The 461373-nt window shown below is 62.3% G+C and carries 429 protein-coding genes, 9 tRNA genes, 1 pseudogene and 2 riboswitches (1 of these 441 only partly in view); of the genes and pseudogenes, 180 read left to right on the top strand and 259 right to left on the bottom strand.

Annotated elements, in window-relative coordinates:
- Positions 1–1628, top strand: the 3' portion of a protein-coding gene (locus BM382_RS11285; RefSeq protein ID WP_053159707.1) for an ABC transporter permease. The gene continues 877 nt to the left of window position 1, outside the view; 1628 of the gene's 2505 nt are visible here — the last part of the coding sequence; its start codon lies off the left edge, out of view; it ends in the stop codon at positions 1626–1628.
- A gap of 33 nt (positions 1629–1661) precedes the next feature.
- Here BM382_RS11285 and greB read toward each other — a convergent pair whose 3' ends face one another.
- Complete coding sequence (gene greB / locus BM382_RS11280) at positions 1662–2135, bottom strand: transcription elongation factor GreB (protein ID WP_011062553.1); 474 nt, start codon at positions 2133–2135, stop codon at positions 1662–1664.
- A gap of 292 nt (positions 2136–2427) precedes the next feature.
- Here greB and BM382_RS11275 point away from each other — a divergent pair, with 292 nt between their 5' ends.
- Positions 2428–3057, top strand: a complete 630-nt coding sequence (locus BM382_RS11275; protein WP_011062554.1) for a response regulator transcription factor — start codon at positions 2428–2430, stop codon at positions 3055–3057.
- 131 nt (positions 3058–3188) lie between these two features.
- Here the strand turns inward: BM382_RS11275 and BM382_RS11270 are convergent, their stop codons facing one another.
- The 3 genes from BM382_RS11270 to BM382_RS11260 all read right to left on the bottom strand — a co-directional run bounded on the left by BM382_RS11270 (position 3189) and on the right by BM382_RS11260 (position 5754).
- Positions 3189–3509: a hypothetical protein gene (locus BM382_RS11270; RefSeq protein ID WP_011062555.1), complete on the bottom strand. Its 321-nt coding sequence runs from the start codon at positions 3507–3509 to the stop codon at positions 3189–3191.
- Positions 3510–3794: 285 nt separating this feature from the next.
- Positions 3795–4229: a DoxX family protein gene (locus BM382_RS11265; RefSeq protein WP_072442854.1), complete on the bottom strand. Its 435-nt coding sequence runs from the start codon at positions 4227–4229 to the stop codon at positions 3795–3797.
- Positions 4230–4332: 103 nt separating this feature from the next.
- Positions 4333–5754 carry an MltF family protein gene (locus BM382_RS11260; protein ID WP_019092888.1) on the bottom strand — a complete coding sequence of 474 codons (1422 nt, stop codon included), beginning with the start codon at positions 5752–5754 and terminating at the stop codon, positions 4333–4335.
- Between the two features lie 235 nt (positions 5755–5989).
- Here BM382_RS11260 and BM382_RS11255 point away from each other — a divergent pair, with 235 nt between their 5' ends.
- The 3 genes from BM382_RS11255 to BM382_RS11245 all read left to right on the top strand — a co-directional run bounded on the left by BM382_RS11255 (position 5990) and on the right by BM382_RS11245 (position 8845).
- Positions 5990–6796 (top strand): TatD family hydrolase, encoded by an 807-nt coding sequence (locus BM382_RS11255; RefSeq protein WP_072442852.1) that lies wholly within the window; start codon positions 5990–5992, stop codon positions 6794–6796.
- A gap of 85 nt (positions 6797–6881) precedes the next feature.
- Positions 6882–8363 carry a methyl-accepting chemotaxis protein gene (locus tag BM382_RS11250; RefSeq protein ID WP_019092890.1) on the top strand — a complete coding sequence of 494 codons (1482 nt, stop codon included), beginning with the start codon at positions 6882–6884 and terminating at the stop codon, positions 8361–8363.
- A 119-nt stretch (positions 8364–8482) separates the two neighbouring features.
- A complete protein-coding gene (locus BM382_RS11245; RefSeq protein WP_026019949.1) occupies positions 8483–8845 on the top strand; it encodes a terminase in 363 nt (120 codons plus the stop codon).
- A gap of 4 nt (positions 8846–8849) precedes the next feature.
- Here the strand turns inward: BM382_RS11245 and BM382_RS11240 are convergent, their stop codons facing one another.
- The 3 genes from BM382_RS11240 to BM382_RS11230 all read right to left on the bottom strand — a co-directional run bounded on the left by BM382_RS11240 (position 8850) and on the right by BM382_RS11230 (position 10946).
- On the bottom strand, positions 8850–9647 hold the full coding sequence (locus BM382_RS11240; RefSeq protein ID WP_011062561.1) for an acyl-CoA thioesterase: 798 nt from the start codon (positions 9645–9647) through the stop codon (positions 8850–8852).
- Between the two features lie 109 nt (positions 9648–9756).
- Positions 9757–10524, bottom strand: a complete 768-nt coding sequence (locus BM382_RS11235; RefSeq protein WP_072442850.1) for a CHAD domain-containing protein — start codon at positions 10522–10524, stop codon at positions 9757–9759.
- Between the two features lie 143 nt (positions 10525–10667).
- Positions 10668–10946: a hypothetical protein gene (locus tag BM382_RS11230; RefSeq protein WP_011062563.1), complete on the bottom strand. Its 279-nt coding sequence runs from the start codon at positions 10944–10946 to the stop codon at positions 10668–10670.
- Between the two features lie 219 nt (positions 10947–11165).
- Here BM382_RS11230 and BM382_RS11225 point away from each other — a divergent pair, with 219 nt between their 5' ends.
- Complete coding sequence (locus tag BM382_RS11225) at positions 11166–12200, top strand: patatin-like phospholipase family protein (protein ID WP_011062564.1); 1035 nt, start codon at positions 11166–11168, stop codon at positions 12198–12200.
- 15 nt (positions 12201–12215) lie between these two features.
- On the opposite strand, the gene BM382_RS11220 is transcribed toward BM382_RS11225, so the two are convergent.
- From BM382_RS11220 to kdpF (BM382_RS11195), 6 genes are all read right to left on the bottom strand, one after another.
- Positions 12216–12911 carry a response regulator gene (locus BM382_RS11220; RefSeq protein WP_011062565.1) on the bottom strand — a complete coding sequence of 232 codons (696 nt, stop codon included), beginning with the start codon at positions 12909–12911 and terminating at the stop codon, positions 12216–12218.
- A gap of 101 nt (positions 12912–13012) precedes the next feature.
- Positions 13013–15664, bottom strand: coding sequence for a sensor histidine kinase (locus BM382_RS11215; protein ID WP_015636554.1), 2652 nt, complete (start codon positions 15662–15664; stop codon positions 13013–13015).
- A gap of 123 nt (positions 15665–15787) precedes the next feature.
- Positions 15788–16333 (bottom strand): potassium-transporting ATPase subunit KdpC, encoded by a 546-nt coding sequence (kdpC, locus tag BM382_RS11210; protein WP_065365465.1) that lies wholly within the window; start codon positions 16331–16333, stop codon positions 15788–15790.
- A 35-nt stretch (positions 16334–16368) separates the two neighbouring features.
- Entirely contained in the window at positions 16369–18453 is a 2085-nt protein-coding gene (gene kdpB / locus BM382_RS11205; protein WP_072442945.1) for a potassium-transporting ATPase subunit KdpB, read from the bottom strand.
- A 10-nt stretch (positions 18454–18463) separates the two neighbouring features.
- Positions 18464–20158, bottom strand: a complete 1695-nt coding sequence (kdpA, locus tag BM382_RS11200; protein WP_072442848.1) for a potassium-transporting ATPase subunit KdpA — start codon at positions 20156–20158, stop codon at positions 18464–18466.
- An 11-nt stretch (positions 20159–20169) separates the two neighbouring features.
- Positions 20170–20259 (bottom strand): K(+)-transporting ATPase subunit F, encoded by a 90-nt coding sequence (gene kdpF / locus BM382_RS11195; protein ID WP_019092894.1) that lies wholly within the window; start codon positions 20257–20259, stop codon positions 20170–20172.
- A gap of 342 nt (positions 20260–20601) precedes the next feature.
- On the opposite strand from kdpF (BM382_RS11195), the gene eat reads away from it, so the two are divergent.
- Entirely contained in the window at positions 20602–21966 is a 1365-nt protein-coding gene (gene eat, locus BM382_RS11190) for an ethanolamine permease (RefSeq protein WP_011062570.1), read from the top strand.
- Between the two features lie 132 nt (positions 21967–22098).
- Entirely contained in the window at positions 22099–22266 is a 168-nt protein-coding gene (locus tag BM382_RS11185) for a DUF2897 family protein (protein ID WP_011062571.1), read from the top strand.
- A gap of 44 nt (positions 22267–22310) precedes the next feature.
- On the opposite strand, the gene BM382_RS11180 is transcribed toward BM382_RS11185, so the two are convergent.
- Both BM382_RS11180 and BM382_RS11175 read right to left on the bottom strand, forming a co-directional pair.
- A complete protein-coding gene (locus tag BM382_RS11180) occupies positions 22311–23162 on the bottom strand; it encodes an urea carboxylase-associated family protein (RefSeq protein WP_011062572.1) in 852 nt (283 codons plus the stop codon).
- 15 nt (positions 23163–23177) lie between these two features.
- On the bottom strand, positions 23178–23831 hold the full coding sequence (locus BM382_RS11175; RefSeq protein WP_041119412.1) for a GntR family transcriptional regulator: 654 nt from the start codon (positions 23829–23831) through the stop codon (positions 23178–23180).
- Between the two features lie 192 nt (positions 23832–24023).
- On the opposite strand from BM382_RS11175, the gene BM382_RS11170 reads away from it, so the two are divergent.
- Positions 24024–24584: a TetR/AcrR family transcriptional regulator gene (locus BM382_RS11170; protein ID WP_072442838.1), complete on the top strand. Its 561-nt coding sequence runs from the start codon at positions 24024–24026 to the stop codon at positions 24582–24584.
- Between the two features lie 25 nt (positions 24585–24609).
- Here BM382_RS11170 and BM382_RS11165 read toward each other — a convergent pair whose 3' ends face one another.
- The 15 genes from BM382_RS11165 to mtnA form a co-directional block, all read right to left on the bottom strand.
- The gene (locus tag BM382_RS11165) at positions 24610–25404 is read right to left on the bottom strand and encodes an SDR family NAD(P)-dependent oxidoreductase (RefSeq protein ID WP_072442836.1); all 795 of its coding nucleotides are present in this window, start codon (positions 25402–25404) and stop codon (positions 24610–24612) included.
- Between the two features lie 201 nt (positions 25405–25605).
- Positions 25606–25935 carry a ComEA family DNA-binding protein gene (locus BM382_RS11160; RefSeq protein ID WP_065365461.1) on the bottom strand — a complete coding sequence of 110 codons (330 nt, stop codon included), beginning with the start codon at positions 25933–25935 and terminating at the stop codon, positions 25606–25608.
- 111 nt (positions 25936–26046) lie between these two features.
- Entirely contained in the window at positions 26047–28044 is a 1998-nt protein-coding gene (locus BM382_RS11155; RefSeq protein WP_170866323.1) for a polysaccharide biosynthesis protein, read from the bottom strand.
- A gap of 89 nt (positions 28045–28133) precedes the next feature.
- Positions 28134–29153, bottom strand: coding sequence for an MraY family glycosyltransferase (locus tag BM382_RS11150; protein ID WP_072442831.1), 1020 nt, complete (start codon positions 29151–29153; stop codon positions 28134–28136).
- 89 nt (positions 29154–29242) lie between these two features.
- Positions 29243–30205, bottom strand: a complete 963-nt coding sequence (locus BM382_RS11145; RefSeq protein WP_072442829.1) for a UDP-glucose 4-epimerase family protein — start codon at positions 30203–30205, stop codon at positions 29243–29245.
- A 443-nt stretch (positions 30206–30648) separates the two neighbouring features.
- Positions 30649–30945, bottom strand: a complete 297-nt coding sequence (ihfB, locus tag BM382_RS11140) for an integration host factor subunit beta (protein WP_072442827.1) — start codon at positions 30943–30945, stop codon at positions 30649–30651.
- Positions 30946–31085: 140 nt separating this feature from the next.
- Positions 31086–31367 (bottom strand): hypothetical protein, encoded by a 282-nt coding sequence (locus BM382_RS11135; RefSeq protein ID WP_072442825.1) that lies wholly within the window; start codon positions 31365–31367, stop codon positions 31086–31088.
- A gap of 200 nt (positions 31368–31567) precedes the next feature.
- On the bottom strand, positions 31568–33262 hold the full coding sequence (gene rpsA / locus BM382_RS11130) for a 30S ribosomal protein S1 (protein ID WP_007931318.1): 1695 nt from the start codon (positions 33260–33262) through the stop codon (positions 31568–31570).
- A 121-nt stretch (positions 33263–33383) separates the two neighbouring features.
- The gene (gene cmk / locus BM382_RS11125) at positions 33384–34073 is read right to left on the bottom strand and encodes a (d)CMP kinase (RefSeq protein WP_072442823.1); all 690 of its coding nucleotides are present in this window, start codon (positions 34071–34073) and stop codon (positions 33384–33386) included.
- Positions 34070–36277 (bottom strand): bifunctional prephenate dehydrogenase/3-phosphoshikimate 1-carboxyvinyltransferase, encoded by a 2208-nt coding sequence (locus BM382_RS11120; protein ID WP_041752460.1) that lies wholly within the window; start codon positions 36275–36277, stop codon positions 34070–34072. The genes cmk and BM382_RS11120 overlap by 4 nt, the downstream gene beginning before the upstream one ends.
- Positions 36278–36305: 28 nt before the next feature.
- Entirely contained in the window at positions 36306–37418 is a 1113-nt protein-coding gene (gene hisC / locus BM382_RS11115; RefSeq protein ID WP_072442820.1) for a histidinol-phosphate transaminase, read from the bottom strand.
- A gap of 10 nt (positions 37419–37428) precedes the next feature.
- Positions 37429–38523 carry a prephenate dehydratase gene (gene pheA / locus BM382_RS11110; protein WP_011062583.1) on the bottom strand — a complete coding sequence of 365 codons (1095 nt, stop codon included), beginning with the start codon at positions 38521–38523 and terminating at the stop codon, positions 37429–37431.
- Positions 38523–39608, bottom strand: coding sequence for a 3-phosphoserine/phosphohydroxythreonine transaminase (gene serC, locus BM382_RS11105; RefSeq protein ID WP_011062584.1), 1086 nt, complete (start codon positions 39606–39608; stop codon positions 38523–38525). Before serC ends, pheA begins: the two co-directional genes overlap by 1 nt.
- Before the next feature lie 64 nt (positions 39609–39672).
- Complete coding sequence (gene gyrA, locus BM382_RS11100; RefSeq protein WP_011062585.1) at positions 39673–42342, bottom strand: DNA gyrase subunit A; 2670 nt, start codon at positions 42340–42342, stop codon at positions 39673–39675.
- Positions 42343–42696: 354 nt separating this feature from the next.
- Entirely contained in the window at positions 42697–43773 is a 1077-nt protein-coding gene (mtnA, locus tag BM382_RS11095) for an S-methyl-5-thioribose-1-phosphate isomerase (protein ID WP_072442818.1), read from the bottom strand.
- A 109-nt stretch (positions 43774–43882) separates the two neighbouring features.
- Here mtnA and BM382_RS11090 point away from each other — a divergent pair, with 109 nt between their 5' ends.
- The 5 genes from BM382_RS11090 to BM382_RS11070 all read left to right on the top strand — a co-directional run bounded on the left by BM382_RS11090 (position 43883) and on the right by BM382_RS11070 (position 48744).
- Positions 43883–45214 carry a TRZ/ATZ family hydrolase gene (locus tag BM382_RS11090; protein ID WP_072442816.1) on the top strand — a complete coding sequence of 444 codons (1332 nt, stop codon included), beginning with the start codon at positions 43883–43885 and terminating at the stop codon, positions 45212–45214.
- A 62-nt stretch (positions 45215–45276) separates the two neighbouring features.
- Positions 45277–45975 carry a bifunctional 2-polyprenyl-6-hydroxyphenol methylase/3-demethylubiquinol 3-O-methyltransferase UbiG gene (gene ubiG / locus BM382_RS11085; protein WP_011062588.1) on the top strand — a complete coding sequence of 233 codons (699 nt, stop codon included), beginning with the start codon at positions 45277–45279 and terminating at the stop codon, positions 45973–45975.
- Between the two features lie 3 nt (positions 45976–45978).
- A complete protein-coding gene (mupP, locus tag BM382_RS11080) occupies positions 45979–46650 on the top strand; it encodes an N-acetylmuramic acid 6-phosphate phosphatase MupP (RefSeq protein ID WP_072442814.1) in 672 nt (223 codons plus the stop codon).
- Between the two features lie 56 nt (positions 46651–46706).
- The gene (locus BM382_RS11075) at positions 46707–47447 is read left to right on the top strand and encodes a YciK family oxidoreductase (protein WP_015636577.1); all 741 of its coding nucleotides are present in this window, start codon (positions 46707–46709) and stop codon (positions 47445–47447) included.
- Between the two features lie 370 nt (positions 47448–47817).
- Entirely contained in the window at positions 47818–48744 is a 927-nt protein-coding gene (locus tag BM382_RS11070; RefSeq protein ID WP_011062590.1) for a GGDEF domain-containing protein, read from the top strand.
- Between the two features lie 96 nt (positions 48745–48840).
- Here the strand turns inward: BM382_RS11070 and BM382_RS11065 are convergent, their stop codons facing one another.
- From BM382_RS11065 to BM382_RS11035, 7 genes are all read right to left on the bottom strand, one after another.
- Positions 48841–49626 carry an iron-containing redox enzyme family protein gene (locus tag BM382_RS11065; protein ID WP_015636578.1) on the bottom strand — a complete coding sequence of 262 codons (786 nt, stop codon included), beginning with the start codon at positions 49624–49626 and terminating at the stop codon, positions 48841–48843.
- Between the two features lie 44 nt (positions 49627–49670).
- Complete coding sequence (locus tag BM382_RS11060; protein ID WP_011062592.1) at positions 49671–52130, bottom strand: EAL domain-containing protein; 2460 nt, start codon at positions 52128–52130, stop codon at positions 49671–49673.
- A 208-nt stretch (positions 52131–52338) separates the two neighbouring features.
- The gene (locus BM382_RS11055) at positions 52339–54120 is read right to left on the bottom strand and encodes an ABC transporter ATP-binding protein (RefSeq protein ID WP_169892275.1); all 1782 of its coding nucleotides are present in this window, start codon (positions 54118–54120) and stop codon (positions 52339–52341) included.
- Positions 54121–54151: 31 nt separating this feature from the next.
- Positions 54152–54754 carry a DsbA family protein gene (locus tag BM382_RS11050; RefSeq protein WP_169892285.1) on the bottom strand — a complete coding sequence of 201 codons (603 nt, stop codon included), beginning with the start codon at positions 54752–54754 and terminating at the stop codon, positions 54152–54154.
- Positions 54755–54790: 36 nt separating this feature from the next.
- Positions 54791–55732 carry an oxygen-dependent tRNA uridine(34) hydroxylase TrhO gene (locus tag BM382_RS11045; protein WP_011062595.1) on the bottom strand — a complete coding sequence of 314 codons (942 nt, stop codon included), beginning with the start codon at positions 55730–55732 and terminating at the stop codon, positions 54791–54793.
- Positions 55733–55834: 102 nt separating this feature from the next.
- The gene (locus BM382_RS11040) at positions 55835–56134 is read right to left on the bottom strand and encodes a BolA family protein (RefSeq protein WP_011062596.1); all 300 of its coding nucleotides are present in this window, start codon (positions 56132–56134) and stop codon (positions 55835–55837) included.
- A 12-nt stretch (positions 56135–56146) separates the two neighbouring features.
- A complete protein-coding gene (locus BM382_RS11035; RefSeq protein WP_015636579.1) occupies positions 56147–56662 on the bottom strand; it encodes a DUF2059 domain-containing protein in 516 nt (171 codons plus the stop codon).
- Between the two features lie 193 nt (positions 56663–56855).
- Between BM382_RS11035 and BM382_RS11030 the strand changes: the two genes are divergently transcribed.
- Positions 56856–58250: a class II fumarate hydratase gene (locus BM382_RS11030; RefSeq protein ID WP_011062598.1), complete on the top strand. Its 1395-nt coding sequence runs from the start codon at positions 56856–56858 to the stop codon at positions 58248–58250.
- A 73-nt stretch (positions 58251–58323) separates the two neighbouring features.
- Here BM382_RS11030 and BM382_RS11025 read toward each other — a convergent pair whose 3' ends face one another.
- From BM382_RS11025 to pap, 3 genes are all read right to left on the bottom strand, one after another.
- Positions 58324–59283, bottom strand: a complete 960-nt coding sequence (locus BM382_RS11025; protein WP_019093385.1) for a DMT family transporter — start codon at positions 59281–59283, stop codon at positions 58324–58326.
- 147 nt (positions 59284–59430) lie between these two features.
- On the bottom strand, positions 59431–60615 hold the full coding sequence (locus BM382_RS11020) for a thiolase family protein (RefSeq protein ID WP_011062600.1): 1185 nt from the start codon (positions 60613–60615) through the stop codon (positions 59431–59433).
- Positions 60616–60717: 102 nt separating this feature from the next.
- Positions 60718–62232, bottom strand: coding sequence for a polyphosphate:AMP phosphotransferase (gene pap, locus BM382_RS11015; protein WP_065365449.1), 1515 nt, complete (start codon positions 62230–62232; stop codon positions 60718–60720).
- Between the two features lie 148 nt (positions 62233–62380).
- On the opposite strand from pap, the gene mnmC reads away from it, so the two are divergent.
- The 5 genes from mnmC (at position 62381) to BM382_RS10990 (ending at position 69704) form a co-directional block, all read left to right on the top strand.
- Positions 62381–64357 carry a bifunctional tRNA (5-methylaminomethyl-2-thiouridine)(34)-methyltransferase MnmC2/FAD-dependent 5-carboxymethylaminomethyl-2-thiouridine(34) oxidoreductase MnmC1 gene (mnmC, locus tag BM382_RS11010; RefSeq protein ID WP_072442812.1) on the top strand — a complete coding sequence of 659 codons (1977 nt, stop codon included), beginning with the start codon at positions 62381–62383 and terminating at the stop codon, positions 64355–64357.
- 203 nt (positions 64358–64560) lie between these two features.
- Positions 64561–66333: an N-acetylglutaminylglutamine amidotransferase gene (locus BM382_RS11005; RefSeq protein ID WP_011062603.1), complete on the top strand. Its 1773-nt coding sequence runs from the start codon at positions 64561–64563 to the stop codon at positions 66331–66333.
- Positions 66334–66336: 3 nt separating this feature from the next.
- Positions 66337–68082 (top strand): N-acetylglutaminylglutamine synthetase, encoded by a 1746-nt coding sequence (ngg, locus tag BM382_RS11000; RefSeq protein WP_072442810.1) that lies wholly within the window; start codon positions 66337–66339, stop codon positions 68080–68082.
- Positions 68083–68207: 125 nt separating this feature from the next.
- Positions 68208–69392, top strand: coding sequence for an osmoprotectant NAGGN system M42 family peptidase (locus BM382_RS10995; RefSeq protein WP_015636583.1), 1185 nt, complete (start codon positions 68208–68210; stop codon positions 69390–69392).
- Between the two features lie 84 nt (positions 69393–69476).
- A complete protein-coding gene (locus BM382_RS10990) occupies positions 69477–69704 on the top strand; it encodes a YheU family protein (protein ID WP_011062606.1) in 228 nt (75 codons plus the stop codon).
- 36 nt (positions 69705–69740) lie between these two features.
- On the opposite strand, the gene BM382_RS10985 is transcribed toward BM382_RS10990, so the two are convergent.
- Together BM382_RS10985 and BM382_RS10980 are read right to left on the bottom strand one after the other, a co-directional pair.
- Complete coding sequence (locus BM382_RS10985; RefSeq protein ID WP_011062607.1) at positions 69741–70073, bottom strand: YnfA family protein; 333 nt, start codon at positions 70071–70073, stop codon at positions 69741–69743.
- 65 nt (positions 70074–70138) lie between these two features.
- Positions 70139–70954, bottom strand: coding sequence for an SDR family oxidoreductase (locus BM382_RS10980; RefSeq protein WP_011062608.1), 816 nt, complete (start codon positions 70952–70954; stop codon positions 70139–70141).
- Between the two features lie 308 nt (positions 70955–71262).
- Between BM382_RS10980 and BM382_RS10975 the strand changes: the two genes are divergently transcribed.
- Positions 71263–71415 carry a DUF3309 family protein gene (locus BM382_RS10975; RefSeq protein ID WP_007945780.1) on the top strand — a complete coding sequence of 51 codons (153 nt, stop codon included), beginning with the start codon at positions 71263–71265 and terminating at the stop codon, positions 71413–71415.
- Between the two features lie 162 nt (positions 71416–71577).
- On the opposite strand, the gene BM382_RS10970 is transcribed toward BM382_RS10975, so the two are convergent.
- The 5 genes from BM382_RS10970 to BM382_RS10950 all read right to left on the bottom strand — a co-directional run bounded on the left by BM382_RS10970 (position 71578) and on the right by BM382_RS10950 (position 77354).
- On the bottom strand, positions 71578–73665 hold the full coding sequence (locus BM382_RS10970) for an LTA synthase family protein (protein ID WP_011062610.1): 2088 nt from the start codon (positions 73663–73665) through the stop codon (positions 71578–71580).
- 317 nt (positions 73666–73982) lie between these two features.
- On the bottom strand, positions 73983–74174 hold the full coding sequence (locus tag BM382_RS10965; RefSeq protein WP_015636585.1) for a PLDc N-terminal domain-containing protein: 192 nt from the start codon (positions 74172–74174) through the stop codon (positions 73983–73985).
- An 85-nt stretch (positions 74175–74259) separates the two neighbouring features.
- Complete coding sequence (locus BM382_RS10960; RefSeq protein WP_015636586.1) at positions 74260–74790, bottom strand: hypothetical protein; 531 nt, start codon at positions 74788–74790, stop codon at positions 74260–74262.
- Positions 74791–74899: 109 nt separating this feature from the next.
- Entirely contained in the window at positions 74900–75418 is a 519-nt protein-coding gene (locus tag BM382_RS10955) for an ankyrin repeat domain-containing protein (RefSeq protein ID WP_011062613.1), read from the bottom strand.
- A gap of 97 nt (positions 75419–75515) precedes the next feature.
- Positions 75516–77354, bottom strand: a complete 1839-nt coding sequence (locus BM382_RS10950; protein ID WP_072442808.1) for a long-chain-acyl-CoA synthetase — start codon at positions 77352–77354, stop codon at positions 75516–75518.
- 681 nt (positions 77355–78035) lie between these two features.
- Between BM382_RS10950 and BM382_RS10945 the strand changes: the two genes are divergently transcribed.
- Positions 78036–78314, top strand: a complete 279-nt coding sequence (locus BM382_RS10945) for a DUF3509 domain-containing protein (protein WP_019093389.1) — start codon at positions 78036–78038, stop codon at positions 78312–78314.
- A gap of 73 nt (positions 78315–78387) precedes the next feature.
- Here the strand turns inward: BM382_RS10945 and BM382_RS10940 are convergent, their stop codons facing one another.
- Genes BM382_RS10940 through aroC form a run of 3 tightly spaced genes read right to left on the bottom strand, consistent with a single transcriptional unit; the run spans position 78388 to position 81207 of the window.
- The gene (locus BM382_RS10940) at positions 78388–78933 is read right to left on the bottom strand and encodes a 1,2-dihydroxy-3-keto-5-methylthiopentene dioxygenase (RefSeq protein WP_065365446.1); all 546 of its coding nucleotides are present in this window, start codon (positions 78931–78933) and stop codon (positions 78388–78390) included.
- Positions 78933–80081: an MFS transporter gene (locus BM382_RS10935; RefSeq protein ID WP_011062617.1), complete on the bottom strand. Its 1149-nt coding sequence runs from the start codon at positions 80079–80081 to the stop codon at positions 78933–78935. Before BM382_RS10935 ends, BM382_RS10940 begins: the two co-directional genes overlap by 1 nt.
- Before the next feature lie 34 nt (positions 80082–80115).
- A complete protein-coding gene (gene aroC / locus BM382_RS10930; RefSeq protein WP_011062618.1) occupies positions 80116–81207 on the bottom strand; it encodes a chorismate synthase in 1092 nt (363 codons plus the stop codon).
- Between the two features lie 141 nt (positions 81208–81348).
- Between aroC and BM382_RS10925 the strand changes: the two genes are divergently transcribed.
- Positions 81349–82302, top strand: a complete 954-nt coding sequence (locus tag BM382_RS10925; RefSeq protein WP_015636592.1) for an alpha/beta hydrolase — start codon at positions 81349–81351, stop codon at positions 82300–82302.
- Between the two features lie 99 nt (positions 82303–82401).
- Positions 82402–83193, top strand: coding sequence for a hypothetical protein (locus tag BM382_RS10920; RefSeq protein WP_011062620.1), 792 nt, complete (start codon positions 82402–82404; stop codon positions 83191–83193).
- Between the two features lie 51 nt (positions 83194–83244).
- Here the strand turns inward: BM382_RS10920 and prmB are convergent, their stop codons facing one another.
- Positions 83245–84153: a 50S ribosomal protein L3 N(5)-glutamine methyltransferase gene (prmB, locus tag BM382_RS10915; RefSeq protein ID WP_011062621.1), complete on the bottom strand. Its 909-nt coding sequence runs from the start codon at positions 84151–84153 to the stop codon at positions 83245–83247.
- A 239-nt stretch (positions 84154–84392) separates the two neighbouring features.
- On the opposite strand from prmB, the gene BM382_RS10910 reads away from it, so the two are divergent.
- The 5 genes from BM382_RS10910 to BM382_RS10890 all read left to right on the top strand — a co-directional run bounded on the left by BM382_RS10910 (position 84393) and on the right by BM382_RS10890 (position 87164).
- Positions 84393–84983: a cysteine hydrolase family protein gene (locus BM382_RS10910; RefSeq protein ID WP_011062622.1), complete on the top strand. Its 591-nt coding sequence runs from the start codon at positions 84393–84395 to the stop codon at positions 84981–84983.
- A 129-nt stretch (positions 84984–85112) separates the two neighbouring features.
- Positions 85113–85433: a hypothetical protein gene (locus tag BM382_RS10905; protein WP_011062623.1), complete on the top strand. Its 321-nt coding sequence runs from the start codon at positions 85113–85115 to the stop codon at positions 85431–85433.
- Between the two features lie 75 nt (positions 85434–85508).
- Positions 85509–86066 carry a Smr/MutS family protein gene (locus tag BM382_RS10900; protein ID WP_011062624.1) on the top strand — a complete coding sequence of 186 codons (558 nt, stop codon included), beginning with the start codon at positions 85509–85511 and terminating at the stop codon, positions 86064–86066.
- A gap of 77 nt (positions 86067–86143) precedes the next feature.
- The gene (gene folE / locus BM382_RS10895; protein ID WP_011062625.1) at positions 86144–86689 is read left to right on the top strand and encodes a GTP cyclohydrolase I FolE; all 546 of its coding nucleotides are present in this window, start codon (positions 86144–86146) and stop codon (positions 86687–86689) included.
- A gap of 103 nt (positions 86690–86792) precedes the next feature.
- Complete coding sequence (locus BM382_RS10890) at positions 86793–87164, top strand: glutathione S-transferase N-terminal domain-containing protein (protein ID WP_065365442.1); 372 nt, start codon at positions 86793–86795, stop codon at positions 87162–87164.
- A gap of 18 nt (positions 87165–87182) precedes the next feature.
- Here BM382_RS10890 and BM382_RS10885 read toward each other — a convergent pair whose 3' ends face one another.
- The 3 genes from BM382_RS10885 to BM382_RS10875 are packed head-to-tail and all read right to left on the bottom strand — an operon-like array spanning position 87183 to position 90161.
- A complete protein-coding gene (locus BM382_RS10885; RefSeq protein ID WP_011062627.1) occupies positions 87183–87509 on the bottom strand; it encodes an AtuA-related protein in 327 nt (108 codons plus the stop codon).
- Positions 87506–88864 (bottom strand): acyclic terpene utilization AtuA family protein, encoded by a 1359-nt coding sequence (locus tag BM382_RS10880; RefSeq protein ID WP_072442806.1) that lies wholly within the window; start codon positions 88862–88864, stop codon positions 87506–87508. The genes BM382_RS10885 and BM382_RS10880 overlap by 4 nt, the downstream gene beginning before the upstream one ends.
- 1 nt (position 88865) lies before the next feature.
- Entirely contained in the window at positions 88866–90161 is a 1296-nt protein-coding gene (locus BM382_RS10875; protein WP_011062629.1) for a CitMHS family transporter, read from the bottom strand.
- Between the two features lie 131 nt (positions 90162–90292).
- Here BM382_RS10875 and BM382_RS10870 point away from each other — a divergent pair, with 131 nt between their 5' ends.
- Positions 90293–91186 (top strand): LysR family transcriptional regulator, encoded by an 894-nt coding sequence (locus tag BM382_RS10870; protein WP_011062630.1) that lies wholly within the window; start codon positions 90293–90295, stop codon positions 91184–91186.
- A 60-nt stretch (positions 91187–91246) separates the two neighbouring features.
- Here BM382_RS10870 and BM382_RS10865 read toward each other — a convergent pair whose 3' ends face one another.
- Together BM382_RS10865 and BM382_RS10860 are read right to left on the bottom strand one after the other, a co-directional pair.
- Entirely contained in the window at positions 91247–91849 is a 603-nt protein-coding gene (locus BM382_RS10865; RefSeq protein ID WP_011062631.1) for a glutathione S-transferase family protein, read from the bottom strand.
- A gap of 10 nt (positions 91850–91859) precedes the next feature.
- On the bottom strand, positions 91860–93026 hold the full coding sequence (locus tag BM382_RS10860; protein ID WP_015636598.1) for an aminotransferase-like domain-containing protein: 1167 nt from the start codon (positions 93024–93026) through the stop codon (positions 91860–91862).
- 82 nt (positions 93027–93108) lie between these two features.
- Here BM382_RS10860 and BM382_RS10855 point away from each other — a divergent pair, with 82 nt between their 5' ends.
- Together BM382_RS10855 and BM382_RS10850 are read left to right on the top strand one after the other, a co-directional pair.
- A complete protein-coding gene (locus BM382_RS10855) occupies positions 93109–93552 on the top strand; it encodes a MarR family transcriptional regulator (protein WP_011062633.1) in 444 nt (147 codons plus the stop codon).
- Positions 93553–93839: 287 nt separating this feature from the next.
- Positions 93840–95189: an NCS2 family permease gene (locus BM382_RS10850; protein ID WP_015636600.1), complete on the top strand. Its 1350-nt coding sequence runs from the start codon at positions 93840–93842 to the stop codon at positions 95187–95189.
- 237 nt (positions 95190–95426) lie between these two features.
- Here the strand turns inward: BM382_RS10850 and uraH are convergent, their stop codons facing one another.
- Positions 95427–95780 (bottom strand): hydroxyisourate hydrolase, encoded by a 354-nt coding sequence (uraH, locus tag BM382_RS10845; protein ID WP_011062635.1) that lies wholly within the window; start codon positions 95778–95780, stop codon positions 95427–95429.
- 423 nt (positions 95781–96203) lie between these two features.
- Here uraH and puuE point away from each other — a divergent pair, with 423 nt between their 5' ends.
- From puuE to BM382_RS10810, 7 genes are all read left to right on the top strand, one after another.
- Positions 96204–97130, top strand: a complete 927-nt coding sequence (gene puuE, locus BM382_RS10840; RefSeq protein WP_011062636.1) for an allantoinase PuuE — start codon at positions 96204–96206, stop codon at positions 97128–97130.
- Positions 97127–97642 carry a 2-oxo-4-hydroxy-4-carboxy-5-ureidoimidazoline decarboxylase gene (uraD, locus tag BM382_RS10835; RefSeq protein WP_072442804.1) on the top strand — a complete coding sequence of 172 codons (516 nt, stop codon included), beginning with the start codon at positions 97127–97129 and terminating at the stop codon, positions 97640–97642. Before puuE ends, uraD begins: the two co-directional genes overlap by 4 nt.
- A gap of 95 nt (positions 97643–97737) precedes the next feature.
- Complete coding sequence (gene alc / locus BM382_RS10830; RefSeq protein WP_053159747.1) at positions 97738–98733, top strand: allantoicase; 996 nt, start codon at positions 97738–97740, stop codon at positions 98731–98733.
- A gap of 83 nt (positions 98734–98816) precedes the next feature.
- Positions 98817–99320, top strand: coding sequence for an ureidoglycolate lyase (locus BM382_RS10825; RefSeq protein WP_011062639.1), 504 nt, complete (start codon positions 98817–98819; stop codon positions 99318–99320).
- A gap of 51 nt (positions 99321–99371) precedes the next feature.
- Positions 99372–100700, top strand: coding sequence for a urate hydroxylase PuuD (locus BM382_RS10820; protein WP_019093449.1), 1329 nt, complete (start codon positions 99372–99374; stop codon positions 100698–100700).
- Between the two features lie 168 nt (positions 100701–100868).
- On the top strand, positions 100869–102227 hold the full coding sequence (locus BM382_RS10815; RefSeq protein WP_019093448.1) for a nucleobase:cation symporter-2 family protein: 1359 nt from the start codon (positions 100869–100871) through the stop codon (positions 102225–102227).
- A gap of 638 nt (positions 102228–102865) precedes the next feature.
- On the top strand, positions 102866–103651 hold the full coding sequence (locus tag BM382_RS10810; protein ID WP_011062642.1) for an outer membrane protein OmpK: 786 nt from the start codon (positions 102866–102868) through the stop codon (positions 103649–103651).
- A gap of 56 nt (positions 103652–103707) precedes the next feature.
- Here the strand turns inward: BM382_RS10810 and BM382_RS10805 are convergent, their stop codons facing one another.
- Positions 103708–104493, bottom strand: a complete 786-nt coding sequence (locus BM382_RS10805) for a FadR/GntR family transcriptional regulator (protein ID WP_019093447.1) — start codon at positions 104491–104493, stop codon at positions 103708–103710.
- A gap of 160 nt (positions 104494–104653) precedes the next feature.
- Between BM382_RS10805 and BM382_RS10800 the strand changes: the two genes are divergently transcribed.
- Both BM382_RS10800 and denD read left to right on the top strand, forming a co-directional pair.
- Positions 104654–105964, top strand: a complete 1311-nt coding sequence (locus BM382_RS10800) for an MFS transporter (protein ID WP_011062644.1) — start codon at positions 104654–104656, stop codon at positions 105962–105964.
- 15 nt (positions 105965–105979) lie between these two features.
- Positions 105980–106954, top strand: coding sequence for a D-erythronate dehydrogenase (gene denD, locus BM382_RS10795; RefSeq protein WP_011062645.1), 975 nt, complete (start codon positions 105980–105982; stop codon positions 106952–106954).
- A 76-nt stretch (positions 106955–107030) separates the two neighbouring features.
- On the opposite strand, the gene BM382_RS10790 is transcribed toward denD, so the two are convergent.
- From BM382_RS10790 to BM382_RS10780, 3 genes are all read right to left on the bottom strand, one after another.
- Positions 107031–110222, bottom strand: coding sequence for an autotransporter family protein (locus tag BM382_RS10790; RefSeq protein WP_011062646.1), 3192 nt, complete (start codon positions 110220–110222; stop codon positions 107031–107033).
- Positions 110223–110476: 254 nt separating this feature from the next.
- On the bottom strand, positions 110477–111643 hold the full coding sequence (locus tag BM382_RS10785; RefSeq protein WP_011062647.1) for a patatin-like phospholipase family protein: 1167 nt from the start codon (positions 111641–111643) through the stop codon (positions 110477–110479).
- Between the two features lie 50 nt (positions 111644–111693).
- Positions 111694–112626, bottom strand: coding sequence for a lipid A biosynthesis lauroyl acyltransferase (locus BM382_RS10780; protein ID WP_011062648.1), 933 nt, complete (start codon positions 112624–112626; stop codon positions 111694–111696).
- Between the two features lie 122 nt (positions 112627–112748).
- On the opposite strand from BM382_RS10780, the gene minC reads away from it, so the two are divergent.
- The 7 genes from minC (at position 112749) to BM382_RS10750 (ending at position 119415) form a co-directional block, all read left to right on the top strand.
- Positions 112749–113483, top strand: coding sequence for a septum site-determining protein MinC (gene minC, locus BM382_RS10775; RefSeq protein ID WP_011062649.1), 735 nt, complete (start codon positions 112749–112751; stop codon positions 113481–113483).
- A gap of 200 nt (positions 113484–113683) precedes the next feature.
- Positions 113684–114496: a septum site-determining protein MinD gene (minD, locus tag BM382_RS10770; protein ID WP_011062650.1), complete on the top strand. Its 813-nt coding sequence runs from the start codon at positions 113684–113686 to the stop codon at positions 114494–114496.
- Complete coding sequence (minE, locus tag BM382_RS10765) at positions 114496–114750, top strand: cell division topological specificity factor MinE (RefSeq protein ID WP_007898843.1); 255 nt, start codon at positions 114496–114498, stop codon at positions 114748–114750. The genes minD and minE overlap by 1 nt, the downstream gene beginning before the upstream one ends.
- Before the next feature lie 92 nt (positions 114751–114842).
- Entirely contained in the window at positions 114843–115478 is a 636-nt protein-coding gene (locus tag BM382_RS10760; RefSeq protein ID WP_041119453.1) for an RluA family pseudouridine synthase, read from the top strand.
- A gap of 124 nt (positions 115479–115602) precedes the next feature.
- Positions 115603–116892 (top strand): M18 family aminopeptidase, encoded by a 1290-nt coding sequence (locus BM382_RS10755; protein ID WP_072442802.1) that lies wholly within the window; start codon positions 115603–115605, stop codon positions 116890–116892.
- Between the two features lie 111 nt (positions 116893–117003).
- On the top strand, positions 117004–117180 hold the full coding sequence (locus BM382_RS31875) for a hypothetical protein (protein ID WP_011062653.1): 177 nt from the start codon (positions 117004–117006) through the stop codon (positions 117178–117180).
- Positions 117181–117258: 78 nt separating this feature from the next.
- Positions 117259–119415 carry a mechanosensitive ion channel family protein gene (locus BM382_RS10750; RefSeq protein WP_015636611.1) on the top strand — a complete coding sequence of 719 codons (2157 nt, stop codon included), beginning with the start codon at positions 117259–117261 and terminating at the stop codon, positions 119413–119415.
- Between the two features lie 39 nt (positions 119416–119454).
- On the opposite strand, the gene BM382_RS10745 is transcribed toward BM382_RS10750, so the two are convergent.
- Positions 119455–120168 carry a UTRA domain-containing protein gene (locus BM382_RS10745; RefSeq protein WP_047288401.1) on the bottom strand — a complete coding sequence of 238 codons (714 nt, stop codon included), beginning with the start codon at positions 120166–120168 and terminating at the stop codon, positions 119455–119457.
- A gap of 362 nt (positions 120169–120530) precedes the next feature.
- Here BM382_RS10745 and BM382_RS10740 point away from each other — a divergent pair, with 362 nt between their 5' ends.
- The 6 genes from BM382_RS10740 to BM382_RS10715 all read left to right on the top strand — a co-directional run bounded on the left by BM382_RS10740 (position 120531) and on the right by BM382_RS10715 (position 125838).
- The gene (locus tag BM382_RS10740; protein ID WP_072442800.1) at positions 120531–121598 is read left to right on the top strand and encodes an ABC transporter substrate-binding protein; all 1068 of its coding nucleotides are present in this window, start codon (positions 120531–120533) and stop codon (positions 121596–121598) included.
- Between the two features lie 124 nt (positions 121599–121722).
- The gene (locus BM382_RS10735; RefSeq protein ID WP_011062657.1) at positions 121723–122529 is read left to right on the top strand and encodes an alkaline phosphatase family protein; all 807 of its coding nucleotides are present in this window, start codon (positions 121723–121725) and stop codon (positions 122527–122529) included.
- Positions 122526–123371, top strand: a complete 846-nt coding sequence (locus BM382_RS10730; protein WP_011062658.1) for an ABC transporter permease — start codon at positions 122526–122528, stop codon at positions 123369–123371. Before BM382_RS10735 ends, BM382_RS10730 begins: the two co-directional genes overlap by 4 nt.
- A complete protein-coding gene (locus tag BM382_RS10725) occupies positions 123358–124158 on the top strand; it encodes an ABC transporter permease (RefSeq protein WP_011062659.1) in 801 nt (266 codons plus the stop codon). Before BM382_RS10730 ends, BM382_RS10725 begins: the two co-directional genes overlap by 14 nt.
- Positions 124155–125144, top strand: a complete 990-nt coding sequence (locus tag BM382_RS10720) for an ABC transporter ATP-binding protein (protein WP_019093611.1) — start codon at positions 124155–124157, stop codon at positions 125142–125144. Before BM382_RS10725 ends, BM382_RS10720 begins: the two co-directional genes overlap by 4 nt.
- 40 nt (positions 125145–125184) lie before the next feature.
- Complete coding sequence (locus BM382_RS10715; RefSeq protein WP_019093612.1) at positions 125185–125838, top strand: HAD family hydrolase; 654 nt, start codon at positions 125185–125187, stop codon at positions 125836–125838.
- Between the two features lie 106 nt (positions 125839–125944).
- On the opposite strand, the gene BM382_RS10710 is transcribed toward BM382_RS10715, so the two are convergent.
- Entirely contained in the window at positions 125945–126907 is a 963-nt protein-coding gene (locus tag BM382_RS10710; RefSeq protein ID WP_011062662.1) for an NAD(P)H-quinone oxidoreductase, read from the bottom strand.
- 138 nt (positions 126908–127045) lie between these two features.
- Between BM382_RS10710 and BM382_RS10705 the strand changes: the two genes are divergently transcribed.
- Both BM382_RS10705 and BM382_RS10700 read left to right on the top strand, forming a co-directional pair.
- Positions 127046–129130: a carboxy terminal-processing peptidase gene (locus tag BM382_RS10705; protein WP_170866320.1), complete on the top strand. Its 2085-nt coding sequence runs from the start codon at positions 127046–127048 to the stop codon at positions 129128–129130.
- A 134-nt stretch (positions 129131–129264) separates the two neighbouring features.
- Positions 129265–131091, top strand: a complete 1827-nt coding sequence (locus BM382_RS10700; RefSeq protein ID WP_015636618.1) for a bifunctional diguanylate cyclase/phosphodiesterase — start codon at positions 129265–129267, stop codon at positions 131089–131091.
- Here BM382_RS10700 and BM382_RS10695 read toward each other — a convergent pair.
- From BM382_RS10695 to BM382_RS10675, 5 genes are all read right to left on the bottom strand, one after another.
- Positions 131042–131458 (bottom strand): SEL1-like repeat protein, encoded by a 417-nt coding sequence (locus BM382_RS10695; RefSeq protein ID WP_011062665.1) that lies wholly within the window; start codon positions 131456–131458, stop codon positions 131042–131044. The genes BM382_RS10700 and BM382_RS10695 overlap by 50 nt on opposite strands.
- Positions 131459–131830: a hypothetical protein gene (locus tag BM382_RS10690; protein WP_003179080.1), complete on the bottom strand. Its 372-nt coding sequence runs from the start codon at positions 131828–131830 to the stop codon at positions 131459–131461.
- Positions 131827–132168 (bottom strand): helix-turn-helix domain-containing protein, encoded by a 342-nt coding sequence (locus BM382_RS10685; protein WP_015636619.1) that lies wholly within the window; start codon positions 132166–132168, stop codon positions 131827–131829. The genes BM382_RS10690 and BM382_RS10685 overlap by 4 nt, the downstream gene beginning before the upstream one ends.
- Before the next feature lie 114 nt (positions 132169–132282).
- On the bottom strand, positions 132283–132738 hold the full coding sequence (locus tag BM382_RS10680) for a YkvA family protein (protein WP_011062666.1): 456 nt from the start codon (positions 132736–132738) through the stop codon (positions 132283–132285).
- A 292-nt stretch (positions 132739–133030) separates the two neighbouring features.
- Entirely contained in the window at positions 133031–133744 is a 714-nt protein-coding gene (locus tag BM382_RS10675; protein ID WP_011062667.1) for a BamJ family beta-barrel-assembly machinery protein, read from the bottom strand.
- Positions 133745–134013: 269 nt separating this feature from the next.
- On the opposite strand from BM382_RS10675, the gene BM382_RS10670 reads away from it, so the two are divergent.
- Together BM382_RS10670 and BM382_RS10665 are read left to right on the top strand one after the other, a co-directional pair.
- Positions 134014–135822, top strand: a complete 1809-nt coding sequence (locus BM382_RS10670) for a di-heme-cytochrome C peroxidase (protein ID WP_170866319.1) — start codon at positions 134014–134016, stop codon at positions 135820–135822.
- The gene (locus BM382_RS10665; protein WP_011062669.1) at positions 135819–136988 is read left to right on the top strand and encodes a catalase family protein; all 1170 of its coding nucleotides are present in this window, start codon (positions 135819–135821) and stop codon (positions 136986–136988) included. The genes BM382_RS10670 and BM382_RS10665 overlap by 4 nt, the downstream gene beginning before the upstream one ends.
- A gap of 140 nt (positions 136989–137128) precedes the next feature.
- Here the strand turns inward: BM382_RS10665 and BM382_RS10660 are convergent.
- From BM382_RS10660 to BM382_RS10645, 4 genes are all read right to left on the bottom strand, one after another.
- Positions 137129–137205 (bottom strand) — tRNA-Asp (locus tag BM382_RS10660).
- A 19-nt stretch (positions 137206–137224) separates the two neighbouring features.
- A tRNA-Val gene (locus tag BM382_RS10655) sits at positions 137225–137300 on the bottom strand.
- Between the two features lie 187 nt (positions 137301–137487).
- Positions 137488–137564, bottom strand: a tRNA-Asp gene (locus BM382_RS10650).
- A 19-nt stretch (positions 137565–137583) separates the two neighbouring features.
- Positions 137584–137659: transfer RNA gene (locus BM382_RS10645), tRNA-Val, on the bottom strand.
- Between the two features lie 160 nt (positions 137660–137819).
- On the opposite strand from BM382_RS10645, the gene rdgC reads away from it, so the two are divergent.
- The 3 genes from rdgC (at position 137820) to sugE (ending at position 140216) form a co-directional block, all read left to right on the top strand.
- On the top strand, positions 137820–138740 hold the full coding sequence (gene rdgC, locus BM382_RS10640) for a recombination-associated protein RdgC (protein WP_011062670.1): 921 nt from the start codon (positions 137820–137822) through the stop codon (positions 138738–138740).
- A gap of 75 nt (positions 138741–138815) precedes the next feature.
- On the top strand, positions 138816–139781 hold the full coding sequence (locus BM382_RS10635; protein ID WP_053159763.1) for a bile acid:sodium symporter family protein: 966 nt from the start codon (positions 138816–138818) through the stop codon (positions 139779–139781).
- Positions 139782–139898: 117 nt separating this feature from the next.
- Positions 139899–140216 (top strand): quaternary ammonium compound efflux SMR transporter SugE, encoded by a 318-nt coding sequence (sugE, locus tag BM382_RS10630; RefSeq protein WP_011062672.1) that lies wholly within the window; start codon positions 139899–139901, stop codon positions 140214–140216.
- Positions 140217–140274: 58 nt separating this feature from the next.
- Here the strand turns inward: sugE and BM382_RS10625 are convergent, their stop codons facing one another.
- The 3 genes from BM382_RS10625 to BM382_RS10615 form a co-directional block, all read right to left on the bottom strand.
- Positions 140275–142149: an MFS transporter gene (locus tag BM382_RS10625; protein ID WP_011062673.1), complete on the bottom strand. Its 1875-nt coding sequence runs from the start codon at positions 142147–142149 to the stop codon at positions 140275–140277.
- A gap of 83 nt (positions 142150–142232) precedes the next feature.
- Complete coding sequence (locus BM382_RS10620; RefSeq protein ID WP_072442794.1) at positions 142233–143384, bottom strand: TDT family transporter; 1152 nt, start codon at positions 143382–143384, stop codon at positions 142233–142235.
- Positions 143385–143621: 237 nt separating this feature from the next.
- Positions 143622–144827: an MFS transporter gene (locus BM382_RS10615; protein WP_065365430.1), complete on the bottom strand. Its 1206-nt coding sequence runs from the start codon at positions 144825–144827 to the stop codon at positions 143622–143624.
- A gap of 92 nt (positions 144828–144919) precedes the next feature.
- On the opposite strand from BM382_RS10615, the gene BM382_RS10610 reads away from it, so the two are divergent.
- Together BM382_RS10610 and BM382_RS10605 are read left to right on the top strand one after the other, a co-directional pair.
- Entirely contained in the window at positions 144920–145465 is a 546-nt protein-coding gene (locus BM382_RS10610) for a TetR/AcrR family transcriptional regulator (RefSeq protein ID WP_019094578.1), read from the top strand.
- Positions 145466–145598: 133 nt separating this feature from the next.
- The gene (locus BM382_RS10605; protein ID WP_011062677.1) at positions 145599–149072 is read left to right on the top strand and encodes a hybrid sensor histidine kinase/response regulator; all 3474 of its coding nucleotides are present in this window, start codon (positions 145599–145601) and stop codon (positions 149070–149072) included.
- 15 nt (positions 149073–149087) lie between these two features.
- Here BM382_RS10605 and rmuC read toward each other — a convergent pair whose 3' ends face one another.
- A complete protein-coding gene (rmuC, locus tag BM382_RS10600) occupies positions 149088–150455 on the bottom strand; it encodes a DNA recombination protein RmuC (protein ID WP_162865008.1) in 1368 nt (455 codons plus the stop codon).
- A gap of 175 nt (positions 150456–150630) precedes the next feature.
- Positions 150631–150954 carry an SEL1-like repeat protein gene (locus BM382_RS10595; protein WP_011062679.1) on the bottom strand — a complete coding sequence of 108 codons (324 nt, stop codon included), beginning with the start codon at positions 150952–150954 and terminating at the stop codon, positions 150631–150633.
- A gap of 876 nt (positions 150955–151830) precedes the next feature.
- Between BM382_RS10595 and BM382_RS10590 the strand changes: the two genes are divergently transcribed.
- From BM382_RS10590 to BM382_RS10580, 3 genes are all read left to right on the top strand, one after another.
- The gene (locus tag BM382_RS10590) at positions 151831–152055 is read left to right on the top strand and encodes a hypothetical protein (RefSeq protein ID WP_011062680.1); all 225 of its coding nucleotides are present in this window, start codon (positions 151831–151833) and stop codon (positions 152053–152055) included.
- A 272-nt stretch (positions 152056–152327) separates the two neighbouring features.
- Positions 152328–152810, top strand: coding sequence for a hypothetical protein (locus BM382_RS10585; protein ID WP_015636627.1), 483 nt, complete (start codon positions 152328–152330; stop codon positions 152808–152810).
- A 144-nt stretch (positions 152811–152954) separates the two neighbouring features.
- Positions 152955–154235 carry an OmpP1/FadL family transporter gene (locus tag BM382_RS10580; protein WP_011062682.1) on the top strand — a complete coding sequence of 427 codons (1281 nt, stop codon included), beginning with the start codon at positions 152955–152957 and terminating at the stop codon, positions 154233–154235.
- Between the two features lie 79 nt (positions 154236–154314).
- On the opposite strand, the gene BM382_RS10575 is transcribed toward BM382_RS10580, so the two are convergent.
- The 14 genes from BM382_RS10575 to cobO all read right to left on the bottom strand — a co-directional run bounded on the left by BM382_RS10575 (position 154315) and on the right by cobO (position 165635).
- The gene (locus tag BM382_RS10575; RefSeq protein ID WP_072442793.1) at positions 154315–154866 is read right to left on the bottom strand and encodes a glutathione peroxidase; all 552 of its coding nucleotides are present in this window, start codon (positions 154864–154866) and stop codon (positions 154315–154317) included.
- A 55-nt stretch (positions 154867–154921) separates the two neighbouring features.
- A complete protein-coding gene (locus tag BM382_RS32180) occupies positions 154922–155044 on the bottom strand; it encodes a hypothetical protein (RefSeq protein ID WP_015636629.1) in 123 nt (40 codons plus the stop codon).
- The gene (locus tag BM382_RS10570; protein ID WP_161466191.1) at positions 155041–156234 is read right to left on the bottom strand and encodes an MFS transporter; all 1194 of its coding nucleotides are present in this window, start codon (positions 156232–156234) and stop codon (positions 155041–155043) included. Before BM382_RS10570 ends, BM382_RS32180 begins: the two co-directional genes overlap by 4 nt.
- A gap of 61 nt (positions 156235–156295) precedes the next feature.
- Positions 156296–156700, bottom strand: coding sequence for a MarR family winged helix-turn-helix transcriptional regulator (locus tag BM382_RS10565; RefSeq protein ID WP_015636631.1), 405 nt, complete (start codon positions 156698–156700; stop codon positions 156296–156298).
- 70 nt (positions 156701–156770) lie between these two features.
- Positions 156771–157502 carry an adenosylcobinamide-GDP ribazoletransferase gene (locus BM382_RS10560; RefSeq protein WP_011062686.1) on the bottom strand — a complete coding sequence of 244 codons (732 nt, stop codon included), beginning with the start codon at positions 157500–157502 and terminating at the stop codon, positions 156771–156773.
- 1 nt (position 157503) lies between these two features.
- Positions 157504–158079, bottom strand: a complete 576-nt coding sequence (gene cobC, locus BM382_RS10555) for an alpha-ribazole phosphatase family protein (protein ID WP_041119472.1) — start codon at positions 158077–158079, stop codon at positions 157504–157506.
- Complete coding sequence (gene cobT / locus BM382_RS10550) at positions 158076–159131, bottom strand: nicotinate-nucleotide--dimethylbenzimidazole phosphoribosyltransferase (protein WP_011062688.1); 1056 nt, start codon at positions 159129–159131, stop codon at positions 158076–158078. Before cobT ends, cobC begins: the two co-directional genes overlap by 4 nt.
- Positions 159128–159649, bottom strand: a complete 522-nt coding sequence (cobU, locus tag BM382_RS10545) for a bifunctional adenosylcobinamide kinase/adenosylcobinamide-phosphate guanylyltransferase (protein WP_011062689.1) — start codon at positions 159647–159649, stop codon at positions 159128–159130. Before cobU ends, cobT begins: the two co-directional genes overlap by 4 nt.
- A 42-nt stretch (positions 159650–159691) precedes the next feature.
- Positions 159692–161143 carry a cobyric acid synthase gene (locus BM382_RS10540; RefSeq protein ID WP_072442791.1) on the bottom strand — a complete coding sequence of 484 codons (1452 nt, stop codon included), beginning with the start codon at positions 161141–161143 and terminating at the stop codon, positions 159692–159694.
- Entirely contained in the window at positions 161140–162132 is a 993-nt protein-coding gene (cobD, locus tag BM382_RS10535; protein WP_011062691.1) for a threonine-phosphate decarboxylase CobD, read from the bottom strand. Before cobD ends, BM382_RS10540 begins: the two co-directional genes overlap by 4 nt.
- Positions 162125–163033, bottom strand: a complete 909-nt coding sequence (cbiB, locus tag BM382_RS10530; RefSeq protein ID WP_072442789.1) for an adenosylcobinamide-phosphate synthase CbiB — start codon at positions 163031–163033, stop codon at positions 162125–162127. Before cbiB ends, cobD begins: the two co-directional genes overlap by 8 nt.
- Positions 163030–163680 carry a 5,6-dimethylbenzimidazole synthase gene (gene bluB, locus BM382_RS10525; RefSeq protein ID WP_072442787.1) on the bottom strand — a complete coding sequence of 217 codons (651 nt, stop codon included), beginning with the start codon at positions 163678–163680 and terminating at the stop codon, positions 163030–163032. Before bluB ends, cbiB begins: the two co-directional genes overlap by 4 nt.
- Positions 163673–165013, bottom strand: a complete 1341-nt coding sequence (locus BM382_RS10520; protein WP_053159774.1) for a cobyrinic acid a,c-diamide synthase CobB — start codon at positions 165011–165013, stop codon at positions 163673–163675. Before BM382_RS10520 ends, bluB begins: the two co-directional genes overlap by 8 nt.
- A gap of 10 nt (positions 165014–165023) precedes the next feature.
- A complete protein-coding gene (gene cobO, locus BM382_RS10515) occupies positions 165024–165635 on the bottom strand; it encodes a cob(I)yrinic acid a,c-diamide adenosyltransferase (RefSeq protein WP_011062695.1) in 612 nt (203 codons plus the stop codon).
- An 80-nt stretch (positions 165636–165715) separates the two neighbouring features.
- A riboswitch (cobalamin riboswitch) is annotated at positions 165716–165949 on the bottom strand.
- Positions 165950–166120: 171 nt separating this feature from the next.
- On the opposite strand from cobO, the gene BM382_RS10510 reads away from it, so the two are divergent.
- The gene (locus BM382_RS10510; protein ID WP_047288455.1) at positions 166121–166702 is read left to right on the top strand and encodes a hypothetical protein; all 582 of its coding nucleotides are present in this window, start codon (positions 166121–166123) and stop codon (positions 166700–166702) included.
- 70 nt (positions 166703–166772) lie between these two features.
- A complete protein-coding gene (locus BM382_RS10505; protein ID WP_072442785.1) occupies positions 166773–168092 on the top strand; it encodes a PQQ-dependent sugar dehydrogenase in 1320 nt (439 codons plus the stop codon).
- Positions 168093–168094: 2 nt separating this feature from the next.
- Here the strand turns inward: BM382_RS10505 and BM382_RS10500 are convergent, their stop codons facing one another.
- From BM382_RS10500 to BM382_RS10475, 6 genes are all read right to left on the bottom strand, one after another.
- The gene (locus BM382_RS10500) at positions 168095–168757 is read right to left on the bottom strand and encodes a class I SAM-dependent methyltransferase (RefSeq protein WP_011062698.1); all 663 of its coding nucleotides are present in this window, start codon (positions 168755–168757) and stop codon (positions 168095–168097) included.
- 21 nt (positions 168758–168778) lie between these two features.
- Entirely contained in the window at positions 168779–169312 is a 534-nt protein-coding gene (locus tag BM382_RS10495; RefSeq protein WP_011062699.1) for a C40 family peptidase, read from the bottom strand.
- 164 nt (positions 169313–169476) lie between these two features.
- On the bottom strand, positions 169477–170097 hold the full coding sequence (locus BM382_RS10490) for a C40 family peptidase (protein WP_015636644.1): 621 nt from the start codon (positions 170095–170097) through the stop codon (positions 169477–169479).
- A 223-nt stretch (positions 170098–170320) separates the two neighbouring features.
- Entirely contained in the window at positions 170321–171025 is a 705-nt protein-coding gene (gene hda, locus BM382_RS10485; RefSeq protein WP_007898944.1) for a DnaA regulatory inactivator Hda, read from the bottom strand.
- A 207-nt stretch (positions 171026–171232) separates the two neighbouring features.
- Entirely contained in the window at positions 171233–172306 is a 1074-nt protein-coding gene (locus BM382_RS10480; RefSeq protein WP_011062701.1) for an AI-2E family transporter, read from the bottom strand.
- A 37-nt stretch (positions 172307–172343) separates the two neighbouring features.
- Positions 172344–173384: a DUF2066 domain-containing protein gene (locus BM382_RS10475; RefSeq protein ID WP_072442783.1), complete on the bottom strand. Its 1041-nt coding sequence runs from the start codon at positions 173382–173384 to the stop codon at positions 172344–172346.
- Positions 173385–173754: 370 nt separating this feature from the next.
- Here BM382_RS10475 and purM point away from each other — a divergent pair, with 370 nt between their 5' ends.
- From purM to BM382_RS10455, 4 genes are all read left to right on the top strand, one after another.
- Complete coding sequence (gene purM / locus BM382_RS10470; protein WP_011062703.1) at positions 173755–174813, top strand: phosphoribosylformylglycinamidine cyclo-ligase; 1059 nt, start codon at positions 173755–173757, stop codon at positions 174811–174813.
- A gap of 11 nt (positions 174814–174824) precedes the next feature.
- Positions 174825–175475, top strand: coding sequence for a phosphoribosylglycinamide formyltransferase (gene purN / locus BM382_RS10465; RefSeq protein ID WP_015636646.1), 651 nt, complete (start codon positions 174825–174827; stop codon positions 175473–175475).
- Between the two features lie 8 nt (positions 175476–175483).
- Positions 175484–176197 carry a DUF3108 domain-containing protein gene (locus BM382_RS10460; protein ID WP_011062705.1) on the top strand — a complete coding sequence of 238 codons (714 nt, stop codon included), beginning with the start codon at positions 175484–175486 and terminating at the stop codon, positions 176195–176197.
- 284 nt (positions 176198–176481) lie between these two features.
- On the top strand, positions 176482–176670 hold the full coding sequence (locus BM382_RS10455; RefSeq protein WP_011062706.1) for a hypothetical protein: 189 nt from the start codon (positions 176482–176484) through the stop codon (positions 176668–176670).
- 101 nt (positions 176671–176771) lie between these two features.
- On the opposite strand, the gene BM382_RS10450 is transcribed toward BM382_RS10455, so the two are convergent.
- The 7 genes from BM382_RS10450 to BM382_RS10420 all read right to left on the bottom strand — a co-directional run bounded on the left by BM382_RS10450 (position 176772) and on the right by BM382_RS10420 (position 184998).
- Complete coding sequence (locus BM382_RS10450; RefSeq protein WP_011062707.1) at positions 176772–177311, bottom strand: DUF2058 domain-containing protein; 540 nt, start codon at positions 177309–177311, stop codon at positions 176772–176774.
- 26 nt (positions 177312–177337) lie between these two features.
- Positions 177338–178171, bottom strand: a complete 834-nt coding sequence (gene mazG / locus BM382_RS10445; RefSeq protein WP_011062708.1) for a nucleoside triphosphate pyrophosphohydrolase — start codon at positions 178169–178171, stop codon at positions 177338–177340.
- Between the two features lie 24 nt (positions 178172–178195).
- Entirely contained in the window at positions 178196–180439 is a 2244-nt protein-coding gene (gene relA, locus BM382_RS10440; RefSeq protein ID WP_011062709.1) for a GTP diphosphokinase, read from the bottom strand.
- Between the two features lie 122 nt (positions 180440–180561).
- Positions 180562–181914, bottom strand: coding sequence for a 23S rRNA (uracil(1939)-C(5))-methyltransferase RlmD (gene rlmD / locus BM382_RS10435; protein ID WP_011062710.1), 1353 nt, complete (start codon positions 181912–181914; stop codon positions 180562–180564).
- Entirely contained in the window at positions 181914–182816 is a 903-nt protein-coding gene (gene cysM, locus BM382_RS10430) for a cysteine synthase CysM (protein WP_011062711.1), read from the bottom strand. The genes rlmD and cysM overlap by 1 nt, the downstream gene beginning before the upstream one ends.
- Positions 182817–182933: 117 nt before the next feature.
- Positions 182934–184289, bottom strand: a complete 1356-nt coding sequence (locus BM382_RS10425) for a sensor histidine kinase (RefSeq protein ID WP_011062712.1) — start codon at positions 184287–184289, stop codon at positions 182934–182936.
- The gene (locus BM382_RS10420; RefSeq protein ID WP_072442781.1) at positions 184276–184998 is read right to left on the bottom strand and encodes a response regulator transcription factor; all 723 of its coding nucleotides are present in this window, start codon (positions 184996–184998) and stop codon (positions 184276–184278) included. The genes BM382_RS10425 and BM382_RS10420 overlap by 14 nt, the downstream gene beginning before the upstream one ends.
- Before the next feature lie 220 nt (positions 184999–185218).
- On the opposite strand from BM382_RS10420, the gene BM382_RS10415 reads away from it, so the two are divergent.
- The 4 genes from BM382_RS10415 (at position 185219) to BM382_RS10400 (ending at position 189954) form a co-directional block, all read left to right on the top strand.
- The gene (locus tag BM382_RS10415; RefSeq protein ID WP_011062714.1) at positions 185219–187972 is read left to right on the top strand and encodes a response regulator; all 2754 of its coding nucleotides are present in this window, start codon (positions 185219–185221) and stop codon (positions 187970–187972) included.
- Between the two features lie 63 nt (positions 187973–188035).
- Positions 188036–189025 carry a 2-hydroxyacid dehydrogenase gene (locus BM382_RS10410; RefSeq protein ID WP_011062715.1) on the top strand — a complete coding sequence of 330 codons (990 nt, stop codon included), beginning with the start codon at positions 188036–188038 and terminating at the stop codon, positions 189023–189025.
- A gap of 90 nt (positions 189026–189115) precedes the next feature.
- The gene (locus BM382_RS10405; protein ID WP_011062716.1) at positions 189116–189553 is read left to right on the top strand and encodes a hypothetical protein; all 438 of its coding nucleotides are present in this window, start codon (positions 189116–189118) and stop codon (positions 189551–189553) included.
- Positions 189550–189954, top strand: coding sequence for an META domain-containing protein (locus BM382_RS10400; protein WP_011062717.1), 405 nt, complete (start codon positions 189550–189552; stop codon positions 189952–189954). The genes BM382_RS10405 and BM382_RS10400 overlap by 4 nt, the downstream gene beginning before the upstream one ends.
- 143 nt (positions 189955–190097) lie before the next feature.
- Here the strand turns inward: BM382_RS10400 and BM382_RS10395 are convergent, their stop codons facing one another.
- Positions 190098–190562, bottom strand: coding sequence for a TlpA disulfide reductase family protein (locus BM382_RS10395; protein ID WP_011062718.1), 465 nt, complete (start codon positions 190560–190562; stop codon positions 190098–190100).
- Positions 190563–190701: 139 nt separating this feature from the next.
- Between BM382_RS10395 and arsC the strand changes: the two genes are divergently transcribed.
- The 7 genes from arsC (at position 190702) to BM382_RS10360 (ending at position 197607) form a co-directional block, all read left to right on the top strand.
- A complete protein-coding gene (arsC, locus tag BM382_RS10390; protein WP_041119496.1) occupies positions 190702–191055 on the top strand; it encodes an arsenate reductase (glutaredoxin) in 354 nt (117 codons plus the stop codon).
- Positions 191052–191657 carry an NAD(P)H:quinone oxidoreductase gene (gene wrbA / locus BM382_RS10385; RefSeq protein WP_019094590.1) on the top strand — a complete coding sequence of 202 codons (606 nt, stop codon included), beginning with the start codon at positions 191052–191054 and terminating at the stop codon, positions 191655–191657. Before arsC ends, wrbA begins: the two co-directional genes overlap by 4 nt.
- Positions 191650–192072: a DUF2069 domain-containing protein gene (locus BM382_RS10380; RefSeq protein WP_011062721.1), complete on the top strand. Its 423-nt coding sequence runs from the start codon at positions 191650–191652 to the stop codon at positions 192070–192072. The genes wrbA and BM382_RS10380 overlap by 8 nt, the downstream gene beginning before the upstream one ends.
- A gap of 103 nt (positions 192073–192175) precedes the next feature.
- Positions 192176–192847, top strand: coding sequence for a DNA-3-methyladenine glycosylase I (locus BM382_RS10375; RefSeq protein WP_011062722.1), 672 nt, complete (start codon positions 192176–192178; stop codon positions 192845–192847).
- 452 nt (positions 192848–193299) lie between these two features.
- The gene (locus tag BM382_RS10370; protein ID WP_019094592.1) at positions 193300–193965 is read left to right on the top strand and encodes a lipopolysaccharide core heptose(II)-phosphate phosphatase PmrG; all 666 of its coding nucleotides are present in this window, start codon (positions 193300–193302) and stop codon (positions 193963–193965) included.
- 241 nt (positions 193966–194206) lie between these two features.
- Positions 194207–195958 carry a lipid IV(A) 4-amino-4-deoxy-L-arabinosyltransferase gene (arnT, locus tag BM382_RS10365; protein ID WP_072442779.1) on the top strand — a complete coding sequence of 584 codons (1752 nt, stop codon included), beginning with the start codon at positions 194207–194209 and terminating at the stop codon, positions 195956–195958.
- A 113-nt stretch (positions 195959–196071) separates the two neighbouring features.
- Positions 196072–197607: an ArnT family glycosyltransferase gene (locus tag BM382_RS10360; RefSeq protein ID WP_072442777.1), complete on the top strand. Its 1536-nt coding sequence runs from the start codon at positions 196072–196074 to the stop codon at positions 197605–197607.
- A gap of 44 nt (positions 197608–197651) precedes the next feature.
- Here the strand turns inward: BM382_RS10360 and ttcA are convergent, their stop codons facing one another.
- On the bottom strand, positions 197652–198476 hold the full coding sequence (gene ttcA / locus BM382_RS10355; protein WP_011062726.1) for a tRNA 2-thiocytidine(32) synthetase TtcA: 825 nt from the start codon (positions 198474–198476) through the stop codon (positions 197652–197654).
- Positions 198477–198767: 291 nt separating this feature from the next.
- On the opposite strand from ttcA, the gene BM382_RS10350 reads away from it, so the two are divergent.
- A complete protein-coding gene (locus BM382_RS10350; protein WP_011062727.1) occupies positions 198768–199370 on the top strand; it encodes a Yip1 family protein in 603 nt (200 codons plus the stop codon).
- A 151-nt stretch (positions 199371–199521) separates the two neighbouring features.
- Positions 199522–200016, top strand: coding sequence for a SprT family zinc-dependent metalloprotease (locus BM382_RS10345; protein ID WP_011062728.1), 495 nt, complete (start codon positions 199522–199524; stop codon positions 200014–200016).
- A gap of 33 nt (positions 200017–200049) precedes the next feature.
- Here BM382_RS10345 and BM382_RS10340 read toward each other — a convergent pair whose 3' ends face one another.
- The gene (locus BM382_RS10340; RefSeq protein ID WP_019094596.1) at positions 200050–201231 is read right to left on the bottom strand and encodes a CaiB/BaiF CoA transferase family protein; all 1182 of its coding nucleotides are present in this window, start codon (positions 201229–201231) and stop codon (positions 200050–200052) included.
- Between the two features lie 147 nt (positions 201232–201378).
- Positions 201379–202710 (bottom strand): dicarboxylate/amino acid:cation symporter, encoded by a 1332-nt coding sequence (locus tag BM382_RS10335; protein WP_011062730.1) that lies wholly within the window; start codon positions 202708–202710, stop codon positions 201379–201381.
- Between the two features lie 333 nt (positions 202711–203043).
- Here BM382_RS10335 and BM382_RS10330 point away from each other — a divergent pair, with 333 nt between their 5' ends.
- Positions 203044–204042, top strand: coding sequence for an AraC family transcriptional regulator (locus tag BM382_RS10330; RefSeq protein WP_019094597.1), 999 nt, complete (start codon positions 203044–203046; stop codon positions 204040–204042).
- A 5-nt stretch (positions 204043–204047) separates the two neighbouring features.
- On the opposite strand, the gene BM382_RS10325 is transcribed toward BM382_RS10330, so the two are convergent.
- The 3 genes from BM382_RS10325 to BM382_RS10315 form a co-directional block, all read right to left on the bottom strand.
- Positions 204048–205394, bottom strand: coding sequence for an ATP-binding protein (locus tag BM382_RS10325; protein ID WP_011062732.1), 1347 nt, complete (start codon positions 205392–205394; stop codon positions 204048–204050).
- Positions 205391–206068 carry a response regulator gene (locus tag BM382_RS10320; RefSeq protein WP_011062733.1) on the bottom strand — a complete coding sequence of 226 codons (678 nt, stop codon included), beginning with the start codon at positions 206066–206068 and terminating at the stop codon, positions 205391–205393. The genes BM382_RS10325 and BM382_RS10320 overlap by 4 nt, the downstream gene beginning before the upstream one ends.
- 119 nt (positions 206069–206187) lie before the next feature.
- On the bottom strand, positions 206188–206790 hold the full coding sequence (locus BM382_RS10315) for an outer membrane beta-barrel protein (RefSeq protein ID WP_015636661.1): 603 nt from the start codon (positions 206788–206790) through the stop codon (positions 206188–206190).
- 145 nt (positions 206791–206935) lie between these two features.
- Between BM382_RS10315 and BM382_RS10310 the strand changes: the two genes are divergently transcribed.
- Positions 206936–207727, top strand: a complete 792-nt coding sequence (locus BM382_RS10310) for a dienelactone hydrolase family protein (protein ID WP_072442775.1) — start codon at positions 206936–206938, stop codon at positions 207725–207727.
- A gap of 93 nt (positions 207728–207820) precedes the next feature.
- Complete coding sequence (locus BM382_RS10305; RefSeq protein ID WP_072442773.1) at positions 207821–208546, top strand: 4'-phosphopantetheinyl transferase family protein; 726 nt, start codon at positions 207821–207823, stop codon at positions 208544–208546.
- Between the two features lie 13 nt (positions 208547–208559).
- Here BM382_RS10305 and BM382_RS10300 read toward each other — a convergent pair whose 3' ends face one another.
- Positions 208560–210170 carry an ATP-binding protein gene (locus BM382_RS10300; RefSeq protein WP_011062737.1) on the bottom strand — a complete coding sequence of 537 codons (1611 nt, stop codon included), beginning with the start codon at positions 210168–210170 and terminating at the stop codon, positions 208560–208562.
- Positions 210167–210889, bottom strand: a complete 723-nt coding sequence (locus BM382_RS10295; RefSeq protein WP_011062738.1) for a response regulator — start codon at positions 210887–210889, stop codon at positions 210167–210169. The genes BM382_RS10300 and BM382_RS10295 overlap by 4 nt, the downstream gene beginning before the upstream one ends.
- Positions 210890–211675: 786 nt before the next feature.
- On the opposite strand from BM382_RS10295, the gene BM382_RS10290 reads away from it, so the two are divergent.
- Complete coding sequence (locus tag BM382_RS10290; protein WP_011062739.1) at positions 211676–214567, top strand: ribonucleoside-diphosphate reductase subunit alpha; 2892 nt, start codon at positions 211676–211678, stop codon at positions 214565–214567.
- Between the two features lie 264 nt (positions 214568–214831).
- Here BM382_RS10290 and flgE read toward each other — a convergent pair whose 3' ends face one another.
- The 6 genes from flgE to BM382_RS10260 form a co-directional block, all read right to left on the bottom strand.
- Positions 214832–216175 carry a flagellar hook protein FlgE gene (flgE, locus tag BM382_RS10285; RefSeq protein ID WP_011062740.1) on the bottom strand — a complete coding sequence of 448 codons (1344 nt, stop codon included), beginning with the start codon at positions 216173–216175 and terminating at the stop codon, positions 214832–214834.
- Between the two features lie 29 nt (positions 216176–216204).
- Positions 216205–216933, bottom strand: coding sequence for a flagellar hook assembly protein FlgD (flgD, locus tag BM382_RS10280; protein WP_011062741.1), 729 nt, complete (start codon positions 216931–216933; stop codon positions 216205–216207).
- A 15-nt stretch (positions 216934–216948) separates the two neighbouring features.
- Positions 216949–217392 (bottom strand): flagellar basal body rod protein FlgC, encoded by a 444-nt coding sequence (gene flgC, locus BM382_RS10275; protein WP_011062742.1) that lies wholly within the window; start codon positions 217390–217392, stop codon positions 216949–216951.
- Positions 217393–217395: 3 nt separating this feature from the next.
- Entirely contained in the window at positions 217396–217803 is a 408-nt protein-coding gene (flgB, locus tag BM382_RS10270) for a flagellar basal body rod protein FlgB (RefSeq protein ID WP_011062743.1), read from the bottom strand.
- 251 nt (positions 217804–218054) lie between these two features.
- A complete protein-coding gene (gene cheR / locus BM382_RS10265; RefSeq protein WP_011062744.1) occupies positions 218055–218882 on the bottom strand; it encodes a protein-glutamate O-methyltransferase CheR in 828 nt (275 codons plus the stop codon).
- A gap of 43 nt (positions 218883–218925) precedes the next feature.
- Positions 218926–219858 (bottom strand): chemotaxis protein CheV, encoded by a 933-nt coding sequence (locus tag BM382_RS10260; protein ID WP_011062745.1) that lies wholly within the window; start codon positions 219856–219858, stop codon positions 218926–218928.
- 75 nt (positions 219859–219933) lie between these two features.
- On the opposite strand from BM382_RS10260, the gene flgA reads away from it, so the two are divergent.
- From flgA to BM382_RS10240, 4 genes are all read left to right on the top strand, one after another.
- Positions 219934–220695 (top strand): flagellar basal body P-ring formation chaperone FlgA, encoded by a 762-nt coding sequence (gene flgA / locus BM382_RS10255; protein ID WP_011062746.1) that lies wholly within the window; start codon positions 219934–219936, stop codon positions 220693–220695.
- A gap of 151 nt (positions 220696–220846) precedes the next feature.
- On the top strand, positions 220847–221164 hold the full coding sequence (flgM, locus tag BM382_RS10250) for a flagellar biosynthesis anti-sigma factor FlgM (protein WP_011062747.1): 318 nt from the start codon (positions 220847–220849) through the stop codon (positions 221162–221164).
- Positions 221165–221212: 48 nt separating this feature from the next.
- On the top strand, positions 221213–221680 hold the full coding sequence (locus BM382_RS10245; RefSeq protein WP_011062748.1) for a flagella synthesis protein FlgN: 468 nt from the start codon (positions 221213–221215) through the stop codon (positions 221678–221680).
- Positions 221681–221776: 96 nt separating this feature from the next.
- The gene (locus BM382_RS10240) at positions 221777–222523 is read left to right on the top strand and encodes a flagellar brake protein (RefSeq protein ID WP_011062749.1); all 747 of its coding nucleotides are present in this window, start codon (positions 221777–221779) and stop codon (positions 222521–222523) included.
- Between the two features lie 58 nt (positions 222524–222581).
- Here the strand turns inward: BM382_RS10240 and BM382_RS10235 are convergent, their stop codons facing one another.
- Both BM382_RS10235 and BM382_RS10230 read right to left on the bottom strand, forming a co-directional pair.
- Positions 222582–223955: an MFS transporter gene (locus BM382_RS10235; protein ID WP_019092800.1), complete on the bottom strand. Its 1374-nt coding sequence runs from the start codon at positions 223953–223955 to the stop codon at positions 222582–222584.
- A gap of 72 nt (positions 223956–224027) precedes the next feature.
- Complete coding sequence (locus tag BM382_RS10230; RefSeq protein ID WP_169892267.1) at positions 224028–225269, bottom strand: glutamine synthetase family protein; 1242 nt, start codon at positions 225267–225269, stop codon at positions 224028–224030.
- Positions 225270–225588: 319 nt separating this feature from the next.
- On the opposite strand from BM382_RS10230, the gene BM382_RS10225 reads away from it, so the two are divergent.
- Complete coding sequence (locus BM382_RS10225; protein WP_011062752.1) at positions 225589–226533, top strand: LysR family transcriptional regulator; 945 nt, start codon at positions 225589–225591, stop codon at positions 226531–226533.
- Here the strand turns inward: BM382_RS10225 and BM382_RS10220 are convergent.
- Together BM382_RS10220 and BM382_RS10215 are read right to left on the bottom strand one after the other, a co-directional pair.
- Entirely contained in the window at positions 226521–227210 is a 690-nt protein-coding gene (locus tag BM382_RS10220; protein ID WP_011062753.1) for a sensor histidine kinase, read from the bottom strand. The genes BM382_RS10225 and BM382_RS10220 overlap by 13 nt on opposite strands.
- On the bottom strand, positions 227207–228811 hold the full coding sequence (locus BM382_RS10215) for a tetratricopeptide repeat-containing response regulator (protein WP_011062754.1): 1605 nt from the start codon (positions 228809–228811) through the stop codon (positions 227207–227209). Before BM382_RS10215 ends, BM382_RS10220 begins: the two co-directional genes overlap by 4 nt.
- 538 nt (positions 228812–229349) lie before the next feature.
- On the opposite strand from BM382_RS10215, the gene BM382_RS10210 reads away from it, so the two are divergent.
- From BM382_RS10210 to BM382_RS10200, 3 genes are read left to right on the top strand one after another with little or no spacing between them, the layout of a single operon-like run.
- Positions 229350–231677, top strand: coding sequence for a hypothetical protein (locus tag BM382_RS10210; protein ID WP_072442770.1), 2328 nt, complete (start codon positions 229350–229352; stop codon positions 231675–231677).
- Positions 231668–232909, top strand: coding sequence for a hypothetical protein (locus tag BM382_RS10205; protein WP_072442768.1), 1242 nt, complete (start codon positions 231668–231670; stop codon positions 232907–232909). The genes BM382_RS10210 and BM382_RS10205 overlap by 10 nt, the downstream gene beginning before the upstream one ends.
- A gap of 7 nt (positions 232910–232916) precedes the next feature.
- Positions 232917–233576 (top strand): DUF1266 domain-containing protein, encoded by a 660-nt coding sequence (locus BM382_RS10200; protein ID WP_072442765.1) that lies wholly within the window; start codon positions 232917–232919, stop codon positions 233574–233576.
- A 287-nt stretch (positions 233577–233863) separates the two neighbouring features.
- Here the strand turns inward: BM382_RS10200 and BM382_RS10195 are convergent.
- Positions 233864–233940 (bottom strand) — tRNA-Arg (locus BM382_RS10195).
- Positions 233941–234233: 293 nt separating this feature from the next.
- Between BM382_RS10195 and BM382_RS10190 the strand changes: the two genes are divergently transcribed.
- Together BM382_RS10190 and BM382_RS10185 are read left to right on the top strand one after the other, a co-directional pair.
- Positions 234234–234473 carry a hypothetical protein gene (locus BM382_RS10190; RefSeq protein WP_011062758.1) on the top strand — a complete coding sequence of 80 codons (240 nt, stop codon included), beginning with the start codon at positions 234234–234236 and terminating at the stop codon, positions 234471–234473.
- Between the two features lie 23 nt (positions 234474–234496).
- Positions 234497–234676 carry a PA3371 family protein gene (locus BM382_RS10185; RefSeq protein WP_011062759.1) on the top strand — a complete coding sequence of 60 codons (180 nt, stop codon included), beginning with the start codon at positions 234497–234499 and terminating at the stop codon, positions 234674–234676.
- Here the strand turns inward: BM382_RS10185 and phnN are convergent.
- Entirely contained in the window at positions 234651–235232 is a 582-nt protein-coding gene (gene phnN, locus BM382_RS10180; protein ID WP_015636675.1) for a phosphonate metabolism protein/1,5-bisphosphokinase (PRPP-forming) PhnN, read from the bottom strand. The genes BM382_RS10185 and phnN overlap by 26 nt on opposite strands.
- A gap of 379 nt (positions 235233–235611) precedes the next feature.
- Between phnN and BM382_RS10170 the strand changes: the two genes are divergently transcribed.
- Positions 235612–235938 (top strand): Arc family DNA-binding protein, encoded by a 327-nt coding sequence (locus tag BM382_RS10170; RefSeq protein ID WP_003204761.1) that lies wholly within the window; start codon positions 235612–235614, stop codon positions 235936–235938.
- Between the two features lie 109 nt (positions 235939–236047).
- Here the strand turns inward: BM382_RS10170 and mgtE are convergent, their stop codons facing one another.
- The 8 genes from mgtE to ltaE form a co-directional block, all read right to left on the bottom strand.
- Complete coding sequence (gene mgtE / locus BM382_RS10165; protein WP_011062760.1) at positions 236048–237490, bottom strand: magnesium transporter; 1443 nt, start codon at positions 237488–237490, stop codon at positions 236048–236050.
- A gap of 421 nt (positions 237491–237911) precedes the next feature.
- Positions 237912–237988 (bottom strand) — tRNA-Arg (locus BM382_RS10160).
- A 72-nt stretch (positions 237989–238060) separates the two neighbouring features.
- Positions 238061–238137, bottom strand: a tRNA-Arg gene (locus tag BM382_RS10155).
- A 107-nt stretch (positions 238138–238244) separates the two neighbouring features.
- Positions 238245–238335: transfer RNA gene (locus tag BM382_RS10150), tRNA-Ser, on the bottom strand.
- Positions 238336–238397: 62 nt separating this feature from the next.
- On the bottom strand, positions 238398–238586 hold the full coding sequence (csrA, locus tag BM382_RS10145) for a carbon storage regulator CsrA (protein WP_002554426.1): 189 nt from the start codon (positions 238584–238586) through the stop codon (positions 238398–238400).
- Positions 238587–238773: 187 nt separating this feature from the next.
- Positions 238774–240015 (bottom strand): aspartate kinase, encoded by a 1242-nt coding sequence (locus tag BM382_RS10140; protein ID WP_011062761.1) that lies wholly within the window; start codon positions 240013–240015, stop codon positions 238774–238776.
- Positions 240016–240112: 97 nt separating this feature from the next.
- Positions 240113–242737 carry an alanine--tRNA ligase gene (gene alaS / locus BM382_RS10135; RefSeq protein WP_019093136.1) on the bottom strand — a complete coding sequence of 875 codons (2625 nt, stop codon included), beginning with the start codon at positions 242735–242737 and terminating at the stop codon, positions 240113–240115.
- 146 nt (positions 242738–242883) lie between these two features.
- The gene (ltaE, locus tag BM382_RS10130; protein ID WP_011062763.1) at positions 242884–243888 is read right to left on the bottom strand and encodes a low-specificity L-threonine aldolase; all 1005 of its coding nucleotides are present in this window, start codon (positions 243886–243888) and stop codon (positions 242884–242886) included.
- Between the two features lie 218 nt (positions 243889–244106).
- A riboswitch (FMN riboswitch) is annotated at positions 244107–244277 on the top strand.
- A gap of 121 nt (positions 244278–244398) precedes the next feature.
- Here ltaE and BM382_RS10125 point away from each other — a divergent pair.
- Complete coding sequence (locus tag BM382_RS10125; protein ID WP_011062764.1) at positions 244399–244908, top strand: 6,7-dimethyl-8-ribityllumazine synthase; 510 nt, start codon at positions 244399–244401, stop codon at positions 244906–244908.
- 58 nt (positions 244909–244966) lie between these two features.
- Here the strand turns inward: BM382_RS10125 and astE are convergent, their stop codons facing one another.
- From astE to acs, 14 genes are all read right to left on the bottom strand, one after another.
- On the bottom strand, positions 244967–245977 hold the full coding sequence (astE, locus tag BM382_RS10120; RefSeq protein ID WP_011062765.1) for a succinylglutamate desuccinylase: 1011 nt from the start codon (positions 245975–245977) through the stop codon (positions 244967–244969).
- Between the two features lie 13 nt (positions 245978–245990).
- Positions 245991–246278 (bottom strand): hypothetical protein, encoded by a 288-nt coding sequence (locus BM382_RS10115; RefSeq protein ID WP_011062766.1) that lies wholly within the window; start codon positions 246276–246278, stop codon positions 245991–245993.
- A 56-nt stretch (positions 246279–246334) separates the two neighbouring features.
- Positions 246335–247681 (bottom strand): N-succinylarginine dihydrolase, encoded by a 1347-nt coding sequence (gene astB, locus BM382_RS10110; RefSeq protein ID WP_011062767.1) that lies wholly within the window; start codon positions 247679–247681, stop codon positions 246335–246337.
- A 136-nt stretch (positions 247682–247817) separates the two neighbouring features.
- Complete coding sequence (astD, locus tag BM382_RS10105) at positions 247818–249284, bottom strand: succinylglutamate-semialdehyde dehydrogenase (protein ID WP_072442761.1); 1467 nt, start codon at positions 249282–249284, stop codon at positions 247818–247820.
- Positions 249281–250309, bottom strand: coding sequence for an arginine N-succinyltransferase (astA, locus tag BM382_RS10100; RefSeq protein WP_011062769.1), 1029 nt, complete (start codon positions 250307–250309; stop codon positions 249281–249283). The genes astD and astA overlap by 4 nt, the downstream gene beginning before the upstream one ends.
- Before the next feature lie 84 nt (positions 250310–250393).
- Positions 250394–251413, bottom strand: a complete 1020-nt coding sequence (aruF, locus tag BM382_RS10095) for an arginine/ornithine succinyltransferase subunit alpha (RefSeq protein ID WP_011062770.1) — start codon at positions 251411–251413, stop codon at positions 250394–250396.
- A 133-nt stretch (positions 251414–251546) separates the two neighbouring features.
- Complete coding sequence (locus BM382_RS10090) at positions 251547–252767, bottom strand: aspartate aminotransferase family protein (RefSeq protein ID WP_019093134.1); 1221 nt, start codon at positions 252765–252767, stop codon at positions 251547–251549.
- 362 nt (positions 252768–253129) lie between these two features.
- Entirely contained in the window at positions 253130–254110 is a 981-nt protein-coding gene (gene argR, locus BM382_RS10085; protein ID WP_011062772.1) for a transcriptional regulator ArgR, read from the bottom strand.
- 112 nt (positions 254111–254222) lie between these two features.
- Positions 254223–254987, bottom strand: a complete 765-nt coding sequence (locus BM382_RS10080; protein WP_011062773.1) for an ABC transporter ATP-binding protein — start codon at positions 254985–254987, stop codon at positions 254223–254225.
- Positions 254988–255010: 23 nt separating this feature from the next.
- Entirely contained in the window at positions 255011–256123 is a 1113-nt protein-coding gene (locus BM382_RS10075) for a succinylglutamate desuccinylase/aspartoacylase family protein (RefSeq protein WP_019093133.1), read from the bottom strand.
- A gap of 1 nt (position 256124) precedes the next feature.
- Complete coding sequence (locus BM382_RS10070; protein WP_011062775.1) at positions 256125–256823, bottom strand: ABC transporter permease; 699 nt, start codon at positions 256821–256823, stop codon at positions 256125–256127.
- Positions 256820–257509: an ABC transporter permease gene (locus tag BM382_RS10065; protein ID WP_011062776.1), complete on the bottom strand. Its 690-nt coding sequence runs from the start codon at positions 257507–257509 to the stop codon at positions 256820–256822. The genes BM382_RS10070 and BM382_RS10065 overlap by 4 nt, the downstream gene beginning before the upstream one ends.
- Before the next feature lie 92 nt (positions 257510–257601).
- The gene (locus BM382_RS10060) at positions 257602–258378 is read right to left on the bottom strand and encodes an ABC transporter substrate-binding protein (RefSeq protein WP_011062777.1); all 777 of its coding nucleotides are present in this window, start codon (positions 258376–258378) and stop codon (positions 257602–257604) included.
- Between the two features lie 603 nt (positions 258379–258981).
- Complete coding sequence (acs, locus tag BM382_RS10055; RefSeq protein WP_011062778.1) at positions 258982–260937, bottom strand: acetate--CoA ligase; 1956 nt, start codon at positions 260935–260937, stop codon at positions 258982–258984.
- Between the two features lie 411 nt (positions 260938–261348).
- Here acs and BM382_RS10050 point away from each other — a divergent pair, with 411 nt between their 5' ends.
- The 3 genes from BM382_RS10050 (at position 261349) to BM382_RS10040 (ending at position 264746) form a co-directional block, all read left to right on the top strand.
- Positions 261349–261612, top strand: coding sequence for a DUF2790 domain-containing protein (locus tag BM382_RS10050; RefSeq protein ID WP_011062779.1), 264 nt, complete (start codon positions 261349–261351; stop codon positions 261610–261612).
- 749 nt (positions 261613–262361) lie between these two features.
- Positions 262362–263609, top strand: a complete 1248-nt coding sequence (locus tag BM382_RS10045) for a ribonucleotide-diphosphate reductase subunit beta (RefSeq protein ID WP_011062780.1) — start codon at positions 262362–262364, stop codon at positions 263607–263609.
- 156 nt (positions 263610–263765) lie between these two features.
- Positions 263766–264746, top strand: coding sequence for a hypothetical protein (locus BM382_RS10040; RefSeq protein WP_011062781.1), 981 nt, complete (start codon positions 263766–263768; stop codon positions 264744–264746).
- A 12-nt stretch (positions 264747–264758) separates the two neighbouring features.
- Here BM382_RS10040 and BM382_RS10035 read toward each other — a convergent pair whose 3' ends face one another.
- Together BM382_RS10035 and BM382_RS10030 are read right to left on the bottom strand one after the other, a co-directional pair.
- Positions 264759–265958 carry a hypothetical protein gene (locus BM382_RS10035; protein ID WP_072442759.1) on the bottom strand — a complete coding sequence of 400 codons (1200 nt, stop codon included), beginning with the start codon at positions 265956–265958 and terminating at the stop codon, positions 264759–264761.
- Positions 265959–266079: 121 nt separating this feature from the next.
- Positions 266080–266895, bottom strand: coding sequence for a sulfite exporter TauE/SafE family protein (locus BM382_RS10030; RefSeq protein WP_011062783.1), 816 nt, complete (start codon positions 266893–266895; stop codon positions 266080–266082).
- A 114-nt stretch (positions 266896–267009) separates the two neighbouring features.
- Between BM382_RS10030 and BM382_RS10025 the strand changes: the two genes are divergently transcribed.
- Positions 267010–267801 carry an AraC family transcriptional regulator gene (locus BM382_RS10025; protein WP_011062784.1) on the top strand — a complete coding sequence of 264 codons (792 nt, stop codon included), beginning with the start codon at positions 267010–267012 and terminating at the stop codon, positions 267799–267801.
- A 106-nt stretch (positions 267802–267907) separates the two neighbouring features.
- Positions 267908–268225: an XRE family transcriptional regulator gene (locus BM382_RS10020; RefSeq protein WP_026020019.1), complete on the top strand. Its 318-nt coding sequence runs from the start codon at positions 267908–267910 to the stop codon at positions 268223–268225.
- Positions 268226–268394: 169 nt separating this feature from the next.
- Here the strand turns inward: BM382_RS10020 and BM382_RS10015 are convergent, their stop codons facing one another.
- Positions 268395–269453 carry an MBL fold metallo-hydrolase gene (locus BM382_RS10015; RefSeq protein ID WP_072442757.1) on the bottom strand — a complete coding sequence of 353 codons (1059 nt, stop codon included), beginning with the start codon at positions 269451–269453 and terminating at the stop codon, positions 268395–268397.
- 203 nt (positions 269454–269656) lie between these two features.
- On the opposite strand from BM382_RS10015, the gene BM382_RS10010 reads away from it, so the two are divergent.
- The 4 genes from BM382_RS10010 (at position 269657) to BM382_RS09995 (ending at position 273825) form a co-directional block, all read left to right on the top strand.
- Positions 269657–270265, top strand: a complete 609-nt coding sequence (locus BM382_RS10010; protein ID WP_011062787.1) for a TetR/AcrR family transcriptional regulator — start codon at positions 269657–269659, stop codon at positions 270263–270265.
- Positions 270266–270448: 183 nt separating this feature from the next.
- Entirely contained in the window at positions 270449–271519 is a 1071-nt protein-coding gene (locus BM382_RS10005) for a diguanylate cyclase (RefSeq protein ID WP_072442754.1), read from the top strand.
- Positions 271520–271876: 357 nt separating this feature from the next.
- Positions 271877–273196 carry a methyl-accepting chemotaxis protein gene (locus tag BM382_RS10000; RefSeq protein WP_072442752.1) on the top strand — a complete coding sequence of 440 codons (1320 nt, stop codon included), beginning with the start codon at positions 271877–271879 and terminating at the stop codon, positions 273194–273196.
- Between the two features lie 89 nt (positions 273197–273285).
- Positions 273286–273825: a DUF1003 domain-containing protein gene (locus BM382_RS09995; protein WP_072442749.1), complete on the top strand. Its 540-nt coding sequence runs from the start codon at positions 273286–273288 to the stop codon at positions 273823–273825.
- A 5-nt stretch (positions 273826–273830) separates the two neighbouring features.
- Here BM382_RS09995 and BM382_RS09990 read toward each other — a convergent pair whose 3' ends face one another.
- A complete protein-coding gene (locus BM382_RS09990) occupies positions 273831–274709 on the bottom strand; it encodes a LysR family transcriptional regulator (protein ID WP_011062791.1) in 879 nt (292 codons plus the stop codon).
- Positions 274710–274797: 88 nt separating this feature from the next.
- Between BM382_RS09990 and BM382_RS09985 the strand changes: the two genes are divergently transcribed.
- Both BM382_RS09985 and BM382_RS09980 read left to right on the top strand, forming a co-directional pair.
- Complete coding sequence (locus BM382_RS09985) at positions 274798–275517, top strand: CTP synthase C-terminal region-related (seleno)protein (protein WP_072442747.1); 720 nt, start codon at positions 274798–274800, stop codon at positions 275515–275517.
- A complete protein-coding gene (locus BM382_RS09980) occupies positions 275514–275837 on the top strand; it encodes an antibiotic biosynthesis monooxygenase family protein (RefSeq protein WP_011062793.1) in 324 nt (107 codons plus the stop codon). The genes BM382_RS09985 and BM382_RS09980 overlap by 4 nt, the downstream gene beginning before the upstream one ends.
- A gap of 55 nt (positions 275838–275892) precedes the next feature.
- On the opposite strand, the gene BM382_RS09975 is transcribed toward BM382_RS09980, so the two are convergent.
- Positions 275893–276228: a DUF2025 family protein gene (locus tag BM382_RS09975; RefSeq protein ID WP_011062794.1), complete on the bottom strand. Its 336-nt coding sequence runs from the start codon at positions 276226–276228 to the stop codon at positions 275893–275895.
- 247 nt (positions 276229–276475) lie between these two features.
- On the opposite strand from BM382_RS09975, the gene BM382_RS09970 reads away from it, so the two are divergent.
- Positions 276476–277603, top strand: coding sequence for a glycerophosphodiester phosphodiesterase (locus BM382_RS09970; RefSeq protein WP_072442745.1), 1128 nt, complete (start codon positions 276476–276478; stop codon positions 277601–277603).
- Positions 277604–278284 (top strand): helix-turn-helix domain-containing protein, encoded by a 681-nt coding sequence (locus tag BM382_RS09965; protein ID WP_072442743.1) that lies wholly within the window; start codon positions 277604–277606, stop codon positions 278282–278284.
- Here the strand turns inward: BM382_RS09965 and BM382_RS09960 are convergent.
- Complete coding sequence (locus BM382_RS09960; RefSeq protein ID WP_072442741.1) at positions 278262–279173, bottom strand: sterol desaturase family protein; 912 nt, start codon at positions 279171–279173, stop codon at positions 278262–278264. The two genes, BM382_RS09965 and BM382_RS09960, sit on opposite strands and share 23 nt — an antisense overlap.
- A 155-nt stretch (positions 279174–279328) precedes the next feature.
- Here BM382_RS09960 and BM382_RS09955 point away from each other — a divergent pair, with 155 nt between their 5' ends.
- Positions 279329–279646, top strand: coding sequence for a PepSY domain-containing protein (locus tag BM382_RS09955; RefSeq protein ID WP_011062798.1), 318 nt, complete (start codon positions 279329–279331; stop codon positions 279644–279646).
- Between the two features lie 71 nt (positions 279647–279717).
- Here the strand turns inward: BM382_RS09955 and BM382_RS09950 are convergent, their stop codons facing one another.
- Together BM382_RS09950 and BM382_RS09945 are read right to left on the bottom strand one after the other, a co-directional pair.
- The gene (locus tag BM382_RS09950) at positions 279718–280161 is read right to left on the bottom strand and encodes a hypothetical protein (protein WP_072442739.1); all 444 of its coding nucleotides are present in this window, start codon (positions 280159–280161) and stop codon (positions 279718–279720) included.
- A gap of 110 nt (positions 280162–280271) precedes the next feature.
- Positions 280272–281897, bottom strand: a complete 1626-nt coding sequence (locus BM382_RS09945) for a methyl-accepting chemotaxis protein (protein WP_011062800.1) — start codon at positions 281895–281897, stop codon at positions 280272–280274.
- Between the two features lie 273 nt (positions 281898–282170).
- Between BM382_RS09945 and BM382_RS09940 the strand changes: the two genes are divergently transcribed.
- Positions 282171–283193, top strand: coding sequence for a transporter (locus BM382_RS09940; RefSeq protein ID WP_011062801.1), 1023 nt, complete (start codon positions 282171–282173; stop codon positions 283191–283193).
- Between the two features lie 241 nt (positions 283194–283434).
- Positions 283435–285045, top strand: a complete 1611-nt coding sequence (locus tag BM382_RS09935) for an inorganic phosphate transporter (RefSeq protein ID WP_015636700.1) — start codon at positions 283435–283437, stop codon at positions 285043–285045.
- 132 nt (positions 285046–285177) lie between these two features.
- Here BM382_RS09935 and BM382_RS09930 read toward each other — a convergent pair whose 3' ends face one another.
- From BM382_RS09930 to BM382_RS09910, 5 genes are all read right to left on the bottom strand, one after another.
- Positions 285178–286152, bottom strand: a complete 975-nt coding sequence (locus BM382_RS09930) for a 5-oxoprolinase subunit C family protein (protein WP_072442736.1) — start codon at positions 286150–286152, stop codon at positions 285178–285180.
- Positions 286149–287021, bottom strand: a complete 873-nt coding sequence (locus tag BM382_RS09925; protein WP_011062804.1) for a 5-oxoprolinase subunit B family protein — start codon at positions 287019–287021, stop codon at positions 286149–286151. Before BM382_RS09925 ends, BM382_RS09930 begins: the two co-directional genes overlap by 4 nt.
- The gene (locus tag BM382_RS09920; protein ID WP_072442734.1) at positions 287018–288391 is read right to left on the bottom strand and encodes an acetyl-CoA carboxylase biotin carboxylase subunit; all 1374 of its coding nucleotides are present in this window, start codon (positions 288389–288391) and stop codon (positions 287018–287020) included. The genes BM382_RS09925 and BM382_RS09920 overlap by 4 nt, the downstream gene beginning before the upstream one ends.
- 10 nt (positions 288392–288401) lie before the next feature.
- Positions 288402–288644, bottom strand: a complete 243-nt coding sequence (locus tag BM382_RS09915; protein ID WP_011062806.1) for an acetyl-CoA carboxylase — start codon at positions 288642–288644, stop codon at positions 288402–288404.
- 95 nt (positions 288645–288739) lie between these two features.
- Positions 288740–289498, bottom strand: coding sequence for a 5-oxoprolinase subunit PxpA (locus BM382_RS09910; RefSeq protein WP_015636704.1), 759 nt, complete (start codon positions 289496–289498; stop codon positions 288740–288742).
- A 199-nt stretch (positions 289499–289697) separates the two neighbouring features.
- Here BM382_RS09910 and BM382_RS09905 point away from each other — a divergent pair, with 199 nt between their 5' ends.
- Positions 289698–290615 (top strand): LysR family transcriptional regulator, encoded by a 918-nt coding sequence (locus tag BM382_RS09905; protein ID WP_011062808.1) that lies wholly within the window; start codon positions 289698–289700, stop codon positions 290613–290615.
- Between the two features lie 98 nt (positions 290616–290713).
- Here BM382_RS09905 and BM382_RS09900 read toward each other — a convergent pair whose 3' ends face one another.
- From BM382_RS09900 to BM382_RS09885, 4 genes are read right to left on the bottom strand one after another with little or no spacing between them, the layout of a single operon-like run.
- Complete coding sequence (locus BM382_RS09900) at positions 290714–291298, bottom strand: PqiC family protein (protein WP_011062809.1); 585 nt, start codon at positions 291296–291298, stop codon at positions 290714–290716.
- Positions 291295–292986, bottom strand: a complete 1692-nt coding sequence (locus tag BM382_RS09895; protein ID WP_015636705.1) for a PqiB family protein — start codon at positions 292984–292986, stop codon at positions 291295–291297. The genes BM382_RS09900 and BM382_RS09895 overlap by 4 nt, the downstream gene beginning before the upstream one ends.
- Positions 292979–293593 (bottom strand): paraquat-inducible protein A, encoded by a 615-nt coding sequence (locus BM382_RS09890; protein ID WP_011062811.1) that lies wholly within the window; start codon positions 293591–293593, stop codon positions 292979–292981. The genes BM382_RS09895 and BM382_RS09890 overlap by 8 nt, the downstream gene beginning before the upstream one ends.
- On the bottom strand, positions 293593–294201 hold the full coding sequence (locus BM382_RS09885) for a paraquat-inducible protein A (RefSeq protein ID WP_015636707.1): 609 nt from the start codon (positions 294199–294201) through the stop codon (positions 293593–293595). Before BM382_RS09885 ends, BM382_RS09890 begins: the two co-directional genes overlap by 1 nt.
- 151 nt (positions 294202–294352) lie before the next feature.
- On the opposite strand from BM382_RS09885, the gene BM382_RS09880 reads away from it, so the two are divergent.
- Positions 294353–295000, top strand: coding sequence for a TetR/AcrR family transcriptional regulator (locus tag BM382_RS09880; RefSeq protein ID WP_019093593.1), 648 nt, complete (start codon positions 294353–294355; stop codon positions 294998–295000).
- Between the two features lie 7 nt (positions 295001–295007).
- Here BM382_RS09880 and BM382_RS09875 read toward each other — a convergent pair whose 3' ends face one another.
- Positions 295008–295442: a multidrug/biocide efflux PACE transporter gene (locus BM382_RS09875; protein ID WP_011062813.1), complete on the bottom strand. Its 435-nt coding sequence runs from the start codon at positions 295440–295442 to the stop codon at positions 295008–295010.
- Between the two features lie 88 nt (positions 295443–295530).
- Here BM382_RS09875 and BM382_RS09870 point away from each other — a divergent pair, with 88 nt between their 5' ends.
- Positions 295531–296385: a LysR family transcriptional regulator gene (locus BM382_RS09870; protein WP_015636709.1), complete on the top strand. Its 855-nt coding sequence runs from the start codon at positions 295531–295533 to the stop codon at positions 296383–296385.
- A 22-nt stretch (positions 296386–296407) separates the two neighbouring features.
- Here the strand turns inward: BM382_RS09870 and BM382_RS09865 are convergent, their stop codons facing one another.
- Positions 296408–297232 carry a LysR family transcriptional regulator gene (locus BM382_RS09865; protein ID WP_072442732.1) on the bottom strand — a complete coding sequence of 275 codons (825 nt, stop codon included), beginning with the start codon at positions 297230–297232 and terminating at the stop codon, positions 296408–296410.
- A gap of 111 nt (positions 297233–297343) precedes the next feature.
- Between BM382_RS09865 and BM382_RS09860 the strand changes: the two genes are divergently transcribed.
- Positions 297344–298069, top strand: coding sequence for an SDR family oxidoreductase (locus BM382_RS09860; protein ID WP_011062816.1), 726 nt, complete (start codon positions 297344–297346; stop codon positions 298067–298069).
- 52 nt (positions 298070–298121) lie between these two features.
- Here the strand turns inward: BM382_RS09860 and BM382_RS09855 are convergent, their stop codons facing one another.
- The 4 genes from BM382_RS09855 to BM382_RS09840 all read right to left on the bottom strand — a co-directional run bounded on the left by BM382_RS09855 (position 298122) and on the right by BM382_RS09840 (position 300733).
- Positions 298122–299369, bottom strand: coding sequence for an RNA polymerase sigma factor (locus BM382_RS09855; RefSeq protein ID WP_011062817.1), 1248 nt, complete (start codon positions 299367–299369; stop codon positions 298122–298124).
- A complete protein-coding gene (locus BM382_RS09850; protein ID WP_019093590.1) occupies positions 299369–299860 on the bottom strand; it encodes an SRPBCC family protein in 492 nt (163 codons plus the stop codon). The genes BM382_RS09855 and BM382_RS09850 overlap by 1 nt, the downstream gene beginning before the upstream one ends.
- 26 nt (positions 299861–299886) lie before the next feature.
- On the bottom strand, positions 299887–300231 hold the full coding sequence (locus tag BM382_RS09845; protein WP_011062819.1) for a YciI family protein: 345 nt from the start codon (positions 300229–300231) through the stop codon (positions 299887–299889).
- A 67-nt stretch (positions 300232–300298) separates the two neighbouring features.
- Complete coding sequence (locus BM382_RS09840; protein WP_072442730.1) at positions 300299–300733, bottom strand: YybH family protein; 435 nt, start codon at positions 300731–300733, stop codon at positions 300299–300301.
- Positions 300734–300915: 182 nt separating this feature from the next.
- On the opposite strand from BM382_RS09840, the gene BM382_RS09835 reads away from it, so the two are divergent.
- On the top strand, positions 300916–301401 hold the full coding sequence (locus BM382_RS09835) for a GNAT family N-acetyltransferase (protein ID WP_072442727.1): 486 nt from the start codon (positions 300916–300918) through the stop codon (positions 301399–301401).
- A gap of 34 nt (positions 301402–301435) precedes the next feature.
- Here the strand turns inward: BM382_RS09835 and BM382_RS09830 are convergent, their stop codons facing one another.
- The gene (locus tag BM382_RS09830) at positions 301436–301933 is read right to left on the bottom strand and encodes a GNAT family N-acetyltransferase (protein WP_011062822.1); all 498 of its coding nucleotides are present in this window, start codon (positions 301931–301933) and stop codon (positions 301436–301438) included.
- Positions 301934–302144: 211 nt separating this feature from the next.
- Here BM382_RS09830 and BM382_RS31870 point away from each other — a divergent pair, with 211 nt between their 5' ends.
- A complete protein-coding gene (locus BM382_RS31870; RefSeq protein WP_170866317.1) occupies positions 302145–302285 on the top strand; it encodes a hypothetical protein in 141 nt (46 codons plus the stop codon).
- On the opposite strand, the gene BM382_RS09825 is transcribed toward BM382_RS31870, so the two are convergent.
- The 9 genes from BM382_RS09825 to BM382_RS09790 form a co-directional block, all read right to left on the bottom strand.
- Positions 302264–302956 (bottom strand): response regulator, encoded by a 693-nt coding sequence (locus BM382_RS09825; RefSeq protein ID WP_011062823.1) that lies wholly within the window; start codon positions 302954–302956, stop codon positions 302264–302266. The two genes, BM382_RS31870 and BM382_RS09825, sit on opposite strands and share 22 nt — an antisense overlap.
- A complete protein-coding gene (locus tag BM382_RS09820; RefSeq protein ID WP_019093585.1) occupies positions 302953–305625 on the bottom strand; it encodes a sensor histidine kinase in 2673 nt (890 codons plus the stop codon). Before BM382_RS09820 ends, BM382_RS09825 begins: the two co-directional genes overlap by 4 nt.
- A 78-nt stretch (positions 305626–305703) precedes the next feature.
- Entirely contained in the window at positions 305704–307776 is a 2073-nt protein-coding gene (gene kdpB / locus BM382_RS09815) for a potassium-transporting ATPase subunit KdpB (RefSeq protein WP_011062825.1), read from the bottom strand.
- 12 nt (positions 307777–307788) lie between these two features.
- Positions 307789–308472: a potassium-transporting ATPase subunit KdpC gene (gene kdpC, locus BM382_RS09810; protein WP_015636717.1), complete on the bottom strand. Its 684-nt coding sequence runs from the start codon at positions 308470–308472 to the stop codon at positions 307789–307791.
- A gap of 9 nt (positions 308473–308481) precedes the next feature.
- A complete protein-coding gene (gene kdpA, locus BM382_RS09805) occupies positions 308482–310188 on the bottom strand; it encodes a potassium-transporting ATPase subunit KdpA (protein ID WP_072442725.1) in 1707 nt (568 codons plus the stop codon).
- A 13-nt stretch (positions 310189–310201) separates the two neighbouring features.
- On the bottom strand, positions 310202–310372 hold the full coding sequence (locus BM382_RS31865; RefSeq protein WP_011062828.1) for a hypothetical protein: 171 nt from the start codon (positions 310370–310372) through the stop codon (positions 310202–310204).
- Complete coding sequence (gene kdpF, locus BM382_RS09800) at positions 310356–310454, bottom strand: K(+)-transporting ATPase subunit F (RefSeq protein WP_019093583.1); 99 nt, start codon at positions 310452–310454, stop codon at positions 310356–310358. The genes BM382_RS31865 and kdpF (BM382_RS09800) overlap by 17 nt, the downstream gene beginning before the upstream one ends.
- A gap of 257 nt (positions 310455–310711) precedes the next feature.
- A complete protein-coding gene (locus BM382_RS09795; RefSeq protein WP_011062830.1) occupies positions 310712–311200 on the bottom strand; it encodes a GyrI-like domain-containing protein in 489 nt (162 codons plus the stop codon).
- Between the two features lie 69 nt (positions 311201–311269).
- A complete protein-coding gene (locus BM382_RS09790) occupies positions 311270–311932 on the bottom strand; it encodes a LysE family translocator (protein WP_011062831.1) in 663 nt (220 codons plus the stop codon).
- Positions 311933–312211: 279 nt separating this feature from the next.
- Between BM382_RS09790 and alaC the strand changes: the two genes are divergently transcribed.
- On the top strand, positions 312212–313423 hold the full coding sequence (gene alaC, locus BM382_RS09785) for an alanine transaminase (protein WP_011062832.1): 1212 nt from the start codon (positions 312212–312214) through the stop codon (positions 313421–313423).
- Positions 313424–313519: 96 nt separating this feature from the next.
- Here alaC and BM382_RS09780 read toward each other — a convergent pair whose 3' ends face one another.
- Positions 313520–314872 carry a GntP family permease gene (locus BM382_RS09780; RefSeq protein ID WP_011062833.1) on the bottom strand — a complete coding sequence of 451 codons (1353 nt, stop codon included), beginning with the start codon at positions 314870–314872 and terminating at the stop codon, positions 313520–313522.
- An 84-nt stretch (positions 314873–314956) separates the two neighbouring features.
- Positions 314957–315490 (bottom strand): gluconokinase, encoded by a 534-nt coding sequence (locus BM382_RS09775; RefSeq protein ID WP_011062834.1) that lies wholly within the window; start codon positions 315488–315490, stop codon positions 314957–314959.
- A gap of 215 nt (positions 315491–315705) precedes the next feature.
- Between BM382_RS09775 and BM382_RS09770 the strand changes: the two genes are divergently transcribed.
- A complete protein-coding gene (locus tag BM382_RS09770; protein WP_011062835.1) occupies positions 315706–316737 on the top strand; it encodes an HTH-type transcriptional regulator GntR in 1032 nt (343 codons plus the stop codon).
- 6 nt (positions 316738–316743) lie between these two features.
- On the opposite strand, the gene BM382_RS09765 is transcribed toward BM382_RS09770, so the two are convergent.
- Positions 316744–317364, bottom strand: coding sequence for a LysE family transporter (locus BM382_RS09765; RefSeq protein ID WP_011062836.1), 621 nt, complete (start codon positions 317362–317364; stop codon positions 316744–316746).
- A 66-nt stretch (positions 317365–317430) separates the two neighbouring features.
- Here BM382_RS09765 and BM382_RS09760 point away from each other — a divergent pair, with 66 nt between their 5' ends.
- Positions 317431–318360, top strand: a complete 930-nt coding sequence (locus BM382_RS09760) for a LysR family transcriptional regulator (RefSeq protein WP_072442723.1) — start codon at positions 317431–317433, stop codon at positions 318358–318360.
- Positions 318361–318364: 4 nt separating this feature from the next.
- Here BM382_RS09760 and BM382_RS09755 read toward each other — a convergent pair whose 3' ends face one another.
- Positions 318365–319279, bottom strand: coding sequence for a LysR family transcriptional regulator (locus BM382_RS09755; protein ID WP_011062838.1), 915 nt, complete (start codon positions 319277–319279; stop codon positions 318365–318367).
- 123 nt (positions 319280–319402) lie between these two features.
- Here BM382_RS09755 and BM382_RS09750 point away from each other — a divergent pair, with 123 nt between their 5' ends.
- From BM382_RS09750 to BM382_RS09730, 5 genes are all read left to right on the top strand, one after another.
- The gene (locus BM382_RS09750) at positions 319403–319834 is read left to right on the top strand and encodes a PACE efflux transporter (RefSeq protein WP_015636721.1); all 432 of its coding nucleotides are present in this window, start codon (positions 319403–319405) and stop codon (positions 319832–319834) included.
- 90 nt (positions 319835–319924) lie between these two features.
- Positions 319925–320557 carry a glutathione S-transferase family protein gene (locus tag BM382_RS09745; protein WP_011062840.1) on the top strand — a complete coding sequence of 211 codons (633 nt, stop codon included), beginning with the start codon at positions 319925–319927 and terminating at the stop codon, positions 320555–320557.
- Positions 320558–320594: 37 nt separating this feature from the next.
- Positions 320595–321338 (top strand): NAD-dependent epimerase/dehydratase family protein, encoded by a 744-nt coding sequence (locus tag BM382_RS09740; protein ID WP_011062841.1) that lies wholly within the window; start codon positions 320595–320597, stop codon positions 321336–321338.
- A 179-nt stretch (positions 321339–321517) separates the two neighbouring features.
- The gene (locus tag BM382_RS09735; protein ID WP_019093580.1) at positions 321518–322933 is read left to right on the top strand and encodes an MFS transporter; all 1416 of its coding nucleotides are present in this window, start codon (positions 321518–321520) and stop codon (positions 322931–322933) included.
- 160 nt (positions 322934–323093) lie between these two features.
- A complete protein-coding gene (locus tag BM382_RS09730) occupies positions 323094–323603 on the top strand; it encodes a hypothetical protein (protein ID WP_019096099.1) in 510 nt (169 codons plus the stop codon).
- 60 nt (positions 323604–323663) lie between these two features.
- Here the strand turns inward: BM382_RS09730 and BM382_RS32175 are convergent, their stop codons facing one another.
- Together BM382_RS32175 and BM382_RS09720 are read right to left on the bottom strand one after the other, a co-directional pair.
- Positions 323664–324983, bottom strand: coding sequence for a methyl-accepting chemotaxis protein (locus tag BM382_RS32175; RefSeq protein ID WP_019093206.1), 1320 nt, complete (start codon positions 324981–324983; stop codon positions 323664–323666).
- Positions 324984–325520: 537 nt separating this feature from the next.
- A complete protein-coding gene (locus tag BM382_RS09720) occupies positions 325521–326381 on the bottom strand; it encodes a LysR family transcriptional regulator (protein WP_072442721.1) in 861 nt (286 codons plus the stop codon).
- Positions 326382–326479: 98 nt separating this feature from the next.
- Here BM382_RS09720 and gstA point away from each other — a divergent pair, with 98 nt between their 5' ends.
- A complete protein-coding gene (gene gstA / locus BM382_RS09715) occupies positions 326480–327082 on the top strand; it encodes a glutathione transferase GstA (RefSeq protein ID WP_072442720.1) in 603 nt (200 codons plus the stop codon).
- 265 nt (positions 327083–327347) lie between these two features.
- Entirely contained in the window at positions 327348–327773 is a 426-nt protein-coding gene (locus BM382_RS09710) for a GNAT family N-acetyltransferase (protein WP_072442718.1), read from the top strand.
- 18 nt (positions 327774–327791) lie between these two features.
- Here the strand turns inward: BM382_RS09710 and def are convergent, their stop codons facing one another.
- From def to BM382_RS09695, 3 genes are all read right to left on the bottom strand, one after another.
- Positions 327792–328331: a peptide deformylase gene (gene def / locus BM382_RS09705; RefSeq protein WP_011062848.1), complete on the bottom strand. Its 540-nt coding sequence runs from the start codon at positions 328329–328331 to the stop codon at positions 327792–327794.
- Positions 328328–329278, bottom strand: a complete 951-nt coding sequence (locus tag BM382_RS09700; RefSeq protein ID WP_011062849.1) for a YihY/virulence factor BrkB family protein — start codon at positions 329276–329278, stop codon at positions 328328–328330. The genes def and BM382_RS09700 overlap by 4 nt, the downstream gene beginning before the upstream one ends.
- A gap of 186 nt (positions 329279–329464) precedes the next feature.
- Positions 329465–329656, bottom strand: coding sequence for a CsbD family protein (locus tag BM382_RS09695; protein ID WP_011062850.1), 192 nt, complete (start codon positions 329654–329656; stop codon positions 329465–329467).
- Positions 329657–329866: 210 nt separating this feature from the next.
- Between BM382_RS09695 and BM382_RS09690 the strand changes: the two genes are divergently transcribed.
- Positions 329867–330244 carry a hypothetical protein gene (locus tag BM382_RS09690; RefSeq protein ID WP_015636730.1) on the top strand — a complete coding sequence of 126 codons (378 nt, stop codon included), beginning with the start codon at positions 329867–329869 and terminating at the stop codon, positions 330242–330244.
- Positions 330245–330305: 61 nt separating this feature from the next.
- Here BM382_RS09690 and fadD1 read toward each other — a convergent pair whose 3' ends face one another.
- Together fadD1 and fadD2 are read right to left on the bottom strand one after the other, a co-directional pair.
- On the bottom strand, positions 330306–331997 hold the full coding sequence (gene fadD1 / locus BM382_RS09685) for a long-chain-fatty-acid--CoA ligase FadD1 (protein ID WP_011062852.1): 1692 nt from the start codon (positions 331995–331997) through the stop codon (positions 330306–330308).
- Between the two features lie 340 nt (positions 331998–332337).
- The gene (gene fadD2 / locus BM382_RS09680; protein ID WP_011062853.1) at positions 332338–334026 is read right to left on the bottom strand and encodes a long-chain-fatty-acid--CoA ligase FadD2; all 1689 of its coding nucleotides are present in this window, start codon (positions 334024–334026) and stop codon (positions 332338–332340) included.
- Between the two features lie 214 nt (positions 334027–334240).
- Here fadD2 and BM382_RS09675 point away from each other — a divergent pair, with 214 nt between their 5' ends.
- Both BM382_RS09675 and BM382_RS09670 read left to right on the top strand, forming a co-directional pair.
- Complete coding sequence (locus BM382_RS09675; protein WP_072442716.1) at positions 334241–335185, top strand: alpha/beta hydrolase; 945 nt, start codon at positions 334241–334243, stop codon at positions 335183–335185.
- A gap of 49 nt (positions 335186–335234) precedes the next feature.
- Positions 335235–335705 (top strand): MaoC family dehydratase, encoded by a 471-nt coding sequence (locus BM382_RS09670; RefSeq protein ID WP_019094572.1) that lies wholly within the window; start codon positions 335235–335237, stop codon positions 335703–335705.
- Positions 335706–335772: 67 nt separating this feature from the next.
- Here BM382_RS09670 and BM382_RS09665 read toward each other — a convergent pair whose 3' ends face one another.
- From BM382_RS09665 to BM382_RS09650, 4 genes are all read right to left on the bottom strand, one after another.
- Positions 335773–336639, bottom strand: a complete 867-nt coding sequence (locus BM382_RS09665; protein ID WP_011062856.1) for an efflux RND transporter periplasmic adaptor subunit — start codon at positions 336637–336639, stop codon at positions 335773–335775.
- Positions 336640–336649: 10 nt separating this feature from the next.
- Complete coding sequence (locus BM382_RS09660; RefSeq protein WP_011062857.1) at positions 336650–336856, bottom strand: DUF1656 domain-containing protein; 207 nt, start codon at positions 336854–336856, stop codon at positions 336650–336652.
- Entirely contained in the window at positions 336843–338831 is a 1989-nt protein-coding gene (locus BM382_RS09655) for an FUSC family protein (protein WP_072442714.1), read from the bottom strand. Before BM382_RS09655 ends, BM382_RS09660 begins: the two co-directional genes overlap by 14 nt.
- Positions 338832–338988: 157 nt before the next feature.
- Positions 338989–339456: a ferritin-like domain-containing protein gene (locus BM382_RS09650; protein ID WP_011062859.1), complete on the bottom strand. Its 468-nt coding sequence runs from the start codon at positions 339454–339456 to the stop codon at positions 338989–338991.
- Between the two features lie 232 nt (positions 339457–339688).
- Here BM382_RS09650 and BM382_RS09645 point away from each other — a divergent pair, with 232 nt between their 5' ends.
- Both BM382_RS09645 and BM382_RS09640 read left to right on the top strand, forming a co-directional pair.
- The gene (locus BM382_RS09645) at positions 339689–339925 is read left to right on the top strand and encodes a DUF3820 family protein (protein WP_015636734.1); all 237 of its coding nucleotides are present in this window, start codon (positions 339689–339691) and stop codon (positions 339923–339925) included.
- A 13-nt stretch (positions 339926–339938) separates the two neighbouring features.
- Positions 339939–341129 carry an aminotransferase class V-fold PLP-dependent enzyme gene (locus tag BM382_RS09640; protein ID WP_053111588.1) on the top strand — a complete coding sequence of 397 codons (1191 nt, stop codon included), beginning with the start codon at positions 339939–339941 and terminating at the stop codon, positions 341127–341129.
- 114 nt (positions 341130–341243) lie between these two features.
- Here BM382_RS09640 and BM382_RS09635 read toward each other — a convergent pair whose 3' ends face one another.
- From BM382_RS09635 to zwf, 3 genes are read right to left on the bottom strand one after another with little or no spacing between them, the layout of a single operon-like run.
- Positions 341244–341909, bottom strand: coding sequence for a bifunctional 4-hydroxy-2-oxoglutarate aldolase/2-dehydro-3-deoxy-phosphogluconate aldolase (locus tag BM382_RS09635; RefSeq protein WP_015636736.1), 666 nt, complete (start codon positions 341907–341909; stop codon positions 341244–341246).
- 17 nt (positions 341910–341926) lie between these two features.
- Positions 341927–342640 carry a 6-phosphogluconolactonase gene (gene pgl, locus BM382_RS09630; RefSeq protein ID WP_015636737.1) on the bottom strand — a complete coding sequence of 238 codons (714 nt, stop codon included), beginning with the start codon at positions 342638–342640 and terminating at the stop codon, positions 341927–341929.
- On the bottom strand, positions 342627–344096 hold the full coding sequence (gene zwf / locus BM382_RS09625; RefSeq protein WP_015636738.1) for a glucose-6-phosphate dehydrogenase: 1470 nt from the start codon (positions 344094–344096) through the stop codon (positions 342627–342629). The genes pgl and zwf overlap by 14 nt, the downstream gene beginning before the upstream one ends.
- A 312-nt stretch (positions 344097–344408) precedes the next feature.
- Here zwf and BM382_RS09620 point away from each other — a divergent pair, with 312 nt between their 5' ends.
- Positions 344409–345269, top strand: coding sequence for a MurR/RpiR family transcriptional regulator (locus BM382_RS09620; RefSeq protein WP_169892262.1), 861 nt, complete (start codon positions 344409–344411; stop codon positions 345267–345269).
- Positions 345270–345300: 31 nt separating this feature from the next.
- On the opposite strand, the gene BM382_RS09615 is transcribed toward BM382_RS09620, so the two are convergent.
- The 11 genes from BM382_RS09615 to edd form a co-directional block, all read right to left on the bottom strand.
- Positions 345301–346155, bottom strand: a complete 855-nt coding sequence (locus tag BM382_RS09615) for a D-hexose-6-phosphate mutarotase (protein ID WP_072442712.1) — start codon at positions 346153–346155, stop codon at positions 345301–345303.
- Between the two features lie 130 nt (positions 346156–346285).
- Positions 346286–347635, bottom strand: a complete 1350-nt coding sequence (locus BM382_RS09610; RefSeq protein ID WP_011062867.1) for a carbohydrate porin — start codon at positions 347633–347635, stop codon at positions 346286–346288.
- Positions 347636–347723: 88 nt separating this feature from the next.
- Positions 347724–348884, bottom strand: a complete 1161-nt coding sequence (locus BM382_RS09605) for an ABC transporter ATP-binding protein (RefSeq protein ID WP_015636741.1) — start codon at positions 348882–348884, stop codon at positions 347724–347726.
- A 3-nt stretch (positions 348885–348887) separates the two neighbouring features.
- Positions 348888–349733 carry a carbohydrate ABC transporter permease gene (locus BM382_RS09600; RefSeq protein ID WP_011062869.1) on the bottom strand — a complete coding sequence of 282 codons (846 nt, stop codon included), beginning with the start codon at positions 349731–349733 and terminating at the stop codon, positions 348888–348890.
- Positions 349726–350634, bottom strand: a complete 909-nt coding sequence (locus tag BM382_RS09595; RefSeq protein ID WP_011062870.1) for a carbohydrate ABC transporter permease — start codon at positions 350632–350634, stop codon at positions 349726–349728. Before BM382_RS09595 ends, BM382_RS09600 begins: the two co-directional genes overlap by 8 nt.
- Before the next feature lie 120 nt (positions 350635–350754).
- Positions 350755–352047 carry an ABC transporter substrate-binding protein gene (locus BM382_RS09590; RefSeq protein ID WP_011062871.1) on the bottom strand — a complete coding sequence of 431 codons (1293 nt, stop codon included), beginning with the start codon at positions 352045–352047 and terminating at the stop codon, positions 350755–350757.
- A gap of 116 nt (positions 352048–352163) precedes the next feature.
- A complete protein-coding gene (locus BM382_RS09585; RefSeq protein WP_015636742.1) occupies positions 352164–353423 on the bottom strand; it encodes a D-mannose isomerase in 1260 nt (419 codons plus the stop codon).
- A gap of 222 nt (positions 353424–353645) precedes the next feature.
- Positions 353646–355115 carry an ATP-binding protein gene (locus BM382_RS09580; protein WP_019094564.1) on the bottom strand — a complete coding sequence of 490 codons (1470 nt, stop codon included), beginning with the start codon at positions 355113–355115 and terminating at the stop codon, positions 353646–353648.
- Positions 355105–355836: a response regulator gene (locus BM382_RS09575; RefSeq protein WP_015636744.1), complete on the bottom strand. Its 732-nt coding sequence runs from the start codon at positions 355834–355836 to the stop codon at positions 355105–355107. Before BM382_RS09575 ends, BM382_RS09580 begins: the two co-directional genes overlap by 11 nt.
- A gap of 69 nt (positions 355837–355905) precedes the next feature.
- Positions 355906–356862 (bottom strand): glucokinase, encoded by a 957-nt coding sequence (locus BM382_RS09570; RefSeq protein ID WP_011062875.1) that lies wholly within the window; start codon positions 356860–356862, stop codon positions 355906–355908.
- Positions 356859–358685, bottom strand: coding sequence for a phosphogluconate dehydratase (gene edd, locus BM382_RS09565; protein ID WP_011062876.1), 1827 nt, complete (start codon positions 358683–358685; stop codon positions 356859–356861). The genes BM382_RS09570 and edd overlap by 4 nt, the downstream gene beginning before the upstream one ends.
- 223 nt (positions 358686–358908) lie before the next feature.
- On the opposite strand from edd, the gene gap reads away from it, so the two are divergent.
- The 9 genes from gap (at position 358909) to BM382_RS09520 (ending at position 369832) form a co-directional block, all read left to right on the top strand.
- Complete coding sequence (gene gap / locus BM382_RS09560; protein WP_072442710.1) at positions 358909–359913, top strand: type I glyceraldehyde-3-phosphate dehydrogenase; 1005 nt, start codon at positions 358909–358911, stop codon at positions 359911–359913.
- A 15-nt stretch (positions 359914–359928) separates the two neighbouring features.
- The gene (locus tag BM382_RS09555) at positions 359929–360393 is read left to right on the top strand and encodes a methylglyoxal synthase (RefSeq protein WP_011062878.1); all 465 of its coding nucleotides are present in this window, start codon (positions 359929–359931) and stop codon (positions 360391–360393) included.
- 73 nt (positions 360394–360466) lie between these two features.
- Positions 360467–360985 (top strand): RNA polymerase sigma factor, encoded by a 519-nt coding sequence (locus BM382_RS09550; RefSeq protein ID WP_072442708.1) that lies wholly within the window; start codon positions 360467–360469, stop codon positions 360983–360985.
- 113 nt (positions 360986–361098) lie between these two features.
- Positions 361099–362067 (top strand): FecR family protein, encoded by a 969-nt coding sequence (locus BM382_RS09545; protein ID WP_011062880.1) that lies wholly within the window; start codon positions 361099–361101, stop codon positions 362065–362067.
- A 121-nt stretch (positions 362068–362188) separates the two neighbouring features.
- Positions 362189–364807 carry a TonB-dependent receptor gene (locus BM382_RS09540; protein ID WP_072442706.1) on the top strand — a complete coding sequence of 873 codons (2619 nt, stop codon included), beginning with the start codon at positions 362189–362191 and terminating at the stop codon, positions 364805–364807.
- A gap of 112 nt (positions 364808–364919) precedes the next feature.
- Positions 364920–365528, top strand: coding sequence for a biliverdin-producing heme oxygenase (locus tag BM382_RS09535; RefSeq protein ID WP_011062882.1), 609 nt, complete (start codon positions 364920–364922; stop codon positions 365526–365528).
- Between the two features lie 117 nt (positions 365529–365645).
- Positions 365646–366047, top strand: a complete 402-nt coding sequence (locus tag BM382_RS09530; protein WP_053153419.1) for a YbaN family protein — start codon at positions 365646–365648, stop codon at positions 366045–366047.
- Positions 366048–366233: 186 nt separating this feature from the next.
- Complete coding sequence (locus BM382_RS09525; protein ID WP_011062884.1) at positions 366234–368378, top strand: methyl-accepting chemotaxis protein; 2145 nt, start codon at positions 366234–366236, stop codon at positions 368376–368378.
- 98 nt (positions 368379–368476) lie between these two features.
- A complete protein-coding gene (locus tag BM382_RS09520; RefSeq protein ID WP_072442704.1) occupies positions 368477–369832 on the top strand; it encodes a CoA transferase in 1356 nt (451 codons plus the stop codon).
- 44 nt (positions 369833–369876) lie between these two features.
- Here the strand turns inward: BM382_RS09520 and BM382_RS09515 are convergent, their stop codons facing one another.
- Together BM382_RS09515 and arcD (BM382_RS09510) are read right to left on the bottom strand one after the other, a co-directional pair.
- Positions 369877–370752, bottom strand: a complete 876-nt coding sequence (locus BM382_RS09515; RefSeq protein ID WP_072442702.1) for a DNA-3-methyladenine glycosylase family protein — start codon at positions 370750–370752, stop codon at positions 369877–369879.
- Entirely contained in the window at positions 370749–372176 is a 1428-nt protein-coding gene (gene arcD, locus BM382_RS09510; RefSeq protein WP_011062887.1) for an arginine-ornithine antiporter, read from the bottom strand. Before arcD (BM382_RS09510) ends, BM382_RS09515 begins: the two co-directional genes overlap by 4 nt.
- Before the next feature lie 453 nt (positions 372177–372629).
- On the opposite strand from arcD (BM382_RS09510), the gene arcD (BM382_RS09505) reads away from it, so the two are divergent.
- From arcD (BM382_RS09505) to BM382_RS09450, 12 genes are all read left to right on the top strand, one after another.
- Positions 372630–374057, top strand: coding sequence for an arginine-ornithine antiporter (gene arcD, locus BM382_RS09505; protein ID WP_011062888.1), 1428 nt, complete (start codon positions 372630–372632; stop codon positions 374055–374057).
- A 45-nt stretch (positions 374058–374102) separates the two neighbouring features.
- Positions 374103–375359: an arginine deiminase gene (gene arcA / locus BM382_RS09500; RefSeq protein WP_011062889.1), complete on the top strand. Its 1257-nt coding sequence runs from the start codon at positions 374103–374105 to the stop codon at positions 375357–375359.
- 83 nt (positions 375360–375442) lie between these two features.
- Entirely contained in the window at positions 375443–376453 is a 1011-nt protein-coding gene (locus tag BM382_RS09495; protein ID WP_025126828.1) for an ornithine carbamoyltransferase, read from the top strand.
- Between the two features lie 62 nt (positions 376454–376515).
- Positions 376516–377445 carry a carbamate kinase gene (gene arcC, locus BM382_RS09490; RefSeq protein ID WP_011062891.1) on the top strand — a complete coding sequence of 310 codons (930 nt, stop codon included), beginning with the start codon at positions 376516–376518 and terminating at the stop codon, positions 377443–377445.
- A gap of 72 nt (positions 377446–377517) precedes the next feature.
- Positions 377518–377877, top strand: a complete 360-nt coding sequence (locus tag BM382_RS09485; RefSeq protein ID WP_011062892.1) for a DUF5064 family protein — start codon at positions 377518–377520, stop codon at positions 377875–377877.
- Positions 377878–378051: 174 nt separating this feature from the next.
- On the top strand, positions 378052–379560 hold the full coding sequence (locus BM382_RS09480) for a sigma-54-dependent transcriptional regulator (RefSeq protein WP_011062893.1): 1509 nt from the start codon (positions 378052–378054) through the stop codon (positions 379558–379560).
- Between the two features lie 313 nt (positions 379561–379873).
- On the top strand, positions 379874–380257 hold the full coding sequence (gene gcvH / locus BM382_RS09475) for a glycine cleavage system protein GcvH (RefSeq protein ID WP_011062894.1): 384 nt from the start codon (positions 379874–379876) through the stop codon (positions 380255–380257).
- Positions 380258–380266: 9 nt separating this feature from the next.
- A complete protein-coding gene (gene gcvP, locus BM382_RS09470) occupies positions 380267–383122 on the top strand; it encodes an aminomethyl-transferring glycine dehydrogenase (protein WP_019094559.1) in 2856 nt (951 codons plus the stop codon).
- 178 nt (positions 383123–383300) lie between these two features.
- Positions 383301–384677, top strand: coding sequence for an L-serine ammonia-lyase (locus BM382_RS09465; RefSeq protein ID WP_065365373.1), 1377 nt, complete (start codon positions 383301–383303; stop codon positions 384675–384677).
- Positions 384678–384717: 40 nt separating this feature from the next.
- Positions 384718–385842, top strand: a complete 1125-nt coding sequence (gcvT, locus tag BM382_RS09460; RefSeq protein ID WP_019094558.1) for a glycine cleavage system aminomethyltransferase GcvT — start codon at positions 384718–384720, stop codon at positions 385840–385842.
- A 392-nt stretch (positions 385843–386234) separates the two neighbouring features.
- Positions 386235–386447: a cold-shock protein gene (locus tag BM382_RS09455; protein ID WP_007977299.1), complete on the top strand. Its 213-nt coding sequence runs from the start codon at positions 386235–386237 to the stop codon at positions 386445–386447.
- A gap of 96 nt (positions 386448–386543) precedes the next feature.
- The gene (locus BM382_RS09450) at positions 386544–387032 is read left to right on the top strand and encodes an RDD family protein (RefSeq protein WP_011062898.1); all 489 of its coding nucleotides are present in this window, start codon (positions 386544–386546) and stop codon (positions 387030–387032) included.
- 65 nt (positions 387033–387097) lie between these two features.
- Here BM382_RS09450 and nadA read toward each other — a convergent pair whose 3' ends face one another.
- The 31 genes from nadA to BM382_RS09295 all read right to left on the bottom strand — a co-directional run bounded on the left by nadA (position 387098) and on the right by BM382_RS09295 (position 418406).
- On the bottom strand, positions 387098–388156 hold the full coding sequence (gene nadA, locus BM382_RS09445; protein WP_015636755.1) for a quinolinate synthase NadA: 1059 nt from the start codon (positions 388154–388156) through the stop codon (positions 387098–387100).
- A gap of 173 nt (positions 388157–388329) precedes the next feature.
- Entirely contained in the window at positions 388330–389700 is a 1371-nt protein-coding gene (locus tag BM382_RS09440) for an ATP-binding protein (protein WP_072442700.1), read from the bottom strand.
- The gene (locus BM382_RS09435) at positions 389676–390341 is read right to left on the bottom strand and encodes a response regulator (RefSeq protein WP_019094554.1); all 666 of its coding nucleotides are present in this window, start codon (positions 390339–390341) and stop codon (positions 389676–389678) included. Before BM382_RS09435 ends, BM382_RS09440 begins: the two co-directional genes overlap by 25 nt.
- Before the next feature lie 110 nt (positions 390342–390451).
- Positions 390452–390886: a hypothetical protein gene (locus tag BM382_RS09430; RefSeq protein WP_019094553.1), complete on the bottom strand. Its 435-nt coding sequence runs from the start codon at positions 390884–390886 to the stop codon at positions 390452–390454.
- Positions 390887–390914: 28 nt separating this feature from the next.
- Positions 390915–391682, bottom strand: coding sequence for a COG4705 family protein (locus tag BM382_RS09425; protein WP_019094552.1), 768 nt, complete (start codon positions 391680–391682; stop codon positions 390915–390917).
- A 99-nt stretch (positions 391683–391781) separates the two neighbouring features.
- Positions 391782–392417 (bottom strand): thioesterase domain-containing protein, encoded by a 636-nt coding sequence (locus BM382_RS09420; protein WP_072442698.1) that lies wholly within the window; start codon positions 392415–392417, stop codon positions 391782–391784.
- Positions 392414–395479, bottom strand: coding sequence for a non-ribosomal peptide synthetase (locus tag BM382_RS09415; protein ID WP_072442696.1), 3066 nt, complete (start codon positions 395477–395479; stop codon positions 392414–392416). The genes BM382_RS09420 and BM382_RS09415 overlap by 4 nt, the downstream gene beginning before the upstream one ends.
- A 4-nt stretch (positions 395480–395483) precedes the next feature.
- Positions 395484–396494, bottom strand: a complete 1011-nt coding sequence (locus BM382_RS09410) for a zinc-dependent alcohol dehydrogenase (RefSeq protein WP_072442694.1) — start codon at positions 396492–396494, stop codon at positions 395484–395486.
- A complete protein-coding gene (locus tag BM382_RS09405; RefSeq protein WP_072442692.1) occupies positions 396494–397837 on the bottom strand; it encodes a 3-phosphoshikimate 1-carboxyvinyltransferase in 1344 nt (447 codons plus the stop codon). The genes BM382_RS09410 and BM382_RS09405 overlap by 1 nt, the downstream gene beginning before the upstream one ends.
- A complete protein-coding gene (locus tag BM382_RS09400) occupies positions 397834–399042 on the bottom strand; it encodes a Coenzyme F420 hydrogenase/dehydrogenase, beta subunit C-terminal domain (protein ID WP_011062905.1) in 1209 nt (402 codons plus the stop codon). Before BM382_RS09400 ends, BM382_RS09405 begins: the two co-directional genes overlap by 4 nt.
- A 113-nt stretch (positions 399043–399155) precedes the next feature.
- Positions 399156–399623, bottom strand: coding sequence for a GNAT family N-acetyltransferase (locus tag BM382_RS09395; RefSeq protein ID WP_019094547.1), 468 nt, complete (start codon positions 399621–399623; stop codon positions 399156–399158).
- Positions 399624–400559 carry a DMT family transporter gene (locus BM382_RS09390; RefSeq protein ID WP_011062906.1) on the bottom strand — a complete coding sequence of 312 codons (936 nt, stop codon included), beginning with the start codon at positions 400557–400559 and terminating at the stop codon, positions 399624–399626.
- Between the two features lie 10 nt (positions 400560–400569).
- The gene (locus BM382_RS09385) at positions 400570–403443 is read right to left on the bottom strand and encodes an AMP-binding protein (protein WP_072442689.1); all 2874 of its coding nucleotides are present in this window, start codon (positions 403441–403443) and stop codon (positions 400570–400572) included.
- 21 nt (positions 403444–403464) lie between these two features.
- Entirely contained in the window at positions 403465–404703 is a 1239-nt protein-coding gene (locus tag BM382_RS09380; RefSeq protein WP_011062908.1) for an aspartate aminotransferase family protein, read from the bottom strand.
- Between the two features lie 448 nt (positions 404704–405151).
- Positions 405152–405227: transfer RNA gene (locus BM382_RS09375), tRNA-Lys, on the bottom strand.
- A gap of 63 nt (positions 405228–405290) precedes the next feature.
- Positions 405291–405992 carry a 7-cyano-7-deazaguanine synthase QueC gene (queC, locus tag BM382_RS09370; protein ID WP_072442687.1) on the bottom strand — a complete coding sequence of 234 codons (702 nt, stop codon included), beginning with the start codon at positions 405990–405992 and terminating at the stop codon, positions 405291–405293.
- 1 nt (position 405993) lies between these two features.
- Positions 405994–406641, bottom strand: a complete 648-nt coding sequence (gene queE, locus BM382_RS09365) for a 7-carboxy-7-deazaguanine synthase QueE (protein WP_011063011.1) — start codon at positions 406639–406641, stop codon at positions 405994–405996.
- Between the two features lie 166 nt (positions 406642–406807).
- Entirely contained in the window at positions 406808–407620 is an 813-nt protein-coding gene (gene ybgF, locus BM382_RS09360) for a tol-pal system protein YbgF (RefSeq protein ID WP_011063012.1), read from the bottom strand.
- Positions 407621–407626: 6 nt separating this feature from the next.
- A complete protein-coding gene (pal, locus tag BM382_RS09355; RefSeq protein ID WP_003227510.1) occupies positions 407627–408124 on the bottom strand; it encodes a peptidoglycan-associated lipoprotein Pal in 498 nt (165 codons plus the stop codon).
- A 53-nt stretch (positions 408125–408177) separates the two neighbouring features.
- On the bottom strand, positions 408178–409458 hold the full coding sequence (gene tolB, locus BM382_RS09350; RefSeq protein WP_015636767.1) for a Tol-Pal system beta propeller repeat protein TolB: 1281 nt from the start codon (positions 409456–409458) through the stop codon (positions 408178–408180).
- Between the two features lie 17 nt (positions 409459–409475).
- Positions 409476–410537, bottom strand: coding sequence for a cell envelope integrity protein TolA (tolA, locus tag BM382_RS09345; protein WP_011063014.1), 1062 nt, complete (start codon positions 410535–410537; stop codon positions 409476–409478).
- The gene (tolR, locus tag BM382_RS09340) at positions 410537–410989 is read right to left on the bottom strand and encodes a protein TolR (RefSeq protein WP_011063015.1); all 453 of its coding nucleotides are present in this window, start codon (positions 410987–410989) and stop codon (positions 410537–410539) included. The genes tolA and tolR overlap by 1 nt, the downstream gene beginning before the upstream one ends.
- Before the next feature lie 13 nt (positions 410990–411002).
- The gene (gene tolQ / locus BM382_RS09335) at positions 411003–411698 is read right to left on the bottom strand and encodes a protein TolQ (protein WP_011063016.1); all 696 of its coding nucleotides are present in this window, start codon (positions 411696–411698) and stop codon (positions 411003–411005) included.
- Positions 411688–412155: a tol-pal system-associated acyl-CoA thioesterase gene (gene ybgC / locus BM382_RS09330; protein ID WP_011063017.1), complete on the bottom strand. Its 468-nt coding sequence runs from the start codon at positions 412153–412155 to the stop codon at positions 411688–411690. Before ybgC ends, tolQ begins: the two co-directional genes overlap by 11 nt.
- A 138-nt stretch (positions 412156–412293) precedes the next feature.
- Complete coding sequence (gene ruvB, locus BM382_RS09325) at positions 412294–413352, bottom strand: Holliday junction branch migration DNA helicase RuvB (protein ID WP_011063018.1); 1059 nt, start codon at positions 413350–413352, stop codon at positions 412294–412296.
- Positions 413353–413961: a Holliday junction branch migration protein RuvA gene (gene ruvA, locus BM382_RS09320; RefSeq protein WP_011063019.1), complete on the bottom strand. Its 609-nt coding sequence runs from the start codon at positions 413959–413961 to the stop codon at positions 413353–413355.
- A 114-nt stretch (positions 413962–414075) separates the two neighbouring features.
- Positions 414076–414600: a crossover junction endodeoxyribonuclease RuvC gene (gene ruvC, locus BM382_RS09315; protein WP_072442684.1), complete on the bottom strand. Its 525-nt coding sequence runs from the start codon at positions 414598–414600 to the stop codon at positions 414076–414078.
- 129 nt (positions 414601–414729) lie between these two features.
- Positions 414730–415476 (bottom strand): YebC/PmpR family DNA-binding transcriptional regulator, encoded by a 747-nt coding sequence (locus BM382_RS09310; RefSeq protein ID WP_011063021.1) that lies wholly within the window; start codon positions 415474–415476, stop codon positions 414730–414732.
- Between the two features lie 112 nt (positions 415477–415588).
- Complete coding sequence (gene aspS / locus BM382_RS09305) at positions 415589–417364, bottom strand: aspartate--tRNA ligase (RefSeq protein WP_011063022.1); 1776 nt, start codon at positions 417362–417364, stop codon at positions 415589–415591.
- A gap of 95 nt (positions 417365–417459) precedes the next feature.
- On the bottom strand, positions 417460–417681 hold the full coding sequence (locus BM382_RS09300) for an FmdB family zinc ribbon protein (protein ID WP_010457489.1): 222 nt from the start codon (positions 417679–417681) through the stop codon (positions 417460–417462).
- Positions 417682–417932: 251 nt separating this feature from the next.
- A complete protein-coding gene (locus tag BM382_RS09295) occupies positions 417933–418406 on the bottom strand; it encodes a Dps family protein (RefSeq protein ID WP_011063023.1) in 474 nt (157 codons plus the stop codon).
- A gap of 464 nt (positions 418407–418870) precedes the next feature.
- Here BM382_RS09295 and BM382_RS32170 point away from each other — a divergent pair, with 464 nt between their 5' ends.
- The gene (locus tag BM382_RS32170) at positions 418871–419476 is read left to right on the top strand and encodes a cold-shock protein (RefSeq protein ID WP_011063024.1); all 606 of its coding nucleotides are present in this window, start codon (positions 418871–418873) and stop codon (positions 419474–419476) included.
- Between the two features lie 59 nt (positions 419477–419535).
- Here the strand turns inward: BM382_RS32170 and BM382_RS09285 are convergent, their stop codons facing one another.
- Positions 419536–419742 carry a SlyX family protein gene (locus BM382_RS09285; RefSeq protein WP_011063025.1) on the bottom strand — a complete coding sequence of 69 codons (207 nt, stop codon included), beginning with the start codon at positions 419740–419742 and terminating at the stop codon, positions 419536–419538.
- A 3-nt stretch (positions 419743–419745) separates the two neighbouring features.
- Positions 419746–420171, bottom strand: coding sequence for an HIT domain-containing protein (locus BM382_RS09280; RefSeq protein WP_072442681.1), 426 nt, complete (start codon positions 420169–420171; stop codon positions 419746–419748).
- 930 nt (positions 420172–421101) lie between these two features.
- Here BM382_RS09280 and BM382_RS09275 point away from each other — a divergent pair.
- A complete protein-coding gene (locus BM382_RS09275; RefSeq protein ID WP_015636771.1) occupies positions 421102–422442 on the top strand; it encodes an OprD family porin in 1341 nt (446 codons plus the stop codon).
- A 275-nt stretch (positions 422443–422717) separates the two neighbouring features.
- On the opposite strand, the gene BM382_RS09270 is transcribed toward BM382_RS09275, so the two are convergent.
- Both BM382_RS09270 and BM382_RS09265 read right to left on the bottom strand, forming a co-directional pair.
- Positions 422718–423560 (bottom strand): mechanosensitive ion channel family protein, encoded by an 843-nt coding sequence (locus BM382_RS09270; protein WP_011063028.1) that lies wholly within the window; start codon positions 423558–423560, stop codon positions 422718–422720.
- Positions 423561–423696: 136 nt separating this feature from the next.
- Positions 423697–424182 carry a YajQ family cyclic di-GMP-binding protein gene (locus BM382_RS09265; RefSeq protein ID WP_011063029.1) on the bottom strand — a complete coding sequence of 162 codons (486 nt, stop codon included), beginning with the start codon at positions 424180–424182 and terminating at the stop codon, positions 423697–423699.
- Positions 424183–424325: 143 nt separating this feature from the next.
- Here BM382_RS09265 and BM382_RS09260 point away from each other — a divergent pair, with 143 nt between their 5' ends.
- The 3 genes from BM382_RS09260 to BM382_RS09250 are packed head-to-tail and all read left to right on the top strand — an operon-like array spanning position 424326 to position 427903.
- Complete coding sequence (locus BM382_RS09260) at positions 424326–425243, top strand: putative 2-dehydropantoate 2-reductase (protein WP_011063030.1); 918 nt, start codon at positions 424326–424328, stop codon at positions 425241–425243.
- A 45-nt stretch (positions 425244–425288) separates the two neighbouring features.
- Positions 425289–427325: a sensor histidine kinase gene (locus BM382_RS09255; RefSeq protein WP_011063031.1), complete on the top strand. Its 2037-nt coding sequence runs from the start codon at positions 425289–425291 to the stop codon at positions 427323–427325.
- Between the two features lie 2 nt (positions 427326–427327).
- Complete coding sequence (locus BM382_RS09250) at positions 427328–427903, top strand: cob(I)yrinic acid a,c-diamide adenosyltransferase (RefSeq protein ID WP_011063032.1); 576 nt, start codon at positions 427328–427330, stop codon at positions 427901–427903.
- Between the two features lie 101 nt (positions 427904–428004).
- Here BM382_RS09250 and BM382_RS09245 read toward each other — a convergent pair whose 3' ends face one another.
- From BM382_RS09245 to secA, 3 genes are all read right to left on the bottom strand, one after another.
- The gene (locus BM382_RS09245) at positions 428005–428949 is read right to left on the bottom strand and encodes a Nudix family hydrolase (RefSeq protein ID WP_011063033.1); all 945 of its coding nucleotides are present in this window, start codon (positions 428947–428949) and stop codon (positions 428005–428007) included.
- A gap of 115 nt (positions 428950–429064) precedes the next feature.
- The gene (gene argJ, locus BM382_RS09240) at positions 429065–430282 is read right to left on the bottom strand and encodes a bifunctional glutamate N-acetyltransferase/amino-acid acetyltransferase ArgJ (RefSeq protein ID WP_011063034.1); all 1218 of its coding nucleotides are present in this window, start codon (positions 430280–430282) and stop codon (positions 429065–429067) included.
- Between the two features lie 120 nt (positions 430283–430402).
- Complete coding sequence (secA, locus tag BM382_RS09235) at positions 430403–433144, bottom strand: preprotein translocase subunit SecA (protein WP_011063035.1); 2742 nt, start codon at positions 433142–433144, stop codon at positions 430403–430405.
- Positions 433145–433466: 322 nt separating this feature from the next.
- Between secA and BM382_RS09230 the strand changes: the two genes are divergently transcribed.
- Positions 433467–433922 carry a DUF721 domain-containing protein gene (locus BM382_RS09230; RefSeq protein WP_011063036.1) on the top strand — a complete coding sequence of 152 codons (456 nt, stop codon included), beginning with the start codon at positions 433467–433469 and terminating at the stop codon, positions 433920–433922.
- Between the two features lie 14 nt (positions 433923–433936).
- Here BM382_RS09230 and BM382_RS09225 read toward each other — a convergent pair whose 3' ends face one another.
- Entirely contained in the window at positions 433937–435424 is a 1488-nt protein-coding gene (locus BM382_RS09225) for a helicase HerA-like domain-containing protein (protein ID WP_072442674.1), read from the bottom strand.
- A 193-nt stretch (positions 435425–435617) separates the two neighbouring features.
- Between BM382_RS09225 and BM382_RS09220 the strand changes: the two genes are divergently transcribed.
- Positions 435618–437507 carry a methyl-accepting chemotaxis protein gene (locus BM382_RS09220; RefSeq protein WP_011063038.1) on the top strand — a complete coding sequence of 630 codons (1890 nt, stop codon included), beginning with the start codon at positions 435618–435620 and terminating at the stop codon, positions 437505–437507.
- 40 nt (positions 437508–437547) lie between these two features.
- On the opposite strand, the gene BM382_RS09215 is transcribed toward BM382_RS09220, so the two are convergent.
- Both BM382_RS09215 and purU read right to left on the bottom strand, forming a co-directional pair.
- Positions 437548–437730 carry a hypothetical protein gene (locus BM382_RS09215; protein ID WP_011063039.1) on the bottom strand — a complete coding sequence of 61 codons (183 nt, stop codon included), beginning with the start codon at positions 437728–437730 and terminating at the stop codon, positions 437548–437550.
- A 68-nt stretch (positions 437731–437798) separates the two neighbouring features.
- Positions 437799–438647 carry a formyltetrahydrofolate deformylase gene (purU, locus tag BM382_RS09210; protein WP_011063040.1) on the bottom strand — a complete coding sequence of 283 codons (849 nt, stop codon included), beginning with the start codon at positions 438645–438647 and terminating at the stop codon, positions 437799–437801.
- 346 nt (positions 438648–438993) lie between these two features.
- On the opposite strand from purU, the gene mvaT reads away from it, so the two are divergent.
- Positions 438994–439368 (top strand): histone-like nucleoid-structuring protein MvaT, encoded by a 375-nt coding sequence (mvaT, locus tag BM382_RS09205; protein ID WP_011063041.1) that lies wholly within the window; start codon positions 438994–438996, stop codon positions 439366–439368.
- Between the two features lie 104 nt (positions 439369–439472).
- Here mvaT and sbcB read toward each other — a convergent pair whose 3' ends face one another.
- Complete coding sequence (sbcB, locus tag BM382_RS09200) at positions 439473–440900, bottom strand: exodeoxyribonuclease I (protein WP_072442672.1); 1428 nt, start codon at positions 440898–440900, stop codon at positions 439473–439475.
- A gap of 182 nt (positions 440901–441082) precedes the next feature.
- Here sbcB and BM382_RS09195 point away from each other — a divergent pair, with 182 nt between their 5' ends.
- The 6 genes from BM382_RS09195 to BM382_RS09170 are packed head-to-tail and all read left to right on the top strand — an operon-like array spanning position 441083 to position 447849.
- Entirely contained in the window at positions 441083–441808 is a 726-nt protein-coding gene (locus tag BM382_RS09195; RefSeq protein WP_011063043.1) for an RDD family protein, read from the top strand.
- Complete coding sequence (locus BM382_RS09190; RefSeq protein ID WP_011063044.1) at positions 441805–442785, top strand: stage II sporulation protein M; 981 nt, start codon at positions 441805–441807, stop codon at positions 442783–442785. Before BM382_RS09195 ends, BM382_RS09190 begins: the two co-directional genes overlap by 4 nt.
- Entirely contained in the window at positions 442772–444322 is a 1551-nt protein-coding gene (locus BM382_RS09185) for a DUF4129 domain-containing protein (RefSeq protein WP_072442670.1), read from the top strand. Before BM382_RS09190 ends, BM382_RS09185 begins: the two co-directional genes overlap by 14 nt.
- On the top strand, positions 444319–445482 hold the full coding sequence (locus tag BM382_RS09180; protein ID WP_072442668.1) for a DUF4350 domain-containing protein: 1164 nt from the start codon (positions 444319–444321) through the stop codon (positions 445480–445482). The genes BM382_RS09185 and BM382_RS09180 overlap by 4 nt, the downstream gene beginning before the upstream one ends.
- On the top strand, positions 445479–446504 hold the full coding sequence (locus tag BM382_RS09175) for an AAA family ATPase (RefSeq protein ID WP_015636785.1): 1026 nt from the start codon (positions 445479–445481) through the stop codon (positions 446502–446504). The genes BM382_RS09180 and BM382_RS09175 overlap by 4 nt, the downstream gene beginning before the upstream one ends.
- A gap of 13 nt (positions 446505–446517) precedes the next feature.
- Complete coding sequence (locus BM382_RS09170; protein ID WP_072442666.1) at positions 446518–447849, top strand: DUF58 domain-containing protein; 1332 nt, start codon at positions 446518–446520, stop codon at positions 447847–447849.
- Between the two features lie 15 nt (positions 447850–447864).
- On the opposite strand, the gene BM382_RS09165 is transcribed toward BM382_RS09170, so the two are convergent.
- Both BM382_RS09165 and BM382_RS09160 read right to left on the bottom strand, forming a co-directional pair.
- Complete coding sequence (locus BM382_RS09165) at positions 447865–448224, bottom strand: PilZ domain-containing protein (RefSeq protein ID WP_011063049.1); 360 nt, start codon at positions 448222–448224, stop codon at positions 447865–447867.
- Positions 448225–448443: 219 nt separating this feature from the next.
- Positions 448444–448818: a hypothetical protein gene (locus BM382_RS09160; RefSeq protein WP_072442661.1), complete on the bottom strand. Its 375-nt coding sequence runs from the start codon at positions 448816–448818 to the stop codon at positions 448444–448446.
- A gap of 157 nt (positions 448819–448975) precedes the next feature.
- On the opposite strand from BM382_RS09160, the gene pyk reads away from it, so the two are divergent.
- A complete protein-coding gene (gene pyk, locus BM382_RS09155) occupies positions 448976–450427 on the top strand; it encodes a pyruvate kinase (RefSeq protein ID WP_011063051.1) in 1452 nt (483 codons plus the stop codon).
- An 83-nt stretch (positions 450428–450510) separates the two neighbouring features.
- On the opposite strand, the gene BM382_RS09150 is transcribed toward pyk, so the two are convergent.
- Genes BM382_RS09150 through BM382_RS09140 form a run of 3 tightly spaced genes read right to left on the bottom strand, consistent with a single transcriptional unit; the run spans position 450511 to position 453326 of the window.
- Positions 450511–451260 (bottom strand): enoyl-CoA hydratase-related protein, encoded by a 750-nt coding sequence (locus BM382_RS09150; RefSeq protein ID WP_047288807.1) that lies wholly within the window; start codon positions 451258–451260, stop codon positions 450511–450513.
- A gap of 28 nt (positions 451261–451288) precedes the next feature.
- Positions 451289–452227 carry an iron-sulfur-binding ferredoxin reductase gene (locus BM382_RS09145; protein ID WP_011063053.1) on the bottom strand — a complete coding sequence of 313 codons (939 nt, stop codon included), beginning with the start codon at positions 452225–452227 and terminating at the stop codon, positions 451289–451291.
- Positions 452220–453326 (bottom strand): GGDEF domain-containing protein, encoded by a 1107-nt coding sequence (locus tag BM382_RS09140; RefSeq protein WP_053153483.1) that lies wholly within the window; start codon positions 453324–453326, stop codon positions 452220–452222. The genes BM382_RS09145 and BM382_RS09140 overlap by 8 nt, the downstream gene beginning before the upstream one ends.
- Positions 453327–453663: 337 nt before the next feature.
- Here BM382_RS09140 and BM382_RS09135 point away from each other — a divergent pair, with 337 nt between their 5' ends.
- The 4 genes from BM382_RS09135 to BM382_RS09120 all read left to right on the top strand — a co-directional run bounded on the left by BM382_RS09135 (position 453664) and on the right by BM382_RS09120 (position 460022).
- Positions 453664–455187 (top strand): fumarate hydratase, encoded by a 1524-nt coding sequence (locus BM382_RS09135; RefSeq protein ID WP_011063055.1) that lies wholly within the window; start codon positions 453664–453666, stop codon positions 455185–455187.
- A gap of 153 nt (positions 455188–455340) precedes the next feature.
- Positions 455341–457107: an ATP-binding protein gene (locus tag BM382_RS09130; RefSeq protein ID WP_011063056.1), complete on the top strand. Its 1767-nt coding sequence runs from the start codon at positions 455341–455343 to the stop codon at positions 457105–457107.
- Positions 457101–458435, top strand: a complete 1335-nt coding sequence (locus BM382_RS09125; protein ID WP_011063057.1) for a sigma-54-dependent transcriptional regulator — start codon at positions 457101–457103, stop codon at positions 458433–458435. Before BM382_RS09130 ends, BM382_RS09125 begins: the two co-directional genes overlap by 7 nt.
- Before the next feature lie 264 nt (positions 458436–458699).
- Positions 458700–460022, top strand: a complete 1323-nt coding sequence (locus BM382_RS09120) for an MFS transporter (RefSeq protein ID WP_011063058.1) — start codon at positions 458700–458702, stop codon at positions 460020–460022.
- Between the two features lie 93 nt (positions 460023–460115).
- Here BM382_RS09120 and BM382_RS09115 read toward each other — a convergent pair whose 3' ends face one another.
- Positions 460116–460871, bottom strand: a complete 756-nt coding sequence (locus tag BM382_RS09115) for a COG4705 family protein (protein WP_015636788.1) — start codon at positions 460869–460871, stop codon at positions 460116–460118.
- Between the two features lie 374 nt (positions 460872–461245).
- Here BM382_RS09115 and BM382_RS32235 point away from each other — a divergent pair.
- A pseudogene (locus BM382_RS32235) lies at positions 461246–461373 on the top strand (heme utilization protein); the annotation flags it as partial.

The following is a 461373-nucleotide window of genomic DNA, read 5'->3' as shown; positions in this document are numbered from 1 at the left end:
CCCTGCTTCGTTGCCTGGGCCTCTCACGCCGGGAAACCATGCTGCTGTTCAGCGTACAGCTGGGCGTTCTGGGTCTGCTGGCCAGCCTCAGTGGGGCGTTGCTGGGATGGCTGGCCCAGCTCGGCCTGTTTTACCTGCTACATGACCTGCTGCCCAACGACGTACCACCCGGGGGATTGCTACCCGCCATCGCCGGCATCGGTACCGGGCTGGTGGCCCTGGCCGGATTCGCCTTGCCGCCCCTGGCTGCGCTGGGACGGGTGCCGCCTTTGCGCGTACTGCGGCGCGACCTGCTGCCAATCCCCTCCAGCACCTGGATGATCTACGGCGCCGCTCTGTTGGCCCTGGGCCTGATCATGTGGCGCTTGAGCCTGGACCTGGTGCTGACCTTCGCCCTGCTGGGCGGTGGCCTGCTGGCGGCACTGGTATTGGGTGGCTTGTTGCTGTTGCTGTTGCAAAGCCTGCGGCGCCTGCTGGCCCGCGCCGCCCTGCCGTGGCGCCTGGGCCTGGGCCAGTTGCTGCGTCACCCCCTGGCTGCGGCCGGGCAATCCCTGGCTTTCGGCCTGATTCTGTTGTCCATGGCGCTGATTGCCCTGCTGCGGGGCGAACTGCTGGACACCTGGCAAAACCAATTGCCGAAAAATGCCCCCAACTACTTCGCACTGAACATTCTGCCGGCGGAAAAACAGGCCTTCAGCGAGCGCCTGGTGCAGCTCTCCGCCCCTTCGGCGCCCTTGTACCCCGTGGTTCCGGGGCGCCTGGTGAGCATCAATGGCGAGCCGGTAAGGGAGATCGTCAGCAAGGATTCCAGCGGTGATCGGGCCATACAACGCGATCTGAGCCTGACCTGGGCCGCCGATCTGCCCAGCGGCAACAGCATTATCGAGGGCAGTTGGTGGTCAGCCCAGCCGGATGACGGGTTGCCCGGCGTCTCGGTCGAGGCCAAGGTGGCGCAGAGCCTGAAGCTTAAGCTGGGTGATCACCTGACCTTCACGGTCGCCGGCGCCAACCGGGAGGCCCGGGTCACCAGCCTGCGCAGCATCAACTGGGACAACTTCCAGCCAAACTTCTTCATGATCTTCCAACCGGGCACCTTGAAGGATCTGCCCGCCACCTACTTGACCAGCTTCTACCTGAGCCCTGGGCACGATCAGCAGATTGTCGAGCTGTCCCGGGCCTTCCCGGCAGTGACCATCCTTCAGGTCGAAGCCCTGCTGGAACAACTGCGCAGCATCCTGGCCCAGGTCACCCTGGCGGTGGAGTATGTGTTGTTGTTTGTCCTGGCGGCAGGAATGGCAGTGCTGTTTTCCGGACTCCAGGCCACCCTGGACGAACGCATTCGCCAGGGGGCGCTGCTGCGTGCCCTCGGGGCCGAGCGGCAACTGCTGGTGAAAGCCAGGCGGATCGAGTTCGGCCTGCTGGGTGCAGTCAGCGGCCTGCTGGCGGCACTGGGGTGCGAACTGGTCAGCCTGGTACTCTACCGGTTCGCTTTCGATCTGCCCTGGCACCCGCATCCATGGTTGTTACTGTTGCCTCTGGTGGGGGCGCTGTTGGTAGGCGGGGCGGGAGTTTTCGGTACCCGTCGAGCATTGAACGCCAGCCCGCTGAATGTATTGCGCGAAGGTTGAAAGCCCAAGGCTCGCCTGCCCAGGTCGGCGAGCCTACTTCACATAATCGATCTGGTTGATCCACCAGCAGGTTTCACCTGCCGGGGTGTGGACAACGGCCTCGTCACCCACTTCCTTCTTCAGTAACGCCCTGGCCATGGGCGAATCGATGGAGATGTAGTCCTTGCGCAAGTAGATCTCGTCGTAACCGACGATACGAAAGCGCTTGATCTCGGCCGCCTCGTTTTCGACTTCGACCCAAGCACCAAAGAACACCCGTCCCTCCTGTTCCGGCGCGTAGGAAACCACCTTCATGTCTTCCAGACGCTTGCGTATGTAGCGCACCCGACGATCGATTTCCCGCAGAAGCTTCTTGTTGTACTGATAGTCCGCATTCTCGCTGCGATCGCCCAGCGAGGCCGCCCAGGTGACCTTCTGCGTGATATCCGGGCGCTTCTCCCGCCATAAATAGTCCAGCTCTTGTTTCAGAGCGTCGTAACCATCCTGTGTGATGAGCTTGGTACTCAATTGGCTAATCAGCCTCCAGCCTTATGCATGCTGCGCATTAGTTGTATGAGCCGACAAAGCCGGCACGTCATGAGCGGCATCTGCCACCGATCTATGGACATCACTATCAGATTTGTCCGATTTAGATTTCAGAGAGGTCAGCCAATCATAGGGCCAAACAGCCGAGCCGTACGGCCCAGGGCATAGGTTCGACAAGAGCGTCGGCAATCGGCACGCCACACTGCTTGATACCCATTCCCCACAGAGCTAGCCAATAACTACCAACACCTCAAAAACAAAGGGAAAGTACCACATGGGCAACATCATTATCGTCGATGACCATCCACTGATCAGACTGGCCATCAGGTCGGTGCTGGATCCTCATCATCACAATATCGTCGCCGAAGCCGACAACGGTGCCGATGCCGTGCAACTGGTGCGCAAACACCTGCCGGACCTGCTGATCCTCGACCTGGGCATCCCCAACCTGGATGGTTTCTCGGTCATCGCGCACATCAAGTCCGCCGGGCTGCACGTCAAGACCCTGGTACTGACCTCAAGTGATTCGAAAAACTTCGCCCTGCGCTGCCTGCAAGCCGGAGCCGCAGGCTTTCTGTGCAAGACCGAGAACCTTCACGAATTGGCCAATGCGGTAAAGGCCATCCTTTCCGGGTACAGCTACTTTCCGGAAGACACCATTAATATCCTGCAGCAGAACACCAACGCCGCCAACCAGGAGAGTGTGTTGATTTCCCGCCTGACCGACCGCGAAATAACAGTGCTGAAACTGCTGGCTACCGGTCTGAACAACCAGCAGATTGCCGATGCGCTGTTGATCAGTCACAAGACCGTCAGCACCTACAAAGTGCGGTTACTCAAGCGTTTCAATGTTTCCAACCTGGTGGCCTTGGCCGAATTGGCCAAACGCAATGCCGTAGTTTGATCATCAAGCCATTAATCGCCACCAAATGACGGACAGCCGCCACGACTGAAGACGTTCCAGTCGGTTTCTGTTCAATGGAATTCCGATCTGTACAAGGCGCAGTTCAGCAGCCGTGATGCACTACCGGCGGGTCAACTGCTGAACTGGCGGCGGATGATCAACCCCTGGCGAGCGACGCGGGTCAGTTGCTTGATGACTTCAGCAGCATCCGCAGCACTGGGTGCCGGAATGACCGCCAGATCGAAGCTGTCGCTGGCAAAGCGTGCCAGGGACTCACCTTCTTCGACAAATTGAATCAGAAACGCCGCTGGGCCCGGGGAACGTCGTGGCCAACCGTCGAGATAACGCAATAGTGTGGGCTGGTGCTTGCCACCCAGGAGGATTTTCGGATTGCGCTGGGAAAGACTCGCCGTGATCGGCGCAAGACGTACAAGGGGGCGTGGTGCATTCATCGTATTGTGTCTCTGCCTCAGATTTCTGCCGGGCAGGTGAGAGGCAACACCGAACCAGCGCTTTAGCGGTATTTCGAAGCCTGACTATAGCTTCTATCAGTGATCTTTCGACTCACCTGGCGCCCCGCAAGTAGCTGTTTAAATCGGCGCATGAGCAGCATCCTAGAGAAGCCGACAGGTCAGTGTCAAGATTTGTCAGCAACGAAAAAGGCCTGCATTCGCAGGCCTGGGATAACTTTGCCGACGGCTGATCCAGAGCCTCTGGAACACCGCCCGCGCATCGACTTACTTGGCGATTGCCGCATCCAGAGACAGCTTGCCGGCCCCCTCAATCAGAACTGCGACAGTGCCGCCAAGCAGTGCAAGAGCGAACTCATAACCGTTGTTGACCATGAACAGGCCATGGCTGATATGCACCGAGAAAATCGCCACCAGCAAGGTAAACGACAGGCCCAATGCAGCGGGACGCGCCAGCAGGCCAATGATCAATGCCAGACCGGCAAAGAATTCGGTGCCCCCCGATAACAACGCCATCAAATAGCCGGGAGCCAGGCCGATACTCTCCATCCACTGCGCCGTTCCCGCCAGACCGCCACCACCAAACCAGCCAAAGAGTTTCTGCGAGCCGTGAGCCACGAAGATGATGCCGACGAAGATCCGCAGTACGGTCAAGCCGTAGCCCGCGCGAGTGCCCAGTAGCTTGTTGGTCAGTGTGCTCATGCTGTGTAGTCCTGTGTGAAGGTAGGAAAGTTGGTCGCCATACTAATCAGTTTTAATCATGTTAAAAGCGGAAATTACCCAAGCTAATAATCGATTTTTTAGATTATTTACGTGACGCAACTTTTCGCTCCGGAGGCTCCAGGGAGTCTCGTTCACGATCAAAGGCCAGATAGTATTTGTTGACGCTATTAACATAGCTGACGGCCCCCATGCCCACTTGCTCCATGGCGATGCGCTCCACCTGGAAGAACCACTGGTTGGGGTTGAGCCCCCGCCGCCGGGCTTCACTGCGCATACCCTGCACCCGCTCCGGCCCCATGTTGTAGGCCGCCAGCACAAATGCCATGCGCTCGCGCTCATTGAGTTTGGGGCTGGCAAAAAATTTACGGCGAATCATCGCCAGGTACTTGGCGCCTGCCTGCACGTTGCTATCTACGGACTGAATATTGTTGACCCCGACCCGCTGCGCTGCCGAAGGCGTGATCTGCATCAGCCCGGTAGGGCCGCTGCCGCTTCTGGAAGGGGGTTGCAACGCTGACTCCTTGAACGCCAGCGCCGCCAGGTTCAGCCAGTCCATGCCCTGCTCGCCGGCATGCTTCTGCAAAACCGGACGCAGTTTTTCCAGACGCTGACGGTCGGCCCGCGCCAGGGGATAGTGCACCTGATACTGGCGTCGGTAGATACGCAGGAACGCCACATCCTGATCCGCCGGCGCCTTATAGGTCTTGAGGAAGCGGTCGATACTCGCCCGCAGCATCGACGCATCGCGCCGGACAAACCAGTGTTCTTCACCCGGCTCACTGATCTTCAACTGCCTGTCCAAACGCAATTTGGGCAGGATCTTGCTCCAGCGTTCGGCAATCGGCTGCTCGACAACCGTCAGGTGGAAAATACCGCCCTGGACCATTTCCAGCACATCCTCCACCGCCAGGCTGGGGTCGACCCACTCCACCTTGATCGGCGCCAGCTTGTGCAGGGCCAGCTTCTGATTGATCTGGCTGACCGCGTCCCCCGCCGCACTACCGGTAGTCAGGGTCAGGGTCTTGCCGGACAGCTGTTCGATCCGTGTATAACGGCGCTCACCCTTGATCCCGACCAGCAGCAGGGGAACATTACTGACGATCGGGTCGCTGGAGCTGACCGCATTTCCGGGATGGGCTTCCAGCAGCTCACCAGGCGCCACCAGGTCGCCCTCGCCCCGCTGCAATGCACCCAGCAATTGATCCTTGGCTTTGGGAATGATCTTCAGGCTGATTTCCTGGCCGTCGCGAGCATGGCCATTGAGGTACTGCTCGAACGAGCGCAGGCGGTGGTACTCGACACCTATGGCCTGGCCCTGGACTTCTCCGGAGCTATTGCGGCTCTGATTGACCAGCACCCGGAGTACCCGGCTGCTGCGGATTTCCGCCAGGTCGCGCACTTTTCCCGTGGCGTGTGCTTCCAGTGGCCCGGGCAAGCGCGCCAGCGCCGGCAAGGGCAGCAGCAATGACAGGCACAGCGCGAGCAATATCGAGGATCGGGTCATCCGTTCTCCGCAAAGAATACTGTTCAACCCTTCGTCGTTTTTTGAAGAATTGATTGCCAGAAACAGAGCGCCTTGAGCGCTGGCAAGCTGCGAAAGACCCGTGCAATGGCGCTGAAGAACGTGGCCGTTGCTCTGGTCCGGCAGCAAAAGACAGCTATAACTCGTTGTAGTTCTTGGTTTTTCTTATAAATCTACAGCTCTGATATGCTTTCCGGCCGCAGGCGGAGATAGCACCATGCAACTCATCGATATCGGCGTCAACCTGACCAATCCCAGTTTTGCCGAAAAACACCAAGCCGTTCTCAATCGTGCTTATGATGCTGGGGTGTGCCAGTTGGTCCTCACCGGAACCAGCGTCGAAGGCAGTGAACAGGCCCTGGAGTTGTGCCAGAAACTGGACGCCGACGGGCAGAGACTGTTTGCCACCGCCGGGCTGCATCCCCACAGCGCCAGCGACTGGAATGCCGACAGCCCGCGACGCTTGCGCGCTCTACTTGGAGAGCCGCGGGTACGCGCCGTGGGCGAATGCGGCCTGGACTTCAACCGGGACTTCTCTCCCCGCCCGCAACAGGAAAAAGTCCTGGAAGAACACCTGGCCCTGGCTGTCGAGTTGCAGTTGCCAGTGTTTCTCCACGAACGTGACGCCAACCAGCGCTTGCTGGACATCCTGCGGGATTTCCGTGATCGCTTGCCGGCTGCTGTAGTCCACTGCTTTACCGGTGAACAAAAGGCCCTGTTCAGCTACCTCGATTTGGACCTGCACATCGGCATCACAGGCTGGATCTGCGACGAACGCCGCGGCACCCACCTGCACCCGCTGGTACGCGACATCCCCCGCGGGCGCCTGATGCTGGAAAGCGATGCCCCCTACCTGCTACCCCGCAGCTTGCGGCCAAAGCCGAAAAATGGTCGTAACGAACCAGCCTATCTGACCGAGGTTTTACGAGAAGTTGCGTTGCACCGCGGTGAAACCCTGGAGGAGCTTGCAAGCCACAGTACCGCCTGCTCTCGGGCGTTTTTTCGCTTGCCAGAGATTGCTTGACCCACATCAAGATTTTTCCGAGATCATGGCGGCACAATAATGGCACCTTGCCAATACTGTTTCGCTCAATCAGAGAAGACCTTCCATGGGTGCCTGGCTTAGCAATATCTCGCTGAAGTACAAATTCTGGGCGGTCAATGCAGTCGCCTTCGTCACCACCTTGTTATTGGTGCTGTACGCCGTGCAACTGGAGCAACAGGCTCGCAGCCAGACAGCCCAGGCTGCCGCCCAGGCCGAGGCGAGGCTGCTCGGCGCCTGGCCCGTCGGACAGGCGCTGCCCAGCGCCGAACACCTGCTGTATTTCTCCCGGGGGCAGACCCCCAGCCTCAACGAGCAGACTCTCAGCGAACTCAATGGCGCCAACGGCTGGGTCGAGCTCAACCCGATGCCGCTGTTCGGTGAAAACCCGCTACTGGGCGCTGACGTGATCCAGCGCGCCGACGGCCAGCAGGTCGCCGTACTGGCCTACGCCCCTAGCCTGGCCCAGGTCTTCAGCGATCGTTTCACCAATTACGCCGTCGCAGTGTTCATCCTGATGTTCGCCATGCTCTGCGCCTCGCAGTTGCTGATCCGTTTTCTCCTCAGCCAACTCAACACCCTCAAGGACGTCATGCTGCACGTGGAGAAGACCGGCGACCTGTCTGCTCGCGTGCCGCTGTCCTGCAAGGACGAGGTGGGTCAGATGGCCAGCGCCTTCAATGCCATGCAGGCCGGATACCAGCGGGTAGTCAATACCGTGGCCAATACCGCCCGACAGCTGGACCAGGGCGCCGCACGCCTGGCCTCGAGCATGAACGATGTACGCCACGGCATGCTCGGCCAGCAGAGCGAAACCGATCAGGCCGCCACGGCCATCAACGAGATGTCCGCCACCGTCTATCACATCGCCCAGCATGCCGGTGCCACCCGGGACCTGTCGCAGACCGCCGACACCCTGGCCGGTACCGGCCATGAAGTGGTGGGCCGGGTGCAGAAATCCATCGCCGGGCTTTCCAATGGCGTGCAGCAGACCGCCGAGATGATTCAGAAGCTCGCCGAGGACAGCCAGAAGATCAATGGCGTGGTCAACGTTATCCACAGCATCGCCGAGCAGACCAACCTGCTGGCACTCAATGCCGCCATCGAAGCCGCTCGAGCAGGGGAAATGGGCCGCGGTTTTGCCGTGGTAGCAGATGAAGTGCGCAACCTGGCGAAGCGTGTACAGACCTCCACCGACGAGATCACCAGCATGGTCTCGGCCCTGCAGGCCGGCACCCGGGATGCCGTGGATTTCATGCAGGAAAGCTCGTTCAAGGCCGATGACTGCGTGCAACAGGCCCAGGAAGCCGGCGCGGCACTGGCGGAAATAACCGGCGCCGTAGCCCAGATGCGCGAAAGCAACACGCAGATCGCTGTTGCAGCGGAACAGCAGAGCCAGGTAGCGGAAGAAATGAACCGGGCGGTGGTGAGCATTCGCGATGTCACCGAGAACACCGTGCAACAGACCGTTGCCTCGGCCACCACCAGCAGTGAACTGGCGACCCTGGCTGGTGAGTTGAGCAAAGCCATAGGCCAGCTGAAACTCTGATCCGAGTGCCTCTACCCCCCTCTACTGGCTATCGCACCGATAGCCAGCCTTGATTCGCCGCCATCCCAACTGGCCCCTATCCTTGGTTCATGAGTCTTCAAGAACTAAGGATGATCATCATGGGCAAACGTCACCCCAACCTCCCCGCCTGGCAATGGCGCGTCTACCCGCAGAATCACCAGCACCCTGCCAATCTGGTATTGCACCTGATTGCCGTACCGCTATTCATCATCGGCTTTCTGCTGATTGTTTCGGGCGTGTTTTCCTTGAGCTTCCTGAGCCTGGCCATCGGTGTGGTCGGCATCCTCGCAGCCCTGGGCCTGCAGCGCCACGGACACAGCCTGGAGGCCCAGGCCGCCGAGCCCTTCAGTGATCGCAAGGATGCCGTGCAACGGCTGCTGGTGGAACAGTTCGTGACCTTTCCGCGCTTTGTCCTGAGCGGTGCCTGGTGGCGTGCCTGGTTGCAGCGCCACCGGCACTGATGGCTCAGGCGAAGATGGTCACCGTCTGGCGGCTCAGGGCGATCAATTGGCCCTCAGCATTCCACAAGGCCGCTGCCGCATGCCCGTAGCCGTCACGCGCGTGTTCGATTTCCACCCGGTACTTGCACCAGTCCAGAGTGCTCAGTTCCAGCAACGGCTGGACGAACTCGATGGTCCAGGTCAGGGTGCTGCCCGCAGCGGGCTTGGTCAGGTGCGGCAACAGCGCCGGCGGCCAGGCATCCACCAGCGCCAGGATATGCGCCTCGGTGACCGGTTCTTCCTTCACATCCCCACGCAAGCGCACCCAACCGCCCATGTCGCGGGAACGATTGCCGGTGAATGGCAGGCCACCGATGCTCCAGCGCATTGCCAGATGACGCATGAACTCCGGCGTCACGCCCTGGATATAAGGCAGCTCCTGGCAGTCATCCCAGTGTTTCATTTCGGGCGCTGGTTCGGCGGCCACACTGACGGACGATTCACGGGAAGCGCCAAAACTGCCCTGCACCAGAGTCACCACCTGACCCTCCTGCATGACCCGCCCCAGTACCTGGCTGACGGCCTTGCCTTCGCGCAGCACATCCACCTCGAAACTGACCGGCACATCTGGCGCCACCGGGCCGACAAAGGTGACCGCCAGCGACCGCACGGGGCGGTCCGCCGCAACCTTGGCCCGCATCGCTTCATACTGCAGAGCAACCACCAGGCCACCGAAACTGGCGCGCCCCTGGGCCCATTCCGCCGGAATGGTCAGCGCCTGGGGCTGGCCGCGAACGGCTTCGAGCAAATCGTAGAAACGCATGAAAACCTCGGGGGACAAAAAATAGACTGAGGGATCTTAACCAGCGTCGCAGAGCCACACAGCCATTATTCCGGCCAAAGCAGCGGACAGATAAGCCGCCCTTTGGCCTTCACCGCTTGAAGCAATCGCGATGCAGTTGCTCCAGCACCTGATCGGAGCGGGCCTCGGCCTTGAGCATGGTTCTGCGCCAGACCGCCACACAGGGCAGTAAATCCAGTTGCTGCTCGGCCTGGGCCAGCCATTGCCAGCAATCATGCCAATCGCCCAGGGCGCTCTGAGCCGCCTTGAGGCGCTTCATCGCCTGGGAGGGCAAGCGATCCAACTCGGGATAGGCATCGGCGGCGTAACGCACCCGCTTGATCAGCAGACGCAGGCGATGACGGTCGTGGGCAGGGTCCAGCAGCGCCTGGCCCAAGGCTTTCCACTGTTTGGCCAGGCGTTTTTCGATACTGCCGCGCAGGCCCCGCAGCAAACCTTGGCGCTCAGAGGCCCGGAGGAACCTGGGGAAGGCATCCAGCACCAGAAACAACTGCGCCAATTCCGCCCCCGCGGCCACTGCCGAGCACTCATGCAACAGTTGTGAGGTACGACGGTCGGCAGCAGCATGCTGGCCATGCTGATGCAGATAGGCCGCCAATACTTCACGATCACGAATCGGCGTGGTCACCCGCCCCACTTCGCTGGCCGCGGCTTCCAGTTGCTCCACTCCGGGCAGGCCACGCAACGGGCGCAACAGGCTGCGCAAGCGTCGCACACTGATGCGCAGATCATGCAAGGCCTCGGCATCCGTGGCGGCCGACAAGCGGGCCTGACAAGCCAGCAAACTCACTTCCAGGCCCAGAACCTGAGCCACCAAACGATCAACCAAGGCAGACATCAAGGCTTCCCCAACACGAGTCAAAAGCCTGACTTCGGCTTATCCAGTTCCAAGATTGGCACCGCGAACCGGCGACAGGCATTGCGCCAGATCATTCAGGTTCGCGGTGATGATTGTCGGACCAGCTTAGCGGCTGTCGCGGCTCAGCGCCCGGCCCGGGACTCACGAATGTAGAAACGCGCCTTCTCGGCCTTGTTGGTGCAGCCTTCGAAGGCTTCGAACTGCTGCTGGGTCTTGGCGCCGGTCAGCAGCGACAATGCCTTGGAGTAGCTCACGGTGCCAGCGAAACCTTCGGCCTTGGCCAGGTCCAGCTCGTGCCAGGCAGCGTCCAGCTGCGTGCCGCAACTGTCACGGTAGGCAGTCTTGCCTGCACAACCGGTCAATACCAACGCAATCAGGGGCAGGCAGATCCAGGCTTTCATCGATGACACCTCAAGATAGGGAAAACAGTCGTACAGGTTAAGACGATGGCCGCAGGAAAAAGTGCCAGTCCCACCCCTTGGAAAATATAGCTGCAGGAGCATAGCCTCGCGGCCCCGGCGGCCCTAGAAAAAAACTCACAGGCCCCGCAGCGCATCAGCAATTGAACCACGAGGCGCTATGGGTGCATTGTTGCAGCCTGTTTGTCGAAGGGACGAATCATGAGCAAACGTGTCGCATTGGTCCTTGGGTCGGGGGGCGCTCGCGGTTACGCCCATATCGGCGTCATCGAGGAAATCGAAAAACGCGGTTATGACATCGCCTGCATTGCCGGCTGCTCGATGGGCGCGGTGGTCGGCGGCATCTACGCCGCAGGTAAGCTCGCCGAGTACCGGGAATGGATCGAAAGCCTGGACTACCTCGACGTGCTGCGCCTGGTGGACGTGAGCTTTCGGCTGGGGGCGATTCGCGGCGAGAAAGTCTTCGGCCAGATCCGCAAGATCGTCGGCGAAGTGAACATCGAAGACCTGCGCATCCCCTATACCGCCGTCGCCACCGACCTGACCAACCAGCAGGAAATCTGGTTCCAGGAAGGCTGCCTGCATCAGGCCATGCGTGCTTCCGCCGCGATCCCCAGCCTGTTCACCCCGGTCATGCAGGGCAACCGCATGCTGGTGGACGGCGGCCTGCTCAACCCGCTGCCCATCGTTCCGGTGGTTTCCAGCCACTGCGACCTGATCATTGCGGTGAACCTCAACTCCACCAACCAGCGCCACTACCAGTTACCGGTAATCCAGCGCCCACCCGCGTTCAAGAGCCGCTTTGACAGCCTGATCAACTCCCTGGGCTCACACCTGCCGTTTCGCCGCAAGCAGGCCGAACAACTGCTACTGCTCGAGCAGGAAGCCTTCAAGAGCGAAGCCGCGGAGATCAATCCATGGGTCGAGGGCGCCGAACCGGAAGCCCAGCAACCGGCCGCCGCGCCGCAAACCGACGGCGCGCCGAAATCCGCCAGCGGCTCCTTCATCATCGACAACGTCGGCCCGGCGTCATTGCTGGACCTAGTCAACCAGAGCTTCGAGGTCATGCAGACCTCCCTGGCGCAGTACAAGATCGCCGGTTACCCGCCGGATATCCTCATCAACGTGCCCAAGCGCGTCTGCCGCTTCTTCGAGTTCTACAAGGCGCCGGAGCTGATCGCCCTGGGCCGTGAGATTGCCAGCGATACCCTGGACCGCTACGAGCAGGACCAGTAGCGAAAGGCCGCAAACTCAGGAATCGGCGCCCAGCAAGCGGTAGCCGACCCCCGCCTCGGTGACGATGAAGCGTGGCCGGGTCGGATCGTCCGCCAGCTTCTGGCGCAAGTGCCCGACCACGATCCGCAGGTAATGACTGTCCTCGGTGTGGGTCGGGCCCCAGATGTCCTTGAGCAGTTGCTGCTGGGTAATCACCCGCCCCGGGTGCCGCGCCAGCTGGGCCAGCACCGCATATTCCTTGCGGGTCAGGGCCACTTCGACACCGTCCAGCAGCACCCGCCGATAAGCCAGGTCGACCGTCAGCGGCCCCACTTGCAACGCCGCCTCCTGCACTTCCCCGCTCGGCGCCTGGCGCAACAGGGCGCGAATCCGCGCCAGGAACTCCTGGATACCGAAAGGCTTGGTCACATAGTCGTTGGCACCACCATCCAGCGCCTCGACCTTCTGCAGCTCGCTGGCACGCACCGAAAGCACCAGCACCGGCACCGCCGACCACTCGCGAAACTCGCGCAGCACCTGCTGCCCATCCATGTCCGGCAGCCCCAAATCAAGTACCAGCAGGTCCGGTTTGTTCAAGGCGGCCTGGGCCAGGCCTTCGGTGCCGGTCCCGGCTTCAATCACTTTGTATCCCTGGGACGCCAGGCTGATGCGCAGGAACTTGCGAATCTGCGGCTCGTCGTCGATGACCAGGATGGTCGCGGTCTGGCTCATGGTTTCAGTTCAAGACAAATTAAGAGGCAAAAGCGTAGCGCAAGGCATGCCGCATCCGTGTGGCGCTGACGCGGCAAGGCCGCAGCGCGTTCTACAGGTATTCACAGGTCGGACTCAAGCTCCGGCTGGGTCTGCAACGGCAGGTGCAAGGTGATGCATGTCCCCTTGCCGCCAATGCCCTCGGCGACACTGATATGCCCGCCATGGGCGCCGACCATGCCCTGGCAGATCGCCAGGCCCAGGCCGGTGCCTTGCCCGCCGCGGTCGCCACGGGCAGCGGTGTAGAACATGTCGAAGATCTTTGCCCGCTCATCCTCGGGAATCCCCGGGCCCTCATCACTGACGGCGAAGCTCAATTCCTGCTCGCTGGCACTGACTTTCAACTGCAGATGGCCCTGGGGTGGCGAGAAGCGGGCAGCATTCTCCAGCACATTGACCAGCGCCTGCTCGATCAGCGCCGCATGGACGTAAAGCAAGGGCAAGTCCGCTGGCAGTTCGGTGGCCACTTGCAACGGCGCCAGCACCGCCCGCAGGCGGTTCAGGGCACTGCCGACGATATCCCCCGGCGCGACCCAGTCCCGGGCCAGCTTCAGGGCCCCATGGCCGAGCCGGGTCATGTCCAGCAGGTTCTGTATATAGCGGTCCAGGCGCTCGGCCTCATCCCGCGTGCCCTCCAGCAGCTCTCGCCGATCTTCCAGGGGGATCGCTTCCCCCAGGGCCAGCAGGCTGTCGATACTGCCGCGCATTGAGGTCAGCGGTGTGCGCAGGTCATGGGATACCGAAGCCAGCAAGGCGCTGCGCAACTGTTCGGTCTCCCCGTGCAGCCTCGCCGCTTCCAGGTCCTCGGCCAGCCGCGCCCGTGCCAGGGCCTGGGCCAGTGGCTGGCTGAGCGCAGTGAGCAGGCGCCGGCGCTGGCCGCTGAACTCCTCGCCCTCACGGGGGCAGACACCGAGCAACCCCAGGGGCCCGTCATCCACCGACAGCGGCCACCACCACCATCGACCAAAGGGCAAGGTCCCGGTGCCCAGCCCCGCCGGCTGGTCATGCTGCCAGGCCCAGTCGGCCGCCGCGCGCTCGGCCTCGGAGAACTGCGGCGAACCACCGGTCTCGACTTTCCATCCACCCTGCCCGTCGCGGTTGATCAGGCAGACACGCAACTCGTCGCGACCATTCAAATGCTGGGCCGCGGCGCTGATCACCGCTTGTCGGTCAGTGGCGGCAGTCAACTTGCGCGACAGGTCCAGGAGCTCGCCGGTTTCCTCCTGGGTATCGCGCAAGGCCTGCAACTGCCGGCGCTGGCGGGCCGCCAGATTGCCGGTCAGCGCGGCCATGAGCAGGAAGAACAGCAGGGTCAGTACATCTTCTTCCCGCTGGATGGCCAGGGAGAAGTTCGGCGGAATGAACAGGAAGTCATAACTGAGAAAGGACAGCGCCGCGCAAGCCAGGGCCGGCCCCAGGCTGCTGCGCACTGCCACCAGCAGCACCGCGGCGAGGAACACCAGGGAGATGTTCGGCAACGGCAGGACACTGGCCACCCCCCAGGCCAGGGCGCTGGCCAGGAGGGTGGCCAGGACTGCCAGGACGTAGTCGAACCAGATCAGCGAATGCTTGACCCGCAGGCCCGGCTGATGGGGCTGGGGCTCGCTGTCCAGGACATTGATCTCCAGGCCATCGGCATTGCGCAGCAAGCGCGCCGCCAAGCCGCCACCGAACCAGCGCCGGCGCCAGCGGCGCCTGGACTGCCCCACCAGCAGCAGGCTGGCGCGACGCTCCGCGGCGTGCTGGATCAAGGTCTTGGCCACCTCGCCGGCGCGCAACAGGACCACTTCCCCGCCCAGGCGCTCGGCCAGTTGTTGAGCAGCCTGCAAGCGCAAGCGTGCCTGCTCGTCGCGCAACCGGCCGTTATCCACATGCACCAGGCTCCAGGGCAGGTGGCGACGCTGAGCCACACGGCTGGCGTGACGGACCAGCCGCTCGGCCTGGGCATCGCCGTCGATACCCACCAGCAGCCGCCCGCGCACCGCCGGTGCCGCCTGCCCCAACTGGCGATAGCCCTGGGCCAGGTCGTTGTCCACCTGGGCGGCGGCGGTCTGCATCGCCAGTTCGCGCAGGGCGGTGAGGTTGGTCTGGGTGAAAAATGCATCGATGGCCGCCCGCGCCTGCTCCGGCACGTAGACCTTGCCGTCCCGCAAACGCTCCAGCAGCTCTCGGGGCGGCAAGTCCACCAGCAGCAACTCATAGGCCTCTTGCAACACCCAGTCAGGCAGGGTTTCGCGCACCTGGACCCCGGTAATGCCGCGCACCTGGTCATTGAGGCTTTCCAGGTGCTGGACATTGACCGTGGTGAAGACGTCGATCCCGGCCGCCAGCAACTCCTGAATGTCCTGCCAGCGCTTGGCGTGCCGGCTGCCCGGGGCATTGCTGTGGGCCAGTTCGTCCACCAGTACCAGCTTGGGCTTGGCCTTGAGCAGGCCGTCGAGGTCCATTTCCTCCAGCAATACGCCACGGTATTCCGAACGCACCAAGGGCTGCTGGGGCAGCCCGCTCAACAAGGCTTCGGTCTCAGCGCGGCCATGGGTCTCCACCACCCCGGCAAGCACCTTGACCCCTTGGCGCAGTTGGCTATGGGCCGCCTGGAGCATGGCGTAGGTCTTGCCAACCCCGGGGGCGGCGCCCAGGAACACCTTGAGCCGGCCGCGGCCGTCCCGTGGCAGCTCGGCTAGCAGCGCGTCGGCTCGACCGGAATCACTCATGGGTTATCTCTCTGCGACAAGACATTCGGTTCAATCTGCGCTCACTTCAGTTGCGTTTGCCAGCGCTCCCTGGGGCTGGAAGCCCCCGCGGGGCATTTTGCAGCCTCGCAGGTTCGGCAGCGGCTACAGCTGTTCCAGGGCCAGGTTCAGGGCCAGTACATTGACCACCGGCGGCCCCACCAGCGGCTGCTCCATATGGGCGTCCACCAGGGCCTGCAACTTGGCTGGCGACAGGTTGCGCGCCGCCGCGACCCGCGCCAGTTGATAGTCAATTGCCTGCGGTGGCAAGTGTGGATCGAGGCCGCTGCCCGAAGTGGTCAGCAATGCCAGGGGCACCGGCCCCTGCCCCGGTACCAGGAGCTTGCCGGCATCCTCGATCACCCTCGTGGCCAGGGCCGGGTTGCTCGGCGCCAGGTTGCTGGCAGAGCTGGATACCGTGGCAAAGGCCCCCGCCGAAGGGCGCGGATGGAACCAGGCATCACCGACGAAATCCTGGGCGATCAGGGCCGAACCCCGCACCCTGCCGTCGGCATCGCGCACCAGGCTGCCATTGGCCTGTTCCGGGAAGGCCAACTGGGCCACGCCGGTCACCACCAGGGGATAGGCCACACCGGTGATCAGGGTCATCAACACAATCAGGCTCAAGGCCGGACGCACTACGCTAGTCATTTCTCACTCCTCGATTCGTTCAGATCTGCAGGCCGTTACACCAGGTGCAGCGCGGTCAACAGCATGTCGATCAGCTTGATCCCGACAAAGGGCACGACAATGCCACCCACGCCGTAGATCAACAGGTTGCGCCGCAGCAGGTGCGCGGCACTGGCCGCCTGTACCCGCACCCCACGCAATGCCAGGGGGATCAGCACCACGATGATCAGGGCGTTGAACACGATGGCCGAAAGGATTGCGCTCTGCGGGCTGGCCAGCCCCATGATGTTGAGCACCCCCAGCTGTGGATAAATCGCCGCGAACAGCGCCGGCAGGATGGCGAAGTACTTGGCCACGTCGTTGGCGATGGAGAAGGTGGTCAGGGCACCCCGGGTCACCAGCAGCTCCTTGCCGATCTGCACCACATCCAGCAGCTTGGTCGGGTCGCTGTCCAGGTCGACCATGTTGGCCGCCTCGCGCGCCGCCTGGGTGCCGTCGTTCATGGCCATGCCGACATCGGCCTGGGCCAATGCTGGTGCGTCGTTGGCGCCATCACCGCACATGGCCACCAGACGCCCGTCGTTTTGCTCGTGGCGAATGCGCGCCAGCTTCTTCTCCGGCGTGGCCTCGGCCAGCACATCGTCGACTCCGGCTTCGGCGGCAATGGCCGCGGCGGTCAGCGGGTTGTCGCCGGTCACCATCACGGTACGGATGCCCAGCTTGCGCAACTCGGCGAAACGCTCGCGAATGCCGGGCTTGACCACGTCCTTGAGGTGAATGGCGCCGAGCATCCGGCCCTCGGCACAGACCAGCAGCGGGGTGCCGCCGCTCTGGGCGATCTTGTCGATCTCCCGGGACAGGGCCGGTGCCAGCTCGCTGCGTTTGAGGCCGACGAAACTCAACACCGAATCCACTGCACCCTTGCGATAGACCCGGCCCTGGTAATCGACCCCGGACAGTCGGGTTTCAGCGCTGAAAGGCACTGCCGTCAGCAGATCGCTGCCCGGCTCGGGCTGTGGATAAAGCTCCCGCAGGTACTCGACGATGGACTTGCCTTCAGCGGTGTCGTCCGCCAGGGAGGCCATCAAGGCCGCTTCGGCCAGTACCTGGGCACTGACGCCCGGCGCCGGGTAGATGGCGCTGCAACGGCGGTTACCGAAAGTGATGGTGCCGGTCTTGTCCAGCAGCAACACGTGCACGTCACCCGCCGCCTCCACCGCACGCCCGGACTTGGCGATCACGTTCAAGCGCACCAGGCGGTCCATCCCGGCGATCCCGATGGCCGAGAGCAGGCCGCCGATGGTGGTGGGGATCAGGGTCACCAGCAGCGCCACCAGGAACACCAGCGGCAGGCTGCCATTGGCAAAGTGGGCGAAGGGCTGCAGGGTCACCACCACCAGCAGGAAGATCAGGGTCAGGCCGATCAGCAGGATATCCAGGGCCACTTCGTTCGGTGTCTTCTGCCGCTTGGCACCTTCCACCAGAGCGATCATGCGGTCCAGGGTCGACTCGCCGGGGTTGCTGGTAATGCGCACCAGCAGCCAGTCGGAGACCAGCCGGGTATTGCCGGTCACCGCCGAACGGTCACCGCCGGATTCCCGGATCACCGGAGCCGATTCACCAGTGATTGCCGCTTCGTTGACCGCGGCGATACCTTCGATCACCTCGCCATCGCCGGGAATCATTTCGCCGGCTTCGACCCGCACCACGTCGCCTTTGCGCAGATTGACCGCTGGCACCAACTGATAGCTGCCGTCGCCGGCCCGGCGGCGGGCGCTCAAGCCCTCGCTACCGGCCTTGAGGCTGTCGGCGCGAGCCTTGCCGCGGCCTTCCGCCAGGGCCTCGGCGAAGTTGGCAAAGAGCACCGTGAACCACAGCCAGAGAGCAATCTGGGCGGCGACGAAGGTCGGCACTGCGGTGTCCGGAATGAAACACAGCACGGTGGTCAGGATCGCTGTCAGTTCCACCACCAGCATCACTGGCGAGCGCTGCAACTGGCGCGGGTCAAGCTTGACGAAAGCCTGGATCAGCGCCGGGCGCCACAGGGCAGAGATTGCGGTACTCGCCACGTCGGCCTTGGCCGGCTGGCTCTTGGCGAGCGCATCGGCGGCTTTGTTCGAGGCAGGAACATGCATATTCATCATCAGGTCCTCAGAAGCCCATGCTCAGATGTTCGGCGATTGGGCCCAGCGCCAGGGTCGGCAGGAAGGTCAGGCCGCCCACCAGCAAGATGGTCACGGTCAGCAAGGCCACGAACAGCGGGCCATGGGTGGGAAAACTGTTCTGGCCGATGGGTGCGGTCTTCTTCATCGCCAGGCTGCCGGCCAGGGCCAGCACCGGCAGGATGTAGCCGAAGCGACCGATCAGCATGCCCAGGCCCAGCATCAGGTTATGGAACGGGGTATTGGCGCTGAAGCCACCGAACGCCGAGCCGTTGTTGGCGCTGGCCGAAGTGTAGGCGTAGAGCAGTTGACTGAAGCCATGGGCCCCCGGGTTGCTGATGGCTGCTGCCGGCCCCGGCAAGCTGGCGGCCAGGGCGCCCAGCACCAGGACGCCGATGGGCATCACCATCAGGGTCACTACCAGCAACTGCACCTCCTTGGCCTGTAGCTTCTTGCCCAGGTATTCCGGGGTGCGACCGATCATCAGCCCGGCCAGGAACACTGCGATCAACACGTTCAGCAACATGCCGTAGAGGCCCGCGCCGACGCCGCCGAAGATCACTTCGCCGACCATCATGTTGATCAGCGCCACCATGCCGCTCAGCGGGTTGAGGCTGTCGTGCATGCCATTCACCGAACCGTTGGAGGCCGCAGTGGTGGTCACCGACCAGAGCACCGTGGCAGTGGTGCCGAAGCGGGCTTCCTTGCCTTCCATGGGCGCAGCCTGCTCTACCGCTGCGTTCTGCAACGCCGGGTTGGGTTGATACTCCGCCCACAGCGAGGTAGCACCGCCGATCAGGAACAAGGCGAACATGCAGGCGATGATCGCCCGGCTCTGACGCAGGTCCTTGACGTAATGGCCGAAGGTGAACACCAGGGCCACCGGAATCAGGATGATCGATACCAATTCGAACAGATTGCTCCAGGCCGTGGGGTTCTCGAACGGGTGCGCCGAGTTGACGCCGAAGAAACCGCCACCGTTGGTGCCCAACTGTTTGATGGCAATCTGACTGGCGGCCGGGCCCAGCGGAATGACCTGGTCATTGCCCTGCAGGGTCAGGGCATCCACGTAATGGGCAAAGGTCTGGGGTACGCCCTGCCAGACCAGGAACAGCGCCAGCAGCAGGCACAGCGGTAGCAGGCCGTAGAGGGTGGCGCGGGTCATATCGACCCAGAAGTTGCCCAGGGTGCGCACCGAACGCCGGCCAATGCCGCGGCACAAGGCAACCAGCACCGCCAGCCCGGTGGCAGCGCTGACGAAGTTCTGCACGGTAAGGCCGACCATCTGGCTGAGGTAGCTCAGGGAGGCTTCGCCGCTGTAGGACTGCCAGTTGGTGTTGGTCATGAAACTGACTGCGGTGTTGAACGCCAGCGTCCATTCCTGCCCCGGAAAATGCTGCGGATTGAGCGGCAGGTGATCCTGAAACAGCAAGATGGCAAACAGCAGGACAAACCCGGCCAGGTTGAAGGCCAGCAGAGCCAGGGTGTATTTCTGCCAGCTCTGCTCAACCTGTGGATCGACCCCGGAGATTCGATAGCAGACACGCTCCACCGGGCCCAGAACCGGGGTCAACCAGGTGCGCTGGCCCTCCATCACCCGGTAGTAGAAGCGCCCCAGCCAAGGTGCGGGCAACAGCACCAGAGCGAAGAAGGCGAGGATCAGCCAATAGTCATAACTGTGCATAACCGCAGCTCCTAGTTCCGATCCGCGCGCAGCAGCGCAACCAATAGATAAATGAACAGGCCCACTGCCAGCAGCAGCGACACCGCGTCCAGAATGTTCATGGAATGTCTCCGTGGTACGGCGATTGCCGCGAATGCAGGCATTGTCCGCAGGGTGCCTGTAAAGGAACGAGATCGACGGGGCGGGCAGCGCATAAAGAAAGCGTAAAGACTGGCGTCATCCAGCCTTTACGAGGGGCGATGAAGCGCATCGCTCGCCTCTAGAGCGCGGCTGCCCCGATGCGAGGCATCACGCCCCCATGCACTGAAGGTCAATAGTGCTAAAAATCGGCGAAACATCCTCGATACGACAGCTTTTCGTGCTTTACGACGGTGCTCCAGGAACTGGCATGGGCACTGCACAGAACAGCCGCGAGCACGTCCTAATCGTTCAGGGAGCAACCGATGAACACACAACTCAAGCCCACCTTGGGCACGCTGCATTTATGGGGCATCGCAGTCGGACTGGTGATTTCCGGGGAGTACTTCGGCTGGAGCTATGGCTGGGGCGTGGCAGGAACCCTGGGGTTTCTCGTGACCTCGCTGATGGTGGCGACCATGTATACCTGCTTTATATTCAGTTTCACCGAGCTGACCACGGCGATTCCCCACGCCGGCGGCCCGTTTGCCTACAGCCGTCGCGCCTTTGGTGAAAAAGGCGGCTTGATCGCGGGGCTGGCCACCCTGATCGAATTCGTCTTCGCCCCTCCCGCCATCGCCCTGGCCATCGGCGCTTACCTGAACGTGCAATTCCCGGCCCTGGATCCGAAACATGCCGCGGTTGGCGCCTACATCGTATTCATGGGCCTGAACATTCTCGGGGTGAAACTGGCAGCCACCTTTGAACTGGTGGTCTGCGTGCTGGCGGTGGCCGAACTCCTGGTGTTCATGGGCGTGGTGGCCCCGGCCTTCAGCTTCAGCAACTTCGCCCTCAACGGCTGGGCAGGCGCGGACGCCTTCGGCGCCCCGGCAATTGCCGGGATGTTCGCCGCCATTCCCTTTGCCATCTGGTTCTTCCTGGCCATCGAAGGCGCGGCCATGGCTGCCGAAGAAGCCAAGGACCCCAAGCGCACCATTCCCAAAGCCTATATCAGCGGCATCCTGACCCTGGTGCTGCTGGCCATGGGGGTGATGTTCTTCGCCGGCGGCGTGGGGGACTGGCGCAGCTTGTCGAACATCAACGACCCGCTGCCCCAGGCGATGAAGACCGTTGTGGGTGACAGTTCCGGCTGGCTGCACATGCTGGTATGGATCGGCCTGTTCGGCCTGGTGGCAAGTTTCCACGGGATCATTCTCGGCTACTCGCGCCAGTTCTTTGCCCTGGCCCGGGCCGGTTACCTGCCTGCCTCCCTGGCCAGGCTGTCGCGCTTTCAGACGCCACATCGGGCGATCATCGCCGGCGGCCTGATCGGCATCGCCGCCATCTACAGCGATGGCCTGATCAACCTTGGCGGCATGACCCTCACTGCCGCCATGATCACCATGGCGGTGTTCGGTGCCATCGTGATGTACATCATGAGCATGCTCAGCCTGTTCAAACTGCGCAGGGCGGAACCGAATCTGCCACGCAGCTTCCGCGCCCCGGGCTACCCGCTGGTGCCGGCCATCGCCCTGGCACTGGCCGCGGTCTGCCTGGTGGCCATGGCCTGGTTCAATGCCCTGATCGGCCTGATATTTCTGGTGTTCATGGCCCTGGGCTTCATCTACTTCCTGCTGACCGGGCAACTGCGGGCCGACGCGCCGGTGGACGCCATGCTCACCGGCCGTTGAACCGCGCTCTGCTCGCACCAGGCGGATCAGGCATACAATGGAACCACTGCGAAGCGCTTTAACTCAAAGCGTTATAGGCAGGCCCGAAGGCGAACCTTCGCCTGCGGGCTACTGCCCATTAAGGAGAGCCCTATGCCCTGGTATGCCTGGTTGATTCTGGTGGTTGCTATCGGTTCTATCGTTGGCGGCTTGATGATGCTGCGCGACACCGCCAACAAGGTCGAGCTGACCGATGAGCAACGCAAGCGCGTGGCCGAGCGCAACGCACAAATGGATGCCAAGGAAGCGCAGGATCGTTAAGCCTACAGCCCCTTCACCCTAACGTGCAGGGGCTGCCTGGAAGCTCAGCGCTCCCATTCGGCCTTGGCAATGTGCAACCCGTGCTGGCCCTTATAGGCTGCACGTTGCGGCTGGCTCCAGCCTTCGAGCAGCGATTCGTCCAGACGATAGATTTCCACTCCCAGTGGACGGCACACGCTTAACGGGTCCTGGGCTTCAGGCCCCCACATCGGCAAGGACAGATCTCCGCCCGGACAGGTCGACAATGCACAGAGCAGGTCGATTTCGGCGAAGAACTCCAGATAATCCCCCTTCTGCGCCGGGCAGGCCTTCATGAAGTACATGTCGTCATGGTTCAGGCCCGTGCACTGGAAGATGTTCAACACATCATGCACATCGAACTCGGTCAGGCCATGAGGCAGCACTGCCCGCGTCAGGTTGGAATGGCAGTGATGGTGAAAGTCCTCGCCGGTAAGCATGCGATTCACATAGGGGTCGCAACGGGTGCCCAGTAGATCGTGCAGGCGGCCACCATGCTCGTCGATGCCGTAATGGGCCAGGCTGTCATCGGTGATGGTCACCAGCGGCCGCAGAAAAGGCAGGTTCGACCAGAGCCGGTCGTGGGTACTGACATGCGCCCCCTGCAACTGCCGGGTGCGCGCAGCCCAGAGGCGCTCACGCGGATCGTTGGCATTCCATACGTTGAAGTCGCCCACCTGCGGCCCTACCGGGGTGGTCACCCGAAATACGTGCCCGGCGGGCACCTTCCAGGCGCGTCCGGTACGGATCGGAACCTCGAACTGCTCGATCAGATGGCGTTGGCCCTGATTGTGCCGAATGCGTTCGTAAAACGCCTTATCCACCTGTAGCGCCGAACCTTTGCTGACCTGATAAGCCGCTGGATAGTCTTTGTACATGGGTATCGCCCTCATTCAGTGACACAGGGATTGGTCGAGCATGTCCAACAGCAGGCGCTCCGAGTCGTCCAGGTACAACTCCATGGCCTCGATGGCGGCCGCCTTGTCACCCTCCAGAAGCCATTCATGGATCTGTCGGTCACGGACCAGCCAGGGCGCCTGAAACCGCGCCTCATCCGGCGCCGTACAAAACACCAGGCGCAACTGCGCCACCACGTTGGTGAAGAACTCATCGAATAGTGGCGAGCCCAGCAACCCCACCACATGCTGGTGAAAACGCAGGCCATGGGTTCCCACGGCGCGCCAGTCCTCGCGCTCCCGGGCAAGCTCCGCCGCTTCGATGGCATCGAGCATGCGATCGGACTGGTACTCGCGTAGCGGGCGAGCATTGGCGATGGCCTGCAACTCCAGGGTACGGCGCACTCGGAACAGATCCCGCACGTCATCAGCACCAAGGCGGCGGACCACCACGCCTTTGTGCCGCACGTACCAGGTCAGCCCTTCCTGCCCCAGGCGGTGCAGGGCTTCACGGATGGTATTGCGTGAGGCGTTATAGGCACTGACCAACTCGCTTTCCACCAGCGCCATTCCGGGCAATAAACGACCACCGATGATGTCAGCCCGCAGTTCCACAGTAATGTGGTCCGCCAGGGATAGTCCGTCGCTCATGGGGGCACCTCACGATTGTTCAACAATTCATGAACAGCAGGTAATCACTTATCGTGCCAACTTCAATCACCCCTTATGCCCTCACGAAAAGCTGTCGGGAAGCTGTCAACGCTGACAATCCCTGTCTAGAAGTAGGGGCATGATCTGATAATCCTTGGTTAAAATGGCCTTCTAGTTGCGGAGGTTTCTCAAATGCGTTACTCGCCAGACCATAAAGCCCAGACTCATCAACGCATTATCAAGGAAGCTTCAGAACGTTTTCGGCGTGACGGGATAGGTGCAACAGGTCTACAGCCCCTGATGAAAGCCCTGGGGTTGACCCATGGCGGCTTCTATTCCCACTTCAAGTCCAAGGATGAACTGGTAGAAGAAGCCCTGCGCGCCGCCGCCCAAGAGCTGGACGCCCATTGCGCTGCACTGTTCGCACAAGAGCATCCACTGCCAGCCTTTATCGATAACTACCTCTGCGAGTGGCACCAGAAGTCCCCTCATCAAGGCTGCCCGCTACCGACCATGAGCTCGGAACTCGGCCAGCGCGGACAACCCAGTGCGACTACAGATGAGGTGCTCAACACCAGGCTGGAACAACTAGAATCGGTGCTGGAAGGCGAACAGAAAGCCGAGCGAAGCCTGATGCTCATGTCCACCTTGGTCGGTGCACTCATGCTTTCTCGTAGCGTGGAAAACCCGGAGTTGGGAACTCGGATACTGGAGGTGGTTCGCGAGGGCCTGAAGGAACAGGAGCGGCGCTGAAGCGATCCGCTCCAACCTACTCTTCTTATTTATAGCGAGCGGCCGCACTGCTCCTGGACAGATTGGGGCCAAGAGCCAAGCGCGCCGCCACCAAAGCCTGCCAATCCGCAGGATCGGGTAGCGAAGGCAATGTAATCAACTCACCCTGATCCAAGCCGCTCAACGCCGCATCGACCATCTCCTGTACCTCCATCACCATTTCCGCCGGAATGGCCTTGGCATCAAGCCCTGAACGCTCCCAGATCTCGGTACGAGTGACACCCGGCAAGACAGCCTGTACACGAACCCCGCTGCCCTTCAACTCACCCTGCAGCGACTGAGTCAAACTGAGTACATATGCCTTGGTTGCACTATAAGTCGCGTTGAAACGCTCAGGAATCAAGGCCACCACCGAGGCAATATTGATAATCGCCCCACGCCCAGTCGCAGAGAAACTCGTTGCAGCCACCCCGGCCAGCCGGGTCAGTGCCACTACATTGAGCTGAATCATGTGCTCCATCTGATCCAGGTCGGCGCCAGCCAAAGCCCCGTTGGCAGCTACTCCCGCATTGTTCAGCAGCAAGCTGATACGGGAGTCGTCGCGCAAACGTTGCTCGACATTCAGTAAGTCCTTCTTGAGCGTCAAATCCGCCTTCAACACCTCCACTTGCACGTTATATTTATCGCTCAACGCATTGGCTGCCACCTTCAAACGTCCCTCATCCCGAGCAACCAGCAACAAATCAAAACCTCGCGCCGCCAGTCGCTCGGCATAAACCGCTCCAATACCGGATGAAGCCCCAGTGACCAATGCTGTACCTTGGGATTGAATCGAACTCATAGCTGGACTCCTGACAATGCATGAAAGTAATGAGCGCCTTCGGCCAGAAACATTTGGCGACCAAAAATATTATTACCATAATATTTTCGAGCCATCATGAAAATAATCAATCCGGGTAATAGAGATTCACTGTCAGCTACCCCACCCATGAAATGCAAAAGGCCGGTCAGAGACCGGCCTTCAAACGTTATGCGGAAGAACTCAATTGACTTCGAGCTTATCCAGATTTCGTTCCAGAATTGCCCTGCCAATCCCCTTGACCTCCAGCAACTCGTCCACCGAAGCAAAGGGTCCATTTTCTTCCCGATAAGCGACAATCGCCTTGGCCTTGGCAGCCCCCACCCCAAAAAGCTCGCGTTGCAGCACAGCCTCATCCGCCGTATTGAGGTTGACCTTGCTCGCTTGAATCGGCGCCTGCTCCGCCACTTGCGCAGAACCGGGCTGGGTCTGGGGACCCGGCGCTGCTTGAGTGACAAGTGCAAAGCTGGCGAGAAAAGCAAAGATCAATGAGGTGAAAAAAGAGTTACGCATAGTGACGCTCCATGACATCGAGTAAGGAAAGCAGCTTTCCAAAGCTGCCTTCCAAACCTAGGTTGATGCCACGAGCAAATCAAAAGCCAGAGAGTTACTGCTTATGTAGATTCAAGGTTTGAGACGACGCTGCTGATAGACCCAGTCGACGATTTCACCATCCGGTGTGTAGCCACTTACGGTCTCGCGAAGCAACTGGCGAACTCTTGCATAGTCGTCCAACTCAAGGGCTGCAAGGAGTTCAGCGAGCTTCAGCTTGAGTGTTTCCCACGGTAGATGATCCTCGTTGGCACTCATGATCATCGGGTGCTGAGTAGCGGCGACGTTGTCTCCAATCAGCAACTCTTCGTAAAGCTTTTCACCAGGCCGCAAGCCAGTAAATTCAATCGCGATATCACCATGAGGATTTTTCTCCGAGCGAACACTCAGCCCGGAAAGATGAATCATTTTTTCTGCCAGCTCGACAATTCTGACTGGCTCGCCCATATCCAATACAAATACGTCCCCGCCCTGCCCCATCGAACCTGCCTGAATGACCAATTGGGCAGCCTCTGGGATGGTCATGAAATAACGGGTGATCTTTGGATGCGTGACCGTCAACGGGCCACCAGACTTGATCTGCTTATGGAATAGCGGAATAACCGAACCTGAAGAGCCCAGTACATTCCCGAAACGGACCATGGTGAAACGAGTTTTATTAACCCGTGACACATTTGACAAATCATCGAACAGAACCGGGGCCAGTTCCTTGCTCAACGCCTGCAACGTAAGCTCCGCCAGTCGTTTGGTGCTACCCATGACATTGGTTGGGCGAACCGCCTTATCCGTAGAAATCAATACAAAGTTGGCTACACCACATTGCAGTGCGGCCTGCGCGGTATTGAGCGTCCCCATGACATTATTAAGTACACCTTCAGCGATATTATGTTCTACCATCGGAACATGCTTATATGCAGCGGCGTGATAAACCGTATCTACGCTCCAGGTTCTCATGACTGACAGCAACTTTTCGTAGTTGCGTACCGAACCAAGAATTGGCAATAGTTTTACAAGCCGAGACTCTCTCGATACCCGCAGTTCAAGTTCGGACAAGATACTGTAAAGATTGAACTCACTGTGATCGAGCAATATTAGCGTGCTAGGGCCCTGGAGCAGAATCTGCCGACAGAGCTCAGAACCGATAGACCCTCCAGCACCTGTCACCAGAACTGTCTGCCCCTTGATACAGTGGGCCAACAGGTCAACTTGAGCCGGGACCGCATCACGCCCAAGCAGGTCAGCTATGTCCACCTCTTGAATGTCATCGACTTTCACTCGGCCACTGGCCAGATCCATGAAACCGGGAACACTTCGTACATGTAAGGGGAACCCTTCCAAATACCCCAGAATCTCTCTTCGACGACTACGACTGGATGAGGGAATTGCCAGGAGAATCTCTTCTGCCCCCGTGTCATCAATCATTTGCTGCAAATGCTTGGGTTTATACACCTGCAGCCCGGCGATCATCCGATCAGCAATACTCCCGTCATCATCGATAAAGGCCACAGGACGCATCAACCGCCCCAATCGCAACGCCGCCACCAGTTGATTGCCTGCCGCTCCAGCACCGTAGATAGCCACCTTAGGCAGACCATCATCACGATTGGTAAAGGGTACATGCTGGGCGGTGGTGAACCAGTCACCAAGAAAGTACTGACGCATCGCCAGCCTAAGTCCGCCAATCATCACCATACTCAACCACCAATAGTTGAATACGATTGAGCGCGGCACCACGGTCTGGTGATTGCTATACACATAGACCACCAGCGCGAGAGTCAAAGCCGACAGGGTTACGGCCTTGACGATAGCAATAAGAGCATCGTTACCGAAGTAACGCATGACGGCGCGATACATCCCGAACCGAATGAACAGAGGAATGGCAACTATAGGAGCGCTGGCGAATAGCCAGAAATGCACAATGAAAGGATTGTTCAGATCGTCAAAACCCAACCTGACGACAAATGCCATCCATAGAGCGACCCACACCAGTAAAATGTCGGTGACCACCTGCAGCACCCTCTTCTGCCGCCGCGGGAGCCTCAACAGAAGTGTTCGTATCTTATCCATAATTCCTTTTTCGAACCTCGGCCTTCAGCCTCGATCTATGTTGCATACTGATGGAAAGCGCCCTATTGGGCAGTCCCGAATACTAGACAGTATCAGTCTGTTTTCTCCAACTCACCCGCCCGAAACCTGAAAGCAAGAAAAACCAGCGGCGCGTAAGCCAGTACTAGACCAATAATACCATCCAACCCGAACAGCCCCACGCCTATGGCGATTGGCAGAAGCCAGAGTGTATTGATAGCCAAGGCCGCCAAGGTCACTGGTAGATGCCGACCAAACTGGCGGGAGGCGAACTGATAAGCATGACTACGATGTGCTTCATAGACCTTGTCTCCGCGAACTAACCGCCGAGTCAGAGTAAAGGTCGCATCAACAATGAAGACGCCAAGAAGAATCAACCATACCCAAAGAAAGCGCGAGGATGCCCAGGCTGCCTGTACGGAAAGAATCCCCAGAACAAGCCCAAGAAAACCGCTGCCAGCGTCCCCCATGAAAATACGTGCAGGAGGGAAGTTCCAGTAAAGAAAACCCAGCACTGCCATCGACAATAACAGTGGCAGCCAAATCAATGATGGAGCATCAGCAAACCAGTAAATTACGCAGGCACCAAGACATGTACTCACTGCCTGAACACTGGCAATCCCATCGATACCATCCATAAAGTTGTATAGATTGAGCATCCAGACTAGGTAGAAAATTGCGCAGATATGCCCAAGCCATGAAAGATTAAGATCAAAGCCAAACACATGAATCGCAGGCAATCCCCCTAGCCAGCTCAGCGCCCAGATCGCTGCTATAAAATGCGCGAGCAGCCTCCAACGCGCTGCTATATGCCCATGATCATCTAAAAAACCAACTACAGCTATCAGTGCACCTGCTCCCCATAAAGCCCCTATGGAAAGCAGAGGAACATCTACCAGCACGCTTAGCAGAGGCGCAGCAGCCAGAAAGCTCAGGACAATTGCAACGCCCCCCCCTCTGGGGGTAGGCACGGTGTGAGAGCTGCGACTATTGGGAACGTCCATCAAGCTGCGAGCTAGAGCATAGCGTCGCAACACCCACGTTAGCAGAAGCGAGACACTGGCTACCACTAACATAAAGAACCAAATCACCATGTAACTTTAATCCTTAAAGCGCATGAAAAATCGATAATCATTAGAGCCATACCCTTAAAACCAGAAAGCCTCTTCAAATGCGTTAAAACTCAAGTACAACTATCAATAAAGTATTTCGCTGTAGCATCAAGTGCTTTATCTACACTCAGAGGAGGAGCCCACCCCAATAGCTCACGATTCTTGGATATATCCACCTGAAGAGAACCACACAGCCGTTGGGAAATGGATTTTTTACCCAACAATGCAGCACTAAAACTCAAGATCCCACTAGGGATGGCCAGCAGACGAGCAGGCTTACCCAATGCATTACCCATTTTTTTTAGCAGTTCGGTTGTCGAAAGGTCTTCCCCGTCACTAACTAAAAACACCTGATTGGCAGCTAGCGGATGATCAATACACGTAACAATCAGATCCACCAAATTATCTAATGCCACCAAACTCCGGCGGTTATCTATTGCCCCAAAAGGTAAAGGAACTCTCTTATACAACCAGTGCATCATATTAAGAAAGTTAGCTTTAACGCCAGGGCCGTATACAAGAACTGGGCGAATAATTACAACTTCCATTCCCGTTTGAGAGGCAATGATCATCAAGCCCTTTTCCGCTTCCATTTTGGAAATACCGTATGGATCTGTAGGGGCAGGCTCATCATCAGCAGTATAAGGAACATTGAGTGGTGTCCCCTCACCGTTAACCTTGATGGAACTGATAAAAACGAATCGACCTACACCACGCTGGGCAGCCTGGCGAGCCAAATTTAGCGTCCCTTCCACATTGACCTTCCGGAAGGCCTCGAGTGGATCGAGTGAGGACTCATGCATTACATGGACACGGGCAGCCGCATGCACTACGACATTGCAATCGAGCAATATCGAACTCCAGTCCGTCAGACCATCAATCTGTTCTACCTGAGTAACAGACGTGGTAGCCACTAAAGCCGGAATGGGCTTTCGCACCACAACAGTTAACTTATGGGGCGAATTTTTAGATAAACACTCATGAACAGCGCCACCTACAAAACCGGATGCTCCCGTCAAAAGGATCCTGGCCATTATCTACCGTACCTTCTAAAACTGGCGCCACAGAGTAGTATCTGAAACACTCGAAAATTACATTATGCGCCGCCAACAACCTGCCGAGCCATACTATCCATCAAAAAAACATCCTACCCTGAATACAATGCGATGCAGAATACCGCAGACACAGCTCAAGATAGTCGCGCAAGCAGCAGAACTGCCATCGCAAAGCATCATCCGAAATCAAAAAATACTCATAGCCCACTTCGGCTGAAAGAAAAACAATCAACCCTGCGGGATTTTAAGACGGTAGAAACAAGGAAATCGCTAGGAGAAACCCAGGACCAGTACTCTAAATAGCTTAAAAGCAACCCCACTCAAGCCAAAGACCTATTCGATCAACGAAAAGCATTCCGCCTTACTCTGCGAATGAAAAGCATACTAAAAGCGACTTCATCTAGAGTGTTTTTATCTTAGGCTTACAGGCCGTCCCCCTCCTCTTCGTTAACTCGATCACGAAGCTCCTTACCCGGCTTAAAGTGGGGAACGAACTTTCCATCCAAGCTGACTGACTGACCTGTTTTTGGGTTACGACCTACCCGAGGTGCGCGATAGTGAAGCGAAAAGCTACCAAAGCCTCGGATCTCAATTCGATCGCCAGTGGCTAGGCATTGAGACATCTGTTCAAGCATCGTCTTTATCGCCAACTCGACATCCTTGGATGAGAGCAGCCCTTGATGGGTGACAATTCGTTCGATCAACTCCGACTTCGTCATATTTTTCCCTTCTTTTTCAAGCAGCTAGGTCAGTGCTTCAAAGGTTTTAGCATGCTCTGAGGGTTTTGAACAGCCCATCTGCGACGCCAATACAAACTCCTTTCTTGTAGAAGATGCAGTGACAAAAACGCAAAGCCGCCCTATCGACACATGACCAGCATCGTTCGGGTCAGATAACCCGCCGGATTCCAACCGAAGGGATAATCCCCCTCCTCATCCTTGGCATCACTGGACTTGGTAATGACCTTGTAGCCATTGGCCTTACACTCACGCGCAGCACGCTTGTAGCATTTGTCCCAATCCGACCCCAGCCCCGAACAGTCGATCTCTATACCACTGAGCCCGCGTACCGCATGGGTCTTTACATTGGTCGTACACCCAGCCAAAAGAAGAATCAAAACCACGACACCCAACCTGCTCATGCTCCTCCTTAAGGCAGCTTATGCTGCTTGAATAATGCACCCATTGGGTAAGCCTAGACCCTGACACGGCAGCCAAACCCACCTAAGAAAGAGACAACTCATTGCACAGATTGGTTTCCCCAGCACCCTGCTCCCACCCTCTCGAATTTCAGGCATAAAAAAGGGCGACCGAAGTCGCCCTTTTTATGGTCTGACAGAACTTAGTTCTGCTTTTCCATTTGTGCACGCAGCAGGTCACCCAGAGTGGTAGGACCAGCAGCGATATCCGAAGCAGCTGGCTTGTCGCGCAGGCTCTGGATAGCTTCTTTCTCGTCTTCAACGTCTTTCGACTTGATCGAGAGCTGGATTACACGGCTTTTACGGTCAACGCTGATGATCTTGGCTTCAACTTCTTCGCCTTCTTTCAGAACGTTACGCGCATCTTCGATGCGGTCACGGCTGATTTCGGAGGCTTTCAGAGTAGCTTCGATATCGTTAGCCAGGGTGATGATGGCGCCTTTGGCGTCAACTTCTTTTACAACACCCTTAACGATTGCGCCTTTGTCGTTCTCTTGGACGTACTCGGAGAACGGATCGCTTTCCAGTTGCTTGATACCCAGGGAGATACGCTCGCGCTCTGGGTCAACCGACAGGATAACGGTGTCCAGCTCGTCGCCCTTCTTGAAACGGCGTACGGCTTCTTCGCCCACTTCGTTCCAGGAGATGTCGGACAGGTGAACCAGACCGTCGATGCCGCCGTCCAGACCAATGAAGATACCGAAATCGGTGATCGACTTGATGGTGCCGGAGATCTTATCGCCCTTGTTGAACTGGCCAGAGAAGTCTTCCCATGGGTTCGACTTGCACTGCTTGATGCCGAGGGAGATACGACGACGCTCTTCGTCGATGTCCAGAACCATAACTTCCACTTCGTCGCCGACTTGTACGACTTTCGAAGGGTGGATGTTCTTGTTGGTCCAGTCCATTTCCGAAACGTGTACCAGGCCTTCCACGCCTTCTTCCAGCTCAGCGAAGCAGCCGTAGTCGGTCAGGTTGGTTACACGAGCGGTAACGCGGGTGCTTTCTGGGTAACGAGCCTTGATAGCAACCCATGGATCTTCGCCCAGTTGCTTCAGGCCCAGGGAAACACGATTGCGCTCGCGATCGTACTTCAGAACCTTGACATCGATCTCGTCGCCAACGTTGACGATTTCGGAAGGATGCTTGATACGCTTCCAAGCCATGTCGGTGATGTGCAGCAGGCCATCGACGCCACCCAGATCGACGAATGCGCCGTAATCGGTGAGGTTCTTGACGATACCTTTGACTTGCTGACCTTCCTGCAGGGATTCCAGCAGAGCTTCACGCTCAGCGGAGTTCTCGGCTTCGAGGACGCTGCGGCGGGAAACGACAACGTTGTTGCGCTTCTGGTCGAGTTTGATGACTTTAAACTCGAGCTCTTTGCCTTCCAGGTGCGTGGTGTCGCGCACTGGACGGACGTCAACCAGAGAACCTGGCAGGAACGCACGGATGCCGTTAACGTCGACAGTGAAGCCGCCTTTAACCTTACCGTTGATAACGCCCTTGACCACTTCTTCGGCTGCGAAGGCTGCTTCCAGAACGATCCAGCATTCAGCGCGCTTGGCTTTTTCACGGGAGAGCTTGGTTTCACCAAAGCCGTCTTCAACCGAATCCAGAGCAACGTGAACTTCATCACCAACATTGATGGACAGTTCGCCAGCATCGTTGTAGAACTGCTCAAGCGGGATCAGCGCTTCAGACTTCAGACCAGCGTGAACGGTTACCCAACGCGCTTGGTAGTCGATGTCGACGATAACACCGGTGATGATGGAGCCTGCCTGAAGGTTCAGGGTTTTTAGGCTTTCTTCAAAGAGTTCCGCAAAGCTTTCGCTCATTTTAATTCCTGTTGATAAGGGCGAAGAATCCGCCCATCTGCCACATCCCAGACGATGTGGGTTACGTTCATATAAAAGAACGATCGCAGGACTATGACTGGTCCCCTGCAACCCTTCTTGTTCACCCGGTGATATCGCGAATGGCGATTTCACTCAAGATGCGTTGCAACACCTGATCGATGGACAACTCCGTGGAATCCAGCTGTATGGCGTCAGCCGCCGGCTTGAGCGGGGCCACCGCTCGCTGGGTATCGCGCTCATCACGCGTACGGATCTCATCTAGCAGACTCGACAGACTAACACCATCGACCTTTCCCTTCAACTGCAAGTAACGGCGACGAGCACGCTCCTCGGCACTGGCAGTCAGGAAAATCTTCAACGGAGCGTCGGGAAACACCACGGTTCCCATGTCGCGGCCATCGGCAACCAACCCTGGCGGCTCCTGAAAGGCACGCTGACGCTGCAGCAGGGCGTCTCGCACAGCAGGCAACGCCGCAACCTGAGAAGCCCAGGCCCCGACCTGCTCGTTGCGCAGGTCATCCGTCACGTCATCACCCTCAAGAATGATCCGCTGCGGATGGTTCTCGGTAGCTCCGAGAAACTGCACATCCAGGTGAGCCGCCAACAATTTCAGCGACTCTTCGTTGGTCAGATCGACGCCATGATTGCGCGCGGCGAACGCCAGAAGCCGGTACAGCGCTCCGGAGTCCAGCAGACACCAGCCCAGATGCTTGGCCAGCTTCCCGGCAATGGTGCCCTTACCCGAACCACTCGGCCCATCGATGGTGATCACCGGCGCCTTGATATTCACGACTGAGCCTCTTGCGCGACACGGATCCCCACCTGCGCGCACAGCGCAAGGAAGTTCGGGAACGAGGTCGCAACGTTGGCGCAGTCATGAATGCGGATCGGCGCGTTGGCGCGCAGCGAGGCGACACTGAAAGCCATGGCGATACGGTGGTCACCATGCCCATGAACCTCCCCGCCGCCGATCTGGCCACCCTCAATGATGATGCCGTCCGGGGTCGGTTCGCACTTGACCCCCAGGGTCAGCAGGCCATCAGCCATCACCTGGATACGGTCAGACTCCTTGACCCGCAGCTCTTCAGCGCCACGCAGCACCGTGCGCCCTTCGGCGCAAGCGGCCGCGACGAACAACACAGGGAACTCATCGATTGCCAGCGGTACCAACTCTTCGGGAATCTCGATCCCCTTGAGCTTGGCGGCGCGCACATGCAGATCGGCAACCGGCTCGCCACCCACTTCGCGCTGGTTTTCCAGACGAATGTCAGCGCCCATCAACCGCAGGATATCGATCACACCTGTACGGGTCGGGTTGATCCCCACGTGCTCCAGCACCAGTTCGGAACCTTCGGCAATGGATGCAGCCACCAGGAAGAACGCCGCGGAAGAAATGTCCGCAGGCACCTCAATATGGGTTGCCTTGAGCTTGCCGCCGGATTCGACCGAAGCCGTGGCGCCGTCGACACTCACCGAGTAGCCGAAGCCACGCAGCATGCGCTCGGTATGGTCACGGGTCGGAGCCGGCTCGGTGACCGTTGTTTTTCCTTCGGCATATAAACCTGCCAACAACAGGCAGGACTTAACCTGCGCACTGGCCATCGGCAAGGTATAGGTCAGCCCCTTGAGCTTGTGACCGCCACGAATCACCATCGGCGGGCGACCCTCGGCAGCCGTCTCAATGACCGCGCCCATTTCCCGCAGCGGGTTCGCCACACGATTCATCGGACGCTTGGACAGGGACGGATCGCCAGTCAACGTGCTGTCAAAGCTTTGTGCAGCCAGCAAGCCCGACAGCAGGCGCATCGAGGTACCGGAGTTCCCCAGGTAGATCGGCCCTGGAGCCGGCTTCAAGCCGTGCAAGCCAACACCATGAATGGTCACACGACCATGATGCGGCCCTTCGATGACCACGCCCATGTCGCGGAAAGCCTGCAAGGTCGCCAGAGCATCTTCGCCCTCGAGGAAACCTTCCACTTCAGTGGTGCCCTCAGCCAGCGAGCCAAGCATGATCGAGCGGTGAGAAATCGACTTGTCGCCCGGTACACGAATCCGCCCAGACAGGCGGCCACCAGGATTTGCCAGGAAAATCAGATCGTTGGAGTTCATAGCGTCCACATAGGCCCGGCGGGCCAGGATTTTACCGAAATGCTCGCGGGCAACCCGGGCGCGAGTGAATACGCCCAACAATTGATGCCCGTCCCCTGCATCGACCGCATCACGCAGAGCGTCGAGGTCGTTGCGAAATGTATCGAGTGTGCGCAGTACCGCCTCGCGATTGGCAAGGAAGATGTCGTGCCACATGACCGGGTCGCTGCCGGCGATTCTCGTGAAATCGCGGAACCCGCCCGCAGCGTAACGGAAGATATCGAGATTTTCACTGCGCTTGGCCAGGGAATCGACCAGACCGAACGCCAGCAGGTGCGGCAAATGGCTGGTCGCCGCCAGGACTTCATCGTGACGCTCGACCTGCATGTGCTCGACATCCGCCCCCAGCTCACGCCAAAGCCTGTCGACCAGGTCCAGCGCCGCGGCATCAGTCTGCTCCAGAGGCGTCAGGATCACCTTGTGCCGACGAAACAGCTGCGCGTTGGAGGCTTCCACACCACTCTGCTCGGAGCCCGCAATGGGGTGCCCCGGGACAAAGCGTGCAGGCATGCCGCCAAAAGCTTCTTGTGCAGCGCGCACCACATTGCCTTTGGCGCTGCCGACGTCGGTCAGCACCGCCTGGCCCAGATCCATGCCGGCAAGCAGAGCCAGCAGCTTTTCCATGGCCAGGATCGGCACCGCCAGTTGAATCACATCGGCGCCCTGGCAAGCCAGGACCAGATCCTCTTCACAGCGATCCACCACCCCCAGTTCGACCGCCAACTGGCGGGACTGCGGATCCAGATCGACACCGACTACCTCACGACACAGGCCACTTTCACGCAAACCCTTGGCAAAGGAACCGCCAATCAACCCCAGGCCGATCACCACCAGGCGACCGATCATAGGCACAGCAGATTGCATTGGAATGACATCAAGCACGGGCCAGAACCTTGGCCAAGGCCTCAAGGAAACGAGTATTTTCCGCCGGCAGGCCGATGGTGATGCGCAAATGATTTGGCATGCCGTAGTTGGCCACCGGACGCACGATCACCCCCTCGCGCAACAACCCCTGGAAGATCGGCGCAGCCTCACGCCCCAGGTCCACGGCAATGAAATTGCCCTTGGAAGGAATCCAGCTCAGGCCCAGATCACGGAACCCCGCCTCCAACTGCTGCATGCCGGCCTCGTTCAGACGACGACTCTCGGCCAGGTAGTCCACATCCTCAAGTGCGGCGCAAGCCGCAGCCAAGGCCAGGCTGTTGACGTTGAAAGGCTGGCGCACACGGTTCAGCACATCCGCCACCATCGGGGTCGACAGCCCATAACCGACCCGCAGGGCTGCCAGGCCATAGGCCTTGGAGAAGGTTCTCGAAACCAGCAGGTTCGGGTAGGCCGCCAGGAAGTCCAGGCCATCCGGCAGGTCACTGCCTTCGGCGTACTCGATATAGGCCTCGTCCAGCACCACCAGCACGTGGGCCGGTACATCCTGCAAAAACTCGTCCAGTTCCTCGGCACCGAACCAGGTACCGGTCGGGTTGTTCGGGTTGGCGATGAACACCACGCGGGTCCGATCATCGATCGCCTTGAGCATGGCTGGCAGGTCATGCCCCCAGCTCTTGGCCGGAACCACGCGAGCCTGGGCTCCGACAGCCTGGGTAACGATGGGGTAGACGGCAAATGCGTGCTCGCTGAACACCGCATTCAAGCCAGGCGCCAGGTAGGCACGAGCCACCAGCTCCAGAATGTCGTTGGAACCGTTGCCCAGGGTCACCTGGTCGATTTCCACACCGCAGCGCTCGGCCAGCAGGGACTTGAGGGCAAAACCGTTGCCATCCGGATAACGGGTCAGCTCGGCAAGCTCGTCACGAATCGCCGCCAGGGCCTTGGGGCTGGCGCCCAGCGGGTTTTCATTGCTCGCCAGCTTGACGATGGTGGCCGGATCGATGTCCAGCTCACGGGCCAGTTCGTCCACGGGCTTGCCCGGAACGTAAGGCGAAAGTTGTTGCACGCCTGGTTGTGCCAGTGCGAGGAAGTCGCCACTCATTGTTAAAGCCTCAGAGAACCGCTTTCGGGTAGGAACCCAGCACCTTGAGTGCTACTGCTTCCTGACTGATCTTTTCCAGCACACCCTTGACCAACGGATCACGGTGGTGGCCGACGAAGTCGATGAAGAACACATAGGTCCATTTGCCACTGCGCGAAGGTCGGGTCTCGATTCGCGTCAGGTCGATGCCATTGTCGTGGAATGGCACCAACAGCTCGTGCAAGGCACCGGGCTTGTTGCTCATGGACACGATGATCGAGGTCTTGTCGTCGCCGGTCGGCGGCACTTCCTGATTACCGATCATCAAAAAGCGCGTGGAGTTGTCCGGACGATCCTCGATTTTCTCTGCCAGGCGCGTCAGGCCATACAGGCCTGCCGCCATGTCGCCGGCGATCGCCGCCGAATTCCACTCGCCCTTGACCCGCTTGGCCGCCTCGGCGTTGCTGGACACCGCCACGCGCTCGACATTCGGGTAATGGGCGTCCAGCCACTTGCGGCACTGGGCCAGGGACTGGGCATGGGAATAAATGCGACTGATGCTGTCGGTCTTGGTGTTCTCACCCACCAGCAGATGATGGTGAATGCGCAGTTCGACTTCACCGCAGATCACCATGTCGTGCTCGAGGAAGCTGTCGAGAGTGTGGTTCACCGCACCCTCGGTGGAGTTTTCCACCGGCACCACGCCGAAGTTCACGGCGCCGGCCGCCACTTCACGGAACACCTCATCGATCGCTGCCATCGGCTTGCTGATCACCGCATGACCGAAGTGCTTCATGGCCGCGGCTTGGGTGAAGGTACCTTCAGGACCGAGGTAGGCCACTTTCAATGGCTGCTCCAGGGCCAGGCACGAAGACATGATTTCGCGGAACAAACGCGCCATCTCTTCATTGCCCAGCGGCCCCTGGTTGCGCTCCATCACCCGCTTGAGCACCTGGGCTTCACGCTCGGGACGATAGAACACCGGCACTTCGCCCTCGGCGAGGGAGCCCATCTTGACCCGCGCCACTTCCTGGGCACAGCGCGCGCGCTCACTGATCAGCTCCAGGACCTTCTCGTCCAAGGCGTCAATACGCAGGCGCAGAGCCTTGAGTTCTTGCTCAGACATCAGCCGTGTTCCTTCTCGAACTCCGCCATGTAGGCCACCAGCGCATTGACTGCGTTGATGTCCACGGCGTTGTAGATGGAAGCGCGCATGCCACCCACCGAGCGGTGGCCCTTGAGGTTCAACAGGCCGCGAGCCTCGGCGCCCACCAGGAACGGTTTGTCCAGGCGATCGTCGGCCAGACGGAACGGTACGTTCATCCAGGAGCGGTCGGTCTTGTTGATCGGGTTGCTGTACAGGCCGCTGGCGTCGATGAAATCGTACAGGGTGCGCTGCTTGGCCTCATTGAGCTTGGCGATGGCTTCAACCCCGCCCTGCTCCTTGAGCCATTCGAACACCAGGCCGGACAAATACCAGGCCAGGGTCGGCGGCGTGTTGTACATCGAGCCGTTGTCCGCCGCGACCTTGTAGTCGAGCATGGTCGGGCAGAGCGAACGGGCACGCCCCAGCAGGTCTTCGCGAATGATGTTCACCAGGATGCCGCTGGGGCCGATATTCTTCTGCGCGCCAGCGTAGATCATGCCGAAACGGGAGATATCCACAGGGCGCGAGAGGATGTCGGACGACATGTCGGCCACCAGGGGAACGTCGCCGGTTTCCGGGATCCAGTTGAATTCCAGGCCGCCAATGGTTTCGTTCGGCGCGTAGTGCACGTAGGCCGCATCTTGCGACAGCTGCCATTCGTTCTGGCCGGGAATTGCGAAATAGTCGTAAGGCTTGGCAGTGGCCGCCACATTCACCTGCCCGTAGCGGGAGGCTTCTTCAATGGCTTTCTGCGACCAGATACCGGTGTCGACATAGTCGGCCTTGCCACCCTCGGGCAGCAGGTTCAGTGGGATCTGGGCAAATTGCTGGCTGGCGCCGCCTTGCAGAAACAGCACTTTATAGTTCGAGGGGATATTCAGCAGATCACGCAGATCCTGCTCGGCCTTGGTGGCAATGGAAACGAACTCATCGCTGCGATGGCTCATTTCCATGACCGACAGGCCCTTGCCATGCCAATCCAGCAATTCGGCCTGGGCACGCAACAGGACAGCTTCAGGTAGCGCAGCGGGACCTGCGCAGAAGTTATAGGCTCGTTTGCTCACATCCACTCTCGCTATGCATTCACGGTAGCGGACAGAGCAAACACTCTGCCCTGCTACGATTTATTTAGTCTTGCGACTCTTCTTCGCCTGCGGCGTCTGCCTGTTGGCCTTCGGCTGCCTCATCGGTATCGGCAACCGCATCCAGCACGGCTCCCTCGAATTCAGCACCCTCTTCACCTTCGAACTCTTCGCCCTCGATTTCCGATGGCTCCTGCACCCGCTCCAGGCCCACCAGGGTTTCATCGCTGGCCAGCTTGATCAGAGTCACGCCTTGAGTGTTACGGCCCAGGCTCGACACTTCGTCGACACGGGTACGCACCAGGGTGCCCTGATCGGAAATCAGCATGATCTCCTCACCATCCAGCACCTGCACCGCGCCAACCAGGCGACCGTTACGCTCGTTGCTGACCATGGCGATAACGCCCTGGCCGCCACGCTTGTACTCGGGGAACTCGCCAATGGCGGTACGCTTGCCGAAACCACGCTCGGAGGCGGTGAGGATCTGGCTGCCTTCTTCCGGAATCAGCATGGAAATCAGCTTCTGACCTTCCGCCAGGCGCATGCCGCGCACACCGCGAGCGGTACGGCCCATGGCGCGCACGTCGGACTCCTTGAAGCGAGTGACCTTGCCTCCGTCGGAGAACAGCATGACTTCACGCTCGCCATCGGTGATGGCGGCACTGATCAGCACGTCGCCTTCGTCCAGCTCCAGGGCGATCAGGCCCACGCTGCGCTGGCGGCTGAAGGACTCCAGCGGGGTCTTCTTCACGGTGCCGTTGGCGGTCGCCATGAAGATGTAGTGACCTTCGGTGTACTCCTCTACCGGCAGCATGGTGGTGATGTATTCACCCTCATCCAGCGGTAGCAGGTTGACCAGCGGACGACCGCGTGCCGCACGGGATGCTTCAGGAATTTCATAAGTCTTCAGCCAGTACACCTTGCCCTTGCTGGAGAACAGCAGCAGCGTGGTGTGGCTGTTGGCAACCAGCAGGTGAGCGATGTAGTCCTCATCCTTGACGCCTGTGGCCGACTTGCCTTTACCGCCACGACGCTGGGCCTGGTAGGCAGCCAGCGGCTGGGTCTTGGCGTAGCCGCCGTGGGAAATGGTCACCACACGCTCTTCTTCCGGGATCATGTCACCCAGGGTCAGGTCGAGGCGGGCATCGAGAATCTCGGTGCGGCGCACGTCGCCGTATTCGGCGCGGATCACTTCCAGCTCTTCGCGGATCACTTCCATCAGGCGCGTGGCGCTATTGAGGATGCGGATCAGCTCGCCGATCTGGTTGAGGATCTCCTGGTACTCGGCCAGCAGCTTTTCGTGCTCCAGGCCAGTCAGGCGGTGCAGGCGCAACTCCAGAATGGCTTGTGCCTGTTCCGGGGACAGGAAGTACTTGCCGTCGCGCAGACCGTATTGCGGATCAAGGTTTTCCGGACGGCAGGAATCCGCACCGGCACGCTCGACCATGGTCATGACCGCGCTGGACTCCCAAGGGGTGCTGATCAGCGCTTCCTTGGCTTCCGACGGCGTCGGCGAGGCCTTGATCAGGGCGATCACCGGATCGATGTTGGACAGGGCAACGGCCTGGCCTTCAAGGATGTGGCCACGCTCACGAGCCTTGCGCAGCTCGAACACGGTACGCCGGGTAACGACTTCACGACGGTGACGAACGAAGGCTTCCAGCAGATCCTTGAGATTGAGAATCCGCGGACGGCCGTCGATCAGCGCCACGATGTTGATGCCGAACACTGCTTGCAGCTGGGTCTGGGCGTAGAGGTTATTGAGGATCACCTCAGGCACTTCGCCACGACGCAGCTCGATCACGACGCGCATACCGTCCTTGTCGGACTCATCGCGCAGTTCAGTGATGCCTTCGAGTTTCTTCTCTTTCACCAGCTCGGCGATCTTCTCGATCAACCGCGCCTTGTTCAGTTGGTAAGGCAGCTCGGTGATGACGATCTGTTGGCGGCCGCCAACCTTGTCGATGTCTTCGATGATCGAGCGGGCACGCATATAAATGCGGCCACGGCCGGTGCGATAGGCCTCGATGATGCCTTCGCGACCGTTGATGATCGCCGCGGTCGGGAAATCCGGGCCGGGGATGTACTGCATCAGTTCGTCGACAGTCAGCTCGGGATTGTCGATCAGCGCCAGGCAACCATCGATGACTTCACCGAGGTTGTGCGGCGGAATGTTGGTCGCCATGCCCACGGCGATACCGCTGGAACCGTTGACCAGCAGGTTGGGGATCTTGGTCGGCATGACCGCCGGGATCATCTCGGTGCCGTCGTAGTTCGGCACCCAGTCCACGGTTTCCTTGTGCAGGTCGGCCAGCAGCTCGTGCGCCAGCTTGGTCATGCGAACTTCGGTGTATCGCATGGCCGCCGCGTTGTCGCCGTCGACCGAACCGAAGTTACCCTGGCCGTCTACCAGCAGGTAGCGCAGGGAGAATGGCTGGGCCATACGAACGATGGTGTCGTACACCGCGGTATCACCGTGCGGGTGATACTTACCGATCACGTCACCGACAACACGGGCAGATTTCTTGTACGGCTTGTTCCAGTCGTTACCGAGCTCGCTCATCGCGTACAGCACACGCCGGTGCACGGGCTTCAAGCCATCGCGCGCATCAGGCAGTGCCCGCCCGACGATTACGCTCATCGCGTAGTCGAGGTAGGACTGTTTCAGCTCGTCTTCGATATTGACCGGGAGGATTTCTTTGGCCAGTTCGCCCATGAGAAGCCTGATTCCTTTTTCTGGTGAAACTTCGTCACATCCATATGGGACGAACGAAGCTCGCCGCTGCAGGCCTAGTGCCATGCACCGACTTACGACAAATCAACAAGTTATGCCATGGATTTGCGCAGTGAAGGCAGCCGCGTCGGACCACCTTGGAAACCGCCGGATGTTATCACAATCGCCGCCACGCACCTATCCCCCTGACGCGCATGGAGCATAGTTAGTTGACCGGTGACAGCCTGATAAGAGACGAGAGGGGCTCAGAGGCCAAATTCGCACATAATTAAGCGCTTTTTACTGAGCTGACAGCTTTCCCGGGAAGCTGGCACCAACGACTTGCCCCGACACTCGTCAGTGCAAGCGCTTGCGGCACATCAATTGCGCCATCTTGGCCGTGTCCGGCCGCTCGACAACGCCCTTCTCGGTGACGATGGCATCGATCAGGTCCGCTGGCGTGACATCGAACAGCGGATTGAAGCCTTCTACCCCCTCCCCCATGCGCTTGCCCGCGATCTCCAGCAACTCCTCGCCCGCCCGCTCTGCCAAGGGAATGTCATCACCGCTGGCAAGGCTCATGTCGATGCTCGAACTGGGCGCCACCACCATGAAGCGAACACCGTGGTGCATGGCATTGACCGCCAGCTGGTAAGTGCCAATCTGGTTCGCTACATCGCCATTGGCAGTGATGCGGTCCGCCCCCACCACGACCCAGGTCACGCCCTTGGTCTTCATGATGTGCGCGGCGGCTGCATCGACATTTACCGTTACCGGAATGCTTTCGCTGGCCAGCTCCCAGGCCGTCAGGCGCGAACCCTGCAACCAGGGCCGGGTTTCATCGGCGTAGACCCGCTCCACCATACCTTCCAGCCAGGCCGCGCGAATCACCCCCAGGGCCGTGCCGAAACCACCGGTGGCCAGGGCGCCGGTATTGCTGTGAGTCAACAGGGCCTGGGGGTTGCCCTGATGCCGCCGGATCAGGTCCACACCCAGCTGAGCCATGGTCAGGTTGGCTTCGCGATCGCTCTCATGAATGGCCAGGGCTTCAGCTTCCAGCGCTGCCAACGGATCAGCATATTCCCTGACCCGCTCCAGGCGCTCGCGCATGCGATTGAGCGCCCAGGACAGATTCACCGCCGCAGGAGCGGCATCCACCAGCAAAGTGAAATCCTCTTCCAGCGCCGCAAACCAGTCGCCACCTGCGACAGATCGTCCACGTGCTGCCAGAACCAGGCCGTAGGCAGCACTGATGCCAATGGCCGGCGCCCCACAGACCACCATCGAGCGAATCGCCTCGGCCACTCCAGCGGCGCTGTCATAGGCAATCCAGGATTCCTCGAAAGGCAAGGCCCGCTGATCGAGCAGGTACAGAGTGCTATCCCGCCATTCAATGGCCCTGACTTTCTCCGCAGCCAACAGACGATCGCGCATCCCTCACCCCGCACTCATGAACAAAAGCCGCCGATTATAGCGATCCCCCTGCCAGGACGCTCGGGTATACTTCGCCATCCTTTTATATAAAGCCCTGGACCGATACTCGATGCCGAACCGCGACATTGCGCTCGACCTGCTGCTGCTCCCGACCTGGCTGGTGCCGGTGGAGCCGGCCGGCGTCGTCCTCAGGGAACACGGCCTGGGCATCCGCGACGGGCACATCGTGTTCATCGGCCCACGCGCCGAGGCCTTGAAGTATCGCGCCACGGAAATCCGCGAACTGCCCGACACCCTGCTCACCCCGGGCCTGATCAACGCCCACGGGCACGCCGCCATGACCCTGTTTCGCGGCCTGGCCGATGACCTGCCGCTGATGACCTGGCTGGAAAAGCACATCTGGCCCGCCGAAGCCAAGTGGGTGGATGAAGCCTTCGTCCGCGACGGCACCGACCTGGCCATCGCCGAGCAGATCAAGGGTGGGATCACCTGTTTCTCGGACATGTACTTCTTCCCGAAGGTTGCCAGTGAGCGGGTGCACAACAGCGGCATGCGAGCACAGGTCGCCATCCCCATTCTCGACTTCCCGATTCCCGGTGCCCAGAATGCCGACGAAGCCATCCGCCAGGGCGTAGAGCTGTTCGGCGATCTCAAGCATCATCCGCGGATCAACATCACCTTCGGCCCTCATGCACCCTACACCGTTGGCGACGAGAACCTGGAAAAAGTCCGGATCATTGCCGAAGAACTCGACGCTGCGATCCACATGCATGTGCATGAGACCGCCCATGAGGTGCAGCAATCCGTGGAACAGCACGGTGAGCGACCGCTGGCGCGCCTGGCTCGCCTGGGGCTGCTGGGACCACGCTTCCAGGCCGTTCATATGACCCAAATCAGCGATGACGACCTGGCTTTACTGGTAGAAACCAACACCAGCGTCATTCACTGCCCGGAATCCAACCTGAAACTGGCCAGCGGCTTCTGCCCTGTAGAACGCCTGTGGCAGGCCGGAGTCAACGTGGCGGTAGGCACCGATGGCGCCGCCAGCAACAACGACCTGGACCTGCTGGGGGAAACCCGTACCGCCGCGCTGCTGGCCAAGGCCGTGGCCGGGTCGGCTACCGCCCTGGATGCCCATCGCGCACTGCGCATGGCTACCCTCAACGGCGCCAGGGCCATGGGCCTGGAAAGCCAAGTGGGCTCCCTGGAAATCGGCAAGGCCGCAGACCTGACAGCCTTCGACCTGTCCGGCCTGGCCCAGCAGCCGATCTACGACCCGGTGTCGCAACTGATCTACGCCACCGGCCGAGACTGCGTGAAACATGTATGGGTCGCCGGCAAGCAACTGCTGGATGACCGACGCCTGACCCGCCTGGACGAGCATCAGCTGGGCGCTACCGCCCGCGACTGGGCCCGGCGCATCAGCGGCCACCACCCATAACCCGGGCCTTGAGCACAGGCTCGAGGCCCGACAGAGAATTTTCTAGCTTTGGAGCACTACCCATGAGCAACGTCGACCACGCTGAAATCGCCAAATTCGAAGCCCTGGCCCATCGCTGGTGGGACCGTGAAAGCGAGTTCAAGCCCCTGCACGACATCAACCCCCTGCGGGTAAACTGGATCGACGAACGGGTCGGCCTGGCGGGCAAGAAAGTCCTCGACGTCGGCTGCGGCGGCGGCATCCTCAGCGAAGCCATGGCCCAGCGCGGCGCTACCGTGACCGGCATCGACATGGGCGAGGCCCCGCTGGCCGTGGCGCAATTGCACCAGCTGGAATCCGGCGTCAACGTCGAGTACCGGCAGATCACTGCCGAGGCCCTGGCCGAGGAAATGCCCGAGCAATTCGACGTGGTCACCTGCCTGGAAATGCTCGAGCACGTGCCGGACCCTTCGTCGGTGATTCGCGCCTGCTTCCGCATGGTCAAGCCCGGTGGCCAGGTGTTCTTCTCCACCATCAACCGCAACCCCAAGGCCTACCTGTTCGCCATCATCGGCGCTGAATACATCATGAAGCTGCTGCCGCGCGGCACCCACGACTTCAAGAAGTTCATCCGCCCATCCGAGCTCGGTGCCTGGAGCCGCTCTGCCGGCCTCACCGTCAAGGACATCATCGGCCTGACCTACAACCCGCTGACCAAGCACTACAAGCTGGCCCCGGACGTGGACGTCAACTACATGATCCAGACCCTGCGAGAGGAGTAAGACATGGCTATCAGAGCCGTTCTCTTCGACATGGATGGCACCCTGCTCGATACCGCTCCGGACTTCATCGCGGTGTGCCAGGGCATGCGCCGTGATCGCGGCCTGCCGCCCATCGCCGACCAGCACGTTCGCGACGAGATCTCCGGCGGCGCCCGCGCCATGGTGGCGGTGACCTTCTCCATGGACCCCGAATCCCCGGGCTTCGAGGAACTGCGCCTGGAGTTTCTCGAGCGCTACCTCAAGCATTGCGCCGTGCACAGCAAGCTCTTCGACGGCATGGCCGAGCTGCTGGCAGATATCGAAAAGGCCCACTTGGTCTGGGGCGTGGTCACCAACAAGCCGCTGCGCTTCGCCGAGCCGATCATGCAGCAACTGGGGCTGGCCGAGCGCTCGGCACTGCTGATCTGCCCTGACCACGTGAAGAACAGCAAGCCCGACCCCGAACCGCTGATCCTGGCGTGCAAGATGCTCGACCTGGCCCCGTCCAGCGTGCTGTTTGTCGGCGATGACCTGCGCGATATCGAATCCGGCCGCGATGCGGGCACCAGGACCGCTGCGGTGACCTATGGCTATATCCATCCGGACGACAACCCACGGCACTGGGGCGCCGACGTGGTGGTCAGTCACCCGCTGGAACTGCGCCAGGTTCTGGACAACGCGCTGTGCAGCTGCTGAGCAGCGGCATGCCCGGCTAAGCGCCGGGGACGATCCAATTTCTGTTGAGGCCTTTTATGTTTGATTATTCCGCTCGCCCAGAACTGCTCAAGGACCGGGTCATTCTGGTCACCGGCGCCGGTCGTGGCATCGGCGCCGCCGCCGCCAAGACCTTTGCCGCTCATGGCGCCACCGTGCTGCTGCTGGGCAAGACCGAAGCCAACCTGACCGAGGTCTACGACGCCATCGAGGCGGCCGGCCATCCGCAGCCGGCGGTAATCCCGTTCAACCTGGAAACCGCCCTGCCGCACCAGTACGACGAACTGGCGGCCATGATCGAAACCGAGTTCGGCCACCTCGACGGCCTGTTGCACAACGCCTCGATCATCGGCCCGCGCACGCCTCTGGAGCAGCTCTCCGGGGAGAACTTCATGCGTGTGATGCAGGTCAACGTCAACGCCATGTTCATGCTTACCAGCACCCTGCTGCCCCTGCTCAAGCTGTCCCAGGATGCTTCGGTGGTCTTCACCTCCAGCAGCGTTGGCCGCAAGGGCCGGGCTTACTGGGGCGCCTACGGCGTGTCGAAATTCGCCACCGAAGGCTTGATGCAGACCCTGGCCGACGAGCTGGACACCGTGGCTCCGGTGCGTGCCAACAGCATCAACCCAGGCGCCACCCGCACCAGCATGCGGGCCCAGGCCTACCCGGGAGAAAACCCCAGCAACAATCCGACCCCGGAAGAAATCATGCCGGTCTATCTGTACCTGATGGGGCCGGACAGCACCGGGATCAACGGTCAAGCCTTCGACGCGCAGTAATACCCCCTCCCGTTCGTCGCGACGGAATACCGTCGCGACGCCTCGGCAATGCCTACCCCGCGTAGGTTTCAAGCCAAACAAATGTCATTTTTGACGACAGCCTTTTTACGCCGAAACCCAAGCTGCTGAATCCAAACAAGTTTTCCCAATATGAACCGAATGGCACGAGTTTCGCTCTAACGACACTCAATACACAGTGCATTGACGCTGTGGAAAACGGCTTGCGCTGAGGGCTTTATAGCCACAGGCGAGACGGCCTAAAATATGCGCGTTGTCCTACGGGACTGATGGAACAGTATGACGCGCAGCTCTGAGCCGCTCTCACCCAGGCAGTTAGACCGTACACAGTGCTCAGGGGGCTCAAGCTCAGATGAAAACACCGACCCAGACCAACGCAATTGACTTCGATAGCGCCAAATTGCAACGCCTGGGCTTTGGCCAGCAGTCGCCACTGATCAAGCAGCCCATCAGCCTCGCCCAGTTGCGCCAGCAACTGGGCCTGCAGCTGCAGACCAGCCTTGAACCGCAACGCATCCTGGGCCTGTTCTTTCGTGAGGTTCAGCGCCTGGTCCCCCTGGATGCCCTGCAGTACCAGCACACTCCGAGCGACCTGCGCCTGGAGTTCGGCCAGCGCGGCCATCACTCCATCAGCTACAGCCTGAGCCACGAAGGCGAACCGATGGGCGAGCTGGTCTTTCGCCGCAACCAGCGCTTCAGCGAATCAGAACAGGGCTCCCTGGAATCGCTGCTCTCGACCCTGCTGTACCCGATGCGCAATGCCCTGCTGTATCGCGCCGCCACTCGCAGTGCCCTGCGGGATCCGCTGACTGATACCGGCAATCGCATCGCCATGGACCAGACCCTGCAACGGGAAATCGAAATGGCCCGTCGTCACCTGCTTCCACTGTCGCTGCTGATGCTGGACATCGATCACTTCAAGCGCATCAACGACAACCACGGCCACAGCGCCGGCGATCAAGTTCTCAAGGCCGTTGCCGCGGCAATCAAGGGGCAATTGCGCAATGTCGACATGGTGTTTCGCTTTGGCGGGGAAGAGTTCTTGATCCTGCTGTCCAACACCGGGCGCGAAGCCGCGGCGATGGTGGGCGAGCGTCTGCGCCATGCCGCCCAGGCCCAGGACTACCGGGCCGATGGTCAGCCGATCGAACTTACCGTAAGCCTGGGGTGTTCGACTCTGCTACCGGGAGAATCCGCAGAAAGCCTGTTGCGACGCGCCGACAGCGCGCTGTACGTGGCCAAGCGCGAAGGGCGCAACCGCCTGGCAATGGCGGGCTGAGCACAAGGTAGCGCCCTGCCCCGTTGATGCACGGGCAACTTCATCACCCCACACGTCCAGCGTGCGCGGCAATCGAAGCGCCCGACATTCCCTGACTCAGCCTTCGGCCAGTGCCAGGCGCTCGCGGGTCACCGCAGTCTTTTCCTGCTGCATGCAGCGTTCCAGGAACAGGTACATATAGTCATAGCTCTTGCAGATGGCCTGACGCAGCTCGACCTGCAGGGCCTTGCTCGGGTTCAGCCCTGCCAGGGTGACGATGATTTCCAGCGCTTCCCACGGATGGGCGTCGTCGTACTGGGCATGCATCTTCAGCCACTTCATGGCACGTTTGCGATCCTCTTCCGGGAACGCCGCGGCATAGATGCCGTTGGAACACACCAGCGCCGACCACTCGCCCGTAGCCCCTTCAATGGCGTAGTTGGTGGCGGCAATGGCCACGATCAGGGAATCGGCAGAACTGGTATGCCAGCACCAATGGCTCAAGGCATGCAGCTCTGGCGGTACTTGCTGGGCCTGCAGGTCTTCCAGGGTCACGCCATGGGCCCGGCTCCAGTGCACCCAGTAATCGGCATGATTGAGCTCGACCCGGATATTGCGCATTAGCCAGCGACGCGCCATGTCTTCGCCGGGATGGCGGGCAAAACGGGTCTTGGTCAGGTTTTGCGCCATGTACAGGGCGAACTGTTCAACCACCGGCCAGCCGCCAATCAGATACTGACGCATGACTTTGGCACTGAGTTTGTTATCGCGCATGCGCTGGTACAGCTCATGCTCCACGACGCGGCGCTTGCTCTCGCTGCAGTCCTGGATCAATTGCTGGGTCCAGGCGGGGTAACTGGCAGCTTCCATGAGCGGGCCGGTTCGGCTGAATGTGTCGATCACTGTCGGGCTCCTTTTGATTGTGATGTACGGATCCAAAAGAGGTTTCAACGGAACGTACCGGGCGCCTTGAACAACAGTGGCTGTGGTCTCACGGGTCGACACTGCAGGCTGTCACAGGTGAACAATTGCGGGCGTTCAATAATGTAGCCTTGAGCATAATCCACGCCGATCTCAAGCAATGCCTGCTCGATCTGCGGTGTTTCAACAAACTCGGCAATCGTGCGCTTACCCATGACATGCCCGATGTGGTTGATCACTTCGACCATGGCGCGGTTAATCGGGTCGTCCAGCATATCCTTTACGAAACTTCCATCGATCTTGAGGAAGTCTACAGGCAAATGTTTGAGATAAGCGAACGACGACATTCCCGCACAAAAGTCATCCAGGGAAAAATGGCAACCTAAGCCCTTGAGTTCATTTATGAAACGAATGGCACTGCCCAAATTGGCAATCGCACTGGTTTCAGTAATTTCAAAACAGATCAACTTTGGCGGTACGCCATAGACGACAAACTGCTCGCGCAAGAAGTCGAGAAACGCATCATCACCGATGGTGATACCCGACAGGTTGATGGCGCACATTGCCATTGGCCCCTCACGGCCTTCGGCAATGCATTGGGCAATGATCTTGAATACGTTCTGTACCACCCAACGGTCCAGAGAGGTCATCAGGCCGTAGCGCTCCGCCGCCGGAATGAAGCTGTCCGGCAGAATCATCCGGCCCGCCTCGTCATGCAGGCGCAACAGAATCTCCACATGCCCGCCGCCACGCTCGACATGCCCCAGGGCGGTGATCTCCTGCGAATAGAGGCAGAAGCGGTTTTCCTCCAGCGCCATGTGCAGACGCTGGACCCAGGCCATCTCGCCAAAGCGCAGCGACAGCTCGGAATCGTCGGCATGGTAGACCTGCACACGGTTACGCCCCTTTTCCTTGGCCATGTAGCAGGCCATGTCCGCCGCTCTCAGCGAGGCTTCGAGGGTGGTCGGGGTCTGGGCGATGTGCACCAGGCCGATACTCACGGTGGTCACGAAGGGCCGGCCTTTCCAGACGAAATGCAGATTCTGCACGGTCTGGCGCAGCCCCTCGGCAATCTTCTCCGCGGCCTCTGGCGAGCAATTCTCCAGGAGGATGCCGAACTCGTCCCCACCCAGCCGTGCCAGGGTGTCGCCTTCGCGCAGGCCCGACTGCAGCAGCGCGCAGATATGCCGCAGCAGCTCGTCCCCGGCAGCATGGCCACAGGTGTCATTGACCAGCTTGAACTGATCCAGATCGAGGAACATCAGCGCATGCCGTGCCGGCTGGCGAATCAGGCTGTGCAGGGCCTGCTCCAGGCGGAACTCGAACTCCCGGCGATTGGCCAGGCCGGTCAGGGCGTCATGGGTCGCCTGCCAGGAGAGGTTGGCGATGTATTGCCGCTCCTGGGTCATGTCGTGCAGCACCAGCACCGTGCCGCTGACCTTGCCGGCATTGCGGATCGGCGCCCCCACCAGGGTCACCGAGACTGTGCTGCCGTCCAGACGCTGGATCAGTTTGGAATGCTCGCTGCCGCCGCTGAGCTGACCGCTGAGGATGTGTTCGATGAGGGTGAAACCGTCAGCCTGGGCATTTTCATCCAGCAGGTTGAACAAGGCTGCCAGGGGCAACCCCACTGCCTGCTCGGCCTTCCAGCGAGTCAGATCCTCTGCCGCCGGGTTCATGTAGGCGATGGCACCTTCGACGTCGGTGGTGATCACCCCGTCGCCGATGGACTGCAGGGTGATCTGCGCCCGCTCCTTTTCCAGTTGCAGGGCGTCGGCAAAGGCATGGCGCTGGGCCAGCAGCTTGTGCGTGCGCAGCAGGGCCAGGGCAATCAGCACCAGCGCGGTTGCCAGGTTGGTCACCAGCAACAGCCGCAAGATCACCCGCGAACCCTCGCCCAAGGCATCGCTGAAGGCCTTGGCAGCGGGAGTGACGCCGTCATTGATGGCGAAAATCTGACTCTTCCAGCGCTGCACGTCGCCTTCGCTGGCGCTATTGCTGCCGATCCTCTGGTGCATCTCCCGGGCCACGGTGTCCAGTTGCAACAGGTATCCGTCCCCCACGGTCCACAGATCGATGGCCTTTTCCAGGTAGCTGAAATGACGGAAGTTGAGGTACAGCCAGATCAGGCTGGAGACATCGTCCGGGTGATTGCCGCCCTTGAGGATGCCCAGGCGTGCGGCCTCCAGATCCGGTGGCTGGTGATCCAGGGCAACCCGCAACTCATGCCCGCCCTGGGGCACGGCAATTGCGTTCTGGTACTTGAGGAAAGTGCCTTCGTCGCGGCTGTCGGCATACAGATTGAGGTAGTAGATGGCGTCTTTCTGGCCCTTGGACCACAGGCTTTCACCAGCCACATAACCCCGTACCGCCGACAGAACGTACAGGCTGAGGCCGCCCAACAGCGCTTGAAATAACACCACGGCGATGAAGGGCCAGACGATGCCCAACAAGCGCGGCGTTGCGAAAGTCCGCTTTTGCTTCATGAGGGTCCTTGCTTGCGCACAGCCAAATGAACACCCAGTAGTTGCGCCTCAGACAGCACAGGTTAGGCCAATTTCCACAGAACCGGCGCAGGGCAGGCTGCCGCTGACGCAGACTGGCTGGGGAAACGGGCCGCCGCGCTAAAGCTGAAACGGTTGTTCCACCAGGAAATTCAAGCACTAAGCACAGAAAGACGGATAAAACTCAAGGCTATCGAACCTGCTGCAAATGCCCGTACAGCTTGGCGTAAAGGCCGCCATCGGCAATCAGCTGCTGATGGTCGCCATCTTCGGCAATCTGCCCGCCATCGAACACCAAAACCCGGTCCGCCTGTTTTACCGCTGACAAGCGATGGGCAATGATCAGCGTAGTCCGCCCACGCAGAAAACGCGTCAAGGCCTGATGCAGGTTGTACTCGGTGGCAGCATCCAGGGCGGAAGTGGCCTCATCGAGGATCACCACCTTGGGCTCGGCCAGAACCATCCGCGCAATCGCCAGGCGCTGGCGCTGGCCCCCGGACAAACGCACGCCGGAACGCCCCACCACGCTGTCCAGCCCCTGCGGCAAGGCCCTGACGGTAGCGTCCAACTGGGCAATTTCCAGGGCCTGCCAGCAGGCTTCGTCACTGCGCTCGCGCCCCATGGCCAGGTTGGCGCGGATGGTGTCGTTGAACAGCGCGGGATGCTGCAACACCACCGCCACGTTCTCCCGAACCGTCTCCAGGCCGATTTCCTGCTGGGTCGAACCACCAAAGCGGATCACCCCGGTCTGCGGTGTGTACAGCCCCAGCAGCAACTGCACCAGGGTGCTCTTGCCGCCACCGCTGGCACCGACAATGGCTACCTTTTCACCGGGAGCGATGGACAGGTCCATATTGTCCAGCACCCGCTCGTCACCGTAGCCGAAGCTCAAGCCACGGACCTCGATGCCGACGGTCTCGCGCCCCACGAACGGGTCCGCACCCGGGCCGTACTGCGGTTCGTCGGCCCGCGCCAGCAGCTCGTTGATCCGGGTCAGTGCGCCGCCCGCGGCGTAGTAGGCGTATTGCAGGTTCAGCAACTGTTCCACCGGCCCGATCATGAACCACAGGTAACTGAATACCGCCAGCATCTGGCCGATGGACAGGTCGGAGAACAACACGGTCAGCATCGCCGCCGCACGGAAGATATCGATGCCGAACTGGAACAGCAGCCCGCTGGCGCGGCCCGAGGCATCGCTTTTCCATTGCGAGGCCACAGCGTAGTCCCGCACCTCCTCGGCACGCCGCCCCAGGCGCCCGAGAAAGTAGCCCTGGCGATTGCTCGCGCGAATTTCCTGGATAGCCTCCAGGGTCTCGGTCAGGGCCTGGGTAAAGCGCGAGGTGCTGTCGTTTTCCAGCTTTTTCAGGTGCTTGACCCGCTTGCCCAACTGCACCGTGGCGAAGATCACCAGCGGGTTGAACAGCAGGATCAGCAAGGCCAGTTTCCAGTGCATCCACATCAGGATGCCCGCTGTGCCCACCAGGGTCAGCATGGCCACCAGGAAGCGGCTGAGGGTCTCACCGACGAACTTGTCCACAGTGTCCAGGTCGGTGACCAGGTGAGTGGTGACCGTACCGCCCCCCAGGCTTTCGTATTCCCCCAGGGAAATGCGCTTGAGCCGCTCGATCAGCCGCACGCGGATGCGGTAGACGATGTCCTTGGCCAGCCCGGCAAACAGCCGCGCCTGAATCACGTTGAACACCAGCGCCGAGCAGCGCAGGATCAGCGTCACCATGAGCATCAGGCCGATATAGCCAGCGGCACTCTGCCATCCCTGGGGCAGGAAGCGGTTCATCACCTGCAGAGCGGCATCGCCGTGCCCCAACAGCACCTCATCCACCAGCAAGGGCAGCAGCAGCGGGATCGGCACACTGCACAGGGTCGCCAGCACGGCGACGCCGTTGGCGATCCACAGAGATTTCTTGTGCTCAAGAGCCAGGCGACGGATATGCGCCCAGCTCAGGCGATCGATCGGCTTGCCGCTGACGCTTGAATCCACCGGTTCAGGCACAGGCGGCGCGCTCCAGCCAGCGCCCCAACAGAGGGGACAGCTCGCTCAGAGGCTGATAGCCGTTGGTCAGCAATGCCAATTGGCCATTACGCTCGGCCAGCAAGGTAGGAAAGCCGGCGATTCCCAGGTCCTGGACCCAGGTGAAGTCCGCCGCGGTAGCCACATGCTGCTCGGCCCGGTCGAAGGCCTCGGCGAATTCGATGCGCGGCACCCCTGCCCGCTCCGCCAGCTCCACCAGCACACTGGCCAGGGTGACATCCCGGCCTTCGACATAGAACGCCTGCTGGATCAGCCCCAGCAGGGTCCAGGCGCAGTCCGCCGCCAGGCCACGTGCGGTGACGATGGCGCGACAGGCCGGTTCGGTGTCATAGACAAAGCCATCGGGCAAGGCGCCCTCGAAGCCGAACGGTTGGCCGGTGGCCTGGTGCACCGCCTGCCAGTGCTCGAGGATGTAGCGCCGGGTATTGGGTTCCAGGGCCGCACCGCTACCGGTACGCAAGCCCCCCACCACCAGGTGCACCTCGACCCCGGCGGCCCGGGCCTGCTCCGCCAGGGCCTGGGCCACGGGCGCAAAGCCCCAGCACCATGAACACATCGGGTCCATCACATAGAGCAGGCGGGCAGACATGGCTCAAGCCTCGGAAGAAGATTGCTTGTAGTTGTAACCAATCGGGTGCGGCATGTTGCGAGCCTTGGCCAATTCGATCTGCTTCTGCCGGTCGATGGCACTGCGGCGGGTCTTCTCGCTCAGCTTGTCCCAGCAGTGCGGGCAGCTGATACCAGGCACATAGTGCTCGGATGCACGATCCTCGACGCTCACTGGAGTACGGCAGGCATGACATTGATCGTAGTCGCCTTCGCTCAGGTCGTGGCGCACGGTGACCCGGTTATCGAACACAAAGCAGTCGCCCTGCCATTTGCTCTCTTGCTGCGGTACCTCTTCGAGGTACTTGAGGATCCCGCCCTTGAGGTGAAACACCTCGTCGAAGCCTTCGCTGAGCATGTAGCTCGAGGCCTTCTCGCAACGGATGCCGCCGGTGCAGAACATCGCCACCTTCTTGTGCTTGCTCGGGTCGAAGTGGGCTTTGATGTAGTCCGGGAATTCGCGGAAGCTGGTGGTCTTGGGGTCGATGGCGCCTTCGAAGGTGCCAATGGACACTTCATAGTCGTTGCGGGTATCGATCAGCAGCACTTCCGGATCGCTGATCAGGGCGTTCCAGTCCTGTGGCTCGACGTAGGTCCCGACCTTCTTGTTGGGATCGACGCCGGGCACGCCCAGGGTAACGATCTCTTTCTTGAGCTTGACCTTGGTGCGGTAGAACGGCTGCTCGTCGCAGTAGGATTCCTTGTGATCGATATCCACCATGCGCGGATCGTTCTTCAGCCAGGCCAGCAGCCCGTCGATGCCTTCGCGGCTGCCGGAAACCGTGCCGTTGATGCCTTCTTCGGCAATCAGCAAGGTGCCCTTGATGCCGTTGTCGAGCATTGCCTGCAACAGGGGCTCACGCAGGTTGACGTAATCTTCGAGGGTGACGAACTTGTACAGTGCCGCCACGACAATAGGTTGTGCCATGGGTAATCTCCAGGTGGCTACCCTCGTAAAGGGTGAACCGGATGCAAAAAAAAACGCGCCGGCATAAGCGGCGCGTTGAGGATTCTAACAAAAAAACCGCGGTTAATGCTGACTGCCACCGGCACAGGTCGGCGAAGCCGGAGCCACACCGATCTTCGACCATTCCTCAGGCGTATAAGTGTGCAGCGCCAACGCATGGAACTGGCCCATCAGCTCACCCAGGGTGGCGTAGACCTTCTGATGGCGCTTGACGCTGTTGAGGCCGGCGAACTGCTCGCTGACCAGTACCGCCTTGAAGTGGGTTTCCAGGCCACGGCTGTGCATGTGGCTTTCATCCAGCACTTGCAGGTGCTCGGGCTGCAATGCCCCGAGCGCCGCTTCGATACGTTGTTGCATGGTCATTGCGGGCTCCGCTTACTTCTTCTTCGCCGGGGCAGCCTTGGGCTCGAGCTCGGCGGTCATGTCGGCCAGCAGCTTGTTCACCACCGGTACCGCGCTTTCCAGCTTGGCTTGGGTCATCTGCGCCGATTGCTGGGTCAGCTGGGGCATTTTTTCCAGGACTTTCTTGCCCAGTGGCGACTGATAGAAAGCCACCAGTTCCTTGAGCTCCGATTCGCTGAAATTGCTGGTGTAGAGCTTGACCATGTCCGGCTTCAGCTTGTTCCAGCCAATGGCCTGGTCCAGGGCGGCATTGGCCTTGGCCTGGTAGGTTTCCAGCAGGGCACGCTTGGATTCCGGGGCTTTGGTCTGCTCGAAGCGCTGGGCGAACATTTGCTGAACTTGCATGTACACCGGGGTACCGAGCTTGTCCGCATGGGCCAGGGTCAGGAAGGCCTCGGCACTGGCGTTGTGGCTGGCGGTATCGGCAAGAACCTGGCCGCTGGCACACACCAGAACAACCGCGGTACAGATGGCACGAAAACGGGTCATCGAGTTTCCTTTATCTAGCAGGCGAGGTAGAACCCCAAGGGCGCCCATTCTGCGCCTATTAATCCGCGTCCCTCAACCCCACGCCGACCGGCCCCCGGTTTTGCTCGGCCATGGCGGGGAAAAACCCCCGGCATGGAACCCGAGCCGCGGATCACGGCCTAAACTGGCCTGTCAGACTAGGAGGATTGCCACGATGAACCGAATCGAAACCGACAGCCTGGGCCAGGTTGAAGTCCCGCAAGAAGCCTACTGGGGCGCGCAGACCCAACGTTCGCTGGTCAACTTCGCCATCGGCAACGAACGCATGCCCTTGGCGGTGCTGCATGCCCTGGCCCTGATCAAGAAAGCCGCGGCGCGGGTCAACGACCGCAACGGCGACATCCCTGCCGATATCGCCCGCCTGATCGAACAGGCCGCCGACGAAGTGCTCGCGGGCGAGCATGACGACCAGTTCCCTCTGGTGGTGTGGCAGACCGGCAGCGGTACCCAAAGCAACATGAACGTCAACGAAGTGCTGGCTGGACGGGCCAACGAGCTGGCGGGCAACCCTCGGGGCGGCAAGACGCCGGTGCACCCCAATGACCACGTCAATCGCTCGCAGAGCTCCAACGACTGCTTCCCCACTGCCATGCACATTGCGGCGGCCCAGGCGGTGCAGTTCCAGTTGCTGCCAGCGATCACCGAGCTCTCCGGCGGCCTGGCCGAGCTGTCGGCGCGGCACATGAAGCTGGTGAAGACCGGTCGCACCCACATGATGGACGCCACCCCCATTACCTTCGGCCAGGAAATCTCGGCCTTCATCGCCCAACTGGGGTACGCCGAGCGCGCCATCCGCAGCGCTTTGCCGGCCGTCTGCGAACTGGCCCAGGGCGGCACCGCGGTAGGCACCGGGCTCAACTCACCCCACGGTTTCGGCGAGGCCATCGCCGCCGAGTTGGCGGCGCTCTCGGGCCTGCCCTTCGTCACGGCATCGAACAAGTTCGCCGCCCTGGCCGGCCATGAACCGCTGACCAGCCTTTCCGGCGCCCTGAAGACCCTCGCCGTGTGCCTGATGAAAATCGCCAACGACCTGCGCCTGCTGGGCTCCGGGCCACGGGCGGGCCTGGCCGAGGTCAAGCTCCCCGCCAACGAGCCCGGCAGCTCGATCATGCCCGGCAAGGTCAACCCGACCCAGTGCGAAGCCCTGTCGATGCTGGCCTGCCAGGTCATGGGCAACGATGTGACCATCGGCTTTGCAGCCAGCCAGGGCCACTTGCAACTGAACGTGTTCAAGCCGGTGATCATCCACAACCTGCTGCAATCGATCCGCCTGCTGGCCGATGGCTGCAGCAACTTCCAGCACCATTGCATCGCCGGGCTGGAGCCCGACCCGCAACAGATGGCCGCGCACCTGGAGCGCGGGCTGATGCTGGTGACCGCGCTCAATACCCATATCGGCTACGACAAGGCCGCCGAGATCGCCAAGAAGGCCTATGCCGAGAACCTGACCCTGCGCGAGGCGGCGCTGGAACTCGGGTACCTGACCGATGAACAGTTCGATGCCTGGGTCCGCCCGGAAAACATGCTGGAGGCCGGGAAGCAGGGGTAAGACCGCAGTCGCCTTCGCTAGCGAGCCAGCTCCTGCCACAACCCGACTGCAGGAGCTGGCTCGCCAGCGAAGCTCAGCCCGCCGCAATCCGCTGCCGCCGCGCTCGCAACCCCGCCATCAACGACGGACCCAGTGCCGTCAGCGCCGACCCCAGCACCACCAGCAGCGCCCCGCCATAGCCCAGGCCATTGATCTGCTCGGCCTGCACATACTCGGGCCAGAGCCAGGCTGCCCAAGCCACCGCGACAAAGGTCACCAGCGGCGTAATGGCCAGGGTCGCGCTGACCCGCGACGCTTCCCAATGGGCCAGAGCCTCGGCAAAGGCGCCATAGGCAATCAGGGTATTGAGGCAGCACGCCAGCAACAGCCAACCCTGCAACGGGTTCAACTCCAGCGCCTCCAGCGGGTGAGCCCAAGGGGTGAGCAACAAGGCGCAGAACAGGTAGATCACCATCATTACCTGCAGGGAATTCCACACGCTCAGCAGTTGCTTCTGGCCCAGGGCGTAGAAGGTCCAGACCGCGGAAGCGGCAAGAATGGTCAGGACCCCCGCGGTGTAGTCGCTCAGGGAAGTCAGCAGTTCGCTCAGGCGCTGATTGAAGAACAGCCCAAAGCCGATCAGCAGCACCAGAAGCCCCAGGCCCTGGCCGAGGCTGAACCGCTCCTTGAATACGAACAGGCTGGCGATCAACAGCAGGATAGGCCCCATCTGCACCACCAGTTGCGCGGTGCCCGGGCTCAACAGATTGAGGCCCATGAGGTACAGCACGTAATTGCCTACCAGGCCACAGACCGAGATCGGCACCAGCCAGATACCCTTGGGCCCCAGCACTCGCCAGCGCGGCAGGCGCCCCACCGCCGCCAGGTAGGCCAGCAGGCAGCCACCGGACACCGTCAGGCGAAACCAGGTCACGGTGACCGGGTCCATCACTTGCAGTACCTGCTTGAGCTTGATGGGCAGGATGCCCCACAACAGCGCGGTCAGTAAGGCCAGGAACAGACCATAGACCCAGCGACCGGACGAAACGTGCATGCGAACCCCACAAGGCCTTACGAGCAAGGCTCACATACTAGGCCCGCGCCGGCAGCCGACACAGAGACAGTTGGCGACAAAGCGCAAACGGGATTGTGCAGGTCGCAAACCGGCCCCACGGGAGCCGGCTTGCCGACGAAGCGAAACCTAGCGTACCGCCTCGAACAACCCCGTGGCCCCCATGCCGCCACCCACGCACATGGTGACGATGCCATAGCGCAGGTTGCGCCGCTGCAGCTCGCGCACCAGATGCCCGACCTGACGCGAGCCGGTCATGCCGAACGGGTGGCCGATGGAGATCGAGCCGCCATTGACGTTGTAACGGGCGTTGTCGATCTCCAGGCGGTCGCGGGCATACAGGCACTGGGAAGCGAACGCTTCATTGAGCTCCCAAAGATCGATATCAGCCACGCTCAGGCCCTTGGCCTTGAGCAGCTTGGGCACCGAGAACACCGGGCCGATACCCATCTCGTCCGGCTCGCAGCCGGCCACGGTAAAGCCGCGGAAGAACGCCTTGGGCTTGAGCCCCAGGGCCAGGGCCCGCTCCAGGCTCATCACCAGGGTCATCGAAGCACCGTCGGACAGCTGCGAGGAATTGCCCGCCGTCACCGAACCGTCGTCGGCAAACACCGGCTTCAACGCCGCTAGGTTTTCCAGGGTGGTGTCGGGGCGGTTGCAATCGTCGCGGTCCACCACGCCATCAAGGATCTGCACCTCACCGGTGTTCTTGTCCTCGACCTTGTACTTGACCGTCATCGGCACGATCTCGTCGCTGAAAAGGCCGGCGGCCTGGGCCTGGGCGGTACGCTGCTGGCTTTGCAGGGAGTAGCGGTCCTGGGCTTCGCGGCTGACACCGTAGCGCCGGGCCACCACTTCGGCGGTCTGGCCCATGGGGAAGTAGATGCCCGGTACCTGCTCCTTGAGCAGCGGGTTGACCAGGTTTTCGGTGTTGACGCTCTTCATGGTCAGGCTGATGGATTCGACGCCACCGGCCACGATGATGTCGCTGCAGCCGGAGGCGATCTGGTTGGCGGCGATGGCGATCGCCTGCAGGCCCGAGGAACAGAAGCGGTTGAGGGTCATCCCCGCGGTGCCGGTGCCCAGGGCCGAGAGCACCGCGACGTTGCGCCCTATGTTGAAACCCTGGGCCCCTTCATTGGAGCCGGCGCCGACGATGCAGTCCTCGACACTGGCCGGGTCGATGCCGTTGCGGGCGAGCAGCGCATTGACGCAGTGGGCGGCCATGTCATCCGGACGGGTCTGGTTGAACTTGCCCCTAAAGGACTTGGCCAGGCCAGTCCGTACGCTGTCGACGATCACCACTTCACGCATGACGCACCTCATTGTTGTTGGCGGCAGGAAGAGCATCGAGCATAGATCCCCCTCCTGTCCCGCCGCGACAATCATTCACTGGGCGTATGCGCGACCATCGACCTACTTCTTGTCTTTCTTGTCGTGCTTGTCCGAGCGCTCGAACGCGGCTTCCAGGGCGCGGTTGATGGTGCGCAGAACCTTGACCCGGGCCCAGCGCTTGTCGTTGGCCTCCACCAGAGTCCAGGGCGACACCTCGGTGCTGGTGCGGTCGACCATGTCGCCGACGGCAGCGCGGTAATCGTCCCACTTGTCGCGGTTGCGCCAATCGTCCTCGGTGATCTTGAAACGCTTGAAGGGAATCTCCTCCCGGGCCTGGAAGCGCTCCAGCTGGGTGTCCTTGTCGATGGCCAGCCAGAACTTGACGACGATCACCCGGGCATCGGCCAACTGCTCCTCGAAGTCGTTGATCTCGCTGTAGGCCCGCAACCAGTCGGCGGGGCTGCAGAAGCCCTCGATGCGCTCCACCAGCACCCGGCCGTACCAGGAACGATCGAAGATGGTGAACTTGCCCCGGGCCGGGATATGCCGCCAGAAACGCCAGAGATAGGGCTGGGCGCGCTCCTCTTCCGTGGGCGCGGCAATCGGCACGATGCTGTACTGGCGCGGGTCCAGGGCCGCCGCGACCCGGCGGATGGCCCCGCCCTTGCCCGCCGCGTCGTTGCCTTCGAACACCGCCACCAGGGCGTGCTTGCGCATGCGCTTGTCCCGCAGCAGGCCGGCCAGGCGCGCCTGCTCGGTAATCAGTTGTTCTTCGTAGTCGTCCTTGTCCAGGTGCTGGGTCATGTCCAGGCTGTCCAGCAGGCTGAGCTGATCCACCGCCGGAGGCAGCGGCGCCGCGTTGACCTGGGTGGCTCGCAGGGGCTGGCGGTTCAGCGCGTTTTGCAGCCCTTCCAGGAGAATCCGCCCCACGGTAAGGCTGCGGTAATGCGGATCGACGCCCTCGATCACGTGCCAGGGCGCATAGTCGCGGCTGGTGCGGCGCAGCACGCGCTCGCCGTACTTGACGAACTTGTCGTAGGTTTCTGACTGCTGCCAGTCCAGCGGGCTGATGCGCCAGCTGTGCAGCGGGTCGTCCTGCAACGCCTTGAGGCGGGCCTTCATCTGTTTCTTGGACAGGTGGAACCAGAACTTGAAGATCAGTGCGCCTTCATCGCAGAGCATCTTCTCCAGGCGCTCGGCGCCGTTGATCGCCTGGTCCAGGCGCGGATCCTTGATCTCGCCATGGACCCGGCTCTGCAGCATCTGGCTGTACCAGTTGCCGAAGAACACCCCCATACGCCCCTTGGCCGGAAGCATCCGCCAGTAGCGCCAGGCCGGTGGCCGCGACAGTTCCTCGTCGGTCTGCTGGTCGAAGGTGCGCACCTCGATCAGCCGCGGGTCCATCCATTCGTTGAGCAGCTTGACCGTCTCGCCCTTGCCCGCGCCCTCGATCCCGTTGATCAGCACGATCACCGGAAAGTTCGCCTTCTGGCGCAGTTCGAACTGGGCTTCGAGCAAGGCCTCGCGCAACGCCGGCACCTCGGCATCGTAGGTTTCTTTGTCGATGGCGTGACCGATTTCAGCGGATTCGAACATGGGTGGCTCCCTTCCAAGAATTTTCCAAGACTAGCGGATCGACCTCGGCCAGGGAAAACAAATCCCCGAACCTGCAGCGCCTTGCCATGGATCAAGCGCCGCCGGCGCGATCGGCTAGAATGGCCGCCTTGCGCAACATGAGCCGAACATGATCCCTGAACTGCCCCACGCCCAGCTCGACTGGGACGACCAAGGACGCCCGCGCTCGCGGGTCTTCGACGATGTGTACTTCTCCAGCGAATCGGGCCTGGATGAAACCCGCCACGTGTTCATCGAACAGAACCGCCTGGGCCAGCGCTTTGCCGCCCTGACCGATGGCGAACGCTTCGTTATCGGTGAAACCGGCTTCGGCACCGGGCTGAACTTTCTCTGCGCCTGGCAGTTGTTCCAGCAACAGGCCCCGACCGGTGCCCGGCTGCATTTCGTCAGTGTGGAAAAGTACCCCTTGAGCTCTGCCGACCTGCAACGGGCCCTGGCCCTGTGGCCGGAACTGGCGAGCTTCTCTGCACCGCTGCTTGAGCAGTACGTGGCAGTGCATGGCGGCTTCCAGCGCATCGTGCTGGAGGGCGGGCGAGTGACCCTGACCCTGCTGATCGGCGATGCCCTGGAGCAACTGCCGCAACTGGACGCCCAGGTCGATGCCTGGTTTCTCGACGGTTTCGCACCGGCCAAGAACCCCGACATGTGGACCGCCGAGCTCTTCGCCGAACTGGCGCGCCTGGCCGCCCCAGGTTCCACTATCAGTACCTTCACCAGCACCGGCTGGGTGCGCCGGCTGCTGAACAGTGCCGGCTTCAAGATGAAACGCACCCCGGGCATCGGCCACAAATGGGAGGTACTGCGAGGCGAGTTCCTCGGCTGGCCGGAGGATGCGCCGGCGCCGGCCAGGGCCAGGCCCTGGTTCGCCCGCCCCCCGCGGCAAGAGAAGACCGCCCTGGTGATCGGCGGCGGGCTGGCCGGTTGTGCCAGCGCCGCCAGCCTGGCCGCCCGCGGCTGGCAGGTGCAATTGCTGGAGCGTCATGCAGAGCTGGCCCGGGAGGCCTCGGGCAATCCCCAGGGCGTGCTCTACCTCAAGCTCTCGGCCCACGGCACCGCCCTGTCGCAGATGATCCTCAGCGGCTTCGGCTATACCCGGCGCCAACTGGAGCACCTACAGCGCGGCCAGGACTGGGATGGCTGCGGCGTGCTGCAACTGGCCTTCAACGCCAAGGAAGCCGAGCGCCAGGCCCAACTGGCCGCGGCTTTTCCCGCCGACCTGCTGCACCTGCTGGACCAACCCCAAGCCCAGGCCCGGGCCGGTATCGGCCTTGAGCACGGAGGCCTGTTCTACCCCGAAGGTGGCTGGGTGCATCCGCCGGCCCTGTGCCAATGGCAGGCCAGCCACCCGCGGATCCAGGTCCTGGCACACCGGGAAGTCCTGGAACTGCGCCGGGTCGATGAGCAATGGCAAGCCTGGGACGGCGACCGGATGCTGGCCAGCGCCGCGGTGGTGATCCTCGCCGGTGCGGCCGAGATCAAGCGCTTCCCGGCCAGCGCCGACCTGCCCCTCAAGCGCATTCGCGGGCAGATCACCCGCCTGCCCCAGACCGCACAAAGCCAGAGCCTGGCCACGGTGGTCTGCGCCGAAGGCTACGTCGCCCCCGCGCGCCTGGGGGAACACACCCTGGGCGCCAGTTTCGACTTCAAGAGCCAGGACCTGACCCCCACCAGCGCCGAGCATGCCGGCAACCTGGAGATGCTGCGGGAAATCTCCAGCGACCTGCTGCACCGCCTGGGTGCCGAGCAACTGCCCCTGGACAGCCTGCAAGGCCGCGCGGCCTTTCGCTGCACCAGCTCGGACTACCTGCCCATCGTCGGCCCCCTGGCGGACCCGCTTGCCTTTGCCGAAACCTACGCCGCCCTGGGCAAGGATGCGCGCCAAGTGCCGGACCTGCCCTGCCCCTGGCTCGACGGCCTGTACATCAACAGTGGCCACGGTTCCCGTGGGCTGATCACCGCGCCGCTGTCCGGCGAGCTGCTGGCCGCCTGGCTGGAAAACGAGCCCCTGCCCCTGCCCAGAAGCGTGGCCGAAGCCTGCCATCCGAACCGTTTTGCCCTGCGTCGCCTGATTCGCGGCAAGGCCTGAAGCAGAGCGGCGGCGCTGATTTTCCAGCGCCGCCAATGGCCGCTGGCCAGCACCAAGCGCTACATCCAACCGTCTGCCCCCACTCAACTGCTTATAACCGATCGATCTAAAACTCCCGAGTTACGCACAGGTCAGTTTCCAGGTAGCCGCCCTTTTGACGGCGGCAGATTGACTCTCCCCAACGGAAAAACCGGTAAGGACTTATGTGCGGACTAGCTGGCGAATTACGCTTTGATCATCAACCTGCCGACCTGGCAGCGGTTGAACGAATCACCCACCACCTGGCCCCTCGCGGCCCGGACGCCTGGGGCTTTCACAGCCAGGGCCCGATTGCCCTCGGCCATCGACGGCTGAAAATCATGGACCTTTCGGACGGTTCGGCGCAGCCCATGGTCGACAACCAACTGGGCCTGTCCCTGGCCTTCAATGGCGCGATCTACAACTTCCCCGAACTGCGCGCCGAACTGGAAGCCAAGGGTTATGCCTTCTATTCCGGCGGCGACACTGAGGTGTTGCTCAAGGGTTACCACGCCTGGGGCGCGGACCTGCTGCCCAAGCTCAACGGCATGTTCGCCTTCGCCATCTGGGAGCGCGATGCCCAGCGCCTGTTCATCGCCCGCGACCGCCTCGGGGTCAAGCCGCTGTACCTGTCGCGCACCGGCCAGCGCCTACGCTTCGCCTCGGCCCTGCCGGCGTTGCTCAAAGGTGGCGACATCAACCCGTTGCTCGACCCCGTGGCGCTCAACCACTACCTGAACTTCCATGCCGTGGTGCCAGCACCGCGAACCCTGCTGGCAGGCATCGAAAAACTGCCGCCGGCCACCTGGATGCGTATCGAGGCCGACGGTCGCACCGAGCAGCAGACCTGGTGGACCCTGCCCTACGGCCCCCGTGCCGACGAAACCAACCTGACTCTGGAAGACTGGCGTGACCGGGTGCTGGACAGCACCCGTGAAGCGGTGGCCATCCGCCAACGGGCAGCGGTGGATGTGGGCGTGCTGCTGTCCGGCGGTGTCGACTCCAGCTTGCTGGTGGGCCTGCTGCGAGAGGTCGGGGTGGACAACCTGTCGACCTTCTCCATCGGCTTCGAGGACGCCGGTGGCGAGCGGGGCGACGAGTTCCAGTACTCCGACCTGATTGCCCGGCACTACGGCACCCGGCATCACCAGTTGCGCATCGACGAACGTGAAATCATCGAACAGTTGCCTGCGGCCTTTCGGGCCATGAGCGAGCCGATGGTCAGCCACGACTGCATCGCTTTCTACCTGCTGTCCCGGGAAGTGGCCAAGCACTGCAAGGTAGTGCAAAGCGGCCAGGGCGCCGACGAACTCTTTGCCGGCTACCACTGGTACCCGCAGGTGGACGGCGCCAGCGACCCCTACGCGGCCTACCGTGCGGCCTTCTTCGACCGCAGCTACGACGACTACGCGGCCACCGTACAACCGCAGTGGCTGACCGCCAACGATGCCGCCGGGGATTTTGTCCGCGAGCATTTCGCCCAGCCCGGCGCCGACGCAGCTGTGGATAAGGCCCTGCGCCTGGACAGCACGGTGATGCTGGTGGATGACCCGGTCAAGCGTGTGGATAACATGACCATGGCCTGGGGCCTGGAGGCGCGCACGCCGTTCCTCGACTACCGCCTGGTGGAGCTTTCGGCCCGGGTGCCGGCGCGCTTCAAGTTGCCGGACGGCGGCAAGCAGGTGCTCAAGGAAGCTGCGCGGCTGGTGATCCCCAGCGAGGTGATCGACCGCAAGAAAGGCTACTTCCCAGTGCCGGGCCTCAAGCACTTGCAGGGCGCGACCCTGGACTGGGTACGCGAACTGCTGCTGGACCCGAGCCAGGATCGCGGCCTGTTCAAGCCGGCCATGCTCGACCGCCTGCTGACCGATCCCCAGGGCCAGTTGACGCCCTTGCGCGGCTCCAAGCTGTGGCAACTGGCGGCATTGAACCTGTGGCTCAGCGAACAAGGAATCTGACCGATGAAAGCTCACGCCACGGCTTACAGCCAACGCCTGCTGCGCGGCCAGGCGCCGTCCTATGAACGCCTGCAGGCGCGCTTCGCCGAAGACGGCAGCGAACCCGGGTGCGAACCGATCGCGGTACATTGCGGTTGGGGCCGCCTGCTGATCGGCCATACCTTTCCCGACCCCACCAGCCTGGCCGGGGAGTTGCTCAACGAGCGACCTGGCGAGCGCGATATCGCTCTGTATGTGGCGGCGCCACAACAGGTGCTGGGGCTGGAACCGGCGCAACTGTTCCTCGACCCCTCCGATACCCTGCGCCTGTGGTTCAGCGATTACCGCCAGGCCACTCGGGTATTTCGCGGTTTCCGCATCCGTCGCGCCCAGAGCGAAGCCGACTGGCAAGCCATCAACCATCTGTACCAGGCCCGCGGCATGCTGCCCATCGACCCGCAACTGCTGACCCCGCGCCATCAGGGCGGGCCGGTGTACTGGCTGGCCGAGGACGAAGACAGCGGCGCGGTGATCGGCAGCGTCATGGGCCTCAATCACCACAAGGCCTACCAGGACCCGGAACACGGCAGCAGCCTCTGGTGCCTGGCAGTGGACCCCGACTGCAGACGCCCGGGCGTCGGCGAAGTGCTGGTGCGCCACCTGATCGAACACTTCATGAGCCGCGGCCTGAGCTACCTCGACCTGTCGGTGCTGCACGACAACCGCCAGGCCAAGAACCTCTACGCCAAACTCGGGTTTCGCACCCTGTCGACCTTCGCCATCAAGCGCAAGAACGGCATCAACCAGCCGCTGTTCCTCGGCCCCGGGCCCCAGGCGGAGTTCAACCCCTATGCGCGGATCATCGTCGAGGAAGCACATCGCCGGGGCATCGATGTTCAGGTGGATGACGCCGACGCCGGGCTGTTCACCCTCAGCCACGGCGGTCGCCGGGTACGCTGCCGGGAATCGCTGAGCGATCTCACCAGCGCCATCAGCATGAGCCTGTGCCAGGACAAGAGCCTGACCCACAAGGTGCTCAAGGGTGCTGGCTTGAACCTGCCGGCGCAGCAACTGGCGGGCAACGCCGATGACAACCTGGGCTTTCTCGACGAGCACCAGCGGGTGGTGGTCAAGCCCCTGGATGGCGAACAGGGGCAAGGCGTGGCGGTGGACCTGCGGACCATCGAAGAGGTGCAAAAGGCCATCGACCACGCCCGCCGCTTTGACAGCCGGGTATTGCTGGAAAGCTTCCACGAAGGCCTGGACCTGCGCATCCTGGTGATCGGCTTTGAAGTGGTGGCAGCGGCTATCCGCCGTCCCGCGGAAATCATCGGTGATGGTCAGCACTCCATCGGCGCGCTGATCGAAGCCCGCAGCCGTCGCCGCCAGGCGGCCACCGGCGGCGAGAGCAAAATCCCCCTGGACCAGGAGACCCAGCGCACCCTACACGCCGCCGGCTACGACTACAACAGCGTACTGGCCGCCGGGGAGCGGCTGTTTGTTCGGCGCACCGCCAACCTGCACACCGGCGGCACTCTGGAAGACGTCACCGGCATCCTTCATCCGACCCTGGCCGACGCCGCCATCCGCGCAGCCCGTGCCCTGGACATTCCCGTGGTGGGCCTGGACCTGATGGTGCCGGCGGCGGATCAACCCGAGTACGTGTTCATCGAAGCCAACGAACGCGCCGGATTGGCCAATCACGAACCGCAACCCACCGCCGAACGTTTTGTCGACCTGCTGTTTCCCCACAGCCAACCGGCGCCGTGATCCTTCGCCGGCAAGCCGGCTCCTACCCTCACTGGTAGGAGCTGGCTTGGCAGCGAAGGCGCCCCTGGCCCTCCATCCATGCCCTCATCGAAACCATCGATGGCCGTTTCTCATCAGGAGTTTCCATGACCCGCAAGATTCCCGAACCCGACCTCGCCTACCTGCAGAAAGTCCTCCTGGAAATGCTCGCCATTCCCAGCCCCACCGGCTTTACCGACACCATCGTGCGCTATGTCGCCGAACGCCTTGAAGAACTGGGCATCCCCTTCGAGCTGACCCGTCGCGGCACCATTCGCGCCACCCTCAAGGGCCAGAAGAACAGCCCGGATCGGGCCGTCTCGGCGCACCTGGACACCATTGGCGCCAGCGTGCGCGCGGTGAAGGACAACGGCCGCCTGACCCTGGCCCCGGTGGGCTGCTGGTCCAGCCGCTTTGCCGAGGGCAGCCGGGTCAGCCTGTTCACCGACAACGGCGTGTTGCGCGGCAGCGTCCTGCCGCTGATGGCCTCCGGGCACGCCTTCAACACCGCGGTGGACGAACTGCCCATCAGTTGGGACCACATCGAGCTGCGCCTGGATGCCTACTGCACCACCCGCGCCGACTGCGAATCCCTGGGGATAGGCGTGGGTGACTTTGTTGCCTTCGACCCCTTGCCCGAGTTCACCGAAAGCGGCCATATCAGCGCCCGGCACCTGGACGACAAGGCTGGTGTCGCCGCGCTGCTGGCCGCGCTCAAGGCCATAGTCGACAGCGGCGAGCCGCTGATGATCGACTGCCATCCGCTATTCACCATCACCGAAGAAACCGGCAGTGGTGCGGCAGCGGCCCTGCCCTGGGACGTCAGCGAGTTCGTCGGCATCGACATTGCCCCGGTCGCCCCGGGCCAGCACTCCAGCGAACATGCGGTGAGCGTGGCCATGCAGGACTCCGGTGGCCCCTACGACTATCACTTGTCCCGCCACCTGCTGCGCCTGGCCGGCGAACACGAGTTGCCGGTGCGTCGCGACCTGTTCCGCTACTACTTCAGCGACGCCCATTCGGCGGTCACCGCCGGCCACGACATCCGCACTGCGCTGCTGGCCTTCGGTTGCGACGCCACCCACGGCTATGAACGCACTCATATCGACAGCCTGGCGGCACTCAGCCGCCTGCTGGGGGCCTACATCCTCAGCCCGCCGGTATTTGCCAGCGACGCGCAACCGGCCCAGGGCTCACTGGACCGCTTCAGCCATCAACTGGAGCACGATGCACAAATGGAAAGCGATACCCGGGTGCCCTCGGTGGACAGCCTGGTGGGGCAGAAATCCTGAACCCGCCCCGGAGTTTGTGCACGCCCTGGCTGGCGGCACGGCCCCGGGCGCAGTAGGATCCCGGATTGTTTGCCGGAGGCCCCCATGCTGATTCCCCACGACCAACTTGAAGTCGACACCCTGACCCGCCTGATCGAGGACTTCGTGACCCGCGAGGGCACCGACAACGGTGATGAAACGCCCCTGGAGACCCGTGTGCTGCGGGTGCGCCAGGCCTTGACCAAGGGCCAGGCGGTAATCGTCTTCGATCCGGACAGCGAACAGTGCCAACTGATGCTCAAGCACGATGTGCCCAAGGAGCTGTTCGACTGACCCTACCCCCGGCCCAGCTTCTCTGGGCCGGGTTATTCAGCCATTGGAAAAGCGCGGGCCGAACAGAATCACACTGGCCCCGATCACGCACAGCGCCAGCCCCAGCCAATCCGAACCCAGGGGCCGTACCCGCTCCACCACCGCCAGCCAGCCAATCGAAGCGACGATATAGATGCCTCCGTAGGCGGCATAGGCGCGCCCGGCGTAGGTGGCCTCGACCTTGGTCAACAACAGGGCGAACAGGGTCAGGCTGACCAGCGCGGGAATCACCCACAAGGCACTCTTGCCCTGACGCAGCCACATCCAGAACGCATAGCAGCCGGCGATTTCAAACAGCGCGGCGAGGAAGAACCACAGGTAATTGAGCATGCAGGAACTCGTCAGGATTGTCGGATGCCGGCAACCCTAACGACGCCCAGGGGGATTGGGCAAGCTCAACTGGCGCTTTGCTTGGCCTTGGCGCGCATCTTGTCGGCCATCAGGGTCATTTCATCGTACAGCGCCTGGGGATTTTTCTGCTTCAGGGCCCAGGCCATACGGCCCTGCTCGTGGGGTAGGATCATGAACTGGCCGGCATCGACCTGGGCATGGATGTAGTCGGCGATCTCGGCGGCGGTGATCGGCGAGTTTTCCAGCAACTTGCCCACCTGGGCCTTCATGGCCGGGGTCGGCCCCCGGAAGGAGTCCAGCAGGTTGGTCTGGAAGAACGACGGGCAGACCACATGCACGCCGATTTCCTGCTGCGCGAGCTCGATCAACAGGCTCTCGGAAAGCGCCACCACTCCGGCCTTGGCCACGTTGTAGTTGCTCATGGCCGGGCCCTGCATCAAGGCCGCCATGGAAGCGATATTGATGATTTTGCCCTTGCTCTGCTCCAGCAGCGGCAGGAAGGCCTTGCAGCCCTTGACCACCCCCATCAGGTTGATCGCGATCTGCCAGTCCCAATCCTCCAGCGACAGTTCGCTGAAGAACCCGCCAGAGGCCACGCCGGCGTTGTTGACGATGATGTCGATGCCGCCGAACTTCACCTCGCAGGCCTGAGCGAAGGCGGTCAACTGGCTGTAGTCACGCACATCGCAACGCTGCACAAAACCGTCACCACCGGCTGCACGCACCAGTTTCAGGGTTTCCTGCAGGCCCGCCTCGCTGACATCGGACAAGGCCAGCCGCCAGCCCTCGCGGGCCCAGCGCAAAGCGATTTCGCGACCCAGGCCGGAGCCGGCGCCAGTGATCATCATGCGATTTTGCATAAGAGTTGCCTTGTTGTTCCGGGGAAGATGAGCCGCAGTGTAGCGAAGGCCCCTGCGCCACCCACGCACCATCAGGGTGCTGAATGCCCCGGGCAAACCGCCGGCCCGGTGCCCCCGACCTGTCATCCGCCCCCCCTGCTCCGGGCAGGCGCAAAGGAAATAAGACCGAAAGCAGAAAGCTTTAAAAATACTTGGAATTTTCTGGAAGGGCGCAGAGTCGGATTTATTAAGCGGTTCGCTTTATCCCTAAAACGAACTTGTCCTTGAATAACTGCGTTGTTCAACTCTATTCCAATAAGGAAACAGCCATGGGCACCATTCTGATCGTTATTCTGATTCTGCTGCTGATTGGCGGCCTGCCAGTATTCCCGCACTCCAGAAGCTGGGGTTATGGGCCTTCAGGAATCATTGGCGTCGTGCTGGTGGTGCTGTTGGTACTCTTGCTGCTGGGCAGGATATAACGCCCTTATTGCTCGCCCCAGAGTATGTTTGCACGTAAAAAGGCGCCGGTCTTCACCGGCGCCTTTTTATAAGCCCGAATAAAAAACACCCCACTTGTGGGGTGTTTTATTCACGCGGGCAACTTGCGCCAACCCCGCATGACAGGGCCGGCGCTACAGCGTTTAGTCCGGTTTCCCGTTGACCACGCCTGCGGTGTTGTCGAGCAAGCTCTTGGTCGCCGTCTGCAGGAAGGATTCCAGCTTCTGCTTGAGCTGCGCCTCATCGGCAGAATCCGGGATCAGTTCGCCCCCCGGTGCCGAACCCAGTTCGTACTTGTACAGCCGTGGCGGCATTTCCTTGGGCAGTACCAGCACCCGGTCCGCCGTCAGCAGCGCTACGGTCTGGTCACTGCCCGAAGGCTTGATCACGCCGAAGCCCTTGTCGCCTTCCGGCAGGTTGAGCAGGTCGCGCCCCCAGCACTGGTGCAGTACGTCGCCACCCAGGCGGCCCATGATGGTGGGCACGATGTCGATCTGGGTGCCCACGGTGTGGTCACGCTGGCCGAACTTTTCCTGGATACCCGGAGCGATCATCAGCATGGGCACGTTGAAGCGCCCCAGGTCCATTTCGGTGATCTGCTGCTCGTTGCCGAAGCCATGGTCGCCCACTACCACGAACAGGGTTTCCTTGAAGTAAGGCTCCTTGCGCGCTTTCTCGAAGAACTGGCCCAGGGCCCAGTCGGAGTAGCGCATGGCCGTCAGGTGTTCGTTGAGGCTGCCGCGGTCGGTCACCTTGTCCACCGGCAAAGGCGTGGGCAGGGCATACGGCGTGTGGTTGGACAGGGTCTGCAGCAGGGCATAGAACGGCCCCTTCCCTTCCCGGGCCTTCAACTCTTCCAGGCCGCGGTTGAACATATCCTGGTCGGACACGCCCCAGGTCGGGTCGGAGAACACCGGATTGACGAAGTCGTTACGGCCGATGAAGTTGGTCATGCCCTGGTTGCTGAAGAACCCCGACTGGTTGTCCCAGGCGAAATCGCCGTTGTAGACATACACGTCATCGTAGTTGCGAGCACTGAGCAGTTGCGGCAGGCCGGACAGCTTGTGGCTGCCTTCCGGGGTCTGCATCAGGTATTCGAAGCCAGGCAGGTTGGGGAAGCACGCCATGGTGGCGAACATGCCCTGGTGGGTGTGGGTGCCGTTGGAGAAGAAGCGGTCGAACAGCAGGCCTTCCTTGGACAGTTTGTCGAAGTACGGAGTGATCTCCCCCGGACGTCCCAGGGCGCCCACCGAATGCCCGGCGAAGCTTTCCATCAGGATCACCACGACGTTCTTGATCGGCAGGGTCTTTTCCCCATCCGGCGTGTAGGTGCGGCGTACAGCGGCGATGTCGGCATCCACCAGCTTGTCACTCGGCACCAGCAGCATGTCGCGCACGGTCTGCTGCGCCAGAGGCTGAGGCAAGGTGGCCTTCCAGATATTGGTGCGGTCCTCGGACAGACGATCCTTGGCCGCCGCCATCAGTTGCAGCGTGCCATTGAGGCCCAACTGGTTGGCGAAGTTGGATTCGGTGGTGTAGACGTCCCCCCAACGCATCGGCGGGCCCTGGCGCAGAGTGCCACGGGCTGCAACCACGCAGATCAGCAGACACACCACGAACACCGCAATGCGCGCATACCAGGGGGCAATCTGCCGGGTGCCGACATTGCCGCCGCTGAACGGGCCGCGGGGCCGGGTGGCGCGGTCGGCCCCCTTGAATGCCAGGCTCAGGATCCAGGTGCCCACGGCCCAGGCCAGCAGGTAGCGGACCACCGGGAAGCCGTACCAGAGCATGCTCATCACGGTTTTCGGGTCTTCCTTCACATACTGGAAGACCAGGCCGTTGAGGCGCTGGTGGAACTCTCGGTAGAAGTCCATCTCCATCAGGCCGAGGAATAGCGCGATGCTGGAGGTGACTGTCAGCCAGAAGCGCAACACCCCGCGAGCCGCCATGGCCCGGGCGCTGAACAGCGCCAGCAGCAGCGGTACGCTGAGGTAGACCACCAGCCGCAGGTCAAAACGCAGCCCGTTGGCAAACGCTTCGAGGAAGGTCGAGGCCGGAGTGTCGAGAATCATCTCGCGGTTGTAGATCAGCAGCGCGACGCGCAACAGGGAAAGCATCACCATCATGACCAGGGCGCACAACAGCGTGTAGGCCAGATGGGATTTAACGGTCGGTTGCAGCAGGCGATTCGAGGATCGCTGCTGACTCAGGGCATCCGAGTTTGCCATGTGGTTTTAGGACCCATTGGAAGTTTAAGTTGCAAAGATAAAGCTGCGTTCTGCCCTCTTGTTGCCGCCAGGGCGACGGGGGAATTCGCGGTGCGCAAATGTTGCACGATCACTCAAGGCATTGCCATTGATTAGTGGGCAGCACCGAAAAACCCACTGCCAACGGCTCTGGGACAAGAGATTGCAGAGAGTTATACCGGGGAAAAAGCGCCGGCGAATTGTCTTAGAGCGTTTGTGAAAATTTCGTTCAACGCATGTTTAGTCACACAAAAAAGGGCCTGACGGCCCTTTTCCCTGTGCAACCTGCGTCTCCCGCTTCAGAGCCGCACATTGCCTCGCGGCCCGGCGATCGCCCAGATGATCAGCCCCAGCACCGGCAGGAGAATGATCAAGAGCACCCAGAGGACCTTCATCCCGGTTTCGGCGCCGCTTTTGAGTACGTTGATGATGGCCCAGATATCCAGGGCCAGAATGATCAGGCCAACCAGGCCATTGAAGGTGGAACCCATGGTGTCGCTCCCTAAATGATGGCGTGCCTCTTTAGGATAGCCGTGCTGGATCAGGGTTCCGTTTTATTCCACAGCCGCTCGGGCTTCAGACATGAACGGCGATCTTCAAGGCCTCCAGGGCCGGCGCTGCGGCGATCCCGACCTCGGCGCACAGCTCCAGCACCCGCGGCACGTCGTTGCCGTAGACCAGTACCATCTGCAACTCGTCATCCAGCAACTGGCTGAAGTTCATCAACACATAGCCGCCGTTTTCCGGGTTCATGCTGCCCATCTGGATCTGGATGCGGTTCAAGGCCGTCAGGGCTTCGATCTTGGCCAACTGCTTGGGCTTGATGTTGAAAGCCACGTCCTTGCCGAACGAGGCGACGATCTGGGCGAACAGGTCGACATAGGTATCGGCCTGAAACAACACGGTTTCCGGCAGGCTGCCGACCACCACCCATTCCCCCAGGGGAATGGGGAAGCTGTCGTCGTAGTTGATATCCGGGTTGGCTGCCAGGAATCCCTGAGGGTCGGCGTAGGCCTGGCTCGCCTCCTCGGCGATCTGCTGGATCTCGGCATCGCCCATGCACCCGGAGCTGATCTTGCTAATGAGTTCGATAAGGGCGGTTTTCATGGGCACATCCTGGAAGCGAGGAAATCAAGGGGCGCGAAGAATAGCCTAAAGTGCCCGAGCTATCACGCCAGGTAGTACCTGACGCCTGCACGCCCCGATCATCGCCGGCTCAGGCCAGGAGTTTTTCCAGCTGCGCCGTGGTATCCATGGCGCCCATGGTCTTGGCCGCTTCCAGGGCACTCACGCCATTGCTGTCGCGGGCCTTGGGGTCGGCGCCCTGGCTGATCAGGTAGGTGACGATTTCCGTGCGGTTGAACATCGCCGCCATCATCAGCGCGGTACGTCCGTCGAAGGACGAGCCTTCCACCTGGGCGCCCCCCTCCACCAGCGCCTTGACCACCGCCAGGTCGCCCTTGAAGGCAGCCCCGGCAATCGGGCTCTGGCCGTTGTCGTTGCGGATCTCGGGGTCGGCCTGGTGCTTGAGCAGCACCTGCACCGCGTCCACATGGCCGTGATAGGCGGCGAGCATCAGCAACGTGTCGCCCTTGTGATTGCGCAGGTTGACCGGCAGGCCACTGGCAGCCAGTTTGTCGAGCATCTGTGCGTCGCCCTGGCGGGCCACGTTGAACACCTGTTCGACAAACTGGGCGGCCTCTTCTTCAGTCATCTGGCGGCTTTTGTCGGTCATCGGAAACTCCAGGTTCGGCAATTCGGAAAGGCGCTAGTTTCCCCAAGCCGGCGCCAGCCTGTCATCCCTTTTTTCCCGAGAGCCACCATAGGCAGAATCAATAACGCAGGCGCCCACCCTGAATGTCCGCGAGAATCTGCGGGGTCAGCCGCACGTAGGTATCCGAGCCCGGCAACCAGGCATACACCGGCTCGTCACCGATTTGCTGCAGATCGAATGCCTGCTCCTTGAGGCGACTCTTCTGGTACTTGAAGGTGCCGGTGGTGTCCATCTTCACTTTGATCCGCAGGAACAGCGGCACTGCGTAGGCCGGCAACTGCTGCCGGGCGAACTGCAGCAACTCGCTGAAATCCAGGGTCGCCAGGGATTCTGCCGGAGTGATCGCCACCATCCCGGCCCGACCGTTGGTGTTGTGGATCTCGACCCCATAGGCCACCACCTCGGCAACCTGCGGGTGCCCCAGGAGGACGTTCTCCACCTCGGTGGTGGAAACGTTCTCTCCCTTCCAGCGATAGGTATCTCCCAGCCGGTCGACGAACTGCACATGGCCAAAGCCGATATCGCGCAGCAGATCGCCGGTGTTGAAGTAGCAGTCGCCCTTCTCGAATACGTCCTTGAGAATCACCTTGAGGTTCTTTTCCGGGTCGGTGTAGCCATCCAGGGGCGCCTTGTCGTCGATCTTCGCCAGCAGCAGCCCCTGGCCGCCCTTGGCCACCTTCTGCATGAAGCCCTGGCTGTTGCGCAGTGGCGCACCGGTGTCGTGGGCGTATTCCACCAGCGCCCAGGGGATCAGGGAAAAGCCCACGGTATTGTCGAAGTTGAGGATGTTGCTGAAACCGATATTGCCGTCGCTGGCGGCATACAACTCACAGATATGACCGACGCCGAAACGTTGCTTGAACTCGCTCCAGACGCCCGGGCGCAGCCCGTTGCCGATCATCTTCGAGACCCCGTGCTCGGTATCCCGTGCGCAAGCCGGCTGGTCGATCAGGTAGCGGCACAACTCCCCGACATAACCCACGGTCGTGGCCTTGTAGCGGCGCACGTCATCCCAGAACTGGCTGGCGCTGAATTTGCGGCGGATGGCAAAGCCCGAGGCGCCGGTAATCGCCGAACCCCAGCACACGCACAGACCGGTGGCGTGGTACAGCGGCAAGGTGCAATACACCACGTCGCCGGGCTGCATATCCAGGGCGATGGTGCCGAAGCCGGCAGAGGTGCGCATCCAGCGACCATGCTTGAAGATCCCGGCCTTGGGCAACCCCGTGGTGCCGGAGGTATAGATGTAGAAGCAGGGGTCGTTGAGGAAGATGCGCTGGGTCTGCGCCAGGTTGTCCGATGGGTAACCGGCGCTCTCGGCCATCAGGTTGCGCATTCCCGCAGGGGTCGTCCCGGGGTCGGCAAAGGTGTCCTGATCGGCCACGAACCAGGTGCGCTGCGGATCGATGCCCACCTGCTCGCGTACCGCCGAGTAAGCGGCCTGCAGCTCGCCGCCGAGGATGATCGCCGCCGGTTTCACCAACGCCAGGCTGTGCGCCAGCACGCCCTGGGTCTGCGCGGTGTTGAGCATCGCGCAAATGCCGCCGAGCTTGGCCACCGCCAGCACCGTGACCAGCAATTCCGGACGGTTCTCGATGAAGATCGCCAGCACATCACCCTTGCCGATGCCCTGCTCCTGCAGGTAGGCAGCAATGCGGTTGGCCCATTGATTGACCTGTGCATAACTGAGCACCCGGTCACCGTACAGCAAGGCCGGCCCCTCGGGGTTGCGCAGGGTCGCCTGCTCAAAGCTCCAGCCCAGGCCGCAGGGCTGGTCCGGGTTGTCGATATTGCCCGCCTTCATGCCCCGCACCACCCGCGGCAGTGCCCTGGCAATGGAGGGCACCTTACGCAGCATCATGCCCCAGGTGATCATGTCGCTCTTGTGCTTGTTCATGGTTGCTCCGGTTGCACAGCAAGGATCTGGGCCCGGGCCTGGCCGGCCGGGCGTTGGCAACAGCGGCGCAAGGCTCAACCGGGGGTAGCGATCCAAGGTGCGGCGAGCGGCACGCGGGAGCTGTGGATATCTCTCGCCAAGGGATGAAGGCAGGACAAGCGCAGGGCTGCAAAGAGCACCGGCGATGAGGCGCAGGAAAGGTTCATGGAGAGCGTCCTGTGTTCTTATTATTGGTCGGGCGGGATCGCAAGATCGCGCCACAACACATTCCATGTCGCAGAAACGCCGTTCAAGCCACTTTCGCGGGGCCGTCGAGGCCAGGTTGAACCAACGTGACTGGCTGGAAAATACGTCAGCTCTCGCGACGCTGTACACGGGGTTTTTGCAAACTTTTGTATCTACCCTCGGTCTCCCCACGCAGCGTACTTGTCCCCGCTTCAACGATTGAATTTTCCACCCTGGCCCGCGGTCACAACACTGCCACGGCACCCGCCAACAACCCCTGCGGACCTGCAAAATGCAGGATGCACGATGGCCATTCATGCAATTTGCACGAACAGGCGCTTTTTTGATTTTTATAAGTTGTTGTTTTTAAAGGATATTTTAAAAAAACGATACTGGCACAATCGCTGCACCTATCACTCCACGCTTGCCCTTCAAGAGCTAACGGAGCTGATAGACATGAGCCTGATCCAAGAAAAATTTTCTTCCCTGTTCTCCAACTTCGAAGTGACCACCCAGCCACGCCCTGACGGTGGCATCCTGTTGACCCTGCGCAACAGCGAAGGCAAACAGTTCAAGCGTTCGATCTCCTACGCACAGTTGCACGCCGCCGACCAACTGTCGTGGGTCATCAGCGCAATTCGTCGGGACTTGGCCGAACAGGCCAGTGAGTTGCCACAGATCTCCATGCTGCAAAGCCAGAACCGCTTTGCCCTGCCGACTTACCACTCCGCGTAAGCCGCTTGAGCTGCACCTGTCCGGGCCGGCCCCACCTTGCGTGGGTCCGGCCCGTTGACGTTGTGCTCCCCGCTCAATCGTCCAGGCGCGGGAACTGGCTGGCGATCGCGTCGCCGGTCAGGCTGGCGTTCCAGCCCTGGGGGTTGTTGAACATGCGGATGGCCACCAGGTTCGGCCGCTCGCCCATGTCGAACCAATGGGCGGTGCCCGCCGGCACCGAGATCAGGTCATTCCTTTCGCACAGTACGGCGTACACATAGTCATCGATGTGCAGGTTGAACAGGCCCCGGCCCGCAACGAAGAAACGTACTTCATCCTCGCTGTGGCGGTGCTCATCGAGAAAGCTGGCGCGCAGCTCGGCCTTCTGCGGATGGTCTTCATCGAGGCTGATGACATCCACGCTGGCGTAGCCACCCTCGGTCATCAGGCGATCGACCTGCTCCTGATAGGCGCTTATCACTTCTTGCTGGCCGGTGCCCGGTGCAACACGCGTGGTGGCAGGCCAGCGATCGAAACGAATCCCCTGCTCGGCCAGGGTTGCAGCGATATCGTCGAAGTGGGTCAGGACCTTGTTCGGCAGATCCGGACTGGATACGTGGTAGACGGACAGGCTGCTCATTACGGCAACTCCTCTTGCATGCGGGTGGCAATGATAACGGCTGCGGCCAAGGCTGCGACGCTGGCAATACTAAAGGTCAATGTGGGGCCCAGGGCATTCCAGCTATAACCCGAATACAGGGCCCCCAGGGCGCCCCCGGTTCCCGCCAGGGCCGCGTACAACGCCTGGCCCTGGCCTTGCTGGCGGGCACCGAAACTGCGCTGCACAAAATGAATGGCGGCGGCGTGGAAACTGCCGAAGGTCGCCGCGTGCAGCACCTGAGCCAACAACAGCACCCCGAGGTGTTCCGCCAGGCTGCCCAGCAGCAACCAGCGCAGAGCTGCCAGCAGGAAGCTCGCCAGCAGCACCCGCCGCACGGAAAAGCGCGCCAGGAGCCAGCTCATCGCCAGAAACATCAACACTTCGGCCACCACACCCAGGGCCCAGAGCATGCCGATCACCCCGCGGGTATAGCCCAGGCGCTCCAGGTGCAGAGTCAGGAAGGTGTAATAGGGGCCGTGGCTCATCTGCATCAGTGCCACGCACAGGTAGAAGGCCAGCACACCGGGGCTGCGCAGTTGCCTGACAAAACCCTCCCCGGCGTGCCGCGGCCCCTGCACCCGCGGCTGGGCGTTAGGCACCCACAGGCTGCTGAGGACGATGCCCGCCATGATCACCACCAGCGCTACCGGGTAGATGTCCAGGCTCAACCACTCGAACAAACGCCCCAGGGCCACCACGGTAAGAATGAAGCCGATGGAGCCCCAGAGGCGGATCTGGCTGTAGCGCGAGGCCTGGCCTTGCAGGTGCGCCAGGGTGATCACTTCGAACTGCGGCAGCACCGCGTGCCAGAAAAAAGCATGCAGGGCCATGACCATGGCCAGCCAGGCATAGCTCTTGTCGACGAAGATCAGGGAGAAACAGACCAGGGTGCAGAACGCACCAAAACGCACGATCGCCAGGCGCCGCCCGGTGTAGTCCCCCAGCCAGCCCCAAAGGTTGGGCGCCACGCAGCGCATGAGCATGGGAATGGCCACCAGTTCGCCGATGCGCGCACTGGAGAACCCCAGGTGATCGAAATACAGCGCCAGGAATGGCGCGGTCGAGCCCAGCAGCGCGAAATAGAACAGGTAGAAACTGGAAAGCCGCCAGTAGGGAAGTGCCGCCACGGCCTTCAGACCGTGGCGACTGGCAGGACCGGCATTACAGCTGGCCCAGCACCGGCGTGCTGACGCGCACGTCGGCATTCTGGCCGCGGTGGCGCAGCAGGTGATCCATCAGCACGATGGCCATCATCGCCTCGGCGATCGGCGTGGCGCGAATGCCCACGCACGGGTCGTGGCGCCCCTTGGTGATCACGTCCACCGGGTTGCCGTCGATATCGATGGAGCGCCCGGGGGTGGTAATGCTGGAGGTCGGCTTGAGCGCCAGGTGAGCGACGATCGGCTGCCCCGAGGAGATGCCGCCCAGAATGCCGCCGGCGTTATTGCTGAGGAAACCTTGCGGGGTCAGTTCGTCACGGTGCTCGGTGCCGCGCTGGGCAACGCAGGCGAAACCGGCGCCGATCTCCACGCCCTTGACCGCGTTGATGCTCATCAGCGCGTGGGCCAGCTCGGCGTCCAGGCGATCGAAAATCGGCTCGCCCAGGCCCGGCATCACCCCTTCGGCCACCACAGTGATCTTCGCTCCGACCGAATCCTGGTCTCGACGCAACTGGTCCATATAGGCTTCCAGTTCCGCAACCTTGTCCGGATCAGGGCTGAAGAAGGCGTTGTTCTCTACCGAATCCCAGGTCTTGAAGGGAATCTCGATCGGGCCCAGCTGGCTCATGTAGCCGCGAATCACGATGCCCTGGCTGGCCAGGTACTTCTTGGCAATGGCCCCGGCCGCCACGCGCATGGCGGTTTCCCGGGCCGAGCTGCGGCCGCCACCACGGTAGTCGCGGATGCCGTACTTGTGGTGATAGCTGTAGTCGGCGTGAGCCGGGCGGAACAGGTCCTTGATCGCCGAATAGTCCTTGGACTTCTGATCGGTGTTGCGGATCAACAAGCCGATGGAACAGCCGGTGGTCTTGCCTTCGAACACCCCGGAGAGGATCTCGACCTCGTCGGGTTCCTGGCGCTGGGTGGTGTGGCGGCTGGTGCCAGGCTTGCGCCGGTCCAGGTCACGCTGCAGGTCCTCCAGCGTCAGTTCCAGGCCCGGCGGGCAGCCGTCGACAATGGCGACCAACGCCGGACCATGGCTTTCGCCCGCGGTGGTGACAGTGAACAGCTTGCCGTAGGTATTGCCGGACATGCAGGGAGCTCCGTGAAATCAGCCGAAATAACTCAATCTGGATTAGCGCGTGCGCCAGTATACGCAGGCTACCCAACTAGTTCATCCTCGAACCTTCTGCCTGTTACCGAGTCAAACCGGCACCTTATCCATGATGGCGCGATGATGCTGCGAGTTCTTCTCTTGAGCCTTTCCCTGTTCACCGGCCTGGTTCATGCGGCCGTCCTGCAACGCCCCGTGAGCCTGGACACCGGGCACGGTGAGCTGTACGGCTCGCTGCTGCTACCCAAGTCCGAGCAGCCGGTGCCGGTGGTGCTGATCATTTCCGGCTCCGGCCCCACTGACCGCGACGGCAACAACCCCGATGGCGGGCGCAACGACAGCCTCAAGCGCCTGGCCTGGGTACTGGCCAAGCACAACATCGCCAGCGTGCGTTATGACAAGCGCGGCGTGGCCGCCAGCCTCGCCGCGACCCCGGACGAACGCAACCTGACCCTGGACGCCTATGTCGCGGATGCCGTGGCCTGGGGCAACAAGCTCAAGGCCGATCCACGCCTGGGCCAACTGATAGTCCTGGGGCATAGCGAAGGCGCACTGATCGCCACGCTGGCGGCACCGCAGCTGAATGCCGCAGGCGTTATCTCGATCTCCGGAACCGCCCGCCCGGTGGACCAGATCCTGCGCCAGCAGTTGAGCTACCGCCTGCCACCGGCGCTGATGCTGCGCAGCAATGAGCTGCTGGACAGCCTCAAGGCCGGCAAGGTCGACCCGGATGTGCCCCCTGCCCTGCAAGTCATCTTTCGCCCCAGCGTGCAGCCTTACCTGATCACCCTGTTTCGCGAAGACCCGGCGGCGGCCTTCGCCCGCCTGAAGATGCCGGCGCTGATCATCCAGGGCAGCAACGACATCCAGGTCAGCGTCGATGACGCCAGGGTCCTCAAGGCCGCCAAACCGGATGCGCAACTGGCACTGATCGAAGGCATGAACCATGTGATGCGCATCGTGCCCAATGACCTCAAGCGCCAGCTGGCCTCCTACAAGGACCCGCAATTGCCGCTGGCAGCGGAACTGGGCAGCGCGATCATCGATTTTATTGACGGACTTCACACCCGTTAGGCTGTTTTTGCCCTCCAGTCCTGAAAAAAACGGCCGATAAGCCTTTGCCGGCCGTTCAATTGCTGTCGGCGCGCAGCGATTGGACAGGATCTCGCCGTTATGACTGATACCCCGAACTCACCCGCCACCGAGCAGGAAGCCGCCGCCCCGGAAGCGCCGCCGCTGCCGTGGGCCGATGTGCAGGCCGAGCACCATAAGATGCTGCGCCTGGCCCCCTTGCAGACCGATCGCGCCACGGGCGGACGGCCTCTGCGCTTTGTCGAGTTCGGTTATGCCGAACGCAACAACAAAGAGCACAGCCTGCTGCGCATGACCATCAGCCTCCCCGGCCAACGGGTGCGCAAGGAACAGAATCACCTGGATGTGTGGGTCGAGCACGACACTCGCCGGGTGCACTTCGAGCCCGAAGGCGGCCTGCAGGTCGAACCGCTGAACCGCGGAATCGGCCGTTTCCTGCTGGCCCAGGCAGCGCAGTGGGCCCAGAAGAAGTGGCCGCACTACCGGGTCGACGGCTTCGATCTGGCGAACAAGGATGCCCTCAACGAAGACACGCGCCTGCGTCGTGACCACGTGCTGCGCACCCAGGGTTTCGATGTGGTGTATGCCGATGCCCAGCACCTCAAGGGCAGCGTCAAGGATGTCCAGGTGGGTGAACTGCTGGGCCAGTGGAATAGCGAAAAGCTGCAGTTCGTGGAGATTCTGGAAGCGGCGCAGATGCTCCAGCAGGCCGAACAGAATCTTGAAGAACTGGAAGTGAAGCTGCGCAAGCAGGAAGAGAAAGTCACCAAGTACAAGCGCGAGGACACCGGTCTGCGCTTCACCATCACCTGCCTGGTGGCCTTTGCGGTGTTCCAGGCCGGGCTGCTGATCTGGATTGCGACTCATCGCTGAGCCGCAACGCCTGACCGCCAGAGGCCCGCGTTGCGCGGGCCGGCAATCGGCTCAGACCCGGGACGCGAACAACGCCTGATGTTCGCGGCACTGCTCCGCGGTCAGCATGAACACACCGTGGCCACCGCGCTCGAAGTCCAGCCAGGCGAAGTCGACCTCCGGGTACAGCGCCTCGACATGCACCTGGCTGTTGCCCACCTCGACAATCAGCAAACCCTTCTCGGTCAGGTGGTCCGCCGCCTCGGCCAGCATCCGCCGTACCAGGTTCAGGCCATCCTCGCCACAGGCCAGGCCCAGCTCGGGCTCGTGCTGGTATTCATCCGGCATGTCGGCGAAGTCTTCGGCATCGACATAGGGCGGGTTGGACACGATCAGGTCGAAGCGCTGCCCGGGCAGGCCATCGAAGCCATCGCCCTGGACCGTGAACACCCGCTCATCGACGCCATGGCGCTCGATGTTCTGGTTGGCCACTTCGAGGGCTTCGAAGGACAGGTCCGCCAACACCACCTCGGCATCACGGAATTCATAGGCACAAGCGATACCAATGCAGCCGGAACCGGTACACAGGTCGAGAATCCGTGCCGGCTCGCTGCCCAGCCAGGGTTCGAAACGTTTTTCGATCAGCTCGCCAATCGGCGAACGGGGAATCAGCACGCGCTCATCGACAATGAACGACATGCCGCAGAACCAGGCCTCGCCCAGCAGGTAGGCGGTAGGCACGCGCTCCTGGATACGACGCTTGAGCAGGTGTTGCACATGGACCAGCTCGTCGTCTTCCAACGCGCAATCAAGGTAGCTGTCGGCAATTTCCCAAGGCAGGTGCAAGGCGCCGAGCACCAGTTGACGGGCCTCGTCCCAGGCATTGTCGGTACCATGGCCGAAGAACAGATCCTCCCCATGAAAGCGGCTGACAGCCCAGCGGATATGGTCGCGCAAGGTGCGCAGGCGGGAAGTGATCACGGCACAGACTCCTGACAAAACGACCGGCGATTCTAACAGCCAAAACGCTTGCCGACGACGAATGAAAAACCAGCGACGGGCAATGGTGTTCAAGCGTTTTTTGCTCGGGAAGGCTGCATACCTTGCCCCACTTGACAAGGCTACAGGCCAGCAACGGCGCACCTTACGTTAGTAGCGATTCACAGAAGCGCTCCGCCAGAGGACAATGGCGCAAAAGCCCCACTCACAGGAGCCCCAGAATGTCCGTTCCAAAGACGATGTTTCAACTCAGCGGTCGTGGTTATGCAGCGGCCAATTTGAGCCACGCGACCCTTGTGATCATCGACGCCCAGAAAGAATACCTCAGCGGCCCGCTGGCCCTGTCCGGCATGGACGCGGCAGTGGCCAACATCCGCCAACTGCTGGCCGCGGCCCGGGCTGCCGGCCGCCCAGTGGTGCACGTACGCCACCTCGGTACCGTCGGCGGCCTGTTCGACCCACAAGGCGAGCGCGGCGAGTTCATTCCCGGCCTTGAACCCCAAGGCGACGAAACCATCATCGGCAAACTGCTGCCCAGCGCGTTCCACGGTACCGAACTGGAAAAGCGCCTGCAGGACCTCGGTTCCCTGGACCTGATCGTCGCCGGTTTCATGAGCCACTCCAGCGTCAGCACCACCGTGCGCGCGGCCAAGAACCTGGGCTTTCGCTGCACCCTGGTAGAAGACGCCTGCGCCACCCGCGACCTGCCCTACAAGGGTGGCATCCTCAGCGCCGAGCACGTTCAGCAAACCGAAATGGCAATCATGGCCGACAACTTCGCCACCCTCGCCCAGACCGCAAGCCTGATCTGATCAGCCCTGGTGAGCGGCTGGCGGGCCGCTCATCCATAAACCCCTCGCCTTTGCAGCAATTGCCTTAGCCTCAGGAACCACCCGGTCAACTTCCGGTCGAAGGGCCGATACCCATTGAGGAAGGTCGGAATGAAGATATCCGATGGTTTTGACGCACGCCGATTGCGGCCCAAAAGCCCGCGAAACTGGCGGTTGCGCCTGGGTGCGGGATTCTCCGCGCTACTGGCGACATTTGGCGTGCTGCTGGCGATGGCCGGTACTGCGAGCCTGCTGGGCCGTGCCCCGGCGCTGGGGGAAATGAATGCCAGCCCGGCGGGCTCGGCGGTGATCCTGGTGGTCGGCCTGTTGCTGCTGTATGTCGGCGTACGCTTGTGGCGGCGCTGCCGGCGGCGCATGCGCCAGCCCCTGGCGCTGAACATGGCGCCGCACCTGATGAAAAAACACGACTGACATTCCCGAGGCGCGATTTGCGCGCCTTAAGGTGTTCCGAGTTGGGTAAACTAGCCGCCCTTCGCGGAGGCTGACATGCAAGACGACGATTTTTCCCTGTTCAAAAACGAGATCCGCGGCGTCAAGCCGATCAAGCACGATCGTGCCGATACAGGCAAACCCAAGAGCGACCGGGCGCAGATCGCCAAGTTGCGCCAGGCGGCCACCGTACGCAGCGAGACCACCACGGTGGACGGGCTGTCCGACCAGTTCGTCATCGACGTGGGGCCGGAAGATGAGCTGATGTGGGCTCGCGACGGGGTCCAGGAAAGCCAGATGCGCAAGCTGAAGATCGGCCAGATCCCCTTTGAAGGCAGCCTCGACCTGCATGGCATGACCGTGGAAAAGGCCCGGGAAACCCTCTGGGCCTTTCTCGCTGAAGCCACCCAGTTCGAAATCCGCTGCGTGCGCGTCACCCACGGCAAGGCTGTGCGCCTGGACGGCAAGCGGCCGATGATCAAAAGCCACGTCAACACCTGGCTGCGCCAGCATCCGCAGGTGCTGGGCTTCACTTCCTGCCAGGCCAGGCATGGCGGTACCGGGGCGCTGTACGTCATGCTCAAGCGCACCATGATGGAAGGCCGTGACGAATAAAGCCGCTGCATCACGCTTGCAGCGTCGTGTCCGCCACCGTACCCTTGCCCTTTGCGTAAAATCCCACAGGTAGTTTCATGTCCCTGGAACAGAATTACACCGCGATCCTCGGCCAACTGGGCGAGGACGTCTCCCGCGAGGGCCTGCTCGACACGCCCAAGCGTGCCGCCAAAGCCATGCAGTACCTCTGCCGCGGTTATGCCCAAACCCTGGAAGAGGTCACCAACGGTGCCTTGTTCAGCTCCGACAACAGCGAAATGGTCCTAGTCAAGGACATCGAGCTCTACTCGTTGTGCGAACACCACCTGCTGCCGTTCATCGGCAAGGCCCATGTCGCCTACATTCCCAGCGGCAAGGTCCTGGGGCTGTCGAAAGTCGCGCGCATCGTCGATATGTATGCCCGCCGCCTGCAGATCCAGGAAAACCTCAGCCGGCAGATCGCCGACGCCGTCCAACAAGTGACCGGCGCCCTCGGGGTGGCCGTGGTGATCGAGGCCAAGCACATGTGCATGATGATGCGCGGTGTGGAGAAACAGAATTCGTCGATGATCACCTCGGTGATGCTGGGCGAGTTCCGCGAGAATGCCGCGACCCGCAGCGAATTCCTCAGCCTGATCAAGTAACAGGCTGCAGGCGAAAAAACCGGCGTTGATCGCCGGTTTTTTTTCGCCCGGGAAAAATCAGGTAAGCTGCCGCCCCTTCATTCATGGGCAAGAGGCAATAACCGTGATCGTCAAAGCGCTGCGAGTCGGCCTGGGCCAACTCATCATTTTCATCGACTTCATCACCCGCCCACGCAAGCAGCAGCGGGACGCCGCCGCTCAGGCGCAAGTCGTGGAAGCCGCCAAGGGCCTGACCCTGTACCAGTTTCACGCCTGCCCGTTCTGCGTGAAGACCCGCCGTACCCTGCATCGCCTGAATGTGCCGGTGGCCCTGCGCGACGCAAAAAACAACGAGCAGGACCGCCAGGCCCTGTTGGAGCAGGGCGGCAAGATCAAGGTGCCGTGCCTGCGCATCGAAGAGAACGGCCAGACCACCTGGATGTATGAATCCAAGGTGATCATCGATTACCTGAACCAGCGCTTCGCGACCGTCTGACGCCCTCCCCGGGGCTCTTCAGCCCCGAGCCAACTGCAAGTCAAGCAAGGCCGCGCCCAGGCACTTGCCGTGGGCATCCAGCGCCAGGGAGCGGGTCACTCCGCCGCGCAGGATGCCCGGCAAGACAAAGTTCAAGGCCCGCACATTCTCCAGGACATAGCGCTGTACCGGCGCCGCATCGCTCCCCAGCAAGCCGGCGAAATATTGCGCCACGCGCTCGGCGGTAAGCTGCTCGCAAAGAAAGGCAAAGTCCTCGGCGCGGTAGGCAATCACCGAAATATTCGAAGTGTCGCCCTTGTCCCCGGTACGCGAGTGCGCCAAGTCACGCAATTTGACCTCATTCATGCCCGTACCTCCTGATGCAAGGTGACCCTGACGGCCTCCCGGGGCAGTAACAGCGAAGCCACCGCCACCACCTGCCGCAGGCTTTTACTGGCCCCGCCGCCACCAGCGGGCCCATTGGTATAGAGGGTTTCCACCTCATTGCCGACGCGCACCGCTTCGGCCTTGTCCGTGCAGCGAGCCGCCACCCGCAGGCGCACTTCCCAGGGCTCGGCAGGCGCTCGCTGGCCCAGTTCAACACCGTGCAAGGCATCGATGCCGATCAGCTCCGCGCGCACTTCCTGCATCTGTACCCCGGTCAGGGCCAGGCGTTCGAGCACGATGTCCCGGGCCAGCCGCGCCCTGGCCACAGCCCCAGGGCCGCCATAGGAAATCTGCCCTTCGCCGATCCAGCCATCCAGGTAGCCGACGCTGACCTTGAGCCGCTCAGGCCGTGGGCTGCCTGCCGCCCCTTGCAGCCACACCCGGTCCGGTGCCTCCTCGACAAAGCCCACTGCGGAAAAGTCGGCACAGACATCCGGCGTCAGGTAGGCCGCCGGGTCATGCACTTCGTAGATCAACTGCTCGGTACAGGTAGCGCTGCTGACCTGCCCCCCGGAGCCCTTGACCTTGGTGATCAGCGCCGCGCCCTGTGCATCCACTTCGGCCAGGGGGAACCCCAGGCGCGCCAGACCGGCCACATTCTTGACCCCCGGATCGGCAAAGTAGCCGCCGCTGACCTGCCCTGCGCACTCCAGCAGATGCCCCACCAGGGTCCCGCGCCCCAGGCGCAGCCAGTCATCCTCGGCCCAGCCGAACTCGAAGATCTGCGGCGCCAGGAACAACGAGGGGTCGGCCACCCGCCCAGTGATCACTACATCGGCATCGGCCTGCAGCGCCTCGACGATGCCCTGGGCGCCCAGGTAGGCATTGGCGGAAATCAGCCGCTGCCCCAGCGAGCCCAGGGTCTGCCCGTTGTCCAACACCCACTCCGGCCGGGCCCGCAGAGTCTCGAGCACATCGTCCCCCAGCACCGCGATCACCTTGAGCCCAGGCAAGCCCAGCTCGGCGGCGATCCGTTGCACCTCGGCCACCGCCGCCAACGGATTGGCCGCCCCCATGTTGCTGATGATGCGCAAACGCCGCCCCGAGGCCGTGGCACCCACAAAGGGCAGCACCCCGCGCATCCGCGCCCCCAGCAACGGGTCGTAGCCGCTGTGCGGGTCGACCAGGCGCGCCTGCTGCGCCAGGGCGATGGTGCGCTCGGCCAGGCATTCGAACACCAGGTAATCCAGGTCACCCTGTTGCGCCAACTCGATGGCGGGCTCGATACGGTCACCGGAGTAACCGGCGCCGGAGCCGATACGTAGGCTTTTCATCTTAAAAAACTCCCAGCAGCAGCGCGGTCAGGGTCATCAACACTGACGCAGCGAATAGAAAGGGGATGGTGAAACGCTGGTGGTCGGCCAGTTCGATCTTGCACAGGCCCACCAGCAGGAAGGTCGCCGGGGTCAGCGGGCTTACCGGGAAACCGGTGGTGTGCACGCCGAGCAACGAAGCCTGGGCCACTTGCAGCGGGTCGACACCCAGGGCCTTGCCCACTTCGGCAATCACCGGCATCACCCCGAAGTAGTAGGAGTCAGGATCGAACAGCATGCTCAGGGGCATGGACAGGAACCCCACCACAGTCGGAATCAGCTTGCCGTGACCGGCAGGAATCTGCGCCACCGCCACTTCGGCAATCGCCTTGAGCATTCCGCTGCCCTGCATGATGCCGGTGAACACACCGGCCGCCAGGAGAATGCTGGCCATGGTCAGGGCCGTCTTGGCATGAGCATCGATGCGTGCCCGCTGGGCCTCGACATCCGGATAGTTGATGCACAGCGCCAGCACCGTGCCGACCATGAACATCACCACCGGATCGACCCAGCCGGCAATCATCACCAGCATCACCAGCACCGTGAGCAGCAGGTTGATCCAGAAGCGCCCGGGACGGCGTAGCGCCTCTTCGGCGGGGCTCAATACCCGGGTCGGGATGCCTGCACCGGCCGTGGCATCGGCACCGAGCCCCAGGCGGCGCTCCTCCCGGCGGCCGAGCCACCAGGCGCTGGCGAAGACGAACAGCAGGCCGACGATCTGCACCGGGATCAGCGGCTGGAACAGATCCGCCACCGGCACATGCAGGGCCGCTGATGAGCGCAGTACCGGGCCGGTCCAGGGCAGGAAATTGACCCCCGCGGCCATCGCCGCGACACAGGCCAGAATCCGTCGATCGATGCCCAGCCGGGTATACAGCGGCAGCATTGCCGGCACCGTCACCAGGAAGGTCACCGCGCCGGAACCGTCCAGGTGCACCAGCAGCGCCAGAAGCGCCGTACCGACCACGATCCGCGTCGGCCGGGTGCCGACGGTGCGCAGGATGCGGTCGATGATCGGGTCGAGCATGCCGGCGTCGGTCATGATGCCGAAGAACAGGATAGCGAACACGAACATGCCTACCACGGGGGCGACGTTCTTGATGCCGGTGACGATGAAGGCGCTGGTCTGCAGACCGAAGCCGCCGATCAGCGCGGCGATGATCGGCAGCGCAATCAGCGCGACCAGAGGCGACAGGCGCTTGCTCATGACGGCCGCGAGCAGGCAGAGAATGGTGATGACACCCAGGGTGGCGAGCATGGAGCAACTCCAGTGTGCCGCCTCTTCAAGCCGGGGCCGGAAGGCGGACGGTTATTGTTTTTCTGGAGTATTGAAATCGCGCTAGTCTTTGTAAATTGGAATATTCGGCGCCTTGCATTCGGAAAAACAAAATGAAGAACTCGATCCAGCATATCCAGGCCTTCCTCGCCGTGGCCCGCAGCGGCAACTTCAGCAAAGCCGCCGCCGAGCTGCACCTGTCGCCATCAGCCCTTACCGTGCAGGTCCAGCAACTGGAGGAATGGCTAGGGGTCGCCCTGCTCGATCGCAGCCCGCGCCATGTCAGCCTGACCGCTGCTGGGCTGCAGGCCCGGGGACCGATGGAGAAACTGCTGCTGGACCTGGACAACATCGTCAGTGGCTCCCGGGACCTGGCCGCCCTGCGTCGGGGCGTGGTCACCCTCGCCGCGCTGCCGTCGGTCTGCGCCGGGGTGCTGCCGCCGGCCTTGCGCCAGTTTCGCGAGCAATTTGCCGGAATCGAGGTACGCCTGCAGGACCTGGTGGCTCACCGCATTCATGCCCAGGTCCGGGCCGGCGAGGTGGATTTCGGTATCGGCGGGCGCGCCCGGCTCAGCCACGGGCTGGATTTCCAACCTCTGCTGGAGGATCGCCTGTGCCTGTTCGTGGCCACCGATCATCCCCTGGCCCAGCGCCAGTCAGTGACGCTGAAGGACCTGGCCCGCCAGCCGATCATTCTCACCGGCCGCGACAGCAGCGTGCGCGAGCAGGTCGAAGCGCTGTTCGACGACAGCCGACTGTCCCTGCTTCCAGCCATGGAAGCCAACTACATGAGCACGGTGCTGGCGCTGGTACGCCAGGGGCTGGGCATTACCTTGCTGCCGGAATCCGCCGATGACGGCCGTGAGGGCCTGCGCCGGATTGCCATCAAACACCCGGGGGTCAGCCGCGAGATCGGCCTGATCCGCCGCAGTGGCCAGCAACTGAGCCCAGCGGCGCAGCGCTGTTATGAGTTGCTACGCCAGAACCTGGCCGGCAAACATCGTTAGCGGGCCCCACAACGCACCGAACCGGCACAAGGCCGGTCCAGTGGGGATAAAAGCACCCGCTCAGTCGAGCATCGGCACGTGTCGCGGATGGCTTTGCACTCGCTGCATCCAGGCCTGGATGCCCGGGTAGCGGCTCAGGTCGAAACCGCCCTCATCGGCCACGTGGGTGTAGGCATAGAGCGCAATATCGGCGATCGAATAGTGCTCGCCCACCAGGTACGGGGTGCGGCTCAATTGTTTCTCCATCACGTCCAGCGCCTTGTAGCCACGCTTGTGCAACTTCAGGTATTCCTCGCGGCGCTCCTCGGGCAGCCCCTCGTAAAGCTGGATGAAACGCGCCACCGCGATGTAGGGCTCATGGCTGTACTGCTCGAAGAACTGCCATTGCAGAACCTGGGTGCGCAAGCGCGGTTCGCTGGGCAGGAACTGACTGCCGTCGGCGAGGAAGTTGAGAATCGCGTTGGACTCCCACAGGCAGGTGCCGTCTTCCAGTTCCAGAACCGGAATCTTGCCGTTGGGGTTCTTTGCCAGGAAGGCCTCGGTCTGGGTATCGCCCCCGAGAATATCCACCGCCTGCCATTCATAAGGCAGCCCCAGCAGATTGAGCATCAACTTGATCTTGTAGCAGTTGCCCGAACGGTAATCGCCATAAACCTTGTACATGGCCCTCCCCTTAGGCTGCCTGTGCAGCCTGTGCTTGACGTATCACGGTGGCCAGCCGCTTGAGGCCTTCGTCCAGCCGCGCCGGATCGATATGGCTGAAATTCAACCGCAGATGCCCAGGGTTGCGTTCCGGATCGGCAAAGAACGGCTCACCGGGCATGAATGTGACGTCGTGCTCCAACGCCGACTTGAGCAAAGTGCGGGTATCCAGGGGCTGTTTCAAGCTCAGCCAGAAAAACAATCCGCCCTGGGGCACCTGCCAATCCGCCAGATCGGCGAAATGGGTGAGCAAGGCGCCCTGGAATTCATCCCGGCGCTGGCGATAGAAACTGCGCAACTGATCCAGGTGCGCCTGATACTGCTCGCTGCCGATCCACTGCATGGCCTGCCACTGGCCAACCCGATTGGTGTGCAGGTCCGCCGACTGCTTCAGCCGCAGCAGGTGCGGAAACAGGTCCGGGCTGGCAATCAGGTAACCCACCCGCAGGCCCGGCAACAGGGTTTTAGACACGGTGCCGGTGTAGATCCAACTGGCTTTTTCCAGGCGGCCGACAATAGGCGTGGCACTGCCACCATCGAACGTCAGCTCACGGTAGGGCTCGTCCTCGATCAGGGTCACGCCGAACTCGTCCAGCAAAGCCGCCACGGCATCACGCTTGGCTTCGCTGTAGCGCACCGCCGAGGGGTTCTGGAACGTCGGGATCAGGTAGATGAACGCCGGCCGGTGCTGCTCCAGGCGCGCACGCATCTGCACCAGGTCCGGGCCATCGGCCTGCAGCGGTACGGTCAGGCAGTCGGCGCCGAACAGCTGGAAAATCTGCAGGGCGGCCAGGTAGGTCGGCGCTTCCAGCATGATCTGGGTGCCCTTGTCGATGTACAGCTTGGCTGTCAGATCAAGGGTCTGCTGGGAACCACTGACCACCAGCACCTGGCTCGCCTCGCAAGGCACCCCGAGCTGGCGCGCCTGGGCCGCCAGGGCTTCACGCAATTGCGGCTCGCCTTCGCTCATGCCGTATTGGCCCATGGCCAACGGCATGTCCTGCCATTGCACCTTGGGCAGCATCACTTCGGCCGGCAGGCCCCCGGCGAACGACATCACTTCCGGGCGCTGGGCCGCAGCAAGGATTTCACGGATCAGAGAGCTTTTGAGACGCGATACACGTTCGGAGAAGGCCATGGAGATCACCGCTAGCGAAGGCTGAGGAAAATACGTCAAACTGCTTGACCGAAATTACGCCGACCTTTGCAGATACGTCAATATGCTTGACCTTAAAAACCAGGCTTCGCAGCAAGCGGCCATGGAAGCTTTCTTCTTCGGCTATCAGGCGTTTACCGCCAAGGCCGACGAAATGCTCGAACGCCGGGGCCTGAGCCGGGTGCACCAGCGCATCGTGTTTTTCATCGCCCGCTATCCCGGGCTCAGCGTCAAGGAACTGCTCAATCTGCTGGGGGTGAGCAAGCAGGCATTGAACACACCGTTGCGCCAATTGATGGAAATGCATCTGGTGGACAGCGTCGCCCCGGACAGCGACAAGCGTAAGCGCCTGTTGCAGTTGACCGCCGATGGCACAGGCTTCGAGCAATCCCTGCGCCGCGAGCAGGTCAAACTCCTGCAACGGGCCTTCAGCGAAGCTGGCGAGAGTGCGGTCAATGGCTGGCTGGCGGTGAACCAGGCGCTGGCCGGCAAACCCGTCGAAGACTGAGCCCCTGCGGGCGCCATTCATTGGTGCGCCGGCCCCGGCCTTGCCCCAAACCCTTGCACACCCCGGCGCAACGTCGGGGCCGCGATATAGCCATGTTCGCGGATTTTTCGCACACAACCCCAAAAACATTATTTGCTTTCTTTGTATACAAACGCATAATTCGCCCGACGAGTTCTTGACCCAAAGGTCAACAAAACCCGCACGCCTTACCTGCCTCAAAGAGCCGCTGCCCACCCTTGCGTGTCCGGCTCTGGAAAAAACAATAAAACTCTTGAGGAGTACTCGCTGTGGAAAGCCGCAAATCCGAAGCCTCTACGCTCGATCTCTCGCCGTCGCTGAACAGCGGCTGGCTGGAGCGCATCTTCAAACTCAGGTTGCATGGCACCACGGTGAAGACCGAGTTGATTGCCGGTCTGACAACCTTCATCACCATGGCCTACATCATCTTCGTCAACCCCAACATCATGGCCGACGCCGGCATCGATCACGGCGCAGCCTTCGTCGCCACCTGTATCGCCGCCGCCCTGGGCTGCCTGTTGATGGGCCTGTACGCCAACTGGCCGGTGGGCCTCGCACCGGGCATGGGGCTCAACGCCTTCTTCACCTACACCGTGGTCGGCACCATGGGCTACCACTGGGAAACCGCCCTTGGCGCGGTGTTCATTTCCGGTGTGCTGTTCATGATCCTGACCCTGTCGCGGGTACGTGAATGGCTGCTCAACAGCATTCCGGTGAGCCTGCGGTTCGCCATGGGTGCCGGGGTCGGGCTGTTTCTCGGCCTGATCGGCCTGAAGACGGCCAACATCATCGTCGACAGCCCGGCCACCCTGATCAAGCTCGGCAACCTGCGAGACCCCGGCCCACTGCTGGCGGCCGTCTGCTTCTTGATGATCGCAGTGCTCAGCTATCACCGGGTCTTCGGCGCGATTCTCATCAGTATCATCGCCGTGACCCTGGCCGGCTGGGGCCTGGACCTGGTGCACTACAACGGGATCATGTCCACTCCGCCGAGCCTGGCGCCGACCTGGATGGCCATGGACATCGCCGGGGTGTTCAACGTCAGCATGATCAGCGTGGTCCTGGCGTTCCTCTTCGTGCACATGTTCGACACCGCCGGCACCCTGATGGGCGTGGCCCAGCGCGCCGGCCTGGTGAACGCCGATGGCAAGATCGAGAACCTTTCCCGCGCACTCAAGGCGGACAGTGCCTCCAGCGTGTTCGGTGCCGTGGTCGGTGTACCACCAGTCACCAGCTATGTGGAAAGTGCCGCCGGGGTCGCCGCTGGTGGCCGCACCGGGCTGACCGCGGTCACCGTGGGCGTGCTGTTCATTGCCGCAATGTTCTTCGCTCCCCTGGCAGGCATGATCCCCGCCTATGCCACCGCCGGCGCGCTGATCTATGTGGCGATGCTGATGATGGGCGGCATGGCCCACATCAACTGGGACGAGGCCACCGACAGCATTCCGGCCATCGTCACCGCGATCATGATGCCCCTGACCTTTTCCGTCGCCGATGGCATTGCCCTGGGCTTCATCACCTATGTGGTGCTGAAGGCCGGCACCGGCAAGTACAAGGAAATCTCCATCAGCCTGTATGTGCTGTGCGCGATTTTCATCGCCAAGTTCATTTTCCTCTAGGACGCCCTGCTCCACCCAGGCCCCATCCCGCTGGATGGGGCTTTTTCGTTGCCGATGATCGGCTGTGGCCAGCAGGTCCGGGGCGGTCACAGGGCCCTTTCGGCGGCGAGCCGGCTCCTGCGGGATCTAGTGGAGCCGATGACCAGTGAAGGCTTTATGCCAGACGAAAAAAAGCCCGCAGTGTGGGCGGGCAAGGACCAAAGAAGCTATTTGCGCAGGATTCTTGGGGGGAAAGTCCTAGCTTCCTCTGTAGGTCGAATAGCTGTAAGGCGAGATCAGTAGCGGTACGTGATAGTGGTCCTGCTCGGCGCTGATGCCGAACCGCAGTACCACCACATCCAGGAACGCCGGCTGCGGCAGTTGCACACCACGGGCACGGTAGTAGTCACCGGCATGGAAGTGCAGCTGGTACACCCCGGAACGGTAGTCATCACCCTGCAGCAGCGGCGCATCGCAACGGCCATCGCTGTTGGTCAGGGTGCTGGCGACCAATTCCAGCTGGGCCCCTTCCACTCGATACAGCTCGACCTTGATAGCGCTGCCAGGGCAGCCATGTGCGGCATCCAAAACGTGTGTAGTCAAACGTCCCATTGATTCTGCGTGCCTGGCGCCTTCAAGCGTTCAGGCCTCGCGCCTCCCGGAGTCAGTAATTGAAGGAGACCGCAGCGTTTCGACCGGTGAAAAGCTGCGGCGAGAGCAAGATTAAGACATTTTTCAAAAAAATTGTACACAATAATAATCGCAAATATTCCCGGCCCCGCGACGCTTCGAATGCATCAGCGGATTTGCCTGAACGCCATAGCGACAGACGACTTGTCATCCATTAGCTGACCATCCAGGCAAGTTTCTTGCAGGTGACAGCCATAGCGATGAAAGCGGAAAAATGCAAAAAATCAGGCTTACAAAGTGAAGACAAACTTGTATACAATCATTCCATCGCAGTGACGCCCACCTGGCTTTCCGGCTTCAGGTTCCGCCACGCCACCGTTATCACGAATAAGAAGGAAGACTGCAGTGAGCGCTGACTACCCTCGCGACCTGATCGGTTACGGCTCCAACCCTCCTCACCCTCACTGGCCGGGCAATGCCCGCGTCGCCCTGTCCTTCGTGCTCAATTACGAAGAGGGTGGCGAGCGCAACATCCTTCATGGCGACAAGGAATCGGAAGCCTTCCTCTCGGAAATGGTCTCGGCGCAACCCCTGCAGGGCGAGCGCAACATGAGCATGGAATCGTTGTACGAGTATGGCAGCCGTGCCGGCGTCTGGCGGATTCTCAAGCTGTTCAAGGAATTCGACATTCCACTGACCATCTTCGCCGTGGCCATGGCCGCCCAGCGTCACCCGGACGTGATCCGCGCCATGGTCGAAGCCGGCCACGAGATCTGCAGCCACGGCTACCGCTGGATCGACTACCAGTACATGGACGAGGCCCAGGAACGCGAGCACATGCTCGAAGCGATCCGAATCCTCACCGAAATCACCGGCGAACGCCCACTGGGCTGGTACACCGGCCGCACCGGCCCGAACACCCGGCGCCTGGTGATGGAGGAAGGCGGCTTCCTCTATGACTGCGACACCTACGACGACGACCTGCCCTACTGGGAACCCAACAACCCCACCGGCAAGCCGCACCTGGTGATCCCCTACACCCTGGACACCAACGACATGCGCTTTACCCAGGTGCAGGGCTTCAACAAGGGCGACGACTTCTTCCAGTACCTGAAGGACGCCTTCGATGTGCTCTACGCCGAAGGTGCCGAAGCGCCGAAGATGCTTTCCATCGGCCTGCACTGCCGCCTGATCGGCCGCCCGGCGCGCCTGGCCTCGCTCAAGCGCTTCCTCGAATACGTCAAGGGCCACGAGCAGGTGTGGTTCAGCCGCCGGGTGGACATCGCCCGTCACTGGCAACAGACCCACCCTTACCAGGGAGCGGCGAAATGACTGCCTTCCAGAGCCTCAAGCCCTCGACCCTGAGCCGCGAAGATTTCGTCAAGGCCTTCGCCGACATCTACGAACACTCGCCGTGGGTTGCCGAAAAGGCCTACGAACTGGGGCTCGACGCCTCCGTCGACCAGATCGAGACCCTGCACCAGCGCATGAGCGACATCCTGTTGAGCGCCGATCACGCCAGCCAGCTGGCACTGATCAACGCTCACCCGGACCTGGCCGGCAAAGCCGCCGTCCAGGGCCAGTTGACCGAAGCCAGTACCAATGAGCAGGCCGGCGCAGGTATTCACCAATGCACCGCCGAAGAGTTCCAGCGCTTCACCGAGCTCAACGACGCCTACAAGACCAAGTTCAAGTTTCCCTTCATCATGGCGGTGAAGGGCAGCAATCGGCACCAGATCCTCGCCGCATTCGAAACCCGCATCCACAACTCGGTGGACACCGAGTTCAAATGCGCACTGGCTGAAATCAACAAGATCGCCCTGTTCCGCTTGCTGACCCTGTAGCGATTGCCCGCCTGGCCCGAGAAAGCATCTGCATCGATGCATTTCCCAGGGCCTCGCGAGCACCCCGGCCACTGAATTCAAGGCAGACAAGAAGAATGAAAACCAACGCCGTAGCTTTCGAGAAGTTCGTCAACCTGGCCGATGCCCGGCTGGGGACCAAGATCATCTCGGTCACCGATGACTGGTTCGCCGACGCCAACCGCCTGTTCCAACCGACTCCGGCGGTGTGGAAGGAAGGCGTATTCGATGACAACGGCAAGTGGATGGATGGCTGGGAATCACGCCGCAAGCGCTTCGAAGGCTACGACACTGCGGTCATCCGCCTCGGCGTGGCCGGCTCGATCAAGGGCGTGGACATCGACACTTCATTCTTCACCGGCAACTTCCCGCCCTCGGCCTCCCTGGAAGCCTGCTTCCTGGCCGCAGGCGAACCGGATGAAAGCACCCAGTGGACCGAAGTGCTGCCGGCGGTGGAGTTGCAGGGCAACAGCCACCACTACCACGAGATCCACAACCACCAGCCGTTCAGCCACCTGCGCTTCAACATCTACCCCGATGGCGGCGTAGCACGGCTGCGGGTCTACGGCATTCCCTACCGCGACTGGTCGGCCATCGGCGACGACGAACAGGTCGACCTGGCTGCCGCCCTCAACGGCGGCCGCGCCCTGGCCTGCTCCGACGAGCACTTCGGGCGCATGGGCAACCTCCTCAACCCCGGCCGCGGCATCAACATGGGTGACGGTTGGGAAACCGCCCGGCGCCGTACTCCCGGCAACGACTGGGTGATCATCGCCCTGGGCCATGCCGGTGAAATCGAAAAGATCATCGTCGACACCCTGCACTTCAAGGGCAACTACCCCGACAGCTGTTCGATCCAGGGCGCCTTCGTCAAGGGTGGCACCGACAGCCAGATCGAAACCCAGAGCCTGTTCTGGCGTGAACTGCTACCCAGCCAGAAATTGGAAATGCACGCCGAACACAGCTTCGTCGAACAGATCAGGGCACTGGGGGCTATTACCCACGTGCGCCTGAATGTATTCCCGGACGGTGGCGTCAGCCGCCTGCGGCTGCTGGGAAAGGTCAAAAAATAAAGGGTCGCGCAGCGCGCGGGCGACCGGTTTGCCCGCAGTAGCCACGGACCAGACAACAACGAACTCGAGATAAGAAGAACAGCATGCGCACATTAGTGATTGAGCCCCTGAGCAAAGAAGCCTTCGCCCCTTTCGGTGACGTAATCGAGACCGACGGCAGCGATCACTTCATGATCAACAACGGTTCGACCATGCGCTTCCACCGCCTGGCAACGGTCGAGACCGCTCAGCCGGAAGACCAGGCCATCATCAGCATCTTCCGCGCCGACGCGCTGGACATGCCGCTGACCATCCGCATGCTGGAACGCCATCCGCTGGGCAGCCAGGCTTTCATCCCGCTGCTCGGCAATCCCTTTCTGATCGTGGTCGCGCCACTTGGCGATGAACCTGTATCGGGCTTGGTCCGTGCCTTTGTCAGTAATGGCAGGCAGGGCATTAATTACCATCGCGGCGTCTGGCACCACCCGGTGCTGACGATCGAAAAGCGGGATGACTTCCTGGTGGTTGATCGCAGTGGCACTGGCAATAACTGCGATGAGCATTTCTTCAAAGAGGATGAGCGTTTGATCCTCGCCCCCCACCAATAAGAGAAGGTCTGATCACCCGACAACAAGGGTGGCAGGCAAGAGGTAAAGACTGTGGAAGCACATCTGTTGGAATGGCTCAACCTGAGCGTGCGTTGGGTACATATGATCACTGGTGTGGCCTGGATCGGCGCATCGTTCTATTTCGTCTGGCTGGAGAACAACCTCAACCGCGTCAACCCCAAGGACGGCCTGTCCGGCGACCTCTGGGCGATTCACGGCGGTGGTATCTATCACCTGGAAAAATACAAGCTGGCACCGCCCTCGATGCCGGAGAACCTGCACTGGTTCAAATGGGAAGCCTACTTCACCTGGATGTCCGGGATTGCCCTGCTGTGCCTGGTGTTCTACTTCAACCCGATGCTCTACCTGGTTGCCCCCGGCAGCGGCCTGACCGGCCCTGAAGGCGTGGCCATCGGTATCGGTGCGTTGATCGCCGGCTGGTTCGTCTATGACTTCCTCTGCGATTCGCCACTGGGCAAGAAACCCGCCCTGCTCGGCTTCATCCTGTTCCTCCTGCTGATCGGCGCTGCCTATGGCTTCAGCAAGGTGTTCAGTGGCCGTGGCGCGTACCTGCATGTGGGCGCCATCATCGGCACCATCATGGTGGGCAACGTGTTCCGCATCATCATGCCGGCCCAGCGCGCGCTGGTGGCAGCGATCGCGGAAAACCGAACCCCCGACCCGACCCTGCCGGCCAAGGGCCTGCTGCGCTCGCGTCACAACAACTACTTCACCCTGCCCGTGCTGTTCATCATGATCAGCAACCACTTCCCGAGCACCTACGGCAGCCAGTACAACTGGTTGATCCTGGCCGGGATCGCGGTCCTGGCGGTATTGGTGCGTCATTACTTCAACACCCGTCATGACAGCCACAAGTTCGCCTGGACCCTGCCCGTCGCGGCACTGGGCATGATCTGCCTGGCCTACGTGACCGGCCCGACCCCAGCGCCAAGCGCTCCGGAAGTGGCCAAGGCCCAGACCCAGTACCAGCCATTGCCGGAAACCGCCCTGGGCGGCAAGCCGGCAACCTCGGCTGCGACAGAGGCACCGGCACCGGCCGCTCCAGCCGCTGCGGCAACGGCTCCGGCCAGCGCCCCGGCGCAGGCGGCCAATGCCGGCCCGTCCTTCGACAAGGTGCATAGCGTGATCCAGGAGCGTTGCGCGGTCTGTCATTCGGCCAAGCCCACCAGCCCCCTGTTCAGCGCAGCACCTGCCGGGGTGATGTTCGACACTCCTGAGCAGATCCGCCTGCAAGCCGCGCGGATCCAGGCCCAGGCCGTCGCCAGCCAGATCATGCCGCTGGGCAACATCACCCAGATGACCCAGCAGGAACGCGAGCTGGTCGGTGCCTGGATTACCCAGGGAGCCCAGACCAACTGATCAGCCTGGTACCCGGCTGATTCGCGAGCAAGCTCGCTCCTACAGAACCGCAATTGTCTGTAGGAGCGGGCTTTCTTGCCATCAGTCAGAAGATTCGCCTGTTGCAAACACGTTGCGCGTAAAGACGCAGCGGTTAAATCACAAGAATAAAAAGATCCGAGGTGTTGCATGTCCGATTCATCCGAACAGTGCGTCCCCGATGCGCCCGCCATTCAGCGCTTGCCCTTCCTGCAACTGATCCTGGTCGGCCTGCAGCACGTCCTGCTGATGTATGGCGGTGCAATCGCGGTACCGCTGATCATCGGACAGGCCGCTGGCCTGAGTCGTGAAGAAATCGCCTTCCTGATCAATGCCGACCTGCTGGTTGCCGGGATCGCCACCATCGTCCAGTCAATGGGCATCGGCCCCATGGGCATTCGCATGCCGGTGATGATGGGGGCCAGCTTCGCCGCGGTCGGCAGCATGGTGGCCATGGCCGGCATGCCCGGCATCGGCATGCAGGGAATTTTCGGCGCAACCATCGCCGCCGGTTTCTTCGGCATGCTGATCGCGCCGTTCATGTCCAAGGTGGTGCGCTTCTTCCCGCCGCTGGTCACTGGCACGGTCATCACCTCGATCGGTCTCTCGCTGTTTCCCGTGGCGGTGAACTGGGCAGGCGGAGGCAGCAGCGCAGCCCAGTTCGGCTCGCCCATCTACCTGACCATCGCCGCCCTGGTGCTGGGTACCATCCTGCTGATCCACCGCTTCATGCGCGGCTTCTGGGTGAACATCTCGGTACTGATCGGCATGGGCCTGGGCTACATCCTCTGCGGCCTGATCGGTATGGTCGACCTCAGCGGCATGGCCCAGGCGCCCTGGCTGCAGGTGGTCACACCGCTGCACTTCGGCATGCCGCAGTTCCACCTGGCCCCAATCCTCTCCATGTGCCTGGTGGTGGTGATCATCTTCGTCGAGTCCACCGGGATGTTCCTGGCCCTGGGCAAGATCACCGGCCAGGAGGTCACCCCACGCATGCTGCGTCGCGGCTTGCTGTGTGATGCCGGGGCATCGTTCTTCGCTGGCTTCCTCAACACCTTCACCCACTCCTCCTTTGCCCAGAACATCGGCCTGGTGCAGATGACCGGCGTGCGCTGCCGTTCCGTGACCATGGTCGCCGGCGGCCTGCTGATCGTCCTCAGCCTGCTGCCCAAGGCGGCGTTCCTGGTGGCGTCGATTCCACCGGCGGTGCTGGGGGGCGCGGCCATCGCCATGTTCGGCATGGTGGCTGCGACCGGGATCAAGATCCTCCAGGAAGCCGACATCGCCGACCGGCGCAATCAGTTGCTGGTGGCCGTGAGCATCGGCATGGGCCTGATTCCCGTGGTGCGCCCCGAGTTCTTCGCCCACCTGCCCCTGTGGATGAGCCCCATCACCCACAGTGGCATCGCCATGGCGACCTTGAGTGCGCTGGTGCTGAACCTGCTGTTCAACATTCTCGGGGGCAGCGAGCGCGCGGCCAGCAATGCGCAACACGCCCATCAGCACTGAGTCACCAGCAGGGTGCCGGTTCGGCGCCCTGACCTTGCTTCACCGTTCATGCTTGACCGCAGCGCTCGCCCACTCAGGATCGAGCGCTGCCCATTAGACGCTGCGCCTTGAAAATAAGAACAAACAGGGAGCAACACCTATGCAGCCTGCCCAGGCTTTCCTGGCGGTGGCCGCTGGACGGCCATTAGCGCCATGCAATCCCCCTGACGGCCGCCAGTCATTGGCACTCTATTGCCCTTCAATGCGGATGCTTGCCTGAGATGGCCCGCATACCCGCCCCAAAGTGGTTGCAAGTGCGCCGTTGCGGAGCACTTGAGCCCTGCCGTGAGAGCCAGTATTCTCCGCGGCCGCGCAAGTCTGGTCTAAAAAAAAGCCCGGATGAAAAACCTGACCCAAGAGCCAACTTATCCCGGCCTGGACAGGTAACAAGGCGCAAGAAAACATCGCGAAAAACACTCTCGCCCGGCGGTATCGCTACAGCCGGACGGGAGTTTTTTGCTTTTTTTCGGCCTTGGCTCAGCTCTTGCTAACAGCAACAAAGCTGACCGATCGGATGGTTTTTTGCAGCAACGAAAAAAGGCGCCAAACCAGAGCGCCAAGCCAAAAAAACGTGGAACTACCTACTTGGGAGCAACCGAATGAAACCGATGTGCAAGAGCCTGATGTTGGCCGCCAGCTTGCTGGCCGGGGGGCAGGCCGTGGCTGGCGACCTGTTGCAATGGCAGAACAACAGCCTGACTTACTTGTATGGCAAGAACTTCGAAGTTAACCCGCAGATTCAACAGACGGTCACTTTCGAACATGCCGATGCCTGGAAGTACGGGGATAACTTTTTCTTCCTCGACCGCATCTTCTATAACGGCAAGGAAGACGGCAACGTCGGCCCGGACACTTACTACGGCGAGTTCACGCCACGCCTGTCGTTCGGCAAGATCTTCGACCAGAAACTTGAATTCGGCCCGATCAAGGACGTGCTCCTGGCGTTCACCTACGAGTTTGGCGAAGGTGACAACGAGTCCTACCTGATCGGCCCGGGCTTCGACCTGGCAGTCCCTGGCTTCGACTATTTCCAGCTGAACTTCTACCAGCGCCACACCGAGGGCAGCCGCCCGGGCGACAACGTCTGGCAGATCACGCCAGTGTGGTCCTACACCATTCCCGTGGGCCGTTCGGACATCCTGATCGACGGCTACATGGACTGGGTGGTGGACAACGACCAGAACGCCAAGGGTACCTACCACGCCAACCTGCACTTCAACCCGCAGATCAAGTACGACCTGGGCAAGGCGCTGAATTGGGGCGCCAAGCAGCTGTACGTCGGCTTCGAGTACGACTACTGGAAGAACAAGTACGGTATCGAGGACTCGCGCAACTTCGAAACCAACCAGGACACCGCCAGCCTGCTGGTCAAGTACCACTTCTGATGCTTGGCTGATGCCGCCTGCGCCCCTCCATGGAGGGGCGCAGGCGGTATTTTCCATCAGGCAATGCGTGAACCGGAATCCCGCCAGAATGCCGGATCGGCACTCTTGAGCCGCTCCACCGCGTTGTGGATGTGGCTCAGCGCCGCTTGCCTCGCCCCTTCGACATCCCGCGCCGCAATCGCCCGATAGACCGCCAGATGCTCGGCACGCACCGTGCGCGCCAGATCCTTGCGCCGTTCCTCATTGGAGCGGGTGATACGAATCGCTTCCTTGATGAATTGCGCAATGAATTCATGCAGGGAGGGGTACAGCGGGTTACCGGTGGCCTGGGAAATCGACAGATGGAACGCCAGGTCCTGCTCCACCCCATCCTGACCCGCCTGCTCGGCGCTATCGATAGCCAGCAGCGCCTGATGAATCGCCTCTAACTGCGAAGGGGTATGGCGCTGGGCCGCCAGGGCCGCCGCCTCGCCTTCGATACCACGACGCAGTTCGGTGACCCTGAGCACCGCCTCGATCGAGCCACGTACGTCCAGGTCGATAGTGAACGCCTTGATATGGGCGCCCTCGCACACCACGGTGCCGCTGCCTTGGCGCACCTCCACCAGGCCCGCCGACTTCAAGCGCGATATGGCCTCGCGGATGACGGTGCGGCTGACGCCGAAACGCTCGCACAGAACCGGTTCGGTGGGCAGGCGCGCTCCCGGCAGGACTTCGCCATTGGCGATGTGTGCCTTGAGCGCCGCAGTCACCTGGTCCGCCAGCGTGCCCTTGGCCGAATCCTTGAGCGTCGCCAGGGAATCGGCGGCGGGGAAAGCGTTATCAGGCTTGGACATGGGCATCTCGGTAGTCAAATTGGCTAACGGTACTGCATTTCAGGCACGCCGTCCTGCCCGAAGCCCGCCATTGAATTCGTATGATGTATTATGTTATCTAAGCCATGTCAGCAAGTCCGATAAAAACAAAATCACCCAAATACAAGAAACAAGGATGGGTAAAGACATGCCTGAATCACTGTCGCAAACCGCCTCGGCCCCGGTCACCGCCTCCTTCGAGGACCTGGCCTACCGTAAAGTCGCCTGGCGCATCCTGCCGCTACTGTTGCTGTGCTACCTGGTGGCCTATCTGGACCGGGTCAACGTCGGCTTCGCCAAGCTGCAGATGTCCGAAGACCTGCAGTTTTCCGAAGCGGTCTATGGCCTGGGCGCCGGGATCTTCTTCATTGCCTACTTTCTGGTGGAGATCCCCAGCAACCTGATCCTGCATCGAGTCGGCGCGCGGCTGTGGATCGCGCGCATCATGATCAGCTGGGGCCTCATTTCCTCGTGCATGGCCTTCGTCAGCACCCCCACTTCCTTCTATGTCATGCGCTTTCTGCTGGGCATCGCCGAGGCCGGGTTCTACCCGGGGGTGATCCTCTACCTGTCGTACTGGTTCCCCTCCAACCGCCGCGGCAAGATGTACGCATTGTTCGCTACCGCCGTGCCGCTTTCGGGGCTGATCGGCGCACCGCTATCCGGCTGGATCATGAGCGCCCTCAATGGCCATCACGGATTCGCCGGCTGGCAGTGGATGTTCTTTCTCGAAGGCTTGCCCTCGATTCTGGTGGGCGGCCTGGTGATCTACTGCCTCAGCGACCGGATCGCCGACGCCGGCTGGCTGACCCGGGAACAGAAGACCCTGCTGCAGAGCAGGATCGAGGCCGAAACCGACGGCCACCAGGTACACAGCGTGCGCCAAGTGTTCGGGCAGCCGCGAATCTGGCTGCTGACCGCCATCTACTTCTGCATGATCGCCGGCTTCTACACCGTCGGTTTCTGGCTGCCCTCCTTGATTCGCCAGGCAGGCGTCAGCGACGTCTTCCAGGTCGGCATGCTCACCGCGATTCCCTATGCCGCAGCGGCGCTGACCATGGTGCTGATATCCCGCAGTGCCGACCGCCTGCGCGAACGTCGCTGGCACCTGGCGCTGACCGCGGTTCTGGGTGGGGTGGGGCTGATGATTTCCGCCACCTGGAGCGACAACTTCACAGTGTCGATGATCGGCCTGACCCTGGGGGCCATGGGCGCCTTCAGCACCCTGCCACTGTTCTGGAGCCTGCCCACTGCCTTTCTCGGCGGCACCGCAGCGGCAGCCGGGATTGCCCTGATCAACTCCTGGGGCAACCTCGCCGGGTTCGTTTCACCCTACCTGATGGGCTTTCTCAAGGACCTGACCCAGAGCACCACCATCGGCATGTACGTGATGGCCAGTGCGCTGTTCGTCGGAGCCCTGCTGGTCTTCAAGATCCCCGGAAAACTGGTCAATCGCTGATAGTTGGAGTCACTCATGAATATTCTTGTCACCGGCGCCGCCGGGTTTCTCGGACGCCGCCTGATCCAGGCCCTGCTCGAGCGCGGCTCACTCACCGACCGTCACGGCCAGTTGCACCCCATTCAGCGGATTACCGCGTTCGACCGCGACCCCGTGCAAGGCCTCGACGACCCTCGGGTCCAGGTCAAGGGTGGGGATATCACCGATCCCCAGGTCCTGGCGAACCTGATCGACGCCAACACCCAGGGCATCTTTCACCTGGCCGCAGTGGTCTCCAGCCAGGCAGAAAGCGATTTCGATCTGGGCATGCGCGTCAACTTCAGCGCCACCCAGGGACTGCTGGAACGCGCGCGACAGTTGGGTACTTGCCCGAAGTGGGTGATGACCAGCTCGGTGGCCGTCTTCGGTGGGCAACTGCCGGACACCGTCGGCGATGATCAAGTCTGGTCACCCCAGAGTTCCTATGGCACCCAGAAAGCCATGAACGACCTGCTGCTGGCCGACTATAGCCGTCGCGGCTTCGTCGATGGCCGCAGCCTGCGCATGCCCACCATCGTCGTGCGCCCCGGCAAGCCCAATCTGGCGGCATCAAGCTTTGCCAGCGGCATCATCCGTGAGCCCCTCAACGGTCAGGCCAGTGTCTGCCCGGTGCCCTTGAACACCCGGCTATGGCTGATGTCACCGGCACAGGCCATTGCCAACCTGGTTCACGGTCATGAGCTGGCCGCCGAGCGCTTGAACCAGGGCCGAGTGATCAACATGCCCGGTTTGTCACAGACAGTGGAGCAGATGATCGATGCGCTGCGCGAGGTGGCCGGTGACGCAGTGGCCCGGCAGGTTCAATTGCGGCCGGATGCAGCCATCGAGCGCATCGTCGGCTCTTGGCCGGGAGCGTTCAGCACACCTTATGCAAACCAACTGGGCTTCACCGCAGACCCGGACTTTGCCAGCGTGATCCGACAGTTCATCAGGGATTATCTGCATCGTTGAACAACGGACCGCCCCCAGGATGGCCTCCTTGAGCTGGAGGCCGTCCTCGCTGGGTTTGCCACAAGACCTGCAAGCACTACCAGCTGTAGCTCAGGTTCAACTGCCCGCCGTAACCGTGCTCGCTGGCGCTTCCCGAATGGCCGAATAGATGACTGGATAGCTCCACATCCCGAGCGACCCGCACCTGGGCTCCTACCTTCAATTCCAGAGCATCCCGCGATGGCCTGGCATCGAAGCTGTTACTCCCCATCCGTACCGACGGCACCGCCTCGCTATGCAGCCAGTTGGTTTCGACAAAGGGTCGCAGCACCGATTCATCGGCCGCCTGACCAGGCTGCTGGTAGAGCCGCACGCCAATACTGGAACGCCAGGCATCGGCAGTGCCATTGCGCAACCGCGTATCCCGCAAGTCTGCGGCGCTGGCGGTATAACGGCTATAGATCAGCTGCCCGCGAGGCTCCACCACCCAGGCCCGGAAGGGAGAATCAGCGGCAAATGGCGCCAATGCATACCCGGACTCCAGGGAGGCCGACCATAGGTTCGAATCATAATCGGCGGACCCCAGTTCACTGCTCAGCCGGTTGGTATAGCGACCATACTGCAACCAGGTGTCGACATAGGCGCCCAGCCGGTTCACGTCATCCGCATAGAAAGTGCCATACACGCCCGCCGAATAACCCGAGACCTTGCCATGGGCCTTCGCGCGAACAGCAGTATTGGTGTCGCGGCGCATCAATGTGGAGGTCGAGTCGATGCGCGCGTCGCCATAGCCCGCCATGAGCCCGGCATAGAGCGCACCTTGCGCGCCCACCGGCCGGCGCAGCACCGCCCCGCCCATCTGCACCACATCGCTGCTGGAATCGATATCGACCTTGCCTTCGGCCATACGCATGCCCTTGTCATGCCGCCCCTGGGCCCGCATCCAGAGTCCCGAATCCTGGCGGTCGGCCCCCAGGCTGCGCTTGCTTGCACGGTCCTGCAGGCCATGGTCGAACATTGTCCTGGTGGCCTGCTGGGTGCCGATATATGCCCCGCCTTCCGGTGCCACCTGGCTGGCTTCTGAGGTCAGGTACCAGTCATTCGTGTTGCCCGAGATGCCACCTTGCACCAGGCTGTACTCATAGCCATTGATCGAAAGGCTGCCGACGCTCCAACGATAACCGCTGGAGCCCGTGTCCAGGTAGAAGGCGTCGGCTGCGATGGTTCCGCCATTGATCGCCTGCACCAGGGGGATCCCTTCCTGCGTCAGCCCCCCCTTACCGCCAGCGTTGAGCACTCGCACTGCGGTTCGGCCACTGGCCGTTCCACCATCGATGACCAGCCGGTCGCTGGGGGACGTGTCGTCGCCCAGGTGGGTGTTGAATACCATCGTGCCATTACCGATGTAGTCGTTAACGGTCAGGGTCTGGAAACCGGCTGCGCCGAACACCAGCGTACCGTTGTTGGTCAAGGTGCCCAGTGTCGAGTCACCGCGTATGTTCCAGCGGCTGCTGTCATCGAGCAGCAGGCTGTTGATCCGCCCTCCGCTCTCGGCCCGCAGAGCCCCCGTCAATTCCGAGCCGGCGCTGAGGCTCAGGTCCACACTGCCGTTCTGGGCAAAGACATCGCCCACCAGCGTCGAGCCGCTGGCCTCGACACTGACCTGGCCGGTATCGACGGGAACATTGTTCAACATTGCCTGGCGGGTCTGCAGAAAGATGCCCCGGGCCTCCTGCCCATCGGCACGCGCAACAATGCTCGAGTTCATCAGAGTGAACTGATGATCGCCGCCACTGGCCAGCAAGCCTGCGCCATCCTGGGTACTGATCTGACTGCCGGTCAGCGAAAGGCTATTGCTCGCCGTCCCGCTGTTGACATAACTCCAGACGCCAGACGCCAGGTCCCCGTGAGTGGCCAGCCGGGAGTTCTCCAAAGTTGCCACCGCACCATTGCCCAGTGCCAGGGCGGACGCACCGTTGCCGTTGGTGATGACCTCGGTGCTACTGACGGCCAGACGCGCATCGTCCGCCCGCACGAACAGACCATGGGCCGCTTGCCCATGGGTGACGACCTCAGACTGTGCCAGGCGCAGGTCGGCTCCCGTAGTTTGTGCCAGGGCGCCGAAGGATCCGGCGCCAAAGGTTTCAATCCTGATATTGCTCGCCTCAATGCTGGCATCGCTGTCGAACTGGTTGTACAGGTACAAACCCAGCGAATTCGCACCATGAGTGGTGATGCTGCCGTTGCTCAGCGTCGCCTGGCCGGCCCGGTTATCCAGCCCGTGGGCAAACTGGGCGCCGTAGGTGTCGATGCTGAAGCGATCGGCCACCAGCTTCGTCTCGGGCATGAACATCCATATTCCGCCTGCTTGAGCTCCAGAGGAGCTGATGCGGACGTTATTCAACGTGGCGCTGGCGGCGTCGCCATTGAGGTTGAGCCCATAGCCATTGCTGGAGCTCAGCGTTGCATCGCGAATATCGGCTGACGAGCCAACGCCGTCGAAGTCGTACCCCAGAAATACTGCGTCCTCGTGGGCGGTGAGGCTGCCGCCAAGCATCGAGAATTTGCCACCATAAAGTCGGGCGCCGGAGTAGCTGGCAGAAGTGCCATGGCTGTCGATGAAGGCCAGGCTTGACCCGGCCCCCCTGACATACAGAACCGAAGCGTCCTCGCCCGCCGTATTGATGGTGACCGCCTCCAGCGTCATTGAGGCGCGCTGGGACACCTCGGCGCCATATCCGCTGGCATTACTGGTAGAGATGCTCAGGTTACGAGCGTCCAGAGCCGTTCCCGCACCCGAGGCGACCACGCCATAGCCATAGATGCCGAGGGTGGTAATGCTGCCACCGTCAAGCGTGATACGGCCACCACCGTACGCGTAGGCACCAAATGACTGCCGGGAAGTGAGCGAGGTGCCGGTGGCGACGATTTCACTGCCAGGACCACGGGCCTCGAGCGCGTAAGTGCGGTGGCTCAGTACCTGGCTATCCACCAGAGTCACGTGTCCACCATCGCTGGCGCTGACCCCGACCGTGAAGTTGCCGCCCGGGGAACCGGCCTGGATATCAACCCCTTCGGCATTCAGGTTATTGCCCTTGGCCGAAATGTTGATCGCCGCCCCCGGGCCGTCATAGATCACGGAGTCGCCCGGATGCAGGTTCATCGAATCACCGCCAGCCGGATTGGAGAGATCAATCTGGCCGTACTCAGCAGCTCGCGCCTGGATCGACACAGCCACGAGGGACATCGTAAAAAGGCCCGACAGCGTCGAGCGGACCAATCGTTGCATGAGACTACCTACCACATTTGCGTCGCAGGCTCCTCAAGACAATGTCCACAATTGACAGCAAATGGCCGTAGAAAGCAGGAGGAACCGCGATGATGATCGACATTGATCTCCACCATCATCCAAGCGATCCCGAACCTTTGTAATCAGATTGATCTTAAAAGACTGCACCGGCACTCGGTAGCGCCGGCAATAGAGAGCAGGAAGGGCTACGCGCATTGTTCCGCACGCAGGCGCATGCATGCTCCCAAGCGGATTCAGGCCCGTGGCGCGCGCGCCAGCCCAAGGAAGCGCGCCAGCTCCTCGCGCTTGGCCAGGGCGTCACTGCGTCCCAGCTCGATCAGCTCGTTGCAGTAGGCCGCTTCAAACAGCAGATAGCTCAAGACCCCTGCGCCGCTGGTGCGGGTCGCCCCGGGCCCACGCAGGAATACACGCAACGCTGCCGGCAGCTCATGCCGATGACGAGCGGCAATCTCATCGATGGGCTGGCTGGGGGCAATCACCAGCACTTCCACTGGAGCAATGCCCAGGGCGCGGTCGGCAGCACTGCCGGGCAGCAACCGGCTGAAGTGATTGAGCCGCTCCAGCAATTCGATATCGCTTTCCAGGCTGTCAATGAAGGTGCTGTTGAGCATGTGCCCGCCAATCTGCGCCAGGGTCGGCTCCTGACCGGTATAGGTCCGCTGCCCGGCACTCTCCGGATCGTTGCCCCGCGGGTTGCCGCTGACGCCCACCACCAGCACACGGCTGGCCCCCAGGTGCAGGGCCGGGCTGATGGGCGCCGACTGGCGCACCGCCCCATCGCCGAAATACTCCTGGTCGAGCTTCACCGGCGCGAACAGCAAGGGGATCGCCGAACTGGCCAGCAAGTGATCCACCGTCAGATGGGTGGGAATGCCGATCCGTCGATGCCGCAGCCAGGGATCGATCACCCCGCCCCCTTGATAGAAGGTCACCGCCTGGCCGGATTCGTAGCCGAACGCGGTTACCGCCACAGCGTGCAATTGGCCCTGGGCAATCGCGTCGTTGATGCCCGACAGGTGCATGTGTTCGTTGAGCAGCTCGCGCAGCGGCGAGTTGTTGATCAGCGCCACCGGCACCTGGGCACCCAGCCCCAGCAGGCTGTGGCCGACAAAGCGGCTGGCCTGGCGAATGACCCCGGGCCAGTCGCTGCGCATTACCTGATCACTGCGAAAGTTGCGCCAGAACGCCGTGAGGCGCTGGATCGCCGCAGAAAAGTCCGCGGCGCCACTGGCCAGGCTGACGGCATTGATGGCCCCCGCTGAAGTGCCGACGATCACCGGGAACGGGTTGCGCGCCCCCGGGCCCAGCAACTCGGCAATCGCCGCCAGCACGCCGACTTGATAAGCGGCCCGGGCACCACCGCCGGAAAGAATCAAACCTGTTACCGGTCCAGCACTCATTGCTTCACTCCATCCATGGCGTACCAGGGCCGCTCATCAAGGCCAGAGGGTCAACCGCGCTTCTTATAGAGCTTGGGCTCGCCTGGCGGCCGGCTCTTGAAGCGACGGTGAGCCCAGAGGTACTGCTCGGGGCAGGCGCGCAAGGCAGTTTCCACCCACTGATTGATCCGCAGGCAATCCTCCTCTTCGGTGGCGCCGGGAAAATCCGCCAGGGGGGCATGGATCACCAGACGGTACCCACTGCCATCGGCCAGGCGTTCCTGGGTGAAAGGCACCACCAGCGCCTTGCCCAGGCGGGCGAACTTGCTGGTAGCGGTGACCGTCGCGGCCTGGATACCGAACAGCGGCACGAAAACGCTCTGCTTGGCGCCATAGTCCTGGTCCGGCGCATACCAGATCGCCCGTCCGGACCGCAGCAGCTTGAGCATGCCGCGCACGTCGTCGCGCTCCACCGCCAGGGAATCGAGGTTGTGGCGCTCGCGCCCGCGGCGCTGGATGAAGTCGAACAGTGGGTTCTTGTGTTCGCGGTACATGCCATCGATGGTGTGTTGCTGGCCCAGCAGCGCCGCGCCGATCTCCAGGGTGGTGAAGTGCAGGGCCATGAGAATCACCCCATGACCGTCGCGCTGGGCCTGCTTGAGGTAGTCCAGCCCTTCGACATGGGCCAGCCGAGCCAGCCGCGGCTTGGACCACCACCAGCTCATGGCCATCTCGAAGAAGGCGATCCCGGTGGAGGCGAAGTTCTCCTTGAGCAGGCGTTTGCGTTCCGCCGCGGACTTTTCCGGGAAACACAGTTCCAGGTTGCGCTTGGCAATCCGCCGGCGCTCACCGGCCACCCGGTACATCAACGCCCCGAGGGCGCGACCGATGTGCAGCAATGCGGCATAGGGCAACTGGACGATCAGCCATAACACACCAAGCCCCAGCCACAGCGGCCAGAAACGTGGAGACAAGAATGCAGCTCGAAAACGCGGGCGATCCATTACAGATTCCGGGACAGACAACAAGGTCGCGCATTCTACATCGGTTCGACCTGGCTTGCGGGGCGCGGGCGATCTCGTTATAAGTCTCGGCACTTTTAGTGACAAGCCGCCTTCTGCAGACCATGAGCCAAACCGAATCGCTAGACCAAGATCCTGTGTTCCAGTTAAAGGGCAGCATGCTCGCCATCACCGTGCTGGAACTGGCCCGCAACGACCTCGAAGGCCTCGATCGCCAACTGGCCGCGAAAGTCGCCCAGGCGCCGAACTTCTTCAGCAACGCCCCGCTGGTACTGGCCCTGGACAAGCTGCCTGCTGGCGAAGGCTCGGTGGATCTGCCCGGGCTGATGCGCGTCTGCCGCCAGCACGGCCTGCGGACCCTGGCGATCCGCGCCAGCCGCATCGAAGACATTGCCGCGGCGATTGCCGTCGACCTGCCGGTGCTACCGCCTTCCGGCGCCCGGGAGCGGCCGCTGGAGCCACCGGAAAGTGAAATCAAGAAGCCGGAAAAACCGCCGGAACCCACCATCAAACCGACTCGCATCATCACCTCGCCCGTACGCGGCGGGCAGCAGATCTATGCCCAGGGTGGCGATCTGGTAGTGGTGTCCTCGGTCAGCCCCGGTGCGGAACTTCTCGCCGATGGCAATATCCATGTATACGGCCCCATGCGCGGCCGCGCCCTGGCCGGAGTCAAGGGTGACACCAAGGCGCGGATTTTCTGTCAGCAATTGAGCGCTGAACTGATCTCCATTGCAGGCCAGTACAAGGTTTCCGAGGACCTGCGACGCGACCCGCTGTGGGGCTCCGGAGTCCAGGTCAGCCTGTCGGGTGACGTGTTGAACATCACACGTCTTTAACGGATACTGCCGCATTTTCCAAGCATCTCTAAAACGTAGCGAAAACGGCTCAAACGAAGTAGGAAATTGGCAATCAGCAGTGTTTATCGACGATAAACCCTGCCGCTGACCGAGCTCCAGCCAAGGCTGTCCGACTGCAGTAGTTTTCAAGAGATGTTTTTCAGGGGCTAAAAGTCCTTTTTCCTTAGGGGTGAAACACCTTGGCCAAGATTCTCGTGGTTACATCCGGCAAGGGTGGTGTGGGTAAAACCACCACCAGCGCCGCTATCGGTACCGGCCTCGCTCTGCGCGGCCACAAAACAGTGATCGTCGACTTCGACGTCGGCCTGCGTAACCTCGACCTGATCATGGGCTGCGAGCGTCGCGTGGTGTATGACTTCGTCAACGTGGTCAACGGCGAAGCCAACCTGCAGCAAGCCCTGATCAAAGACAAGCGCCTGGAAAACCTCTACGTACTGGCCGCCAGCCAGACCCGCGACAAAGACGCGCTGACCCTGGAAGGCGTGGAAAAGGTCCTGATGGAACTCAAGGAAACCTTCGAGTTCGTGGTCTGCGACTCCCCGGCCGGTATCGAGAAAGGCGCGCACCTGGCCATGTACTTCGCCGACGAAGCGATTGTCGTGACCAACCCTGAAGTGTCTTCGGTGCGTGACTCCGACCGTATGCTCGGCCTGCTGGCCAGCAAATCCCGTCGCGCCGAAAAGGGCGAAGACGCGATCAAGGAACACCTGCTGTTGACCCGCTACAACCCGGAGCGTGTCAGCAATGGCGAAATGCTCGGTGTTGAAGACGTCAAAGAAATTCTGGCAGTGACCCTGCTCGGCGTCATTCCGGAATCCCAGGCAGTGCTCAAGGCTTCCAACCAGGGCGTGCCGGTGATTCTCGACGACCAGAGTGATGCTGGCCAGGCCTACAGCGATGCGGTTGACCGCCTGCTGGGCAAAACCGTGGAGCACCGGTTCCTTGATGTCGAGAAGAAGGGATTCTTCGAGCGCCTGTTTGGAGGTAGATAATGAATCTTTTTGACTTCTTTCGTGCCAGCAAAAAGGTCAGCACCGCGTCGGTAGCGAAAGAGCGTCTACAGATCATCGTGGCGCATGAACGCGGCCAGCGCAGCACCCCTGATTACTTGCCCGCCTTGCAGAAGGAACTGGTGGAAGTGATCCGCAAGTACGTCAATATCGGGTCCGACGACGTGCACGTCGCTCTGGAAAACCAGGGCAGCTGCTCGATCCTGGAACTCAATATCACCCTGCCTGATCGCTGATTGATCCGACGGGAGCCACGGCGGCTCGCGGGCCTCATGCATTGCATCGAGGTCGGCGAGCCGCCGTTGGCGTTTGTTACGAGGCTGTTTCAATGCCGTTGTCGAATATCCACATCCTGCATCAGGACGCCGCCGTCCTGGTGGTGAACAAACCCACCCTGCTGCTCTCCGTCCCCGGCCGCGCCGACGACAACAAGGATTGCCTGATTACCCGCCTGCAGGAAAACGGCTACCCGGAAGCCCGCATCGTCCACCGCCTGGACTGGGAAACCTCGGGGATCATTCTGCTGGCTCGGGACGCAGACACTCATCGCGAACTGTCCCGACAGTTTCATGACCGCGAAACGGAAAAAGCCTACACCGCACTCTGCTGGGGCCAGCCAGAACTGGACAGCGGCAGCATTGACCTGCCCCTGCGCTACGACCCGCCCACCAAGCCCCGGCACGTGGTGGACCACGAATTCGGCAAGCATGCCCTAACCTTCTGGCGCGTCCTGGAACGCTGCGGCGATTGGTGCCGGGTCGAATTGACCCCCATCACCGGCCGCTCCCATCAGTTGCGGGTACACATGCTGTCCATCGGACACCCGCTGCTGGGCGATGGCCTGTACGCCCACCCCCAGGCGCTGGCGGCCTGGCCACGCCTGTGCCTGCACGCCAGCATGCTCAGCTTCACCCACCCCCAGACCGGCGAGCGCCTGCGCTTCGACTGCCCCGCGCCGTTCTGAGCGCACGCCGCCCAAGCCGGCTTGCGGGCAAAGGCCGCCCCAGTGGCCCTTGTTCGCCGGCAAGCCGGCTCCTACAAGGCACTCCTATACGTTAAACTCGCGCCACTGCTGTCTGGAGCTACTTATGCGCGAAGAGTTGAACCAAGGCCTGATCGACTTTCTCAAGGCCTCCCCTACCCCTTTCCATGCCACTGCCAGCCTCGTTCAACGCCTGGAAGCGGCGGGTTACCAGCGCCTCGACGAGCGCGAGCCATGGACCACCGAAGCCAACGGCCGCTACTACGTCACCCGTAACGACTCCTCCATCGTCGCCTTCAAACTGGGCCGGCATTCGCCACTGCAAGGCGGCATCCGCCTGGTAGGCGCCCACACCGACAGCCCCTGCCTGCGGGTCAAGCCCCAGCCGGAACTGCAACGCCAGGGCTTCTGGCAACTGGGCGTCGAAGTCTATGGCGGCGCATTGCTGGCTCCGTGGTTCGACCGCGACCTGTCCCTGGCCGGCCGCGTGACCTTCCGCCGCGACGGCAAGGTGGAAAGCCAGCTGATCGACTTCAAGGCACCGATCGCGATCATTCCCAACCTGGCCATTCACCTCAACCGTGAAGCCAACCAGGGCTGGGCAATCAACGCGCAGAACGAACTACCACCGATCCTGGCCCAGTTCGCCGGTGACGAGCGGGTGGATTTCCGCGCGGTGCTGACCGACCAACTGGCCCGCGAGCATGGTTTGAACGCCGACGTGGTGCTGGACTACGAACTGAGCTTCTACGACACCCAGAGCGCCGCGGTGATAGGCCTGCACGGTGACTTCATCGCCGGCGCACGCCTGGACAACCTGCTGTCCTGCTACGCCGGGCTGCAGGCCCTGCTCACCGCCGACAGCGATGAAACCTGCGTGCTGGTGTGCAACGACCACGAAGAAGTCGGCTCCTGCTCGGCCTGCGGCGCCGACGGCCCGATGCTCGAACAGACCCTGCGCCGCCTGTTGTCCGAAGGTGACGAATTCGTCCGTACCATTCAGAAGTCGCTGTTGATCTCCGCAGACAACGCCCACGGCGTGCACCCCAACTATGCCGACAAGCACGACGCCAACCACGGGCCGAAGCTCAATGCCGGCCCGGTGATCAAGGTCAACAGCAACCAGCGCTACGCCACCAACAGCGAAACCGCCGGCTTCTTCCGCCACCTGTGCATGGCCGAAGAAGTGCCGGTACAGAGCTTCGTGGTGCGCAGCGACATGGGTTGCGGCTCGACCATCGGCCCGATCACCGCCAGCCATCTGGGGGTACGCACTGTGGACATCGGCCTGCCGACCTTCGCCATGCACTCGATCCGCGAGCTCTGTGGCAGCCATGACCTGGCTCATCTGGTGAAAGTGCTGAGCGCCTTCTACGCTAGCCACGAACTGCCATGAGGCAGAGGGCGGGCGCGTGGACACACGCCCGCCTGTTTCTGATGCACATCAACCCGGGCCGCGACAAAGCGACCTAGACTTACAGTTACTCCTCCTGACAAGGCTGTCGCCATGATCTCGATGTCTTCGTTCCACTCCATGCTCATCCCCATTCTCACGGGCATGATCCTGCTGGCCATCGGCTTCAACTTCCGGGACAAGAACCTCGGTGTGTTCAGCATGTGGATCGGCATGCTGCTGATTCTCGGCACCGTGGTCTACAAGATCCTGGCCAAGCTCGCGGAATAAATGCAGCACTCACCCTCGCATTGAATTTGGCGGCCTCGTACACTCGGTCGATCCATTTTCCCCGAGGTTGACCGCCCAGTGTTCGCTCGTCTTTTTGCCCTGCCCTGCTATGTGCTCGTCTGCCTGCTGACCCTGCTGCCCCTGGGGAGCGCCCAGGCGGTGGGCTTGCCTGGCTTGCTGGGCAACCAGACCAAGGCGCAGCCCCAGGCTGAGGAACCCCTGGGGCAATCCCTGGACGAGGTGATCAAGTCCCTGGAGAACGACCAGCAACGGACCAAGCTGCTGGCGGACCTGAAGAAACTGCGAGATGCCACGAAAAAAGCCCAGCCCACGCCAGAAGAAGGCGTACTGGGCCTGATCGGCGGCACCCTGTCGAACCTGGAAAAGCAATTCTCCGGGGCCGACAGCCCGGTTACCCGCTGGTCCGACGAGTTCGACCTGGCCAAGGAAGAACTCTCGGCACTGATGCTGCCAGCCAGCCAGTGGCTGCCGATCATCTTTGCCTTTGCCCTGATCCTCATGGTCTGGAGCCTGCTGGCAGCAGCGCTGATCTGGCTCAGCCACCGGGTGCGCCTGCGCTTCGGCCTGACCGAAGACCTGCCCCAGCACCCCAAGACCTGGGACCTGCTGCGCTTTGCCCTGCGCAAGCTCGGCCCCTGGCTGATCGCCCTGTTGATCACGGTCTACATGACCTACTCCCTGCCCTCTTCCCTGGGCAAGGACCTGGCCATGGTCCTGGCCTACGCCCTGGTGGTCGGCACCTGTTTCTCGGCGATCTGCGTGGTGGCGTTCTCCGTACTCGATGGCCCGCACCGCCATCGCGCCCTGTACATCCTGCGGCGCCAGGCCTTCCGCCCGCTGTGGTGGATCGGCAGCTTCGCCGCCTTTGGCGAGGCCCTGAGCGACCCACGCATGGTGGCCAGCCTGGGCCAGCACCTGGCCCATACCGCGGCGACCTTCGCCAATGTCATGGCGGCGCTGTCCACCGGCGTGTTCATCCTGCGTTTCCGCCGCCCCATCGCCCACCTGATCCGCAACCAGCCACTGTCACGGCGCCTGACCCGCCGGGCCCTGAGCGACACCATCGAGATCATCGGCACCTTCTGGTACCTGCCGGCCCTGGTGCTGGTAGGTATCTCGCTGTTCGCCACCTTCGTTTCCGCCGGCGACACCAGCACCGCCCTGCGCCAGTCGTTGCTGTGCACGGTACTGCTGGTGCTGTGCATGGTGATCAACGGCCTGGTACGCCGCCATGCCCTCAAGCCCCAGCGCGGGCACAAACGCCATGCGCTGTACTCCGAGCGGCTGAAAAGCTTCTTCTACACCCTGGCTCACCTGGCGGTCTGGCTGGCATTCATCGAGCTCGGCCTGCGGGTCTGGGGCATGTCGCTGATCCGCTTCACCGAAGGCGATGGCCATGAAGTCAGCGTCAAGCTGTTCAGCCTCGGCGGCACCCTGATCTTTGCCTGGCTGATCTGGATTCTCAGCGACACCGCGGTGCATCACGCCCTGACCCGCTCGCGCAAGGGCCTGGCCAACGCGCGCGCGCAAACCATGATGCCGCTGATCCGCAACGTGCTGTTCGTGGCGATCTTCATCATTGCCACCATCGTTGCCCTGGCGAACATGGGCATGAACGTCACGCCGCTGCTGGCCGGTGCCGGTGTCATCGGCCTGGCCATCGGTTTCGGCGCCCAGTCCCTGGTGGCGGACTTGATCACCGGCCTGTTCATCATCATCGAGGACTCCCTGGCCATCGACGACTACGTCGATGTCGGCGGCCACCTGGGCACCGTCGAGGGCCTGACTATCCGTACCGTGCGCCTGCGGGACATCGACGGCATCGTGCACACCATCCCGTTCAGCGAAATCAAGAGCATCAAGAACTACTCCCGGGAGTTCGGCTACGCGATCTTCCGCGTGGCGATCCCGTACAACATGGAAATCGACGACGCAATCAAGCTGATGCGCGATGTCGGCCAGAAGATGCGCACCGACCCCCTGCAGCGCCGCAATATCTGGTCGCCGCTGGAAATCCAGGGGGTGGAGAGTTTCGAGTCCGGCAGCGCCATCCTTCGGGCCCGCTTCAAGACCGCACCGATCAAGCAGTGGGAAGTGTCCCGGGCGTTCAACCTGTCCCTCAAGCGTCACCTCGACGAAGCCGGGCTGGACCTGGCTACGCCGCGCATGAGCATCCAGGTGATCACCGCAGGCGGCGGCGCGGAAAAGGAGTGATCCTGTAGGAGCCGGCTTGCCGACTAACGACACTGGCGCCTAAAGAACGTCAACACCGACATGAATCGCGTCATGGCGCCAGAACTCCAGGTCGCAATCGATCAGCCGCTCGTGCTGGTCATAGTTCACCCGGGCAATCCGCAGCCCCGGGCTGCCCACCGAAACCTTCAAGGCCGCCGCCGCTTCCGGCTGCAGTGAGGTGGGCACGATTTCAAAGCGCACCCGTCCGTAGTGCAGGTCGTAATGCCGGGCATAGAGTTCAGTGATCGACTGGTTCAGGTCCAGATCGAGAATCTTCGGAAAATACTTGGGGTTCAGGTAGTGCTCGACATACAGCACCAGCCGCTCATCGATGCGTCGTGCGCGGCAGATCTGGATCACGCTGGACAGTGCCGGCAATTGCAGCCAGGCGCAGACCGCCGCCGATGCCGGTTGCAGGCGCGCGGAAATCACCTCGGTGGAGGGCACCCGCCCCTGGGCGCTGACCATGGCGTGGAAGTGGCTGCGCTGCATCAGGTTGTAGGCCAGGCGCGGCGGCGAAACAAACCAGCCACGACGCTCTTCACGGTAGATCTGGCCCTGGGCCTCCAGTTGCAGCAGGGCCTCGCGCACAGTGATGCGGGTGGTGGCGAACAGCTCGCTGAGCTTGCGTTCGGCCGGCAGTTTGCTACCGGGCGTCAACAGCCCGTGGGCGATCTGCTCCTGCAGGACCTGGCCGATGGCTGTCACCGCTTTGGTTGCATCAATACGCATCAACGTTACCTATCTGGACTAGACCAGCACTGTTTCAGGGCAGTGCAGTGGCCGGGGCAGTGCTCTGCATCCGTGTCCAAAGCCTAGGCAATGCATATGACTGACAGATGACAAAGGCGCTCAGCGGGCCTGTCACCAACTTGCAAATTACCCGCCAGATCCTTGTTCTGCGGGCGTTTGGCCATGGTCTACGCTTATTTCGCAGCCTCGGACCTGCGCCTCAATCCATGCGTCGATCGTTGGCACCGACATCAAAGTGTCATCCAACCCGCCTAAATTGGCTCAGGTATTGCTGACCTAGACCAACCCACTGCAAGACTGTCGATAAAACGCAGCGTTGAACACGCCCAAAGGAGCTTCGGATGAAACAGCTTTTCCTGGCATCACTGTTAGGCTCGACCATTGCCCTGTGCACCGCCGCCATGGCTGCTGATAACGATTTGAAAACCCTGGAAGCCGCTGCGAAAGCAGAAGGCGCGATCAACAGCGTCGGCATGCCCGATGACTGGGCCAACTGGAAAGGCACCTGGGAAGACCTGGCCAAGACCTACGGCCTCAAGCACATCGACACCGACATGAGCTCGGCCCAGGAGATCGCCAAGTTCGCCGCCGAGAAAGACAATGCCAGCGCCGATATCGGCGACGTTGGCGCAGCCTTCGGCCCGATCGCGGTCAAGCAGGGCGTGGCCCAGCCTTACAAGCCGAGCACCTGGGCCCAGGTCCCGGACTGGGCCAAGGACAAGGATGGCAACTGGGCGCTGGCCTACACCGGCACCATCGCCTTCATCATCAACAAGAAGCTGCTGCACGGCTCCGAAGCGCCTAAGAGCTGGGCCGACCTGGAAAAGGGCAAGTACAAGGTTTCCATCGGTGACGTGAGCACCGCCGCCCAGGCCGCCAACGGCGTACTGGCCGCCGCCATTGCCAAGGGTGGTGACGAGAAGAACATCCAGCCGGCGCTGCTGATGTTCGCCGAAATCGCCAAGCAGGGGCGCCTGTCCCTGGCCAACCCGACCATCGCGACCATGGAAAAGGGTGAAGTGGAAGTGGGCGTGGTCTGGGACTTCAACGGCCTGAGCTACCGCAACAAGATGGTCAACAAGGACGACTACATCGTGCTGATCCCATCGGACGGCTCGGTGATCTCCGGCTACACCACCATCATCAACAAGTACGCCAAGCATCCCAACGCCGCCAAGCTGACCCGCGAGTACATCTTCAGCGACGCCGGCCAGACCAACCTGGCCCGCGGCAATGCGCGGCCGATCCGTGCCGAGCACCTGACCCTGCCGGCGGACGTACAGGCCAACCTGCTGCCCAACGAGCAGTACAAGCACGTAACACCGATCAAGGACGCCGATGCCTGGGAGAAAACCTCCAAGGGCCTGCCGCAGAAGTGGCAGGAAGAAGTGATCATCAACATGCAGTAAAGCTGCATCCCTGTAGGAGCCGGCTTGCCGGCGAATGGCTCAAAGGCGCTGCACAGACAAGCGCACACAGGCCACTCGCCGGCAAGCCGGCTCCTACACACCTGATCCCGGAGTCCTCCACCTCATGAAGCACAATGTCATCCTTGTGGTGCTCGACGGCCTCAACCACGAAGTTGCCCGACACGCCATGGGGCACTTGCAGGCCTACGTCGGCGCCGGTCGCGCCGCCCTGTACAAACTGCAATGCGAACTACCTGCCCTCTCCCGCCCGCTGTACGAATGCATCCTCACCGGCGTGCGGCCGATCGACAGCGGTATCGTGCACAACCAGGTCTCGCGCCTGTCCAACCAGCGCAGCCTGTTCCACTACGCCCGCGAGGCCGGCCTGAGCACTGCCGCCGCGGCCTATCACTGGGTCAGCGAACTGTACAACCGTTCGCCCTTCAACGCCCCGCAAGACCGGCACACCGCAAACCCTGAACTGCCGATCCAGTACGGCCACTTCTACTGGAGCGATCATTACCCCGATTCCCATCTGTTCGCCGACGCCGAGGACCTGCGCCTGCGCCATCAGCCCAACCTGCTGCTGGTGCATCCGATGAACATCGACGACGCCGGACACAAGCACGGCCTGGACAGTTCGCAGTACCGCAACAGCGCGCGCTCGGCGGACATCATTCTCGCCGACTACCTGCAAGGCTGGCTCGACGCCGGCTACCAGGTGCTGGTGACGGCCGACCACGGCATGAACAACGACCGCTCGCACAATGGCCTGCTGGCCGAGGAGCGAGAGGTCCCGCTGTTCGTTCTCGGCGACGCTTTCAGCCTCGACCCCGCTGCCGCGCCGAAACAGACCGAACTGTGCGGCACCGTCTGCCAATTGCTGGGCGCGCCCCATGACAAACCTTTCTGCCGGGAGCTGTTGAAGTGAATTCAGTCACCCGTGGCAAATGGCTGGCGGCCCTGTGCCTGGTGCCCTTCGCCCTGTTCTTCATCGTGTTCCAGATTGCCCCCCTGGTGTGGGTGCTGATCAACAGCCTGCAATCGGAAGAGTTCGGCTGGGGCCTGGCCAACTTCACCAGGATCTTCAGCTCGAAGTTCTACCTGCAGGCCATCCAGTACAGCCTGGAGATCAGTTTCTGGTCCAGCGTGTTCGGCATCATCATCGCGGTGCTGGGCAGCTACTCGCTGCGCCGGGTGGATTCGCGCCTGCGCAACTTCGTCAATGCCTTCGCCAACATGACCAGCAACTTCGCCGGGGTGCCCCTGGCTTTCGCCTTCATCATCCTGCTGGGCTTCAACGGCACCATCACCATCATGCTCAAGCAGTCGGGGATCATTCAGGACTTCAACCTGTACTCCAAGACCGGGTTGATCATTCTCTACACCTACTTCCAGATCCCCCTTGGCGTGCTGCTGCTCTACCCGGCCTTCGACGCCCTGCGCGAGGACTGGCGTGAATCCGCCGCCTTGCTGGGGGCCAACGGCTGGCAGTTCTGGCGGCATATAGGCCTGCCGGTGCTGACCCCGGCGCTGCTGGGCACCTTCGTCATCCTGCTGGCCAACGCCCTGGGCGCCTACGCCACGGTCTACGCGCTGACCACCGGCAACTTCAACGTCCTGCCGATCCGCATCGCCGCCATGGTCTCCGGGGACATCTCCCTGGATCCGAACATGGCCAGCGCCCTGGCCGTGGTGCTGGTGGCGCTGATGACCCTGGTGACCATCGTCCATCAACTGCTGTTGAAGAGGAGCTACCATGTCTCGCGCTGAACCCGGCTCCGCCGCGCTCTACCACCGAGTGATGGTCTACCTGCTGTTTGCCATCCTTCTGCTGCCGCTGCTGGGGACCTTCGTCTACTCGATTGCCAGCAGCTGGTCGGCGACCATCCTGCCCAGCGGCTTCACCTTCAAGTGGTACCTGCAGCTGTGGAGCGACCCACGTTTTCTCAATGCCTTCGGCCAGTCATTGCTGGTCTGCGTGGGTGCGCTGGTGCTTTCAGTGGTGCTGATCCTGCCGCTGCTGTTCGTGGTGCACTATCACTTCCCCAAGCTCGATGCGCTGATGAACATCCTGATCCTGCTGCCCTTCGCGGTGCCGCCGGTGGTGTCCTCGGTGGGCCTGCTGCAACTCTATGGTTCGGGGCCCTTCGCCATGGTCGGCACGCCCTGGATCCTCATCGGCTGCTACTTCACCGTGGCATTGCCGTTCATGTACCGGGCCATCACCAACAACTTGCAGGCGATCAACCTGCGGGACCTGATGGACGCGGCCCAACTACTGGGCGCCAGTACCTGGCAGGCGGCCTTCCTGGTGGTCCTGCCGAACCTGCGCAAGGGTCTGATGGTGGCGCTGCTGCTGTCCTTCTCGTTCCTGTTCGGCGAGTTCGTGTTCGCCAACATCCTGGTGGGCACCCGCTATGAAACCCTGCAGGTCTACCTGAACAACATGCGCAACAGCAGCGGCCACTTCACCAGCGCCCTGGTGATTTCCTACTTCTTCTTCGTGCTGCTTCTGACCTGGGCCGCCAACATCTTGAACAAGGACAAAAGCCAATGAGCTTCGTCAGCGTCCAACACCTGCAAAAGAACTATGCGGGCACCACAGTGTTCAGCGACATCAATTGCGAAATCCGCAAGGGCGAGTTCGTCACCCTGCTCGGCCCTTCCGGCTGCGGCAAGTCGACCCTGCTGCGCTGCATCGCCGGCCTGACCCCGGTGGACGGCGGCAAGATCCTCCTCGACGGCCAGGACATCGTGCCCCTGAGCCCGCAGAAACGCGGGATCGGCATGGTGTTCCAGAGCTACGCGCTGTTTCCCAACATGACCGTGGAACAGAACGTGGCCTTTGGCCTGCGCATGCAGAAGGTCGGCGCCGAAGACAGCCGCAAGCGGATCCAGGAAGCCTTGCAACTGGTGGAGCTCAACGACTTCGCCAGCCGCTACCCGCACCAGCTGTCCGGTGGCCAGTGCCAGCGCGTGGCCCTGGCCCGCTCCCTGGTGACCCGCCCGCGCCTGCTGTTGCTGGACGAACCGCTGTCGGCCCTGGATGCACGGATCCGCAAGCACTTGCGCGAACAGATCCGCAACATCCAGCGGGAACTGGGCCTGACGACGATCTTCGTCACCCACGACCAGGAAGAAGCCCTGACCATGTCCGACCGGATCTTCCTGATGAACCAGGGCCGGATCGTCCAGAGCGGCGATGCCGAAACCCTCTACACCGCCCCGGTGGACGCCTTCGCCGCGGGCTTTATCGGCAACTACAACCTGCTGGATGCCGACAGCGCCAGCAAGCTGCTGCAGCGGCCGGTCAGCGGCCGCATCGCCATCCGCCCGGAAGCCATCGAACTGCGCAAGGAAGGCCCACTGGATGCGCTGGTACGCAGCCACAGCCTGCTGGGCAACGTGATCCGCTATCGGGTCGAGGCCCGAGGCGTGGAGCTGGTGGTGGATGTACTCAACCGCTCGGCCGATGATCTGCACGCCGACGGCCAGCGTCTGGCATTGAGCATCGATCCGACAGCCCTGTGTGAGGTAGCCTGATGGCATTCACGCAATTGATCCTGAAGAGAGAGCGGCACTGATGGCCTTGGCAATTTTTGATCTGGACGAAACCCTGATTCACGGCGACTGCGCCACCCTCTGGAGCGAGCAGATGGGCCGCCTGGGCTGGGTCGACAGCGAGTCGTTCATGCGTCGCAACCATGAGCTGATGGACGCCTACAGCCATGGCAAGCTGGCCATGGAGGAGTTCATGGACTTCAGCCTGGAACCCATGAGCGGACGCACCCCGGAAGAGGTCGCGCACCTGGTCGAGCCCTGGGTCGAAGAGGTGATCGAGCCGATCATCTTCAGCGACGCCTGCAAGGCCATTGCCGCCCACCGCCAGGCCGGCGACCGGATCCTGGTGATCTCGGCCTCGGGCACTCACCTGGTGAAACCGATTGCCGCGCGCCTGGGTATCGACGAAGTCCTGGGAATCGAGCTGGAGGTACAGCATGGGGTCTACAGCGGCCGCACCGTTGGCACCCTGACCTACCGCGAGGGCAAGGTCACCCGCCTGCTGCAATGGCTGGATGCCGAGGAAGAAAACCTGGAAGGCGCGACCTTCTACTCCGACTCGCGCAATGACCTGCCGTTGCTGCTGCGCGTGGACCACCCGCAGGTGGTGAACCCGGATCCGGTGCTGCGTGAACATGCGCAGAAAGCCGGCTGGCCGATCCACCACTGGAAGTGACCCGCCCCAGAGATCCCCGGAGCTGGCTTGTGTAGGAGCTGGCTTGCCAGCGAACAGACCGCCAGGCCTGGCGCCCCCTTCGCCGGCAAGCCGGATCCTGCAGGGCTCAGGTCAGGCTGGGGTCGATCACCAGCACCAGCTTGCCCGAGACCTGATTGGTCGCCAGCTCCGCAAAAGCGGCTTCTGCATCCTGGATCGCAAAGGTCCTGGCCAATTGCGGGCTCAGACGCCCTTCGCTGAACAACGGCCAGACATTCTGCCCAAGGTCGCTCAACAGGTCGGCCTTGAACTGGTCATTGCGGCTGCGCAGGGTCGACCCCAGAAACTGGATGCGCTTGGCCAGCACCTGGGCCAGGTCCAGCTGCGCTTCGCGCCCGCCCATCAAGCCGATCAGCACCCAACGCCCATCCAGGGCCAGCAGCTTGAGGTTGTTGGCCACATAATTGGCGCCCACCGGGTCGAGAATCACATCAAAAGGCCCAAAGTCCCGCAGCGCCTCAATGCCATCGGTACGCACCACACCGCCCTGGGCACCGAGGCTCTCGCAGTAGGCCAGGCGATCGGCTGAACCAACGCTCACCCAGCACGGGTTGCCGAACGCCTTGCACAGCTGGATAGCCGCCGAGCCGACGCCACTGGCGCCAGCGTGCAGCAGGACCTTCTCGCCCGGCTTGAGCGCTGCCAGCTGGAACAGATTCAGCCAGGCTGTGCTGTAGACCTCGGGCAGCGCCGCGGCCTCGGCCAGGGACAACCCTTCGGGTACTGGCAGTACATGGCGGGCATCTACCACCACTTCTTCAGCCATGCCTCCGCCCGCCAGCAGGGCACAGACCCGATCACCCACTTGCCAGGACGAACCCGGGCCCACTTCACTGACTACCCCGGAGCATTCCAGGCCAAGGGCCTTGCTGGCTCCGGGAGGTGGGGGATAGAGCCCCGCACGCTGCAACAGGTCGGCCCGATTGAGGCCAGCAGCCGCCACCCGAATGCGAACTTGCCCCACATCACAGGCCGGACTTGGCTCTTCCACCCACTCCACATGACCTTCAACGCCTTGCAATGCTTTCACAGTGCCTCCATAGTGAGTCTGGACTGAGCCCGGAGCGGTAGCACCGGGCTTTTTGCATTATGCGACCGGTCCTTATGGAACCGGCGACTTCAAAGACGGCCTAATATGCGTTATCAATTGCCCCCGCGTCGAATCAGCATGAAGCATTTGTTCCCCAGCACCGCCCTCGCTCTTTTCATTGGTTTCGGCCTGCTGCCGATGTCGACCAATACGTTCGCAGCCAATAGCTGGGACAATCTTCAGCCCGATCGCGATGAGGTAATTGCCAGCCTCAATGTTGTAGAACTGCTCAAACGCCACCATTACAGCAAACCGCCGCTGGATGATGCGCGCTCGGTGATCATCTACGACAGCTACCTGAAGCTGCTGGACCCATCGCGCAGCTACTTCATGGCCAGCGATATCGCGGAGTTCGACAAATGGAAAACCCAGTTTGACGACTTCCTCAAGAGCGGCGACCTGAATGCCGGTTTCACCATCTACAAGCGTTATCTGGACCGGGTCAAAGCGCGTCTGGACTTCGCCTTGGCGGAACTCAACAAAGGCGTCGACAAGATCGACTTCAACACCAAGGAAACCTTGCTGATCGACCGCAAGGACGCCCCTTGGCTCAAGACCACCGCAGAGCTCGACGACCTGTGGCGCAAACGCGTCAAAGACGAAGTGCTGCGGATGAAGATCGCTGGCAAGGAACCCAAGCAGATTCAGGAGACGCTGACCAAGCGTTACAAGAATCAGCTGGCGCGCCTGGACCAGACCCGGGCCGAAGACATCTTCCAGGCCTACATCAACACCTTCGCCATGTCTTACGACCCGCACACCAACTATCTGTCGCCGGATAACGCGGAAAACTTCGACATCAACATGAGCTTGTCGCTGGAAGGCATCGGCGCCGTGCTGCAGAGCGACAACGACCAGGTCAAGGTCGTGCGCCTGGTGCCGGCAGGCCCGGCGGACAAGACCAAGCAGGTAGCGCCCGCAGACAAGATCATCGGTGTCGCCCAGGGCGACAAGGAAATGGTCGACGTAGTGGGCTGGCGCCTGGACGAAGTGGTCAAGCTGATCCGTGGTCCGAAAGGCACCCTGGTACGCCTGGAAGTGATTCCGGCCAGCAATGCGCCAAACGACCAGACCAGCAAGATCGTGCCTATCACCCGCGAAGCGGTGAAGCTCGAAGACCAGGCGGTGAAGAAGTCGATCCTCAACCTCAAGCAGGATGGTAAGGACTACAAGCTCGGGGTGATCGAGATCCCAGCCTTCTACCTGGACTTCAAGGCCTTCCGTGCTGGCGACCCGGACTACAAGAGCACCACCCGTGACGTGAAGAAACTGCTGACCGAGTTGCAGAAAGACAAGGTTGACGGTGTAGTCATCGACCTGCGCAACAACGGCGGCGGCTCCCTCCAGGAAGCCACCGAGCTGACCAGCCTGTTCATCGACAAGGGTCCTACCGTGCTGGTGCGCAACGCCGACGGCCGGGTGGATGTACTGGAAGATGAAAACCCCGGCGCCTTCTACAAAGGCCCGATGGCACTGCTGGTCAACCGTCTCTCGGCTTCGGCTTCGGAGATCTTCGCCGGCGCCATGCAGGACTACCACCGCGCCTTGATCATCGGCGGCCAGACCTTCGGCAAAGGCACCGTGCAGACCATCCAGCCGCTGAACCACGGCGAGCTGAAGCTGACCCTGGCCAAGTTCTACCGGGTTTCCGGGCAGAGCACCCAGCACCAGGGCGTGCTGCCGGATATCGGCTATCCGTCGATCATCGACACCAAGGAAATCGGCGAAAGCGCCCTGCCTGAAGCCATGCCATGGGACACCATCCGCCCGGCCATCAAGCCTGCGGTAGACCCGTTCAAACCGTTCCTGGCTCAGCTCAAGGCCGAACACGAAAGCCGTTCGGCGAAAGATCCGGAGTTCGTGTTCATCCGCGACAAGCTGGCCCTGGCACAGAAGCTGATGGCGGAAAAAACCGTCAGCCTCAATGAAGCGGATCGTCGGGCGCAACATGCTGATATCGAAGCCAAGCAACTGGCCCTGGAAAACGCCCGTCGCAAAGCCAAGGGCGAGGAGCCGCTCAAAGAGCTGAAGAAAGAAGACGAAGATGCACTGGCTGCTGCCGAGCCGGACAAGACCAAGCCGGAAGACGACGCCTACCTGAGTGAAACCGGGCGCATCCTGCTGGACTATCTGAAGCTCAACACCTCGGTGGCCAAGCACTAAGGATGATGGCAATTTAATTCGATCGCGCCTCGGATCGTCATTAAACAGTCATCATTCTGTCGTGAAATAAAGGACCGGGCGCCGCTCTCTAGCCAGAGCCGCGCCCGGTCCTTTTTTTATCGACAGAGATCGCCATGACCACGACCGAACAGCTCAGTGCATTGAGTTCAATCCTGGCTCAAAGCGGTTTGCACAGTCTGTTCCAACCGATCATTTCCCTGTCCGAGCGGCGCATCCTGGGTTATGAGGCCCTGAGTCGCGGCCCCTCAAACAGCCCTCTGCACTCCCCTGTCGCGCTGTTCGCCGTCGCGCGCCAGGCCGGGCGCCTGAGCGAGCTGGAGATTGCCTGTCGGCAAAGCGCCTGCAAACGCTTCAGCGAACAACAACTGCCCGGCAAGCTGTTCCTCAACGTCTCGCCGGAATCCCTGCTGGAGGCCGCCCACCAACCAGGGCGTACCTTGCAGCTGCTTGAGGACTTCGGCATCCCCCCCAGCCAGGTGGTGATCGAGCTTACCGAACAGACCCCGATCGACGATTTCCAGTTGCTGCAGAACGCCCTGCACCATTACCGCGACATGGGTTTCTCCATCGCCCTGGACGACCTGGGCGCCGGTTATTCGAGCCTGCGCCTGTGGTCGGAGCTGCGCCCGGACTACGTGAAAATCGACCGGCACTTTATCGACGGCATTCACCAGGATGCCCTCAAGCGCGAGTTCGTCGGCTCGATTCTGCAAATCGCAAAAGCCTCCCGCGCCCAGGTGATCGCCGAAGGGATCGAACTGACCGAAGAACTGGCAGTGCTGACCGAGATGGGCGTCGACCTGGTCCAGGGCTACCTGTTGTGTCGCCCCCAGGAACAGCCGCCGAGGGACGCTCGGGCAATGATGCCCAAGCATGATCACACCAGCGTGGCCCTCAACGATGATGGCAGCGACCTCAGTGCGCTGCTCAACGAGCAACCGGCCGTTGCCCGCAATACGCCCACCGCCAACGTCCTGGAAGCCTTTCGCCGGCAAGCCAACCTCAACTCCCTCGCGGTGCTGGACGAACAGGGGCAGCCTTGCGGCATCGTCCATCGGCACTCGCTCTCCGACGCCCTGCTCAAGCCCTTTGCCACCGACCTGTTCGCCCGCAAGCCCATCAGCCGCCTGATGAACGATGACTTTCTCGCGGTCGAACTCAGCCAGTCCCTGCAGCAGGTCAGCCGCCTGATCACCAGCCGCGCCCGCCAACGCATCGAGGAAGATTTCATCATCACCTTGAATGGCCATTATCTGGGGCTGGGGCGGGTCATCGATGTGCTCAAGCTGATTACGGAGCTGAAGATCCAGCAAGCCCGCTACGCCAACCCGCTGACTCTGCTGCCCGGCAATGTGCCGATCCAGCAGTGCCTGAGCCGCCTGCTGCAGCAAGCACGGGAATCGGTGATCTGCTACGTCGACATCGACAGTTTCAAACCCTTCAACGATATCTATGGCTATGGCCGCGGCGATGAGGTGCTGCTGTGCCTGGCCCAATGCCTGAACGACCGGGTAGACCCGAGCCGCGACTTCGTCGGACATATCGGTGGGGATGACTTTCTGCTGGTGCTGGGGCCGGAAGACTGGCGCCGACGGCTCAACCAGTTGCTGGATGACTTCCACAGCCAGTGCCGGCGCTTCTATCGCAGCGAACACCTGGAAGCCGGCTGTTTTGTCGCCCCCAATCGGCAAGGTATCCGTCAGGAATTTCCCTTGCTGTCACTGTCCATCGGCGTAGTGCACCTGTATCCACAGGCCTGTGGCCAACTGGACTCCAGCCAACTGGCGGAGCTGGCCTCCCAGGCCAAGCATCACGCCAAGAACATCCAGGGCTACAGCATCCATGTGATCGACAGCCTGGAAGCGGCAGCCAGCCTGGGAGCGCAAAACCTCAGTGAGCCGCTGCGGGATCAGTCGGCTGATCGAGCTGCGTCAGTTTGAGCGCCGCAAGAGGATGCCCGGCCTGGGCCGAAAGCGTCCACCAGCGCGCCGCTTCGACAGCGTCGGGAGCCTTGCTGGGCGAGCCGGCCAGGCTGATCACGCCCAACTGATAGGCTGCCTTGCCATCCCCTGCCAGTGCAGCCAGCCGCAGCAGGCGTTGACCTTCTTGACGGGCGCCAAGCCCCTGCCCACGAAAAGTCAGGATGTGCCCATAAAAGCTCAGCGCACCGACATTGCCCAGATTGGCCATGCGCGCGAACTGACCTTCCATCCAACGCCAGACACGGGGTTGGCGGACAAACCACGGCCAATGAAACAAACGGCGCGCCAGCCAATAGCCGAGTCGTGCCTTGAGTGCCAGGAACATTCAAGCCTCCGCTGATTCGGGATACTCGTACTCGAAGACCCGCACCACTTCCGAGGCATGCCATGAAGCCGCGGCAACACCGTCGGAAGGGCCGGAAAAACGCCCCAGACGCTCCACGCACTCGAAGAAGCCGGTACGCGGCAAGCGGCTGGCCCCCTGGCTGATCACCAGGGAACTGCGCAAAGGCTGTTCGGCCCGTGCATCCAGCGCTGCCAGATGCTCCAGCGCCGCTGTCAGGGTCTGCATGGCCGGGCTGGGCAGTTGCAAGCGCTCCAACAAGGCTCGATAGGTTAAAAGATGCCGCTGACGACGGGCCTGATCCAGCTCACCCAACAGCCCATCCCAGTGCTGACGACTGATCCTTACACTCACGATTGCTCCCTCCACCCCGGCACCGTCAACTCCCAGGCCAGGCTGCGGCGAATCGCAGCGTCGGGTTGACGCTCGCCACTTTCAATCAGGGCCAGGTAAGACGGACTGATACCAACTTTGCGGGCCAGCGCCTCGATGGCGATGCCCTTCCCTTCGCGCAGACTGCGTAATTGATCCAGGCCCGGAAGATTCTGGGCTGGTGGCGCTGCCTGAGAAGTTGCGGCAGCGTGCGGTGGTTGTTCGGTAAGACCTGCGGCTGACAATAAAGCTTGATACTGAGCCCACGGCAGAACCGCATATTCGGGCTCGCCATCGCGTTCAATAATCTGAATATCCATTACTACCCCGTAGGACAACGACACTTAGCGAGTCGGACTTTTCCCTTGAAGTGTAATCCTAACAGCGGCAATGGTCGCGGGGAGCATGATTGTTGTGGGAGGCGGTGAATACCCTTAGTTTTTCTGCGGTCCTTCCAGCAGCAATTGCTCCGCAGTGTCCGGCAAGCGCTCGACAACCGCGAGTTTTTCCGGCATTTGCCGATTACGCCAGGTTCGGAAGGCGTTGAGTTCGTCATCCAGGGTTTTCATCAGCCAAGCCAGAACGGCGATATCGTCAAGCATGCCGAACACCGGAATAAAGTCGGGAATGGCATCCACAGGGCTGAGGAAATACATCAAGCCTGCCACCACCGACAGCAGCGCCTTGGGGCTGATGGCCCGGTACTCGCCACGCCAGTAGGCCAGGCACAGTGCCTGCAACAAGCGCAGGTCCTGTTTGACCTTGCCCAGGCGTCCGCCCTGGCTGGCGCCTTTGCTCGCCACGGCGAACAGCAGCGTGGGCAAACGACCGCGGCTCAGCAAGCGCCCCGCCAACGGCAGGAAACGAGCAAAATTCCAGGGTGCTTTCATCATCACTCCCACTGAAATGTTATCCACACAAATTGTGGATAACCTTGTGAACAGAGCTATTTTTCACGGCTGAAAGCCCCGTTTCATAAGGGCTGAGCTCAGATCGGGCGTTTTTTACTCACATAAAAAAACCCATAATTTCATTGACTTGGCAGCCTCCAGCGACTACCTACCGCTCATACCCTGTTCAGACCACCCACACTGCCGTCGGTTCGGATAATTTGCCATCAGCAACCTGCAGAAACGACAACGCCCCGTAAGAACGGGGCGTTGCTTCAGGCGCTGACGCAGGTTACTTGGCGGCGTCCTGCTTGGCTGGATCCTTGATACCCAGCAGCTCCAGTTCGAAGACCAGCACCGAGTTGGCTGGAATCGCCGGGCTCGGGCTCTGGGCGCCGTAGGCCAGGTCGCTTGGGATGTACAGCTTGTACTTCTCGCCCACGTGCATCAGTTGCAGGCCTTCGACCCAACCCGGGATCACGCCGCTGACCGGCAGATCGATCGGGCTGCCACGCTCTACCGAGCTGTCGAACACAGTGCCGTTGGTCAGGGTGCCGGTGTAGTGAACAGTCACGACATCAGTCGGCTTGGGCTGAGGACCGTCAGCCTTTTTCAATACTTCGTACTGCAGACCGGAAGCGGTGGTGGTCACACCGGTTTTCTTGCCGTTCTCTTCGAGGAATTTCTTGCCGGCAGCCGCCGACTCTTCGCTCATCTTGGCCATGCGCTCTTCGGCACGCTTTTGCAGCGCGGCGAAGGCTTCGACCAACTCTTCATCCTTCAGCTTCTGTTCTTTCTTGCCGACGGCATCTTCGATGCCCTGGGCGACCGCTTTGGAATCCAGGTCATCCATGCCTTCCTGAGCCAGACTCTTGCCCATGTTCAGGCCGATACCGTAGGAAGCTTTTTGCGCCGGGGTTTTCAGCTCTACGCTGGTCTGCGAATCACAACCCGCAAGTACCAGGCTAACCAGGGCCACCGCCGCCGCCAACCGATGCTGTTTCATGCTATTTCCTTGTTCATGCGCCTAAAGGGCAATCGAATAAAGCCGCGAGCTTATCAGGCGACCACGACCAATGGCTACCGGCGTAAGAGTAGTAAATGGCCGATAAGTTCACGTCTTTAAACGCGTTTTCATGCTCTGGGGTACACCCTGCCCAGGCCGCTTACCGAGGCGCTTGAACGGGCGCGAATAACCATAGCTCAAGTAATGGCTACTTGCCGCGTCAGATGAGCTCAGGCATAAGGAAACGAAATTCGACAAGGAAGTACATCTTGCGCCTCATCTATCGTGTGTTGCTGTTGATTGCCGTGCTGATCGGCATTGTCCTGGCTGTAGTCCTGTACTACGTGGCCAATCCGAAACTCCCCGACTATGTACCCGTTGAACAGGTGCACTACCTGGACCAATGGGATGCCAAGGATCGCCAGACCTACTATTTCACTCCCCAGGGCACCCAGGTCAAAGGCCTGCGCTATGAATGGTTCAGCGCTCTGGAACTGCCGTTCTCCGAGCAGCCCTTTGCCGCTCCCGAGTACCTGGCCCGCTTCGGCTTCCTGGTGGAGCCGGGGCAGAAAGCCACAGCGCAGAATCCCGGCAACCTGCCCGTGGGCTTCGCCCGCCATCAGAATCCGGGCAGCGCGGAACAATACCTGGACATCACCTGTGCTGCCTGCCACACCGGCGAGCTGCGTTTCAACCATCAAGCCCTGCGCATTGATGGCGGCTCGGCGCAGCACGTGCTGCCGTCCAGCGTACCGACCCTGCGTGGTGGCAGCTTCGGCCAGGCCCTCGTGGCCAGCCTCACCAGCACCTACTACAACCCCTGGAAATTCGAGCGCTTCGCCCGCAAGGTGCTGGGTGCCGACTACGAAGCCAGGCACGAACAACTGCGCAAGGACTTCAAGGTCTCGCTGGATAACTTCCTGCGGGTGGCCTGGAACGATACCCATCGCGGCCTCTATCCAACCGAAGAGGGTCCGGGCCGTACCGACGCCTTTGGCCGCATCGCCAATGCCAGCTTCGGCGACGCCATTTCCCCTGAGAACTATCGGATCGCCAATGCCCCGGTGGACTACCCGCAACTCTGGGATATCTGGACCTTCGACTGGGTCCAGTGGAACGGCTCGGCGCAGCAACCCATGGCGCGCAATATCGGCGAAGCCCTGGGGGTTGGCGCCACCCTGAACCTGTTCGACGCCAACAGCCAACCCCTCACCGGCGAGGCCCGCTACCCTTCCAGCGTACGTGTCCGCGATCTCAACCTGATCGAGGAAACCTTGCAGCGCCTCAAGCCACCGGCCTGGCCGGAAGCCTTGCTGGGCACGATCGACAAGCCGCTGGCCGCCAAGGGCCGCGAGCTGTTCGCCAGCAACTGTGCCGGCTGCCATGTACCCTCGGTCAGCGACAACAACGGCCGCCCCGTGCAGCAGTTGAAAATGCTTCCGGTAGCGGTGATTGGCACCGACCCGAATTCGGCGAGCAATATCGCCGACCTGCGCTATGACCTGAGCTCCTTGCAGTGGGATACCGCCGAACTGGCCAGGTCCAACGTCGAGCTGCACCCGACACCCAGCGAACCGCTGGACCTGCGTCAACTCTCGGCTGCCAAGGGCCTGGCCTACATCACGGCCTTTGTCGAAGAGCGCGCCTATCGCGACGCCAAGGTCACCCCCGAGGAGCGCCCGCGGCTGGACGGCTACGGGCTGCCGATCGGCGTACGCGAGTTGCGCGCCTACAAGGCCCGCCCGCTGGCCGGGGTCTGGGCCACACCGCCGTACCTGCACAACGGCTCGGTACCCAACCTCTATCAACTGCTGTCTCCGCAATCGGAGCGCTCGACAACCTTCTACCGCGGCACCTTCGAGTACGATCCCAAGCACCTGGGCTATCGCCCGGAAGCCTTCAAGAACGGTTTTGAATTCGATACCCGCATCAGCGGCAACCACAACAGCGGCCACGAATTCCGCGCCGGCCAGCGTGGCAATGGCGTTATCGGCCCACTGCTGCAGCCAGAAGAACGCTGGGCCTTGCTGGAATACCTGAAAGTGCTGGGCGGACCATTGGAGTCGCAATTGCCATGAAACTCGATCTCGCCAGAAAACGACCGTCCCTGCTGGCCCGACTGTGGCTGCGCCTCGGCGCCTTGCTGGGCAGGACCCTGTTATTGCTATTGGTCATCGGCCTGCTGGGCTGGGCACTGTCCAGTGCCTGGTTCGCCTGGCACCACCGAGGCCCGGTAGCGGTGCAGGAGCAGGTTCCTGCCGATGAGGCAGCCCGCACCCAGGACATCATCCAGACCGCGGTACGCATCGTTGACCAGCACCGCGAAGGCACCCGCTACCTGCGCGATGCCCATGCCAAGGCCCACGGTTGCGTGAAGGCACAGGTCCAGGTCCTCAACGACTTGAGCCCGCCACTGCGCCAGGGAGTATTTGCCACCCCTGGCCAGACCTGGCAGGCCGTCGTACGCCTGTCCAACGGCAACGCCTACCCGCAGTTCGACAGTATTCGCGACGCCCGCGGCATGGCGATCAAGCTACTGGATGTTCCCGGGCAACAACTGATGGCGTCGGAATCACAACGCCGTGAACAGGACTTCGTGATGTTCAATCATCCGAATTTCTTCGTCAGCGACGTAGCCGAATATCAGCAGAACATCGCCGCCCAGGCGGACGGCAAGAAAGTCGGCGCATTCTTCCCCGGGTGGGATCCGCGCACCTGGCAGGTACGGCATCTGTTCATCGCCCTGGCGACCCTGTCACCGGCCCCGGCCAGCCCGACCCAGACCACCTACTACTCGGTCTCGCCCTACAAGTTCGGCAATGCCAACGCCAAATTCCGGGTCATGCCGGACCCCGAGAGTTGCCCGGCCTACAGCCTGCCAGCACAGAACCAGGATCTGCCCAACTTCCTGCGCAGCGCCCTGACCCAGCAACTCTCCACCGACCGGGTTGGCGCCTGTTTCGTACTGCAAGTCCAGCGCCAGGACCCGAACCGTTTCATGCCGATCGAAGACACCAGCATTGAATGGAAAGAAAGTGACGCCCCCTTTGAAACGGTGGCGCGGGTGACCCTTCCCGCCCAGGACTTCGATACCCCGGCGCAGAACCTGGCTTGCGACAACCAGTCCTTCAACCCCTGGTTCGGTCTGGAAGCCCATCGCCCCATCGGCGGCATCAACCGTCTGCGCAAGGCGGTGTATGAAGCCGTCAGCGACTACCGGCATAGCCGTAACGCCGAGCAGTAGGCAAAAACGCAAAAAGCGGCCCGAGGGCCGCTTTTTTCATGCGCAGGATTCGAACCGATACAAATCCCAGACAGCAAAAAGCCCGCATTGAGCGGGCTTTGTGTGGCGACCTGGCGTTCAGTGTTCCAGGTTGCCGAATATGGCGCAGCGGACGGGACTCGAACCCGCGACCCCCGGCGTGACAGGCCGGTATTCTAACCGACTGAACTACCGCTGCGCGTAGCGTTGAAAGTAAGTGGTGGGTGATGACGGGATCGAACCGCCGACATTCTGCTTGTAAGGCAGACGCTCTCCCAGCTGAGCTAATCACCCTTTACCTTCGTTGCGGGGCGCATTATGCCACAGAAATTCTTAAGGTGTTGATTTAATTAATAATTTTATTAAAAAAACCAAATTTCCATGTACAGCAACACAACCCACGTAACTCTTTACAGCAAAAAGCCCGCGTTAGCGGGCTTTCTGTGGTGACCTGGCGTTCAGTGTTCCAGGCTACCGAATATGGCGCAGCGGACGGGACTCGAACCCGCGACCCCCGGCGTGACAGGCCGGTATTCTAACCGACTGAACTACCGCTGCGCGTAACACTGAATGCGAATGGTGGGTGATGACGGGATCGAACCGCCGACATTCTGCTTGTAAGGCAGACGCTCTCCCAGCTGAGCTAATCACCCTTCACGTTCGGTGTGGCGCGCATTCTACGGAGCAGCCCCCACTCTGGCAAGCACTTTTTATAATAATTTTTTCAGGCCTTCCAAAGGCTTAGCGAAGGGTTGGCCTGAGCAGCAGCGAAGAGAATAATGCCCTCCTTTGTATAAAGGAGAGATTCACCCCATGTGGTTCAAAAACCTGCTGATCTATCGCCTGACCCAAGATCTGCCTTTTGATGCTGAGGCGCTGGAAACTGCACTGGCGACCAAACTGGCGCGCCCCTGTGCAAGCCAGGAGTTGACCACTTACGGTTTCGTCGCCCCTTTCGGCAAAGGTGAAGACGCCCCGCTGGTTCACGTCAGCCAGGACTTCATGCTGGTAGCCGCGCGCAAGGAGGAACGCATCCTGCCTGGCAGCGTGGTGCGCGATGCGGTGAAGGAAAAGGTCGAAGAGATCGAAGCCGAACAGATGCGCAAGGTCTATAAGAAGGAACGCGACCAGATCAAGGATGAAATCATCCAGGCCTTCCTGCCCCGTGCGTTTATCCGTCGCTCCTCGACCTTCGCCGCCATTGCCCCGAAACAGGGCCTGATCCTGGTCAACTCGGCCAGCCCGAAGCGCGCCGAAGACCTGCTCTCCACCCTGCGCGAAGTCCTCGGCACCCTGCCGGTTCGCCCGCTGACCGTGAAGATCGCTCCCACCGCGATCATGACCGACTGGGTCAAGACCCAGAAAGCCGCCGACGACTTCTTCGTACTCGACGAGTGCGAACTACGCGACACCCACGAGGACGGCGGCATCGTGCGTTGCAAGCGCCAGGACCTGACCGGCGAGGAAATCCAGCTGCACCTGAGCACCGGCAAGGTGGTCACTCAACTGTCCCTGGCCTGGCAGGACAAACTGTCCTTCATGCTCGACGACAAAATGGTGGTCAAGCGCCTGAAGTTCGAAGACCTGCTGCAGGATCAGGCGGAACAGGACGGCGGTGATGAAGCCCTCGGCCAGCAGGATGCCAGCTTCACCCTGATGATGCTGACCTTCGGCGACTTCCTGCCGGCGCTGTTCGAAGCCCTGGGCGGCGAGGAGATTCCGCAGGGCATCTGACGCCTTGCCCGGATAACCGGCACGCACTAGACGCCACCGCCTTCGGTGGCGTTTTCACATAATAAGGAACAGGTCATGCGCGCACTGGCTGCACTGAGCCGCTTTGTCGGCAACACCTTCGCTTACTGGGTACTGATCTTCGCCATCCTGGCATTCTTCCAGCCTGGCTGGTTCGTCGGTCTCAAGGGCGCCATCGTGCCGCTGCTGGGCCTGGTGATGTTCGGCATGGGCCTGACCCTGAAACTCGAAGATTTCGCCGAAGTGGCCCGCCACCCATGGCGCGTGGCCCTGGGAGTGGTGGCCCATTTCGTGATCATGCCCGGGGTGGCCTGGGTGCTCTGCCAGGCATTTCACCTGCCGCCGGAAATCGCCGTCGGGGTGATCCTGGTCGGCTGCTGCCCAAGCGGCACCTCTTCCAACGTGATGACCTGGCTGGCCCGCGGCGACCTGGCGCTGTCGGTGGCCATTGCAGCGGTTACCACTCTACTGGCCCCACTGCTGACCCCGGCGCTGATCTGGTTGCTGGCCTCGGCCTGGCTACCGGTCTCGTTCATGGAACTGTTCTGGTCGATCCTGCAAGTGGTGCTGCTACCGATCGTGCTGGGAGTGCTGGCCCAGCGCCTGCTGGGCCGGCGGGTGCAGCACGCGGTGGAAGTACTGCCGCTGGTTTCCGTGGTGAGCATCGTCATCATCGTCACCGCGGTGGTAGCCGCCAGCCAGGCGAAAATCGCCGAGTCGGGCCTGCTGATCATGGCCGTGGTGATGCTGCACAACAGCTTCGGCTACCTGCTGGGCTACTTCACGGGGCGTCTGTTCAAGCTGCCACTGGCGCAGCGAAAATCCCTGGCCCTGGAAGTCGGCATGCAGAACTCCGGCCTGGGCGCGGCCCTGGCCAGCGCTCATTTCTCGCCACTGGCGGCGGTACCCAGCGCCTTGTTCAGCGTCTGGCACAACATTTCCGGGGCCCTGCTCTCGACCTATTTCCGGCGAATGGAAGATCCAGCCGAACAAAAGCTGGAAATACAGCGAGGCCATGACTGAGGAAAAAATTACTCGCCCACGTGAGAGTGGGCAGTATACTGCGCATCGCGAGGACGACCTCGCGACTCATTCGAGCGATCAATTCCGGGGACGACCCCATCAACCGATGAGGTAGGCATGTCCTGGATCATTCTGTTTTTTGCCGGTTTGTTTGAAGTGGGCTGGGCCGTCGGCCTGAAATACACCGATGGCTTCAGCCGCCCGCTGCCCACCGCCCTGACCATCATTGCCATGGCCATCAGCCTCGGCCTGCTGGGCCTGGCGATGAAGGAACTGCCCCTGGGCACGGCCTATGCCATCTGGACCGGAGTCGGCGCCGTCGGCACGGTGATCGCCGGCATCATCCTGTTTGGCGAATCCATGGCTCTGGTGCGTCTGGTCAGCGTGGCGCTGATCATCGCCGGCCTGGTGGGCCTGAAAGTCAGCGCCAGCTGAAAAGCCCAGGCAGAAATGAAAACGCCCGCAAATGTGCGGGCGTTTTCATATCCGGCAGCTAGCGCCGTGGGCCCCGCAACTGCGCCACCATGGCCTGCAACTGCGCCGGTTCGGCTGCGTCCACCGCCACCGATGGCCCGGCCACCAGGGTCACTCGCGACCAGAAGCGGTGGAAGAAACCCTTGCTCGGATCGCGACTGAAGAAGCTGCCCCACAAGCCTTGCAGAGCCATGGGAATCACCGGCACCGGGGTTTCCTCAAGAATCCGTGTCAGCCCGCCCTTGAACTCGTTGATCTGGCCATCGGCAGTCAGCTTGCCCTCGGGGAAAATGCACACCAGTTCGCCATCGCGCAGGTACTGGGCAATGCGCTGGAAGGCTTTTTCATAGATCTGCAGGTCTTCATGCCGACCGGCGATGGGAATGGTTCCAGCGGTACGGAAGATGAAGTTCAACACCGGCAGGTTGTAGATCTTGTAGTACATGACGAAGCGAATCGGCCGACGCACCGCACCGCCAATCAGCAAGGCATCGACGAAAGACACGTGGTTGCACACCAGCAGGGCAGCGCCTTCATCAGGGATCAACTCCAGATTGCGATGCTCGACGCGGTACATGGAATGGCTGAGCAGCCAGATCATGAAACGCATGCTGAACTCGGGCACCACCTTGAAAATGTAGACGTTGACCGCAATGTTGAGCAGCGACACCACCAGGAACAGGTGGGGAATGGTCAGCTGGACCATGCTCAGCATCACGATAGAGACAATCGCCGAGACCACCATGAACAGCGCATTGAGAATGTTGTTGGCGGCTATCACCCGGGCCCGCTCGTTTTCCGGGGTACGGGACTGGATCAGGGCATACAGCGGCACTATATAGAAGCCGCCGAAGATCCCCAGGCCAAGGACATCGAACAGCACCCACCAGGCATGGGCAAAACCCAGCACTTCAATCCAGCCATGACCCGTGGCGCTTTCCGGGATACCACCGGAATGCCACCACAGCAGCAGGCCGAACACCGTCAGGCCAAAGGAGCCGAACGGTACCAGGCCGATCTCAACTTTGCGCCCCGACAGCTTCTCGCACAGCATCGAGCCTACGGCAATCCCCACCGAGAACACCGTCAGGATCAGGGTTACCACGGTCTCGTCGCCGTGCATCCATTCCTTGGCATAGGCCGGAATCTGGGTCAGGTAGATGGCGCCGACGAACCAGAACCAGGAGTTGCCGACAATCGAGCGCGACACCGCCGGGGTCTGCCCCAGCCCCAGGCGCAAGGTGGCCCAGGACTGGCTGAAGATATTCCAGTTCAGGCGCATCTCCGGGGTCGCCGCGGCAGCCCGGGGAATGGCGCGGCTGGCCAGGTAGCCCAGTACCGCCACACCGATCATGGCGCTGGAGACTATCGGCGCGTAATGCTCCGAGGACATCATGACCCCAGCGCCGATAGTGCCGGCCAGGATCGCCAGGAACGTGCCCATTTCCACCAGGCCGTTGCCTCCCACCAATTCCTCTTCACGCAAGGCCTGGGGCAGGATCGAATACTTCACCGGGCCGAACAGCGCCGAGTGGGTGCCCATGGCGAACAGTGCCACCAGCATCAGCGACAGGTGATCGAAGGCGAAGCCCACCGCCCCCACCACCATGATCGCGATCTCCCCCAGTTTGATCAGGCGGATCAGCGAGTCCTTGGCGAACTTCTCGCCAAACTGCCCGGCCAGGGCGGAAAACAGGAAGAACGGCAGGATGAACAGCAAGGCACAGAGGTTGACCCAGATCGACCGGTCACCCTCGATGCTCAGCTTGTAGAGAATGGCCAGGATCAGCGACTGCTTGAAGATGTTGTCGTTGAAGGCACCGAGGGATTGCGTGATGAAAAACGGCAGGAACCGCCGCTTGCGAAGCAAGGTGAACTGCGAAGGGTGACTCATCTTCCATGTCCCTGAGTGGCGTGGATACTGTTATTGGAATGTCGAATATCGATCCAGGCCACAACCTTACCTATCTTTGCCGATTATTTCCGTAACCCCGCAATGCACGGCGAGACAAACAGCTCTCCTTTATAAGCCCCCTGCACCGTGCGCTTGGCCACGATCAGCCACATCACCGCCAGCGCCGCCACCAGTACCGCGCCAAACACACTGAAAAACCCCAGGTGCAAGGTGCTGCCCAGTTTAAGGGTGGCCAGCGAATACACGCCCAGAGGAAAGGTAAAGCCCCACCAGCCAAGATTGAAGGGTATGCCTTCGCGCAGGTAACGGCGGGTGATGAGCACGGCCATCAACATCCACCACAGACCGAACCCCCACAGTGTGAGCCCCGCCACCAGGCCCAAGCCGGCGGCAATCTCACCGACGCCGGGCAAGCCATTGGCGGCGAAGATCGCCGGTGCATCGGCGCCCAGCACCAGCATGCCCAGGGCACCGGTGCCGATTGGCCCCAGGGCCAGCCAGCTCGACGCCGCCATGCTTTCATGGGGCAGTTTGTGCAGCGCCATGCGCAACAGCAGGATGGTCAGGATGCTGAACGCCACCGGCAGCGAAAAGGCCCACAGCACGTAGCTGGTGCTGAGCATTACCAACTGCCCGTGGGCATCCGGCAGATGAGGCGCAAGCAGGCCGCCACTGGCCGCCGCCACTTCGGCCGCCACCACCGGCAGCAGCCAGACCGCGGTCATCTGGTCGATGCTGTGTTCCTGGCGGGTGAACATCATGTAGGGAATCAGGATCCCGCAGGCCAGGGACATGGCCACATCCAGCCACCACAGCAGTTGCGCCACCTCCACCACACCATCGCCCCAGCGAGGCATGCCGAACACCAGCAAGCCATTGATGATGGTCGCCAGGCCCATGGGGATGGTGCCGAAGAACATCGAGACCGTGGAGTGCCCGAAAATCCGCCGCGCCTCGTCGAAGAACAGCACCCAGCGCGCGGTATACATCGCGGTAAACAACAGGAACAGGGCGATGGTCAGCCACCAGAAACCCTCTGCTACCTGATGCAAGCCGGAAACCTCGGCCGGCCACTGGGCCAGCGCCAAGGCCAGAACCCCGGTGCCCATGGTGGCGGCGAACCAGTTGGGGGTGAATTGGCGAATGGCTTCGAGGGGATGCGGCAGATGGCTCAATGGCCAGTGGCCGGTTTTAACGCTATTGGGGCATGTCATGGTCGTGTCTCCTGTCCTCCGATGAGGTAGGAAACATGGTAGAACCTAATCGAATATCTATATAACGGGTAATTTCTCTATCTGTTATCTATTTTTCAGATAAACATCTATGCACGGCCCCAGGAGCGATCACCGCAATCGGACCACGCCCGGCGACACGCCCGTATCTGATTGGCGTACAGCACCTCTCCCCTGCGGCTTCCCAGGCACAATCCCGCAGCCCTTGAAGCCTTGGGCTCAAAGCCCCGACGCCCCACACGCCGCCACCGGGCGCTGGCGCATCAGGGCCAGCAGCGCACCGAGGGACAAGAGAACCAGTACCGCACCATAGCCGTCGGTAGTAGCGATCAGGCCGAAGCTGCGGGTCAGGTTGCCAGCCAACAACGCCGGCAGACAGAAGGCCAGATAGCTCAGCACATAAAACGCCGACATCAGGCCCGCACGCTCATGAGGCAGGGCCAGTGGCACCACACTGCGCAGCGCACCGAGAAAACCGGCACCAAAGCCGCTGCCCAGTACCAAGGTGCCAAAGAAGAACAACGGCAGGCTGGCGCTATGCACCGCAGCGAGGATCAGCATCACTCCCGTCGCCAGCATCCCGGCGCCCAGGCGCAGCACCCTGTCTGCAGGACGCTGACGCAGGGAAAAGATCATCAGCGCGCCGCTGAGTGTCAGCACCGCCACCAGGCCACCGCCGATCAGGTTCGAGGTGGAGCCGGTCGCCGCACGGACCAGCGAAGGCGCCAGCGACAGATAGAAGCCGCCCACCGCCCACACCGCCACGTCCACCGGCAAGGCCAGCCATAACGCGCGCCGCGCTTGCACCGGCACATGCAGCGTGGGTTTCAGCGACGCCCAGGCACCGGGTTGCGGGCTGACACTTTCCGGCAAGCGCCAGACATACCCGGCCTGGAGCACGAACACTCCGAGCAGCAGCCAGTAGCTCAATTGCAGCGGCCAGGGCGCAAACTCCACCAACAGGCTGGCCCCCATGGCACCACAGGCCATGCCCAATAGAGGCGCAACGCTATTGACCAACGGCCCCTGCTGGCGATCGGTATCCAGCAGGGCCGCCCCCAGCACACTGGTGGCCATGCCGGTGGCAAAGCCTTGCATCACCCGCGCGGCAATCAGCCACTGCACTCCGCTTTCATTGATGAACAGCAACATCGCCAGGATATTGAGCAGTAAGGCGACAAAAATCACCGGTCGCCGCCCCAGGTGATCCGACAGCGACCCTACGGTCAGCAGAGCCGCCAGCAGGCTTATCGCGTAGACCCCGAATATCAGGGTCAGCACCGCCGGGGAAAAGTGCAGGTTTTCCTGATACAGGTGGTACAAGGGGGTCGGTACGCTGGAGGCAGCCAGAAAACTCAACAGGGTAATGGCCAGAAACACCAGACTGCGACGGTTGGACACGCAAGTGTCGATAGCACCGGACATAAGCACGCTCCACTAAAGCTAATATTTTGCTTTTGCGCAGTGTGCTACCCGCCAATGCTTAAAGCAAATTCTTTGTGTTAAGGTGCCGCCCCATGGCTATCAAAGAAGGTCTGCGCCCCGGCGGCCGTAGCGCCCGGGTCCAGGAATCCATTCACACCGCGGTCCGCGAGCTCCTTGAAGAGCAGGATCGCTCGTCCCTCACCGTGCCGCAGATCGCCGCCCGAGCAGGCGTCACTCCGTCGACCATCTACCGGCGCTGGGGCGACCTGTCGGCCCTGCTGGCCGATGTCGCCCTGGAACGAATGCGCCCGGACAGCGAACCGGCCAATACCGGCAACCTGCGCGGCGACCTGCGGGCCTGGGCCGAACAGTATCTGGACGAAATGAGCTCGGAGCCCGGGCGCAACATGATGCGCGATGTGCAATGCAGCGCGACCCCGGGCTATTGCGTGACCATCCTCAGCGGGCAGTTGCAGTGCATCCTCGAGCGCTATCAGGGCCACACGGAACACCTGCCGGACATCGACCGCCTGCTGAACCTGCTGGTAGCACCGACAGTGTTTCGCATCCTGTTCTCCGCCACGCCACTGCCGGTTCAGGAACTCCATGAACTGATCGAGATCGCTCTGCAGCCGTAGCCCTTCCCCGCCTCGGCTCAGCCCTGCGACATCAGGCCGCGCTGATACCTTGGTCGACACTGACGCCAATCCAACATCGTGCCAGACTGTCTGGCCGGGCTGAGGTGCCCGGTGTCTTTGTTCCGGAGTTTCCATGTCGTTGTCCAGCGGGCTGATCGCCGCCGTTGCCCTGGCCTATATGGCCATCATGTTCGCCATCGCCTTCTACGGTGACCGCCGCAGCGCGCCACTTCCGCCGCGGGTGCGGGCCTGGGTATACAGCCTGTCGCTGGCGGTCTACTGCACCAGCTGGACCTTCTTTGGCGCGGTGGGCCAGGCGGCCGAGCAGCTCTGGGCCTTCCTGCCGATCTACCTCGGCCCCATCCTGCTGCTGGTGTTCGCCCCCTGGGTGCTGCAGAAGATGGTGATGATCAGCAAGCAGGAGAACATCACCTCGATCGCCGACTTCATTGCTGCCCGCTATGGCAAATCCCAGTCGCTGGCGGTGGTGGTGGCACTGATCTGCCTGGTGGGGGTACTGCCCTACATCGCCCTGCAGCTCAAGGGCATCGTGCTTGGGGTCAACCTGCTGATCGGTGCCGGTGCAGACGCCATGGGCACCCGCGCCCAGGACACGGCGCTGATCGTGTCGCTGATCCTGGCCCTGTTCACCATCGTCTTCGGGACCCGCAACCTCGATGCCACCGAGCACCACCGCGGCATGGTGCTGGCGATTGCCTTCGAATCCCTGGTCAAGCTGTTTGCCTTTCTCGCCGTCGGCGCCTTCGTCACCTTCGGCCTCTATGACGGCTTCGACGACCTGTTCAACCAGGCCATGCTGGCTCCGCGCCTGGAGCAGTACTGGAAGGAAACCATCAACTGGCCGTCGATGGTGGTGCAGACCGGGGTGGCGATGATGGCGATCATCTGCCTGCCGCGGCAGTTCCACGTCACCGTGGTGGAAAACATCGAACCCCAGGACCTGCGCCTGGCCAAATGGGTGTTCCCGGCGTACCTGGCCCTCGCCGCGCTGTTCGTGGTGCCCATCGCCCTCGCCGGACAGATGCTCCTGCCCAGCAGCGTATTGCCGGACTCCTTCGTCATCAGCCTGCCCCTGGCCCAGGCCCACCCCGCCCTGGCTCTGCTGGCATTCATCGGCGGTGCCTCGGCGGCCACCGGCATGGTGATCGTCGCCAGCGTGGCGCTGTCCACCATGGTCTCCAACGACATGCTGCTGCCCTGGCTGTTGCGCCACAAGAATGCCGAGCGGCCGTTCGAAGTATTCCGCCACTGGATGCTCTCGGTGCGCCGGGTGAGCATCGTGGTCATCCTGTTGCTGGCCTACGTCAGCTATCGCCTGCTGGGCTCCACCGCCAGCCTGGCCACCATCGGCCAGATCGCCTTCGCCGCCGTGACCCAACTGGCACCGGCCATGCTCGGCGCGCTGTACTGGAAACAGGCCAACCGCCGCGGTGTATTCGCCGGCCTGGCTGCCGGCACCTTCATCTGGTTCTACACCCTGATCCTGCCCATCGCCGCCCACAGCCTGGGCTGGTCCCTGAGCAGTTTCCCCGGCCTGGCCTGGCTGCACGGCAATCCGCTGAACCTGCCGATCACCCCGCTGACCCAAGGCGTAGTGCTGTCCCTGGCGGGCAACTTCACCCTGTTCGCCTGGGTTTCGGTGCTCTCGCGCACCCGAGTCTCCGAGCACTGGCAGGCCGGACGCTTCATCGGCCAGGAAATCAGCGGCCGCCTCAGCTCCCGCTCGATGCTGGCGGTACAGATCGACGACCTGCTGAAACTGGCCGCGCGTTTTGTCGGTGAGGAACGTGCGCGCCAGAGCTTCATCCGCTTCGCCTATCGTCAGGGCAAAGGCTTCAACCCGAACCAGAATGCCGACGGCGAGTGGATCGCCCATACCGAGCGCCTGCTGGCCGGTGTGCTCGGCGCCTCTTCCACCCGCGCCGTGGTCAAGGCCGCCATTGAAGGCCGGGAGATGCAGCTCGAAGACGTGGTGCGCATCGCCGACGAAGCCTCCGAGGTGCTGCAGTTCAACCGGGCCCTGCTGCAAGGGGCGATTGAAAACATTACCCAGGGCATCAGCGTGGTCGATCAGTCGCTGAAGCTGGTGGCCTGGAACCGCCGCTATCTGGAGCTGTTCAACTACCCCGATGGGCTGATCAGCGTGGGCCGGCCAATTGCCGACATCATTCGTCACAATGCCGAGCGCGGCCTGTGCGGACCTGGCGAGGCGGAAGTCCATGTGGCCCGGCGCCTGCACTGGATGCGCCAGGGTCGAGCTCATACTTCCGAGCGACTGTTCCCCAATGGCCGGGTCATCGAACTGATCGGCAACCCCATGCCCGGCGGCGGCTTTGTCATGAGCTTCACCGACATCACCCCGTTCCGCGAAGCCGAGCAGGCCCTCACCGAGGCCAATGAAGGGCTGGAACAAAGAGTGGCTGAGCGTACCCACGAACTGTCGCAACTCAACGCAGCACTGACTGAGGCCAAGGGCACGGCGGAAGCGGCCAACCAGTCGAAGACGCGTTTTCTGGCCGCGGTCAGCCACGATCTGATGCAACCGCTGAACGCCGCGCGCCTGTTCTCCGCGGCCCTGTCCCACCAGGACGACGGCCTGTCCGCCGAAGCCCAGCAACTGGTGCAGCATCTGGACAGTTCGTTGCGCTCCGCCGAGGACCTGATCAGCGACCTGCTGGACATCTCGCGCCTGGAAAACGGCAAGATCACCCCTGATCGCAAGCCCTTTGCCCTCAACGAACTGTTCGACACCCTGGGAGCCGAATTCAAGGCGCTGGCCCAGGAACAGGGCTTGCAGTTCCGGGTGCGCGGCAGCCATCTGCGCATCGACAGCGACAGCAAGCTGCTACGTCGGGTGCTGCAGAACTTTCTGACCAATGCCTTCCGTTACGCCAAGGGCCCCGTTTTGCTGGGAGTGCGCCGCCGTGGTGAAACGTTGAGCCTGGAAGTCTGGGACCGGGGGCCGGGTATTCCCCAGGACAAACAGCAGGTGATCTTCGAGGAATTCAAGCGCCTGGACAGCCACCAGACCCGCGCCGAGAAAGGCCTGGGCCTGGGCCTGGCGATTGCCGATGGCCTGTGCCGGGTGCTCGGCCATCCGTTGCAGGTACGTTCCTGGCCCGGCAAAGGCAGCGTATTCAGCGTCAGCGTGCCCCTGGCCCGCAGCAGCGTGGTGGCTCCAGGCAAGGCAGCCGAGCTCAACGGCCAGTCCCTCAATGGCGGGCAAGTGCTCTGCGTCGACAATGAAGACAGCATTCTGATCGGCATGAACAGCCTGCTCACCCGCTGGGGCTGCCAGGTCTGGACCGCCCGCAACCGCGAGGAATGCGCGGCGCTGCTCAAAGAAGGCATCCGCCCGCAACTGGCCCTGGTGGACTACCACCTGGATAACGGTGAGACCGGAACCGAGGTCATGGCCTGGCTGCGCACGCAACTGGGCGAGCCGGTACCGGGGGTCGTGATCAGTGCCGATGGGCGCCCTGAAATGGTCGCCCAGGTCCATGCAGCGGGCCTGGACTATCTGGCCAAGCCGGTGAAACCGGCGGCCTTGCGCGCCCTGCTGAGCCGGCACCTGCCCCTGGGCTGACGGGCCTTTGGCGGATTACTCCGGCAATTCCAGCTCGCGTCCTTCGGCGTCGGTCATGGCCCGCTCCAGCAAGTCCGCCGGCAAGCTCTTGCTGGCCCGGGCGCCAAGCAGCTTGAGCTGCTCGCTACGGCTGACCAGGTTGCCACGCCCTTCAGTCAGCTTGTTACGCGCAGCGGCGTAGGCCTTGTCCAGTTGTTGCAGGCGATTGCCCACTTCATCCAGGTCCTGGATAAACAGCACGAACTTGTCGTACAGCCAGCCGGCGCGCTCAGCGATCTCCCGGGCATTCTGGCTCTGGCGTTCCTGCTTCCACAGGCTGTCGATCACCCGCAAGGTGGCGAGCAACGTGGTTGGGCTGACGATCACGATATGCCGGTCAAAGGCTTCCTGGAACAGATTCGGCTCGGCCTGCAGAGCCGCAGAAAACGCTGCCTCGATGGGCACGAACAGCAGCACGAAATCGAGGCTGTGCAAGCCTTCAAGGCGCTTGTAATCCTTGCCGGCCAGACCTTTGACGTGATTACGCAAGGACAGCACGTGCTGTTTCAGGGCCGCCTGGGCGACCTGCGGATCGTCGCTACCGACGTATTGCTGGTAAGCCGTGAGGCTGACCTTGGAATCCACTACTACCTGCTTGTCACCCGGCAACATGATCAGCACGTCAGGCTGGAAGCGCTCGCCATCCGGGCCCTTGAGGCTGACCTGAGTCTGATACTCGCGGCCCTTTTCCAGGCCGGCGTGCTCCAGCACTCGCTCCAGAATCAGCTCGCCCCAGTTGCCCTGAGTCTTCTGGCCCTTGAGGGCACGGGTCAGGTTGGTGGCCTCATCGCTCAGGCGCAGGTTCAGCTGTTGCAGGCGCTCCAGCTCCTTGGCCAGGGAGAAGCGCTCCCGGGCTTCGGCCTGATAGCTTTCCTCGACCCGCTTCTCGAAGGACTGGATGCGCTCCTTGAGCGGGTCCAGCAACTGCCCAAGGCGCTGCTGGCTGGTCTCGGCGAAACGCTGTTCGCGCTCATCGAAGATCTTCCCCGCCAGTTCGGCGAACTGGGCGCGCAACTCATCCCGCGAGCCTTGCAGATCGGTCAGGCGCTGCTGGTGGCTGTCCTGCTGCTCACGAAGCTCGGCATTCAAGGACGCCGCCAGGGCATCCAGCCGGCGCAATTCGTTTTCTTTGGCGGCCCGTTCCAGGTTCCAGGCGTGGGCGGCATCACGGGCGTTATCGCGCTCGATCTGCAGCAATTCGACCTCGCGGCGCAGGGCTGCCAGGTCCGCCTGCTTCAGAGCATTGGCCTGGCTCAGGTCGCTGACTTCATCGCGGCTGGCATCCAACTGTGCTGCCAACCCCTCCTGGGCCAATTGGGCCGTGGCCAGGCGCTCCTCCAGCAGGCTCAGCTCAGTCTGGCTGGAACTGGCCCGGCGTTGCAGTTGCCAGGCCAGAACCAGTAGCGGCAGCGCCGCTCCCGCCAGGCCAAGCAGCAAGCTGGTCAAGTCCATAGCCATAGCGATTCCTGCCGTAGAAAGAAGAAATGAAGGTTAACCAAGCGTCCGAGTGTTGGACAGCTCAGTCTTCGATCCGGCCCAGCTCCAATTGCGCACGGCGGTCGCCGGCACGGGCAGCCTGGCGCAACAGGTCATGGCCGATGCGACGATCACGGGCGTTGCCGCATTCGCGGCACATCAACTGGCCCAGGCGACTCTGCGCCGCGACCACGCCTTCCCGGGCCGGCTGCTTGAGCAGGCGTCCAGCAAAATGCTTGACGTTGGGGTTGTGACCAAGGCGTGGGCTGTCCAACAGCCAGAGAGCAACGCGCAGGGAAAACCGCTTGGGTTCGGTAACACTGGCAGGGGTCGCGGTAACAGAAGGTGATACGGAGCGAAACTTCATAAAGCACTGTGGGGCAGATCGAAAGGCGCGCCACTCTACTCCTTTTTTCGCCCGGGTAAAGCCTAAAAGAGCCAGCACGCCCGTCCTAGAGCAAGCGCTTGGGACAATCCACAGAAGCTGTGGATAACTCAGTGGACAACCCCTCCACAACCCTCCCAAAGCCCCATGAGACGGGCCTTGCAGTCAAACTGACGATTTTTTCACCAGTAAAAAAAAGCGATGTTTATCATTGACTTAAATTCTCGAGACAGGCTAAGGGGCGGGCGTTGGGGAAGGTGACAACGGGGTGACACGCTGCGCAACAAGTGTGCACAACCTTGCGCAGATTAACGCCGGTAACGCACTGTTTTCGTACACGCCACAACAGCAACGGTTACACAGCTGATGCTTGAGCCTCTGGCCTCTTCTGAAAGTTTTTTCCTAGCACACTTGCATTATGTCGTTCAACCCAATAGAATCCTCGCCGTTAGTACCAAGCTGAAAGTCAATTCTGGTCGAACAAGTCCCATCGACAGCGTCTCCAACCGAGCACAACGTCGAACACCAAGGACCGACCACCTCGATGGTTTCCAGGTAAAGCTCACCCTATCGCCCTTGATACGAATTCAACGGCAGTGCTCGAGCCATTTACTCTGACCGAACCAACCTGCAAATTGATCAGGATCTCCACCCTGGGCCCCGAACCTTTGCCCTTGCTGTGTTGCCTGCCCTCCTAAGTACCTACCTGCCAGCCCTAGCGCAACCAATCAACGCGCTGCAACTGGCTGCTTTGTTCCAGTCAGGTTCTTCGTTTGACCAATGCTGGTCGACGTTTACTGGAACGTTTTAACGTTGCACGGTTCTTAACCGTGTCATTTGTAGGAACACCTAATAATTATGTCTACTCAAATCCAGACTCAGGATGCCATTCGCACCCTAACCCACGCCTTTGCACCGTTGAACTGCCTGATCATGGCCGCTCGCAAAGGTTGCTTCAGCTTCACCCTGGTCAACGAACATGGGATCGCCCGTCACAGCGAACGCCTGTATCCCGACCAGTATTCCAGCGCCGAACCGCTGCAGGCAGTGATCGAACGTGCGCGCCAAGCCCTGGTTGCCTGATACGCCGAACTGCTGAAAACCCTGAAAAGCCTCGCCTGATCGCGGGGCTTTTTATTGCCTGCAATTCGCCCATTTACCCTACAGAGAAAAGTACCAATCGATATAAGGCTTATAACAAGAGGACGGAAATATTTTAAAAACAGTCCTTTACAGCACAGATATGACACTACACTTCAACTCAAGCGGCCTGAACCGCTTCCGGCAAACCTGATCCTTTTTTGCTGCCAAGCGCCCTTCAGGTTTCGCCGGCCATTTCACGCTTCGAGGGCTTTATGGGTATCGCCGCCAGCGAGTTGTGCCGCTATGTGATCCGCCCGACGCTGATGTACCTGGGCAGCCATAGCAAAACCGCTGAAGTCCTGCTGCTGGGCATTGCCGCCAGCCAATCGGCGCTGGGCTCAGCCCTGCACGATCGTCGTGGCCACGGCCTCTACCGCATCACCGAATTGCGCCATCAAGCCCTCTGGGACCAGTACCTGGCACTGGATCCGGAACGGGCCAGCCTGGTTCGCGGGCTCGCCAGCCAGCATGCGTTCCTCAGCGGGCCGCACCTGGAACTGACCGTCAACCTGCGTTACGCCACCGCCATTGCCTGGTTGCTGGTGGAAGAACAACACACGCCGCTCCCCGCTGCCGACGACCTGCTCGGCATGGCCCGCATCTGGAGGAAGACCTTTCAACCACAAGGACGTTTAAGAGATTTCGCCTGCGCCTGGCAGACCTGCATTGCACCGTTAAACCAGGTCGCCTGCTGACAACGACTTTTGCAAAATCGGAGAAAGAAGCCGATTTTGGTCGGATTGTCCTACAAAAACGCTCTAAATCAACTGTTGCAGCCTATAGCGCCGAGATCGAAATGTTGGTAATTTTCGCCTCGGTGATCACCAGGAGTTCTAATAATGAAAAAAGTAATGCTCAAATCCACCATAAGTCTCGCGGTTGCACTTGCCTCTACCCAACTTTTCGCCAGCGGTTTTGCTCTTAACGAACAAAGCATCAGCGGCATGGGTACCGGCTTCGCGGGTCGTTCCTCTTCTGCCGAAGATGCCAGCACCGTTTACGGTAACCCTGCCGGCATGTCCCTGCTGCAACGTGACCAGGTAACTGTCGGCGTTGCGGCAATTGATGCCAAGACCAACCTGAAAAACGTCAAGGGCGGCCCACCCGGCGGCACCAGCGACGGCGACATGGTTCCGTTCACCAGCGTTCCTATGGGGTTCTTCGTCAAACAACTGGGCAACGGCTGGGCATTGGGTCTGGGCGCCTATGCACCCTTCGGCCTGGTTACCAACTATGAGTCCACTTCTGCCAGCCGCTATTACGGCGACAAGAGCGTAGTCAAGGTCGTCACCCTGCAACCGACCGTCAGCTATGCCTTCAATGACATGGTGTCGATCGGCTTCGGCCCGACCATCAACCGCCTGAGCGGTGAACTGACTTCCGCGACTCCGTTTCCAAACCCTGCGCTCTTCGGCCGCAATGATGGCAGCGTGAAGATCAAGGGTGACGATACCGCCATCGGCTACAACGTCGGCATCATCGTCCAGCCTACCGACACTACTCGCCTGGGCCTGACCTACCACTCGAAGGTCAAGTACAAGCTGGAAGGCCACACCAACATCGCCGGCCCGGGCTTCGGTCCGTTCAATGGCGGCCGTTACGATGCCTCGCTGGACATCACCACTCCGGAAGTCGTCGACTTCTCTGTCACCCAGAAACTGGATGACCAGTGGACCGTCTACGCAGGTAGCACTTGGACTCGCTGGAGCCGCCTGAAAGACATCACCGTGAACAACGAAGGTGTTCCTGCCCTGCTTGGCGGTTCCAGGGGCCCGATCGGCACCATCACCGAGCCACAGAACTGGCACGACACCTGGGCCTCGGCTGTTGGTGTTTCCTACAAGGTCAACAAAGAGTGGGTTCTGCGCAGCGGCCTCTCGGTTGACCAGGCGCCAACCAACAACACCGACCGTTCCGTACGTATCCCTACCGGTGACCGTAAGGCCATCAGCTTCGGTGCCGGCTACAGCCCGACTGAAGACCTGACTCTGGACCTGGCGGTTTCCTACCTGAAGGAAGAAGACGTCAACGTCAACAGAACCGGCAAAGGCAATGCCTACAGCGCTACTTACCAGAACAGCGCATGGGGCTACGGCCTGGGCGCCACCTACAAGTTCTAACGAACTCTAGGCCGCGCAGTTTCAAACCAATAAAAAACCCGCAGATGCGGGTTTTTTATTGGCTAATGAATAGGCTTTCTCAGGATTTCGACGCCAATGCCTTCTCCACCGCTTCGATGAGTTCCGGATTGTCCGGTTTGGTCAGGCTGGAAAAGTTGGCAATCACATTGCCCTGGCGATCCACCACGTATTTATAGAAATTCCACTTCGGCGCGCTACTCTGCTGCGCCAGCACCTTGAACAGGTGCACCGCATCCGCCCCCCGAACCTTCTGTGGCTCGGTCATGGTGAAGGTCACGCCGTAATTGACGTAGCAGACCTTGGCAGTCTCCGCGCCATCCTTGGCCTCTTGCTTGAAGTCATTGGAGGGCACGCCCACCACTTCCAGCCCTTGATCCTTGTAACGCTGGTACAGCGCCTCAAGGCCTTTGAATTGCGGAGCAAACCCGCAGAAGCTCGCCGTATTGACCACCACCAGCGGCTTGCCGGCAAAGCGCTGGCACAAGTCGATGGATTCCTTGGCGTGCAATTTGGGCAAGGAACCCTGCAACAGGGGCGGACAGTCCGCCGCCCATGCCGAGCCGGCCAAGGTCGCGAGTAAAGCTGGAACCGCAAACCAGCGCATAGCCATGTCCAGAATCCTTGTCAAAGTGTCGGGCTACGACGTTACTCGCCCCCTCGCTCCCCTAGCAAGCGCCCATGCCCAGCTGCATCAGCGCCAGGCCGCCCCGGTGCCAGCCCCACCAGGCCAGCAGCAACAATAGAATGCCGAGGCCCAGGCCGGCACCGCGCAGCAGCCAGCGGTTCATGCCGCGCTGGCCTGCAAACGCGCCACCGGCCGCTCGCGCACCGGCCAGTTCAGTGCCGCAGCCAACAGACTAAGGAGAATCGCCACCTGCCAGATCAAGTCGTAGCTCCCGGTACGGTCATACACCACGCCCCCCAGCCAACCACCAAGGAAAGACCCCAATTGGTGGAACAGGAACACAATGCCGCCGAGCATGGACAGGTTGCGCACGCCAAACAAGGTGGCCACGGTGCCGTTGGTCAAAGGCACGGTGGACAGCCAGAGAAAGCCCATGGCCATGCCGAACAGATAGGCGCTGGCCTGAGTCACCGGCAACCACAGGAACAGCCCGATCACCACCGCCCGTAGCAGATACAGGCCCGTCAGCAGGCGCGGCTTGGACATCCGCCCACCCAGCCAGCCGGCGGTATAGGTACCAAAGATATTGAACAGGCCAATCAGGGCCAGCACCGTGGTGCCCACGGTCGCCGGCAAGTGCTGGTCCACCAGATACGCCGGCAGATGCACGCCGATGAACACCACCTGGAAGCCACAGACGAAAAAGCCGAATGCCAACAGCCAGAACCCTGAATGGGAACAGGCTTCACGCAAGGCCTCCATGAGGCTCTGCTCATGCCCCAGCGCCGGCAGCGGTTTGTCCTTGAGCATGCTCACCAATGGCACGATCAAGGCCACCAGCAAGCCCAGCACCAGCAGCGCCGTAGACCAGCCCAGCCAGCCGATCAGCCCCAGGGTTCCGGGGAGCATGGCAAATTGGCCGAAGGAACCTGCCGCACTGGCAATCCCCATGCCCATGCTTCGTTTTTCCGGCGGCAAGGCGCGGCCGACAACACCGAGAATTACCGAGAAGGACGTACCCGACAGACCTATGCCGATCAGCAGCCCGGCACTCAGGGACAGGGTCAGGGCCGAATCCGACAGCCCCATGAACACCAGCCCGACCGCGTACAGCACGCCACCCACCAGCACCACTTTCGCCGCACCAAAACGATCGGCCAAGGCTCCGGTAAAAGGCTGGGCCAGCCCCCAGATCAGGTTCTGCAGGGCAATGGCGAAGGCGAAGACTTCGCGCCCCCAGCCAAACTGCGCGCTCATGGGCGGCAGGAACAGGCCGAAGCCATGCCTGATCCCCAGCGACAAGGCCAGGATCAATGCGCTGCCGAGAAGCACCCAGCCGCTGGTACGCCACATCGATGACATTTTTATTCTCCAGTTACGGGTATATACCCGCTTATAGTCGAACGAAAGGCGCTCAAGACAGTTCGTTCAGCAAGGCCAACAAGGTTTCACGCTTTTCCACACCCAGGCGATCGATCAACCGCTGCTGAGCCGCTTCCCACGCAGGCAAGGCCGCCACCAGCCGCTCATGCCCGGCCTCGGTCAACAGCACCAGCCGGTTTCGCTGATCGTCGCCTTCCTGCAGGCGCACCAGCCCTGCTGCTTCCAGGACCCGCACATTGCGCCCGAGCGTGCTGCGATCCAGCCCCATGGCTTCCGCCAGGCTGGAAATGCTTGGCTGATCAAGGCGCAACAGGTTGTTCAGCAGAGAATACTGGGCAACGTTGATCCCGAAGCCATCAAGGGCGCCGTCGTAGTACCTGCTGACGCCACGGGCGGCGCGACGCAGGTTGGTGCACAAACACTGAGAGGGAAGCATGATGCGTGTATATACCCGTGATTATTCCAAGGCAAGATTTTTCATGAAAATCGTCAATCCCGTGCTCCACTCAAAACAGCGCCACCCCGAGCAATACGGCAGTTTCCAACAGTTCAAGCACAGCCCCGGCAGTGTCTCCAGTGGTACCACCCAGGCGCCGCATCATCACTTGCCGCAGCCAGAAGAACAGCACAGTGGCCAGCAGCACTGCCCATAACCCGCTGTAGCCTCCCAGCAGCAAACAGGCCAGTACGCTCAAGCCCAGCACTTGCCGCCCGGCCACACGTGGCAGGTGGTCAGCCAGCGCCTGCCCTAGCCCACCGGCACGCACATAAGGCGTGCAGAGAAACAGGCCCAGCAATGCCCCGCGGCCGATCAGCGGCGCCAGCAACAAGGCAAAGCCCTGCTGCTGTTCGATCAGCGCCACCAGGGCGGTGAACTTGAGCAGCAGCACCAGCACCAGGGTCACCACGGCGATCGGACCACTACGGGGGTCCTTCATGATGCTCAGGGTCCGCTCTCGATCGCCAAAGCCTCCCAGCCAGGCATCGGCACTGTCCGCCAGGCCATCCAGGTGCAGACCACCGCTGAGCAGGACCCAGGCGGTCAACAGCAAGGCCGCATGCAGCAACAGAGGAACACCGCCCAGCATGGCATTCAGCACCCACAACAGCACGCCGAACAGCAGCCCCACCAACGGATAGAACAACAGCGAGCGGCCCAGCTCTTCAGGCCGAGGCATGCCCGGCAGGCGGACCGGCAGGCTGCTGAGAAACTGCAAGGCAATCCAGAACGGCAACATCTCAGCCCTCCTCGCTCATCCGGCCTTCGCTGGCGACCTGCAGACGAAACAGCGCGCCATGACCCACTTCAACGTTCAACAACTGCTGGCGCGGCAGCCCTCGAGCCCGGGCCAGCAGCAAGCGCATGACCCCGCCATGGCTGACCAGCAGCACACGCTGCCCGGCGCAGGCCTGGTACAAGCGCTCTATCGCCCCCAGCACCCGCAGGGAGAACAGCTCTACCGGCTCGCCCCCAGGCGGGGTGAATGCATAGGGATCGGCCCAGAAACGCCCCAGATCATCGGCGTCGGTTTCCATCAGCGCCGCCGCGCTCTGCCCTTCCCAGGCGCCAAAGTGCAGTTCCTGAAGGTCGGGCTCAAGGCTCAGCGGCAACTGCAGCTGCTCCGCCATTTCTTGGGCGAAACGCGCACAGCGCTGCAATGGCGAACTCAGTACCCGGTCCCAGGGGCCCCGCCCCTGGACGGCTTCGCGCATCTGTTGCCAGCCCGTTGCAGTCAACGCATCGTCCAGGCTGCCGCGCAGGCCACCACCCAGTTCGGTTTCACCGTGGCGCAACAGGTCCAGGTACAAGGTCATGCCGGACGATCCGCCACCGCTGCCTCGGCGAAAGTCGCCATCTGCCCGTGCAGGTCACAGGCCAGCCGCAGCAACGGCACTGCCAGGGCGGCGCCGCTGCCTTCACCCAGGCGCAGGCCCAGGTCCAGCAAGGGTTCGGCTTGCAGGGTCTGCAGCACATGCCGGTGCCCGGGCTCGGCGCCCTGGTGGGCGAACAGCAACCAGGGCGCGCAGGCCGGATTCAGACGCACCGCCACCAACGCGGCGACGCTGCAGATGAAACCGTCCACCAGCACCGCAATGCCCTCCTGGGCACACGCCAGGTAAGCCCCCACCAGCGCCGCCACTTCAAAGCCACCCAGGTTGAACAGGGTCTGCAAGGCATCGCCGCGAGAGGCATCGTGCAGCGCCAGGGCACGCTCGATAACCTGCGCCTTGTGATTGACCCCCTCGGCATTCAGGCCGGTGCCCGGCCCGGCCAGTTGTGCCACTGGAATCCCCAGCAGGGCACAGGCAATGGCACTGGCTGCGGTGGTATTGCCGATGCCCATTTCACCGCCGATAAACAGCTGGGCGCCGTCGGCATGAGCCCGCAGCGCGCTGTCGCGGCCGGCTTGCAGGGCCTGCTCGCCTTGTGCACGGGTCATCGCCGGCCCCTGGACAAAATTCTGCGTGCCGGCCCCCAGGTTCAGGTGGCGCACCCCCGGCAGGTTCAAGCCTGGCGTCACTGTGCCCAGATCCACCACCTCCAGTTGCGCCTGCAGTTGCCGGGCCAGCACGCTGATGGCCGCTCCGCCGCTGACGAAGTTCAACAACATCTGCCCGGTGACTTCCTGCGGGTAGGCGGAAACGCCCTCGGCCACCACCCCATGGTCACCGGCGAAGATGGCGATCCATAGCCGCTCGATGCCGGGCTTGAGCCGTCCTTGCAGGCCCGCCAGGCGTACCGCCAGTGGCTCCAGGCGCCCGAGAGAGCCGGCCGGCTTGGTCAGTTGCTGCTGACGCGCCAGGGCCTGCTCGACCATCTGGGTGTCGATTGCCTTGCACGGTTCCAGCCACCAGGAGTTATTCATAACGCAGTTCCTTTCAAAGTCAGGGGCAGGCCGGCGACCGTCAGCACCACTCGCTGACAACGCTCGGCCAGGGCTTGATGCAGCCAACCGGCTTCATCCACATAGCGGCGAGTCAATTCGCCCAGCGGCACGACACCCATTCCGGTTTCGTTGCTGACAAAAATGATCTCCCCCGGCAAGCTCGCCACGCACTGCAACAAGGCCTCGCGTTCGGCGGCCAGGCGCTCGGGGTCCTCGAGCATCAGCAGGTTGGTCAGCCACAGGGTCAGGCAGTCCACCAGCAGGCAGCGCCCTTCGCCGGCAGATTCCTGCAGCACCCGGGCCAGCTCCAGCGGCTCCTCGATCAAGCCCCAATGGGCCGGACGCCGCTCGCGATGATGGGCAATGCGTTGATTCATCTCGCCATCCAGGGGCTGGCTGGTGGCGATGTAGGTCACCGCCAGGGCGCTGTCACCGGCGAGCTTTTCAGCGAGGCGGCTCTTGCCGGACCGGGCACCGCCGAGGATCAGTTGCAACATGCTTGGGCACCTCTGATAGGGAAGACGGCCTGGGTTGAGCGCTCAAAGGCCACAGAGCCGACGCAGTGCAGCGGTGTCCAGGTGATGCTCCACCAGGTCCGCCAGACGCTCGATATCGCGTTCACGCAAGGCGTGGTAATCCACCTCCTGCACCGCTTCGAGCCCGGCCCAGCGCAACAGCGCACTGCAGGCCGCAGGGGTTTCGAACAGACCGTGCAGGTAGGTGCCGAGGATCTGCCCGTCGGCGCTGCAGGCGCCATCGCTGCGACCGTCGTCCAGTTGCACGGCGGCCAGCTCCAGGGCCGGCCCGCGAGTGACCCCGGCGTGAATTTCATAACCACTGACCGCGGCATTCTCCAGGCTCAGGCGACCGCTGACGTTACGCAGCTGCTTCTCTTCTTCGAGCACGGTTTCAAATGCCAGCAGGCCCAGGCCGGGGCTGGAACCCGCAGCGCCTTCGAGCCCGAGCGGGTCATGCACCTGCTCGCCAAGCATTTGCAGGCCACCGCAGATGCCCAGCACCTTGCCGCCGTAGCGCAGGTGGCGGGCAACTGCCCGATCCCAGCCGTTGCTGCGCAGGTAGGCCAGATCGCCCCGTACGCTTTTCGAGCCGGGGAGGATGATCAGATCGGCAGCAGGAATCGCCTGGCCGGGGCCGATGAATTGCAAGTCGACCTGAGGATGCAGGCGCAACGGATCGAAATCCGTGTGATTGCTGATGCGCGGCAGCACCGGCACCACCACCTTGAGCAACTGTTCGACCTTGCCCACCTGGCGTTGGTCGATACCGTCCTCGGCTTCCAGGTGCAGGTCCAGGACATAGGGCAGCACGCCGATCACTGGCTTGCCGGTGCGGGCCTCCAGCCAGTCCAGGCCCGGTTGCAACAACGCCAGGTCGCCACGAAAGCGGTTGATGATGAAGCCCTTTACCCGGGCTTGCTCACTGGGAGACAGCAGTTCCAGGGTGCCCACCAAATGGGCGAAGACCCCACCGCGGTTGATGTCGGCGATCAGCAGCACCGGGCAGTCCACCGCCTCGGCAAAGCCCATGTTGGCAATATCGCCGGCCCGCAGGTTGATCTCCGCCGGCGAGCCGGCACCTTCCACCATCACCACCTGATAAGCGCTTTTCAGGCGCTCATGGGAAGCCAGTACGGCCTGCATGGCGATGGCCTTGTAGTCGTGATAGGCCACGGCGCTCATGCTGGTCACGGCGCGGCCGTGAATGATTACCTGAGAGCCGGTATCGCTGTTGGGCTTGAGCAGCACCGGGTTCATGTCGGTGTGGGGCGCCAGATTGGCCGCCTGGGCCTGGACGGCCTGGGCCCTGCCGATCTCGCCGCCATCGGCAGTCACCGCACTGTTGAGGGCCATGTTCTGGGGCTTGAACGGCACCACGCTGACACCCTGGCGCCGCAGCCAACGGCACAGGGCCGTCACCAGGGTGCTCTTGCCGGCATCCGAGGTGGTGCCTTGAACCATCAGAGTGCTCATGGATATTCCTTGCGATAGGCCTGCAGCGCCTGTTCCAGGCGATCCCAATCGGCCTCCTCGGCGGGCAGGCCGAAGCGCAGGCTGCTGTTATGGGTGAACAGCCGCAGGAGAATGCCGCGGCGCGCCATGAAGTGATAAAGCGATTCGGCCTCGGCACTGATCAGCCACTGAAACAGCGCGCAACCGCCCTGGGGCTTGAGACCATGGCGCTCGAGGACTTCAACCAGACGCTCGCTCGCCGCTTCGCTGCGCAACCTTTGCCGGGCGTGCCCCTGGGTATCGCGCAGGCAGGCCTGCCCCACCACCCGGGTCGGCCCGCTGACCGCCCAGGGTCCGACCTGCTCCGCCAGCAGTTTGAGCAGCCGGCGCTCGGCCAGGACAAAACCCAGGCGTACTCCGGCCAGGCCAAAGAACTTGCCGAACGAACGCAACACAATCAGCCCCACCTGATGGGCGTGGCGGGCTAGGCTCAGGTGCGGGGTGTTGTCCATGAAGGCTTCGTCCACCACCAGCCAGCCGCCGCGCTGAGCCAGGCGCGCGTGCCAGTCCAGCAGGCGCTCCGGGGTCAGGCTCAGGCCGGTAGGGTTGTTCGGGTTGACCACCACCAGCACATCGAGGCTGTCGAGGAAGAAATCCACTTCCTGCTCCAGCACTTCGCGTACCCGGTAGCCGCTGCGGCGCCAGGCTTCGGCGTGCTCGGCATAACAGGGCGACAGCACACCGACCTTGCCCGCTCGACGCAAGCGCGGCAGCAACTGGATTGCTGCCTGGGAGCCGGCCACCGGCAGCACTTCACTGGCGCCGTAGTATTCGCGGGCCGCCTGTTCCAGTCCGTCATCGGTTTCCGGCAGGCGCGCCCAGGCACGCAGCGCAATGGGCGGCAGGGGAAACGGCCAGGGCGCCAACCCGCTGGACAAGTCCAGCCAGGCATCTTCGGCAATCCCGTATTGCTCGGCCGCCTTGCGCAGTCGTCCGCCGTGCTCAAGCATAGAATTCAGCCCCCAGGCAAAGAATCAGCAGCCACAGCCAGACACCCCGCTGCACCAGCTGCCAGCCACGATCAATGGAACCGGCACTGGCCGGCTCGCCTTCACCCAGTTGCGGGCGCTGATGCAGCTCACCGTGATAAATCGCTGCGCCACCCAGCTCCACTCCCAGGGCGCCCGCCCCGGCCGCCATCACCGGGCCGGCATTCGGGCTGTCCCAGGTCGGGCCCTGGCGGTGCCAGCACTTGAGTGCCAGCCGGGTCTTGCCCAGCAAGGCGTAAGTCAGGGCCACCAGGCGCGCGGGAATGTAATTGAGCAGGTCGTCAATCTTCGCCGCAGCCCAGCCAAAACGTTCGAAGCGCTCGTTGCGGTAGCCCCACATCGCATCCAGGGTATTGCTCAGACGGTAGAGCACCACCCCGGGCGCGCCGGCCACGGCAAACCAGAACAGCGCGGCGAACACCGCATCGCTGCCGTTTTCCAGCACCGATTCGGTGGCCGCGCGGGCCACTTCGGTGGCGTCCAGCTCGCTGGTCTGGCGACTCACCAGAAAGCCTACCCGGCGGCGCGCTTCTTCCAGATCGTCACTGCGCAACGCCTGGGCCACCGGCTCCACATGCTCGCCGAGGCTGCGCAGGCCCGAGGCGCAGTACAACGCCAGGATTTCCACCAGCCAGCCGACGTAGGGCAACCAGGACAGCGCTGTGGCCACCAGGGTCAGGGGCACCACCGCCAGCACCCAGGCGGTGACGCCATGGCTGCGCCAGCCACGGCCGGCGGAGTTGAAACGTTGCTCGATACGATCGGCCACACGGCCGAACGCCACCAGCGGATGCCAGCGCCTGGGTTCGCCCAGCAGCGCATCCAGCGCGACCCCGGCGACACTCAGCAAGGCCACACTCATTGACTCACTCCCCAGTAATTCTCATACAACAACTCACTCAGCGGCCGCGGTTGCGCCCAGCCTTCCAGTGCCAGCATCGGCGCCGGGTAGAATTCGGAGACCGGGCCCAGGCACAGCACGGCCACGGGCTTGGCACCTGCCGGCAGCCCCAGCAGATCGGCCAGGGCCTGAGGATCGAACAAAGACACCCACCCCATTCCCAGGCCTTCGCTGCGGGCCGCCAGCCACAGGTTCTGGATGGCGCAGGACAGGGACGCCAGGTCCATCTCCGGCAGGGTCCGACGGCCGAAGATGTGTCGTTCGCGGTCATCCATCAAGGCGGCCACCAGCACCTCGGCACAATCGTTGATGCCTTCGACCTTGAGCTTCATGAACTCGTCGGAACGCTCACCCAGGGCTTGGGCGGTGCGCACCCGCTCCGCCTCCACCAACTGCTGGATGTGCTTGCGCAACAGGCGGTCGCTGATGCGAATAAAACGCCAGGGCTGCATCAACCCGACACTGGGCGCCTGATGCGCTGCTTCCAGCAAGCGCCGCAGCACTGCCGGCTCGACACTGCCACCCGCGAAATGACGCATGTCGCGGCGCTCGGCGATGGCCCGGTAGACCCCCTCGCGCTGCGCCTCAGAGAACCCCTGCTCACTCACCCGCCACGCCCTCGGCTAAAACCGGCTGAACAGGCGCGCCCGGCGCAAACAACGCCGCCACCGCCGCCGGATTGGACGGGAAATAGAAGTGCACGTAAGAGGCCGTCATCCGCCCCTGGCGATACACCGCTTCCGCGCCGCGCCCGCCGTTGGGGCTGAGCCCACGAGCGATGGGCAGCAGCTCGGTGCTGGTCAGGGAATGGTGATAGGTGTGGCCGCGCAGACTGCCTTCGGGCAAATCCACCGCCTGCAAGGCCAGTGCCGCCAGGCGCTTCTGCATTACCGCATCTCCGGGCAGCAGGCCCAGGAGCTCGGCACGCTGGCCTTCGACATCGGTCAGGGAGTCCAGCAGGTAGAGCATGCCGCCGCACTCGGCGAGCAGCGGCTTGCCGGCCGCGTGATGGGCGCGAATGGCCTGCAGCATGCTGCTGTTGCGGGCCAGGGCCTGATGGTGCAACTCGGGATAGCCGCCGGGCAGGTACAGGCTGTCCGCGTCGGGCAGCTGGGTATCGTGGATCGGCGAGAAGAAGCTCAACTGCGCCCCCATGGCTCGCAACAGATCGAGGCTGGCGCCATAGGTGAAGGCAAACGCCTCGTCCCGCGCCACGGCAATCCGCACGCCCTTGAGCAGCGGCGCGCAAGCCACCGGCGTGGGTGCGGCAAAACTCACCGCTGGCGGCAGTTCCACCTGACAACTGCTGGCCAGGGCCTCGGCGGCGGCATCCAGGCGCAGGTCCAGATCATTCAGCTCGCTGGCCTGCACCAGCCCCAGATGGCGGCTGGGCAGCTCGATATCGGTTTCCCGGGACAAGGCGCCATACCAGCGCAAGCCTTCCGTCAGGCTGCCTTCCAGCAACTGCGCATGGCGCAGGGTACCAACCCGGTTGGCCAACACCCCGGCAAACGGCAGGTCCGGCTGGTAGCGCGCCAGGCCCAGAGCCAGGGCGCCGAAGGTCTGGGCCATGGCGGTGCCATCGATCACCCCCAGCACCGGCACGCCGAAATGCCGCGCCAGATCGGCGCTGGAAGGAGTGCCATCGAACAGGCCCATGACCCCTTCGATCAGAATCAGGTCGGCCTCTCCCGCCGCCTCCCAGAGCAGACGGCGGCTTTCCTGCTCGCCCACCATCCACATGTCCAACTGGTACACCGCGGCACCACTGGCGCGCTCAAGAATCATCGGGTCGAGGAAATCCGGGCCGCACTTGAAGACCCGGACCTTGCGCCCCTGGTTGCGGTGCAAGCGGGCCAGGGCCGCGGTCACCGTGGTCTTGCCCTGGCCGGAAGCCGGTGCGGCGATCAACACTGCCGGGCAATGACGAACATCAGTCATGAATTCACGCTCACAGCTCGACACCTTTCTGCGCCTTGATCCCGGCCTGGAAGGCGTGCTTGACCATGCCCATCTCGGTCACGGTATCGGCCAGCTCGATCATCTCCGGCTTGGCGCCGCGACCGGTCACTACCACATGCTGCATGGGCGGACGGGCCTGCAGGTCACTGAGCACCTGATCCAGGTCCAGGTAGCCGTGCTTGAGGGCAATGTTCAGCTCGTCGAGCACCACCAGGCCAATATCCGGGTTGCTCAGCAACTCCCTGGAAACCGCCCAGGCGGCTTCAGCCGCAGCGATATCGCGCTGGCGATCCTGGGTTTCCCAGGTAAAGCCTTCGCCCATCACGTGAAAGCGCACCTGCTCGGGGAAACGCCTGAAGAACAGTTCTTCGCCGGTGCTGTTACGCCCCTTGATGAACTGCACCACGCCACACTGAATACCGTGGCCCATGGACCGCGCCAGCATGCCGAAGGCCGAGCTGCTCTTGCCCTTGCCGTTGCCGGTCAATACCAGCAGCAGGCCGCATTCGTTGGGCGAGTTGGCAATGCGTTCATCGATCACGGCTTTTTTGCGCAACATGCGCGCCAGATGGCGCTCGTCACGATCGGGGGATTCACTCATGGGGCAGCTCTCCGTTGGGGCTGGGGAACGGGGGGCAGGGAAAAGGAACAGACGGCGCTAGCCTGGCATCGCCCACCGTGATGCCGTTGGATGGATCAGGCCGGTCTCCGGGCTCATGAGCGGCATGGCTGCCGGACTGCGCGCCTTCCCGTGTCATTGACACAGTGGCGTCAGGCGCAGTCTTGACTCATCTACCGTTGCGGGGGCAGCGCCGGAATCGTCGTCGGCTCCATCACTGGAACAGACCCTGACCGGCTTCCCTGTTTCACTCTGTCGGCCACCGGCCACAGAGCACCTGAAACAAGTCGCGAAGGTTAGAGGGTTGGGGGTGGAGCGTCAATTAAAGCCGGCCGTCGCCCCCGGCACAAAACTGCACTGCATCAATAAACTGACGCCAATCTTGTGCCACACTCAGAGCAATGATATCAAATAGCCACTTTTCAGCGCTCCAGGCGCCAACCACACAACAATAAGGGGTGAGTTCGATGCAAGGCATGATCATCAGCAATCCGAAGCTGGAATTCCTGCGCCCGATGCTGGAACGCTGGTTCGATTGCATCGATCGCTACAACGCGGTTCGCGGCGATAACGAAACGCCCTACTGGTTCGACGAGCAGGCCAATCTCGGGCTGCTCAGCGCGGCGGCCTGGATGGCCGAGATGGTCAGCCTGGAACACAGCCCCAGCAGGAAACAGCAGGAAGAAGGTGCGCGCAACGCCCGCACCGACCTGTACCTGGCCACCAAGGAAGAGCGCGCCTACATCCACGCCACCCAGCGCTGGCCAAGGGTCAACAGCCTGAACCTGACCCAGGCACTGCTGGACGTTGCCCAGGACGCAAGAAAGATCAGCTACGCCAGCGACCTGAGACTGGGTTGCCTGTTCGTTGCCCCACAAAAATCCCAGCACAGCGCTACCCCGGAAGAGCTCCAGGACATGCTCGACGAACTGCAGAAAGAGCACTGCTGCGCCGTGGCCTGGTACTTCCCCTACGCCTATCGCAAGCTGCACAACGAGGCCGGCCACTACCACCCGGGCGTCGCCGTGCTCTTCAAGGAGGCCCGCTGATCGGGCGGAACCATCGACTGGCTATGCTTCTCTATGACTACGACGTCCGTGCACTCATAGGGAAATTCGCATGCTCAAGCTTCAGCACAGCCTACTGATCGCCATCGCCGCCGGCCTCGCCGCCTGCGGCGAAACTTCCAGCCTGCAGGTGTCCGACGGCACCGGCCCCAACCCCAAGCTGCCGGAACCCAACCCGACGCTGATCCCCACGGTCAACATCGCCCCCGCCATCGGCTGGCCGCAAGGCGCAAAACCCCAGGCCGCGGCCGGCACCCAGGTCAAGGCTTTCGCCGAGAACCTCGACCATCCACGCTGGCTCTACGTCCTGCCCAATGGCGATGTGCTGGTGGCGGAAACCAACGCCCCGCCCAAACCGGATGACAGCCAGGGCATTCGCGGCTGGATCGCCGGCAAGGTCATGGGCCGTGCCGGGGCGGCCGTGCCCAGCGCCAACCGCATCACCCTGCTAAGGGACCAGGATCACGATGGCGTGGCGGAGACCCGCACAGTGTTTCTGGAGAACCTCAATTCGCCCTTTGGCATGACCCTGGTGGGCAATGACCTGTATGTGGCCGATACCGACAAGCTACTGCGCTTTCCCTATCAGAGCGGCGACACCCAGATCAGCGCAGCCGCCACCAAGGTGGTCGACCTGCCCGGCGGCACCCTCAACCATCACTGGACCAAGAACGTCATCGCCAGCAAGGACGGCAGCAAGCTCTACGTCACCGTGGGCTCCAACAGTAACGTCGGCGAAAACGGCCTGGACAAGGAGCAAGGCCGGGCGGCGATCTGGGAGGTGGACCGTGAAAGCGGCCAGCACCGCCTGTTCGCCACCGGCCTGCGCAACCCCAATGGCCTGGCCTGGGAGCCGGCCAGCGGCGCACTCTGGACCGCAGTCAACGAGCGGGACGAAATCGGCAGCGACCTGGTGCCGGACTACATCACCTCGGTCAAGGATGGCGCGTTCTATGGCTGGCCCTTCAGCTACTACGGGCAACATGTGGATGTACGGGTCAAGCCGCAGAACCTCGACCTGGTGGCCAAGGCCATCGCCCCGGATTACGCGGTAGGCCCGCACACCGCGTCGCTGGGGCTGACCTTCGCCGACGGCAGCAAGCTCCCCGCCCCCTTCACCGAAGGCGCTTTCATCGGCCAGCACGGTTCCTGGAACCGCAAACCCCATAGCGGCTACAAGGTGATTTTCGTGCCATTCAGCGCCGGCAAGCCCAATGGAGCGCCGATCGATGTGCTTAGCGGCTTTCTCAATGCCGACGAGAAGGCCATGGGACGCCCGGTCGGAGTGGTGATCGACCAGCAAGGCGGGTTATTGGTGGCCGACGATGTCGGCAACAAGATCTGGCGAGTCTCCGCCGCCAAAGCCCCCTAGGCTCAACGCTTGCGGCACAGCGTCAGACCATCTCCCAGCGGCAGCAGCGACAGATCGATACGCGAGTCATCCTTCAAGGCGCGATTGAGCGCCTGGATGGCTCGGGTATCCTCGCTCAGGGAATCGGTCTCCAGCACGCGCCCGCTCCACAGGGTGTTGTCGAACACCAGCAGCCCGCCAACGCGCAGCAGGCCTAGCGCGGCCTCCAGGTAGGCCGGGTAGTTGGCCTTGTCGGCATCGATGAAGATCAGGTCGAAACAGCCAAGCTGCCCCGCTCGCTCCAGGCTGGCCAGGGTATCCAGGGCCGGGGCCAGGCGCAGTTCGATGCGCTGGCCCACCCCCGCCTCCTGCCAGTAGCGCAGGGCCGTAGCGTTGTAGTCGCCGGGAATGTCGCAGCAGATCAGAGAACCGTCTTCAGGCAGCGCCTGGGCCATGCACAGGGCGCTGTAGCCAGTGAAGGTGCCGACCTCCAGCACGCGACGGGCGCCGGTCAACTTCACCAGCAATGCGAGGAACTGGCCCTGCTCGGGCGCCACCTGCCAACGGGCGGTGGGCAATGCCTGGGTTTCATCCCGCAGACGACGCAGCAGGGGCGTTTCACGCAGGGAAACGTCCAGCAGGTAATGGTAGAGGGCATCGTCGAGGTTCAGCGTCCGAGCGGTCACAGGCACCTCGACCAGAGAAGATTAGGGATTGCGCGCCAGGTGTTCTGGCTGCAGGACGCGCTTGGCGCTCAGGTAGGCCTTCTGCCAATAGGCCTTGGACAGGCTGTCGAGCTTCACCGTGCCGCCAGTGGCCGGCGCATGCACGAAGCGCCCTTCCCCCACGTAGATGCCCGCATGGCTGACCTGGGAGCCGCCATTGGTGGCGAAGAAGATCAGATCGCCGGTCTGCAGCGCGTTCTTGCCCACATCCGGCGCCTGCATGCCGATCATTTCCCGGGTTGAACGCGGCAGGGAAATACCCGCCGCATCGCGGTAGACGTAACCGATCAGGCCACTGCAGTCGAAACCGGAATCCGGAGTGTTGCCGCCCCAGCGATAAGGCGTGCCCACCAGCCCAAGGGCGCGGAACAGCACGTCTTCGGCAACCGGAGAGAAGGTTTGGGAGGAGTTGAACACCGGAGCACGCACCACAGGCGCAGGCGGCGGGGTACGGCTGGCACAGGCGCTGAGCAGCGCTGCGAGGGCAATAAGAGCAAAACGGGCTGAGGTCGACATAAGCTGGACAATCCTGATCGGGATGCGGCTTTCTCTGCCGTGGCACTGAAAACAAAACCGCGTAAGCAAGGCTTACGCGGTTAGTTTCAACAATAGATCAGGATTCTAGCGCCTACACGCCAAACTTCAAGTAAGACTTTAACTTCGCCCTACAAATAGTCCGCTTATTTGCGTGCAGTGACCACGGTTGGAGCCATGGCAAGTGCGCGCTTGGCTTCGATGAAGGTCTTGCTCCAGTAGCTATCGCCCAGGCTGTCGACCCGCACACCGCCACTGCGACGGCTGCTGGAGTGGATGAACTGGTCATCGCCCAGGTAGATACCTGCGTGGCTGACGCGCCCACGGCCGTTGGTGCTGAAGAACAGCAGATCACCCGGCTTGAGATTGTTGCGCGCTACCAGTGGCGCTTTCACGTTGATCATTTCGCGAGTGGAACGCGGCAGGTTCATGCCCGCCTCTTCACGAAACAGATAACCGATGAAACCGCTGCAATCGAAGCCGGCTTCCGAGGTACCGCCGAAACGGTAACGGGTACCGATCAGGGACATGCCGCGCTCGAGGATGCTGTCAGCCAGAACTGGCAACTGGTAAGGCTTGCTGTCAGAGAACTCTGCCAGTTCCTTTTCAGTTGCCAGCTCTTCCTGATAAACAGCGGAAGACTGGTTTTTGACGGAGACTTGAGCCTGCTGGACAGGTTGCTGCTGGGACACCGGAGTGTGGGAGGCGCAACCAAACAACAGGGTGACGAGTGCGAGAGGCACGAGGGGTGCGAAGCGATTTAGCATGGGCACGACCGTGGCTTGAAATAAAAGAAGACGCGACTATGCCTTCTATCGCCCTCATTTGCAAATTCAATCGATCAGAATGTGACTTATGAGTTTCTTCCGTACATCTAAGGCTTTAAGCCCATTTTAAGTCCGCCCACCTCTGGAAACCCTTCCAAAGGTGCGTTTTCTGGCGCCTGGAATATGCCGAAGGTCGCCCCCGAAAGCCCTGGAAGCCTTGTCTTTACCAGCCCAGGGTCTCTTTCAGAAAAGGGATGGTCAGCTTGCGCTGGGCCTGCAACGAAGCCTGGTCGAGGCGCTCGAGAAGCTCGAACAGGGCACTCATGCTGCGGGTACCGCGGGTCAGGATGAAATGCCCGACCTCGTCGGTCAGATGCAGCCCCCGGCGGGATGCCCTTAGCTGCAAGGCACGCAATTTGTCTTCGTCGGAGAGCGGGCGCATCTGAAAGATCAGCGCCAGGGTCAGGCGGGACTTCAAATCCGCCAGCTTCACCGGCAACTCGCGAGGCGAGGTCGAGGCCGCGATCAACAGGCGCCGACCACTGTCGCGCAAGCGGTTGAACAGATGAAACAGCGCTTCTTCCCAATCCGCCTTGCCAGCCACTGCCTGCAGGTCATCCAGGCAGACCAGCTCATACTGTTCCAGGTTGTCGAGAATCTCGATACCGCGATCCAGAAGCTCCGCCAGCGGCAGATACACCGCCGGCTCCCCCAACTGCTCGAAACGCAGGCACGCGGCCTGCAGCAAGTGCGTGCGGCCCACGCCATCCTTGCCCCAGAGGTAGATCAGGCTTTCGGTCCAACCGGCGTCGGCTTCGCAGAGGCGCTCGACGTAGCCGAGTGCTGCGGCATTGGCGCCTGGGTAGTAGTTGATGAAGGTGGCGTCATCACGCAGACGCACACCTAGGGGCAGCTGAATCGGTTTCATGCTGACTGAACAGTTCCAAACGAACCGTTAGTGGCCTCTGTGTAAAGTTTGCAAAGTTTATACCCGTGACGCCGAGCGCACAATGCAGCAGACCACAAGCAAAATCAAAGGTTTGCGACAGCCAAACGCAATCGAAGGGCGTTCCTTGACAGCTACCGTGACGGCCAGTCAAGCGCCGCCAACCGTCACGCAGGCCCGCGCACCCCTTTACAACTCGGGGTCTTCAGCACCGCTGTAGAGATCCGAATCCTTGTACAGATCATGCACATGGCGCACCAGCACCATGATCACCGCTGCCACCGGCAGCGCCAGCAGCACCCCGGTAAAACCGAACAGTTCGCCGCCGGCAAGAATGGCAAAGATCACCGCCACCGGGTGCAGGCCGATGCGATCGCCCACCAGCAACGGCGTCAGCACCATGCCCTCAAGGGCTTGCCCCACCATGAATACCGCGACAATGCCGATCATCGGATACAGGTCGCCACCGAACTGGAACAGCCCGGCAATCAGCGCAGCGCCAATGCCGATGACAAAGCCCATATACGGCACGATTGCCGCCAGACCGGCAATCAGACCGATCAACAGCCCCAGCTCCAGCCCCACCAGCATCAGGCCCGCGGCGTAGATCACCCCGAGAGCCAGCATCACCAGCAATTGCCCGCGAACAAAAGCCCCCAGCACTTCATGGCACTCCCCGGCCAGAGACACCACCTGCTCTTCGCGACTGCGTGGCAACAGGCTGCGGATCTTGGCCATCATCAAGTCCCAGTCCCGCAGCAGATAGAAGCTGACCACCGGGATCAGTACCAGATTGGCCAGCCAGCCGATCAGCGCCAGGCCCGAAGCCGTTGCCTGGCTCAGCACCACGCCGACGATATCGGTGGTCTGACCCATGTGCTCGCTGATGGCCGCCTTGACCTTGTCGAACTTCCAGAAGCCGTCCGCCAGACCGAGCTTGGACTGCACCCAGGGCATGGCGCTGTGCTGGACCCAATCGAGCATCTGCGGCGCCAGTTCATAGAGCCGCACCAACTGCTTGGCCAGCATGGGCACCAGCACCAGCAGCAGGGTCATGACGATCAGGGTGAACAAGGCGAATACCGCCACCACGCCCCAGGTCCGCGACAACCCCCATTGCTCCAGCCGGTCCACCAGCGGATCGAACAGGTAGGCCAGCAACAGCGCCACCAGGAACGGACTGAGGATCGGGTGCAGCAGGTAGACGAACCCGCAGGCCAGGAGCACGACACCCAACCAGACCCAACGACGCGTATCAGCCATATACCTCTCCAGCTTCTATATAGAAGGAAACAACCTGCTACCAACGAAAACGCAGTTGGGCCTGCGGCGCCGGCGGCGCGGCCCCTTCAGCGCCTTGTACAGGAGCATGCGGCGCAGGCGCTTCACCCGCCGGAATCTCTTGCAGCTTGGCCAGCGACAGTTGCGCCCGCAGCTGCTCAGCACTGCCGTTGACGCGATAGACGATCCGATCACCGTCAACGCTCTGCAACTGCGCACCAAAAGGCTCCAGCAAGTGCCCAAGGGCCGCGTAATGCTCCAGAGTCATGCCCTGCACTTCCAGCAACTGCTCGCTGGAAGCACCAGGACGAGTGACGAAACGGGGCGCCAGACGCTGGCTCACCGCCAGCAACACCCCATCGGCCAGGGCCGCGGTATCGGCGCCCTGGACAGTGCCCTGCTCCTTCTGATCGCCCAGCCACAGCCGCCACTTGGCTTGCCATTGGCCACCTTCTTCCCGGGCATGTACCGCCAGCAACGCATCAGCACCGTAACGCTCGGAGGCTTCACGCAGCGGCGCCGGATCGGAACCTTCAAGATTCAGCGCCGTGGCGACGATCTGCTCGTTCAGATCCCCCAGCGGCAGGCGCAGGGGCAAGCCACGATGTTGAGCCGCACGCCGCAAGGGCGCCGCGCTGGCCTGGCCATCACCCACCAGGCTCGAGCCTTCGGTGGAATCACTCAGCCACCAGCCGATGATCGACGGCCGGTTGTTGCCCCAGAGCGATAGCCCGGCCTGACGCAGGGCGCGATCGGTGGTGACCGGATCGAAATCCACCTGCAGGCTTTCCGGCGGGCCGGCGTCGTAGCCGTACTGACTGATGATCTGCTGCGGGTCCCTGCGGATCGCCGCCAGCCCTGGCCCCTGGGCGGCCTTGGCGTCGCCAGTGAGGCGCAGCACCAGGGTTTCCAGGGCCCGTTGCGTGGCCTGGTCGCGCTCTTCGGGCGACTGGCTGCTCACAGGCTCACGCACTTGATACAGGCCATTGAGGGTTTCGGCATGACTCGCCAGGCTGACCAATGACAAACAGCCCACAAACAGAAATTTACCCAGACGCATGGAAGATTCCCGACGACAGAAAACGATTGAAACAGCGCACTTGAACCGCGGCGAGCAAGGCTGTGACCACAAGCCTGGGCAAAACATTCACCCGGCGCCCGATAGTTTTCGCGCTGTCATAACGATAGCCACTTGAGCGCTATACCTTATACAGGCATGGGCAGGAGCACCAACACGACCAATCGCGGTTTTTTTAACAGGATATGCCTCTCCCCGTCGGCCCGAGGATGGCCGCTGCCCCTCAAGCCTGATAAAATCGCGCGCCTTCGCAGACCGGCATCAACTGGGCACCCTGAAACACTTTTCCTGTGTTTCCGGCAGTCTCACTGGTTCGGTCGATACCCCTGAATCCCCCCTAAAGGCCTGGATCATGAGCAAGCAACCCTCCCTGAGCTACAAAGACGCCGGTGTAGACATCGACGCCGGTGAAGCATTGGTCGAACGCATCAAGAGCGTCGCCAAGCGCACTGCGCGCCCGGAAGTCATGGGCGGCCTGGGCGGTTTCGGCGCCCTCTGCGAAATCCCGGCCGGCTACAAGCAACCGGTGCTGGTCTCCGGCACTGACGGCGTCGGCACCAAGCTGCGCCTGGCCCTGAACCTGAACAAGCACGACAGCATCGGCATCGACCTGGTGGCCATGTGCGTCAACGACCTGGTGGTCTGCGGCGCCGAACCGCTGTTCTTCCTCGACTACTACGCCACCGGCAAGCTCAACGTCGATACCGCAGCCCAAGTGGTAACCGGCATCGGCGCTGGCTGCGAGCTGTCCGGCTGCTCCCTGGTGGGCGGTGAAACCGCTGAAATGCCCGGCATGTACGAAGGCGAAGACTACGACCTGGCCGGCTTCTGCGTAGGCGTGGTGGAAAAGGCCGAGATCATCGACGGCTCGAAAGTTGCCGCCGGCGATGCCCTGCTGGCCCTGCCCTCCTCCGGCCCGCACTCCAACGGCTACTCGCTGATCCGCAAGATCATCGAAGTCTCCGGCGCCGACATCGAAAGCATCCAGCTGGACGGCAAACCACTGACCGACCTGCTGATGGCGCCGACCCGCATCTACGTCAAGCCACTGCTGAAGCTGATCAAGGACACCGGCGCGGTCAAGGCCATGGCCCACATCACCGGTGGCGGCCTGCTGGACAACATCCCGCGCGTGCTGCCAAAAGGCGCCCAGGCCGTAGTCGACGTGGCGAGCTGGCAGCGCCCGGCGGTCTTCGACTGGCTGCAGGAAAAAGGCAACGTCGACGAGCACGAAATGCATCGCGTGCTGAACTGCGGCGTGGGCATGGTCATCTGCGTGGCCCAGGATCAGGTCGAGAACGCCCTGAAGGTCCTGCGCGAGGCGGGCGAGCAGCCATGGGTCATCGGCCAGATCGCCACCGCAGCCGAAGGCGCGGCCCAGGTCGAGCTGAAGAACCTCAAGGCTCACTGATGCAAGAGCGGATGTCGCCGACCTGTGATGTTGTGGTGCTGTTGTCCGGCACCGGCAGTAACCTGCAAGCCTTGATCGACAGCGTGCACACCGGCGACAGCCCGGTGCGCATCGCCGCCGTGATCTCCAACCGCGCTGACGCCTATGGCCTGCAGCGCGCCAAGGAAGCGGGTATCGCTACCCGCTTCCTCGATCACACCGCCTTCGAAGGCCGGGAGGCCTTCGATCAGGGGCTGATCGAGCTGATCGATACCTTCCAACCCAAACTGGTGGTCCTGGCCGGATTCATGCGTATTCTCAGCGCCGGATTCGTCCGCCACTACCAGGGCCGGCTGCTGAATATCCACCCCTCGCTGCTCCCGAAATACAAAGGGTTACACACTCATCAGCGGGCGCTGGAGGCCGGAGATACGGAGCATGGCTGCAGCGTGCACTTCGTCACCGAGGAACTCGATGGCGGCCCTCTGGTCGTACAGGCTGTGATCCCGGTAGAGTTGCACGACTCGCCGCAGAGCCTGGCGCAGCGAGTGCACGTCCAGGAACACCGGATTTACCCCATGGCCGTACGCTGGTTTGCCGAAGGTCGGCTGACGCTCGGCGATCAGGGTGCTTTACTGGATGGTCAATTACTGGCCGCCAGCGGCTATTTGATTCGAACCTAGGAGATTTTATGCGTCGCGCCCTGCTCTTCGCTTGCGCTCTGTTCGCCCTGCCGGCTGTGCAGGCGGCAGACCTTCATCCGTTCTCCGCCAGCTACACCGCCGACTGGAAGCAACTGCCCATGAGCGGCACTGCTGAACGCAGCCTGGAAAAAACCGCCAATGGTGCGTGGAAACTCAGCTTCAAGGCATCGATGATGATCGCCAGCCTGAGCGAGGAAAGCACCCTGACCCTGGACAAGGACACCCTGGTGCCCCAGTCCTATCGCTTCGAGCGTGGTGGTCTGGGCAAAGCCAAGAAAGCCGACCTGGATTTCGACTGGAAAGCCAAGATGGTCACCGGCACCGACCGTGGTGATGCGGTCAAGCTGCCGCTGAACACCGGCATGGTGGATAAATCCACCTACCAGTTGGCCCTGCAGCACGATGTGGCAGCCGGCAAGAAGACCATGAGCTATCAAGTGGTCGACGGCGGTGAAGTCGACACCTATGACTTCCGTGTCCTGGGCTCGGAGAAGGTTGACACCAAGGCTGGCCAGATCGATGCGATCAAGGTCGAGCGCGTTCGCGACCCGACACAGAGTAAACGCATCACCGTGATGTGGTTCGCCAAGGACTGGGATTACCTGCTGGTGCGTCTGCAACAGGTGGAAACCGACGGCAAGGAGTACAACATCATGCTCCTCAACGGCACCGTTGACGGCAAGACGGTCAAAGGCAGCTGAGCCGCAGCAGTCTCGAAGCCTCGCGAAAGCGGGGCTTTTTTTTGCCCGGGATTTGGCTCCTCGCCCGCGCAGCAAGCCCCGGCACAAGCCCTCGAAGATGAAACTTTTGTCATGAAGCGGTACGCCCTGCGGCGAAATGTCACGGTTTACGCGGGCTGCAGGATTCTCTTCGATTCTGCAAAGGTTTGTTGCAGCGACAGGCAATTTACTTAGCAAGCTAACAAAATATATAACAGAGTCCTGCACACGCCTTGCTGCAGATCAACAGAGATTGGAGCTAGCAGATGACTGTAAAAGTAACTGAACGCGACGATTCACATATGTCCCATGAAGGCGTAGCCGCGGGTGTACGGATATGGGATGTACATCAACAAGACATGCTGGTGGGCATGTTCCACTCCGAGAGCGACGCCCACAGCTACAAGGCTGAATTGGAAAAACTCGAGCAGAACCGCGCGCCCCAGAGCTCCTGACTCGACCTCAGTGCCGGAGTGCCGGGATCTCCACGCGGATCAACGGCCTCCCCCACAAACGACAAACCCCGCCATGAGCGGGGTTTGTCGTTATTCAAGGCTTACCACATCAGATCGTCGGGGATCTGGTAGGCCGCGTACGGATCATCTTCATCCGGCGCTTCGGTAGGCGTATTGAGCTGCACGATACGGCGCGGGTCGCGCTCCTGGATCTTCAGCGCGGCTTCCCGCGGAATCACCTCGTAGCCGCCGCCATGGTGGACGATGGCCAGGGAGCCGCTGCTCAGCTTGTTGCGCATAAGGGTATTCACCGACAGGCGCTTGACCTTCTTGTCGTCGACGAAGTTGTAGTAGTCCTCGGTGTTCAGCTTGGGCAGCCGCGACACTTCGATCAACTGCTTGACCTGCGCCGCACGGGCTTTCTGCTCGGCCTTTTCCTGCTGCTGACGGTTGAGCTCCTGGTCGCGCTTGACCTTCTCGGCCATGGCTTCCTGGGCCGCACGCTGCTGGGAGTCATCGAGTTCGATCTGGCCTTTGTGGGCCAGGCGCTGCTGCTTCTGTTTGTCTTTGCTGACCTGCTTGGCCTGCTTTTGGTTGACCAGCCCTGCTTTGAGCAACTGGTCGCGAAGGGAAAGGCTCATGGTGCTTACTCACTTAGGCAACGGCCTCAGCCACAGCTGGGCAAATTCTTTTCCTGACGTTTGGCTTCGCCCCACAGGGCATCCAACTCTTCGAGGGTGCAATCTTCCATGGGACGGGCAGTGTCGCGCAATGCCTGCTCGATAAATCGGAAGCGTCGGTCGAACTTGGCGTTGGCACCGCGCAGGGCGGTTTCCGGGTCGACCTTGAGGTGCCGGGCCAGGTTGACCACGACAAACAGCAAGTCGCCGATTTCATCGGTGATCGCCGCCGCATCGTTGTCGGCCATGGCTTCCAGCACTTCATCCAGTTCTTCACGAACCTTGTCCACCACCGGCAGGGCTTCGGGCCAGTCGAAACCGACCTGGGCCGCACGCTTTTGCAACTTGGCGGCGCGGGACAAGGCCGGCAAGGCCACCGGCACATCATCGAGCAGGGACAACTGCTGGGGAGCCTCGGACTTCTCCGCGCGCTCCTCGGCCTTGATCTGCTCCCAACGCTCCTTGACCTGGTCTTCATCGAGCCGCGGGATGTCCAGCGGCGCGTACAGGTCCCCGGTGGGAAATACATGGGGATGCCGGCGGATCAGCTTGCGCGTGATGCCGTCCACCACCGCGTCGAACTCGAAACGCCCCTCCTCCCGGGCCAGCTGGCTGTAGTACACCACCTGGAACAGCAGGTCCCCCAGCTCGCCCTGCAAGTGGTCGAAGTCGCCGCGCTCGATGGCGTCGGCCACTTCATAGGCCTCTTCCAGGGTGTGGGGGACGATGCTGGCGTAGTTCTGCTTGATGTCCCACGGGCAGCCGTACTGCGGGTCGCGCAGGCGCGCCATGAGGTGGAGCAGGTCTTCAAGGCTGTACATCAGCTCATCCATTTCATACTGGCATCAGGGGGTCCGGTTGCGCCGGGTCTCGATGATGTTAGGCAACTGGGAAATCCGCCCCAACAGGCGACCCAACGCGTCCAGCCCCGGGATCTCGATAGTCAGGGACATCAACGCAGTGTTGTCCTCCTTATTCGAGCGGGTGTTGACCGCCAGCACGTTGATCCGCTCGTTGAGCAGCACCTGGGACACATCACGCAGCAGGCCGGAACGGTCGTAGGCGCGGATGATGATATCCACCGGATAGGTCAGCACCGGCACCGGCCCCCAACTGACCTGGATGATCCGCTCCGGCTCGCGCCCGGCCAGTTGCAGCACCGAGGCGCAGTCCTGGCGGTGAATGCTCACGCCGCGGCCCTGGGTGATGTAGCCGACGATCGCATCCCCCGGCAATGGCTGGCAGCAGCCGGCCATCTGGGTCATCAGGTTGCCCACGCCCTGGATCTGGATGTCGCCACGCTTGCCCGGCTTGTAGCCGGCAGCCTTGCGCGGAATCAACTCCAGTTGCTCGTTGCCCCGCTCCGGCTCCACCAATTGCTGGGCCAGGTTGACCAGTTGCGCCAGGCGCAGGTCCCCCGCGCCCAGGGCGGCGAACATGTCCTCGGCGATCTTCATGTTGGCCTTCTCGGCCAGCTTGTCGAAATCCACCTGTGGCAGGCCGAGTCGGCTCAGTTCGCGTTCCAGCAGGGTCTTGCCGGCGGCGACGTTCTGATCGCGGGCCTGGAGCTTGAACCAGTGGACGATCTTCGCCCGCGCCCGGGACGTGGTGACATAGCCCAGGTTCGGGTTCAGCCAGTCGCGGCTCGGCGTGCCGTGCTTGCTGGTGATGATCTCCACCTGCTCGCCGGTCTGCAGGCTGTAGTTGAGCGGCACGATGCGCCCGTTGATCTTCGCGCCCCGGCAGTTGTGGCCGATCTCGGTGTGCACCCGGTAGGCGAAATCCAGCGGCGTGGCGCCCTTGGGCAGGTCGATGGCGTGACCGTCGGGGGTGAAGATGTACACCCGGTCCGGTTCGATATCCACCCGCAGCTGTTCGGCCAGACCGCCGATATCCCCCAGTTCCTCGTGCCATTCGAGCACCTGGCGCAACCAGGAGATTTTCTCTTCGTAATGGTTGGAGCCGGACTTGACGTCGGTGCCCTTGTACTTCCAGTGCGCGCAAACCCCCAGCTCCGCCTCTTCGTGCATGGCGTGGGTACGGATCTGCACTTCCAGCACCTTGCCCTCAGGGCCGATCACCGCCGTGTGCAACGAGCGGTAGCCGTTCTCCTTGGGGTTGGCGATGTAGTCGTCGAACTCTTTGGGGATGTGCCGCCACAGGGTATGCACGATGCCCAGCGCGGTGTAGCAATCGCGCATTTCCGGCACCAGCACCCGCACCGCGCGCACGTCGTAGATCTGGCTGAACTCCAGGCCCTTGCGCTGCATTTTGCGCCAGATGGAATAGATGTGCTTGGCCCGCCCACTGATGTCGGCGTTGACCCCGGTGGCCTTCAGTTCGTTCTGCAGCTGGTTCATCACGTCGCTGATGAAACGCTCGCGATCCAGGCGCCGCTCATGCAGCAGCTTGGCGATCTGCTTGTACTGCTCGGGCTCCAGGTAACGGAAGGACAGGTCTTCCAGCTCCCACTTGATATGCCCGATACCCAGGCGGTGAGCCAGGGGTGCGTAGATGTCGAAGACTTCCCGGGCAACCCGGTTGCGCTTCTCTTCGTCGGCGCTTTTTACCGCTCGAATCGCACAGGTACGCTCGGCCAGCTTGATCAGTGCAACCCGCACGTCATCCACCATGGCCACCAGCATCTTGCGCAGGTTTTCCACCTGGGCCTGGGTGCCCAGCACCAGGGACTGGCGGGGGCTGAGGCTGGCGGTAATGGCCGCCATGCGCAAGACGCCATCGATCAGCTTGGTGACCACCGGACCAAACCGCTGGCTGACCGCCGGCAACTGGATCTGGCCCTCGCGGACACCCCGGTAGAGCACCGCGGCAACCAGGGAGTCCTGATCCAGCTTGAGATCGGCGAGGATCTCGGCGATCTCCAGGCCCGTGCTGAAACTCGACACGTCCTCGGGGCTGAGATTCTTCGTTGCTATGTGCTGCAGTTCCGCCTCGCGGGCGAACTCGCAGGCTTCTTTCAAGGCTTCACGGTCCAGTGCCATGTCGACGCTGACCGTATGATCGAGCCATGCCTCGAGATTGATACTGCCGTCGGTGTTGATCGGCTGGTGCGCTCTCACCTGTACCATCTTGCTTTACCTTCCCTACGACGCACATTCAATGCGTCAAATCGCTGACCTTCAACGCTCGGGTGCGGCTCGCAGGGCCAGCGCGCCACTCCCGAAAGACCAGTCGGATTAGACAAGCCATCCTAGCTCGCTTCAAATAACGCCATGGCCTCGACATGCGCCGTCTGAGGAAACATATCGAGGATCCCGGCACGTTTTAATCTATAGCCCTGCTTGATCAGTTCGACCGTGTCACGAGCCAAAGTTGCCGGATTGCATGACACGTACACCAACCGCTTGGCACCCAGGGTCGCCAACTGGCGGACCACCTCGAAAGCACCGTCGCGGGGTGGGTCCAAGAGTACCGCAGAAAAGCCTTCATCAGCCCACTCGGCAGCGCTCAGAGGTTGGGATAAATCGGCTTGAAAAAAGCGCGTGTTATGCAAATTGTTGCTGGCGGCATTCTCCGCGGCGCGCGCCACCATGGTCGCCACGCCTTCCACTGCCACCACTTCCCGCACTTGCCGGGCCAGCGGCAAGGCGAAGTTGCCCAGGCCGCAAAACAGGTCCAGCACCCGCTCATCAGCTTGCGGCGCGAGCCACTCCAGGGCCTGGGCGACCATCGCTTCATTGACTCCCGCATTGACCTGGACGAAGTCACCCGGCCGATACGCCAGGTGCAGGTCCCAGGTCTCCAGGCGGTAGCCCAGAGCCTGCGATGGATCAAAGGGTTGCGGCTCGCCTTCACCGTGCAGCCACAATTGCGCCTGATGGAAATCGCAGAAGTCCTTGAGGATCGTCAGGTCGCTGTCGGACAACGGCGCCATGTGGCGCAACAGCACCGCCAGGGCCGAACCGCTGAACAACTCCACATGCCCCAGTGCCTGAGGCTTGCTCAAGCGTCGCAGCATGGCGGGCAAACGGTTCATGACAGGTTGCAAGGCCTGTACCAGCACCGGGCAATCGTCGATGGCGACAATGTCCTGGCTACCGGCAGCGCGAAAACCCACCTCAAGTTGCTTGCCCTTGGCGTCCCAGCGCACCGCCACCCGGGCGCGGCGCCGATAGCCGAACTCGGGACCGCTCAAGGGGGCGGCCCAGGCCTCGGGCTCGACACCCGCGACCTTGGACAACTGCTCGGCGAGCATGCGCTGTTTCAGGGCAAGCTGTTCGTCATGGGGCAAATGCTGGACACTGCAACCGCCGCAACGCCCGGCATGGGCACAGGCCGCCGGGCGACGCAGATCACTGGCGTTGAAGATGCGCTCGGCACGGGCCTCCACCACTTTGCCGTGGCTGCCCAACACCCGAGCTTCGACTTCTTCACCGGCCAGGGCACCGCTGACAAACCAGGTACGCCCTTCGACAAAGGCAATGCCACGGCCGTCGTTGGCCAGACGCTGAATCGTCAAACGCTGTTTCTTGCCCACCGGAATCTGCGGCGCCCGGCTGCCGCCCGCAGGCTGGAAGCGCAGGCCTCTATCGTGCTTAGCCATCAATTGGGCGCATCGAAAATGCCGGTCGACAGGTAACGATCGCCACGGTCGCAGATGATCGCGACCATGACTGCGTTTTCCACTTCCCGGGACAGGCGCAGCATCGCTGCCACCGCACCGCCGGAAGAGACGCCACAGAAGATCCCTTCTTCACGGGCCAGGCGCCGAGTAACGTCTTCGGCCTCGCTCTGGGCCATGTCGACGATCCGGTCGACCCGACTGGCCTGGTAGATCTTCGGCAGGTATTGCTCGGGCCAGCGGCGAATGCCGGGAATGGCCGAGCCTTCCATCGGCTGCAGACCGACGATCTGCACCGCCGGGTTCTGCTCCTTCAGGTAACGCGAGGTGCCCATGATGGTGCCGGTGGTGCCCATCGAGCTGATGAAGTGGGTAATGCTGCCCTGGGTCTGGCGCCAGATTTCCGGGCCGGTGCCGCTGTAGTGGGCCTCAGGGTTGTCGCCGTTGGCGAACTGGTCGAGCACCTTGCCGCGGCCTTCGGCCTGCATACGCTCGGCCAGATCGCGAGCGCCTTCCATGCCTTCTTCCTGGCTGACCAGAATCAGCTCGGCGCCGTAGGCGGTCATGGCCGCCTTGCGCTCGGCGCTGGAGTTGTCGGGCATGATCAGAATCATCTTGTAGCCCTTGATCGCCGCAGCCATGGCCAGGGCGATGCCGGTATTGCCCGAAGTCGCTTCGATCAGCGTATCGCCGGCCTGGATCTGCCCGCGCAACTCGGCGCGGGTGATCATCGACAGTGCCGGACGGTCCTTGACCGAACCCGCCGGGTTGTTGCCCTCGAGCTTTAGCAGCAGGGTATTGCTGGTGGCGCCGGGCAGGCGCTGCAGGCGGACCAGGGGGGTGTTGCCGACGCAATCGGCGATGGTTGGGTACTGCAAGGTCATGGCGTATTCGCAATCCAGACTGCGGGGGCGCCTATCATACCGGCAAACGACCGAGCGCCATATCACGCAAAGTGCGAGCCTTATGGCTTATTGGAATAAGGCAGCCCAGGGCAAGCCTCAGGCCGCCAGCAGGCGCACGTGGATGCGCAAGCCCTGGGCCAGGTTCTGCGCCCACAACTGCCCACCCTGACGCCCTACGGCATTGCGGGCGATGCTCAGGCCCAGGCCGAAACCGCCATCCCCCGGTCGCGACCCATCCAGACGAGTGAAGGGGGCGAAGATCCTTTCCAGATCCTCTTCAGCCACCCCCGGCCCTTCGTCATCCAGCCACAGGTGCCAGTACTTGCCGTCGCGCTGGCCTCCGAGGCTGACCCGTGCTCCGGCCGGCGAATGCCGAATAGCGTTGCGCAGGATGTTTTCCAGGGCCTGGGCCAGGGTATTGAGGTGCCCGCGAACCCAGCAATCGGCCTCCAGCTCGCAACGCAGCTGCTGCGCGGACCAGCCACTCTCGAAGCAGGCATTTTCGCTGAGCATCTCCCACAACGCCTGGACCTGGATCTGCTCTTGCGGCAGTGGCGCACGCTCGGTGTCCAGCCAGGCCAGTTGCAGGCTGTCCTCCACCAGGCGCTGCATGCCGTCGACCTCCCGCGCCAAGCGTTCGCGCAGCGCGGCAAGATCACGCTCGCCATCGCAGGCCACGCGCAGGCGGCTCAGGGGGGTGCGCAACTCGTGGGACAGGTCCCGCAACAACTGCTGCTGCACCGCCACGGTACTCTGCAGACGTTCGGACATCTGATCGAACGCCCGTCCCAGTTCGCCCAGCTCGTCCCGACGCTGGGTGGTTTCACTGGACAGCCGCACGTTCAACTGCTCCGCCCGCCAGGCGTTGGCCTGCTCGCGCAACTGGTTCAGCGGCACCACCAGCAAGCGATACAGGCCGACACACAGCAACAAGGTGAACAGCCCGGGAATCACCCCATTGGTAATCACCTGCCAGAACACCCGGTAGCGCCCCGGCATGAAACGTTGCGGCAACTCGATCACCAGGCTGCCCAGGGACGGATCCTCGGGAAAGGGTACTTTCAGCCACGGCAGGCCCCGGGCGTGCCGGCTCACCGGCCAGTCGGCACCGCGCAGGAAGGTCAGGCGCTGGGCCTCCGCCGGCGTCAATGGGTAGCTGCTCAGGGATTGCAGGTCACTGCCAATCACGCCGATCCAGGTTTTCTCGCGGCTGGCGATCTGTTGGATCCAGGCATCGACACCGGCACTCTGGCCACCCTTCCAGGCCTGCTCGGCCTCGCGGGCGTAGCTGCCCAAGGTGGCTCTGGCCTCATCGGAGAGGTAGAGGTTCTTCTGCTCCACATAACGCCCCCAAGACCAGCTCAGCCAGATCATCAACAGGCAGAAAGCTACCAACAGGCACGCCAGCTTCCAGAACAGCGAATGCCGCCCCGGCAGATCAGACCAGTTCATCTAAGGCGCTCAGCACATAACCCTTGCCCCACACGGTTCGCAGCTCACGCTCGCTGTAGCCCAGCGCCTTGAGCTTGCGGCGGATCTGGCTGACATGCATGTCCAGGCTGCGGTCGTGGGCCGCATAACCGCGTTGCAGTACATGCTGATAAAGGAAGGCCTTGCTCAACACCTCGTCGCCATTGCGGTGCAAGGTATCCAGCAGGCGGTATTCACTGCGGGTCAGGCCGGCCCATTGCTCGGCAAAGAACACGTCGCTGCGCTCATCGTCGAAGCGCAGGCTCTGGGCCAGGCTGACGGGTACCGGTGGCATCGGTCGCCGGTCCAGGGCGACCCGGCGCAGGATGGCCTCGATGCGCACACGCAGCTCGGCCATGCTGAATGGCTTGGGCAGGTAATCGTCGGCCCCCAGGCGGAAACCGCTGATTCGGTCGGCTTCCGCTCCCAGGGCGGACATCAGCAGCACCGGCGTGGAATGGCTCTGGCGAAAGTGCGTGAGCACTTCCAGGCCATCCATTCCGGGCAACAGGATATCCAGCAGCACCACATCGAAAGGTCGGCGCCGGGCAATGCCCAGCCCTTCCGGGCCGTTCTGGCACCAGGTCACGGCAAAGCCACAATGCTCCAGGTGCTCGCGCACATAGGCACCCAGCACCGGGTCATCTTCAATGGTCAGAATACGTGGTGGCTCAACAGATACGGGAGTCATTGACTTCTGCAAGTGATTCTCAGTTGGGCTGATTATTCAAGATTGCCCGGATCGCGGCAACCAGTGCCTTGGTCGCAGCCCGGCTTCAGGCATTTCAGGCGACGGCCGCCCTGGCGCAATTTGCCAAGATCAGCCCCCGGCAAATCGTTACACTGCGCAGGTGGCGCATCACGGACGTGCCCGTAGACCTTTCAAAACAGCGTGGAAGCAGGAGAGTTGCGTGCTCAAGAAACTGGGAATCAAAGGCCGCGTACTGTTGCTGACCTTGTTGCCAACCAGCCTGATGGCTTTGGTGCTGGGCGGCTACTTCACCTGGATGCAGCTCTCGGACCTGCAGACCCAGCTCCTGCAGCGTGGCGAGATGATCGCGGAACAACTGGCCTCCCTGGTGGCCCCGGCCATGGGCAACCACAACACCCAGATGCTCGAGCGCATTGCCACCCAGGCGCTGGAACAGCAAGACGTGCGCGCCGTATCGCTCCTTGCCCCGGATCGCAGCCTGCTGGCCCATGCCGGCCCCAGCATGCTCAACCCGCCTCCCGCCGGTAACAGCAGCCACATGATGCAACGCTCCGGCAGCGACGCGACCCGCTATCAACTGCCGGTCTTCGGCCGGCACCGCAACCTGGCCGGCGACCTGATTCCCGATGAGTCCGACCGCCTGCTGGGCTGGGTGGAACTGGAGCTGTCCCACAGTGGCATGCTGCTGCGCGGCTACCGCAGCCTGTTCGCCAGCCTGCTGTTGATTGCCGCCGGGCTGGCCGGCACCGCCCTACTGGCAGTGCGCATGGGCCGCACAATCAACAACCCGCTGACCCAGATCAAGCAGGCCGTGGCGCAACTCAAGGACGGCAACCTGGAAACCCGCCTGCCACCCCTGGGCAGCCAGGAGCTGGATGAGCTGGCCTCGGGCATCAACCGCATGGCCAGCACCCTGCAGAATGCCCAGGAAGAATTGCAGCACAGCATCGACCAGGCCACCGAAGACGTGCGCCAGAACCTGGAAACCATCGAGATCCAGAACATCGAGCTGGACCTGGCGCGCAAGGAGGCCCTGGAGGCCAGCCGGATCAAGTCGGAATTCCTGGCCAACATGAGCCATGAAATCCGTACACCGCTCAACGGCATTCTCGGCTTCACCCACCTGTTGCAGAAAAGCGAGCTGACACCACGCCAGCTGGACTACCTGGGCACCATCGAGAAATCCGCCGACAGCCTGTTGGGCATCATCAACGAGATCCTCGACTTCTCGAAAATCGAAGCCGGCAAACTGGTGCTCGACAGCATCCCGTTCAACCTGCGGGACTTGCTGCAAGACACCCTGACCATCCTCGCCCCGGCCGCCCACGCCAAGCAGCTGGAACTGGTGAGCCTGGTCTATCGCGATACGCCGCTGTCGCTGGTGGGCGACCCGCTGCGGCTCAAGCAGATTCTTACCAACCTGGTGAGCAACGCCATCAAGTTCACCCGCGAAGGCACTATCGTCGCCCGGGCCATGCTGGAAGAAGAACACGAAGACAGCGTGCAACTGCGCATCAGCATCCAGGACACCGGTATCGGCCTGTCGAACCAGGATGTGCGCGCCCTGTTCCAGGCCTTCAGCCAGGCTGACAACTCGCTGTCGCGGCAACCCGGCGGCACGGGGCTTGGGCTGGTGATTTCCAAGCGCCTGATCGAACAGATGGGCGGCGAGATCGGTGTCGACAGCACCCCGGGCGAAGGTTCGGAGTTCTGGATCAGCCTCAACCTGCCGAAAACCCGCGACGACGCCGAGGACCTGCCCGGCCCACCGCTGCTGGGGCGGCGCGTGGCGGTACTGGAAAACCACGAGCTGGCGCGCCAGGCCTTGCAACACCAGTTGGAGGACTGCGGCCTGGAGGTGACCCCGTTCAATACCCTGGAGGCCCTGACCAACGGCATTACCGGCGTGCACCAGAGCGAACAGGCCATCGACCTGGCGGTATTGGGCATCACCACCAACGACATGTCGCCGGAACGCCTGAGCCAGCATATCTGGGACCTCGAACACCTGGGCTGCAAGGTCCTGGTACTGTGCCCGACCACCGAACAGACACTGTTCCATCTGTCGGTGCCCAACCCTCACAGCCAGTTGCAGGCCAAGCCCGCGTGCACCCGCAAGTTGCGCCGGGCCCTGTCCGACCTGGTGACCCCGCGCCGGGCTCGCAGCGAACCGGAGGAAACCCTTTCCAGCCGCGCGCCGCGAGTGCTGTGTGTCGATGACAACCCGGCCAACCTGCTGCTGATCCAGACCCTGCTGGAGGACATGGGCGCCAAGGTGCTGGCGGTGGACAACGGTTACGCCGCGCTGAACGCGATCCAGACCGAACCCTTCGACCTGGTAATGATGGACGTGCAGATGCCCGGCATGGACGGCCGGCAGAGTACCGAGGCGATCCGCCAGTGGGAAAGCGAGCGACACGGTACGCCGCTGCCCATCGTCGCCCTTACCGCCCACGCCATGGCCAACGAGAAGCGCGCCCTGCTGCAAAGCGGCATGGACGACTACCTGACCAAGCCCATCAGTGAGCGCCAACTGGCCCAGGTGGTGCTGAAATGGACCGGCCTGGCCCTGCGCAACCAGGGCCCGGAGCGGGCCAGCGAGCGCCCGGAACTGGGGCTGGAGCTGCAGGTACTGGATCAGGATGAAGGCCTGCGCCTGGCCGCCGGCAAGGCCGATCTGGCGGCGGACATGCTGGCCATGTTGCTGGCGTCCCTGGACGCCGACCGCGAAGCCATCAAGGCAGCGCGGGCCGCCAATGACCAGAACGCCCTGATCGAACGGGTCCATCGCCTGCACGGTGCCACCCGCTACTGCGGTGTGCCGCAATTGCGCGCCGCCTGCCAGCGCAGCGAGACCCTGCTCAAGCAGGAAGATGCCAAAGCCTTTGCCGCCCTGGATGAACTGGACCACGCCATCGGCCGCCTGGCTGCCGAAGCGCGGACCAACGCCTGACCCAGGGCAAGACCTGCCCGGCGCCCAGCCGCCATGCTGGGCGCCCCGAACAAGGATGCAGCCATGCGTACGATTCTTTTCAGCAGCCAGAACTACGACCGCGAGAGTTTCCTCGGCGCTCAACTGCCAGCAGGCATCGAACTGCAATTCCAGGCCGCACGCCTGAGCCTGGATACCGCCGCCCTGGCTGAACGCCATGAAGTGGTCTGTGCCTTTATCAACGACGACCTCAGTGCCCCGGTACTGGAACAGCTGGCTGCCGGTGGCACCCGCCTGATCGCTCTGCGCTCGGCCGGCTACAACCACGTCGACCTGAGCGCGGCCCAGCGCCTGGGGCTGGATGTGGTGCGGGTCCCGGCCTATTCCCCCCATGCGGTCGCCGAACATGCCGTGGCCCTGATCCTGGCGCTCAACCGCCGCCTGCACCGGGCCTACAACCGCACCCGCGAAGGCGACTTCACCCTGCACGGCCTGACCGGCTTCGACCTGGTGGGCAAGACCGTGGGCATTGTCGGCACCGGCCAGATCGGCGCCACCTTCGCCCGGATCATGGCCGGCTTCGGCTGCCAGCTGCTGGCGTACGACCCCTTCCCCAATCCCGCCGTAGAAGCCCTCGGTGCCCGTTACCTGGACCTGCCCGAGCTGCTGGCCCAGTCGCAGATCATCAGCCTGCACTGCCCGTTGACCGAGGACAGTCGTTACCTGATCAACCAGCAGAGCCTGGCCCACATGCAACCGGGAGCAATGCTGATCAACACCGGGCGTGGCGGCCTGGTGGACACCCCGGCGCTGATCGAGGCGCTCAAGAGCGGCCAACTGGGCTACCTGGGGCTGGATGTCTATGAAGAAGAGGCGCAACTGTTCTTCGAGGACCGCTCCGATCTACCCCTGCAGGATGACGTGCTGGCGCGGCTGCTGACCTTTCCCAACGTGATAGTCACTGCGCACCAGGCGTTCCTGACCCGCGAAGCCCTGGCGGCCATCGCCGAGACCACCTTGCACAACATCGCCAGCTGGGCAGCTGGCCAGCCGCAGAACCGGGTCCACGGCTGAAATCCGCGCCACGGGCTGATCGAAGGTCACCTGCCCGCAACCTGCGCCGCAGGGGCCCGTGCTAGCATACGCGGCAGATTTGGAGGACCCATGGTCGAACACGATTTCCGCTACAACCTGATGAACCCGCAACACACCCTGATCGAATGCCGTGCCCTGGTGCCCGGCCGCTATCAAGTCACCGGCAACGGTGGCTCGATCCGTACCGACGACGTGCTTCTGGTCACCCTCAAGGGCAGCAAGGACCTCTCCATGCGCCTGACCGTGGACACCGTGCGCCACTTGATCAACCCCGTCGGCCAGTGGGTCGCCGTGGCGCGTGGCCCGGTATTCGGCGAACTGGCGATCCACCAGTGGCAGGTCAATTGCGACAGCTGCGACGCCACCCTGGACTTCGAGTTCGCAGTGGATGCCAAGCTGGGCAGCAAGGCCCAGAAGCCTGCCGCCAGCGCGCGCATTGCCGAGCTCGGCTGGCGTAGCGAGGGTGAGCATCACCGCTGCCCGAAATGCCAGCAGGCCGGCCAATGAAACGCCTGATGCTGGCTGCGGCGCTGGGGGCCGGCCTGCTGGGCTGCGCCGCCGAGCCGCTGAAGCTGCAGCAGGACCGCAGTTACGTCCTGGAATGGATTGGCGAGCGTCCGCTGATCGATTACAGCCACCTGACCATCACCCTCGGCGAGGACGGTCGGGCCTATGGCAATGGCGGCTGCAACCACTGGTTCGCGCCCTACACCCTGGACGGCGAAAAACTCAGCTTCGGCAAGGTCGGCAGCACCCGCAAACTCTGTGCACCGGCGTTGATGGAGCAGGAGCGGCGCTTCCTTCAGGCGCTGGAAACCGTTGAGCGCTGGGACATCTCGCCGATCGAACAGGTGCGGTTCTGGCCTGCCGAGGGCAAGCCGTTGCGCTGGTGGCTGGAAGAAGGCTGATAGTGCGCTAGCCGCTGCCGAGCCCGCGAGGCTGCGAACGGGACTCCAGGATGTTCCTGGATGAATCTCTGGCGAGTTTCAGGCCCCCTGCGTCACTTGAGGGCGCTCGCACTGCGCGGCAGCGGCTCCAGATCCTCGCGCCCTCAATGCCCGCGCAAGGCCTGCAGTTTCGCCAGCACGCCGGCTGCAGTCTGCTCGCCCATCATCTGCTCACGTACCTTGCCCTTGTCGTCAATGATGTAGGTCACCGGCAGCGCCTCGCTGCGTGGCAGATCGAAGAGCTCCGCGGGGTTCCGTGCCAGCACGGTGAACTTGATCCCCAGCTTCTCGCTGGCGCTCTTTAGCTCTTCACCCTGCACATTGTCGAAGTTGACCCCCATCACCGATGCCGACTGCCCCTTGAGCTGCTCGTTCAGGGCATTGAGTTCCGGGATCTCGGTACGGCAAGGCCCGCACCACTCGGCCCAGTAGTTGAGCACCAGCCACTGCTTGTCGATACGCTCGGCGGCGACTTTCTGGCCATACTGGTCGACCCCGTAGTCATTGCCACAACCGCCCAGCAGCAGGGTTGTGATGATCGCCAATACCGCCGCCAATTGCCTTGCCATGCGCTGTTTCCTGTCTTGAAAGATGTCTTGAAAAATAGCCGTCGACCCAGGGTCGCTGCGACCTAACGACTCCCAAGGTTCAGGAGTGCCCATCGCGCGGGTAGAATAGCCGCCACCTTACGCAAGATGCGACCCGCACATGACCGATCTGACGCTTTATCACAACCCGCGCTGCTCGAAATCCCGCGGTGCGCTGGAACTTCTGGAACAACGCGGCCTGGCCCCGACCGTGGTCCGCTACCTGGAAACCCCACTGGATGCCGCCCAGTTGCGCAGCCTTCTGGCCAAGCTCGGCCTCAGCGCGCGCCAGCTATTGCGCACCGGCGAGGACGAGTACAAGACCCTCAACCTGGCCGACCCGAGCCTCAGCGAAGAGCAACTGGTCGCCGCCATTGCCCAGCACCCGAAACTCATGGAGCGGCCGATTCTCGAAGCCGGCGACAAGGCCATCATTGGCCGGCCGCCGGAGAACGTGCTGGAGATCCTGCCTTGAGCGCGCCCTATATCTTGGTCCTGTACTACAGCCGCAACGGCTCGACCAACGAGATGGCCCGGCAGATCGCCCGCGGCATCGAGCAGGCCGGCCTGGAGGCTCGTCTGCGCACTGTCCCGGCGATCTCCGCGGAATGCGAGGCGGTCACCCCGGACATCCCCGACAGCGGCGCCCTGTACGCCAGCCTCGACGATCTGAAGCACTGCTCAGGCCTGGCCCTGGGCAGCCCGACCCGCTTCGGCAACATGGCAGCGCCGCTGAAGTATTTTCTCGACGGTACCAGCAACCTCTGGCTGACCGGTGCCTTGGTGGGCAAGCCTGCCGGCGTGTTCACCTCGACCGCCAGCCTGCATGGCGGCCAGGAAGCCACCCTGCTATCGATGATGCTGCCATTGCTGCATCACGGCATGCTGATCACCGGCCTGCCCTACAGCGAGTCGGCCCTGCTGGAAACCCGCGGTGGCGGCACGCCGTATGGCGCCAGCCACCATGCCGGAGCAGATGGCAAGAGCCCACTGGACGAACACGAGATTGCGCTGTGCCGGGCCCTGGGCCTGCGTCTGGCGAAAACCGCCCTGCGACTGGAGAACGGCCGTGGCTAAGAAGCCGAAGATCCTGCCCCCGGTGGAATGGCTGGAGCCCCGGGTCCGCCTGATGCGAATCCTCAGCCTGGTCTGCTTCTTCGGCCTGGTGGGGCTGCTTTGCGGGTATTACCTGCTGGTGGCCGATCTGCACGGTGCCCGCCCCTGGGTCATCCTGCTGATCGAGCTGGTGCCGCTGCTGCTGATGGCCCCCGGTATGCTCAGCGGCAGTGCCCGTGGCCATTCGTGGATGTGCTTCGTGGTCAACCTGTACTTCATCAAGGGCGCCCTGGCGGCCTACGATCCGAACCGCCAAATGTTCGGCCTGCTGGAGATGTTCGCCAGCCTGGCCGTGTTCACTTCGGCGCTGCTCTACGTGCGCTGGCGCTTCCAACTTAATCGCCGGCTCGCGGGCGAAGGCACCAGCCCGGCCTGAATCCGCCCCAGGTTCCCCGGCTCCCGGGGAACTTGTAATGCCGCCAAAGGCCCCAACCCTGGTCAACAGACTTTCCGACCCTCCCGACCGTCCCGGAGCAGGCATGCACGATTACAAATGGCTAAATGAATACTGTCTCAACCGCTTCGGTTCCGCTGCGGCCCTGGAAGCCCAGTTGCCCACCCCGGCCAGCGACGACTACCTGCGCGCATTGAGCGCCGACCGCTACCTCTCGACCCTGGCCCTGCGGGTTTTCCGCGCCGGCCTCAAACACAGCCTGGTGGACGCCAAATGGCCGGCGTTCGAGCAGGTGTTTTTCGGCTTCGATCCGGACAAGGTGGTGCTGATGGGCGCCGAGCACCTGGAGCGGCTGATGCAGGACACGCGGATCATCCGCCACTTGGGCAAGCTCAAGAGCGTGCCGCGCAACGCGCAGATGATCCTCGATGTGCAAAAGCAGCACGGCAGCTTTGGCGCCTTCATCGCCGACTGGCCGGTGCAGGACATCACCGGGCTCTGGCAGTACCTGGCCAAACATGGCAACCAGATGGGCGGGCTGTCTGCCCCGCGCTTCCTGCGCATGGTGGGCAAGGACACCTTTATCCCCACCTGGGACGTGGTCGCGGCCCTCAATGCCCAGAACATCATCGACAAGGTGCCCAGCAGCAAACGCGACCAGGCCCTGGTGCAGGAAGTATTCAACCAATGGCAGCAGGAGAGCGGCCGGCCACTGTGCCAGCTGTCGGCAATGCTGGCCTACACCGTCAATCACTGAGCCGCCCGCTCCCCAGCATCACTTCCTGCCCGAAACAACGGGCAGGAAAACCTCCCTTCTCATGCCCGCCCTCCAGCCCAAGCTGACAATAAGCTGAACTAAACGCGAGGATTTTTCATCCGCTGTTTTTTATCGGATAAAGTTCGCCTCGCACTTGCCTCAACGATAAAAACGAAACTCCGGGAATAACCTCCCGAAGCCATCTGACGTGCATAACCGGATAACAAAGCAGCGTTCGGGCCAACAACCTGAACAAAGGCTGTCCGGTTTTAAAAGAACTGCCGTCGCCCATTCGTTTTTTTCACATTGCTTTCACTCTTCGCCCACCTGGCCCGACCTAAATTGGCCCCAGTTGCAGTGCGGGTTCCAGTGGCTGCATGTCGTTCGTCTTCAACGCACCAGTTCCAACCCGAATACCCAACACTCGGCAAAAACCTACTCAGGTACACCACGTGCTCAACACCGCTGAATCCGGCACTGGCAACAAGCCTCCCCGAACCTGGCGAATCGTCGGTGGCATCTGTGCGGCGGCTCTGGCAATCCTGGTCAGCGGCTTTGTCCTGTGGCCCATCACGCCTCGCGACCTGGGGGTCGGCAACCAGATGCAGCAGGCCAACATCTACCGTCACTGGCAAGGGGGCGAAGTGATAGTCCTGGTCCGCCATGCCGAGCGTTGTGACCGCTCCGCCAACCCCTGCCTGGGGCCCGCCGATGGCATTACCCAGCTCGGAAGCCACAGCGCCAGCGACCTGGGACGAGCCTTTCGCACCCTGGGCATGGCCGCCACTGATGTCATCAGCAGCCCCGCAACCCGCACCCGGCAAACGACGGAATTCATGTTCAACGGTGCGGCGCAGACCCAGGACTGGCTGGCCACCTGTGACGAGCATTTCCAGCAGACGATCAAGGCGCACAAGTCACTCAAGCGCAATCTGATCCTGATAACCCACAGCGACTGCATCAGCAGCCTGGAACGCCAGCTGGGCTACCCGCACGCCCTGGCCAGCGAATACACCAGCTCGCTGTTTATCACCCTGGACCCGCAAGGCCACATGCAAGTACTGGGAACCCTGGATGCAGGCAGCTGGCAGCACGTACTTGATCAACCCCTTGAGTAACTTGTAACTATTTTTAACAACATGCCAACAGACTTTATTAGGGGAAGCGACACACTTGCCGGCTAATTATTGACTTAACAAGTTTCTGTACTAATAAGAAACGGACAGCCGCATTTATAAAAAATTCTCAAACAAATGAATGCTACCCGCTGAAACTTCGCGAACTTGGGAAAGCCAGCAGTTCCACAAAATTGACGCTTTGTCAGCAACCCCCAGCAAATAACGAAATCGCTATCGGCCAATGACTTCGAGGATACAAATGCACCGCACTTCGCCGCCCCCCGCTTATGGAACAAGCGCCCCGCCGTCCGGCTTTACCCTCGGCGCAAGTACAACCAGCACTCTCCAGCGCTGGGCACTTCCTCTGTTGCTCGTGGCCTTCGGCCTGTTCTACCTGCTACCTCTGACCAGCCACGGCCTGTGGATTCCCGACGAGACCCGCTACGCCCAGATCAGCCAGGAAATGCTGCTCAGTGGCGACTGGGTGGCGCCACACTTCATGGGCATCCGCTACTTCGAGAAGCCCATCGCCGGCTATTGGTTGATCGCCATCGGCCAGGCGGTCTTTGGCGACAACCTGTTCGGCGTGCGCATTGCCTCGGCCCTGAGCACCGGCCTGAGCGTACTGCTGGCCTACCTGATCACCCGCCGCATGTGGAACGACCCGCGCAAGAGCTTCGCCGCCGCCCTGCTTTATATGAGCTTCGGCCTGATTGCCGGGCAAGCCGGATACTCCAACCTTGATCCGCAGTTCACCTTGTGGGTCAACCTGAGCCTGGTAGCCCTGTGGTTCGCCCTGGACGGCCGGAGCACTCGCGAACGCCTGCTGGCATGGGCCGGGCTGGGCGTCGCCTGTGGCATGGGCTTCATGACCAAGGGTTTCCTGGCCTGGCTGTTGCCCGTACTCATCGCCCTGCCCTACATGATCTGGCAACGCCGTCTGGGCGAACTGCTGCGCTACGGGCTGGTGGCCGTGCTGGTAGCGATCGGCATCAGCCTGCCCTGGGTACTGAGCATTCACGCCCACGAGCCCGACTTCTGGCGCTTCTTCTTCTGGCACGAGCACATTCGCCGCTTCGCCGCCGACAACGCCCAACATACCCGCCCCTGGTGGTTCTACCTGCCGCTGCTGGTGGCCTCCAGCCTGCCCTGGGCAGCCCTGTTGCCGGGCACATTCATGCAAGCCTGGAAAGACAAGCGCCAGGCCCCGACCGGTTTCCTGCTGCTGTGGTTCCTGCTGCCCCTGGCGTTCTTCAGCCTGAGCCGTGGCAAGCTGCCAACCTACATCATGCCGTGCCTGCTGCCGCTGGCCGTGCTCATGGGCAGCGCCCTGATCGACCGTATCAACGCCAGCCAGGGCCGGAGCATCCGCATCAACAGCCTGCTCAACCTGCTGATCGGCGTGGCGGCCATGGGGGCCCTGCTGTACATCCAGCTCACCCGGCCGGTCTACGGCCACAACGAGATGCTCGGCCTGTCCCTGGTGTTCATCATGCTGATGGGCTGGATCATCGCCAACCTGCTGCCGGCCGCCCGTCCGCTGCAGTACTGGCCGGCCCCGGCCCTGGGCATCTGGTTGCTGGTGGCCCTGCTGCCGGCGGGCATGCCGGGGTTCATCGTGCATAACCAGATGCCGGACCAGTTCATCAAGGAACATATCGAGGAGCTCAGGCAGACCAAGACGCTGCTGAGCAATGACCTGGGCGCCGCCTCGGCCCTGGCCTGGCGCCTGCAACGCCCGGAGGTGACGCTGTACAACACCGAGGGCGAATTGAAATATGGCCTGGCTTATGCTGATTCGGCGCAGCGCAAGGTAAGCATGGCCGAGGTCGGGCAGTGGGTCAGCGAGGCCCGCAAACAGGGTTCGGTGGGTGTGGTGATGCGGGTCAAGGACGTGGTGGAAAGCGAGGAAGTGGCGCTGCTGCCGCCCGGAGGCAAGCGCTATGAGGAAGGCAATATGCTGGTCCTTATCCTGCCACAAAGCCAACCCTGACCCTGGGTACCCTTGTAACGACAGCGCCGACCACGGTTGGCGCTGGCTTTTCTTCACGCTTCGATGCCCTGGATGGCTGCGACTTTTCCCACCGCTGCTCTGGAAATCCATCTATGAATCTGTTTCGCAGCGAACGCGGGGCCCTGGCCCTGCTGCTCGGCGTGTCTGCCTTGATCCTGCTGCTGGGCCTGGGCTCCCGTGAACTCTGGGGGCCGGAGACCCGCTGGGCCAACATCGCCTTGCAGATGTTGCAGAGTGGCGACTATTTCGACCCTTACCTCAAGGGCGCTCCCTACTACGACAAGCCCCTGCCCTCCTACTGGCTGATTACCGCCAGCGCCTGGCTGATGGGGAGCCTGGGGCACTGGTCGCTGCGCCTGTCCTCGGTGATCGCCGCATGGCTGAGCATCTGGCTGGTTTACCTGATCGGCGAGCGGCTGTTCCACAAAGGCACTGGGCTGATCGCCGGCTGGATGCTGGCCACCACCTTCTATTTCGCCTTCTGGGCGCGGGTGGCCACGGCCGACATCCTGACCGTCTGTGGCGTATTGGCTGCAGTGTGGTGGTACTGGCGCGGCCCGGAAGATACCCGCCTGGGCCGCTATACGGTGTTCTTCCTGATACTGGCGGCGACCTCGCTGCTCAAGGGGCTGATCGGCTTCGTCCTGCCGGGGCTGATCCTGTTGCCACACCTGCTGAGCCAGGGGCGCTGGAAACGCCACTTGAATCTGCGCCTGTTGCTGGCCTTGAGCATCGCCGCGCTGTTCTACATGGTGCCCTTCGTTCTCTCGCACCTGTACGGCGCTCCCAGCTACGGGGAAAGCGGTCTGAGCCTGGTGTTTCGCGAGAATGTGGTGCGTTTCTTCAACCCCTTCGACCATGTCGGGCCGATCTACACCTACCTGATCTACCTGCCGGCCTATACCTTGCCCTGGGCGCCCTGCTGGATCCTCGGCCTATGGCTGGCGGCCCGGCACTGGCGCCAGTTGCAACCCAATGAGCGCTGGCTGGTGTGGGCCCTGGGGCTGCTGTTCCTGTTCTTCACCGCCAGTGGCAGCCGGCGCAGCTATTACGTTCTGCCCCTGGTGCCCTTCGCTCAGTTGCTCGGTGCCTGGTGGCTCAACCGTCGGCTGCAGCTACGCCAGGCCGTCGGCAAACCCGTTTCCCGTGGCTGGCCCCTCGGCTTCTCCTGTGCGGCCCTGGTCATGCTGCTGGTGCTGGGGGTTGCCTACCCCTGGAGCAACAGCGGCGGGGGGGTGATGCAGTTCAGCGCCGATACCCGGGCTGCCGCGAGCCGGATCGCTCCCTGGAATCAATGGCGGATGGTCATGGTGGAAATCGATAACAAACTGCCGATGTACCTGCAGAACCAGGGCGCACCCTTCTACTACGTGGCAGAAACCGCGGACTTCCCGCGCAACGGCAGCAGCGCGGACTTCATGGCCTGGCTGGACAAGACCAGTGGCCAGCACTGGGACCCGCAGCGCACCCTGATCTTCGTCCAGCAGAAGCACGATGAACCGCTGATGCTGGGGTATCTGGGCGAGGATCATCAACTGGTCCGCACCACCCCGACCAACGGTGAGCGCCTGGCCAAGAAACCGGCGCAAGGCAGCGTGGCCTTCATTCCTCGCATGCCGGGGAACTGAATGACCGGGCTGCGCAAGCGCAGCCCGGATTCACCAGGATCGGATCAGAGGTTCACCACATTGACGAAACGCGGCGTGGCGCTGTCGTCGATGCGCAGACTGGTGAAGTCGAACAGATTGCGGTCCGCCAGTTGCGAGGGGATCACGTTCTGCAGGCCGCGGAAGATGCTTTCGGTACGCCCTGGAGTCTTGCGCTCCCATTCCTGAAGCATCTCCTTGACCACCTGGCGTTGCAGGTTCTCCTGGGAACCGCAGAGGTTGCACGGGATGATCGGGAACTGCTTGAGGTCGGAATAGGCCTGGATGTCCTTCTCGCTGCAGTAGGCCAGCGGGCGGATTACCACGTTGCGCCCATCATCGGCCAGCAGCTTGGGCGGCATGGCCTTGAGCGAACCGTTGTAGAACATGTTGAGGAAGAAGGTCTCGACGATATCGTCGCGGTGGTGACCCAAGGCCATCTTGGTGGCGCCTATTTCGTCGGCGAAGGTGTACAGGGTGCCGCGACGCAGGCGCGAGCACAGCGAGCAGGTGGTCTTGCCTTCCGGGATCAGCTCCTTGACCACCGAATAGGTGTCCTTCTCGACAATGTGGTACTCGATCCCCAGTTCCTTGAGGTAGGCCGGCAGCACGTGCTCAGGAAAGCCTGGCTGTTTCTGGTCCATGTTCACCGCGACGATCTCGAACTTGATCGGCGCCACCTTCTGCAGGTGCAGCAGCACGTCGAGCATGGTGTAGCTGTCCTTGCCGCCGGACAGGCAGACCATGACCTTGTCGCCCTCTTCGATCATGTTGAAATCGGCGACCGCCTCGCCCGCCTGGCGGCGAAGACGTTTCTGCAGTTTGTTCTGGTTGACCGTAAGAGTGCCCATGGCTCTTGAAATCCGCGAGGTATGTGACGAAAAGCCGGACATTTTACGCAAAAACCCCAGCCCCGTGAAAGCGCCGCAGAGCAGCGGTGCCGGGGCTGCAATGACAGATGCAGCAGCGATTAGCCCGGGGGTTTACAGCGCAATTTGCTCTAAAGGTGCGTACATCTGCGGAAAACTCCTCCCTATACTGCGACATAAGGTCGCATGCACATATAGACCTATACTGACTGTGCCACTTGGCTGTAAGCGCTCCGTTGGGGGGCGATGGCAACAATAAAGGAGTGACTGACCATGATTCATCATGTCGTAGGACTCTTCACCCACCCCGATCAGGAATGGCGAGACATCCGTGGCGATGCCGAGGAAAGCATCAGCCACATGTACCTCACCCATACGCTGATCCTCGCGGCAATCCCCGCCATTTCGGCTTTTATCGGCACCACCCAGGTCGGCTGGGTCATCGGCAATCGCGCGCCGGTGATGTTGACCATGGAAAGCGCCCTGTGGATGACCATCATGTCGTACCTGGCCATGCTTGGCGGCGTGGCGGTGATGGGCGCGTTCATCCACTGGATGGCCCGGACCTATGACGCCAGCCCGAGCCTGGCACGTTGCGTGGCCTTTGCCACCTACACCGCCACACCGCTGTTCGTCGGTGGCCTGGCGGCGCTGTACCCGCACATGTGGCTGGGCATGATCGTCGGCACTGCCGCCATCTGCTACACGGTCTACCTGCTGTATGTCGGGCTGCCGACCTTCATGAATATCCCGTCGGACGAGGGGTTCCTGTTTTCCAGCTCAGTGCTGGCAGTCGGCCTGGTGGTACTGGTCGCGATCATGGCCTTCACCGTGATTGTCTGGGGCCTGGGCGTCGGCCCCGTGTACACCAACTGACGCCGCACCAATAATAATCCTCTGTCTGCCAGCACAGGCCGCCGCAAGGCGGCCTTCTTATGGGCGCGGGGTGGATGACCATTCGGCGCCTGGGCGATTCGCCCCCCCCCCTGTTTGCGGCATACTCACTCCCTCTGGAGAGCCGTTAAGCATGCCCGAGCAACTCAATACCCGCGTCGAAGATTGTTTCCAACTCGCTGAATCCTTTTTCAAACGTCCTTTCAAACGCCCGGTGGTCAGCCTCAAGTTGCGTGGCCAGAAAGCCGGTGTCGCCCATTTGCACGAGAACCTGCTGCGCTTCAACCCGCAGCTGTACCGGGAAAACACCGAGGACTTCCTCAAGCAGACCGTGGCCCACGAAGTGGCACACCTGATCGCCCACCAACTGTTTGGCGAACGTATCCAGCCCCACGGTGAAGAGTGGCAACTGATCATGCGCGGTGTGTACGAACTGCCGCCCAATCGTTGTCATACCTACGACGTCAAGCGTCGCAGCGTGACCCGCTATATCTACCGCTGCCCCTGCGCCGAGAGCGATTTCCCGTTCTCCGCCCAACGCCACAAACTGGTGGCCCAGGGGCGTCGCTATCTGTGCCGGCGTTGTCGGCAAACCCTGGTCTACAGCGGGGAAACCAGGGTCGAGTGACAGTTTTAAAGCACTGCCTCGGCAAACCCGCAGCTACGCGATGACCCGCTCGCGCCGCAGTGCCTCGATGCGCTCGGCGCTGTAGCCCAGTTCCTCCAGCACCTGATCGGAATGCGCCCCCAACCTGGCGCCAATATGCCGCGGCTCTGGCAGCCCCTCGGAAAACTTCAACGGGCAGGCCATCTGCGCCTGCCGGCTGCCGTCTTCACGGGGCACCTGGCTGACCAGTTGCCTGGCCTGCAACTGCGGATGTTCCAGGGCCTCGCCCAGGCTCAGCACCGGCTCGACGCAGGCATCGAAACCAGCGAACAGCTGGCACAACTCGGCGAAATCGTGTTTCTCGAATTCGACCTGCAAGGCCTGCTTCAGTGCCTGTTGCTGTTCGGGCAAGGGAGACAGGCCCTGGGCCGCCAGTTCCGGGCGGCCCAGGGCCTGACACAACTGCTGCATGAACACCGGCTCCAGACTGCCCACCGACAGCCAGCGCCCGTCTCGGCTGCGGTAGTAGTCATAAAAGCTGCCACCATTGAGCACCTGCTGCTCCATTCCGGGCTCGACCCCACAGGCCAGGTAGCCGGCACCGGCCATGGCGTTCAGGCTGAACACGCAGTCGGTCATGCTCACGTCCAGGTACTGTCCCTGGCCGCTATGCTGGCGCGCGATCACCGCCGCCAACAGGCCGATCACCCCATGCAGCGAGCCCCCGGCGATATCCGCGGCCTGGATGCCCAGGGGTAATGGTCCCTGATCGCGGCGGCCGGTCTGGCTGGCCAGCCCGGCCAGGGCCAGGTAGTTGATGTCATGCCCGGCGCGGTCCCGGTAGGGGCCGGTCTGGCCATAGCCGGTAATGGAGACGTAGATCAGTCGCGGGTTGATCGCCTTCAAGGCCTGGTAACCCAGCCCCAGGCGCTCCATCACGCCCGGGCGGAACTGTTCGAGAACAATGTCGTAGTCCTGCACCAGTTGCCGCACCACCTCCAGCGCTTCGGGACGCTTGAGGTCCAGGGCCAGGCTGCGTTTGTTGCGGTTGAGATAAGCGTGGCTGGCGGAAACCCCGGCATCGTGAGGCGGCAACACCCGCAACAGATCCATGCGGGTCGGCGACTCGATGCGCAGGACCTCGGCGCCCATGTCCGCCAGCAGCAACGAGGCGAAGGGCCCCGGCAGCAGGGTGGAGAAATCCAGTACCTTGAGTGACGCCAACGGCCCTTGCATAGCCCTCTCCTCTTGATCGGCAGCCCACAGAGTAGGCAGCCGCGACGCCCGCAACAATCACCGCAACAGTCAGCCGGGCTGACCGTTGCGCTCAATCGCCAGGCAATAAAAAACCCGCCGAAGCGGGTTCTTTATATAGCTCAAGGCTTACTTGATGCTCGGTGCCGGGCCTTCGGCCACACCCAGGTCATCGGTTTCACGGGTGTCGGTAATCGGCCGGCCACCGGAAGCCAGCTCGGATTGCAGCTTGTCTTCGTCCAGCTCCTTGACCCACTTGGCAACCACTACGGTAGCCACGGCGTTGCCCACCAGGTTGGTCAGGGCGCGAGCTTCGGACATGAAGCGGTCGATACCCAGGATCAGCGCCAGGCCGGCCACCGGCAGGTGACCCACGGCCGACAGGGTCGCGGCCAGGACGATGAAGCCACTGCCCGTCACACCGGCAGCGCCTTTGGAAGACAGCAGCAGCACCAGCAGCAGGGTGATCTGGTGAGTGATGTCCATGTGGGTATCAGTGGCCTGGGCAATGAACACCGCAGCCATGGTCAGGTAGATCGAAGTACCGTCGAGGTTGAACGAATAACCAGTAGGGATCACCAGGCCGACCACCGACTTCTTGGCGCCCAGGCGTTCCATCTTGATCAGCATGCGCGGCAGGGCCGATTCCGAGGAGGAAGTCCCCAGCACGATCAGCAGTTCTTCACGGATGTAGCGGATCAGCTTGATCACGCTGAAGCCGTGGGCGCGGCAGATTGCCCCCAGGACCACCAGCACGAACACCACGCAGGTGATGTAGAAGCAGATCATCAGTTGGCCCAGTTGCACCAGGGAACCCACACCGTAGGCACCGATGGTGAACGCCATGGCGCCCAGCGCACCCAGGGGCGCGAGCTTCATGATCATGTTGATGATGTTGAACATCACATGGGCGAAACGGTCGATGAAATCCAGCACCGGCTTGCCGTAGGCGCCCAGGCGATGCAGGGCGAAACCGAACACCACGGAGAACATCAGCACCTGCAGGATATCGCCATTGGCGAAGGCGCCGACGATGGTGGCCGGGATGATGTTGAGGATGAAGCCGACGATGCTCTGGTCATTACCGGCAGTCACGTAGGCTGCAACTTTCGAGGCGTCCAGGGTCGAAGCGTCGATGTGCATGCCGGCCCCCGGCTGCACCACGTTGACCACGATCAGGCCGATCAGCAGGGCGATGGTGGAGACGATTTCGAAGTACAGCAGCGCATAGCCGCCGGTCTTGCCCACCGACTTCATGTTCTGCATGCCGGCGATACCACTCACCACGGTACAGAAAATGATCGGAGCGATGACCATCTTGATCAGTTTGATGAAGCCGTCACCCAGGGGCTTGAGAGCCACGCCGGTCTGAGGGTAGAAGTGGCCGAGCAGGATGCCGATGGCGATGGCAACGATCACCTGGAAATACAGGGATTTGTACAGTGGCTGACGAGTCGTCATTGCAAGTTTCCTCAAGAGCCCCGGCATGCACTTTCCGTCGATGCATGCGGTGCCTAAAGTGCGAACCCTCCTGCGCTGGAGGGATTTGTTGTGTCGAGCTGCGTGCTGGCAGATCTTCCGGCTCTATCGCAAAGCCCGTGCCACCTTGTGAAAAAGCCTTGCAGGCCTTTAGACATCAGGGGTGCGGGCTGATCCTTGCATCCGTTGCGCAGGCTGAAGCTGGCGGATTTCCGCCCACTCACCCTCTCTCGTCCTACAATTTGGCGGATATCCGCCTTGTTCCCTTCCTGGGGGCTGGCTAAGATCCGCCACTCAATGGACGGACCTGCCTGCATGCGCGAACGCACCATCGCCAGCCACTTTGCCCGTGCCGCCTTGGGCGGAGCACGCCGGCACGGCTATGACTACGCGCCCCTGCTGCATCAGTTGGGCATCAGCCCCGAACTGCTGAACCAACCCAAGGCCCGTATCGCCCCCGAGCAATTCACCCGTCTATTGCAGCAACTGTGGCTGGAGCTGGATGACGAGTACCTCGGGTTCGGCCATGGCCCCAGCAAGCGCGGGACCTTCGCCATGATGTGCCACGCGCTGATCCACTGCCGTACCTTGGAAAAAGCACTCAATCGCGGCTTATTATTTTATAGCCTGTTTCCGGAAGCCCCGCGTCTGAGTCTGACGCGTGAAGGAGAAATGGCCCGGCTGAGCCTGGATGATTCCGAGCTATGGGATCCCGAGCACTTTCTCAGCGAGAGCCTGCTGGTGATCTGGCATCGCCTCGGCAGTTGGTTGATCGGCCAGCGCATCCGCCTGGAGCAGGCCTGCTTCAGCTACCCCAAGCCCGATCACGGCGCGGAATACGACCTGCTTTTCCCTTGCCCGCTGCAGTTCACCCGGGAACGCAGCAGCCTGCTGTTCCACAGTCGCTACCTGGGCATGCCGCTGCTGCAGGACGAACGCACCCTCAAGCACTTTCTCGAACGCTCTCCCGCCGACCTGTTGTCGCGCCCGGATGAAGGCGACAGCCTCAGCAGCCAGCTGCGCCGCCTGCTCAGTCGCGACCGCGAGCACTGGCCCGACCTGGAAAGCGTCGCCCAGCACCTGCACGTCAGCCCGCAGACCCTGCGCCGGCATCTGCGCGAAGAAGGTTCGAGCTTTCAGGAGCTGAAGGATGAGCTGCGCCGCGACATTGCCATCTACCACCTCGGCCGGGCCGACCTGTCATTGCAACAGATCGCCGAACAACTGGGCTTTTCCGAGCCCTCGGCCTTTCACCGGGCGTTCAAGAAATGGACCGGCCTGACCCCGGGCGCCTACCGCGCCCGGGAACAGTAGCCCCCCTACAGGGCCGGAAAGTGAATCCGGAAGGCCGCCCCCCCCAGGGCCGAATCCCCCAGGGTCAGTTGCGCGCCGTAGCTCTCGATGATGTCCTTGACCACCGCCAGGCCGATGCCCTGTCCCGGGTGCTGGCGATCCAGGCGCTCACCGCGCTGCAGAATCCGCGCCCGCTGATCGGGTGGCACGCCGGGGCCGTCGTCTTCCACACACAACTCGGAGCCTTCCAGGGTCTCGCGCACGCTGATGCGCACTGAGCTCAGGCACAGGCGATAAGCGTTCTCCAACAGGTTGCCGAGCAACTCCAGCAAAGCGCCGTGCTCGATCGGCAGGTAGCAGCGTTCCGGCAAGTCGAAGGACACCCGTACCTGCTTGTCGCGATAGACCTTGTCCAGGGTGTCGCAGAGGCTTTGCAGCACCGGCCGCAGCCGCACCTGGTGGCGCACAAGACCGCTCTTGCGCAGGCTGGCGCGCTGCAACTGGTAACTGATCTGCTGGCTCATGCGCTCGATCTGCGCCTGCAGCACCCAGGCCTGCTCACGATCCTGGGGCCGTTGCGCCATGTCCTCGCTCACGCCCTGCAACACCGTCAACGGGGTTTTCAGGCTGTGGGCCAGGTCATCCAGGGAGTCACGATAGCGGCTGCGCTGCTCACGCTCGCTTTGCAGCAGGCGGTTCAACGAGCCCGTCAGGCGCAACAGCTCGCGCGGGTGCTCCTCACTGAGGCTCTGGCGGGTGCCGCTTTCGATCTGGTCCAGCTCCTGGCTCAAGCGTCGCAAGGCTTGCAAACCCCAGGTCAGGCCGAGCCAGAGCAGTGCCAGGAGCACCAGCAAGGCCGCGCCGAACCCCAGGTAGAGGTTTTCCCGAACGCCTTCCAGGGTTTGCTGGTACTCACGCACCGGCTGCAGCGCGACGATACTGAAGGCCGCGCTCTTGCCCCCCAGCAGCTTGATCTCGACGTCGTAGACAAAGAACTCCTGGCCGTTGGCTTCACGGATCCTGGCGAACTCATTGCCACGCCCGTCGTACCGCGGCCGGTAGTTGATGTTCTCTTCCTGGGTCGCCCGCGAGCGCCAGACCAGGTGCCCTTCGCGATCGTAGATGTAGCCCAGCAGGCGGCTGTCGGCGAGGTTGAAGCGCTCGTCGGGCAATTGCGCCGGCATCTGCAGGCGGTTGTTCTCGATCCGCGCCGCACTGATCAGGGTGGTGACATCAGAAGCCAGGCGCTGCTCGATAGAGTCCTGCAACGCCAGGCTGAACGCCCCCTGCATGGCTGGCAGCAGGGCCAGCATGAACAGCACCGCCAGGGTCGTGGCGGCCAGCATCAGGCGCAGGCGCAGCGATCGAATCATCGGCAACGCTCGTTGAACAGGTAGCCCAGGCCACGCACCGTATCGATCGGCTTGAAGCCCGACGGCCCCTCAAGCTTGCGCCGCAAGCGGCCCACCAGCACTTCGATGACATTCGGATCGCGCTCGTCGTCGTCCGGGTACAACTGCTCCATGAGCCGGTCCTTGGCCACCACTTGCTGATGATGACGCATCAGGTATTCGAGAATCCGGTACTCATAGGCCGTCAGGGCCAGGGGCTGCTCATCCAGGGAGGCCTGCTTGCGATTCAGGTCCAGCAGCAGCGGCCCGGCAATGATGGTGGACTGGGTGAAGCCACTGGAGCGCCGCAGCAGCGCATTCAGGCGCGCATCCAGCTCTTCGAACTGGAATGGCTTGACCACATAGTCGTCCGCACCGGCCGCCAGGCCCTCGACCTTGTCCTGCCAGTTGCCACGGGCCGTGAGGATGAGGATCGGGAACGTCTTGCCACGGTTGCGCAACTGGCGGATCAGGTCCAGCCCGCCCATGCCGGGCAGGCCCAGGTCGATCACCGCCAGATCGTGGTTGAACTGCTCGGTCTGATACAGCGCCTCCTCGGCGTTGGCCACGGACTCGACGACATGACCGCTGTCGGTGAGGCGGGTTTGCAAATGATGACGCAACAGCGCCTCATCTTCGACGACCAGCAACTTCATAACGCTCTCCCAGGCAAAATTCGACATCTCCAGGGGCGCCCCTGCGCCCTGATGATTAATGCGCCAACGCCGGACCGTGCCCAAGGCACGATCCGGCGCGGTCCAGGCCAGGCCGCTTATCAGAAAGCGTAGTTGGCCGACAGGTAGGTCTGGGCGCTGCTGGTAAGGCTCAGCGAACCCTGCTTGCTGCCACCGCGCTCGCTCATCTCGGTCCCGGCATTGCTGCGCAGGTAACGGTAGCCGAGCTCCACCGAGGTGTTCTGTGAAACCTGTTGCAGGACGCCGGCCTGTACGCCCACCGCGTAACCAATGTCGCTGTCACGGCTGAAGCCCGGAGACTCCTGAGTCAGCTTGGTCAGGCCGGCCGTACCGCCGCCAAAGAGTTTGGTGCTGCTGGTCACCGGCAGGAACATATCGTAGCTGCCCAGCAGGTTCTGCTGGCGCAGTTTAATGCCGTTGTGGGAGCCAGACACATAATCGTAGGTAGCGTAGTAGCGACCCTGGTCATTCTGTTGACCGGCGCGTATGCCCCAGGTGTTGTCCTTGCCGATCACGCCATCGGCGTTCGGGTGGCCCAGGTTGCTGTTGAGCTGGCTGGACTTGTTGATCTTGTCGCTGGTCTGGCCAAAGGACAACCCAACGAAGTTGCTGTCAGCGGCTTGGGCAGCGGCGCTGGCGCCGAAGACGGTAAAGGCCAGGAACAGTTTTTTCAATGAAGTCATAGGAAGTTTCCTTTGCGCTATTGGCTTTTTGGGTACGGGGCTAGAGTAAACAGCCCGCCCTGAACTCCCCCTGAACACACCCTTAACCTCGCCTGAACCAGATCGACTAGGCTGTGCTGACACCTTTTCAACCGGAGTTCCCCTCATGCGCATGCTCGTCGCATTGGTCCTGTTAACCCTCGGCAGCCTCAGCCAGGCCGCCATCAAGACTCAGGAAATTCCCTATCGCAGCACCGACGGCACTCAGTTGATCGGCTACTACGCCTACGACGACGCCCTACAGGGCCCGCGCCCGGGCATCGTGGTGGTGCATGAATGGTGGGGCCTCAACGACTACGCCAAGCGCCGGGCCCGGGACCTTGCCGCCCTTGGCTACAGTGCCCTGGCCATCGACATGTACGGCCAGGGCAAGCACACCGAACACCCGGCGGACGCCATGGCCTTCATGCAGGCCGCGCTGAAGGACAGTGCCGCTGCCAGTGCACGTTTCAACGCCGGCCTTGAGCTGTTGAAACAGCAACCGCAGACCGATCCGCAGAAACTCGCCGCCATCGGCTACTGCTTTGGCGGCAAGATTGTCCTGGACGCCGCGCGCCAGGGCCTGCCCCTGGCCGGCGTGGTGAGTTTCCACGGTGCCCTGGCCACCGCCACACCGGCTACCCCCGGCAGCGTCAAGGCCAAGATCCTGGTGGAACATGGGGCCCAGGACAGCATGGTGACGGCGGACAACGTCACCACCTTCAAGGCGGAAATGGACAAGGCCGGCGCCGACTACCGCTTCGTCAGCCTGGAGGGAGCCAAGCATGGCTTCAGCAATCCCGATGCCGACCGCCTGAGCCATGGCGAACACGGCGGGCCGGACATCGGCTACAACAAGGCCGCCGATGAGCGTTCCTGGGCCGACATGCAGGCATTCTTCAAAAAACTGTTTGGCTAGCCGCCGTACCTGGGTTGCCGTCAGTGCGCTGCGGCAACCCTTTGCGCTTCACCCGACTACCCTCAAACGCAGCAACCCGGCACACTAGCGGCCATGAATGCTCTCCCCCCCCTCCCCGCTTGCTGCACCCCTCTGGACGCTGCCTGGCCGCTGCCGAACGTCCTGCCCCAAGCCCTCTGGCTAAGTACCCGGTTCGATCCCGGGCAACTTGCCGCGGATGATTTTCAGCGCAGCGGCATTGAGGCACCGCCGAGCATCCAGCGTTCGGTGGCCAAGCGTCAGGCCGAATTTCTCGCTGGACGCCTGTGTGCCCGAGCCGCCTTGCAGCAACTGCAACGACTGGACTGGGTACCGCCCATTGGCGATGACCGAGCGCCGATCTGGCCCCAACACATCTGCGGTTCGATCACCCACAGCAGCGGACGCGCCGCGGCCATCGTCGCCGACAAGCAACACTGGCGTGGCCTGGGAATGGACCTGGAACACCTGCTCAGTGCAGAACGTGCGGCCAAACTGGCGGAGCAGATCCTGACCCCGGCCGAACTGCAGCGCCGCGACCAGTTGCCGGCCGAGCTGCATGCACTGGCGGTAACCCTGACCTTCTCGATCAAGGAAAGCCTGTTCAAGGCCCTGTACCCGCTGGTGCACAAACGCTTCTATTTCGAACACGCCGAAGTCCTGGAATGGTCTGCCGAAGGGCCGGTGCGGATGCGCCTGCTGACCGATCTGTCCGGGGAATGGCAGCACGGCCGCGAACTGCAAGGGCAGTTCGCCGTGCAAGATGATCATCTGCTGAGCCTGGTGGCCATCAAGGCCTGAACCGGGGCCGCCCTCAGCGGGGTTCCTGATGCCGTGGCCAGCTCAGGCTGAAGCAGGCACCGCCCAGGTTCTTGCTCTTGCTGATCAGGGCGCGGCCCTCGTGCCAATGGATGATCCGCCGCACAATCGACAGCCCCAGCCCATGCCCGCCGGAAGCCCGGGTGCGGCTGTCATCCAGGCGCAGGAATGGCGTGAAGATCTTTTCCCAGGCATGTTCCGGTACGCCGGGACCGTCATCTTCCACATCCACCCGGCAGCGCAACTGCCCTACCTGATAGCTGACCGTCACCTGGGACTCGGCATGACGCATGGCGTTGCCCACCAGGTTCTGCAAGGCCCGGTGCAGGTAGCGCGGCTCGGCCTCGACCCACGCACCGTCACACTCGGCGGCAGACAGGCACAGGCCACGCCGGACCTTGAGATTGGCCCGCAACGGCGCCAGTTCGCTGATCACCTGGTTGATCAGCGCATCCAGGTCGATACGCTGGAAATTCAGGGCCGGTGAGCCCTGCTCCAGACGGGCGTAGGTCAGCATTTCGTCCACCAGCCGGTCGAGGTCCTGAATGTCGTTGTCCATGCCGTCCAGGTACTTCTGCCGGGCCTGATCGGTGCTCGCCGAAGCAATCATCTCCAGGCCGAAACGCAGCCGCGCCACGGGTGTGCGCAACTCATGGGACACCGCACGTACCAGCTCGCGCTGAATCGCCAGCAGGCGCTGCAAGTGCTCGGCCATGCCATTGAAGGCCGCCGCCAGGCGCCCCACCGAGTCCGCGCCACGGGCCGGCACGCGGGTCTCCAGGCTGCCCTTGGCGATGCGCGTGGCCGCCGACTCCAGGCCGCTGAGGCGCCGCTCCAGCTGGCGCACCAATAGATAGACGATCAGGCCGATCAGGCTCAGGCCCAGCACGGCAATCAGCACCAGCCATTGCGGCGGATAGGGATTCATCTGATACAGCGGGCCGATCTCCAGCACCCAGGGCGTGCCCACCAGGCCGGCGAAGACCCGGATCGAATCGCCACCCTTGCCCAGGGCCATCACCGTGTCGCCCTCGGCCACCCGGCGCCGCTGATCCTCGTCCATGTCGGCGGCGTCCAGAGTCGACAACTGCATATCGAAGCCAAACCCCTTGGCTTCCTTGAGTGCAGCCAGGCGCTGGGGTTGCTCTGCCACCGGATAACGCACCAGCTCATCCGCCAGCAGGTAGATAGTGGCCCGGGCCAACTGCTCGCTGATCTGCTGGACCTCGGCACTGAGCAGCAGCTGTTCCTTCTCGCTGACCAGGCGATAGACCCGGGCGGCGAAGGGGCCGGTCTGCTCCACCAGCGCCTGGCCGCGCAGCACCCGACCGCGCTGGCTACTGTCCAGGTCGGTCTGGCTGAAGGTCTTGAGACTCAGGGGAATGCCCAGCAAGCGCTCCCACACCGCCAGCGCCCGGCGACGCTCGATCTCGCTCATCGGCTGCAGGTTGTCCGCCATCAGCGAAAAAGTGCCGTGGGCCAGCCGCTCGCGGTACTGCTCGCTGCGCACCTGGTTCAACAGATGCAGGGCCAGGACCCCAAGCAACGCCACGAGGATCAGCGCGGCGCACATACCGCCGTAGATCCGCAGGAAGATCGAGTTCACGAGCGCATGTCGGCGGCGGCTTCGGGGACGAACAGGTAACCCTTGCTGCGAATGGTCTTGATCAGCCGCGGGTGCTCCGGATCGTCACCGATCTTCGGGCGGATGCGCGAGATCCGAACATCGATGGAGCGGTCCTGGCCGTCATAGCCGATGCCGCGCAGGGCGGTGAAGATTTCTTCCCGGGACAGGATCCGCCCGGCATTGGCCACCAGCAGCCACAGCAGGTCGAACTCGGCACTGGTCAATTCGATCCCGGCATCGCTCAGCCAGGCCTCGCGCAGGGCATTGTCCACCACCAGCGGGCCGAACTGCAGGCGGCGGGTTTTCTCCACCGCCGGCTCCGGCGCTTCGCTACGGCGCAGCAGGGCCTGGATGCGTGCCAGCAGCAACCGCGGGCGCACCGGCTTGCAGACATAGTCGTCGGCACCCAGGTCCAGGCCCATGATCTGGTCCATGTCATCGGTACGGGCGGTGAGCATGAGGATCACTCCGTCATAACGATCCCGAACCTTGCGGCAGATGCTCAGGCCGTCTTCACCGGGCAGCATCAGGTCGAGGATCACCAGATCCGGCTGCTCGGCAATGATCCTGGCCGCGGCCCGGGCACCGTTGCCCTCGATCGCCACCTGCAGGCCATTGCTTTCGAGATATTCACGGGTCAACTCAGCCAGACGCTGGTCATCCTCGACAATCAGTACCTGCCAGGCTTCCTGTTCCACGCACGACCTCTTCTTGTTCTATTGCCAGTCCACCTTGAGCAGGAAAGCCCCCGTCTTTCTGTCATGAAAAAGGCGGATAACACGCTCTGGGAAAGGTGGCTGGTTTGCCATGGGAAAGGCCGGGAAACCCCAGCCGATCGCTGCCGATTGTAGCAACCGGCACAGGCGCCGACACAAGCGGCTAAAACGACTCGGTCAGGGCGTTTTTTTGTGATAGGGTTCGCGCCCGCAAAAATCCGCCCAAGGCAATTTTCGACGGTAAAAAACAGTGACAAACGGTTCCATCCACTGGGACTGCGGGCTGCGTGAGTTTTACCCAGTCCATACACAATTTACGCACAACCTTATCCACAGGCAGTACGTTGCAATCAGCCCCCCAAACGCATTATCTTGTAGCCCGGCGGCTAAAAATCCCTATATCTAGGGTTTTGCGCAAAAAACCAAACACAATTCAGCCAAGAAACTCAAGCCCTTTTCTTGCCCCGTTTGGTGGAACCAATCGCTGTTTCAGAAGACCAAGACCGCGCGTGCGGATGGCATCGTTTTCCACCCTGTCCAGGAGAAAGCGGTACGGGTGTTGCAGCAACAAGACTGTCACCCACCAGGAATAAGGTGCCGAGCCCCGGCTCGGCACCCATGACTTCGGCATGGAAGCGGCGCCTATAGCCCCCTTCCTGAACTGTCCCGAAGTCGTTATGCCCGGCCTCTGCCGGCTGTAGTGCTTCAGGACGGAACGGTGGGCACCCAAACGGTGCCCAAACAAACATAGAGAACGTGGAGACACCCATGCAAACCGACACAACTCGCGAGAACTCGCAGGCCAATGCGCCGCAGGCCGCCGATTCCACTCAGGATCTGTCTGCTACCGCACCTGGCCAATTGCGCGTGATCAAGCGTAACGGCACTGTCGTTCCTTATACCGATGACAAGATCACCGTCGCGATCACCAAAGCGTTCCTCGCAGTTGAAGGCGGCACCGCCGCTGCCTCGTCGCGAATCCACGACACCGTGGCGCGCCTGACCGAACAGGTCACCGCAACCTTCAAGCGTCGCATGCCTTCGGGCGGCACCATCCACATCGAAGAGATCCAGGACCAGGTCGAACTGGCCCTGATGCGCGCCGGCGAGCAGAAAGTCGCCCGCGACTACGTGATCTACCGTGACTCCCGCGCCAAGGAACGGGCTACCCGCTCCACCAGCGAAGAGCCGGTACAAGCCCACCCTTCGATCCGCATCACCCGCACCGATGGCAGCTTCGCGCCCCTGGACATGGGCCGCCTGAACACCATCGTCAGCGAAGCCTGCGAAGGCCTGGAAGAAGTCGACGGCGACCTGATCCAGCGCGAAACCCTGAAGAACCTCTACGACGGCGTGGCACTCAAAGACGTCAACACCGCCCTGGTGATGACTGCCCGCACCCTGGTCGAGCGCGAGCCGAACTACTCGTTCGTGACTGCCCGCCTGCTGATGGACACCCTGCGTGCCGAAGGCCTGGGCTTCCTCGAAGTAGCCGAAAGCGCCACCCACCACGAAATGGCCGAGCTGTACGCCAAGGCGCTGCCGGCTTACGTCGCCAAGGGTATCGAGTTCGAATTGCTGAACCCGGTACTGGCCGAGTTCGATCTGGAAAAACTCGGCAAGGCGATCAACCACGAGCGCGACCAGCAGTTCACCTACCTGGGCCTGCAGACCCTGTACGACCGCTACTTCATCCACAAGGATGGCGTGCGTTTCGAACTGCCACAGATCTTCTTCATGCGCGTGGCCATGGGCCTGGCAATCGAAGAGAAACAGCGTGAAGACCGCGCCATCGAGTTCTACAACCTGTTGTCGTCCTTCGACTACATGGCTTCGACCCCGACCCTGTTCAACGCCGGCACCCTGCGTCCACAGCTGTCGAGCTGCTACCTGACCACCGTTCCGGACGATCTGTCGGGCATCTACGGCGCCATCCACGACAACGCCATGCTGTCGAAATTCGCCGGCGGCCTGGGCAACGACTGGACTCCGGTACGCGCACTGGGCTCCTACATCAAGGGCACCAACGGCAAGTCCCAGGGCGTCGTGCCCTTCCTGAAAGTGGTCAACGACACCGCGGTAGCCGTGAACCAGGGTGGCAAGCGCAAGGGCGCTGTCTGTGCCTACCTGGAAACCTGGCACATGGACATCGAAGAGTTCATCGAGCTGCGCAAGAACACCGGTGATGACCGCCGTCGTACCCACGACATGAACACCGCCAACTGGATCCCCGACCTGTTCATGAAGCGCGTCTTCGACGACGGCAAGTGGACCCTGTTCTCGCCATCGGAAGTGCCTGATCTGCACGACCTGACCGGCAAGGCCTTCGAAGAGCGCTACGAGTACTACGAAGCCCTGACCGAGTACAACAAGATCAAGCTGTTCAAGACCGTCCAGGCCAAAGACCTGTGGCGCAAGATGCTGTCCATGCTCTTCGAGACCGGCCACCCATGGCTGACCTTCAAGGACCCGTGCAACCTGCGCAGCCCGCAGCAGCACGTGGGCGTGGTCCACAGCTCGAACCTGTGCACCGAGATCACCCTGAACACCAACAAGGACGAAATCGCAGTCTGCAACCTGGGCTCGATCAACCTGCCGAACCACATCGTCGACGGCAAGCTGGATACCGCCAAGCTGCAACGCACCGTGAACACTGCCGTGCGCATGCTCGACAACGTGATCGACATCAACTACTACTCGGTGCCGCAAGCGAAGAACTCCAACTTCAAGCACCGTCCGGTCGGCCTGGGCATCATGGGCTTCCAGGATGCGCTGTACCTGCAGCACATCGCCTACGGTTCCGACGCAGCCGTCGAGTTCGCCGACAAGTCCATGGAAGCGGTCAGCTACTACGCAATCCAGGCTTCCTGCGACCTGGCCGACGAGCGCGGCGCCTACGAGACCTTCCAGGGTTCGCTGTGGTCCAAGGGCATCCTGCCGCTGGATTCGCAACAGATCCTGATCGAAGCCCGTGGCCAGAAGTACATCGATGTGGACCTCAACGAATCCCTGGACTGGGCACCGGTTCGCGCCCGTGTACAGAAAGGCATTCGTAACTCCAACATCATGGCCATCGCACCGACCGCCACCATCGCCAACATCACCGGCGTGTCGCAGTCGATCGAACCGACCTATCAGAACCTCTATGTGAAATCCAACCTGTCGGGCGAATTCACCGTGATCAACCCGTACCTGGTTCGCGACCTGAAGGCTCGCGGTCTGTGGGACTCGGTCATGATCAACGACCTGAAGTACTACGACGGTTCGGTACAGCAGATCGAGCGCATCCCGCAGGAGCTCAAGGAGCTCTACGCGACTGCCTTCGAAGTGGAAACCAAGTGGATCGTCGACGCCGCCAGCCGTCGCCAGAAGTGGATCGACCAGGCTCAGTCGCTGAACCTGTACATCGCCGGCGCTTCGGGCAAGAAGCTGGACGTGACCTACCGCATGGCTTGGTACCGTGGCCTGAAAACCACCTACTACCTCCGCGCCCTGGCCGCCACCAGCACCGAGAAGTCCACAATCAACACCGGCAAGCTGAACGCTGTTTCCAGCGGCGGCAACCACGGTGACGACTCGGTCCTCGCGGCTCCAGCCGGTCCAGCTCCTGTACCTAAGGCTTGCGCCATCGACGAGCCGGATTGCGAAGCTTGCCAATAAGCTGAGCCGACAGGTGCCTGCGGGCACCTGCCCCAACCCCCGATAGACCTCCGGTTTATCGGGGGTTTTCTTTTGCCCGCAACAAAGCTGCAGGAGCCTGCCTGCCAGCGAAGAGGCCCGAAGCCTTGCACTGCACCGAGAGCGCCTTCGCTGGCAAGCCAGCCCCTGCGGCAGCGGTTCTTGCAGAGCGAACAGCACTATCGAACAGGCACAAAAAAGCCCCTCGAGGAGGGGCTTTTCGTAAAGCGTTTCAGCCAACCAGCATCAGGTCATCTGGATGATGGTCTGCATGATGGTGCTCTGGGTGGAGATGGTCTTGGCGTTCGCCTGATAGTTGCTCTGGGCCTTGATCAGGTTTACCAGTTCGTTGGTCAGGTTGACGTTGGACTCTTCCAGGGAGTTGGACTGAATCGCTCCCAGGGTGCCGGTCTTCGGTGCGTCATAACCAGGAATACCGGACGAGTAGGTCTCTTTCCACTGAGTGCCACCTACCGGCTGCAGGCCCTGCTCGTTGGTGAAGCTGGCCAGTGAGATCTGACCGATCGGCTTGGTCTGCTCGTTGCTGAAGTTGGCCAGCATCACACCGGTGCCATCGATGGTCAGGCTGCTGATCTGGCCAGTGGAGTAGCCGTTCTGCGCGATCACCGAGCGGGTGCTTTCGCCAAACACCGAACCGGTTTTGGTCATGTCGATGCTGACACCGTTAGGTGCAGGCTTGGCGCCATTGGGAGTGAACACGCCGTTAGTGACGGTACCCGGGGTCCAGGCCGCAGCCGACATGACAATGCTGTTACCGGTAATGGTATACGGCGTGGTCCCAGGCGCAGCTGGCGGGGTCATGCTGCTGAGCTTGCCCGACGAGTCGAACTTCATGGTGATCGGCGACTGGTTGGCCATGGTGAATGCAGTACCGTCCGGGTTGCGACCATCAATCAGCGTGTAGGTTTGCCACTCATTGGCGTTCGGCGTCTTGATCATGTACTGATCCATGACGTGCTTGTTGCCCTGGGTGTCATACACAGGCGTGCTGAACTGCTTGGTGTAGGTGGTGTTGTCGGTCGGATTGAACACATAGGCCGGAGTGGTCGCACCCACATCGATCGGCGTCGAATCGGAGTTCAGGTTGATCGTCGAGGAGATCGAGTCGGTTGGCTTTGGCGCCAGGTTCGAAGTATCGATCCGCAGGTCGGTCAGCACACCGTTGATGATCTTGCCGTTGGCATCGACCGCATAACCTTGCAGGCGGGCAGTGCCGTCACTGTTGGTGATGTAGCCTTCCTTGTCGGTCTTGAAGGTACCGGCACGGGTGTAGGTCAGGGAGCCGTTGGTGCTCAGCACGAAGAAGCCCTGGCCCTGGATGCCCATGTCCAGCACATTACCGGTGTTGTTGATATCACCGTTGGTGAACTGCTGGGAAACGTTGGCCAGGCGCACACCGTTACCAATCACCTGGGTGCCGCTGCCCAGCTTGGTGGCCGAATAGACGTCGGCGAACTCCGCACGGGAGGATTTGAAGCCGGTGGTAGCGACGTTGGCGATGTTGTTGCCGGTAACGTCCAGCTGTTTGTTGGCAGCGTAGAGACCGCTAAGGCCGATATTGAAAGACATATTCCACTCCTTGTGCCGGTTAGTCGGCTCTAGATACCAATGGTTTGTACTTTGGACAGGGCAATCGGGCTGCTCATGCCGGCGAGGTTCAACATCAACTCGCCGCCGGTCTGGCTGATGGTCACGCTATTGACCGTGGCCGGCAGGTAGGTGATCAGATCAGTGCCCTTGCCATCGATGGTGGTGCTGGCCTTGAAGGTGTAGTTGCCCGGATCCGCCTTGGTGCCGTCAGTCTTGGTGCCATCCCAGACAAAGCTGGCGTTGCCGGCCTTCTGGCTGCCCATGTCGATGGTCTTGACGGTATTGCCGTCCTTGTCGGTGACGGTCACGGTGACCGAGTTCACGCTGGATGGCACGGTGACCGAGCCGGTCATGCTCTTGCTGGTGTCGACCTGGGTGGTACCGGTCTGCACGATGACCGAGCGCCCCACCAGGGACGAAGCCTGCAAGGCCTGGGAAGACTTGTAGTTACCCGTGATCGCATTCACCGAGGAGTTGAGGGTGGTGATGCCTTCCAGGGTGGAGAACTGCGCCAACTGCGCAACGAACGCACTGTTGTCCTGCGGATCCAGCGGGTTCTGGTTGTTCAGCTGGGTTACCAGCAGCTTGAGGAATGCGTCCTTGCCCAGGCTCTGTTTGCCGGTGGCGCTGTTGGTCGCCGCGGCCAGGCCGTCGGCGCTGGTATTGCTCGTCGTTTTCGACGAATTCGCCAGGATATCCTTGAGGGATGGGGCGTTGGTGGTATCAGTAACGCTCATGGTCTTCGCCCCTTATCACTGACCCAGGGTCAGGACCTTCTGCATCATGGTTTTGGCGGTGTTCATCATTTCAGCGTTGGTCTGGAACGAACGGCTGGCAGAAATCATGTCGGCCATTTCTTCCACCACGTTGACGTTGGGGTAGTAGACATAACCCTTGGCATCAGCGGCGGGATGGTTCGGCTCGTAACGAGCTTCGAGGTTGCTCTGGTCTTCGACCACACCCAGTACCTGCACGCCCTGGCCGGCAGCGTCCTGGTTCTGGAACAGCGAGTCGCTGCCGCCGCTTTGCGCACCCTGGAACATGGTGGCAAACACCGGGTGACGAGCGCGGTAGGTCTGGTCGATGCTCGACGAGACGCTCTCGGCGTTGGCGATGTTACTGGCGACGGTGTTCAGACGGGTGGTCTGGGCGCTCATGCCACTACCGGCAATATTGAAAACACTGGCGAGGGACATGGATTACTCTCCGCGCAGGGCTGCTACCAGCCCTTTGAATTTGCTGTTAAGCAGCGTGAAGCTGGCCTGGAAATCCACCGAGTTCTGCGCGTAGCTCGATTGCTCCAGCTGGGCGTCCACGGTGTTCTGGTCGATCGAAGGTTGCATCGGGGTGCGATACAGCAGCGATTCATCACCACTGCTCAAGCCCTGGGCTTCGATATGCCGGTTGTTGGTCATGTTCAACGCGAAGGTACCGTTCTGGGCCTTCTGATTCTGCTCGGCAAGCACGGCAGAGAAGTCCAGGTCCCGAGCCTTGTAGTTCGGGGTATCGGCGTTGGCGATGTTGTTGGCCAGAACTTCGGCACGCTTGGCGCGAAAGCCAAGGGCCTGTTCGTGGATACCGAGCGCTTTATCGAAGCTGATGCTCATGGCGGAAACCTTTGGGTGACCTGATTTTTCGTAACTCGGATATAGCAAGCTGCGTGCCAAGTCATCAAACCCCGTATTTCAAGGGTTTGCCGGCGACGGCAAGGCGGCAATGCCAGAAAAGCGGCAATGGATTTCCGCGAAACACCGGCAAAGCGGCAACCACCCTGCCGCTTTCAGCCGGCGCGCCAGATAATTGCAGGCACAAAAAAGGAGGCCCAATGGCCTCCTTTTTCGGTACGACGATCTGCTGGCTACTTGGCCTGGTAGATGATGCCCGGACTGCATTGCACCATCTGATAATGATCCGGCAGCCCATTGAGGGCTTCGGAAGCCCCCAGGAACAGGTAGCCGCCAGGCTTCAGGGTGCTGTGAATGCGCATCAGGATGTCCTTCTTGACCTCCGCCGAGAAGTAGATCAACACATTGCGACAGAACACGATGTCGAACTTGCCGAGACTGGCGTAGCTGTCCAGCAGGTTGAACGAGCGAAACTCCACCCGGCTCTTGATCGGCGCCTTGACCACCCAGCGCCCCGGCCCCTTGGGGTCGAAGTAACGCTGCAGGCGCTCGGCCGACAGGCCACGCCCAATTGCCAGGCTGTCATATTCACCGGTCTTGCAGTTGTTGAGCATGGTCCCGGACAGATCAGTGGCAACGATCTGCACCCCCATCTTCAACTGCCCCATGTTGCTACGCTCGAACTCATCGATGGACATCGACAGCGAGTAGGGCTCCTGCCCCGACGAACAGGCCGCAGACCAGATGCGCAAGCGCTGGTTGGGACTGGCCTTGATGGCTTCGGGAAGCACCTTGTTCTTCAACACCTCGAATGGGTAGGTGTCGCGAAACCACAAGGTTTCGTTGGTCGTCATGGCATCCACGACCATCTCGCGCAAACCACTACGGGGCTGGGTCTGAATCCGCTGGACCAGCTCACCCAAGGTTTTTATCCCTTGCTGCTCCATCAGTTTGTTGAGACGGCTCGAGACTAGATATTGCTTATTTTCCCCGAGCAAAATACCACAGGCTTTTTCCAGGAAGACCCGGAACTGTTCAAAATCCAAATTACCCGTAGACAATGCTGCCGCCTCTTAAATCTTATGTCCGCCAGGGCGAGTGCCCTTAGCTGTGATCTGCTGCTTTGATCCGGTCGACTACCCGGGATGCCAGGTCATCAGGGCGGAACTTGGCAAGGAAGTCATCAGCACCGACCTTCTTCACCATCGCCTGATTGAACACCCCTGACAACGAAGTATGCAGGATGATATGCAGCTTTTGCATGCGTGGATCATTACGTATCTCGGCCGTGAGGGTGTAACCGTCCATTTCGGGCATTTCGATGTCGGAAATCATCATGAGGAATTCCTCTTCCGGCTTCTTGCCCTCGTCCACCAGCTTGCGCAAGTAATCCAGCGCTTGCCGGCCATCATTCAATGCCACTACCTCGACACCTACGGTTTGCAGGCAACGGGTGACCTGCTTGCGTGCCACCGACGAGTCATCGACGGTCAGCACCCGCAGGGAAACAGCCTTGTGCTGGGTTTCGACATCCACCACTCCTGCCGAGATCGCCTCCGAGGTCGGCGCGACTTCCGCCAGGATCTTCTCCACGTCGATGATTTCCACCAACTGGTTGTCCACCCGAGTGACCGCCGTCAGGTAGTGATCGCGTCCGGTCCCCTTGGGCGGCGGATGGATCTCTTCCCAGTTCATGTTGACGATGCGCTCCACCGAGCGCACCAGGAAACCCTGGGTCTTGGTGTTGTACTCAGTGATGATGACGAACGGATTGCTCTGGTCCTGCAGGCCACCAGAACCCGTGGCCATTGCCAGATCCAGGATCGGAATGGTTGCCCCTCGTATATTCGCGACACCGCACACCACAGGACTGGATTTGGGCATCAGGGTCAGCTTAGGGCATTGCAGCACCTCGCGAACCTTGAATACGTTGATCCCGTAGAGCTGCCCACCGTCCAGACGGAACAGCAACAACTCTAGTCGATTCTGCCCAACCAATTGCGTGCGCTGGTTCACCGAATCCATTACACCAGCCATGCCCAGACTCCCCAAAGCTTTAAGATCCGACGCACGCTCATTGCTAAACGGCACGGCGCTTGCTTTTTAACTGTTATGAACGCCAAAACGACATTTTTCCGACGCCTGACATCCCGCTACCGCACTTTGCTGTGCGGGCTGTCGGCTCTGTGCATTTTAAACCCCGGCAACCCTGCCGTTGCTGATTCGGTCACCCTGCCTGATCTTCTTATCGGCGTCACTCAAGGGTTTCTTGAATTCACGGTAGAAGACTACCTGGCCACCAGTCAAACGGAAGGTCGCTATGAAATCCAGGTCAACCAGCTGGACCCGCGCATGCGCATGCCCAATTGCGACAAGGAATTGACAGCCAACCTGGAAAGCCCGGCCCAACCGCTGGGGCGGGTCACCGTCAAAGTGCGCTGCGAAGGCGCCTCGCCATGGACGGTATTCGTGCCGGCGCAGGTCAAGCTGTTTCGCGAGGTGGTCACCACTGCACGCCCGCTCAAGCGCGCCGGCATCATCGAACCGGAAGACGTGGTGCTGCGCGAACGGGACATCAGCCAGAACAATCAGGGCTACCTCACCTCAGTGGACCAAGCCATTGGTCAGAAACTTGTCCGACCAATGGTCGCCGACCAGCTCGTTACCCTGGCCCATCTGGAGCAGGCGGAAGTCGTGCGCAAGGGCGATCAAGTGGTGATATCGGCACGCAGCGGCACATTGAATGTGCGAATGCCGGGCGAGGCGCTGTCCAACGGCGGCATGAGCGAACAGATCCGGGTCAAGAACCTCAATTCGCAACGGGTGATCAAGGCCCGCATCACGGCGCCAGGGCAAGTGGAAGTAGCCATGTAGATAGCTGGCGCTCAACCCGTGCGTTCCCTAAACTGTGGCCGATAAAGGGTCGCAGATACCTGACCTGGTTTGTCGACAATCGAGCCTAAAGTTTTTCAGGGTATGGCCGAAAACATGGCAAGCGTCCAAATACCCAGAGGTTTACTTCATCATGGTCATCGACTTCAGCCGTTTAAACAGCTCCCCTTCACTGACAGGCAGTACGCGTACCAGCACCAGCAAGGAAACCGGTGATGCCGGCAAATCCACGCCGCTGACAACCGCCGCCGAGACCAGCAAAAGCGGGGAATCGGTACACCTGAGCAATGAGGCTCAACAGTTGCAGAAAGTCACTGACAAGCTGCGCGATCAGCCTGCCGTCGACAAAGCCCGGGTGGCCGAGTTGAAGCAAGCGATTGCCGATGGCAGCTATAAGGTCGACAGCAACCGCGTAGCCAGCAAACTGCTTAACTTCGAAGCCCAGCGCTAGCCCCAGGCTTGCGCCAGGCTTTTGGACGCTTAATCCCCAAGGCCAGCCATGCACGACACCAACCTACTGCAATTGATCAACGATGACCTTGCTCCAGCGCAACACTTGCTGGAGCTGCTACGCGCCGAGTCTATTGCCCTCCACGGCCGCGACATGCCGCTGCTGGAAGATATCCTGGCGCAGAAGCAAGCCTTGGTCATCTTGCTGGAACAGCATGGCCGTAAGCGCACGCAAATTCTTGCCAGCCTGAACCTGCCGACCAACCGCGAGGGGCTCGAGCAACTGGCCAGCCACTCCAGCCTGGGCGCGCAATTGCTCGAACAGAGCAATGTCCTGACCCAATTGCTTGCCGAGTGCCAAGCTGCCAACGAGCTCAATGGTCGCTCGATCCAGATCCAACAGGCCACCACCGCCAACCAACTGAAAATCCTCAATGGTGGCGAACCTCCTGCCCTATACGACGCCCGCGGCTCTACCTCAATGCTTGCGAAGCCACGCCCACTCAGTCAGGCTTAAACCCAAAAAATGAGCGCGCGCTACCAAGCCGTGAAACATGCTGGCAAAATGCTGGCTCCTGCGTGTAGTTGTATTTTGTCTGGAGATTGATGAACCGTGTTCAACGCCTCAAATGCGGAAGATACTCCGCAGCCACCCAAGGTGCTCACCACTGCGTTGGAGATCTCTTCCAACCTGCGGTTGCTGCAAGAGAGCCATGACCCGCTGATCATCACTTTCCACGAGCGTAGCCAGCGCTTCCAAAGCTATCTGGTGGAAGTGGACCGCGATAGCAACATGATCGCCCTCGACGAAATGATTCCCCGCGACGGTGAACGCTTCCTGCTCGCAGGTGAACCGTTTCGCGTTGAAGGCTTTCATGAAGGCGTACGCATCGCCTGGGAAAGCAACGGCTTGCCCACCCTCGACGAATCCAACGGCGGCCGCTGCTACCGCACCACCCTGCCGGACGAAGTGGTCTACCACCAGCGCCGCAACGCCTTTCGTGCCGCCCTGAAGCTAGCACAACTGGTAGACATCGAACTGAGCGGCGAAAAACTCAAATCGCCCCTCAGCGGCAAGCTGCTGGACATTTCCGCCACCGGCTGCAAATTGCGTTTCGACGGCGATATTTCCTCACGCCTGCAACTGGGCCAGGTTTACGAGCGCTTTATCGCCGCCCTGCCCTTCGGCAGCATGACGGCCCCGGTGGAACTGCGTTACCTGCACCACGAAGAACGCATCGACACCACCTTTGCCGGCGTACGCTTCCACAACATGAGCGGCCTGGTACAGCGCCAGGTCGAACGCTTCGTCTATCAACTGCAGCGTGAAGCGCGGCGCTTCGATAAAGACGACCTCTGACTCAAAGGCATCAATGAAAACGGGCAGTGCCTTGCGGCAACTGCCCGTTTTTTTGCGCCTAAGGCCTGGCCCCGCTGAGGTGTTCCCGGGCGCATTCCTCGGCAGGCGGTTCATCCGCAGCCTGCGGGGTATCCGCTGCAGGTTCATCAGGCGCAGCTTCCGGCGCGGGCGCGCTCTGCATCTGGTCCTGAACCACCTGTTCGTCAACCCGCGGATCCAGAGCCGCCACCAACGGTGAACTGGACATGCTGTCCGGCATCGCCACGTGATGCAGTGGCGCATCGTCGACCTGATGCAGATTGGTCACGGCCTTCGGCCGAATCCGCCAGACCAGCACCAGGGCAAAGAAACTGAAGAAGGCGTAGAGCATTTGGCTACCGAACAACTTCATCAGCACCCCTGCCGCCAAAGGACCAATACTCGCACCCACGCCATAGGTCACCAGCAGCATCGCCGTCAGCGAGACCCGTCGATCCCCTTCCACATGGTCATTGGAGAACGCCACCGCCAGTGGATAGAGACAGAACTGCACCAGGGAACACAGGAAGCCCAGAACAAACAGGACCTCCAGCGGCACCGAAGGCAGGATCGCCAGGGGCAGGGCCACCACCGCCAGGAACAAGGCGAAACAGCGGATCAGCAGCGCCCGGTCATAGCGGTCGGACAGCCAGCCCAGCGGCCACTGCACCACCAGCCCGGCGAAAATGCAGCTACCCATGAACAGACCCACCTGCTCGGTGCTCAAGCCCTGTTGCGAGGCATAGAGCGGCGCCAGACCGTAGAACGAACCGACGATCAGCCCCGAACCCAATACCGTGCTCAGCGATTGCGGTACACGCTTGATAAAGAAGCGCGGCTCCATGGGTGCAGGGCGCAAGGGTGCCGGGTGAATGCGCCGGGTCATGGCCACCGGCACCAGGCACAGGGCAAAGCACAGCGCCACCAGCATCAGCAGCTCCAGGCCCAGGGCCGGGTGCATGACCAGTATCAACTGCCCCAGCACCAGGCCCAGGTAAGAGGCAATCATGTAGCCGCTGAACACCAGCCCGCGCTGCTTGGCGTCGGCCTGCTCATTGAGCCAGCTTTCGATGACCATGTACTGGCACATCATCCCCAGGCCCACGATCATCCGCAGCACCAGCCAGGCCGGCAACCAGTCCACCAGGCCGTGGCCCAGCACTGCCGCGCCGACAATCCCGGCACAGGTGGCGTAGGCACGGATATGCCCGACCCGGGCAATCAGTCGGTGCCCCAGCTTGCCCCCCAAAACCAGGCCGAAATAGTTGGCCGCCATCAAGGCCCCCACCCATAGCCCGTCGACATGATCGGCAGCCAGGCGCAGGGCCAGATAAGTGCTGAGCAGGCCAGAGCCGATCAGCATCATCAGCGACGCGAAATAAAGCGCTCGAAAGGATTTCCAGATTTGGCGCATCGGCGTTCCGAGCGGCTCCTTGAATGAGGTATCGAGCCCCGGCAAACCGGGGCCCGACCAGCGACGGTTCGGTTATGCCTGGGCCGCTAACACACGCCGCTCCCAGGGAGTAATTTCATCAAAGAAACTGGTCAACTCCATGGTCTTCGAAGCGATGTAGCCTTCGATGAACTCGTTGCCGAACAGTTCCCTGGCCAACTGGCTACGTTTCAGACGCTCCAGGGCCGCATGCAAGGTACAGGGCAACGAAAGATTGTCCGGCACTTCGAACTCACCCTGGATGGCAGCGGTTGGCTCCAACTCGTTCTCGATGCCATGCAAACCTGCTGCCAGGCTCGCGGCGATCGCCAGATAAGGATTGGCGTCCGCCCCCGGCAGACGATTTTCCACCCGTCGCGCCACCGGTGAACTGGCCGGAATCCGCAGGCCAGCGGCCCGATTGTCGTGGGACCAGCACGCATTGTTCGGCGAAGCGTAAGGATGACACAAGCGCTGATAGGAGTTCACATTGGGGGCGAACAAGGCGGTGAAGTCGGCGAGGCCGGCCTGCAGGCCGCCAATGAAATGCCGGAACATCGCCGTAGGTTGCCCGGCGTCGTCACTGAAAACGTTACGGCCGTTACCCATCTCCACCAGGCTCTGGTGTATATGCATCGAGCTGCCCGGCGTGTGAGCCAAGGGCTTGGCCATGCAGACCACGATCAGGCCGTGCTTGAGCGCCACCTCCTTGAGCAGGTGCTTGAACAGGAAGGTCTGGTCCGCCAACAACAGCGGGTCACCGTGCAACAGGTTGATTTCGAACTGGCTGACGCCCATCTCGTGCATGAAGGTATCGCGGGGCAGGCCCAGGGCGGCCATGCCTTCGTAGACCTCCTTGAAGAATGGCCGCAGACCATTGTTGGAACTCACGCTGAACGCCGAATAGCCTTCCTCCCGGCGCCCATCCAGGCCGACCGGCGGCCGGAAGGGCTGCGCTGGATCGTCATTGGCCGCGAACACGAAGAACTCGAGCTCGGTGGCCACCACCGGCGCCAGGCCCAGGGCGGCATAACGGGCGATTACCTGCTTGAGCTGCCCACGAGTGGAGAGCCGCGAACTCTCGCCGCTGAGCTCATCGGCGTCACAGATAGCCAGCGCTCTGGGCGTTTCGCTCCAGGGCAGGCGGTGGATCTGCCGGGGGTCGGCATTGAGCGCCAGGTCGCCGTCGTCGCTGCCGTAGAAACGTGCTGGCGGATAACCGCCCATGATGCATTGCAGCAGCACCCCCCGCGCCATCTGCAAGCGCCGCCCTTCGAGGAACCCCTCGGCGGTCATTACCTTGCCCCGCGGCACGCCATTCAGATCCGCGGTGACACATTCGATCTCATCAATGCCCGTCAATCGCTCGGCGAGTGAACTGTGGCCATCGGTTGTCATGACTCAATCCTTGTTGTTATACGAGCCGCGAACGGCGACCCGTACAAAATACGCACCACCCGTTCAGGATTTCAAGCAGGCGTGAGTAAAATCCCCGGCCCTGCCCCCACTGGCGGGGCAAGCAGGCCGCCAGCCTTGTTACAGGTCCATGGTGTCCATCAATCAGGACAAGGGAGTAGGCTCGACACGTCGCCTACGCCAACTTGAGGGAGCGCCCATGCTGGGAAGCCTTGCCGATATTGATTTGCGGATGCTGCGGGTGTTCTGCGCCATCGTTGATGCCGGCGGGTTCACCGCAGCCCAGGCACGGCTCAACACCAGCCTGTCGCGACTGAGCGTGGTGGTCCGGGACCTTGAGGAGCGCCTGGGCTACTCCCTGTGCAGGCGCGGTAGCAGCGGATTTCAGCTGACCGATCAGGGCCAGGAGCTGTTCGAGGCAGCACAGTTGCTGTTCGCCGACATCGAGCGCTTTCGCCAGCACGCCAACCGCCTCGGCCCCATCACCCGCGAGCAGTTGCAGATCGGCAGTGTCGACAGCCTGATCAGCCTGCCCTATGCCCCCCTGTCTCTGGCCCTGGGCCATCTGCGCCGGCGCCTGCCCCAGGTACGGCCGAACCTGCACCTGATGCGCCCCGACGAACTGGAACAGGCCGTGCTCGACGAACGCCTGCACCTGGCCATCGGCGCTTTCCACCATCAACTGTCGGGGTTGCACTATCAGCACCTGTTCGAGGAGGAACAGAACCTCTACTGCGCCAACGGCCATCCGCTGTTCCCGCGCACCGACGAAACCCTGACCCTGGAAGAGATCTGCGCCGCCGACTATGTGAGCCGGGGCTACATGGCGGAGCACCAGCGCCCCCATGACCTGCACTTCAACCAGAGCGTCAGCGCCTACGCCATGGAGGCCATCGCCACGCTGATTTTCTCCGGCACCTACCTGGGTTACCTGCCCAGCCACTATGCAACGGCCTGGGTGGCCAAGGGCCAACTGCGCGCCTTGCTACCCGAGCGCCTGGCCTACCGCTCGCACTTTCACTGCATCACCCGCCAGGGCCAGGAACCCAAGGTCGCACTGGCAACCTTTCTGGAATGCCTGGCCCTGGCCGGGCGGCAACTGGGCGAGGCACACCTTCAACCACTCGCGGCTCAGGGCAAGTAGAGCTTGAACAACCCGCCGCCCAATGGGCCGCCGTTGCTGATCCGAGTGTGGCCGCACACGCCATTGCGCTGATGCAATTCGGCAATGCGCCCGGCAAAGTACAGGCCCAGCCCGGTGCTGCCGCTGCTTTGATTGATGCCCTGCACATAGTCGGCCTGACGCTCGATCATCCCTTGGGGATAGCCTTCGCCATCGTCGTTGATGGACAGCACCACCTGCCCTTCCTCATCACTGACGCTGATCAGCAGGGCATGACGTGCATGGCGAATGGAATTGTTGATGCAATTGGCCAATACCGAGGCGATCAGCTCACGATCGAAGAACCCCAGGGGGCTCAGCGGATCGACTTCATAGGCGGCGGAAATGCCACGGCTCTTGAACACGTCCTGATGGCTCACCAGTTGCGCTTCGATGAAGTCATCCAGTTCGTGGTAGGCCGGCTGCAACGGCAGCTGGTTGATCCCCAGCTTGTACAGCCCCAGCAGTTGCACCAGCATGCCGTTGAGGTGGGCGAACTGATAGTCGATCACCCCCTGCTCTGGCGCATTCTGCTGCTCGGGCAAGCGCGCCAGCCACTGGGCGTGAGCCTGCATCAGCATGGCCAGGGAGTTCTTCATGTCATGTACGGTGGAGGCGATCACCGTGGAAAAGTCGAGCGCCTGTTGCTTTTCGATCATTGGCCAAACGCCTTGCTTCGCAGCTTCTGATAGCGCGGATAACGCGCGTCGGTATCGGGCATCATGCCCACCAATTTAAGGCACGCCCGGCATTCTTCCAGGAGTGCCGCGTCCGGATTGGCGTCGGCGCCGTGCAGCAGCGACTGGGCCATGTTCAGGGCAATACTGATGTTCTTCGGTTGCATGGCCAGGGCCTTGCGGAACAACTCCCGCGCTTCCACGAGGTTGCCGCCCTTGTAGCTGCGCACGCCCTGACGGTTGATATCGGCGGCGGCATTGGAAGAACTGAGGATAGTCGGGTCGTCGGTCAGCTTGGCGATGTTCTGCATGACCTTCGGATCGTCACCATAGATCTCCGCACAGTTCTTGAGCATCGAAGCACCGGCACTGGCCTGCCCCAGCATCTGCAGTTGCTTGGCCACCAGCAGCGCCGCTTCGGGGCTCATGAACTGCTCCATGCCGTCCAGGCGCAGCAGCGCCTGCTCGGTGAGTTTTTCCGCGGTCTCGGCATCATTGAGCAACAGGCTCGTGGCCTTCATCAGCCGCGCGCGAATCTGCAGGCCCGGGTCAGTGGGATTCTCCTTGGCCACGGCACTCAGGGTCTGGTTGATTTCCAGCCGGGTGCGCGTGTCCAGGCCCCTCTCGCTGCCCTTGCTGATCAGGGCATGGGCCAGCCCGAGGTTGCTTTCCGGGTCCTTGAAACGCGACTGCGCGCCCTGGGACACCGCTTGGCGATAGGCCCGGGAGGCGCTGTCAAAGTCTTCGTTGGCCATGGCCAGCTTGCCCAGCAATGCCTGGCGCCGCACGGCCAGGGGAGAAAGGCGCACCGCCTCTTCCAGCACGTTCTGGGCCCGCTGGGTATCGCCTTCGGCTACCAGCACCTCTGCCAGCCCGTCGTAGAGGCCCGGCATCATCGGAAAGGCCTTCAAGGCCTTTTCATAAACCGCCTTGGCCTCGCCAACCTGCCCGCGCTTGAACAGCAGGCGCCCCAGCCCGACGTAGGCCCAGGGCAGCGGCCGGTCCGCCAGGATGCTGTTGTACAGGCGCTCCAGGGCCTCGTTCTGATGCATGTCGCGCAGGGCATCGGCGCGGTAGCGCAGGCACAACGGCGCATAACGCGGGTCCTGCTTGCACAGGGCGATGCAGGCGTTGAGCACCTCCACCGGCTTGCCCCGGTCAAGGGCCTGGAGAATGGGTTTGAGCAACGTCTTGCGCTGCTGCAGGCGCTCCAGGCGCTGGGCCAGACCGGAGCGGTTGAAAGGCTTGGTCAGGTAGGCATCGGGCTCATGCTCCAGGGCACTGAGCACCATGGCCTGGCTGCTCTCGGCGGTGACCATGAGGAACACGCTCTCATGGCTGATGAGCTTTTCCAGCATCAGGTCTTCGAGCACCTGCTGGCCGTTTTTCTTGCCGTCGCCCAGGTGATAGTCCTGGAGGATGAAGTCGTAGCGCTTCTGCGCGCACATGCGCAGGGCCTGCTCGCCAGTGTCGGCGGTGTCTACATCCTTGACGCCCAGCTCACGCAGCATCGAACGCACCGAACTGCGGAAGTCCGAGAAATCATCGACGATCAAAAAGCTCTTTTGGTGGTACGCCAGCATCGAAGATTCCAGGCAAGTAAGAAGATCAATCCAAAGACAGCAGGACCCACCCGGCTTCGCAGCCTGTTTTTGGCGCGCAGATAATAGCTGCTGGCCACGGGCTATCAAGCACTTTCCGGCCGGCCTGTGATCCAGGCCGCCACTTGGGAACACAATTGTCCACTGAGGTTATCGGCCGGATTACGCATTCCCTTATAGCCGACGGGCGGCATTTCACCGCGGATTACACAAGTCTCGACCAGCCCGTGTACTCAGCCGTAAAAGAGGCCCGTTTGCACGCTCAAACCTTGGATTCTGAAACATCACCTGATAGCGTGCAGCGCCTCACAGCCTCGATCGTTTCTTGCCGGAAATGCCCCTGCATTGCAGAGGGTCTGCCGCGCAATAAAGGGTCCATCAGTCGCAAGCGTCGCAGGCTTGCGACCCGGGTGTCGAAGGATCGGCATGACACCCCACGGCGGCACCAACGACGAGGAAATGCCGGTCTGCCAGGCAGTGCATCACGTGATGCGCAGGTCATTATCAAATGGAGTTAACGATGGCGCATAACAGCAGTGCGATAACCGGCATTGAACTGGAACAGTTCATGGACCGCCTGGAGGCGCAACAGCAAGAACAGGAAACCGATGCCCTGCTGGCTCAGTTGCAGGCACAACCGCTGCAGGCCGACTCCCTGGCGTCCATCGACCGCCTGCACACCCTGTGGATGCAGGCCGGTGATTCAGCGGCAGCCCGGGCCGTCATCGATCAGGATGGCGACGCTCTTGTACAAGCCGCCCCAGAGCCGGCCCGCGCCGAGCTGATGATGAACCTGGCTATCCTGCGCCTGCGGGTCGCCAACTACCTCGATGACGAGCCAACCCTGATCGAAGTGCTCGGACAGCTCGAACAGATGGCCACGCAAACCCTGGATTTCAATGTCGAGCATTACCGCCGCTATCGGATCTTCGACGATCTGGAACGCGCTAGTTGTGAAATAGCACTGAAAACCATCGAAGTGCGCTACGCCCTGACCCTGGGCAACCCTGCCCGCGCAGCCCTGCGTGCCTGGGATGCCGCCGATCAGTATCAGCGCCGCGCCCGAGTCCTGGCCCACCACGACCGCAATGAAGAGGCCCGTAGTGCAGCCCTGGAGGCGGTCAACGCCGTACGTACCGCCGGCCCGGACCAGGATATCGATGAAGGCGACTGGCTGTGGTTGGGCAACTCGCTGATCGAGATCATTCCGCTGCGCCTGGCACTGTTCGAGCAACCCATCGCGCAACTGACCGCTGGCCGCTCCCTGCCCCAGCGCCGCGAATGGGAAGTGCGCACTGCACGCTTGGCGGCCCGCGCCCTGCACGCCCAGGGCGACCTGGCCGGCGCCCTGAAGATCTGCAATGCCGCAGCCCTGAGCCTGGATTCCGACGGCGGCAACAACTTTATCGAATACGAATTGCCCTGGCTGATGGAAGCTGGCCGCATCGACGAAGCCGGATTTCGCGCATTCATCGATGTCTATGACCGGCAAACCGAGCTATGGCCAGCCACCGCCCGCCTGGTACTCGATCGCCTGCAAGACCCTGATGAGCGCAGTGCCTGGTGGCCGATTTGCGTGATGCGTGCCTGTATCACCGAGGAAGTGCTGCAGAGTTTCCTGCAAGCACTGTCAAGCATCGAAACCAGCGAGTCTGCCACCACGCCACTGCTGGCCGCACTCTCCCTGGCCATGGAGGACCTGCAAGCTGGCGACGCGCTGTATACCGAAGCTCGTGCAGAAGCGGTGCGTCGCGCGCCCGATCACCCCTGGATCACCCGCCTGGCAGCCGTGCACGACGCTGAGCACGGCCTGATCGATGCGGCCACTGAAGCCAGCCTGCTGCAAAACGCCATCCAGGCAGGCCGCATGCAAGACAACCGCAGTGCGTTTTCGCTGTTTGCCGCTCGGATCAACAGCCAAGGGATTATCGAGGCACTCAAAGCGCCCAAGCCCGTCCTGTCCTGCGGCAAGCACGCCTACAACTACGCACTGGGCATTGAAGACCTGGCCGAAGCAGAAGCCGACAAACTGCCCCCGGACGCCCGGGACCAGGCCTATTCGTTGCTGCGCGAAGCCCAGAGAGATGCCTACGAGCAGGGCCAGGCCCATATGGAGCGCTATTTCGCCAGCGGCAGCGGCCACCCGTACGATGCCTGCGCGCACCTGTATTCCATGCTCTGCAACAACCTGGCGATCAACTACCGCTACTACAACCCGATTCGCTACGAAGACGCCATCGAACTGCATACACGGGGCATCGCCGCCAGCCCGTTCGCCGAACACTACAATGGGCTGCTCAGTGCGCGTATCAGCCTGGAGGATCTGCCCGGCATTATCGATGCTGCGGAACAGCTTTGGCATTATTCGGCCGAGTTCGGCTACAGCCGCCACAACCCGGATGAATACGTAGCCTCGGTGGCGTACGCCCTGTACAAGCTCGATCGCGACAATGAGATCCTCATCTGGCTCGAACGCCTGCTCAAGTGGCAGGAAGAGCAAGGCGTCAGCGATCAGCAACTGGACAGCTCGGCGCTGTTTGCCCGGATCCAGGTCGCACGCTACCTGGCCCATGCCCATCCGGACAACGCCGACAGCCTCTGGCAGCGTTACCAGCCGGCGGTACTGTCCCTGAACGAAGTCTCGGTCATGTCCGCCTCGGTGGACTTCCTCAAGGCCCGGGGGCGGGCCGCCGAAGCCATTGACTACTGCGCACGCACCCTGGCCCTGTGTGCCCCGGACGACGATTACGACATCCGGTGCCGTGCCCGGATCGAGCAAATCCTGAGCGAGCTGCAAGCCCCGGCTCAACCGGCCGGCAAGAAAAACTGGTGGCAGATATGGAAGTAAGCGTCGACAAGCGCAGCCCCAGCTACGCCCCGCGCAACCTGCTCAATGCCGATGAACTGAAACGCGGCATCACCCAGCGCAGCCAGCAGCGCAAGGACGAGCACGCAGTGCAGGGCTGGCTGTTGAACCACTTCTATCGCCACCTGGCGGGCAACTTCGAACCGGCACGGCGCATCCAGTCCCTGGATGACGCCTGTACGGCCCTGGGTAGCGACTCGGTGCCGGCCTGGGTGAACGGCTATTTCGAGCGCGCTGCCAAGGCGCAATCCGAAGACCCCGCCAAAGCCCTGGCGCCCCTGGTCTGGATCGACCCGCAGGAGCCGCAGCTGCTGCACCAGGAAGCCCAACTGGTGGAGTTCCTGACCTCACGCAAAGGCACGGCTCTTGAGGGCAAGCTGGATCGCATTACTTGCCCGCAAGCGCTGGCATTGTGGGAAAAGGAGCATGCACAAATGGCGGCCCGGGTCGACCAGGGGTGGCGCCAGAGCTCTGCCGAAGCCCTGAACGTGACCCTCACCTGTGCCGAGCACACCTGGGTCGAACTGCGCCCGCAAAGCCCGCTGTTGCGTGCCGAGATGGCTTTTGAAAGCTACGTGATGCGCCATTGCCTCGGGCAGTTCGCCAACCGTCGGGCCCTGACCGGCGGCTACGGAGAGCGTTACGCCGAAGCGGTGGAACAGCAGAGCATGCGCGTGTTCAGCCTGCGCGATGCTCAAGGCCAACCCCACATCACCATCAGCCTGATCATCCAGGACGACGGTGCACTGACGGTGGAGCAGGTCAAAGGCAAGCAGAACCGCCCGCCCATCGAACGTTATTTCCACGACCTGCTGCGCTTTCTCAACACCCTGGGTACCGACCAACAGACCCCGGCCGACTGCATTGCCATCGGCATAGTACGTACCGAGGCGGGTTGGCTGCGTATCGAAGAAGTCAGTGATCCTCAAACCCAGACCCGTCTGGTAGCCCGTTACCCACAGTTGTTCCGACGGCTGGAAGCCCCTTCGGCCATGGTCGAGTGGCTGGTCGCGGCACGCCAGTCCGACCTGCTGCTGGAGGTCGCGCCCCAGGCGCCGACCGTCAAGTACGCCACCCGTCACATCTTCAAGAAAACCCCCTTGCCACCACGTCAGGCCGAGGACCCGCAGTATCGGACCGAAGGCGTGCCCTGGTCAGATATGTCCCCATCCCTGGCCGAAGAAATCAGCACATGGCAAAACAGAAGCAGGTAATACGCAGATGATGACGGTAATTGTCGTGCTATTCGGCGCCTGGCTGGGCTGGCGTCACTTTCGCCGCCCGTCGGGAACATCCCTGGTGGTATTCACACCACGCAAGCGTTGGGCACTGACACTGGCACAACCCATGGTCGATGCCACCGGAATGACCGGTTTCTACGACCCCGATACCACCCACTTCATGGATCAGGCGAAAAGCACCCTACGGGCCTCGTTGCTGCACCAGATCGGTTTTCGCAGCAACGCCACCGACGACGAAGTCTGCGTCCACCTCAATGGCACCCTGGAGCGCCAGTGGTTTCGTATTGACCTGCATGGCCTGAATCCCAGTGATGACCCGCGAGCAGCCATGGCCTTCGCCTGCGTGCGCAGCGCATTTTTTGTCCGTTGCGCCATGTTGATGAGCTGGCTCGAACCTGAAACAGGGTGGCGCATCATGCTGCTCAACGCCCAGCGGGCCCAGGACTGCTTCAACGATTGGGAAGACTTCGGCAAGGCCTTCATGCTGGGCCGCCAGCAATGGATAGCCGCATTCAGAGCCGATTCGCTGGGAACTTCATTCAATGAAGCGAAGCTGAGCCAGTTGCTTGCACCCGGCAGCGGAGTATGGGCAAGCGTTGACTGGAAGGGATTGCCGGCGCTCTGTCCGGTAGCGGATTGACATTTCTGGCCCTGGCGACAAGCAGCCAGATCAGCAAAACAACGTGAATCCTTGCAGGCCATCAAAAACACTCACTGTGGCCCTATTCACAAGCACGTAGCCCCACGCTGGTCAGGCTGTCACCAATACAAGAAAAAGAGCCCGTTATTTAACGTGCCCCTCGGATAGACGACATCAAAAAAGCCCCGCCCGAGGATCGCCCGGTGGGGCTTTTCTTTGTTCTTTCGCTCCGGGGTCCAAGAACAGATCAACCGCGCAGGGATCAGCCCAGAAAGATACGAATTATATGGTGTCCCAGGGCAGGTTCGAACTGCCAACCTTCCCCTTAGGAGGGGGATGCTCTATCCAATTGAGCTACTGAGACAAAACAGCGAGCGCCATTGCGGCACGGCGCGGAGGACGGCGTGCATGTTAACGGCCAAGGCTGCATTTGTCATGTGATCCATAGGGCTTTTTGCAGGAAGCATCAGGCTCGCCCCGCGGCTTCGATGCCGCGTCGTGCAAATTGCATCACTGCAAAAAGCCATCATTGCAAAATGCAATTAAAGAGACTTTAAAAATCAGCTCAACATATTGTTTTTAAAGACTTTATCGCCAGGTAAACTCTTGGCACGCAGGCTGCTTAATCAGTGGATAAACACTGAGGAGATGCCGCCCATGAATAGCGCTCTGTTGCTCTTGAATGCGATTGCCATCGCCGTATTGGCGGCCTTTCACTTTCAACCTGCAGATGACGCTGCCCCTGGCGGGACATCCTTCGCCCATTACCAGCAACGCCTGGCACCCCAGCTGGCAGTCATGAACACCCAGATTGAGCCTGGCTCAGTGACCCGGGTTACCCAGGGAAAAGCCTCACAACAGCCAGCCGCCGCACCCACTGAACGCTGGGTATTTTGAGACCGAGACTACAGGAGCCATTTATGTCCACCGCCGCCAAAAGCCTGCTTGTTCTGACGCTACTCAGCGCCATTGCCGCTGTGTTCCTGCCTGAAGAACCTCTGGGCAGCGCGCCACTAATCATCAGCGGCTCACTGTTCGGCCTGTTCCTGCTGGCACTGCTGGCTGGCCGCAGGATCAAGTTCGACCCTGTATTGCGCTGATACCGTGCTCTTGCAATATGCCTAAGAGGCGCCTCAAGGTAACCTGCAATTCGGCAGAATTATCCAGGCGAACCACTCCCTCCTCATCCAGCCAGCCGGCATGGGCAAACTGTTCATTACGCTGCAGGCGCTCTTCTATCTCCGGCAGGCTTTCCCTGGCCCGACGCAGCAAGCGACGGCGTAATACTTCGTTATCAACCGTCAGAACTATCGGAATCAGATCGGGATACCGAGCTCGCGCCCTGGACAGATAGCCTCTGGACCCGTTGACCAGGACATTGCGCCCCTGCGCCAACCAGCTATCGATCACCACGGGAATCCCATAACCCAGGCCATTGGCCTGCCAGAACAAAGCGAAATCCCCCCGGCCTACTCGTCCCGCGAACTCCTCGGCGGTGACCTCAATCGCCTCCTCTCCCACCGACTCGGCAGAGCGCGTGATCACCCTTCTTGCCACTTCACAGCCCAACGCACTTAAAGGCTGCCGGGCCGCATCAATCAGGCTATCCTTGCCGGCCCCTGAAGGCCCCATCAAGTAGATCAACCTACCCGGCATGGGTGGCTGCTCCGCAGAGCACAACTAGTAAATCGGCCATTTGCCACTATCCTCTGAAAGGTAGGGATTACACTTTCACCCGCATAGCATGCACCTTCGTCGGTGCACTGACACTCCCGCAGGATGGGAGAATGCGGCCAGCAACGCGGACCCGACGAACTTTTCAAACCAGTCCGCATTTCTGATAATTGGTGCTGGCATAACGCCTTTATCCAGTTCAATATTTGTCACAGAATTGACGCCAAGGATCTGGCAATTTTGAGGCATGATGCGGGCCTCTTAACAATTCAGGTTGAACATTTGGCATTCAGGCTTGTCCTAAAAGACAGCCCGCGGCCAATTCCGAGAACCGCTCCCCCTGAACTAACCGGTTAAATATATGCGCCCATTGAAACAGGCAATTTATTCCAGCCGTACGGCTGACAAGTTCGTCGTACGTCTACCCGACGGGATGCGTGAACGCATTGCCGAGGTGGCTCGCAATCATCACCGCAGCATGAACTCCGAAATCATCGCGCGCCTGGAACAGAGTCTTATTCAGGAAGGCGCCTTGGGTGAAGAGCTGAGCATGCGCCTGGACAGCCCCGAACTGTCCTTGCATGAGCGCGAACTGCTTCAACGTTTCCGCCAACTCTCACATCGCCAGCAAAACGCTTTGGTTTCGCTGATCGCCCATGACGCTGAAATGGCCGCAGACGCCACCTGATTGCATCTCGCAAGCTCAAGCCAGCCTAGTCGCTGGCTTTTTTTTGCCCCGCCAAAAGCAGCGAAGCGCCATTTAGGCGCTTCGTCGGTAACCAGCAGGGAAGTACGGCTCAAAGCAGGAAAATGGTCGCCAGGCCGAGAAAGATGAAAAAGCCGCCACTGTCAGTCATGGCGGTGATCATCACGCTAGCGCCCATCGCCGGATCACGCCCCAGGCGCGCCAGGGTCATGGGGATCAGAACCCCCATCAGCGCCGCCAGCAGCAGGTTCAAGGTCATGGCAGCGGTCATGACCACCCCCAGCGACCAGCTCCCGTAGAGCATGTACGCCACGACACCGATCACCCCACCCCAGACCAGGCCATTGATCAGGGCTACGGCCAGCTCTTTACGCATCAAGCGCGAGGTGTTGCCAGTGCTCACCTGGTCCAGGGCCATTGCCCGGACAATCATGGTGATAGTCTGATTACCCGAGTTGCCACCGATACCCGCAACGATGGGCATCAGGGCCGCCAACGCCACCAGCTTTTCAATCGAGCCCTCGAACAGCCCAATCACCCGGGACGCGACAAACGCGGTAATCAGATTGATTGCCAGCCAGGCCCAACGGTTGCGCAAGGATTTCCAGACCGAGGCGAAGATGTCTTCCTCTTCCCGCAGACCGGCCATGTTGAGGACTTCGGTCTCACTTTCCTCACGAATCAGGTCGACCATTTCGTCGATGGTCAAACGGCCGATCAACTTGTCGTTCTTGTCGACCACAGGGGCCGAAATCAGGTCATAACGCTCAAATGCCTGAGCCGCGTCGTAGGCATCTTCATCCGGGTGAAAACTCACCGGATCACTGGCCATGACCTCGGCGACCTGCTTGTCCGGGTCATTGACCAGCAGACGCTTGATCGGCAGCACCCCTTTGAGCACGCCGTCGTAGTCCACCACGAACAGTTTGTCGGTGTGGCTTGGCAATTCTTTCAGGCGACGCAGATAACGCAGGACCACTTCCAGGCTGACATCCTCGCGGATGGTCACCATCTCGAAGTCCATCAGCGCACCGACCTGCTCCTCGTCATAGGACAGCGCGGAGCGAACACGCTCACGCTGCTGGCCGTCGAGAGCCTCCATCAGCTCATGGACGACGTCTCGCGGCAGCTCGGGGGCCAGGTCAGCAAGTTCGTCAGCGTCCATCTCCTTGGCGGCAGCCAGGAGCTCGTGATCGTCCATGTCGGCGATCAGGGTTTCACGTACGGAATCGGATACTTCGAGGAGGATGTCGCCGTCACGCTCGGCCTTGACCAACTGCCAGACGGTCAGACGCTCTTCCAGAGGCAAGGCTTCAAGGATGTAGGCAACGTCAGCAGAGTGCAGATCATCGAGCTTGCGTTGCAACTCGACGAGGTTCTGCCGATGGACCAGGTTCTCGACCCGGTCATGATGATGGCCTTCCTGACGGTGCGTCAGGTCTTCAACTACCCGCTGGCGCTGCAGCAGCTCGACGACTTGAGCCAGGCGGTCTTGCAGGCTTTCCTGCGTTTTCTTTACTTCTACTTCGGTCATAGGCGAACTCCACTCCCAGCAGAGGAGCACGCCGGAAGGATCAATCAGTCAGTTCATGATTGTTAAAACGGGATACTGAGTAACTACTGGGTAAGTCCATGGAGGTATTCCACAAGCCCCGGCGGGGCTGACGGGCGCAATCATACACCGCTTGACGGTTTTAAACGTTAAAAAATCGCGGCAAGAACAAGCGCTTGCGGCATAAAGCTGAGCAACGTCCGAATCTATGAGACTGCGACGCCTCGACAGAAAAAGAAAACACACAGCACAGGAAAAAAGTCGGAGAGATAGGCTCACAGGCATTGCATTCGACTTCCGCCGGGCAAAGCCGTTCCAGCCCAGGAGGGCAAAAGAGATAAAGGAGGATAAAAAAGGCAGAAAGCAAAAAGCCCGCATCTTTCGATGCGGGCTTCCTGATGTATGGTGCACTCGACAGGATTCGAACCTGTGACCGCTCGGTTCGTAGCCGAGTACTCTATCCAGCTGAGCTACGAGTGCATTTTGTGTTTTTAGACCAGACCACAACTGGTTGAAGCCAAGTTAACTACATAACTGTAACTAACTCTTAAATGGTGCACTCGACAGGATTCGAACCTGTGACCGCTCGGTTCGTAGCCGAGTACTCTATCCAGCTGAGCTACGAGTGCATTTGTTGCCGCGCATTATAGGCCGTTAAATCTTTTTGTAAAGCACTTTTTCTAGTAATTTCAACAACTTACAGAAGAAGCCAGATTACAACGTACTAAGCAAATAATGGCGGAGAACGGGGGATTCGAACCCCCGACACCCTTTTGAGGTGTACTCCCTTAGCAGGGGAGCGCCTTCGGCCACTCGGCCAGCTCTCCGCAACACGGGGCGTATATTAACCAGCTTTCTCCCCGTTTGCAAACAAAAAAAACGATAAAAATTAATGGCTTGGTTCTTCGTCCTTCTCTTTCTTAATCCGCAGGTAAATTTCCTCACGGTGAACCGCCACTTCTTTGGGGGCGTTGACACCAATACGCACTTGATTACCTTTGACGCCGAGCACGGTCACAGTGATCTCGCCATCACCAATGATCAGGCTTTCTGCGCACCGACGAGTCAGAATCAGCATACCTTTCTCCTCACGCATTACATTTTCAGGGACTACAGTCTGCAAAAAAAAGGGTGTTGGCCTACAACCGGGTCGGCTGCAGTCCTACACGCCTAAGTATTGACTAGCACGGGCAAAAGAACAGTTTTCTCCCGTGCCGATCAAAAACACAAAGGGCGCGGTCAGACCGCGCCCTTTCAAACACGCATCACTCGCCCTGTCGGGCCGGAGCGTCGAGCTCGAAAGCGGTATGCAGCGCACGTACCGCCAACTCCAGGTACTTCTCCTCGATCACCACCGAAACCTTGATTTCAGAAGTGGAGATCATCTGGATGTTGATGCTCTCTTTAGCCAGGGCCTCGAACATGCGGCTGGCAACGCCCGCGTGGGAGCGCATGCCGACACCAACGATCGATACCTTGGCAATGTCTGTGTCGCCTACCACTTCGCGGGCACCGATTTCACGTGCGGTGTTTTCCAGCACGGTCTGGGCCGCCAGGTAGTCATTGCGGTGCACGGTGAAGGTGAAGTCGGTGGTGTTATCGTGCGAAACGTTCTGCACGATCATGTCGACTTCAATGTTCGCCGCGCTGATCGGGCCAAGGATCTTGAAGGCCACGCCAGGATTGTCTGGCACGCCACGGATAGTCAGCTTGGCTTCATCGCGGTTGAAAGCGATGCCGGAAATGATCGGCTGTTCCATGGATTCCTCTTCATCAATAGTAATGAGGGTGCCCGGACCCTCCTGAAAGCTGTGCAGAACGCGCAGCGGAACGTTGTACTTGCCAGCAAACTCGACCGCACGGATCTGCAGCACCTTGGAACCGAGACTGGCCATTTCCAGCATCTCTTCGAAGGTGATCTTGTCCAGGCGCTGAGCCTTGGGCACAACCCGCGGATCGGTGGTGTAGACGCCGTCCACATCGGTATAGATCTGGCACTCATCGGCCTTCAGAGCTGCCGCCAGCGCCACACCGGTGGTGTCGGAACCACCACGACCCAGGGTGGTGATGTTGCCGTGCTCGTCAACGCCCTGGAAACCGGCAACCACTACCACACGACCGGCTTTCAGATCGCCACGAATCTTCTGGTCATCAATCTGCAGGATTCGCGCTTTATTGTGAGCGCTGTCGGTGAGGATGCGCACCTGGTTACCGGTATAGGACACCGCCGGAACACCGCGCTTGATCAACGCCATGGCCAGCAACGCGATAGTCACTTGCTCGCCGGTGGAGACGATCACATCCAGCTCACGGGGAACCGGTTTGGCTTCGCCACTGATCTGCTTGGCCAGATCGATCAGGCGGTTGGTTTCGCCACTCATCGCCGACAGCACGATCACCAGGTCATCGCCGGCTTCGCGGAACTTCTTCACCTTGTCGGCGACCTGCTCGATCCGCTCGACAGAGCCGACCGAGGTGCCTCCAAATTTCTGTACGATCAAAGCCATTTTCTAAGCCGCCTCAGCCCGTAAAGGGGCGCCCGTTAAACAATCAAACTGCACAGCGCAAGGACCCGCCACTAGACGACGGGCCCGGCTCGGCGCCTTAAATACCCTGCTCGACAAATGGCACGGTCAGGGCCAGCGCGGCATCCAGTGCAGCGGCATCAACACCGCCGCCCTGCGCCATGTCTGGACGACCACCGCCCTTCCCGCCCACTGCCGCAGCGGCTTGCTTCATCAAATCACCGGCCTTGAGTTGGCCAGTCAGGTCCTTGGTTACACCGGCAACCAGTACGACCTTTTCCTCATGGACACTGCCGAGCAGGATCACTGCGCGGCCGAGTTTGTTTTTCAACTGATCCACCAGCGCCAGCAGCGCCTTGCCATCCTGGCCGTCGAGACGCGCAGCCAGCACTTTCACGCCCTTGACGTCTGCCGCCTGAGCGGACAGATCATCGCCCGCAGCGCTTGCAGCCTTGGCCTGCAACTGCTCGAGTTGCTTCTCCAGCAAGCGGTTGCGTTCCAGCACTGCCGACAGCTTGTCGATCAGGTTGTCGCGGCTGCCCTTGACCAGGGTCGCCGCTTCCTTGAGTTGTTCTTCCGCCGCATTCAGGTACGCCAGGGCCGCAGCACCAGTCACTGCCTCGATACGACGCACGCCGGAAGCCACACCGCCTTCGCTGGTGATTTTCAGCAAGCCAATATCGCCGGTACGATTGGCGTGGATACCGCCACACAGCTCTACCGAGAAGTCGCCGCCCATGCTCAGTACGCGCACGCTGTCGCCGTACTTCTCGCCGAACAGCGCCATGGCGCCCTTCTTCTTGGCGGTATCGATATCAGTTTCTTCGGTTTCCACCGGGGTGTTCTTGCGAATCTCGGCGTTGACGATGTCTTCCAGCGCCTTGATCTGCTCGGGCTTGATCGCCTCGAAGTGGCTGAAGTCGAAACGCAGGCGCTGGCTGTCCACCAGCGAACCCTTCTGCTGTACGTGTTCACCCAATACCTGGCGCAGCGCAGCGTGCAGCAAGTGGGTGGCCGAGTGGTTCAGCGAGGTCGCGTGGCGCACTTGCGCGTCGACCTGGGTTTCAACCGGCGCACCAACAGTCAGGCTACCCTTGGCCAGCACGCCATGGTGCAGGAAGGCACCGCCGGTCTTGGTGGTGTCGCGCACGTCGAAACGCGCGTTGCCAGCCTGAAGATAACCGCAGTCACCGATCTGGCCGCCGGATTCGGCATAGAACGGGGTCTGGTCAAGAACCACCACACCCTCTTCGCCTTCGCTCAGCACGTCGACCGATTGCCCTTCCTTATAAAGAGCAACCACTTTCGCCGAACCGCTGGTGGCGTGGTAACCGGTGAACTCGGTGGCCACGTCGACCTTGACCAGGCTGTTGTAGTCCATGCCGAAAGAACTGGCGGAGCGGGCACGCACACGCTGGGCTTCCATTTCGCGCTCGAAGCCTTCCTCGTCGAGAGTCAGGTTGCGCTCGCGGGCGATATCGCCAGTCAGGTCCATAGGGAAACCGTAGGTGTCGTACAGCTTGAACACCACGTCGCCCGGCACCACCGAGCCCTTGAGCTCGGCCAGGTCCTGCTCGAGGATCTTCAAGCCCTGCTCCAGGGTCTTGGCGAACTGCTCTTCTTCGGCTTTGAGCACACGCTCGATGTGCGCCTGCTGGGACTTCAGCTCCGGGAAGGCTTCGCCCATCTCGGCAACCAGGGCGGCAACGATCTGATAGAAGAAACTGCCCTTGGCGCCCAGTTTGTTGCCGTGACGGCAAGCGCGGCGAATGATACGGCGCAGCACATAGCCACGGCCTTCGTTGGACGGCAGTACGCCGTCGGCAATCAGGAAGCCGCAGGAACGAATATGGTCCGCCACCACTTTCAGCGAAGCCTGGGCATCGTTGGTGCAGCCGATGGCCTTGGCTGCCGCATCCAGCAAGCTCTGGAACAGGTCGATTTCATAGTTCGAGTGCACGTGCTGCAGCACCGCGCTGATCCGCTCCAGGCCCATGCCGGTGTCCACCGACGGCGCCGGCAGCGGGTGCAACACGCCATCGGCGGTGCGGTTGAACTGCATGAACACGTTGTTCCAGATTTCGATGTAACGGTCACCGTCCTCTTCAGGCGAGCCGGGTGGGCCGCCCCAGATATCGGCGCCGTGATCGTAGAAAATCTCGGTGCAAGGGCCGCACGGGCCAGTATCGCCCATGGTCCAGAAGTTGTCGGACGCGTAAGGCGCACCCTTGTTGTCGCCGATACGCACCATGCGCTCGGCGGGTACGCCGACTTCCTTGGTCCAGATGTCGTAGGCCTCGTCGTCGGTGGCATACACCGTGACCCAGAGCTTTTCCTTGGGCAGGTTGAGCCACTTGTCGGAGGTCAGGAAGGTCCAGGCGAAGGTGATCGCATCACGCTTGAAGTAGTCACCGAAGCTGAAGTTGCCCAGCATTTCGAAGAAGGTGTGGTGACGAGCGGTGTAACCGACGTTTTCCAGGTCGTTGTGCTTGCCGCCGGCGCGGACGCACTTCTGGCTGCTGACAGCGCGGGTATAGGCGCGCTTTTCCTGCCCCAGGAAGCAATCCTTGAACTGGTTCATCCCCGCGTTGGTGAACAGCAGGGTGGGGTCGTTGCCTGGGATCAAGGAGCTGGAGGCTACACGGGTGTGGCCTTGCTCTTCGAAGAAGCGGAGGAAGGCTTCACGGATTTCTGCGCTTTTCATTAGGTTCTTCCACGGAGACTGCGGCCAAAGGCCTGTGCGCAACGTCAACAGACGAAACGACGGCAAAGGGCCGCATTATATCGGCGTTAATCACTAGGTACAGCGTGTTTGTACGATACAAACAGTCAATTGGACGGAGAACACTGTCAGTTACGGGAAAACTCGGCAAAAGTGCTCAGCACGTGCTCGATTTGCCCGGCGCTGACGTCCAGATGAGTGACCAGACGCAACCGTGATGCGGCGCTGAGCTTGATCCCGCGCTCGGCGGCGAACGCCTTGAGCGCCTCGGCCCGATCCCCCATCTCTACATACACCATGTTGGTCTGCACCGGCTCGACACTGTAGCCCACCCGCCGCAAGCCATCGGCCAGCAATTGTGCATGGGCGTGGTCGTCGGCCAGACGCTGTACCTGATGGTCCAGGGCATACAGCCCCGCTGCCGCCAAACCGCCTGCCTGGCGCATGCCGCCACCGACCATCTTGCGCAGGCGCCGGGCCTTGGCGATCAGTTCCACCGAGCCACACAGCACCGAGCCCACCGGCGCACCTAGACCTTTGGACAGGCACACCGACACCGAATCGAAATGCTCGGCAATCACCCGTGCATCCACCCCCAGCTTGACCGCTGCGTTGTACAGCCGCGCGCCATCCAGATGCAGGGCCAGCCCGTGTTCCCGGGTAAAGGCCCGAGCCTGGGCCAGGTAGGCCAAGGGCAGCACCTTGCCCTGCATGGTGTTTTCCAGGGCCAGCAGGCGGGTGCGGGCAAAATGAAAGTCATCGGGCTTGATGGCCGCAGCCACCTGGACAAGGTCCAGCGAACCGTCAGCCTGCAATTCCAGTGGCTGGGGCTGGATAGAGCCGAGTACCGCCGCGCCCCCGCCTTCATATTTATAGGTATGGGCCTGTTGCCCGACGATGTACTCGTCGCCCCGTTCACAGTGAGCCATCAAAGCCAGCAGGTTGCTCATGGTGCCCGAGGGCACGAACAGCGCCGCAGCAAAACCCAGGCGCCGCGCCAATTCACCTTCCAACCGATTGACTGTCGGATCTTCGCCGTACACATCATCCCCGGTGGGCGCACTGGCCATGGCATCGAGCATGCCAGGGGTCGGCTGGGTCACGGTGTCACTACGAAGATCGATCACGCTCATCACATCTGGCCTCGGCTGTGGGACCTGCAAGGTCCGCTCTTGAACAGGGGGAACTCCCTTTCGAAACGAAACTGCGGCCATGGCCGGCAATAATCAAGCAACAACTGTAGAAAAGCCTGAGTCTGGCGTTGAAAAATCCGATGAGAATTATCCAAAAGGTGCGATGCGTCTCGCGAGGATCTGTGTTAAAAACTCACCGCCCGCGAAAAATTGCGGGCAAACGTTCTCAGGGCGGGGTGCAATTCCCCACCGGCGGTAATTGCGTGCAATGCGCATAGCCCGCGAGCGCTTGTCGAGACCGGTGGCTTGGCCACAGGTGACGACAAGGTCAGCAGACCCGGTGTGATTCCGGGGCCGACGGTCATAGTCCGGATGAAGAGAGAACGGGATTGGCGCCAAAGGGCCATTGCCGGGCAGTTCGTGGGAAATCCACGACCGTTCTGCGCGCACCCTTAAATCCCATTCGATTCATATATGCCCTGTTTTTCACACAAACAGGAGTCAGAACAGATGCAACCCACTGCAATCGATAGCAAAAGCAAACACCACCCCAACGAGCGCGTCGCCTTTATCCAGGCCTGCTGGCACAAGGAAATCGTCGATCAGAGCCGTCAGGGCTTCGTCACTGAAATGCTCGCCCAGGGCTATCAGGAATCCGATATCGACTTCTTCGAAGTCGGCGGCGCCTTCGAAATCCCGCTGCACGCCAAACTGCTGGCCAAATCCGGTCGTTATACCGGGATCGTTGCTGCCGGCCTGGTGGTGGACGGTGGCATCTACCGTCACGAGTTCGTCGCCCAGTCGGTCATCAGCGGCCTGATGCAAGTGCAACTGGAAACCGAAGTACCGGTCTTCTCGGTGGTGCTGACCCCGCATCATTTCCATGCGGGTGAAGAGCATCAGAAGTTCTTCTTCGAGCACTTCGTGCACAAAGGCCAGGAAGCGGCGAGAACCTGTGCCGACACCCTGCAGAAGGTCCGCGCCCTGCGCCGTAACGAGCAGCGTGCGGTAGCGGTTTAAGCGTTAGCGGTATCGCCGGCAAGCCGGCTCCTGCGGGGGCCCGGCTTGCCGGCGAACCTCAGGCCAGGCCGTCGGCCGTGGCCGGCACAATCAGAATCCCTGCGCGCAAGCCGTTCTTCACCTTGGGATTGGGAAAAATGATCCGTGCCCCCGTCTCCTCGATGACCCAGCGGGTCTGGGCGATATCCTCGGCCAGCAGGTAACCCACTTCCAGTTCGGAAAAGTTCTCGATGTCTGCCGGCAGATGCAGGTGGAAGCTGTCGCTGTGCTTGATGACTTCCCGAGCCACGCTGAACAACTGCAACCCGTCGAGGCTGTCCTGCTCCGCAGGTGGTTCGCTACCGTCGATGATCTGCTTGAGCCGGGTTTCCAGGCGTTCGACATTGACCCCCTGGTTCTGCCCGAATGGCCGTGCCTTGCCCAACTCCAGGGTGAAGGACTCGGCCCCCAGCTGATCGTAGGTGTAGGCACTGAAAACGATGGAGGGCTTGTTCTGCAACAGCACCGCTTCCATACCGGCAGCCCGCAGGCGGGCCAGCTCACGGCGTGAATGCTGACGCCCGTCCTTCCATGGGTACAGGGCAAACTGCTCGATCTTCGAGCCGCGGATTGCCGTGTGCAGGTCGTAGTGCAGGCGCTGGCGATCGGGCTGGCTGAAGAAGCTCGCCGCCAGTCGCTCCAGTTCACAAGCGCGCAGGGCTTCGAAACCACTGCTCGATTCATGCCGGCCATTGAATAGCCGGTTGACGTCCTGTTCGACAAAACGCTCGCCGCGGCGCATGGCCTCGGGGTTGCCGAACAGGAACAGGATACGTGCGCGGGGCTTCAGATCGCCCCGGGCGATGTCATGCAACAAGCGGTCGAGCAGCTCGATGGGAGCCGTCTCGTTGCCATGGATTCCCGCTGACAGCAGCAGGTCCAGGCCGTTATCGCGAGCCTCGGGCGGCCGCACTTCCAGCGCCCCCTCGCTCAGCCAGCGCATGCGCACGCCGTCGACAGTCAGTTGAGTCTTCTCCGCCGGTTCACGGCCGGCGAGGGTCAGTTCAAGCAGTTTGCCGAGGGCGAGCATAGAGCGGACTTCCTTAGTGGGCGTGGCCGCAGTCAGGGCCGTGCACGTGATCATCGTCACCGGCATCGGCCGGCTCCATTTCCAGTTGCAGGCTGACCAGGTTGGTCGCCAGTGGGCGCAGCAGCAGGCTGGCGTATTCCGCATCGCCTTCTTCCACATCCACGCCGATCAGCAGCTGGCCGCGGCCGTCCTGCTGGATCCACACTTCCTTGCCCTGCCACAGCACGGCGAAGCGGGTGCAGGACGTTTCCAGCTGAGTGCCGTCGGTGTCTTCAAGGATCAGCTGCAGGGTATCGCTCATGGGTCGGTTCTCATCTGGGGTAAAGCTGCGCGCCCGGGATCGCCGGGCGCTGGCTTTCAATTGATCTGGAAGGGATAAACCGCGCCCAGTTTAAGGATTTGCGTCAGTTCATCCAGTGCCGTCCGGCACTCAAGCAGCAGTTGCGGGTCCGCCAGGTCGCTTTCGCTCAGGCGGTCGCGATAGTGCTTGCCGACCCATTGGGTCAGGGTGTCGTACAACGGCGCGGTCATGATAACCCCAGGATTGACCGCCGCCAGCTCGGTCTCCTTGAGCGCTACGCGCAAGCGCAGGCACGCCGGGCCACCGCCGTTCTGCATGCTCTGCTTGAGGTCGAAGACCTTCACTTCACGAATCAGCCCGCCAGAGCTGGTGAGGCTTTGCAGGTACTGCCAGACCCGCTCGTTGCCGCGGCATTCCTCGGGCACGATCAGCAGCATCGAGCCGTCGGCGCGTGACAGCAACTGGCTGTTGAACAGGTAGGAGCGCACGGCATCTTCCACCGTCACCTGCGAACGCGGCACGCAGATCGACTGGAAGTTGCCGCCGCGCTTGCCCAGCTTGCCCTGCAACTCGGCGAGCATCTTATCGGTCTCGAGGAAGGCGTCCTCGTGATAGAACAACACCTCGCCATTGCCCACCGCGATCACGTCGTTGTGGAACACGCCCTGGTCGATCACCGAAGGGTTCTGCTGGGCATAGACCACCCCTTCCTCGCTCAGGCCATGCAACCTGGCGACGGCCTGGGAAGCTTCCAGGGTCTGGCGCGCCGGGTACTTCTGCGGTGCCGGGTAGCGAGTATCGAAAGCACTGCGACCGAAGACGAAGAACTCCACGCCGGCCTGGCCATAGTCACGGCAGAAGCGCGTGTGGTTGGCGGCGCCTTCGTCGCCGAACTGCGCTACCGCCGGCAGGGCCGCGTGATGGGCGAAGTGCTTCTGGTCAGCGAACATGGCCCCCAGCACGCGACTGGTGGTGGGGTGCTCGATGCTGCGGTGGTATTTGCAGTTGAGGTTGGCGGCAGTGAAGTGCACACGGCCATCGGCGGTGTCGGCACTGGGGCTGACCGTGGCGGCGTTGGCCACCCACATGCTCGATGCCGAGCAACTGGCGACCAGCAATGGCATCGCCTGCTTGGCGGCCTGCTGGATGACTTGGGCGTCTGTTCCGGCAAAACCCAGGTTGCGCAGGGCGGCCACGTCCGGGCGCTCTTGCGGGGCGAGCACGCCTTGCTGAAAGCCCATTTCCATCAGCGCTTTCATTTTCGCCAGGCCTTGCAGCGCCGCTTCCCTGGGATTGGAGCCCTGCTGGCTGTTGCTCTGGGAGGCAACGTTGCCGTAGGACAGGCCGCCGTAGTTATGGGTCGGCCCCACTAGCCCGTCAAAATTGACTTCATAGGATTTCATCAGCGAGGCTCCACGAATCTGTTTGTTATAGGCAATCGATATCTACACATGGCGAACGCGGTGCGCTCGTTCGCCGGCAAGTCGGCTCCTGCACAGATCTGCAGGAGCCGGGTTGCCGGCGAAAAGGCCACACCAATCAGGACAGGCGCACACCCGGCGTCAACGCGCTCGGCAGCACCAGGCTCGGGGTTTCCAGGGAAGCCACCGGGTACGCGCAGTAGTCCGCCGCGTAATAGGCACTGGCCCGATGGTTGCCCGAGGCCCCCACGCCACCGAATGGCGCGCTGCTGGCGGCGCCGGTCAACTGCTTGTTCCAGTTGACGATACCTGCTCGACTTTCTAGCCAGAACTGCTGGTAGCGCTCGGCGGAGTCCGACAACAGACCGGCCGCCAGGCCGTACTGAGTGTTGTTGGCCTCGGCGATCGCGTCATCGAAATCAGCGTAGCGGATCACTTGCAGCAACGGCCCGAACAGCTCCTCATCAGGGCGCTCGGCCACGGTGCTAACGTCCAGGATGCCCGGGGTCAGCAAGGCGGCCTGGGCCTGGGGCTGGGTCATTTCCAGCAAGGCTACGGCGCCGTTGGCCAACAGCTGCTGCTGCGCATCCATCAGTGCGCGGGCGGCGCCCAGGGAGATCACCGAGCCCATGAACGGCGCAGGCTGCTGGTCAAACGCGCCGACCTCGATGGTTGCGCTGACCGCCACCAGGCGCGCCAGCAACGTGTCACCCCAGGCGCCTTGCGGCACCAGCAGGCGACGGGCGCAAGTACAACGCTGACCGGCAGAAATGAAGGCGGACTGGATGATGGTGTACACCGCGGCGTCCAGGTCGGCGACCTGCTCCACCACCAGGGGGTTGTTGCCGCCCATTTCCAGGGCCAGGATCTTGTCCGGGCGCCCGGCGAACTGCTGGTGCAGATGATTGCCGGTGCGGCTGGAACCGGTGAAGAACAACCCATCGATCCCCGGATTGGCCGCCAGGGCGATACCGGTTTCCCGAGCGCCTTGCAGCAGGTTCAGCACACCTGCCGGCAGGCCGGCTTCGATCCAGCACTGTACCGTCAGCTCGGCGACTTTCGGCGTCAGCTCGCTGGGTTTGAACAGCACGCTGTTACCGGCCAGCAAAGCGGGAACGATGTGCCCGTTTGGCAGGTGGCCGGGGAAGTTGTAGGGGCCGAACACCGCCACCACACCGTGGGGCTTGTGCCGCAGCACGGCGGTGGCGTCGCCCAGCGGGCCGCTCTTCTCGCCGGTACGCTCGCGGTAGCTCTGCACCGAGATGGCGATCTTGTTGACCATGCTGGTGACTTCGGTGGCAGCTTCCCACAGCGGCTTGCCGGTTTCCTCGCCAATGCAGCGGGCCAGTTCGTCGGCACGGCTCTTCAGGCTGGCGGCAAAGGCTTCGAGCACGCTGACGCGCTCTTCCAGGGAACGCTTGGCCCAGGCCGGAAACGCCTGGCGGGCGGCCTGCACGGCGCTGTCCACTTGTGCGGCAGTGGCACCATTACCCGACCAGATGACCGCCTGGGTCACCGGATTGACCGAGGTGAAGGCCTCGCCCTGACCGGCCAGCCATTGGCCGGCAATGTACAGCGTGCTCATTGTTTCGACTCCCGAGAAGCAGACAGCGGAACCGCGCGGACCTGGTCGCCGGCGTTGAGTTGCAGGCGCTTGGCGGTCAGGGGATCGACCACCAGGGTGCCGGCGGCAAAGCGCGCCGGTGCCGCGGTGATGCGGCAGTCCTCGCGCTTGCGGTTGTGGATCAGGAACGGCGTGGCGTCGTCGCCCGGGGTGCCGATGGCCAGCACCAGCGCCTGGCTGTCACGCACTGCGCGGATCTTGCTGGTCTCGCACTCCACCGCCGGGCCAGCGTCGAAGATGTCGACATAGCCCTGGTAGCTGAAGCCTTCGCTCTTGAGCATGGCCAGCGCCGGCTCGGTGTCGGTGTGGACCTTGGCGATGACGTTGCGCGCATCTTCGGACAGGAAACAGGTATAGAGCGGGAACTTGGGCATCAGCTCGGCGATGAAGGCCTTGTTGCCGACACCGGTCAGGTAGTCGGCCTGGCTGAACTCCATCTTGAAGAAGTGCCGGCCCAGGCTTTCCCAGAACGGCGAGCGGCCATTCTCGTCGGACATGCCCCTCATCTCGGCAATGATCTTGTTGCCGAACAGCTGCGGGAACTCGGCGATGAACAGCATCCGCGCCTTGGCCAGCATGCGGCCGTTGAGGCCGGTGCGGTAATCGGCATGCAGGAACAGCGAGCACAGCTCGGAGTTGCCGGTCAGGTCATTGGCCAGGAACAGCGTGGGGATCTCGCGGTAGATGTTCAGCTCCTGGGAGGCGCTGACCGTCAGGCCGACCCGGAAGTTGTACCAGGGCTCGCGCAGGCCGACGGCGCCGGCGATGGCGGAAATGCCCACCACCCGGCCGTTGTCGTCTTCCAGCACGAACAGGTAGTCCGCATCGCCGCGCTCGGCTTCACCGCGAAAGGTCTTTTCCGCCCAGCCGACCCGGTGGGTCAGGCGCTCTTCGTTGGCCGGCAAGGTGGTGAGGCCAGTGCCGGTGCTGCGGGCCAGGTCGATCAGCGCGGGTAAATCGCTGCTGCGTACGGGACGAACGATCATGCTATCTCCTCAGACGCAGGCCGCTGGCGGCCTGCGCGAAACTCGCTGCTTCTAGGCTTGCTTTCCAGGTAGTGAAAGCAGGCGTTAAACCGCCACCAGGCGCACGCTGGCGCCTTCGCCGACGCCCAGGGCTTCGGCGGCTTGCAGGTCCAGGGTCACCGGTTTGCCCGGGGCGTAATCCAGCTCCAGCAACACGGCGCGGTAATCCTGCAACTGGCCGTTGGAGACCAGGTACTGGCGGCCGCCGCCCTTGGCTGCTTCACCGATCTTCACCGGCACCACGCGGCTCTGGGCAATCGAGCGGATACCCGAGACCCGCGCATGCAAGGTCGGGCCACCGTCGAAGATGTCGATGTAGTGATCGGTTTCAAAACCTTCGCGCATCAGGATGTCGAAGGTGATCTGTGCCCGCGGGTGCACCTGGCCCATGGCTTCCTGGGCCGCATCCGGCAGCAGCGGCACGTAGATCGGGTAATGGGGCATCAGCTCGGCGAGGAAGGTCCGGCTTTTCAGGCCGCACAGGCGCTCGGCCTCGGCGTAGTTGAGGTCGAAGAAGTTGCGCCCGATGGCATCCCAGAACGGCGAGTCGCCATGCTCATCGCTGTAGCCGACGATCTCGGTCACCACCGAATCGGCGAAGCGCTCCGGGTGGCTGGCGACGAACAACAGGCGGCCGCGGGAGTTGAGCTCCGACCAGGCCGAGCCCACCAGCTCCGGGACCACGTAGAAACTGGTCAGCAGGCTGTTGCCGGTGAGGTCGTGGCACTGGGACAGGACGTGGATCTTGTTGTGGATCTTCAGCTCGCGGGAAGCGTGGACGAAGGTTTCGTTGCGAAAGCTGTAGAACGGCTCGGAGTAGCCGGCCGAGGCGACAATCGCCGAGCAGCCCACCAGCTTGCCGCTGTCGGTGTCTTCCAGGACGAAGAAGTAGCTCTCTTCACCGTTGAAGCTCACTTCAGCGGCGAACGAAGCCTCGCTTGCGGCGATCTTGTCGCTCAGGCGATCCACATCATCCGGCAAGGAGGTGACACCAATCGGGCTGTCTGCAGCCAGACGCTGTACCTCGCCCAGATCAGCCATTTGCGCGGGGCGCATCACCAGCATGGTGTCACTCCTTACTCTAAAACAGGTCGGAAACCGTCCGACTCAGGGAAAAAAATGCCGGGATAGCCCGGCACAGGAATTAGGCTCGACGCCGGCCGCAAAGGCCGGCGCCGAGAAGCACCGCCGCCCTGGATCAGGCTTGAGTCAATTTCGCCACGGCGCGCTCGAAGCGGTCCAGGCCCTGGTCGATATCGGCATCCTCGACCACCAGGCTCGGCGCGAAGCGCACCACGTCAGGGCCGGCTTGCAGGATCATCAGGCCTTCTTTCTCGGCCGCGTTGAACACGTCCTTGGCCTTGCCCTTCCAGGCCTCGCTGAGCACGCAGCCGAGCAACAGGCCCAGGCCGCGGACTTGCGTGAACAGGCCGTACTTCTCACCGATCTGCAACAGACGGGTCTTGAAGCGGTCGTGCTTGGCTTTCACACCATTGAGCACCTGTGGGGTGTTGATCACGTCGATCACCGCCTCGGCCACCGCACACGCCAGCGGATTGCCGCCGTAGGTGGTGCCGTGGGTGCCGACTACCAGGTGCTTGGCCAGCGCTTCGGTGGTCAGCATCGCCGCGATCGGGAAACCGCCACCCAGGCTCTTGGCGCTGGTGAGGATGTCCGGGGTCACGCCGTAATGCTGATAGGCGAACAGCTCGCCGCTGCGGCCCATGCCGGTCTGCACTTCGTCGAACACCAGCAGCGCGTTGTGCTGGTCGCACAGCTCGCGGGCGCCTTGCAGGTAGGCCAGCTCGGCCGGCAGCACGCCGCCCTCGCCCTGGATCGGCTCCAGCACCACGGCGCAGGTCTTGTCGGAAACCGCGGCTTTCAGGGCGGCCAGATCGTTGTACGGCACATGGGTGATGCCGGTGATCTTCGGACCGAAGCCATCGGAGTACTTGGACTGGCCACCCACGTTCACGGTGAACAGGGTACGGCCGTGGAAGCTGTTCAGGGCGGCGATGATTTCGTACTTCTCGGCGCCGAAACGATCGTGAGCCACGCGACGGGCCAGCTTGAAGGCGGCCTCGTTGGCTTCTGCGCCGGAGTTGCAGAAGAACACGCGCTCGGCGAAGGTGGCGTCGATCAGCTTGTGGGCCAGGCGCAGGGCCGGCTCGTTGGTGAAGACGTTGGACACATGCCACAGCTTGCCCGCTTGCTCGGTCAGTGCGCCTACCAGGGCCGGATGGGCGTGACCCAGTACGTTGACCGCGATGCCGCCGGCGAAGTCGATCAGTTCCCGACCCGACTGATCCCATACTCGGGACCCCGCGCCACGCACAGGAATGAAGGCCGCAGGTGCGTAGTTGGGAACCATCACCTGGTCGAAATCGGCGCGTTGCACCGGAGCTTGCTCAACGGACATCGGAGTCTCCTGAAGAGGAACACCCGCCTGAAACTGGCGAGCGATGGAGGGATTGTAAGGACAGTTTTGTGCCCGGCCTTGTCGCCAAGCGACAACTTCTTATAGCGCCAACCCAGGTTTTAAGCGGGTTTATGGCAATGCGACAAATTGCGTCGCAAAGGCGCAGTTTAAACTGCGCACAGCCTCAGCGGCAGATTTGCCGGGCAATTTGCCCAAGGTAATTACCCAGGTAGTTACGAGGCGGGCAGCCCCAAATCTCGAAAAGGTTATCGACGTTACGACAAGAGGACGTCGAACGGGATTTTGCGGGCGAGCGGGTGGCCTGTGGGATTCGCCGGCAATCCGGCTCCTACAATACGGGGTCAACCGCGCTCCGAAGGCACGGAGGAGAGTTCGAACGGGCTGCTGCTGCGCCGCTGATTGCGATCTTCGCGCGGGGTGGCGCCAAAGAAGTTGCGGTAAGCGCTGGAGAAGTGCGGGCCGGAAGAGAAACCACAGGACAGGCCAATCTGAATGATCGACTTGCTGGTCTGCATCAGCATCTGCCGGGCCTTGTTCAGGCGCAGCTCCAGGTAATACTGGCTGGGCACGCGGTTCAGATACTGCTTGAAGATCCGCTCCAACTGACGACGGGAAACACAGACGTGCTGGGCAATCTCGTCGGTGGTCAGCGGCTCCTCGATATTGGCCTCCATCAGCAGCACTGCCTGGGTCAGCTTCGGATGGCTGGAGCCCAGGCGATTTTGCAGCGGGATACGCTGGCGCTCGCCGCCTTCACGAATGCGCTCCACCACCAGTTCCTCGGACACCGCACCGGCCAGCTCGGCGCCATGATCCCGGGCCAGCACCGCCAGCAGCAAGTCCAGCACCGACATGCCACCGCACGCGGTCAGGCGATCACGGTCCCAGTCGAACAGATGGCTGGTGGCGATGACCTTGGGAAAACGCTCGGCGAAATCATCCTGCCAGCGCCAGTGCACCGCTGCCCGATAACCATCGAGCAACCCCAGTTGTGCCAAGGGGTAAACCCCGGCTGACAGCCCACCAATCACACAGCCGGCACGCACCAGCTGCTTGAGGGCACTGCTCAAGCCGGAACTCATCGGCGCCGGCGGCTCGTCCGCCAGCAGGAACAGTTTCTGACAACCTTCCAGCTTGCCCGCCCAAGGCTCGCCCGGCAGTTGCCAGGCGCCTTCGGCCGGGGCCTCAGCCTGCAGGAAAGCCAGCTCATAGACCACTTCCGGGTGCACCCGCTGGGCAACACGCAAGGCCTCCTCAGCCAGCGCCAGCGTCAAGGCTTTAGTGCTGGGCCAAATCAGGAAACCAATTCGATGGGCAGTCATGGCGGGCAATCCGAAACGAAAACAAGGTGAGAAGCCAAGGGCGGCAGCACCAAGTTAGACCATCTGGCGCGCGGTGCGCAGCATGACCTAATTTGGTGCACAACGGCAGCTATTACTTGAGGCTGCCCGAGAGGAATTGTTGCAAACGTTCTGATTGCGGGTTCACCAGCACTTCACGCGGGTTGCCGCTCTCTTCCACCACACCCTTGTGCAGGAACACCAGCTGGTTGGACACCTCACGGGCAAAGCCCATTTCGTGGGTCACCACCACCATGGTCCGGCCTTCCTGGGCCAGGGCCTGCATGACCTTCAGGACGTCGCCCACCAGTTCCGGGTCCAGGGCCGAGGTCGGCTCGTCGAACAGCATGACTTCCGGTTCCATCGCCAGGGCCCGGGCAATCGCCACCCGTTGCTGCTCGCCACCGGACATGTGCCCCGGATAGGCATCCTTGCGGTGCGCCACACCGACCTTGGCCAGGTAGTGCTCGGCCTTCTCGCGAGCCTCGGCCTTGGACACACCCAGCACATGCACCGGCGCTTCCATGATGTTTTCAATCGCGGTCATGTGCGACCACAGGTTGAAATGCTGGAACACCATCGACAGGCGCGAGCGCATGCGCTGCAGCTGCTTGGGATCGGCGGCCTTCAAGGCGCCGTCCTTGTTGGCTACCAGCTTCAGCTCTTCGTTGTTCAGCAGGATCTTGCCCGCATGGGGCTGCTCCAGCAGGTTGATGCAGCGCAGGAATGTACTCTTGCCCGAGCCACTGGAGCCGATGATGCTGATTACATCGCCAGCTGCGGCCTTCAGGGACACGCCCTTGAGCACTTCGTGACTGCCATAGCGCTTATGCAGGTCTTGGACTTCAAGTTTGTACATGCGGACGGTTCTCACAAAAACAGTCAGTCGTTGAGCAAGCGCCCGTGACGCAGCGCTTCACGCCCCGCCACCTTGGCCAGCCAGAAACCGGGTTGGGCATAACGCAGCCGCTCAACGGCGAACAGCACGCCGCTGGTGCCAGCACACACCGTGCTGACCCGATCGGATAGGGGATCAATCACTTCAAAAACCGGCTCGCCCACCTCCACCCAGCTACCGGCCGGACGCAGAAAGCTCACCACGCCGGGGTGCGGCGCATACAGCAGTTGGGTGCCTTCGAAAGGCATGGCCTCGCAGGCTTCGCGCCCGGGGGCCGGCCAGTCACCGGCAATCAACCCCTGCTCGGCAAGAAACGCCAGGATGCCTTCGGCGTGCGCTTGGGCCTGAGGCCGCCCGGTGTCGGCCTGGCCGCCCAGCTCGAGGGTGGTTGCCAGGCAAGCCAAGGGGATCTGCGCTTCAGGGAACTGCCGCGACAGGCGCAACCAGGGCAACGAACAGGCTTCGTCGAACGAACTGCCACCGGAATCTTCCGCCAGCAGGCCGACCTTCACATCCAGGTGCGCGGCCAGGGAGCGCCACTGCGGCCAATGCTGCGGCAATGCATACATGTGCAGCGCCGCCTCGGCATCGCAATGCAGGTCCAGCACCACATCAGCGCTGCAGGCATGGCTCAGGAGCACCCGCTGCATGCCCTGCAACTGGCTGGACGCCGGCGGTAGCTCAGCCAGCACCTCGGCCATGGCCTGGCGAATCAGGCGCACATTGGCGTGCGGATCATCCCCCAGGCGCCCTTGCAGGCGCTGGCCGACCGGCTCGCTCAACTCGACGAAATCACGGTTGAAGTTCTTGCCGCTGCCAGCCTCGAAACGCCCCTGGTGATTGCCTTGCAGCAACTGGCCCAGGCCCAGCGGGTTGGCCACCGGCACCAGCTCGATGACGCCGTTGAGAGTCCCCTGGGCTTCCAGTTCGCCGAGGCGCTTCTTCAGCTCCCAGGCAGTACGCATGCCCGGCAACTCGTCAGCATGCAGGCTGGCCTGGATATAGGCCTTGCGCTCGCCGCTGCCGAAACGGAACACCGAGATATGCCGCTCGCTACCCAGGTGATTCCAGGGCAATGGATGATCGATGCGTTCCATATCAGTGCTTCCGCGGCGCCAGGTAGCGCAGCCAGCGGCCTTCGGCCAGCTTGAACAGGCGCACCAGGATAAAGGTCAGGCACAGGTAGAACACGCCGGCGGTGATGTAGGCCTCGAACGGCAGGTAGTACTGCGCGTTGACCGTCCGCGCCGCGCCGGTGATGTCGATCAGGGTCACGATGGACGCCAGACTGGTGGTCTGCAGCATCATGATCACTTCGTTGCTGTACTGCGGCAGTGCGCGGCGCAGAGCCGATGGCAAGAGAATGCGGCGATACATCTTGTAGCGCGACATGCCCATGGCCTTGGCCGCCTCGATCTCGCCATTGGGCGTGGCCTTGAGGCTGCCGGCGATGATTTCCGCGGTGTAGGCGCTGGTGTTGATGGCAAAGGCGAGGCAGGCGCAGAAGGTCGCGCTGGACAGCCAGGGCCAGAGGAAACTCTCGCGCACCGCTTCGAACTGAGCCAGGCCGTAGTAGATCAGGAACAGCTGCACCAGCATTGGCGTGCCGCGGATCACATAGGTGTAGAGCCAGGCTGTCATGTTCACCAGCGGCTGCTTGGACACCCGCATCAGCCCCAGGGGCAGCGCCACCAGCAAACCGAAGAACAGCGACAGCGCCAGCAGTTTCAGGGTGGTCAGCAGGCCGCCGAAGTACAGCGGCAGGGCCTCATAGATGACGTTGTAGTCGAAGATCATAGATCAGCCGCCCTTACGCCTACCGAGTAGCGCTTCTCAAGGTAACGCAGTGCCAGCAACGAGACACTGGTGATCACCAGGTACATCGCCGCCACTGCAAGGAAGAAGGTGAATGGCTCGCGAGTGGCATCCGCCGCCTGCTTGGCCTTGAACATCATGTCTTGCAGGCCCACCACGGAAATCAGCGCGGTCGCCTTGGTCAGTACCAGCCAGTTGTTGGTGAAGCCGGGAATCGCCAGGCGAATCATCTGCGGCACCATCACCCGGAAGAACACCTGGAAGCTGCTCATGCCGTAGGCCATGCCGGCTTCCGCCTGCCCCTTGGGGATCGCCATGAAGGCGCCACGGAAGGTTTCGGAGAGGTAGGCACCGAAGATGAAGCCCAGGGTGCCGATACCGGCCGCCAGCGGATTGAGGTCGATGTAATCGTCATAACCCAGCAGCGGCGCCACCCGGTTGAGCAGATCCTGGCCACCGTAGAAGATCAGCAGGATCAGCACCAGGTCGGGAATACCGCGGATTACCGTGGAGTACAGGTCGCCCAGCCAGGCCAGCCAGCGCACCGGCGAGAGGCGCAGCGCAACCCCGATCAGACCCAGAACAATGGCCAGGGCCATGGACGACAAGGCGAGCTGAAGCGTCAGCCAAGCGCCATCGAGGATGACAGCCCCGTAGCCTTTCAACATGATTCAGGTCCTCGAAAATTGGGATGAAAAAATGGCGCAAACTTCAGAGACTCTGCTGCTTGCGCCATCTCGGACTGACTGATTCGACGGTCTTACTTGCCGTAGATGTCGAAGTCGAAGTACTTGTCCTGGATTTGCTTGTACTTGCCGTTCTCACGAATGGCAGCGATGGCGGCGTTGATCTTGTCCAGATCGGCCTTGTCGCCCTTGCGCACGGCGATCCCTACGCCGTCGCCGAAGTATTTGACGTCGGTGAAGGCCGGACCGACGAAGGCGAAGCCCTTGCCAGCGTCGGTCTTCAGGAAGCCGTCATTCAACAGGGTAGCGTCCGCCACGGTACCGTCGAGGCGACCGGCGGCCACATCCAGGTAGATTTCGTTCTGCGAGCCGTAAGGCTTGATCTGCGCACCCAGGGGAGCCAGCACTTCACGGGCGAAACGCTCGTGGATCGAACCGCGCTGCACGCCGATGTTCTTGCCCTTGAGCTCGGCCAGGCCGTCGCTGATCTGGGTACCGGCCTTCATCACCAGACGCGCCGGGGTGTTGTAGTACTTGTTGGTGAAGTCCACGGATTTCTTGCGATCGTCAGTGATCGACATGGACGAGAGGATGGCGTCGATCTTGCGAACCTTCAGTGCCGGGATCAGGCCGTCGAACTCTTGCTCGACCCAGACACACTTGACCTTCATCTCTTCGCACAGGGCGTTGCCGATGTCGTAGTCGAAACCGACGATGCTGCCGTCCGGCGCCTTGGAGGCAAACGGAGGGTAAGCCGCTTCGATACCAATTTTCAGCGGCTTTTCATCGGCGAAAGTCGGCAGGGACAGCACGGACAGTGCCAGGGCGCCAAGAAGCACGAGTTTCTTCATCTTAGAACTCCATCGGTAAAGGGCGAAAACGGCAGAGTGAGCGACAGCCCAATATGCGAATGGGTGAAACAGCAAGTAGCGGCGCTGCGGCCCGGGCAGCCCGCAGGGGGCTCACACACAGGCAACGACGAGCGAGTGACCGGCATTCTAACGACAGGCTGGAAGCCGATATTTCCTCAATGCGACAACAAATTACAGAAGCATCGAGAATGCCTGGCTAGCGCATTGACAGCTCTTCAATTCTATGCAAGAGCGAAAGACGGGGAACCGATCTATGCTGCAAATTGCGGGCCTATTATTGGCAAAGCCTTCTATTCCGGCAAGCGCAGCGTGATGACTTATTTTTTATAAGGATATAAAAGGCCCTGAAATGGGGCCCGGCGTTTCCCATTGCCCCGAAATTAGGCGCAAGGTTACATCTTCGGCCGTACCGGTAACATTCGGATACACCGAACGGATAAATCCGATATTTATTCGCCCCTTCTTCGCGGGCAAGCCGGCACCTGCAACAGCCACGCAGAGGGCTTTGCGGCCCATCGCCACCGCACAAAAAAGCCCCGCCCGGCACAGGGCCGGGCGGGGCTGGGTGACTCGAAAACCGCCTCAGGCGACGTTCATGGTCTTGTGGGTATCGATCAGGTGCTGCACCACACTCGGGTCAGCCAGGGTCGAGATATCGCCCAGACCGTCGTACTCCGCCGTGGCGATCTTGCGCAGAATCCGCCGCATGATCTTCCCGGAACGAGTTTTCGGCAGGCCCGGCGCCCATTGGATGACGTCCGGCGAGGCGATCGGCCCGATTTCCTTGCGCACCCAGTTCTTCAATTCCAGGCGCAGGGCTTCGTTCGGCTCTTCGCCACCATTGAGGGTCACATAGACGTAGATGCCCTGCCCCTTGATGTCGTGAGGTACGCCCACCACCGCCGCTTCGGCGACCTTCGGGTGCGCAACCATGGCGCTTTCGATTTCGGCGGTACCCATGCGGTGCCCGGAGACGTTGAGCACATCGTCCACCCGACCGGTGATCCAGTAGTAGCCATCTTCGTCGCGACGGGCGCCGTCACCGGTGAAGTACATGCCACGGAACGTCTTGAAGTAGGTATCGACGAAACGATCGTGGTCGCGGTACAGGGTCCGTGCCTGGCCTGGCCACGAGTCGAGAATCACCAGGTTGCCCTCGGCCGCGCCCTCGATGATGTTGCCCAGGTTATCCACCAGGGCCGGCACCACGCCGAAGAACGGACGCGCTGCGGAACCCGGCTTCAAGGCATGCGCCCCCGGCAGCGGGCTCATGAGGGTGGCGCCGGTCTCGGTCTGCCACCAGGTGTCGACGATCGGGCAGCGGGACTGACCGACGTTCTTGTAGTACCAGTCCCAGGCTTCCGGGTTGATCGGCTCGCCCACCGAGCCCAGCAGGCGCAGGCTGCTGCCATCGGCGCCTTCGCAGGCAGCGGTGCCCGAAGCCATCATGGCGCGGATTGCGGTCGGTGCCGTGTAGAGGATGTTGACCTTGTGCTTGTCGACGATCTTCGCCACCCGAGTGACATCCGGGTAGTTCGGCACACCCTCGAACAGCACGGTGGTGGCGCCGTTGGCCAGCGGGCCGTAGACAATATAGGTGTGGCCGGTGACCCAGCCGACGTCGGCGGTGCACCAGTAGACTTCGCCCGGGCGGTAGTCGAACACCCGCTCATGGGTCAGCGACGCATACAGCAGGTAGCCGCCGGTGGTGTGCTGCACGCCCTTGGGCTTGCCGGTGGAACCGGAGGTATAGAGGATGAACAGCGCTTCTTCGGCGCCCATCTCTTTCGGCGCGCAGACGCTGCCGGCGACTTTCATCAAGTCTTCGTACCAGATGTCGCGGTGCTGGTTCCACTTGATGTTGCCACCGGTGCGCTTGCACACGATGACCTTCTGAATGCTGCTGGTTTCCGGGTTGGTCAGGGCATCGTCGACATTGGCCTTGAGCGGCACTTTCTTGCCGGCACGGATACCTTCGTCGGCAGTGATCACCACCTTGGAGCGGCAGTCGATGATGCGCCCGGCCAAGGCTTCAGGGGAGAAGCCGCCGAACACCACCGAGTGGATCGCGCCAATGCGGGTACAGGCCAGCATGGCCACCACCGCCTCGGGAATCATCGGCATATAGATAGTCACCACGTCGCCGCGGTGCACGTCCTGGCCACGCAGGGCGTTGGCGAACTTGCAGACTTCCTCATGCAGTTCGCGGTAGGTGATGTTGCGGCTTTCGGAAGGATCGTCGCCTTCCCAGATGATCGCGATCTGATCACCGCGCTCGGCGAGATGGCGATCCAGGCAGTTGTAGGAGACGTTCAGGGTGCCGTCGGCGAACCACTTGATATCGACATGGTGATCGTCGAAGGAGGTCTGCTTCACCGTGGTAAAAGGCTTGATCCAGTCGAGACGCTTGGCCTGTTCGCGCCAGAAACCGTCCGGGTTCACGACCGACTGCTGGTACATGGCCTTGTAGGTCGCCTCGTCAGTCAGCGTATTGGCCAAAACCTCGGGACGAACGGGATACAGAGAAGCCGCACTCATCTTTCTTACCTCGGTGACATAGTTGTTTTTGTATGACCCCGTTGTAGCCGGGGGGCGTCTATAGAACCATTCGACGATGGTAGTAACAACCCCCTGCGAAATACCCCTTCATTTGCCAAATCCCTTCAAGAATGCGCCTTACAGCGATATCCACCCTACCCAAAAAAGTTCCAGCCAGCTGCCAAACAGCCCTTTTTCGGCGATTGTTACAAAAACTGTCAAAGGTGTTTATCAAAAGTACGCCTATATGACTGCGGCCCCCGCGCCTAAAATCTGCCTCGCCCAACAGGCAATCTGATTAACCAAGTTGCAGCCCCCACGAAGGCAGTTAATCAAACTTCTACTCAAGTTCCACACGCAGCCCCATAAAGGCTGCGTGACCTCACACGACCTTAGAAAGGTAAAACGCAAATGAAAGCTTTATTAGTTCTGGCCCTCAGCAGTCTGTGCGTAACCGCGATGGCTGATGAGATCCCGACTGATGTCGCCAACCAGCAAGTACCGGTAGAGGAATACACTTACTCGACTGATCTGGATATCGCCAAAGTTATCTCCATGAGCGAAGTTCCAGAAGTATGCGAAGTTGTACCAGCGCGCATGGAATATGAAGACTCCCACGGCCAGCGGCATATTCTTCAATATCGCGTAATGGGCAACGGTTGCTCTAACGGCTAATAGCAAAGTTCATTGCACATACCTTGATGACTGCCGGCCGCAAGAAATCCCTCTTGCGGCACAGATGCCTGGTGACTACCCACCCATGGGCAGTAAAAGGCCTCAGCCTGACGACGTGCGAGCCCGGCAATCGCACGCACCTTTCCTCCTGAGGTTGATGGCCTCCTCATGGCACCGCCACGACCTTGCGAGCAACTCCAGCGACGGCTTCGACGGAGGAAATCCGGCCACCCCCTGAAGACCTGCTCCAAGAGATTTCCCAAGGCAAGACCGAGCGATTCGAGTTGTGTTCAAAACCTCAAAAAGGCTTGCAAAAACACAACATCTAGTAAAGTTGGCTATTTTTTGGCCATTTCCAGCTATTTTTTTCAAGCGTGAAAAAAAATCTTCAACCGCCAAAGCCTTGTAAACCCGCGCTCTGCTCCAAGTCCCCCCCCTTCTCGGGCTCGCCTGCGCCCATCGGTCGCCCCACGCCCCCGAAAATATCCTTATAATGCGTCCTCAAAACGGGCCTGCAACATTCCCTTACCGGATGAAAACGACCTGCTGAATCCTGCGCAGGAGCTGGTACGCCAAGCTCCGCCCGACAGCGGTCACCAGGCACCCGGACACGTATTTCTGTTTATTGCCTGCGTTCACTGCTGCAACAAACGATTTCCAATGATTTAACGCGGCCAGCGTGCCGTGTGAAAAACCACCCCTTTTGTTTTCACACGGGCATCTGGCCCTCGAGCAGGAGACGACACGTCATGCTGAGCTGGGACGAATTCGACAAAGAAGAAGGTGAAGTTGCGGTCAAAGGCGCCAACGCCGGCCACGCTACTGAAGCCAACATGGACCGCCTCGACAGCGCCGGTGGCGCCGCCGCTCTTGAAGCCCGCGCCGTGACCGCCAGCGACTCCGCTGCCGTTGCCCGCGCCAAGGCGTCTCTGGATCAGCTCGACATCGCCGAAGGCCTGGCTGAACTGGAAGGTTCTTCCGCCCGTGTCGCGGTTGACGAGAAGCGCATGATCAACTGCCGCGCCGACCTCAACCAGCTGGTGCCGTTCAAGTATGACTGGGCCTGGCAGAAGTACCTCGACGGCTGCGCCAACCACTGGATGCCGCAAGAGGTCAACATGACCGCCGACATCGCCCTGTGGAAAAACCCGGAAGGCCTGACCGACGACGAGCGTCGCATCGTCATGCGCAACCTGGGCTTCTTCTCCACCGCCGACTCCCTGGTTGCCAACAACCTGGTACTGGCCGTGTACCGCCTGATCACCAACCCGGAATGCCGCCAGTACATCCTGCGCCAGGCGTTCGAAGAGGCGATCCACACCCACGCCTACCAGTACTGCATCGAATCGCTGGCCATGGATGAAGGCGAGATCTTCAACATGTACCACGAGATTCCATCGGTCGCGAAGAAAGCCGCCTGGGGCCTGAAGTACACCCGTTCGATCTCCGATCCGAAGTTCGAAACCGGCACCGTCGACACCGACAAGGAACTGCTGCGCAACCTGATCGCCTACTACTGCGTTCTGGAAGGCATCTTCTTCTATTGCGGCTTCACCCAGATCCTGTCCATGGGCCGTCGCAACAAAATGACCGGTGTCGCCGAGCAGTTCCAGTACATCCTGCGCGACGAATCCATGCACCTGAACTTCGGCATCGACGTGATCAACCAGATCAAGATCGAAAACCCGCACCTGTGGGATGCCGAGATGAAGGAAGAAGCGACCCAGATGATCCTCCAGGGCACCCAACTGGAGATCGAATACGCTCGCGACACCATGCCGCGCGGTGTACTGGGCATGAACGCCGCGATGATGGAGGACTACCTCAAGTTCATCGCCAACCGTCGCCTGTCGCAGATCGGCCTGAAGGAAGAGTACCCAGGTACCACCAACCCGTTCCCATGGATGAGCGAGATCATGGACTTGAAGAAAGAGAAGAACTTCTTCGAGACCCGCGTGATCGAGTATCAGACTGGCGGCGCCTTGAGCTGGGATTGATTCCCGGATCAATGACACAAACAAGAAGCCCTGACTTGGTCAGGGCTTTTTTATTGGCCGCACCAATGTACACAGGGACTGGTTCATCAAAGTACGTGCAGGCTGCATGACCTGCCGCTATAAAGAACCCTCTTCCGCTTAAGGATCAAAGCGCCCATGAAATTCGATACCGCGTACTGCATCAGCCTCGACGACAAGTTGTCGATCTATGACGTGCGTGATCTGAATTTCGATGAAACCCTGGTCTTCGATTCGGCCAGGGAAAGTTTCCAGTGCCCCAACGATGAATGCCGCGCAGCGTTCGATAGCACTAATCAACTGGGCACTTTCAACGCCAAGAACGTCAACTACATCCGCACGCCGCATTTCAAGAACCTGCCCGCCACGCTTCATATGGAAGGATGCCCTTATGGGGTCAGCAAAAGCGCCGGTAGCGTGGAAGGCACCGCGACCGAAGAGGAACGCGAGGAGCATTTCCCCTCGGAGCTGCTCTTAAGCCGCCGTGAATACGTGCGCAAGCCGGCCAGCCCCCAAGCGGCAGTGGATGCCCCACAGGACACTCCGCCAGCCGCTAAGGCCAGTTCGCACAAGCCCCATCCCGGGCGCGACACTACCCCGGACAAGACCAGCGTCTTCGCCCACCCAGTGGAGTGCTTTGTGTCGAACATCGACGACAAGGAACTGCTCAAGCGCATGCCGCTGAAGGTCGGCGAACACACGGCCAGCTACGCCTCATTCTTCAAGAGGATCGAGTACCTGCTGGACAACAAGGGGCTTATCTACTGGGGCAAGATCAAGGAGATCAAGGACTACACCCAAAGCTTTCGCATCGATTTCGAGCAGAAAGTCTGGTTCAAGGCCGAGGGCGAAACCAAGAAGAAGCCCTACTCGGTCAATGTCTACCTGAGCAAGAAGCTGATCGACAGCTACCGCAAGCGCAAAGCCTTCCTCGAGGAGATCAAGGGCGCCGCCGACAGCCAGCGGGAGCTGTACTGTTTCTTCTATGGCGTGACGCCGGCACTCAAGCAAGTGCCGAGCAAGAAAGACCCCGAGTCGACCTTCGGGGTCTTCAGCGCCAATATCGAGAACCTGGATCACTTCGTGATCCGTGAGGCGCCGGGGCTGGAAGCAAAATAACCTCCTTCGGTTTCAATGCTTGGGCAGCTCCAGAGCGACGGCCCCGGGGTGCTTCCTGACCAACGCATACGGCAGCACCGCCCACTCAGGCCCGTCACAGGCCCGCGCTACCCGAGGAAAGTAGGCCTTGAGGAACAGCCCCTTGGGAGTGAAGTACCAACTGTTATCGCCCCAGACGCTCTCGTCGCTGTAGTTGCAGCCCTCGTCGGGGTCGGTCGGCTCGCGCATCTTGCCGGGGTACAAGGCGCGAAACTGCTGGACCAGCCAGGGTGCCAGTTTTTCCTGGGTGTATTCGTAGAGGCCTGTGCGCTCAGCTTCGGTGAGACGAGTGTCCCCTTTGCCATTGCGGTCGGTGTGCAATAGCGGTTTGCCTTGCCCCACCCAGAGCACATCGGACAGTGACAACGGGTGGCCACTGTTCACGTCGATATTCATGGGGGAGTCGCCAAAGTCCGGGTGAGCACCGCCGCAGGAATAGCTGGTGGAGATATTCACGCTCAGTACCGCCGGTGAGAAGAACTGTGGTTTTACCGTCTGCATGAATTCGCCCCCCTGGGAGCCGGCTCCCAGCAGGCACTCGTGGTAGGCGCTCACCTCGCGCCACAGACGCTCCATCAACAACTGATTGAGACGCTGTTGCTGAGCTTCCGGGTAACCGCCGACCACCTTGAACATCGACAGCTTCGACCCTGGCTCGCTCCACCATTGCAGGGTGTAACCCATGAAGCTCTGCTGCTTGCCCTGCTTGAGGGCCAGGCCCTGCAGGCGCAGGTATTCGTACAGATCATTCGGATAAAGCTGCGCCAGATAGGGCAACGCATCCGGCTTGGGCGCCTCAGCCTTGGCCGTGGACAACTGCACATCGAGAGTCTTGCCCTTGGAGTCCTGCCACTGCCCCTGCCAGCCATCGGCAGTTTGCTGCAACTTGAAGGTGGGCAGGGCCGCCTGCTCATCGTCAGGGCGGCCTCCTCCCTCCCGCAGCTCCAGCGCCTGCCCGACAAGCGTGCCGTTGAGTGCCAGATCATGGTGATACTTCTGATAGAAATATCGCCCTGTGACGTCCTTGGGATCGCCGGTATTGATTTCCAGCACAATCGGCATCTTGCCCAGAGTGCCGCTGAGAACCTGTCGAGAGGGCGAGGCCTGCAGGCCCTGAAGGTAGATACATAGCAACAGGGCACCGAGGATCTGGCGCATCAATCCGTTGAACATGGAAACTCCCTTGCATGAAAAGGCCGCCAGCGTCGTCAGCAGCGCCTGGGCCTGTGGTAAGCGACGAGCAATTATGGACCGGCGCCCCAGGACAATCGAGCGGCCAAGCGTGACGCTTCTATCACTTCAGGCACATGCTCAGCAGCACCAGAAACAACAGACCGATGTAAACCCTCGCATGTACCCGATCAGGGATCCTGCCGATCCAGGGCGCGGCCAGACGAATACCCAGCAACGAACCCAGGGTGAGGACAAAAAACGCCAGCAGGTCGACATAACCGACAAACCAGGGGCCCAGATCGAAGCGGCTATAGCCTGCCAGCGCCATATAGGTCGCAGTACCCGCCAGCGCCACGGGGACACTCAGCGGATTGGCCATGGAGGTGGCCTGGGTCATGCTCAGGCCGCAGCGACGTAGCAGGGGAACAGTCATGACACTGCCGCCCACTCCGAGAAAGGTAGCGATGACGCCTATTCCTACACCGCCAAAGAGCGTTTCGCCTGATCCCAGGTCACGGGTTTTCTGCCCTACCGACTGTTCAAGAAACCCCCGGCGCAGCAGGCAGTCGGCAATGGTCAGGCCCAGGTAGGCAATAAAGGCATAGCGGATCACCTCGCCACTCACCCACATGGCCCCAGCCGCGCCAACTATCGCCCCCAGCCCGATATAACCACCTAGGGGCCACAGATAGCGGCGGACAAGATTGCCTGCGCGCTGGTGCCTGCCGGTGGCAACCAGGGCGTTGACGATCATCACGCAGGTCGAAGTGGCTACCGCGACATGCATCGCCGCCTGCCCCACAGCCGAATCGGCGCCCTGGCTGCCGAGCAACATCCAGTACAGCAGCGGCACCACCACAAACCCGCCACCAAAGCCGAACAGCACGGCGCTGATGCCCGTCATGCAACCAAAAAGTGCCAACAGTAGATAGAACATCAAGGCGTTTCCATTCAGGTAGACGCCCTGGAAGATAGAACCCCAGCGCTTGGCCGGCTTCAGCAAATTGGCCAATAATGTTTGCGTTTACGCCAAATACGGGACTGTGTCGGCATGCGCAATATCTCCATCGACCAACTGGATCAGACCCCGCGCCCCGTGCTCGCCATTGGCACCGACTACCCAGACGGGCAACGCCTGCCGCGCCATCGGCATCGGCGGGCGCAACTGCTCTATGGCGCCACCGGAGTGATGCAGGTCAGTACCGATCAGGGCAACTGGGTGGTGCCACCGCAGCGGGCGGTGTGGATTCCACCGGGGGTGGAACATGAGGTGCTGATGCTTGGGGTCAGCACTCGCAGCCTGTATATCGAACCGGCCGCGGCGCCACTGGACAGCAGCGGCTGCCGGGTCATCGGCATCTCGCCACTGCTGCGCCAGCTACTGCTGGAAGCAGTGGACATGCCCCTGGAATACGACCTGGACGGGCGCGACGGGCTGCTGATCAACCTGCTGCTGCACGAAATCCAGCGTTGCCCTGGCCTGCCGCTGCACATTCCCTTGCCGGCCGGCGGCCCACTGCTGGAGCTGTGCCGGGCTTTTCTCGCCCGGCCCGATGTCCATCAATCCCCCCTTCATTGGGCAGACCGACTGCATGTCAGCCTGCGTACCTTCAATCGCTGGTTTCGCCAGGAGACCGATATGAGCTTCGTGCAGTGGCGGCAACGGGCCTGCGTGATCCAGGCCCTGGCCCGGCTGGCGGCCGCGGAGCCGGTAACCCGAATCGCCCTGGACCTGGGTTATGACAGCCCTGGCGCGTTCTCCACCATGTTCCGTCGGGTGCTGGGGCAATCCCCCAGCACCTACCTGAATCAAGAGCATCCAGCCCCTGGAAAAGCCTTGTGACCAAAGGCTGGCGCAGTGGCAGAAATTGAGTTTGATCCGGACGCAAAACAACTGTACAAATATCCAGTACAAAGCCAACGCACTGCCTAACCTCCCGGAGAAAACCATGGCCTCTCTCGCGATGAAAATCACCCTGGAACGTATCGCTCTCTATCAATTCACCCCACAACACTGTGCCCAGGCCCGGGACATGCTGGGCTGGGACATGGATCAGCTGTCCCGCGAGTCCGCGGTCTCGGTGCAAGCCATCCAGCGCTTCGAAGCGGGCTACGAGGTCCGTGACGTAACCCGCCTGGCCCTGGCGTTCTGCCTTGAGGCCCAGGGCCTGGTGTTCTTCCCGGGCTTCACCCCTGGCCGCGGCATGAACATCAAGGGAGCCACTCCCAACCCGATGGAGCGGCCCGACTACGCCCTGATCGAATGATCCAGCCGCCTGGGCAAGTGCTCGCACAAGGCCGGTACCGGCAGAGGGGTCGAGCCCGGACGAACCGGCGGGCAGGCCAGGGTTTTGATCCGGGCCTCATGGCGCCGCAAACGGCGGATGCCATGGTCACCATCCTCATAACCCGCCGCCCGGGCGAAGAAGGCCTGGGTCAGGCGGATTCGACGCCCGCCTGCTCCAGTGCACCTTCCACCTCCAGCCACCAGGCGGCTCCCCGCTGCGGCTGCGCCAGGTTGAAGGCTTCGCCCATTTGCGGCGTGGTGATGTTGGTACTGCGCTCCCAGGCCAGGGCCAGGATGCGGTCGAAGGGTTCGTGCCAGGCGTGCATCGCCAGGTCGAAGGTGCCGTTGTGGATCGGTAGCAGCCAACGACCTTGCAGGTCGATGTGGGCCTGCAGAGTCTGCTCGGGCTGCATGTGCACATGGGGCCATTCGACGTTGTAGGCCCCGGTTTCCATCAGTGTCAGGTCGAATGGGCCGTACTGCTGGCCGATACGCTTGAAACCGTCGAAATAACCGGTATCGCCGCTGAAGAAGATCCGCGCGGGGCCATCGATCATCACCCAGGAGGCCCACAAGGTCCGGTTGCCATCGAACAGACCACGCCCGGAAAAGTGCTGCGATGGGGTGGCAACGAAACGGACGCCAGCGACCTCACAGCCCTGCCACCAATCCAGTTGCCGGACCTTGGCCGCCGGCACGCCCCACTTGATCAGGGTATCGCCCACCCCCAGCGGGGTGAGGAAATGCCGAGTCTTGTCCGCCAGGACCAGCACGGTCTTGTGATCAAGGTGATCGTAATGATCATGAGACAGGATCACCGCCTCGATATCGGGCAATTGCTCCAGGCTGATCGGCGGCTGGTGAAAGCGCTTCGGCCCGGCCCATTGCACGGGTGACGCGCGCTCGGCAAACACCGGATCGGTGATCCAGAACTTGCCGCGCATCTTCAGCAGCACGGTGGAATGCCCCAGGCGGTAGACGCTGTGATCGGGCGCCGCCAGCAACTGCTCGCGGGTCAGCGGCTGCACCGGAATGGCTCCGGCCGGGCGGGTATTGCGCGGCTTGTGGAACAACATGTTCCAGAAGATCTGCAGGGTCTTGCCAAAGCCGGCACGACGCACCGGCGCATGGTTGCGAAAAGCCCCCTGCTCCTGGCGCGAGGTTTCCTCGCGGGGAGCACGGGTGATGCTTGACGAGACAGTGGCCATGATTGAAATGACTCCATGGAACGCAGCAAGGTTGCGACGTGGTATTGCGGGACGATCTACTGGCCAAGGCACGCAAGCATCAGCCGCCAATCATCGTTTCGAAGATTAACTACACTACACAGTGTAGTTTCTACATTGCAACAGGAAACAGACGAAGTAGACTGCCGAGTGTTTTTACCGACCACCCTGACCGAACCCAACTTATGACAGCCCCGAAGCGCCTCACCGACCTCAAACGCAGTGCCATCGTCCAGGCGGCGATCAGTGAATTTCGCACCAGCGGTTTCGAGATCACCAGCATGGACAAGATTGCCGCTACGGCTGGGGTGTCCAAGCGCACGGTGTACAACCACTTCCCCAGCAAGGAGGAACTGTTCGCCGAGATCCTGCACCAGCTCTGGGCCAGCATCAGCGCGCAATCGGAAATCATCTACCGCAGCGACCTGCCCCTGCGCGAGCAGTTGGAAAAGGTCGTGCGGGCCAAGCTGCAACTGCTGGCGGACGACAACTTTCTCGATCTGGCCCGAGTGGCCATCGCCGCAGCCATTCACTCGCCGGAACGGGCGCAGAACATGGTGGCGCGGCTTGGCGAACGGGAAGAAGGCCTGACCCTGTGGATTCGCGGCGCCCTGGCCGACGGTCGCCTCAAGCCGGTAGACCCGGAATTCGCCGCGACCCAGATGCACGGCCTGCTCAAGAGCTTCGCCTTCTGGCCGCAGATCACCATGGGCCAGGCGCCACTGGCAACAGGCATGCAAAATCAGGTCGTCGAGTCGGCGCTGGACATGTTCCTGGGCCACTACCAGGCCTGAATTCCCGGGGCACTTATGCTCACCGAACCGCAGCCGGCGGTCGCCACCACTGTGAAATGGCTTGGAAGGACACTGATTATTCTCACTGGAATAAATGACAATATTCACCAGACTGATCCGATAAACGGCTAAGCCGAAAAAACACCACAAGGTGTTTCAGTACAGAACCTGGTGCAGGAATTTATGGAAAACCAACGCGGCAAGGGGCTGTCATTTGCCCGGCGCATCTATCGGCCAAGGATCATCGGCCTGGGTATCGGCGGTATCAGTGTATTCGCCACCCTCTACCCCCTTGCACTGCCCGGTTGGATCTGGGCCCTGCTCCTGTTCCACGGCCTGCTCTGGCCTCACCTGGCCTATCAACTCTCCACCCGTTCTGCCTTTCCCTACCAGGCAGAACGTCGCAACCTGCTGTACGACTCGATGCTGGGCGGTTTCTGGGCTGCCACCATGCAGTTCAATCCCCTGCCCGCCGTCACCATCCTGTCGATGATGGCCATGAACAATGTGGCCGCCGGGGGGGTGCGTCTGTTCATCCGTGGCGCTCTGGCCCAGGGCATCGGGGTCCTGTTGTCCTGGTCGCTGTTCGGCGCCAGCTTCAATACCCGGATCAGCCCGCTGCAGATCTATGCCTGCCTGCCGATGCTCACGCTCTATCCGCTGGCCGTGGGCATGGTCTGCTACCGGCTGGCGATCAAGCTGTCCGAGCACAAGCGCGCCCTGAGCGCCCTGAGCCGCACCGACAGCCTCACCGGTCTGCTCAACCACGGCTCCTGGAAAGACCTGCTGCATATCAAGTTCCACAAATGCCAGCAGCAACAGATCGATGCCAGCATCGCCCTGATCGACATCGACCACTTCAAGGCGATCAACGACACCTACGGACACATCATCGGCGATACGGTGCTGCGCCATCTGAGCAACGAACTGCGGCGCAACCTGCGTCACGACGACCTCGCCGGCCGCTACGGCGGTGACGAGTTCTGCGTGATCCTGCCGCGCATGGACCGCCAGCAGGCACTGGAGGTCATGGAACGCCTGCGCCAGGTCTTCAGCCAGTACCGGCATCCGCAAGTGGCTGAACTGAAAGTCAGCCTGAGCATCGGCCTAGCCGCCTTCGACCGCGATTTCCAGGACCCTTCAAGTTGGCTCAACGCCGCCGACAAGGCCCTGTACCTGGCGAAAAACAGTGGTCGCAATCGAATTGCCAGCAATGACGACGAGGCTCATTCCCGGCAAACACAAATGGCATAAAAACCCAAAAAACTTATACAAAAAAGAAGTAAAAAACATTTTTGTACAACTTTATTTGGATTTATCCCGGCAATTGCCATCATAATGCCGCCACTTCGCTACCGCACAGGACCTCCATTCGGGGACAAATGCCGTAGCCCATCAATCCAACTAAATCGATTCGCAGCCACTACGTCTCCTCTTGATGCGGCCAACGATGCACGCCAGCAACGTCGCCCGCGTCATCGCTGCGAATTTATCTGTCAGTCATGGAACGCTGGCATTGAGCAGATAATGCCGAACGCTGGGGAGCATTCGGCATACCGGCGAACTCAATAGGGATCGACGCGACGTTTCTCCCACAGAGCACCAGCTACCATGCTATTCAACCGCCACAACAAGACCATCGATTCCCTGCAGCAAACCATTGCCGAACAATCCCGACTGCTGGAAGCCATCGATCGCTCCATGGCGGTGATCGAATTCGACCTGCAGGGCAACGTCCTGCGAGCCAACGCCAACTTTCTCCAGATCCTGGGCTATCGCGAAGACCAGGTGACAGGCCAGCCGCACCGCCTGTTCTGCACCCCGGAGTACGTTCGCAGCAGCGACTACCAGCAATTGTGGAACCGCCTCAGAAGCGGCCAGTTCGAATCCGGAACCTTCGAACGGGTGGCCAGCAACGGCCAGAGCCTGTGGCTGGAAGCCAGCTACAACCCCATCCGCGACGCATCCGGCGCAGTGTACAAAGTGGTCAAGTACGCTCTGGATGTCACCGCCCGAGTGCAGGAAGAGGTGGAGGCACGAAACAAGCTGGACGCCATCGACCGGGCCATGGCGGTGATCGAGTTCAACCTCGACGGCAGCATCATCGGTGCCAACAGCAATTTCCTCAGCCGCATGGGCTACAGCCTGGCCGAGATCAAGGGCAAGCATCACCGCATGTTCTGCAAACCCGAGCTGATCAACAGCAGCGCCTACCAGGACTTCTGGAACCGCCTGAACCGGGGTGAGTTCTTCAACGGTCAGTTCGAGCGGATCGACAGGCACGGACGTACGCTGTGGCTGGAAGCCAACTACAACCCGGTCTACGACGCCAGCGGGCGCCTGTGCAAAGTGGTCAAGTACGCCGCCGACGTCACCCAGCAGGTGGAAAAACACGAACAGGATGCCCAGAGCGCGAGCCAGGCTTATCACATCTCGGTGCAGACCCGTAAAGTCGCCGAACAAGGCACCGGAGTGATCCAGCAAGCCGCCAGCGAAATGCGCCAGATCGCCGAGAACATCGAGGGCTCTTCATCGCTGATCGCGCGCCTGGGCGAACGCTCCGAGCAGATCACCGCCATCGTCAACACCATCCGCGCCATTGCCGACCAGACCAACCTGCTGGCTCTGAACGCCGCCATCGAAGCGGCCCGGGCCGGGGACCAAGGCCGTGGTTTTGCCGTGGTGGCCGATGAAGTCCGGCAATTGGCGGCGCGCACCAGCGGCTCGACGGCGGAAATCTCCAGCATGATCGACATGATCCAGAACGAAACGCAGCAAGCCATCAAGAGCATGGACGGTACCCGGGAGCGGGCGGCCAAGGGCGTGCAACTGGCGGATCAGGCGGGCACGGTGATCCTGCAGATTCGCGACGGTGCCAGCGAGGCGGTAGAGGCCGTGAGCATGTTCGCCAACGAACGCGGCGCCCCCTGAGGGCAGGCTTCCCCGGCGTCGAGAGCGACGTCGGGCCTGGCCCGGGAGGCTATAGTGGCCTGACGTCCCAGTGCCTGGCGGAGGCCATCATGAGTTCCAGCGACATCCCGAAGAAACCCACTCCGGTCATCGACCACCTGCGCTTTCATCGCGCCCATGCCCACCTGGCGCCGACCTTCGGCACCGATAACTTCGCCCTGAAGGCCGAAGCCTTCGCCCGGTTCTTCGGCACCCCGACCTTCCTCGGCGCACAAACCCTGGTGGTACTGGTCTGGGTGGCCCTGAACCTGACCGGCGTCACCCATTTCGACGTCTATCCCTTCATCCTGCTGAACCTGGCCTTCAGCCTGCAATCGGCCTATGCCGCCCCGCTGATTCTCCTCGCACAGACCCGCCAGGCCGCGCGGGACAAGGCCCAGGCGGATGCCGATGCGCAGCACCGCGAAGCCCTGGCCGTTGCCAACAGCGAACGCCAGGCCCAGGCCGCACAGACCACCACGCAACTGATGGAGCTGCTGGAACAGAACACCCGCCTGACCGAAATGACCAAGCAACTGACCGAGCGCATCGAGAATCTCACCAGTGAGATGCATGAGCATTTCGTGCGCAAGGATCAACCCAAGGCCTGAAGGCCTCAGGGCCAGCGCAGGTGCCGCGCCAACTCGTCGAACAGTGTCACCACCGAACGCAAGGCCCGACAGTCCGGGCGGGTCAGCAGCCACAGGGCGGTTTCCTGGCCCAGGGGTTCACTCAACGCTTCCAGCCCGGCACTGCCCACCAGGAAATCCGGCAGCGCGGCCACGCCCAGGCCAGCGCGCACCAGCTCGGTAACCGAAAGCATGCTGTTGCAGCGGTAACTGGGCTGTACGCCGGGCCATTGCTGGCGACGCCAGACCACGGTGGGGTGATCGGGCAGGAAATCGTCCGGGGCGATCCAGGCCAGCCGCGACAGATCAGTGCAGTCAACCCGTTGCCGATAGGCCGGGCTGGCGCATACCCGGTAGGACACCGCCCCCAGGCAGCGCCCCACCAGGTGCTCTGGAGGCCTCGCGGTCAGGCGCACGGCAATATCCGCATCACGCCGGTTGAGATTGGCGAAATCATTGGACGTGCACAGCTCGATGACCAGTGCCGGGTAGTTCGCCATGAACTGCGCCAGGGCCGGCAGCAACAGGCCTTGCAACACCGAATCGGTACAAGTCAGGCGTACCGTGCCGCTGACCACTTCGCCGCCCCGGGCCACGCCGATACGCGCCGCTTCCAGGGCCTGTTCAGCATGTTCTGCCTGCTGCGCCAGGGCCTGGGCCAGGCTGGTGGGCAAGTAGCCGGCGCGGCTCTTGTCGAACAACTGCTGGCCCAGCCCGGCCTCCAGCCGGCGCACGGCGCGAAACACCGTCGAGACATCGACCTTGAGCAGGGCCGCAGCACGCGCCAGGGAGCCGCCGCGAACCAGGGCCAGGATCAATGAGAGATCGGGGTAGTCCAACTGATAGTGCGCTGGTGCAATGATCATTTGGGTAAACGCCAATATTGATTGCGTAGGCGCCAATTTATAGTGGGCCCAGGCCATCGACAAGTCAGGGTCACAACCGGAGAGTTCCATGCATCCACAGGTACCAGCACCGACCATTCGTATCGCCCTGGTGGGGGATTACGACCCACAGATCACCGCGCACCAGGCCATCCCCCTGGCCCTGGAGCGGGCAGCGCAGGAGGGTGCCGGCCCAATGGAATACCAGTGGCTGGCAACCGCCGATCTGCACCAGGAGAAAGACCTGGAGGGCTTCCACGGTATCTGGTGTGTCCCCGGCAGCCCCTACCGCAACATCGAGGGTGCCCTGCTGGCGATCCGCGTGGCGCGTGAACAGCAGCGGCCATTTCTCGGTACCTGTGGCGGCTTTCAGCACGCGGTCCTGGAATACGCCCGCAATGTGCTGGGCTGGGCCGATGCTGAACACGGCGAAACCGCGCCCGACGCCGAGCGCGTGCTGCTCACGCCCTTGAGTTGCGCCCTGGTGGAAGCCCGGGACTCGATTCAGTTGCGCGCCAACAGCCGCATCGCCAGGGCCTACGGCACAACCTGCATCGAGGAAGGTTATCGCTGCCGCTATGGCGTCAATCCGGACTTCGCTGGCGCCCTGCTCAGCGGCACCTTGCTCCCCACTGGCCATGACAGCGCCGGCGACCTGCGCAGCCTGGAACTGGACGAGCATCCGTTCTTCGTCGCCACCCTGTTCCAACCCGAGCGCGCGGCCCTCCAGGACCGCACACCGCCTCTGGTCAGGGCGTTGCTCACGGCCTGCCGGGAGTGCCAAGCATGACTGACCGGACTCCCGCACCGCCCTACTACGCCGTGATTTTCAGTTCCCAGCGCGGTGAAGCCGACCCCGCCTATGAACAGGCAGCCGAACGCATGCTCGAACTGGCGCGCCAGCAGCCGGGGTTTCTCGGGGTCGAATCGGCACGAGGTGAGGACGGCTTCGGCATCACCGTGTCGTACTGGAGCAGCGAAGCGGCGATCCTGGCCTGGAAGCAGCACCCCGAACACAGCGCGATCCGCGAGCGCGGTCGGGCACAGTGGTATCGCCAGTTCAGCACCCGGGTGAGCAAGGTCCAACGGGCTTACGGCTTTCCAGGCTGAGCCCGCTTCAGGCACGGATTCCCGAGCCGCCCGGGTGACGGCTCGGGGGCACGCATCAGCCCTGCGTGGTCGACAGCAGGCTGCGCACCGCCTGGATTTCCGGCAAATCGCTGCGGCGCATGTATACCCGCAGCGGCTCGCTGATATTGATCCGGTCGTCGATGTTCTGATCCAGCAGCAGCTGGATCTGCTCGCGCTTGAGGCTCATGGCCTGGTCCGACACCGGCGCCCAGACAAACTCGTGGGCCGGCACGATGGCGTCGTCGGCCACGTCCATGCCAAAGGAGTCTTCGCTGAAGCGCACGATATAGCGACCGGTCTTGCGATTGAAGCCGACAAAGCCCTTGAGCTGGTCGGCAGCCTGACAGATGAGTTCGGAGGTGATGCTCATGGTAAACCTCACTAGAGTCCCGCAGGACAGGTGATCAATGGTCTACACGCGAGGCAAGGGACAGCGGAGTTTTCAGGGCCTCCCTCTGATGGGGAAACTGCAGCGCCCAAGAGTACTGCAAAGCGCCGGAAAAAAGCGCTGAAAAATGCAAATGAGAGGGATTTATGTCGCTCTGGAGATAGCACAAGCGTCATCGAGTTGCTAAAAGATATCCCCTTGTACACGCCCCCACGAAAGGATTTCGAGCATGCCCGCGACCTTCACCCCTTGTGCCCTGATGCTGGGCCTGATGCTCGCTTGCGGACTGGCCCAGGCCTCTGAACAGCCTGACCCGGACGCCCTGGCCGCTCGCCAGGGGATTCCACAGCCAGCGGTGATCGCCCACCGCGGCGCCTCTTTCGATACCCCCGAATCCACCGCGGCTTCCTACACGCTGGCCCGGGACCTGGGCGCCGACTACCTGGAAATGGACCTGCAACGCAGCAAGGATGGCGTGCTCTTCGCCCTGCACGACAACAACCTGCAACGCACCACCGACGTGGCGCAGAAATTCCCCGAACGCAAGGACAGCCCGGCCAACGCCTTCACCATGGCGGAACTGAAAACCCTCGACGCCGGCAGCTGGTTCAACCAGGCCCACCCGGAGCGGGCGCGACCGGGCTTTGCCGGGCTGAAGATCCTCACCCTGGATGAAATCATCGACATCGCCCAGGGCAATGCGCAGCACAAGCCCGGGCTGTATATCGAGACCAAGGAACCCCAGCTGTTCCCCGGTATCGAGCACGACCTCAAGGAAAAACTCCAGGACCGTGGCTGGCTGAGCCCGGCCGGTTCCAAGCTGGCGAAAAGCGAACTGGCGGTGGGCCAGGGCAAGGGCAAGGTGGTACTGCAGACCTTCGACAAGCACAGCCTGGAACTGCTGCACCAGGCAATGCCCAACGTGCCGAAAGTACTGTTGCTTTGGGTCGCGCCCGGTAGTATCGAACCCGCGTCCGGCCAGAGCTTCGCCAGCAGCGGCGAAACCGACAAGGCCGCGTTCTATGCCCGGCAGCAGCCCAAGGACCAGGCCGAGTTCAAGCGCTGGGTGGATTTCGCCAAGGCCCAGGGTGCCATCGGCACCGGCCCTTCCGCGGCCCTGACCGGCGGTGGCGAGCAGAGCTACTCGGACCTGGTGCAACCCTGGATGAACCAGTACACCCACGACCAGGGCCTGCTGGTGCACGTCTACACCATCGACGAGCCGGTGGACTTCAAGAAGGTCATGGATGCCGGGGTCGATGGCATCTTCACCAACCGCAGTGCCGAACTGCTCAAGTACTTCAAGCGGCCGGCCAGTGCCAGCGTGGCGCAATTGCTGGACGCCAGCGGTTACTGAATGGCGGTTTCGCACTGGCACGGCGAGCTCTGGCTGGGCCGGGATTTCGGCCTGATCCACGGGGCGATGGGGCCAACCGAGCCCCATGCCCACTATGCCCATCAGCTGATCATCGCCCCCGGGCAACCGGTCACGGTGGCGCTCGCGGGCGGGCTGCAGAGTGCTCATTACCTGTTGATCCCGGCCTTGCAGCGCCACGCCATCGTTCAGGCTCCCGAGCAGGCCTTCACGGTGTACGCCGAGCCGCTGCTGATCGCCGTCGAAGACCTGCAAGCATGCGTCAGTGGCGCCGCCCCCTCACTGCCCGGCCTGGAAGCGGCGCTGCGCCGTTGCCCGCGCCAGCCCGTTGCCGACCCACGTGTAGCGCGGGCACTGCACGCCGTGGATGCCGCCCTGGAGGGCAAGGTGGCCGCCGCGCAACTGGCGGCCCGGGCCCATGTATCCCTGAGCCAGCTGGAGCGTCTGTTCGCCCGTGACGTCGGCCTGCCGGTAAGGCGCCTGGTGCTCTGGCGCCGCCTGCGCCTGGCCATGGCCCTGGTGCTGGAGGGCCAGACCCACACTGGCGCGGCACACGGCGCCGGGTTCGCCGACAGCGCGCACTTCTCCCGCACCCTGAAGAGCCTGTTCGGCGTCACCGCCAGCCAGGCCCTCAAGCACCTCAAGCCCCGCTTGCTGGTCTGACGCGCCGGCGCAACTGCTCGGGCACCACGGGTTCTGCCCCATAGCGCTGGGCCTTGAACGGCTCCAGCAACTGCGGCCAGTAATCCACCGGGTAGTCGGCACGGCTGCCAATCCCCAGGTCGCCCTGGCGCATGCAATAGTCATCGCGATAAAACGCGGTGCCCAGCAGCCAGTCCCAGAGATTGAAGAACAGCCCGAAGTTCACATCCCCGGCGCGTCCGTACTTCATGTGGTGAAAGCGATGCACCGGTGCCCAGGCGAAGATCCAGCGCAAAGGCCCCAGGCGCATGTCGACATTGGAATGCTGCAACAGCAGCTGGACGGCAATGGCCAGGGCCAGCAACTGCGCCACCGGCAGCGGGATGCCCAGCAACACCAGCGGCAGCAGCCCGGCCGAAGCTTCGATCAACTGGTGCAGGGGATGCTTGAGCAAGCCATTGAAACCGTACATGCGCTGCACACTGTGATGCACCGCATGCAAACGCCAGAGCCAGGCCAGGCGGTGACTGGCGTAGTGGGCCAGGGTAATGCCGCAATCAGCGATCACGATGGCCAGCAGCAACTGCCCCCAGAGCGGCCAGCCCTGGGGCCAGAGCCCATCATGGGCCAGCAGCGCCACCAGCCCGGGCAACGCCAGCAGCCCCAGCGCATTGAGGCTTTCATTGACCAGGGCATGCAGGCTGTCGCGCAGGCGGTCGCCTTGGGTACGGTTCCAGCCAGGCTCATAGGGCAAGCACCATTCCGCCAGGAACGACACCCCCAGCGCAGCCCCGAACACCCCCAACAACCCGCTGGCAGACGCCGGCCCAGCACTCATCCACCACACCCCGGCGCCGATGAACCCGGCAAACACCAAGGGTGCGTACAACCATGCAAGCATTCGTTTCATTTGCTGCAGCTCCTGTAGGGAAAACCGCAGCTTGCGACCCGATGCCGGGGCGCGGCTTGAACAAACGACGCAAAGAGTGACCTGAATTAAGGGTGAATTAAGTTGCGTTGGCTAACCTGTGCCCATCGAAACCCATCACCCCAAGGAATCAACCCATGACCAAGTTCTCCGCCCTGTTCGCAGCCGCCGCCCTGACCCTGACCGCTGGCCTGGCCCAGGCCGATGTGCGCCCGGACCTGATCCCCGGCCTGCTCAAGTCCGGCGCCATCATGGACCTGGAAAAACTCAACCAGGCCGCCCTCGCCCAGCACCCGGGCACCACCGCCGCCAGCATCACCGACACCGAGCTCGAGCAGACCGCCACTGGCGCCTACGTCTACCAGGTGGAACTGCGCGACAGCAAAGGCATCGAGTGGGACGTGGACCTGGATGCCAAGACCGGCAAGGTCCTGAGCAACAAGCAAGACAAGTAACCCCCCCCGCCCCTACAAGGCCGCGCCCCGCTTCGGGAGCGCGGCCTTGTGCGTTGGGGCGTGCGGATCAGTCAGGCACTGGTGCTGACCAGGGAGCCCGCAGTACTGCTCTGGGATTGCTGCAGGGCCTGGAACAAGGCCGCGGTGGCGGTCTGCAACGAAGCGCTGGTGCTGGCCACCTGAGCCTGGGCTGCCGCTACTTGCGCGGCCTTGGCATCGGCACTTTCCTGCTGGCTCTGCGCGGCCTGCAACTGCTGCTGTTGCTCCTGCAATTGCTTTTGCAGTTCAGCGATCTGCTTGCGCAACTGCTTGACCGAGTCGCTGCTGGAATCATCGCTGCTGGAACTGCCGCCGGCCGCGCCAGCACCCGTGGCCGGCGCCTTGGTCGCGTCGCTGGCAGCAGTGGTACTGGCGGTGGAGGTCGCTGAAGTGTCGCTGTCCGAACTGCCGGCGATGCGGGTCTTGCTCGGGCTGACCTGGGGCTGGTTGATCGCGATGGAAGTGATGCTGACCATGGTGTGAGTCCTGTCGGGTGTGAAGATACCCGGTCATCGACACCCGCCCCGGCCACTTGAGAGTGATCGTGTATCGGCCTGGTAAGCAGGCCGATACACCCCGGCCGACCTCAGGCGCTCAAGCGCGCCGTGACCTCGCTCAACTGCCCCGACAGGCCGTGCAGATTGCGGCTCGCCGCCTCGGTGCGCTGCACGTTGTCCAGATTGGTACTGGCGATGGACGTGATCTCGGTGAGGTTGCGGGAAATGTCCTCGGCCACCGACGTCTGCTCCTCGGCGGCGGTCGCGATCTGCCGGTTCATGTCGCGAATCGCTTCCACCGCTTCGGTGATGCGCTCGAGCATGGCCCCGGCCTCGGTCACCTGCTGCACGCTCTGCTCGCTGCGGGACTGGCCGCTCTCGATGGCCTGGGCCGCATCCACGGCCCCGGTCTGCACGCTCTGGATGATCTGGTTGATCTCGGTGATCGAGGCCGCGGTGCGCTGCGCCAGGCTGCGCACTTCATCGGCGACCACGGCAAAACCGCGCCCGGCCTCACCGGCCCGGGCTGCTTCGATGGCCGCGTTGAGGGCCAGCAGGTTGGTCTGTTCGGCAATGCCCTGGATCACTTCCAGGACCTTGCCGATGCGCCCGCTGTCGGCCTCCAGCCGGCGGATCACGGTGGCGGTGTTGGCAATCTCGCCACGCATCTGGGTGATGCTGTGGATGGTCTGCTGCATCACCTGTTCGCCCTGCTGCGCCGACTGGTCGGCATCGTCTGCGGCACGAGCGGCGTCGGCGGCGTGGCGCGCCACTTCCTGGGCGGTGGCGGACATCTCGTTCATCGCCGTGGCCACCTGGTCCGTGCGGTTGAACTGCTCGTTGGTGCCCTGGGACATCAGGGTGGCGATGGAGTTGAGCTCGCCGCTGGAACTGTCCAGGTCCGAGGCACTGCGCTGCAAGCTGGCGAAGGTCTGGGCCAGGAAATCCCGCAGGGTGTTGGCGGCCATCGCCAGCTTGCCCAGTTCATCCTGACGCTCGCTGGCCACCCGCTGGGCCAGTTGGCCGCGGCTGAGCTGGGCGACATAGTCGATCAACTGACGGATCGGCTGCACCAGGCTGCGATTGACCAGCCACAGGCTGAGCAGGCCGATCAGCAAACCGGAAGCCAGCATCACCAGAATACCCAGCCACACCGTGCGGTCGGCCGCTGCACTGATCTCGGCGGACTGCCGGTCGCCGTGCTGGCGCAGCTCGGTCACCAGTTCGCTCATCTGCTCGCTGGTGGCCCGGTCCACGCCCTTGACCGCGGCATCGCCGGCACTCGGATCGGCACCGCCGGCCACATAGGCATCGCGGCCCTTCTGGTAGGCCGAACCCAACTGCCGGTGCTCATCCGCCAGGCGCTGCACCCGGCTCTTGAGGGAGGCGTCCAGCCCGGGGGTCTGCACCAGCTGGCCGAGGATGTTCTGCACATCGCGCTGGCGGTCTTCGAACTGCTGCCAGTACTTGTTCAACTCCTGGGGCTGCTTGCCCCGCAACAATACGTTCTTCCACTCCTGCACCTGGCTCTTGAACTGCAGGTTGGCCTCGTCGATCAACTGCGAACTGCGCAGCGGACCTTCTATCAGCTCGCGGTAGCTCTGCACGCCACCGGACAGCAAATGAAAACTCGCCAGGGCGATCAACAACATCGCCAGCAGGCTACCGCTCAGCAGGGCAAGGATTTGCGCTCTCAGGGATTTTTGCAAAAACATCGAGGAGATCTCATGGCAGGGATAGAGCAGGCCCGATGAAGGCATGCGTAGTGCCGAACATCCCTGTAAGGCGCATTCGAGAGGGGTCGAATGAGTGCAGCGTAGGAGTGTGATCGGCCTGCGCAAGACAATCTTGAGTGCCGCCGACCATCGGTATGACGGGCTCCATCATGCACTTCAAAACGTCACAAAAATGTCAAAAAGCCTTGCCATGATGGGGCTCAAGTGAACCTGAGAAACCCGCGCCAGGCACTGTCCCTCCTGCGAGACTCCATGAACCACAGCATCGACCAGAGTCACCGTGATTCCGATCTGTTCGGCCTGCTCTACGGTTTCAGCTTTCGCCCCGGCGAACGGGGCCGCGAACTGGACTCGGCTAAAGCCCTGCAAGCCCTGCAACACCCCGAGGACAGCGAGGAGTTCCTCTGGCTGCACCTGAACCTGGCTCACGCCGCGTGCGAGCGCTGGATGAAGTCCCACCTGCAATTGCCCGACGAATTCTTCGAGGCCCTGCACGAAGGCTCGCGCTCGACCCGCATCGAACAGGTGGATTCGGCCCTGCTGGCGGTGGTCAACGACGTGGTGTTCAACTTCGGCAGCATGGTTTCCTCGGACATCTCCACCCTCTGGGTCTGCGCCCGCAGCCGCCTGATCGTCAGCGCCCGCCTGCAGCCGCTGCACTCGGTGGACAAGCTGCGCTCCTCGGTCAAGGCCGGAGAACGCTTTCGCTCGCCCCTGGAACTGCTGGTGCACCTGCTACGGGACCAGGGCGAAGTGCTGACCCAGATCGTGCGCCGGACCAGCCTCAGCGTGGATCAGATCGAGGACCAGTTGCTGGCGGCCCGGGTCTCCACCAACCGTGCCGAACTGGGGGCCATGCGCCGGGTGCTGGTGCGCCTGCAACGGCTGCTGGCCCTGGAGCCGGGCTCGCTGCTGCGCCTGCTCAACCGCCCGCCGCAATGGTTGCAAAAGGAAGACGTCAAGGAGCTGCGCAAGTCCACCGAAGAGTTCGCCCTGATCATCAACGACCTCACCGCCCTGGGGGAGCGGATCAAGCTGCTGCAGGAAGAGATCGCCGCCAACCTCAACGAACAGACCAACCGCACCCTGTTCACCCTGACGGTGGTCACGGTGCTGGCGTTGCCGATCAACATCATCGCCGGTTTCTTTGGCATGAACGTCGGTGGCATTCCGTTCTCCGGCGACCCGGAGGGCTTCTGGATCCTGGTAGCGCTGGTGGCCACTTTCACCGTGATCGCCGGGCGCTGGGCCTTTCGCAAACGCCAGGACTACTGACCCCACCTTGTAGGAGCCGGCTTGCCGGCGAAGGCGTCTGCCAAGGCAGGTGCTTGGCTTGAGGGCCTCTTCGCCGGCAAGCCGGCTCCTGCGGGATGAGCGGGATGGAGGGATGGTCGTGCGTGATCGATCTGATCAACGGAACGGCTCAATTGCGTAAACCATGACCTGAGGCAGCCTCCCTGTAACATTCAGCAACGATCATGGGCAGCACTCCTTCTCGCCACAGGATTGTCCAGCAATGGCCACCCCGTCCCTGACTGCCGCTTCGTCCAACCTCGACAGCAAACCGCAACTGGATAAAAAGCCCGGCCCCTTCACCCTCGTCGCCTTCTTCGCGGTGCTGGCCATGGGCTTGTTGTTCACCGCCTACAGCCTGGTGCACGACATGCACGAGCTGGGCACCACGGTCACCACCTGGACCCCGTTCCTGCTCCTGGGCGTGGCGTTGCTGATCGCCCTGGGCTTCGAGTTCGTCAACGGTTTCCATGACACCGCCAACGCCGTGGCCACGGTGATCTACACCCACTCGCTGCCGCCGCAGTTCGCGGTGGTCTGGTCCGGCCTGTTCAACTTCCTCGGCGTACTGCTGTCCAGCGGCGCGGTGGCTTTCGGCATCATCGCCCTGCTGCCGGTGGAACTCATCCTGCAGGTGGGTTCCTCCGCCGGTTTCGCGATGATCTTCGCCCTGCTGATCGCCGCCATCCTATGGAACCTCGGCACCTGGTGGCTGGGCCTGCCGGCTTCGTCTTCCCACACCCTGATCGGCTCGATCATCGGTGTCGGCGTGGCCAATGCCCTGATGCATGGCCGCGACGGCACCAGCGGCGTGGACTGGGGCCAGGCCACCAAGGTCGGCTACGCCCTGCTGTTCTCGCCCCTGATCGGCTTCGTGTTCGCCGCCCTGCTGCTGTTGGCCCTGCGCCTGTTCGTCAAGAACCGTGCCCTGTACAAGGCACCCAAGGGCGACGCACCGCCGCCCTGGTGGATTCGCGGGCTGCTGATCCTGACCTGCACCGGCGTGTCCTTCGCCCACGGTTCCAACGACGGCCAGAAAGGCATGGGCCTGATCATGCTGATCCTGGTGGGCACCCTGCCCATGGCCTACGCCTTGAACCGCACCATGCCCGCCGACCAGTCGCTGCAATTCGCCGCGGTGGCCGAAGTCACCCAGCAGGCCCTGGTGAAGAGTGCCCCGCAACCGGCGCCGGCCGATTCCCGCGCGGTGCTCTCCGAGTACATGCGCAGCAAGGAAGCGACACCGGAACTGATCCCCGCGCTGGCCGCCCTGACCGGCGCCATCGGCACTGAAGTGAAGGGCTACGGTTCGCTGGCCAAGGTGCCCGCCGAAGCCATGGGCAACGTGCGCAACGACATGTACCTGACCAGCGAGGCGATCCGCCTGATGGACAAGAATCAGGTAGGCCACTTCGACCAGGACACCCGAGACAAGCTGCAACTGTTCAAGCAACAGATCGACAACGCCACGCGCTTCATTCCGCTGTGGGTGAAGATCGCCGTGGCCATCGCCCTTGGCCTGGGCACCATGGTGGGCTGGAAGCGCATCGTGGTCACCGTTGGCGAAAAGATCGGCAAGACCCACCTGACCTACGCCCAGGGCGCCTCGGCGGAAACCGTGGCGATGCTGACCATCGGCGCGGCGGACATGTTCGGCCTGCCGGTGTCCACCACCCATGTGCTGTCCTCGGGGGTGGCCGGGACCATGGTGGCCAATGGCGGCGGCTTACAGATGCGCACCATCCGCAACCTGGCCATGGCCTGGGTGCTGACCCTGCCGGCGGCGATCCTGCTGTCCGGCAGCCTGTACTGGTTGTTCACTCAGCTCTTCTGAGGGGCGTGCCTCCCCCTCTGTAGCCGCTGCCGAGCCTGCGAGGCTGCGAAAAGGCCCGCGGGGCCTTGCCTGGCGATCCCTCGCCAAACCTGCAGCAACCTCAGGCTCCCAGCGGCTACACGAGCAAGAGGGTCAGGAAGGGAACAACTTGCTCAGGCAACTGAGCTTTTTCTTGTAGGAACGCCGGGCCTCCAGCGCTTCTTCCAGGGTCACCGCGACAAAACGGGCCTTCTGGTTGGGCTGCATCTGGCCGATCAGGTCGAGGTCGGCGCTGATCACCGTGCCGATCATCGCGTAGCCACCACCGGACACCGCGTCCCGGTGCAGGACGATGGGTTCGAGCCCCGCCGGCACCTGGATCGAACCGATGGGATAGCAACTGTCGACGATGTTCGACGGATCGGAACCGGCACCGAACGGCTGCTCCCTGGGCTGGAAGCTCAAGGCGCTGCCGCCCTTGAAGCGATAGCCGATGCGGTCCGCCTCCGAACCCACGGTCCAGGGTTCGGCGAAGAAGCTGGCCTTGGCCGCCTCGCTCAAACGTTCGTAGTACAGGCCCGGCACCACCCGCAGGGTGATTTCGCCGCCCAGGGACTGGCGCAGCGCCATGGGCAGACTGGCGCCCGGGCGGCTCTTGCCGCTGTCCATGCCCACCGGCAGCTCATCACCCGCCACCAGGCGCCGGCCCTGGAAACCACCCAGGGTACCCAAGGCGTAAGTCGAGCGGCTGCCCAGCACCAGCGGCACATCGATGCCACCGGCCACCGCCAGATACGCCCGGGCCCCGGCCTTGGGAAAGTCGAAGCGCAGCACTTGCCCGGCCTTGACCGCAAAGGCGGTGTCCAGGTGCATGTCCACGCCATCGAGCTTGGGGGTCATGTGGGCACCGCAGACCGCCACCAGGGCATCGGTGCTGAATGCAAGCTCAGGGCCGAGCAAGGTGCACTCCAGCCCCGCTGCCCCCGCCGGGTTGCCCACCAGCTGGTTGGCGGCGCTCAGGGCGTACTGGTCCAGGGCCCCGGACGGCGGAATCCCCAGGTGATAGAAACCTTCGCGACCCAGGTCCTGTACCGATGTGGCCAGGCCCGGTTTGATGACCTTGATCATGCCAGCACCTCCTGCAACGACTTGGGATAGCCGACCGGGTCGGCGAGAAAGGCATCCAGGGAAAACTCCACCTCGCGGATGCGCAAGTCGAAACGCCCGGCCTCGACTTCGGCCACGGCAAGGTCATAGGCCTGGCGGTCAATGGGCTTGAACTGCACGATGTCCCCCGGACGGAAGAACACCATGTGCTGCTTGAGGTAGGTCAACTGTTGCTGCGGGTCGTAGATCGGCGCCGGGGTGACGCCGAACATCTGGTAGCCGCCGGCACCGCGCACCGAGTAGATGCAGCCGAAACAGCCGCCGTGGCCCAGGGTCAGTTTGGGCGTATCGGTGCGCGGCCGCAGGTACTTGGGCACCTGCAGTTGCCGTTCACGTTCGACCATCTGGAACATGAACGGCAGGCCCGCCACAAAGCCCACCATGGAGACGAACCAGGGCGCGCCGCTGTGGGCGGCGATAAAGGCTTCGACATCCGCCAGGCCGTTGATCCGCGCCGCGTACTCAAGATCGGTGGCGCTGGGGTCTTGGTGCCGGTCGCGAAAGCGCATCAGGGTTTCATGGGTCCAGGGGTCGTTGTAGAGCACCGGGATCTCGATGATCCGGGTATGCAGGCTGCGCTCGGCCACCGCGCAGGCCTCGGCCTGTTGCACCGCCTCCAGCAGATCCTGCGGGGCGATGCGGTCCGGGTCAAAGCGGATCTGGAACGAAGCATTGGCCAGGCACACATCCAGCACGCCATCCAATTCCAGGCGCTCCACCGCGCGGGTTACCGCCATGCCCTTGAAGAAGGCTTCCAGGGACATGCTGTCGCTGACTTCGGCGAACAGGTGCTCGTCGGCACCAAAGCTGTAGCGGATCGGCTGGCTCATGCGACACCTCCGGCGCGGCGCTCGGCCAGCCAGGTTTCCAGGGTTCCGGTGTGAAAGTCGGCCTGCTCCAGCCAGGGTTCGGCCAGCAGTTCACGGTGCAGCGACAAGGTGCTGGCCATGCCGGTCAGGGTGGTGTGCTCCACGGAAATCCGCGCTCGGGCCAGGGCTTCGCCACGGTCACGGCCGTGGACGATCAGCTTGGCCAGCAGCGAGTCGTAATAAGGCGGCACAGCATAGCCCGGGTACAGGTGGCTATCGACTCGCACCCCGGCGCCTTGCGGCCAGATCAACTGCTCGACCTTGCCCGGGCTGGGGAAGAAATCCCGCGCCGGGTCTTCGGCGTTCAGGCGCATCTGCAAGGCCGCGCCGTTAAGCCGGATATCACTCTGGCGCAAACCCAGGGGCTCGCCCCCGGCAATACGCAGCATGGCCTGGACCAGATCGATGCCGGTGATCAGCTCGCTGATGGGGTGCTCCACCTGGATCCGCGTGTTCATCTCGATAAAGAAGAACTCGCCGGTGCTGTCGTCGTAGAGGTATTCCAGAGTGCCCGCGCCCTGGTAGCCCAAGGCTTCGGTGAGGCGCACGGCGCTGCTGCACAACTGCTCACGCTGCTCGGCACTGAGTACCGGCGACGGCGCCTCCTCGAAGATCTTCTGCCGCCGTCGTTGCAGCGAACACTCGCGTTCGAACAGGTGCACCGCGTGTTTGCCATCGCCCAACACCTGAACTTCGATGTGCCGCGCACGGCCAATGAAACGCTCCAGGTACACCGCGCCATTGCCGAACGCGGTCTGGGCTTCGCGTTGCGCCCGAGGGAATTCCTCGGCCAATTGCGCCGCGTCCTGGGCCAGGCGGATCCCGCGCCCGCCACCGCCGGCACTGGCCTTGATCAACAACGGAAAGCCCACGACTTCAGCGGCCGCCAGCGCACTGTCCAGGTCGAAGAGTTCTCCTGGGGAGCCCGGTACCACCGGCACTCCCGCCGCCTGCGCAGTGCGCCGGGCTTCGGCCTTGTCACCCATGCGGCGGATGGTTTCGGCACTGGGACCGACGAAGATCGCCCCGGCCTCGACCACCGCCTCGGCGAAGTCGGCATTCTCGGAAAGAAAGCCATAGCCCGGATGTACCGCGTTGGCACCGCTGGCCTGCAAGGCACCGAGCAGGGCCTGGACATTCAGGTAGCTCTTGTCGGCCCGCGCCGGGCCGATGATCTGTACTTCATCGGCCATACGTGCGGCCATGGAATCGGCATCCGCCTCACTGCAGGCGGCAACGGTGGGAATCCCCAGGGCCTTGGCCGCGCGAATAATGCGCACGGCAATCTCGCCACGGTTGGCCACCAGCAATTTGTTGATTGATCCAGTCATGCCCCGGCCCTCACTGTTCGAGCGTCGCGACGACCTGACCCGGTTCCACCGGATCACCGTCTTCCACCAGAAAGGCGCTGACTTGACCCGCGCTCCCGGCGGTCAGTTCGGAAAACTGCTTCATGACTTCGATCAGGCCGATCACGGTATCGGCGCTGACGCTGTCGCCGACCTCGACGAAAGGCGCCGACTCCGGGGTGGCCTTGCGATAAAAGGTGCCCGGCAAGGGGGTGATAACACTGTATTCGGCCATGTCTGTTCCTTTTGGAATAGTTGTAGAAAGGCAGGCAAAAAAAACAAAACCAGATGAACCCCGCGTCTGTGCGCGGTGCTTCGTGTCGATGCGCCTCAACGCGGTGCGCGGACCTCGATACCGGCCTGATCCAGCGCCGTGCGGGTGGCCTGCACCAGGTCCAGGGCGCCGGGGGTGTCGCTGTGCAGGCAGATGGAATCGAATTCGAGAAACAGCTCCTCGCCTTCGACGGTGCGTACCAGGCCGGTCTGGCAGGCGCGCAGCACCTTGGCCGCCACGGCTGCCGGGTCCAGGGCGCGGACGTTGCGGGTAAACACGATGGAGCCGCTGAGGTCGTAGTCGCGGTCGGCGTAGAACTCGCGGATCACCGGCTGCCCCAGCTCCTGGGCCACACGCCAGATCACCGAATTGGGCATGCAATACAGCAGCAACTCGGGCTCCAGCCGGCGCAGGTTTTGCACCAGCAGCCGCGCCGCCTCCTCGTCCCGGGCCAGGTGCATGTAGAGCGCACCATGAGGCTTGATGTGCTGCAGCTTCACGCCTTGTACCCGGGCCATTTCCCGCAGGGCGCCAAGCTGATAGAGCATGTCGTCCACCAGCTCCTGGGCCGGGGCATTTATGTGCCGGCGGCCGAAACCCACCAGGTCGCGAAACCCCGGATGGGCGCCGATGGCTACCCCCAGGCGCTTGGCCTGTTCGATGGTGCGGCGCATGGTGCCGGGGTCGCCGGCGTGAAAGCCGGTGGCGATATTGGCCGAGCTGATAAAGCCCATCAGCTCGTTGTCGACGCCATCGCCGATGGTCCAGGGGCCGAAGCTTTCGCCCATGTCCGAATTGAAATCCACTGCCTGCATCACTGTTGCTCCAACTCTCGTGACTTCGTGCAGTGAAAATTAGAGCGGCCTTGACCCCTTGGGAAGATCTATTATCAGATAAAGCTTGTTCTGAAAAACAGATAAAGCTAGCATGCAGCGTGATGCGTGACGGCACAGGCGCTTGCAAGATCGCTTTCGCCGGCAAGCCGGCTCCTGCAGCGTTAGAGGGGAATGGGCCGTGTCGTTGACCTTGCGCCAGGTGCGCTATTTCGTTGCTACCGCCGAGATCGGGCAGATTTCCCAGGCGGCGCTGCACTTGAATATTTCCCAGTCGGCGGTGACCACGGCGATCAAGGAGCTGGAGGCGATGCTCGCCGTGCAGCTGTTCGTGCGCTCGGCCCAGGGCATGAACCTGACCGATGCCGGGCGGCATTTTCTCAACCGCGCCTACGTGATCCTGCGCAGCGTCGAAGATGCCCTGAACAGCCCGTTGCCGGACTATCGGGCCAGCGGCGTATTGCACCTGGCGGCCAGCTACACGGTGATCGGCTACTTCCTGCCGCACCACCTGCAGCGCCTGCAGCACTGGCACCCGGACGTCACCATCGAGCTCCATGAACAGGAACGCCAGGCCATCGAGCAAGGCTTGCTGGAAGGCCGCTTCGACATGGCAGTGGTACTCACCGCCAACCTGACGCACCCGGACATCGTCTCGCAGACCCTGTTCAACTCCGAGCGCCGGCTGTGGCTGCCGGCCCACCATCCGCTGTGCGAGCGCAGCAGCATCAGCCTGGCGGACGTGGCCGAGGAGCCGTTCATCCTGCTCACCGTCGACGAAGCCGAGCAAAGCGCCATGCGTTATTGGGAACAGGCCGGCCAGCAGCCCCGGGTGCGCGTGCGCACCAGCTCGGTGGAAGCGGTGCGCAGCATGGTGGCCAACGGCAGCGGCGTGGCGATCCTCTCGGATCTGGTGCACCGGCCCTGGTCACTGGAAGGCAAGCGTATCGAGACCCTGAGCCTGAGCGATGCGGTCACGCCCATGAGCGTGGGGCTGGCCTGGCACCGCGAGCGTACCTTCACCCCGGCCATGCAGGCCCTGCGCGATTATTTCCACGACGCCTTCCTGGCGCCCCAGCAACTCAGCGCCCGGCGCTGAGCGTGTGGCCCCGTCACCTGCTGGAATTTGAGCGTTCTCACGATCACCGCGCCTTCCGCGGAGCCGTTCGCAACCTGCGCCAGCGGCTACAGGGTGATTCAGGGGCAGGTCCAGCGTTGCGCGGCGGCGGCGACCTGCCCGGCCAACTGGGCGATGGCCTGTTGATGGGCCTGGACCAGGCTGTTCAGTTCCACACCCGCCGGTTGGCGGATCTGGCTGCTGCAGGTCAGGCTGCGGGCCGGGCCGCCCTCACCCCGCTGGCGCAGGCTCCAGACCACATCGATCAGTGCATAGCGCCCGGGCAGGGACTCGAAGCGCCGCACATCGGTCTGCAACGACAGCACCGGGCGCCCGGGCTGCTTGGGCAGGCCTTCAAGGTTGCGGGTACCCAGCTTCTGCTCCATCTGGCTGGCCAGGGCGTCGTGGAACTCATCCACCAGCGGCGCGCTCCAGCGCTGGGTTTCGAGGATCGCCAGGGTGCCGCTGTCCTGGCGCACCACCAGTTGCGGCTGGTCCACCTGGACCGGAATCCGCACCGTGGACATTTCGAACTGCGGGCCCCCGGTGCGGGCCGCGCTGCTGCCTTCGGCCACCGGTGGCAGCAGGGTGTAGTAATGGGTGGGCGCGGAGCTGCAGGCGGCAAGTCCCAGGGTCAGGCAGAGCAACAGGGCACGGGTTTTCATGGCTGGGCTTCCGGTACGGATTCGCGAACAGAGGAGGATGGCGACTGGTAGGCATCCGGTTGATTATCTTTGAGGCGCCCGCGGATCAGCGCTTCAGGATGACGCCCGAGGAAATCGCTGAGCACCCGCACCGAACGCGCGGTGCGCTGCACTTCCTCCATGGCCTGGCCGAGTTTCTGCCGCTGCGGCGAGTCTTCGGAGAAACTCTCGTTGGCGCTGGCCAGGGTCTTCTTGGATTGCTCCAGGGTGTCGCGCATCTGTGGCAGCACTTCGCCGTTGACCTGTTTGAGGGTCTTCTGCATCTCCGCCAGGCTGCCATTGAGGTTGGCGGCAATGGAATCGATCGGCAGCTTGCTGATCTTGTCCACCACGGCCTGCAACTGCTCCTGCAACTTGTCCATGCTGCCAGGCACAGTGGGAATCTCCAGGGGCCGTGCGGTAGCGTCATAGGCCACCGGCTTGGCGTTGGTGACAAAGTCCAGGGAGATGTACAGCTGGCCGGTCAACAGGTTGCCGCTGCGGGGCTGGGCGCGCAGGCCATTCTTGACGAAGGCGCCGATCAGTTTCGCCGAGCGGGCGTCGTCTTCGCCGCCAGTCTGCTTCACCAGCTTTTCGTGGGCCTTGCCCAGCCGCTCGGGGTAGATCACCGCGCCGACCAGGGTCGGGAAATACTTGCGCTGCTCGTCGTAGTCCAGGTCCATGGACACCACCTTGCCGATGTTCACCCCGAGGAACTCCACCGGGGCATTCACCGACAGGCCGCGCAAGGCCTGGTCGAAGCGCATGCGAATGTAATAGGGCGCGCCATCGGGCGGCGCCAGGGCGGTGTCCTGGTCGCCGAACAGGGTGTACTCGGCGTTCTCGTCAGCCGGCTTGGCGTTGGGGCTGTACTTGGGTTCGACGAAGGCAATGCCGCCGGCGAGGATCGACGACACTGACTCGGTGTTGACCTTCAAACCGTTGGCGCCGAGGGTCACGTCGACGCCGCTGGCGTTCCAGAAACGGGTGTCGGTGGTGACGTACTTATCGTTGGGCGAGTTGACGAAGATCTTCACGTCCACGCCCTTGCCGCTGTTGGCCAACTGGTAGGACACCACCTGCCCCACCTCGATGCGCCGGTAATAGACCGGCGAGCCGATGTCCAGCGAGCCCAGGTCGTCGGTGTGCAGGGTAAAGCGCTTGCCCTTCTGCCCATAGGTGATGGGCGGCGGGGTTTCCAGGCCCTTGAAGCTGTCCTTGCGTTTTTCCGACTTGCCGGCGTCGGCGCCGATAAAGGCCCCGGAAAGCAGGGTGTCGACCCCGGAAATGCCATTGGCGCCGATTCGCGGGCGCACCACCCAGAACAGCGAATCGTCGGCGGTGAAGGGTTCGGCGGACTGGTCCAGCTCGACCTTGGCCACCACCTTCTTGCGGTCGTCGCTCAGGGCGATGGAGGTCACCTTGCCGATCACCACGTTCTTGTACTTGACCTGGGTCTTGTTAGCTTCCAGGCCTTCGGCGGTCTGGAAGCTGATGCTGATTTCCGGCCCCGCCGAGAGTGAGTTGTGCACCACCATCGACAGCCCCACCAGGGCCGCGACAATCGGCACCAGCCACACCAGCGAGACATTGAAACGCCGCGTGCGCAGCGCCGGAGCGCCAGGAACGGGCGGGGGATTTGCTGCGTTGGAACCTGGATGATCAGACATCTTCAACCTCTGCGTCCCAGATAAGCCGGGGATCGAAACTCATGGCCGCCAACATCGTCAGCACCACCACCAAACCAAAAAACAGAATACCCATGCGCGGGTCGATCGAACTCAGGGCACGAAACTGCACCAGGGCCGCCACCAGGGCCACCACCAGCACGTCGAGCATCGACCAGTAGCCGATCAGCTCGATGAAACGATAGAGCTTGGCCCGCTCGCGCTGGGCCCAGAGGCTGCGGCGCTGGCAGGTCACCAGCAGGGTGCCGAGGACAAAGAACTTGCTGCAGGGCACCACCACGCTGGCGATGAAGATCAGCAGGGCGATGTCCCAGGAACCGTGTTTCCAGAACTCCACCACGCCGCTCATGATGGTGTTTTCACTGGCGCTGCCAAAGATGCTGGTGTGCATCACCGGCAGCAGGTTGGCCGGAATGTAGAAGATCAGGCTGGCCAGGAGAAAGGCCCAGGTGCGCGCCAGGCTGTTGGGCTTGCGCGCATGCACCGGCGCATCGCAGCGCGGGCATTGATGCTCGGACGCCTGGCAGACCTGGCCACAGGTGTGGCACAGCATCAATTGGTGGTCCCGGGCGTAGGGTGGAGCGCTCATCAGTAGCGGCCCTCCAGGTCATCCCAGAGGTAGCGGATGTCCTTGCCGGAAATCAGGATGATCAGCACCGTGAGCATCGCCAGGGCCCACAGCCCCAGCCCCGGATGCACATCGAGCATCCCCGCCAGCTTGACGATGGCCACCAGGATCCCCAGCAGGCACACCTCCAGCATGCTCCAGGGCCGCAGGTGCTCCAGAGCGCGCATGCTGGCCTTGAAGCCGGGCGCGGCGCGCCCCACATTGGCAAACCCCAGCACCCAGCACAGCAGGATGATCTGCAGGCACGGCGCGAGAATGATGGTCAGGCCGGTGATCGCGGCAATCAGGCTGATGCGGCCCTGGGCCAGGGCCTCCACCGATTGCCAGAGGGTCGCCTCGTTGCTCAGGCCTTCGAGGCTGATCTTGATCACCGGAAACAGATTGGCGAAGACGAACAACAACCCGGCGGTGATCGACAGGGCCAACAGCTGCTGCACACTCAGCCAACGGGCACGGGCCAGCACCGCGCCACAGCGCGAGCACTGGGCCGTCTGGCCTTTGCCGAGCGGCACGGACTCGTACAACGAATCGCAGTGTTCGCAGATGATCCAGTTGCGGGAAATAGTCATGGCCTTCAGATAGTCAGGAGGACAGCAGGTTCACTGAACGGAACCCGAAGCCGGGTATTTTCTGCAAAAGTAGAGGATGGTGTCTAGTTTTCTCTAGGACTGCACCCCACGCTCTACGCCATAATAGGCGCCCCCGGACATTTCGCTGACCATGACCGAATCCATTCCCTCCCCCGCCGCTCCCCACCGAGCCCCCAAACAGTCCCGTGGCCACGAACGGGTGATGGCGATCCTCGACGCTTGTGCCCGGCTACTGCCCAGCCAGGGGGCGGCGAACCTGACCATGCACGGCATCGCCCGGCTGGCCGGTACCTCCATCGGTTCGCTCTATCATTTTTTCAGTGACAAGCAGCAAGTGCTCGAAGCCCTGGGCCAGCGCCACATCGAAGCCCTGAGCACCATCACCAGCGACCTGCTGGCGGTTGCTCCGCAGGTCTGGACGGGGTCCAGTGGCCGGCAAGTGATAGAGCGCATGGTGCTGCCGATCCTCGAATACCTGGAGCAGCACCCCGACCTGCTGCTGATGATCAACCCGGGGTTTGCCATGGGCCAGTTGCAGGCCCCGGACCTGCGCCTGCAGATCAAGAGCGTCTATCGCCAGGTCCTGGCGCTGCGCCTTCCCCGGGCCAGTGCCGCCGAGCGCGAGGCCTACGCCATGGCCATGCTCGGCCTGCCCATCGGCCTGTTCCACCTGGCCCTGGAACACCCCGAGTTCAAGAGCCAGCTGCTGCTCGAAGAAGTGCCGCGGGCGCTGGAAGCCTATCTGGCTGCCATCGAAGGGCGGCACCCGGCGCCCTGAAACCGGCTCAGTGAGCCAGGCGCTGTTGCAGCCACTTGTCCCGCAGCACGTCGTAGACCCAGTGATAGACATAGGTGTACGGCAGGAAGAACAGCAGCACGCCGATGTCCAGGATGAACGCCTGCAGCAGGCTGATATTCAGCCACCAGGCAATCATCGGTACGCCCACTGCCACCAGCCCGCCTTCGAACATCAACGCATGCAGGACCCGGGTCCAACCGTTGTGGACCCACTGCAAGCGCTTGAGCAACCGGTCGAACAGGCCGTTGAACACCACGTTCCAGGCCAGGGCCAACAGGCCAATGCCGATGGTCACCAGGCCCATGTCGGCCATGGGCTTGTCCATGATCCAGGACAGCAGCGGGGTGCAGATCAGCACCGCCAGCAGTTCAAAACCTACCGCCTGGAAGATGCGTTCGTTAAGGGATTTCTGAAGGCTCATGGCCGGCTCCTTGAATGAATGTGTTGCCGATCTTCCAGGACAAGGCCGATACTTCATAATCAATAACCATCGAGCAGGGCGATAGTTCATGGCCTCACATGAAGTGCTGCTGGCGTTTGTCCAGGCAGCCACCCAAGGTTCCTTTTCCGCTGCCGCGCGCAAGCTGGGCAAGAGCCAGTCCACCATCAGTGCGGCGGTGGCCAGCCTGGAGATCGACCTCGACGTGCAGCTTTTCGACCGTTCCAGCCGCAAGCCCGGCCTGACCCCGGCCGGGCATGTGCTGCTGCAGCGTGCCGAAGCAATCCTGGCTGCCACCAGCCGCCTGGAAATGGCCGCCAGCCAGCTGTCCCAGGGCATTGAGGCGAAACTCACGGTGGCGCTGTCGGACACCTACCAGTCGGATCGCTTCGAAAGCAGCCTGAGCGCCTTCGAGCAGCGTTACCCGGACCTCGAGCTGGAATGCCTGATTGCCGAGTGCGAAGACCTGATCGCCCTGGTGCAGAGCGGCCGGGCGCAGATCGCCTTTGCCGAGATGCAGGCCGACTACCCGGCGGACCTGGAGCACAAGACCATGCAAGAGCGCAGTGAGATTTCCCTCTACGTGGCCTGCAAGCATCCCTTGGCGCAGCAGGCCCGGGTCGATGAGGAAAGCCTGCGCCAGCACCGTGAATTACGTCTGGCCACCGTGCTCAACCCCTACGACAGCCGCTGCCAGGGCCGGGTCTGGTCGGCCCCCAGCTACCTGATGCTGCTGGAGATGGCCCAGGGCGGCTTTGGCTGGGCGCCCCTGCCGCGCTGGCTGGTGGAAGGTTTTGGCGCGGGCAAGTTGCAGGAGCTGAACGTGCGTGGCTGGCCGCGCACCGTGGCGGTGGACGCGCTCTGGTCGCGCCTGCACCCGCCAGGGCCGGCGGGCAGCTGGTTGCTGGCGCAGATGCTGCAATGACCGCGCTCGTCAGCGCCGCCCGCTAGCCGATTGGCCGCAGGGTGCGCAAGTAGTCATGCAGCGTGCGCAAGGTCGCCGACTCCAGCGCCTGCACGGCGTAGCACAAGCCGATCCGCCGGCTGGGCGCCGGCAGGTGCAAGGCCCGGCTTTCTACCCCCTCGCGGCCCTGCACCAGCGACAGCGGCAGCATCGCCACCCCCAGGCCCGCCGCCACCATGTTCAGCGCCTGCTTCAAGCTCCCGGCATGCCCGGCCTGGGCTTGCACAGCACCGCCATAGAGCGCCATCAGGCGCTGGTGCGAGGCGTGCTCCGGGCAAGTGACCCAGTCCTCCACCCGGGGCTGGGGCTGCTCTTGCTCCAGCAGCCTGTGCCCCACCGGCACCGCCAGCACATAAGGCTCCTCCCATAACGGCAGGAACAATTCGTCCTCGCAGCACAGCTCTTCCACCGCCAGGCGCGCGTCGCCGACACAGCCTTCCTGCAAGGTCAGCAACAGGTTGGGCAACGCCTGCTGGGCCATTCGTACGAAAGCGGAGATCTGGCTGTCGGCAATATCACCTTCTACTCCCAGCTCCAGCACCAAACGGCTTTCGTCCTGGCGAAACAGACGGCTCAAGCTCTCGGCCTCGGCCACCATGCGCCGGGCCTGGGGATACAGCACCCGCGCCTGCTCGCTGACTTCAACACCCCGTGGCTGGCGCAGGAACAACTGCGCCCCCAACTCGTCCTCAAGCTGTTTGATGGTCACCGACAAGGTCGGCTGGCTGATGCACAAGCGCTGGGCGGCAGCGGTGATGTTGCGCTCCTCGAACACCGCAAGGAAGGCTTTGAGATGGCGGACATCCATAGGAAATACCGATGACAGACAGAGGAATAAGGCATTTTTCAGCCTCAAGAGGGCTAAATATACTGCCCGCCCCGTAAAGCCATGCATTTTTCTTATCCCTGGAGTCCTCCCATGAGCAAGCCTCTCGTCATCATCACCGGCGCCAGTTCGGGCATCGGCGAGGCCACCGCCCGCCTGCTGTCGGCGGCCGGCCATCCCCTCCTGCTGCTGGCCCGGCGCGTCGAGCGCCTGCACGCCCTGGAATTGCCCGACAGCCTGAGCCGCGCGGTGGACATCACCGACCGCGCCGCACTGCTGGCCGCCGTGGCGGAGGCCGAAGCGCGGTTCGGCCCGGCGGACGCCCTGATCAACAACGCCGGGGTCATGCTCCTGGGGGAAATCAGCCGGCAGGACCCGCAGCAGTGGGAGCGCATGCTCGACGTCAACGTCAAGGGGCTGCTCAATGGCGTACACGCCGTGGTGTCCGGGATGATCGAGCGCCGCCAGGGCACCCTGATCAACGTCAGTTCGGTGGCCGGGCGCAAGACCTTTGCCAACCACGTGGCCTATGTCGGCACCAAGTTCGCGGTCCACGGGCTCTCGGAAAACCTGCGCGAAGAGCTGGCGCCGCACAATGTGCGGGTCATCACCATCGCCCCCGGTGCGGTAGAAACCGAACTGCTGAGCCACACCACCGACGAGGCCATCAAGGCCGGTTACCAGGCCTGGAAACAGGACATGGGCGGTACGGTGCTGAGTGCAGACGACGTGGCCGGGGCCATTGCCTTTGCCTACCAGCAGCCGCAGCAAGTGTGTATCCGCGAGATCGTCCTGGCGGCGACCCGGCAGCAGGCTTGAGCCGGGGCGAGGTTGGCGCCCCGGCGGGTTCGGTCGCAGCCTTCGGCAGCGGCTACTGGGGGAGCTGGGCCAGGCGCTGTTCGAGGAAGCGCCGCTCGGGGGCTTGCCGGACCAGGGCCAGGGCCCGCTGGTAGGACTGGCGCGCCGCGGCGATATGCCCCAGTTGCCGGCAGAAGTCGGCACGAGCGGCATGGGCCAGGTGGTAATCCTGCAAGTCGCCGCGCAGCAGGATCGCTTCCACTTGCGCCAGCCCGGCACCGGGCCCGTCGCGCTGGGCCAGGGCCACGGCACGGTTGAGCTCGATCACCGGCGAAGGCTGCAGGCGCAGCAGCACGTCATACAAACCGACGATCTGCGGCCAGTCGGTCTGTGCTGCACTCGGCGCTTCGGCATGCACCGCGGCAATCGCCGCCTGCAGGCAATAGGGCCCGGCCTGGCCGCTGCGCAGGCCGCGCTCTACCAGGGCACAGCCCTGCTCGATCAAATCCTGCTGCCACAACCCGCGATCCTGCTCGTCCAGCAGGACCAGCTCGCCGTCGCTGGAAAGACGCGCGCCACGCCGTGACTCGTGCAACAGCATCAGCGCCAGCAGGCCCATCACCTCCGCTTCCGGCAACAGTTCCAGCAGCAGGTAGCCCAGGCGAATGGCTTCGCGGGTCAGGTCCTCCCGGGTCAGCTCGGCGCCCATGGAGGCCGAATACCCTTCGTTGAACACCAGGTAGATCACCCGCAGCACGCTCTCCAGGCGCTCGGGCAGCTCGCTCAACGCCGGCACCTGGTAGGGAATCCGCGCATCGCGGATCTTCGCCTTGGCACGCACGATGCGCTGGGCGATGGTGGCCGGCGTGGCCAGAAAGGCCCGGGCGATTTCCTCGGTGCTCAGGTCGCAGATCTCCCGCAGGGTCAGGGGTACCTGGGCATCCGCCGCCAGTGCCGGGTGGCAGCAGGTGAAGATCAGGCGCAGGCGATCGTCTTGCACGTCCTCGGCGCTCCAGTCGTCCTGTTCCAGTTGCTCGAGCTGGCTGAGCAGCGCCGCCTGTGACGCCGCGAAGCGCGCCCGGCGACGCAGGGCGTCGATGGCCTTGAAGCGGCCGACGGACACCAGCCAGGCCCGCGGGTTGTCCGGCACGCCATCGCTGCGCCAGCGCTCCACCGCCACGAAGAAGGCTTCATGCAGCGCCTCCTCGGCCAGGTCGAAATCCCCCAGCAGGCGGATCAGGGTGGCGAGGATCCGCCGCGACTGCTCGCGGTAGACCTGCGCCACCGTTGCCGCGATGACTTCCCGAGGCTGGTCGCTCATCAGTCCGGCAGGTCCCGGGTGACCAGGGCCACCAGGCGCTCCAGGCTCTGCCCCCAGCCCTCGTGAAAGCCCATGGCCTCATGGGCCTTGCGATCGGCCTCGGTCCAGTGCATGGCGCGGGCAGTGTAGAGGGTCTGGTCGCCCTGCTCCTCGAAGGTCACTTCAGCGGTCATGAACGGCTTGCCCGAGGGGATCCAGCCCGGCAGGTAAGCGTCGGTAAACACCAGCCGCGACGGCGCGGCGATCTCCAGGAACACCCCCATGGTCGGGTACTCGCTGCCGTCCGGGGCGCGCATCAGGGTACGAAACTGGCCGCCGACCCACAGGTCCATTTCACACTCCGGAGTGATCATGCCGTGGGGCCCCCACCATTGCGCCAGCAAGGCCGGCTCGGTCCAGGCGCGAAAGACCTTGTTGCGCGGCGCGTCGATCAGGCGGCTGATGGACAGTTCATGCTCGGCGGGCTTGCGGCCCGCAGTCTGGAAAGTCATCGCGAAACTCCTGTTTATCGTTGTTTTCAGGGATTCAATTCACGTACCGGACGCACTTCGACACTGCCGACCCGGGCCGCCGGTATCTGCCCGGCCACCTGGATCGCTTCGTTCAAGTCCTTGGCCTGGATCAGGTAGAAACCGGCCAACTGTTCCTTGGTTTCGGCGAACGGGCCATCGGTGATCGACAGCTTGCCACCGCGCATGCGCACCGTGGTGGCGGTGTGCACCGATTGCAGCGCCTCGGCGGCAAGCATCCGCCCGCTGCCCTGGACCGACTCGGCATAGGCCAGGCACTCGGCATCCTCGGGGCTGTCGGGCAGGCTGTGCAGCAACTGTTCGTCGCTGTAGACCAGGCATAGGTATTTCATGGGCACCTCCGGATTCGGGCTGAGCAACTATGGTCGCTGTTCGCCGCTTTGGCGAACCGCTGGTTGCTCAGGGTTGCAGGTCGAACTGGGTGGTCCCGGTGAGCATGTCGAACGGCGCCGACCAGTGCTCGTGCACCACCAGCCATTGGCCCGCACGGCGCTGGTAAGCGGCACTCACCCGCATCCAGCAGGCCTTGGTCACGCCCTCGGCATCGGTGCCACCGCAATGGGCCAGCCAGTGGGCGAAGGCCAGCTCTTCGTCGGCCAGCACCTGCAACTGATGGAACTCGAAAATGCCCGGGCCGGGGCAGACCTGCATGCACGCTTCCCAGTGTTCGCGATAGGCGGCCTTGCCCTTGAATTGCAAGGCACCGACCGCGTCGAAAGAAGTGATGTCGTCGGCGTAGTAGCTGACAATACGCTGGATATCCCGGGCCATCACAGCCTGTTGCCAGTTGTCGATCAGGCTGCGGATCTGCGCTTCGTTGGATGGATTGTGCATGGCGAAACTCCTCATGAATGGAATGAACCGCTGCTGAACACCCCCTGCACCCACGCCGTTGAATGTTCAGTTCACCCTTAGTCGTCTGGCCATTCGCGCAATCGACACTGCGCATAAAAAAATTTACCGGCGGGGCAAAATCGCTAGAATCCGCACCCTCCCCCCACCGGATCTACGTGCCCGTGACCACTCGCCTGGTGCCTTACGAACAGCTCGACAGCCACCAGCATGCCCGCTTGCTGGAGCTTGAGGTGCTGCCCGGACAGAAGGCGTTTAGCGGGGACATTCATGGCGCGCTGTACACCCTCGGCAGCGCGCCGCGGGGAGCGATCAGGGGCTTTGCCCTGCTCAGCGAGGAGTGGCCGGTGGCCTTCCTGCTGCTCAAGCGCCCGCCCTGCCTGCCGGCCTGGGCCGATGCCGACAGCGCCAGCCTGCACGCACTGCAAGTGGACCGGCGGCACCAGGGCCGGGGCTTCGGCCAGGCCTGCCTGCAAGCGGTGCCTGAGGCCGCCCGCCAGGCCTGGCCCGAACTCAAGGGCCTGACCCTGGCGGTGGACAGCGACAACCAGCCGGCCCTCAGGCTGTACCGCAAGCTGGGCTGGGTGGAAAACGGCGAAGCCTGCAAGGGCCGGATCGGCTATGAACGGCGGATGGCGCTGGCGTTCTGACCCCGGGCCCGCGGCTGCAAACCCGATATCCGTTCTACAGCGACTGCACCATCTCGTGCCAGGCCATGCCGCCGTGGTCCGACTCCGACGCCTTGATGTAGACAAAACCAAAGCGCTGGTACAGCGGTACATGGCGTTCCTTGCACATCAGGTGGATGCGCGCCTTGCCCAGTTCGCGCATGCGCGCGATGAAGGCTTGCAGCAGGTGCCGGGACAGGCCCAGGCCCTGGAAGTCCGGGTGCACCACCACCGACATGATCACCACTTCCGGGCCCGCCGGGTCGTGGCCGATCAGTTCCTTGAAGGCCTCGTCGGCCATCTGCACGTCGAAGGTGGCGCCGGAGTTGATGAAGCCGGCCACCACACCCTGCACTTCGGCAACGATGAAACCTTCGGGCCAGGTGGCGATGCGGGTGGCGATCTTGTCCCGGGTCGCGGCCTCGTCGCCTTCGTAGGCCAGGGTCTCGATGGCAAAGCAGCGGTCCAGGTCGGTGGGCAGGACGGTGCGGATCAGCGGAGTCGAAGCGGTCATGGGCGGCAACCTGGGGTCGGAGAAGGGCCGCCGATTCTACCAACAGAGCAGCCTGCGTATGCATTGCATAGGGATCGAAGGGGCCGCCGTAAAGCTTTCATATAAGCCCTGGCAACGCCTGCGCCAAGGGCTTATCTATCAGCTCCCCGACGTCAGGGTGGCCGGCCCGAGCGGGCCGGAACCGCCCCGTCCTGCCCCCAGGAGCTTTCCCATGAGCAATATCCAGATCGGCCTTCTACTGCTGTTCGGCATTGCCGCCTTCGGCTGTATCACCCTGTACATCGACTTTGTCCACGAACGGCACCGCGGCGAAAAATCCCTGGGCCGGGATCACAGCCCCACCAGGCGGTAACCCACCTGCAACTCGGTGATCAGATGCTGGGGCTGGGCCGGATCGGCCTCCAGCTTCTGCCGCAGATGGGCCATGTGCACCCGCAGGTAATGGGCGCGGTCGACGTAGTCCAGGCCCCAGACCTCCAGCAGCAACTGGCGATGGGTCAGCACCCGGCTCTGGCCACGGATCAGCGCGCAGAGCAGGCGGTACTCGATCGGCGTGAGGTGCACAGGCAGCCCTTCGCGGCGCACCTCATGGGTGGCCAGGTCGACCTCGATGGCACCAAAGGCCACCTTGCTGGTAGCGGCCGCCGTACCGCTCTGGCCATGACGGCGCAGTTGCGCGCGAATCCGCGCCAGCAGTTCCGGCACGCCGAACGGCTTGACCAGGTAGTCGTCGGCGCCGGCATCCAGGGCGGCGACTTTCTCGTCCTCCCGATCCCGGGCCGACAGCACCAGGATCGGCACCGCCAGCCAGCCGCGCAGCTCGCTGATCAACTGCTTGCCGTCGCCGTCCGGCAGGCCCAGGTCGACGATCACCAGGTCCGGCTGGCGGCTGGCGGCATGGATCAGGGCGCGCTTGACGCTGTCGGCCTCGAACACCTGGAAACCTTCGTCCTCCAGGGCGATACCGACGAAACGGCGGATATTGGCTTCGTCCTCGACGATCAGGATGCGTGCGCTGCTCATAGGGTTTCCATGGAAGGCGGCTGACCCGCCGGCAAGGTGATGACAAAACTCAGCCCGGCATCGGCATGAGGCTGGGCCTCGATGCGCCCGCCATGGGCCTCGACGATACGTTTGGCCAGGGCCAGGCCCAGGCCGATGCCGGCCACGGCGGATTCCTGCTGACCGCGACTGAAGGCTTCGAACAGGCTGGCCGGGGAACTGCCCTTCGGGCAGCCCGGGCCGCTGTCGCTGACCTGCAGGATGATCTGCTGGTCGACCTGGCGGGCGCTGATCTGCACCAGGGTCCCGGCCGGGGTGTACTTGGCGGCGTTGTCCAGAAGGTTCACCAGCACCCGCTCCAGCAACAGCGCGTCCACTTCCACCAAGGGCAGCTGCGGCGCCATGGCCACTCGCAATTGATGCCCGGCCAGGGGCTCGCGCAGCTGGCGCAGGGCACTGCCGACAATCTCCTCCAGGGAGTTCCACTGGCGATTCAGGCGTACCCCGCGCTCCTGCATGCGCGCCATGTCCAGCAGGTTCTCGATCAGCCGCTGCATGGACGAAGCCTGATCGTGAATCCCTGCCAGCAGGTGCTTGAGCGGGCCCTGCGCAGCGTGGGGCAAGGCGGCGTCGGCGGCGCCGATGATGGTGGTCAAGGGCGTGCGCAGGTCATGGGAAATGGCCGCCAGCAGGGTGTTGCGCATGCGCTCGCCCTCCATCTGCAGCACAGTGCTCTGGGCCACCTCGACGTAATGCACGCGCTCCAGGGCAATCGCCAGCTGGCTCATGCAGGCCTCCAGCAGGCGCTGTTCTTCCGGCTCCTTGAGGCGCTCGGCATCCTCGGCTTCAAGCACCAGCACGCCACGCACCCGCATCGGCGCCTTGAGCGGCAGATAGCAGCCCTTGGCCGCCGCCAGGGTATCGGTGCCGCGCCCGGCCGGTTGGTCGTGGTCATAGGCCCACTGGGCGATGCTCTCGTCAATGGCCAGGGTATTGGCGCTCAGCGCCCGCACCCGGTTCTCGGCATCCGGCAACGCCAGCCCGACCCGGGCCTCGAACACCCCGCTGAAGGTACGCAAGGCCACGGCGCAGATCTGCTCCTCGGTCAACGCCGCCGACAGCTCACGGGCCAGCCCGGCCAGGGAGGTGGCACGACGCTCGCCCGCGGCCGCGGTACGCGCTTCATGGCGCAGGCGCGCGGTGAGCTGGCCGGTGATCAGGGCAATCCCCAGCATCAGGGCGAAGGTGAAGAAGTACTGGGTGTCGTTGACCGTGAACGACCACACCGGCTGGACGAAGAAGAAATCGAAGCACAGCACCGCCAGCATCGCCGCCCAGACGCCGGGCCCCCGCCCGTAGCGCAGCGCCACCAGGACCACGGTCAGCAGGAACAGCATGACCACGTTGGCCGGGTCGAACACTTTGAGCAGCAGCGCCGCCACCGCGGTGGCGGCAAAGCACGCCAGGCTCGCCCACAGGTAGGCCGGCGCGCGGCTAGGCGGCAGGCCGGCCTCGGGCTTGTCCACTGGCGCAGGGCGCCGGCTCAAGGGCCCGTTGGCGATCACGATCTGGTCGATTTCCGGGTGCTGGCGGCTGATGCGGTCGCTCACCGACTGGTGCCAGAACTGCCAGACCTTGCGCGGGTAATGGCCCAGCACCAGGCGATTGGCGTTGTGCTCGCGAGCGCAGGCCACCAGGGCTTCGGCGACATCCATGCCGGGCAAAGTGGCGGTCTCGGCGCCAAACTCGGCGGCCAGGGCCAGGGTCTTCATGGCCGCCGCATAACGGGCGGCGCCGGCGCCACGGCGCTGGGCCGAAGCCACGTGCACCACCATCCAGTCGGCTTCGAGCTTTTGCGCCAGGCGCGCGGCTTCGCGCACCAGGCGCTCGTCCGCCGGGTCGCCAGCGATCCCCACCAGCAAGCGCTCGCGAGCCGGCCACAAGGCATTGATCGAACGCTCGCGGCGATAGTCGCGCATCTGTGCATCGACCCGGTCGGCGGTGCGGCGCAGGGTCAGTTCACGCAGGGCCAGCAGGTTGCCCTTGCGAAAGAAATGCCGTGAAGCGCGTTCGGCCTGGGGCCCGAGGTAGACCTTGCCGTCCTTGAGGCGGCGCAGCAGGTCATCCGGCGGCAGGTCGATCACCAGCACTTCGTGGGCTTCGTCGAACAGGTGGTCGGGCACCGTTTCGCGCACCCGAATGCCGATGATCCCGCTGACGATGTCGTTGAGGCTTTCCAGGTGCTGGACGTTGAGGGTGGTCCAGACATCGATGCCGGCCCGCAGCAATTCCTCCACGTCCTGCCAGCGCTTGGGATGGCGCGAGCCGGGCACGTTGCTGTGGGCCAGCTCGTCCACCAGCAGCACCGCCGGGTGCCGCGCCAGGGCGGCATCCAGGTCGAACTCCGGCAAGGCGTAGTCGCGGTGCATCAGGCGGTGGCGCTCCAGCACTTGCAGCCCTTGCAGCAGCTCGGCGGTTTCCCGCCGGCCATGGGTTTCCACCACCCCGGCCACCACGTCGCGGCCCTGGGCCACTTCGTTGCGCGCCGCGGTGAGCATGGCGCAGGTCTTGCCGACTCCGGCGTTGGAACCGAAATAGATCCGCAGTTTGCCCCGTTGGGCCGCTTGCTCGTCCTGCTGCAGCTTTTCCAGCAGCGCATCGGGATCGGGGCGACCGTCGCGGGGCGGCATGTCAGCATCGAGAACAGCCATGTGCATCCTTAAATGGACAAGGCGGCACTCGAAAGAGCGCCGCCTTGCAAGTCCCTGTCAGACCAGGCCGAGGCCGGCCAGCAGCATGTCGATCAGCTTGATCCCGGCGAAGGGTACCAGCACCCCGCCCAGGCCGTAGATCAGCAGGTTGCGGTTGAGCAGCGCCGCGGCGCCAATGGCCCGGTACTTCACCCCCTTAAGCGCCAGGGGGATGAGGAACACGATGATCAGCGCGTTGAAGATCACCGCACTGAGAATCGCCGAGTTCGGGCTGTTCAGGTGCATCACGTTCAGCGCCGCCAGTTGCGGGTAAGTGGCGACGAAGGCGGCCGGTACGATAGCAAAATACTTGGCCACGTCGTTGGCCACGCTGAAAGTGGTCAGGGCGCCGCGGGTCATGAGCATCTGCTTGCCCACTTCCACCACTTCGATCAGCTTGGTCGGGTTGCTGTCCAGGTCCACCATGTTGCCGGCTTCCTTGGCCGCCTGGGTGCCGCTGTTCATGGCCACCGCCACGTCGGCCTGGGCCAGGGCCGGGGCGTCGTTGGTACCGTCGCCGGTCATGGCCACCAGCTTGCCCTTGGCCTGGTAGTCGCGGATCAGTTGCAGCTTGTCCTCGGGCCGCGCTTCGGCGAGGAAATCGTCGACCCCGGCTTCCACGGCGATGGCCGCCGCGGTCAGGCGGTTGTCGCCGGTGATCATCACGGTCTTGATGCCCATGCGCCGCAGCTCGGCGAAGCGCTCCTTGATCCCGCCCTTGACCACGTCCTTGAGCTCCACCACGCCCAGGGCCTGGGCGCCTTCACTGACCACCAGCGGCGTACTGCCACGGCGCGAGACTTCATCGACCTTGGCCTGCAAGGCCGGCGGGAAGCTGCCGCCCTGGGCCTCGATATGCCGGCGGATGGCATCGGCCGCGCCCTTGCGGATGCTCCGGCCCTCGGGCAGGTCGACCCCGCTCATGCGGGTCTGGGCGGTGAACTGCACGAAGCTGGCGCCCAGGGCGTGAAGGTCGCGCCCACGGATGTCGAACAGTTGCTTGGCCAGCACCACTATGCTCCGGCCTTCCGGGGTTTCGTCCGCCAGGGAAGCCAGTTGCGCGGCTTGCGCCAGTTCGCTGTCCTTGATCCCCGGCGCCGGCAGGAAGGCGCTGGCCTGGCGGTTGCCCAGGGTGATGGTGCCGGTCTTGTCCAGCAGCAGCACGTCCACGTCCCCCGCCGCTTCCACGGCGCGGCCGGAGGTGGCAATGACATTGGCCGACATCATCCGGCTCATGCCCGCCACACCGATGGCCGAGAGCAGGCCACCGATGGTGGTGGGGATCAGGCACACCAGCAGCGCCACCATCACCGTGGCGCTGATCACACTGCCGGTGCCGCTCATGGCCACGGCGAAGATCGAATACGGGCTCAGGGTCACGATCACCAGCAGGAACAGCAGGGTCAGGCCCACCAGGAGAATGGTCAGGGCCACCTCGTTGGGAGTCTTCTGGCGCTTGGCCGACTCCACCATGGAGATCATGCGGTCCAGGAACGACTCGCCGGGGTTGACGCTGATGCGCACCACCAGCCAGTCCGACAGCACCCGGGTGCCGCCGGTGACCGAGGAGAAATCGCCCCCGGCCTCACGGATCACCGGCGCCGATTCACCGGTGATGGCGCTTTCGTCCACCGTGGCCACGCCTTCGATGACCTCGCCGTCCAGGGGCACCAGGTCGCCGGCCTCGATCAGCACCACCATGTCCTTGCGCAGTTCGCTGGCGGCCATGGGCAACCAGGCGGCGCCATGCCGGGGCTGTTGCAGCAGCTTGGCCAGGGTCTGGCGCTTCATGCCCTTGAGGCTCGCCGCCTGGGCCCGGCTGCGGCCCTCGGCCAGGGCTTCGGCAAAGTTGGCAAACAGCACGGTGAACCACAGCCACAGGGTGATGCTGAGGATAAAGCCGCTGGGGGCCTCACCCTCGCCGCCCAGGGACTGGAACCACAGCAGGGTGGTGAGAAGGCTGCCCAGGTAGACCACGAACATCACCGGGTTCTTCCACTGCGCCTGGGGCAGCAGTTTCTTCACGGCATCCAGGCACGCGGTGAGCACTAGCCCACGGTCGAACAACGCTATACGAGGGTTGCTACTCATGATCGACGTCTCTTACTCACTGGCCGCAACGGGCGAGGAATGCAGGGGCGCTTGGGCATCCAGCGCCAGGTTGAGTTGCAGCACATTGACCCGGGGCTCGCCCAGCAGGCCGAAGGTGCGGCTTTCGCTGTGCGCCTGCAGCAGCATCAGCACGTCCACGGCGGCCATTTGCCGCTGGCGGGCCACCCGGTTCAGTTGCAGCCGGGCGTTGGCCAGGGAGATGTGCGGGTCCAGGCCGGAGGCCGAGGCGGTCACCGCGTCCACTGGCACCGGCATGTCTGCCGCCAGGCCATTGAGCTGGCGATAGGCGCTGACCCGCGCGGCCACGCTGTCCACCAGCTTCTGGCTGGTGGGGCCCAGGTTGCTGGCGCCACTGGCCCCGGCGTTGTAGGGCTGGGGCACACTCTTGCTCGGGTCCAGCGGATCGCTGCCCAGGGTCATGCTCGGGCGGCCCTGGAAATACTCCGGGCGGTCGAACGCCTGGCCGATCAGCGCCGAGCCCACGACCCGGCCATCACGCTGCACCAGACTGCCCTGGGCCTGGAACGGAAACAGCAGGTTGGCCAACCCCGTGGTAACCAGCGGATAGGCCAGCCCGGTGAGCAGCATGAAGAACACCGCCGATACCAGCACCGGGCGCAACAGGCCCTTGAACAGCAGCGCGGTGGCGCCCTGGGTTTGCATTTGCGTAGTCATCACAACCCCTTACTTGTAGGTCTGGCCGGCGAGCAACTGCAGTTGCTCCACCAGCGGGCCGAGCGCGAGGGCCGGCAGGAAAGTCAGGCCACCGACCACCAGCACCACGAACACCACCAGCAACATGAACAGCGGCGTGGCGGTGGGAATGGTGCCGGCACCGGCCGGGATGTTCTTTTTCGCCGCCAGGGAACCGGCCACGGCCAGCATCGGCAGCATGGTGAAGAAGCGCCCCATGAGCATCGCCAGGCCAATGGTGGTGTTGAAGAACGGTGTATTGGCGTTCAGGCCGGCAAACGCCGAACCGTTGTTGGCGGTGCCCGAGGCGTAGGCGTAGAGCACCTCGCTGAAGCCATGGGGGCCCAGATTGTTGAGACTATTGAGAGTGCCCGGCCACAGTGCCGCCAGGGCGGTGAAACCGAGGATGCAGATCGGGTGCGCGAGCACCGAGAGCATCACCAGCTTGATCTCCCGGGCCTCGATCTTCTTGCCGAGGAACTCAGGGCTGCGGCCGATCATCATGCCCACCAGGAACACCGTCAGCAGGGCGTACTGGATCAGGTTGATAAAGCCCACGCCGTCGCCGCCGAACACACAGTTGAGCATCATCTGCGCCAGGGGCACGAAGCCGCCCATGGGGGTCAGCGAGTCGTGCATGGCATTCACCGAACCGGTGGTGGCGCCGGTGGTGGTGGTGACGAACAGCGCGGTGTCGGCAATGCCGAAGCGCAGCTCCTTGCCTTCCATGTTGCCGCCGCTCTGGGTCTCCGACACCTGCTGGTCGGCACCGACCTGGGTCAGCAGCGGGTTACCGCCCTGCTCCGCGGTGAAGACAATCGCCAGGAAGCCGACGAACATCACCAGGAAAGTGCCGAAGAACACCCAGCCCTGACGCCGACGCAGCAGCATGCTGCCGAAGGCGTAGGTCAGGGCCGAAGGGATCAGCAGCATGCTAAGGATGTGCAGGACGTTGGTCAGCGGCGTCGGGTTCTCGAACGGGTGGGCCGCGTTCATGCTGAAGAAGCCGCCACCGTTGGTGCCGATGTGCTTGATCGACTCGAAACTGGCCACGGCGCCGACGATCAGTTGCTGCTGGGCGCCTTCCAGGGTGGTGGCCAGGGCCTGGGAGTTGAGGGTCTGGGGCATGCCCTGCCAGACATAGACCAGGGCCATGACCAGGCACAACGGCAGCATCACCCGGTACAGGGTGCGGGTGAAGTCGACCCAGTAGTTGCCGATATCCGCCGAGCTGGAACGGCTCAGGCCGCGAATGAAGCCGGCTGCGGCGACAACACCGGCGGTAGCGCCGACGAACATCAGGAAGGTGATCACTGCCATCTGGCTGAAGTTCGACAGGCTGCTTTCACCTGAGTACGCCTGCCAGTTGGTGTTGGTGATAAAGGACGCGGCGGTGTTGAACGCCAGGTCCGGGGTCTGCGCCGCCAGCCCCAGGGGGTTGAGCGGCGTGCTGCCTTGCAGGCGCAGCAGCAGGTAGCCCAGCAGCATCATCGCCGCGTTGGACAGCAGCAGGGCCGAGCCATAGCGGGCCCAGCCCATGGTTTCAGCCGGGTCGATCCCCAGCAGGCGGTAGGTGGCACGCTCCGGCAAGGCGTGGCCACGGCCGCTGAAGACCCGGGCCAGCCATTGGCCCATCAGCGCGGCCAGCCCGGTCATCAGGCCGAGGATCACCGCGTATTCCAGCACAGTACTCAACATGTCGATGCTCCGTTCAAATCTTGCCCATGGCGACGATGACCAGGGCCGTCAATACAAAGAACCCCAGGGTCAGGCCCACGAAGATCAGGTCGAACATGGCTGGTTTCCTTTCTGGTAGATGCCCGGACGGGCGAATGAAAGTGGGTGGCAGTTGCTGCGTGCGGTCATCAGAATTTCTCGGCACGGATCAGCGCATAACCCAGGTAGGCAAACAGCAGCACGGCGCACAAACCACTGGCGCCGTAGATGAATGGCAGTGTCAGCAAGGCAGCTCTCCCCTTAATGCTCAAAGGCGGTGCCGGGAGCGCAAAGCGCAACCCGGGCACGGCCGGTCAGGACACCCGCGACGGGCGCCGGCAGGGAGTCGGGAACGCCTCGTCCACCGCTCTCCTCTGCGCCACGCAGGTTAGGTGAGGGCGCATCAAGGTCGGGCACTGATTGCCGGGGGCGGCATTAAGACGGCGTAAAGATTGCGGCGGTGCGGGGCGGGAGAATCGGGGACGGGACAGCGCCCCCGAGGGGGTCATTCACTTTTCAGGGGCAGCCAGATTTCCAGTACCCCGGTGCCGGCCTGGGGGTTGAAGTCGGCGCTGTAGCGCTCGAATTCCGGGGCATCGGCGGCCTCTCGACCCGACTGGGGCAGCCAGGTGTTCCAGATGTAGTCGAAGGTCCGGGGCAAGTCCTGCAAGGCGCCGCCATGCTCGAACACCGCATAGTGCTGCGGCTGCACCTCGATCCAGCGATAGCGCTCGGGCAGATCGTCGAGCTTGCTGATCTCGACCCCGGCGATGTACTCGAAGCCGCCCTGGCCGTCGGGGTTGCAGCAGATGCCATAGGTCTTGCGGTCGACCTGCCCCGGCACCTTGCCGATGTGCGGCACAAAGCGCTGCCACAGCAGGCCGATGTCCTGGCGAGTGGCAGGAGTGAATCGTTCGCCGAGGCCGGCGATCAGCAAAAAACGCTCCCTTTCGAAGCGCGGTTCTGGGCCTCTGCCCTGTTCTTGCTCATCCATGAATGCCACTCCTGCCGCAGAAAATATGGGTTCGGCACGAAGTATAGAAGCCAATAGCCAAGGCCAGGATCAGAGCGCCGGAAGGTCTGCCGCGCCCGTACCAAGGATGAACTCCTGGTAGCCGGATAGAATCACATACACCGCGAAATAGCAGAAGATCGCCGCAGATGCCAGGTAGGAATAGCGCAACAGCTTGTCCCCCAGCAGCTTGCCGCCCTGGGTCGCGGCCAGGCACAGGCCCAGGGTCCAGACCAGCCCGGCACAGAAAAAGCCGGCCAGGAACAATCCCGAATCGGCAATCCCACCGCCCCCGGATCGGGCAATCAGGGTGCCGCCCACGGCAGCGAACCAGAGGATCGCACTGGGGGACGACATGGCCAGGAAGATCCCGCGAAAAAACTCCCGACGCGGCGAGCCCTGGTCCGCCTCCCCGGCGGTGGCCAGCACCGCGCTGTGATGGAGGGCGGCGTAGATCATCTTCGCCGCGAAGTACACCAGCAGGGCCGAACCGCCGATCCACAGCACCCAGCGCACGCTTTGGTATTGCAGCAGCACGGTCATCCCGGCCAGGGCCAGCAGCGCATAGATCAGGTCACCGACACAGGTCCCCAGGCCCAGGCAGAAGCCCTGGAAATAACCCCGTTGCATGGCCAGGGTAATCATCGCGATATTGGCCACGCCGATGTCCAGGCACAGCGAAAGGCTCAACAAGAAGCCGCTGGTAAACTCCATCATTCATCCCGTTTGCTGCTGTTGTTCGAAGAGGGGCGAGGTGCGAGGAGCCCGGAAAAGCCGGGCCGGCTGAGGCAGCTCACAGCCCTTGCAGGCAAGAAGCGTGCACGTTATAGCGGCAAATCCTGCACCCTCGCAAATCCGCCCGGCGCACCAAAAATAATTTTCCGCGCCTCTGGACAAGCCGCCGGCGGCGCCCGTATCGTCTGCCCCGCAGGCCACCGCAGTGGCCAACGTCGCTCGGACGGTTCCGGGCGCTTACGTCTTTTCGAGGCAACAATGGCCGAACAAGGTTCGCCGCGCCGCTTTGCGCGCATCGATCGTCTTCCCCCCTATGTTTTCAATATCACTGCCGAGCTGAAGATGGCTGCGCGTCGGCGCGGCGAAGACATCATCGACTTGAGCATGGGTAACCCCGACGGCCCTACCCCGCCGCATATCGTCGAGAAGCTGGTCACCGTCGCCCAGCGCGAAGACACCCACGGCTACTCCACCTCCAAGGGCATTCCGCGGCTGCGCCGGGCGATTTCCCGCTGGTACAAGGACCGCTACGAGGTCGATATCGACCCGGAAAGCGAAGCCATCGTCACCATCGGATCCAAGGAAGGCCTGGCGCACCTGATGCTGGCCACCCTGGACCAGGGCGACACGGTGCTGGTGCCCAACCCCAGCTACCCGATCCACATCTACGGCGCGGTCATTGCCGGCGCCCAGGTGCGCTCGGTGCCGCTGGTGCCCGGGGTGGATTTCTTCGCCGAGCTGGAGCGGGCCATCCGCGGTTCGATCCCCAAGCCGAAGATGATGATCCTCGGCTTCCCGTCCAACCCCACCGCCCAGTGCGTGGAGCTGGACTTCTTCGAACGGGTGATCGCCCTGGCCAAGCAGTACGACGTGCTGGTGATCCATGACCTGGCCTACGCCGACATCGTCTACGACGGCTGGAAAGCCCCGTCGATCATGCAGGTGCCGGGCGCCAAGGACATCGCGGTGGAGTTCTTCACCCTGTCCAAGAGCTACAACATGGCCGGCTGGCGCATCGGCTTCATGGTGGGCAACCCGGAACTGGTCAGCGCCCTGGCGCGGATCAAGAGCTACCACGACTACGGCACCTTCACCCCGTTGCAGGTGGCGGCGATTGCCGCCCTGGAAGGCGACCAGCAATGCGTGCGCGACATTGCCGAACAGTACCGGCAGCGGCGCAACGTGCTGGTCAAGGGCCTGCATGAGCTGGGCTGGATGGTGGAGAATCCCAAGGCCTCAATGTATGTCTGGGCCAAGATTCCCGAGGCCTACGCGCACCTGGGCTCCCTGGAGTTCGCCAAGAAGCTGCTGGCCGAAGCCAAGGTCTGTGTCTCGCCGGGGGTGGGTTTTGGTGAATACGGCGACGATCACGTGCGCTTCGCCCTGATCGAAAACCAGGACCGGATTCGCCAGGCAGTGCGCGGCATCCGCGGCATGTTCCGCGCTGACGGGCTGGCACCGAAAAGCTGAGATGGCTTGAGCCACAAAAAAACCGCAGCGATGCGGTTTTTTTGTGGCTGTGCTATCGGTGTTTCGCGGGCAAGCCCGCTCCTACGGGCGGTGCTCTTAAACCACCAACGACAGCAGCAGGATAAAGATCAGGCCCACCACCGAAAGGATGGTTTCCATCGCCGTCCAGGTCTTGAACGTCTCGGCCACGGTCATGTTGAAGTACTGCTTGACCAGCCAGAACCCGGCGTCGTTGACGTGGGACAGGATCAGCGAGCCGGCGCCGGTGGCCAGCACCAGCAGCTCGCGGTTGACCCCGGGGATCATCCCCACCACCGGCACCACGATGCCGGCACCGGTGATGGTCGCCACGGTGGCCGAACCGGTGGCGATACGGATCACCGCCGCCACCAGCCACGCCAGGAGGATCGGCGAGATCTGCGCATTGACCGCCATATGGCCGATCACGTCACCCACGCCGCTGGTCACCAGCATCTGCTTGAAGCCGCCACCGGCACCGATGATCAGGATGATCGCCGCGGTCGGCGCCAGGCTGGCATCCAACAGTTTGAGAATCTGCTTGGAACCGATGCCCTGCTTGTAGCCGAAGGTGTACAGCGACAGCAGCAGCGCCAGCAGCAAGGCGGTGATCGGGTGGCCGATCATGTCCATCCAGATGCGGAAGAAGTGTCCGTCCGGCAGCGCCACGTCGGCGAAGGTCTTGAGCAGCATCAGGAACACCGGCAGCAGCACGGTCACCAGGGTCACGCTGAAGCTGGGCAACTGGGCGGCCTGGGGCTCGCGGGCCAGTTGGTCCACCAGTTCCTGGGACGGATTGCCGGGAATGTACTTGGCAATGAAAGTGCCGTAGATCGGCCCGGCGATGATCGCCGTGGGCAGCGCCACGATCAGCCCATACAGGATGGTCTTGCCGATGTCGGCGCCGAACACGCCGATGGCCAGCAGCGGCCCCGGGTGCGGCGGCACCAGACCGTGCACCGCCGACAGGCCGGCCAGCAGCGGAATGCCGATCTTGATCAGCGACACCCCGGTACGCCGGGCAACGATGAACACCAGCGGAATCAGCAGCACGAAGCCGATCTCGAAGAACAGCGGGATGCCCACCAGGAAGGCGGCGAACATCATCGCCCACTGCACCCGCTCCTTGCCGAACGAACGGATCAGGGTCTGGGCGATCTGATCGGCGCCACCGGACTCGGCCATCATCTTGCCGAGCATGGTACCCAGGGCCAGGATGATGCCGACAAAACCGAGCACGCCACCAAAGCCGTCCTGGAACGCCTTGATGATCTTGTCCACCGGCATGCCCGACGTCAGGCCGAGGAAACCCGCGGCGATGATCAGAGCGATGAAGGGGTGCAGCTTGAATCGGGTGATCAACACGATCAGCCCGATGATAGTGACCACTGCATCAACCAGCAGATAGGTCTCTTGGGACATGCCAAACATGGGATTGCCTCCGGTTTGTTGTTTTTATTAAAGCGTTAAAAACAAGGGCCGAGTGGGATAGCGCTACCTTTTTCGAGCCAGCACTTAATGTGAAGGTTCCAGGCCATGCTCCAGCCACCATTGGTTGGCCAGTTCGGCCAGGCGCTGGACGCTCAGGGTGCTGGCATCCAGGGCCAGGGTGAGCGGCTCCCCCACCGGGGATTCGAGAGTGGCGAACTGACTGTCGATCAGGGTCGAAGGCATGAAATGCCCTGGCCGGTGCGCCACACGGTCGGCGGCGACTGCCGGAGTCAGTTCGAGAAAGACAAAGCCTAGGCCGGGCGTGGCGGCGCGCAGGCGCTCGCGGTACTTGCGCTTGAGCGCCGAGCAGGTCAGTACCGGGTGCTGGCCGGCGGCCAGGGCACGACGCAGTTCATCGCACAGGCTGTCGAGCCAGCCGGCACGGTCTTCGTCGTCGAGGGGAATGCCGGCACTCATCTTGGCGATGTTCGCCGCCGGGTGGAAGGTATCGCCTTCAATGGCCATGGCGCCGCTGCGCTGGCACAGGGCCTGACTGACACTGGACTTGCCGCAGCCGGCAACACCCATGATGACCAGGGCGGTGATGGGTTGACTCATGAAACACCTCAGCGCGCAGACAGCGCTACCTTCGCAAATAAAAAATCTAGTACAAAAACAGTGTCTGCCGACGCCTTCTTGTCATTTTTGTGGGTTGCCGCGTATATAGTCCGCCAAACCAAAGAGCGAGGGTCAGGCACACCTCGCTCACGCATTGCAGCTGTTTCAGGACAGCGCTACCTTAGAGACTTGAATTTTGTTTGGCAAGCCGTCTGATGACCACTCATAAAAACGATAAAAACACCCGTACCACGGGCCGTCCCACCCTCAATGAAGTCGCCCGCCTGGCCGGAGTCAGCCCGATTACCGCCTCCCGGGCCCTGCGCGGCGTCAGCAGCGTGGCCACCGAACTGGTGGAAAAGGTGCAGAAGGCCGCGCAGGAACTGAACTACGTGGTCAACTCCGCCGCCCGCGCCCTGGCTTCGGCGCAGAGCCAGTCGGTGGTGGTGCTGGTGCCGTCGCTGTCCAACCTGCTGTTCATCGAAACCCTGGAAGCCATCCACCAGGTACTGCGCCCCAAAGGCTTCGAAGTGCTGATCGGCAACTGCCACTATTCTCGGGACGAAGAAGAAAACCTGCTGCGCAACTACATGACCTACCAGCCCCGGGGGCTGCTGCTGACCGGTTTCGACCGCACCGAAAGCGCCCGACGGATGATCGAGGCGAACAACATTCCCTGCGTCTACATGATGGACCTGGACTCCGGCGCCGGGCTCAACTGCGTGGGCTTCTCGCAATTGAACGCCGGCGAAACGGCGGCCCAGCACCTGATTTCCCGCGGGCGCAAGCACCTGGCCTACGTCGGTGCGCAACTGGACCAGCGCACCCTGCTGCGCGGCGAAGGTTTCCGCCGCGCCCTGCAGCAGGCCGGGCTGTACAACCCCGACCTGGAACTGTTGACCCCACGGCCCTCGTCCGTCGGCCTGGGGGCCGAGCTGTTCCTGCAGCTGATGCAGAGCCAGCCCCAGGTGGACGCGATCTTCTTCGGCAACGACGACCTGGCCCAGGGCGCGCTGCTGGAAGCCATGCGCTGCGGGATCAAGGTGCCCGAGCAGGTGGCGGTGCTGGGCTTCAACGACCTGCCCTCCTCCGAACACATGGTGCCGCGCCTGAGCAGCATCAGCACTCCGCGCGAAGCCATTGGCCGCCGCGCCGCCGAACAGATGCTGACCCTGCTGGCCGGCAACAGCGTGGCCGAGCCGGTGGTGGACATGGGCTTTGAACTGCGGGTTCGGGAAAGCACCTGAAACGCCTCAGGGCCTGACGCTCAGGACACTGAGCAACAGGCCGAAGCCCACCAGCACCGCGCCGAACAACTGATCGATCCGGCGTTTGTAGGCCAGTAGCCGGCCGGCAATCGCCGGTGCCGAGAAAAACAGCGCCACCAGCACGAACCACAGCACGTGGGCCAGGACGATGATCGCGCCGTAGCCGATCTGCACCGGCAAGGCCGTGCCCGGCTGAATCACCTGCATGAACAGACTGAGAACGAAAATCATCGTCTTGGGGTTCAGGGCATTGGTCAGAAAGCCACTGCGCAAGGCGCCCCAGGTCGACATCCGAGCCCCCTCTGCCGGTTCTTCCCCCGGACGTTGCTCAGGGCTGCGCAACAGCTTGATGCCCAGGTAGATCAGGTACAGCGCACCCGCGATCTTCAAGCCGGTAAACCACAGCAGCGACTGCTGCAACAGCACCCCCACCCCCAGCAAGCTGTAGCCGATATGCACCATGACCCCGAGCCCGATGCCCAGGGCCGTGAACACGCCGTGGCGGCGCGAAAGCAGCAGGCTGTTGCGGGTTACCAGGGCAAAGTCGGCCCCGGGGCTGAGTACAGCAAGAATGGTAATGGTGATTACGAGTAACAGTTCGGTCACGTTGAATACGCCTAGGCTATAGAATCAGGCGCTACTGTATTGGGACCATGACCCAGGCCGATAACGATGAAAACTGACATTCCTGGTGATAAAAACTCACAATTCTCGCGACGGCGCCTGCCCCCGCTGAGCGCCTTGCGCTGCTTCGAAGCCGCTGCACGCCTGGAAAGCTTCACCCAGGCCGGCGCCACCCTGCACCTGACCCACGGCGCCATCAGCCGTGCGGTGCGCGCCCTGGAAGAGGACCTCGGCACCCCTCTCTTTGAGCGCCGCAGCCAGCGGGTCTTTCTCACCGCCGCCGGAGCCGAACTGCTGCACAGCGTGACCCAGGCCCTGGACCTGATCGAGAGCACCGCCAGCCGCCTGCGAGCCCCGGCTCCCGCAGCACCGCTGGTGCTGTCCTGCGAGCCGACCCTGCTGATGCGCTGGCTGATTCCGCGCATGCCGGGGTTCTATGCCGAGCACCCGCAAGTGCCGATCCAGCTGCTGGCCGGCGGCGGGCCCTTCTCGTTCGGTGCCGGTATCGACCTGGCAATCCGCCGCAACGACTTTGCCTGGAGCCGCGACACCCAGGCCCACTGGCTATTCGACGAAGCCATAGGCCCGGTATGCCGCCCCGAGCGCCAGGCCGACTGGACCCCGGCAACGGCCGGGCTGGCGCAACTGGCGGCGCAGGCACCGCGCCTGCACAGCGCCACCCGGCCGCACGCCTGGCAACAGTGGCTGCAATTGCAGCAACAACCGGTTGCCCCGACGCCACCGGAGCAGGTCTTCGAGCACTTCTACTTCAGCCTGCAAGCGGCCGTGGCCGGGCTGGGTCTGGCCATTGCCCCCTGGCAACTGGTGCGTGACGACCTGGAGGGCGGGCTGCTGTGTGCGCCCTTCGGCTTTGTCGCCGATGGCAGCGCTTATTACCTGCTTTCCCCCCAGGCCATAGACCCGGATTCGGCCAGCGGAAAACTGCTGCACTGGTTGCGCCGGCAAGCCCTGGCGTAGGCACTCAGGCAGGCGGGGCCACGGCCCCCAGCGCCGGGTCCTCGCCGCTGAGCAATTGCACCAGGGCCAGGGCCCCCTTCTGCAAAGGCTGGTTCTTCAACCACACCGCGTGCACCGGCAACACCAGGCCGTTGTCGATGTTCTTGAAATGCAGCCGTTGCAAGCGCCCCGCCGCCAGCAACGGCTGGATCACCGACAACGGGAAATTGCCCCAACCGATCCCCGCCTCCACCATGTGCAGGGCCATCGCCAGGCTGTCGGTGCGCCACAGCGACTCGCCCACCAGGGGCCGGGTATCACTCAGGGGCAGGTCGCGGCTGGCCACCACCACCTGACGGACCTTGATCAGCTCTTCCAGGTACAGCGAACCGTCACTGGCCTGGAACACAGGGTGCCCGGCGCAAATGCAGGCAATCATCCGCTCGCAGCCCAGGTACTGGAAATACTCCAGGGCATTCACGCTCAACCCGGCAAAGGCCACGCCGACGCTGACCCGGCCACTGTGCAAAAGGTGCAGCACGTCATCCTGGGGAGCACTGAGCAGCTCGACTTCCAGCAGCGGATAACGCTCGGCAATCAGCTTGATGGCGGCCAGTACCCGTTGCTTGTCGATGTCATCCACCACCGCGATCGACAGCTTGCTCTCCAGGCCCAGGGACAGCTCGACGGCATGCACCTGCAATTGCTTGAGCTGGTCGGCAATCAGCCGCGCATGGGGCGCCAGGGACAAGGCCAGCGGCGTGGGCAGCGGCTCGCGGTGGCTGCGATCGAACAGCGCATACCCCAACTCCGCCTCGAGGTTGGCGATGCCCATGCTCACGGCCGAAGGCACCTTGCCCAAAGAACGCGCCGCCGCAGAAAAGGAGCCGCGATCGAGCACGGCGAGAAACAACTGGATGCTGTCGCTGGAGAAGTTCATGAGAAACAACCTATCAGGAAAACTGAAAGCTTCCGACTTTTTCTGTCACCTTGATTGAAGCTATCTTCCGCGCCCTGCGCCACCCTCAGGCTGGCCATTCCCATTCAAAATCGAGGAACCCGCATGCAAGGCGTGAAACGCAAACTGGTCTATGTCTCTTTATTCGAAGTGTTCGGCATGACCTTCTCGGCCCTGGGCCTGGCCCTGCTGTCCGGCACCTCGCCCAGCAGCACCGGGCCACTGGCGGTGGTCATCACCAGCATCGCGGTGACCTGGAACTTCATCTACACCACCCTGTTCGAGCGCTGGGAAAGCCGCCAGCCATCGCGCACCCGTACGGTCAAGCGGCGCATTGCCCATGCCGTGGGTTTCCAGTTGACCCTGATCGTGTTCCTGATCCCGCTGATCGCCTGGTGGATGGCGATCAGCCTGGTGCAGGCCTTTCTCCTGGACCTGGCGCTGATCCTGTTCATCCCCTGCTACACCTTTGCCTTCAACTGGCTGTTCGACCGGGTTTTCGGCTTGCCGGCCTCGGCCCTCCCCGATCCGGCCTGAGATACCCGTATCGGCAAATTGATCGTCGCCGAGACGACGCCACGCTGTTAGATTCCCATGGCCATCCAGTACCACGAACAAGGAAGCGTCATGGGAACCCGCTGCAGAATTCTCGGTAAAGCCTCGTCCATCAATGTCAGGAAAGTCTTGTGGACCTGTGAGGAGCTTGGGCTTTCCTACCAGCAGGAAGACTGGGGTAGTGGCTTTCAGTCCACCCATACCCCCGAGTTTCTCGCCCTCAACCCCAATGCCCAGGTGCCGGTGCTGATCGACGACGCCGGGGTCCTGTGGGAATCCAACAGCATCTGCCGCTACCTGGCCAACCTGCACCCCGGCAGCGGCCTGCTGCCCACGGCCCCGCGCGCCCGGGCCCTGGTTGAACAGTGGATGGACTGGCAGGCCACCGAGCTGAACCCGTCCTGGAGCTATGCCTTCATGGGCCTGGTGCGCCAGCATGCGGATTACCAGGACAGCCAGCGCATCGGCGCCAGCCTGCTGGCCTGGAATGCCAAGATGCAAATCCTCGAACGCCAGCTCGAGCGCTCGGGCGCCTATGTTCTGGGCGAGGATTTCAGCCTTGCGGATATCGTTCTTGGTCTCTCGGTGAATCGCTGGAAGATGACCCCCATGGAGCACCCGGCCTACCCCGCCGTGGCCGCCTACTACGAACGCCTCAGCCTGCACCCGGGCTTCATGCTGCACGGGCGCAATGGCATCGCCTGAGCTGGCCATCCCTCCTCTGGCCCATCGGAGATTCGAAATGAACGGACTTAACGTACTACTGACCGGCGCTTGCGGCAGGATCGGCAAGGTGTTTTTTCAGGGCTCCCAAGAGCGCCACCGCTTCACCCTCACCGACCGGGTAGAGCCGGACTTCGAAATCCCCGCGCCACACCGCTTCGTGCGCCTGGACCTCGACGACCCGCAAGCCATCGGCCGCCTGCTCCCGGGGATCGACGTCATCGTGCACCTGGCCGGCATTCCCCATGCCAGCGCCAGCTTCGACGAGTTGCTGCCGAACAACATCCTCGCCACCACCTACCTGTTCGAGGCCGCGGTACAGGCCGGTTGCCGGCGCCTGGTATTTGCCAGCAGCGCCCAGACCATCGAGGGCTACCCGGTGGACCGGCAGATCACTCCGGGCATGCCGGTGATGCCAGCCAACCTGTATGGCGTGAGCAAGTGCTACGGCGAGGCGCTATGCGCCTTCTATGCCGCCAAGCGCGGGCTGTCCTGCATTGCCCTGCGCATTGGTGCGTTCGAAGACCCGAAACACCACGAACTGACCACCACCCGCGACCTGAGCGCCTGGCTCAGCCCACGGGATGCAGTGCAGTTGTTGCAACGGGCAGTGGAAACCCCGGGGGTGCAACTGCTGATCGGCCACGGCATTTCCAACAATCGCTTCAAGCGCCTGGACCTCAGCGAAACCACCCGGGTGCTGGGCTACGAACCGGTGGACGATGCCTTCCAGGAAAATTTCGGCATTCCCATCACCTACTGAGCCACCACGGGGCACCCGCCGTCACGCGCGGGTGCCCGGCATTGCGCTATAAATCCGGCAGATGTAACGAAATACGACAATAAATCAGCGCATCCTCCGGTTTACGCACGTGGATTCACAATCCTTGGTTTCCGTTAGCAGGCTAAGATTTCCGCTCTGTGTCCTGTGGAATTCCCTGCATGCCCGCCTCTGCCCCGCTCACCAGCGACCTCGACCCTCAACGCGCCGCCGGCATCAGCGCGCGCATCGACCGCCTGCCTGCCGTGGCCACGATCTGGCGCCTGGTGGCGCTGCTGTCCATTGGCGGTTTTTTCGAGCTGTACGACCTGTTCCAGACCGCCTACATCAGCCCGGGGCTGATCCGCGACGGGATCTTCGCCAGCGGCAACCAGGGGGTGTTCGGTTTTTCCGACCAGGCGGCCTTCGCCTCGGCGACCTTTCTCGGCCTGTTCCTCGGCGCCAGCCTGCTGAGCCCGATAGCCGACCGCTTCGGACGCCGGGCGATCTTCACCTTCGCCCTGATCTGGTACACCCTGGCCACGGTGCTGATGGGGCTGCAGAGCACGGCGTTGGGGATCATCTGCATGCGATTCCTGGTGGGCATCGGCCTGGGCATCGAACTGGTGACCATCGACGCCTACCTCAGCGAACTGGTGCCCAAGCGCATGCGCAGCTCGGCCTTCGCCTTTGCCTTTTTCGTGCAGTTCCTGTCGGTGCCGGCAGTGGCGCTGATGTCCTGGTGGCTGGTGCCCCAGGCGCCCTGGGGGATCTCCGGCTGGCGCTGGGTGGTGCTGGCCAGTGCGGTGTTCGCCCTGTTCATCTGGTGGTTGCGCTCACGCTTGCCGGAGTCGCCACGCTGGCTCGCCCAGCACGGGCGCTTCGACGAAGCCGACCGGATCCTGCAAGGCCTCGAGACCCGCTGCGCCCGGGACTACGCCAAGCCGCTGGATGAGCCCGAACCCCAGGCCGTGGATATCCAGGGCCGTGGGCGCTTCGCCGATATCTGGCAACCGCCCTACCGCCGCCGGGCCCTGATGCTGATCGTGTTTCACGTGTTCCAGGCCATCGGCTTCTTCGGTTTCGGCAACTGGCTGCCGGCGCTGCTGTCGGGCCAGGGCGTGAGCGTCACCCACAGCCTGCTGTACGCCTTCATCATCACCCTGGCCTATCCCCTGGGGCCGCTGCTGTTCGTGCGTTTCGCCAACCGCTTCGAGAACAAGTGGCAGATCGTCGGCTCGGCCCTGGGCGCCATGACCTTCGGCACCTTGTTCGCCCTGCAGAGCAGCGCCCTGGGGCTGATTGTCTGCGGGGTGATGATCACCTTCTGCAATGCCTGGCTGAGCTTCAGCTACCACTCCTACCAGAGCGAATTGTTCCCCACCAACATTCGCGCCCGGGCGGTGGGCTTCTGTTACTCGTTCAGCCGCTTGTCGACGGTGTTCAGCAGTTTGCTGGTGGGCTTTTTCCTCGAGCATTTCGGCACGCCCGGGGTCCTGGCCTTTATCGTCAGCAGCATGCTGATCGTGATCCTGACCATCGGCCGCTTCGGGCCGCGCACCCGCAACCTGGCCCTGGAAGACATTGCCCACGCATGAAGACGGCGCCGGCAGCGGTTGCCTGAAAGCGGCAAGACTTGTCCGCTTGCTGGCAGCCACGACCGGCGTCTTGAGCCAAGCCCTTGATATACAAGGGCTCATCAATCGGCATGGAACTTGCTAAAACCTCAGCCTAGTTCTCTTACACAGGTTCCCGATCATGTTGGTCAACGCCCAGAAATCCGTTTCGGTGCAGCCCACCTCGCGCACCGATATGGACCCGACTACCGCAGCCGCCAGCGCGCTGTACAGCGGCATGCTGCAACAGGCCCAGAACTCCGTGACCTATCCGGCGTCCCAGTCCTCCAGCCAGCAGGCCAACAGCGTGGACGACAACGTCAACGCCGCCTTCGCCAAGACCCGCGTGCTGCTCCAGGCCACGCCACCGACCGCCAGTGCCGCGCAGGCTACCAGCGCGACGGAAACCGGCGCGCTGAGCGAGTTCAAGGACTACATGAGCAAGACCCCGGAACAGCGCCTGCGCGACAGCATCCTCAAGGACATGGGGCTGACCGAGGAAGACCTGAAGAACCTGCCGCCAGAGCGCCAACTGGCGATCAACCAGGAAATTGCCCAGCGCCTGCAGGACAAGATGCAACTGGCCAAGGAAGAGAAAGACGCCAAGGACAGCGCCAAACCGGTGGACGAGAAGTTCCTCGCCACGCTGTAACCCCGCTGGACGCGCAAGGGTTCCCCATGGGAACCCTTTTTTGTGCCCGGCGAAAACCGGCTACTGCAACTGCAGGGTCGAGTTGAACTGGCTGATGGCATCCACCACGTACCGCGAGCCCTGCTGGATCTCCAGGATCACCTCTCCCGCCTCATTCGCCAGTTCGACCCCGAGCCCGGTGCGGCTCAAGCTCGACTGCATGCTGGTCACCGCGCTCGTCGACAGGTCGTGGTTCTTGCGCACCACCTCGACGATTTCCACCGTCGCCTGGCTGGTGCGCGCCGCCAGGCTGCGCACCTCGTCCGCGACCACGGCGAAACCGCGCCCGTGCTCACCGGCACGGGCGGCCTCGATGGCCGCGTTGAGGGCCAGCAGGTTGGTCTGGTCGGCGATCCCGCGGATGGTCTGGACGATGCTGCCGATGATGTCCGACTGCTTGCTCACCGCATCGATGCTGTGGGCCGCTTCATTGAGGTCATGGGAAATCTGCTGAATGATTTCCACGGTCTGCTGCACCACCTCCGAGCCCTTCTGCGCACAGGCGTCGTTCTGCACCGAGGTGCTGTGGGCGGACTCGGCGGCGGAGCGCAAGGTGGTCATCTGATCGGTGATGTCGCTGGCGATCTTCACCACCTTGTACAGGCGGCCCTTGGTATCGAACAGCGGGTTGTAGGAGGCTTCGAGAAACACCGTCTGCCCATACTTGTTTTCCCGCTCGAAACGATGGGAGTGAAACTCGCCACGGTTCAACGAAGCCCAGAATTGCTTGTACTCCGGGGATTCAGCCTCGGAACGGTGGCAGAACATGCTGTGATGCTGGCCAACGATTTCATTCAGGGTGTACTGCATGGTCTTCAGGAAGTTGTCGTTGGCGGTGATGATCCTGCCGTCCGGGCTGAACTCGATGATGGCCATGGAACGGCCGATAGCGTTCAGCAGGCTCTGGTTCTCATGTTCGACATGGATGCGTTCGGAGATGTCCGACGCCACCTTGATCACACTGCGCACCTGACGATCGGCATCGAACACCGGCATGTAGCTGGCTTCGAGCCAGATCTCCCGGCCACGCTTGTCCAGGCGCAGAAAAGTCCCGCTGACCGGTTCGCCACGCCCCAGGTCGCGCCACAGCTTGCTGTACTCCTCGCTGCGATAGAACTCTTCCTCACAGAAAATCCGGTGATGCTTGCCACGTATGTCTTCTGCGGAGTAGCCCATGACCTGGCAGAAGTTTTCATTGGCATCCAGCACGATGCCATCGGGCGAGAACTCGATCATCGCCATGGAACGACTGATCGCCGCCAACTTGGCGTTGGCCTCGCTCAGCGCACAGTTGAATCGTTCGATTTCCAGCAGGTCAGCCTTGTGATGTAGGTTAAACATGGTTGTATCACCTTCAACGCTGTCTTTTGATTGACGGAAGTTTCTAGTCTTTCAACTGATCCACCACAACGATCTATAAAACAGGGCAAGCGCCTCCCTCCATATGAGAGAGGAAGTGTCAGGTGATAAATGATGTTTAATCGGAGAGTCCATGTTGCAACGCTCTTATCAAGCCATCCTTTACTTGATGCCCCATTTCCGGGCCTGACCTAACAAAGTTAAGAAACTCCATCTAAATCGACACTCCTGATACTGCGGTGCCTCTAACTGCGCACTCTCGCCTTTATTCATGAATTCAATACTGCGCCCTGGATGAAGGTCGCACGCATACCGGTTACATCGGCGCAGGCCGCTCGGGACGGATACTCATAGGCCAACAGATACGAATTTTCACAATTGAGCATAGACAGCCGCAGTCTCTATGCAAGGCCACTAGTCAGTCTGTTTTCACAACTTTCGAGGTATTGAAGTGCATTCGCGACAAGTAACAAACAAGACATAAACAGAGCCTGTGGCAAAGCCCGGGAAGCTCCCTCACTAAAACTCTTCGAGGGTCGACAGAAACGCCTGGACCAGCACACTCGACTCCCGCCCCGGCGCCGCTACCAGGGCGAACTCCCGCTCCACTCCTGTGCTCAGTTCCAGCACCCGCAACCCTTCGCACTGCACCGGTAACGTACTCTGTGGCACCAGAGTCACTCCCAGCCGCTCGCGCACCAGGCTGAAGGCACTGTTCCATTCCCGCACCTCCACCCGGACGTCGGCCAGGGGGATCCCGGCCTCGGCGGCCAGGCTGCGGGCATTCACCGAACAGCCCCCGGTGGCCAGGACAAAGGGCTGCGCCAGCAAGGTTTCAAGGTCGATGGTCGAGGCCTGCCAGGGGTGATCTTCAGGTAGCACCGCGACCCACGAATCACGCCCCAGCAACCAAGAGCGGCGCTCGGGGGCCGGGTTGAGCACGACCCCAAGATCCACCAGTTGCGCCTCTAGCAGGGTTTCGACCTCATCATCACTGACCTCCAGCTGCACCACCTCGATGCCCGGATACAGCTGCTTGAAACGCCGCAGCAACGGCGGCAGGAAAGTCGCCAGGACCATGGGAAAGCCCGCCAGTCGCACACTGCCTTGAGGAATGCCCCGCGCCGCGTCCACCTGCCGGCGGACCTCGGCCAGGGCCTCGAGCATCACCCGCGCCTGGGCCAGCACCTGCAAACCGATCGCCGTGGGCAGCGCCTGGCGGCTCTCGCGGACAAACAGCTGCACCCCGAGCATGTCCTCCATCTGGGCCAGGGCCTGGCTGGCCCCGGACTGGGTCATGCCCACCTGCTCGGCGGCCCGGGTGATGGTGGCGCACTCGGCAATCGCCACCAGCAGGCGCCAGTGCATCAGGTTCATCATGGCAGTAGCTGTCCTTATGGCAGTGTTCTGAAAGATTAATTTTACCCATGTTGCCGCCTTGCACGACACTGGCTCGCACTTTCACCAGAGACCTGCCGATGAAACTCTACTACGCCCCACAAGCCTGCTCCCTGGCCTCCCATATCGTGCTGCGCGAGCTGCAATTGCCGTTCGAGGCCATCCGCGTCGACAACCGCAGCAAGCGCACCGCCGACGGCCGGGACTTCCTCGCCATCAACCCCAAGGGCTACGTAGCCGCGCTGCAACTGGACGATGGCCAGGTCCTGACTGAAGGCCCGGCCATCCTGCAATACCTCGCCGACCTCAAGCCCGGGTCCGGCCTGGCCGCGGCCAATGGCAGCTGGGAGCGGGTGCGCCTGCAGGAAACCCTGAACTTCATCACCAGCGAAGTGCACGGGATCATGGGCTGGCTGTTCAATCCGGGGTTCGATGATGGGGTGAAAGAGGTGTTCAAGCAGAAGTTGTTCAAGCGCCTGGCCTTGCTCGAGCAGACGCTGGAACACCAGGACTACCTGCAAGGCGCGCAGTTCGGGATCGCCGATGCCTACCTGTTCACCGTCCTGCGCTGGACGGCATTGTTCGCCATCGACCTGGCGAACTGGCCGGCGCTGTCGCGGTTCCAGGCTCGGGTCGAACAGCGACCGGCGGTACGCGATGCCCTGGCGCTGGAACTGGCCTGAGGGGAGAGAGCACGAAGCCCGCGGGGCGGGCTTCGTCAAAGTGATCAGTGGCCGAAGATATTCACTTCGGTCTTCTTGGCCTTTTTCTCGGCGCGTTTCTCGTCTGCGCTCTTTGCCGGCTTTTTCTTGGCATTTTTCTTGGCGTTCATACCTTTGGACATGACGTTCACTCCACTGATGCGGGAAAGGCTTCAGGTATAGCACCTATAGTCGGCCAGGGTTCTTTTATAATCCGCCGGCCCCTGTTGCCAAATCCGGAAACCTCATGCCCGACCTCCAGATCAACCTGCTTGCCGAGGTTGAACGGCCCTTGCTGAACAAGTTCTATCGCCAGCACCGGTCATCCATGCGCGCCGCTTCCGAGGGCCAGCTCTGGGTTGCCAGAAGCAGTGAAATCATCGCTGGCATGAGCCTGAGCCCGGCAGCTGAAGGCTATTGGCTGACGGGCCTGTTCGTCGCCCCGACCAGTCGCGGCCAGGGGCTGGCCAGCCAGCTGGTGGGGCAGGCCGTGCAAAGCGTCGAAGGCCCGGTCTGGCTGTTCTGCCATCCGGACCTGCAGGCCCTGTACCGGTCGATGGGCTTCTGCAGCACGACCTGCCTGCCACACGCCTTGAACGAACGGCTGGCCCGCTACCAGCGCAGCAAACCATTGCTGGCCATGGCCATCGACCGGCCTGGGTCGAGGCCCTGACACCGGGCGGGCCGGGGCTTATTCGTCGGCGTTGGGGTCGAGGTCGGGAAACAGCACTTCGGTGAAGCCGAACTTGCTGAAATCGCTGATCCGCGAGGGATACAGCCGGCCGATCAGGTGATCGCACTCATGCTGCACCACCCGGGCGTGGAAACCCGAGGCCACGCGCACAATGGGCTCGCCCCTGGGGTCGAAGCCTTCGTAGCGGATGTGCTGGTAGCGCTGCACCGCGCCGCGCAGGCCGGGAACCGAGAGACAACCTTCCCAGCCCTCTTCCAGCACCGGGCTCAAGGGCGTGATCAGCGGATTGATGAGGATGGTTTGCGGCACCGCTTCGGCTTCCGGATAACGTTCGCTGTGCTCGAAGCCGAAGATCACCAGTTGCAGGTCGACACCGATCTGCGGCGCCGCCAGGCCGACGCCACCCACGCTTTCCATGGTCTGGAACATATCGTCGATCAGTTCCCAGAGCTCGGGGCTGTCGAACATTTCCGGCGGTACCGGCGGGGCGATGCGCAGCAGGCGCTCATCGCCCATCTTGAGGATTTCACGGATCATGATCTGGCTTCGTCAGTGGTCGGCTTGAGCGAGTGGTCCCGGCCCAGTCCCGAAACGTGTTGTTTTTCGTCGTGCTGGTCAAAGTCCTTTTCGCCAGGGTCCTTGCCTTCGGCCGACATGTGTTCGATCACCGCGTTCATCTCCGCTCCCAGCAACAGCACCGCGGCGGAGATATAGAAGTACAGCAACAGCACGATGATCGCACCGATACTGCCATACATGGCGTTGTAGTTAGCGAACGTCTTCACGTAGTAGGCAAAACCCAGGGAAGCGACGATCCATACCACCACCGCCAGCACCGAGCCCGGGGTGATGAAACGGAATTTCTGCTGCACATCGGGCATCACGTAGTACATCAGGGCCACGGCCACCATCATCAGCAGCACGATCACCGGCCAGCGCAGGATGGTCCACAGGGTGACGATGAAGTCCTCCAGGCCCACCTGCCCCGCCAGCCAGGCCATCACCTGCGGCCCCAGCACCATCAGCGCCGCGGCGGCCAGAAGCATGCCGGCAATGCCCACGGTGTAGAACACCGACAGCGGGAAGCGCTTCCAGATCGGCCGCCCCTCGACCACGTCGTAGGCGGCGTTCATCGCGCTCATCATCAGGCGTACACCCGCCGAAGCGGTCCACAGGGCGATGACGATACCGATGGACAGCAGGCCACCCTTGGACTGCTGCAATTGATCGATGACCGGGTTGACCTGCTCCAGGGCCTCGTGGGGCAGCACCAGCTCCGACTGCAGGCGCAGCCAGGTGAAGAAGTCCGGCAGATGGAGGAAACCGATCAGGGCGATCAGGAACAGAATGAAGGGGAACAACGAGAACAGCATCTGGTAGGCCAGTGCCGAGGCGTAGGTGGACATCTCGTCCGCGATGAACTCATTCACCGTGCGGATCAGTACCCGGTGCAGGGGCAAACCTTTGAGGTCCGGAAAAATCATAGCGTCTCCTTTCGCCGCAAAAAGGTTGAAGTCGATAGCGACTCAGGGGGCGTTTTCTACAACAAATTAGCCTAGTTGGCGAACCGCAACCATTTCCAGTGGCCGATTCCACTCTCTCACCCACACCTCACATGAAAACGGCCATCCGTGGATGGCCGCTGCAGTGGGTCATCGAACAGGCCGTTTTCAGGCCTTGTCGATGGTCTTTTTCACTGCGTCCTTGGCTTTGCCCACCGCTTGCTGGGCTTCGCCTTTCTTCTCCTGCAGCTTGCCTTCAGCCTGCAGCTTGGTGTTGTCGGTGGCTTTGCCGACACCTTGCTTGACGTTACCGATGGCTTCGTTAGCCAGACCTTTTGCCTTATCCGCTGTGCTGCCCATGGTATTTCTCCGTAGAACATTCATTGATCGAACAAAGGGGATTGCGTCGTTACCCAAGGTTGACCCGCGGCTTTCGCGCAGAGTTTCAATTATTTTTGCCGGGCATTTCATCGCGCCGCCCAGGTAGCGCTTTATGTTTGCCGGGCAACCCGGGAGAATGCTCCCCCTGTTCAGGCCAAGCACTGAAGATCCAATCCCCGTAGGAACGTTATGAAACTCGATAAAAAGCAGGCTATCGCCCGCAGGAACCAGGAACTGGGCGGTGCGGTGCTGGGCGTCAACAACTGCCACTTCGCGGAGCTGAACCGCAACCGCAATATCTGGTGGTTCGATATCCTGGTCACCCGCCTGGCCATCGGTCAGTACGAATGGGTGCACCTGCTGCTGCACACCCCGGACACCGATCAACTGCTGCACCTGAAAGTGCCTACGGTGTTCCTGCGGGAAAAACTCGAAGGCCTGGTGATCCGCAACGAAGGCAAGCGCAAGGCCGCCCTGAGCCTGGAGTTGAGCGCCGACAAGGACTCCTTCCTCAAGGACGTGCGCCCGGCCGGCACCGGCGTGAGCTTCGCCCAGTTCCAGCAGTAAGGCGGGCGCCGCCCAATAAAAAAGCCCCGCACTGGCGGGGCTTTTTTGTGGGCGCTGCGGCTTACTTCTTCACGCCGAGCTTCTTCAGCTCTTCGTCACGCAGCTCGCGGCGCAGGATCTTGCCGACGTTGGTGGTTGGCAACGCATCGCGGAACTCAACAGCCTTGGGCACCTTGTAGCCGGTGACATTGGCACGCATGTGCGCCATCACCTGCTCCTTGGTCAGGGTCACGCCCGGCTTGACCACGATGAAGATCTTGATGGTCTCACCGGATTTCTCGTCCGGCACGCCGATCGCCGCGCACTGCAGCACGCCCGGCAGCGAGGCCAGTACGTCTTCCAGCTCATTGGGATAGACGTTGAAACCGGAGACCAGAATCATGTCCTTCTTGCGGTCGACGATGCGGATGTAGCCATTGGGCTGGATCAGCGCGATATCACCGGTCTTCAGCCAGCCTTCGCTGTTGAGGACTTCATCGGTGGCATCCTGGCGCTGCCAGTAGCCCTTCATCACCTGCGGGCCCTTCACGCACAGTTCGCCGACTTCGCCCAGGGGCAGCTCTTCCCCGGCGTCGTCCACCACCCGGCACAGGGTCGAAGGCACCGGAATGCCGATGGTGCCGATCTGGATGTTCTGGATCGGGTTGACCGTGGCCACCGGGCTGGTCTCGGTCATGCCGTAGCCTTCGCAGATCGGGCAGTTGGTCACTTCCTTCCAACGCTCGGCCGCCGCCAGTTGCAGGGCCATGCCACCGGACAAGGTGACTTTCAGCGCCGAGAAATCCAGCTTGCGGAACGCTTCACTGTTGCACAGGGCGACAAACAGGGTGTTGAGGCCGACAAAGCCGCTGAACTTCCACTTCGACAGCTCCTTGACCATCGCCGGCAAGTCCCGCGGGTTGCTGATCAGGATGTTGTGGTTGCCCATGAGCATGATGGCCATGCAATGGAAGGTGAACGCATAGATGTGGTACAGCGGCAGCGGGGTGATGAGGATCTCGCAGCCTTCATTGAGGTTGGAGCCCATCAGCGCCTTGCACTGCAGCATGTTGGCCACCAGGTTGCGGTGGGTCAGCATGGCGCCCTTGGCGACCCCGGTGGTGCCACCGGTGTATTGCAGCACTGCCACGTCGCTGCTGGCAGGGTTGGCTTCCTGCACTGGCTGGCCATGGCCCTTGCGCAGAACGTCATTGAACTTGACGGCCTGGGGCAGGTGATAGGCCGGCACCATCTTCTTCACGTACTTGACCACGCTGTTGATCAGCAGGCGCTTGAGCGGCGGCAGCAGGTCCGCCACTTCGGTGACGATCACGTGCCTGACCCCGGTCTTGGGTACCACGGCCTCTGCCAGGTGGGCCATGTTGGCCAGGCAGACCAGGGCCTTGGCGCCGGAATCGTTGAATTGGTGTTCCATTTCCCGCGCGGTGTACAGCGGGTTGGTATTGACCACGATCAGGCCGGCGCGGATCGCACCGAATACCGCGATCGGGTATTGCAGCAGGTTGGGCAGTTGCAAGGCGATTCGATCGCCGGGCTGCAAATCGGTATGCTGCTGCAGGTACGCGGCAAAGGCCCCGGACAGTTCGTACAGTTCACCGTAGGTGATTGTCTTGCCGAGGTTGCTAAAGGCCGGTTTGTTAGCGAAACGTTGGCAGGACTGCTTCAACACCGCCTGAATATTCGGATACTCGTCTGGATTGATATCGGCAGCAATCCCAGCTGGGTACTTATCCTTCCAAAAGTCTTCGATCATGGAAGCCCACTCCTCAGCAACGCGAATTCATCACCGCATTTGATGCGATTATTATTTGTCTGTGTTTTTTATTGGTGTCTATTGTTGGTGAGTCTGGCTTTTACTTAGGCCGAGAAGTCACAAAGCGCGCCGAGAGTAGCAGCTTTGGAAAAGGCCGACTAGAGCCAAAGAAGGCCTGAATAGTCACAAAAATGACTCAAGACACTTAAATAGTCACTTTTAGAGTAAAAATTCTACCCACCTGAATTCCGCTCTGGCCCGGGGCTTTGCGCCCCTCGGAATGCAGAGCGGGCAAGCCGGTTGCGCCAACCGGCTTGCCCGCCAGGTAAAAGCCCTGGGCTCAAGCGATATCGCGCAACTCGCGGCGCAGGATCTTGCCCACCGGGGTCATCGGCAAAGAGTCACGCAGCACAATGTGCTTGGGCACCTTGTAGCCGGTGAAATTCTCTTTGCAGTAGGCCTTGAGCTCTTCAAGGCTGACCCCCGCCTCACGCGGCACCACAAACAGCTTCACCGCCTCGCCGGAACGCTCGTCCGGTATGCCGATGACTGCACAGTTGGCGACTTTCGGGTGAGCCATGACCACATCCTCGATCTCGTTCGGGTACACGTTGAAACCCGAGACGATGATCATGTCCTTCTTGCGATCGACGATGCGCACGAAACCGTCCGGATCGATCACCGCGATATCACCGGACTTGAACCAGCCCTCGGCATCCAGCACTTCGGCGGTGGCCTCGGGTTTGTTCCAGTAGCCCTTCATGATCTGCGGGCCCTTGATGCACAGCTCGCCCCGCTCGCCCAACGGCAGCTCGACGCCCTGGTCATCGATGATCTTCAAGGTGGTGCCCGGTACCGGCAGGCCGACGGTGCCCAACCGCGAACGCTCGCCATAGGGGTTGGTACAGGCCACCGGCGAGGTTTCGGTCAGCCCGTAGCCTTCGGTGATCCGGCAGCCGGTCAGCTTCTGCCAGCGCTCGGCGGTAGCCTTGACCAGGGCCGTGCCGCCAGAGTTGGTGAGCTTCAGATTGGAAAAATCCAGGTTCTTGAAATCCGGGTGATCCATCAGTGCCACAAACAGCGTGTTGAGCCCCAGTAGCGCAGAAAAACGCCACTTCTTCAGCTCCTTGATGAAGCCGCCGATGTCCCGCGGGTTGGTGATCAGCACGTTGTGGTTGCCGGTCACCATCATGCACATGCAGTTCGCGGTGAAGGCATAGATGTGGTACAGCGGCAGCGGCGCGATCATCACCTCCTGGCCTTCGCGCCACTGGGTGTGGCCGTCGGGCCCATGCTGGCCTAGGCAGGCCCGCGCCTGCTGCATGTTGGCCACCAGGTTGCCGTGGGTCAGCATCGCGCCCTTGGCCAGGCCGGTGGTGCCCCCGGTGTACTGCAGCACCGCAACATCGTCGTGGCCCACCTGCAGCGGCTTGATGCTCTGGCCACGCCCCAGGCGCAGGGCACTCTTGAAGGAAATGGCCTGGGGCAGGTGGTAGGCCGGCACCATCTTCTTGACCTTGTCCACCACGGTATTGATCAGCCAGCCCTTGGCGCTGGGCATCATGTCGCCCATCCGGGCCTCGATCAGGAACTGGATATCGGTATCCCCCAGCACTTCCTGGACCTTCTGGCCGAAGATGTTCAGGTAGACCAGGGCCCGGGCCCCGCAATCCTTGAACTGGTGGCGCATCTCCCGCGCGGTGTACAGCGGGTTGGTATTGACCACCACCAGCCCTGCGCGCAAGGCTCCGAATACCGCGATCGGGTACTGCAAAACGTTGGGCATCTGCACCGCAATACGGTCTCCCGGAACCAGATCGGTATGGCTTTGCAGATAACCGGCGAAGGCCGCGCTGTAGCGTTCCAGCTCGGCGTAGGTGAGGGTCACGCCCATGTTGCTGAAGGCCGGGCGATCAGCGAATTTCTTGCAGGAACGCTCAAACACCTCGATCACCGACTTGAAGGCCCCCAGGTCGATCTCGTTGGGGACGCCAGCGGGGCGCTTATCATTCCAGAAATCAGGTTGCATTATTCTTGTCCTCTCTTGTACCTGAGCTGTCCGGGCCGCCACTGCAACGCTCTCAGGGGCGGGGCTCCTCGGACGTTAGCAGCTATGGCGATTCAGGCAAATATGCGCAAGTGTGTCATTAATTTTGTGAATCTTGCTTCCAACGGGCGCGCGAATCAGACGCCCAGGCACCGATGCGCTATAAAGTGCAGCGTCTTCGAGCAAAGGAATCGCCATGACCCATGACACGTTCTGGTTGACCACGAGCGACCACCACCGCCTCTTCGTCAACCAGTGGCTGCCCGAACCGCCACTCAAGGCGGTGGTCCTGCTGTCCCACGGCATGGCCGAGCACAGCGGGCGCTACGCGCGCCTGGCCCAGGCCTTGTGCGCCGAAGGCTATGCCGTCTACGCCCCCGACCAGCGTGGCCACGGCAAGACGGCGGAACAGGGGGTGCTGGGCCACTACGCAGACCAGAACGGCTGGAGCAAGGTGGTCGGCGACCTGGCCAGCCTCAACCAGCACATCGGCCAGCAGCGCCCCGGCACGCCCATCGTGCTGCTGGGCCACAGCATGGGCAGCTACATCGCCCAGGCCTATCTGCAACATCACAGCGCCAGCCTGCACGGGGCGATTCTCAGCGGCTCGAATTTCCAGCCGGTGGCGCTGTACCGCGCCGCCAGCCTGATCGCCCGCATCGAACGCTGGCGCCAGGGCGGCCAGGGGCGCAGCGCACTGATCGAATGGCTGTCCTTCGGTTCGTTCAACAAGGCGTTCAAACCCAATCGCACCGCCTTCGACTGGCTCAGCCGCGACCCGGCGGAAGTCGACAAGTACGTGGCCGATCCATTGTGCGGCTTTCGTTGCACCAACCAGTTGTGGATCGATCTACTGGGTGGGCTGCAGCAAATCAGCAAGATTGCCAACCTCAAGCAGATCGATCCGGGCCTGCCGCTGCTGGTAATGGGTGGTGAATGTGATCCGGTGAGCGCTGGCAAGCGTCTCAAGGATCTGGCCAACGCGTTGCGCGAGGCCGGCAGCCAGTGCCTGCAACTCAATATCTACCCCCAGGCACGTCATGAGCTGTTCAACGAAAGCAACCGTGACCAAGTGACCCACGACGTGCTGGCCTGGCTCGACCAGGCCCTGCAGCACCGCCGGCCACCACGGTCGGAATAGCCGGTGCGCAGCCAGTGCGCTTATTTATCTGTCAGAGGATTTCAGCAACATGACCCAGGTAACCAACACGCCTTACGAAGCCCTGGAAGTCGGCCAGACCGCCCAGTACAGCAAGACCGTCGAGGAGCGTGACATCCAGCTGTTCGCCGCCATGTCCGGCGACCACAACCCGGTGCACCTGGACCCCGAGTTCGCCGCCGCCACCACGTTCAAGGAGCGCATCGCCCACGGCATGTTCAGCGGCGCGCTGATCAGTGCCGCCGTGGCCTGCGAGCTGCCTGGCCCGGGCACCATCTACATCGGCCAGCAGATGACCTTCCAGAAGCCGGTGAAGATTGGCGACACCCTGACCGTGCGCCTGGAGATCCTCGAAAAACTGCCCAAGTTCCGCGTGCGCATCGCCACTCGCGTATTCAACCAGCACGATGAACTGGTTGTGGACGGCGAAGCCGAAATCGCCGCTCCGCGCAGAAAGCAGACCGTGACCCTGACCACCCTGCCAGCCATCACCATCGGCTGAGTCTCGCTCCCCAGGAGCCGGCTTGCCGGCGAAGGCTATGCCGGCGCTTTCGCCGGCAAGCCGGCTCCTACTGTTTGCCGCCCTCCTCCACCTGCACACTGGCTGTCATGCCGGCGCTCAGGTTGATGCCTTCGGGCACCTTGTCGAGCTTGATCCGCACCGGAATCCGTTGGGCCAGGCGTACCCAGTTGAAGGTCGGCTCCACTTCCGCCAGCAGTTGCCCGTCAGGCGTGGCATTACGGTCGGTGATCCCCCGGCTGATGCTTTCCACATGGCCTTGCAGGGCATCACCGGCGCTCATCAGCCAGACCTTCACCGGGTCGCCGACCTGGATCCGCGGCAACTTGGTTTCCTCGAAATAGGCCTGGACATAGAAGGTCGAGTCATCGATCAGCGCCATCACCGGCTGCCCGGCATTGACGTAGTTGCCCTCGGCCAGGCGCAAGTTGGTGATATGCCCGTCACGGGGCGCATGCACCTGGCTACGGGCCAGGTTCAATTCGGCGACCTTGGCCTCGGCCTGGGCCTGGCGCAGCTCGCCACGGGCGATGCCGGCGTTGATCTGGGCGTTCTCGCGCAGCTCGGCGCTGATGGCCTGGGGGCCAAGAGCAGCGCGGCGGCTGGCTTCATGTTCGCGCAGGCTCAACTGCTGCTGGCGGGTCTGCACCACCGCCTGGGCTTTTTCCAGGGCGGCCTCGAAACGGTCGCGGTCGATACTCAGCAACAGCTCGCCGGCCTTGACTGGCTGGTTGTCCGCCACCTTGAGCTCGCGCACCCAGCCGGACACATCCGGGGCGACTATCACCACGTCGGCGCGAATCCGCGCATCGCGGGTCCAGGGCGTCAGCATGTAGTACTGCCACAGGTGATAACCGGCAAAGATCGCCACCGCCACCAGGCAGAGGGTAAACACGACACGTACGGGTGTACGCATGATCAACTCCTTATAAGGGCCCCAGGACCAGCGTAATGACCGTCAAGACACAGACGTACAGGGCACAATCGAACAGTGCTTCGTGCCAGATCCAGCGGCCCAGCCCGGTTACCCGCACCAGCATCCGCAGGGCACCGGTCAGCACCAGCGCCAGCACCACATAAATCAGGAACGGGCTGAGCAGCACCCCGCCCAGCGACCACTCACGCAGCCCCATGACTTTCCTCCTGCTGCCGGCACCAACTGCGCCAGCTGCTTTGCAATTGCACGACGGCGCCCTGCGCCAGTTTCAACGCATCACTGGGCGGCTGCTGCCCCAGCGCCTCCAGCAGGGCCACGCTGGGCTGCTCCAGGGCATCCTGACGACTGCCCGCCGGGCCTTGTTCCAGGGTGCGCTGCAGGTGCTCGAAATAAGCTCGCTGCGCGGCGCCGACCGGTACCTGGGCCACCGCCAGGCTCAGGCGCAGGTGCATCAGTTCGTCGCCGATATCCAGGCCCAGCAGGCCATCGTCCCAGCGGCTGCGGGCCGGCTCCGGCAGTTCCGGATAATGCCGCGCCAGTTGCAACAGGCGGTCGGCCATGCGCCCGCCAAACCAGCTTTCCGCACCCCGCAGGTTGCGCCGGGTCAGGCGCACCAGGTCGTGCAGGGTCGCAGCCAGCAGGCGCCGGCCGTGCCACGCCGGGTTGCGCAGGATCAGCAGATGGAAGGCCAGCACCGCAGCGCCCACCCCCAGCACCATGGCCTGGGCGTTATTGAAGAAACTGGCCACATCGAAACTCATGCGGTTCATCGGCGAGATCAGCACGATGAAGTGCAGGCAGAACGAAGTGGCCGTGGCGCCGATCTGCGGCTTGGCCATGCCCAGGGCGCCGAAGAACAGCGGCACGCCCATGGCCATCGCCAGCATCGGGAAACCGCTCCACTGGGGCAGCAGGATCTGCCCCACCACGAAGGCTGCCGGAACCGCCAGAAAGATCCCGCGCATGAAGCTCATGCCGATCTGCGCCCCGTTCTCGCGGCTGGCGAACAGGCTGCAGACTACACAGGTCAGCAGCATCGCCCCGGAGGCCGCGGGCCAGGCGGTGGCCAGCCAGAAGCTGGCCACCGTCAGAAAAGCCAGGGCGCTGCGGGCGCCGAATACCAGGGCCAGCGACAAGTCGCGGTGAGGTGTCAGCGTCGCCGGCTGCACCATTGCCCCGCGCCCCTCCTGCACCGCTGAAAGGGCCTGGGTGGCAGCCAGGGCGGTGTCCAGCAACAAGCTGAAACGCGCCAGGCAGTAACTCTGCGCCGGGCTGATCGCCCCATCGCGGGAGGCCTCCAGCACCCGTGGCGACAAGGCTTGCAGGCTGGCCCCATCAGCGCTGTCCAGGGCCGCCAGGACCTGATCCATCCACGGCTGCAACCGCGCGGCTTCGACGCTATCCAACTGCTTCCACTGGCGCCGCACCGAACGGGAGATGCGCAGCAGCATCAACAGTTTCTGGCTCAGGCCACCGATCGCCCGGGCCCGCTGGCGGCCCAGCGGGCCTTCGAACCAGGCATGTTCGCGCTGGGCATCGACGGCGACGATGCGTCCGAGGATCTCCAGCAGGCCCTTGCGGGCCTGGGCATCCCCGGCCAGGGTGGCACGGGCCGCCTGCATCCCGCTGTGCCAGGCGCTGCGGGCCTGATCGGCCAACTGTCGCTCGACGCGCAGCGGCCAGAGCAGCGCGCTGCTGGCGGTGGCGCAGATGATGCCCAGGGAAATCTCCGTACAGCGGGCCACCGCCTGGTCGAAGATCCCCAGGGGATGGCTGATGGCCGGCAAGGCAATGATGGCCACGGTGTAGCCGGCCAGCACGAAGGAGTAGGACCAGGCACTGCGCAACAGGGTCGAACTGGCCGTGCACAACCCCAGCCACAGCGCCAGGGCCAGGAGGAACAGCCAGGGGGTCTGGGCGAACAGCCCCATGAACAGCACCGACATAAGGGTGCCCACCAGGGTCCCCAACAGCCGCGCCAGACCTTTTTGCAGGACCATGCCGGACAGCGGCTGAGCCACGATGAATGCGGTCATCAGGGCCCAGGCCGGTTGCTCCAGCCCCCAGCGCAATGCCAGCCACAGCGCTACCCCACCACCGAGCAGGGTCTTGATCGCGAACTGCAATGCAGGAAGGTTGGGAGCAAGCAGGGCTTGCAGGGTAATGGGCACGGCTGGCAACTCTTGGCAGGACAAACACAACGATAGTCGCGATAGGCATCAGCGAAGCTGGGCTAATTATTAGCTAGCTAACTAAATACCGTCCAGCATTAAATTACCGGCATAAAAAAACGCCAGACTGGCTGGCGTTTTTGACAGGTTTTGACCCTTACGAACGGGCGCGTGCCTGGTTGCGCAGGGCTTTGACCTGGTCGTGATTGCGTTGCACGCCGTGGTACTGGCGCTCTACCACGTCACGAATGCCCACCAGGTTGTGCTTGTTGATCTTCTCCAGAGCCTCCTTGTAGGCCTTCAGTGCATGGTCTTCACCACGCTCGGCCTCGTTGAGCACCGCCTCCTCGTCCTTGCCGGTCACCAGGGACTTGAGGTCGACCCAGCGACGGTGCAGGTCGCCGCTGACACTGGTGGAGGTTTCCGGATCCCCGCCCATGGAGCGCACTACCGACTGCAGTTCTGCCGCGGCCGTGGCGCAATCGGTGGAGCGCTTGATGAACAGCGCCTTGAGCTCGGGGTGCTTGATGTCTTCGGCACAGGTCTTGAACCCTTCCTGACCGTCCTTGCTGGTCTCGATCAGGCTGTTGAGTACCGAAATAGCTTCTTTATTCAAGTCAGTCATTTTCTGGTTCCTTGTGGGTTGCGAGAATTGGGTTAACTCGAGATTTGAGTTAGTTGAGTTAACTGTTGCACCCGCCATGCCAGACTTGGATTATATTTTTATTCCTTGTTATTCAATGACTTAGAAAATATACAAAAATCTGTATCCGAGTTATTTGCATGATCTGTCATTTGGCCTCCATGCAGAATGCCTGTATTTTCCAAGGCTCTTGAATGACACGACAGCCCCCGCCATGACCCCTGAAACTCTTGAACTGCTGGTCACCCGGGAAATGCCCTTCGGCAAATACAAGGGCCGAATCCTGGCCGACCTGCCCGGCCCCTACCTGAACTGGTTCGCCCGGGAAGGTTTTCCCAAGGGCGAACTCGGCGGCCTGCTGGCCCTGATGCAGGAAATCGACCACAACGGCCTTAGCGACCTGCTCGATCCCCTGCGGGCCAAACACGGCAAACCCAAACCCCGTCACTGAAAAAGAGCCCTCCATGCCAAGGACTGCAGCCACACTTGCCCACGACGAAGATCATTGGCAGGGCATCGCTCGCCAGTTCGACATCGAGCCGGGGCCGATCAACCTGGAAAACGGCTACTTCGGGCGCATGACCCGCAGCGTGGCCCAGGAGTACCAGCACAACATCCAGTGGGTGAACCGCAGCAACTCGCTGCTGGTGCGCCAGCGCTTCGAGCAGATCGACGCGCTGGACATCCGCCGCCAACTGGCGGCGCTGCTGCAGGCGCCGGAAAACGCCGTGGCCCTGACCCGCTGTGCCTCCGACGCCCTGCAATCGCTGATCCGCAACTACAACCGCCTGCAACCGGGCGACCAGGTGCTGCTCAGCGACCTGGAGTACGACACGGTCAAGAGCGCCATGCGCTGGCTGGCCCGCCAGCGCGGCGTCGAAGTGATAGAGATCGTCCACCGGCATCCTGCCAGTTTTGACAGCCTTGTAAGCACCTACAAAGACGCTTTCGAGCGCTACCCACGGCTCAAGCTGATGCCCCTGACCTATGTCACCCATCGCAGCGGGCTGGTGATGCCGGTCCGGGCGATTGCCGCCGCCGCTCGGGAACACGGGGTCGACATCATCCTCGACGGCGCCCACGCCCTGGGCCAGATCGACTTCGACCTTCGCGACCTGGGCATCGCCTTCGCCGGTTTCAACCTGCACAAGTGGATCGGCGCACCGCTGAGCCTGGGCTTTGTGTATATCCACCCCGAACGCCTGGAAGACATCGACCCGGACATGGACGAGTTCCATTTTCCCCGTGACGACGTGCGCGCCCGTACGCCCTACAGCACGCCAAATATTCCGGCGCTGATGACCCTGCCCCGGGTGTTCGAGGAACACCGGGCGATGGGTGGTGCGGCGGCCAAGGGCGCGCGCCTGAACTACCTGCGCCATAGCTGGAGCGAAGCGGTGCGCGAAATGGACGGGCTGGAAGTCATGACCCCGCAGGACCCGCGCCTGTGCTGCGCCATCAGCGCTGTGCGCTTCACCCGCCACCAGGACCAGCAAGCCCTGGCGGATCGCCTGCTACGGGACTACAACCTGTTTACCGTGGCCCGCAATGGCGCAGGGTTCGGCACCTGCATCCGCATCACTCCGGGGCTGACCACTCCCCTTGCGCATATGCAGCAGTTGATCGAAGCCCTCACCGACCTGGCCGGCCGGTAAGCCCTGCCCACCTGTCGCGCGCCGGGCAGCGCTATTCTCCAGGCAAAAAAAAACGGTGCGCCGACCAAGCGCACCGTAAAGCCGTAGAACACACCAACGAATCGGGTAGAACCTTCAGTCCAGCAGGGCCAGGGCCTCGGCCGTGCACTCCTGGATCCGTGCCCAGTCGCCGTTCTTGATCCACTCGGGATCGAGCATCCAGCTACCGCCGACACACATCACATTCTTGAGCGCCATGTAGCTCTTGATATTGGCCGGGCCGACGCCGCCGGTAGGGCAGAACTTGACCTCGCCGAACGGCCCGCCCAGGGCCTTGATCGCCGCCACGCCACCACTGACTTCCGCCGGGAACAGCTTGAAGCGGCGGTAGCCCAGGGCATAGCCCTCCATGATCCCGGAGGCATTGCTGATCCCCGGCAGCAGGGGAATCGGGCTGGCCACGCTGGCTTGCAGCAGGTCGCGGGTGATGCCCGGGGTGACAATGAACTGCGAACCTGCCGCCTCCGCCGCCACCAACATCTGCGGGTCGAGCACAGTGCCGGCGCCGGTCACCAGCTCCGGGCGCTGTTCGCGCAGGATCTGGATCGCCTTGAGGCCGAACTGCGAACGCAGGGTCACTTCCAGGGCGGTCAAGCCGCCGGCCGCCAGGGCATCGGCCAGCGGCAGGACATCCTGCTCGCGGGCAATGGTGATCACCGGCAGGATCCGCGCCTTGGCGCAGAGGCTGTCGATCAGGGCAACTTTGTCCGCCATGGAAACGGTCGGGGCGAGGTTTGTCATAGCGGCTGATCCTTGGCTCATGGGCACCAGTAAATCTCTAACGGGGTTTGCAGGAAGGCGCGAATCGGCATTTCGGCGACAGCGTCACCAGCCAGTGCGGCGCTCAGGGTGGTCAGCTTGGACTGACCGGAAATCGACAACAGGCTGTTGCGGGCCGAAGCCAGCAATGCCCGGCTCATGCTCAGGCGCTGATGGGGCACGCTGGGCGCCAGCATCGGCCAGCAGCGACGAGTGCCATCGGCCTTGAGCGCTTCAGCCAGGTTCGGGCTGTTGGGGAACAGCGACGCGGTGTGGCCGTCATCCCCCATGCCCAGCACCAGCACATCGATGCCTGGCAGTTCGGCCAGCAGACTGTCCGCTTGCAGGGCAGCCTCTTCAAGATTGGCCGCCGCACTGTAGAGGCCGAGGAAGCGAGCCTTGGCCACCGGCCCCTGGAGCAGGTAGCGCTTGAGCAGGCCCGCATTGCTGTCGGCATGCTCCACAGGCACCCAGCGCTCGTCCGCCAGGGTGATCAGCACCTTGGACCAATCCAGCTCCTGCTTCACCAGGGCCTGGAAAAACGCCACCGGGCTACGGCCACCGGACACCACCAGGGTGGCGTTGCCGCGCACGGCAATGGCCTCGCGCAGCAGCTCGGCGACCTTCAGCGCCTGGCCTTCAGCCAGCAGCGTGGGGCTGCGGAATTCGTGGGCGCGCACGCCCGCCGGCAGTTGCAAATCAGATATCGCCATACCAAGACCTCCCATCCCGCGTGATCAGTGCAATGGAGCTCATCGGCCCCCAGGACCCGGCCGCGTACGGCTTGGGCGCATCGCCGGATTTCTTCCACCCGGCAATCAACTGGTCACACCACTTCCACGCGGCTTCGATTTCATCTTTGCGCACAAACAGGTTCTGATTGCCACGCATCACTTCCAGCAACAACCGCTCGTAGGCATCGGGGATCCGTGCACTGCGATAGGTATCGGAAAAATTCAGCTGCAACGGACCGCTGCGCAGTTGCATGCCCTTGTCCAGGCCCTGCTCCTTGGTCATCACCCGCAACGAGATACCTTCGTCCGGCTGCAGGCGGATGATCAGCTTGTTGCTGATCTGCAGGCGCTGCTCGGGGGCGAAGATGTAGTGCGAGGGTTCCTTGAAGTGGATGACGATCTGCGACAGCTTCTGTGGCATGCGCTTGCCGGTGCGCAGGTAGAACGGCACACCGGCCCAGCGCCAGTTGCGGATATCGGCGCGCAGGGCGACGAAGGTCTCGGTGTCGCTCTGGGTGTTGGAGTTTTCTTCCTCCAGGTAGCCCGGCACCGACTGGCCTTCGCTGTGGCCGGCGATGTACTGGCCGCGCACCACCTGGGTGGTCAGGCCTTCCGGGCTGATGGGCGCCAGGGCCTTGAGCACCTTGACCTTCTCGTCGCGGATGCTGTCGGCCGAAAGGTCGGCCGGCGGGTCCATGGCGATCAGGCAGAGCAGTTGCAACAAGTGGTTCTGGATCATGTCCCGCAGCTGGCCGGCCTTGTCGAAATAGCCCCAGCGACCTTCGATGCCGACCTTCTCGGCCACGGTGATTTCCACATGGGAGATGTAGTTCTGGTTCCACTGGGTTTCGAACAGGCTGTTGGCGAAACGCAGGGCAATCAGGTTCTGCACCGTCTCCTTGCCCAGGTAGTGGTCGATCCGGTAGATGCGGGTTTCCGGGAAGAACTGCGCCACCGCGTCGTTGACCTTGCGTGATGAATCCAGGTCCGAGCCGATGGGTTTTTCCAGGACCACACGGGTGTGCTGGTTGAGCCCGACCCGGGAGAGGTTTTCGCAGATCGCGCCATACACCGCCGCCGGCGTGGCGAAGTAGGCAATCAGGCGCTGCTCGCTGCCGACACGTTCGGCCAGGGCGACGTAGTCCTCGGCCTTGAGGAAGTCCACATGCAGGTAGCTCAGGCGGGCGAGAAAACGCTGCAGGACCTGGCTATCGATATCCTTGTCGCCGACATACTTGTGCAGCTCGGTTTCGATATTCGCCAGGTGTTCCTGCTCGCTGCCAGGCTCGCGGGCCAGGGCCAGGATGCGCGTGTCGTCATGCAGCAAACCGGCGGCATCGAGTTGGTACAGGGCAGGAAACAGCTTACGCAGCGCCAGATCGCCCAGCGCGCCAAACAAGGCAAAGGTGCAGGGTTCAACCGTTATCGAAGGCATGATGTTTGTTCTTTTATCAAGTTAAGCTACAAATACCTTTTTTCAAGGCATCACTCAAGGAAAAATGTAGTAATAAACACAACATTTTTACAAAATACAGATTCCAGGTGGTGGTCGATCCGGGCCATCAGTAGGATAGGCCACCTCTCAACTTCGCATTGCAGGCGCGCCAGCGACCCGGTGCGCAGCGCAATCGCAGCAAGCTCAAAAGGCCTGCACCGACAATCCGTCGGCGCGCCTTGCTCGATTGACCGCTTCCCGGCCCTGCCCGCAGCGCCTGTCTAGCCGATCTAGGAAACCTTAATGGACCGAGTGCGAAACCTTCTGGAGCAGATCCAGAACCGTCTTGAAGAACTGAACAAGGCGGAACGTAAAGTCGCGGAAGTCATCCTGCTCAACCCGCAGCAGGCGACTCGCTTCAGCATCGCCGCCCTGGCCCAGGCTGCCTCGGTCAGCGAACCGACGGTCAATCGCTTCTGCCGCTCCTTTGGCGTCAGCGGCTACCCGGAACTCAAGCTGCAACTGGCCCAGAGCCTGGCCAGCGGTGCGGCCTATGTCAGCCGTGCCGTGGAGGCCGACGACAACCCAGAGGCCTACACGCAAAAGATTTTCGGCAGCGCCATCGCCTCCCTGGACAGCGCCTGCCAGGCCCTGGACCCAAACCTGATCAGCAAGGCCGTGGACTTGTTGATCCAGGCCCGGCAGATCCACTTCTTCGGTCTCGGCGCCTCGGCCCCGGTGGCCCTGGACGCCCAGCACAAGTTCTTCCGCTTCAACCTCGCCGTCACCGCCCACGCCGATGTGCTGATGCAACGGATGATCGCGTCGGTGGCTCATACCGGCGAATTGTTCGTGATCATTTCCTACACCGGCCGCACCCGCGAACTGGTGGAAGTGGCGCGTATCGCACGGGAAAACGGCGCCTCGGTGCTGGGGCTGACCGCAGAAAACTCGCCACTGGCCAAGGCCAGCACCTTGAGCCTGAACATCCCGCTACCGGAAGACACCGACATCTACATGCCGATGACCTCACGGATCATCCAGCTCACCGTGCTCGACGTGCTGGCCACCGGCATGACCCTGCGCCGCGGCGTGGATTTCCAGCCACACCTGCGCAAGATCAAGGAAAGCCTCAACGCCAGCCGCTACCCGGTGGGCGACGAGTTCAACTGAAGCCGGGCCGGTTCGCCGGCTAGCCGGCTCCCTACCCCGCAGCGCGCGCCTGCAAGCTCAGGTGCGCTTGCTCCCCGGGCGCCAGGCGCAGGCTGTCGGTGCCGCCCACAGCCGCTTCGACACAGACGAACCGCGACACCTCATTCCAGCTCACCCCCAGCAGCGGCCGGGTGCCGGGGTGCCAGACCACGGTGTCGGCATGGTCACCGGTATCGATGCACAACTCGCGCTGCCAGGCGTGATCCTTGAGCTGCAACTCACCCTCGTGCTGGAACACCCGCTGGCAACCGCCCTCGACCCGCAACTCGCCCTGCTGCTGGCAGACCTGACGGTTCAACTGGTCATAACCCTGGGCGCCATCGAGCCCGGACAGCGCTATCTCGCCGACATCACCAATACGCCAGTAGGCGTGCAGAGCCTGGCTCAACTGGCAGGGTTCGGTGTCCTGGTGCTCGGTGCTCAGGCGCAGGTCCATGCTCTGGCCCAGGCGCGCATGCAGGTCGACCTTCCAGTCGCACAACTGCAATTGCCAGTGCAGGCGCACGCCCTCTTCATCACTGCTGCTGTCCAGCAGCTTCCAGTCCAGCAGCCGCGCCCAGCCATGGGAAGGCCAGGCATTTTCGCTGGGATGGCGCCCATACCAGGGCCAGCACACCGGCACTCCGCCACGGATCGCCCCCACCTGCGGCCACTTCGCCGCACACCACAGCCAGGGCTTTTGTCCGGCCGGCTGGAAGTGCAGCAACTGGGCACCCTGACGACTGAACACGGCCTGGCACAACGGGTGATCGATCACCAGCACGTCACGCAGTTGATAGCGCTCCCAGGCAAACACCGGGCGCTCGCGCAAGGATCTGAAAAAGCGTTGTAGCGGATGCTCATGCATGGGCCGCAGTCCTGAAAATCAATGCTGTCTCGCTACTCATGAGGGGGGCGCGCCGGCCCGACAAAAAAAAGCGGACGGCCCAGGCCATCCGCAAAATGCGCACAGAGAGAAGGAGCTTATCGCAACGGCCTTAGAACACCGACTGAATTTTCAGGCCGGCCACCAGCGCGTTGTCGACTTCATCCACACCACCCGGGTGGGTGATGTATTGCAGGTTGGGGCGCACGGTCAGCCAGTTGGTGACGTGGAAGCCATAGTTGATCTCGTAGTTGTATTCGGTGTCGCGCAGCGGCATGTACAGCGGGTTGTCGTAGTTGCTGATGCCGTTGTCCTCGTTGATCAGCTGGGCGTTCTTGCGCACATCGTCGTTGACGTGGATCCGAGCAAAACCGATGCCGACATCATCTTTGGGACGCGCATCGAACGGCCCCTTGTACACGAACATCAGCGACTGGTAGTTGTCGACGACGTTGGTGTCCTTGTCGTGGAAGGTGGCGTTGGCGGCGATGTTCAGGCCCCGGGAAGCATCACCGTTGTGGGTGGTGAGTTGCTGCTGCCCGACGAACCAGTAGCCGTGCTTGCTGTTGTGCACGCGATAGGCATCACCCGTGTTCGCGGCATCCTGACCATTGACGTCCTTGCGCACATCATTGGCATCGGCCGTGCTCTTGTAGTAACCGACGCGGTACTCGCCCGGCAGGCTGTTGAGCTTGGGCGACCAGACCAGTTCCACCGGCAACACGGTGCCCTTGGTGCCGCTGCCGCTGAGCTTGAAGCCGTTGCCGTGCTCCAGTTGCGACGGGTTCTGGTTGTAGGCGCCGATTTGCGCATACAGCTCGGGGGTGATGTTGTACTTGATGCGCAGCGCCGCCTGGCTGACCGGCCAGTTGTACCAGATGCCGGTGGCCCAGTTGCCCACCTGGGAGCCGCAGAACGCCAGGTTCTGGAAGTCGCAGGGGAAGGTGTTGAAGTCTTCGCCTTCGCCGAAGTAGCCGGCCTTGACGTCCAGCTTGCCGTCGAGGAACTGGTGCTGAACCCACAACTGGGTCAAGCGGACCATGTGCCCCCGGCCATAGACCTCCTGGGAGGAGCTCAAGGTGCCGGCACGCGGGTCGCCGATGCGGTCGTTGGAGATGTTCTGGCCGTTACGGTTGGTCAGCTGGATCTTGGCCTGGGTGTTGTCCCAGCCCAAAAGCTTCTGCAGGTCGAACGCCACGCCCAGGCCGAACTGGTCGCTGTAGCGCCCGGTCTTGTCGTCGTTGTAACCGCCATGCAGGTTGGCGCCCATTTCACCGACGTAGTCGGCCTTGATGTCGATCCCCTGCTCGATCAGCTTGGTGCGCTCGCCGCCCCAGTCGCCGGTCATCCATTTCGAATCGGCGCTGAACGCCTCATCGGCCATGGCATTGCCGGACAGGACCAGGGCCGCCACCGCCGACAACTGGCAGAGCAATCGGGTGTTGCTGTGTTGCTTTTTCATCCCTACATCCTCGTCTTTATTGTTATTAACGATTTATCCAACGCGGTTTACAGCAGTGGCGACGGATGACAGGCCATCCGTCACGGATTCAGCGACCCTTGAACTGCGCCACATTGCCGCCCCGGGCCTCTGTCACCGGTGCCCCGGCGGCGCCCAGGCGTTCACCGCTCTGGGCGTCGAACAACAGCACCCGGGCCGGATCGAACTGCAGTGTCAGGGTTTCCCCGGCCTCGGGGGCCTGGTCCGGTGCCAGGCGGCAGCAGACCTTGGTGCCATTGAGCGTGACGAACACCAGGGTGTCGGGGCCGGTGGGCTCGATCACCTGGACCTCGGCACGAATGGTCGGCAGGCCGTTGGCCTCGCCCGCGGCCAGGGCGATCTGTTCCGGGCGAATGCCGAGGATCACCTCACGGTCTTCCAGCCCGGCGTCCTGGGGCCCCAGGGGCAGCTCGCAGCGAGCCTGGCCACTGTCCAGCAGGGCCAGCAGGCGGCCGTCCTTGCGCTGCAGGCGCAGGGGGATGAAGTTCATCGGTGGCGAACCGATGAAGCTGGCCACGAACAGGTTGGCCGGGTCGTTGTAGATCTGCTTCGGGGTGCCGAACTGCTGGATGATCCCGTCCTTCATCACCGCCACCTTGTCACCCAGGGTCATGGCTTCGATCTGGTCGTGGGTGACATAGACCGTGGTGGTTTTCAGACGCTGGTGCATCAGCTTCATTTCTGTGCGCATCTCCACCCGCAGCTTGGCGTCGAGGTTGGACAGCGGCTCGTCGAACAGGTAGATCTTCGGCCGCCGCGCCAGCGCCCGGCCCATGGCCACCCGTTGCTGCTGGCCACCGGAGAGCTGGCCCGGCTTGCGGGTGAGCAAGTGCTCGATCTGCAGCAGCTTGGCCACCCGTGCCACCTCCGCGTCGATCTCGGCGGCGGGCATCTTGCGGATCTTCAGGCCGAAGGCGATGTTGTCGCGCACGCTCATGGTCGGGTACAGCGCGTAGGACTGGAACACCATGGCGATGTCACGATCCTTGGGGCTCATGCCGCTGATGTCGGCGTCGTCCACCAGGATCGCCCCGCCACTGATGTTCTCAAGGCCCGCGATGCAGTTCATCAGGGTGGATTTGCCGCAGCCGGATGGGCCGACGAGGATCAGGAATTCACCGTCATCGATCTTCAGCTCGATGTTCTTCAGGGTGTCCGGCAGGCCGGCACCGTAGGTCTTGTTGACGTTGCGTAATTCGAGAGTTGCCATGCCTTACCCCTTGACCGCGCCGGACGTCAGCCCGCGCAGGAAATACTTGCCGGCGAAGATGTAGACCAGCAGTGTCGGCAGCCCGGCGATCATCGCCGCTGCCATATCAACGTTGTATTCCTTGGCCCCGGTGCTGGTGTTGACCAGGTTGTTCAGGGCCACGGTGATCGGTTGCGCGTCGCCACTGGCGAACACCACGCCGAAGAGGAAATCGTTCCAGATCTGGGTGAACTGCCAGATCAGGCAGACCATGATGATCGGCACCGACATCGGCAGCAGGATCTTGCCGAAGATGGTGAAGAACCCGGCACCGTCCAGGCGCGCAGCCTTGACCAGCGCATCCGGCACGCTCACGTAGTAGTTGCGAAAGAACAAAGTGGTGAAGGCCAGCCCATAGACCACGTGCACCAGCACCAGGCCGGTGGTGGTGTTGGCCAGGCCGAACTTGCCCAGGGTGAACGAAGCCGGCAGCAGCACCGTCTGGAACGGCAGGAAGCAGCCGAACAGCAGCAGGCCGAAGAACAGCTGGGAGCCGCGAAAGCGCCACATCGACAGCACGTAGCCGTTCATTGCACCGATGAAGGTGGAGATCAGCACCGCCGGCACGGTGATCTTCACCGAGTTCCAGAAGTAGCCACCGACAGTGTCCCAGGCCTTGATCCAGCCGATGCCGTCCACCACCTGTGGCCAGCTCAAAAGGTTGCCGGTGCGGATATCCTCCGGGGTCTTGAAGCTGGTGAGCAGCATCACCACCAGCGGTATCAGGTACACCGCCGCCGCCAGCAGCAGGGTGGCGTAGATGGCGATCCGGCTGAAGTTCAGGGTCGGTTTGCCAAGGGAGTCAGTCATGGCGTTTGCCCCGCAGTTCGGAATACAGGTACGGCACAAGGATGGTCAGCACGGCGCCCAGCATCAGCATGGCGCTGGCCGAACCTATGCCCATCTGGCCGCGGCTGAAGGTGAAGGAATACATGAACATCGCCGGCAGGTCGGAGGAATAGCCCGGCCCGCCCGCGGTCATCGCCGCCACCAGGTCGAAGCTCTTGATGGCTATGTGGGCGAGGATCATGAAAGCACTGAAGAACACCGGCCGCAGGCTCGGCAGGACAATCTTCAGGTAGATGGTCGGCAGGCTCGCGCCGTCCACCTGGGCGGCGCGGATGATCGACTGGTCGACACCCCGCAGGCCGGCGAGGAACATCGCCATGACAAAGCCCGAGGCCTGCCACACCGCGGCGATCACCAGGCAGTACACCACCCGGTCCTGATCCACCAGCCAGTCCAGGCGAAAGCCTTCCCAGCCCCAGTCGCGAAGCATCTTGTCCAGGCCCAGGCCGGGGTTGAGCAACCACTTCCAGGCGGTACCGGTGACGATCATCGACAGCGCCATGGGGTACAGGTATACGGTGCGGATAAAGCCTTCCTTGCGGATGCGCTGGTCCAGCAGCACCGCGAGGAACACTCCCAGCACCAGGCTGATGGCGATGAACATGCCGCCGAAGACCGCGAGGTTCTTGCTCGCCACCCACCAGCGGTCGTTGTCCATCAAGCGCAGGTATTGCTGCAGGCCGACCCACTTGTAGCTCGGCATGAAGCTGGAATTGGTAAAGGACAGAATGAACGTCCAGATGATGTAGCCGTAGAAACCCACCAGCACGATCACCATGCTCGGTGCCAGCACCAGCTTGGGTAGCCAGCGCTGCAATGCATCTAACGGTGAGGCTTTGCTGAAAACCGCCACAGAGCTCATCGGAATAACCCAGTCAGGAGTGAATCCGGGCTGCACACCGTCGCTGCATGGGCCGGGGCACAGGCAGGGCGGCGACAGTCACGGGTGAGCCGCCGGCGTACCGGCGGCGGGGTTCAAGGATTACTGCGCGGCCTTGACCGCCGAAGCCAGCTGCGCACTGGCCTTGGCCGGGTCCGCATCCTTGTCGTTCATGAAGTTGGTCACCACGTCGAAGATCGCGCCCTGCACCGCCAGGGAAGTGGCCATGTTGTGCGCCATGCTCGGCTGCAGGCCGCCGGTCTTCTCGTCTGCCAGGAAGTCCTTGGCCGACGCCTGGGCGCAGGAGTCGAAGCCCTCGGCGCTCATGTCGTTGAGCATGTCGGTACGCACCGGGATCGAACCCTTGTTGATGCTGAAGACTTTCTGGAAGTCCTTGCCCAGGGCGACCTTGGCCAGGTCCTGCTGGGCAGCGATATCGCCCTTGCGGTCGGCCTTGAGCTTGAACACCGCCAGGGAGTCGATGTTGTAGGTGAAGGCCTTGTCGGTACCCGGGAACGGTACGCACTGGTAGTCCTTGCCGGCGACCTTCTTGGCCGCGGTCCACTCGCTCTTGGCCCAGTCGCCCATCATCTGCATGCCGGCCTTGCCGCCGATCACGTCGGCTGCGGCAATGTTCCAGTCACGCCCGGCACGGTTGGGGTCCATGTAGCCGGTGATCTTCTTCAGCTCGGTGAAGGCCTTGGCCATTTCCGGGCCGGAGAGGGTTTTCTGGTCCAGGTCCACCAGGGCTTTCTTGTAGCCCTCCGGGCCCATGACCGAGAGCACCACGTCTTCGAACACGGTGCTGTCCTGCCACGGCTGGCCACCGTGGGCCAGGGCGATGAAGCCGGCGGCCTTGAGCTTGTCGCCGGCGGCATAGAATTCTTCGAGGGTGGTCGGGGCCTTGTCGATCCCGGCTTTCTTGAACACGGCAGGGTTGATCCACAGCCAGTTGACCCGGTGGATGTTCACCGGCACCGCCACGTAGTCACCTTCGTACTTGACGGTATTGGCCACCTTGGGCGACAGCAGGCCGTCCCAGTTCTCGGCCTTGGCCACGTCCTTGAGGGTATCGGTGCTGAGCAGGCCGGTGCTGCCCCATTCCTGGATGTCCGGGCCCTTGATCTGCGCCACACCCGGCGGGTTGCCGGCCACGGCGCGGCTTTTGAGCACGGTCATGGCAGTGGAACCGCCACCGCCGGCCACGGCGCCGTCCTTCCAGGTGAAACCGTCTTTTTCCACTTGGGCCTTGAGCACATCGACGGCGGCTTTTTCACCACCCGAAGTCCACCAGTGGACGACTTCCACGGAACCTTTGGAGTCGGCGGCGAGGGCACTCAGGGGAAACAGAGAGGCAAGGGAAATGACAGTGGCGAGGCGAGAAATCGCATTCATTTGAAGTACCTTTCTTGTTGTTATGCATGCAAGTCTGGTGCTTGCGCTGCAAACGAGTCTAAACAGCCTAGTCGATCATTCGAGTAACGAAGCGATGGGGAAATGTCACCACATGGTTACACAAGGCCCGGAACAGACACCTGGGCCAATGCCGAAGCCATGCTCGGGGCCAACGGCAGGCGCGGGATCAGCACCGCCTGCCAGGCGTGATAGAGGTCCGGCTTGCCGCCCCAGATCCGGGCTGACGGCTGGTTGTCCGGGCCCAGTTCGTGGTGCCAGCTACCGTGCCTGCGGTCGATGAAATGGGCCTCGCAGAATTCCCAGAAACAGCGGTACCAGGCCTCGTACTGGGCCTGGCCGGTGCGTTTGAGCAAGGCGCTGGCGGCGGCGCTGGCCTCGGCGTGGGTCCAGTGCAGGCGCTCGCGCACCACTGGCTGGTGGTCCCAGTCCAGGGTGTAGACCATGCCCGGGGCGCCATCGACGCTCCAGCCATGGCGGCAGTTGCTTTCGAACAGCTTCTGCGCGTCCTGCACCAGCCAGCCGGGGGTCAGCATGCCAGCCTTCACCCGCGAAGCCTCCAGGTGCAGCAACAGCCGCGCCCATTCGAAGCCGTGTCCCGGGGTGGTGCCAAAGGGCCGGAAACCGTCGGCGGGAAAGGCCCGGTTGTAGTCACGAAGTGGTTGCCAGGCGAGGTCGAAATGCTCGATCACCATGAAGTCGTTGGCCGCCGCCTGAGTGTGGATCACCCGCTCGACGATCCGCAGGGCGCGGGTCAGCCAGCGTGAGTCCTGGGTGACATCGGCCAGGGCCAGGAACGCCTCGGTGGCGTGCATGTTGCTGTTGGCACCGCGATAGGCTTCCGGCTGACTCCAGTCGCAGTTGAAAGACTCGCGCAGCGCGCCCTCCTCCTCGCTCCAGAAATGCCGGTCGATGATGGCGATGGCCTCCTCCAGCAAACGCTCGGCGCCGGGACGTTGGGCCACCACCGCGGAGCTGGCCGCCAGAGCGACAAAGGCATGCAGGTAGGCGGCCTTGGTGCTGTTGCCGTCGGCCTGCCCGGCCACGGCGAACCAGCCGCCGTGCTCGGCATCACGCAAGGGCCCGCCGAGGGCGGCGATGCCGTGGTCCACCAGAGCGGCATAACCCGGCAGGCCCTGGATATGGGCCATGGCGAAGCTGTGGGTCATGCGCGCGGTGTTCATGGTTTCGGCCTGGGCGCCGCTGGGCAGGCGGCCCTGTTCATCGAGGTTGCCAAAGCCCGCAGGAAGCCGTGAGGCCTTGGCAAAATCCAGCAGGCGCAGGCCTTCGGCGGCGAGCCAGGCCTGATGTGCAGGGGCATTCAGCCAACTGCTGAATGGCAGGGAGAGAGCGTCCATGGGTGACCTGTTGTTGTTTTTATCGAAGGCTTGAGTCTAATCAAGCCGCCTGCGACCGCAGGTAACAAAGGACCAGCGCAATGTCACCAAACCGTGACATTGCACTCCCCCATAGGAGCCGGCTTGCCGGCGAAGAGGCCCTTGAGCCCTGTGGTGCCCTTGAGGACGCCTTCGCTGGCAAGCCAGCTCCGACACAAGCCAGCGCTTACAACGGCCGGCAGGTCAGTCGAAGGTCCGGGGCAGGTAAAGGGTTACGCGCAGGCCGCCTTCGCGCAGGTTCTGCAGGCTGACTTCGCCGCCATGGCTGTGGGCGATGTTGCGGGCAATCCCCAGGCCCAGGCCGTAGCCCTGCTGCTGGCCAGCAAGACGGAAGTGCGGCTCGAAGACTTGCTCCAGGCGCTGCTCCGGTACGCCGGGGCCTTCGTCGTCGACATGCAGGACAAAGCCGCTGTCGTCGTCTTCGATGTGCAGGTGAGCGTTCTGTCCGTACTTCAGGGCATTGTCGATCAGGTTGCCCATGCAGCGCTTGAGCGCCAGGGGCTTGCCCGGGTAGCTGGCCAGGGCCCGGCCCTGTTGGGTCACGCGGCCATTGCCGTTGGGTGCCAGATAAGGCTCTACCAGGCAGTCGAGTACCTGATTGAGGTCCACCGGCTCGATGTTCTCGTGGATGTCGGTGTCCTTGACGCACTGCAGCGCGCCCTTGACCAGCAACTCCAGTTCATCCAGGTCGCGCCCGAACTTGGCCTGCAGTTGCTCGTCCTCCAGCAATTCCACCCGCAGGCGCAAGCGGGTGATGGGGGTGCGCAGGTCATGGGAGATGGCGCTGAACAGCTGGCTGCGCTCGGTCAGGTAGCGGCTGATGCGCTCGCGCATGCTGTTGAAGGCCCGGCCCACCTCCACCACTTCACTGCCGCCGCCCTCCGCTACCGGCTCGACGTCGGCCCCCAGGGACATGTCCCGCGCCGCCCGGGCCAGGCGCTTGAGGGGCCGGCTCTGCCAATGCACCAACAGGCCGATGAACAACAGCAGAAAACCGCTGGTGAGCAGGATGAACCACACCTGCTGCGCCGGCAGGCCCTGTTCTTCCAGGCTGGTATAGGGCTCGGGCAACAGCGAGGCGATGTACAGCCACTCTCCCGGCGCCATCTGGATCTGGGTCACCAGCACCGGCGGGTTCACCGGTTCCAGGGTCAGGGCGTAATGGGCCCAGGAGCGCGGCAATTCGTCGAGCTTGAGGCCGCCATTGAAGATCCGCAGGTCATCGGGGCTGACGAAGGTCACGGAGATATCCGCGTCATTGCCCAGGGACTGGCGCAACACCTGCTCCACGGCTTGCAACACCGCTTCTTTGCGCGGGGTGGCGGGCAGCACCTGCATGCCCAGGGGCTTGTCGTTCAGGGTCACGACAAACCGCGTACCGCCCATGCTGCGCAACTGGTCCAGCACCAGGGGCCGGTACGCCACCGGCAACGAACGCAGGTAACTGACGCTGGCGGTCATCGAGTGGGCCAGGCTGCGGGCGCTGGTCACCAGCCCTTCGAGCTGGGTGGCGCGCAGCTGGGAAACCCAGATCACGCTGGACAGCGCCTGGGCGAACAGCACCGCCAGCAGGGTCAAAAGCAGCATCCGCCCCAGCAGGGAACGGGGCACCGGCAGGCGCCGCAGCACTTTGCGCAATGCCTCAGTGGCCATTGCCGGCAACCACATTGGCTGCCAATTGATAGCCACTGCCGCGCACGGTACGAATCAGCCGCGGCGGCTTTTCGGTGTCACGCAGACGCTGGCGCAGGCGGCTCACCGCCATGTCGACGATGCGATCCAGGGGCATCAGGTCACGCCCGCGGGTGGCATTGCCGATGGTGTCGCGATCGAGGATTTCCTGGGGATGGTCGAGAAACAGCTTGAGCAGAGCGAAGTCGGCGCCGGAGAGAATCACCTCCTCGCCATCGTTGTGGAACAGCCGGTGGCTGATCACATCCAGGCGCCATTCGTCGAAGCACAGCACCTCGCCGACAACCCGCTCCTGGGTGAACTGCACGCGCCGCAGCAGGGCCTTGATCCGCGCCTGCAGCTCCCGGGGGCTGAAAGGCTTGCCCAGGTAGTCGTCGGCGCCCAGCTCCAGGCCGATGACCCGGTCGGCCTCGTCGGAGCTGGCGGTCAGCATGATGATCGGCACCTGGCTGCGCTTGGGATGCTGGCGGATCCAGCGGCACAGGCTGAAGCCGTCTTCGTCCGGCAGCATCACATCGAGGATCACCAGGTCGCTGGGCGCCTCGTTGAGGGCCAGGCGAAAGCCGGCCCCGTCGGCGGTGCTGCGCACCTGGAAGCCGCAGCGGCTGAGATAGGTTTCCAGCAGCTCGCGAATTTCCTGATCGTCGTCAACCAACAAAATCGACTTACTGACTGAACTCACCGGGGCCGTCCTTATTGTTAGGCAGGGTGCGCGATTATGCCTGATGCCGGGTCGCCTGCCAGGGCGGCGTCAGCCCTGGGCCTGCTCCAGGGCCACGCCGGCACCGGTGAGCCCGGAATAGGGCGCGGTCACCAGCCACACCGGGATGCCCTTGAAGTAATCGCTCATGCAACCCTTGTCGGCAAAGCTCTTGGCGAAGCCGCTGTGGATGAAGAAATCGGCAAAGCGCGGAATCACCCCACCGACGATGTACACCCCGCCACGCCCCCCGGTGGTCAGCACGTTGTTGCCCGCCACCCGGCCCAGCCAGCAGCTGAACTGCTCCAGCACTTCCCGGGCGATCGGGTCGCCGGCCAGGCCGGCCGCGGTGATGGCCTCCGGAGTCTCGAGCCGCGGCTCATGGCCGTCCACCGCGCAGATCGCCCGATACACCCGGGGCAGGCCGCCACCGCTGAGGGCGGTCTCGGCGCTGACATGGCCGATCTCGTCGTGAATGTGCTGCCAGAGCTGGGTTTCCCGCGCACTGCTCAAGGGCAGGTCGACATGCCCGCCCTCTCCCGGCAAGGCCATGTAACGACCGTCGCCGAAGTTCAGCAGGGTGCCCACCCCGAGGCCCGTGCCCGGGCCGATCACCACGGCCGGGCGCAAGGGCTCCGCAACGCCTTCGCAGACCACGCGAAATTCATCCGGCTGCAGGCGGGTCATGCCCAGGGCCATGGCCGAGAAGTCGTTGACCAACAGCAGTTGGTCCACCTGCAACGCCTGGCAGAAAGCCTGGCGGCTCAGGCGCCAGTGGTTGTTGGTGAAGCGAAACTCATCGCCGCTGACCGGGCCGGCCACCGACAGGCACACCGAACCTATGGCACCCAGGGCCAGCCCCTGGTCCCGCAGGTAGGCCTTGATGGCGTCTTCCGGGCAGCTGTAGTCCGCAGTGGCGTGGACTTCGATCGCCTCCAGTTGTTGGTCTTTCCACAACGCGAAGCGCGCGTTGGTGCCACCGATATCACCGACCAGGGCCAGTTTCACTTGAGCGTCTCCAGGGCAGAGGTAAAGGCGCTGGCGCCCTGCTCTGCCGAGCTGAAGGCCATGCGCATGAAGGCGAAGAGTTCGCGGCCGGTGCCAACGTTGTTGCCCAGCAGGCCCTTGGCCGGCTCCCGGGCGGCGAATTCTGCGGCGTCTACCTTAAGCTCCAGGGTGCCCTTGACGCCATCCACGCGGATGATATCGCCGTCCAGCACCCGGGCCAGCGCGCCACCCACCTGGGCTTCGGGGCTGACATGGATCGCTGCCGGAATCTTGCCCGAAGCGCCGGACATGCGCCCGTCGGTGACCAGCGCCACCTTGAAGCCGCGGTCCTGCAGCACCCCGAGGAAGGGGGTCATCTTGTGCAGCTCGGGCATGCCGTTCGAGCGCGGGCCCTGGAAGCGCATCACCGCGACGAAGTCCTTCTCCAGCAGGCCGGCCTTGAAGGCATCGGCCAGGTCCTGCTGGTCCTGGAACACCACGGCCGGGGCCTCGACGATCTGGTGCTCCGGGGCCACGGCGGAAACCTTCATCACGCCGCGACCGAGGTTGCCTTCCATGACCCGCAAGCCGCCCTCCGCAGAGAACGCCCGGGCCACCGGGCGCAGGATGTTTTCGTCCAGGCTTTCAATCGGGCCGTCGCGCCACACCAGCTTGCCGTTGTCCAGGAAGGGTTCCTGGGTATAGCGGCTCAGGCCGCGGCCGGCCACGGTATTGACGTCTTCGTGGAGCAGGCCGGCTTCCAGCAGCTCGCGGATCAGGAAAGACATGCCGCCCGCCGCCTGGAAGTGGTTGATATCGGCCTTGCCGTTTGGATAGACGTGGGACAGGGTCGGCACCACCTCGGAGAGGTCGGCCATGTCCTGCCAGGTCAGCTGGATGCCCGCCGCCTGGGCGATGGCCGGCATGTGCAGGGTGTGGTTGGTGGAGCCGCCCGTGGCGTGCAGGGCAACGATGGAGTTGACCAGCACGCGCTCGTCGACGATCTCGCCAATCGGCATGAAGGCCCCGCTCTGCTTGGTCAGGCGCGTGACCTGCTGCGCCGCCTCATGGGTCAGGGCGTCGCGCAGCGGCGTATTGGGGTTGACGAAAGAGGCGCCCGGCAGGTGCAGGCCCATCACTTCCATCAGCAACTGGTTGGTGTTGGCGGTGCCGTAGAAAGTGCAGGTGCCGGGGCTGTGGTAGGACTTCATTTCCGACTCCAGCAGTTCCTCGCGGCTGGCCTTGCCTTCGGCGTAACGCTGGCGCACGTCGGCTTTCTGCTTGTTGGAAATGCCCGAGACCATGGGCCCGCCCGGAACGAAGATGGTCGGCAGGTGACCGAAGCGCAGAGCGCCCATCATCAACCCCGGGACAATCTTGTCGCAGATCCCCAGCATCAGCGCGGCATCGAACATGTTGTGAGAGAGGGCCACCGCCGTAGACAGGGCGATCACTTCACGGCTCGGCAGGCTCAGTTCCATACCGGCCTCGCCCTGGGTCACGCCATCGCACATGGCCGGGGTGCCGCCGGCGAACTGGCCCACCGAGCCGATCTCGCGCAGGGCGCGCTTGATCTGCTCGGGGAACACCTCGTAAGGCTGGTGCGCCGACAACATGTCGTTATATGACGAAACAATTGCCACGTTGGCCGCATTCATCATCCGCAGGTTGTGCTTGTCGTCGGTGCCGCAACCGGCCACGCCGTGGGCGAAGTTCGCACATTGCAGCTTGCCCCGCTGCGGGCCGTCGCTGGCGGCATCGCGGATCAGCGCGAGATAGGCCTGGCGAGTGGCGCGACTACGGGCGATAAGCCGTTCGGTGACCTCAAGAACGCGGGGATGCATGTGTAGAACTCCAGGCTAACGGATGTGGCGACCTGTTTGTCTATGCTGATCAGACGCGCCACCGCTCAGGGACAGCAGAGGATGTTTCTGACCATTTGGACCAGTTGATTCAGGTCACTCGTTGTAGATAAGACAAAATATTGCCACTAAAAAGGCTTGTTTTCTATTTCTATGCGAATAATCTTGTAATTCCAACAACAAATTCAACGACAGGCGTTTGCACATGACTCTTCGAATCGCAATCAATGGTTTTGGCCGTATCGGCCGTAACGTCCTGCGCGCACTTTATACCCAAGGCTATCGCCAGGATCTGCAGATCGTCGCTATCAACGATCTCGGAGACAGCGCTATCAATGCCCACCTGCTGAAATACGACACCGTGCACGGCACTTTCGACGCCCAAGTCGAACACGATCAGGAAAGCCTCACCGTGAATGGCGACCGGATTGCCGTCAGCGCCATCCGCAACCCAGCCGAACTGCCCTGGGCCGCGGAGAAGATCGACGTGGTGTTCGAATGCACCGGCCTGTTCACCGACCGCGCCAAGGCTGCCGCCCATCTGGCCGCCGGTGCCCGCAAGGTCATCATCTCGGCCCCGGCCAAGGGCGCCGACGCCACCGTGGTCTACGGGGTCAACCACGACATCCTGCGCCAGTCGCACCAGATCATCTCCAACGCCTCGTGCACCACCAACTGCCTGGCGCCAGTGGCCCAGGTACTGCACCGCGAGCTGGGCATCGACAACGGCCTGATGACCACCATCCACGCCTACACCAACGACCAGAACCTCACCGACGTCTACCACAGCGACCCCTATCGCGCCCGTTCGGCCACCCAGAACATGATCCCGAGCAAGACCGGCGCTGCCGAAGCGGTGGGCCTGGTGCTGCCGGAGCTGGCTGGCAAGCTGACCGGCATGGCCGTGCGAGTACCGGTGATCAACGTGTCCCTGGTGGACCTGACGGTGACCCTCAAGCGCGACACCACCGCCGAAGAGGTCAATGCCTTGCTCAAGAGCGCCAGCCAGCACTCGACGATCCTCGGCTACAACACCCTGCCGCTGGTCTCCAGCGACTTCAACCACAATCCGCTGTCGTCGATCTTCGACGCCAACCACACCAAGGTCAGCGGTGGCCGGTTGCTCAAGGTGCTGGCCTGGTACGACAACGAGTGGGGTTTCTCCAACCGCATGCTGGATAACTGCCTGGCCCTGTGCAACGCGGAATAAAACGGATATTCGTCGATGATCGGTATCAGTTTCACCCACAAGACCATGGCCGCGCGCAAGCGCATCGCCCTGGTCGCCCATGACCACTGCAAGGCGTTCCTGCTGGAGTGGGCCGGGCGGCAAAAGGCGCGCCTGGCCGAGCACGAGCTGGTTGCCACCGGTACCACCGGCCTGTTGCTGAGCAAGCACCTGGGGCTGCCGGTGGAAAGCATGATCAGCGGCCCCCTGGGCGGCGATCAGCAACTGGGGGCGCAGATTGCCGAGCAACGGGTCGACCTGCTGGTGTTCTTCTGGGACCCCTTCGAACCCCAGCCCCATGATCCGGACATCAAGGCCCTGTTGCGGGTAGCGGCGGTATGGAACATTCCGGTGGCCTGCAACGAGTGCAGCGCCGACTACCTGCTCAGCAGCCCGCTGATGAACCAGGCCCATGAGCACCGGATTCCCGACTATCAGGCCTACCTGGCCGGCCGAGGATAATTCACGCAAGGCTTGACCATTGACGTAGATGACAATCATTATCATCTGCTGAAAAAATGGATCAGGCCTTGCTGTGAGTCAATCGCACTTCAACCACGTCTTCCTCACCCAACGCATTTCTCTGCTGCGAACGCTGGAGCGGATGGTCAACAACCACAGCACCGCCGAAGACCTGCTGCAGGAAACCTACCTGCGCGTGACCCGGGCCCTGAGCGAGCGGCCGATCACGCACCTTGAACCCTTTGTCTTCCAGACCGCGCGCAACCTCGCCCTGGATCACCTGCGGGCCCGGCGCATCCAGGGCCGCACCCTGCTCGAAGACGTACCGCCGGAGGTGGTGGAGAATGTCGCCGCGCCCGTCAGCAGTGCCGAAGACGCGGCCCACGCCGAGCAGATGCTGGAACGCCTGAACCTCAGCCTCGGCCAGCTCAGCCCGCGCCAGCAGCAGATCTTCATCCTCAGCCGCCTGCACGGCCACAGTTACCAGGAGATCGCCGACAAGCTCGGGGTTTCACTGAGCACGGTGCAAAAGGAATTGAAACTGATCATGGCCATCTGCATCGGCGTCGCCGAACGTCTCGACGGCCAGTGAGTCTCAACCGCTGAGCAGAATGACTGCGGCAGCCCCGAGCCTTTGTTAACCTTGGCCGGCTTTCGCTCTCTCTTGAAAAAACAGCCGCGCACAGACGCAGCCGAGGAACACCCGTGACGGATTTTCACAGCGCCGAGCCGCCCACCCCTGCCGGCCCGCACTCAAGCACCCTGGCCATGGATCAGGCACTGGATTGGCTGATCGAGCTGGAACATCCGAACGAGGAACAAGTGCGCCAGTTTCATCAGTGGCTGGCGGCTTCACCGCTCAACGCCCAGGCCTTCGAAAAGGCCCAGGCGATCTGGAATGGCCCGCAAGTGGCGCAATGCGCCCTGACCCTGGCAGCGCCACCGAAAGTCTCGCGCCTGGCGCGCCTGCGCCCCCACTGGAAACCCCTGGCCACCGCCGCGGTGCTGCTGCTCGGATTATTCAGCTTCAGCAACCTGCCGCTGCGCCTGCAGGCCGACCACCTGACCCAGGTCGGCGAGCGCCAGCGCCTGCAGCTCGAAGACGGTTCCAAGGTGCTGCTCAACACCAACTCGGCCTTTTCCAGCGACATCAACGATCACCAGCGCGTGGCCCGGCTGTACCAGGGCGAAGCCTTCTTCGAGATCCCCGGCAATCGCGGCCTGCCCCTGGAACTGGACGCCGGCCCGGTCAAGGCCAGCGTGCGCGACACCACCTTTGCCGTGCGCTACCTGGACGGCGTGGCACAAGTCCAGGTGCAGCGCGGTGACATCGACCTGCGCGCCACCCACGCCGACCAGCGCCTGCGCCTGCGCGCCGGGGAAAGCGTGCGGGTCGGGCCCCAGGGCTTCGACCAGCCGGCCAGGCTCGACGCCGACAAGGAACTGGCCTGGGTCCAGGGCCGCCTGGTGTTCGAGAACTGCCCCCTGAGCCAGGTCCTGGCCGAACTGCGGCGCTATTACCCAGGCTGGATCGTCAACAACAACGAACACCTGGCAAAGGTCGCGGTAACCGGCAACTACCGCCTGGATCAGCCTCTGGATGTGGTGCGTTCCCTGGCCCACATCACTTCGGCACGGCTTTCCGAGTTCCCGGCACTAGTGATTCTCAACTGAGAACAATTATTTTTACGCGATCTCTACGGGTCGTACGTCTCGTTATAGCCAATGCAACTGATTCGCATTTTGAATGCGTATCTGCACCTATAAAAGTTTCGTGCGACCCGGAGCGCTCTCGATGTCCCCTCGCCTCAACAGCCGATCCCCTGTTCCCTGTGCCCGCCTGCAAAACTGCACCCTGTCGCTGCTGACCGCAGCCATCCTGCTGGCCGGCGCCCACGCTGCCCCCGTGATGGCCGCCGATGCCCCGGCATCCTCCAGCCAGCGCATGGGCAACTACAACTTCGCTATCGCCCAGCAGCCGCTGGTATCGGCGCTCAACGCCTTTACTGCGGTCACCGGCTGGCAAGTGGGCCTGCCGGCGGAGCTGGGCAGCGGGGTGTCCTCCCCGGGCGTGCGCGGTTCGCTGCCACCGGAAAAGGCTCTGGATCGGCTGCTCAGCGGCACCAACCTGAGCTACCGCAAGCTGGGCAACAACAACATCGTTCTGGAAAAGCGCAGCGCAGCCAATGTGGTGAACCTGCAGCAGGTGACCATCAGCGCCACCCGTCAGGAGCAGGACATCAACTCGGTGCCCAGCACCGTGAGCGTGCACACCCGGGAAGAACTCGACCGCCAGAACGTCAACACGATCAAGGAACTGGTGCGTTATGAGCCTGGTGTTTCAGTCGGCGGTGCAGGCCAGCGTGCCGGTATCAGCGGCTACAACATCCGTGGTATCGACAGCGACCGGATCCTCACCCAGGTGGACGGCGTGGAAGTGCCGGATCACTTCTTCAGCGGCCCTTATGCCAAGACCAACCGTAACTACGTCGACCCGGAAATCGTCAAGCGCGTGGAAATCCTGCGTGGCCCGGCCTCGGTGCTCTACGGCAGCAGCGCCATCGGTGGCGCCGTCAGTTACTACACTCTGGACGCCGACGACATCATCAAGCCCGGCGAGGATTTTGGCGCGCGCCTGAAGACCGGCTACAGCTCGGCGGACGAAAGCTGGCTGAAATCCGGCACCTTCGCCGGGCGGGTCGGCGAATTCGACGGTTTGTTGCACCTGAGCCAGCGTGACGGCCACGAGACCGAGTCCTATGGCAGCAACAACGGCACCGGCCTGAACCGCACTGCCGCCAACCCGGAAGACGCCCGGACCACCAACGTACTGGCCAAGCTCGGCTGGAACTATGCGGACGACGCACGCCTGGGCCTGACCTACGAAAAGTACAAGGACGACCGCGACACCAATCAGAAAAGTGCGGTGGGCGGCCTGTTCCTCAATGGCGTTGGCCAGAACTGGTATCGCTCGCGCGTCGGCAACGACACCATCACCCGCGAACGCTTCGGCCTGGAAAACAGCTTTGCCCTGGAGTCGCCGATCGCCGACCAGATCAAGTGGAGCCTGAACTACCAGATCGCCAAGACCGACCAGACCACCTCCGAGCGCTACAACCCGGTGTCGATCTTCAGCCCGGTGGCGCGTGACGTGCAGCGTGAGCGGAAAACCCTGTACCAGGAAAAACAATGGGTGTTCGACGCTCAGTTGGACAAGGCCTTCGCCCTGGGTGAAACCGATCACCAGTTGACCTACGGCACCACTCTCAAGCAGCAGAAGGTCACAGGCTCGCGCTATGGTACCGCCAGTTGCCTGGCCGTCGGTGCCGGCTGTACCGCGGTTGGCGCGCCGAGCCCTTCTGCCGGTGACAGCGTGAAGAAGTCCAGCGACTTCCCGGACCCGACCATCAACACCTACAGCCTGTTCGTCCAGGACCAGATCAGCTGGAACGCCTGGACCTTCACTCCGGGCCTGCGCTATGACTACACCCAACTCAAGCCCAAGCTGACCCAGGAGTTTCTCAACGTTGCCAACTCAACGGGCGCCTTCCCGGTCAGCGACGATGAAAAGACCTGGCACCGCGTATCGCCCAAGTTCGGCCTGACCTACGCCTTTGACGAGCATTACACCGGTTACGGCCAATACTCCGAAGGCTTCCGTACCCCCTCGGCCAAGGCGCTCTACGGCCGCTTCGAAAACCTCGCGGGCGGCTATGTAGTGGAGCCCAACTCCAACCTCAAGCCGGAAACGAGCAAGAGCTACGAAACCGGCCTGCGTGGCAACTTCGACGCGGGCTCCTTCGACGTCTCGGTGTTCTACAACCAGTACCGCGACTTCATCAACGAAGACGCCATTACTGCCGGGGCACTGTTGTCGGTCATCCAGAGCAACAACATCAAGCACGCCACCATCAAGGGCGCGGAAGCCAAGGGCCGCCTCAACCTCGACGCCTTCGGTGCTCCACAAGGGCTGTACAGCATCGGCTCGGTGGCCTACGCATACGGTCGCAACAACGACAACGGCGAACCGATCAACAGCGTCAACCCGCTCAAAGGCGTGTTCGGCCTGGGCTATGACCAGGACAACTACGGCGCCCTGCTGAGCTGGACCCTGGTCAAGCGCAAGGACCGGGTCGACGACAGTACCTTCAAGGCTCCGGACGGGCGCGTTACCAGCAGCCAGTTCAAATCCCCGGGCTTCGGCATTCTCGACCTCAGCGGTTTCTACAAGGTCACCGATGACCTGACCGTGAACGCCGGCCTGTACAACCTGACCGACAAGAAATACTGGAACTGGGACGACGTGCGCGGCTACGACAGCGTCGGCGAAGCCGGCCAGACCGCACCCGCCAACCTCGACCGCCTGACCCAGCCCGGCCGCAACTTCTCGGTCAACCTGGTGTGGGATATCTGACGCCTGGACACCTCACTGCCCTTTTTCATCCAGGGCAGTGAGGATTTTTTACTGTGTCGCGTCTTCTTGTTCGTCTAGTCACTAAGTGCCTCTCATTCTCAAGGACATCTGCATGACCTCCCAGGATTCCTCCCAGCGTCACCACCTGCGCTCCCAACGCCTGAACCAGATCACCCACGAGCCGCATTCCAAGCTCGACGCCCTGGTCAAGGCCCATGCGCCCTTCGAAACCCAAGGTGCATTCGCCCGTTTCGTGGTGGCCCAGTACCTGTTCCAGTCGGAACTGGTGGACCTGTACAACGATGCCGAACTGAACAAGATCGTCCCGGACCTGGCCGAGCGCTGCCGCGCCGAAGCTGCCAAGGCTGACCTGGCCGACCTGGAAACCGAGGTTCCTGCACCAGTGGCCGGTGCCGTCAGTAACCCAAGCCAGGCCGAAGCCCTGGGCTGGATCTTCGTCTCCGAGGGTTCCAAGCTGGGTGCCGCGTTCCTGATCAAGCGCGCCGTGGGCCTGGGCCTGAGCGAAACCTTCGGTGCCCGTCACCTGGGCGAACCAGCCGGTGGCCGCGCCGAAGGCTGGAAAACCTTCACCCGCATCCTCGACGGCCTGGAGTTCACCGCCGAAGAAGAAGCCGCGGCGGAAAAAGGTGCCCTGGATGCCTTCAACCGCTTCACCGTGCTGCTGGAACAGGCTTACTCCGGCGCCGCACAACCGGCCTGACCCGCGTAGTTGCGGGCAGGTGGCGCGCCAAGGCGTGCCCCTGCCCGCAGCGGTATTTTGTCGGCCGGCGGCATTCGCGGATTGAGCCGTACGACGCGTTACCTCATCATCGAAACCATGACCCCCACTCGCCCCTCCTCGTCGAAGATTTCCCGCCTGCTGTTTGGCGCGCTGGCCTATGTCAGCCTGGCCATCGGCCTGATCGCCATCGTCGTACCCGGCCTGCCGACCACCGAGTTCATCCTGCTCGCTGCCTGGGCCGCCACCAAGAGCTCGCCACGGCTAAGCGCCTGGATGGAGAACCATCGCCTGTTCGGGCCTATCCTCTGCAACTGGCGCAACGGCCGGATCGTCAGCCGCAAGGCCAAGATCAGCGCCACGGTCAGCATGCTGCTGTGTGCCGGATTGATGCTGACCCTGCTCAACCATCACTGGACGATGTATGCCGCCATTGCCGGCATGACCCTGGGCAACCTGTGGATCTGGTCACGCCCAGAAGCCCTGCCGCAGGCCTCCTGACCTGCGCCCGCTGGCAGCTATGCCCTTGCCCCTGAGGCCATATATGTCAAGGACATGACCGTTCGTCGGCAGCCCCTCACGCAAAGGCCGCCCGAGCCGATGTTCCGGGCATAGCGCTGAATGGACTTGGCGACCGGAGTCATCCGATTCCGTGCTTTCCATCCGTCCTTTCGCGAGATCGCCCCCATGTTCGACTCTCTCTCCATTCGCCTGAAAATAGTGCTGTTGTCCGGACTGTGCCTGTTGGGCGTAGTGGCGCTGATCGTCGGCATGAACCTGTACCAGAGCCAGCAGAACAACCAACTGGTCAACACCTCCAGCACGCGGATGCTCACCGCCGGGGTCGAAGAGTTGCTGCAGGCCAAGGCCGCCGACCAGGCAGTACGGGTGCAGAAGACCTTCGGTGAAAGCAACCTGGTGATCACCGCCCTGGCGGACCAGGTACGCGACCTGCGTGACATGGCGAGCAAGCGCGGCCTGGAAGCTGCGGCACTGCGCGAAGAGCTCAACCACAGCCTGAAGACCGCCTTCGAGCGCAATCCCAAAGTGCTCGGCATCTGGCTGGCCTACGAACCCAACGCCCTGGATGGCAAGGACAGCGAATTTCTCAATGACGCAGCCCGTGCTTCCAACGAACGCGGGCGCTTCGCCACCTACTGGAGCCGATCCGGGGGCCAGCAGTTGAACACCGTGATGGTGGAAGACGACCTGACCAAGACCACCCTCAACCTCAGCGGCACCCCCTACAACGTCTGGTACACCTGCCCCCGCGACAGCCGCCGTACCTGCCTGCTGGACCCCTACGCCGACACCATCGGCGAGGACAAGAAACAGGTGCTGATGACCACCATCTCCCAGCCCTTGCTGGTGGACGGCAAGGTCATCGGGGTGATTGGCGTCGACATCGCCCTGGACTCCCTGCAGGCCGCGGCCGGCGAATCCCAGCGCTTTCTGTTCAACGGTGCCGGGCACATGATGATCGTCGCCGGCAGCGGCTTGCTGGCGGCCGTGGGCGCCGATGCCAGCCAGGTCGGCAAGAACATCAACGAAACCCTCGGCGCCCAGGGCAAGGATATCCTCGCGCTGCTCGCCGGCAACCAGAACAAGGTCCTGCAACAGGGTGAACTGATCCGCGCGGTCTACCCCTTCAGCCCGATTGCCGATGCCAAGCCCTGGGGCGTCACCATCGACCTGCCGCAACAAGTGCTGCTGGCAGACTCGGTAAAACTGCAAGGCCTGCTGGATGAGGCCCAGACCAGCGGTACGGTGAAAACCGTACTGGTGGCCGTCGGCGCCGGCCTGCTAGGCCTGCTGCTGATCTGGCTCAGCGCCTCGGGCGTGACCCGCCCGATCAACAGCGTGGCGCAGATGCTCAAGGCCATCGCCAGCGGCGACGGCGACCTGACCCAGCGCCTGGACTACAGCAAGAAAGACGAACTCGGCGAACTGGTGGGCTGGTTCAACCGCTTCCTCGACAAGCTGCAACCGACCATCGCCCAGATCAAGCAGAGCATCACCGAAGCCCGGGGTACCGCCGACCAGTCTTCGGAGATCGCCCGCCAGACCAGTGAAGGCATGCAAGTGCAGTTCCGCGAAATCGATCAAGTGGCCACCGCCTCCAACGAAATGAGCGCCACTGCCCACGATGTTGCCAACAGTGCCTCCAATGCCGCCCAGGCCGCCCGTGGCGCAGACCAGTCGGCCAAGGAAGGCATGACCATCATCGAGCGCAGCACCCGGGACATCAGCCTGCTGGCCGACGAGGTGAGCAAGGCGGTGGGGGAAGTCGAAGCCCTGGCGGTGAGCAGCGAACAGATAGGGTCGGTGCTGGAAGTGATCCGCAGTATTGCCGAGCAGACCAACCTGCTGGCCCTCAACGCCGCCATCGAAGCGGCTCGCGCCGGGGAAAGCGGCCGCGGTTTCGCCGTGGTGGCCGATGAAGTGCGCAACCTGGCCAAGCGCACCCAGGACTCGGTGGAGGAAATCCGCGTGGTGATCGAACGCATCCAGAGCGGCACCCGGGATGTGGTGACCACCATGCACGCCAGCCAGAGCCAGGCGCAGAACAATGCCGGGCAGATCCAGCAGGCAGTCCAGGCCCTGGGCAAGATCAGCGACGCGGTCACCGTGATCAGCGACATGAACCTGCAGATCGCCAGCGCTGCCGAGCAGCAGAGCGCGGTGGCCGAAGAGGTCAACCGCAACGTCTCGGCGATTCGCACCGTGACCGAAACCCTCACCGAACAGGCCAGTGAGTCGGCCCAGGTCAGCAGCCAGCTCAATGCCCTGGCCACCCAGCAAATGAAACTCATGGATCAGTTCCGCGTGTAAGCGCTGCTCCGGCGCCAGCCGCGGCCGATGACCAGGGGTGATCGACAGCCGCGGCAGTTTCAGGGTGCAATGCCCTCCCCTGATCCGCGGAGTGGGCCATGACCGAGTTACTCGCATCCATCCAGGCCGCGCTGGGCCTGGCGTCATCAAGCAGCCGGCAAACCGGCCAGGGCGCCCTGCCCTCGGCCTTCGCCGTGACCGACCTGGCTAGCGCCAGCATTGCCGCTACCGGGCAGGCAGTCGCTGAACTCCTGTACAGCCAGACCGGACGCCTGCCAGAGGTCAGCGTCGACCGGCGCCTGGCCTCGTTCTGGTTCGCCAGCTCGATCCGCCCGCAGGGCTGGAGCCTGCCATCCCCCTGGGACCCGATTGCCGGCGACTACGCCAGCCGCGACGGCTGGATTCGCCTGCACACCAACGCACCTCACCACCGGGCCGCCGCCGAACGGGTGCTGGGAGCGGTAACCGAACGTTCGGCCATGGCCGCCCAGGTGGCCACCTGGAACGCCCTGGAACTGGAGCAGGCGATAGTCGACCAGGGCGGTTGTGCCGCGCAGATGCGCAGCTGGGCGCAGTGGCAGGCCCACCCCCAGGGCCAGGCGGTAAACAGCGAACCCCTGGTGCACTGGCTGCCCCAGGCCGATCAGCGGCACAAGGCCTGGAGCGGTCGCGTCGACCGGCCCCTGGCCGGGCTCAAGGTACTGGACCTGACCCGGGTCCTGGCTGGACCGGTGGCCAGCCGCCTGCTGGCGGGGCTCGGGGCCGAGGTGTTGCGCATCGATCCGCCACACTGGAACGAGCCGGCCCTGGAGCCGGAGGTGACCCTGGGCAAACACTGCGCGCGCCTCGATCTGCACGACCTTGAGCAGCGTGCCCTGTTCGAAGGCCTGCTGGCGCAGGCCGACCTGCTTCTGCATGGCTACCGCGCCGATGCCCTGGAACACCTGGGTTATGACGCCCAGGCACGCCAGAAAATCGCTCCGGGGCTGATCGAAGTCAGCCTCAATGCCTACGGCTGGAGCGGCCCCTGGCGCAACCGCCGGGGCTTCGACAGCCTGGTGCAGATGAGCTGCGGCATCGCCGAAGCCGACATGGCCTGGAAAGCCGCGGACAGGCCTGTACCACTGCCGGTCCAAGCCCTGGATCACGCCACCGGTTACCTGATGGCAGCCAGCGCCCTGCGGGCACTGACCCGGTCCCTGAGCGGCGACCAGGGCGCATCGGCGCGCCTGTCCCTGGCCCGCACCGCCCAGTTGCTGGTTGATCATTCCCCGTCAGCGACCGCCGAAATTCCACCGCGCGCCGAAGACCACGAGGATCAGGGGCTAGTGCTGGAACAGACCCCTTGGGGGCCGGCGCGGCGCCTGCGGGTGCCGTTGCACATCAATGGAACGCCGGTGCAGTGGAGTTGCCCGGCCACCGCCCTGGGCGCCCATCGCCCCAGATGGTGGTGAAGGCCTTGGCTGGCAGTTGATCCCGTAGGAACCGGCGGACCGTTTCAGCCGATGGCCGCCCACAAATGCTGCGCCGCATAACCGCGCCACGGCCGCCAGGCCTCGGCCCGGGCCAGCAGTTGGCGGGCATTGGGCCGCAGCCCCTGCAGACGTGCCACAGCGTTGAACAGGCCTACGTCCGCCGCCGGAAAGGCATCGCTCTCGCGCAACTGGCGCAGGGCGATGTATTGCGCGGTCCAATCGCCGATTCCCGGCAATTGCAACAGGCGCTCCACCCCCTGTTGCAGGCTGGCCCTGGGTTCGAACAGGAGTGGATCGTCGAGCAAGGCCTGGGCCACGGCAGACAGCGTGCGTGCCCGGCTGCGGGGCATTCCCAGGTCGGCCAGGTTGGCAGTGGACAGCACCTGGGGAGTGGGAAACAGGTGGGTCAAACCAGGCCACTGCGGGTCGGGACTGGCCAGCAACCGGCCATGCACCGCCACCAGCTTGCCCGCCAGGCGGATCGCGCCCTGCACGGTGATCTGCTGGCCCAGCACGGCGCGAATGGCCAGCTCGAAACCGTCCCAGGCCCCAGGTACTCGCAGGCCCGGGCGTGCCGCCAGCAACGGTGCGAGCAGCGGATCACGGGCCAGATGGCGGTTGATCAGGAGCAGGTCCGCGTCCAGATCGAATTGCCGGCGCAAGCGCGCCAGCACCTGGGGCAGCAGGGCCTGCTCGGCCCTCTGCAACTGCACCTGCACCTGCAAATGGCCTGCAGGCCCCGGGCAGACACTCAAGATGCCTTGCCCACCCGCCAGCGCGAAGGTGCGGGCATAAGTATCGCCCTGCACCACCTCCAGGCCTTCGATGGCGCGAGCCCTGAGAAAGCCCAGCATCGCCGGCCAGTCGTAGGCGCCCTGGTAGAGCAGGTGATGAATCACAGCGCCAGCAGACCGCTGTACAAGCCATAGGCCGCCAATGAGGCGCCGATGACCACGGCCGCGAAGATCAGTTTTTCCAGCGGGGTGAACAACGGCTCGCCCTGCTCATGCTTGGCCTTGGCGAACAGGATCACCCCCGGCGCATACAACAAGGCCGACAGCAGCAGGTACTTCAAGCCGCCGGCGTACAGTAGCCAGATGGCGTAGCTCAGGGCCACGGTGGCGATGAACAGGTCCTTCTTGCGTTCCCGGGAGGCCTGCTCGTAGGTTTCCCCGCGACCGCTGAGCAGCACCGCATAGGCCGCCGACCACAGGTAGGGCACCAGGATCATCGACGACGCCAGGTAGATCAGGCTGGTGTAGGTGCCGGCGGAGAACAGGGTGATCAGCAGAAAGATCTGGATCATCACGTTGGTCAGCCACAAGGCATTGACCGGCACATGGTTGGCGTTTTCCTTCTTCAGGAAAGCCGGCATGGTCCGGTCCCGGGCGGTGGCGTAGAGGATCTCGGCGCACAGCAAGGCCCAGGACAGCAAGGCCCCCAGCAGGGAAACCGCCAGGCCGATGCTGATCAGCAAGGCGCCCCAGGGGCCGACGATATGCTCCAGCACTGCCGCCAGGGAAGGATTCTGCAATTGCGCCAGCTCCGGCTGGCTCATGATCCCCAACGACAGCACGTTGACCAGTACCAGCAGCGCCAGCACCCCGAGAAAACCGATCACCGTGGCCCGCCCGACATCGGCGCGCTTCTGCGCCCGGGCCGAATACACGCTGGCGCCCTCGATACCGATGAACACGAACACCGTGACCAGCATCATGTTGCGCACCTGGTCCATCACCCCGCCGAAGTTCGGGTTGCTGCGGCCCCAGATATCCCGGGTGAAGATATCCGCCTTGAATGCCACGGCAGCGATGACGATGAACATCACCAGCGGCACGATCTTCGCCACCGTGGTCAGCTGGTTGATGAACGCCGCCTCCTTGATCCCCCGCAACACCAGGAAATGCACGGCCCACAGCAGGACCGAGGCACAGCCGATGGCCACCGGGGTATTGCCCTGGCCGAACACCGGAAAGAAATAGCCCAGGGTGCTGAACAGCAGGACGAAGTAGCCGACGTTGCCCAGCCAGGCACTGATCCAGTAACCCCAGGCCGATGAAAAGCCCATGTAGTCGCCGAACCCGGCCTTGGCATAGGCGTAGACCCCGGAATCGAGCTCCGGCTTGCGGTTGGCCAGGGTCTGGAAGACGAAGGCCAGGGTCAGCATCCCCACTGCGGTGATGGCCCAGCCGATCAGCACCGCTCCGGCATCGGCCCGGGCCGCCATATTCTGCGGCAGCGAGAAGATCCCGCCGCCAATCATGGAACCCACCACCAGGGCGATCAATGCACCGAGTTGCAGCTTCTGCGCCGGTTGTGACATCCCTACCTCTGCTTCAGTGAGTCGATCTGGCGATTAAAGCTACACGCTATTAAATAACTTCTACAAATTTGCGTCTAACAGTAACAGTCAATTATTTATCCTTTAAGCAACGGGCCTCTGTACACCCCGTAGAAAGCCCTGAATAACCGACTGTTTTGTTATGGATATGCACTAAGTGCCATCACTACCAAGTGATTAATCAATGCCGCTGAAAGATTTGCACATTCCCCAAAAGGGTCTAGTTTCAAACGTCGTCGGCAATGAGAACCGCTACTGATAAGGAGATCGAAACCTGTCTGGAATGGCCCTCTCCGGGCAGCATTCTACCCCCCGCAACAAATCTTAAGTCATTCATTCACAACGGAATGCAGTAATGAACTGATCTGAGTCAGCTGTTCGGATTGCAAGCAGATTTACTCTGACGTCTCTCTTCTCCTGCATTGGAGTCATGCAATGTCTGAATCCCCCGGTAAACTAAGACTGGGCGCCTTAGTCGCCCTAGTAGTGGGTTCCATGATTGGCGGCGGGATCTTCTCCTTACCGCAAAACATGGCCGCCAGCGCCGATGTTGGTGCTGTTCTTATTGGTTGGGCAATTACCGCTGTCGGCATGTTGACCCTGGCCTTCGTCTTCCAAACTCTAGCCAATCGCAAACCTGACCTGGATGGCGGCGTCTACGCCTACGCCAAGGCCGGGTTCGGTGACTACATGGGCTTTTCATCGGCCTGGGGTTACTGGATCAGCGCCTGGCTGGGCAACGTCGGCTACTTCGTCCTGCTGTTCAGCACCCTGGGCTATTTCTTCCCGATCTTCGGCGAGGGCAACACCCCGGCGGCCGTGATCGGCGCCTCTGTTTTGCTCTGGGCCGTGCACTTCCTGGTGCTGCGCGGCATCAAGGAAGCGGCCTTCATCAACCTGGTGACCACGGTTGCCAAGGTGGTGCCGCTGCTGCTGTTCGTGCTGATCGCCCTGTTCGCCTTCAAGCTGGATATCTTCACCGCCGACATCTGGGGCGTGAAGAATCCGGACCTGGGCAGCGTGATGAACCAGGTGCGCAACATGATGCTGGTCACCGTGTGGGTGTTCATCGGCATCGAGGGCGCGAGCATCTTCTCGTCCCGGGCGGAGAAACGCTCGGATGTGGGCAAGGCCACCGTCATCGGCTTCATCACCGTGCTGCTGTTCCTGGTGCTGGTGAACGTGCTGTCCCTGGGGATCATGACCCAGCCGGAACTGGCCAAGCTGCAGAACCCGTCCATGGCGGCAGTGCTGGAGCATGTGGTGGGCCACTGGGGCGCGGTACTGATCAGCGTCGGCCTGATCATCTCGCTGCTGGGGGCGCTGCTGTCCTGGGTGCTGCTGTGCGCGGAAATCATGTTCGCCGCCGCCAAGGACCACACCATGCCGGAGTTCCTGCGCCGCGAGAACGCCAACCACGTACCGGCCAACGCCCTGTGGCTGACCAATGCCATGGTGCAGATCTTCCTGGTCATCACCCTGTTCTCGGCCAGTACCTACCTGTCGCTGATCTACCTCGCCACCTCGATGATCCTGGTGCCCTACCTGTGGTCGGCGGCCTACGCAGTACTGCTGGCGGTGCGCGGCGAAAGCTATGAACAGGCCCTGGCCGAACGCAAGAAGGACCTGATCATCGGCAGCATCGCCCTGCTCTACGCGATCTGGCTGCTGTATGCCGGCGGGGTCAAGTACCTGCTGCTCTCGGCCCTGCTCTACGCCCCCGGCGTGGTGCTGTTCGCCAAGGCCAAGATGGAACTGCACAAACCGATTTTCACCAACGTCGAGAAGCTGATTTTTGCCGCAGTGGTCATAGGCGCCCTGGTGGCGGCCTACGGACTCTACGACGGCTTCCTGACCCTATAGCTCTAGCAACACCCCCGATTGTTTTGTCTCTGGAGGATCACAGTAATGACCACGGAAAAAGTTAAGTACGGCGTACATTCCGAAGCCGGCAAACTGCGCAAAGTCATGGTTTGTTCCCCAGGCCTGGCCCATCAGCGGCTGACCCCGAACAACTGCGATGAACTGCTGTTCGATGATGTGCTGTGGGTGGCCCAGGCCAAACGCGACCACTTCGACTTCGTCACCAAGATGCGTGAGCGGGATATCGATGTGCTTGAAATGCACAACCTGCTGACCGACATTGTCGCCATGCCCGAAGCCCTGGACTGGATTCTGGAGCGCAAGATCACCGCCAACCAGGTCGGCCTGGGCCTGGTCAACGAAGTCGGTTCGTGGCTGCGCAGCCTGGAGCCGCGCAAGGTCGCCGAGTACCTGATCGGCGGTGTATCGGCCGATGACCTGCCCACCAGCTTCGGTGGCAAGACCATCGAGATGTTCCGCGACTTCCTCGGCCACTCCAGCTTCATCCTGCCGCCGCTGCCCAACACCCAGTTCACCCGCGACACCACCTGCTGGATCTACGGCGGCGTGACCCTGAACCCGATGTACTGGCCGGCGCGACGTCAGGAAACCCTGCTGACCACCGCCATCTACAAGTTCCACCCCGAGTTCACCAACGCCGACTTCCAGATCTGGTACGGCGACCCGGACCAGGAACACGGCAACGCCACCCTGGAAGGCGGCGACGTGATGCCGATCGGCAACGGCGTGGTCCTGATCGGCATGGGCGAGCGCTCCTCGCGTCAGGCCATCGGACAACTGGCGCTGAACCTGTTCAAGCACAAGGCCGTGGAGCGCGTGATCGTCGCCGGCCTGCCGAAATCCCGCGCGGCGATGCACCTGGACACCGTGTTCAGCTTCTGCGACCGCGACCTGGTCACGGTCTTCCCGGAAGTGGTGAGCCAGATCGTCGCCTTCAGCCTGCGCCCTGACGAAAGCAAGCCCGGCGGCATCGATGTGCGCCGCGAAGAGACCAGCTTCCTCGACACCGTGGCCAAGGCCCTCAACCTCAAGGCCCTGCGCGTGGTGGAAACCGGTGGCAACGCCTTCGCCGCCGAGCGCGAGCAATGGGACGACGGCAACAACGTGGTGGCCGTGGAGCCCGGCGTGGTCATCGGCTACGACCGCAACACCTACACCAACACCCTACTGCGCAAGGCCGGGGTCGAGGTCATCACCATCAGCGCCGGCGAACTGGGCCGGGGCCGTGGCGGCGGCCACTGCATGACCTGCCCGATCATCCGCGACCCGATCGACTACTAAGCGCCCTATCCGACATAGCAGCTTGCCGTTGCCCCTACAAAGGGCCTCGGCAAGTGGACGACCGAAATCAAAGGAGATCCATCATGGCTTTCAACATCCACAACCGTAACCTGCTGAGCCTGGAACACCACACCCCACGTGAGCTGCGCTACCTGCTGGACCTGTCCCGCGACCTCAAGCGCGCCAAGTACACCGGCACCGAGCAGCAGCACCTCAAGGGCAACAACATCGCCCTGATCTTCGAAAAGACCTCGACCCGTACCCGTTGCGCCTTCGAAGTGGCGGCCTATGACCAGGGCGCCAACGTCACCTACATCGACCCCAACTCCTCGCAGATCGGCCACAAGGAAAGCATGAAGGACACCGCCCGAGTGCTGGGGCGCATGTACGACGCCATCGAGTACCGCGGCTTCAAGCAGGAAATCGTCGAAGAACTGGCGAAATTCGCCGGGGTTCCGGTGTTCAACGGCCTGACCGATGAATACCACCCGACCCAGATGATCGCCGACGTGCTGACCATGCGTGAGCACGCCGACAAGCCGATCCACGAGATCAGCTACGCCTACCTGGGCGATGCGCGCAACAACATGGGCAACTCTCTGCTGCTGGTGGGCGCCAAGCTCGGCATGGACGTGCGCATCTGCGCGCCCAAGGCCCTGTGGCCCCATGACGACCTGGTGCAGCGCTGCAAGAAATACGCAGAGGAAAGCGGTGCCCGCATCACCCTCACCGAGGATCCGAAAGCCGCGGTCAAGGGCGTGGACTTCATTCACACCGACGTCTGGGTCTCCATGGGCGAACCGGTGGAAGCCTGGGCCGAGCGTATCGAGCAACTGCTGCCCTACCAGGTCAACGCCCAGTTGATGAAAGCCACCGGCAACCCACGGACCAAGTTCATGCACTGCCTGCCGGCTTTCCACAACAGCGATACCAAGGTCGGCAAGCAGATCGCCGAGCAGTATCCGCACCTGGCCAACGGCATTGAAGTGACCGACGACGTGTTCGAGTCGCCCGCCTGCATCGCCTTCGAGCAAGCGGAAAACCGCATGCACACCATCAAGGCGATCCTGGTTTCGACCCTGGCCGACCTGTAATCCCCCTCCAGCACCGGCGCCGCCCAGGCGGCGCCGGCACCGGACTCTAGAAGGACTGCATTATGCGTATCGTCGTTGCACTGGGCGGTAACGCCCTGCTCCGCCGTGGTGAACCCATGACCGCGGACAACCAACGCGCCAACATCCGCATCGCCACCGAACAGATCGCCAAGATCCACCCCGGCAACCAACTGGTGATTGCCCACGGCAATGGCCCGCAGGTCGGCCTACTGTCGTTGCAAGCGGCGGCCTATACCCAGGTTTCGCCCTACCCGCTGGACGTGCTAGGCGCCGAGACCGAAGGCATGATCGGCTACATCATCGAACAGGAACTGGGCAACCTGCTGGACTTCGAGGTGCCGTTCGCCACCTTGCTGACCCAGGTGGAAGTGGACGCCAAGGACCCGGCATTCAAGAACCCGACCAAGCCCATCGGCCCGGTCTACAGCAAGGAAGAAGCCGAGAAGCTGGCCAAGGAAAAAGGCTGGGCCATCGCCCCGGATGGCGACAAGTACCGCCGGGTAGTGGCCAGCCCGAAACCCAAGCGCATCTTCGAGATCCGTCCGATCAAGTGGCTGCTGGAAAAAAGCAGCATCGTGATCTGCGCCGGCGGTGGCGGCATCCCCACCATGTACGGCGAGGATGGCAAGCTCAAGGGCATCGAGGCCGTGATCGACAAGGACCTGTGCTCGGCGCTGTTGGCCGAGCAACTGGAAGCCGACCTGCTGGTGATCGCCACCGACGTCAACGCGGCGTTCATCGACTTCGGCAAACCGACCCAGAAGGCCATCGGCCAGGCCCACCCGGACGAAATCGAGAAGCTGGGCTTTGCCGCCGGCTCCATGGGGCCGAAGGTCCAGGCCGCCTGCGAATTTGCCCGGCACACTGGCAAAACCGCAGTGATCGGTTCACTCTCGGACATCGAAGCGATCGTCCAGGGCAAGGCCGGCACCCGCATCAGCACCGCGCAACCTGGCATCAGTTACCTGTAAGACGCTTGCAGTGAAAACTCGGGGCAGGCCCGGCGCCTGCCCTCATTTCAAAGCCCTGGAGGAGAGAAGCCTATGGCCATGTTTGAGCCCGGTCACCTGCATATCGAGCGCCATGCGCTGAACAAGGACGACTTCAGCTACAACCTGTGCATTGACTACGAAGTGGCCCACGACCCCAAGGAGGGCAAGGGCATGCTGTTCACCCTGCACGGCACCATCGAAGACAAGTCCCTGAAGGAGCAGTTCTTCCTGGCCAAGGACCTGGCTTTCGACTTCGCCCGCCACGCCACCCGCCTCGCCCAGCAGCACGGCCTGCCCAAAAGCGCCAGCATTGCCTCGATGCACAAGTACTACGACGAAATGTTCGAGGACGTACGCAAGCAACTGGACGTCAAGCCCGGCGACCCGGTGAAACCCGAGCACCTTGCATAACCCCCGATCCCCTGCTGGGGCCGACGTGCCGGCGAACTGACCACGGCCCTGCATCGCTGCCCGGCCCGCCTTCGCCGGCTAGCCGGCTCTTGCGGCATGCGTGACGATTTCGACTAAGCCCCTGCCCCAAGGCATACTGGCCACCCTCCGCTTTGCAGAACCGTCAGTCACCCCATGCGTATCCACGTCAGCTTCATCGACCGCGTCGGCATCACCCAGGAAGTCCTGGCCCTGTTGGGCGGGCGCAACCTCAACCTGGATGCGGTGGAAATGGTGCCGCCCAACGTCTATATCGATGCCCCGACCTTGAGCCCCCAGGTGCTGGAAGAACTGCGCGATGCGCTGTTCAACGTACGTGGCGTGCAGGCGGTGACGGTGGTGGACATCCTTCCCGGGCAACGCCGGCACCTGCAACTGGACGCCCTGCTGGCGGCCATGACCGATCCGGTGCTGGCCCTGGACAGTGCCGGCAAAGTGCTGCTGGCCAACCCGGCGCTGATCGCCCTGTATGGTCGCGAACCGGCCGGGGAAAGCGTCGCCGAGCTGTTTGCCGACCCCGCACTGCTGGAGGCCCTGCTGGAAAACGGCTTTCGCCTGCCGCTGCGGGAAATCACCGTCAATGGCCAGACCCTGCTGCTGGACGCCACTCCCATTACCGACGCCGGTGCCCTGCTGACCCTGTACCCGCCCAACCGTATCGGTGAACGGCTCTCGGCCCTGCATCACGACCACGCCGAAGGCTTCGATGCCCTGCTCGGCGAATCACCGGCGATCCGCACCCTCAAGGCCCGGGCGCAGCGGGTTGCAGCGCTGGACGCACCACTATTGATCCAGGGTGAAACCGGCACCGGCAAGGAACTGGTGGCCCGCGCCTGCCACGCCATCAGCGCCCGCCACGGCGCGCCGTTCCTGGCCCTGAACTGCGCGGCACTGCCGGAAAACCTGGCCGAGAGCGAGCTGTTCGGCTATGCCCCCGGCGCCTTTACCGGCGCCCAGCGCGGCGGCAAGCCGGGGCTGATGGAGCTGGCCAACCAGGGCACGGTGTTCCTCGATGAAATCGGCGAGATGTCGCCCTACCTGCAGGCCAAGCTCCTGCGCTTTCTCAATGACGGCAGCTTTCGCCGGGTCGGTGGCGATCGCGAGATCAAGGTCAACGTGCGCATCCTCAGCGCCACCCATCGTGACCTGGAAAAAATGGTCAACGAAGGCACCTTCCGCGAAGACCTGTTCTATCGCCTCAACGTGCTGAACGTGGAAGTGCCACCGCTGCGCGAACGCGGCCAGGACATCCTGCTGCTGGCCCGCTACTTCATGCAGCAGGCCTGCGCGCAGATCCAGCGGCCGGTGTGCCGGCTGACACCGGGGACCTACCCGGCGCTGCTGGGCAACCGCTGGCCGGGCAACGTGCGGCAATTGCAGAACGTGATCTTCCGTGCGGCGGCGATCTGCGAGAGCAACCTGGTGGACATCGGTGACCTGGACATTGCCGGCACCTCGGTAGCCCGCCAGAACGATGCCGAAGTGGCCAGCCTGGAACAGGCCGTGGAAGCCTTCGAGAAGGAGCTGCTGGAAAACCTCTATGTCAGTTACCCCTCGACCCGGCAACTGGCCAACCGCTTGCAGACCTCCCATACCGCGATTGCCCATCGCCTGCGCAAATACGGCATTCCCAGCAAGGCCTGAGCTTGCGCCTGCCGCTCTGAAAGCGACCTCCATCTGTACTGAAAGCGCTACAGTGGAACGATTTCGCTACAAAGCCTTGCAATCGCAGCCGTGCAAGGCTTTGATCCTCAAAGCCTTTTTTCCGCACCCCGTGCTGTAGCGTTTTCGCTACGGCCGTGAAATTCCATTCTCTACAAAAAACACTCAACCCCTTGATTTACAACGGCCAAATAAATATTGGCCGTGTTCTTGCTATGGACATTGCCATTCGGCTCGGCGCTGTCCGAGCATTCAATCGCGTCCACCAGACGAGTCTGGCCCCTGAGGAGTTTCCATGAGCGAGTTGCGTTTTACTGAAGATCACGAATGGCTGCGTACCGAAGCGGATGGCAGTGTCACCGTCGGCATTACGGCTTTCGCCCAGAACGCCCTGGGTGATGTGGTGTTTGTGCAACTGCCGGAGCTGCAGGGCTACGACAAGGGCGCCGAAGCCGCCACCGTGGAATCGGTGAAAGCCGCCAGCGGCGTGTACATGCCCCTGGACGGTGAAGTGGTCGCCACCAACCCGGCCCTGGAAGACAGCCCGGAACTGGTCAACGAAGACCCGCTGGGCGAAGGCTGGTTCTTCCGCTTCATCCCTGCCGATGCCGCTGCCGTTGGCCAATTGCTGGACCAGGACGCCTACGACCGCCTGATCAAAGCCAGCGCCGAAGCCTGAGGAGCCGCCATGACCGTCAACCTGAGCACCGCCAACGAATTCATCGCGCGCCACATCGGCCCGCGCCAGGGCGATGAGCAAGCCATGCTCAATAGCCTCGGCTTCGACTCCCTGGAAGCCCTGAGCGCCAGCGTGATTCCCGAGAGCATCAAGGGCACCAGCGTGCTGGAGCTGGGCCAGGGCCTGAGCGAAGCCCAGGCCCTGGCCTCGATCAAGGCCATCGCCGCCAGGAACCAGCTGTTCAAGACCTATATCGGCCAGGGCTACTACAACTGCCATACGCCGTCGCCGATCCTGCGCAACCTCCTGGAAAACCCCGCCTGGTACACCGCCTACACCCCGTACCAGCCGGAAATCTCCCAGGGTCGCCTGGAAGCCCTGTTGAATTTCCAGACCCTGATCAGCGACCTGAGCGGCCTGCCGATCGCCAACGCCTCGCTGCTGGACGAAGGCACCGCCGCCGCCGAAGCCATGACCTTCTGCAAGCGCCTGAGCAAGAACAAGGGCAGCCACGCCTTCTTCGCCTCGCAGCATTGCCACCCACAGACCCTCGATGTGCTGCGCACCCGTGCCGAGCCCCTGGGGATCAACGTGGTGGTGGGCGATGAGCGCAAGCTGACCGACGTCAGCCCGTTCTTCGGCGCCCTGCTGCAATACCCGGCAAGCAACGGTGACCTGTTCGACTACCGCGAGCTGACCGAGCGTTTCCACGCTGCCAACGCCCTGGTAGCCGTGGCCGCCGACCTGCTGGCCCTGACCCTGCTGACCCCGCCCGGGGAATTCGGCGCCGACGTGGCCATCGGCAGTGCCCAGCGCTTCGGCGTACCCCTGGGCTTTGGTGGCCCGCATGCGGCCTACTTCGCCACCCGCGATGCCTTCAAGCGCGACATGCCCGGCCGCCTGGTGGGCGTCTCGGTGGACCGTTTCGGCAAGCCGGCCCTGCGCCTGGCCATGCAGACCCGCGAGCAGCATATCCGCCGCGAGAAGGCCACCAGCAACATCTGCACCGCCCAGGTCCTGTTGGCCAACATCGCCAGCATGTATGCCGTGTACCACGGCCCCAAGGGCCTGACCCAGATCGCCCAGCGCATCCACCAGCTGACCGCGATCCTGGCCAAGGGCCTGGTCCAGCTGGGCTTGACCGTGGAGCAGGAAAGCTTCTTCGACACCCTGAGCCTGCGCACTGGTGCCGACACCGCCGCGCTGCACGACAAGGCACGCGCCCAGGGCATCAACCTGCGGGTGATAGACTCCGAGCGCCTGGGCCTGTCCCTGGACGAAACCACCACTCAAGCCGACGTTGAAACCCTGTGGAGCCTGCTGGCCGACGGCAAGCCCGCGCCGGACTTCGCGGCACTCGCGGCGGCGGTCACCAGCGCCATCCCCGCTGCCCTGGCACGCCAGTCGGCGATCCTCAGCCACCCGGTATTCAACCGCTATCACTCGGAAACCGAGCTGATGCGCTACCTGCGCAAGCTGGCGGACAAGGACCTGGCCCTGGATCGCACCATGATCCCGCTGGGCTCCTGCACCATGAAGCTCAACGCCGCCAGCGAAATGATCCCCATCACCTGGGCCGAGTTCGGCGCGCTGCACCCCTTCGCTCCCGCCGAGCAAAGCGCCGGCTACCAGCAACTGACCACCGAACTTGAAGCGATGCTGTGCGCTGCCACCGGCTACGACGCGGTGTCGCTGCAGCCCAACGCCGGCTCCCAGGGCGAGTACGCCGGCCTGCTGGCCATTCGTGCCTATCACCAGAGCCGTGGCGACGAGCGCCGCGATATCTGCCTGATTCCCTCCTCGGCCCACGGCACCAACCCGGCCACCGCCAACATGGCCGGCATGCGCGTGGTGGTCACCGCCTGCGACGCCCGCGGCAACGTCGACATCGAGGACCTGCGGGCCAAGGCCATCGAGCACCGCGAGCACCTCGCCGCGCTGATGATCACCTACCCGTCCACCCACGGCGTGTTCGAAGAAGGCATCCGCGAAATCTGCGGCATCATTCACGACAACGGCGGCCAGGTGTACATCGACGGCGCCAACATGAACGCCATGGTCGGCCTCTGCGCGCCGGGCAAGTTCGGTGGCGACGTGTCCCACCTGAACCTGCACAAGACCTTCTGCATTCCCCATGGCGGTGGCGGCCCGGGCGTCGGCCCGATCGGCGTCAAGTCGCACCTGGCGCCCTTCCTGCCCGGCCATGCCGCGCTGGAAAACAAGAAAGGCGCGGTCTGTGCCGCTCCGTTCGGCAGCGCCAGCATCCTGCCGATCACCTGGATGTACATCAGCATGATGGGCGGCGCCGGCCTCAAGCGAGCCTCGCAGTTGGCGATCCTCAATGCCAACTACATCTCGCGCCGCCTGGAAGAGCACTACCCGGTGCTCTACACCGGCAGCAACGGCCTGGTGGCCCACGAATGCATCCTCGACCTGCGTCCGCTGAAAGACAGCAGCGGCATCAGCGTCGATGACGTGGCCAAGCGCCTGATCGATTTTGGCTTCCACGCGCCGACCATGTCCTTCCCGGTGGCCGGCACCCTGATGATCGAGCCCACCGAAAGCGAATCCAAGGAAGAACTGGACCGCTTCTGCGACGCCATGATCCGCATCCGCGAAGAAATCCGCGCAGTGGAAAACGGCGCCCTGGACAAGGACGACAACCCGCTGAAGAACGCTCCGCACACCGCGGCCGAACTGGTGGGCGAGTGGTCCCATCCATACAGCCGTGAACAGGCGGTGTACCCAGTGGCATCCCTGGTGGAAGGCAAGTACTGGCCGCCGGTTGGCCGGGTCGACAACGTGTTCGGCGACCGCAATCTGGTGTGCGCCTGCCCTTCGATCGAGAGCTACCAGGACGCGTAAGCCGTCCATCACTGGAGAGCCGTGCCCCTGCAGATACCGCGTATACCTGTAGGAGCCGGCTCGCCGGCGATGAGCGAGCCCCATCAATCGGGTCGAACAGCGCGCCTGGATCGCGGGCAAGCCCGCGCCTACAAGTGCCTGCGTGCCGAGCATCACAATAAGAAACCGGAGAACCAACATGTCCCTGAGCGTGTTCGACCTGTTCAAGATTGGCATCGGCCCCTCCAGCTCCCACACCGTCGGCCCGATGCGCGCCGCCGCGCGCTTTGTCGAAGGCCTGCGCCGTGAAGACCTGCTGAAGGCCACCACCTGCGTCAAGGTCGAGCTGTACGGCTCGCTGGGCGCTACCGGTAAAGGCCACGGCAGCGACAAGGCGGTGCTGCTGGGCCTGGAAGGCGAGCACCCGGACACCGTGAATACCGAAAACATCGCCGCGCGCCTGCAGGAAATACGCAGCAGCGCGCGCCTCAACCTGCTCGGCGAACACAGCATTGCGTTCAACGAGAAAGAACACCTGGCCATGATCCGCAAGCCCCTGGCCTATCACCCCAATGGCATGATCTTTCGTGCCTTCGACAGCGCCGGTTTGCAGATCCGCAGCCGCGAGTACTACTCCGTGGGCGGTGGTTTCGTCGTGGATGAAGATGCCGCCGGGGCCGATCGCATCGTTGAAGACACCACCCGCCTGACCTTCCCTTTCCGCAATGCCAAGGAACTGCTGCAACATTGCGCTACCTATGGCCTGTCCATCAGCCAGGTGATGCTGACCAATGAAAGTGCCTGGCGCCCGGAAGCTGAAACCCGCGCCGGCCTGCTGAAGATCTGGCAGGTGATGCAGGACTGCGTGGATGCCGGCTGCCGCAACGAAGGCATCCTGCCCGGCGGGCTCAAGGTCAAGCGCCGTGCCGCGGCCCTGCACCGCCAGTTGTGCAAGCACCCGGAAGCGGCGCTGCGCGATGCCTTGTCGGTGCTGGACTGGGTCAACCTCTATGCCCTGGCGGTGAATGAAGAAAACGCCAACGGCGGACGGGTGGTCACCGCCCCCACCAATGGTGCGGCCGGAATCATTCCGGCGGTGCTGCACTACTACATGCGCTTCATTCCCGGGGCCAACGAAGACGGGGTGGTGCGTTTTCTCCTCACCGCCGCAGCCATCGGCATCCTCTACAAGGAAAACGCCTCGATCTCCGGCGCCGAAGTCGGCTGCCAGGGTGAAGTGGGCGTGGCCTGCTCGATGGCGGCCGGGGCCTTGTGCGAGGTCCTCGGCGGCAGCGTGCAGCAAGTGGAGAACGCCGCGGAAATCGGCATGGAACACAACCTCGGGCTGACCTGTGACCCCATTGGCGGGTTGGTGCAGGTGCCCTGCATCGAGCGCAACGCCATGGGCTCGGTCAAGGCCATCAATGCGGTGCGCATGGCCCTGCGCGGCGACGGGCAGCACTTCGTCTCCCTCGACAAGGTCATCCGCACCATGCGCCAGACCGGCGCCGACATGAAAAGCAAATACAAGGAAACCGCCCGTGGCGGTCTGGCCGTGAACATTATCGAGTGCTGATACGCAGCCTGTATCCGCACGTTTTTTTCAGGAGTTGCCCATGTCCACCGAAACACTGTTGAAAACCCCGCTGCACAGCCTGCACCTGGAACTCGGCGCCCGCATGGTGCCGTTCGCCGGCTACGACATGCCGGTGCAGTACCCGCTGGGAGTGATGAAGGAGCACCAGCACACCCGTGAACAGGCCGGGCTGTTCGATGTGTCCCACATGGGGCAGATCCTGCTGCGCGGCGCCAATGCCGCCCAGGCCCTGGAGACCCTGGTGCCGGTGGATATCATCGATTTGCCGGTGGGCATGCAGCGCTACGCCATGTTCACCAACGAACAGGGCGGCATCCTCGATGACCTGATGGTGGCCAACCTGGGGGACGAACAGCTGTTCCTGGTGGTCAACGCCGCCTGCAAGGACCAGGACCTGGCCCACCTGCGCCGCCACCTGGGCGAGCAATGCGACATTCAACCGCTGTTCGAGGAACGGGCCCTGCTGGCCCTGCAAGGCCCGGCTGCGGTCACGGTGCTGGCGCGCCTGGCGCCGGAGGTGGCGCAGATGACCTTCATGCAGTTCAAGCCGGTGACCCTGCTGGGCGTAGACTGCTTTGTCAGCCGTTCGGGCTACACCGGCGAAGACGGTTTCGAAATCTCGGTGCCGGCGGCCCAGGCGGAAAAACTCGCCCGTGCCCTGCTGGCCGAGCCGGAAGTAGCGGCCATCGGCCTCGGCGCCCGCGACTCCCTGCGCCTGGAAGCCGGCCTGTGCCTCTATGGCCATGACATGAACAGCGACACCACGCCGATCCAGGCCAGCCTGCTGTGGGCCATCTCCAAGGCACGTCGTGCCGATGGCGCCCGCGCCGGCGGCTTCCCCGGTGCCGAGGTGATCTTTGCCCAACAGCAAGGCGGTGTCAGCCGCAAACGCGTCGGCCTGCTGCCCCAGGAACGCACACCGGTACGTGAAGGTGCAGAGATCGTCGACGCCGAAGGCAAGGTTATCGGCAGCGTGTGCAGCGGCGGTTTTGGCCCGACCCTGGGCGGCCCCTTGGCCATGGGCTACCTCGACATAGAGCACTGCGCACTCGATACGCCAGTTGCAGCAATAGTTCGTGGGAAAAAGGTGCCAATGCTTGTAAGCAAAATGCCATTCGTGCCACAACGCTACTACCGCGGCTGAGGGACTGTTTCTATAAGTAACGCGGTTGCGTTAAAAGTGCACTAATCTGTAACGCAACCGCCATAAAACAGTGCATATTTTCGATACTGAACTTCACTTATAACGCCCGAAAACAATTGAACAACTCTATCGAATAAGCCCCGCACGCTAGTTCCGCCAAACCTCGGCAAGCTGAGTAAAACCGGGGCTTCGCGGGGCTTGTTTTTTCTCCCATAGTTGGCGTAGAGTTTCCCCACTGTGTTTGCATGGGTCGCTTGGAATCGTGACCTGGGCAGTAGCTAACAAGTTTGCTACAACCCGTTCGACGTCTCTTACTTTCCTGCAACCCAGCCCAGTACTCTTTCATGAGAAAGAGACTGTCATTAATTTTTTAGCGTCAAAGGAAATAAGAAATGTCCCAACGTCAGAGCGGTACCGTCAAGTGGTTTAACGACGAGAAAGGTTTTGGTTTTATCACTCCAGAAAGCGGTCCGGATCTGTTCGTACACTTCCGCGCCATTCAGGGCAACGGCTTCAAGAGCCTGAAAGAAGGCCAAAAAGTGACCTTCATCGCTGTGCAAGGCCAGAAAGGCATGCAGGCTGACGAAGTACAAGCAGAAGCTTAATCGTCTGTAACGAAAAAGCCCCTGATGCTGACATCAGGGGCTTTTTTGTGCGCGCAATTCCGTAAAATGGCTTCTTTTTTCAGTCGAGAGCCTGTCATGTCGAAACATCTGCTAAGCCCCCAAGGCGAGTTCCCCGCCGCCGGCCTGGGTCGTCGCCTGGCAGCGATGTTCTATGATTTCCTGCTGTGCGTTGCCCTGCTGATTGTCACGGGCGGCGTCTACAAGCTGATCCAGATGCAGATCATCGGCGAGGCGCGGATGCGTACCCTGACCGAGTCCGGCGCCCTGGACGGTGACCCGTTGTACTCCACGGTGCTGCTGTTCGTACTGTTCGGTTTCTTCGCCAAGTTCTGGACCCACTCCGGCCAGACCCTGGGCATGCAGGTCTGGGGTATCCGGGTGCAGAACGCCGACGGCAGCCGTATCAGCCTGTGGCAGGCACTGTTGCGCTTCATGGTGTCGATCGCGTCCTGGCTGTGTGCCGGCCTGGGCTTCTTCTGGGTGCTGGTGGACAAGCAGAAACGCAGTTGGCACGACATCTACTCCAACAGCCAGCTGGTGCGCATTCCCAAGCAGAAGAAGTAAGCCCGCCGCCTACAAAAACGCCCCGACAGATCGGGGCGTTTTTTTTAAGCGAGCAGAAGAACCGATCAGGCGTTGCCCGCCAGTTTCATCCGCGCGGCCTGGGTGAAATCCAGCATGCGCTTCAGAGGGCGGAGCGCATTGGGGATCAGCGCCGGGTCGACGCTGATCTCGTTGCTGCCATCCTTCAGGCACTGCAGGGTACGCTCCAGGGTATTCATGGCCATCCACGGGCAATGGGCACAACTGCGGCACGCCGCACCATTGCCGGCCGTCGGCGCCTCGATGAACACCTTGTCCGGGCACAGCTGCTGCATCTTGTAGAAGATGCCGCGGTCGGTGGCGACGATGAAGGTCTTGTTCGGCAGGCGCTGCGCGGCAGCAATCAGCTGACTGGTGGAGCCCACCGCATCGGCCAGTTCGATCACCGAGCTGGGGGACTCCGGGTGCACCAGAATGGCCGCATCCGGATACAGCGCCTTCATGTCTTCCAGCTGCTTGGACTTGAACTCCTCGTGAACGATGCAGGCACCGTCCCAGAGCAGCATGTCGGCACCGGTCTGGCGCTGGATGTAGGTGCCCAGGTGCTTGTCGGGGCCCCAGATGATCTTCTCGCCGTTATCCATCAGGCTTTCGACGATTTCCAGGGCGCAACTGGACGTCACCACCCAGTCGGCACGGGCTTTGACCGCCGCCGACGTGTTGGCATAGACCACCACGGTGCGCTCGGGATGCTGGTCGCAGAAGGCCGAGAACTCTTCCACCGGGCAGCCAAGGTCAAGGGAGCAGGTGGCTTCCAGGGTCGGCATCAACACCCGTTTTTCAGGGTTGAGAATCTTCGCCGTCTCACCCATGAAGCGGACCCCGGCAACCAGCACGGTCTTGGCCGGATGGGCATTGCCGAAGCGGGCCATTTCCAGGGAGTCGGACACGCAGCCACCGGTTTCTTCGGCCAGGGCCTGAATCACCGGATCACAGTAGAAGTGTGCAACCAGCACCGCATCCTGAGCCTTGAGCTCGGCAGCGATGGCGGCACGCAGATGGGCCTCTTGCGCAGCGCTCAAGGGTTTGGGCTGCTTGGCGTCGAGGTGGGCTTGAACCAGAAGGCGTTCAGAAATTTGCGTCATGTTCGCAAGACCTGCAGGCGCTTGAGGCGCGAAAGTCGAGTATACCACCGGCTCCGGACCGCTTAAGGCCCCGCCGGGAGAGTGAGTTCATCAGGTACGGACAACATTGGAGCCGCGCAAGGCTACAGAATATCCAGGGTATTCAAAAGCCTATTCTGCCCAACAGCCGCGCCCTACCCTGCCGGCGGCACCTGCACCCGGGCAAAAGCCACCGTCACACACAACCCGCGTTTGGCCCGTTGGTCGGAGTAATCCAGCCAGACCCGGCCGGCATGCCGATCGGCAATGGCCTTGACGATGGCGAGCCCCAGCCCGGAGCCCACTTCATCGCTGCCCAGCCCGCGATGGAAAGGGTCGAACACGCGCTCGCGCTCAGCCACGGCAATACCTGGCCCCGAGTCGCTGACCTGCAGCAGGATCTCGTCCTGCACCTGGACCACCGACAGGTCTACCCGCCCACCTTGCGGGGTATAGCGTATGGCGTTGTCCACCAGGTTCTTCACCAGGGTCAGCAGGTCCTCCTGGCTGATCAGCACCTGCCTGTCCGGCCCGCCTTCCAGGCCGATGTCGATCGCCTTGTCCTCCGCCAGGGGCAGCAGGTCCTCCAGCACCCGGCGGTACACCCCGTGCACCGAGACCGGCTCAACCCGGCCATTGATGGCCGATTGTGCAGACGCCAGCCCGAGCAATTGATCGATCAGCTTCCTGCCGCGCTCGATCCCCCGGCGCAACAGTTGCAGGCGTTCCCGAGCCAGGCTGGGCATCTCCACCGATGCCAGGCGCTCGGCCTGCAGGGACAAGGCCGTCAGCGGCGAGCGCAATTCATGGGCGGCATCCGCCACGAAACGCCGCTGCGTCGTCATGGACTGAGTCACCCGCAGCAACAGGCGATTGATGGCCCGCACGAAAGGCCGCACTTCGGTCGGCAGATGGCGCTCGTCGATCGGGTGCAATTCCTGCTCGTCACGCAGATCGATCTCGGCCGCCAACTGCTCGATGGGACGAAACAGTTTGCGCACCAGATCGGCAATCACCAGCAACAGCACGGGAAACAGGATCAGGAAGGGCAACAGTCCACGCCAGGCGCTTTCCCGCGCATCCCTGTCACGAGCGCCGGTTTCCTGGGCCACGGCAATCCGCAGGCCAGCGCTGGTGGTCTTGACCAGCACCCGAAACGGCTCGCCGCCCACCGTCAGGGTCGACAGACCGTCCGCCAGGGTGGTGGGCAGCGGCAGGGGGATTTCGGCATCACTGTCCGCCGCCGCCCTGGCGCCATCGGCCAGGTATTGAACGACCACCCTGGATTCCTCGTTATCGTCGGCGACGACCTGCCCCGGCGGCGGGTAGGCCAGGGTCATGTGCTGGCGCTCGAACAGCGCGGCCACCTGGCGCAGGGTGTTGTCCTGCATCTCCAGGGCCTCGTCGAAGGCCGAGACATAAGCAAAGACTCCGGCCAGCAGCGCAACGATCAGCACCGCCACTGACAGGGCAATGGACAGCCTGAGCTGGACCGACTCGCTCAGACGTCTTTTGAAACCATCCATCCCATCCCCCTGACGTTCTTGATCACCTGGCTTCCCAACTTGCGGCGCAAGGCATGGATCAGGAACTCCACCGCATTGCTTTCCACCTCCTCGCCCCAGCCGTAGATGCGGTCTTCCAGCTCGCTACGGGAAAGAATCGCCCCCGGGCGGATCAACAGCGCCTGCAACAAGGCGAATTCGCGGTTCGACAGCTGCACCGCAGGCTGCTCGAACGAGCTTGCCTGTTTCGATACCGGGTCCAGCGAAACCACACCATTGCCCAGCAGCGGTGCCGCGCTACCGCCTTTGCGACGCATGACCGCACGCATTCGCGCCAGCAGCTCGGCCATGGCGAAGGGCTTGAGCAGGTAGTCGTCCGCGCCGCCGTCCAGGCCTCGCAGCCGGTCATCGAGGCTGTCACGAGCGGTAATGATCAACAGCGGCACCGGGTTGTTACGGCGGCGAATACTGTCGAGCACCTGCAACCCGTCCTTGCCGGGCAGGCCGAGGTCGAGCAGCACCTGGTCGTAATGCTGGCTGTCCAGGGCAGCCAGGGCGGTCACCCCATCGCTGACCCAGTCGGCGGCGTAGCCTGCATCCTTGAGGGCGCCCTGTATCGCCTCGGCGATCATCCCGTCGTCCTCCACCAGCAAGATCCGCATAGTGCCTCCGTAGTGAAACAGGCCCGGCCTGCGCTTGAGCAAGGCCGGGCCCGGGTCGAGTCCCCCCAAGGGTAATCACTCGCCTGCCGGTCTGCTGGAAAAGATGAGGGTCAGGCCTTGCCTTGCAAGCGACTGAACGTTGCCAGCAGATCGTCCATCGCCGACTTGCACTCGGCCTGTTGCGGGGTGCCGGCGCGCAGGGCGTCAAGTGCTCGGTCGATGCCCTTGTCCAATACATGCCAGTCACCGGCGGCACGGGGCTTCAAGCCGGCTTCGGCGGAGTCCCAGGCAACTTCCAGATCCTTGATCCGGCGCTTCGCCCCCGCCAGGTCCTGCTTGTCCACCAAGCCGGCCACATCACGGGCAATGGCCTGGAACTCGGCCAGGTCGCCCAGCCTGGAGGCCGTGGCCCCGGTAGCCTGGGCTGAAGCGGCAGTGCCGGGCTTGGGCGCATCGGCAGGCTTGGAACACCCCGCGGCCAGCCCCAGCAGGGCAATCATGGAAAGGGTCGTGGTGTAGCGAATGGCAGAGCGGATAAAGGCCATGATGAGTCCTTGAGTGAGGGTCGGATAATCAGTGGGAAAGGCGCTGACGGTTGTTGACGTTGAGCTGCGCGACGGTCACCAGCAAAAGAATCACGCAGAGGAAGATTGCGCTGGTCCAGGTGGCGCCCAGGCCCAGGCCACCGTAGGTCTTGGCTTGTGTCAGCAGGTCGCCGAGGGCGGCGCCAAACGGTCGGGTGAGGATGTAGGCGATCCAGAAGGTCAGCACCGCATTGCCCCCCAGGCGCCAGGCCACCAGGGTCACGGCAATCAGTGCGGCAAAGATCAGCGCTCCCAGGGTAAAGCCGAGCCCCAGCGCCTCGGTGGCCAGGTCCCCGGCAGCAGTTCCCAGGGCGAAGGTGCAGAGCACGGTGGCCCAGTAGAACAGCTCGCGTCGCGGGGTAACGATCTGGCGGATCGACAGATTGCGCTCAACGGCGTACCAGACAGCGAAATTGACCGCCAGCAAGCCTGCAAACACTGCGGTGCTGAGGTACAGGCTGATGCCCAGCTGATCGGTGAGCACATCGGTGATCTGGGTCCCGACAATGCTCACCAGGACCACGCTCAGCCAGTAGATCCATGGCGTGTAGGCCCGGCTGCGGAACTGCGCGAACAGCGCCAGCCCCAGCAACAGGGCCATGCCGATGCTGGTCACGCCCTGCCCCAGCCCGGCGTCGACGGCCAGGTAGTCGGCGCAGGTTTCGCCCACGGTGGTGGACATGATCTTGATGATCCAGAAGGACAGCGTCACCTCCGGAACCTTGTTCAGCCAATCGGTCTTGCTCAGCGGCTTCATCGGGTGCCTCTCCATAACGGCGCGTGTATTGGCGCGAGGCAGAGGCTACGAGGGAAAACTTAGCTGGAACTGAGGGCACCCCGAACGGGCCGGCTTCGATCACCAAGCAATGCGCTGCAAGGCCTCAGGGTCCAGCAGCCAGGTGAGTACATCGGGGCTATTGATCACCGAGCCATGGTGGCGCTGCTCGTCCCGCCAGTAGCGATTGTCCTGGGCCGGATCGAGCCCCAGGCCCGGGGCCAGCCCCTCGGCACTGCGCCCGGCGGACAACAGCACATCCACCGCGCGCCCCTTCAGCGGCACCGCCTGCCATTGGGACAGCAGCAGGATATTGCCGTGCACGCACTCGCGATTGACCAACTGCGCGTCCACCAGGTCATCGACGTAGGCATACTGCGGATCGGCCGCCAAACGCCGGGCAATGGCGTCCGGGGCCAACCCTCGAAGCTCGGCCAGTAGCGGCGGGTCCACCAACAGCAGCGGCCTGGCGGGTGCCGTGCTGCGGGCCACGCAACAGGCCGCCACATAAGCGCCGAAGGAGTAACCGAGCACCGCGTCCAGGGTCGTCAGCTCATGCTCTTGGGCAATCTGCCGGGCCAGGTCTTCGACACTGGAATAGGGCCAGTAGTCGCTGTAGTTGACCTGCACCAGCGACACCCGCCCCTTGAGTGCCCGGCCCAGGGCGGAAAAACAGATCGGATGGCCGACGAAGTCGGGAAAGCAGATCAGTTTCATTGACGTTGCCCCGCCGCGACAAAGGATTCGAGAAATGCCCTGGCCTGCGGCTCGGGCAGATAGCTGTTGAGCAGCACTTCGCAGCCCAGCGCCGACTTGACCACCGTCAGGTCGAGCAGGGTCTTGGGCCACTCGCTAACCGGGTTGGCAATCCGCGTTTGCAACCACCGGGCGTCACTGGCCGGCAGCTCGACGAAATTGCACAGGAACGCCGGAGCAAAGCCGTACAGGCCCAGGGCCGCGAGTATTTCCTCGTAACCCAAGGCCGCCCGGGCCAGCTTGGCATTCAGGTAATCCATGCAGGCCTGTGGCTCGCAGCCTTCGGCGAAGCGCCCGGGAGCCAGGGGCACGGGCACCGTGTAACTGGAGAATCCGCTGATCACCGAACGCTCAGCCCAGGCGAACAATAGATTGACGATCGGCGCCTCTATCCCCAAGCCCTCGGCGCAGCCCTGGCGAAACGCCTGCAACAAGTGAAACAGACGCTGCGGCGAGGCCAGCTTCATCGGGTCCATGGCCAGTGCCGCGCGCAACTGCAGCGCCTGGGCAGTGGCCGCCGGCGCCGGGACATCGGCCAGCGGCGCGTACTCCTCGGCCTCTTGCTCCCAGGCCTCGGTGCCGGCATCTGCCAGACGCTCATATTCCTCGGCCTGCATCAGGTTATTGCCGACAAAGGAAAAATCCGCCACCGGCGGCGACTGCACGCCCAGCGCCAACTGTTCCACGCTGCGCAGCAGGCTCAACTGGCCGACATGGTTGCCAAGGATGTGGTGCAACCACAGCCCCAGGTGCAAGGTGCCGTCGATGCGCACCTTGAACAGGCTGCACAGGTCCTGCTCGAACAGTGACAGCGGCCGCTCAAGGAAATGCTCCACGCAGGCCTGCTGGCTGGGAAACTCCGCCACAGGCTCCAGCCACAGGCGCGCCGGCGGCTCGGGGGCCAGATCAAGACAGTACTCGCCCTCGACCCGCGCCACCCGACAGCCCGCCAGTGGATAGCGCTGCTTCAAGCCCTGGGCCAACGCCTGCAGGTCCAGCCCGACGGCCGGCAACTGCTCGGGCCGGAACAGGTAGAGCACGTTGTTGGCCCGTAGATCCTTGTTGAACAGTTCGGCATACACCATCGACAACTGGCTCTTGTTCAAGCCGATCCAGCGGCTGTCGCCGGCAGCCGGCAACCGCCCGGAACCGCTGCGCAGCGCCTCCCGGGCGTGGCTGGCCGAGGTGGCGCGGACCACGGCAAAACGCCCCAGGTGAGTATTGATCGAAAACCCTGCATGGGCGGCGGGCAAGGACTCCTGCTCCGACTCGATCACGTAGTACTCCTGCGCACCGTTTTCCAGCAGGGACGCCAGGCCGGGTTGGGCCTGTAGCCAGTCCAGCAACTGGCCCAGGGTGGCCATGCGGTAGAACTGCTCCAGGCCCAGGCCTTCCCAGCCCAGGTGACGGTTCACCGTGCCCACCAGCTTGATCGCCGCCAGCGAGTTGCCACCGCTGTCGAAGAAGCTGCGCTGCAGGTCATGAGCCGACACGCCGAAACGCGCGAGAAAACGCCCTGCCGGCGAGTCGTCCGTTTCAGTGGCCGGCTGCCCGAGACACAGGCGCTGCTTGAGCTCAGCAATATCCAGCTTGCCGGAAGAGCGCAGGGCAAAGCGCTCAACCTCGACAAATCGCGACGGCACCATGAACGGCGGCAGGCTTTGCCGGCCATAGTCGGCCAGCACCCGGGGCTCGACCCCAGGCGCCTTGAGGTACACCAGCAGCAACTGCGCTTCGGTTCCCTGGTCATCCAGCAACACCACACAATCGAGCATTCCCGGGTAACGCTTGAAGGCGGCGGCGACCTCGGTCAGCGACAGGCGCTGGCCACGCAGCTTGATCTGGTCATCGCTGCGGCCACGGAAGTGATAGAGCCCCTGGCCATCCCGGGAAACCAGGTCGCCACTGCGGTAGCAACGCAGCGTCCGGCCCTGCCATGGCAGGTCGATGAAGCGCTCCCGGGTCAGCCCGGCATCCCCCAGATACCCCGGGGACAAGCCGCCCCCGGCGATCAGCAGCTCGCCGGGTTCATCCACCTCGCACGGCTGCCCGTCAGGGCGCAGCAGCAACAGGGTGGCATCGTCCACGGCCTGGCCGATGGGAATGTCCCGGGTGCTGTCGAAGCTGCGGGGAATGGCATAGACACAGGTACCCATGGTGTTTTCCGTGGGGCCATAACCGTTGTAGAGAACCAGCCCATCGGCGGCAGCATAAGCCTGGCGGACATGCCCTGCGGACAGGACCTCGCCGCCGACCATCAGCCGCTTGACGCCCCGCAGCCAGCCGCGGTCGATATCGACGAAGGTGTTGAACAGGGTCGAGGTCAGCCACAGGCTGTCGACCCCGGCCTCGTGGATGTAACGATGCAGGTGTTCCAGGGTCAGGGCGCCGGGAACATGGATATGCAATTCGCCGCCATTGAGCAGCGCGGTCCAGATCTCGAACTGCGAGGCGTCGAAGGTCAGGTTCGAGGCGTACAGCATGCGAAAGCCCGGCTGCAGCGGAAAATGTCGCGGCCGGTCGCAGAACCCCAACACCCCGCGATGGGTACAGGGAATGATCTTCGGCGCGCCGGTGGTACCGCTGGAAAAGTTCACGTACACCGGCTCGGCGCCGCATAGCGGCGGCCAGCACGCAGCCTCGTCCGTGGGCACGAGCAACTCATCCAGCGCCAGATACCCCGGGCCACCGGCGACCTCCGGCGTGACCCGCCAGCGCACGCCACTGCGTTCACACACCGACTGGTTCCACTGGGGCGGGTTGTTGCGGTCCAGATAGCAGTACGACAGGCCGGCCCGCACCATGCCCACCAGCAGCACCAGTTGTTCAATCGAGCGCTCCACCTCCAGGCCCAGGGTGCTGCCAGGCGTCAGGCCCAAGCCCAGCAAGCGGGCCGCCACCTGTGCCGAACGCTGTTCCAGCTCCCGGTAGCTGAGCCGTGCGCCGTTGCAGCTCAGCGCGGTATCCGTGGCATGCCGGGCGAAGACGTCGTCCAGGCACGAAGCAATAGATAGATGAGCCATGCCGTCACACTTCCCTGTGCTTGATCAGGTTGATTCCAGGGGCGAAGAACGCCGCGCCGTTGTAGTGCGCCAACGCCTGCCCCAGGTCCATCTCGACTCGCTGCAGGTGCTCCAGCCAATCCTTGCCGGCCACCAGGTAGTCGAGGCAGCGAGCGATGTTGCGCTCCACCGTGGCCTCCCCTGCCGGGCACTGCACGCTCTTGCGCCCGTGATGGTAGGCATCGTCGCGGTAACCGTTACCGCAGCGGGACACGTTGATGATGTCGATGTTGCCCATTTGCGGCGAGAGCTCCAGGGTCAGGCTGACCCGCCCGACATTCACCAGCCGCGAGCGGCCAGCCCCGTTGCCCTGCGGATTGAGCAAGGCCAGCAACCGCGGGAACAAGGCGCTGATATCAGCATCGATGCACAGGAAGATCCGGGTGAACTGCCCGGCCATCGCCCCCGGCTCGGCCAGCAGGTCGAGCACCTGCACCGGCAGGCCCGGGTCGATGGCGGCGGGGTTGAGGTCCGCGACCCAGATCCGCGCACCATGACAGGCCGCCACCAGGCTCAGCATCTTGCCCACCAGGCCCATGCCCACCACCAGGATCTGCTCCCCCGCCTGCAATTGCGCACGGTCCACCGCATGCACCGCAGTGGCACCCAGGGTGGCAAGAATCGCCTGGTCCTGGGTCAGTGGCGGCGGTACCTTGCACACCAGCCGCTGGGGCACCTGGATCCAGTTGGAATGGGTGGCAATCTTCCAGCCCATGGCCACCACCCGGTCCCCCGGCTGCACGCCTTCCACCTCGGGCCCTACGGCGCTAACCACCCCGGCCGCGCAATAGCCCAGCGGCAGTTGCTCGCCAGTCTCGCGTACCTGCTGCAGGTAATGACGCTCGGTGCCCGGGCTGACCATGGAGTAGTCCACCGCCACCTGCACTTCAGTGGCCGCCAGAGCGGCCAGAGGTTCATGCACGGCGATCACGCCATCGGCGCCACAGGCGGTGAGTGTGTATCGGCTGCTGCTCATCAGGCCTCCCGTCCGGTCAAGCGATCCAGGCACTGGGCAAACCCTGGAAATGAAGTCTGGTAGCAATGCCCTTCGAGGATGGTGGCCTGCAGCCCGTGAGCCAGCAGCAGGACGTGGGCGGTCATCGACAGGCGATGGTCACCGAAAGTCGGGATCGCTCCCTGCACACTGGGCACCTGCCCGCCTTCCACCCGCACGTCGTAGCCGTCGACCTGGTAGTCCAGGCCCAGGGCATTGAGCATGCTGCGGGTGGCGGCGATCCGGTCCGACTCCTTGAAGGTCAGCTCGTAGAGGTCACTGAAGGTCGCGCTGCCGGGCAGCACGCAGTTGATGGCCAGGGCCAGCGGCACTTCGTCGATCATTGCGTGGAACTGGTGCTTGTCGCGCAAGTCGTGAGCCCTGGGCTGGCCACCCCCGCGCAGCAGCAGGCGGCCCACCGGCTCGCCATGACGAATGCTGTCCACCTCCAGGGTCAGGTTGAAACCACAGGCCAGCAGCCAGTTGAAAAAGCCCAGGCGCGTAGGGTTCAGGCACACATTGTCGAAGCTCAGGCGCTGCTGCTCCTGGTGGCGGTTGCACAGCAGGAACAACGCCGCCGGATAGGCAATGGCCGAGGGGTCGCGAGGGATGCTGATCTCCTCGGGAATCGCGCAGTCCCGTGGCTGGTAGTGGATCTGCAACTGCTCGTCCAGCAGCCGGTCGCCAAAACTGTTGATGATGCGCTGGGTGTGATCCCGGGCCACCACCGGGTACCGGATCGACATCGGCTTGCGTGCCGCCACCCCGGCAAACAGCAAGGTGCTGATGGCCTGGGCGCTGCCGATGTGGATCTGCGCCGCGCCGCCGCGGAATGCAGCCTGGTGGATACGGATCGGCAGCGCGCCCGGACGCCCCAGGTACTCCAGGTGGGCGCCCATCTGGTTCAGGGGCTCGACGATCCAGTCGAAGGGACGGTTGCGCAGGGTTTCGTCGCCATCGACGATGCACGGCACATTGAGCCCCACCAGCATCCCGATCAGTAACCGCGCGGCCGCGCTGGAGGGCCCCAGGTCGACCCGCCGCTCGTGGGTCGCCAGGGCGAACTCACCGCTGATCTCCAGGGTCTGGGGCGTCTGCCCTGGCGTCACCTCAAGGCCCAGTTGCTGCAGGGCATCGAGCAACAGGGTCACCGCCTTGCCGCGGTTCAGGTCCCGCAGGCGCACCGGATGCCGGGCCAGGGCGGCAAACAGGATCATCCGATGGCTGATGGACTTGTCCGATGGCAGGTAGCCGTCGATGTTGGCCCAGACTTGCTGTTGGCGGCCGAGGGTGAAATCGATGGGCCGGTCCGGGTAATCGATCATGGGCTACTCCTGTATTTGGCGGGGTTGATCAGTTCGGCGTCGTCCACCAGCGCTTCGTCCTCGAAGTGGTCGCCCACCCCGGGGCCGGCGGGCAACACCAGCGGCTGGGTTTCATAGAAGCGCCGACGGTTCTTCTTGCGTTCAAGGCCGAGGTTGAAGCCCCCAAGGTCGACTCCCCAGCTTTCCAGCCGGCCATGGGTGATGGCGCTGTCCACCAGGGCCTGGCCCATCTCGGTGCGGATCAGCGCGCGGCCGTGTTTCTGTTCTTCGGAACCGTTGAGGCTGGCTTCGAAAATGTTGGGGTCGCCGTCACACACGCTGACGTCGGCCAGCCCGCTCATCCAGTCACCGCAACTGAGGCAGCGAAAGGTCTTGTTATCCTTGAGCTTGCCGAGGATCTCCCAGAAATCGATGCCAAAGGTCTGGCTGTCCAGCAAGGTGACTTGCAGCCGGCCGGGGTAATCGCCTTCGCGGTACTTGATATCGCGCACCTGCTGCGGGTCTTGCCCCAGCACCTCGCTGATGATGCTATGGGTGCCGGCCGGCAGGGTGTTGGAGGAGCAGGCGGTCTCGATCACGCAGATGATTCGGCTGCGGGCCCAGTGGCCGATGGCCGTGTCCCGGCGCTGCAGCTTGCGGATCGCCTGGACGTGGCAGGCCAGCCCCACCACGGCGATGCGCGCGTCCGGCTGCTGTTCGTAGCATTCGCGCAGGGCATTGAGGTAAGGCGCCAGCTGGTAGGTGGACTGGGCATTGTTGATGATCGCCGCTGCAGCGCTGCCCAGTTGCGGCGCGCTGCGCCAGCCCTGCCCGGGGTGACGGCCCATGGTCAGGGTCAGGTCCACGTCAAAGTGCTCCCGGGCGGTCAGCAGCAAGGTGGTGGCGGTGCCGCCACTGGCCGAGCGCCGGACTATCTGCGGGTCGGTGGAACGCGCACCGATGGCCTGGCGGCTGATCCCCAGCCAGCGCTCTTCGGCGCGGCGGGTACGGCCGAACAGTTCCAGTTCGGAGCGATCGGTATCCGGCTGCAGCCCCGGGCACACCGCCAGGCACTCGGTGCAGCTTTCACAGCTGTCGCCGATGCCCTCCAGCAGCGGCACCACCCGGTCCGGGTCGAAAACGATCACCTGCTGTGGGCACACCAGGGCGCAGGCGCCGCACCCGGCGCACAGATTCTGATCGAGCACCGTCAATTTCAATAACATCCCTGTCATCTTGGATAAGCCTCGTGTGCCGTTTTCCGGGTGCAGCCGGCCGCGCCCCCGCGAACCGGGGACGGGCAAGACCTGCTGTGCTGAAGTGGCCGCTGACGGTCAGATCAAAGCGGGCGTTCCATCTTGATGATCTCGATGGACACCGGACTGTTGCCGCGGCTGAAGGTGCCCTCGCCGATCTTCTGGAAGCCGTGGTAGGCATAGAAGCCTTCGGCCGTCAGGGTCGCCTCCAGGTAGGCCGAGCTGGCACCGCTGGCCCGCAGCCGAGCCAGCGCCACCTCCAGCAGACGGCTGCCCAGGCCACGCCTGGCCACATCGCCACGGATGAACAGCTTGCTGACCTCATTGCCGTCGAGTTCGACGAACCCTTCGATCTGCTCGCCCTCGGCCAGCCACAGCGATCCCTTTTCCACGGCTTCGCGGTAGGTTTCCGGGGAGCGCCCATCGAGCCACATGCGGATCTGCTGATCGCTGTATTCAGAGGTGCACAGGCGCTCTACCGAGTTGCGGTGGGCCTCGAAAATACCGATCAGATCGTCCGTGGTGGCCTGGCGTATCCGTACATTGCTCATTCAGCTGAACTCCACTTTCTTGGGGGCGGGGTGGTAGCGAAACTTGAAATTGATCAGGCTGCCCAGCATCACCAGGGCACTGCCGAGCATCAGGTGCAGGCTCAGGGGCGTTTCCCCCAGCCACACCGACAGGTAGCTGGCGCCGATGGGGTACAGCACGCCGACGTAGCCGGCGTTCTCGGCGCCCATGCGCTTGATCAGGTCGATGAACAGCACGAACACCAGCGCCGAGCACACCACCCCCAGGTACAGCAGGATGCCCAGATCGGCCAGGGTGCCCGGCAGTTGCAAGCCATGGCCGCCCAGCAACAGGCTGACGGCGTATAGAGCGCAGGCCCAGCCGGCCGCCACCTTGTTGATGTGCAAGGTGCCGAGCTGGCAGGTCTTCTGGATGTGCTCCGAAAGCACCGATCCGATGGCCACCGCCAGGAAGGAAGTCAGCCCCAGGGCCACTCCCGCCAGCGACAGCGGCCGCCCCGGATCGCCAAGCATGAACAGCCCCAGCCCGGCGATGCTCACCAGTGCGCCGAGCAGGTTGTGCAGGGCGACCGGCACATGCAGGAACAGGCGCTTGATGCCGATGATGTAGAAAATCACAAAGGCGCTGAGGCAGGCCATCTGCGCACTGCCCAGGTAAGCGGTGGCCAGGTAGGCCAGGCCGATGCCGGCATAGAAGTACACCGCCCCCACCCCGGCCATCAGCAAGTAGGCCTTGCGGGTTACCGGCTGCTGCGGGCCGGCGAACAGCCGTTGCCACAGCCACAGCACCCCGTAGGCAATGAGGAAGCGCAGCATCAGCGAAGAGCCGACGTCGCTGTGTTCCACCTGCAGCGAAATGGCGATCCAGTTGGTGGACCAGATCAGCAGGCAGCCGAGGAAAATCAGCACGGCGACCAGTGAACGGGATTTCTTGTTGTTATCGGGTAAGGCGTTCATGGAGGTTTCTCTAGCTCAAGGCAGCGGTGATCCCGGTCAGCAGCGACTCCAGGCGTTCTTCGCCGAAGACCTGCGGGTCATAGTCGATTTTCAGCAGCAACTCGCCCGCGGCCAGGTAGCCGGTGAACTCCAGGTGATGGCTGGGGCTGCCCTGCATCAGTTGCAGGCTCAAGGGATGCACGCCGACCCGGGCCCCGGGCGGGTTCTCCACGGCGCCCAGGAAGTTGTAGCTGTAGCCGCAATCGAACAGGCCCTTGAGGCGCTCGGCCTCGGGCGTGGCGAAATAACGGTTGCCGAAGCTGTGGGCAATGCCCTGGCTGGCTTGCTGGCCGGCCTTGATTTCCCTGGCGATCTGCTCCAGGTCCAGGCTGGCAACTTGCAGCACCAGCGGGTAGATCACCGTCAGCCAGCCGAACACGCTGTTGAGCTCGGCGCCGCTCTTGTCCAGGGCCCGCCCATGGTCGAGCAAATGGACTTTCTGGAACGGGTTGTCATCGCTCTGGCTCATGGCGCGCAGGATGGCCGCCAGCAGCAACTGGCTGGTCTCGGCCACACCCTGGGCCCACTGCGGCAGGTCGCGGACCAGCCCCAGGCACAGTTCGGCTCGCCGAAAGGCCTCGCGCCGGGGAAACTCGGGGCGCTGCCCGGTCAACTGCACGCAGCGGCCCCAGGGCAGGGCTTCCCAGAACGCTTCATGGGTCGCCGCGGCATGCTCGCGCTGGTAGCTCTGCTGCCACTCCTCGAAGGCCGTCGGCCGCGGCCAGCTTTGCATGCACTCCAGGCCCTGCCCCAGGCATTCGTCCAGCTCGGAAACCAGCAGCATCCAGGAGTAGCGATCGACCTGGAACTGGTGCCCGGCAATGATCAGGTGATGGCCAGCGGCATCCTGTTGCTGGCTGAAGCAGAAGAGTTGCCCCTGGCTCAGAGAGATGGCTGCGCAGGTCCGCTGCACCGCTTGCTGCAGATCCGTCCCGGCGGGCTGCAGCCCCTGATCCTGAACGCCCGCCTCGATAAAGTGATGACGGAAAATTGCCCGCAGCGCCTGGCTGACTCGCTGTGGCTCCTGGCCGGCGGCTATGTCCAGCACCAGGGCCTGGTTCCAGTGATCCAGGTCGCTGATGCCGCGGCTCAGCAGGAAGCGGCGATTGGGCAGGCCCTCGACCTGCGGCCGGAAAACCCCGGGCCGGGCCTTGGCCGCCGCCGCATGCACCGGCAATTGCCCAAGGGCCTGATCCGACAGCAACTCTTCCAGGTCCAGCACCAGGCCCTTTCTCTTCAGCGTGGCAACCACCTGCAAGGCCCGCAGCGAATCGCCGCCATTGTCGATAAAGCTCTTGGCCCGGTCCGGGCTCTGCCCGCCAAGTACCTGGCCGATGGCTTGCCAGAAAGGCTCCGGTGCGGCCTGTGCCGGCTCCGGCGCCGCCATGGCGCGGGCAGCCAGTTGCGCCAACGCCTGCCGGTCGATCTTGTTGTTGCGGTTCAAGGCAAAACGCTCCACCAGCAGGAAGCGCGCCGGCACCCGGTGCGCCGGCAGTGCGGCCCTGGCGGCCTGACGCAGGAGGTCTTCGCCAAGGCTGGCGTCACGGGCAATGACAAAGGCCACCAGGGCCAGGTTGTCCCCGGCCTGATGGGCGATCACACAGGCTTCCCGTACCTGGGCCAGAGCCTTGAGCTCCGATTCCACCTGGACCAGGCTGACCTTCTGCCCGTTGATCTTGACGATGGAATCCTTGCGCCCCAGCAGGCGTATGGCGCCATCGGGCTGGTGGCACGCCAGATCACCGGTGGCGTAGCACTGGCGCTGCGAGTCCAGGGGGCTGGGCTGGGTCAGCTCGACGATCAGCCCGCTGGCCGGGTCCAGGCGCCGGGCCACCAGGGAAGAATAGAGCAGCAGTTCACCCACCCCATCGCCGTAGGGCTGCCCCGGTTCCTTGGCAATGTCCAGGGTGACGCCTTCCACCGGCCGGTCCAGGGCCCAGGTCGGGTCCTGCAGCGTCTGCCCCTGGTCGATGCGGGCGTAGAGCGCGGTGGTGCATTCGGTCGGCCCGTAGGCGTTGAACAGCTGCGAGCCTGGGGCAAAGACGTGGTTGAAGCGCTGGATGTCCGAGGGGTGGATGATCTCGCCGCCGATCACCAGTTGCTTGGGCCGGGCATAGATGGCGCTCGCATCGGTGTAGAAGGCACGCAGATAGGGCACCGTCATATGCAACACATCGATGTCATGTTCGGCGATCAGCGCCTCGACTGCGGCGAAGTCATGCTCCCGGGGGTTGAGGCTGCACAGGGTGGCGCCAGTCTTCAGGCTGGCGAAGATGTCCATCAGGCCGGCGTCCCACCCCGCGGAAGCCAGTTGCAGCACACGCTGCCCGGGGCCGATTCCGACATAGCCGATGTAGTTGTCGATGTGCCGGCCCAGGGCCTCGATGCGCTGCACTATGGCCTTGGGCTCGCCAGTGGAGCCGCTGGTGAAGATCACGTAGTCCTGGCAACGCAACGGGTATTCCCGGCCAGGGGGCACGGGCCGGGCTTGCAGGTGCTGCAGGTCGAGCACCGGCAAGGAACGGGTCAGTTGTGAACCAGGCCGTGTCGTGCCATTGAGGACCAGGTTCACGCCCAGGTGCTGGAGCACCGGCATCAACTCGTCGAGGTTGCTCGCCGGGTCGATGAACACCACTCGCCGGGCGGCGGACAAGGCCGCGATCAACGCCGCATACATGGCCCGGCCATGGCTGGCATACAGCGCCAGCACCGGCTCCGGCAACCCTTGCAGCTCGGCGCTGACCCCCTCTCGCAACTGGTCGAGCGCGGCAAAGCCAAGGCTGCCCTGGACATCGATGACACCCGCAACATCGGTACCCGCCATGCGGGTAAAAGCCTGCAACATGATATCCCTGCCTTGTTGTTATTAGAGGGAGCGACAAACGCCCTGCAGCGTCTGCATGAATGCCTGGATTTCCTGCTGGGAGATGCTCAGTGGCGGGGTCAGCTTGACCGTCGCCGGATTGCGCCCGCCGGTGCGCACGATCACCCCGTGCTCCAGCAGCCGGTTGCGCAGCGCCAGTACATCAGCGCCCTGGCCCTGGCCCTCGAAATCGAAGGCGAGCATCATGCCGCGGCCGCGCACATTGACCACTCGTGCGTCCTGGGCCCCCAGGCCTTCCAGGGCCTGGCGCAGGTACGCGCCGTTGCTCGCCGCCCACTGCCAGGGTTGTTCCTGGTGGTAGATATCCAGCACCTTGGAAGCCACGGCACAGGCCAGCGGCATCAGGGTGAAGGTGGAGGAATGCTCGGCATAGCCCAGGCAGTCCACCAGTTCCGGGCGGCCTACCACCGCGGAAATCGGCAAGCCATTGCCCAGGGCCTTGCCCAGCACCAACAGGTCCGGCAGCAGTTGCGGGTTGCTGAAAAACGGCGTCCCGGTGCGGCCAAAACCGGTGTAGATCTCATCGAAGATGGTGATCACGCCGAAGGTCCTGCCCAGTTCGACAATCGCTTCGAGCAACGCCAGAGGCACCGGATACATGCCCTCCGCTGCCTGGATCGGCTCGATGATCAGCGCCGCGGGCAAGCAATTGGCCTGCTGCGCCTGGCGCAGATCCTCGGCCAGTTGCTCACGCCACAAGGCGGCCAGGGCCGGGTCCTGGTCGGCGTCATAGTCCAGGGCCAGGGCGGTCAGTTGCAGGCTGTCGCCACCGGCCAGGTGCTTGCGAAAACCGCGGTTGGAGGTCACCGACAGGGCGCCCTGGGTCTTGCCATGGAAGGAATTGTGGAAATACACCACGCCCTGGCGTCCGGTAGCGGCGCGGGCGATTTTCAGCGCCACCTCGATTGCCTCGGCACCGGTGACCGCGCCAAACACCGAAGCCTGCGCATAGGGCACCAGCCCCTCCAGCTTGGCGACCACTTCATGGCGCTGCGGGTTGTCGATGTTCCAACCGGTATGGATCAGCAGTTCGGATTGACGCTTGAGGACTTCGACCAGGTCATCGCGCTGATAACCCAGGTTGGCGGCACCGCTGCCACCGGACATGTCGAGAAAGGATTTGCCCTGCTCATCGTAGAGAAAGCACCCCTTGCCACGAATGACGGAAGGGCTGGAGGGGGCACTGCGCCTAACGGATATTGCAACTGCTTCTGTGAACATCCTGTCACCTTGAGTAAGCCGGGCTTGTGACTCACGCACAGACTCAGGGACAGATTCGTACAGGCAGGGCAAAGCCCTGCTGACTGCGAAGTTACCGACCCTGGTATGTGTTCTCCTTGCCAGGGACGCAACCCCTGTCGGCAATGGCGGCAAGATTTACGCGGGAGGCATTTGCGCTGTCAACGAGCCCCGCACTTATTCTGAATTTAAAGCGATAACCCCTGAAAAAAAGGGGGAATTCAGATAAAGCCCCTGAATTTATCAAGGTTTTTAGAGATGAGCCCGGCTACCGGCAAAAGGCCAGCCTCTGCAGAAGAGTTGATATTCAAGCAGTGAGAAGAAGGCAAGCTGAGCAGTTGAGTGGCGGGATCAAGGTTTTTTCAAGGCAAAAAAAAACCCGGAAATCCTCACTTTCGTGGGCCTTCCGGATTTTCTAAACCGCCAAATATGGTGGGTCGTGTGGGATTCGAACCTACGACCAATTGGTTAAAAGCCAACTGCTCTACCAACTGAGCTAACGACCCGCTGTGTGGTGGCGCGTATAATACTGATTTCTAACGGGAATTCAACACCCTATATGAAAAAAATCAAAAATAAGGTGTTGGATCACTGATTCCGGCCGCCTTGAAGCCTTCAGCACGCAAACGGCAGCTGTCACATTTGCCGCACGCGTGGCCGCTATCGTCTGCCTGATAGCAGGAAACCGTCAGCCCGTAATCAACCCCCAGGCGCACCCCGGCCTGGATGATCTCGGCCTTGCTGAGGTTCTGCAGCGGCGCCTGGATACGAAAGCCCTGCCCTTCGACACCGGCCTTGGTCGCCAGGTTGGCCATGCGCTCGAAGGCTTCGACGAACTCGGGACGGCAATCCGGGTAACCGGAATAATCCACCGCATTGACACCGATGAAGATATCCCGCGCGTGCAGAACTTCCGCCCAGCCCAGGGCCAGGGACAGGAAGACGGTGTTGCGTGCCGGCACGTAGGTGACAGGAATGCCCTCCCCCGGCGCCTCTGGCACCTCGATGGTGCTATCAGTCAGTGCCGAGCCGCCAATACCGTTGAGGTTCAGGCCGATCACCTTGTGCTCCACCACACCGAGGTCCCGGGCCACGCGCTCGGCGGCGTACAACTCGGCCCGATGACGCTGGCCGTAATCGAAGCTCATGGTGTAGCAGCGGTAGCCTTCGGCGCGAGCCATGGCCACCACGGTGGCAGAGTCCAGGCCACCGGACAGCAGGATCACGGCACGCTTTTCACTCGAAGATGGGTTCTGTGCTTGTTCAGTCATGTCAGCGCCCCGGCTCGTCATTCCACAGGTATTTATGCAACTGCAGTTGCAGACGTACTGGCAGGTTGTCGGCGACGATCCAGTCCGCCAGGTCTCGTGCATTCAAGTCATGGTGGCTGGGCGAAAACAGCACTTCGCCGGCGCGTCGCTCAAGACCGTACTGGATCAGCTTGGACACCGCCCAGTCATAGTCCTCGCGGGAGCAGATGACAAACTTGACCTGGTCGTTGGCGGTCAGCAGCTCGATATTCTCGTAGCGGTTGCGGTGCGCTTCCTTGGAGCCGGGAGTCTTGAGATCAAGGATCCGGCTGACGCGCGGGTCCACCGCAGAGATATCCAGGGCACCGCTGGTTTCCAGCGAGACCTCGTAGCCGGCATCGCACAAGTGCTGGAGCAAGGGAATGGCATTTGGCTGGGCCAGAGGCTCGCCACCAGTGACGCAGACGTAGCGAGGGCGGAAACCGGCAACCTGCTCCAGCAGGCTGTCGAGGGTCCGCTGGCTACCGCCGCTGAACGCGTAGGCACTGTCGCAGTATTGGCAACGCAACGGGCAACCGGTCAGGCGCACAAAAACCGTGGGCAGCCCGGCAGTCCGAGTTTCCCCCTGCAACGAGTAGAAAACTTCGGTGATTCTCAATGTGTCTTGCATAGTCGCCACGGGCGTAACAGCTAAACAGGCTGTCCGCCTCCGTCAGGCACTTCAAGGAACCCCGCCATCGCGCAGATCCCAGGAAGCGTGTTTCAGAAAAAGGGCATGGATTCTAACGAAAAAACCCGCGACAAGCGCGGGTTTCTTGTAACGGAGGCCAACGCACTTACATGCGCTGCAGGTCCCGTTGGGCCAACTGAGCGGCGGAAGTGCCCGGATACTGGGCCACCACCTGCTGCAGGATGCCCTTGACCCGGTCGGTGTGACCGAGACGACGCTCTACGTCAGCCAGCTTGTACAGAGAATCCGGCACCTTGGCGTGCTTGGGATACAGCTGGGAAACCTTGGCAAATGCCTGGCCCGCGCCTTGCAGGTCGCCTTTGGCCAGGTTCACTTCACCCAACCAGTACTGGGCATTGCCGGCGTACTGGCTGTTGGGGTACTTGCGCAGGAATGCCGAGAAGGCCTGGCTGGCCTTGTCGAAATCCTTGGCCTTGATCAGGTCGAAGGCAGCATCGTAGTAGAGCTTTTCCTTGGCCGGATCACCGGGTTCGCTACTGGCGGCTGGCGCCTGAGCAGCGGCGCCGGCAGCGCTGTTATCGCCACCGGCAGAAGAATTCTCAGGAGTTGCGGCAGGTGCGACACCGCTTCCTATGCGTCGATCAAGATCCTGGTAACGCTCCAGGCTTTCTTGCTTCATCCGCGCTACATCATTTTGCAGAACTTCGATCACACCCTGTTGGCGTGCAATCTGTTCCTGCATTTGCTGCAGTTGCTGGAACAGCTCGCCCTGTGCCGAGACAGGGGTCGAAACCCCTCCCCCGGCATAGGCGCCGTTCGTGCCATAACCCGCTGGCGGATAACTGCTCCCGCTATTGTTATAGCCGGAGTTGTTATCGACCACAGGAACCGCAGACCACGCCGCAAGCGGCGTGAGACTGAGAGCCAAAATAGTTACAGCACGACGGCACGTTCGCATGACGAATTACTTACGCAGTTCGACGCGACGGTTTTGAGCCCAGGACTGCTCGTCGTGGCCAGTAGCAACTGGACGCTCTTTACCGTAGGAAACCAGCTCCAGCTGTGCAGGGGAAACGCCCTGCAGAACCAGGTAGCGCTGAACGGCTTTAGCACGACGCTCGCCCAGAGCCATGTTGTACTCACGAGTACCACGTTCGTCGGTGTTGCCTTCCAGAACAACGCGAGCGCCGTTTGCTTTCAGGTCTTTGGCGTGAACGTCCAGAGCGCGCATGGCTTCTGGCTTCAGGTCCGAGCTGTCGTATTCGAAGTAGAAGGTGGTGATTGCGCGCAGAGCAGCTTCTTCGCTCAGGGAGCCATCAACAGCACCGGTGTTAGCGCCGTAACCAGCGTTTGGATCAACAGCGCCTTCACCGGCATTGTCGCCGCCTTTGGAGGAGCAACCTACAGCCACAGCCATGGCCAGAGCCAGCGCAGCAAACTTACCAAACTTCAACATTTCCATCGTGAAACTCCTAATGAACCCCAGTGTGTTAAGTGAAACATTGTAGCGCCGCGTCAGTTCAGGTAAGGGGACCAGGACGGTTCTCTGACTTCGCCTTGAGCGGTAGGAAGCGGGAGCCTCACACGTCCATTAATGGACACGAGCATCAAGACTCCCCGGCCCTGCTGGCGGGTGGCGTAGATTACCATGGTGCCGTTGGGCGCAACAGTAGCTGACTCATCAAGGTTAGTGTCTGTAAGGATTTTTACGCTACCGCGCTGCAAATCCTGAGCCGCTACCCGGAAGTTGGTGAAACCATCCTGGCGGTGAATCATTACCAGGGTCTTTTCGTCAGCAGAAAGTTTCGGGTTGGCGTTGTAGTTACCAATAAAGGTCACACGCTCGGCGCCACCGCCATTGATATTGCTTTTATAGACTTGCGGCTTGCCGCCACGGTCGGAGGTGAAATAGATGGTGGAACCATCCTTGCCCCAGAACGGTTCGGTGTTGATGCCCGGGCCACTGGTGACGCGGCTGATCTGCCGGGACGCCATGTTCATCACATAGATATCCGGGTTGCCGTCCTTGGACAGCACGAACGCCAGGCGGGTGCCATCTGGCGACCAGGCTGGAGCGCCGTTCAGGCCTTCGAAGTTGGTGATCTGCTCACGACGCCCGGTATCGATGTGCTGAACGAAGATGCGCGGGCGCTTCTGCTCGAACGACACGTACGCAATGCGCTTGCCATCCGGAGCAAAGCGCGGCGACAGGATCGGCTCGCGAGACTGCAACAGGGTTACCGCCCGAGCACCGTCGTAGTCCGAACGCTGCAGGGTGTAACGGGTGTTGTTCACCGAGAAACGCTCAGCCGTCACATACAGCAGGCGCGTAGAGAACGCCCCCTTGATGCCGGTGAGTTTTTCAAAGGACTGGTCGGAAATGTAGTGCGACATGTCCCGCAACTGATCAACGCTACCCGACACGCTGCCGGTCAGCACTTGCTGCTCGGTCGCGACGTTGAACAGCGCGTACTGCACTTGCAGGCGACCGCCGGCTGGAACAATGCTGCCGACCATCACGTACTGGGCGCCCAGGGCTTTCCAGTCGCGGAAAATGACTTCGCTGGCCTGGGTCGGCAAGCTGATCATGTTCTGCTTTGGAATCGGTGCGTAGTAACCCGAGTTGCGCAGGTCATCACCGATGATCTGCGCCATGTCGTCCGGCAGCACGCTGCCGCCCTGCCAGCCAAACGGCACTACCGCAATCGGCGTCGCCCGATCACTGCCACTGGTGACCAGAATGTTTTTTTCATCCGCTGCCGCTATCCCTGCCATACAGCAAATAACGACAAGCATTCCTCGAAGAAGGTTTCTCACAAGGCTAGATCCTCAGGTGTGAATGTCATCTTGAATGAACGATAGGGCGCGAAATCCTTCGGACTCAAACCCTGCATTTCTGTCAAACGCCCAATGTTCTTGACTGCCGCCACCGCCGAAGCGTCGAACGGACCATCACCACTGGACTTGATCACGCTGACCGTGGTCACCGTGCCATCAGGCAACATGCCGATCCGCAGTTCCACCGTCATGCCCTTGCGCGCCGAAGGAGGACGAGCCCAGCCTTCCGCCGCACGAATGCGAATCAGGTCATCGAAACTGCCTGCGACACTGTCACCCACCTCATCCGACTTGGTGGCTTCACGCTCCGGCTTATCGGACAGCAAGTCCGCCAGGGCCTGGGCCTTTTTCTCTTCGGCAGATTTGCGCGCTGCTTCCTGGGCCTTCTTCTTCGCAGCGTCGGCAGCAGCTTTCTTCTTGGCATCCTCGGCGATCTTTTTCTTCGCTTCGTCTGCTTCAGCTTTTTTCTTCGCGTCTTCCGCGGCTTTCTTCTTCGCGTCTTCGACGATTTTCTTCTTCGCTTCTTCAGCGGCCTTTTTCTTGGCCTCTTCTTCAGCAGCTTTCTTGGCTTCTTCTTCGGATTTCTTCTTGGCTATATCAGCCAATTGTTTCTCTTCAGCCTTTTTCGCTTCTGCGGCTTTCTTGGCGTCATCCGCCTTCTTCGCCTCATCGGCTTTCTTGGCCTCATCGGCCTTTTTCGCTTCCTCGGCTTTTTGAGCAGCCTCTTCTTTCTTTTGTTCCGCGGCCTTGATCTCTTCCTGCTCGACCTTCTTCTGCTCCAACTGTTCGGCTTCGGTCTGGCGCGCGGCGGATTTCTTCGCCTCACCCGCAATCTTGTGATTGGTCTGGGTGGTTGCCGGACTCTTGGATTTGAGCTGGTACAGGGTCGCTTGAACGATCGGCTTGGCCGGGGGCAGTTCCGGGGTCATGGCAAAGCTGACGAACAGCATGCCAAACACCAGCACGTGCAGGGCAATTGCCCAGACACTAGGCCAGAAGTAGCTTTCCGAGGCGGACGGCTCTCGCTGTTGGTGCATCAGGGCGCCTCGGTAATCAAGCCAACGTTACCGACTCCGGCTTTCTGCAGGCCGCCCATGGCACCCATCACGGCGCCGTAGTCGACGGATTTATCACCGCGAATGAACACCTGGGTGTGTTTGCCGCCTTCATTGCCGGCACGAATGATCTTGGTCACCGCGTCGGTCATTTGCGGCAAGGTCATCGCCTTGTCCTGTTGCTTTTCGGTGTCGACTTCGCTGCCAAGGTTCCAGTAGTAGGTCTTGTCAGCCTTGATCGAGATGGTCAGCACCTGGGTGTTGTTGTCCTGGGGCAAGGCTTCGCTGGAAACCTTGGGCAGGTCAACTTTCACGCCCTGGTTGAGCATCGGCGCGGTCACCATGAAGATAACCAGCAGTACCAACATCACGTCGATGTAAGGCACCACGTTCATCTCGGCAACCGGCTTGCGTTTGTGGCGAACTCGGGCCATGGGTTTTACCTGCTCACTCTTCGCTGGTGTGCACTTTACGGTGCAGGATCGCCTGGAACTCGTCGGCGAAGGTGTAGTAACGGCTGATCAGCGTCTCGCCACGAGCGGCGAAGCGGTTGTAGGCGATCACCGCCGGGATGGCCGCGAACAGGCCGATGGCCGTGGCGATCAGTGCTTCGGCGATACCCGGGGCTACGGTAGCCAGGGTCGCTTGCTGGGCCTGAGCCAGGCCGCGGAAGGAGTTCATGATCCCCCAGACGGTACCGAACAGGCCGATGTACGGGCTGACGGAACCGACAGTGGCGAGGAACGGCAGGCTCTGCTCGAGCTTTTCTTCTTCGCGGGAAATCGCTACGCGCATGGCACGGGCCACGCCTTCCATGACCGCTTCAGGATCGACACCCGGTTGCTGGCGCAGGCGGGAGAACTCCTTGAAACCGGCACGGAAGATCTGCTCCACGCCGGAATCCGGATCAGGGTTGCTGCCCGCCTGGCGGTACAGCTTGGACAGGTCGATACCGGACCAGAAGCGCTCTTCGAAGCTCTCCAGGGCACGTCGACCGGCACGCAGCAGGTTGCTGCGCTGAAAGATCATGATCCATGAAGTCACCGATGCGGCAACCAGGGTCAGCATTACCAACTGCACTACAACGCTGGCATTGCTGACCAGGCTCCACATGGAGGAATGGTCGACGACGTTAGCTTCCACGCTTTATCTCCTGCTCTGAGTGTGTACCCGCGCTGCTCTCGTCGGCAAAGGCCGTACGCAGAGCGTCTGGAATGGCGCGGGGTTTGAAATTGTCGGCGCGCACACAGGCCACCAGGAACTGCCCTTCACAGAGCAGTGCATTGTCTTTGGCTCGCCTGACCTGCTGAGTGAAGCGCAGGCTGACCCGGTTCAATTCGGTAACTTGGGCACTGACCAGAAGTTCGTCGTCCAGTCGCGCCGGCGCGTGATAACGCGCTTCGCTGGAGTGCACGACAAATAACAGGTTCTCCCCCACCAGCTGCGACTGGGCAAAGCCCAGGTGTCGTAGCCGCTCGGTTCGAGCCCGCTCCATAAACTTAAGGTAATTAACGTAATACACGATGCCGCCGGCATCGGTGTCCTCGTAATAAACGCGACAACGATGTGCGAACGGCTCAAGCCCGTTTTGCGCGCGCATACTCTAGTGCTTACTCCTCAGGTTGCCAATCCGGCCAGGCAACTGTTTTTTCATTCTTGTACGACTTTTCGTGATGTTTTAACCATGCCAGTCCCTAGGACAGCACAAACCCCGAATAAATCGACAAAGAGCGGGTTATTAATCGTCCACGGCATCGAGGAATTCGTCTACCACGGGCATGTCCCCCATTCGTGACGGAATGTTAAGACCGAAGTGCAGGTAGGCATGCCGGGTCACCACACGACCACGGGGAGTGCGCATGATATAGCCCTGCTGGATCAGGTACGGCTCCAGCACATCCTCGATGGTATGGCGCTCTTCACTGATGGCCGCGGCCAGGCTGTCGACCCCCACCGGTCCGCCGTCGAACTTCTCGATCATGGTCAGCAATAGACGTCGGTCCTGGTGGTCGAAGCCACGCTCATCGACGTCCAGCAAGTTCAGCGCCAGGTCGGCGATCGGTTTGGTGATATGCCCCTTGGCCCGCACCTCGGCGAAATCCCGCACCCGACGCAGCAGGCGGTTGGCGATCCGCGGAGTGCCGCGGGCACGGCGCGCGACCTCGAAGGCGCCTTCCGGATCCAGGGGCAAACCAAGAATGCCCGCGGAACGGCTGACAATGGTTGCCAGGTCCGCAGTGCTGTAGAACTCCAGGCGCTGGACGATGCCGAAGCGGTCCCGCAGCGGGTTGGTCAGCATCCCCGCACGCGTGGTTGCCCCCACCAGGGTGAACGGCGGCAGATCGAGCTTGATCGAACGCGCCGCAGGGCCTTCGCCGATCATGATGTCGAGCTGGAAATCTTCCATGGCCGGGTACAGCACTTCTTCGACAATCGGCGAAAGCCGGTGAATCTCGTCGATGAACAGTACGTCGTGAGGCTCAAGATTGGTCAGCAAGGCCGCCAGATCACCAGGGCGCTCCAGCACCGGGCCGGACGTACTCTTGATCGACACCCCCATTTCCTCGGCGATGATGTTGGCCAGGGTGGTCTTGCCCAGGCCCGGGGGACCGAAGATCAGGGTGTGGTCCAGGGACTCGTTGCGCCCACGGGCGGCCTGGATGAACAGCTCCATCTGCTCGCGCACGCTAGGCTGGCCGATGTAGTCGGCCAGGCTGACCGGACGAATCGCCCGGTCCTGGATTTCCTCGCGCTCACGGGGGCCCGTGGCGGCGATCAGACGGTCGGCTTCAATCACTTAAATCATTCCCTTCAGGGCTCGGCGGATCATGTCTTCACTGCTCAAGCCTTTGTCTTTGATCGCGGATACGGCCTTGCTGGCTTCCTGCGGCTTATAGCCCAGGGAGATCAGCGCGCTGACCGCGTCCGACTCGGCGCTGGCCACTGGCGCCGGCGCATCCGGCTGGTTCGGCACCAGGGCGAACATGCTCGGCACGGCTTCCCAGGCCTTGAAACGGTCCTTGAGTTCTACCAGCAGGCGCTCGGCGGTCTTCTTGCCGACTCCGGGCACCTTGGTCAGGGCCGAGGTGTCCTGGGCCTGTACGCAACGCACCAGCTCATCCACCTCAAGGCTGGACATCAACGCCAGGGCCAGTTTCGGGCCCACACCATTGAGACGGATCAACTCGCGGAAAAAGTCTCGCTCGCGCTTGCTGGCAAAACCGTAGAGTAACTGCGCATCCTCGCGGACGACCAAATGGGTGTGCAGGGTCAGGGGCTCGCCGACCGACGGCAGGCGATACAGGGTGGTCATCGGCACTTCGACTTCATATCCCAGCCCGTTTACATCAAGAATCAGGTGCGGCGGCTGTTTCTCAGCCAGGGTGCCGCGCAAGCGTCCAATCACGTTTCAGATCCTTAGGCGATGGCCAGCCCGCAGCTGGCGACTCGTTGGGCGAGCGTCTGCGCCGGCTACCCAGGCGCAAAACGCTCAACCCCTAAAATGACTGCGCTGATGCTATCAGAGACGCAGGCGGCCGCCACGACTGCGTGCTGTCCCCAGACCATGGGGCAGTAGGCTGGAACGGGTATGAGCGTGACAGATGGCAATGGCCAGGGCGTCCGAGGCATCGATCTGCGGCTTGGCGGTCAGCTTGAGCAGGTGCATGACCATCATCTGCACCTGTTCCTTGTTGGCCCCGCCAGTGCCGGCCACGGCCTGCTTGACCTGGGTGGCGGTGTACTCGGCAATCTCCAGCCCCTCTTCGGCACCGGCAACGATCGCTGCCCCCCGCGCCTGGCCGAGCTTGAGCGCCGAGTCGGCGTTGCGCGCCATGAACACCTTCTCGATCCCCATGGTCACCGGACCGTAGGTCTGGATCACTTCACGCACCCCGCGATAGACGATCTGCAGCCGGTCGGGCAGCTCGCCAGCCCCGGTACGGATACAGCCAGAGGCCACGTACACACAGCCGCGCCCCGTGTCTCGAACCACGCCATAACCGGTAATGCGCGAACCGGGGTCGATGCCAAGAATAAGAGTCATAACGCCTGCTGCTTGAATAAAGAGGCTTGCCGGCCAGGACCGGAACAGCGAAAAGGCAGAAGCCGGAAGCGCCCTGCCGCGCAATGATCACGGCTTCGCACCTCCGGCCTCAAGGTTAGTGCAATTGAATCAGCCGAGTTGCTCGGCGACCGACTCGGGAATATCCGCGTTGGAATAGACGTTCTGCACATCATCCAGGTCTTCCAGCATGTCGATCAGCTTGAGGACCTTCTCGGCGCCTTCCAGGTCCAGTTCGGCACTGGTGGTCGGCAGCATGACGATTTCCGCGTCCGCAGCAGTAAAACCCGCCGCTTCCAAGGCATTGCGCACGCCATAGAAACCGGCGAACGAGGTGAACACGTCGATCGAACCGTCTTCGTTGCTGACCACATCGTCGGCATCGGCTTCCATCGCCGCTTCCATCAAGGCGTCTTCATCGACACCTTCGGCGAAGGTGATCTGCCCCTTGCGCTCGAACAGGTAGGCCACCGAACCGTCGGTACCCAGGTTGCCGCCACACTTGCTGAAGGCATGACGAACAGCTGCCGCGGTGCGGTTGCGGTTGTCGGTCATGCACTCGACCATCACCGCCACGCCGTTGGGGCCGTAGCCTTCATAGGTCAGCTCGACCACATCGTCGCTGCCGGCAGCGCCGGTGCCACGGGCGATGGCCCGGTCGATGATGTCGCGGCTCATGTTGGCACCCAGGGCCTTGTCCAGGGCCAGGCGCAGGCGTGGGTTGGAGTTGGGATCGCCGCCGCCCTGACGGGCCGCGACGGTCAGCTCACGAATCCACTTGGTGAAAATCTTGCCTCTCTTGGCATCCTGACGCTCTTTGCGGTGCTTGATGTTCGCCCACTTGGAATGACCTGCCATAACTTGCTCCAAATTCTCTTTGAAACATTGCCCACGCCGCCTGGCGGGTGCGGGCAACAAAAACTCGACCCATAGAAAAAGCGCACCCGAAGGTGCGCCTTATCGGGCCGGCTTATTCAGCCTTGGGCTGTTCGCGCAGGCGGATGTGCAGCTCGCGCAGAGCCTTGGCATCCACCAGACCCGGTGCCTGAGTCATGACGCAGGCCGCGCTCTGGGTTTTCGGGAAGGCGATCACTTCGCGGATCGACTGGGCGCCGGTCATCAGCATCACCAGGCGATCCAGGCCGAAGGCCAGGCCACCGTGCGGCGGCGCGCCGTACTTGAGGGCGTCCAGCAGGAAGCCAAACTTCTCTTCCTGTTCCGCTTCGCTGATGCCCAGCAGGCGGAATACCGCTTGCTGCATTTCCTTGCGGTGGATACGGATCGAACCGCCACCCAATTCGGTGCCGTTCAAAACCATGTCGTAGGCGCGCGACAGAGCGGTAGCCGGGTTGGCTTCCAGCTCTTCCGGCGAGCACTTCGGCGCAGTGAACGGGTGATGCAGGGCGGTGAAGCTGCCGTCGTCGTTCTCTTCGAACATCGGGAAGTCGACAACCCACATCGGCGCCCATTCGCACGTCAGCAGGTTCAGGTCGTGACCGAGCTTGATACGCAGCGCGCCCAGGGCTTCGCTGACGATCTTGGCCTTGTCGGCCCCGAAGAACACGATGTCGCCGTCGACCGCGCCCACGCGATCGAGGATCACGTTCAGGTTGGCTTCCGGAATGTTCTTGACGATCGGCGATTGCAGGCCTTCAACGCCTTTGGCGCGCTCGTTGACCTTGATGTAGGCCAGGCCCTTGGCGCCGTAGATGCCGACAAACTTGGTGTAGTCGTCGATCTGCTTGCGCGGCATGCTCGCCCCGCCTGGAACGCGCAAGGCGGCGATGCGGCATTTCGGATCGTTGGCCGGGCCGCTGAACACCTTGAACTCCACTTCCTTGAGCTGGTCGGCAACGTCCACCAGTTCCAGCGGGTTGCGCAGGTCCGGCTTGTCGGAACCGTAGCGACGCATGGCTTCTTCAAAGGTCATGTGCGGGAATTCGCCGAATTCCAGACCCAGCACTTCCTTGAACAGGTTGCGGATCATGCCTTCGGTCAGGCCCATGATGTCTTTTTCGTCGAGGAAGCTGGTCTCGATGTCGATCTGAGTGAACTCAGGCTGACGGTCGGCACGCAGGTCTTCGTCGCGGAAGCACTTGGCGATCTGGTAGTAGCGGTCGAAGCCGGCCACCATCAGCAGTTGCTTGAACAGCTGTGGCGATTGCGGCAGGGCGAAGAAGCTGCCGGCGTGGGTGCGGCTCGGCACCAGGTAGTCGCGGGCGCCCTCTGGGGTGGCGCGGGTCAGGATCGGGGTTTCCACGTCGAGGAAACCGTTCTCGTCCAGGTAGCGACGGATGCTGGTGGTCATGCGCGAACGCAGGCGCAGCTTCTCGGCCATTTCCGGACGGCGCAGGTCGATGAAACGATAGCGCAGACGGGTTTCTTCACCCACGTCCGAATATTCGTTGAGTGGGAACGGCGGGGTTTCCGCTTCGTTCAGCACTTCCAGCTCGTAGCCCAGGACTTCGATCATGCCCGAAGCCATGTTGGCGTTGCCGGCACCGGCCGGACGCAGGCGTACCTTGCCGGTGATCTTGACCACGTATTCGCTGCGCACGCGGTCGGCGGCGGCGAAGGTTTCAGCGCGGTCCGGGTCGAACACCACCTGGGCCAGACCTTCACGATCACGGATATCGAGGAAGATCACCCCGCCGTGGTCACGGCGACGGTGGACCCATCCGCAAAGGGTTACTTCCTGACCTTCCAGGCTTTCGTTCAGTTGGCCGCAATAATGGCTGCGCATCATGGTAGTGGTTTCACTTCTCGTAATTCGAAATTCGATGGAGGCCTTGCGCACCTCAAGGTGCCGGATAGTGCAAGAACTCGCGCGTGTCGTTCAACTTAGTCAGCTTTGTCGCCACCGGCCAGGTTCTTCTTGGAGCCGGTCTTGAAGTCGGTTTCGTACCAGCCGGTGCCGCTCAGGCGGAAACCAGGCATGGACAGCATCTTTTTCAGCTCGGGCGCCTGGCAGGCTGGGCAGTCGACCAGCGGCGCGGCGCTGATCTTTTGAATGGCTTCCAGCTGATGACCACAGGAAGCGCATTGATAGTCGTACATGGGCATGGGGGGCGTCTCGGCAATCCAGATTACTGCTTGAACTACAGCCAGAGCCCACGCCAAAGCCCGGGCTACGTAGCAAAGAGCGGGATTATATCCATTAAATCGGCCCTGTGCAGCCGTATGACCCCATCGCGGGCGTCACCGACCGTCAGGCATCTATCCGGGCTGCAACCCCGGAAGGTCTGGAGAACGCAGGTGCTGCCTGCTGGGCGAGGGTGCGAACGGCGTACGGGACGCCATTCGCAGGAGCGGGCTTAACGGTTTTCCAGCAGAGAGCGCAGCATCCACGCGGTTTTTTCATGCACCTGCATGCGCTGGGTCAGCAGATCCGCCGTGGGCTCGTCGCTGACCTTGTCCAGCAACGGAAAGATGCCCCGGGCGGTACGGGTCACTGCTTCCTGGCCGGCGACCAGTTGCTTGATCATTTCCTCGGCGGCAGGCACCCCTTCCTCTTCCTTGATCGAAGACAGCCGGGCATAGATGGAATAGGCCCCCGGAGCCGGGAAGCCCAGGGCGCGAATGCGTTCGGCGATCAGGTCCACTGCAAGGGCCAGTTCGTTGTACTGCTCTTCGAACATCAAGTGCAGGGTACGGAATTGCGGGCCGGTGACGTTCCAATGGAAATTATGGGTTTTCAGGTACAACACGTAGGTATCCGAAAGCAGACGGGAAAGACCGTCGACGATGGATTTACGATCTTCTTCGCTGATACCGATATCAATTGCCATGTTTCTCTCCGTTATCGGGATGGATTCACCCATTCATCTGCCGGACCACTCTAGCAAGAGTACCGCCCCTGCGCCGCCCAGGATCGTCAATCGGCCTGCGGTGGATTGTCCCGTGGCCCGGCCCGGGATAAACCTCACTGAGTTCGAGTCAGGTCAGACAGCAGCAGAAATCCGACGTTCCTTGGAAAAATCACCGCCATCTGTCTAGAACAGGCTTTTGCCCGATTCTCCGAGCTCGGCCTGCAGAAGCGCTCATTTGTACGCCCGGGCCAAGCCCCGCTGCTGATTTGAGAAGGCCTGGGCTTTGCTGTTAAATAGAGCCCGTGTCGCTGTTGCCTATTTCTTCGGCCAGCGCGCATAGGCTGACACCGCGTACGTAACCACCGCCTCACCTATTTGTTCAGAAGCGAACCGTGCGTGATCAGCTCCTCCTTGTGCTTCCTTCTTAACGTGAGTTAATCAAAATGTTGAAAATCGTCCACCTGCTGACAGGCATTGCAGCTTTGCTGCTGTCCTTGATTCCGAGTCTGAGATCTGACGCGGTTCCCTACCTGCAACAACCCGATGCTCTTTACCTGGCCCTTTTCGGCCTGCTCAACCTGATCCTGGCTCCAGTTATTCCCTACTGGAACAAAGGCTCTCGTCATCACCTGCAAAATCTGGTCAGCGCCCTGCTGGTGCTGGTCGTTGTACTGCAAACCCTCACCCTGCTGGCCCCCATGCCAGTCATTGGTGGCCAACCGGCGGTTCTGGTCAGCTTGCTGACTGCACTGATCGCCGTAGTCCTGCACCTGGCCATCAGCTTCTACAAGTCATCACCTTCCGCTTCCGCCACGCCAAGCTACGATATGAGCAATCGTGATACCGGTACCGTGAAGTGGTTCAACACCTCCAAGGGCTTCGGTTTTATCTCCCGGGATTCCGGCGATGATATTTTCGTGCACTTTCGCGCCATTCGCGGAGAAGGCCATCGCGTCCTGGTGGAAGGCCAGCGCGTGGAGTTCTCGGTAATGAACCGTGACAAGGGCCTGCAAGCCGAAGACGTGATTGCCGCGCTGCCGCGCCGCTGATCGGCCGCCCATAAAAAAACCGCGCCCAGGCGCGGTTTTTTTATGGGGGGCGATCCCCCTCAATAATGAGGCGGTGGCGCTTCCTCTTCGAACGACTCGAACTGCCCGACCATTTCTTCCTGGCGCTTGAGCAATGCCGCCATCTGCAACTGCAGGCGCTCCACTGCCCTCTGCTGCGCCACCAGCACATCGTTCAAGGCCTGAATGGTGTCATCCTGAAACGCCAGGCGGCTCTCCAGGTCGGTTACACGCTCTTGCAGACTCATGCCTCACCCCTCCAGAAACTGAAAATCATCGGTCAGCACCAACCGCAGGCGTTCACGGATCGCCGCCACTTGCTCGGTGCTGTAAGGCTTGGCCGGATGCTTGCCCCATACCGGTGCCGGCCATGCCGCATCATCACGCCTGCGCACGATCACGTGCATATGCAGTTGGATCACCACATTGCCCAACGTCGCCACATTCAACTTGTCGGCATCGAACGAGTCCTTGAGCAACTCGGCCAGCGCGGTGGTTTCCTGCCATAGCTGTTGCTGGTCGGTGACATCCAGTTGAAACAACTCGCTGATATCCTCGCGACGCGGCACCAGGATGAACCAAGGATAGTTGGCGTCATTGGACAGCAGCAACCGGCAGAGGGGGAAATCCCCGAGGGTCAATGTGTCTTGTTGCAGCCGTGAATCTAAAGTGAACACCGCGTTTACTCCCGCTCAGCTTGTTTCAGCCCGGCGTCCAGTAGACGGACTCCTGCCAGGCGACAGACGCGCAGCATACCTGCGAATGCCCTGCGCTTCATGACCAATGAGCCAGAGACCGGACAGCACACACTCAGGCACGGCAAGGAGCCGATCGCGATGCAAAGGCCACGCCCCACAGCAGGACATTTTCTCGTGCCTCGCACCATTTGCGCCCACAACCCGCAGACCATTCGGAAAATGACCCGAGCCAACCCTTGCGCCCCTTATTGTGCCTGGGCCTGACTGTATGAATCGTGCACAGCGTTGCAAAAGTTTTGCACCAGAATCGCACAGGCGGTCTACGCTAAATTCCTCAAGCATCCGCCGTTTACTCACTTTGCAGTGTGCAGCGGTAACGTTTCGCCGCACTGTGCAACTTAATGCACAGCCCTGCACCAGGAAAACCACAGAGTCAAGCCAAACAAAACGCCCCTTGAAACAGCGATTTTATGCGGTTTTTACAGGCCCGAACGGCTCTTTGAAGAAAAATGGGTGGCTAGATTCAGTTTGTGCACGCTTGTTGCATTCAACCCCGCATCGTCTGCAACGGTCTAACGGAAGTCAGGCCTTACAGACTCATAATAATAGTGGCAGGGCTGCCCCGCGGTGCTTTTTAGAGTGTGTGCATGGGGACTTGTTTCCTTCATTCTCGGCTTCGAAAAACACTGCTGAAAGTTGTCGGCCTGGATACAGACTGACTGCAGAATTACGACGCCTATCGAGCAAATTGCGACAGGGCCGTAAAGAAGCTGAAAGGATAGATAGGCAAGTATCGCCAACATTGTCAGCGTGATATAAGTTTGCGCCGACACAAAAAGAAAGAGCCGCCCAGATAAAAAAACAGGTGGGACGGCAGTACTCTTCTAAAAACCAAAGGAGCAAATCACGATGCGCGTGATGAAGTGGAGCATGATCGCCCTGGCTGTATCAGCAGGCACCTCGCAGTTTGCAATTGCATCCTCCCAGGACGATGCAAAAGGCTTTATCGAAGACAGCACCCTGACCGCGAAAACTCGCGCAATGTACATGAACCGTGACTATAAGGACGGCGTTGGTAACGTGCGTCGTGGTAACGGTACTTACACCACAGGCACTGACGATAAAACCAGCGGCTACCGTCAAGACACCGGTATCAGCGAACTGCTCACCTATCAGTCCGGCTTCACTCAAGGCACCGTCGGCTTCGGCGTCGATGCCATGGCCATGGGCAGCGTGAAACTCGACGGCGGTTCGGGTCGTGCGGGTAACGGCCTGTTCGCCACCAATGGTTCCGGCGAGCCTGAAAACACCCAGTCGAAACTGGGCGGCGCTGCGAAGTTCCGCATCTCCGATACTGTACTGAAATACGGCAACCAGTTCGTATCCAGCCCAGTATTTACTACAGACGACGGCCGTCTGTTGCCTGAAGTTGCCACCGGTACCCTGATCACCAGCAACGAAATCAAGGGCCTGGAACTGATCGGTGGTCGCTTCACCGCATTGAGCGCCCAGACCGGCATGGGCCGTGACAGCATCAACGGTCGCAGCCGCGTTACTGGCAAACAGAACCCGGGCCTGAGCTCTGCAAACATCGTAGGTGCTACCTACTCGGGTCTTGAGAACTTCATTTTCGCCGTGCACGCTTCCGATGTTGAAGACTACTGGAAGAAGCAGTACTTCAACGTCAACTACACCCTGCCGCTGAGCGAAAAACAATCTCTGAACTTCGACTTCAACGGCTATCGCAGCAAGGATGATGGTAAGAAGCTGGCTGGCGACCTGGACAACCGCGTCTGGAGCCTGGCAGCTGCCTATAGCATCGAAGCCCACAAATTCACCGTGGCTTACCAGCAGTCCAGCGGCAAGACCGGCTACAACTACGGCGTTGATGGTGGTGGCACCGTTTACGTAGCCAACTCTGTGCAAATCTCCGACTTCGTGGGCGAAGACGAAAGATCCTGGCAGGCTCGCTACGACCTGAACATGGCCTCCTTCGGCGTGCCAGGCCTGAGCTTCATGACTCGCTACATTCGCGGCAGCAACGTTACCGTTGCTGACTCCAGTGACGGCAAAGAGCATGAATGGGACGTAGAAGCCAAGTACGTGCTTCAGGAAGGCCCGGCCAAAGACCTGTCCTTCCGTCTGCGTAACGCGATCTATCGTGGTACCAATAGCGATTACCGCGCGACCAACTACGACAACCTGAACGACCTGCGTCTGATCGTAGAGTACCCACTGAGCATCTTGTAATTCACGGCTCAGCGGATTGCTTTAACACGCAGTACTAATAAGAACCGCCAACCTGAGCCAGGTTGGCGGTTTTTTTTGCCTTGCAAAAGTACCCTATTGAACCCGCTGACCAAGATAGCAAGCTAACTAATAAAGTAGGCTTCAATAGCTACTTCAGACCTTGCCGATGCGAACTTACATAGTTGCCAAGTCCGGACTTGAAAACAAACAAGGGGCTGATAGCCCCTTGTCTTGAACAACATTAGCTGACCGAACGGCCAGGTCATGAAACTGACTTATTGCGCTGCTGCTTCCTGAACCACTCGAATCACCCGTTGTGGAAAAGGAATATCAATGCCCGCTGCCTTCAAGCGATCACGGGACAACTCATTGAACTGGAACAGCACGTCCCAATAGTCCGAAGTCTTGACCCATACCCGCAGCGACAGGGTAATGGCGCTATCGCCCAAGGTTGAAACCACAGCTACCGGGGCCGGATCGGCCAGTACCCGCTCATCCTTGGCCAGTTCCAGCAACACCTCGCGGGCCTTCTGCAGGTCCGCGTCATAGTCCACACCCACGTCGAACACCACCTTGCGGGTCGGCTGACGGTTGTAGTTGGTGATGATGCCGTTGGACAGGTTGCCGTTGGGCACGATCACTGTCTTGTTGTCACCGGTACGCAGCACGGTGTGGAAGATCTGGATGCTGTCGACGGTACCGCTGATGCCCTGGGCTTCGATCCAGTCACCGATACGAAACGGGCGGAACAGCAGGATCAATACCCCACCGGCGAAGTTCGCCAGGCTGCCTTGCAGCGCCAGGCCGATGGCCAGGCCGGCAGCACCGATCGCGGCCACGAAGGAGGTGGTTTCGACACCGATCATCGAAGCCACACTGACGATCAGCAGGACCTTGAGAATGATGTTGGCCAGGCTGCTGATAAAACCTTGCAGCGCCAGGTCGGCATTGCGCAGGGCCAGCAACTTGCCCACTTTGTGAGTCAGTTTGTTGATCAACCACCAGCCGATGGCCAGGGTGATGACAGCCAGCAGCACCCGGCTGCCGTATTCCATGATCATTGGAATCCAGGCCTGGGAGGCCCGGACCAGATTGTCTACTTCAGCGTTCAAATCCATCTATTTCTCCAGATTCCCGGGGTTGCGGCGCACATGACTGACAGGCAGAACGACCAGCCCCGCGGGAGCTCAATCGTTTCTGCCATTCCTCCGGCCTCGGACGCCAATAAGCTCTAGAGGTTCCCGGAGAAGCCGATCAATCGCGGAAGTTGTTGAATTGCAGCGGCATGCCGAACTCTTTGGCACGCAGGGCGGCGATGGCCTCTTGCAGGTCGTCACGCTTTTTGCCGGTCACCCGTACTTGCTCGCCCTGAATGGCGGCTTGCACTTTCAACTTGGCGTCCTTGATATGGGCGACGATTTTCTTCGCCAGTTCTTTATCGATACCTTCCTTGAGGACCGCTTCCTGCTTCATCACCTTGCCCGAGGCATAGGCGTCCTTGACCTCCAGGCACTGCACGTCGATCTTGCGCTTGACCAGGGCCAGCTTGAGAATCTCGATCATCGCTTCAAGCTGGAACTCGGCCTCGGCGGTCAGGTTGACGGTCAGCTCCTTGTCCTTGAACTCGAAGCTGCCCTTGCCCTTGAGGTCGTAGCGGCGATCCAGTTCCTTGACGGCGTTTTCCACCGCGTTGGTGACTTCGTGCTTGTCCAGTTCGGATACCACGTCAAACGACGGCATGTAATCTCTCCAAATAAAAAGGGGCGCTGTTCAAAACATCGAACACGCCCGGCTTGCGGTTAAAATCCGCGCTCATTATAACGGGTCTTTCCCCTCCTTCACCCCGCGCCCTCCCCCGGGCGGCCAAACAGAGCGAAAACCTGATGTCCACCACCTGGCATGTTCTCGGCGCCGGCAGCCTCGGCACCCTGTGGGCCACCCGCCTGGCCCGCGCCGGCTTGCCGGTACGCCTGATTCTGCGTGACCCCGCCCGCTTGCGGGCCTATCAGGCGGCCGGCGGCCTGACCCTGGTAGAACAGGGCCAGAGCAGCCTGCTGGAAATTCCCGGAGAAACCAGCACCAGCAGCACCCCCATCCAGCGCCTGTTGCTGGCCTGCAAGGCCTACGACGCCGAGGCGGCAGTGGCCAGTATCGCCCCGCGCCTGGCGCCGGGAGCCGAACTGATCCTGCTGCAGAACGGCCTAGGCAGCCAGGATGCCGTGGCCGCCCGAGTACCCCAGGCACGCTGCATTGCCGCCTCCAGCACCGAAGGCGCCTTCCGCGATGGCGACTGGCGCGTGGTCTTTGCCGGCCACGGCTACACCTGGCTGGGGGACTCGGGGCACCCCACTCCGCCGATCTGGCTCGACGAATTGGCGGCCAGCGGCATTCCCCATGAATGGAGTACCCAGATCCTCACCCGGCTCTGGCGCAAGCTGGCACTCAACTGCGCGATCAACCCACTGACGGTACTGCATGACTGCCGTAACGGTGGCTTGCAGCAGCATCAGTGCGAAGTGGCCACCCTGTGCGCCGAGCTGAGCGAGCTGCTGCAATGCTGCGGGCAACCCGCCGCCGCGCAAAACCTGCAACAGGAAGTGGAACGGGTGATCCTGGCCACCGCCGCCAACTATTCCTCCATGCACCAGGATGTCAGCAACGGGCGACGCACCGAAATCAGCTACCTGCTGGGTTACGCCTGTGAAGCCGCTGCCCGGCATCGCCTGCAACTGCCTCATCTGCAGCAGTTGCAACAGCGCCTGGTGAACCAGCTGCAGCAACGCGGATTGCCCAGCGCCTGAGCAGCGGCTACGCTCCCCACTTGCTCATTTCCAGCGATATAGCCGATGCCATTGCGCCAGCGCCTCGAAAACCTGCCAGTGGGCCAAAAGCTCCTGGCCGCCCTGCTTGTCCTGCTGACCACCGTTCTGCTGGTCGCCAACCTGACCTTTATCAGCGCGGCCTACTGGATCTCCCAGGAAAGCATGGCGCCCCAGGCGCTGCAGACCATTGGCCGCCTGGTGTCCAATCCGACCCTGGCGATTCAGGCGCTGAACTCCCCCGAAGATGCCGAGAAGCTGCTCAACGAACTCGACAGCTATACCCCGCTGCGGGCTGCCGCACTCTATGACGGCAAGGGCCAGCGCCTGGCCCAGTTGCAGCACGGCGAACGCCTCAAGCTGCCCGAACGCTACCGGCACATCGAAGCCTGGCAAATGACCGAGTTTCGCAGCAACCAGGTCATCACCCTGCCCCGCCCGGGCCAGGCCCCCGGCCACCTGCTGCTGGTGGCCACCAGCGAACTGCCGATGGCCTTCTACACCGGCACCCTGACCGCCAGCCTGGGAATCCTGATCTTCAGTGTTCTGCTGTGGCTGGTCATCGCCCGGCAGATCAAGCGCCTGATCACCCAGCCGATCCATCAGCTCGAGGAACTGTCGCGCCAGGTCACCCGCGAGGAGAACTACGCCCTGCGCGCAGCCCGGGGCAACCACGATGAAATCGGCAGCCTGGCAGAAGCCTTCAATACCATGCTGTCGCGTATCGAAGCTCGCGAGCAGCAGCTCAAGCGCGCCCGGGACGACTCCCAGGCCGCCTACGACCAGGCCCAGGGGCTGGCGGAGGAAACCCGCCATACCAACCGCAAGCTGGAACTGGAAGTCCAGGTGCGCAGCAAGATCGAGAAGAAGCTCACCGGCTTTCAGAACTACCTCAACAGCATCATCGACTCCATGCCCTCGGCGCTGATCGCTCTGGATGAACAGCTCTACGTCACCCAGTGGAACCAGGAAGCCAGCGCCCTGTCCGGCACCCGGCTCGACGAAGCCCTGAACCAGCCGATCTTCCTCGCCTTCGAACCGCTCAAGCCGTTCCTGCCGCAACTCAAGGAAACCGTCGAGCAGCACACGGTGACCAAGGTCGAGCGGGTCACCTGGTTCAAGGACGAAGAACCCAAGCACTACGCCCTGACCTTCTACCCCCTGATGGGGGGCGCCGGACGCGGGGTGGTGATCCGTATCGACGACATCACCCAGCGCCTGTCCCTGGAAGAGATGATGGTGCAATCGGAGAAAATGCTTTCGGTGGGCGGCCTCGCGGCCGGCATGGCCCATGAGATCAACAACCCGCTGGGAGCGATCCTGCACAACGTACAGAACATTCGCCGACGACTGTCTGCCGACCTGCCAAAGAACCTTGAGCACGCGCAGCAGATCGGTGTTGAACTGCAGACCGTCAATCGCTACCTGGAAAGCCGCGAAGTGCCGCAACTGCTCGATGGCATTCAGCAGGCCGGAGCCCGGGCGGCGAAGATCGTCACCCACATGCTCAGCTTCAGCCGGCGCAGCAACCGGCAGATGGCCCCCTGCGACCTGCCGGCGCTGATCGACCAGGCGGTGGAGATCGCCAGCAACGACTTCGACCTGGCCATTGGCTTCGACTTCAAGGGCCAGGCGATCATTCGCCAGTTCGACCCGAACCTGGGCCCGGTTGCCGGCACTGCCAACGAACTGGAACAGGTGCTGCTCAACCTGCTGAAAAACGCCGCCCAGGCCATCCATCAGCGCGAAGATGACAGCGAACCCGGACGTATCATCCTGCGTACCCGTTTGAATCCGCCCTGGGCAGAGATCCAGGTGGAGGACAACGGAATCGGCATGAGCGAAAACGTGCGCAAGCGTACCTTCGAGCCCTTCTTCACCACCAAGGAAATCGGCCAGGGCACCGGGCTCGGCCTGTCGGTGTCGTACTTCATCATCACCAATAACCACAAGGGGCAGATGGAGGTGCAGTCCACCCGCGGCCAGGGCACTTGCTTCACCTTGCGCCTGCCCCTGGCCAGCAGCCAGCCGCTGGTCCAAGAACCGTTACCACTGGAGAACTGAACATGGGCTTTCGCTTGTCGAAGATCTACACCCGCACTGGCGACAAAGGCGAAACCGGACTGGGGGATGGCCGTCGGGTGCCCAAGGATCACCCTCGGGTCGAAGCCATTGGCGAGGTTGATACCCTGAACAGCCAATTGGGCCTGCTACTGGCAGGCCTCGGTGAGCAGAGCGGTGCCTGCCCCCGGCTCGAGGAAGTGATCACAGTGCTGGCTCCCTGTCAGCATCGGTTGTTCGACCTGGGTGGCGAGCTGGCGATGCCGGTCTATCAGGCCCTCAACGAGGCCGAAGTACAGCGCCTGGAGGCGGCCATCGATCTGTGGAACGAGGAGTTGGGCCCGCTGGAGAACTTCATCCTGCCCGGCGGCTCGGCGCTGATCGCCCAGGCCCATGTCTGCCGCAGCCTGGCCCGCAGCGCCGAACGTCGCTGTCAGCACCTGAATGCCGTTGAGCCTTTGCAAGGGGTTGGGCTGGCCTACATCAATCGCCTGTCGGACCTGCTGTTTGTCGCCGCGCGACTGATCGCCAAGCGCCAGGGCATTGCCGAAATCCTCTGGCAGGCCGCCGCCAAGCCCTGACCACGCGGCTTGCGGGCGAAAGGGCCTGCAAGCGCCCGACGATGCCTCTCAGGCAAGCCTGCTCCCGCAGACCTGGGCCCAGGCTGCCATTGAGGATGTCTTCAATCCTGCGGCCAGAAGGCGCGGATACCCGCTACACCTTGAGCACCCGCTGCCCAGGCCTGCTGGCATTCGGCGGGCCCCACGCCACCCAGCAGATACACCGGCTTGTTGAAACCGCTGATCAGTTGCTCGGCCTGTTGCCAGCCCAATGGCTGTGCATCCGGATGGGTCTGGGTGGGCTGTACCGGAGACAAGGTCACGAAGTCCACGTCCATCTGCTGGGCCAGGGACAGCTCCTCGGCGTTATGGCAGGAAGCCGCCAACCAGCGATCCTTGCCGAACGGCCGCCCGGCGCTGGCGTACTTGCGCAGTTGCGCCGCAGTGATGTGCCAGCCCGCCGAGGGGAAATCCCCCAGCCATTCGAAGGGCCCCTTGAGCATCAGTTGCGCCTTGCCGGCGCACAGGCCCACCGCATCCACCGCCAGGTCGCGGTATTGCGGGTCGTAGCCGCCGGGCGCCCGCAGTTGAATCAGCTTGCAGCCCTGGGCCACGGCTTTTTGCATGCCTCGCAGCAGGGTCGGGGTTTCCAGGCCTTCCGGGGTGATCAGGTATTGGGCTGGCAGACGCGCGGCAGCGACAATCGGCTGATTGGCCGCGGGGAACTCATAGTCGGCCAGCTCACGAGCAGTGACCCAGGCCAGAGGTTGCCCTTCGGCGCCGTGAGGCTCACCGCTGAACGCCGAGACTTCCCAGACATCCAGCAGTACCTGCTTGTCCGGATAATCGTGCTGCACCTTGATCAGCGGGCGCGCTGCGGTGACGGCGATGCCCAGTTCTTCCTGTAGCTCGCGGGCCAGCGCGGCTTCGACCGCCTCCCCGGGCTCGACCTTGCCGCCGGGGAACTCCCACAGGCCACCTTGATGTTGAGTATCGGCACGCCGGGCAATCAGGATCTTGCCGCTGGCATCCCGGATAACGGCCGCAGCCACATGTACTCGTTTCACCGCACTACTTCCTCTGCTCAGGCATGTTGGCCAGGCCCTTGCGGGCCGGGCGTTGGATCTGCGCTTCGCCGGCAAGCCGGCTCCTACAGCAGGAGCGGCAACGCCGGCGAGGTTCTTAGGTGCGGTATTCCGCGTTGATCTTCACGTATTCGTGAGACAGGTCGGTGGTCCAGATGGTTTCGCTGCACGCGCCACGGCCCAGTTCGATGCGGATGGTGATTTCTTCCTGCTGCATCACCGCCGCGCCCTGGGCTTCGGTGTAGCTGGCGGCACGGGCGCCACGGCTGGCAATGCAGACTTCACCGAGAAACACGTCGATCTTGCTGACATCCAGGTCCGGCACCCCGGCACGACCTACTGCCGCCAGGATGCGGCCCCAGTTCGGGTCCGAAGCGAACAGCGCGGTCTTGATCAGTGGCGAGTGAGCCACGGTGTAGCCCACGTCCAGGCACTCCTGGTAAGTAGCCCCGCCGTTGACTTCCACAGTGACGAACTTGGTCGCGCCCTCACCGTCGCGGACGATGGCCTGGGCCACTTCCATGCACACCTCGAACACCGCCTGCTTCAGGGCAGCGAACAGCGGGCCCTCGGCCTTGGTGATTTCCGGCAGCTTGGCCTGCCCCGTGGCGATCAGCATGCAGCAGTCGTTGGTCGACGTGTCGCCGTCGATGGTGATGCGGTTGAAGGACTTGTTGGCACCGTCCAGCAACAGGTTCTGCAGCACTTCGCGGGAGACTTTGGCGTCAGTGGCGATGTAGCCGAGCATGGTTGCCATGTTCGGGCGGATCATCCCCGCGCCCTTGCTGATGCCGGTCACGGTGATGGTCACGCCATCATGCTGGAACTGGCGGCTGGCGCCCTTGGGCAGGGTATCGGTGGTCATGATGCCAGTGGCGGCGGCAGCCCAGTTGTCCACGGACAGGTCGTCCAGCGCAGCTTGCAGAGCGCCTTCGATTTTCTCTACCGGCAATGGCTCGCCGATCACCCCGGTGGAGTAAGGCAGCACGGCGCTGGCATCGACGCCGGTCAGCTCCGCCAGCTTGGCGCAGGTGCGGGACGCCGCGGCCAGGCCCGGCTCACCAGTGCCGGCGTTGGCGTTACCGGTGTTGGTCAGCAGATACCGCACCGGGCCTTGTACCCGCTGCTTGGCCAGAATCACCGGTGCGGCGCAGAACGCGTTGAGGGTGAACACCCCCGCCACCGTGGAGCCTTCGGCACAACGCATGACCACCACATCCTTGCGCCCCGGGCGCTTGATGCCGGCCGAAGCGATACCGAGCTCGAAGCCGGCAACCGGGTGCAACGTAGGCAAAGGACCAAGACCAACAGCCATGAATGCGCTCCTCTTATCAGGTGTCTGCACCGTCGTCTCAAAAGACGGTGCCGCAAATGGAAAAACGCCGCGACGGCTGATGCCGTCACGGCGCGGGTGTTTCAGTGTCTGGCGGGGATCTTAGTTGATCTGGCCGTGACAGTGTTTGTACTTCTTGCCCGAACCGCAGTAGCACAGTTCATTGCGGCCAAGCTTCTGCTCGTTGCGCACTGGCGCGGTGGCCAGGGCCACATCGACCTCGACGCCCTCTTCCAGGGCTTCTGGCTGATCCAGCCCCGGTGCCTCGGCGTGTTCGAACTGCATGCGCTGGGCCAGAGCCTCGGCTTCCTGACGCAGGCGAGCCTCTTCCTCGGCCGGGTCTTCGCGACGCACCTGGACGTGGGACAGCACGCGGATCGAGTCGCGCTTGATGGAGTCGAGCAACTCGGAGAACAGGGTGAAGGATTCGCGCTTGTACTCCTGCTTCGGGTTCTTCTGCGCGTAACCACGCAGGTGAATACCGTGACGCAGGTGGTCCATGGTCGACAGGTGGTCTTTCCACAGGTCGTCCAGTACCCGCAGAACAATCTGCTTCTCGAAAGTGCGCAGGGCTTCGGCACCGGCCTGGTCTTCTTTCTCGTTGTACGCGGCGATCAGCTCGTTGAGCAGCTTCTCGCGCAGGGTTTCCTCGTACAGGTGATCGTCTTCGTCGAGCCATTGCTGGATCGGCAGGCTGACACCGAAGCCGCTCTGGATGGCTTCTTCCAGGCCTGCCACGTCCCACTGCTCAGGCAGTGATTGCGGCGGGATGTGGGCGCTGACGGTAGCGTTGAGCACGTCCTGGCGGAAGTCGGCGATGGTTTCGCCAATGTTGTCCGCGGCCAACAAGGTGTTGCGCATGTGATAGATCACTTTACGCTGCTCGTTGTTGACGTCGTCGAACTCCAGCAACTGCTTGCGGATGTCGAAGTTGCGGCCTTCGACCTTGCGCTGGGCCTTCTCGATGGCGTTGGTCACCATGCGGTGCTCGATCGCCTCGCCGGACTGCATGCCCAGGGCCTTCATGAAGTTCTTCACCCGGTCAGAGGCGAAGATACGCATCAGGCTGTCTTCCAGGGACAGGTAGAAGCGGCTGGAACCGGCGTCGCCCTGGCGGCCGGCACGGCCACGCAGCTGGTTGTCGATACGACGGGACTCATGGCGCTCGGAAGCGATCACCTGCAGGCCACCGGACTCCAGCACTTGCTGGTGACGCTTCTGCCAGTCGGCCTTGATCTGGGCGATCTGCTCCGGAGTCGGGTTCTCCAGGGAAGCCACTTCCACTTCCCAGTTGCCGCCCAACAGGATGTCGGTACCACGACCGGCCATGTTGGTGGCGATGGTCAGGGCGCCCGGGCGACCGGCCTGGGCAATGATTTCCGCTTCCTTTTCGTGGAACTTGGCATTCAGGACCTTGTGCTCGATGCCTTCCTTGTTGAGCAGGTTGGACATGTGCTCGGACGTTTCGATGGTCGCGGTGCCTACCAGCACCGGACGGCCCTGGGTCATGCATTCCTTGATGTCGTTGATGATCGCGGCGTATTTCTCGTCCGCGGTCAGGAACACCAGGTCGTTGTAGTCCTTACGGGCCAGCGGCTTGTTCGGCGGAATCACCATCACCTGCAGACCGTAGATCTGATGGAACTCGAAGGCTTCGGTGTCGGCGGTGCCGGTCATGCCGGACAGCTTGGTGTACAGACGGAAGTAGTTCTGGAAGGTGGTCGAGGCCAGGGTCTGGCTCTCGGCCTGGATATTGAGGTTTTCCTTGGCTTCGATGGCCTGGTGCAGGCCTTCGGACAAGCGGCGACCGGGCATGGTACGACCGGTGTGTTCGTCCACCAGGACCACCTGCCCATCCTGGACGATGTATTCAACGTTGCGGTTGAACAGCTTGTGCGCACGCAGGCCGGCGTAAACGTGGGTCAACAGGCCCAGGTTGTGCGCCGAGTACAGGCTTTCGCCTTCAGCCAGCAGGCCGACCTGGGTCAGCATTTCTTCGATGAACTGGTGACCGGCTTCGTTGAGCTCGACCTGGCGGGTCTTCTCGTCGACAGTGAAGTGACCGGCCTTGGTGACCTGGCCTTCCACTTCCTCGATGTGCTGTTCCAGGCGCGGGATCAGCTTGTTGATCTCGGTGTACAGGCGGGAGCTGTCCTCAGCCTGGCCGGAAATGATCAACGGAGTACGGGCTTCGTCGATGAGGATCGAGTCGACTTCGTCGATCACGGCAAAATTGAGCTCGCGCTGGAACTTGTCTTCCATGCTGAAAGCCATGTTGTCGCGCAGGTAGTCGAAACCGAATTCGTTGTTGGTGCCGTAGGTGATGTCGGCGGCGTAGGCTGCACGTTTCTCTTCAGGCGGCTGGAACGGCGTGACCACGCCGACGCTCAGGCCGAGGAATTCGTACAGCGGGCGCATCCAGTTGGCGTCGCGGCGAGCCAGGTAGTCGTTCACGGTCACCACGTGCACGCCCTTGCCGGACAGCGCGTTGAGGTACACACCCAGGGTCGCTACCAGGGTCTTGCCCTCACCGGTGCGCATCTCGGCGATCTTGCCTTCATGCAAGGTCATGCCGCCGATCAGCTGCACATCGAAGTGGCGCATTCCCATGATCCGCTTACCGGCTTCACGGGCGACCGCGAAGGCTTCGGGAAGCAGTTTGTCGAGGGTTTCACCCTTGGCGATACGGGCCTTGAACTCGGCAGTCTTGGCACGCAATTGATCGTCCGAAAGGGCCACCATTTGCTCTTCGAAGGCATTGACGATCTGTACCGTCTTGAGCATGCGTTTGACTTCACGCTCGTTCTTGCTTCCAAAAAGTTTCTTTAACAAAGGCGCAAACATATCGGCAGGATCTTCCACACATAGGGTTGGAGGGCGGCCCCGTGAGTCGCCCGAGCAGCCCTCATGGCCGCATGCGAACGAGCATTCTACCCGGAAACGATGGTGAGGAAAGTGGCGTTATTCCACGATGCTGGCACAGCGCTGTGACGGGGCTCACCTAAAATAAGGGCTTTTCGCTGAACTTCAAGCCCATTGACCACAGAAGTTAATGATTACGATCAGCAAAGAACCAGAAATTGATCAAAGTACGAACAAGCGATGGCGCCGGCGTGGCGGGCGCTTTCTGCTACCATGGCGCCTCTGTAACTTCAGGTTTCTGATCATGGCATTTCGCCCCCTTACGGCACGCGCTCCCGCCGTTCTTCTTCGCGAAGCCAAGCCTCTGAAAGCCATACTCGGCCACGCCCAGCGCCTGGCGCATCTGCAGCGCCTGCTGGAAAGCCAGCTGCAGCCGGCCGCTCGCGAACATTGCCACGTTGCTTCCTGGCGTGAAGGCAGCCTGCTGCTGATCGTCACCGACGGGCACTGGGCAACGCGCCTGCGCTATCAGCAAAAGCGCCTGCAACGTCAATTGCTGGAGTTCAACGAGTTCAGCAACCTGACGCGCATCCTGTTCAAGGTCCAGCCGCCGACGGTCCAGCAAGGGGCCGCGGGACACACCATGGACCTGTCGAACAACGCCGCTGAAACCATCCAGGCCACCGCAGAGGGCATCACCGATCCCAACCTGCGCGCAGCCCTGGAGCGCCTGGCCAGCCACGCCAAACCGCGGGGCTGACTCAAGCCTGTACTTCAGCGTCGCTTGCTGCCGCCGAGCAGGGAACCCATCAAGCCCCGCACCAGTTGCCGTCCCAATTGATTAGCCGCCTGGCGCATGGCCGACTTCAATGCCTGCCCGGCAGCCGTGCCAAGTAACTCACCCGCCCGGTCGGCCAGGCTGGGCTCCTCAGCCGCTGCTTTGCCAGAAGGCTGCTGATCCTGCGGTGCCAACTCCTTGCGCCCCAGCAACACTTCATAGGCTGATTCGCGGTCGATCGGTTTGTCATAGCGCCCCAGCAGCGGCGAACTGGCGATCAGGGCCTGGCGCTCGGCCTCGGTCAGCGGCCCGATCCGCGACTGCGGCGGCGCCACCAGTACCCGCTGGACCATTTCTGGCGTGCCCTTGTCCTGCAAGGTGCCCACCAGCGCTTCGCCGATGCCCAGCTCGGTCAGTACCGCCAGCGCATCGAAGGCGGGGTTGGGACGGAAACCATCCGCCACGGCGCGCAGGGACTTCTGTTCCTTGGCAGTAAAGGCCCGCAAGCCATGCTGGATACGCAATCCCAATTGAGCCAGGACATTGTCCGGCAGGTCCCCGGGCGACTGGGTAACGAAATACACCCCCACACCTTTGGAGCGAATCAGCCGCACCACCTGCTCCAGCCGGTCCTGCAAGGCCTTGGGAGTACCGGCGAACAGCAGGTGCGCTTCGTCGAAGAACAGCGCCAGCAGCGGCTTGTCCGCATCGCCCCGCTCCGGCAGTTGCTCGAACAGCTCGGCCAGCAGCCATAAAAGGAAGGTCGCATAGACTTTCGGCGCCTCATGCACCAGGCGGCTGGCATCGAGCAGATGAATCCGCCCGCGACCATCGGCGGCCGGCTGCAGAATGTCCTCCAGCTGCAACGCCGGCTCACCGAACAGTGCTTCGGCGCCCTGCTGCTCCAGGGTCGCCAGGCGCCGCAACAGCGCCTGGCTGGAGCCGGTAGTCATCAACGCAGCATCGTCCCCGAGCAGCTGCGGGTTGTCCTTGAGGTGGTTGAGCAACGCCTTGAGGTCCTTCAGGTCGAGCAGCAACAGGCCTTCGCGATCAGCCACCTTGAACGCCGCATAGAGCGCCGACTGCTGGCTGTCGGTGAGTTCCAGCAAACTGCCCAGCAGCAGCGGGCCCATTTCGCTCAGGGTGGTGCGCAGAGGATGACCGCTTTGCCCATGGATATCCCACAGGGTCACCGGATAGGCCTGTGGTTGATGCTTGAGCCAGGGCATGCCGGCGATCCGCTCGGCAACCTTGCCCTGGGGGTTGCCCGCAGCACCCAGCCCACAGAGGTCGCCTTTGATGTCTGCGGCAAATACCGCCACCCCGGCATCACTGAAGGCTTCTGCCAGGCGCTGCAGGGTGACGGTCTTGCCGGTGCCCGTGGCGCCCGCCACCAGACCGTGGCGGTTGGCCAGGCGCATGGCCTGGGCGATCGGCAGGCCATCGAGGCCGGCACCGATTACGAGTTGCGATGAGTCAGGCATTTTGTCACCCCTGGTTAATCTTTGGCCTTACACGGTCGATATGAATAAATGATGGATCAGAAGTATCTGAAATAAAGGTCAGGTAATTCCCGTGGGATAGATGGAGATATCAGCTTACTTATAACACCGCCCTTCTGTGCGTTTTTCCAACCCGATGCCCTGGACTCAAAGACCTTAGCGGACACCCCAAGCCATGAACAAAAATCTGCGCTTCAGCCACAAGATCCTGCTTGCCGCCTCGCTGATCGTCATAGCTGCATTTGCACTATTCACGCTCTACAACGATTACCTGCAACGCAACGCCATTCGTGATGATCTGGACAACTATCTTCAGGAAATGGGCGACGTCACGGCAAAAAATATTCAGACCTGGCTCGCCGGTCGCGCCCTGCTGATCGAGAACATCTCCCAGTCGGTGGCCCTCAACACGGACCCTGCGAATGTCAGCAACCTGCTGGAACAGAAATCCGTCAGCTCGACCTTCATGGGGGCCTACCTGGGCAACAATGACGGCACCTTCATCATCCGTCCCAACAGCAAGATGCCGGATGGCTACGATCCTCGCGCCCGCCCCTGGTACAAGAGTGCCGAAAACAGCAGCGGCTCGGCCCTGACCGAACCCTATATCGACCTGGCGTCCGGCCAGTTGGTGATCTCCATCGTCGACAGCGTGATCAAGGCCGGCCAGAGGATCGGTGTGGTCGGCGGCGACCTGAGCCTGCAAGTAATCACCGACAGCATCAATGCCCTGGACTTCGACGGCATGGGCTACGCCTTCCTGATCAGCGCCGACGGCAAGATCCTGGTACACCCGGACAAGAACCTGGTGATGAAGACCCTCAAGGACGTCTACCCCCAGGACACCCCCAAGATCAGCAGTGAACTCAGCGAGATCACTGTCGATGGCAAGCCGCGTATTGTCACCTTCACCCAGATCAAGGGCCTGTCCTCGGTGAACTGGTACATCGGCCTGTCCGTGGACAAGGACAAGGCTTTCGCCATGCTCAGCGAGTTCCGCACCTCGGCGATCATCGCCACCCTGACGGCCGTGGCCCTGACCATTGCCCTGCTGGGCCTGCTGATCCGCCTGCTGATGCAGCCGCTGCACGTGATGACCCGCGCCATGCAGGACATCGCCGATGGCGAAGGCGACCTGACTCGACGCCTGAACATCCATAACCAGGACGAGTTCGGTATCCTCGGCACCGCCTTCAACCGTTTCGTCGAACGCATCCACGGCTCGATCCGCGAAGTGTCCTCGGCCACCGAGCACGTCAACGAAGTCGCCCTGCGCGTGGTCAGCGCCTCCAACTCGTCGATGCTCAACTCCGACGAGCAGGCCAGCCGCACCAACAGCGTGGCCGCCGCCATCAATCAGCTCGGGGCCGCCGCCCAGGAAATCGCCCGCAATGCCGCCCAGGCTTCGCAACAGGCCAGCGATGCGCGCAACCTCGCCGAAGACGGCCAGCAAGTGGTGGATCGCAGCATCCAGGCGATGAACCAACTGTCGGACATGATCAGCGCCTCCAGCAGCAACATCGAAACCCTCAACAGCAAGACCGTGAACATCGGGCAGATCCTCGAAGTGATCACCAGCATTTCCCAGCAGACCAACCTGCTGGCCCTCAACGCGGCCATCGAAGCGGCCCGGGCCGGCGAGGCAGGACGCGGCTTTGCCGTGGTTGCCGATGAAGTGCGCAACCTGGCGCACCGCACCCAGGAGTCGGCGCAGCAAGTGCAGGGCATGATCGAGGAGCTGCAAGTGGGCGCCCGCGAATCGGTGAGCACCATGAGCAACAGCCAGCGCCACAGCCAGGACAGCGTGGAAATCGCCAACCAGGCCGGGGAACGACTCAACAGCGTGACCCAGCGCATAGGCGAGATTGACGGCATGAACCAGTCGGTGGCCACGGCGACCGAAGAGCAGACCTCGGTGGTGGAGTCCATCAATATGGACATTACCGAGATCAATACGCTGAATCAGGAAGGCGTGGAAAACCTCCAGGCTACCTTGCGGGCCTGCTCCGATCTGGAGCAGCAGGCAGCACGCTTGAAGCAACTGGTGGGCAGTTTCAGGATCTGAAAGCGCCCAACGCCCTGTCGCCGGCTAGCCGGCGGCAGGCTCAAGCAGGCTTGGGCCGGGATGGCGCCTGGGGTTCCTGCTGCAATTGCTCCCACAACTGCGCGGCATCGGGAAAATCGGTGCCGTCGTCAGGGCTCAACTCATCGGGGTCATAACGGCTCAGGCAACCTTCGCCGAGGGTGGCGGGTGCCTTGGACGTGGCTTTATCCAGTGGATCGGTCATCGGGCTGACCTCGTGATGTGCAAAACCAGGAGCGGGGTATTGAACCCCCGCGCCTGGTTTTTTTTCAATCAGAACACCACAGTCTTGTTGCCGTGCACCAGCACACGGTCTTCCAGGTGATAGCGCAGGCCGCGGGCCAGGACCATTTTCTCCACGTCACGACCGAAACGCACCATGTCCTCGATGCTGTCGCTGTGGCTGACCCGTACCACGTCCTGCTCGATGATAGGACCGGCGTCCAGTTCCTCGGTGACGTAGTGGCAGGTTGCGCCGATCAGCTTCACACCGCGCAGCGAGGCCTGATGGTAAGGCTTGGCACCGACAAAGGATGGCAGGAAGCTGTGGTGGATGTTGATCACCTTGTGCGCGTACTCGCTGCACAGCTCCGGCGGCAGGATCTGCATGTAGCGCGCCAGCACCACCACTTCGGCGTCGTGCTGCTTGACCAGGCGCGACACCTCGGCGAAGGCCGGCTCCTTGTCCTGCGGGTTGACCGGCACGTGGTAATAAGGAATGCCGTGCCACTCGACCATGCTGCGCAGATCATCGTGGTTGGAAATCACACAGGCGATCTGGCAATCCAGCTCATCGCTGTGCCAGCGGTGCAGCAAGTCGGCCAGGCAGTGGGATTCGCGGCTGGCCATCAGTACCACGCGCTTTTTCTCGGCGGTATCGGTAATGCGCCAGTCCATCGAGAACTCTTCGGCGATCGGCGCAAAGGCCTCGCGAAAAGCCTCCAGGCCAAAGGGCAGTGAATCGGCACGAATCTCGTGGCGCATGAAAAACCAGCCACTGAGATTGTCCGAGTGGTGGCTCGCTTCGGTGATCCAACCGTTGTGGGAGGCTAGAAAGTTACTGACTTTGGCAACGATGCCAACGCGGTCAGGGCAAGAAATCACCAACCGAAAGGTGCGCATGGGGGGGAAACTCCAGAACTTCGCAAAGGTCGCCATTCTAGCGATTGCGCGACAAAACTGCAGTATTCATTGCATCCAGCGCCCCGGGCAGATCACCAAGGGCCGCTCCGGCCCGGCTTAGCGGCCGCTACTCCAGGCGCCGTAATGGCACTTGTAAATAGTGCTCAACTAGTTTGTGAATAACCGGCCCGAATGCATCAACCTATTAAATAGCGAAATGTCTTTTACGCCTAAACACACTAAGAGAGACGAGTAAAACAGCGGTATTATGTTTACTTGCTCAAACTCCCTGACTATTATTGCGACACTGTCACCCAGCCACTCAGCGCTCAATAAGGTAGTCCTCATGTCCCTGATCAACGAATACCGTGCCACTGAAGAAGCCATCAAAGAACTGCAAGCGCGTTTGAAGAACCTGTCCCAAGACGACAAACTGAAAGCCGAACTGGAGTTCGAAGGCAAACTGCGCAGCCTGATGGGCGAGTACTCCAAATCCCTGCGCGACATCATCGCCCTGCTGGATCCGGACTCGAAAGTTAAAGCACCTCGCGCCGCGGTTAAAACCACCGGCACCAAGCGCGCCCGTAAAGTTAAACAGTACAAGAACCCGCACAACGGCGAAGTCATCGAAACCAAAGGTGGCAACCACAAGACTCTGAAAGAGTGGAAAGCCAAGTGGGGCGGCGACGTGGTAGAAGGCTGGGCCACCCTGCTGGGCTAAGCCTCTCCGTTGAGCGCCCGGGCTTTGCAGCCCTACAGAGAAAACGCCAGCATGCTGGCGTTTTTTTATGCCCTGGCAACCCGCTCAAGGAGCGGGGCCGCTGCTCAAAGAGCCAGGCGCCTCGTCAGGGCCTGCACATAGTCCTGCCATTGATCCAGAACCTGACGCTGCACCGGGTCCGCACTTAACAGCGATTGCTCAAGCCCTTGCCGGAAACTTTCCAGGGTATTGGGAGCACCGAGTCGCGGATCTAGCAAACGCTGCTGACAAAAAACCAGCCAACGTTCTTGCTCGGCTTTGTTCAATGTTTCTGGAAAGTTGCGGGCACGGTAGCGAAAGAGTAATTCCGGCAAGCGCTCATCATCGAATGGCCATTGTTGCTGGGCCAAGTGCAACGGGTCAGCCTCACGTACTTGCTCACACAAACGCCGGTCACGGTCACCAATAAAACCGTCGTACAACTGTTGCTCCGGGTCATCGCTTGCGGCAAATTCATCCGGCCCATAAATCACCGAAAGTTTATCCCGCCAAACTTCTTGAGCTTCGCTCAAGGCCACAGCCCGACGCTGATATAGCTCCATGTCCAAGTGCAGCCGCTGTTGATCTTCACTGCGCAGAACACTCAATGGCGCCACGACCGGGCAGCGATTGATATGGATGAGTTTCAACGGCACCGGCAACTCGCCTTCGAGCAGATCTTCCCGGCGCGTGTACAAACGCTGGCGCAGGGTTTCGGCGTCCAACTCCAACAGCCCCTGAGGGTCCAGGTGCAGGTCGCAGACAATCAAGGCATTGCGATTGCGTGGATGCCAGGCCAGGGGCAGGACCACGCCGATGTAGTGGCGCGCCGCAGAAAAGCGCCCGGAGATGTGCACCATGGGTTGCAACAGGCGGACCTGATCCATCACCCGCTGCTTGCTGCGCAACTGGAACAGCCAGTCATAGAGTCTGGGCTGTTTGTCGCGAACCAATCGCGCCAGGGCGATGGTCGCCCGGACATCGGACAGCGCGTCATGGGCCTGGCCGTGATCGATGCCGTTGGCTGCGGTCAGGCGCTCCAGCTTGAGGCTTACCTGCCCCTGCTCCTCGGGCCAGACGATCCCCTGGGGGCGCAACGCATAAGCCGTGCGCACCACGTCGATCAGGTCCCAACGGCTGTTGCCGCCCTGCCACTCCCGGGCGTAGGGGTCGAAGAAATTGCGATACAGGCTGTAGCGGGTCATCTCATCGTCGAAACGCAGGGTGTTGTAGCCCACGCCGCAGGTCCCGGGGCGCGCCAGTTGCTCGTGCACCCGGGTCATGAAATCCGCCTCCCCCAGGCCTTGTTCGGCCAGACGGCCAGGGGTGATGCCAGTGATCATGCAAGCCATCGGATGGGGCAGGATATCGTCGCTGGGCTGGCAGTAGAGGTTGACCGGCTCGTCGATCTCGTTGAGTGCCAGGTCGGTGCGGATACCGGCCACTTGCAACGGGCGATCACAACGCGGATTGATGCCGGTGGTTTCGTAGTCGTACCAAAAGAGGGAAGTCACGGCCTGTTCCTGAACTGAAAGACCGCCGCAGTCTAGGCGTTCAGGCGCCGTCAGGGCCAGCTGCACGAACCGGGGCGAAGGCATTGGACTTGGCGAATTCGTAGTTAATGATGTCGTTTGCCCCTCAGACACTGCTAGCATCGGCGCTGGATTTTTTACCAGACCAAGCCGATAAGTTACCCATGCTTGAGACGACAGCAACGCCAAGGAACGCATCGCTGCACCCGCCACTGGATACGCGCTACCAGGTCGAAACCCCCGAGGGCATCGACCTGCCGCTGCGGCCTGCGGGGTTGCTGGTGCGCACCCTGGCCTTCAGTCTCGACCTGGGCATCCGCGGGCTGGTGCTGGGCCTGCTGTTCATCATCCTGGGCTTTTTCGACGAAGTCGGCGTCGGCCTCGGCTCCATCCTGCTGTTCCTCATCAGTTGGTGGTACATGGTGCTGTTCGAGGTGCTGAACCAGGGTCGCTCCCCCGGCAAGCAACTGATGGGGCTGCGAGTGGTGCAGGACGACGGCACCCCGATTGGCTGGAGTGCCTCCCTGACCCGCAACCTGCTGCGCTTTGCCGACATGCTGCCTTTCGGCTATTTCCTCGGCGCCATCAGTTGCCTGCAGCACCCGACCTTCAAACGCCTCGGCGATCTGGCCGCCGGCACCCTGGTGATCTACCGCGAGCAGCCGGTCAAACGCCCCGAACTGCCGCCAGCCGTCCCCCGCACCGCGCCCTTCGCCCTGAGCCTGAATGAGCAACGGGCGATCCTCGGCTTTGCCGAGCGCCAGGGCCAGCTGTCGGCCGAACGTACCCGGGAACTGGCCGGCATCCTCGCACAACCGCTGCATGTACCCAGTGCCCAGGCCACGGCCGAACTCAATGGCATTGCCCGCGGCTTCCTGGGAACCCCATGAAACAAAGCCTTTTCGAACACCGCCACCAGGCGCAATGGCAACAGTTCGAGCAATTGCTCGAGCGTCTGGAACATGGCCGGGCCAAAGCCGAGGAATGCCAGAGCTTCGTCCAGGACTACCGGCGCCTGTGCCAGCACCTGGCCCTGGCCGAAGAACGCGGCTACAGCAGCTACCTGATCGATCCGCTGCAACAACTGGCCCTGCGTGGCCACCAGCAGCTGTACCGACAGCGCAGCGCCTTCGGGGCCAATCTGTTGAGTTTCGTGCTGGCCGGTTTCCCCCGTCTGGTGCGTCAGGAGTGGCGCCTGGTGCTGCTGGCCAGCCTGCTGTTCTTCGGCAGCCTGCTGGCCATCGGGGTGCTGGTGTACCTGTTTCCCGATCTGATCTACAGCCTGGTGAGCCCGCAGCAAGTCAGCGAGATGCAGGGCATGTACGACCCTACAGCCGGGCGCCTGGGGCGGGCCGCCGAACGGGCCTCGAGCGAAGACTGGGTGATGTTCGGCTACTACATCATGCACAACATCGGGATCGCCTTTCAGACCTTTGCCAGCGGCCTGCTGTTCGGCGTGGGCAGTGTGTTCTTCCTGTTTTTCAACGGCCTGATGATCGGCGCCATTGCCGGCCACCTGACCCAGATCGGCTTCGGCCAGACCTTCTGGCCATTCGTGATCGGCCACGGCGCCTTTGAACTCAGCGCCATTGCCCTGTCTGGCGCCGCCGGGCTGAAACTTGGCTGGGCGTTGATCGCGCCGGGCCGCCTGACCCGCGGCGAAGCCCTGCTGCAAGCCGCGCGCGTCAGCGTGCAACTGATCTACGGCGTCATCGGCTTCTTGCTGATCGCCGCCTTTGTCGAAGCCTACTGGTCCTCCATGACCTGGCCGGCCGCCTGGGTCAAATACAGCGTCGGCAGTGCCCTTTGGGGCCTGGTGGCGGCCTACCTGACCCTGGCCGGACGTGAATCCCATGCGCCTGAGTGATGCCAGCGTGGTGATCCGCCCCCGCAGCGCCTGGGAGGCCATGGACCTGGGCGTGCTACTGAGCCAGCGTCATCGGCGCTTGCTGATGACCAGTTGGGCCATCGTCAGCCTGCCAGTGTTCGCCCTGCTGAGCCTGCTGCTCTGGGAATCGCCGTCGCTGGCGATCCTGCTGTTCTGGTGGCTGAAGCCGGCCTTCGAACGCCTGCCGCTGTTTATTCTGTCTAAAGCCCTGTTCGGCGAAACACCCAGCCTGGGGCAAGCGCTGAAACAATGGCCCCGCCTGCTCAAGCCGCAACTGCTGGCCAGCCTGACCTGGCGCCGCTTCAGCATGAGCCGCAGCTTCACCCTGCCGGTGGTACAACTTGAAGGCCTGAGCGCCGACGCCCGGCAACAACGCCTGGCGGTGCTGCTACAGAAAAATGCCGGTGCCGCGCGCTGGCTGACCCTGATTGGCATGCACCTGGAAGGCGCCCTGTGGATTGGCCTGATGGTGCTGTTCTACCTGCTGCTGCCACAACAGGTCGAAGTGGACTGGAGCTGGCAGAGCCTGATGATCGCCGCCCAACAGGACTGGCTATGGCTGGAACACCTGACCAACGTCTTCTACGCCCTGGTCCTGGTGATCTGGGAGCCGATCTACGTGGCCTGCGGTTTCAGCCTGTACCTGAACCGACGCACCGAGCTGGAGGCCTGGGACATCGAGCTGGTGTTCCGTCGCCTGCGCCAGCGCCTGACCGGTGCCAGCACGTTGCTCTTGCTCGCCGGCCTGCTGTTCCTGGCACCGACCCAAGCGCTCTGGGCCGCCGCCCCCAGCAGTTCCGCGGCCGGTCCCGAGACCCCGCGGCTGCTGCAGCAACCGCTGACCAGCAAGGCCTCCAGGGACAGCATCCAGGCCATCCTGGACAAGCCCCCCTTCAAGAACCAGGAGTCGGTCACTCGCTACCGTTTCGGTGACCAGCAAGCCCAGAAGAAGGACGCCAAGGGCAAGCCTCCAGGCTGGCTCAAGAACCTGCTGGAAAGCCTGGGCAAGGACAGTTTCGGCGGGGTCGCCAAGGGCCTGGAGATTCTGCTCTGGGGGTTGCTGCTGGCGGCTCTGGGCTGGCTGATTTGGCGCTACCGCGATTGGCTGCAGGCCTTCGTCAGCCGTCGTCCGCTGCCGCGCAAGAAACGCCCCGCGGCCATGCCCCAGCAGTTGTTCGGGCTGGAAGTCAGCAGCGAAACCCTGCCCGCCGATGTCGCCGCCCGCGCCGCTGAACTCTGGGCCAGCCAGCCCCGGGAGGCCCTGGGCCTGCTGTACCGGGCGCTGCTCAGTCGCTTGCTGGAAAACTTCCACCTGCCCCTCAGCGTGGCCGATACCGAAGGCCAGGTGCTGGAGCGCATCAAGGCGCTGCAGCAGCCACAATTGGAGGCCTTCAGCATCAGCCTGACCCGCCACTGGCAGAACATGGCGTACGGTCATCAGGTACCCGGCGCCGATCTGCAACCACAACTGTGCGGCGCCTGGCGCAGCCTGTTCGGCCCCGGAGCACAGCCATGAAGCGCTACCTGTGGGGCGGCCTGGTCCTGTTCCTGGCTCTGGTCCTCGGGGCCGGCGGCTATTACCTGTATCGCCATGCCACTCCCTATCAGGAATTGGTCGATCACGGCCCCTCCCCCGAGGCCCGGGCCAACCCCTACCTGGCGGCCGAGATGTTCCTGCGTGAACGTGGCCTCAAGGTACAACACACCAATAGCCTGGATGTCCTGGCCAGCTTGCCCCCGGCCGGCAACAGCCTGTTGCTGCTGGGAGAGCGCTCGAACATGAGCCCGCCCCAGGTCGACCAGCTCCTGGAGTGGGCCCGCGCCGGCGGCCGCCTGCTCTTCGTCGCCGAGGCCCTGTGGGACGAGGACAGCCAGAAGAGCGGCGACCTGCTGCTGGACCAGGTGCAGATCCACCAGCAGCTCAGCCAGGACCTTGACGAGCCACCGGAGCCGGAAGCCGACGATGCCTATCCGAAGCTGACCAAGGTCTACCTGGAAGACGAACAGGCTCCGGCCTACATCAGTTTCGACACCGACTTCCACCTGGACGACCCGCAAAGCCTGGCGCAATCCTGGGCCAACAGCGGCGTGGCGACCCACATGATCCAGCTTGAATACGGCAAGGGCGCGGTCATCGTGCTCACCGATGCCGATATCTGGAAAGCCCCGGCCATCGGCCTGTACGACAACGCCTGGCTGCTGTGGTACCTCAATACCGATAGCGCTGTGACGCTGCTGTTCAATACCGATCACCCGGACCTCTGGCAGTTGCTCTGGCGCTATTTCCCCCAGGCGCTGGTAGCCCTGGCCCTGCTGCTCGGCCTGTGGCTCTGGCAGGCCGGCGTGCGCCACGGGCCGTTGCTGGCTCCGGCCCCCAAGGCGCGGCGTCAACTGCGTGAACACCTGCGGGCCAGTGCCGACTTCCTGCTGCGCCATGCTGGCCAGGGTGCGTTGCTGCAGGCCCTGCAACTGGATATCCGGCGCCGTGCGCGGCGCCGCCACCCGGGCTTCGAGCAATTGCCGACCGAGGCCCAGTGGGACGTGCTGGCCCTGCTCAGCCAACAACCTGTCGAGGCCATTCGACAGGCCCTGCAACCCTTGTCCGGACAGCGCCTTTCCAGCGTTGATTTCAGCCACCAGGTCGCCCGCCTGCAAACTCTCAGGAATGCCCTATGAGCGAACAACCGATCGAATTCCCCGAGCCTTCCGAGGCCCCACAGCCTCAGGTCCATGCTGCCCAGCAGCGCCAGCGGGCCAGCCAGCTGGCTCAGGCGGTGCGCCTGGAACTGCAGAAGGCGGTGATCGGCCAGGAAGCGGTCATCGATGATGTGCTGACCGCCCTGATCGCTGGCGGCCATGTGCTGCTCGAAGGCGTACCCGGGCTCGGCAAGACCCTGCTGGTACGAGCCCTGGCCCGCTGCTTTGGCGGCGAGTTCGCGCGCATCCAGTTCACCCCCGACCTGATGCCCAGCGACGTCACCGGGCATGCGGTATACGACCTGCAGACCGAGCAGTTCAAGCTGCGCAAGGGCCCGCTGTTCACCAACCTGCTGCTGGCGGACGAGATCAACCGCGCGCCGGCCAAGACCCAGGCCGCCCTGCTGGAAGCCATGCAGGAACGTCAGGTCACCCTCGAAGGCCGAGCGCTGCCCATCGCCCAGCCGTTCATGGTCCTGGCTACCCAGAACCCCATCGAACAGGAAGGCACCTACCCGCTGCCGGAGGCCGAGCTGGATCGCTTCATGCTCAAGCTGCGCATGGACTACCCGGATGCCGAACAAGAACTGACCATGGTCCGCCAGGTGACGCGCTCGACCCGCGCCGACATGCTCGATGTACAGCCTCTGCGCACCGTACTCCAGGCCAAGGACGTACTGGCCCTGCAGCGCATCGCCAGCGAACTGCCCCTGGACGAGCAGGTGCTCGATTATGCCGTGCGCCTGGCCCGGGCCACCCGCAGCTGGCCAGGCCTGACCCTGGGCGCCGGCCCCCGCGCCTCCATTGCCCTGGTGCGCGGCGCTCGTGCCCGAGCCCTGCTGCGTGGCGGCGAATTCGTGATTCCCGATGACATAAAGGGCTGCGCCATGGCCGTGCTGCGGCATCGAGTACGGGTCGCCCCGGAGCTGGACATCGAAGGCCTGTCGGTGGAACAGGTGCTCAAGCAGATGCTCGAACAGATTCCGGCACCGCGCCTGTGAGCCGCCCACGCCAATGAAGCCGACCCGTCTGCTGTTGATCTGGCTGGGTACTTTGACCGGCCTGTACACCCTGCTCGGCGCCGCCCGCGCCCTGGGCAGCGAGGCCCTGCCGCGCCTGGATTCGATTGCCTGGGGCCTGCTGCTGGCGTTGTTGCTGCTGGCATTGCTGGACGCCCTGCGCCTGCTGCGCGTGGCCTCGCCGCAGATCCAGCGCCAGCTACCCGGCAGCCTGCCCCTGGGCCGCTGGAGCGAGGTGCAACTGGAGATCCTGCACGACTACCGGCAACCACTGGATGTGCAGCTGTTCGACCACCCGCCCCAGGGCCTGGGCTTCGAGCACCTGCCGCAGTCCACGCGCTTGGAGCCGGGGCAGGTCAGCCGGATCGGCTATAACGTGCGCCCACTGCAGCGCGGCCACTTCAATTTCGACCAGTGCGAAGTCAGCCTGCCCAGCCCTCTCGGACTATGGAGCGCCAAGCGCCTGCTCAAGGTGCACGACAGCACCCGGGTCTACCCGGACTTCGCCCGGCTCTACGGCGCGCAATTGCTGGCGGTGGACAACTGGCTCAGCCAACTCGGTGTGCGCCAGCGACAACGCCGCGGCCTGGGCCTGGAGTTCAACCAACTGCGGGAGTTTCGCGAAGGCGACAGCCTGCGGCAGATCGACTGGAAGGCCACGGCCCGCCAACGCGCGCCCATCGTCCGGGAGTACCAGGACGAACGCGACCAGCAGATCATCTTCATGCTCGACTGCGGGCGCCGCATGCGCAGCCAGGATGGCGAGCTGGCGCACTTCGACCACGCCCTCAATGCCTGCCTGCTGCTGAGCTATGTCGCCCTGCGCCAGGGCGATGCGGTGGGCCTGTACAGCTTTGCCGGGGAACGCTCGCGCTACCTTGCACCGGTCAAGGGCTCGGCCCAGTTGAGCGTGCTGCTCAATGGCGTCTACGACCTGGACACCAGCCAGCGCCCCGCCGATTACCAGGCCGCCGCCAGCGAGCTGCTGGCCCGGCAGAAACGCCGGGCACTGGTGGTGCTGATTACCAACCTGCGGGACGAGGATGACCAGGAACTGCTGACGGCGGTCAAGCGCATCGGCCGCCAGCATCGGGTGCTGGTGGCCAGCCTGCGCGAAGAGGTGCTCGACCAGTTGCGCCAGAGCCCGGTGCAAACCCTGCCCGAAGCCCTGGCCTACAGCGCGACGGTGAACTACCTGAACAGCCGCGCCGAGCTGCACGAACGCCTGAGCGCTCACGGCGTCGCCCTGCTCGACGCCCGCCCGGGAGAACTGGGGGCCGAACTGGTCAGCCGCTATCTGAGCTGGAAGAAAGCCGGCAGCCTGTAGCTGCTGCCGAGCGCCTCAGGCCGAGGTCTGCAACGGGTGAAAGCTGAAGTAATGACGCAACGCCTGCTCCAGCTCGACAAACTCCGCACCGGCCCGCAACAGGCTGAAACCGCTGTCGTAGTGGTGCGGCGTCAGGTCCTCATGGCACCAGAGGCAGCAGGCGCTGAAGTCGATGAACTGCACCTGGCCGTCACCGCCGGGGACTTTCACCCGCAAGTCGAATTCGGCACCGATCAGCATCGGCAACTGGCTGATCAGCATCAGCCCGTCGGCCGACAGGTTGCCAAGGAAACCCACCGGCTTGTCGGTGAAACGATTGAATACTTTTAAAAAGGACGGCAGTTGGTGCCGCTCGATCCGAGGTTCCATGAACATGCTGGGTATCGCTATGAAAGGTCATTAAGCATGACCGCACTAGTGCTTCGGAACAGGCCCTGATATCGGCCCGCCCTCCCGGATTCGATGCGCGAGGAAGACTGCCAGAAGGATTCCAACGCCACTGCCACCAGCCGGGCCGGGGCAGTTTTCGAACAGCCTGTGCAGATGTTAGCTCAAGCACGAGGGGCAATTACACCGCCCCCTAGTGAATCTCTTTTACAACGCCGTGCGACGAACTTGAGCGGCGCCATTTGCCGGGAAGTGCCCCAACTGTTGCAGGGTATCCAGGCGAGCCCGGGCGCGAAACGCGTACTCGCTGGTGGGGTACTGGGTAATGATGAACTGGTAGGTCTGCGCGGCATCGACGAACAACTTCTGGCGCTCCAGGCATTGCCCGCGCAGCATCGACACTTCCGGCTGGATGTAGCGACGGGCACGGCTGTCACGGTCGACCTGGCTCAACTCGAGCATCACGCTCTCGCAGTTGCCGCGGTCATAAGCGCGGTAGGCGTTATTCAAATGATGGTCCATGGACCAGCGGGTACAGCCGACAACACTGACGGCCAGGGCAGCAATGAGTACGAATCGCATGGGGTATCTCCTGTCTTGTGCAGTGTATCGACTCATCGGCAAAAATCTTCAAGGTTGTTGCGGTAAACAAACAAAGCAATAAGTAGTGCAAACGAACAATGACTACAACTTCGGAGCATAGTAGCCTCTCGTTGCGCTTGAACTCAGGAGTCCGTGCATGTCCGTTCGTCGTACCAAAATCGTTGCCACCCTTGGCCCGGCCAGTAACTCGCCGGAAGTTCTCGAACAGCTGATTCTCGCGGGCCTGGATGTTGCCCGTCTGAACTTCTCCCACGGCACTCCGGACGAGCACAAGGCTCGCGCCAAACTGGTCCGCGACCTGGCAGCCAAGCACGGCCGCTTCGTGGCCATCCTCGGCGACCTGCAGGGCCCGAAGATCCGCATCGCCAAATTCGCCAACAAGCGCATCGAGCTGAAGATCGGTGACAAGTTCACCTTCTCCACCAGCCATCCGCTGACCGAAGGCACCCAGGATATCGTCGGCATCGACTACCCGGATCTGGTCAAGGACTGCGGCGTGGGCGACGAGCTGCTGCTGGACGACGGCCGCGTGGTGATGCGTGTGGAAACCGCCACCGCCACCGAGCTGCATTGTGTGGTGACCATCGGCGGCCCGCTGTCCGACCACAAGGGCATCAACCGTCGTGGTGGTGGCCTGACCGCTCCGGCCCTGACCGAGAAAGACAAGGCCGACATCAAGCTCGCGGCCGAGATGGAAGTCGATTACCTGGCCGTGTCCTTCCCACGGGACGCCGCCGACATGGAATACGCGCGCAAGCTGCGTGACGAAGCCGGTGGTACTGCCTGGCTGGTAGCGAAGATCGAACGCGCCGAAGCGGTGGCCGACGACGAAACCCTCGACGGCCTGATCAAGGCCAGCGACGCGGTCATGGTTGCCCGTGGCGACCTGGGCGTGGAAATCGGCGACGCCGAGCTGGTGGGCATCCAGAAGAAAATCATTCTGCACGCCCGTCGCCACAACAAGGCGGTGATCGTTGCGACCCAGATGATGGAGTCGATGATCCAGAACCCGATGCCGACCCGCGCCGAAGTGTCCGACGTGGCCAACGCCGTGCTCGACTACACCGATGCGGTGATGCTCTCGGCGGAAAGCGCCGCCGGTGCCTACCCGCTGGAAGCGGTGCAGGCCATGGCGCGGATCTGCGTCGGTGCGGAAAAGCACCCCACCAGCAAGACCTCCAGCCACCGCATGGGCAAGGTGTTCGAAAGCTGCGACCAGAGCATCGCCCTGGCCGCCATGTACACCGCCAACCACTTTCCGGGCGTGAAGGCGATCATCGCCCTGACCGAAAGTGGCTACACCCCGCTGATCATGTCGCGCATTCGCTCCTCGGTGCCGATCTACGCCTACTCCCCGCACCGCGAAACCCAGGCTCGCGCAGCCATGTTCCGTGGCGTCTACACCATCCCGTTCGACCCGGCTTCCCTGCCGCCCGAGCAGGTCAGCCAGGCAGCGATCGATGAGCTGCTCAAGCGCGGTGTCGTAGAGAAAGGCGACTGGGTGATTCTCACCAAGGGCGACAGCTACCACACCACCGGCGGCACCAACGGCATGAAGATCCTGCACGTGGGCGACCCGATGGTCTGAGTCTTAGCCTTGCTGAACAAAAAGCCCCGGTGCCGAAAACACCGGGGCTTTTTCATGCCCGCGTGAAACCGCTGTCCACGGCCTCAGCCCTTGCTGAGAAACCCGGACAACGCGGCGATGGCTTCCGGGGACTGCAGGCGCCGGGTGAATTCCACGCCCTCTTGCTCAATGACCTGGCGCAGTTGCTCGCGGTCCGGCGCCTTCATCAGGCGCTTGCTCACCTGCACCGCTTCGGGCGCCAACTGGCTGAAACGCAAGGCCGCCTCCCGGGCCTTGGCCAAGGTGGCCACACCATCCCCCAGGGCGGCGCTGGCAATCCCCCAGGCGGCGGCCTGTTCGCCACTGAAGCCTTCGCCCAGCAACAGCAACTCCGCCGCCTTGGCCTGCCCCAGCAAGCGCGGCAGGATCAGGCTCGAACCAAATTCCGGGCACAGCCCCAGGTTGACGAACGGCATGCGCAGCCGTGCATCGCGACTGACATAGACCAGGTCGCAATGCAGCAGCATCGTGGTGCCGATGCCTACTGCCGCGCCGGCCACTGCGGCCACCACCGGCTTGCGACATTGCACAAGGCTGCGCATGAAGCGAAACACCGGGCTGTCGAGGTCCCGGGGCGGTTGCTGGAGGAAGTCGGCGATGTCATTGCCGGCGGTAAAGCATTCGCTGCTGCCGCAGATCAGCACGGCGTTGATCTCGGGATCGCCATCGGCCTCGCTCAGGGCGTCGGCCAGGCGAGCGTACATGGCGCGGGTCAGGGCGTTTTTCTTGTCGGGACGGTTCAGGCGCAGGGTCAGCAGCCCGCCCTCACGTTGCAACTCGATGGCATCGGTCATGGGGATCTCGCTCTGGAAGAATCAGCGCTCAACCACGGGGCAGGAACACATCGGCCAGCAGTTGATTGCGCGGCAGCCCCGCCAGGTACAGGCGCCGGGCGAAGGCTTCGACACTGTCAGGGTGACCGCAGAGTAAGGCCTGGGTTTGCCGGGAAACAAGCCGCAGTTGCGCCAAAGCGGCTGTCAGCTCGGCCCCGGTCCACAGCTCGACGGACAGCTGGGCTCGGTTCGCCGCCAGGGCCGCCAGGGGTTTGGCCAGGTAATGCTCACTGCTGTCATGGGCCAGGTGAATGATGCGGATGGGGCCCTGGTGATCCTGGCGCAGGGCCTCGCGCAGTATGCCGAACAGCGGCGCCAGGCCGGTTCCCGCGGCCAGTAGCCAGAGTGGGCGCTGCTGCCAGTCCGGATCGTAGTGCAAGGCGCCGCCCCGCAACTCCCCCAGGCGCATCGGATCGCCCAACTGCAACTGGCGCGCCGCATCGCTGAACTGGCCCGGATGCCGGCAATCCAGGTGGAACTCCAGAAAGCGGTCGTCTTCCGGCAGGCTGGCCAGGGAATAAGGCCGGGCGATCTGGCCGGCGGCCCACAGCACCAAATGCTGGCCGGCGCGGTAACGCAAGGGCCGCTGCGGCTGCAGGCGCAGGCGCAGGACCGAGCTCGACAACCAGTCCAGGCCGCTCACCGTCGCAGGCAGGCCATCACGCACAGGGTCGAAGGTCTCGACGTGCAGGTCCTCCACCACCTGGCACTGGCAAGCCAGGCGCCAGCCGAGCCGGCGCTGTTCGTCGCTCAAGGCATCCGGCCGGCTATCGCTGGGCAAGCCCTGGACACAATGCACCAGGCAGGCATGGCAACTACCGGCGCGGCAACTGTAGGGCACCGTCACGCCAGCCTGATTCAGGGCATCCAGCAGGTTGCTTCCAGGCGCCACCGGCCAGCACCGGCTGCCAACGGTCAATTCAGGCATCGAGGTTTTCCCAGGCCGCAGAGCAACGATTGCGACCGTCGCGCTTGGCCCGATACAGCGCCTGATCGGCGCGTTGCAGGGCATGGTCCAGATCGTCGCCGGCCCGCAGCAGGGTCATCCCCGCCGACAGGCTCAGGTCTCGTACGTTAAGGCCCACCAGTTGCACTTCGGTGAACGCCAGGCGCAAACGCTCGCAGCAGGAGGTCAGGCGCTCGGCGTCACACTCGGGCAGCAGTACCACGAATTCCTCGCCACCGTAACGGGCCAATACGTCGCCATCGCGCAGGCAAGCCGTGGCCACCGCGGCGAAGGCCTGCAGTACCTGGTCGCCGGCAGCATGGCCGTGGAGATCGTTGATGCGCTTGAAATGGTCCAGGTCGATCAGCGCCAGCCCATGCACTTGCTCCTGATCCATGGCTTGCAGCTCGCGGCTGGCAATGCGCAGGAAATGCCGGCGGTTGAACAGGCCGGTCAGTTCATCGGTGGCTACCAGGTCCTCCAGCTGTCGCATCATGCCTCGCAGCGTGTCCTGATGGGCCTGCAAGGCAAAGCGCCGCTGGCGCATGCGTGAGCGCGAAGCCTGGACATAGGCGGCATACAGGCACATCCACACCAGCATCACCAGCAGCACGCAGACCTGCAGTGCGGCCAGTTGCGGATCACCGAGGAGCAGGCGATAGCCGTCCCACAGGTTGACCCCGGCAAAGCAGAAGAAGATCAGCGCCGCGCTGCGCAGATAGGCCCGGCGGGAGAGGTGAAACAGGCCGAACAGCAACGGCAGCAGGTAGAACACCAGGAACACCCCGCGGGCCTGATCCAGATGGGCCATCAGCCAGGTCTGCCAGGCGATGCCCAGAACCACCTGGACTTCGGTCAGGCTGGGGTCGGCGAACTGCAGGTTGCGTCCGCTGACGAACACCCAGCACAGCAGCCCCTGGCTGGCCAGCACCAGGCCAGTGCCCAGCAGCGCGCTGCCGCTCGAAGCACGGGAATGCCCCGTGACGACGGCCAGCCAGAACAGCAGCAGGATCAGTGCGTAAGTGCCCGCGGCAATGGCGAAGCGCTTGAATAACAGGCTCTGGATGGCTTTATGGGTCAATCGTTGACTCACCGTGAGAAAGGAGGCTTAAAGAGTTTCCTACCCTGCAGGCCACTTGCCACTTTAGTGCTGAGCCCGGCAAATGACTATTCAAATTTAAAACCCCGTCACCAGGTTTCAGCGCCGACTCAGGCAAGAACAGTGCCCATCCGATGGGCGACTTTGGTTGGCCCGGCCGGCGGGTGTACCCAACCCCCAGGCGAGGTATACTGCCGCGCCTTTTTAGCGTCGCGCCAGTTGTCTGTCCGGCGTGCCTTAGAAGGTGCCTGCATCCGACCGATGCACCCAAGTGCAGGCACCTTATTAAATGTTCCCGTCTTTTAGAGGAGCGCGACTCATGACCGTGATCAAGCAAGACGACCTGATTCAGAGCGTTGCCGACGCCCTGCAGTTCATTTCCTACTACCACCCCGTGGACTTCATCCAGGCGATGCACGAGGCCTACCTGCGGGAAGAATCGCCGGCTGCCCGTGATTCCATAGCGCAGATCCTGATCAACTCGCGCATGTGCGCCACCGGCCACCGGCCGATCTGCCAGGACACCGGCATCGTCACGGTATTCGTGCGCGTGGGCATGGACGTGCGCTGGGACGGCGCCACCATGAGCCTGGACGACATGATCAACGAGGGCGTGCGTCGCGCCTACAACCTGCCGGAAAACGTCCTGCGCGCCTCCATCCTGGCCGACCCGGCAGGTAGCAGGAAAAACACCAAGGACAACACCCCCGCGGTGATCCACTACTCCATCGTCCCGGGCAACACCGTGGAAGTGGACGTGGCGGCCAAGGGCGGCGGCTCCGAGAACAAATCGAAGATGGCCATGCTCAACCCGTCCGACTCGATCGTCGACTGGGTACTCAAGACCGTTCCGACCATGGGCGCCGGCTGGTGCCCACCGGGCATGCTGGGCATCGGTATCGGCGGCACCGCCGAGAAAGCGGCAGTGATGGCCAAGGAAGTGTTGATGGAATCCATCGACATCCACGAGCTCAAGGCCCGTGGCCCGCAGAACCGCATCGAAGAGATCCGCCTGGAGCTGTTCGAGAAGGTCAACCAGCTGGGCATCGGCGCCCAGGGCCTCGGTGGCCTGACCACCGTGCTCGACGTGAAGATCATGGACTACCCGACCCACGCCGCTTCCCTGCCGGTGTGCATGATCCCCAACTGCGCCGCCACCCGTCACGCGCACTTCGTACTGGATGGCTCCGGCCCGGCGAGCCTGGAAGCGCCACCGCTGGACGCCTACCCGGAAATCGTCTGGGAAGCCGGCCCGTCGGCCCGTCGGGTCAACCTCGACACCCTGACCCCGGAAGAAGTGCAAAGCTGGAAGCCGGGCGAAACCGTACTGCTCAACGGCAAGATGCTCACCGGCCGCGACGCTGCGCACAAACGCATGGTCGAGATGCTGAACAAGGGCGAAACCCTGCCGGTGGACCTCAAGGGTCGCTTCATCTACTACGTCGGCCCGGTCGATCCGGTCGGTGACGAAGTGGTCGGCCCGGCTGGCCCGACCACCGCCACGCGGATGGACAAGTTCACCCGCCAGATCCTCGAGCAGACCGGCCTGCTGGGCATGATCGGCAAGTCCGAGCGCGGCCCGACCGCGATCGAAGCGATCAAGGACAACAAGGCCGTGTACCTGATGGCCGTCGGCGGTGCTGCCTACCTGGTAGCCCAGGCGATCAAGAAGTCCAAGGTCCTGGCCTTTGCCGAACTGGGCATGGAAGCGATCTACGAATTCGAGGTCAAGGACATGCCGGTGACCGTCGCAGTCGACAGCAAGGGCGAGTCGGTGCACATCACAGGTCCCGCCATCTGGCAGAAGAAGATCAGTGACAGCCTGGCGGTAGAAGTGCAGTAAGCCCTTCCTCCGTTCGGCCCAGGCGGCGGTGCTGTTCATTGAATGGCCCGCCGCTTTTTTTATGCACCGCCCTTTCCCGACACTGTCCGCGATCAACGTTAGCCCCGGCGCTCATGCTATCGTTCCCGCCCCCATTGCAGCCTGCCCCGACTCATGGCCCAGATCTCTCGCCCCCTCCGCTTGACGTTCTATATCCTGGTGATTCTTGCTGGCACCGTGCTCAGCGCCGGCCTGGCCATGCGCCATGCAGAACGGCAGACGCTGGTGGAGGAAGCCGCCCGTGCCAATGAGCAGTTGGGGCTGTATGCCAACTCGCTGCATACCCTGATCGAACGCTATCGCGCCCTGCCGGCGGTCCTGGCCCTGGACCCGGAACTGCGCGCGGCGCTGCAGGGGCCTGTGGCCACCGAAACCCAGGACGCATTGAACCGCAAGCTGGAAAAGATCAATGGCGCGGCCCGCTCCTCGACCCTGGAGCTGCTGAACCATGAGGGCCTGGCCGTGGCCGCCAGCAACTGGCGCCTGCCCAGCAGCTACGTGGGCCACAACTACGGCTTTCGCCCCTACTTCAAGCAGACCCGCAGCCAGGGCAGCGGGCGCTTCTACGCGGTGGGCGTGACCAGCGGCATCCCGGGGTATTTCCTGGCCAGCGCAGTCAAGGCCGACAACCAGGACTTCCTCGGGGCCATGGTGGTGAAGCTGGAATTCCCCGAGCTGGAACATGAATGGAGCCAGGGCAACGACACCCTGCTGGTCAGCGATGCCCGGGGCATCGTGTTCATCGCCAACCAGCCAGGCTGGCGCTACCGGCACTTGCAGCCGCTGTCGAGCAACGACCTGGAAGAAATCAAGCTCACCCGCCAGTACGACAAACAGCCCCTGACCCCGCTGCAGCACCAGACGCTGCAACGCTTTGACGACAACAGCAGCCTGGCCCGGGTCGAAGGCCCCGAGGGCCGCGCCAGCTACCTCTGGGAGTCCCTGCCGTTGGCCGCCGAAGGCTGGACCCTGCACCTGCTGCGCAAACCGCCGAATGCCTTCGAGGAAACCCGCAATGCCGGGCTTGCCGCCGCCGGTGCCTGGCTGACCCTGGTGTTCCTGCTGCTGTTCCTCAACCAGCGCTGGCGCCTGGGGAAAGTCCGCCAGCGCAATCGCCAGGAGCTGGAGCAACTGGTGGAGGAACGTACCCGCGATCTGCGCACCGCCCAGGAAGGCCTGGTGCAATCGGCCAAGCTCGCGGCCCTGGGGCAGATGTCCGCCGCCCTGGCCCACGAAATCAACCAGCCCCTGACCACCCAGCGCATGCAGCTGGCAACCCTCAGGCTGTTGCTGGATCACGGCCGGGTGGACGAAGCCTACAAAGCCCTGCGCCCACTGGACGACATGCTGACCCGCATGGCCGCCCTCACCAGCCATCTCAAGACCTTCGCCCGCAAGAGCCCCAGTGGCCTGCGAGAACGCCTGGACCTGACCGCTGTGGTGGACCAGTCGCTGCACTTGCTGGAAGCCCGGCTGCGTGCCGAAGACGTCGAAGTGGTGCTGCAACTGACCCGCCCGGCCTGGGTCCGGGGCGACGCCATCCGCCTGGAACAGGTGCTGATCAACCTGCTGCGCAATGCCCTGGACGCCATGCAGGACAAACCGCACAAGCGCCTGGAGATCAGTCTCGAAGCCGAAGACCAGCTCTGGCAACTGCGGGTGGCCGACAACGGCGGCGGTATTGCCGAGGAACACTTGCTGAGCGTCTTCGATCCATTCTTCACCACCAAACCGGTGGGTGATGGCCTGGGGCTGGGGCTGGCGGTGTCCTATGCCATAGTCCACGAGCTGGGTGGCCGCCTGAGCGTGGCCAACCAGGAGCAAGGGGCGGTGTTCACCCTGAGCCTGCCCATCGACCTGGAGGCCCATATCCAATGCTGAACTCAGTGATCGTGGTGGACGACGAAGCCAGCATACGTACCGCCGTCGAGCAGTGGCTGAGCCTGTCGGGCTTCGAGGTCCAGCTGTTCAGCCGGGCCGAGGACTGTCTGGCGCAACTGCCGAAGAACTTTCCCGGGGTGATCCTCAGCGATGTGCGCATGCCCGGCATCAGTGGCCTGGAACTGCTGGCCCAGGTCCAGCGCCTGGACCCGGACCTGCCGATCATCCTGCTCACAGGCCACGGCGATGTCCCCATGGCGGTGGAAGCCATGCGCGACGGGGCCTACGACTTCCTGGAAAAACCCTTCAGCCCCGACACCCTGCTCAGCAGCCTGCGCCGGGCCCTGGACAAGCGCCGCCTGGTCCTGGAAAACCGCCGCCTGCACCAACAGGCCGACAGCCGGGCCAAGCTCGACGCCACCTTGCTGGGGGTCTCCAGGGCCTTGCAGACCCTGCGCCGCCAGGTACTGGAACTGGCAGCCCTGCCGGTCAACGTGCTGATCCGCGGCGAGACCGGCAGCGGCAAAGAACTGATTGCCCGCTGCCTGCACGACTTCGGCCCGCGGGCCGGCAAGCCCTTCGTCGCCCTGAACTGCGCGGCGATCCCCGAGCAGTTGTTCGAGGCCGAGCTGTTCGGCCATGAAAGCGGCGCCTTCACCGGCGCCCAGGGCAAACGCATCGGCAAGCTGGAATACGCCGACGGCGGCACGCTGTTTCTCGACGAGATCGAAAGCATGCCCCTGGCCCAGCAGGTCAAGCTGCTGCGGGTGTTGCAGGAGCAGAAGCTGGAACGCCTGGGTTCCAACCAGAGCATCAAGGTCGACCTGCGGATCATCGCCGCCACCAAGCCCGACCTGCTGGACGAGGCCCGTGCCGGGCGTTTCCGTGAAGACCTGGCCTACCGCCTGACCGTGGCTGAACTGCGCCTGCCACCCTTGCGCGAGCGCCGCGAGGACATCCCACTGCTCTACGAGCACTTTGCCCAGAATGCCGGGGAACGCCTGGGGCGCAGCGTCGCGCCCTTGAGCGGCGCGCAACTGAGCCGCCTGCTCAGCCACGACTGGCCGGGCAACGTGCGCGAGCTGGCCAACGCCGCCGAGCGCCAGGTGCTGGGCCTGGGCGAGCCGGAACCCGACGCCATCGAACCCGGCCAGTCCCTGGCGGCGCAACAGGAAGCCTTCGAGGCCCAATGCCTGCGCGCGGCCCTGAGCCGGCACAAGGGTGATATCAAGGCGGTGCTCAACGAGCTGCAACTGCCCCGCCGGACTCTTAACGAAAAGATGCAGCGCCATGGACTGACCAGGGAACAGTTCCTCAAGGAGGAGTAACCCCTATAGGACCCGGCTTGCCGGAGAATCAGCCCTCAAGCCCGGCACCGCCCCCATCGACGCCTTCGCCCACATGCCCAGGGGCACGGCCGCTTTCGGCAATTTCCCGCTTACCCGCAAGGTGCCGATAGGCGGATTTCCGCTCATTACTCCCGCCTCCCCCCCTCTAGCCCGGGCTTCTCGCCCTTGGCACAGGTCCTGCTATAGCCCCAGCAGGCTGCGCTCGCGCGCACTCCACAAAAACAATGAATAGAAGGGTCCTTCATGGATATCTCTAATACCCTGCCTGCCGGGTCGGCGGCTGCGCCCGCCACAGAAAAGACCACCGCCAGCCGCCTGAAGTCGATCTTCAGCGGCTCCGTGGGCAACATGGTCGAGTGGTACGACTGGTACGTCTACGCCGCCTTCTCGCTGTACTTCGCCAAAGTCTTCTTCCCCAAGGGCGACACCACCGCCCAACTGCTGAACACCGCCGCGATCTTCGCCGTGGGCTTCCTGATGCGCCCGATCGGTGGCTGGCTGATGGGGCTGTATGCCGACCGCAAAGGGCGTAAGGCCGCCTTGATGGCCTCGGTGCTGCTGATGTGCTTCGGCTCGCTGATCATCGCCCTGACCCCCGGTTACGAAACCATCGGCGTCGGCGCCCCCATCCTGCTGGTGCTGGCGCGCCTGATGCAGGGCCTGTCGGTAGGCGGTGAATACGGTACCTCGGCCACCTACCTCAGCGAGATGGCGACCAAGGAACGTCGTGGCTTCTTCTCCAGCTTCCAGTACGTGACCCTGATCTCCGGCCAGCTCATCGCCCTGGCGGTGCTGATCGTGCTGCAGAACATTCTGACCACCGAGGAACTGCAGTCCTGGGGCTGGCGGATTCCGTTCGGCATCGGTGCCCTCTGCGCCGTGGTAGCCCTGTACCTGCGTCGCGGCATGGAAGAAACCGAGTCCTTCACCAAGAAGAAGGAAAAGCCCAAGGAAAGCCTGATGCGCACCCTGATGCGTCATCCCAAGGAGTTGATGACCGTGGTCGGCCTGACCATGGGCGGCACCCTGGCCTTCTATACCTACACCACCTACATGCAGAAATACCTGGTGAACACTGTCGGCATGAGCATCTCCGACTCCACCACCATTTCCGCCGCCACGCTGTTCCTGTTCATGTGCCTGCAACCGGTGATCGGTGCTCTCTCGGACAAGGTTGGCCGGCGCCCGATCCTGATTGCCTTCGGTATCCTCGGCACCCTGTTCACCGTGCCGATCCTCACCACCCTGCACACCATCCAGACCTGGTGGGGCGCGTTCTTCCTGATCATGGCGGCGCTGATCATCGTCAGCGGCTACACCTCGATCAACGCGGTGGTCAAGGCCGAGCTGTTCCCTACGGAAATCCGCGCCCTGGGCGTGGGCCTGCCGTACGCACTGACCGTGTCGATCTTCGGCGGTACCGCCGAATACATCGCCCTGTGGTTCAAGAGCATCGGTATGGAAACCGGCTACTACTGGTACGTCACCGCCTGCATCGCCTGTTCGCTGCTGGTCTACGCGACCATGAAAGACACCCGCAAGCATTCGCGGATCGAGACTGACTGAAAACAACAACGCCCGGGTGCAAGGCCCGGGCGCTTTTCGCGATCTGTGGGGAAGCTTTCGCCGGCAAGCCGGCTCCTACAGAGGCTGTACAGGTCAGGAAAGTTCGGCAGCGCCCTGGCGCCCATCGCGGTTCTGGGCCCAGGCCGCCCCCACGATCATCACCAGCAGGATTCCCGCCAATACCGCCGACGAGCCGATGGTGCCGAAATCCAGGCCGCCTTTTTCGTGGGGTTTGGTGAGGAAGTCGCCCAAGGTTGCGCCGAACGGCCGGGTCAATACGAAAGCGACCCAGAACAACAGCACCGACGAGAGCCTGGTGAAGTACTTGAGCAGCACCACCACGGCGATGGTCAAGCCGATCAACAGCGCCCCGCCGGCAAAGCCCAGCCCCGAATCGTCCGCCAGGTAGTCGCCGAGGGCGGTGCCCAGGGTGTTGGAAAACAGGATCGCCATCCAATAGAACATCTCGCCGCGAAAGGTCTGGATCTTGTTGACGTTCAGCGAGTCGCCGCTCAGACGCCAGAGCGCGAAGATCGCCAGCAGAATACCGATCAGTATCAACGAGCCACTGGCATAGCCCAGGCCCAGGGTGCGGTCCATGAAATCCGACATGGTGGTGCCGGCGGTACTGGTGGAGAGGATCACGATCCAGTACAGCACCGGGTTGTAGGTCTTGGACCACAGCTGGGTGACCAGGGTCAGCAGGAACACACTGATCAGAATCATCGAGCTGATGGCATAACCCACATTCAGGGTCATCGACAGCAGATCCCCCGCTGTTTCGCCGAGGGTGGTCGCGCAGATTTTCATGACCCAGAAGGCCAGGGTGATCTGGGGTAGCTTGTTCATTCGCAAAGGTGCTCCAAAGGTCGCATTCAAGGCGGCCTGTCTATGGACTGCAGGCCTGCGCGGAGGCTGAACGTCAAGGGGTGAAAAACAGGTAAGGCGCGGATGAAAAAATCGTTGAAATATTTTCTTACAAGCAATCTGCTCAATTAATGATCAGTTAATGCTGGATGCATAGCCTGCTAATGAATCCAAGTGGGTACTTGGCTCGTCTATGCAGTGAGGCTTGAACGCGGTATTTGGCGGCGAGGGCTGACCTCATAAACATCGATAAAGTAGATATTTATAAGCATTAATTTGCGCTTTTATATCAACTTTACCGGAGTAGGATTCATCCCAAGCAACGTATTCACCTCAACGAACCCGGAGTCACCATCATGAAAAGCAAACTGATCCTCGCCCTGACCCTCTCGGTACTGGCTGCCAACACCTTCGCCGCTGATGGCTACGATCGCACCGGTTCTGCCACCTTCGCTGCCGATGGCTACGACCGCACCGGTTCCGC

Source organism: Pseudomonas sp. NFPP25 (assembly GCF_900116505.1).
Taxonomy (GTDB): Bacteria; Pseudomonadota; Gammaproteobacteria; order Pseudomonadales; family Pseudomonadaceae; genus Aquipseudomonas; species Aquipseudomonas protegens.
Note: the sequence above shows the minus strand (reverse complement) of the source record. Positions and strands in the feature narration are given on the sequence as shown.

Bases quoted from the DNA above. Each gene is read 5' to 3' on its own strand.
- BM382_RS09910 (WP_015636704.1), bottom strand. From the start codon at position 289,498: ATGCAGGCAGTGGATTTCAATTCGGACATGGGCGAAAGCTTCGGCCCC.
- BM382_RS10315 (WP_015636661.1), bottom strand. From the start codon at position 206,790: ATGACTTCATTGAAAAAACTGTTCCTGGCCTTTACCGTCTTCGGCGCC.
- BM382_RS11090 (WP_072442816.1), top strand. From the start codon at position 43,883: ATGCCGAACCGCGACATTGCGCTCGACCTGCTGCTGCTCCCGACCTGG.
- BM382_RS10945 (WP_019093389.1), top strand. From the start codon at position 78,036: ATGAGCCTGATCCAAGAAAAATTTTCTTCCCTGTTCTCCAACTTCGAA.
- aruF (WP_011062770.1), bottom strand. From the start codon at position 251,413: ATGCTGGTGATGCGCCCCGCGCAAATGGCTGATCTGGGCGAGGTACAG.
- BM382_RS10990 (WP_011062606.1), top strand. From the start codon at position 69,477: ATGCTGATTCCCCACGACCAACTTGAAGTCGACACCCTGACCCGCCTG.
- BM382_RS09695 (WP_011062850.1), bottom strand. From the start codon at position 329,656: ATGGGCAGCACAGCGGATAAGGCAAAAGGTCTGGCTAACGAAGCCATC.
- BM382_RS09870 (WP_015636709.1), top strand. From the start codon at position 295,531: ATGGCCTCACATGAAGTGCTGCTGGCGTTTGTCCAGGCAGCCACCCAA.
- BM382_RS11240 (WP_011062561.1), bottom strand. From the start codon at position 9,647: ATGCGTTTCTACGATTTGCTCGAAGCCGTTCGCGGCCAGCCCCAGGCG.
- BM382_RS09900 (WP_011062809.1), bottom strand. From the start codon at position 291,298: ATGAAAACCCGTGCCCTGTTGCTCTGCCTGACCCTGGGACTTGCCGCC.
- BM382_RS09190 (WP_011063044.1), top strand. From the start codon at position 441,805: ATGAAACAAAGCCTTTTCGAACACCGCCACCAGGCGCAATGGCAACAG.
- BM382_RS11235 (WP_072442850.1), bottom strand. From the start codon at position 10,524: ATGTCTGCCTTGGTTGATCGTTTGGTGGCTCAGGTTCTGGGCCTGGAA.
- BM382_RS09735 (WP_019093580.1), top strand. From the start codon at position 321,518: ATGCCCGCCTCTGCCCCGCTCACCAGCGACCTCGACCCTCAACGCGCC.
- BM382_RS11180 (WP_011062572.1), bottom strand. From the start codon at position 23,162: ATGTACAAAGACTATCCAGCGGCTTATCAGGTCAGCAAAGGTTCGGCG.
- BM382_RS10210 (WP_072442770.1), top strand. From the start codon at position 229,350: ATGGCGCATAACAGCAGTGCGATAACCGGCATTGAACTGGAACAGTTC.
- gap (WP_072442710.1), top strand. From the start codon at position 358,909: ATGACTCTTCGAATCGCAATCAATGGTTTTGGCCGTATCGGCCGTAAC.
- BM382_RS31870 (WP_170866317.1), top strand. From the start codon at position 302,145: ATGAGCAATATCCAGATCGGCCTTCTACTGCTGTTCGGCATTGCCGCC.
- BM382_RS10205 (WP_072442768.1), top strand. From the start codon at position 231,668: ATGGAAGTAAGCGTCGACAAGCGCAGCCCCAGCTACGCCCCGCGCAAC.
- BM382_RS10475 (WP_072442783.1), bottom strand. From the start codon at position 173,384: ATGCGTCTGGGTAAATTTCTGTTTGTGGGCTGTTTGTCATTGGTCAGC.
- kdpB (WP_011062825.1), bottom strand. From the start codon at position 307,776: ATGAGTAGCAACCCTCGTATAGCGTTGTTCGACCGTGGGCTAGTGCTC.
- BM382_RS10970 (WP_011062610.1), bottom strand. From the start codon at position 73,665: ATGGCAAACTCGGATGCCCTGAGTCAGCAGCGATCCTCGAATCGCCTG.
- BM382_RS09580 (WP_019094564.1), bottom strand. From the start codon at position 355,115: ATGGCCACTGAGGCATTGCGCAAAGTGCTGCGGCGCCTGCCGGTGCCC.
- BM382_RS09160 (WP_072442661.1), bottom strand. From the start codon at position 448,818: ATGCGATTCGTACTCATTGCTGCCCTGGCCGTCAGTGTTGTCGGCTGT.
- BM382_RS10800 (WP_011062644.1), top strand. From the start codon at position 104,654: ATGCCTGAATCACTGTCGCAAACCGCCTCGGCCCCGGTCACCGCCTCC.
- BM382_RS10310 (WP_072442775.1), top strand. From the start codon at position 206,936: ATGCGCATGCTCGTCGCATTGGTCCTGTTAACCCTCGGCAGCCTCAGC.
- BM382_RS11275 (WP_011062554.1), top strand. From the start codon at position 2,428: ATGGGCAACATCATTATCGTCGATGACCATCCACTGATCAGACTGGCC.
- astD (WP_072442761.1), bottom strand. From the start codon at position 249,284: ATGAGCACGCTGTACATTGCCGGCCAATGGCTGGCCGGTCAGGGCGAG.
- BM382_RS09885 (WP_015636707.1), bottom strand. From the start codon at position 294,201: ATGACTATTTCCCGCAACTGGATCATCTGCGAACACTGCGATTCGTTG.
- BM382_RS10920 (WP_011062620.1), top strand. From the start codon at position 82,402: ATGACTGATACCCCGAACTCACCCGCCACCGAGCAGGAAGCCGCCGCC.
- BM382_RS10695 (WP_011062665.1), bottom strand. From the start codon at position 131,458: ATGTTCCTGGCACTCAAGGCACGACTCGGCTATTGGCTGGCGCGCCGT.
- BM382_RS10880 (WP_072442806.1), bottom strand. From the start codon at position 88,864: ATGAAAAGCCTACGTATCGGCTCCGGCGCCGGTTACTCCGGTGACCGT.
- sugE (WP_011062672.1), top strand. From the start codon at position 139,899: ATGTCCTGGATCATTCTGTTTTTTGCCGGTTTGTTTGAAGTGGGCTGG.
- BM382_RS09405 (WP_072442692.1), bottom strand. From the start codon at position 397,837: ATGATCGATTACCCGGACCGGCCCATCGATTTCACCCTCGGCCGCCAA.
- BM382_RS10905 (WP_011062623.1), top strand. From the start codon at position 85,113: ATGAAGATATCCGATGGTTTTGACGCACGCCGATTGCGGCCCAAAAGC.
- BM382_RS10980 (WP_011062608.1), bottom strand. From the start codon at position 70,954: ATGCAAAATCGCATGATGATCACTGGCGCCGGCTCCGGCCTGGGTCGC.
- BM382_RS10860 (WP_015636598.1), bottom strand. From the start codon at position 93,026: ATGGCCTTCTCCGAACGTGTATCGCGTCTCAAAAGCTCTCTGATCCGT.
- hisC (WP_072442820.1), bottom strand. From the start codon at position 37,418: ATGAGTGGCGACTTCCTCGCACTGGCACAACCAGGCGTGCAACAACTT.
- BM382_RS10720 (WP_019093611.1), top strand. From the start codon at position 124,155: ATGAGCTTCGTCAGCGTCCAACACCTGCAAAAGAACTATGCGGGCACC.
- BM382_RS10220 (WP_011062753.1), bottom strand. From the start codon at position 227,210: ATGATCGAAAAGCAACAGGCGCTCGACTTTTCCACGGTGATCGCCTCC.
- BM382_RS09860 (WP_011062816.1), top strand. From the start codon at position 297,344: ATGAGCAAGCCTCTCGTCATCATCACCGGCGCCAGTTCGGGCATCGGC.
- BM382_RS09175 (WP_015636785.1), top strand. From the start codon at position 445,479: ATGAGCGAACAACCGATCGAATTCCCCGAGCCTTCCGAGGCCCCACAG.
- secA (WP_011063035.1), bottom strand. From the start codon at position 433,144: ATGTTTGCGCCTTTGTTAAAGAAACTTTTTGGAAGCAAGAACGAGCGT.
- minE (WP_007898843.1), top strand. From the start codon at position 114,496: ATGAATCTTTTTGACTTCTTTCGTGCCAGCAAAAAGGTCAGCACCGCG.
- BM382_RS09395 (WP_019094547.1), bottom strand. From the start codon at position 399,623: ATGAGCAATGTACGGATACGCCAGGCCACCACGGACGATCTGATCGGT.
- BM382_RS32180 (WP_015636629.1), bottom strand. From the start codon at position 155,044: ATGAACCGCTGGCTGCTGCGCGGTGCCGGCCTGGGCCTCGGCATTCTA.
- kdpC (WP_015636717.1), bottom strand. From the start codon at position 308,472: ATGACTACGCAAATGCAAACCCAGGGCGCCACCGCGCTGCTGTTCAAG.
- BM382_RS10675 (WP_011062667.1), bottom strand. From the start codon at position 133,744: ATGAAACAGCATCGGTTGGCGGCGGCGGTGGCCCTGGTTAGCCTGGTA.
- BM382_RS09520 (WP_072442704.1), top strand. From the start codon at position 368,477: ATGACCGAGTTACTCGCATCCATCCAGGCCGCGCTGGGCCTGGCGTCA.
- BM382_RS11050 (WP_169892285.1), bottom strand. From the start codon at position 54,754: ATGTGTTCATGGTGCTGGGGCTTTGCGCCCGTGGCCCAGGCCCTGGCG.
- BM382_RS10030 (WP_011062783.1), bottom strand. From the start codon at position 266,895: ATGTTCTATCTACTGTTGGCACTTTTTGGTTGCATGACGGGCATCAGC.
- BM382_RS10510 (WP_047288455.1), top strand. From the start codon at position 166,121: ATGCAAGGCATGATCATCAGCAATCCGAAGCTGGAATTCCTGCGCCCG.
- argR (WP_011062772.1), bottom strand. From the start codon at position 254,110: ATGACTGCCCATCGAATTGGTTTCCTGATTTGGCCCAGCACTAAAGCC.
- nadA (WP_015636755.1), bottom strand. From the start codon at position 388,156: ATGACGCAAATTTCTGAACGCCTTCTGGTTCAAGCCCACCTCGACGCC.
- BM382_RS09865 (WP_072442732.1), bottom strand. From the start codon at position 297,232: ATGGATGTCCGCCATCTCAAAGCCTTCCTTGCGGTGTTCGAGGAGCGC.
- BM382_RS09880 (WP_019093593.1), top strand. From the start codon at position 294,353: ATGACCGAATCCATTCCCTCCCCCGCCGCTCCCCACCGAGCCCCCAAA.
- BM382_RS09780 (WP_011062833.1), bottom strand. From the start codon at position 314,872: ATGTTTGGCATGTCCCAAGAGACCTATCTGCTGGTTGATGCAGTGGTC.
- BM382_RS11045 (WP_011062595.1), bottom strand. From the start codon at position 55,732: ATGGCACAACCTATTGTCGTGGCGGCACTGTACAAGTTCGTCACCCTC.
- mvaT (WP_011063041.1), top strand. From the start codon at position 438,994: ATGTCCCTGATCAACGAATACCGTGCCACTGAAGAAGCCATCAAAGAA.
- BM382_RS09700 (WP_011062849.1), bottom strand. From the start codon at position 329,278: ATGATTTTTCCGGACCTCAAAGGTTTGCCCCTGCACCGGGTACTGATC.
- BM382_RS11060 (WP_011062592.1), bottom strand. From the start codon at position 52,130: ATGAAGCAAAAGCGGACTTTCGCAACGCCGCGCTTGTTGGGCATCGTC.
- BM382_RS09645 (WP_015636734.1), top strand. From the start codon at position 339,689: ATGACCCCTGAAACTCTTGAACTGCTGGTCACCCGGGAAATGCCCTTC.
- BM382_RS09710 (WP_072442718.1), top strand. From the start codon at position 327,348: ATGCCCGACCTCCAGATCAACCTGCTTGCCGAGGTTGAACGGCCCTTG.
- flgD (WP_011062741.1), bottom strand. From the start codon at position 216,933: ATGAGCGTTACTGATACCACCAACGCCCCATCCCTCAAGGATATCCTG.
- BM382_RS09660 (WP_011062857.1), bottom strand. From the start codon at position 336,856: ATGGGGCTGCGTGAGTGGTCGCTGGGCGGGGTGCTGCTCAGCCCGTTC.
- BM382_RS09930 (WP_072442736.1), bottom strand. From the start codon at position 286,152: ATGATCAAGGTCATCAAACCGGGCCTGGCCACATCGGTACAGGACCTG.
- BM382_RS10700 (WP_015636618.1), top strand. From the start codon at position 129,265: ATGACCACGACCGAACAGCTCAGTGCATTGAGTTCAATCCTGGCTCAA.
- BM382_RS11035 (WP_015636579.1), bottom strand. From the start codon at position 56,662: ATGACCCGTTTTCGTGCCATCTGTACCGCGGTTGTTCTGGTGTGTGCC.
- pap (WP_065365449.1), bottom strand. From the start codon at position 62,232: ATGTTCGAATCCGCTGAAATCGGTCACGCCATCGACAAAGAAACCTAC.
- BM382_RS10715 (WP_019093612.1), top strand. From the start codon at position 125,185: ATGGCCTTGGCAATTTTTGATCTGGACGAAACCCTGATTCACGGCGAC.
- BM382_RS10170 (WP_003204761.1), top strand. From the start codon at position 235,612: ATGCGCCCATTGAAACAGGCAATTTATTCCAGCCGTACGGCTGACAAG.
- BM382_RS10425 (WP_011062712.1), bottom strand. From the start codon at position 184,289: ATGAACTGGTCTGATCTGCCGGGGCGGCATTCGCTGTTCTGGAAGCTG.
- flgB (WP_011062743.1), bottom strand. From the start codon at position 217,803: ATGAGCATCAGCTTCGATAAAGCGCTCGGTATCCACGAACAGGCCCTT.
- BM382_RS10075 (WP_019093133.1), bottom strand. From the start codon at position 256,123: ATGGAACGCATCGATCATCCATTGCCCTGGAATCACCTGGGTAGCGAG.
- BM382_RS10625 (WP_011062673.1), bottom strand. From the start codon at position 142,149: ATGAGTCACCCTTCGCAGTTCACCTTGCTTCGCAAGCGGCGGTTCCTG.
- cobD (WP_011062691.1), bottom strand. From the start codon at position 162,132: ATGCTTGAGCACGGCGGACGACTGCGCAAGGCGGCCGAGCAATACGGG.
- BM382_RS09995 (WP_072442749.1), top strand. From the start codon at position 273,286: ATGAGTTCCAGCGACATCCCGAAGAAACCCACTCCGGTCATCGACCAC.
- BM382_RS09670 (WP_019094572.1), top strand. From the start codon at position 335,235: ATGACCCAGGTAACCAACACGCCTTACGAAGCCCTGGAAGTCGGCCAG.
- BM382_RS10815 (WP_019093448.1), top strand. From the start codon at position 100,869: ATGTCCGATTCATCCGAACAGTGCGTCCCCGATGCGCCCGCCATTCAG.
- ybgF (WP_011063012.1), bottom strand. From the start codon at position 407,620: ATGCGAACGTGCCGTCGTGCTGTAACTATTTTGGCTCTCAGTCTCACG.
- BM382_RS09530 (WP_053153419.1), top strand. From the start codon at position 365,646: ATGACCCCCACTCGCCCCTCCTCGTCGAAGATTTCCCGCCTGCTGTTT.
- aspS (WP_011063022.1), bottom strand. From the start codon at position 417,364: ATGATGCGCAGCCATTATTGCGGCCAACTGAACGAAAGCCTGGAAGGT.
- BM382_RS09595 (WP_011062870.1), bottom strand. From the start codon at position 350,634: ATGAGCTCTGTGGCGGTTTTCAGCAAAGCCTCACCGTTAGATGCATTG.
- BM382_RS10705 (WP_170866320.1), top strand. From the start codon at position 127,046: ATGAAGCATTTGTTCCCCAGCACCGCCCTCGCTCTTTTCATTGGTTTC.
- BM382_RS09950 (WP_072442739.1), bottom strand. From the start codon at position 280,161: ATGGTCAGCATCACTTCCATCGCGATCAACCAGCCCCAGGTCAGCCCG.
- BM382_RS09650 (WP_011062859.1), bottom strand. From the start codon at position 339,456: ATGACTGACTTGAATAAAGAAGCTATTTCGGTACTCAACAGCCTGATC.
- BM382_RS09145 (WP_011063053.1), bottom strand. From the start codon at position 452,227: ATGCCTGAATTGACCGTTGGCAGCCGGTGCTGGCCGGTGGCGCCTGGA.
- uraD (WP_072442804.1), top strand. From the start codon at position 97,127: ATGACTGCCTTCCAGAGCCTCAAGCCCTCGACCCTGAGCCGCGAAGAT.
- ubiG (WP_011062588.1), top strand. From the start codon at position 45,277: ATGAGCAACGTCGACCACGCTGAAATCGCCAAATTCGAAGCCCTGGCC.
- BM382_RS10900 (WP_011062624.1), top strand. From the start codon at position 85,509: ATGCAAGACGACGATTTTTCCCTGTTCAAAAACGAGATCCGCGGCGTC.
- BM382_RS11270 (WP_011062555.1), bottom strand. From the start codon at position 3,509: ATGAATGCACCACGCCCCCTTGTACGTCTTGCGCCGATCACGGCGAGT.
- BM382_RS09480 (WP_011062893.1), top strand. From the start codon at position 378,052: ATGCGTATCCACGTCAGCTTCATCGACCGCGTCGGCATCACCCAGGAA.
- BM382_RS10505 (WP_072442785.1), top strand. From the start codon at position 166,773: ATGCTCAAGCTTCAGCACAGCCTACTGATCGCCATCGCCGCCGGCCTC.
- BM382_RS10035 (WP_072442759.1), bottom strand. From the start codon at position 265,958: ATGTTCAACGGATTGATGCGCCAGATCCTCGGTGCCCTGTTGCTATGT.
- BM382_RS10490 (WP_015636644.1), bottom strand. From the start codon at position 170,097: ATGCTAAATCGCTTCGCACCCCTCGTGCCTCTCGCACTCGTCACCCTG.
- BM382_RS09960 (WP_072442741.1), bottom strand. From the start codon at position 279,173: ATGAAACGAATGCTTGCATGGTTGTACGCACCCTTGGTGTTTGCCGGG.
- BM382_RS09535 (WP_011062882.1), top strand. From the start codon at position 364,920: ATGACCTCCCAGGATTCCTCCCAGCGTCACCACCTGCGCTCCCAACGC.
- BM382_RS09970 (WP_072442745.1), top strand. From the start codon at position 276,476: ATGCCCGCGACCTTCACCCCTTGTGCCCTGATGCTGGGCCTGATGCTC.
- BM382_RS10565 (WP_015636631.1), bottom strand. From the start codon at position 156,700: ATGCTTCCCTCTCAGTGTTTGTGCACCAACCTGCGTCGCGCCGCCCGT.
- BM382_RS10965 (WP_015636585.1), bottom strand. From the start codon at position 74,174: ATGGGTTCCACCTTCAATGGCCTGGTTGGCCTGATCATTCTGGCCCTG.
- BM382_RS09935 (WP_015636700.1), top strand. From the start codon at position 283,435: ATGGCCACCCCGTCCCTGACTGCCGCTTCGTCCAACCTCGACAGCAAA.
- BM382_RS10400 (WP_011062717.1), top strand. From the start codon at position 189,550: ATGAAACGCCTGATGCTGGCTGCGGCGCTGGGGGCCGGCCTGCTGGGC.
- BM382_RS10225 (WP_011062752.1), top strand. From the start codon at position 225,589: ATGCTGGGAAGCCTTGCCGATATTGATTTGCGGATGCTGCGGGTGTTC.
- BM382_RS09590 (WP_011062871.1), bottom strand. From the start codon at position 352,047: ATGAATGCGATTTCTCGCCTCGCCACTGTCATTTCCCTTGCCTCTCTG.
- BM382_RS09525 (WP_011062884.1), top strand. From the start codon at position 366,234: ATGTTCGACTCTCTCTCCATTCGCCTGAAAATAGTGCTGTTGTCCGGA.
- cobO (WP_011062695.1), bottom strand. From the start codon at position 165,635: ATGAGTGAATCCCCCGATCGTGACGAGCGCCATCTGGCGCGCATGTTG.
- BM382_RS10960 (WP_015636586.1), bottom strand. From the start codon at position 74,790: ATGAAAACCGCCCTTATCGAACTCATTAGCAAGATCAGCTCCGGGTGC.
- kdpC (WP_065365465.1), bottom strand. From the start codon at position 16,333: ATGACTAGCGTAGTGCGTCCGGCCTTGAGCCTGATTGTGTTGATGACC.
- pal (WP_003227510.1), bottom strand. From the start codon at position 408,124: ATGGAAATGTTGAAGTTTGGTAAGTTTGCTGCGCTGGCTCTGGCCATG.
- BM382_RS09165 (WP_011063049.1), bottom strand. From the start codon at position 448,224: ATGTTCATGGAACCTCGGATCGAGCGGCACCAACTGCCGTCCTTTTTA.
- BM382_RS10855 (WP_011062633.1), top strand. From the start codon at position 93,109: ATGCTTGACCTTAAAAACCAGGCTTCGCAGCAAGCGGCCATGGAAGCT.
- BM382_RS09300 (WP_010457489.1), bottom strand. From the start codon at position 417,681: ATGCCCATGTACGACTATCAATGCGCTTCCTGTGGTCATCAGCTGGAA.
- mnmC (WP_072442812.1), top strand. From the start codon at position 62,381: ATGATCCCTGAACTGCCCCACGCCCAGCTCGACTGGGACGACCAAGGA.
- BM382_RS09170 (WP_072442666.1), top strand. From the start codon at position 446,518: ATGAAGCCGACCCGTCTGCTGTTGATCTGGCTGGGTACTTTGACCGGC.
- BM382_RS11185 (WP_011062571.1), top strand. From the start codon at position 22,099: ATGCCCTGGTATGCCTGGTTGATTCTGGTGGTTGCTATCGGTTCTATC.
- BM382_RS09890 (WP_011062811.1), bottom strand. From the start codon at position 293,593: ATGAGCGCTCCACCCTACGCCCGGGACCACCAATTGATGCTGTGCCAC.
- BM382_RS10950 (WP_072442808.1), bottom strand. From the start codon at position 77,354: ATGAACAAGCACAAGAGCGACATGATCACCTGGGGCATGATGCTGCGT.
- arcC (WP_011062891.1), top strand. From the start codon at position 376,516: ATGCGTATCGTCGTTGCACTGGGCGGTAACGCCCTGCTCCGCCGTGGT.
- BM382_RS10115 (WP_011062766.1), bottom strand. From the start codon at position 246,278: ATGAGCGATACCCTGCAGCTGATCCTTGAAGACACCGACGGCACTCAG.
- BM382_RS10605 (WP_011062677.1), top strand. From the start codon at position 145,599: ATGTCGTTGTCCAGCGGGCTGATCGCCGCCGTTGCCCTGGCCTATATG.
- BM382_RS09410 (WP_072442694.1), bottom strand. From the start codon at position 396,494: ATGAGCAGCAGCCGATACACACTCACCGCCTGTGGCGCCGATGGCGTG.
- BM382_RS09275 (WP_015636771.1), top strand. From the start codon at position 421,102: ATGCGCGTGATGAAGTGGAGCATGATCGCCCTGGCTGTATCAGCAGGC.
- BM382_RS10725 (WP_011062659.1), top strand. From the start codon at position 123,358: ATGTCTCGCGCTGAACCCGGCTCCGCCGCGCTCTACCACCGAGTGATG.
- BM382_RS10020 (WP_026020019.1), top strand. From the start codon at position 267,908: ATGGCCTCTCTCGCGATGAAAATCACCCTGGAACGTATCGCTCTCTAT.
- BM382_RS09465 (WP_065365373.1), top strand. From the start codon at position 383,301: ATGTCCCTGAGCGTGTTCGACCTGTTCAAGATTGGCATCGGCCCCTCC.
- BM382_RS09225 (WP_072442674.1), bottom strand. From the start codon at position 435,424: ATGCCTGACTCATCGCAACTCGTAATCGGTGCCGGCCTCGATGGCCTG.
- BM382_RS10745 (WP_047288401.1), bottom strand. From the start codon at position 120,168: ATGCGTATTGATGCAACCAAAGCGGTGACAGCCATCGGCCAGGTCCTG.
- BM382_RS09425 (WP_019094552.1), bottom strand. From the start codon at position 391,682: ATGAAGCCGCTGAGCAAGACCGATTGGCTGAACAAGGTTCCGGAGGTG.
- astE (WP_011062765.1), bottom strand. From the start codon at position 245,977: ATGCTCGCCCTCGGCAAACTGCTTGAACTGACCCTCGCCGGCCGTGAA.
- BM382_RS09230 (WP_011063036.1), top strand. From the start codon at position 433,467: ATGGCATTTCGCCCCCTTACGGCACGCGCTCCCGCCGTTCTTCTTCGC.
- BM382_RS10200 (WP_072442765.1), top strand. From the start codon at position 232,917: ATGATGACGGTAATTGTCGTGCTATTCGGCGCCTGGCTGGGCTGGCGT.
- BM382_RS10460 (WP_011062705.1), top strand. From the start codon at position 175,484: ATGCGTCGCGCCCTGCTCTTCGCTTGCGCTCTGTTCGCCCTGCCGGCT.
- BM382_RS10610 (WP_019094578.1), top strand. From the start codon at position 144,920: ATGGCTATCAAAGAAGGTCTGCGCCCCGGCGGCCGTAGCGCCCGGGTC.
- ruvC (WP_072442684.1), bottom strand. From the start codon at position 414,600: ATGACTCTTATTCTTGGCATCGACCCCGGTTCGCGCATTACCGGTTAT.
- argJ (WP_011063034.1), bottom strand. From the start codon at position 430,282: ATGGCTGTTGGTCTTGGTCCTTTGCCTACGTTGCACCCGGTTGCCGGC.
- BM382_RS09990 (WP_011062791.1), bottom strand. From the start codon at position 274,709: ATGATCATTGCACCAGCGCACTATCAGTTGGACTACCCCGATCTCTCA.
- BM382_RS11120 (WP_041752460.1), bottom strand. From the start codon at position 36,277: ATGATCGGTCGCCTGGTGGTGATCGGCCTGGGGTTGATTGGCGGTTCC.
- mazG (WP_011062708.1), bottom strand. From the start codon at position 178,171: ATGTACAGCCTTGAAGACCTGCTCCACCTCATGGCGCGCCTGCGCGAC.
- BM382_RS11040 (WP_011062596.1), bottom strand. From the start codon at position 56,134: ATGACCATGCAACAACGTATCGAAGCGGCGCTCGGGGCATTGCAGCCC.
- BM382_RS10325 (WP_011062732.1), bottom strand. From the start codon at position 205,394: ATGATTCGATCGCTGCGCCTGCGCCTGATGCTGGCCGCCACGACCCTG.
- BM382_RS10580 (WP_011062682.1), top strand. From the start codon at position 152,955: ATGAAAAAAGTAATGCTCAAATCCACCATAAGTCTCGCGGTTGCACTT.
- BM382_RS09965 (WP_072442743.1), top strand. From the start codon at position 277,604: ATGGCGGTTTCGCACTGGCACGGCGAGCTCTGGCTGGGCCGGGATTTC.
- rpsA (WP_007931318.1), bottom strand. From the start codon at position 33,262: ATGAGCGAAAGCTTTGCGGAACTCTTTGAAGAAAGCCTAAAAACCCTG.
- BM382_RS09850 (WP_019093590.1), bottom strand. From the start codon at position 299,860: ATGACTTTCCAGACTGCGGGCCGCAAGCCCGCCGAGCATGAACTGTCC.
- BM382_RS10395 (WP_011062718.1), bottom strand. From the start codon at position 190,562: ATGGCAAGGCAATTGGCGGCGGTATTGGCGATCATCACAACCCTGCTG.
- BM382_RS10885 (WP_011062627.1), bottom strand. From the start codon at position 87,509: ATGAATGAGGTCAAATTGCGTGACTTGGCGCACTCGCGTACCGGGGAC.
- flgM (WP_011062747.1), top strand. From the start codon at position 220,847: ATGGTCATCGACTTCAGCCGTTTAAACAGCTCCCCTTCACTGACAGGC.
- BM382_RS10570 (WP_161466191.1), bottom strand. From the start codon at position 156,234: ATGTGGCGTACCAGCGGCTGGGTGCTTCTCGGCAGCGCATTGATCCTG.
- gcvP (WP_019094559.1), top strand. From the start codon at position 380,267: ATGACCGTCAACCTGAGCACCGCCAACGAATTCATCGCGCGCCACATC.
- pheA (WP_011062583.1), bottom strand. From the start codon at position 38,523: ATGTCTGAGCAAGAACTCAAGGCTCTGCGCCTGCGTATTGACGCCTTG.
- BM382_RS11025 (WP_019093385.1), bottom strand. From the start codon at position 59,283: ATGCACGTTTCGTCCGGTCGCTGGGTCTATGGTCTGTTCCTGGCCTTA.
- BM382_RS09420 (WP_072442698.1), bottom strand. From the start codon at position 392,417: ATGAAACTGATCTGCTTTCCCGACTTCGTCGGCCATCCGATCTGTTTT.
- BM382_RS09690 (WP_015636730.1), top strand. From the start codon at position 329,867: ATGAAACTCGATAAAAAGCAGGCTATCGCCCGCAGGAACCAGGAACTG.
- BM382_RS10215 (WP_011062754.1), bottom strand. From the start codon at position 228,811: ATGCTGGCGTACCACCAAAAGAGCTTTTTGATCGTCGATGATTTCTCG.
- BM382_RS09600 (WP_011062869.1), bottom strand. From the start codon at position 349,733: ATGACTGACTCCCTTGGCAAACCGACCCTGAACTTCAGCCGGATCGCC.
- rdgC (WP_011062670.1), top strand. From the start codon at position 137,820: ATGTGGTTCAAAAACCTGCTGATCTATCGCCTGACCCAAGATCTGCCT.
- BM382_RS10060 (WP_011062777.1), bottom strand. From the start codon at position 258,378: ATGAAGAAACTCGTGCTTCTTGGCGCCCTGGCACTGTCCGTGCTGTCC.
- BM382_RS09640 (WP_053111588.1), top strand. From the start codon at position 339,939: ATGCCAAGGACTGCAGCCACACTTGCCCACGACGAAGATCATTGGCAG.
- BM382_RS10070 (WP_011062775.1), bottom strand. From the start codon at position 256,823: ATGATCTTCGACTACAACGTCATCTATGAGGCCCTGCCGCTGTACTTC.
- BM382_RS09770 (WP_011062835.1), top strand. From the start codon at position 315,706: ATGACCACTCATAAAAACGATAAAAACACCCGTACCACGGGCCGTCCC.
- acs (WP_011062778.1), bottom strand. From the start codon at position 260,937: ATGAGTGCGGCTTCTCTGTATCCCGTTCGTCCCGAGGTTTTGGCCAAT.
- BM382_RS10235 (WP_019092800.1), bottom strand. From the start codon at position 223,955: ATGCGCCAAATCTGGAAATCCTTTCGAGCGCTTTATTTCGCGTCGCTG.
- BM382_RS09840 (WP_072442730.1), bottom strand. From the start codon at position 300,733: ATGCACAATCCATCCAACGAAGCGCAGATCCGCAGCCTGATCGACAAC.
- BM382_RS09400 (WP_011062905.1), bottom strand. From the start codon at position 399,042: ATGTTATTGAAATTGACGGTGCTCGATCAGAATCTGTGCGCCGGGTGC.
- BM382_RS09845 (WP_011062819.1), bottom strand. From the start codon at position 300,231: ATGAAATACCTATGCCTGGTCTACAGCGACGAACAGTTGCTGCACAGC.
- ngg (WP_072442810.1), top strand. From the start codon at position 66,337: ATGAAAGCTCACGCCACGGCTTACAGCCAACGCCTGCTGCGCGGCCAG.
- BM382_RS10685 (WP_015636619.1), bottom strand. From the start codon at position 132,168: ATGGATATTCAGATTATTGAACGCGATGGCGAGCCCGAATATGCGGTT.
- arnT (WP_072442779.1), top strand. From the start codon at position 194,207: ATGACTTCGAGGATACAAATGCACCGCACTTCGCCGCCCCCCGCTTAT.
- BM382_RS10375 (WP_011062722.1), top strand. From the start codon at position 192,176: ATGCACGATTACAAATGGCTAAATGAATACTGTCTCAACCGCTTCGGT.
- BM382_RS09130 (WP_011063056.1), top strand. From the start codon at position 455,341: ATGGCCCAGATCTCTCGCCCCCTCCGCTTGACGTTCTATATCCTGGTG.
- BM382_RS11265 (WP_072442854.1), bottom strand. From the start codon at position 4,229: ATGAGCACACTGACCAACAAGCTACTGGGCACTCGCGCGGGCTACGGC.
- cobC (WP_041119472.1), bottom strand. From the start codon at position 158,079: ATGACCTTGTACCTGGACCTGTTGCGCCACGGTGAAACCGAACTGGGT.
- BM382_RS09790 (WP_011062831.1), bottom strand. From the start codon at position 311,932: ATGGAGTTTACCAGCGGCTTCTTGTTGAGCCTTTCGCTGTGCCTGGAC.
- BM382_RS09795 (WP_011062830.1), bottom strand. From the start codon at position 311,200: ATGGATGAGCAAGAACAGGGCAGAGGCCCAGAACCGCGCTTCGAAAGG.
- BM382_RS09270 (WP_011063028.1), bottom strand. From the start codon at position 423,560: ATGGATTTGAACGCTGAAGTAGACAATCTGGTCCGGGCCTCCCAGGCC.
- BM382_RS10870 (WP_011062630.1), top strand. From the start codon at position 90,293: ATGAAGAACTCGATCCAGCATATCCAGGCCTTCCTCGCCGTGGCCCGC.
- BM382_RS10925 (WP_015636592.1), top strand. From the start codon at position 81,349: ATGATGCTGCGAGTTCTTCTCTTGAGCCTTTCCCTGTTCACCGGCCTG.
- BM382_RS09745 (WP_011062840.1), top strand. From the start codon at position 319,925: ATGGGAACCCGCTGCAGAATTCTCGGTAAAGCCTCGTCCATCAATGTC.
- BM382_RS09295 (WP_011063023.1), bottom strand. From the start codon at position 418,406: ATGGCAATTGATATCGGTATCAGCGAAGAAGATCGTAAATCCATCGTC.
- gyrA (WP_011062585.1), bottom strand. From the start codon at position 42,342: ATGGGCGAACTGGCCAAAGAAATCCTCCCGGTCAATATCGAAGACGAG.
- BM382_RS10575 (WP_072442793.1), bottom strand. From the start codon at position 154,866: ATGGCTATGCGCTGGTTTGCGGTTCCAGCTTTACTCGCGACCTTGGCC.
- gcvH (WP_011062894.1), top strand. From the start codon at position 379,874: ATGAGCGAGTTGCGTTTTACTGAAGATCACGAATGGCTGCGTACCGAA.
- BM382_RS10975 (WP_007945780.1), top strand. From the start codon at position 71,263: ATGGGCACCATTCTGATCGTTATTCTGATTCTGCTGCTGATTGGCGGC.
- gstA (WP_072442720.1), top strand. From the start codon at position 326,480: ATGAAACTCTACTACGCCCCACAAGCCTGCTCCCTGGCCTCCCATATC.
- BM382_RS10045 (WP_011062780.1), top strand. From the start codon at position 262,362: ATGCTGAGCTGGGACGAATTCGACAAAGAAGAAGGTGAAGTTGCGGTC.
- astA (WP_011062769.1), bottom strand. From the start codon at position 250,309: ATGATCGTTCGTCCCGTACGCAGCAGCGATTTACCCGCGCTGATCGAC.
- BM382_RS10080 (WP_011062773.1), bottom strand. From the start codon at position 254,987: ATGTACAAACTTGAAGTCCAAGACCTGCATAAGCGCTATGGCAGTCAC.
- BM382_RS09435 (WP_019094554.1), bottom strand. From the start codon at position 390,341: ATGCGGATCTTGCTGGTGGAGGACGACGGGATGATCGCCGAGGCGATA.
- BM382_RS09740 (WP_011062841.1), top strand. From the start codon at position 320,595: ATGAACGGACTTAACGTACTACTGACCGGCGCTTGCGGCAGGATCGGC.
- BM382_RS10780 (WP_011062648.1), bottom strand. From the start codon at position 112,626: ATGGATCGCCCGCGTTTTCGAGCTGCATTCTTGTCTCCACGTTTCTGG.
- BM382_RS10450 (WP_011062707.1), bottom strand. From the start codon at position 177,311: ATGAGCCTTTCCCTTCGCGACCAGTTGCTCAAAGCAGGGCTGGTCAAC.
- tolB (WP_015636767.1), bottom strand. From the start codon at position 409,458: ATGCTTGTCGTTATTTGCTGTATGGCAGGGATAGCGGCAGCGGATGAA.
- BM382_RS09125 (WP_011063057.1), top strand. From the start codon at position 457,101: ATGCTGAACTCAGTGATCGTGGTGGACGACGAAGCCAGCATACGTACC.
- BM382_RS10340 (WP_019094596.1), bottom strand. From the start codon at position 201,231: ATGCAAGGGCCGTTGGCGTCACTCAAGGTACTGGATTTCTCCACCCTG.
- BM382_RS10910 (WP_011062622.1), top strand. From the start codon at position 84,393: ATGTCCGTTCCAAAGACGATGTTTCAACTCAGCGGTCGTGGTTATGCA.
- ltaE (WP_011062763.1), bottom strand. From the start codon at position 243,888: ATGAGCGTGATCGATCTTCGTAGTGACACCGTGACCCAGCCGACCCCT.
- BM382_RS10065 (WP_011062776.1), bottom strand. From the start codon at position 257,509: ATGTTGAAAGGCTACGGGGCTGTCATCCTCGATGGCGCTTGGCTGACG.
- flgE (WP_011062740.1), bottom strand. From the start codon at position 216,175: ATGTCTTTCAATATCGGCCTTAGCGGTCTCTACGCTGCCAACAAACAG.
- BM382_RS11215 (WP_015636554.1), bottom strand. From the start codon at position 15,664: ATGAGTGATTCCGGTCGAGCCGACGCGCTGCTAGCCGAGCTGCCACGG.
- BM382_RS10480 (WP_011062701.1), bottom strand. From the start codon at position 172,306: ATGGCTGATACGCGTCGTTGGGTCTGGTTGGGTGTCGTGCTCCTGGCC.
- fadD2 (WP_011062853.1), bottom strand. From the start codon at position 334,026: ATGCAACCTGATTTCTGGAATGATAAGCGCCCCGCTGGCGTCCCCAAC.
- kdpA (WP_072442725.1), bottom strand. From the start codon at position 310,188: ATGTTGAGTACTGTGCTGGAATACGCGGTGATCCTCGGCCTGATGACC.
- minC (WP_011062649.1), top strand. From the start codon at position 112,749: ATGAGCCAAACCGAATCGCTAGACCAAGATCCTGTGTTCCAGTTAAAG.
- kdpF (WP_019092894.1), bottom strand. From the start codon at position 20,259: ATGAACATTCTGGACGCGGTGTCGCTGCTGCTGGCAGTGGGCCTGTTC.
- purM (WP_011062703.1), top strand. From the start codon at position 173,755: ATGAGCAAGCAACCCTCCCTGAGCTACAAAGACGCCGGTGTAGACATC.
- BM382_RS09440 (WP_072442700.1), bottom strand. From the start codon at position 389,700: ATGGATGGTTTCAAAAGACGTCTGAGCGAGTCGGTCCAGCTCAGGCTG.
- BM382_RS09430 (WP_019094553.1), bottom strand. From the start codon at position 390,886: ATGGCCTTTATCCGCTCTGCCATTCGCTACACCACGACCCTTTCCATG.
- BM382_RS09195 (WP_011063043.1), top strand. From the start codon at position 441,083: ATGCTTGAGACGACAGCAACGCCAAGGAACGCATCGCTGCACCCGCCA.
- BM382_RS11175 (WP_041119412.1), bottom strand. From the start codon at position 23,831: ATGAGCGACGGACTATCCCTGGCGGACCACATTACTGTGGAACTGCGG.
- BM382_RS10810 (WP_011062642.1), top strand. From the start codon at position 102,866: ATGAAACCGATGTGCAAGAGCCTGATGTTGGCCGCCAGCTTGCTGGCC.
- BM382_RS09750 (WP_015636721.1), top strand. From the start codon at position 319,403: ATGCAAGGCGTGAAACGCAAACTGGTCTATGTCTCTTTATTCGAAGTG.
- BM382_RS09135 (WP_011063055.1), top strand. From the start codon at position 453,664: ATGACCGTGATCAAGCAAGACGACCTGATTCAGAGCGTTGCCGACGCC.
- BM382_RS10560 (WP_011062686.1), bottom strand. From the start codon at position 157,502: ATGTTGCCGTTCTGGATTGCCTTGCAGTTTCTCAGCAGCCTGCCGGTC.
- BM382_RS10865 (WP_011062631.1), bottom strand. From the start codon at position 91,849: ATGTACAAGGTTTATGGCGATTACCGTTCGGGCAACTGCTACAAGATC.
- alaC (WP_011062832.1), top strand. From the start codon at position 312,212: ATGGCCGAACAAGGTTCGCCGCGCCGCTTTGCGCGCATCGATCGTCTT.
- flgC (WP_011062742.1), bottom strand. From the start codon at position 217,392: ATGTCCCTCGCCAGTGTTTTCAATATTGCCGGTAGTGGCATGAGCGCC.
- BM382_RS09115 (WP_015636788.1), bottom strand. From the start codon at position 460,871: ATGAACAAGCTACCCCAGATCACCCTGGCCTTCTGGGTCATGAAAATC.
- alc (WP_053159747.1), top strand. From the start codon at position 97,738: ATGAAAACCAACGCCGTAGCTTTCGAGAAGTTCGTCAACCTGGCCGAT.
- edd (WP_011062876.1), bottom strand. From the start codon at position 358,685: ATGCATCCCCGCGTTCTTGAGGTCACCGAACGGCTTATCGCCCGTAGT.
- def (WP_011062848.1), bottom strand. From the start codon at position 328,331: ATGATCCGTGAAATCCTCAAGATGGGCGATGAGCGCCTGCTGCGCATC.
- BM382_RS10410 (WP_011062715.1), top strand. From the start codon at position 188,036: ATGCGTACGATTCTTTTCAGCAGCCAGAACTACGACCGCGAGAGTTTC.
- BM382_RS09920 (WP_072442734.1), bottom strand. From the start codon at position 288,391: ATGACTGGATCAATCAACAAATTGCTGGTGGCCAACCGTGGCGAGATT.
- BM382_RS10005 (WP_072442754.1), top strand. From the start codon at position 270,449: ATGGAAAACCAACGCGGCAAGGGGCTGTCATTTGCCCGGCGCATCTAT.
- BM382_RS11255 (WP_072442852.1), top strand. From the start codon at position 5,990: ATGCAACTCATCGATATCGGCGTCAACCTGACCAATCCCAGTTTTGCC.
- arcA (WP_011062889.1), top strand. From the start codon at position 374,103: ATGACCACGGAAAAAGTTAAGTACGGCGTACATTCCGAAGCCGGCAAA.
- tolR (WP_011063015.1), bottom strand. From the start codon at position 410,989: ATGGCCCGAGTTCGCCACAAACGCAAGCCGGTTGCCGAGATGAACGTG.
- purN (WP_015636646.1), top strand. From the start codon at position 174,825: ATGTCGCCGACCTGTGATGTTGTGGTGCTGTTGTCCGGCACCGGCAGT.
- BM382_RS09120 (WP_011063058.1), top strand. From the start codon at position 458,700: ATGGATATCTCTAATACCCTGCCTGCCGGGTCGGCGGCTGCGCCCGCC.
- BM382_RS11005 (WP_011062603.1), top strand. From the start codon at position 64,561: ATGTGCGGACTAGCTGGCGAATTACGCTTTGATCATCAACCTGCCGAC.
- BM382_RS10360 (WP_072442777.1), top strand. From the start codon at position 196,072: ATGAATCTGTTTCGCAGCGAACGCGGGGCCCTGGCCCTGCTGCTCGGC.
- BM382_RS09730 (WP_019096099.1), top strand. From the start codon at position 323,094: ATGTTGGTCAACGCCCAGAAATCCGTTTCGGTGCAGCCCACCTCGCGC.
- BM382_RS09260 (WP_011063030.1), top strand. From the start codon at position 424,326: ATGTCCACCACCTGGCATGTTCTCGGCGCCGGCAGCCTCGGCACCCTG.
- BM382_RS10595 (WP_011062679.1), bottom strand. From the start codon at position 150,954: ATGAAGTTTCGCTCCGTATCACCTTCTGTTACCGCGACCCCTGCCAGT.
- BM382_RS11070 (WP_011062590.1), top strand. From the start codon at position 47,818: ATGAAAACACCGACCCAGACCAACGCAATTGACTTCGATAGCGCCAAA.
- BM382_RS10125 (WP_011062764.1), top strand. From the start codon at position 244,399: ATGCAACCCACTGCAATCGATAGCAAAAGCAAACACCACCCCAACGAG.
- BM382_RS10040 (WP_011062781.1), top strand. From the start codon at position 263,766: ATGAAATTCGATACCGCGTACTGCATCAGCCTCGACGACAAGTTGTCG.
- csrA (WP_002554426.1), bottom strand. From the start codon at position 238,586: ATGCTGATTCTGACTCGTCGGTGCGCAGAAAGCCTGATCATTGGTGAT.
- BM382_RS09495 (WP_025126828.1), top strand. From the start codon at position 375,443: ATGGCTTTCAACATCCACAACCGTAACCTGCTGAGCCTGGAACACCAC.
- gcvT (WP_019094558.1), top strand. From the start codon at position 384,718: ATGTCCACCGAAACACTGTTGAAAACCCCGCTGCACAGCCTGCACCTG.
- BM382_RS10000 (WP_072442752.1), top strand. From the start codon at position 271,877: ATGCTATTCAACCGCCACAACAAGACCATCGATTCCCTGCAGCAAACC.
- BM382_RS10955 (WP_011062613.1), bottom strand. From the start codon at position 75,418: ATGACCGACAAAAGCCGCCAGATGACTGAAGAAGAGGCCGCCCAGTTT.
- BM382_RS10345 (WP_011062728.1), top strand. From the start codon at position 199,522: ATGCCCGAGCAACTCAATACCCGCGTCGAAGATTGTTTCCAACTCGCT.
- ihfB (WP_072442827.1), bottom strand. From the start codon at position 30,945: ATGACGAAGTCGGAGTTGATCGAACGAATTGTCACCCATCAAGGGCTG.
- BM382_RS09975 (WP_011062794.1), bottom strand. From the start codon at position 276,228: ATGAGCATCACCTCCGAACTCATCTGTCAGGCTGCCGACCAGCTCAAG.
- BM382_RS10405 (WP_011062716.1), top strand. From the start codon at position 189,116: ATGGTCGAACACGATTTCCGCTACAACCTGATGAACCCGCAACACACC.
- BM382_RS31875 (WP_011062653.1), top strand. From the start codon at position 117,004: ATGATCTCGATGTCTTCGTTCCACTCCATGCTCATCCCCATTCTCACG.
- BM382_RS10735 (WP_011062657.1), top strand. From the start codon at position 121,723: ATGAAGCACAATGTCATCCTTGTGGTGCTCGACGGCCTCAACCACGAA.
- BM382_RS09215 (WP_011063039.1), bottom strand. From the start codon at position 437,730: ATGACCGATCCACTGGATAAAGCCACGTCCAAGGCACCCGCCACCCTC.
- BM382_RS10985 (WP_011062607.1), bottom strand. From the start codon at position 70,073: ATGCTCAATTACCTGTGGTTCTTCCTCGCCGCGCTGTTTGAAATCGCC.
- BM382_RS09855 (WP_011062817.1), bottom strand. From the start codon at position 299,369: ATGAGCGACCAGCCTCGGGAAGTCATCGCGGCAACGGTGGCGCAGGTC.
- eat (WP_011062570.1), top strand. From the start codon at position 20,602: ATGAACACACAACTCAAGCCCACCTTGGGCACGCTGCATTTATGGGGC.
- cobT (WP_011062688.1), bottom strand. From the start codon at position 159,131: ATGAATAACTCCTGGTGGCTGGAACCGTGCAAGGCAATCGACACCCAG.
- BM382_RS09720 (WP_072442721.1), bottom strand. From the start codon at position 326,381: ATGATGAACCTGATGCACTGGCGCCTGCTGGTGGCGATTGCCGAGTGC.
- BM382_RS10590 (WP_011062680.1), top strand. From the start codon at position 151,831: ATGTCTACTCAAATCCAGACTCAGGATGCCATTCGCACCCTAACCCAC.
- BM382_RS10615 (WP_065365430.1), bottom strand. From the start codon at position 144,827: ATGTCCGGTGCTATCGACACTTGCGTGTCCAACCGTCGCAGTCTGGTG.
- BM382_RS09380 (WP_011062908.1), bottom strand. From the start codon at position 404,703: ATGTTCACAGAAGCAGTTGCAATATCCGTTAGGCGCAGTGCCCCCTCC.
- pyk (WP_011063051.1), top strand. From the start codon at position 448,976: ATGTCCGTTCGTCGTACCAAAATCGTTGCCACCCTTGGCCCGGCCAGT.
- BM382_RS09875 (WP_011062813.1), bottom strand. From the start codon at position 295,442: ATGAGCCTTCAGAAATCCCTTAACGAACGCATCTTCCAGGCGGTAGGT.
- BM382_RS10090 (WP_019093134.1), bottom strand. From the start codon at position 252,767: ATGTCCGTTGAGCAAGCTCCGGTGCAACGCGCCGATTTCGACCAGGTG.
- BM382_RS09265 (WP_011063029.1), bottom strand. From the start codon at position 424,182: ATGCCGTCGTTTGACGTGGTATCCGAACTGGACAAGCACGAAGTCACC.
- BM382_RS10825 (WP_011062639.1), top strand. From the start codon at position 98,817: ATGCGCACATTAGTGATTGAGCCCCTGAGCAAAGAAGCCTTCGCCCCT.
- BM382_RS09895 (WP_015636705.1), bottom strand. From the start codon at position 292,986: ATGTCTGATCATCCAGGTTCCAACGCAGCAAATCCCCCGCCCGTTCCT.
- BM382_RS09185 (WP_072442670.1), top strand. From the start codon at position 442,772: ATGCGCCTGAGTGATGCCAGCGTGGTGATCCGCCCCCGCAGCGCCTGG.
- BM382_RS11020 (WP_011062600.1), bottom strand. From the start codon at position 60,615: ATGCGTGAAGTGGTGATCGTCGACAGCGTACGGACTGGCCTGGCCAAG.
- BM382_RS11230 (WP_011062563.1), bottom strand. From the start codon at position 10,946: ATGAAAGCCTGGATCTGCCTGCCCCTGATTGCGTTGGTATTGACCGGT.
- kdpB (WP_072442945.1), bottom strand. From the start codon at position 18,453: ATGAATATGCATGTTCCTGCCTCGAACAAAGCCGCCGATGCGCTCGCC.
- BM382_RS10010 (WP_011062787.1), top strand. From the start codon at position 269,657: ATGACAGCCCCGAAGCGCCTCACCGACCTCAAACGCAGTGCCATCGTC.
- BM382_RS10015 (WP_072442757.1), bottom strand. From the start codon at position 269,453: ATGGCCACTGTCTCGTCAAGCATCACCCGTGCTCCCCGCGAGGAAACC.
- BM382_RS09585 (WP_015636742.1), bottom strand. From the start codon at position 353,423: ATGGACGCTCTCTCCCTGCCATTCAGCAGTTGGCTGAATGCCCCTGCA.
- BM382_RS10760 (WP_041119453.1), top strand. From the start codon at position 114,843: ATGCCGTTGTCGAATATCCACATCCTGCATCAGGACGCCGCCGTCCTG.
- alaS (WP_019093136.1), bottom strand. From the start codon at position 242,737: ATGAAAAGCGCAGAAATCCGTGAAGCCTTCCTCCGCTTCTTCGAAGAG.
- BM382_RS09665 (WP_011062856.1), bottom strand. From the start codon at position 336,639: ATGCGTACACCCGTACGTGTCGTGTTTACCCTCTGCCTGGTGGCGGTG.
- BM382_RS11075 (WP_015636577.1), top strand. From the start codon at position 46,707: ATGTTTGATTATTCCGCTCGCCCAGAACTGCTCAAGGACCGGGTCATT.
- zwf (WP_015636738.1), bottom strand. From the start codon at position 344,096: ATGCCTTCGATAACGGTTGAACCCTGCACCTTTGCCTTGTTTGGCGCG.
- ybgC (WP_011063017.1), bottom strand. From the start codon at position 412,155: ATGCGCGCGCAAAACGGGCTTGAGCCGTTCGCACATCGTTGTCGCGTT.
- BM382_RS09915 (WP_011062806.1), bottom strand. From the start codon at position 288,644: ATGGCCGAATACAGTGTTATCACCCCCTTGCCGGGCACCTTTTATCGC.
- BM382_RS09760 (WP_072442723.1), top strand. From the start codon at position 317,431: ATGAAAACTGACATTCCTGGTGATAAAAACTCACAATTCTCGCGACGG.
- BM382_RS10335 (WP_011062730.1), bottom strand. From the start codon at position 202,710: ATGACGACTCGTCAGCCACTGTACAAATCCCTGTATTTCCAGGTGATC.
- BM382_RS10420 (WP_072442781.1), bottom strand. From the start codon at position 184,998: ATGACTCCCGTATCTGTTGAGCCACCACGTATTCTGACCATTGAAGAT.
- BM382_RS09310 (WP_011063021.1), bottom strand. From the start codon at position 415,476: ATGGCAGGTCATTCCAAGTGGGCGAACATCAAGCACCGCAAAGAGCGT.
- BM382_RS10330 (WP_019094597.1), top strand. From the start codon at position 203,044: ATGCGCGAACGCACCATCGCCAGCCACTTTGCCCGTGCCGCCTTGGGC.
- mtnA (WP_072442818.1), bottom strand. From the start codon at position 43,773: ATGCGCGATCGTCTGTTGGCTGCGGAGAAAGTCAGGGCCATTGAATGG.
- BM382_RS10455 (WP_011062706.1), top strand. From the start codon at position 176,482: ATGACTGTAAAAGTAACTGAACGCGACGATTCACATATGTCCCATGAA.
- hda (WP_007898944.1), bottom strand. From the start codon at position 171,025: ATGAAACCGATTCAGCTGCCCCTAGGTGTGCGTCTGCGTGATGACGCC.
- BM382_RS10635 (WP_053159763.1), top strand. From the start codon at position 138,816: ATGCGCGCACTGGCTGCACTGAGCCGCTTTGTCGGCAACACCTTCGCT.
- mupP (WP_072442814.1), top strand. From the start codon at position 45,979: ATGGCTATCAGAGCCGTTCTCTTCGACATGGATGGCACCCTGCTCGAT.
- BM382_RS11245 (WP_026019949.1), top strand. From the start codon at position 8,483: ATGGGCAAACGTCACCCCAACCTCCCCGCCTGGCAATGGCGCGTCTAC.
- BM382_RS11160 (WP_065365461.1), bottom strand. From the start codon at position 25,935: ATGCGTAACTCTTTTTTCACCTCATTGATCTTTGCTTTTCTCGCCAGC.
- BM382_RS09755 (WP_011062838.1), bottom strand. From the start codon at position 319,279: ATGAACTTCTCCAGCGACAGCATCCAGTTGTTTCTCGCCGTGCTCGAT.
- BM382_RS09250 (WP_011063032.1), top strand. From the start codon at position 427,328: ATGGGCTTTCGCTTGTCGAAGATCTACACCCGCACTGGCGACAAAGGC.
- BM382_RS11150 (WP_072442831.1), bottom strand. From the start codon at position 29,153: ATGGTGATTTGGTTCTTTATGTTAGTGGTAGCCAGTGTCTCGCTTCTG.
- cobU (WP_011062689.1), bottom strand. From the start codon at position 159,649: ATGTTGCAACTGATCCTCGGCGGTGCCCGGTCCGGCAAGAGCCGCCTC.
- arsC (WP_041119496.1), top strand. From the start codon at position 190,702: ATGACCGATCTGACGCTTTATCACAACCCGCGCTGCTCGAAATCCCGC.
- BM382_RS10785 (WP_011062647.1), bottom strand. From the start codon at position 111,643: ATGAGTGCTGGACCGGTAACAGGTTTGATTCTTTCCGGCGGTGGTGCC.
- BM382_RS10350 (WP_011062727.1), top strand. From the start codon at position 198,768: ATGATTCATCATGTCGTAGGACTCTTCACCCACCCCGATCAGGAATGG.
- cbiB (WP_072442789.1), bottom strand. From the start codon at position 163,033: ATGAGTGTGGCCTTGCTGAGTGTCGCCGGGGTCGCGCTGGATGCGCTG.
- queC (WP_072442687.1), bottom strand. From the start codon at position 405,992: ATGACTGAACAAGCACAGAACCCATCTTCGAGTGAAAAGCGTGCCGTG.
- purU (WP_011063040.1), bottom strand. From the start codon at position 438,647: ATGCGCACCTTTCGGTTGGTGATTTCTTGCCCTGACCGCGTTGGCATC.
- BM382_RS10290 (WP_011062739.1), top strand. From the start codon at position 211,676: ATGCAAACCGACACAACTCGCGAGAACTCGCAGGCCAATGCGCCGCAG.
- BM382_RS10190 (WP_011062758.1), top strand. From the start codon at position 234,234: ATGAATAGCGCTCTGTTGCTCTTGAATGCGATTGCCATCGCCGTATTG.
- arcD (WP_011062887.1), bottom strand. From the start codon at position 372,176: ATGTCACAACCGGCGCAGAAGCTGCAACTCGGTGCATTGATCGCCCTG.
- BM382_RS10755 (WP_072442802.1), top strand. From the start codon at position 115,603: ATGCGCGAAGAGTTGAACCAAGGCCTGATCGACTTTCTCAAGGCCTCC.
- kdpA (WP_072442848.1), bottom strand. From the start codon at position 20,158: ATGCACAGTTATGACTATTGGCTGATCCTCGCCTTCTTCGCTCTGGTG.
- BM382_RS11220 (WP_011062565.1), bottom strand. From the start codon at position 12,911: ATGAGCCAGACCGCGACCATCCTGGTCATCGACGACGAGCCGCAGATT.
- BM382_RS10260 (WP_011062745.1), bottom strand. From the start codon at position 219,858: ATGGCTGGTGTAATGGATTCGGTGAACCAGCGCACGCAATTGGTTGGG.
- BM382_RS11170 (WP_072442838.1), top strand. From the start codon at position 24,024: ATGCGTTACTCGCCAGACCATAAAGCCCAGACTCATCAACGCATTATC.
- BM382_RS09955 (WP_011062798.1), top strand. From the start codon at position 279,329: ATGACCAAGTTCTCCGCCCTGTTCGCAGCCGCCGCCCTGACCCTGACC.
- BM382_RS10520 (WP_053159774.1), bottom strand. From the start codon at position 165,013: ATGACTGATGTTCGTCATTGCCCGGCAGTGTTGATCGCCGCACCGGCT.
- BM382_RS10995 (WP_015636583.1), top strand. From the start codon at position 68,208: ATGACCCGCAAGATTCCCGAACCCGACCTCGCCTACCTGCAGAAAGTC.
- BM382_RS09675 (WP_072442716.1), top strand. From the start codon at position 334,241: ATGACCCATGACACGTTCTGGTTGACCACGAGCGACCACCACCGCCTC.
- BM382_RS09820 (WP_019093585.1), bottom strand. From the start codon at position 305,625: ATGCCGCCCCGCGACGGTCGCCCCGATCCCGATGCGCTGCTGGAAAAG.
- rlmD (WP_011062710.1), bottom strand. From the start codon at position 181,914: ATGGCTAAGCACGATAGAGGCCTGCGCTTCCAGCCTGCGGGCGGCAGC.
- BM382_RS10540 (WP_072442791.1), bottom strand. From the start codon at position 161,143: ATGAGCACTCTGATGGTTCAAGGCACCACCTCGGATGCCGGCAAGAGC.
- phnN (WP_015636675.1), bottom strand. From the start codon at position 235,232: ATGCCGGGTAGGTTGATCTACTTGATGGGGCCTTCAGGGGCCGGCAAG.
- BM382_RS09255 (WP_011063031.1), top strand. From the start codon at position 425,289: ATGCCATTGCGCCAGCGCCTCGAAAACCTGCCAGTGGGCCAAAAGCTC.
- mgtE (WP_011062760.1), bottom strand. From the start codon at position 237,490: ATGACCGAAGTAGAAGTAAAGAAAACGCAGGAAAGCCTGCAAGACCGC.
- BM382_RS09610 (WP_011062867.1), bottom strand. From the start codon at position 347,635: ATGAAAAAGCAACACAGCAACACCCGATTGCTCTGCCAGTTGTCGGCG.
- BM382_RS10740 (WP_072442800.1), top strand. From the start codon at position 120,531: ATGAAACAGCTTTTCCTGGCATCACTGTTAGGCTCGACCATTGCCCTG.
- BM382_RS10050 (WP_011062779.1), top strand. From the start codon at position 261,349: ATGAAAGCTTTATTAGTTCTGGCCCTCAGCAGTCTGTGCGTAACCGCG.
- BM382_RS11135 (WP_072442825.1), bottom strand. From the start codon at position 31,367: ATGAGCAGGTTGGGTGTCGTGGTTTTGATTCTTCTTTTGGCTGGGTGT.
- BM382_RS09985 (WP_072442747.1), top strand. From the start codon at position 274,798: ATGCATCCACAGGTACCAGCACCGACCATTCGTATCGCCCTGGTGGGG.
- BM382_RS09385 (WP_072442689.1), bottom strand. From the start codon at position 403,443: ATGTTGCAGGCTTTTACCCGCATGGCGGGTACCGATGTTGCGGGTGTC.
- BM382_RS09775 (WP_011062834.1), bottom strand. From the start codon at position 315,490: ATGAGTCAACCCATCACCGCCCTGGTCATCATGGGTGTTGCCGGCTGC.
- queE (WP_011063011.1), bottom strand. From the start codon at position 406,641: ATGCAAGACACATTGAGAATCACCGAAGTTTTCTACTCGTTGCAGGGG.
- BM382_RS09825 (WP_011062823.1), bottom strand. From the start codon at position 302,956: ATGAGCAGCGCACGCATCCTGATCGTCGAGGACGAAGCCAATATCCGC.
- BM382_RS10805 (WP_019093447.1), bottom strand. From the start codon at position 104,493: ATGCCCATGTCCAAGCCTGATAACGCTTTCCCCGCCGCCGATTCCCTG.
- pgl (WP_015636737.1), bottom strand. From the start codon at position 342,640: ATGGCGATATCTGATTTGCAACTGCCGGCGGGCGTGCGCGCCCACGAA.
- BM382_RS10245 (WP_011062748.1), top strand. From the start codon at position 221,213: ATGCACGACACCAACCTACTGCAATTGATCAACGATGACCTTGCTCCA.
- BM382_RS32175 (WP_019093206.1), bottom strand. From the start codon at position 324,983: ATGTTTAACCTACATCACAAGGCTGACCTGCTGGAAATCGAACGATTC.
- BM382_RS11260 (WP_019092888.1), bottom strand. From the start codon at position 5,754: ATGACCCGATCCTCGATATTGCTCGCGCTGTGCCTGTCATTGCTGCTG.
- uraH (WP_011062635.1), bottom strand. From the start codon at position 95,780: ATGGGACGTTTGACTACACACGTTTTGGATGCCGCACATGGCTGCCCT.
- BM382_RS10305 (WP_072442773.1), top strand. From the start codon at position 207,821: ATGAATGCTCTCCCCCCCCTCCCCGCTTGCTGCACCCCTCTGGACGCT.
- BM382_RS10025 (WP_011062784.1), top strand. From the start codon at position 267,010: ATGCGCAATATCTCCATCGACCAACTGGATCAGACCCCGCGCCCCGTG.
- BM382_RS11030 (WP_011062598.1), top strand. From the start codon at position 56,856: ATGAACCGAATCGAAACCGACAGCCTGGGCCAGGTTGAAGTCCCGCAA.
- BM382_RS32170 (WP_011063024.1), top strand. From the start codon at position 418,871: ATGTTGAAAATCGTCCACCTGCTGACAGGCATTGCAGCTTTGCTGCTG.
- BM382_RS10230 (WP_169892267.1), bottom strand. From the start codon at position 225,269: ATGACCGCCGAGGGGTTCCTCGAAGGGCGGCGCTTGCAGATGGCGCGG.
- BM382_RS09455 (WP_007977299.1), top strand. From the start codon at position 386,235: ATGTCCCAACGTCAGAGCGGTACCGTCAAGTGGTTTAACGACGAGAAA.
- BM382_RS09390 (WP_011062906.1), bottom strand. From the start codon at position 400,559: ATGAACGCCTTACCCGATAACAACAAGAAATCCCGTTCACTGGTCGCC.
- BM382_RS09635 (WP_015636736.1), bottom strand. From the start codon at position 341,909: ATGACAAACCTCGCCCCGACCGTTTCCATGGCGGACAAAGTTGCCCTG.
- BM382_RS10940 (WP_065365446.1), bottom strand. From the start codon at position 78,933: ATGAGCAGCCTGTCCGTCTACCACGTATCCAGTCCGGATCTGCCGAAC.
- BM382_RS09285 (WP_011063025.1), bottom strand. From the start codon at position 419,742: ATGAGTCTGCAAGAGCGTGTAACCGACCTGGAGAGCCGCCTGGCGTTT.
- BM382_RS09450 (WP_011062898.1), top strand. From the start codon at position 386,544: ATGTCGAAACATCTGCTAAGCCCCCAAGGCGAGTTCCCCGCCGCCGGC.
- flgA (WP_011062746.1), top strand. From the start codon at position 219,934: ATGAACGCCAAAACGACATTTTTCCGACGCCTGACATCCCGCTACCGC.
- tolA (WP_011063014.1), bottom strand. From the start codon at position 410,537: ATGCACCAACAGCGAGAGCCGTCCGCCTCGGAAAGCTACTTCTGGCCT.
- BM382_RS09485 (WP_011062892.1), top strand. From the start codon at position 377,518: ATGGCCATGTTTGAGCCCGGTCACCTGCATATCGAGCGCCATGCGCTG.
- BM382_RS10585 (WP_015636627.1), top strand. From the start codon at position 152,328: ATGGGTATCGCCGCCAGCGAGTTGTGCCGCTATGTGATCCGCCCGACG.
- BM382_RS09980 (WP_011062793.1), top strand. From the start codon at position 275,514: ATGACTGACCGGACTCCCGCACCGCCCTACTACGCCGTGATTTTCAGT.
- BM382_RS09605 (WP_015636741.1), bottom strand. From the start codon at position 348,884: ATGGCAACTCTCGAATTACGCAACGTCAACAAGACCTACGGTGCCGGC.
- ttcA (WP_011062726.1), bottom strand. From the start codon at position 198,476: ATGGGCACTCTTACGGTCAACCAGAACAAACTGCAGAAACGTCTTCGC.
- fadD1 (WP_011062852.1), bottom strand. From the start codon at position 331,997: ATGATCGAAGACTTTTGGAAGGATAAGTACCCAGCTGGGATTGCTGCC.
- BM382_RS10140 (WP_011062761.1), bottom strand. From the start codon at position 240,015: ATGGCTTTGATCGTACAGAAATTTGGAGGCACCTCGGTCGGCTCTGTC.
- BM382_RS09940 (WP_011062801.1), top strand. From the start codon at position 282,171: ATGAACCACAGCATCGACCAGAGTCACCGTGATTCCGATCTGTTCGGC.
- BM382_RS09540 (WP_072442706.1), top strand. From the start codon at position 362,189: ATGTCCCCTCGCCTCAACAGCCGATCCCCTGTTCCCTGTGCCCGCCTG.
- BM382_RS10875 (WP_011062629.1), bottom strand. From the start codon at position 90,161: ATGCTCGCCACCCTGGGTGTCATCACCATTCTCTGCCTGCTCGCGGCC.
- BM382_RS10185 (WP_011062759.1), top strand. From the start codon at position 234,497: ATGTCCACCGCCGCCAAAAGCCTGCTTGTTCTGACGCTACTCAGCGCC.
- BM382_RS09220 (WP_011063038.1), top strand. From the start codon at position 435,618: ATGAACAAAAATCTGCGCTTCAGCCACAAGATCCTGCTTGCCGCCTCG.
- BM382_RS09150 (WP_047288807.1), bottom strand. From the start codon at position 451,260: ATGACCGATGCCATCGAGTTGCAACGTGAGGGCGGGCTGCTGACCCTG.
- BM382_RS09945 (WP_011062800.1), bottom strand. From the start codon at position 281,897: ATGTTTTTGCAAAAATCCCTGAGAGCGCAAATCCTTGCCCTGCTGAGC.
- BM382_RS11145 (WP_072442829.1), bottom strand. From the start codon at position 30,205: ATGGCCAGGATCCTTTTGACGGGAGCATCCGGTTTTGTAGGTGGCGCT.
- BM382_RS11225 (WP_011062564.1), top strand. From the start codon at position 11,166: ATGAGCAAACGTGTCGCATTGGTCCTTGGGTCGGGGGGCGCTCGCGGT.
- BM382_RS11250 (WP_019092890.1), top strand. From the start codon at position 6,882: ATGGGTGCCTGGCTTAGCAATATCTCGCTGAAGTACAAATTCTGGGCG.
- BM382_RS10680 (WP_011062666.1), bottom strand. From the start codon at position 132,738: ATGAAAGCACCCTGGAATTTTGCTCGTTTCCTGCCGTTGGCGGGGCGC.
- BM382_RS09830 (WP_011062822.1), bottom strand. From the start codon at position 301,933: ATGACCGCTTCGACTCCGCTGATCCGCACCGTCCTGCCCACCGACCTG.
- cysM (WP_011062711.1), bottom strand. From the start codon at position 182,816: ATGACCTTGCAGTACCCAACCATCGCCGATTGCGTCGGCAACACCCCC.
- BM382_RS10620 (WP_072442794.1), bottom strand. From the start codon at position 143,384: ATGACATGCCCCAATAGCGTTAAAACCGGCCACTGGCCATTGAGCCAT.
- BM382_RS10665 (WP_011062669.1), top strand. From the start codon at position 135,819: ATGAAACTCGATCTCGCCAGAAAACGACCGTCCCTGCTGGCCCGACTG.
- BM382_RS09555 (WP_011062878.1), top strand. From the start codon at position 359,929: ATGATCGGTATCAGTTTCACCCACAAGACCATGGCCGCGCGCAAGCGC.
- BM382_RS09180 (WP_072442668.1), top strand. From the start codon at position 444,319: ATGAAGCGCTACCTGTGGGGCGGCCTGGTCCTGTTCCTGGCTCTGGTC.
- astB (WP_011062767.1), bottom strand. From the start codon at position 247,681: ATGAAATCCTATGAAGTCAATTTTGACGGGCTAGTGGGGCCGACCCAT.
- BM382_RS10320 (WP_011062733.1), bottom strand. From the start codon at position 206,068: ATGAAGTTGCTGGTCGTCGAAGATGAGGCGCTGTTGCGTCATCATTTG.
- aroC (WP_011062618.1), bottom strand. From the start codon at position 81,207: ATGTCCGGCAATACCTACGGCAAGCTGTTCACTGTCACCACCGCGGGC.
- BM382_RS09415 (WP_072442696.1), bottom strand. From the start codon at position 395,479: ATGGCTCATCTATCTATTGCTTCGTGCCTGGACGACGTCTTCGCCCGG.
- arcD (WP_011062888.1), top strand. From the start codon at position 372,630: ATGTCTGAATCCCCCGGTAAACTAAGACTGGGCGCCTTAGTCGCCCTA.
- BM382_RS09925 (WP_011062804.1), bottom strand. From the start codon at position 287,021: ATGAGCCAGCCGATCCGCTACAGCTTTGGTGCCGACGAGCACCTGTTC.
- folE (WP_011062625.1), top strand. From the start codon at position 86,144: ATGTCCCTGGAACAGAATTACACCGCGATCCTCGGCCAACTGGGCGAG.
- relA (WP_011062709.1), bottom strand. From the start codon at position 180,439: ATGGTACAGGTGAGAGCGCACCAGCCGATCAACACCGACGGCAGTATC.
- BM382_RS10495 (WP_011062699.1), bottom strand. From the start codon at position 169,312: ATGTCGACCTCAGCCCGTTTTGCTCTTATTGCCCTCGCAGCGCTGCTC.
- BM382_RS10790 (WP_011062646.1), bottom strand. From the start codon at position 110,222: ATGCAACGATTGGTCCGCTCGACGCTGTCGGGCCTTTTTACGATGTCC.
- BM382_RS11165 (WP_072442836.1), bottom strand. From the start codon at position 25,404: ATGAGTTCGATTCAATCCCAAGGTACAGCATTGGTCACTGGGGCTTCA.
- BM382_RS09615 (WP_072442712.1), bottom strand. From the start codon at position 346,155: ATGCATGAGCATCCGCTACAACGCTTTTTCAGATCCTTGCGCGAGCGC.
- denD (WP_011062645.1), top strand. From the start codon at position 105,980: ATGAATATTCTTGTCACCGGCGCCGCCGGGTTTCTCGGACGCCGCCTG.